Origin of the sequence: Winogradskyella flava (assembly GCF_014243395.1) — a bacterium.
Classification (GTDB): Bacteria; Bacteroidota; Bacteroidia; order Flavobacteriales; family Flavobacteriaceae; genus Winogradskyella; species Winogradskyella flava.
The window spans coordinates 1-461,373 of the sequence record NZ_JACLCP010000003.1 but is presented as its reverse complement, the minus strand read 5'-3'; the positions used below and the strand labels follow the sequence as shown (position 1 = coordinate 461,373).

Below are 461,373 nucleotides of genomic sequence, written 5' to 3'. Positions count from 1 at the left end.
CTTCTTAGCAGCAGGAAACAAAACGTTATTAAGGATTAGTCTATAACCGGGTGAGGTTGGATGCAAGTCCAGTTCTGTTTTTGGATCTCCCACTCTGTGGGTATAATCCTCTGGATCATGACCTCCATAAAACGTGAAAAACCCTTTTCCTTTTATACCATGAATATATTTAGCTTCACCGTTCGTTTTATTCTCTCCCATAACAAGAACGTTGGACTTAATCTGATCTCTTGTAAAAGATGTCGTCTGTCCCATAAAACCCTTTACCAGCGATGTGTGGTTTTGAGTTAACATTGTTGGAATTGGGTCCCATTTTGCAGAATATTCCATTAACGAGAAGTAATCCGTTTTAAATGGAATTTGGCGTTTGCGCGTCATATCTATTGAAGAGAATTCATAAACATTAGGGCTACGTTCCAAAATATAATCTTTAAATGCGAATGTTTTTGAAAAATCAATCTTATTCTGATAACCAGGATCACTGCCGTCTCCGTCAAACATTGGTTCACAAATATCAATGTTCTCTGCGGAAAGCGCGATATCAAAACTATCTGTTGCAGAGCACATGGCAAACATAAAACCACCTCCAACGACATAGTCCCTTATCTTTAAAGCCACTGCTAATTTAGCATCTGACACTTTATCGTAACCCAACTTCTCAGACAGCTCTTCAGCTGTCTTTTTTTCTTCAATATACCATGCCGCAGAACGATAGGTTCTGTAAAATTTACCATACTGACCTGTAAAGTCTTCATGATGTAAATGCAGCCAATCATATAATAACAATTCATCCTTTAACACTTCTTCATCATAAATAGTTTCGTAAGGGATCTCGGCATAAGTTAATACCATGGTCACTGCATCGTCCCATGGTTGTTTTCCATAAGGTGTATACACTGCAATCTTTGGTGCTTTCTCTAAAACAACGGCCTCTTGGTTTACTGAGGGACTGCTAATATCTTCAAGAATTTGAGCCGCTTTTGAATCTGATATCACTTCGAAAGACACACCTCTAATCTGACATTCACGTTGAATAATTTCGGCATCTGGTAGTAGAAACGAACCCCCTCTGTAATTGAGTAACCACTTTACCTTTAACTCGCGCTCCAAAGTCCAATACGTTACACCGTAGGCCTTAAGATGATTTTCTTGTGATTCCGCATCCATAGGAATAAGAATATAAGATGCGTAAGCATTAACATTTAATAAAAGTCCAATAATGATGAAGGCAATTTTTTTCATTTATTTAATTCTCCAAAACCTATGTTAAGCAATATTATAATTTCGTTGTACTTCCTATTTTAGCCAAATGCCCACTATGGACTTTCTAGTTCATAAATTTAAAACGGAAGATACTTAATTTTTATTCGGATTGTACCAAAATTATAATTCTTTTAAGACCTATAGCGCATACTTAATGAGTTCATTATAATATGGTTGACACTGTTCAAGCAGCATATTAAGATGCTCTGGAAATGGTTCGTCTTTGGCTTTGTACTGTTGAAAACCACTTGATTGATGAACATTATGATACCAATACTTTGCCCAAATCCCATCTTCTACACGTTGCTGTGGTTGCCAAGACAGCATGTTTTCTTCAAATTGAATATTCGCAAAATCGCATAACTTACTCAATACTTTTTTGGGGTCTTCCAGAACTCTTTTTGAGTCTAAAACGGTAAAAGGAATATTATGCTTTTCGAAGTAGCGCAACAACTCAATATGGAGTGCGTAACCAACGTCATCAATGGTTGGGTTTTGGATGACTTTATCAAATGACGGCAACATATCTACTGGATTCCTTGTAAGAATAATGCTGATGGTCTTTTCCATAAACTTACGATCTAAATCCAGTAAATGATGCGTCATATGCTTAAAAAACAAAACGGGTTTTCTGTTATTAGACAACATCTCCTGTACAACTTTATTGCCATCGATCTCCATGGTATTCAAAATATCATCAACCCCAGGATGATATTTATGCGCTTCAGGATGATGCTTCAAGTAATAGGCATACAAGGGTTCATCAAAGACCTTGGTGTCCGCACGCTGTGCAAATGCGTACATTAATGCTGTAGAAATATTTCTTGGTCCAGACCAAAGACAAATACGTTTTGTACTATCCATTCTTAACAGCGTTGTCAATTAATGCTTCATACAAGTTGCTCAATTGTCTGGTCATGTGGCCATAGTTTCCTTTTCCTATTTGTCTTCCATCAATTTTTGTCACTGGTGTTAAGCCTCCGAATGTACCAGTTACGAAAGCTTCATCGGCACCGTAAACATCGAACAATGAGAAATCCTTTTCAATACAAGTAATTCCATTTGCTTTACAAACCTCGATGACCTTTGCCCTTGTTATGCCGTTCATACAGTATTTGCTAGTTGACGTACAAACCTCACCATCTTTTATCATGAAGAAGTTAGTGGCATTACAGGTCGCAACAAAACCATTTACATCTAGCATAAGGGCTTCATCTGCACCTGCTTCAATAGCTTGGATCAAAGCTTGTACTTCGTGAAGCTTACTATGGCAATTTAATCTTGGGTCTAAATAATCTGGTGAACCTCGTCGTATACTACTCGTAAATAATGTAATTCCTTTTTCCCTTGATGCCTTAGAGGCTGTTTTATACTCAGGTATGATCACCACATTTGGACCGGAAATAGTCAGTCTTGGATCTTGTGACGGTGTTTTTTTTATACCTCGCGTTACCATAATTCTCACATGAACACCATTCGTCATAGCATTGGCATTCAATGTGGCCCAAACTTTAGCTATAAGTTCTTCTTTCGTAAATGGTAAGTGCATACCAACTGTGGCAGCAGATTGCCATAGTCTATTAAAATGATCCTCTTTAAAAACAAGTACACCATGATGTAAACGCAGGGCTTCCCATACACCATCACCTACTAAATAGCCACTATCAAAAACACTTATTTTTGCCTCCTTTCGTGGATAAAGTTCATCATTGATTGAAATGAGAATATCATTGTTTCTTGAATCTTCTTGTGCATTATGCGTACCATGGACCATATCTCTAGTTTTAAACTAGAAATATACTTAAAATTACAATTCTTTTAAGTAAGAATTAATACTAGTCTAAGGTCGTTTGATTCCCGGATAGTAAACTTGCAATAACTTTGGTATTCGGGAATTGCTCTAAAATAATTTTTATGAAAACTGTAATAGGAATTGCCATAATCAGCCCTGGAATTCCCCATAAAAATCCCCAAAACATTAGCATCACCAAAACCGCAATAATATTTATGGAGAATGATTTTCCCATAAAAATTGGTTCTAGAATAGCACCGAACGTCACTTGTACCATTGTAATACAGAGTATAAAAAAGAATAGTGTACTGGTTGGGTCCAATTCTACAAATGCAAAAATTGACAGAAGTATTACTGATATAAAAGAACCTACCATTTGCACAAAATTGATGGCAAAAGCAAATAATCCCCAAAAAATAGGAAAGCTTACATCGAAGAATACGCACATCAGCCCTGTAAACAAACCTGTTAAGGCACTCACTAAAAACTTCACTTTAATGAACTTAATAAGGTCTTTCTCGATTTTCATAAAAGCTTTAATCGATGTATGTTTTTGTTTTAATAGTGTGTTGTTTAATAGGTTGTGAACATTAATGGATTCTGCTAACCATAGTACAACAAAAAATATTGTCATAAGTAAGCCTGTTAAAAATGAATTTAAAAATCCAATAGTCGATCCTAAGTTATCTTTTTGAAATAATTGCGCAATGACATTCGTGTCTTGTTCTATTTCGATTCCGAAGCTATCCGTAAGGTATAACCTTAAGTCTGCCAGCTTTTCTTCTGCCTTTGGAAAAAAATCAGATTGGGACGCCAAGATCTCTTTACTAGACAATTGAATAAGTTCTATGCCCAACATAACGCCTCCAGTTACCAAAAGTAAAACTATAATGATGCTAACGAATTTTGGTACTTTTCTACGTCCTAAATATCGCATTAAAGGCAAAAAAAGTAAGGCGATAAACATTGAAAAAATCAATGGAATAAATATAAACGATAGTATTTTAAGCAGGTAAAAAACAAGAGGTATTACAATTATTAACAACAAAATATTTGTTGTACGTCTTTGATCTAACATGAGGCAATTCTTATAAATACGAAATGCGAAGATACGCCAAAAAAGAACTTAATTGCCCATGGCTATTGTTAAAATGGCACACCATCATCTTCTGGTGCGTCGAAAGCATCTCCTGCAGATGGGAAATTATCTGGTCTAAAGGTGTCGTCATTGGCTGCGGCATTCATTTTAGAATGGAACTCACCAAAAGGTGTATCAAAATCATCTAGATTATCGAACTTCCCTAAATGACCAATAAACTTCAGTCTAATATTATCCAAACCACCATTTCTGTGCTTAGCTACAATAAATTCGCCTTGACCCTCGGTTGGAGAACGTTCTTCATCGTCCCACTCGTCTATCTTGTAGTATTCTGGTCTATAAATAAATGATACAATATCTGCATCTTGCTCAATTGCTCCCGATTCACGTAAGTCAGATAATAATGGTCTTTTGCTACCTCCACGCGTTTCCACGGCACGAGACAACTGAGATAAAGCGATAACTGGTACGCTTAGTTCCTTAGCTAAGGCTTTAAGGTTACGTGAAATTGTAGAAATTTCCTGTTCACGATTACCTCCTTTTTGACTTCCACCTGCAGTCATAAGTTGTAGATAATCGATCATAATCATCTTTATACCATACTGCGAGGCCAAACGACGTGCTTTTGCTCTTAAATCAAAAATAGATAATGATGGTGTGTCATCAATAAAAAGAGGTGCCTTTTCCAAGGTCTTCACTTTTACATTGAGTTGTTCCCATTCGTGCTTTTCTAGTTTTCCTGTTCTCAGCTTTTCTGAAGATAACCCTGTTTCACTGGATATAAGTCTCGTAATCAATTGAACTGATGACATCTCTAATGAGAAAAACGCAACAGGTTGGTTAAAGTCTACAGCAATATTTCTTGCCATAGTCAGTGTTAAAGCTGTCTTCCCCATACCAGGACGTGCAGCGATAATAATTAAATCCGACGGTTGCCATCCAGAGGTTAATTTATCAACTTTATCGAAACCAGTTGGAATTCCACTAAGGCCTTCCTTGTTTGAGATATCCTCAATTTTCTTCTTGGCTTGAATCACCAAACTTTGTGCAGTTTCTGTTGATTTTTTAACGTTACCTTGAGTCACTTCATAAAGCTTGGCTTCTGCATTATCCAGAAGATCAAAAACATCTTTGGTCTCATCGTACGCATCTTCAATAATTTCGTTTGAAATCTTAATCAAACTTCGCTGAATATACTTTTGAAGAATGATACGTGCATGGAATTCTATATGCGCTGAAGATGAGACACGTTGGGTTAACGAAATAAGGTAAAAATCGCCACCAATCAAATCCAACTTTTCATCTTTCTTTAATTGACTAGAAACGGTTAATAAGTCAACAGGTTCACTGTTTTCAAATAATTTGAAAATAGCTTCAAAGATGTGTTTATGTGCATCCTTGTAAAAAGCTTCAGGACTTAAAATATCTATAACTTCATCAACACCCTTTTTATCAATCATCATAGCTCCAAGCACAACTTCCTCTAAATCAATAGCTTGTGGAGGTATTTTTCCTTTCTCTAAACTAATGATAGTGCTTTTATCGACTTTATATCCTTGTATTGGATTGGGTTGTTTCATAAGTAACAAAAGTAGCTAAATAGTATCGACGAACTGCAAGATTGGATTTTACAATCTTAACAGGTCATTAACAATCTATCTGTTAATAACTCGAATATATTGTTAATAGTGATAAAAAAAACCGAAGTCAAAACTTCAGTTTTTATAGGTTGCCTATGTTTAGGGGATTTAGTCTTTATAGACTCCCATTTCATCATATTTATCCATGCGCTGTTTCATCAATTCTTTTGGTGATAAGTTTTTCAACTCCTCATAAGATTTTACTATGGCATCCCTAACAGCCATAAACGTTTTCTCTCTGTCCTTATGAGCGCCACCAAGAGGTTCTTTAATGATTTGGTCCACAAGCTTCATGCGCTTCATGTCCTTAGCTGTTAACTTTAAAGCTTCGGCAGCTTGTTCCTTATATTCCCAACTTCTCCATAAAATAGACGAACACGATTCTGGAGAAATTACAGAGTACCAAGTATTCTCTAGCATCATTACCTTATCACCAACGCCAATACCCAATGCTCCTCCAGAAGCACCTTCACCAATAATTACTGTAATAATTGGTACTTTAAGACGTGTCATTTCTAAGATGTTTCTTGCAATGGCCTCACCTTGTCCGCGCTCTTCCGCCTCCAAGCCAGGATAAGCACCTGGAGTATCTATTAAGGTTACCACTGGAATTCCAAACTTTTCTGCAGACTTCATTAGACGCAAGGCCTTACGATAGCCTTCAGGATTAGACATTCCAAAATTTCGATACTGTCTTGTTTTTGTATTGAACCCTTTTTGTTGACCTATAAACATATAGGATTGGTCACCTATTTTTCCCAAGCCACCAATCATGGCTTTATCATCTTTAACGTTTCTATCTCCATGAAGTTCTAAAAAAGAATCTCCACAAAGCGCTTTAATATGATCTAATGTATAAGGTCTGTCTGGATGACGCGATAACTGAACACGTTGCCATGCCGTAAGATTTTTATAAATATCTTTCTTTGCTTCTGCCAGTTTCTTTTCAATTTGTTTACAAGTTTCGGTGACATCTACATCACTTTCTTCGCCAATAATCTGACATTTTTGAAGCTGTTCTTCTAATTCTTTTATGGGTAATTCAAACTCTAGATATTCCATACAATTTGAAGTTAGTTTTTTTGTTTAGTTAGTTAATGCAAATATAAAAACTTTAATTGGTAATCGCATTGGATTTATTCTTTCGCTTTTTATAGTTCTTCAGCACAGCATCCATAAGAACAGTGACAATTACCAAAGCGGCACCAATATAAAATTGTGGTGACATTTTCTCTGTCTCTGGAAATAAGATCAATGCCATAGCTATACCATAGATAGGCTCCAAGTTATAACTCAAAATTACCGTAAAAGGACTAATATAACGCATTACCTCTACAGCTCCAATAAAAGCATAGGCTGTGCAAACAGAAGCCAAAATGAAAATATAAATCCAATCTGAACTTGAAAGTGTAAAGAATTCAGCATTAAATGTTGTACCAGACAATAGAATAAAAGCAGTCAAAAAAAGGACCCCACTCACAAACTCATAAAAGGAAATCACAGTAGCATTATAACGTTCAATGAACCGTCCGTTTATGACAGCAAATAGTGTTGAAAATAAGGCTGATGCCAAACCTAAAATAATACCATTAATATAGCCCATCTCACTACTGGTAATTAAAAAAACACCTAAAATAACGACGATGCCAAATAAAATTTCATAACCCAAAATTCGTCTTTTAAAAAAGATAGGCTCAATGAATGACGCAAAAAAAGCTCCGGAAGAAAACATGGCCAAAGCAATGGATACATTAGCTTGGTTGATAGCCTCAAAAAACGTAATCCAATGTAATGCGATAATAACACCAGCTGCTGAAAATTGTAAGAATGCCTTTTTGGAGATTTTAATGTTCAATCTTATCACCTTAATATATAAGAACATTAGAATTCCCGCTATTGCCATTCTATACCAAACTAAAGCTAATGCGCCAATGGTAATGAGTTCGCCTAAAATCGCCGTAAAGCCAGCAATAAAAACCAGAAGATGTAAATGAAGGTATTGCTTAAGTTTAGCGTTTGGCATTTTGCAAAAGGTATATAGCTAAAATACCAAATATTACATTAGGGAACCAAACCGCAATGATTGCCGGGAAATTAGATTGCTCTGCCATAACACCAAAAATCTTATCGAAGAATACATAGATCATAGCAATGGCGATACCAAAAGCCAAATTAACACCCATACCACCACGTCGTTTCACAGAAGATACAGCAACTGCGATTATTGTTAGAATAAAAATTGAAACCGGAAGGCTCCATTTTTTTAGCTTTACCACTTCATAGCGTCCAATATTAGGAGAACCACGTCGTTTTTCTGAATCAATAAACTTCAAAAGTTCACCGTAGGATTTGGTTTCTGCAGCATATTCAACAGGCGTTAAGTCTTCAAGCTCAAAAGGAAAAATGATATCTTTTTTTGTTTCCTTTTCTAAAATTTCAGTACTATCTGTAAATGTCCGCTTTACATACGACGTTAATCTATAACTGCTATCTTCTTCTATATATCTTATGTTATCCGCGAATATTTTATACTTAAGCTCATTGCCCTCAAAATGTTCGTAAGTAAAGTTCATTCCTGATTTATTTTTTGGAATAAACCTACTCACATAAATATAGTCATTGTCATTAATTTGTCGATATACATCCCTTGTCTTCTGGATACTTTTGTTTTTTTTGAGGTATTTGAACTTAAATTCGTTAAACCCTTGACTTGCAATTGGTGCCAAATACATACCCAAAACCAATGCAAAAACAGCAACAATACTGGCTCCTATTAAATAAGGCCTCAAAAATCTTGAAAAAGAGACACCAGAGCTCAAAAACGCTACTATCTCAGTATTGTTGGCCAACTTGGAGGTAAACCAAATAACTGATAGAAATAAGAATAAAGGAAATAAGAGATTAGCAAAATAGACAGTGAAATCCAAATAATAGGCTGTTACCTCGGCAAAAGGTGCTTTGTTCTCTAAAATTTTCCCAACCTTTTCTGCTAAATCTACGGTAATTCCAATGGGAATAAAAAGTAACAGCATCATTAGAAATGTAAACAAATAGCGCTTTAATATGTACCAATCTAAGATCTTCACGTATTACAACCTTTTATCCATTTGTTTGACCATTTTTTCTTTCCATGCTCCGAAATCGCCCTCAATAATATGCTTTCTAGCCTCTCTAACCAACCATAGGTAAAAGCCTAAATTATGAATTGTTGCTATTTGCTTACCCAACAACTCATTTACCGTGAATAAATGCTTTAGATAAGCCTTACTGTAATCGGTATCTACAAAAGTGATTCCCATATCGTCTATTGGTGAAAAGTCATCAGCCCATTTTTTATTTTTAATATTGATTGTGCCATGAGCCGTAAATAACATGCCATTTCTCGCATTACGCGTAGGCATAACACAATCAAACATATCTACACCTAACGCTATATTTTCTAAAATATTGATTGGAGTACCAACTCCCATTAAGTAGCGTGGTTTATCTTCAGGCAAGATGTTGCAAACCACTTCGGTCATGGCATACATTTCTTCCGCTGGTTCACCTACAGACAATCCTCCTATCGCATTGCCTTCTGCGCCTGCATTCGCAATATACTCAGCAGATTGAATTCTTAAATTCTTATAAGTACTTCCTTGAACTATAGGGAAAAAGGTCTGCTCATAATCATATTTAAAAGGTGTTTTCTTTAAATGCGTTAAACAACGTTCTAACCAACGATGTGTCATGTGCATGGAACGTTTGGCGTAGTTGTAATCGCAAGGGTAAGGTGTGCATTCATCAAAAGCCATAATAATATCAGCACCTATACTACGCTGCACCTCCATTACATTTTCTGGTGTAAATACGTGATAGCTTCCATCGATATGAGACCTAAACTTTACACCCTCTTCTTTAATTTTTCTATTAGCAGATAGAGAATATACTTGATAACCTCCAGAGTCCGTTAAAATATTCCGATCCCAATTCATAAATTTATGAAGTCCGCCTGCCTGCTCTAAAATATGAGTTTGAGGTCGTAGATAAAGGTGATAAGTATTCCCAAGAATAATATCAGGATTAATATCATTTTTCAACTCACGTTGATGCACTCCTTTTACCGAGGCCACTGTGCCAACAGGCATAAAAATCGGAGTTTCGATTTTCCCGTGATCTGTAGTAATAACTCCAGCCCTAGCCTTTGTTTTTTTATCTTTTGCTAAGCGTTTAAAATCCATTAAAATTGGGTCTAATGGCAAATATAATTAACTCAAATACATTACATCTTAATTAAATTTAAAATTGTTAGCAAATCTGCAAAATCGTTAATAAGTGTGTCTATTCTGCTTTTGTAACAGCCTCATAAAAAACTATTTTTGTGCCATTAATTTAAGCAACACAATATGCCTAATATTCAACAATTAGAAGATTTGACTACTCAGGTTCGTAGAGATATTTTACGAATGGTACACAAAGTGAATTCTGGTCATCCAGGAGGCTCTTTAGGATGTGCCGAATTTTTTGTTTCATTGTTCAATGAAATCATGGAAACTAAAGAAAGTTTCGATATGGATGGGATTGGAGAAGATCTGTTTTTCCTTTCCAACGGTCATATTTCACCTGTATACTATAGCGTTTTGGCAAGAGCTAATTACTTTCCTGTGGATGAACTAAATACTTTTAGACTTGTAAACTCTAGATTGCAAGGGCATCCAACCACCCATGAAGGTTTACCTGGTGTAAGAATCGCTTCTGGCTCTCTAGGTCAAGGCATGTCGGTTGCCATTGGTGCAGCTGAGGCCAAAAAATTAAATAAGGACAATCACCTCATTTATAGCTTACATGGTGATGGTGAATTACAAGAAGGGCAAAACTGGGAGGCTATAATGTATGCCGCCGGAAAAAAAATTGATAATCTTATCTCTACAATAGATTTAAATGGACAGCAAATTGATGGTGCTACAGACGATGTATTACCTATGGGTAACATAAAAGAGAAGTTTGAAGCTTTTGGATGGACCGTATTGGAAATTGAAGAAGGTAATAATTTAGAAGCCATTTTATATGGAATGGCCAAGGCCAAGGCAGAAACTGGAAAAGGAAAACCTGTTTGTGTTTTGTTGAAGACTATTATGGGTAATGGTGTGGATTTCATGATGCATACACATGCTTGGCATGGTAAAGCGCCTAATGACGAACAACTAGAAATAGGATTGGCTCAAAATGCTGAAACTTTAGGTGATTATTAAAAGACTAATTAAACAGACACCCTCTTTCTAGGGCACTACTATGAAAACATATACAAATACGGGAAATAAAGACACAAGATCTGGTTTCGGAGCTGGATTGACAGAATTAGGAAAAACGAATGAAAACGTTGTTGCGCTTTGTGCAGATTTAACGGGTTCTCTGAAAATGGATGAGTTTAAAGCCAATCATCCAGAGCGTTTTTTTCAGATTGGTATTGCTGAAGCCAATATGATTGGTATTGCTGCTGGCATGACGATTGGAGGAAAAATACCGTTTACTGGAACATTTGCTAATTTTTCTACTGGTAGGGTTTATGATCAGATACGTCAAAGTGTTGCCTATTCTGATAAGAACGTTAAAATATGTGCATCGCATGCTGGCGTAACTTTAGGCGAAGATGGTGCAACACACCAAATTTTAGAAGACATTGGATTGATGAAAATGTTACCAGGAATGACTGTGATTAATACCTGTGATTACAATCAAACCAAAGCAGCAACATTAGCCATTGCGAAACATCATGGCCCTGTTTATTTAAGATTTGGACGTCCAAAGGTAGCCAACTTCACTCCTGAAGATGGTGATTTTGAAATCGGGAAAGCGGTAAAACTTATCGATGGCAATGACGTTACTATTGTTGCAACGGGTCATTTAGTCTGGGAAGCACTTGAAGCTTCTAAGGTTTTACATGAGCAAGGTATTTCGGCTGAAGTCATTAATATACATACTATAAAACCTCTTGATGAAACCGCAATTTTACAATCTGTATCAAAAACAGGTTGTATCGTCACTGCCGAAGAACACAATTACCTTGGAGGTCTTGGAGAAAGTGTCTCTAGAGTATTAGCATTACACAACCCAACACCTCAAGAATTTATCGCTACAAATGATACTTTTGGTGAATCTGGCACACCAGCGCAACTTATGGAGAAGTATGGACTAAACAGTTCTGCGATACAACAAGCCGTAAAAAATGTGCTAAAAAGAAAATAAGTTCATTTTGGCAACGTTTTTGATATTACATATCTAATCTTAAAAACGAACATTATGAAAAATTTGAAAAAAGCAGCGTACTTAGCTGTAGTTTTTGCATTCATCGGTTTTTCCGTTAATGCCCAAAAAGGTAGTGCCTTTGGTTTTAAAGGCGGATTGAATTACAATGCCAATGGCGATTATTTTGAATCAATAGGTGAAAATTCCCAAAACCCAGATCGAAATATCGGCTACCATATTGGTGTTTTTGGAAAATTAGGAAATCAAATCTATTTTAGACCTGAGCTGGTTTACACTGCCACTAAAAGTGATTACGATAGTGATCAGTTTAGTATGAAGAAAATAGATGTACCACTATTGGTGGGTATAAAAGTTCTTGGACCAGTTAGTGTTTTTGGCGGACCATCATTACAATATATATTGGATACAGAGTTTGATGGTATTAATATTAATAATGTAGAAGATGAGTTTTCTGTAGGTTTAAATTTTGGAATTGGATTAAGCCTTAACAAAATTGGAATTGACCTAAGATACGAGAGAGGTTTTAGCGATAATGAAGCTAACTTTATCAATAACAATATTGGTACCGATATTACAAGTAGAATTGACACAAGACCTGATCAATTGATATTGAGTTTATCAATTGCCTTATAAGACTTCAATTATAGTATCATAAAAAAGCCACTAATTAAAATTAGTGGCTTTTTTTAGAACAGAAAAACGGATGTTCTAGTTTGTCTCGTTTTCATTGTAATTTGTAGTAACCGTTTCATCCAAATAGTCTAAAATGCCATTATTGTTATCATCAACCGCCTTTACCGTGATAATAATACCAGTATTTTCATTTCTGCTGTAAATATATTCATTTGCGGCAAGTACTGGTTCCTCAGTATATTCGGTTTGAACTAATTCATTAAATGTTGAAACACCATCGCCATCATCATCAATATCTATAAAATTTGGGAAGTTGTTATCATCTGTATCGTCGTCAGTAACTTCCAAACTATTATCTAAATCTTCAACATAAGAAGGAATGCCATCGTTATCGTGATCCTCTTCTTGATACTGTAATAATTCAAACTTAAAAATTAAATTAGCATAAGACGATCCTGTGGTAGTGCCAGAAAAGTAGCCTAGTCCTGATGGTATAAACATAACGCCCAAGCCATAATCTCTATAATTTACAATGCCATTAACAATACCATCAAGAAAACCAGCATTAAAGGTTGGCATAACAAGCTGCCATCCCTTAATTGTTCCAAAAGTACTAATCAAGTTGCCTTGCAAGAATAAGTCTACAGGAGTTACTGAAGAATCAAAAACGTCACCACCTACAACATTACTGCCTTCATAACGCACTCTTACTTGGTCTGTGAACCTTGGCAAGCCCGCTTCTTCATCTCCTTGATCCAATCTCAAAATATAATATTTATAATCAGCTTCAAGATACGTTGTGGTTCTAGTCTCTACAGCATCCATTAATAAAGTATGTCCATCTGGAACTGTTTCGCCTTCTTCTAACTCGGTGATTATAATATCATCGTATTTAAAATCTTCATCGGATTCAAAAAGACTTGAATTATAATAGTGCGTCGTCAAATAAGCCACTAAAGTCGAATCATCCACAATCTGTTGCTCCGCTCTATCTTCTTCTACAAAAGTAGGACCATCGTCATCGTCATCACCACCACAAGAAATGAGAAGAGCAGGAAAAACTGCCATCAATAAAAATACTAGTTTAAACGGTTTTACTTTCATAATTTACTTAGTTGGTGTAAAAGATTCACCACAAATCTTATACTGGGTTCATTATTGCTTATTTTCAGTGCGCAAGATACATTAAAATAATATTTTTGTACAATAAGATTAACGTAGTTTTTAGTTAAAAATATATGCGAATAGACAAATATCTTTGGTGCGTGCGCTATTATAAAACGCGCAGTATTGCCACAAAAGCTTGCAAGAAAGGCCATGTAAAAGTTAATGGCGCTGTAATAAAACCATCTAGAGAGGTTTATGCCACGGATAAAATTGAACTTAGAAAAGATCAAATAATCTATAAACTAACCGTAAATGATTTGCCTCCAAATAGAGTTGGTGCAAAATTAGTTGATATCTACAGAACGGATACCACTCCAAAGGAAGCTTTTGCCTCGAAAGAGCTATTAAAATTCAGTAAAGACTACTACAGAAAGAAAGGTACTGGTAGACCAACAAAAAAAGATAGACGTGATATTGATGGATTTTATGAAGAAGAGTAAACTAAACAAAAGTTATTGGGAACAGCGTTATGAGACGTATCAAATAGGTTGGGATATTGGATATCCATCTACACCATTAAAAATCTATGTAGATCAAATTGAAGATAAATCATTAAAAATTCTAATTCCTGGTGCTGGCAATAGCTATGAAGTTGAATACTTATGGAATAAAGGTTTTAAAAATGTTTATGCGCTTGATATCGCCAAACAGCCATTAGAACATTTATCCCATCGCATACCAAATCTTCCTACTACACAACTACTACATATGGATTTTTTTAATCTAAACGCTCAATTCGATCTTATAATGGAACAAACATTTTTTTGTGCACTAGATCCTATTTTAAGACCTAATTATGTTGAAAAAATGTATCAATTACTAAGGCCTCAAGGTAAACTTGTTGGATTACTTTTCAATTTTCCATTAACTGAAAATGAACCACCTTTTGGTGGAAGTCTTACTGAATATAAAAGTCTTTTTAAAAAACGTTTTAGAATAAAAACTTTTGATGAGTCAATTAATTCTATTGAACCCAGAAAAGGTAAGGAACTGTTTTTTATCTTTGAAAGTATATAAAGCGTTTTTCAATTAAAGTATCTTTATTACAGTTTTTCAGAAATAATCATCAACAACCTTTATAAGTTTAAATAAGTAAAATCATCACATGGCACTAACAAAAAAGACTATTTTAAGTCATAAGGAAATAGAACATAAAATAAAGCGTATCGCATATCAAATTTATGAGTGTAATGTTGATGAGACAGAGATTATCATTGCGGGCATAGAAAGTAACGGCTACATATTGGCTCGTAAAATAAAACAGCAATTAGATAAAATTTCCGATATAGAATCCACTTTATGTAAGGTTATTATTGATAAAGCGGCACCCACTAATCCTATTAAAACATCTATTGAAAAAGATGATTACTCGGAAAAATCGATTGTGCTCATTGATGACGTACTCAACTCAGGAAGTACACTAATATATGGTATTAAACACTTTTTGGATGTGTCATTAAAGCAATTTAAAACTGCGGTGCTTGTTAATAGAAATCATAAAAAGTTTCCAGTTAAAGCAGATTTCAAGGGTATTTCTTTATCTACTTCTCTATTTGAGCATGTCCATGTGAATCTGTCGAAACAACCTTATGAAGCCTATTTAGATTAAGTGCATTAAAATATTTTCCAAAATATCTTTTTTGGATTTATCATCTGCATTTATATTATAATCTGCTTGGCTATAATATGGCGCACGCTCAAAAAGATGCTTTCCAATAAACTCCAATAATTCTTCTTCAGAAGTCAAATGACTAATCAAAGGCCTCTCGTCTCGTTCTGTTCTTAGTCGTTCTGCTAAGTTTTTAATAGAAAGTTTTAGGTAAAACGTGATGACGTTCTTGCCATTCTTCAATAGAGATAGGTTGTTCCCATAACAAGGCGTACCGCCACCAAGACCAAGAACAACATTCTCCTTAGAATCAATAATCTCTTTTAAAGACTCGGTTTCTTTTTTTCTGAAATAGATTTCACCTTTTTCCTTGAATATTGACAAAATGGACGAGTTTTCATTCTCCGAAATAAAATCGTCTAAATCCAAAAAATCATAATTTAATAGCGTAGCCAACTTCTTACCAATAGTTGATTTTCCAGATCCCATATACCCCATTAAAACTACAATCATAACGCTTACAAATTGATTATTAAATCCTTGTGACTAAACACAGCAAAAAAACAAAAATTTAAGCAAAAAAAGTATTGTTTTATTAATTAAACATTTTATATTTGCACCCTCATTTAAGAGAACATCTTAATGACCGGGTAGCTCAGTTGGTAGAGCATCTCCCTTTTAAGGAGAGGGTCCTGGGTTCGAGCCCCAGCCCGGTCACTACAGTTAAGCGAATTGCTTAACTTTTTTTTTATATTTACTTTTCTTTATTGCGCACGTGGCGGAATTGGTAGACGCGCTGGCTTGAGGGGCCAGTGACCGTTTTAGGTCGTGGAAGTTCGAGTCTTCTCGTGCGCACAATTCATAATTCTTTATAGAATAATCTCCATCTCTTACTTATCAACAATACATTTTTACTTAAATTTTGTTAATTGTAGCTAAGTTATAGGATTAAATCTTATTTTTGTTTAAACATTTTTATTAAAAAATGAACAATATTAAGAACCAGTTTAGTATTAAAGACCTAGAGAATCTTACTGGGATTAAGGCACATACTATAAGAATTTGGGAAAAGCGCTATAACTTGCTTCAACCAAAACGTACTGATACAAATATAAGATATTACGATTTAGCGAACTTTCAAAAGCTTCTGAACGTTAGTTACCTTAATAATAACGGCTATAAAATTTCTAAAATAGCTACAATAGAAGAGCACAAGATTCCTCTGTTAGTTAGGGAGATTGCCGCAGAAAACAATATGGAGAGCCATGCTATCAACGCATTTAAGTTATCCATGTTAAATTTTGATCAAGCACTATTCTATAATACTTATGAATCATTATTAAGAGAAAAAGCATTTGATGAGATCTTCTACGACATTTTCATTCCACTTTTAACGGAAATCGGACTTTTATGGCAGACAGATACCATCACACCTGCACATGAGCATTTCTTAACGTCTCTCATTCGTCAAAAAATATTAATAAACACCGAGAAAGTACAATCAAAGCAAATTAATAAGTCAAAAAAAACATTTGTTCTCTACTTGCCAGAAAATGAAATTCATGAGCTAGGATTGATGTTTATTAACCATCAATTGGTGAGTAAAGGTTACCAATCCATATTTTTAGGTTTTAGCGTACCAATTGAAAGCTTGGTAGATTTAAAGAACTACTATGACGAGCTGATCTATGTTTCTTATTTTACTGTAAAACCAGAAAAGGCCGAGATAGAAAAATACATAGAGAATTTCAATAAACTCATGCTTGAGGGCACTAACACTAAACTTTGGATTTTAGGTCAAATGTTAAATTCGTTAGACTTAGATAAGCTTCCAAAAGGTATTACTCCGTTTAAAAGTATCCAAGCACTAATTGACAATCTTTTATAGTAAATGAGTAAGACTATATCCATTATCGGTTCGGGTTTCTCCGCTTTATCGGCTTCTTGCTATTTGGCTCAAGCTGGTCATAAAGTGTCCATATTTGAAAAAAATAGTACTGTTGGAGGAAGAGCCAGACAATTGGTTAAAGATGGTTTTACTTTCGATATTGGGCCAAGTTGGTATTGGATGCCTGATATTTTTGAAAAGTTTTTTAATGATTTCGGAAAAAGTACTAGTGACTATTATCAGCTGGATAAACTGAGTCCAGCATATAAAATTTTTTTTTCGGATGAAGTCATTACAATTGGGGATCACATGGATCAAATATGTGAAGAATTTGAGCGTATTGAAGAAGGTAGCTCTAGACCTTTGCGTAAGTTCATTTCACAAGCACAAGATCACTACGACATCGCTATTAATAAGGTAGTCCTCAAACCAGGTCTATCTCCTTTTGAACTCGTCACAAAAGAAACCATTACAAGAGTCGATCGATTCTTTAAAACTATTAGTTCTGAGGTTAGAAAGAACTTTAAAAACCCTAAGCTTATCTCTACTTTGGAATTTCCGGTTCTATTCTTAGGCGCAAAACCAAGTCAAACGCCATCGTTTTACAGCTTTATGAACTTTGCCGATTTTGGCTTAGGCACATGGCATCCAAAAGGTGGTATGTATGAAATCATTAAAGCCATGAAAGCTTTGGCAGAAAGTTTAGGTGTTACTATATGTACCAATAGCAATGTTGAAAAGATTGTTGTAGAAAATGCCAGATCTACGGCTATTGTTGTAAATGGTAATACCATAGTATCTGATATTGTTTTAAGTGGTGCCGATTATCACCATTCCGAGACGTTATTAGATACAAAGTACAGACAATATAGCGAGTCTTATTGGGAGAAGCGAACTTTTGCACCTTCTTCGCTTTTATTCTATGTTGGATTTAGCAAAAAATTAAATCACATAGAACACCATAACTTATTTTTTGATACCAACTTCGAAACGCACGCAGAAGATATATACGATAATCCCAAATGGCCAGACAATCCACTCTTTTATGTGAACTTCCCTTCTGTGACTGATGAAAGTATGGCTCCTAAAGACTGTGAAACAGGATTTTTTCTTATACCAATAGCACCAGGACTAGAAGATACGGCAGAATTAAGGGAACAATATTTCGATATCATTATTAATAGATTCGAGAGTTTAACAGGCCAAACCGTTCGAGATAATATTCTTTTTAAAGAATCTTACTGTGTTAATGATTTTATCGAGGACTACAATTCTTACAAGGGTAATGCATACGGCATGGCAAATACATTGATGCAAACGGCTTTTTTAAGACCAAAATTAAAAAGTAAGAAAGTTGATGGTCTATATTTTACTGGACAACTTACGGTTCCAGGACCTGGAGTACCTCCTTCATTAATTTCTGGAAAGTTAGCTGCAGAACTAATACATAAAAATGAAGTTTAATTGCTATCTTTAATAACAATAATATTATAATTTCAATGAAATCTATTTTTGACAACGTCTCTAAAGAATGTAGTAAAGCTGTAACAAATGCCTATAGCACCTCGTTTTCCATGGCGACCAAAATGCTGTCAGACAGCATAAGACAAGACATTTACAATATCTATGGTTTTGTTAGATTTGCCGATGAGATTGTTGATACATTTCATGATTTCGATAAGGAAAAGCTTTTTACAAATTTTGAAAATGATTTAGAAAACGCCTTGGAGGATAAAATCAGTTTAAATCCGATACTGAATGCATTCCAAGAAACTTATCACAAATATAACATTGACAAGCACTTGGTAGACGCCTTTATGAATAGTATGCGATTAGATTTATCAAAAAAAGATTATCTAACTGAGGAAGAATATAAGAACTATATTTATGGTTCGGCAGATGTGGTTGGTTTAATGTGTTTAAAGGTATTTGTAAAAGGTGATAAAAACAAGTATGAAGATTTGAAAGACTCTGCGATGCGTTTGGGTTCTGCATTTCAAAAAGTAAATTTCCTTAGAGACTTAAAAGCAGATTTTGAGGATCTGAGCAGAACTTATTTTCCCAATACCGATCTTAATCATTTAGATGAAGCATCGAAACAATCTATAATCTCAGATATTGAAAGCGATTTTTCAGAAGGTCTAAAAGGAATCAAACAATTACCTCTAGAAGCACGTTTTGGTGTATTCATGGCTTATCGTTATTACAACAAGTTATTACAAAAGTTAAAAAACACACCTGCATTAGAGATTAAATCTGCTAGGATAAGAGTACCTAATTATAAAAAAATAGAACTACTTACCCGTAGTTATGTGAAATATCAACTTAATTTGCTTTAAATTTTAATCAATCATCATGCAAACTGTTTTTTGGATATTAATTTTCTTTGGAACGTTCTTCATTATGGAATTTAACGCTTGGTTTACGCACAAGTATATCATGCACGGTTTTTTATGGAATCTTCATAAAGACCACCATCACAAAGATCATGACAGCTGGTTTGAGCGTAATGACGCTTTCTTTATATTCTATGCTGTTGTAAGTATGAGTTGCTTTTATCTATGGAGCGTAGAGGGTATTTGGTACACACTTCCAATTGGGTTTGGAATTTTAATGTATGGTGTAGCATATTTTATTGTTCATGATATCTTTATTCATCAAAGATTCAAATGGTTGAGGAATATTGATAATAAATACGCAAGAGGCGTAAGACGTGCTCATAAGATTCATCATAAGCATTTGGGGAAAGAAAAGGGAGAGAACTTTGGTATGCTTATAGTACCATTTAAATACTTCAAATAAGCTATTCCCTGAGTAATTGGTCTAATTGACTTCTTACTTTTTCACTATTCCAATTTACAGCACCCGACTCATCTATAACAATTTCACCTTTTTTGTTAAGGATATATGTTCTAGGGATTGATCTGGTCAGTAACTCTTGAGGCATTTCGTTTAATGAGTTGAACACTTCGAAATCAAAATTTCGTTTGGTTTTAAAACCTTCGACTATTTTAAAATCATCGTTGGTTACAAAAAGGAATTCAACCACATCATAGTAATCGTCATATAAAGCTTGTAAACTTGGCATTTCTGCAATACAAGGCGGGCACCAAGTAGCCCAAAAATTTATAAATACGACTTTCCCTCTAGTCTCATTAAATTCTAAAACAGTACCATTATCTGATTTTAAACTCCAATTAGAATTTCTTAATTCTACTCTATCTCCGTCTTCAATAAGGGAAGATTGATTAATATAACTTAAACCTTTGTGCAATAGAACTTGTATTGGTTGCCGGGTTTGAGGAATAATCAACAATGCTATTATTATTAAAAAAATAATATTACCACGTTTCAATTTTGCTGTTTTCATATTGTAAAAAGTAAAAGCGTAATCCCATAGTCGGAATTACGCTTTCATTCTAACAACAAAAACTCAATTTTTGATGCTCTTTATATACCTTCAATTAATTTCTAGTAACCGTTATAGAGTTTGATAAATCAAAACAACCTGATAAATCATTAGCATTTGCTCCCATAACTGCTCCTTGCAATCCATCTTCATATCGTAAATACCAAATTAAGCAAGTACCAGTTCCTGCACCATCAAAATCAACACCTTCTAAAGCTGCTATTGTTGGTGGTAACCCTAATATATTACCCATATCATCTGTAATAACAAAAGTGGAATTTGTTCCTGTTGCGTTTGGATCTGTGGTAATACCACTAACATTATCAATTGTCCCATCTACTGTAAATGTAAACGGACCGCCAGAAAGTGTACCAGCATTTGGTTCATTTCTAGTTACCGTAATAGAGTTTGATAAACTAAAGAATCCTGATAAATTATTGGCATTCATTCCGACTTCTGCACCCATTAAACCGTCTTCAAAGCGCAAATACCATATTAAGCAAACTCCAGCTCCAGCTCCATCAAAATCAACACCCTCCAAAGCTGTAAGCGTTGGTGGTAACCCCAGTATATTACCCATATCATCAGTAATTACAAATGTAGAGTTTGTACCAACGGCATTTGGATCTGTGCTAATTCCACTTACATTATCAACCGTACCATCAACACAAAATGTAAATGGATTACCAGATAAAGTACCAGCATTTGGTTCTGGATTTCTGGTTACAGTTATTGAATTAGATAAATCAAAATCACCTTGAAGATTATTCGCATTCATTCCCATTTCTGCTCCAACTAAGCCGTCTTCATATCTTAAATACCATATTAAACAAACACCTGTTCCTGCCCCATCAAAATCAACACCCTCTAATGCTGTAAGTGTTGGTGGTAATCCTAAAATATTACCCATGTCGTCTGTAATTACAAATGTTGAATTTGAGCCAGCAGCATTTGGATCTGTAGTTATTCCGCTGACATTATCTACTGTTCCATCAACCACAAAAGTAAATGGTCCACCGGATAATACTCCTGCATTTGGTTCAGGGTCTCTAAACACAGAGATTGAATTTGATAAGTCGAAACTTCCTTCTAGATCATTAGCATTTAGTCCCATTTCTGCACCTACCAAGCCATTCTCATATCTCAAATACCAAATTAAGCATGTACCCACACCAGCACCATCAAAATCAACCCCTTCTAAAGCTTCAATTGTTGGTGGCATACCCAAGATTATACCCGTATCGTCTGTAATTACAAAAGTTCTATTAGTACCAACTGCATTCGGGTCTGTAGTAATACCACTAACATTGTCTGGCACACCATCAACTAAGAAAGTAAAAGGCCCACCTGAAAGTGTACCTGCATCTGGTATAATGCTGACGTTGTCATCATCATTACTGCAAGAGGTGACAAAAATTCCAAGTGTCACAACTGCTAAAATCATTTTTTTAATCATTGCTTTTTAATTTTAAAATTTACATTTCAAAATTAAAAGAAGCATTTTTCATAAAATGTTAGCTAGCTAACACTAAGCCGATTTTTTTAAGATTCTAATCTCTTTTCTATTAAATTCTAAGTAATTTTCTTCCTTAAGTTCATTAAGAAGAATGTTTATGGTTGGTCTTGAAGTACCAATTAATGAAGCAATATCTTTTTGGGTATAAGGATGGTTAATTATATGATCGCCTGTTTTGTCACAATCATATCCATAATCAGCACAAAGCTCTTCTAAGAATTCTTTCAATCGTGTTTTCGAATCTTTAAAAAGTAATAATTGAAGTCTTCTCTCCAACTTTTTAAACTTTAGACCTATGAATTTATAGATTCTCAGGCTAAATGTTTTGTTGTCCCTCATTAATTCGTGCATTGTTGGCACTGCAACAGGACATATTGTTGTTTTATTATCTATAGATTGTGCAAACTCATCTCGTTTTTCCTCTCCCAAAATTGCTTTCTCACCAAATAACTCCCCTTTGCTAAGAATGGCTTTTACAACTTCAGTACCCTCCTCGTTATAATATCCAATTTTCACCTTACCGTTTTCAATAAGGTAGACTTTATTTGCCGCATCTTCCTCAAAATATATGTAATCGCTTTTTTGATAAGCATCAAAAGTGTGACAGGCTTTGTATTTCTTAAATTTATGCGGGCAAAGTAGATTAAAAAGATTGACGTTTTCAAAAATCCAAATAGAATTCATGACTTATAAAGATTTAATTGAGTTAGACAATGAGTCGTAAACTGAATTGAAACCCTTCATACAAAAACAAAAAAACTCCTAATGAAAACATTAGGAGTTTATTTATTATTAAATAGTTCTAGTTAAGCATTTTGCCTCTTAATCAAATTAAGTGCAGAACCTTCTTTGTACCATTCAATTTGAGCATCATTGTAAGTATGATTTAATGCTAAAGTATCTTTTGAACCATCAGCATGAACTACCTCAATATGTAGTTGTTTGTCTGGTGCAAATTCATTTAAATCCAAGAAGTTAAACGTATCGTCTTCTTGTATTAAATCATAATCAGCTTCGTTAGCAAAGGTTAAACCTAGCATACCTTGTTTTTTAAGGTTGGTCTCATGAATACGAGCAAAAGATTTCACAATTACTGCGGCCACACCTAAATGTCTCGGTTGCATCGCAGCATGCTCTCTAGAAGACCCTTCACCGTAGTTATGATCTCCAACAACGACTGACCAAACACTATTTTTCTTATAATCACGTTGAGTATCTGGCACACCACCGTAATCTCCTGTCAACTGGTTCTTTACAAAATTCGTTTTCTTATTAAAAGCGTTAACGGCTCCAATTAAAGTATTATTGGCAATGTTATCAAGATGCCCTCTGAAACGTAACCAAGGTCCAGCCATAGAAATGTGGTCTGTTGTACATTTACCAAAAGCCTTAATTAATAATTTAGCTCCTGTTATAGATTCACCAATAGGTGTAAAAGGCTCTAGTAATTGCAAACGTTCAGATGTAGGATTTACAGTAATTTGAACACCACTACCATCCGTTACTGGCTCTAAATAACCATTTTCCTTAACATCAAAACCTTTCGGAGGTAATTCCCATCCTGTTGGTTCATCCAACATGACCTCTTCACCATTTTCATTGATTAACTTATCTGTGATTGGATTGAAGTCTAATCGACCTGCAATAGCAATAGCAGCTGTTAACTCTGGCGAAGCTACAAAAGCATGTGTATTTGGATTGCCATCTGCACGCTTAGCAAAGTTTCTATTAAATGAATGTACAATGCTATTTTTAGGAGCATTCTTTGGATCGCTATAACGCGCCCATTGTCCTATACATGGTCCACAGGCATTTGTAAATATCTTCGCGTCTAATTTTTCAAACACTTCAAGAATACCATCGCGTTCAGCTGTATAACGCACTTGTTCAGATCCAGGATTGATACCAAACTCTGCTTTTGTTTTTAAGCCTTTGTCTAGTGCTTGTTGCGCAATAGATGATGCTCTAGATAAATCTTCGTAAGATGAATTAGTACAAGAACCTATAAGTCCCCATTCTACTTGCATTGGCCAGTCATTAGCCTTAGCTTTTTCAGTCATATCCCTGCCTACTTCCGTAGATAAATCCGGAGTAAATGGACCATTTAATAGTGGTCCTAATTCTGATAAGTTAATATCTATTACTTGATCGAAATACTGCTCAGGATTTGCATATACTTCATTATCCGCAGTTAAATAGTCTTTAATATTGTTTGCAGCATCGGCAACATCAGCTCTATCTGTTGCGCGCAGATAGCGTTCCATAGAGTCGTCATATCCAAAAGTAGATGTCGTAGCGCCAATTTCAGCACCCATGTTACAAATGGTTCCTTTTCCTGTACAAGACATCGATAAAGCTCCAGGTCCAAAATACTCGACGATCGCTCCTGTTCCACCTTTAACAGTAAGAATCTCTGCCACTTTAAGAATGACATCTTTTGGCGCGGTCCAACCAGAGAGTTTTCCTGTTAACCTAACACCAATCAACTTAGGGAATTTAAGCTCCCAAGCCATACCAGCCATAACATCAACAGCATCCGCACCTCCTACTCCAATGGCCACCATTCCTAATCCACCAGCATTAACAGTATGTGAATCCGTACCAATCATCATTCCTCCAGGAAATGCATAGTTTTCTAAAACTACTTGATGAATAATACCTGCACCTGGTTTCCAAAAGCCGATACCATACTTATTCGATACTGACTCCAAGAAATTAAATACCTCGCTACTCGTATTATTAGCATGCTTTAAATCCGTTGCAGCGCCATCTTTTGCTTGTATTAAATGATCACAATGAACAGTTGTCGGTACGGCAACCTTCGGCTTTCCTGCTTGCATAAACTGCAATAAGGCCATTTGCGCTGTTGCATCTTGGCAAGCAACACGGTCTGGAGCAAAGTCCACATAATCTTTTCCTCTTCTAAAGGCTTTGGCTGGAGTACCATCCCAAAGGTGTGAGTATAATATTTTTTCTGAAAGTGTCAATGGTTTACCAACAATTTCCCTAGCTGCATCTACGCGCTCCGTCATGTTAGCATAAACCTTCTTAATCATATCAATGTCAAATGCCATATAGTATATTTAAAGGTTGATAATTTGTTTTTTAAGCAGCACAAAAATACAAAATTCAAAGGGTATTTGAAAATATGTAACGAAATTGAAGATTCTTTGAAAATAACTCATAATTGAATCAAAAAACTATCAATTAGATTGAAGATTAACAGTAAAAATTAATGTTGTTTAATAATTTAACAGTTAGTATTATTTAGAATAATTCTGAATTTAGGGTCAGGGATTATACTGCCAATTAAAACAGGCTTTGAATAATTCTTTCGTCCGTTATCCCTTCTGCCTCAGCTTTGTAATTTTTTATTATTCTGTGCCTTAGAATTCCAGTAGCTACAGCTTTTATGTTTTCAATATCTGGTGAGAATTTCCCAATAGTTGCAGCGTGTGTTTTAGCTGCAAGAATTAAATTCTGTGAAGCTCTTGGACCCGCTCCCCAATCTACAAACTCCTTAACAATATCTGCGGCAGTATCTGCATTTGGCCTTGTTTTACTCACCAAGGAAACCGCATACTCCACAACGTTATCGGCTACAGGAATACGACGTATAACGTTTTGAAAATCTATAATTTCCTGAGCCGTAAATAAGGAATTAACGGACATTTGAACATCTGTCGTTGTCGCTTTTACAACATCCACTTCCTCCTGAAAAGATGGATATTCTAATCTAATGGCGAACATGAAGCGGTCTAATTGTGCCTCAGGTAATGGGTAAGTCCCTTCTTGCTCAATTGGATTTTGAGTCGCTAGAACAAAGTATGGCAAATTTAATTTGTACTGATGGCCTGCTACCGTTACAGCACGCTCTTGCATAGCTTCCAATAAAGCAGCTTGCGTTTTTGGTGGTGTTCTGTTGATCTCGTCGGCCAAAATTATGTTGGCAAAAATGGGTCCCTTAATGAATTTAAAGTGACGATTTTCATCTAAGATTTCACTTCCTAGAATATCACTTGGCATTAAATCTGGAGTAAACTGAATACGCTTAAAATCTAAGCCTAATGCCTGAGCAATGGTATTCACCATCAACGTTTTTGCCAATCCAGGAACACCTATTAGCAGGGAGTGTCCTCCCGAAAATATGGAGATCAAAATTTGGTCAACAACATCATCTTGACCAATAATAACCTTGGCGATCTCTTGCTTTAGAGCCTTATACTTGTTAACGAAGTTTTCAATAATGGTTACATCAGACATATGCTATTGTGTTTTTAACCAATTGCTTTGATAATCACAATCTCTATATTCTCCATTAATTTTAATATAAGTTTCTGAGATAGTCTCTTTTTGCCATTTTTCAATAGCCTTAATTTGCTTGTCTTGCAATGCTAGTTCTTTAATTTTTAAGTAGTCTCTTGCAAAATCTGCCTCGTGGTCATCTATTCTATCTGTGACCGTCATGATTTTAAACTTAATGCTATTAATCCTATCCTCATCTTGAATGACCTCACTAACTTCTCCATCCTTTAAACCTTGAATCTGTGTGTACATTTCCGTATCCATCTTAGTCAGCTCAAAATTGAAATCTTGCGTTGTAGGATTGGTTAATTGACCACCTTCGAACTTCGTTTCCTTTTCATCACTAAACTCAAAAGCCGCTGCAGCAAAAGAAATACTTCCGTCTACAATTTTCTCTCTTACCACGTCTATTTCATCTTTTGCTTTCTGAATGGCGTCTTGAGTTAATTCAGGACGAATTAAAATATGCCTTACATCATACTCTTGCCCACGGATTTTTTCTAGATATACAATATGATAACCAAAATCAGTTTTAAATGGTTCTGATATCTCTCCTTCTTCCAAATTAAAAGCAACATCCCTAAATTCCTTAACCATTCTAGGTCGCTTTCTGTTCATGGTAGGTAACAAACCACCATTATTTTTAGAACCGCCATCATCAGAATAAAATAATGCCTTAGTTGTAAAACTTGCACCATTTTCCTCAACATCTCTTTTAAAGCCCTTTAACTTATCTATGGCTGCTTGCTTCGCCTCTTCTGTGACTTCGGGTATAATTACAATCTGAGCTACTTTAAGTTCTGTGCCAAAAGTTGGTCTTTCATCTTTTGGAATAGCGTTGAAAAACTGTCTTACCTCTTCTGGAGTTACTTCGATATCCTGGATCACCTTTTTCTGCATTTCTTGAGATAAATAATTGTTCTTATTGATCTCATACATCTCATCACGAAGTGCTTGTTCCGAATCTTTTTTGTAAAATTTCAACATACCTTGCATATCACCATTGGTTTGTGCCAAAATACCTTGTATTTGTTGGTCTACAAGAGATTGAATATATAATTCATTGACAATAACACTATCTTGTATAGCTTGGTGAGCGTATAATTTTTTCTCAAGTAAACTGCCAAAAAGTTCGCAGCGTGTTACACCAGATAAATCAGCACCTTGTGCTTCTAGCTGAGCAATTTCGCGATCTAGATCAGATTCTAAAACGATGTAATCACCAACTACGGCAGCAACACCATCTGCCTTGATTCTAGATGTATTGATTACACTATCTTTTTTCTTTGCAACTGGATCTTCATCTGAGATAATTTCCTGCGCGTTTAAACTATTAAATGCAAAAAAGCAGCTAAGAATCGCTGCTCTAGTTATATATCTGAAATTGATTATTTTTAATGGCATCTTTTGTAATATCATTTTCGAGTTGCTTTATGAGCTCGAGCTTACGCTTGTTTATAACAATTTGTTTTATTGACGGTATAACGTATTCCAAGGGCGCATAATCGTTCTGCAGGCGCACGTCATTAACTTGCATCAAATATAGGTTTAATGAATCTTTGAGCTGTAAGAAATTAGATTTTTTTAACAGTTGATTTTTATTTTCTGAATTCACTACAGGAACTTTCTCTACAACCTGGCTGAATTTCACCCAAAGCGAATCGTTAAGTGAGTACGATTTGAAATGCACAGAAATTGAATCTAGATACTGCTTATCACTAGCCTTAAATCTTTTAAATCGCTTCTCAATGGTATCAAAATCAATTGGATTTAAGGGTAAACTAATATATCTAAATTGCAACAAGTCATCATTTAGCTTGAAAGATTCCTTATTAGCTTCATAAAACACTTGTGTTTCGTCGGACTGAACGGTAGTGTCTATATTTTTCTTTACCAAAGCCTCTAAATATGCCTTAGTGTACAAGTCATTTTGGTACTGCTTAACTAATTTTGAAAATTCTTCCTGTTTATTCTCAGATAGGTTAAGTTGTGCACCATCCATGAGTAACAACTGTCTGGCCCATCTATTAATAAAGGCATTTACCAATAGTGTACTATCCTCTTTTGTAGCCCCATCAGGCACTACACCAGCAATATCATCTTCATACAGATAGGTGTCATTTACTCTTGCTATTGGTTTACGATCATCCGTTTTCTTGAACAAATCACAACCAAAAACCAATAAACTCAATGTAATTATGTAGAGGGATTTTTTCAAAAAGACTATTGTTTTTTAATTTTCTTCTTCACTTTCTTCAAAGCTTTTTCATTCACTTCTATTTTAAAGCGGTCATGGAGATCTTTTATCCAATTCGTTTCAAGTTCTGCTTGGTAATCGTTAATGACATTTCCTTTGGCTTCTTCTAGAGTCTTTACTCCTGCTGGTAAAATATCATTGACTTCTATAACATGAAACGCTTCATTGTTCTCATATATTTTAGAGACACCTTTCTTAGTCTCAAAATCGTCTGGCAACTTATTGTCATTGAAGTCGAAGGTTCCTTTTGTGAAAATGACGTTCTTCTCTTTTTCTGTGTTAAGTGCATTATTGATATCATCTTCGCTCTTATTTCTCTTCATCATTTTTGCAGCCTGTTCGGCAACTGCCTTATCTGCTGAAGATGCCATAACCACCTTAACCCTTTCATTCCACTGGTATTTGGATTTATATTTTTCGTAATAAGCCTCTAAACCTACAGTGTCCTTTGCTGCCTTGTTCCAGACTTCCTTTTCCATTAAATCAAATAGCAATAAACCATCTCTGTATTCTTTGAGAATATCTGCAAAATCTTTATTCTCCAATTCAAGGTTGTCTTCTCTAAATTGTAGTATGGACTTTTCGAAAAAGCTCTCAAACTCTTTATCAATGATATTTAAGAAAGCCGTATTTTTATTCATATAAATGCGCTGAGCAGACATTAAATGACGACCGAACTCATTATAGGTAAATGATCTATCATTAATCTTAAAAAGCTCTTCATCTTTTTTGAAATCCTCGGGCAATCTCCATGAGCGTGTAAAATAATTGTTGGTTAGCAACGATTCAAAGTAGGCTTTCGCATTTGAATTATAAGAAATCTCGTAACGCTTTTTAAGCTCTTTTACCATAGCAGCATTTATAAGCTTAGACCTAGAATCCCGTTTTACTCTAGACTCCAATGATGGCTTTAAATCTTCTAAAGGTTGAATTGGTTTTAGGCTGATACGCTTTACAATGTGCCATCCATACTCCGTTTTAAAAGGCTCACTGATATCGCCATCATTTTTTAGGGTAAAAGCTTCATCCTCAAATTTAGTTGAACTCAGTTGACCGCTCTTAAAGGGCGCTAACTGACCTCCTTTAGCCGCAGAACTCTTATCATCCGAGAACTGCTTTGCTAATGACTCAAAACTCTCTCCTTGCTGCATTTTTTTATAAATATCATTGATTCTTTCCTCCGGATCCAATAACGAATCTTTCTGTTGCAAGGCTATCATGATGTGTGCAGCGGTAATCGTTCCTCTAGATGGTCGCTTGTCATCAACTTTGACGACATGATACCCAAACCGTGTTCTAAATGGCATGGATATTTCACCTACTGCTGTATTGTATGCGGCAGTTTCAAAATTATAAACCATCTTAAATGCCGAAAAATAACCCAAATCTTCAACGAATACCGTTTTACCGTCATGTGCTTCTTTCTTTAACTTATCAAAACCCTCGTTTAGTAAATGCTCTCTTAAAGTAAGTACTTGATTATATGCGCTCAATGTATCCTTAGCATTTTCGTCTAGTCGGACCAATACATGTGACGCCTTAATATCGATATTACTGCGATCATAGGCTTCTTGAACAAGCACGTCAGTGACTTTATTCTCAGAAAGGTAGTTTTTGGTAAGCTGCTTTTTGTATCTCAAGAATTCGCGTTGGTATTTGGCATCTTCATTAAGCTTTAATCGCTTAGCCTCCTTTAATTTCAATTGATACTCTGTAAATAGTTTTAAATAGCCATCTATATCCTTTTGGCTTTCATCTTTAACTAAGTCTAAGTTCTTATTATAAACCCTCAAAAATTCGGATGTCATTATTGGATCTCCATCAACTGTTAATAATACATCGTCCTTATCCTGTCCAAAAGAAAAATTGAATGCCAAAAGCATCAGAAGCAAACATCTAAACATAATTTTCATAATATATTTCTCTTTTAATCGCAAAAATTTAATACTGAATTTGTACTGTTTTAAAGTTCAGCAAAAATAACATAAATCACTTATATTACAAGTTGTAGCAATACTGTTATTAAGATGTTATCATCACAATGGAAATATTGCCGATTACAACTTCTAAAATGGTATGAACGTCGATAAATTAAAGTTATTATCCATGCTTTTTTTATCTTTGAATATATCTCTAATATAGATGACATATACAACCGAAATAATCATTGAAAAACCCTTAGAAGAAGTCATTAAAAAAATGAACTCTACTGAAAATATGAAACATTGGCAAGAGGGTTTAGTTAGTGCTGAGCATATCTCAGGCTCACCTGGCGAATTTGGTGCCAAGATGAAACTAAATTATGATTTTGGTAAACGAAAAATGGAATTGGTGGAAACCATTACAAAACAAGACTTTCCCAGTGAGTTCCACGCTACTTACAGCACCAAAGGTATGCGAAACATACAGCAAAATTATTTTGAAAGTACTGATAGAGGTCATACCAGATGGATTTGTAAAAATGAGTTTCAACCTACTAACTTTATGATGAATGCCATGCTATTTTTGATGCCTAGGGCGTTTAAAAAGCAAACTAAAACCTATATGGGCAATTTTAAGAACTTTGCTGAAAAAGGAACTTCCGTGGCTCATGCGTAAATTAAAATTGATTTGGGATTTTAGAGGTCCTACCAGCTCAAAAACTGCTGAACACCATCTAATTCATTTAAAAGAATATATTGAACGTGAAGCTTTAGACATTGAGATCACAGGGGTTGAAACTTTAAGTGATATGCATAGTTTGGCCTATATAGTCGTTGATGAGGCAGAAATGAAACCCTTGCGAGACGCCTTAAAACCACATCGTGGTCAAGTTTATAGTGGGGCTTAGAATAAACGTTTGAGCAGTGCTTGTGTAAATCGTTTTGGAGGCACCGAAAAGATGATTTTAAAATCTTCAAATAGTGAAGATTCTTCATCTAAAAATTTAAAAATGTTTTTAACATTTGTCTTTCTGAACATTGAAGAAAATAAAGCTGAACCTTCGTCATTGTGATTTGCCAAAACATCTAAAAAGATTAAATCGTAAAACCAAAATTTAGATTTCTTATGGAATTTGGACAAATCGCTTTCTTTTTTTAAAAAAGCTACCAGTGCTTTGGTATTCTTCGACGTATTTTTAAATGTATAACCTGTACTAGCTTTGGTCCAACCACCTGATGTACCAATATTTAAGACATGCTTAGTGTTTAATTCATGGAATTTAAAAGACGTCATAGGTATGGTTCCAATTTCTTTTTCTACAATTTCAAAATTAGATATGCCTTTGTCTTCAAGATAGCTAGATATTGCATCTTCGTAATCTGATAGTTTTAGCAGTGTTTTAGAAAACAAGGTGTATTCAAAAAGTGCCGTTTGTTTATCAATAGGCAAAACATACATAAAACGTGTATTGCCCTTTTGCGGAACAGTAAAGTCCATAAATTTGGCAACGGTATCATCAAAACAATCCGTTTTAGTTCTTACAAACCAACCTACAAAATGCTGTTGTAAAATAGGATACTTGTTCTGAGATTTATAAACCTCAGTACTAGGTATGCTATTAAATAATTTCGCGCACAAATAGCTTCCTTTATTGGTAATAACTTGAACACCACCCTTCAATTCAGTCGTACTATCAATGCTATCTTCAACAAAATTGAAATTGGGTTTTGAGTTTATGGATTTCCAAAGTTGTGAGTAAAAATCCTTACTCCTAATCATTTTATAGTTGTAAGGTGAAATAACGATTTCTTTGGAATGATTATTACTGCCAAAGAAAATTTTTGGCCAAGTCTTAGTGAGAAGACTATCCCATTCGCCATCACCGCTTTCCCAAAAACACCAGGTCCTGTCATTTCCCTTATCTTTCACTTCATCAATGATCAGAACCGATTTATCATCAAAAAAAGTATCCTGAGACATCCGATACGCCAACATCAAACCTGATGCGCCTGCTCCTGCTATTATGTAATCTGGATTACTCATTTAAAAAAATAAAAAGACTGCAAAAAATACAACAATTGAAATTAATACATGCCAAGATATAACTTTGTTCGTTGCGATCTTAAAAGATTGATAACCCAAATGAGCTAAAAAAGCTGTTACGAACCAGCCTATATAGTTTTTCAGCGGCACAATTCCATTTTCAAACTCCCAAAAATCAAATCGAGGTGCTGAAACCTCTAAAATAAAGTCTAAACCTGTCATTAAAAGTGCGCCTATTGCAGAAGCCAATATAAAATTCTTGGTGAAACTACGAGCTACATCTGCCGTAGCTACAGTTAAAAGCGTCCAATTAATGCATATCATTAAAGGAACTCCAAAAATCTTGGAACCGAGATTCTCTCCATATGCATAATCTCCAAAAATGAGGCCGTACTTAACACCCAATGCTTCTGTAATAAATCCTAGGAAAAAAGGAATGCTTAGGGCATATAATATCTTTGGCTTGAATTTTTCCATATGCCATAGAATCATCAAAAAACTCAGCAATAGACTCAAAGGTGTTAGGCTTAAAAACCACCCCTCATAAGTTGACAAAACACCAAAAATACCTGAAATAGTAAATAGCCATATTATGAAGATAGACAGCTTCATCTTTAGTGTATTCTTTATTTCCATCAGTTCTTTTTCATTATTAATTCTGATACTATTTTCCCCGATAGCAAGCATAATGGAATGCCTCCTCCTGGATGAACACTACCTCCACAGAAATACAAATTCTTAATGGAATTCTTAAAATTCGGATGTCTTAAAAAAGCAGCATACTTATTATTACTTGAAGCACCATATAACGCACCTTGATAACTCTGCGTCTTAGATTCTATTAACCTGGGATCTAAAACACTTTCAAATTCAATCAAAGATTGAATGTCTTCGTTAAGTAATCGGCTTAATTTCTTAACTATATGCTTACGAGATTCTGCTATAATGGTGTCCCAATCCTGCCCTATATTACTAGGGACATTAATCATTGTAAACCAATTTTCACAACCTTTTGGCGCATCACTTTCCTCTTCTTTTGAGGTTATATTTATATAAACGGTTGGATCATTGCAAACCTGTCTCTTGTTGAATATGTGATCAAACTCTATTTCATAATCATCAGAAAAAAAGATATTATGCAAATCCAACTCTGGAAATTTCTTATTAATTCCCCAATAAAAAATCAGCGCAGAACTGCTTCGAGGTTGTTTTAATATTTTTTCTGGCGACTTATGCTTTGGTAATAACCGTCTGTACGTTGGTACAACATCAGAATTTGAAACAACAATGTCACTTTTAACCAATTGACCACCTACATTTATGCCCAGAACTTTATTATTGGTAGTTACAATCTCCTCTACCTTTTTATTGAACTGATATACAACACCAATATCTTTGGATAGCTGAAATAAACTTTGAGTTATAGAATGCATACCGCCTTTTGGGAAGTAAGTACCAAAATACTGCTCCAAATGCGGAATCATGGACATAATCCCAGGAGTCTTGTATGGAGAAGAGCCGTTGTAGGTAGCAAATCTATTATAAAACTGAACCAAACGCTCATCTTTAAAAACACTCCTATTAAGTTCCGCCAAAGTCGTACTAATATCCAAACTACCCATTTGAAATATGGCTTTTAGTGTATCTTTTGATAGATATGTTCCTACTTTATGCAGTGATTTTTCCAAAAACAAAGACGAGGTTAAATCGTACTTTCTCTTGCTTTTATTCAAGTATTCTAGCAGTGCCGCCTTATCTACATTAAAGGTATTAGATGCGTCTTCAGCAAACGATTCGATATTAGCCGAAGCAGAAAATTTGGTGCCGTCTTCATAAAAATAATTACAAACAGTGTCTTTCTTTTTATAAGCGAAATAATCTTCCGTGGATTTACCAGTCACTTTGAATAAGTCTTCGACGAAGTGAGGCATTGTGAATAAAGATGGCCCCATATCAAAACGATAGCCATCGGCAGAGAACGCTGTAAGTTTTCCTCCTGGATAATCATTGGATTCAAAAACCGTCACCTCATGACCTTGAGACCGAAGCCGAATTGCGGTAGCCATACCTGCAATACCAGATCCAATTATGATAATAGTTTTTCCTTTCATTCGCAAGGCAAAGATACATTGAAAGCTCTTTTGGGAATACCAATATTAACATTTTCTAAAGGTATTTTAATCTATGATAGATTGATTTAGTTATCAAGCCGATTCTACATTGAAAAATTGCCAATCCAATTAAAAGACTATCTTTGCAGCGCAAAACTCAAAGGATCGGGTTTAAAAATTCCTCAGCGCGAGGATGTGTTACCAGAAGTATAGGTTTAAGTATGTCGATACGCTTCTTATGTAACACTACATAATTGATATCGAATACTTACATTAAAGAATGAGCACATTCCAAGAACTAGGTCTTAATGAAGACCTTCTCAACGCTATTACGGATTTAGGGTTTACAACGCCTAGTGAAGTCCAAGAAAAAGCAATCCCACAATTATTAGAAGAAGATAAGGACTTAGTAGCTTTAGCACAAACAGGTACGGGAAAAACCGCAGCTTTCGGATTTCCGATGTTGCAAAAAATAAATATCGATAGCAGAACCACACAAGGTTTGATCCTATCTCCTACAAGAGAGCTTTGTCTACAAATCACTAACGAACTTAAACTTTACGGTAAATATTGCAAAGGCTTAAACGTTACTGCCATTTATGGTGGTGCAAGTATTTCTGAACAAGCAAGATCCGTAAAACGAGGTGCACAAATTATTGTAGCGACACCAGGTCGTATGAAAGATATGATTAGTCGCAAAATGGTAGACATCTCAAAAATACAGTATAGCGTACTTGATGAAGCAGATGAGATGCTAAACATGGGCTTTTACGAAGATATTACCGATATCCTATCACATACACCGGACGATAAAAGTACATGGTTGTTTTCTGCAACAATGCCTAGAGAAGTCGCTACAATAGCTAAGAAATTCATGTACGATCCTATTGAAATTACGGTAGGAAACAAGAATGAAAGTACTAATCAGGTGTCCCACGAATACTACCTAGTAAATGCAAGAGATCGTTACCAAGCTTTAAAACGTTTGTCCGATGCTAACCCTGAAATATTCTCTGTAGTGTTTTGTAGAACAAAACGAGATACGCAAAAAGTAGCCGAAAACCTTATTGAAGATGGATATTCAGCAGGTGCTTTACATGGTGATTTAAGTCAGAATCAGCGTGATATGGTGATGAGGTCCTTTAGAAATAGACAAATACAAACATTGGTTGCCACAGATGTTGCTGCTCGTGGTATTGACGTCGATGATATTACACACGTTATCCATTACCAATTACCGGATGAACCTGAGATATACACTCACAGATCTGGTCGTACAGGACGTGCTGGAAAAACAGGTATCTCAATGGCTATTGTCTCAAAAAGTGAAGTTAGAAGAATAAAAAGTATAGAGCGCATTATTAAAAAGCAATTCGAGAAGAAAGATATTCCTTCAGGAACTGATATTGTTGAAGTGCAATTAATGGCTTTAGCCAATAAAATCCATAACACAGAGACTAATCACGACATTGATAAGCATCTTGAAAGTATCAACGAACTATTTGCCAATACAGATAAAGATGAACTCATCAAAAAATTCTTTTCGGTAGAATTCAACCGTTTCTATAACTATTATCAAAAATCGAAAGACTTAACAGTCTCCGAATCCAAAGGCTCCGATAGAGATAGTGGTGGACGTGATTATGGTAAGCAATCTAATGACACGCGTTACTTTATAAATGTTGGCCGCAAAGATGGTTTTGATTGGATGAAGTTGAAAGATTTCTTAAAAGAACAATTGGAATTAGGGCGGGACGATGTATTTAAAGTCGATGTTAAAGAAAGTTTTTCGTTCTTCAATACTGAAAAAGAACTGCAGGAAAAAGTTTTAGCCTTCTTCACGGATTTCAAACACGAGGGACGATTTGTGAATGTTGAAGTTAGTGAAAATAAAGGTCGTAGCGGTGGCGGAAGACGCGACAGAGGACGTGGCAGAGATGACAGACGCTCTGGTGGCGGAAGTCGCAGGCGTGATGACAAGCCGAGAGGAGATAGACGCTCTAGTGATAGAAGATCATCTGGTTCTGGAAACAGAAGTGACCGAAGACGTTCTGAAGATTCAAGGGGAGATAGAAAATCCAGTGAAAGAAGACGAGAATCGACTGGTTCTACTTCAGATAGACCTAGACGTTCTAGACGGAAGTAAAAAACTCCAAATGACAAGTTTGAAATTCCAAGACCGTTTAAGACTTCTTGGAATTTCGTTTTTAATTTTTTGGGATTTAAACAAATGCTTTAGTTGTTAATATTACGTCAAATCCGCAATGGCGATATGTTAAAATGCGTTTTGTTTACTACCTTTACAACGTAAATGATATTAATGCGCTATTTTTTAATCTTACTATTATGCTTCACTACAGTTAATAGCTATAGTCAAGACAGTACTGCTACCAAAACACCAGAAAGGGTAAAAGGAACAATTATTAGCTCCACAAGTCAGGAACCTTTGAGTGAAGTTAATATTGTTAACATAAACCAAGTAGTAGGTACAGCAACAGACGATAATGGACAGTTTGAAATTAAGGCCAAAGTTAATGACACGCTACATCTTTCCTATATAGGTTATAAATCCATCAAAGTTAGAGTAACCAATGACTGGTTAAAGTTTGGGAATACTGAAATCACCATGACCGAGTTGGCGCTTGCTCTTGAAGAGGTTACCGTAAAACAATTAGAACTCACGGGTTATTTAGAGGTGGACATGAAACAAGTTCCTATTCAATCTAATAACCAATATAGAATATCAGGTTTATACGGAAAAGCCTATGAAGGCAGAAAGACCAATATTGCAACTAAAGTTCTGGGCGCCATCTTTAATCCAGCGGACTTTCTCTATAATATGTTTGGTAAGAAACCAAACGAAATGCATAAGTTAAAGAAGATTAAGGAAGATGATGAAATTAGAAATCAGCTGGCTAAACGTTTTGATAGGGAGATGCTCATGGTATTACTTCAGGTAACGAAGTACGATCTAGACGAAATCGTCAATCAATGTAACTACTCCAAAGATTTCATCAATACAGCAAATGATCTGCAGATGCTAGATGCCATAAGCGAATGCTATGAAGAATATAAGGTGATTCAACGAAGTAAGGAGCGTAAGAGCAAAAAGAAAAAAGACAAAGCCTAACTTCTAAGCGTTAGAATGTAATGCCAACCTATTACCTTCAGAATCTATAAATACACCCATAAAACCGTGTTCGTCTGAAATTTTAGTTTTTGGTTGATACACCTTACCTCCAGCCGCTTCTACCCTATCTAATTCATCTTCCACATTTTCGCTCATAAAGTAGACCAGAGTACCTTCTTGACTAGGTATGTACGACTCTTGCTTAATTAGGGTTCCTGTAGCTCCATATGCGCCATTATTATCAGGAAACCAACCCATTTTCAGTCCACCGAAATTAACATCTCTAATTTCAACTTTAAAAACAGCTTCATAAAACGTTTTAGCTCGTTGCATATCGTTTACCGGAATTTCAAACCATCCTACCATAATGTTGATATTAGTTAATAGTTAAATTTACAAAAAATTAGTTTTGCTCATGATAGCGCTCCACAATAGCATCGTAATTTTTAATGGTCTTTTTAATCCAATCGAAACGCTTTTCTATCTGCTCTTCTTCAGTTAGTTGCCATTTAACGTTGGACTTTCGAAGCTTTGAAGTCACATGTTGAAGAATTATGGCCGCTGAAACCGAAATATTTAAACTTTCCGTAAAACCAACCATTGGAATCTTTAAAAAGTAATCTGCTTCGTCCAAAACTCGTTGTGATAAACCCTCAGTTTCTCTACCAAAGAAAAAACATGACTTTTTAGAAACATCGAAATCAATTAAACCGCAATCCTCTATGTGTGGTGTTGTCGCAACGATTTGGTAACCTTTAGTTCTTAAGTCTTCAATACAAGATTTAGTGGTATGATAACGATTTAAGTCCACCCATTTTTGTGCTCCCATTGCAATTTCCCTATCGATACGCTTAGAGTTGACCTCCTCTACAATATTCACTTCTTGTATTCCAAAAACATCACAAGAGCGTATTACGGCGCTAGTATTATGAAGTTGGTAAACGTCTTCTGTTGCAACGGTAAAGTGCTTTGTTCGCTTCGATAAAACCTCAATAAATCTATCCTTTCTGTTTTCTGTAAGGTATGTTTCGAGGTATTCGAGAAGTTTTTGGTCTTGCATAACTCAAAAATAGCAAATGTCATGTCGAAGAACAAAGAGACATGGTTATCTTTTAAATTCACATAGATTATGAAAGCAGACAAAAATGTCTACTTCTCAATGATACAAAATTCACTAATTTTAAATCATGAAAAAACACATCGTAGTATTAACAGGTGCAGGAATGAGTGCCGAAAGTGGCGTAAAAACCTTTAGAGACCATGATGGTTTGTGGGAAGGACATGACGTTATGAAAGTAGCTTCACCTGAAGGTTTTCGACAAAACCCTGAATTAGTTCTAGACTTTTACAACCAAAGGAGACGACAGCTCAAAGAGGTTAAGCCCAATCAAGCACATAAAGATTTGGCAGCTTTAGAACATGATTTTAAAGTCACAATCGTAACACAAAATGTAGACGACTTGCACGAACGTGCGGGAAGCAGTGATGTCGTACATCTGCATGGTGAACTACTAAAAATTAGAAGCATAGGAAATCCACAGGATATAAAATTTTGGACAGAAGACATTAATCTAGGAGATGTATGTGACAAAGGTTATCAATTACGACCACATATTGTTTGGTTCGGCGAAGATGTACCAGAAATTGAAACTGCGGTTAAAATATGTTATGCTGCTGATATCTTGATCATAATTGGTACGAGCATGCAGGTATATCCTGCAGCGAGTCTAATAAATTACGTGCAACCAGATACAGAGATATATTATATCGATCCTAAACCTGCGATAGAAAACAATTCAAACATTAAAGTTATTGCTAAAACTGCTACTGAAGGGATGAAAGAACTCTTGACGCTTTTGAAATGAAAAACTGCCTAAAGGAACATTTCCCTAGGCAGATTCCAACTAACTAATTTAATAATGATTAAATTACTCTTTTGTAAATACGATGGTAAAGTCTTCTTCAGCAGGATAATGTCCAATTGCTGGATCATATAATTCCATTTCAAATCCATCTGGAACAGTTACTGTTAATGTGTTTCCAGAAATAAGACCAGTAATATCTTCATTCCCATTTTCGACCGTTACACTGTCTCCATTTTGTGTCCAAATAGATGATAAGGCAAGTCCACTTTGGCATTCAAAATCCTGTTCATTATTACTATCCACAAAAATGTTAGTGAAGTCAACCACAATGGTTACATCGCCATCATCAAAAAATTGGATGAAATTTCCATCATAACAAGAGGTTTCTTGAAATAAATCCCTAGATGCATTTCCATCACCGTTAAAGTCGAATGCTGATTCTACCAAAAGTGAAGTTACAAACCATTGACCCTCCAAGTCTGATGAAGAACTACTATCGTCATCTGACGAACAGGATGAAATCACGAGACAAAGGATTAAAAGAATTAAAGATTGAATTTTAGTTTTCATAATAGTGTTGATTTTTTGTTCACTACTATATCGATGTTCTAAAATAATGTCATCAAAAAATTCAATAATAGTTTTATGGCCATAATGAGAAGACTAATCATCTGTATTTAATTTAAAAAAGTCGTTCACGGGTTTTCCAAAAACATCAGAGAGTTTTAAAGCTAAAACTGTTGATGGAACATAACGATTGGCTTCTATGGAATTTATGGTCTGTCGAGACACTCCTATTTTCTTAGCTAAATCGTCCTGTGTTAAGTTTAAAATAGCCCGTTCTACTTTGATTGTATTATCCATTATCTATAGCGCTTTAAAGTATGATAAATCCCTAATTGTATCATTAGCATAAATGACAGCACTTGAAAATCACCTAGGTCTTTATAAACTTCTCCTCCAGAATGCACTGCATTGGAAACTCCAAATTCAACATAAGGCATGATTAAAGCATAAATGACACCAACGATAAAAGCTATGGCATAAGATTGTGCCCTCAAGCCCACTGTCATCTCATCTTCTTCCTTATCTCTCGCTAATGAAATACATAATAAGCCAACAATAAAGGCTTTTCTGCCTATACTTCTAAGTAGCTCACCTTGATCTGGAAACTGTATTCTAAAAAAGAACAGCACAAATGCCGAAACTAATAAAAGTACTCCCAACCACTTGAATGCTATTGGCAACCTAAAATTTAATAATTTCTGTAAACGATGACGCTCACACTCTACAAAACTTTTCTTACTCATAATTGACAAATATATTTTCTATTAAGTAAAATTATTTTTACTATATGACAAATATACTTTACATTTTTGAATTATGCAAATTTGTTCAATTAAACTAAATTAATTTTCACCAATAGAAGTTATACAGTTACCATTCAGTAAGTTAATTAAGTGTTAATTCAAAGCGCTTCAGGCTTTTATGATTTTTTATTCAATCCTATTTAGCTATCTTTATACAAACACCAACATCGATTTAATATGCTTTATATAAAACCCTCACGAGTACCAAGGGTAAAACAAAACTGGTTAGTACTAATTACTCTGTTTTGTTTTATAAACAACCCCTTAAGAGCACAGGAGAAAGGCATAGACAGTATACTAATGTCATTTGACGAGTATAGTTCATCTTACCGAGAAGTGGCTTATTGTCATTTGAATAAAAGCACTTTTATTGTTGGTGAAATGCTCGGTTTTAGTGGATACATTTTTGATAAAGACCTAAAGATACCGTCAAAAATGACCAAAAATCTTTATTGTGTCATCACAGATAAAAACGATCAGGTCGTAAAGCAAAAATTGGTAAAAGTAGACAATGGGTATGTCAATAATATTTTCATTATAGATAGCACTTTTACTTCAGGAAATTACATGTTCAAGGCCTACACCAATTGGATGAGGAATTTTGACGAACCTAATGCTTTTGTTGAATCTTTCAAGGTTATTGATCCCAACATAGACGGAACCGTTAAGAATATGCTCACTGAGAATATATTGGATGTTCAGTTCCTACCAGAGGGTGGACACTTTATAGATCAAGTTAAAACGAATGTTGGTGTCATAATAAAAGATACCAAGGGGTACGGCGTTTCTGATGTAACAGGAACCGTTTATGATTCAGATGAAAAACCAATCACAACATTTAGAACTAATAGTCTAGGTATAGGGAAATTTATGCTCTATCCAGAGTTAGGTAAAAAGTATTTAGTACGGATTACTCATTTTAATAAACCATTTGAATATGTTATTGATGATTTCAAATCCAAAGGAATTTCGATTAATGTCAATAATTCCTTGAGAAATCTTGTTGTACAACTAAATACCAACGAACGCACTCTGGAAGATATTAATGGAAAAGAATTTAAGCTTACTATTCACAACGGCAGTCAGGTTAACGGAATACCTGTTATTTTTTATCAAACGAGCCTCGTTAAGGCATTTGAGCGTGCTGAATTATACACTGGCATAAATATCATAACACTTTTTGATGAAAACAATAAGCCTATTTTGGAGCGTATGATCTTTAATTACGAAAATCTAAAAATAGCTACCACTGGACCTCCAAGCTTTACAACAGAAAAAGATTCTATGCAAATTCGTATCCCAGTGAACCATTTCACTAGTGATATGGCAGATGATTATAATCTTAGTATTTCAGTGTTGCCAGAAAAAACAGAATCCTACAAAAGACATCATAACATTATTTCCCACACGTATCTCCAACCTTATGTTAGGAGTTACATAGAAAATGCACAGTACTATTTCACCGATATTGATTCCAAAAAAAAATATGATCTCGATAAATTGCTAATGACACAGGGCTGGAGCAGTTATAATTGGACCGATATCTTTAATAATAATGTTTCCGATCGCCATGTATTTGAAGATGGCATCGTTCTAAAGGCCAATAAAAATGGCAAGGACCAAAAAGATTTTATTGTATTTCCACTTCAACTTTCTGATGGGCTAACTGTAAATCTAGAAGAGGGCCAAAATAGTTTTGTAGTCCCTAAGTTGTATCCATTGGAAAATGAAACACTGAATATTGGAGCCTTAAATAAAAAAGGTAAGGCCAAAAAGCCAGATATTTATTCCCAATTTTTTCCGTCAAAACTACCAGATTACCCCTTTGAGACTCATGCTTTACCTACAAAAAGAATGAGCATCTTTGAGGCTCTTCAAAATAATGAATTAATAGCAAATAGTATTAAGGACACACAAGTTCTAGATGAGGTAGTGGTTAAAGCAGACATTAAAAAAGCAAAAATAGAAAAGCTTAAAAATGATGCTTTCTATAGAGTCGATGTATTTGATGACGCCAAACGAAGAATGAATCTCACATTTGCCAATTACATTAATGGATATGTGCTGCAATATCAAGCGAGTGAGTATTTAGGCCAATTATTCATTTCAAGGAGAAATCCATCGTTCACTCGAGATTCTATTGGAGGTGGCCCTGCTATCTATTTAGATGACATGCTCATGACAGATACTAATTATTTCTATGCGTTTTACATGAACAATGTTGATTATATTGCAATAAATCCTAACGGATTTGGTGAAGGTTTTCTCGGATCTAGAGGCGTCATAAAAATTTATACATCCTTAGACTACATTGTCAAAAACCAACAAAATCCATTTGAGAAATATAAGTTTCCCTTAGCCTTTTCAGAAGAAAAGAAATTTTATGTACCAAAATATAACAATTACAATAGTGATTTTTTTATAGAATACGGTGTTATTGATTGGTTACCTAGTTGCAAACTTGATAAAGAAGGGTATTTAAATTTTACCATACATAATCCCGGAAATAATAACCTAAAACTTTTTATTGAAGGTGCCACTGAAAATGGGGATTTAGTTTCAGAAATCAAAACCTTGATTACAAATGAAAATTAAGTGAAACTGGCGCTTGCATAACTATAAAATAGTCTTTACACTTGTTTAAAGCTATTTGTTCTTCTCCTCTATCCACTTGCTTAAATACTTGGTACTTTGTAGCGTTTGGTGTTGTAACACATTACCAATAAAGTTGTTTTGACGATGTGTTTTCAAATCTGTTTTTAATTCCGCTATTCTTGAAGCAAAATCAGTATCAAAAGCTGATTTATTAAAACGTTGATTTAAAACTTTAAAACCATGGTCTTGCTTCTTTTGCCAGATATCATGATTAGTATATAACTCCACCGCTTTTTGGTTAAAATTTTCAGGATTATCTTCTATAAATCCGTTTGATTCTAATTTTCCAAACATCCCTTCTGAAGCAATATTCGACATTACACAAGGTGTTCCGTACTTCATGGCATCTATAAGTTTACCTTTAAGTCCCGCTCCAAAACGCAAAGGTGCTAGACATACTCTAGCGTTTTGCATTACTGTATTAACATCTTCAGCAAAACCCTTGATTAAAAAACCCTCTTTTTTATTATGTAATTGAGTTACTTTATGGGATTCATAAGCTCCATAAATATGCAATTCTGCTTTTGGTAATTGCTGTCGGATTAAAGGCCAAATACTTTTCTTTAAGTGCAAAACCGCGTCATAATTTGGTGGATGCAAAAAATTACCAATAGTAATGAAATGCTGTCGCTCTTTAAAAATTGGTAATTTATCAATCTCATCATCAGATATAGAATCTAATAAGAATGGTAGGTAGTACAGTAAACTATGATCAATTTTAAACTGCTTGGTTAGCATCTTCATTTCGGTTTCAGAAATTACCAAACTTAAATCACAACGGTAGATACTTGAAACTTCGCGTTTAGTGGTATCATTTTGTAAATGCTCAATAGTAATTTCAGAATTTTCTTTTAAGGCCAATTCCCTTGCTTTTCGTAAACCGTGAAAATCTTCGGTATCTAAAATCCTTAAGGCTTCGGGACATTGCTCTGCGACACGCCAACCATATTGTTCTTCGATCATAAAGCGATCAAATAAAACCACATCTGGATTTAAATCTGAAATAAAGTCATCAAACGAACTATTATTTAATTCAATTGTGCGCGTATTTACATTTATTCGCTCTAAATCAAAAGTATTTTTAGAGGTCTTAGCTGCACAAGCAAAAGTAATGTCATAGCCTTGATTTTGAAATTGCTCTATAAGCTGCAGGATTCTACTACCTGCAGCAGAACTTTTGGGTTCTGGCCAAACAAAACCTATAATCAAAAGGTTGTTACTAGACATAACAACCTTTAAATAGAAATTTAAAACTGTCTATAAAATATATAGAGTACATGTTTATTACTTCTTTAAATAAACCAAACGTTCTAAGCGCTTAAGCTCTTTATCATCTACATATTTACCAATCTCTTTTCTGAACTGTTCCATACTTTTATACGGTCTATACTCTTCAAACTCGTGTGTCATTTTTTTACCAACACCAGGTAATGATTTGATGTCTTCTTCTGATGCTGTATTTAATTCTACTGGCACAAATACATAATTTAGGTAACGCTCTACTTCATCTTCATCAACATATTTACCTATTTCTCTTTTAAACTGTTTAACGCTTACATAAGGTCTATACTCTTCAAATTCATGAGCCATTTTATCACCAACACCAGGAATCATTTTAAAATCAGCCTCTGCAGTTGTATTTAAATTAAATGGAACAAAAAGGGTTTTATAAAGTTCTTCTTTATTCGTATCAGTAAGTAAAGCATCTAAATCATTCATACTAAGAAACGGTCGTTTAGAAAGAATTTGTGCAACGATTTCAGCAGATAATCCAAGTGCGGTTAAATCAGCCTCAGTAGCCAAGTTCGCATTAAGAACTTTACTAATTTTTGTTTCAACAGTAATATTCTCTACTTCCGCTTTCGTTTCAATTACTTCTGTCGCTTCTTGCTTTTCTTCTTTTTCATTTTTGCAAGACCCAACTGTTAATAACAAAATACATAGGACTAATAACTTAAATATACTTTTCATTGTTTTTGATTTATAAGGATTAAATATGAATATCCGATTAATGCCAAAACTATCATACTAAATGGTGCTAAAGTTGGTAGAGCACCTGATAAACTTTCTATAAACAAATCCCAATTACTGGCTGTTGGTGTCATTTCGAATTCAAACTCAAAATTTGAATTTAAATGTAAATAGAAGCCGTAAAAACCACTTAATGCAGCTATTATCAAGATTAGCTTAAAAATATTCTTTAATAATCTTGTTCTTAGAAAAATTAAAAGGAGTACGATCAACATCATTACACTTATACAGAGTATCGGAATAAGTTGTAAAATACTTTCATAATGACTTAGTAGATACAAGTCTAAAACTGTACCTGCCATCATAATTACAAAAGCCAAAATAATAACTCTCTTTAAACTCAAATGATTGACGTATCTATTAATCTTAATTTGACAGTGCAAAACTACATACGAAACCTTGGAAATAAAAATTATTTAGAAAAATTCTAAATAATATTTTAACAGTAAGCTTTTTTCTTAAAATTGAAACTTAGAAACTACAAAAGATGTCTACTCCGGATCTTTTATAAAGGCATACTTTAACCTAGCTATTTTAATCCATGCCGTAATAGATTCAATTTGGGTATCTGTTAACTTAGCGTCACTATGCGTCCAAGAATAACTTGGTAAAGGCATGTGCCTGCCTTGAACTTCTTCTGCTAATTCCTCCAATTTATGATCTTTCTTTCGATCTGAATAATCATTCCATTTGGAAACATTAAAATCCCCTTTACCATGTCTTATATGATCGGCAAGCCAATAATTAACTGGAGTGATACTATTATACCACGGATAACGCGTATGATCACTGTGACAATCTAAACAGGCATTCTTGAGAATTAGTTTCACATCCTCAGGTGGATTAGTATCCGCCATAAACCCTTCAATTGTCGTCAAATCACCATCATTTTTTTCAGGACCAAAGAACTGCGCTAACACAAACACAATGAGAATTACTGAAAATGCATTTTTGAGGAGTTTTTTTATCATGTTATTTTGGCTATTTTAGAACTGTTAAATTAACAAACCTTTTGAAAAAAGACGAACTTTACGAGGAATTAAATTATGTGAATCATTCGCGTGAAAAACGTTTGTTCTATGCCAACCTAATTATTGACAATCCTGAATTGGTAGTACCACTTTTAGAAATTCTCTTTGAAGTAGATAATAAAATTTCCTGCAGAGCCGCTTGGGTTTTTGAATTTATGTGTAGCGAAAAGCTAGAAGCCATTATTCCTCATTTAGACATTTTTACACTGAATATATCGAGAGTGCATCAAGATTCTGCAGTGCGACCGGTGGCAAAAATTTGTGAATATTTAATAACCACATACTATTCCAAAACAGATAATAACATAAAGAAATATCTGACAGAAAATCATAAAGAAAAAATCGTTGAAGCCTGTTTCGATTGGATGATTAATGACGAAAAAATTGCACCTAAGGCTTACTCCATGAATTCCCTTTACTTACTTGGCTTAGAGTACGATTGGATTCATCCTGAATTGGCTATAATTTTGGAACGCGATTTCCAAATGCAAAGCTCCGGTTTTAAAGCGAGAGCTAGACATATATTAAGAAAAATAAAACCAAAATAGCAAAAGGAATTTAGTTCATTAAAGGTTGAAAACTTCTATCGGCTAACTTCGTACTTCTAACTAACTTACTTATCTTTGATGCTTCAAAATTTTAGAGCAAATGGGACTTTCACAGCTTAACGCAATTTCACCAATAGATGGTAGATATAGATCTAAAGTAGCATCTTTAGCCAACTATTTCTCAGAAGAAGCATTGATTAAATATCGAGTTTTGGTAGAGATTGAATATTTTATCGCACTTTGTGAATTACCACTGCCACAATTAGAGTCTGTAACTAGTTCAATCTTTGAAGATTTAAGAGCTATTTATAAAAACTTTACTCCAATTGATGCTGCTGCGATTAAAGAGATTGAAAAAATCACTAATCATGATGTAAAAGCAGTTGAGTATTTTATTAAAGAAAAATTTGATGCTTTAGGCTTATCAGACCGCAAAGAATTTATACATTTTGGTTTAACCTCTCAAGACATCAATAACACTGCTATTCCACTAAGTATAAAGGATGCCATGAACGATGTTTATGTGCCTGAATATTTCGCGCTACTAGAAAAAATTGAATATTTAGCCAAAGAGTGGGAAACGATACCAATGTTGGCAAGAACACATGGACAGCCTGCGTCGCCTACTCGACTTGGAAAGGAAATCTCAGTTTTTGCAGTACGATTAAAAGAGCAGTTCAACTTATTAAATGATGTACCAAGTGCAGCTAAATTTGGTGGCGCTACAGGAAATTTTAATGCACATAAAGTAGCTTATCCAAATATTGATTGGAAAGCGTTCGGAACGACATTTGTACAAGAAACTTTAGGCTTGCAACATTCTTTCCCAACAACACAGATTGAGCACTACGATCATGCTGCTGCACTATTTGATGGCTTAAAACGTATCAATACCATTATTATAGACTTAGATAGAGACATTTGGACGTACGTCTCTATGGATTATTTTAAGCAAAAAATTAAAAAAGGAGAAGTTGGTAGTTCTGCGATGCCACATAAAGTTAATCCAATAGATTTTGAAAATAGTGAAGGTAACTTAGGAATTGCCAATGCTATTTTTGAGCACTTGGCCGCCAAACTACCGATTTCAAGATTACAACGCGATCTTACAGATAGTACCGTCTTAAGAAATGTTGGTGTACCATTTGGACATACAATCATTGGCTTTAGATCCACTTTAAAAGGTTTGGGCAAACTACTTCTGAATGAATCCAAGTTTAAGGAAGATCTAGAAAATAATTGGGCGGTAGTTGCTGAAGCTATTCAGACCATATTGAGACGTGAAGGTTATCCCAATCCCTATGAAGCTTTAAAAGGATTAACACGCACCAATGAAGCCATTACAGAAACCTCAATTTCTAATTTTATTGATACCTTAGAGATCTCTGAGATTATCAAGGCCGAACTGAAAGCCATTTCTCCGAGCAATTATACTGGTATATGAAGCTATTTCCCTTAAATAGAAATTACATGGCACTCATTTTAACTGCTGCGGTGACCATAGGTTTATTTGTTTCAGGATTATTGGAAATTTTAGATTATTTCATCGTTAAAGCCCTACTGCTCATTGGTTTTGGTATTTTATTTAGTGCCGCTATTGTCTATGGCATAAAAAATGACACTAAAAAAAATCGTCCTGAAGATAAACTTCAAGACGATTCGCATTAACATTTTAAATAAATATTGTCAGTTTTTTATTTAAAAAAATCTTTTAGCCCATTAAGGTTAGTGTCATCAAAATTAACGTCCTTTAATACAGATTGCAAAGACATTAACTTTCCTGCATTCATATCATCTCCTAGTACCCTCGCAACCACAAAACCTTTATCATTTGCATTGCCAAAAATAATAAGTTCATCGATATTCTCTACATCACCTATAAACTTCACCATAAATTTACCATCGGCAGTATTGCCTCCTCGCATCAGCTCTTGATATTTTGAATCCTTTAAAATAGCTTTGACTTTATCAAGTTCTAACTTGTATTCTTCCTTATTTTCTTCTCCAAGCGTAAAAGCCAAGACATTGAGTTTGTCTACAGACTCATATGCTTCTTGCTGTTCATCTGTTAGTTCTACTTTTTCGACATCTATAAAACTAGCTGGTATATCTCCAGATATAAAACCTGGCTTTAGTTCATTATCTACAAAGTAGGTTTGCAATGTTGGCCCTTGGTTGCAGCTTGTAAAAGCAACAACCAAAAGCAACATCATAACTGATTTTTTGATTGACTGTTTCATCTGTTTACTTTTATTTTTTTTTAATGGTCAGATGGAATTCGCCTATAAATATCTTATTTGATATCAAGATAGTTATAGGCTCATTTCATTATAGTATTAGTTTTTCTTTTCTCCCGCTTTCTTTAACTGCTCACCACCTGGAATATCCATTTGATTTGTGATTTTAGATACTTGTCTTAAATCAATATCACCTGTTAGACTTAATAAAACCGTTTCTATCTCACGCTTCTTTCCATTAATTTCAATATTCTGTCCTTCAGTAAGTTCTTTTAAACCACTAACGTACATTAGTAATTCTTTTACGTGGTTTTCATCCTTACCTTCTTTTACATAGAACTTTACAGTTTGCTCACCATCTTTAATTCTCATTAACTCTTCAAGATCAGAAGATCTAAGATATTTTGTTACCGTAGCTTTCATATCTGCGGATATTTTTTCATCTCCAGTTGTAAATACTTTAAGACCTGTAATCTTTTTTACCATATCCATATATTGCTGCGCTTCTGGATCATCCATATCAACATCAATAGTAGCGATCATACTAAACATTTTCTGATTTACGATAACAGAGGCTACTTCTGGCATATCTTCGTATTTGTCAAAAATACTTTGAGCTCCAGACAACATAGGTGCCAATACTAGTGCGATTATTACAATTACTTTTTTCATGATTTCTTAATTTTTGTGTGTTACTTGTTTTTAAAAATTTTGTTCGTTGTTTTTGAAAATTCACTTAATCTTCCTGCTTCTTCTATCCCTTGGTTAAAATTATCAGAGACCATAGCAAGTGAATTAAGTTGTTGCTTGCCTTCATTAATTCCTAGCGATACTAATTTAAAAGCTTCCATAGTTTTGTTGTAAGCTTCCATGGCTAACTCTTGTTTTTTCAATTCTTCTTGAGTTGGTCCAATAACAGTCGGAATAATAAAACCAAGCATTAGAACGGCTACAGCTGCGACAGAAATCCATTGATACAATTTTGTTCTCTTAGGTTTTAATGGAACGTCTTTAGTGTACTGTTCTTGCTGTGATTGTGAAAAGTACAAGAACATTGGTTTATAATGCTCTAAGTGCGGTGCTACATCATCACTTTCAAAATAAACACGTAACTGTGCTTCTTCTTTTAGCGAAGTCTCAGCGTTATCGTACTTTTCTAATAGTTTTTCTACGTTATTTAATACCATATCTATGTGTATTAGTCAATTTTTCTCTTATTGTTTTACGTGCTCTAGATAAATTTACTCTTACTGCTGTTTCATTCATATCTAGCATTTTTGCAATTTCAGCATAATCGTACTGCTCTATATCTCTTAACTGCACTATTATTTTTTGTTGTTCGGGCAAATCTTCCATAATTCGAGATACCCAATCCATACTATCTCTGGCTTCTACCTGTTTCTGCAATGACGAACTATTATCTGTATAGTTACTATGAACAATTTTCAAATTCTGTGCCTGTCTCGATTTTAATCGATCTAAACAGAAATTCTTTGTCATCGTCATTGAGAATGCTTCTACATTTTTATAGTCACCTATCTTCTCTTTGTTTCTCCATAATTTCAACAGTATTTCTTGCGTAGCATCTTCGGCTTCTTCTCGAGAAACCAGTAAACGTTTTGCTAAACGAAACACCTTATCCTTAAATGGCATTACTAAGCTTACAAAATCTGCCTGCTTCATTACTAATTTGATTGGTGGTAAAAGCGCTTTTTATTCGCTTTCAATATTACGACGATACACATTACAATTTGTTACACGAAGAAGTAAATTAATCTTATTCTTTTATCTACAAATACGCATTTCACAGCCTAATCTTGTCAATTTTATCGTTCCGTAACAAGGCTATGCAACCTAAAATTAACTTCATTAGGTCACAAAAGCCATCATTCTCGCTCACAAACAATAAGAATAAATTACTTCAGTTTTTTTTTTTATAATAATGTAAGTAATTTTAGAGTTTTACAGACATATGTAGAAGATTGTTATTTACGAGAAAAAAGAAATTATGAAAAATTGCAAACTATTGGTAGCACTCTGCGCCATCTCCTTTATGCTTTCAGGCTGTTTTGAAGACAATGACGATAATGCTATTGCCGTTTCCGATATCAAAGACTTTGTTTGGAAAGGTATGAATGCTGTTTATTTGTATAAATCTGAAATTCCAGATTTAGCTAATGACCGATTTTCAACCAATGAGGACTATGCGAGCTATCTTGCGGGTTTTGATTCGCCCGAAATACTCTTTGAATCCTTAAAGTATCTGCCAGATACAGTGGATAGATTTAGCAGAATTACCGATAATTATTTCGATCTTCAAAACCAGCAACAAGGTGTTAGTCTAAGCAACGGACTGGAGTTTAATTTATACAGAGTCACTGAGGGCAGTAGTGAAGTTTTTGGTGCGATTACATTGGTTTTAAATAATAGTGTTGCCGATAATTTAGGTCTACAACGTGGTATGATTTTTAAAGCAGTAGACGATGTTAATCTTACAGAGACAAACTTTGTAAGTCTTCTTTCACAAGATTCCTATACTTTAAATTTTGCAGATTACGATGATAATGGCACTTCTGATATAAATGATGATATCATAACCCTAAATGGTAATAGTGAAACTCTTACTAAGGTACAATACACGGAAAACCCTGTTCATATAGCCCAAACTCTAACCCTGAGTGATAATACCAAAGTTGGTTATTTAATGTATAATGGGTTTAATAATAACTTTGAGAATGAGCTTAATACTGCTTTTGCCGGTTTTCAAGCAGATGGTGTAACAGAATTAGTCTTAGATCTAAGATATAATGGTGGAGGATCAGTACAAACGGCTGCTTATTTAGGTAGCATGATAACTGGTCAGTTTACTAGTCAAGTATATTCTAAGCTTTTTTATAACGAAAATTTACAAGATAATAACCGAGATTTCTTGTTTACTAATACTATTGAAGGAAGTGGTGCTATTAACAGTCTTAATCTCAATAAAGTCTACGTGCTTACCACTAACCGTAGAACAGCCTCTGCAAGTGAACTTGTAATTAATAGTTTAGACGCCTACATAGATGTTGTCGTTATTGGTGAAAATACAGTAGGTAAAACACAAGCTTCAATAACCATTTATGACTCTGCAAATTTAGCATTTGAAGACGTTAACCCTAACCATAACTATGCGATGCAACCTTTAGTGGCCAACTCAACTAATGTTAATGACGAACTTGTTCCAGCGAACGGAATAACTCCAGACATTCCACTTATCGAAGTAAGATACGCCTTAGGAACACTTGGTAATCCTGAAGAACCACTACTAGCAGAAGCAATTACTGACATACTAGGTTCTGGAAGATCTTCGGATATTCAAGATCGCTTTATGGACTTTCAATTAATAAAACGAGATGGACTAATTCACCCTTTAGAACAAGACATGTATATAGAACTTAGATAAAAAAAGCCGCTTAAAGCGGCTTTTTTTATCTTATAAATTTAAATTAAATCCTAAATTAAATCCTCGCCCCCTTGTTGTGAAACCAAATAACTCTTGATAATCCTCATTAAAGATGTTAGTGAAGTTAGCGAAAACGGTCATCTTACTATTTATAATTTTATGACTGATGTAAAAATCTAACAGACCATAAGAATCGAGAGTTACTGAATCATTTTCAAACGTCATGTTATTAAATACTACGTCTTCTCTATCATCATTATATTGATAAGATAAGCTCAATTGTGTTGCTTCAGATAATGAATAGTCTAATCGCGTATTAATTTTAATCTCAGGAATTCTTAAACTTAAATCTTCATCTAAAGATGTATACGTTGCATTTAAATTAACATCTAAATCTTTAGTCAAATTAGCTTGAGCAACAAACTCTAAACCACTCGCGGTAAAAGATTCAGAAATATTTTGATATTGAAATACAAAATTTCCTGTGTCAATAAAATCAATAAAGTTATCTTCATTTCTATTAAAATACACCAAGCTAAAAGTTGCCTTATCTTTTATTGAAACTTCTGTTCCAACTTCAATAGTTTGGTTTTCTTCAGGTTCTAAATCTGCATTCCCAAAACTTGGTTCAAATAATTGAAACAAAGAAGGTGTTATAAAAGCTGTACTATAACTCGCTAAACCTTTTACATATCCAAAATCTAAATCTACTTTATAAGATGGATTTAAGCTATATACCAAATGACTTCCATATTCACTATGGTTATTAAGACGCATACCCGCATTTACATTTAAACCAAAATCAGAAACATATACCACATTAGCATATGGATCAGTGATAGTAAATTGCGCAGTTTCTGGATCAATAGCTTGACTAAAATCGGTTTCACCAAAAGGAATTGAGAAACTTTCCATTTGGTTATCTTGATAATTAATGCCCAAAACGGTATAAAACTTATCACTAAAGTTATAACGATTAAAAGCGTCTACAATGATGCTTTGAGCATTAAACATTGATGGGAAACTAGATTCGATTTCGCGTTCAACATCATTATAAGCGGCATTTAAAATAATGCTTCCATTATTATATTTAAATTCTGGAGACAATCCAATTCTATATTGCCTAGAAATTGATTCATTATCAGAATCCACCATTCCAAAACTATCATCAAAATCAGCATTATAGTTATCAAAACTCCCATAGGCATTAAGCTTAAAATTATTACTAAACCTATAACCTAATTTTAAATTTCCATTGTTGCTACTAAAGGCATCTGATTCTATACCGCTCTCTATAGCTGATAATCCATCTGTAAATTGCTGACCAAAACTCGCCAAGTAATTAAATTTACCAACTGTTCCGTTTACAGAAACACTATTTCTAAAATCCTCAATAGCATAATTATTATCATCTGAAGATTGGTTAGTACCAAGTGTACTTCGTAAATTTAAATTAAATGCCTTTTTAGAGGCATCTTTTAGTTTAATGTTAATCACAGCCGTTGCCGCTCCTGTACCATATAGTGTACTCGACGCTCCCTTAAGAATTTCAATGGATTCAACTTGATCTGCATTTAGTAAACGCAAATCGTAGTCATTGGCTATTTGCGAAGGATCGGTAACCTGAACACCATCAATCATAATTAATACTTGTCGGTTTCGTCCTCCACGGACAAAATAACTTAGGTTCTGGCCAGCATTACTGCGCACACCATTTACTTCCACTCCAGCAGTTCTTCCAATAATTTCTGCGACAGATTGACCTTGTAGCTTTTCTAGGTCTTGAGCCGTGATTTTAGTAATTACTTTACCAGAATTTTCACGTTTAAGGTTAAATCTAGAATCCGTAATAACGACTTCATCCAATTTTTCAACTTTTACTGAATCTTGCTTTGTTTGTGCGAATCCAATAGATAACATACCCATACCAAGTATGTTACAAAACAGTTTTGTCTTGTTCATTTTAAAATTTAATTGCTCGAGAACATACAGCGAACTATACGTAAACTTTTATCCCGAAAGTTTGACTTCTATGTTGAAATTGGCAGGTCTCCTGACTTGCGTCTTGTTATTAGTCTTCCCAGAAAATAATTCCAGTGACATTGAAGTTTATAACAAGCTTTATAGCTTACAGTTGCGGGAACAGTTCTGGTTTCTCACCAGATTCCCTTTTAATCCAATCGGTTAACGATTAGAACCTAATTTCGATGCGAAATTAAACATTTTGTTTAAGTGTTTACTTAAAACTTCAAATAATCTTACTTTTGAATTTAATATCTACTTTTCACAATGAAATTATCATTTTTATTTTTGTTTTTAGTTGCGTTTGTTTCCTGTAAAAATGAGCCAAAAGAGGAAATTCCTTTTCAAACTAAAAATATTACACTAGCATTAAAATATGCCGAAGGTTTTTCAGTAGATGACAATGGTAATTTCAAAGTGCTTAGTATTTTAAAACCTTGGCCAAAAGCGAGTAAAAGCTATAAATATCTAATAGCTTCTAGCGAGGTATTATCTAAAATGACTTTTCCAAAAGACTACTATGATGGCATCATAACCAATGATATACGCAAAATAGTTGTTACTTCCACAACACATATTCCTGGACTAGAACTCCTAGGTGTCGAACAAAGCTTAGTTGGTTTTCCTGGTACAGATTATATTTCTTCAAAGAAAACTAGAAAGCGCATTACTGACGGTGAAGTTAGGGAGTTAGGCAAAAATGAAGGTATTAACACAGAAGTATTATTAGAGCTCAATCCAGATGTATTGATTGGTTTTGGTGTAGATGGCGTTAATAAGACTTTTGAAACTTTAAAAAACGCTGGAATTCCTGTTATCTATAATGGCGATTGGGTGGAATCTTCCGCACTAGCAAAAGCCGAATGGATCAAGTTTTTTGGAGTGTTGTTCAATAAGGAAAAAGAAGCTGACTCCATTTTTAACCAAATTGAAGTAGATTATCTTGCCGCTAAAGCGATTGCAAAGCAGGCGAAATCTCAACCTACGATTCTAAGTGGTGCCATGCACAAAGATGTATGGTACTTACCAAATGGTTCTAGTCCCGAAGCACAATTTCTAAAAGATGCCAATGTGAACTACTTATGGAGCGACACCACTGGAAATGGCAGTCTAGCTTTAAGTTTTGAAACCGTTTTTGATAAGGGCAAGAATGCAGATTTATGGTTAAACCCTTCATACTATACCAGTTTTAAACAATTGGAAGAAGCCAGTGAGCTTTATACTAACTTCAAGGCGTTTAAGAATCAAGCAATTTATACATTTTCAGATACTACAGGCGAAACTGGAGGTGTGCTATATTATGAACTTGGCACTGCGAGACCAGATTTAGTTTTAAAAGACATCATCAAGATTTGTCACCCTCAGTTGTTACTGGACTACACGCCATATTTCTTTAAAAGACTCAATTAATTGAATAAGCAAAAAACATATAGACCTCAGTTTTTACTACTCATAGCAGTAGTAATAATATGCTTTTTTGTAAACATCAGTTTAGGTTCAGTAAATATTCCTATTAAAAGTGTTTTCGAAAGCTTATTTGGAGCTATCGAAAATTCGACCTGGGAAGTCATTATTAATCGAGTGCGATTACCAAAAGCACTAACGGCAATTTTAGTAGGCTCTGGTTTGGGGATTTCAGGATTATTAATGCAAACACTTTTTAGAAATCCGCTGGCAGGTCCTTTCGTTTTGGGTATTAGTTCTGGCGCTAGTTTGGGTGTTGCTATAGTTATTTTAGGTTCGGGATTATTTGGTGGTTTCTTTGCTACGGCACTCGTGTCAAAATGGAGCATAATTATTGCTGCGAGTCTTGGTAGTTTTTTAGTGTTATTAGCTGTTTTAGCAGTTTCTAATAAAGTAAGAGACACCATGGCCATTCTTATTATTGGTTTAATGTTTGGCAGCATCACAGCAGCTGTGGTCAGTGTACTCTCCTACTTCAGTTCTGCCGAACAGCTACAGCAGTATATTTTTTGGGGATTTGGGAGTTTAGGTAATTTATCATGGGACGAATTATTAATTTTCTTTGGTATCTACTTAGTGGGAATAGTGCTAAGCATAGCGTCTATAAAAGGTTTAAACAGTCTTTTACTTGGTGATAATTATGCCAAAAGCTTAGGCCTTAATTTAAAACAAAGCCGATTGATCATAATCTTGGCAACAAGTTTAATCGCAGGAACAATTACTGCGTTTGCTGGTCCAATTGCTTTTATAGGACTGGCCATCCCACATTTAACACGACAAATTTTCAAGACCTCAAACCATAAAATATTAATGCCAGCGGTCTTTTTATTTGGTGCCATTGTGATGCTTATATGTGATAGTATTGCTCAAATTCCAGGAAGTGATTACACATTACCCATTAATGCAATTACAGCCTTAGTAGGAGCACCAGTTGTGATTTGGTTATTGGTAAGGCAAAGACAAATGATGTTCTAATGGGAGAACAAACCACAAATATCATTCTAAAAGCCAATCAACTTTCCATCGGTTATAAGACCAAAAAGGTTGAATCCATTATTGCATCAAATATTAATTTTGAACTACACAAAGGGCAACTAATTGGTTTGGTTGGTGCCAATGGTATTGGAAAATCCACGCTTTTAAGAACACTGATAAAAGTGCAACCAGCATTATCAGGCGCAATCACCTTAAATGGTAACGATTTAAAGTCAACAGGAACTCTAGATCTAGCAAAACAATTGAGTATTGTTTTAACAGAACCTCTCTCCTCAAAAAATCTGTCGGTTTATGAACTTGTTGCTTTGGGCAGACATCCTTACACCAATTGGATAGGAAATCTTACAGAAAACGATGTGTCCATAATTAACAATGCTCTGGAGCTCGTCAATATTATAGGTTTAAAAGATAAAAAGTGTTTTGAATTGAGTGACGGGCAACTTCAAAAGGTAATGATTGCTCGAGCCTTAGCTCAAGATACCGATATTATTGTGTTGGATGAGCCTACAACACATCTTGACATGTATCATAAAGCCTATATCTTAAAATTATTGCAAAAGTTAACCAAAGATACCGGTAAAACTATTTTGTTTTCTTCTCACGAAATTGATTTGGCAATTCAGTTATGCGATACCATGATTGTAATGCAGAACAATGACGTAGTTTGCGACCAACCTCGCCATTTAATTTCAAAAGGTATTTTTGAGTCGCTATTTCCAAAAGATTTGATTTCGTTCGATAATAATTCTGGAAGTTTTAGAGTGACGAAATAAAGCACTAATTAGTTGAAATTTAGAAAAATTCTAATGACCGTAGCTTCTCTTAATAAATATAGATTCTTCGCTTCGCTCTGAATGACAAATCAATTATCTTTGGTAAATTTCTCTTTTGATTTATGAACGAAACTCTTATTCTGTTAATTGCTATTGTTGTTTCTGCTGTTATTGGTGCCTATCTAGGTATGCTTTTTACAAAGTTGAAAAGTAAAAGTGAACAAAGTACTTTGGAAGAACGTCAAAACCAATTGGGCTTAACCATAGATGACTTAAAACAAAATATTTCCAAAATTGAATCAGAGCGTGAAGAGATTCGTCGGGAAAAAGAGTTTTTAAATTCTGAATTATCTAGAAAAAATACGGAGTATGAAAATCTACAGGAACAGAACTTAAAAAGAGATGAGGAACTAGCCAAACAACAGGAACAACTTAGAAAAGATTTTGAGTTGATGGCTTCAAAAATCTTGGATGAGAAGTCAGAAAAATTCACACTTCAGAATAAAGAGAACATCAAAAGCATTCTGAACCCACTTGAAGAAAAGATAAAAACTTTCGAAAAGAAAGTTGAGGATACTCAGAAAGAAAGCATTAGCATGCATTCTGCATTAAAAGAGCAATTACTTGGGCTTAAAGATCTTAATCAACAAATGGCCAAGGAAGCTACCAACCTAACCAAAGCTCTTAAAGGCGATAGTAAAACCCAAGGGAATTGGGGCGAATTGGTTTTAGAGCGTGTTTTAGAAAAATCAGGCCTAGAGAAAGATAGGGAATATTTTGTTCAGCAAAGTTTTCAGTTAGAAGATGGCTCTCGCGTTATGCCAGATGTAGTTCTTCACCTTCCAGATTCAAAGAAAATGATTATTGATTCCAAAGTTTCGTTAACCGATTACGAACGTTTGGTCAATGCAGATGAAGAAGAACGCATTATTCATTTAAAAGCTCATGTTAACTCTATCAAAAAACATGTCGATCAGCTTTCAGCAAAAAACTATCAAGATTTATATGATATCGAATCTCCTGATTTTGTATTAATGTTTATTCCTATAGAACCTGCCTTTGCAGTTGCCATAAACGAAGATAATACGCTATACAATAAAGCGTTTGAGCAAAATATTGTGATCGTGACACCTTCTACCCTTTTGGCTACGCTTCGGACTATTGATAGTATGTGGAATAACGAAAAACAGCAACAAAACGCCATTGAGATTGCCAGACAAGCTGGTGCACTTTATGACAAATTTGAAGGCTTAGTCTCTGATTTAACAGGTGTTGGAAAAAAGATAGATGCCGCCAAAAATGATTATTCTGCAGCTATGAATAAGTTGGTCGAAGGTAAAGGTAATCTCATCAGTAGAGTTGAGAGTATCAAAAAAATGGGTGCCAAAGCTAAAAAGTCACTACCAGAGAGTATCATAAAGCGCGCGTCTGAAGACGATAATTAAGGTATTCTATAGATAAGGCATAATATAAAATATTCCATTTTTAAGGCATATATTAGTTTATTCCATTTTTAAGGCATATATTTGAATTAAATTCATGTATTATGACAAGTGTTATAACTGGAGATATTATTAATTCAGGACAATTCAAAAGTCCAGAAGTATGGTTAGTTCCTTTAAAAGAATCCTTGATTAAAACTGGCGTTGATAGAAAATATTGGGAAATATATCGTGGAGATAGTTTTCAAATTGAAGTTAGAAATATCCAAGAAAGCTTTATCATAAGCTTATATCTCAAAGCATGTATTAAAGTAATAAAGAATCTAGACGTTCGCATAGCTATTGGTGTGGGTAATAAAACCTTCGAGGGTAAAACAATTGCAGAATCAAATGGAGAAGCTTTTCAATTTTCAGGAAATACACTAGAAAACTTAAAAAAAGAGAAAGCCAACTTAATGATTAAATCAAAGTATTCTGATTTCGACAAAGAAATGAATCTTTACTTTAAGCTAGCGTCAATAGCTATGGATAACTGGACACCAAATTCTGCAGAAGTCGCCAAGCTATCTTATGAATACCCAAAAAGCACACAAGAAGAGTTAGCAAAACTCATTAATATAAGTCAAGATGCTGTTAGCAAAAGGGCCAAAAGAGCACATCTTGATAAACTTTTTGAACTTGACTTAATGTTTAGATTAAAATTGGAAAAATTAATATCATGATTGTATTAATATTAAAACTTATTCTCGCTCATCTCATAGGTGATTTCTTTTTACAACCTCAAAAATGGGTCAAGGATAAAGAAAAAAAGAAGCTCAAATCTGTTTGGTTGTACGCACATATCGCCATTCATATTGTATTACTGTTTGTCATCTTATGGGATTTATCCTACACACCTTTAATACTATCTATTGGTGCTGTACATTTTATAATAGATGCTTTAAAACTTATGCTTCAAAAGAAAAAAACAAAACGGTTATTCTTTTTTATTGATCAAATATTACATCTTATAACAATTCTTGCCTTGAGTGTGCTATTTTACATAGGTGACTATGAATTTACTTTAACTTTAAGTGCACAATTTCTCTTTCTCATTATTTGTGCAAGTTTCTTAACGTCGCCTACATCGATAATAATGAAGATTATATTCTCCAAATGGGATATTTCCAAGCTCACCAAGAATAATGAATCCCTTAAGGACGCTGGAAAATATATTGGTATCTTAGAGCGCCTTTTAGTATTTATTTTTATAGTCGTTGGTCACTGGGAAGCTGTTGGGTTTTTAATCACTGCCAAATCAGTTTTTAGATTCGGTGATTTAACCTCAACAAAAGAAAGAAAACTTACAGAATACATATTAATAGGGACGCTTATTAGCTTCGGAATTGCTATTGTAGTAAGCTTGATTTATTTAAAACTTAATAATTATGTATAAGACCATTGACGCTTCGAGGATTCAAATCTCACAACTGATGTTGCCATCCAATGCTAATTTTGGTGGTAAAATTCATGGCGGTTATATTCTTAATTTAATGGATCAAATTGCTTTTGCCTGTGCTTCTAAACACTCTGGAAGTTACTGTGTTACTGCATCAGTAGATACCGTGGATTTTATTAGCCCTATTGAAGTGGGCGAACTTGTTACCATGAAAGCTTCTGTAAATTATGTTGGTAAGTCCTCAATGGTTGTTGGCATTAGGGTAGAATCCGAGAATATTCAAAACGGTGATAAAAAACATTGCAATTCATCATACTTTACCATGGTAGCCAAAAATGACAACGGAAGAGCAACAGAAGTACCTGGACTGATACTAAATGATAAAACCGAAGTGAAACGCTTTCTTAAAGCCTTGAAAAGAATTAAAACAAAACGACAACGTCAATCAGAATTCAACAGCACTAGCTTTTCATTACAAAACTACTTAAAGGAACTTGAAGGCTATCGTGTTAAGGTAGAATTACCAGAAAACTATTAATTATATATCCTAACTTATTGCTTAATAAAGCGTTTGGTCTGCGTACTTTTACCATCAGAAACCTTGACCAAATACACGCCACTTTTCCAATTAGATACATTTATTGAAGATTCCAACTGTGTTATAACGCCTTTATAAACACGTTTACCTAATACATCAAAAACTTCAATATTCGTATCAGCAATTGATGAAGGCAACTTTATATTCAGCTTATCTTTACCTGGATTGGGAGAAATGGTAAAATCTTTATCTTGGGTCAGCAAAACGTCTTCCTTGCTAAAACTAAAACCGAAATCCTCAGTAAGAGTTACAGCAAAAGATAAGGATGCCACCATAGTCATTAAAAAGAGTAATTTTAATCTCATAGATAAGGGCTTTAGAATACTAAGTTACTAATTATTAATCAATTCACTTAACACTTCATCGAAAACTGTGCCACAAACTACTTACTCAAATACATTTTTCGTCTTGAATACAAATCGTAAAACTCATCATCCTTTAGGCTTTCAATGAACAAAATACTTTCTCCAGTACTCTTCATTTCTGGTCCAAGTTTCTTATTTACATTCGGAAATTTATTGAATGAGAATACAGGTTGCTTAATGGCATAACCTTCCAATTGAGGGTTAAAATCGAAATCCGTTACCTTATTCTTTCCTAACATCACTTTTGTAGCATAGTTAACATAAGGTTCCTTGTAGGCTTTTGCGATAAAAGGTACAGTACGAGATGCTCTAGGATTTGCCTCAATGATATAAACTGTATCGTCTTTTATAGCAAATTGAATATTAATTAAACCAACGGTATTTAATGCTCTAGCGATAGTATGCGTATGGTCAATTATCTGTTGCATTACCAAATCACCAAGATTGAAAGCTGGTAAAGTCGCATTACTATCGCCTGAGTGTATTCCGCAAGGCTCAATATGCTCCATAATACCAATGATGTATACATTTCCATCTGCATCACAGATAGCATCTGCTTCTGCTTCAATAGCACCATCTAAGTAATGGTCCAACAATAATTTATTTCCTGGAATCGATTTTAGCAAGTCTATAACATGCTCCTCGAGTTCCTGTCTATTAATCACAATTTTCATACCTTGACCTCCAAGTACATAAGATGGTCTTACTAAGATTGGGAAGTCTAAGTGATCTGCAATAGCAAGGGCTTCATCTGCAGTCTCTGCAGTATCAAACTCAGGATAAGGAATATTATTTTCTTTCAATAAGGTAGAGAAACTTCCTCTATCTTCAGCTAAATCTAAAGACTTAAAGCTCGTGCCCATAATTTTAACACCATGACGTTCTAACTTTTCTGAGAGCTTTAATGCGGTTTGCCCACCAAGTTGAACAATCACACCTTCTGGTTTTTCATGCTCAATAATATCATAAATATGCTCCCAAAATACAGGTTCGAAATAGAGCTTATCTGCAATATCAAAATCTGTAGAAACTGTCTCTGGGTTACAGTTGATCATAATCGTCTCATAACCACATTCTGACGCCGCCAAAACACCGTGAACACAACAATAATCAAACTCGATACCTTGACCAATGCGGTTTGGGCCAGAACCTAATACGATAACTTTCTTTTTATCAGTAACAACACTTTCATTATCCACAAAGACGTTTCCATCTGCAGTTTCTACTTCACTTTCGAAAGTTGAATAGTAGTATGGAGTCTGTGCTTTAAATTCAGCCGCACAGGTATCTACTAACTTATAAACGCGGTTTATATTTAGCTCTCGTCTTTTATTATACACTTGACTTTCCAAACAGCCAAGCATATGTGCGATCTGTCTATCACCATAACCTTTTTGCTTCGCCTCAAGCATTAATTCCCTTTCTATTGTGTCAATTTTATAAGTAGAAATTTCTTTATGTAATTGAAATAACTCTTCGTATTGTTTCAAAAACCACATGTCTATTTTGGTAATTTCGAAGATTCGGCTCAAAGGAATTCCTATTTCTATAGCGTCATATATGGCAAAAACACGATCCCAACTCGCATATTTAAGCTTATTGATTATGGTGTCATAGTCTTTATAACCCTTGCCGTCTGCACCTAGACCATTTCTCTTAATCTCAAGGGATTGGGTTGCCTTGTGCAAGGCCTCTTGGAATGAGCGTCCAATAGCCATAACTTCACCTACCGCTTTCATTTGAAGACCTAAGGTTCTGTCAGAACCTTCGAACTTGTCAAAATTCCAACGTGGAATCTTCACAATAACATAGTCTAATGTAGGTTCGAATAAAGCAGAGGTTGATTTCGTAATCTGGTTATTTAATTCATCAAGCGTATAGCCTAAAGCCAATTTGGCCGCAATTTTAGCAATTGGATAACCTGTTGCCTTACTTGCTAAAGCCGACGAGCGCGATACTCGAGGATTAATCTCAATGGCTATTATATCTTCTTCTTCGTCTGGACTTACTGCAAACTGTACATTACAACCTCCTGCAAAATCACCAATACTACGCATCATATGAATTGCCATATCACGCATTTTTTGAAAGGTCTTGTCGGATAAGGTCATTGCTGGTGCAACAGTAATGGAATCACCGGTGTGAATACCCATTGGATCCATGTTCTCTATTGTACAAATAATTACAACATTGTCATTTTTATCGCGTAACAACTCAAGCTCATATTCCTTCCAACCCAATAATGCTTTATCAATCATTACCTCATGAATAGGAGAAATCTCTAATCCTCTAGTTAAGGATTCATCAAACTCCTTTTCATCATATACGATGGAAGCTCCTGCGCCTCCTAAAGTAAAAGAGGCTCTGATGCATAAAGGAAATCCGAATTCTTGAGCAATCTCTTTTCCTCTTAAAAAAGATGTAGCCGTTTCTTGTGGTGCCATGCCAACACCGATTTTAGTCATTAAATCCCTAAACTGCTCTCTATCTTCTGTAATATTAATTGCATCAATATCTACACCAATAATTTCTACATTGAAATCGTCCCAAATTCCTTTTTCATCAGCTTCTATACAAAGGTTTAATGCTGTCTGTCCACCCATGGTTGGTAATACAGCATCAATTTGAGGGTGTTCTTTTAAAATTTTAACTATCGACTTTGTTGTTAGCGGCAATAGGTAAACGTGATCCGCCATTGTTGGATCCGTCATTATCGTAGCTGGATTGGAATTGATAAGAATGGTCTCTATTCCATCTTCTCTTAATGATCTTAACGCTTGTGAACCAGAATAATCAAATTCACAGGCTTGACCTATAATAATTGGACCTGAACCGATAAGTAAAATGGACTTAATGTTTTTGTTTTTTGGCATGGGATTATCTTTTGGTTTGCAAAAATAGTTATCAATAGGATATAAAAAAAGGTGCTACACCTAAGTAACACCTTTAAAATATTAACAATTGTTAATCATTATTTTTTATGTCTTAATTCTGAAGACACAGACAATTTCTTTCTTCCTTTAGCTCTTCTACGTGCTAAAACTTTTCTTCCGTTAACAGAAGCCATTCTTTCCCTGAAACCGTGTTTGTTTCTTCTCTTTCTTTTTGACGGTTGAAACGTTCTTTTTGGCATTGTCCTATATTTTTAAAATCTTTTATACTTTTCTAATTGAGTATTCTCAAAACTGCGTGCAAATATACAACAAGTTTTTACTTTAGCAAGAACCTAAATAAAAATATTTCTATTAGTTTTTATTACCTTTGCTCACTTCAAAAAATAAAAAGAACAATGTTCAATAAAAATATAAAACTAGTTATATCTACCCTAATTATTGGCTACGCTGTCTACATGTTTGTAGATGGGCAAATTGGCAATGGCATTATGCTAATCCTACTCTCTTTAATTTTTATTTTCCTTTATTTTAAGAATGAATTGATTCTATTGGCGTTTTTAAAATTACGTAAACAAGACTTCGATGGAGCAAAAAGGTGGCTCGATAAAATTAAAAACCCGGAGGGCGCACTTGTAAAAAAGCAACAAGGTTATCTTAATTACCTGAACGGCATCATGGTATCGCAAACAAATATGAATGAGGCCGAAAAATATTTTAAGAAAGCCATCACCCTTGGTTTGTCCATGGATCATGATTTGGCCATGGCGAAATTGAATTTAGCAGGTATCGCTTTTTCCAAGCGACGTAAGCAGGAAGCCCAAAAGTTATTATCTGAGGCTGAAAAGTTAGATAAGCGTGATATGCTGGCCGACCAAATTAAAATGATGAAGCAACAAATGAAAAAGGCTTCGATACCTAAGCAACATTATGGCCAACCAACTTCTGCAAGACAGAACCGCAGAAGTAGACGCTAATTTAAAGTAGAGGAGCCGCTAACCTAGCTATGGCCTCAATAAACTTAGTGGTCTTGGCTCGATTTTTCCATTTTTCATACTCTATTTTTTTGGAATCTTCTAAGTCTTTATTAAACAATGCTGTGAGTTCTTTACTAAAATTCCTATCATATACAAGAGCGTTGACTTCAAAATTAATATTAAAGCTCCTGTAGTCAAGATTAGCCGTTCCCACTGTACCAAAAACATTATCAACGACCATAGTTTTTGCATGTACAAAACCTTTAGTATATTGATAGACCTCAACTCCTGCTTCAAGTAATTGTTCTAGATAGGAATTAGTTGCATATTCTGCTACCCAAGAATCTGAGTCCTTGGGTACAATTACCTTGACATCCAAATTACTCCTCGCCGCAACTTGCAATGCAGTTATGATCTCATCGTTGGGAATAAAATATGGTGTAGTAATATAAATAGAAGTTTCTGCATTGGTTATCGCTACAAAAATCGCCTCCATAATGTTAGACCAATCCGTATCAGGACCACTAGCTGCGATTTGTAAAGGTGTTTTTGCCTTACAACCGTGTTCAGGAAAATATACTCCTGAAATATTTAATTCTTCCTCACTAGCGAAATCCCAACTTGTAAAGAATAAGATTTGTAATGGCTTAACCCCTTCTCCTAATATCCTAATATGTGTATCCCTCCAATAACGATCATTATTGGCATTGACATAACTATCTGATATATTAATACCTCCTACATAACCTATTGTTCCATCAATAACTATTATTTTGCGATGGTCCCGATAATTCATCTTACCTGTGAATTTTGAGAACAATACCGGCATGAAAGAAAACATCTCTACACCAGCATCCTTGAGCTGTCGTTTCATTCTAGAAGAGATGGAACTTCCAACATCATCAATAATAATTCTAACTTCCACACCATCCTGAGCCCTATCACACAAAAGCTTCAATAGTTTAGTGCCAATTTTATCATCCTTAATAATGAAATACTCCATATGAATATGATGTTTGGCGTTCTTTATATCCTCAAGAAGTAATTCAAATTTAAAATCACCATCTTTTATAAGTTTGACTTCATTATTTATTGTTAATTTGGACTTTAAACTATTATATAATAGTGGAATGAGTTTCGACTTTTCGTCTAATAGATTATCAACCTTATCTATTTCAGGTGAATCTAACTCCAGTTGCTCTTGTATCTTTTTTACTACGGATTGATTGAGTACATTCTTTCTGCTAAAAATCTTAGACTTCCGATATTCCTGACCAAAAAGATAATAAACTATGAGTCCCACAAATGGAAATACTAATAAGCCAATAATATAACTTAGAGTCTTTGTAGGGTTAAGCTTTTTAAGAAGAATTGTGATAACAGCAGAAAGGGCTAAAACATAGTTTAGCCCAATCAATATTTCCCATATGTAATTCCTAATAAAATCCAAAACCTAAGGATTGGTTTTGTAGTAGCCTTCCTTAGGAATTTCTATAATGTATGATTTCTTTGATTTATTATTTAAATGTCGCTCTCTTAACCAAGGATTATGCAGTTTCAATATTTTATAATTAATACCAAATCGCTTCGCAAATCCAGCAAAATTGGTCACAGCTGAATCCACCTCAACTTTATAAGTTGGAACGAAAGAGTACAAATCACTTTGGTTAAAATTGAAGCCATATTTTGAAGGATTATTTAAGATTTCCTTTAAAGCCACAATTCTAAACATATAACGACCCGTTTCTTCTCCCAATAACAAATCATAATAATCATTAACTTTCTGTTCCTTTAGACGTCTGGAAATTCCTGCATTACCTGCATTATAGGCAGCAGCAGCCAAAGTCCAAGACCCTAATCGTTCTTTAGCCTTTTTCAAGTATTTACAAGCTACTTCTGTTGCCAATTCTAGATTGTAGCGTTCGTCTACATTATCATTAACTTCAAGTCCATTTTCTCTTCCTGTAGCTTTCATAATCTGCCAGAATCCTCTAGCTCCTGCAGGAGATACAGCATTTGTCAATCCACTTTCTATGACAGCCAAATACTTAAAGTCATCTGGAACTCCATTCTTTTCTAAGATAGGCTCGATAATTGGAAAATACTTTTGCGCACGCTTAAACATTAGCAATCCATTGGATTGCCAGTACGTGTTTACTAAAAGTTCTCTATCCATGCGCTCGTAGATGTCTGGATTCTCAATAGGTACTGCTTCACCAGCGAAGTTGAGATTCTCTGGCATTTCTAACGCATAGACGTTATAATCGTTGATGATAGGTGTTTCTTTTCCTATAGTTTCATCGGATGGTGCTTTCTGCATTGAGAAGATAAATAGACCTGAAATACAGACCAATCCGACAGCGGCTAAAACATTTTTTAAGATTTGCATGGCATAATAATTTGTTACAATGTAAAAAAACTATTGAATTCTACAAATTTAGTCTTCAATAAGTTTGGGCAAATTTTCATTAAACCACTTGTATTTATTGATAATCATTATGTGGGATCCCCCCTTTATCACAATGCAATTTCCGCCACAAGAATGTGGGAAAACGATGTCTTTATCACCATGTATATAAATAGCTTTGGGGTTTGGCTCCTCTTGAGACCAGCAAACTACCTGCTTAATTGCCCAATCCAAATATACTTTATCACTAACAGAAAGATACTTTTTATAGAGGTCTACACGCTTTTTAATCGTTTCTCCAAAAGCATATTTAGCGAGAAGATCAATATTACCAACCAATTGTGTAGGCAATATTTTGTAAGCTTTAGTGATCTTAAGAAGTTTCAAGCGCTTGGGTAATTCGTGATGGGATTTGACGCTGGATACCACAAAGAGTTTTTTCAACTTTAAATATTTACTCATTTCTTGGACCAGCATACCACCAAAAGAAACCCCTAATAAAACGGCATTATCAAACTCTATAAATTGGCACATGCGCTTGGCGTATACTTCAATAGTTTCATTCTTTTCGGGCATTTGCCATTCCAACCAATGAATTTCATAACGCTCCTCTGGTAACCTTATATATTCAAATATAGATGGGTTTGCTGCCATTCCTGGCATCAAATACACATGTGTAAGATTTGAGTTATTCAATTTTGTCAATTTATAGTTCTTTCTAGAACAAAATGTTTAAACATAAAGCCCTAAATTTTAAGGTTTTAACAACCAAGCCCTTAAAGTCTCGTCGATTTTTTGTACCTTTGCACTGCAAAACTATATAAAATATAGTATCTACTTGCCAACCGCTAACTTAAAAACAAAGAAAATTATGACTGACACTGCTGAACTGATTGATAATGACTTTCTGCGCCAATACGAATTAAAGGTTGAAAATGAGATGGCTGTTATTGAGTATTCCTTACAAGAGCGTAAAATATTCTTAACTAAAATGGTAATACCAGATGCTATAAATAGTGACGGGTTTGAAAAAGAGTTTTTAGCTATGGTATTTGATAATATTAAGGAACGTAACATTAGCGTGGTTCCAACTAGTCCTGAAATTGCGAAATTCGTAAGAAGCAACAGGAAATACAAACGTATGCTACCAGTTGGAATTCGAATCTAAATTGAAACAGAATTATATAAAAAAACCCGAAACTATTAAAGTTTCGGGTTTTTTTTATTTATGCCACTATAGCTTCGGTAAACTCTAATCTTACCAAACCATCTTCATCAATTTTTACAAGCTTAACCTTGTGTAATGTGTTCACCAATTCTGGATTCCACGGTGTTCTTATCTTGACGTAGTTTTCAGTGAATCCGTGAATATAACCTTCCTTGTTTTCGCCCTCAAATAAAACGGTACATTCTGTCCCTATTTGTTGTTCGTAAAAAGCCCGGCGTTTCTTCACAGAAAGTCCTCGTAACATCTTACTACGTTTTGCTCTAATATTCTTAGGCACTGCACCATCCATTTCGGCCGCTTCAGTATTATCGCGCTCAGAGTATGTAAATACATGTAGATAAGAAATGTCTAATTCATTTAAAAAATTATACGTTTCTAAAAAATGTTCTTCAGTCTCACCAGGAAAACCAACAATAACATCAACACCAATACATGCATGTGGCATAACTTCTTTTATTTTTGAAACACGGTCTACATACAACTCCCTCATGTAACGACGTTTCATTTTCTTAAGAATATCATTACTCCCACTTTGTAATGGCACGTGAAAATGTGGCACAAAAGCTCTGGATTTTGAAACTAGCTCAATGGTTTCATTCTTTAATAAATTAGGTTCTATTGAAGAAATTCTAAGACGCTCTATACCTTCTACTTTATCAAGTTCTGTAACTAAATCTAAAAAAGTATGCTCATGTTTTTTATTGCCAAATTCTCCTTTGCCATAATCTCCAATATTGACACCTGTTAACACGATCTCTTTAATACCTTGTGCCGATATCTCTTTAGCATTCTTAAGCACATTATCCATAGTGTCACTTCGAGAGATTCCTCTAGCTAGCGGAATCGTACAATAGGTACATTTATAGTCGCAACCATCTTGTACTTTTAGGAAAGCTCTGGTTCTGTCACCAATAGAATAACTTCCAACATAGAAATCTGCCTCTTCAATCTCGCACGAATGGATTTCGCCAAAGTCGTTCTTGGTGAGGTCATTCAGGTAATCTGTAATTTTAAACTTTTCAGTTGCACCCAAAACTAGGTCTACTCCATCTACATCAGCCAGCTCTTCTGGTTTTAATTGCGCATAACAGCCAATAGCAGCTACAAAGGCATCTGGATTCACTTTTTGGGTCTGCTTAACAATGGTTTTAAATCGCTTATCTGCATTTTCTGTAACAGAGCACGTATTTATCACATAGATATCTGCCTTTTCACTAAAGTCTATACGTTCAAAACCCTCGTCTTTAAAACCTCTTGCAATTGTAGAAGTTTCGGAGAAGTTAAGCTTACATCCTAAGGTGTAAAATGCGACTTTTTTTGTTTCCATTTTTTGCTATCCTGAACTTGCTTCAGTATCTTTTTAAATTTACCTTTAGCCTTTACTAAAAGCCAAACAGTGCCTTTTTAATTTTGTGGCTGCAAATTTACAACATATTAGTTACATGCTAAAACACATAAAACCCCTATTATATTCCATTATACTATTAATAGTAGTAAGTTCTTGTGTTTCTAACAGAAGTACTGATAAAGATCATCTCGTTTTTAGATATAATGAACATAAAAATATTGGTTCCCTAGATCCTGCATTTTCTAAGGATCTAGCTGATATTTGGGCTACACACCAATTATTTAACGGTTTGGTGCAAATGGATGACCAACTGAATGTAAAACCATGCATAGCTAAAAACTGGACAATAACTGACAGTGCAAAAATCTACACCTTTAATCTAAGAAAGGACGTATTTTTTCATAAACATAAACTTTTCGGAAACGATTCTACCAGAACCGTAAAGGCGTTCGATTTTGAGTATAGTTTTAATCGCTTAAATGACGAGTCCGTTGCATCTCCGGGAAGTTGGGTACTGAAAAAGGTCGAAAGCTTTTCCGCCATAAACGATAGTACATTTCAGATTACGTTAAAACAGCCTTTCCCCGCATTTTTAGGGCTTTTAACCATGAAGTATTGTTCAGTAGTTCCTAGAGAAATCGTAGAGTATTATGGCAATGATTTTAGATCGAATCCCATCGGGACTGGACCCTTTAAATTTAAGCGTTGGGAAGAAAATATCAAGCTCGTTTTCAGACTAAATAATCTCTATTTTGAAAAAGATGATAATGGGACACAACTTCCGTATCTCGAAGCCGTAGCTATAACATTTCTTCCAGATAAACAAAGTGAATTTCTACAGTTTGCACAAGGTAATATTGATTTTGTTTCCGGTTTGGATGCCTCTTATAAAGATGAAATTTTAACTACTGATGGCAAGTTACGAGAACTTTATGCTAATGATGTCAATATGATTCGTGGTCCATATCTCAATACTGAATACCTAGCATTTTTTATGGAAACTGAAATTGAAGAACTGCAAGCTTTACAACTAAGAAAAGCCATAAACTTAGGCTTCGATCGTGCAAAAATGATGACCTATTTACGCAATGGTATTGGGATTCCAGCATCGGGTGGATTTATTCCGAAAGGCTTACCAGGCTTCGATAATTCTATCGGTTTTAGCTATCAGCCTGAAAAAGCGAAACAACTTGTCGCTCAGTTCAAATCTGAAACAGGTATTCAAAATCCTGAAGTCACTTTAACAACAACCAGTAACTACTTAAGTTTTTGTGAATTTATTCAACGTGAGATTCAAAAAATTGGAATCAACGTCAATGTCGATGTGATACCTGCATCAAGTTTAAAAGATGCCAAAGCTAACGGTCAACTCGACTTCTTTCGAGCCAGTTGGGTTGCCGACTATCCTGATGCTGAGAACTATCTATCGTTATTTTACAGCAAGAATTTTGCTCCAAATGGTCCAAATTATACACATTTTAAAAACGAAACATTCGATAAAATGTATGAAGCGGCTTATCTAGAAACCGATATTTCTAAGCGAGAACAGCTATACACCAAAATGGATTCTTTAGTCATGTCTTCTGCTCCTATTGTTCCAATGTTCTATGATGAAGTTGTTCGGTTTACTAGAAAAGAAGTCAATGGCTTGGGCATTAATGCGACTAATTTACTGGAACTTAAATCTGTAAAAAAGGTGATTAGTGATTAGCGATTAGTGATTAGTGATTAGTGATTAGTGATTAGTGATTAGTGATTAGTGATTAGTGATTAGTGATTAGTGATTAGTGATTAGTGATTAGTGATTAGTGAAACTACTAAGCCTCTAAACGAATCAGCAAATAAACTTATCAAAATTATAATCAACCTCAACGAACAAGCCTACCAACAACTAAATTCAAAACTTCTCAAAATAATACAAATCATCGCCGCCTTCACCGCGTGTTCTTCGAGATGACAAATATCCAGTAGTTAAGTCATCATTTAAGAAAAAAGAGAAATCATCACCTATGGTATTTATAGGATCATCCAAACAAATTGGCTTTTGTTCTTCATCATCAGATTCTAAATCATAGACATAAATATCCAATCCGCCTTTGCCTCCTCGTCGATTAGACGTAAAATACAGCTTATTATCAGCACTTATAAAAGGATAGCCTTCAGAGCGTGGAGAGTTTATAGAATCACTTAAGCGCTCTACTTCTCCATAGGTCTTATGATCAGAAACAGATACTTTAAACAGGTCGGATTTCCCCTTTGTGCCTTTAAAATCTGAAAAGAAATACAAAGTTGAACCGTCTGGGCTTAAAGCAGGATGCCCAAAATTATGCTCTGCAGTACAAAATGGCAAAGTTGTAAAATTAACCCAGCCTCTACCTTCTTTATACTCTGCACGTTGAATAATAAGGTTACGAGTAGTATAGCCTTTGATTTTATTCTCGGCTTTTGTATCGTGATTAGATGTAAAGTACATGTATTTCCCATCCTTGGAAAAAGTAGCTATAGACATATTAAATGTCCCTATTTCCATCATTTTAATTGGCTCAACATTATTTATTTCGCCATTACCATCTAATTCCCCTTCATAGAGTCCATAAATACTTTGCGAAAATTTATCTTTTAATGGTTTACCTCTTTTATTGGTTAAATTAGAACTAAGAAAGACTTTGTCACCAACAACACGTGCTGCAAAATGATCTAGTTTATTATTGATTTCAAGTTTTTTAATGGAAACGTCTTCACCTTGTGAAAATCCATAGGTTAAGGTTAAAATAAGTAGGAGTGTAAATTTGGTCTTCATAATTATAAGTAATAGTTATTCTCGTCTATAGTTTTTTGTTTCTTCAAAAATATGTTCTAAAATCGTTCTATCTTTTTCCGTAAATGCTTCTTTTCGTCTCGCCATAACTACTTCTGCCACTTCAAAAGCTTTAGTCGTCTTATAAGTGACAAAGCCTTTACTTCCTCCCCAAGAAAAACTCGGGACAAAGTTTCTAGGAAAACCACTTCCAAAGATATTAGCACTAACACCAACAACCGTACCAGTATTAAACATAGTATTGATACCGCATTTACTATGGTCTCCCATCATAAGTCCACAAAATTGCAGACCTGTTTTGGCAAATCCACCTGTTTGGTAATCCCAAAGACGTACCTCGGCATAATTATTTTTCAAATTACTATTATTCGTGTCTGCTCCAAGGTTACACCATTCGCCTAAAACGGAATTACCCAAAAAGCCATCATGTCCTTTGTTAGAATAACCGAAAATCACGGAATTATTAACCTCACCACCAACCTTACTGTGAGGTCCCACTGTTGTTGGCCCATAAATTTTACTTGCCAACTTTAAAGTTGCATTATTACAAAGGGCAAATGGTCCCCTTACAATAGAGCCTTCCATGATTTCTGCATCTCTACCAATGTAAATTGGACCAGAACTCGCGTTCAATGTTGCAAAATTTAGCTTGGCTCCTTTTTCTATAAAAATATTCTCAGGATGTATTGTATTTACTGTAACCGGAATAGGTTCTGATTTTCTATCTTTTGTTATTAGCCTGAAGTCTTCTTCAATCGCTTCACCATTTTTCGAAAAAATGTCCCAAGTATGTTCAACCTTCAAAATTTCACCGTTGAACTCTACAGCTTCAAATTTTGAAAAATCATTGACTTCCTCGCCCTCTTTTGCAAAAAAAGCAATAACATCTTCCCCTTTAAACAAAGCTTGATTATGGGTCAAGTTCTTAACTAATTCTACGACTTCGCCATTTGGAAGAAAAGAAGCATTAATCATAATATTTTCCTCCATTTCAACCATTGGAAACTTATGAGACAGGTAATCTTCAGTAACCGTAGTTGTGGTATATTCTAAATACGACTCCCATTTCTGACGGATCGTTAAAATACCAACTCTAATGTCCGCAACAGGTCTAGTGAATGTAAAAGGTAATAAATTGTTTCGATAAGGACCGTCAAATAAAATGTAGTTCATGAGAGATTGATGTTTGATGTCTCAGCTTTAGGAAATCCATCTTCTATGATTCCAATATGCTTTACTATATCAAAAGTAGTTTAAATACAGAAAACAAAAAAGCCTTTCTTCTGAGGGAAAGGCTTTTAAAATATCTAAACGTTAAGCTTATTTCTTAAACTTAGCGTATTTGTTCTTAAATTTATCAATACGACCGGCAGTATCTACCAATTTCGATTTACCGGTATAATACGGATGTGATGTTCTAGAAATTTCCAACTTTACTAATGGATATTCAACACCATCAACTTCAATAGTTTCATTTGTATCCGCAGTAGATTTAGTTAAAAACACGTCGTCATTAGACATGTCTTTGAATGCTACTACTCTATAATTTTCTGGATGTATTCCTGCTTTCATCACTAAATGCTTTAAAATAATTCGATTTTTTCGAGGTGCAAATTTAAGTAATTTTTATAAATGTACAATCTTTTTAATATTTTTTATTCTATTAATTCATGTAACATTTAACTATATTTGAGTACTAACTAAACAATTAACCACAAAAACTCATTTTATTATGGAACATCAAAAACCAACCGCAGGTAAATTTGCACTCAACTATGGTCTAATATTAGGACTGGTAATGTTAAGTATATCTGTGATAATGTATGTAACCGGAATGGCACTTGAAGGTGTACAATGGCCGGTTTTTATTTATTATATTCTGTTTCCTATAATTATCATGTACGGCATTAGTCAGTATAAAAAAAATAATGCCAATACATTGAGCATAGGAGACGCAATGAAAGTTGGATTAGCAATTGCCATAATTAGTGCTCTGGTATACGTCGTCTGGATATTTATCTTCAATTATGTTATTGATCCCGAGTTTACAGCTCAATCTATGGAAATGGTAAAAGACAAAATGCTTGAAAACCCAAATATGACTGAAGAACAAATTGATCAAAGTTTAGAATGGATGGAAATGTTCTCAAGTCCTGCAGCTGCTTCTGCAGGATGGATAGCTATGAGCTTATTTTTTGGATTAATCTATTCTTTAATTGGTGGATTAGTAATGAGAAGTAATCCAAGCTAATGCTTAAATAATTTCTTTATTTTTGGAGTCTAAGAATTTAGACCACATCCATATGAACATATCAGTAGTAATACCGCTACTCAACGAAGAAGACTCTTTAAAAGAACTACACGATTGGATTGTATCAGTGATGCAGTCCAATTCGTTTTCTTACGAACTTCTTTTTATTGATGATGGCAGTACTGATAATTCTTGGAATGTTATCTCTAAGCTCTCAGAGACAAATACCAACGTTAAAGGGATACAATTTTTAAAGAATTTTGGAAAATCTCAAGCTTTACATGCTGGTTTTGCAAAGGCTAAAGGTGATGTCGTCATTACAATGGATGCGGATTTACAAGATAATCCTGAGGAAATTCCTGAACTCTATAAGATGATTGTCGAGCAAGGTTACGACCTTGTCTCTGGTTGGAAGAAAAAACGTTACGATTCAGTCATTTCAAAGAATATACCATCAAAACTTTTCAATTGGGCGGCACGACGAACGTCAAAGGTAAAGTTAAATGATTTCAATTGCGGCCTAAAAGCTTACTCAAATCAAGTAGTAAAACATATCGACGTTTATGGCGAAATGCATCGCTATATTCCTGTATTAGCTAAAAATGCTGGTTTCAACAACATTGGAGAAAAAGTGATAAAGCACCAAGCTCGTAAATACGGTAAAACCAAATTTGGCATGAACCGCTTTATTAATGGCTTCTTGGACCTGATAACTATCTGGTTTATTTCGCGTTTTGGCAAACGACCTATGCATCTCTTTGGTGCACTCGGTGTCATTATGTTTATTATTGGATTTGGATTTGCTTTCTACTTAGGCTTGGATAAATTATTTTTTAACCCAACTGGTCGTCTCATCACAGAAAGACCTCAGTTTTACATTGCACTTTCAACAATGATTATTGGTTCTCAATTCTTTATCGCTGGCTTTTTAGGTGAGCTTATATTAAGATCTAAACGTCAAGAGCAGCGTTATTATATTAAAGAATCTGTAAATTTATCCTAAGAAAACAGAATTATCTTCTTGATAATTCAATGCACATCAAAGATTGTTTACTTTTGTATTACCATAATTTTTAAGCATGATTTACATTAAACCTGAAATTTTAGAACGTGTTAATTCTTGGTTAACACCAGCATTCGACAATGACACACAAGAGGAAATAAAGCATATGATTGCCTCCGACCCAAAAGGGTTGGAAGAAAGCTTTTATAAAGATTTAGAATTTGGCACTGGTGGTATGCGAGGCATCATGGGCTTAGGCACCAACAGAATCAATAAATATACACTTGGAAAAAATACTCAAGGTTTAAGTAATTATCTAAAAGAATCTTTTCCCAATGAACAAGTAAAAGTTGCCATTGCCTACGATTGCAGGCACAATAGCAATACTTTTGGTAAAGTAGTGGCAGATGTGTTTTCAGCAAATGGTATTCAGGTCTATTTGTTTGAAGATTTAAGACCTACACCAGAATTATCCTTTGCTTTAAAATATTTGGATTGTCATTGTGGCATAGTTTTAACAGCTTCACATAACCCACCGGAATACAACGGCTACAAAGTATACTGGCAAGATGGTGGTCAGTTGGTACCACCACAAGATGGAGAGATAATTTCCGAAATAAATAAGTTGGATTATTCTGAAATAAAGTTTGAATCAAATTCGAATTTAATCCAATACATAGGAAAAGATATTGATGATGTATTTATTGACGCCTCCATTAAAAATGGAAGTTTTGATACTTCCTCAGAAGCTAAACAAAACTTAAATATTGTATTTACGTCGTTACATGGCACATCCATCATGTCCATTCCAGAAACATTACAACGAGCGGGTTATACCAATGTGAATATAGTTAACGAACAAAAAGTTCCAAACGGTGATTTCCCAACAGTTGTTTCTCCAAATCCTGAAGAACCAGAAGCGCTTAAAATGGCCATGAAGCTAGCGGAAAAAGTAGATGGAGATATTGTAATTGGAACAGATCCTGATTGCGATAGATTGGGCGTTGTTGTTAGAAACCTAGAAAACGAGCTAGTCATTCTAAATGGTAACCAAACCATGCTCTTGATGACGGATTTTCTTTTAAAACAATGGAAGAATACAGGAAGAATTAGTGGTAACCAATTTATAGCCAGCACTATTGTATCTACACCAATGATGTCTGTATTGGCAAATGCCTATAATGTTGAATATAAAATTGGACTTACAGGTTTTAAATGGATTGCCAAGATGATCAAGGATTTTCCAGAACAAGACTTTATTGGTGGTGGCGAGGAGAGCTTTGGTTTTATGGTTGGTGACTTTGTGCGCGATAAGGATGCTGTAACATCTACGTTATTAGCATGTGAAATTGCAGCACAAGCCAAAGCTGAAGGCAAATCATTGTATGAGAAACTTATCGACCTTTATGTTACACATGGTTTCTTCAAAGAACGTCTCATATCACTCACTAAAAAAGGTATTGAAGGCGCTGAGGAAATCAAACAAATGATGGTTGACGCTCGCAAAAATCCATTAGAAGAAGTGAATGGCTCAAAAGTTGTGCGCATCGAAGATTATCAGCTTTCCATCGCAAAGGATATGGTTAAAGGTACCGAAGAGCAGATTGACATTCCTAAATCCAACGTTTTGATTTACTACACCGAAGATGGTAGTAAAATCGCCTTAAGACCAAGTGGTACCGAACCAAAAATAAAATTCTACATCAGTGTCAATACAAAACTGGACAATATGTCTGCTTTTATAGAAACGGAGCAGTTGTTGGAAAACAGAATTGACAATATCCTTAAGGATATGAATTTATAATTGATGGATTACATAAAGAAATTGTCGCGCTTTATAATACCTTATAAGCGTTTTGCTATACTAAATATTGTCTGCAATGTTTTTTATGCGCTATTTAGTACATTGGCTATGCTATCATTGATGCCAATGATTAATGTGCTTTTTGGGGAAAGCGAAAAAGTTTATGTAAAACCCATTTATAAAGGCATAAGTGATATTAAGGACTATGCCGAGAATTATCTTAATTATTTGGTTACCACTACTACAGAGGCTGACGGTCCACAACGCGCATTGCTATACATGATAATCCTAATTATTGGATTATTTCTTTTAAAGAACATTTTCAATTACTTAGCCTTATTTTTCATTACTTTTTTAAGAAATGGTGTATTGCGTGACATAAGAGACGAAATCTATCAGAAAGTAGTGACGCTTCCTATCTCCTACTATTCTGAAAAGAAAAAAGGTGATATCATCGCTAGAATATCTGGAGATGTCAATATGGTCAAAAATTCGATGCTTTCAGTTTTAGAGCTCATTGTGAAAGAACCATTAACCATAATTTTTGCTATAATAGCAATGTTTATGATTTCTGTAAAATTAACCTTCTTCGTTTTCATTTTCATACCTATTGCAGGATTCATTATATCACGAATTGGTAAAAGCTTAAAACGCAAATCTGATAAAGTACAGCGCGAACAAGGTGTTTTTCTTTCTACTTTAGAAGAAACTTTGGGAGGTTTAAAAGTTATAAAGGGTTTTAATGCCGAGAATCGATTCTATAAGAAATTTCAAGAATCCACCACACGCTTTTATAATTTTTCAAATACCCTATTAAATCGTCAAAATTTGGCGTCGCCTACGAGTGAATTTCTTGGTATCGCTACAATTGCTGCACTACTATGGTACGGTGGTAATATGGTTATGGTAGAGAAAACTTTATCTGGAGGAGCATTCATTGGCTATATGGCATTGGCTTACCAAATTTTAACTCCAGCCAAAGCTATTAGTAAAGCTAGCTATCAAGTAAAAACAGGAAATGCTGCTGCAGAACGTATCTTAGAGATTATTGAAACCAAAAGCGTGTTAGAGGATAAACCTGATGCTATAACCAAAACAAGTTTCGACTCTGAAATTGGCATTAACAACATTTCGTTTAAGTATGACGATGATTTAGTCCTAAAAAACTTTTCACTTGAGGTGCCTAAAGGAAAGAGTGTAGCGCTAGTCGGACAATCTGGAAGTGGAAAGAGCACCATTGCAAATCTGGTAACGCGGTTCTACGATGTTAATGAGGGTAATATAGCCATAGACGGAGAAAACATTAAGAATCTTACCAAACATTCTTTACGTAGTTTAATGGGATTGGTGACACAAGACTCTATTTTATTTAACGACTCCATAAAAAACAATCTTTTACTTGGAAAAGAAGATGCCTCTGATGAGCAGATTGTTGACGCGTTAAAAATTGCTAATGCTTGGGAATTTGTAGAGGATTTACCTAGTGGCATTGATACCAATATTGGCGATTCTGGTGGGAAACTTTCTGGTGGACAACAACAAAGAATCAGCATTGCTAGAGCTGTACTCAAAAATCCTCCTATAATGATTTTGGATGAAGCCACATCGGCTTTAGATACAGAAAGTGAACGCTTAGTTCAGGATGCTTTGGAAAATATGATGAAAAACAGAACTTCTATTGTCATTGCTCATAGATTGTCCACTATACAAAATGCAAACCTCATCGTAGTGATGCAAAAAGGTGAAATTGCGGAACAAGGTACACATGAAGAGCTTATTGCAAGTGACGGTGTCTATAAAAAGCTCGTTGAGATGCAGAGCTTCGAATAATTGATCGTAACAAAATAAAACAAAAAGGATGCATGTAACCATGCATCCTTTTCTTGTTGTTACCAGATTTGGGGAACTGATAACAGTTAATAGGTTAAGCTGTGTCAAACATATAATAAATAAATTTACGAACCAAGAAAAAAATGCTATTTATCGTGTTTTTTTGCGTTTAATCGAACTTTTTAATTGTAACTAACTGGTAATCAAAGTAAAATGAATCACTCATTAGATATGCACTAATTTCAATTAAACTTTTAGTAAATTATGAAGTCTAAATACTAAAGTAATTGACTTGGTCGACGAAACCGAATTTATAAAACGTTTACAAAATCCTACTTCAAAGGAAACAGCCTTTAGAGAACTTATGCAGTTCTACAAGGAACGTTTGTATTGGCATATACGTAAAATTGTGATTTCTCACGATGATGCAGATGACGTATTACAAAACACCTTTATAAAAGTGTTTCGTAGCATCGATAAATTTAAAGGAGAAAGTAAATTATACTCTTGGTTGTATCGTATTGCCACTAATGAATCCATCACACTTATTAATAAAAATGCTAAGCGCCTTCAAATTTCAAACGAAGAGCATCAAAATACAGCGATTAATAATTTAGCAGCTGATGTTTATTTCGAAGGGGATGAGATTCAATTAAAATTACAAAAAGCCATTGCAACGCTACCGCAAAAACAACAATTGGTTTTTAATATGAAATATTTTGATGATCTAAAGTATAAGGAAATCGCGGATATATTAGAGACGAGTGAAGGTGCTCTAAAGGCATCCTATCACATTGCAGTGAAAAAAATAGAATCCTTTCTGACCTCAGATTAAACCATTTTGGTAATTTAAAGTCAAATATGTGTAACTTGAAATAAAAAAGTATTCCTTGTTTAAGGAAAAAAGATGAAAAAAGATAAATTACATAATATTAAATCGACTGGTTATAAAACACCAGATAATTATTTCGAAGTGGTCGAGGATAAAATATTTACACGTTTGTCCGAAAAAGAATCTGTAGGTGGTATTCAAGATGAGGGTTTTAGAGTTCCTGATGACTATTTTGATACAATTGAAGATAAGGTGTTTAGTAAGCTTAATGACAAATACACTCCTGTTGTACAATTACGTTCTAGAAAAACACTCTACTACATAGCTGGTCTTGCTGCGTCAATTATGTTATTACTAGCTATATTTATAAATAAAAATACAAGTGAAGATATTTCCGTAGAAATGGTTGAAACGTATCTTGAAAATAGAAACTTGGATAGTTATGAATTAGCAGAACTACTTTCTGACGCCAATTTACTGGAAGAAGATTTTACAATTATAACAACCCCTTACGAAGAAGAGAACCTTGAAGATTATCTTCTTGATAATGCAGATATAGAAACCTATTTAGAATAAGACAACATGAAAAAAATATTACCCATACTCATTTTATTTGTAAGCCTTTCTGCTTTTGCTCAAGGAGGCGCAAAAATGAAAGAACGCATCAAAGCACAAAAGATAGCATTCATCACTGAAAAACTAAGTCTTACTTCTGACGAAGCTCAACAGTTTTGGCCTATATACAATACATACGAAGCCAAAATAGAAAAAATTAAGTCAGACGACCTAGGAACCCTAAAAATGGAAATGCGTAAAGCTGGAGAGGGGATTTCAGATGAGAAAGCCAATGATATATTAGAAAAGTTAATGGAAGCTGAAAGTGATATGCATGAAGCAAAACTTCAATTGGTCAAGGACTTGAAGAAAGTCATTTCGGCCAAAAAAATTATAAAATTAAAAATTGCAGAAGACCAGTTTAATAAAAAACTATTGGAACGCCTCAGAGAAATGCGACAACGTCGCGCTAACAAAAATTGATAATTAGAGCAGCCTTTTGGCCGCTTTTTTATCATCTAAAAGTCAACTTACTTATGCGCCCTCTGCCAGCAGCGTAAGCCACAGAATCGTTTAAAAAACGTATGGTGTAAAATCCTTCATCGCTTAAGTGTTTCCAAGAATGTCCCGAGTCATTGCTGTAATCAATACCCTTAAAACCAATGGCAACCAATTCCTTTCCATTACCATTTGGGATATATTGTACACAACTTCTATAACCTGGTCCTTTTCCATCAGCGACGACTTTCCAGGTTTCACCGCCATCCTTTGTTCTTATTTTATTGGCTAAAGTATCATTTGGTTTTGTGTAATCGCCTCCAATAGCAAAACCGTTATTTTCATCATAAAAATCCACAGAATACATTCCCGTAGTCTCCTTGCCTTGTAAAATTGGTGTTTCGAAGACTTCCCAAGTTTTACCCTTGTCTGGTGAGAACATAATGCGGCTTGACTTCCCTCCTGTGGCTACCCAAGTTTTATCGCCCACAATGGAAATATTGGTATCACTGGCTGCAAAAGCGGCTTCTCCCTCTTTAGCTTCTGGCAAACCATCACAAGAAAGCTTTGTCCAAGTTTCTCCGCCATTTCGTGTAATGATAATACTCATACAATCATCCGTGGGATCGCCTATGGCAATACCTTCTTCATCGTTCCAAAAGTCCATCGAATCGTAAAATACTTTTTCATTATGTTCTTCATAGACTAATTTGGGCTCGTTGGACTTTCGATAGAGTTTATAAAGTTTAGCAGGATCAGTAATTGATATTACAAACAAGTCGCCTTTTATCGCTTTTATTGCCCTAAAATGAAGAGGTTTATCGACATGAGTAATGACGTTTTTAGAGTGAGCCTTTTCGCTACCTGCAGATACATCATTTAAGCTGATTTTAAATTGAGAAGTCAGTGCATATTTTCCGATATGATCAGCGCTACCATAAAAAATGAATTCATCATTGAAGTCCAAGGCTCGAACGCTTAACATAGAATCACTAAGTATTGGTTCAATAATAACTTTAGAAACATCAATTGGTCTTTGGTAATCGTCCTTACAAGACATAAATCCAAAAAAGAGAAAACATAGAAGAAAATACTTCATTACGATTATTTTTTCTAAAAATAGAAAAGCTTTATGATATAAAACCATAAAGCTCTTCAAATTAACAATAATCAATAATTAGATCTTAATCTCTTTTTGAAGTGCTCTTACATCGACTATTAATTGTTGCATAGATGCTCTATTAAGTCCATTGTAAATACCTCTAATATGACTCTTCTTATCGATAAGTAAGAAGTTTTCAGTATGTAAGAAATCATTAATATCTTTTGGCTTACCAAGATCGTTCTCAACAAAATAGTGGTTTCTGCCCAAATTATAAATTTCTGATTTATCACCTGTTACCAAGTGCCACTTACCGTCTAAAACCCCATTTTTTTCTGCATAATTCTTAAGTACAGGAACCGAGTCTTTCGTTGGTGTTACCGAATGGGATAAAAATAATACGTCTTGATCATTTATGAATTCTTCTTGTAGCTTAAACATATTGCCAGTCATTTGTGGACAAATGCCAGGGCAACTTGCAAAAAAGAAATCGGTTATATAAATTTTTTTTTCAAATGTTTGCTGTGTAATAGTGTCTCCCAATTGATTAATCAATGTAAAACTTCCTATTTTATGAAACCTTTCTTCCTCTTTGGTTCCAGGTGTTAACCAATTTGGAGTAAAGGATTCGTCGTTATAATATGGTAAATAATCAACCCTACTCGTTTCAACAGATTTAATGGTGTCTTCTTTTACTTCTCGCTTACAGCTAATGAAAACAAATACTAAAAAAACAGCTACATACTTCATAAAATCAATTGGTTTTAATTACAACCTCATCTTCAAGTTTATAACAAGAAGTTGCACGCTGCATACCGAAAATACGTCCATTTTTAGCCTCGTAATTCACATAAAGCTTACCATTCTCTAACCAAGCTTGTTGTATACCTTCCTCCTGTCCAAGATTTAGACTTCGTTTCTTAGCTAATTGGCCATTAGGAAACCAAGTTTTTTGCACACCATGCAACTTACCTTTTTCATAGTTGAATTCTGAAACAATTTTACCATTTCTAAAGTAATTTGTTTTTAATCCATGTAGTTTATTTTCTTTGTAAGCAGCCTCTTTCTTTATAGTACCATTAGAATAATACGCATAAGATATACCTTCTCTTTTACCATTTATAAAACCCGTTTTTTCGGCTAAGCTATCATTCTCATGATATGTAATCGCATATCCGTTAAAAGGTTGGTCTTTATAAAACCATTGTCCTTTTACCTGGTTCAATTTTAAATATGATTTTTCAACATTAATAGTTGGTATTCCTTTTGTTGTAACAATATTCTTATTATTAGTTGAGTCATTAGTACAGCTAACAACAAAAACAAATACACCTATTAAACATATATATTTAATTAATTGCATTCGGTATGCCTTGATAAGGTCCAGCAAAAACTAAATATCTTCCAAGTGAACCATAAACTTCATTAATAATGTGGTAGTGATACTCTTCTTCAGTTGTATGCTGTGTTACGCTTGCATGACCACCAGAAGCATCCAAGTCCGTAGGATATGTTCCAGTAGAATTACATTTTCTACCATAAATAAAGAATCCATCTGAAATAATGCCTACCAGGTTTTCGTCATCATTGGTAAATGCTAATGGTTCTAAATGATAATGATAATTGGATGGGCCAATATGTCCTCCTGTATAATCTAAGCTACCTGCAGCACCATCCAATGGCCCATTACCTTCTTGGTCATTATAAATAAAGGCACCACTTACCGCAATACCTATTGCACCTAATTGGGTAGCGCTGGTAGAACTGGCAGCCTCTGGATTTGACGATACTGTCAAGGATGCTTCAAAATCACGCCCAGAAGTATCAATTCTTGTTGGTGTCATGGTCGCCTCACTAGTAATGGTAGGTTCTACATACAACGGGTGTGCTGAACTATAATAAGGTGTTAAATGGTTTGGTACTCCAATGGTTTCAATAACAACATCTGATCCGTCTAAATAAATATCTGTATAATCTGTATCGAAATCTGCAAATGCTCCATGTAATTCCGTCGGCAATGACCCATCGTCATCTGTAGTCCCCATATCGTCCGAAGAAGAACTATCATCACTGCTTGAACATGCTATACTCATTACAAATAAGGACACTATTATTGCTAAAAGTCTTAAAAGGTTTTTCATATTATCTGATTGTAAAATTGTGAATTATATATTTAGATGCGCAGGAAAGAATAAACTTGCGCTTATTTAGTTTTTAAAATAGAAAAAGCTTCATGATTTCTCACAAAGCCTTTTCAACCAACCAATCATCAAAAATTTCTAGAAACAAAATTTTTGATTTTTAAAACTTTTAATTATCTCGTTTTCTACCTTTTGGTCTAGGTGCTTTTTTAAATTCTTCCTCGGTGATGAACCCATCTTCGTTTAAATCAATTTTATCAAAGCGATTTTTTAATCTTCCTTTTATTTCATCCTTAGAAAGTTTACCATCTTCATTAGCATCCATATCTTCCAAAAGCTGGGCAAACGTTGGTCGCTCTTTTCTACCCTTTTCACCTTTATTTTCTTGAGCATTTGCACCCAACATAAACACTAATGAAAATACACCCGCTATCAAACCTGTTTTAAAATATTTAATACTCATATCTTTTGTTTTAAATTATATGTATTTAGATGAATTTGGTCCTACTAACTTGTGGCTTGCATTGTTAAAAAAAGCATAAAAAAAGACCTCTGCAAAGAGGTCTTTAATAAAATTTAACTTTTCTCATGAGGAGTTGGTGGTGGCTCTGAGCCATTCCTCTCATCTCCTTTAGAACGTCTTTTACCTTTTTTATCCCTACGATGCAAAGCATCTTTAACGATTTTATCAAATTTTTCCTTTTGGGCATCATCACATAAATTACGGACATTTTTAAAATAAGAAAAGACTTCTTTATCCATGTCAATTTCTTTAATAGCTATGAGATTTGTTAAGGAATCAATGTAAGAATCACTTACCTCGTCATCGGATAGTTTATCGAAAAAAACATCTTTCAACTTTCTGACATCTCCTGACATTAAACGCATTCTCTCACGGTGCAATTCTTCAAAATTCTTAAAGCTATCTAACTGTTTACCTTTAAAACCAATCTTCTTTGCCATAAAGTTATTCCGTTCTTTCCGTCTATCTGGCTTTTCATCATTATGTCCCAAATAGTTGAACAAGAAAAATCCGTTCATTACTGCAAGAACAAGAATCAATATATATAATGGTAGATTTTTTTTCATAAGTCACTTAATATTAAAGTTTCGTTACTTGTGCTTAGTCCATTAGATTCCACAAAGTCACTAAGATTTTCATCATAATTGTTTTCCGTGATTTTTGTTAATGCTACTACATTCAAAACTACAACACATACTAACGCAGCGAATTGTAGTTTTGGCGTAAACCAAGTTAAAATCACATCACCCTTATCTTCAGCAGCATTTCTAATTTGCTGCATCACTTTTTCCTTAAAAAATGGAGATGCATTCACCGGGTTGATATGATCAACAGAAGATAGAGTTTGTTCTACTTTACTTTCTATTTTAGAATTCGTTTCCATAATCATTGTATTTAGATGCATAAGTTTCAAAAAACTTGTGCTAAAAGTCGTTTCTGTAATAGTGTTCTAATATTTTTTTTAAATTCTTTTTTGCCCTGAACATTACGGATTCTACAGATGACAAGCTTCGGTCAATAATATCTGCTATTTCTTGATAGGTCTTACCATCGACTTTATGTAATGTAAAGACCATAGCCTGACTTTCTGGTAAGCTATTAATGGCCTTAAATAAGGTAGCACTTAACTCTTTGTTCTCTAACAATACACCTGGATGATTTATTTCTGTAAAGTAATTGGTCTTATCAAACGGAATGGCATTACCTGTTATAGATTGCATGAAAGCAAACCGCTTTTTAGTATTCTTTTTCCTTATAAACTCTAAACACTTATTGGTTGTTATTCTATAAATCCATGTAGATAACTTAGATTCTCCCTTAAACTTTGAGATCGAGTTAAAAACCTCCATAAAAACGTCCTGAGCTATATCTTCGGCATCTTCCATGTTCGGTACAAAGGACATGCAAGTACCAAAGACTTTCTGCTGAAAGTCGTCCACAAGCTTATTATAGGCGACTGTACTTTTTGATTGTAATTCCTTTATAAATTCAGCCTCTGTCAAAAATCAAGGTTATAATGGTTATTAACTTTAGATTCATTTTTTTACTAAAACTTGTGCTTAATTTCTATTTTCTTCAAAAGATAAGACTTTATAGCTAAGTGTCGTACATCCCAACTTTTCCATTACCTTTGCATGCTTAATTTTTTAAAATGCGACTACACAGAAATTTATGTTTTGCGGTTATCGATGGATTACACAAAATCTTCAACGAAAATGAGTATGCAGATAAAGCCGTGCAACAATTACTAAAACGGGATAAACGCTGGGGAAGTCGTGACAGAGGTTTTGTTGCTGAAACTATTTACGAGATTGTAAGATACAAACGCTTGTATGCAGAAATTGCTAACGTAAAGGCACCTTTTGATAGAGATAATTTATGGCGAATATTTGCTGTTTGGGCTACATTGAAAGGTATTAAACTCCCAGATTGGAAGTATTTTGCCGATACACCTTCTCGAAAAATAAAAGGACGTTTTGACGAATTGTCCCAGATTAGAAAATATCGCGAATCCATACCTGATTGGATGGACAATCTTGGCACTACCGAGCTTGGAGAAGAGTTCTGGGCCCAAGAAATCACCAAACTAAATGAGCAAGCTGATGTAATTTTGCGCGTCAACACACTTAAGACTAACAAAAAGGATCTTCAACTTAAATTACAGTCCGAGGAAATTGAAACTGAGATATTACCCAATCATCCTTATGCTCTAAAATTAAAAGAACGCGCCAACGTATTTAAAACTGAAGCTTTTAAGAATGGATGGTTCGAAGTCCAAGATGCCTCGTCTCAATTGGTTGCAGACTTTTTGGATGTAGAACCAGGCATGAAAGTTGTAGATGTTTGTGCAGGTGCAGGTGGTAAAACACTACATTTGGCAGCATTAATGCAAAATAAGGGTCAAGTTATTGCCATGGATATTTACGAAAGTAAATTAAAGAAACTCAAGATTAGAGCACGTCGCAATGGTGTGCATAATATTGAAATGAAAGTTATTGATTCGACTAAACCTATTAAAAAGTTACATGGCAAGGCAGATCGCTTATTAATCGATGCGCCATGTTCTGGTTTAGGCGTTTTAAGACGAAATCCAGATGCCAAATGGAAATTAGAACCGGAGTTTATAGAAAACATAAAGAACATACAAATTGAAGTATTACAACAGTATTCAAAAATGGTAAAACCAGGCGGAAAAATGGTTTATGCAACCTGCTCAATTTTACCATCTGAAAACGAAAAACAAGTAGAAAAATTTTTAACTTCGGAAAGTGGTAAAGAATTCACTCTTGTAACAGACAAAAGCATATTTGCACATAAATCTGGTTTTGATGGATTTTATATGGCATTGCTAGAAAAGAAATAACCCAAATCGATAACATTGACTAATTATGAAACACATTTACATTTTCTCCTTTTTATTCTTAAGTGTTATAGGCTATGCACAACAGGCTTATTATACCAACGGGCAAAACAACGTTGATTTCACACTATCAGGCGAGGCCATGTATAGTGCCTTGCAAATTAAGATAAGTAATAACACTAACACCAATACCTACACTTACGGTGATATAAGGGACGATTTTAAAATTATGGATTTGGATCCTACAAATTCCAATAACGTTCTTTTACTCTATGGTAGCGTTGATAATTTGAGTTGCACCTCTGGTCAAACGGACAGACGAATTAGAGACAAAGATGATTTTGGAGGTGGAAATTGTGAGTACAATAGAGAGCATATTTTTGCTAGATCTAATGCCAATCCAGGAATGGGCTCAGCAAGTAATTCTTTCACAGGTATAGTAGCAGACCCACATAATCTTAGACCAACTGACGTACAAAGAAACGGCAACAGAGGAAGTAAAAAGTTTGCGGATGGCTCGGGAAGTTCTGGAGATGTAGGAAGTGGTAATTGGTATCCTGGTGATGAATGGAAAGGTGATGTTGCTCGTGCAATGATGTATATGTATGTAAGATACGGTGACAGATGTTTACCGAGTCTTAATGGTTCTGGTCCAACTGAGCCATTTACAGATATGCTTCAAATATACCTGCAATGGAATGCTGAAGATCCAGTCTCTGATGTCGAAAATAATCGAAATAATCATTTAGAGGGTGTTTATGGCAATCGTAATCCTTTTGTTGATAATCCCTACTTGGCCACAGTTATTTGGGGAGGCACCGAAGCTGAAGATATTTGGGGAATATTATCTGTTGAAGATGAAGAACAAGACAGTTTGTTTAGCTTATCTCCGAATCCTGCTTCAGATATAGTGAATATCGAACTATCTAATAACACCGAAACCCGAATTGAGATCTATGATGTTCTGGGCAAGCGTGTATTTATAAGAAAAATCAATGAGTCCATGAGCTTAAACATAAGTAGCCTTAAAAGTGGTTTATATATAGTTAAGTTTATTCAGGAGGATAGAACGGTGACTAAGAAACTCATCAAATCATAATTTGGAAAGCGGCTATTTAAGCTGCTTTTTTTTGTTTAAAACTTGTTGAAGACTTCAATATTCTCAATTTAAATTTTAATAAGAATATCGTAAAATCAATTAACTTTGTGTTTTTATTTTTCACACCAAACACAAGACTTAAATGATTCATTTCTTTGGAAACCAAAACAGCAAAGTATTTGCTGTTCAAGCAACAAAAGAATTATCAACTGATACTATTTCTAAATTGACATGGCTATTTGGCAACCAACCTAAAATAGAACAAGCATCAATCGATGCTTTTTTTGTTGGACCAAGAGCCGCAATGATTACGCCTTGGAGTACTAATGCTGTTGAGATTACTCAAAATATGGGAATTAGCGGTATTATAAGAATTGAAGAGTTTATGTCGAGTTCTCAAGATTTTAAGGATTATGATCCTATGATTTCTGAAAAATTTAAAAGTCTGGATCAGGACATATTTACAATTGATATTGAACCTGAATCAATTCAAAATATAGAGGATATTTCTACCTATAATCGGCAAGAAGGTTTGGCACTTAGCGATGAGGAAGTTGACTATTTAGTGAGTGTATCCAGAAAAATAGAAAGACCATTAACAGACTCCGAAGTATTTGGTTTTTCGCAGGTAAATTCAGAGCATTGTCGTCATAAAATATTCAATGGTACCTTTGTTATAGATGGCGAGGAAATGCCGACGTCACTTTTCAAACTTATAAAAGAAACCTCTAAGCAAAACCCTAACGATATCGTTTCTGCCTACAAAGACAATGTCGCTTTTATCAAAGGACCCGTAGTCGAACAATTTGCTCCACAACGTGCAGACATTCCAGATTATTACAAAATAAAAGACTTTGAGTCGGTCATTTCCTTAAAAGCAGAAACCCATAATTTCCCAACAACTGTAGAACCTTTTAATGGTGCCGCAACGGGTTCTGGTGGAGAAATAAGAGACAGACTTGCTGGTGGTAAAGGTTCTATTCCTCTCGCAGGAACAGCCGTTTATATGACCTCTTATCCTAGATTGGAAGAAGAACGTCCGTGGGAAAAGGCTTTTCCAGAACGCAAATGGTTGTACCAAACACCAATGGACATTTTAATAAAAGCATCAAATGGTGCTTCTGATTTTGGAAACAAGTTTGGTCAACCGTTAATCTGTGGTTCTGTTTTAACTTTTGAACATCAAGAAAAAAATAACAAGATCGGTTATGACAAAGTAATCATGCAAGCTGGTGGTATTGGCTACGGAAAAGCAGATCAAGCCATCAAAGATATTCCACAGTCAGGAGATAAAATTGTCATATTAGGTGGTGATAACTATCGGATTGGAATGGGAGGAGCAGCAGTTTCCTCAGCAGATACTGGAGAATTCTCAAGCGGCATTGAATTAAATGCGGTCCAACGTTCTAATCCCGAAATGCAAAAGCGCGCTGCAAATGCTATTCGCGGCATGGTAGAAAGCAATGAAAACCCAATCGTTTCCATTCACGATCATGGTGCCGGTGGACACTTAAATTGCTTATCAGAATTGGTCGAGGATACCGGTGGTCATATCGATTTAGATAAGTTGCCAATTGGTGACCCAACACTTTCGGCAAAAGAGATTATAGGTAATGAATCCCAAGAACGTATGGGATTAGTCATCTCAGAAGATCATCTTGACACTTTACATAAAATAGCAGAGAGAGAACGCTCACCAATCTATGATGTTGGCGACGTAACTGATGAGCATCGTTTTACATTTGAATCTAAAACTAAAGGTGATAAACCCATGGATTTAGCTTTGGAAGATATGTTTGGAAGTTCTCCAAAAACGATAATGAATGATGTTTCGATTGAAAAACAGTATTCTGGTATTTCTTATGATACAGATCAATTTTACGCTTATTTAGACCAAGTTTTACAGCTAGAAGCTGTTGCTTGTAAAGACTGGCTAACAAATAAAGTAGACCGTTGTGTAGGAGGAAAAGTTGCTAAGCAACAATGTGCTGGCCCTTTACAACTACCTTTAAATAATGTTGGTGTCATGGCTTTGGACTTTAAAGGTAAACAAGGGATTGCAACGTCTATCGGTCACTCGCCTATCTCAGGATTAATTAATCCTGTTGCTGGAAGTCGTAATTCAATCACTGAAGCCTTGACCAATATCATTTGGGCTCCACTAAAAAATGGTTTAAAAAGCGTTTCGCTTTCTGCCAATTGGATGTGGCCATGTAAGAATGAAGGTGAAGACGCCAGATTATATAAAGCGGTAGAAGCAATTTCTGAATTCGCTATTGAATTAGGCATCAATGTGCCTACTGGTAAGGATTCATTATCCATGAAACAGAAGTATCCTGATGGTGATGTGATTTCACCAGGAACTGTAATTATTTCTGCTGCTGCCAATTGTAATGATATTACAAAGGTAATTGAGCCCGTTCTTAAGCGAAATAAGGGTTCCATTTACTATATCAACCTCTCACAAGATTCTTATGAACTCGGTGGAAGTTCATTTGCTCAAATCAATAATAAAATCGGCAATACTACGCCATCAGTAAAAAGTTCCGAATATATAAAGACTGTATTTGATACCATTCAAGATTTAATTAAAACTGATCAAATTATTGCTGGTCATGATGTGGCTTCTGGTGGACTCATTACTACGCTACTCGAAATGTGTTTTGCTGATAATAATTTAGGTGCAGAATTGGATATCACATCGATTAATGAAAAGGATTCGTTTAAAGTTTTATTTGCGGAGAATGCGGGAATTGTTTTACAGTCTAAAAATGACTCCATAGAGGCTAAATTGAGCGATTCAAATATTGAATTCCATAAACTTGGTAAAGTCACTGAAAGTGATACGCTGAGCGTAATTAATCATAATCAAGTTTATACCATGACCGTTTCACGCTTAAGAGATGTATGGTACAAGACCTCTCTTCTACTCGACCGAAAGCAAACCGCAAACGGTTTAGCAGATGCACGTTTTGAAAATTATAAAAACCAGCCATTAGAGTACAAATTTCCAAAACATTTCACTGGTGAATTACCAAAAGTTAATTCTACTAGACCTAAAGCAGCTATACTAAGAGAAAAAGGCAGTAACTCAGAACGCGAAATGGCTAATGCTATGTATTTAGCTGGTTTTGATGTTAAGGATGTACACATGACCGACTTAATTTCTGGTAGAGAAACTCTAGAAGATATTCAATTTTTAGGTGCTGTTGGTGGCTTTAGTAACTCAGATGTTTTAGGCTCTGCCAAAGGTTGGGCAGGTGCTATAAAATATAATGAGAAAGCGAATAAAGTGATCAATGATTTCTTTAAAAGAGAAGATACACTTTCTGTAGGCATCTGTAATGGTTGCCAATTATGGATGGAATTAGACCTTATCAATGCTGATCATGATGAACACGGTAGAATGACTTATAACGACTCTCAGAAACACGAGAGCGCTTTTACTTCTGTAAAAATTGAAGAAAATAATTCTGTAATGTTATCGAGTTTAGCTGGCAGTACTTTGGGTGTTTGGATTTCTCATGGTGAGGGGAAATTCAGCTTACCATATACCGAAGATAAATACCACATCTGCGCAAAATATAGTTATGAAAGTTATCCTCATAATCCTAACGGCTCAGATTTTAATACAGCTATATTGTGTGACAAAACTGGTCGCCACTTGGTAACAATGCCGCATATAGAGCGTTCTACCTTTCAATGGAATTGGGCCAACTATCCAGAAAGAAGAAAAGACGAAGCATCTCCTTGGTTAGAGGCCTTTGTCAACGCCAGGTTATGGATTGAAAATAGATAATCAAATAATAGGAGTCATTTCCGCAAAAAGTATTATTACAATATATAAGGTTAATTTTATTATTTTCGTAAATTGACTAACTACTCTTTTGCCGCTTTTTTATGAATGACATTAAACGCCTTTTCGACTTTCCATATTATCAATTGGAACACAAACCAAATGATTCTGCCTTAGTTACTAAGTATGATGGAAAGTGGACACCAATGTCTACTAAAGAATATATTGATAAAGCAAATGCCGTGAGTAGGGCATTATTGCGATTGGGTGTTCAAAAAAACGATAAAATTGCCTTAATTTCTACTACAAACAGGACGGAGTGGAATATTATGGACATAGGCATATTGCAAACTGGTGCTCAAAATGTTCCTATTTATCCAACAATTTCATCTGATGACTATGAATACGTTTTAAATCATAGTGAATCTGTTTATTGCTTCGTTTCTGATGAAGAGGTTCTGGAAAAACTTCTTAAAATTAAAGATAAAACAAAACTAAAGGATGTTTATTCCTTTAATCATATTGAAGGTTGCAAACACTATTCAGAATTATTTGAATTAGGAAAAGAGGAGAGTAACCAACCTGAAGTTGAGGCTAGAAAAGACGCTGTTGAACCAGACGATTTAGCCACAATAATTTATACCTCTGGAACAACAGGAAAACCGAAAGGTGTTATGCTTTCACATTGGAACATTACTAGTAATGTCCTGGACAGTTCTTCTCGAGTACCACTACCTCCATCTGGGGAAACACGCATTCTAAGTTTTCTACCAATCTGCCATATTTTTGAGCGTGTCTTAATTTATGTTTATCAATATGCAGGAACCTCGATCTATTTTGCTGAAGCACTAGACAAAATTGGCGATAACGCTAAAGAGATTAATCCTAATCTAATGAGTGTCGTTCCACGTCTCTTAGAGAAAGTATTTGATAAGATAATGCTTAAAGGTGAAGAACTTACCGGCATAAAAAAGGCGTTATTTTTCTGGGCTGTAGGACTAGGTGAACGCTGGGAGCCGTATGGCAAAAACGGTTCTTGGTACGAATTTCAACTGAAGATAGCCAACAAGCTTATTTTTAGTAAATGGCGTGAAGCTCTTGGTGGGAAATTAGGCACTATGGTATCCGGGAGTGCTGCCCTACAACCAAGATTAGCTAGAATTTTTGGTGCCGCTCAGATGAAAGTTATGGAAGGTTATGGACTAACAGAAACATCCCCTGTAGTATCTGTAGGCATGTATGATGATACTCATTATAAAATAGGAACAGTAGGAAAACCTATAGATAATGTTGAAGTAAAAATTGCCGATGATGGGGAAATACTAATAAAAGGCCCTAATGTAATGATGGGCTATTATAAAGATGATGAAAAAACAGCCAGTGTAATGACCGGAGACTATTTCCATACTGGTGACAAAGGTGTAATTGATGAAGATGGCTTCTTGAAGATCACAGGGCGTAAAAAGGAAATGTTTAAAACTTCGGGCGGAAAATATATTATTCCAACCTTACTTGAAAATGATCTTAAACAATCCTTATTTATAGAACAAGTTATGGTAGTTGGTGAAGGTGAAAAAATGCCAGGTGCCATTATTCAACCTAACTTTGATTTTGTAAGGGATTGGATAGAACACAAAGGGCATTCCATAGGTACGAGCGAAAAAGAAATTTCTTCATCTGAGATTGTGATTAAACGTATACAAAAAGAAGTTACCAAGTACAATCAAAACTTCGGCAAATGGGAACAAATCAAAAAGTTTGAACTTACTCCAGAAGCCTGGACAATCGATGCTGGGCACCTTACGCCTACCATGAAGATGAAACGTAGTGTCATTAGGGCAAAATATAATGATCTTTATGAGAAAATCTATAGATCCTAAAATTCCGTTCATTCTAAGACATATTTTAAAGCGTAATTACTTCCTAATTTAGTCTTGTTATATTATACTATATAGCTTGATAAACCTCATCCATATTCAGCTAAATTCAACCTCAATGAAAAAGGTTAGAAGTAATTGACTGTAGGTATTTACCTATTGAATTTCAAGGCTTTAAGAAAAATATAATATATTTAGACATACTAACTAATAATATATTATTATGAAAACAAAAACTTTTGTCGTAGCTGGTCTCGTTGGAGGCATAGTAGATTGGCTTTTAGGATGGTTATTTTATGGAATTCTGTTCGTAGATACGTTTCCTCAACCGCAAGAAGGAACAAATGCAATGCTATTTATAACACTCGGTTGTTTGGCATTTGGTTTCTTCATCTCCTACATCTTTAACAAATGGGCTCAGATTACAACATTGGCAACAGGCGCTAAAGCAGGTGCAATAATTGGTCTATTTATGGGATTGATTACAATATTCTTTGGAATGGCCAATCAAGCTGAAGTGGACTATCAAAGATTTGGATTAGAACTAGTTATTTCAATCGTCATGGCTGCAGTTGTCGGTGCCGTTGTTGGGCTGATAAATGGAAAAGTAAAATAATTCTAAACATATTAATTATTAGAAGCGTTTCTGCACTAGAGCGCTTTTTTTAAATAAATTTATTATGCACGCATAGTATTTTTTATTATCTTTGGAATCCAACAAAATCTTATGAAAGACAAAACTATAGATTATGTGCTGAGAACCACATGGTTAGCAGTGAACAAAATGTACAACGAAGAGGCTGCCAAATTTGGAACAACTATGGCAACTGGCTTTGCTTTGCTTAGTATTGATCCAGAAAATGGGACACCATCTACCTCTCTTGGTCCAAAAATGGGTATGGAAGCAACAAGTCTTTCTCGTACACTAAAAGCGATGGAAGAAAAGGGATTAATTGAGCGCAAACCCAATCCAGATGACGGTCGTGGTGTCTTAATCCATCTTACTGATTTTGGAAAGGAAAAACGTGCGTATTCCAAAGAACGTGTCATTATATTTAATGAAGCTATTAAATCAAAAATCCCTTTGGAAAAATTGGAACATTTCTACGAAGTAGCAGAAGTAATCAATAATATGATTTCGAATAAAAAGATTTACAATCAAAAAGAACACATTTTAAAATAATGAGTAAACGCAGAATTAAAAAAATCGCCATTATTGGCTCAGGTATTATGGGTAGCGGTATCGCTTGCCATTTTGCAAATATCGGTGTAGACGTCTTATTGTTAGACATCGTTCCTAGAGACCTTAATGATAAAGAGAAAGCAAAGGGCTTGACTTTAGAAGATAAAATAGTTAGAAACCGTTTGGTCAACGACGCTTTAACTGCTTCTATAAAATCAAAGCCAGCACCTTTGTATCATTCCTCATTCAAAAACCGCATAACTACGGGAAATCTTGAAGATGATATCGCCAAAGTAAAAGATGTAGATTGGATCATGGAAGTGGTTGTTGAACGCCTAGATATTAAACAACAAGTGTTTGAGAAATTAGAAAAACACAGAACTCCTGGAACCTTAATTACATCAAATACCTCAGGTATTCCTATAAAATTCATGAGCGAAGGGCGAAGCGATGATTTTCAGAAACATTTCTGCGGAACTCACTTTTTCAATCCTGCACGTTACCTAAAATTATTTGAAATTATCCCTGGTCCTAAAACAGATGCTTCAGTTTTAGAATTTCTAAACGGCTATGGTGAACAATTTCTAGGCAAAACTTCAGTAATTGCCAAAGACACGCCTGCCTTTATAGGAAACAGAATCGGAATCTTTAGTATTATGAGTCTTTTTCATGCTGTTAAAGATTTAGGATTAACTATTGAAGAAGTGGATAAGTTATCTGGTCCTGTCATAGGTCGTCCAAAATCAGCAACGTTCCGAACTGTTGATGTAGTTGGATTGGATACCTTGGTTCATGTAGCTAATGGAATTAGAGAAAACTGCCCTAACGACGAACGACATGAGTTATTCCAATTACCAGATTTCATTAATACCATGATGGAAAATAAATGGTTAGGTAGTAAAACAGGTCAGGGTTTCTATAAAAAACATCTATCCAAAGATGGTAAAAAAGAAATCTTATCTCTAGACTTAAATACATTAGACTATAGAGAAAAACAACGTGCCAAGTTCGCCACTTTAGAGCTAACAAAAACTATCGATAAGGTAGCAGATCGTTTCAAGGTATTGGTCAAAGGAAAAGACAAAGCTAGTGAATTCTATAGAAAAAGTTTTGCTGCATTATTTGCATATGTCTCTAATCGTATTCCAGAAATTTCAGATGATCTCTACAAAATTGATGATGCCATGAAAGCTGGTTTTGGATGGGAACATGGTCCGTTCCAAATTTGGGATGCCATTGGCGTCGAAAAGGGAATCGAAATAATGAAAGCTGAAGGTTTAGAACCTAATAATTGGGTAAATGAAATGTTGGCTTCTGGAAGCGCGTCTTTCTACACAGTTAATGATGGTGCAACTTACGCTTATGATATTCCAAAAAAAGCACAAGCAAAAATTCCTGGACAAGATAGTTTCATTATACTAGATAATATTAGAAAATCAAATGAGGTCTTTAAGAATTCAGGCGTTGTTGTTGAAGATTTAGGAGATGGTATCCTAAATGTAGAATTTCAATCCAAGATGAATACCATCGGAGGAGACGTTCTTGCCGGATTAAATAAGGCCATAGATATTGCTGAAAAGGATTTCGCTGGATTAGTTGTTGGAAATCAAGCTGCAAACTTCTCAGTTGGAGCAAACATAGGTATGATTTTCATGATGGCTGCCGAACAAGAATATGATGAGCTTAATATGGCTATCAAATATTTCCAAGATAGTATGATGCGTATGCGTTACTCTTCTATTCCTACGGTTGCTGCTCCTCATGGTATGGCACTTGGTGGCGGCTGTGAGTTATCTATGCATGCAGATAAAGTTGTTGCAGCCGCAGAAACTTATATCGGACTTGTGGAGTTTGGTGTTGGAGTGATTCCTGGAGGTGGAGGCTCTAAGGAAATGGCTTTAAGAGCACAGGACACCTTTAGAAAAGGTGATGTTGAATTGAATGTGCTTCAAGAATATTTCCTAACTATTGGTATGGCCAAAGTAGCAACTTCTGCTTATGAAGCTTACGATTTAGGTATTCTGCAAAAAGGAAAGGATATTGTTGTTGTTAACAAGGATAGACAGATAGCTACTGCAAAGGCACATGCTAAACTTATGGCTGATGCTGGATATACTCAACCTGTAAAACGTAAAGATGTAAAAGTACTTGGTAAGCAGGCCTTAGGTATGTTTTTAGTAGGAACGGATGCCATGGAAGCAAGCCACTATATCAGTGAACACGATCATAAAATAGCTAATAAATTGGCTTATGTAATGGCTGGTGGTGATTTATCAGAACCAACTTTGGTAAGTGAACAATATTTATTAGACCTAGAACGTGAAGCATTCCTATCCCTTTGTACTGAGCGTAAAACTTTGGAAAGAATTCAGCACATGTTAAAAACTGGAAAACCTTTAAGAAACTAGAGTCATTAATATATGAGCCAATCTAAAACAGATAGACTTCAAAGTATAGGGACAGTTTTTGCCATTGTAATTAGTGTTATAGCAATGTTTACCTCTATTTACGAAGCTAACATTATGAAATCACAGCAAAAAGCTATGGTTTGGCCATATATTAATACTAGTCAAAATTACAATGGTCAAGGTTTTAATATTTCAGTATACAATAATGGTACTGGACCAGCTATTATCAAATCCGTTGAAATAACCTATAAAGGGATTCCTCTAAAGGATTTAAATTCCCTGCTAGACTCTTTAAAACCAGACCGCACTTTTGGTTATGATGTTATCAGGTCCAATAATATTAATAAATATGTATTCAAATCTGGGGAAGAAAAAATACTCTTTGGTTTTGAATGGACTGATGAGACAAGGCAAGCCTTAGAAAATGCAAAGTATTTAGACATCAAAATCGCTTATGAGTCCGTTCTTGGTGATTACTGGGTATACGATTCAAAAACAGATTCAAATGAGCAAAAAAAATTTAACGCTAAAATAGAATACGATAACTGATTAGCACTAACTATAAATCCCATGACTAGTTTTGGGTAATTAAAAATTATGAAACAAGCATATATAGTAAAAGCATATAGAACAGCAGTTGGTAAGGCACCAAAAGGCGTGTTCAGATTTAAAAGAGCTGATGAACTTGGTGCTGAGACCATTCAGCATATGATGAAAGAGCTACCAAATCTTGATGTCTCTAGAATTGATGATGTCATAGTAGGTAATGCCATGCCCGAAGGTTCTCAAGGATTAAACATGGCAAGATTTATTTCTTTAATTGGGCTCAACAGTGTTGATGTACCTGGCGTAACCGTAAACCGTTTTTGTTCTTCTGGAATTGAAACAATAGGAATCGCTACAGCGAAAATTCAGGCTGGAATGGCAGATTGCATCATTGCTGGTGGTTCCGAAAGTATGAGTTCAGTGCCGATGACTGGTTTTAAACCAGAATTAAATTACGATACCGTAAAAGCTGGACATGAAGAATATTATTGGGGAATGGGAAATACGGCAGAGGCTGTTGCCAACCAGTTTAATGTATCTAGAGAAGATCAAGATGAGTTCGCTTACAACTCACATATGAAAGCCTTAAAAGCACAAGCAGAAAATCGTTTTCAAGATCAAATTGTACCAATTACAGTAGATCAAACCTATATTGATGAAAATGGTAAAAAAGCAACAAAATCATACACCGTATCCAAGGATGAAGGTCCTCGTGCAGGAACAAGTAAAGAGGCTTTAGCAAAATTAAGAGCAGTATTTGCTGCTGGCGGAAGTGTTACTGCTGGTAACTCATCTCAAATGAGTGATGGTGCGGCATTTGTTATGGTAATGAGTGAAGATATGGTGAAAGAATTAAATATTGAACCTATTGCACGATTAGTCAACTATGCTGCGGCTGGTGTTGAGCCACGTATTATGGGAATTGGTCCAGTGAAGGCAATTCCAAAAGCATTGAAACAAGCAGGTTTAAAGCAAGACGACTTAGGTCTAATAGAATTAAATGAAGCTTTTGCTTCTCAATCTTTAGCAGTAATTCGTGAACTGGACTTAAACCCTGATATCATCAATGTAAATGGTGGTGCTATTGCACTTGGTCATCCTTTAGGCTGCACTGGAGCTAAATTATCTGTACAGTTATTTGATGAAATGCGCAAACGTGAAATGAAAGGTAAGTATGGTGCAGTAACCATGTGCGTAGGTACTGGACAAGGTGCGTGTGGCATATTTGAATTTCTCAATTAGAATCAAGAACCAAGAGTAGAAGATTCAAGACTATAAAGGCTATGCATAATTTCAAGAAATTAAAAATTTGGAATGAAAGTATGAATTTAGTTTCAGAATCGTATAAACTCACTAGAGGTTTTCCAAAGTTTGAAACCTATGGATTAATGAATCAAATGAATAGATGTGCTGTTTCTATTCCTTCGAATATTTCTGAAGGTTCTAGTAAAAGTTCAAACAAACACTTTGCAACGTATTTAGAGAACAGTTTGGGCTCTGCTTTTGAATGGGAAACACAACTCAATGTAGCTTTTAATGAAAACTATATTAACGAAGAAAAATTTAAAGAATTAGAACAAAAAATAAAACAAATACAAAAAATGATTTCAAGTTTTAAATCTGGACTAAAACCGTCTTGATTCCTGATTCTTGAATCTATAAATCTTAAAAGAAAATGGAAACAATTGAAAAGGACATCTTAAGAGGAGGTCAATTCCTTGTAAAAGAAACAAAATGTGAAGATGTTTTTACTCCCGAAGATTTTTCAGAGGAGCAGCAAATGATGAAAGAAGCGGTGATGGAATTTAATGACCGTGAAATTATAGCACATAAAGACAGATTTGAGGCAAAAGATTATGCTTTAACTGAAGAAGTCATGCGCAAAGCTGGTGAGCTAGGCTTCTTAGGTGTAGCTGTCCCTGAAGCTTATGGAGGCTTAGGAATGGGATTTGTGTCTACATGCTTAACATGTGATTACATTTCATCTGGAACTGGGTCTTTTAGTACGGCATTTGGTGCACATACTGGTATTGGTACCATGCCTATAACACTATATGGTACAGAAGAACAAAAACAAAAATATGTACCAAAATTAGCAACTGGCGAATGGTTTGGTGCTTATTGTTTAACTGAGCCCGGAGCAGGATCTGATGCAAATTCTGGTAAAACGACTGCTGAGCTTTCTGCTGATGGTAAATCTTATAAAATCAATGGGCAAAAAATGTGGATTTCAAACGCCGGATTCTGTAGTTTGATGATTGTTTTTGCACGTATCGAAGATGATAAAAATATTACTGGATTCATTGTAGAATATGATCCTGCAAATCCTAATGGCGTGACACTAGGCGAAGAAGAACATAAATTAGGTATTAGAGCCAGTTCTACGCGCCAAGTATTCTTTAACGATACTGTTGTTCCTGTAGAGAATATGTTAGCTGGTCGTGGCGAAGGGTTTAAAATCGCTATGAATGCACTTAATGTTGGCCGTATTAAATTAGCTGCCGCTTGTTTAGATTCTCAAAGAAGAATCCTCACTACTGCTGTAAATTATGCTAACGAGCGTAAACAATTCAAAACTCCTATTGCAGATTTTGGCGCCATTAAAATGAAGTTAGCCAAAATGGCATCTGATGCTTATGCTGGTGAATCAGCAACATATCGTGCTGCTAAAAATATTGAAGACCGTATTGCAATAAGAGAAGCTTCGGGTAATACGCATCAAGAAGCAGAACTTAAAGGTGTTGAGGAATATGCAATTGAATGTTCAATCTTAAAAGTAGCGGTTTCGGAAGATGTACAAAATTGTGCTGATGAAGGTATCCAAATCTTTGGAGGTATGGGATTCTCCGAAGAAACACCAATGGAAGCGGCTTGGAGAGATGCTCGTATTGCTCGTATCTACGAGGGTACAAACGAGATTAACAGAATGTTATCTGTTGGCATGTTAGTTAAAAAAGCAATGAAAGGTCATGTCGATCTTTTAGCGCCTGCAATGAAAGTTCAAGAAGAATTAATGGGAATTCCATCTTTTGAGACTCCTGATTACTCTGAATTGTTCTCTGAGGAAAAAGCTATGATTGCAAAACTTAAGAAAGTATTCTTAATGGTTGCAGGAGCTGCTGTCCAAAAGTTCGGGCAAGATTTGGAAGAGCACCAACAATTATTAGTTGCTGCTGCAGATATTCTTATCGAGATTTACATGGCTGAATCGACTATTTTAAGAACTGAAAAGAATGCAAAACGTTTTGGTGAAGATGCACAGAAAGTTCAGATAGCAATGTCCAAATTGTATCTATACAATGCAGTAAATGTTGTAGAAGATAAAGGTAAAGAGAGTATTATCTCTTTTGCTGAAGGCGATGAGCAACGTATGATGCTTATGGGCTTAAAGCGCTTTACGAAATATCAAAATTATCCAGATATCGTTGACTTAAGAAACGAGATTGCTGAAAAAGTAAAGGCAGAAAATAAGTACTGCTTTTAGGTTAAGTTTAAGTTAGAAATGTAAAAGGCCAATTCATTTATTTGACATTGGCTTTTTTATTTTAAATACCTAAAAAGGTCCCTAGAACAGAATGTCTTGGGACCTTTTCACTAACTAACTAAAAATATGAAGATTAAAAAAATTACATGTATGCAATCTTCTTTTGTGATTCAATTCTCTGTCTTTTTATGGGTTTTGTGGAGACAGATCTAATCATATCATATAGACAATAGTACAAAATAAACGACAAAAAGCATAATTTATTCGATGAAATGCATAAATTAATTAAAAAATATTCTTTTTTCCTACAAAACTACACTTACCCAACTAAGATTTCACCACTTCAAGCAGATAATCATTATATTTAATAAATTAATCTTGCTATTCTAATGAAGTACTATTTTATATTCTTGTGCTCCCTCCTACTTACGAATGTTTTTTGTCAATCTAATACAGAAGTTTTCTTATTTGATCTAGAAAGTACCTCTTCTAAAATAGAGGTTAAAAACGGAAAAAACATTTCAAATAATGAAGGTTATGATAACCAACCTTCATTTTTAAATGAAGATTATGTACTATTTGCTTCATCAAGAAATGACCAAACAGATATTGCTAAATATCACATCAATTATAAATCGAGAATATTTATCAATTCAACACAAGGAGGCGAATATTCACCTTTAAAAATTCCTAATAAATATGCTGTATCAGCCGTAAGACTGGATAAAGACGGTAAACAAAGGTTATACAGTTATAACTTAAGTAATGGTGAATCTACTGAGCTTATTCAAGATTTAGTAGTCGCTTATTATACATGGCATAATGAAAATACCATTGTCTCTGCAGTAATTGAAGAGGAACAGCTAAATCTCTATGTTACGAATCTATTGGATGACGCTAGCAAAAAACATGCGACTAAGGTTGGACGCTCATTTCATAAAATCCCTAACTCAGATCTAGTTAGTTTTATTTCAAAGGAAAACGATAATCAATGGCAAATAAAATCTTTCGACCCTTCGACTGGGAAGATTAGGCTCATTGCAAATACCATAAAAAATGTAGAAGATATTTGTTGGTTAGATAACAAAACTATTCTCTGTGGAAATGACTCCAAATTGTATAAGCTAACACTCAAGAGAGATAATAGCTGGAAGACGGTTGCTGATTTGTCCTCTTACGGCATCACTAAGATTACACGTTTAGCTGTTAATGCTGAAGCAAATAAGCTTTTAATAGCTGGTGATATTAGCACTAGCGCTCCAAACGACACTCAAGATTCTGATGATAACGCTAGCAATAATTCTGAAACAGAAACTACAGATACTGAGGTTTCGTTGACCGAGACCCAAGCTGGAGCGATTGTTCAAAAACACATTGATCCTTTTAACACTAGAAGATTGGATGAATTTGCAAATGCTTTTGATGATGATGTGGTGGTTAATAGATTTCCGAAAGACTATATGTATTCGGGAAGAAACACCCTAAAGGAAAACTACAAACAGTTTTTTAAAAACAATAAGAAATCTAATGTTAAAGTATTAAACCGTATGGTTCATAAAAATACGGTTATCGATGAAGAATTAGTTACCGTCAACAACAGAACCGTAAGACAAGCCACAGTCTACGAAGTCGATGATAAAGGCATCAAGTCCATGACTTTTGTTAGAAACAAGGAAACAACCTCTAATCCTGAAGCCATAGTAAACACCCAATTAGAGCGCTACAACGAAAGAGACATTGAAGGTTTTACAAAAACCTATTCTAACGATATCAAGTTATACACATTTCCGGAGAACCCAACTACTACAGGCCAAGCTGCGCTAAAAAAATCCTATGCTACATTTTTTGAGCGCGTCCCAGACCTCAACGCCGAAGTCATGAACAGGATTGTATTAGGAAATAAAGTTATTGATAAGGAAAAAGTTATTATAAATGGTCAAATTTTTTATGCCATTGCTATTTACGAAGTTAATGATGGATTAATTTCTAGAGTTACTTTTATTCAATAAAACTGTCTCCTATTAACTAGATACAAACGTCTTATTTATAAAAGATCATATGAAGTATATTATAACAACTCTGATTATTATAACAAGCATGGTTGGGTATTCTCAGAACAAAGTATTAGAACCTAAACTAGAAAACATCGCGTGGATTGCTGGCACCTGGCATGGTGAAGCCTTTGGAGGACAAACCGAAGAAATTTGGAGCGAGCCTTTTGGAGGTTCCATGATGGCAACTTTTAAACTCATTAATGATGGTAAAGTTACGTTTTATGAAATCGAAGTCATCAGGGAAGTTGAAAATACGTTGATGCTTCAACTAAAACATTTTGATCCAGACTTAAAAGGATGGGAAACTAAAAACGAGACTGTTGATTTTCCGCTAAAGGAAATCACTAAAAACAAAGTGGTCTTTGAGGGTATGACTTTTGAAAAAATATCATCAAACGAAATGAATGTCTATGTAGATATTAAAGACGATGAAAAGGTAGATACCGTAAAATTCAATTATAAAAAAGAGGTTCTAAGTAAAAAACCAATAAAGCAGCTCATACCAGTTAAAAAAGCTCAAGAAAACCTTGTGATTGATGGTATTGCCAATGAAGCTATTTGGAAAACTGCAGAATGGCTTCCTTTGGATCAATTATGGTTAGGAGAATCGTATTCATCAACAGACTTTAGTGGACGCTATAAATTAACTTGGGCTGCTGATGCACTTTACGTTTTAGCCGAAATTAAAGATGATATTCTCAGCGATATTTACAAAAATCCAGTAGAAAATTGGTGGGATGACGATTGTTTGGAGATATTTATAGATGAAGATAACAGCGGCGGAAAGCACAGATTTTCGCATAATGCATTTGCCTATCACATTGCACTAGATGGTAATGTTGTAGACATGTCACCATCAGGCAAAGGGAAACTCTATAATTCTAATCTTCAATCTAAGAGAGTAACTACTGGAAACACTTCCATTTGGGAAGTTAGAATTCCTCTATTTGACGATTCGTACATAGACAACAGTCCAAATAACAAAACCGTCACTTTAGAAAAAAATAAAAACATAGGCTTTGCGATCGCCTATTGTGATAATGATAATAGCAAAATGCGCGAAAATTTTATTGGTTCTATAGAAGTTGAAGGAAAAGACAAGAACCAGGGCTATTTAAACGCAGATATTTTTGGAACTTTAGTCCTAAAGAAATAATCAATTCTTGACTGTGTATTAACAAAAAATTAAAACATAATAATTCAACATTCTCTTACTTTTAAGATTCCTAATAAAACCATCTAAAAATGAAAAACGCAATAGTAATTCTAGTATTCCTTTTTTCCATTACGTTCCAAGCACAAACTGACCAAAAAATTTATGATATTATAGATGCAGTTTCAGAAGAGAGACTCAGAAATGATGTAAAGACCCTTGCCAATTTCGGCACGAGACACACCTTAAGTGATACGCTTTCTGATACACGTGGAATTGGTGCTGCACGTCGTTGGATTAAAAAACAATTCGATAATATATCGAATGACTGTAATGATTGTCTAGAGGTATTTTATCAAAAGGATTTAGTAGAGAAAGGAACAAATCAGCGTATTGTCAAAGATATCATGGTGGTTAATGTCGTTGCTATTCAAAGAGGTACCAAATATCCTAATCGCTATATTATTATGAGTGGTGACATCGATTCAAGAGTATCAGACCCTACAGATTTCACCTCTGATTCTCCTGGTGCTAATGACAATGCCACAGGTATGGCAGGTGCCATTGAAGCAGCTCGTGTTCTCTCAAAATATAAATTTGAAAGCAGTATTGTATACTTGGGTTTATCTGGTGAAGAACAAGGCTTATTTGGCGGGCAAGGTATGGCAAAATATGCTCAAAACAATAACTGGGACATCATAGGAGTTTTAAATAACGATATGATTGGTAATATTTCTGGAGTAGATGGCGTGGTTGATAATAGAACATTTAGAATTTTTTCCGAACCTACTACTACTGGTGAAACAGATGCTGAAAAATTAAAAAGGCTAGCCAGAGCACGTCGCTTTTACGGTGGTGAAGTTGATGGTATTTCTCGTCAATTGGCGCGTTATGTGCATAAAACGACCAAAACCTATATGCCAGAAATGAATCCCATGATGGTTTATCGTCTAGATCGCTTTGGACGTGGAGGGCATCATAGACCTTTTAATGACCTAGGGTTTGCAGGCATTAGAATAATGGAGGCACACGAAAATTACACGCAGCAGCATCAAGACATTAGAACTGAGAATGGTATTGATTATGGTGATACCTTTGAGCACGTCGATTTTCCATATTGTAAAAAACTTACGGCTGTGAATGCCATTACCATGGCAAGTCTAGCCTCTGCTCCACCTGCGCCAAAAGAAGTCGGTATTGGAGGTATTGTAGAGGCATCTGCTAAACTGCAATGGACTAAAGCCGATGGTGCTAAAGGTTATAAAATCTACTGGAGAGATACCACATCTCCGACTTGGGACAATAGTCGCTACATAGGTGATGTTAACGAGTTTACCTTAGATGGCATCGTTATAGACAACTCTTTGTTTGGAGTCGCAGCTGTTGGCGCAAATGGTCATGAAAGTGCAGTGGTTTTTCCAAATAAAATTATGAGATGACAACATACTAAATCAATCAAAATCAATCAAAAATGAAATCAATTAAACACATTCAACTTCTAGTTCCTATATTATTTATGGGCCTTATTGTAAGTTGTAAAAAAGACGCAGAAGTGGTAAGCCAACCAATTAAAGACCTACATCTTCCAAATTTAAATGTTTTATTTGAAGATTTTAACACTTTAGATAGCACCGAAAATTACCAAGGTTTGGCCAACAAGCTATTTACAAATAATAGAGACTTAAATTCTTCTGAAATGTACGTATATGCCGCATGGATGTACGGAAAAGCAGCAATCGCAGATTCTGCAGCACTAATGTTGCATAGAGCCATTGATAATGGAATGTCTAACCCTAAAGTACTTTCCAAGTTTGAGTTAGAAGGCATAATAGGGTCTTCTGAAAACTCAGATAAATTAAATATGCGCTTAGACTCAATTCAAAAAGAACTTAAAAACACAGATAATTTTGGCATTCAATTAGAAGCCATGGATACATTCTGGTCTTATTTTAAGAAAGCCAAAAGTGATACGTCTAATGCAGAAGTCTATTTTAAAGAGTTTATTTTTAACGGTCCAAAAGAACTTAGAGACTATTATGTCATCAGATATATGAATCTGGAGTCAATGAAAGATCAAATCATAGAAGAGACACCAGAGTATTACAGTTATTTAGAAACACAGTTCAGTCAAGATAGTGTGCTTGCCCTAAAAAAACGCATTACAGGTTGGATGAAAAATTTTAAAAGAATATACCCTGATGCCGTATTTCCTAAAGTGTATATTGTCCCTGGGTTATTGAGTTCTGCTGGGACTGCTTCAGAATTAGGCATGTTTGTTGGTGGTGATATGTTTGGTAAAAGTGCTAATATGCCTATTGAAGGAATGACTGAGTGGGAAAAAGAGGTTATTGCAAAGACTGAAGAAATGCCAAGCCTTATAATACACGAATTAATGCACTTTCAGCAAAACTATGGAGATACAAAAAATACAAATAATGTTTTAGGAAGTGTTTTTATGGAAGGTGTATGTGATTTTATGGTCGAGTTGTGTACTGGTATTGTACTAAAGAATAAAAATACAGACTTTTTAAAAGATCCCAAGAATTTAGAAATGGTATGTGCTGACTTTGCAAAAGATAAATTTACAACTGATTTCTCGAGATGGTTATATAATGGTGAAATTGAAGATAGACCTTTTGATTTAGGTTATACATTCGGATATTTAGTATCAAAATCCTATTATGAAAAACATAATGATAAGGAAAAAGCTATCTACGAATTATTGAACACAGATGACTACACTGAAATTTATAAATATAGTGACTACGCCTATCTCCTGAATTAAAATTTTAAAAATTAAAATCAAATAAACTGTGAAACGTATTCTATTTATAATTTTTCTTCTTCTTGTCTCAATTTCTGAAGCTCAATTACTTCAAAATAAAACCACATTTACAAAACAAGATACTTTAAGAGGTAGTATTACACCAGAGCGCGAATGGTGGGATTTAAGCTACTACAATCTCAATATTAAGGTTCAACCTGATAAAAAATATATCTCTGGCTATAACATCATTCGCTATAAGGTTTTAAAATCACATAATGTTATTCAAATTGATTTACAAGAACCACTCGAAATAGCTGCTTTTACTCAAGATAATGAACAGTTGGATTACACTAAAATTGGTCCAGTCTATTTCGTTATTCTCAAAAAAAAGCAAGTACCTGGAGCATACAATGAATTGTATGTCCAATATTCAGGTAGCCCAAAAGAAGCCGTAAGAGCACCTTGGGATGGTGGATTTTCTTGGAAGAAAGACAAAAATGGAAAACACTTTATAGCAACGTCTTGCCAAGGTCTAGGTGCCAGTGTCTGGTGGCCAAATAAAGATCATATGTATGACGAAGTGGACAGCATGCGCATTGCTATAGATGTTCCAAAAGATTTAATTGCTGTTGCCAATGGTCGCCTTCGTGACACTTATGATTATGAATATGGTGACTACAGATTGTATGAGTGGTATGTAGATAATCCAATTAATAATTATGGTGTTAACGTGAATATTGGCGATTACGTTAATTTTTCTGAAGTCTATGAGGGTGAAAAAGGACAACTCGATATGGATTATTGGGTGTTGAAAGATAATCTTGATAAAGCAAAAAAACATTTTAAAGATGCTCCGAAAATGATGAAAGCCTTTGAGCATTGGTTTGGACCTTATCCGTTTTATGAAGATAGTTTCAAGCTAGTTGAAGTGCCTTATTTAGGTATGGAACATCAAAGTTCGGTGACTTATGGTAATCAATATAAAAAAGGTTATTTAGGGAGTGACCTATCAAGAACTGGTTGGGGTTTAAAGTTTGATTTCATAATTATTCACGAAGCTGGTCATGAATGGTTCGCGAATAACATTACCTATAAAGATGCAGCAGATATGTGGATACACGAGGGATTTACAGCATATTCTGAAAATCTATTTTTAGATTATTATTATGGGAAAGAAGCCGCTTCAGATTATGTTATTGGGACTAGAGCTAATATTCAAAACGATAAACCTATTATTGGACAATACGATGTCAATAATGAAGGCTCTGGCGATATGTACTATAAAGGCGCTAATATGCTGCATACACTGAGACAATTGGTCGAAAATGACGACTTATGGAAACAAATACTTCGTGGTCTGAATTCAGAATTCTATCATCAAACTGTGACTACGAAGCAGATTGAAGACTACATCAGTACTATCACTAAAAAAGATTTATCGGCTTTTTTCAATCAGTATTTACGTGATACAAGGATTCCTACTTTAGAATATTCACATCAAAAAAGAACTTTAAAATACAGATGGATAAATATTGTTAAAAATTTTGATATGCCAATCAAAATAAAAATTGGTGATGATGAAAAATGGATCTTTCCAAAGTCTGAATGGCAAACCATAGAAACATCTTCAAGTAAAAAACCAATTACTATTGACCGTAATTTCTATGTGAGATCCAAAGAATACTAAAGATGGAAATCCCAGAACTCTATTTTGAACGCGATACTGACTGGTACGATTGGTTACTACAAAATCATATCAAATACAAAAAGGTTTACCTTATATTTTACAAACTCGAGACTGGTATGCCAACCATGCGCTGGGAAGAGGCCGTGAAAGTAGCTTTATGTTTTGGTTGGATAGACTCTACTGTAAAAAGCTTAGGTAATGGAAAGCGAAGACAATATTTTTCTCCAAGAAACCATAAAAGTACTTGGAGTGCGCTCAACAAGAAGTACATTACAGAACTTGAAGCACAAGGTTTAATCCAAGAATCCGGCTGGAGAATGATTGAACTAGCAAAGCAAACCGGAACTTGGACAGCCATGGACGATGTAGAAAATGGCATAATTCCAGAAGATTTGCAATTCGCTTTCGATAATAATGAACTAGCCTTTGAAAAATATCAAAATTTCTCGAAAGGCTATCGAAAAAGCTATTTATCTTGGTTAAATAGCGCTAAGCGCGAAGCCACAAGGCAAAAACGAATTATTGAGATTATTAAACTCTGTGAAGCCAATATGAAAAGTCGTGACACTTGGTAAGTCAAAACATCAACTTCTTGATATTTTCCATATACCCTCGACTTACACGCACCACATCACCATTTTTCATAGTCACATCATAGCTTTTAGAATATTTATGTAGTTCTTTAACAGCATTCAAATTAATAATGGAAGATCGATGTACTCTAATAAAAATTGCTGAATTTAATTTTTCCTCTAAGGTAGAAATACCATAATTACTCACATAAGTTTTATCATTAGTGACCAATTTAGAATAGTCACCATAAGCTTCAATCCTTAAAACATTCTCTAAAGCTATAGTCACCAATTTATTTTGGGTTTGTACTAAAATACGTTCTGGAGACTTTGAAGCTTCCATCAAGAGACTTTCTGCTAAAGGTCTAGCCTTGTTTTCATTTGTGTTCTGTGTTAATCGGTCTACAGCAACCTTAAAACGTTCTTTGGTATAGGGCTTTAATAGATAATCTACCGCGTGAACTTCAAACGCTTTTAATGCGTACTGATCATAAGCTGTAGAAAAAATGATTTGCGGTAGTTCCTCCAGATGAGTTAACACGTCAAAACCTGTCATCCCAGGCATTTGTATATCCAAAAAGACTAAATCTGGTTTAAACTCGTTAATCATCTTCACAGCATCAACACCATTATTAGCTTCTCCCAATAAAATGAGTTCAGGATAGTCTTCTAAATATTCTTTAATCAACTGACGACCTGCAGATTCATCATCTACTATTATTACTTTTCTCATATAGCAAATGATATTTTCAAACCCTTTGGCGTATTATCAGATAAATTTAAAGTGCTTTGATACATTTTCTCCAAACGAAGTTTAGTATTGGTAAGACCAATACCTTTATTAAAGACCGAAGTTTTATCTTTAATCCCTACTCCAGTATCACTAATCTCAAAGTGCAACTTCTCGTTTTTCTTAAAAATACGAATGGCAATTTTCCCGCCCTCTATTAAAGAGGACAAACCATGTTTAATGGAGTTTTCTACTAAAGGTTGTAATAGCATTGGAGGAATCATTTCATCTTTTAAATTGTCATCTACATAGATTTCTACTTCTAAACGTTCCTGAAAGCGCTCTTTTTCTAAATCTAAATATTTATTAACAAATTCTAATTCTTCTCTTAATGGTACTTTTTCAACTTGTGAAGCCTTTAATTGATAACGAAACAAATCAGAAAGCTCAGCAATCAAATGCCTTGTTTTTTCGTTTTTTGCTGGAACTGAAGCACTAATAGTATTAAAAATATTATATAAAAAGTGTGGATTGAGTTGCGCTTTTAATGCAGATAACTCACTCTTAAGTGCTGCATGACGTAATTCTCCCTCAACTCTTAATTTTCTCTGATTTTCTAAGAAATAACGGTAGGCAAAATAACAGCCAAATTGAAACATTAAGAATAAGGTAGGTATGTACCAATCCCAAACTTCTCCTGTACCTCGCAAGCGACCTAGTTCCATATAGTCTAATAATATATAGCGACCTTCTCTAACAAAATACACTATAACAGGAATAAGAATAGCTACTACAATTATCTGTATTAGTGTTCGCTTATTTTTTAAAAGCCTAACACCTAAAAACCAAACTAAAATAGAAGCCAAAAAGTAGAATAAATATGGCATTCCTGCTACATACCAATATTCTCGTAAATTAATCCAACCAAAAAAACCTTCTTCTTCATAACCATTTCTATTGTACCATAATACAACATGGTATAAAATTGAAAAAAAGGCATAAAAAATAGAAATGATTAATACGCTAGATCTAGTAGAAGTCTTCATAACTAAAAGATTAAAGTTTAAAGATAGTATATCATTTTTCATTCTGAAACTGAAAAAAGACGAGTTGTCCTATAGACCGTTGAATTGGTAAGTACACTCATCTCCCTATATACCCACTTAACGGTTTTGACGTGCATAAAATGAGTCAGTGTTACAAATTTGTGTCAGAATACAAAACGATATACTATGAAAGCAATTGCATTACTATTATTATTCACATTTGGGTCAGCCTTAGCACAAAATACTATTACAGGTAAAATTGTCACCGAAAACCAACAGCCTATTCCAGCAGCTATTATATCCTTATTAGATGCTGAAACAAATACTTTCGTTAAAGGTGAACTTTCTAATGATGCTGGTGATTTTAGATTTAAAAATATTGATGATGGCTCATATGTGATTCTAATTACTAGTTTAGGTTTAAAAGACTTTACATCGGAAGCTTTCACTTTAAACAATAGCAAGAAGACTTTTGTTACAATTGTTATGGTAGATGATTCAGATGAACTTGATGAAGTTACCGTAGTTGCAGAAAAACCAATAATAGAAGTTAGAGCTGACAAAACCGTGTTTAATGTAGCTAACACGGTTAATGCCATTGGCGATTCTGGTTTTGAATTATTGCGAAAAGCACCAGGTATCATCATTGATAATTCAGACACTATCATAGTAGAAGGTAAAGCAGGGGTTCTATTTTATATTGACGATAGACCGTCCGTTTTGCGAGGTCAGGATTTAGTGAATTTTCTTAAAACCTTACAAGCTGCAGATATTGAAGCCATAGAAATTATAACACAGCCTTCTTCTCGCTTTGATGCCGAAGGTAATGCCGGTATCATCAATATAAAGCTTAAAAGAGACAAATCCCTAGGCACAAATGGTACAGTAGCGTCATCGTTAACCTTTGGTGACTTTGCAAGAACAAGTAATTCGTTATCATTTAATAACAGAAATAAGAAGACTAGTATCTACGGTACTTACAGCAATTTCTTTGGGAAAAGTACCAGTTTTATCAACCTTAATCGAACCCAAAATGGAAACAATTTTAATGCCAAGACCGAAAGTGTTTTTGATGCGAACAGAAACAATATACGCTTAGGTTTTGACTATTATGCTAATAAGAAATCGACATTTGGAATAATTGTGAATGGCAATTTCAACAATTCAAACTCTGAAAGTGATTCACGAACTCCCATTACTTTAAGTGACATGAATAGTCCATCTGAAGTACTCGTCGCCAGTAGTGATTCCAGAAACAGAACCTCTAACCTTTTTACTAACATCAACTATAGATTTAAGGATACTTTAGGCCATTCCCTAAATATCGATTTAGACTACGGAAAATATGATAGTGAGCGTGAAAACCTGCAGCCAAACCGCTACTTCAATGGCGATGAAACACAAGTGCTAAGTGAAAACATTGTCTTCTTTGATACTCCAATAGACATCTCGATTATCTCCGGACAAATTGATTATGAACAAAACTTCCTTAAAGGTACATTAAGTCTTGGTGCAAAATATGCCAAAGTAAAAACTCAAAATAGTTTTGATGCTTACGATAAAACCAATGGCACTAATAATTTAGATGAATCACAATCCAATGATTTTGCTTATGATGAACAAATAAGTGCCGCTTATTTTAACTATAGCAGAAAATTCAACAAGTTTAATCTACAGTTTGGGTTACGTATGGAAAATACAGTTTCTGATGGCATTTTAACAAGTCTACTAGGTGATCAGGATAATCGCGTAAAGCGCAATTACACCAATTGGTTTCCTAGTGGAGGCCTGACGTATCAAGTTAATCAAAAAAATAGTTTGGCACTGATTTACAGTAAGCGAATTCAACGACCAAATTACCAGAGTTTAAACCCGTTTCAATATCGAATCGACGAGTTATCGTTTAGACAAGGTAATCCATTTTTGCAACCGCAGTATACAGACAATATCAAACTGTCACATACTTATAATTATAGGCTAACCACATCGTTGAGCTATAGCTTTATATCAGACTTTTTTGCTCAGGTGACCGAAGCCGTCGGTGATGATCAAAACTTTATTATACAACGAAATGTGGCCAATCAAAAAATCCTCAATTTAGGCGTCTCTTACCCAACAAAGTTTAATGACTGGTGGAGAATTTACCTAAGTGTTAATGCTTACAGAAGTATCTATGAAGCTACAAATCCTGATTTTGTTTCGACACAGCAAAACACATTAAGCTTATATGCCCAAAACACTTTTAAACTTCCAAAAAACATCACTTTTGAAGTTTCTGGTTGGTACAGCTCTCCATCAGTTTGGGGAGGTACTTATGAAACCAGAAGCCTAGGATCCTTAAATCTAGCCTTTCAAAAACGTTTTTTAGATGATAAGTTAACTGCAAGATTAGGTTTTAATGACATCCTCTTTACATCTCCATGGCAAGGTACCACAAGGTTTGGAGACTTATTTATTGATGGTAATGGCGGCAACGATAGTCGACAAATACGTTTCAATTTAACCTATAATTTCGGTAGAGATGAAATCAAAAAAGCACGTAAACGTAATACTGGAATTGAAGAAGAAAAAAATAGAATAGACTAATAATTAAAATGATAAACTATGAAAACAACATTTAAACTAACCGTATTATTGATCTGTATGATCATATCGGTAATGACTTATGCTCAATCCGAATATTCAAGAAATGGTATTACGAACAACAGAACGGTGTTAGAAAGCAATGAGAGCAATGAAGTAAAAGCAGAAATTGTTATCACTGATTCTGAAACTATCAAAGGCTACAAAAACCTAGAATTTAAATTAAGTAATGGTATGTCATTTACATACGAAGACGGCAACTATAAGGCTGGTTACAACAATAGGTCCTTAGATGTAAAAGGAAAATACTCTATAACTAGCGAAGTAGGAACTTTATCAATCGCATTCAATGCAGACGATGGCTCAATTTGGTGGGTATTTAGGAAAAAATAAAAACTTTAAATCACATAACAATATGAAATCGATAAAATTAAAACGCAATCATGTAGTATTTTTTTTAGGCCTCTTCTTGAGCACTTTATCCTATGCCCAGAAGACCTATTTAAAAATAACTAAAAGTGATAAGGCCAATGACTACGAAATGTATCCGCCCGGAACAAAATTTGAACTCAAGAACAAACATGGTTACATTCTTTTTAAAAACAGTGATGAACCAGGTATTATTGAAATTGAAGAAGACTACACCTTGTATGTATATCCATCTTGGAAAGATGATGCCGATGTCTTCAAATTGACAGAAGGTAAAGTCGAAAAAATACTAACATCTAATTATTCCAAAACAGAATTAAAAAATCATTCTGTAAAGAGTAACGGCGTTTCAGCCATCTACACAGTTAGTGATTCAAGACAACGGGAAGGTAAAAAGAATTTAGAATTCAAGCTAAACAATGGTATAACATTTAAATATGAGGACGGTAAATACCGCGCATATCTAAATGAAGAAGAAAACTATCTCAACATAGAAAGCAAATACCTCATAGAATCGGAGTTAGGAACTTTAAAGTTAAGTTTTAATGCCAGTACGGGAGTTGTTTGGTGGGTTTTTGAATCTGTAGAAGATTAGAAAAAAGGGAAGCAGATTTGCTTCCCTTTTTTATTTATAATCCACTGATATAACTACCATAAGGGTCTTTGATTTGTAAACCTTCTGAATAACGGTACTTACTTAATTTTTTAAACTGCACCAATCCCCAGAGAATAAATTCTTTTTCAAAATAGACATCACGTTTATCAATATCTGGTTGGTAATCTGCTAAAAGTGCATCTAAGGGTTTGACCTCATCCAATTTCGATTTATAAGTAGTATCATCAAAATCATCCAATAACTCGAAACCGTCTCCATTAAAGAACCATGAAATTAAATCATCATATGGTGTTTCTTCACCTTGTTTTTCTAGCTTTTCTATTTTTGGAAAGTATTTGGGAAATAAGGTTTTAATAGCCTCATCCATTAACGCATTCGCCACAAAATCTGCACCTTCTTGTTCTCCTTCATAAACGAGTTCGACTTTACCTGTTATTGCAGGTATTACACCTATAAAATCAGATAAGCGTACTGTTGTTTTATCATCACCTGAAAGCAAAGCACGTCGTTCTGCAGTACTCAATAAGTTCTCAAACGCAGTAATACTCAAACGTGCACTCACACCACTCTTTACATCCACATACTCACTCTCTCGAGCTTCAAAACTAATTTGCTCTAATAAGTCTTTTGCCAAGTCTGGCACATAAACGGATTCCGTTTGTCGCGAATCAAGCTTAGCCTCTTGAGATGTTATGCTTCTTGCTGTATCAATCGTATGAGGATAATGGGTTAAGATCTGAGAGCCAATTCTATCTTTTAAAGGTGTTACAATGCTTCCACGATTGGTATAATCTTCTGGATTCGCTGTAAATACAAATTGCATATCCAATGGCAATCGCAGTTTAAAGCCTCTAATTTGAATGTCACCTTCCTGCAAAATATTAAACAATGCCACCTGAATTCTAGCCTGTAAATCTGGTAACTCATTAATCACAAATATGCAACGGTTAGCACATGGAATCATGCCATAATGAATAACGCGATCATCGGCATAGCTCAACTTTAAATTGGCCGCTTTTATGGGATCTACATCGCCTATAATATCAGCCACCGTAACATCTGGTGTTGCTAATTTTTCCGCAAAACGATCCTCACGATGCAACCAAGTTATTGGTGTATCATCACCTTTTTCTGCGATTAATTCCAATGCATATCTGGAAATGGGTTGCAAAGGATCATCATTAATTTCTGAGCCTTTTACTACTGGAATGTATTCATCCAACAAATTCACCATCATACGAGCCAAACGTGTTTTTGCCTGACCTCGAAGACCTAATAAATTAATATTATGTCGTGAAAGTATAGCGCGTTCCAATTCTGGAATCACAGTATTTTCATAACCGTGAATACCTGTAAACGTTGTTACTTTATTCTTTATGTTTTTAATCAAATTATCGCGTAATTCATCCTTGATAGATTTTGATTGATATCCTGATGTTTTGAGTGCTCCTAGTGTTTTTATTGTTTCTATTTTCATTTCTATCCTTTAATTCTTCTTTTTCTATTATTCTCGTAATCTTCGAAAATCATTTCACCTAAACCTTTCAATCCAGTGTAAAATGCTTTACCTCTATTAGCTTGAGTAAATTCTCTAACGAATTGCATTAAATATGGATCTTCAGCAATCATAAATGTGGTTATGGGAATATGCAATCGCCTTGCTTGCTGAGCCATAGCATAACACTTATTGGTGATGTAAGGGTCTAAGCCATTACTATTTTTATAATACTGACCATCTGGTAAGCGTAAGCAACTTGGCTTACCATCGGTAATCATAAATATCTGCTTATTGGTATTACGCTTTCTTCGTAACATGTCCATAGCTAACTGTAATCCAGCCACAGTATTTGTATGATAAGGGCCTACCTTTAAATAAGGCAAATCTTTAATCTTAATAGGCCAAGCATCATTCCCAAATACCAAAATCTCTAAAGTATCCTTAGGATATCGTGTAGTTATGAGTTCAGAAAGAGCCATGGCTACTTTCTTAGCTGGTGTGATTCTGTCCTCTCCATATAAAATCATGCTGTGACTAATATCGATCATCAGTACAGTACTCATCTGACTTTTATGAAGTGTCTCCTCTACAACCAAATCATCTTCGGTAAGATTAAAATCTCCAATACCATTATTAATTTGAGCATTGCGCAAACTTTCGGTCATTGAGACTTTATCTAGAGCATCACCAAATTGGTAAGCTCTAAAATCACCTGTATGCTCATCACCAATACCGACACCTTTACTTTTATGGTTTCCAGCACCACTCCGTTTTATTTTTCCAAAAATGTGATCTAAAGCTTGCTGGCGAATGGCACGTTCTGTTTTGGCAGTAATAGTAAGCCTGCCTTTTCCATTTCTCTCACCGTCACCACCCGTTGGATCTATTTCTTCTCTTATATATCCTTTGTTTTTAAGGTCTTCAATAAAATCATCAATGGTGTAGTCTGGGGTGGTCAGCTCATATTCTTTGTCCAGTTGGCGCAACCAATCTATAGCTTCATCAAAATCCCCAGACGTATACGTAATTAATTCCTTAAAGATTTCAAATAGCTTATCAAAAGGAGACTGATTAGGTGCTTTATAGGTTTTAAATACAAAACCTGACTTTTTTCTTTTTTCCATCATAGCTATGTAAAAATAAGGCTTTTTCTAAATGTAATAAACCCTTCATTTTATATTCTAACATTTTATTAACTTTACTAAAAATCATTGATAAGTTGACAGAAGAAAACAAAAAGCTTAGGAAAAAGATAAATTGGACAACAGACAGAATTATGAGTACCTCAGCACTCTTTGTAAGTGTAATTTCAGTTATTGCCCTAATTTATCAATCATCTTTAGCTAGAGAAGAGAATGTACTTATTCAAACACAACAAAGTGCAAGTGTATTACCTCATTTAAGCCAATGGTTTAGTTCTTCCGGAGGATTTAAAGTAGTTATAGGAAATAAAGGTGTTGGACCTGCATTTATCAAAGAGGTGAATATTACTTACGATTCGATTCATCATTTTAATAATACTGATAATTTATTCAAACATATCTTTAAAACCAATCATAGTTTAGATTCTATAGGCTCGACAACAAGTACCTTTAAAAAAGGCTATGTGCTACCCGCAAATGAAACCATTGAGCTTATTAAAATTTCTGACCCTGAAGGCATTAACATATTTCGGAAAATTCTAAATACAAAAAGTTGGTTTTATTCAATTGAATATGAGGATGTCTATGGTACTCGCTGGGAACTTAGTAGTTTAGGAGACACTAATGTTCCAAGACGCATAAGTAAAGACTAATTCCTTAACATCACATTAAGAAATCTCTGTCTAGTTTTCATTAATTTTAAGCATTACTTAACTAACCTTAAAATAATGAAACGATTTTTATCCTTGCTAATGCTTATCTGCATAGCAACACTTCCTGCACAAGAATTTTCAATGGACATGGTCAAAAATCTGGCACCACGAAATATTGGTCCTGGTGGCATGTCAGGACGCGTCACTGCTATTGATGTAGTTCATAGCAATCCAGATGTTATGTATGTAGGCACTGCTTCAGGTGGACTTTGGAAATCGACTTCAGGAGGTATTAAATGGGATCCTATTTTTGATAAAGAATTGACGGCATCCATTGGAGCGGTTGAAATTCAGCAATCTAACCCAAGCGTGATTTGGGTCGGAACTGGTGAAGGTAATCCTCGTAATTCCTTAAATGGTGGTTATGGTGTTTATAAATCCCTAGATGGTGGTAAAAATTGGATGGCAATGGGGCTTGAAAACACAAGGCATATTCATAGAATTATTGTTGATCCAACCAATCCAGATGTAGTTTATGTTGGTGCTATTGGCTCTCCTTGGGGCGAACATCCAGAACGTGGTGTGTTTAAAACCACTGATGGTGGCAAAACCTGGAATAACATCCTATTCGCAAATAACAAAACGGGAGTTGCTGATTTGGTGATGGACCCAACAAATCCAAATAAACTTATTGCAGCCATGTGGGAACATAAACGTGACCCTTGGTTTTTTAATTCTGGTGGAGAGGGCTCTGGTTTACATATTACACATGATGGTGGCAAGACCTGGAAAAGAATTACAGAAGACGATGGTTTTCCTAAAGGAGATCTAGGCCGAATTGGTGTAGCTATAGCACCTAATAAACCAAATATTATTTATGCTTTGGTTGAAGCTAAAAAGAATGCTTTGTACAAAAGTGAAGACGGTGGTTTTAATTGGAAAAAGATTAATGATAAAAGCGACATAGGCAACCGTCCATTCTACTATTCCGAGATTTATGTAGACCCTCAAAACGAGAATAGGGTCTATTCAGTATTTACTTATGTCAATGTTTCTGAAGATGGCGGAAAAAACTTTACACAGTTAATGCCTGCCTATGGGGTAAGCAATGGTGTGCATCCAGATCATCATGCATGGTGGATTCATCCTGAGGATGGAAGTTTTATGATTGATGGCAATGATGGTGGTATGAATATCACTAAAGATGGTGGAAAAACATGGCGTTTTATTGGCAACTTACCTATCGCTCAGTTCTATCATATCAATGTGGATAATGAATTTCCTTATAATGTTTATGGAGGCATGCAAGACAATGGGTCTTGGAGAGGACCGGCTTATGTATGGCGTGCACAAGGCATAAGAAACAGTTATTGGCAAGAGATTAGTTTTGGTGATGGCTTTGATGTGGTTCCTGACAGAGACGATTCGAGATATGGATGGTCAATGAGCCAACAAGGTTTTGTTAGTCGCTATGATTGGCAAACCGGAAATAACTATGGTGTAAGACCAACACATCCTGATCCAGACGTGAGACTTCGTTTTAATTGGAACTCTGCCATTAACATCGACCCTTTTGATAATAGCACGATTTATTTTGGTAGCCAATTTGTACATAAATCTACTGACAAAGGCGAAACTTGGACGGTCATCTCGCCTGACCTATCCACTAACGATCCTGAAAAACAAAAACAATCCGAAAGTGGTGGGCTAACCATGGACGCCACTGGTGCTGAAAATCATTGTACCATTCTAGTTATTGAACCATCCCCTTTAGAAAGAGATATGCTCTGGGCTGGTACTGACGATGGTCGGGTACATTATACAACCGATGGCGGAAAAAATTGGACTGAGGTTACTAAAAATATTAAGGATCTACCAAAAGGTAGTTGGATAGCACAAATCAAAGCATCGAACAAGAATAAAGGCGAAGCACTTTTAATTGCCAATGACTATAGACGTTTCAATTACGAGCCATACGCCTACAGAACTAAAAACTACGGAAAAACTTGGGACAGAATAGTTGATAAAAGCGATGTACAAAGTTATACTTTATCTATTGTTGAAGATATAGTAGAACCAAATCTTATGTTTTTAGGCACAGACGATGGTTTATATATTTCTCTGAACGCTGGAGAAAAGTGGATAAAGTGGACTGAAGGTTTCCCCACAACATCCGTAAAGGATCTAGTTATTCAACCAAGAGAGCATGATTTAGTTATTGGCACGTTTGGAAGAGCAGCTTGGGTCTTAGATGATATCAGGCCACTAAGAGCAATGGCCACGAACTCGGTAATAATGAGTTCAACCATTGAGTTATTTGATCCGCCTACTGCGTATCAAGCTGCATACCAACAACCTACTGGAAGTCGTTTTGGAGCAGACGCTATGTATCACGGTGAAAATCGTGGTGGTGGTGCACGTTTCAGCTATTTGTTTAACAAAAACGAAACAGCGGACACTGAGGCTCTAGAAGTGTCCAAAACAAATGAAGAAGATGTTGATGAGGCTTCGAGTGCCTCAGCCTCCAAAAAAGACAATAAAGTAAAATGGGATTCCTTAACACTCAAAATATTTGATGGTGACCGATTGATACGAACTCTAAAGCAAAAAACACCAGAAGAGAATGGCATACACAAATGGACATGGTATATGAACGAAGCAGGTGTTAGCAGACCATCTAGACGTAATAGAAAGCAAACTAGAGAACCAGGTGGCGTTTCTGTAAAGCCAGGCACTTATAAGGCAGTTTTACACTATGGCGATTTAACTTCTGAAAGCTCTATAAAAGTGGAATCAGATCCAAGACTTGATGTGTCTCAGAAAAACATAGATGAAGTGTATGCTGCTGCGAAACAATTAGAACAACTCCAGAAAACTGCATCTGATGCCGTAAAGCAATTAATTGAAAGTAAAGACATAGCTGAAAAGTATAAAAAAGAATTGGCCAAATTAGATAAAGAAAAATTTGAGGATCAGATCAAGTCCTCCAAAACCACAATTAAGGCTATCGATAGTTTGATGGACAAATATTTGGGCAAAGAGGATAAACGTCAAGGGATTACAAGAAATCCTGAAGTAAATCCGTTGCAACGCTTAAGAACTGCTCAAGGTTATGTTTATAATAGTCAAACAGGTTTGACATCAACGGAAACAACTTTAATAAAGCATGCTAAAGATGCTCTAGATAAGCTATTTAATAAAACCAATACCTTTTTCAATAAGGAGTGGAAAGATTACCGGGACCAAATGAAACAAATTCAGATAGATCCATTTAAAGAAATCAAGGTTTTTGGAATCGACTAACAATCAAAAAACAATTCAATATGAAAACAAAACTTTTTACCCTATGTATTGCCTTTCTTATACTATCATGTAAGGAAGATAAAGACAAAACTGAAACTAAGCGAGAAATTCAACAGTACACCATCAATCAATTTATGGATAATGAAGCTGTTGGTGGTGGAAGCTTTTCTGCTGATAACAGTAAATTATTGATTTCTAGCAATCGTTCAGGAATTTACAATGTTTATTCAGTGTCTGTTAAAGGTGGTGAATTGACACCAATTACCCAGTCAGACAGCACGTCTTATTTTGCTAATGCTTATTTTCCTGAGGACAATAGAATGCTGATCAGTGCAGATGGCAATGGCGATGAAATTGATCACTTATTTGTAATGGAAACGGATGGAAGCATCAAAGATATTACACCAGTAGATGGTGCGAAGGCTAATTTTTATGGTTGGTCCAAAGACGATAAGCACCTATACTTTGGTTCTAACAAAAGAGATCCAAAGTTTTTTGATGTTTATAAAATGTCCATAGACGATTATTCATCGGAAATGCTATATCAAAATAACGATGGCATGAATTTTAGTGGCATGTCTGAAGATGAAAACTATTTCGCTCTTTCAAAAACTGTAAACACCAATGATAGCGACTTATTTATTTACAATGCCAGCACCAAGGAAACTATCAAAGTAAATGACAATTTAAGTGCTAATTCTGCTCAGGATTTTTCTAAAGATAATAGTAAGTTCTATTACACTACCGATGATGGTTCTGAGTTTTCATACCTAATGTCTTATAACCTAGAAACCAAAGAGAAGAAAAAGGAAATTGAGAAGTCTTGGGATATTATGGGTAGTGGTTTTACCTCAGAAGGCACCTATATGGTAGTTTATGTAAATGAAGACGGAAAAAACGCTATTGAGGTAATGGACACTAAAACAATGCAAACAATCGACTTACCTGATTTTGATGGAAAAAGCATTACGAGTGTAAGTTTTAGCGATGATGAAAAGTGGATGCGCATGTATGTTGGCGGTTCTAATTCACCTTCAGATTTATATACCTTTAATTTCGAAACTAAAGAACAAAATAGAATCACCAACGTCCTTAATGATGAGATCAACCCTAAGGATTTAGTAACAGCCAAGGTCGTCAGATACAAATCATTTGATGGCACAGTAATTCCTGCTATCTATTATCTACCACATCAAGCGTCCGAAGCCAACAGAGTCCCAGCAATGGTTTGGGTTCATGGTGGTCCTGGTGGGCAAACGCGACAAAACTTTAGCTCTTTAATGCAATACATGGTAAATCAAGGCTATGCTGTGTTGGCAGTAAATAATAGAGGTAGTAGTGGTTATGGAAAGACCTTTTATCAAATGGATAATAAAAATCATGGTGAAAAAGATTTACAAGATTGTGTTGAAGGTAAAAATTGGTTAGCCACCCAGCCAGAAATTGATGGTAGCAAAATAGGAATCATAGGTGGTTCTTATGGTGGTTATATGACCATGGCCGCACTAACCTATGCTCCAGAAGAATTTGATGTAGGTGTTAATCTATTTGGTGTTACCAACTGGATGCGTACACTAAAAAGTATTCCTCCATATTGGGAATCTTTCAGAGAAGCACTTTATGATGAATTAGGAGATCCATTCTCTGCAGATTCCGTGCGTTTAAAACGTATTTCACCATTGTTTCATACTGATAAAGTCACTAAACCTTTGATTGTATTGCAAGGTGCCAAAGACCCAAGGGTTTTACAAGTAGAATCTGATGAAATTGTTGCAGGTGTTAGAAAAAATGGAGTTCCTGTAGAATATGTCTTATTTGAAGATGAAGGTCACGGATTTATTAAAAAAGAGAATCAAATTGAATCTTATAGTCGGATTGTGAAATTCTTGGACACCTATCTTAAAAAGGAAAATGAACCTTTAGATGGTGAAACTAAATCTGAGGAGATTGAAAGTGAAACCAAATAATGAAATTATTAAAAATAAAAAACCCATAGGATTTATAAATCCTATGGGTTTTTTAATGATGAAGTTTGATTTTACTCCATCCATTTAAGGCTATTATAATCTTCAATTTTTATACGTTTTCCAGTTGCAGAAATTAAACCTTCTTTTTTGAATTGCGAGAGTATTCTTATAGCTGATTCTGTAGCTGTACCCACGATACTTGCATAATCTTCACGAGATAATATAATACTTAAATAGCCATCTTCATCGGTACCAAAATCATCGTGAATGTACATGAGTATCTCTGCCATTCTGCGCTTCACAGACTTTTGCGCCATATTTACTAAGGACTCATCAGAATCTTTTAAATCGTTTGCCATTTCCCTTAAAACATCCATGGTAAACTTTGGGTTTTTAGACAAATCGTTCATGATCTCGCTCTTAGGTATAAAGCACATTTCCATGTCATTAAGCGCTATAGCACTTAAATTGGTTTTCTGTTCTGAGACTAATGAGCGTTTACCTAATAAGCCACCTTTAACTACTAATTTTACGACTTGGTCTTTTCCGTTTTCACTTAACTTAGAAAGTTTACAGACACCATCCTTGACACAATACACACCATTTATAGTTTCACCTTCTTCAAAAATGACTTGACCTTTTCTGTAGATTTTACCAGTTTTGCATGCAGAAACACGCATCAACTCTTCTCTAGTTAAAGATTTTAAAGAATTAAATTCCTTAATAATGCACGATTCACATTTACTCATACCTACTTTTTAGCTATTATCTCAAAGATACTAATTACATGACAAATATCATATTTTAAAACGAGCTTATATGTCACCTTTGTTACAGGTATAAATGAGCAAATAAAAATGCAAAACAACACTTGTTTTCATTGTGGTGATGGCTGTGGCAATCACACTATTAGATATCAAGAGAAGTCCTTTTGTTGTAATGGCTGTAAAACTGTTTTCGAAATTTTTAACGAAAATGATTTAACTTGTTACTACGATTTACAGAGCTCACCAGGTGCCATTCCAAAAGAAATAGAGGGTAAATACGATTTTCTATCACAGCAAAATATAATTGAAAAACTTACCGAATTTAGAAGTGATAGCATAGAAATCACTACGCTCTATATTCCTCATATCCATTGCAGCTCTTGTATTTGGATACTCGAAAACCTAAACAAACTCAATCCAAAAATTTCAGATTCCCAGGTCAACTTTGGAAAGAAAACGGTTAGGGTAACTTATAACCCTGAAGCAACCGACTTAAAGTCTATTGTCTTATTGTTAAGCTCTATAGGTTATGAGCCATATATTAGCTTAGACGATTTTAAATCAGGAAAAAAACACATTAACAGAACCTTAATCTATAAACTCGGAGTAGCTGGATTTGGATTTGGTAATATTATGTTTCTATCCTTTCCTGAATATTTTGAGGTCAATGAATTTTGGTTAGAGCAATATAAACCGCTATTTAGGTGGTTAATGTTTGTGCTTACTGTACCAGTGGTATTTTATTCAGCTCAAGACTATTTTATTTCAGCATATAAAGGCTTAAAAGCGAAGTTATTGAATATCGATGTACCTATCGCTCTTGGGGTTTCCGTGCTGTTTATTAGAAGTACTATTGAGATTATGTTGGACCTTGGTTCTGGTTTTTTCGATAGTTTGGCTGGGTTGGTATTCTTCTTATTGGTTGGAAAGTTCTTTCAACAAAAAACCTATGATTTCTTATCCTTTGAGCGTGATTACAAATCATACTTTCCGATTGCAATCACTAAAATTGATAAGAATGGTAATGAGAATTCCATTCAAGTTTACGATATAAAAAAAGGAGATCGACTCTTGATCAGAAATGAAGAATTGATTCCTGTGGACGGCATCCTCATTAATGGCAAAGCTAAAATAGATTACAGTTTTGTTACAGGTGAATCGCAGACCGTATCCAAACACTCTGGGGATAAGTTATTCGCTGGCGGCAAACAAACAGCAGGTGTTATTGAACTTGAAGCGATCAAATCTGTTGAACAAAGTTACCTCACGCAACTTTGGAGCAATGATGTCTTCAACAAGAATAAAGAAGATGGTTTTACAACAATTACCAACAACATTAGTAAACACTTCACTATTGCGATTTTAACAATTGCAGCTATAGCAACAACATTTTGGTTATTCACAGATGCCAGTAAGGCTTTAAACGTGTTTACGGCAGTACTAATTATTGCGTGTCCTTGTGCCATTGCCTTATCTGCTCCATTTACGTTTGGCAATTTATTGCGGATTTTTGGAAAGCTTAAATTCTATATTAAGAATGCCTGTGTGATTGAACAATTAGCCCAAATCAATACGATTATTTTCGACAAAACGGGAACGATCACCTCCAATAAAAATTGCAATGCGGAATATGATGGTGAATCTTTGTCGGATTCCGAAAGTTTAGTGCTCAAGAATTCGCTTCGTGGTTCCAACCATCCTTTAAGCAGAACACTTTACAGCATTCTAGACGAACATAATATTATAAGTCTCGATAGGTTTGATGAGCATATTGGCAAAGGTATTGAAGCGGGACATGAGGATGTGAACTTAAGGATTGGTTCGGCAAGCTTTGTTGGCAATCTAGAAAATACATCTGTCCTAAATACAACCGTCCATATTAGTAGTAATAATGTATATAAGGGCAAGTTCACTTTTTATAATAGCTATAGAAAAGGGGTTTCAAAATTATTCAACCAACTTAAAGAGCAATTTGACTTAGTAATTCTCTCTGGTGACAATGAAGGCGAACGCGAGAATCTAAAAAAACTATTGCCATCTAAGACCAAATTAATATTTAACCAAAAACCAGAGGATAAGTTAGAGTTTATCAAATACCACCAGTCGGAAGGTGCCAAAGTGTTAATGATAGGTGATGGTTTAAACGATGCTGGCGCTTTAGCACAAAGCGATGTTGGTATTGCAATATCAGAAGACGTAAATGTTTTTTCACCAGCTTGCGATGCCATATTGGATGCCACTAAATTCAAGGAATTGTATCCGTATATCAAAGCTTCGAAATCGGCCATAAAGATTATAAAATGGAGCTTCCTGCTTTCATTCATCTATAATATTATTGGTTTATACTTTGCAGTTACCGGTCATTTAGCACCGGTCGTTGCAGCTATATTAATGCCATTGAGTTCTATAAGTATTGTAGTATTTACAACGGTTTGTACTAATATTTTGGGTCGACGATTGAAATAAATAAATCAACATGATAAATGTCATGTTTTAAAAAAAGGTTCAACAGTAAATTTGAACCATAACTTCAAACAGGTATGAGTGTTATATATATTTTATTAACGGTTAGCGTCATTGTTGGCGTAGCTTTCTTTTTCATATTTATCGCGGCGGTAAAGTCTGGTCAATACGATGATAGCTATACACCATCAGTGCGCATGCTTTTTGAAGATGAACTAGTGAAATCAGAAACTGAACAATCAACACATACTAAAACTGACTAATTTTTTTCATATGGAAATGCAACAATTCTATTACGATAATAAAATCGTTAAAAAATTCCTTTACGCAACCATACTTTGGGGAGTTGTTGGGATGCTTGTAGGTCTTATTCTGGCCTTTATGTTTTTATTCCCAAATATGACCGATGGTGTATCATGGTTAAGTTTTGGACGATTAAGACCGCTACACACTAACGCAGTAATCTTTGCTTTTGTTGGTAATGCCATTTTTGCCGGAGTTTATTACTCATTACAACGTCTGCTAAAAGCTAGAATGTTCAGTGACCTTTTGAGTAATTTTAATTTCTGGGCTTGGCAATTGCTTATTGTCGGCGCTGCAATTACTTTACCGTTAGGTTATACTACCTCAAAAGAATATGCGGAGCTAGAATGGCCTTTTGATATTGCCATTGCACTTATATGGGTAGCTTTTGGTATTAATATGATTGGAACGATTTTAAAACGTCGTCAACGTCACTTGTATGTCGCTATTTGGTTCTATCTCGCAACTTTTGTTACGGTTGCAGTGCTTCATATTTTTAATAGTTTAGAATTACCTGTAAGTAGTTTAAAAAGCTACTCGGTTTATGCAGGTGTACAAGATGCCTTAGTGCAATGGTGGTATGGACACAATGCCGTTGCATTTTTCTTAACAACACCTTTCCTTGGCTTAATGTACTATTTCGTACCAAAAGCAGCTAATAGACCTGTTTATTCCTACAGGCTATCTATAGTACATTTCTGGTCATTAATCTTTATATACATCTGGGCGGGACCTCACCATTTATTATATACGGCATTGCCAGAATGGGCACAGCATTTAGGTGTTGCTTTCTCTGTAATGTTAATTGCGCCTTCTTGGGGAGGTATGATAAATGGTCTATTAACCTTACGTGGTGCTTGGGACAAAGTACGTACAGATCCTGTTTTAAAATTCATGGTTGTAGCCATAACAGGTTATGGTATGGCAACATTTGAAGGACCTATGCTATCCCTTAAAAATGTCAACGCCATTGCGCACTTTACCGATTGGATTATTGCGCACGTACATGTTGGCGCACTGGCATGGAATGGATTCTTGGCGTTTGGTATGATTTACTGGTTAATACCAAGGTTATTCAAAACTAAATTACACTCTGTTGGCTTGGCTAACGTCCATTTTTGGATAGGCACTTTGGGTATTATCTTATATGCATTGCCAATGTACGTCGCTGGTTTCACTCAAGCCAGTATGTGGAAACAATTTAGACCAGACGGTAACTTATTTTACGGTAACTTTTTAGAGACCGTAACCGAAATAATGCCAATGTACTGGATGAGAGCCATTGGAGGTACACTCTACATTACTGGTATGCTAATTCTGGTTTATAATGTTATCATGACCGTAGTAAGATCTAATTCTAAAGTCACGGATGAACTGGCAGAAGCACCAGCGTTACAGAGAGTATCTAAACGTAGAGTTGCCGGAGAGGGATGGCACACTTGGTTAGAACGTAAGCCTGTATTATTAACGATATATGCAACTGTAGCCATCTTAATTGGAGGTATCGTTCAGATTATCCCAACGATAGTTGTTAAATCCAATATTCCAACCATAAGTAGTGTACAACCTTATACACCATTAGAATTAGAGGGACGTGACCTGTACATTAGAGAGGGTTGTGTTGGCTGTCATTCACAAATGGTTCGTCCATTTAGAAGTGAGGTAGAACGTTATGGCGAATATTCCAAGGCAGGTGAATTTGTTTATGACCATCCTTTCCTTTGGGGAAGTAAAAGAACTGGTCCAGATTTACATCGTGTTGGTGGTAAGTATTTAGATTCATGGCACTTTAAACATATGTATGATCCACAACAGATGTCTACAGGTTCTATAATGCCTGCATATCAGTGGCTAATCAGAGATGAACTAGATAAATCAATGACAGAAAAGAAGATGGAAGTTATGGTATCACTAGGTGTTCCTTATACCGAAGAGGAGATAGCAAACGCTCAGGATTTAATGAATGTACAATCAGAAGCCATTGTAAAAAGTCTTGTAGAGGATCCTGATTTAGCAGAATCTTTCGAAAGAAATAAACAAGAAGCTTTAGCTGCTGGTGAAGATTATGTTGAAATGAAAGACAGAGAAATCATTGCTCTAATTGCATATTTGCAACGATTAGGAACAGATATAAAGGTGAAAGATATAGCTAAAGAAACCGCTCAAAACCAATAATATTATGCTAAAATTTGTAAAAAATCACATGGAAAGTATCACTGGTATAGAAATCTATCCTTTGATATCGCTACTTATATTCTTTGTCTTTTTTATAGCCTTATTTTATTGGGTCATAACAGCGAAAAAAGAATACATCACTACTGTTAGTAATTTACCATTAGATAATCAAAACGATACATTATCATGAAACCTGCATCAATATTTTCAGTCTTTATTATTAATGGGCGTGCAGGTTACATTTGTCCGCTTAAAAAAATTAAAACATCTATCAAATGAGACATTTAATTCCATCATACATAAGAGTGCCTGTCGTGTTTTTAGCCATAGTAGGTCTCGTAGAATACTTTATCGAATCTGGTGATCAGCCTGCATTTATGGAGCAGCCAGTCGTCCTTTTGTTCTTGCTATTAGTGCTGCTTGTACTTCTAGCTATTGAGGGCATCGTGGGCTCAATGGATAATATCTTATATCAAAGTTTAGACGAAGAAGCCAAGGCAAGATATGATGCAAAAAAAGCAGCACCATCTAAATTAGCCGAATGGATTAGTAACACCTACAAAAAACTGGTTGGTAGTAAACCTATTGAGGACGAGGGTGAAATTATTTTAGACCATAATTATGACGGCATTAAAGAATTAGACAACAATTTGCCACCATGGTGGGTATATAGTTTCTATTTAACCATAATATTTGGTGTTGTGTATATGATCCGTTACCATGTTTTGAATGCCGATGGCCAATTTACAGAATACGAAATAGAATATGCCGAAGCCAATAAAGCCATTGAAGAATACAAGAAAAATGCAAAAAATCTTGTGGATGCAAATACTGTTGAAATTCTGACTGAAGCATCTGACTTAAATGCGGGAAAAGCTATTTATGAAGGTAAATGTGTTGTTTGCCATAGAAATGATGGTGGCGGTGGAATTGGACCAAACCTAACGGACGAATATTGGATTTTAGGTGGTGGTATTAAAAATGTCTTTAGAACAATCTCTGAAGGTGGTCGTGATGGTAAAGGTATGGTGTCATGGAAAAAAGAAGGGCTAACACCACTGGAAATGGCACAAGTTGCCAGTTATGTTTTAGAATTTCAAGGCACGGTACCAGGTGATGGTGCTAAAAAAGCTGAAGGTGAAATTTGGGTAGACGAATCTGCTACTGAAACTGAGTCTGATGCTATTGACGAAAACACAGAAGAAGAATCAATGGAAGATACTGTTAAGACCGAGGAAGCTACTTCTGTAGTCTCAAATGACTAAACGCACCAACAAGTAAATAGTAAACTGTTCCAAAATGGAAACGCCATCAAACGAAGTTTTTAGAGATTCCATTGGCACCATCGATGAAGAAGGTAAACGCAATTGGATATTTCCTAAAAAACCTGCAGGTTATTTTTACGAAAAGCGAAAACTAGTAAGCTATATATTATTAGCCTTTCTATTTGCTGCGCCTTTCGTGAAGATTAATGGCAACCAGTTCCTATTATTTAATGTTTTAGAACGACGATTCAATATATTCAGTTTTCCTTTCTGGCCGCAAGACTTCCATTTGTTTGTGATTTCCATGATAATTGGTGTTGTATTCATCACACTATTCACAGTAGGATTCGGTCGGATATTCTGTGGCTGGATTTGTCCACAGACCATCTTTATGGAAATGGTATTTAGACGCATTGAATATTGGATTGATGGTGACAGAAATAAGCAAATGCGCCTAAAACGACAAAAATGGGATGCCGAAAAAATAAGAAAGCGTCTTTTAAAATGGTTTATCTTTTTAGTAGTATCATTTTTAATTGCCAATGTCTTCTTAGCGTATTTAATAGGTGGTGACGAACTATTGAACTATATAACGGATGGACCATTTGAGCATATGGGTACTTTAATCCCTTTACTCATTTTTACAGGAGTCTTCTACTTTGTTTTTGCTTGGTTTAGGGAACAAGTATGCATCATAGCCTGTCCTTATGGACGTTTGCAAGGTGTACTCTTAGATACGAAGTCCATTGTTGTTGCCTATGACCATAAACGAGGAGAAGGGGAAAGTGGAAGAAAAAAGTTTAGAAAAAACGAAGATAGAGCTGCTCTTGGCCATGGTGATTGTATAGATTGCTTTCAGTGCGTACATGTATGTCCAACAGGCATCGATATAAGAAACGGTACTCAACTAGAGTGCGTAAATTGCACAGCTTGTATTGATGAGTGTGACACTATTATGGAAAAGATCAATCTTCCTAAAGGATTAATCCGATATGCTAGTGAAGAAAATATAAAAAAGAAAACACCTTTCAAACTTACCGCTAGAATGAAAGGTTATATTGCCGTATTGGTTATTTTAATTGGGGTCTTGGCCGGAATGCTTGCACTAAGAAATGATGTCGAAGCACGCATTTTAAGATTACCTGGTCAATCCTATGAGCAAAAAGAGAACAATATAATTAGTAATGTATATACCTATAAACTCGTAAATAAGACCGCCAACAGTATTGAAAATGTGAGTTTTAAAATAAGAGGTGCTGAGGGTGAAATAAAACTAGTCTCAGTAACAGACGAATTTAAAATTGAAGCTCAAGGCATAGCAGAAGGTACATTGTTCATAGAAATGAAGCAAAGCAATTTATCTGCCGATAAAAATAAACTAAGAATAGATGTTTATAGTCATGATGAGCTAATTGAAACGACTACCGTTGGCTTTTTAGGGCCAAGGAACTATAACTAATAAAGAATCAATAATAAGATCCTGAAACAACACTTCGACACGCTCAGTGCAACAGTTCAGGATGACAAAATATTTTGATATGAAAATTAATTGGGGAACAGCAATCATCATAGCATTTGTAGGCTTTATTGGCTTTATCTTGTACTTTGTTATTAGCATGGCTACGGATGACAAGTACAATCATGATCTAGTGGTTGAAGATTACTATCAACAAGAGTTGAAGTTTCAAAAAGATATTGACAAGGAAACCAACTCCAAATCATTAGAGGCTAATTTATCATGGAAAAAAACTAAGGATGGTATTGTCATTGAATTCCCAAAAGATTTAGACATCAAAGCTATTGAAGGCAAAGTGTTCCTATACAGACCATCTAATAAACACCTAGATCTCGAAATGCCAATTTCGTTGTCTAGTCGCAATTTGCTCATACCTGACAAGCGTTTGTTAGATGGTCGATGGAACATTAAAATAGACTGGACATACAAAGGAAATTCCTATCTCTACAAAAAGGAAATAATGTATTAATATGTTAATCTCTGCTTTCATATTAGGTCTATTAGGAAGTTTGCATTGTGTTGGTATGTGCGGACCAATCGCCTTTATGTTACCAGTCGATCGTTCAAATAGCTTTAAAAAAGTAAGTCAAATCAGTATCTATCACTTTGGCAGATTATTGGCTTATAGCATCATCGGATTGGTATTTGGATTGGTTGGCAGGAGTCTTTACATCTTTGGCATTCAACAACAATTATCTATTGCCATAGGTATACTCATGATTCTTTTGGTGCTCATTCCATACAAAACCTTAGGAAAGTATAATTTATCCAAACCACTAAATAAGATCATCTCCAAAGTAAAGTCCAATCTTGGGCAAGCGCTAAAGAAAAAGACCGCTGACACCTTTTTAACCATTGGGTTCTTAAATGGATTTTTACCTTGTGGCTTAGTCTATATGGCTGTTTTCGGTGCCGTGGCTACTGGAAGTTTAGTTCAAGGTAGTTTTTATATGATACTGTTTGGTATAGGTACCATACCATTAATGACCTCAGCTATATACTTAGGTAAATTTTTAAATCAAGCCATTAAACAACGTATCCAAAAAGCCATTCCTGTATTCGTAATCATTATTGGAGTGTTGTTCATTCTTCGTGGTTTGGGGTTGGGTATTCCTTACCTCTCACCTGCTCCAATAGTTGAAATGGCTTCTAGTGCTATTGAGTGTCATTAATGTTAATTATATTTAGATTTAAATTTGTAACATGTCTAACATCAATCAGCCTAGCAATGATATTAAAGGTATCATTAGGACAATGACTGTTATTCACTACGCCTTTTGTGCTTCAATTTTAATTTTTGGACTAATAATATTCTACTCAGTAGAACGTGTAAGTATCAATTTTGCAGATACTGAAGATTTATTTTTTTATTTAGTGCCGTTTTTAGCAATTATGGGTGCAGTAGTAGGTCGATTTTTATTTCAGAATAATCTTAAAAATATTCATGAAAAACCAACATTAAAAGAGAAACTAGGATCGTACCAATCGGCCATATTGATCAGAACAGCAATGATTGAAGGTCCTGGATTTTTAGGAATAGTAGCTTTTATGATTACCGGTAATCAACTATTTCTAATTATTTCTGCCGTGTTACTAGTGTATTTATTTTTATTGAGACCGACCACATCTACTATTATAGAAGACTTAAATCTCAAAACTGAAGAGGAACGAGAATTTAGGAAAGCTATGACATAAAAAAACGCCAAAGACATCAATCTATGGCGTTTTATCTTGACATTAAACAACACTAACTAACAAACGTCAAGAACTATATTTTAAAAGTCATTACAGGTAATGTTGAATGATTAGCAATGTCTTCAGAAATACTACCTTCAAAGAAATGTGCTAGACCCTTTCTGCCATGTGTAGCAACTGCGATCAAATCTGCACCAATAACATTGGCAAAATTCAAAATACCCTTTTCAATAGAATAATCAGACACGACGTGTACGTTCCCTAGGTTATTTAGGTTGCCGTCAGCTTTCTTAAGAAATAGGGATACACGTTTGTCAATTTCCAAAGAACTTCTAAAGTTACCGTCTGGTGAGTTAACATAAACCAAATGCATCTTAGCACCTATCTTTTTAAAAGTTGCTCTTGCATTAAGGTAAGGTGTAATGGCCTCTTCAGAAAAATCACTTGCAAAGACGCCGTTTTCAAAATCCAAAAGAATTGGGTTATGTTTTATAACCAAAACAGGTATGTCTGCATGACGGACCACTTTCTCAGTATTAGATCCTACCAAAACTTCCTTAACACCACTTACACCATGTGAACCCATAACTATAAGATTTGCATGATGCTGGTTAGCGATATCATTCACTTCACTCCACACCTTAAAATGTTTTACTATAGGTGTGATTTTAATTCCTTCTAAAAATGGTTTCTCTAAAAACTTCTCAAACTTTTGCTCGGCAAGTTTTAAGTAAAAAACAGCTTCTTCATTAAGGGATTCATTATCTGCGGTTATGATAGCATTCGATAGTTCCAGCATGTGCAAGACAATAAGCTCAGAGTCATACTTCTTGGCAATACTAGCTGCAGCTTCTAAAGCATATTCTGAATGTTCAGAAAAGTCTACAGGTACTATAATTTTTTTCATTTTAATTGTTTTAAATGGTCATTGAAAATAATTGCGTATCTGGCTTTTTGCGCTGCAATAACAAATCAAAAGCCATGCATATATTCCTTATAAAAGGTTTCCCTTTTTCAGTTACGGTCAATAGTTTAGTTTCAAACTTAATTAAACCGTCTTGTTCAAATTCTTTTAGTTGTATGAGGACTTCAGGTAATTCATCAAAAGTCATTTCAATATCAGACCAGCTGGTTTTGAAATGGCACATAAGATTAAGGATATGCTTTCTAATCTTGAGGTCTTCCTTATTTAGAATATGTCCTCGATACACTGGTATCATACCTTGTTCCACGAGATGATAATAATCCTCAATAGATTTTACATTCTGGGCAAAACCATACCAACTATCGCTAATAGATGATGCTCCCAAACCAATCATGGCTTGAGTCTTGGATGCTGTATAACCCATAAAGTTACGATGTAAAGTTTCTGCTTTCATCGCTTTGTACAATGAATCATTTTTAAGTGCAAAATGGTCCATACCAATCTCCACATAACCTGCACTTTCAAGCTGTCTTTTACCAGTTTCGTATTGCCGACGCTTAGATTCAGCAGATGGCAAATCATCATCCTTAAATCCGCGTTGCCCATTTCCTTTTATCCAAGGCACATGCGCATAACTATAAAAGGCTATGCGATCTGGCATTAATTCCTTTGTCTTTTCAATGGTTTCAATGACATCCGTCTCAGTTTGAAATGGTAGCCCGAAAATAATATCATGACCCACTGAAGTGTAACCGATACCACGCGCCCATTCCGTAACTTTCTTAACATTTTCGAAAGGTTGAATACGATTTATAGCACGTTGCACCTTAATATTGTAATCCTGAACTCCAAAACTTACACGTCTAAATCCAAAATCGAAAAAGGTTTGTAAATGTGCCTTAGTCGTATTATTAGGATGACCTTCAAAACTAAACTCATAACTTTCAACAATATCAGACGCCCTCAACAGTTCAGTGATTAGAAATCTTAAGTTCTCTGGTGAGAAAAAGGTAGGTGTCCCTCCTCCAATATGTAATTCCTTTATTTTAGGTTTTGCACCTAATAATTTACGGTATAAACTCCATTCCTTTAAAAGTGCCTTTATATAGGGCAACTCAACCTCATGACGTTTGGTAATGCGCTTGTGGCATCCACAGAACGTACAGAGACTTTCACAATACGGCAAGTGCAAGTAGAGACTCAATCCTTCAAGGTCATTGGATTCATTAAAAGCCCGTTTCAACGAATCTTTCCACCGTTGCAGGGAAAACGAGTTCATATCCCAATATGGAACCGTAGGATAACTAGTATAACGTGGGCCAGCCACGTTGTATTTATGTATTAAAGATTGGCACATCTGCATTTATTATAACTCAAAATTAATGGTAAGCCTCGGCAAAAAATATGATATTTGTCATACAAATACCTAAACCACATATAAATGCTGAAAAGCGAGCCCTTTGAAGTTTCACTAGCAGACAAACAAAGTATTGTGCTGCCAGAGGCTCCAATCAAAGAATTTATTACAAATAATCATAAGCGGATAAACGTAAAAGCGACATTTGAAAGGAAATCGATTGACTTTTATGCCGCGTTAAAGAAAGAGAAGACTGGACTATTCCGCATCTACTTTAGTAAGGCAAAACAAAAAGAACTCGGTGTATTTATGAATGATTATTTTGAACTTCAGGTGTTTGAAGATACCTCAAAATATGGTGTCGACATGTCCGAAGAGCTTGAAGCTGTTTTACTAAGTGATTATGAAGCTTATACTATATTCGAGAGTTTGACGCCTGGGCGACAACGAAGTATTATTTACACCATCTCTCGCTACAAATCACCACAAATGCGTGTTGATAAGGCTTTGTTGCTTATTGAAAATTTGAAACGTGGTATTACTGATCAGAAGCTTTGGTTGAAAAAGCATTAAACACTGCTTGCAGAAGCGCTGTGATATCCTTAACTTTACTAAAAACTAAAATTACCGATCATGAAAAACTTGAAACTTGTGGCCATAGTATTTGTTTTAGTACTTGGAACGTCTTGTAAAAACGATAAAAAAGAAAACACCGAAACTAAGGAAACCGAAGTTGAAGAAGTTGTAAAAGAAGTATCAACTGAAAAAAAGTTGATGATTACTTTATCTCCTAAAAGCGATAGTAATGCTGAAGGTGCTGTAACTTTTAAAGAAAAAGATGGTATTGTTAGCATGACAGCAAACATAACTGCTTTGAGCGAGGGCGAACATGCTATACACATACATGAAAAAGCAGATTGTACGTCACCTGATGGAAAATCTTCTGGAGGACATTGGAATCCTACTGCTCAACCTCATGGAAAATGGGGTGCAGAAACTGGTTATCACAAAGGCGATATCGGTAATTTTAAAGTTGGCGAAGATGGACAAGGTATTGTCACAATAACCACTGATGAATGGTGTATTGGTTGTGGAGATGACACCAAGGATATTTTAGGGAAAGCAATTATTGTTCATCAAGGTTCAGACGACTTTACATCACAACCCTCTGGTGCTGCTGGCAGTAGAATAAGCTGTGGTGGTATTATAGAATAACCTCAAGATTATAACATACGCCTAAAACCATCATCTATATTGATGGTTTTTATTTATAGAATGTAATAATAGATTTTACGACCAGTTCTTGTGCTTTGCTAAAAGTAAACAAGAATTAGAAGTTAACATTTAAGAATCTCTAACTAATAAACTATAGCATTTATGCAAAGAATTGTTCTATTACTCCTCTTAGTAACCACCTCGCATTTCTCGCAATCAAAAACGGATTTATCCTACTATTTACCGCAAGATGTAACATACGACAGCAACATACCAACTCCAAAAAGTATTGTTGGTCACGAAGTTGGTGAATGGCACATTACTCATGACAAGCTCGTGCAGTACATGTATGCTTTGGCTAAAGCATCTGATAGAATTACAATTGAAGATAGGGGAAAAACTTTTGAGGATAGACCTTTACTACTTCTAAAGATCACATCACTTGAAAATCACAAAAACTTGGATGCCATTCAAGCTGCACATGTTCAAGCTACAGAAACTAACACTAGTGATATTAGCGAAAGGCCTATTGTCGTTTATCAAGGGTTTTCCATCCATGGTAACGAGCCAAGTGGTTCTAATGCTGCTCTAGTAGCGGCATACTATTTAGCTGCTGCACAAGGACCGAAAATAGATGATTTACTTAAAAATGCTGTTATCCTTTTCGATCCGTCTTTTAATCCAGATGGATTGCAACGTTTTGCTTATTGGGCGAATACTAATAGAGGTATGAATCTTAATGCAGATCCCAACGACAGAGAATATAGTGAGGTATGGCCAGGTGGACGTACTAACCACTACTGGTTTGATATGAATAGGGATTGGCTACCCGTGCAGCTTCCAGAGTCTAGGGCAAGAATTGAAACCTTTCATAACTGGATGCCAAACATACTTACCGACCATCATGAAATGGGCACTAATGCTAGTTTCTTTTTTCAGCCTGGAATTCCATCGCGAACTCATCCGTTAACACCTAAAATGAATCAGGAATTAACTAAAGGTATTGCAGAATATCACGCCAAAGCATTTGATAAAATTGGCTCTTTGTATTATTCCGAAGAAAGCTTTGATGATTTTTACTATGGTAAAGGATCTACATTTCCAGATATTAATGGAAGTATAGGAATTTTATTTGAACAAGCCAGTTCTCGAGGGCATATTCAAGAAAGCGATAATGGTATCTTAACGTTCCCTTTTACGATTAGAAATCAATTTACAGCGGTATTGTCCACGCTTGAAGCGGCAAATGGAATGCGAAATACAATCTTGGAATATCAACAAGATTTCTTTAAAAACGCCAGAAACGAAGCTGCTAAAAATGGTAACAAAGCCATTGTTTTTGGAGATGAAAAAGATGCTGCTAAAACCTATCACCTTGCTGAAATATTAAATAGACATCGTATTAAATTTCACGATATAAAAACAGACTTCTCTGTGAATGGGAAAGACTACAAAAAGGGCTACAGCTATATTGTTCCAAAAAACCAAAAGAATACGCGATTAATTAATGCCATGTTCGAAAAACGAACAACATTTCAAGATAGCTTGTTCTACGATATTTCTGCATGGACCTTTCCTTTAGCGTTTAATTTAGATTACGCTGAGACCACAACTGCGAATGCAGGAGATGAAGTCAAGGATTTAAAACCTCAAAATGGAGGCGTTGCCTCAAAAAGTGAATATGCTTACCTATTTGAATGGCACGAATATTATGCTCCAAAACTTCTAAATAAGATTTTGAAGAAAGGGCTTCGAGCTAAAGTAAGTATGAAGACATTTAAAGCCAATGGCAAATCGTATGATTACGGGACCATTTTGATTCCTGCTAAAAATCAAAAGATTTCAACTTCAGAAATATATACTTTTTTGAATGATTTAGCCCAAGATAGTCATATCAAGATTGACGCCGTTTCGACAGGCTTAAATGATGGCATCGACTTAGGAAGCCGCAACTTTAGAGCGGTGGAATTGCCAAAAATAGCGTTGTTGGTTGGTGATGGTATGACATCTTACGATGCAGGTGAAATTTGGCACTTACTGGATACTCGTTACGATATTATTGCCACAAAGCTTGATACGAAACGATTCAGTAGAGCAGACTTAAGCAGATATAATACCATAATAATGGTAAATTCTTCATCTGGATTAAATGAAAACAATACCAAGAAGCTAAAATCTTGGATTCAAAATGGTGGCACATTAGTAGCTTATCGTAATGCTTTGCGTTGGTTGAATTCTAAAGAGTTAATGAAAATAGACTTTAAAAAGAACGATCTTACGGCAAAGAACATAACGTATGAGCAGCGAGGAGATTATAGAGGCGCACAAGTTATTGGAGGTGCTATCTTCGAAACGAAGATAGACCGTTCGCATCCTATAAATTTTGGTTATAAGAATGATAAATTACCCATGTTTAGAAATACGACGCTATTTATAAAGCCAGATAAAAATAGCTACAATAATCCTATTCAATACACAAAAAATCCGCTATTAAGTGGTTACATTTCTGAAGAAAACCTAGATAGTTTAAGTCTATCGATTCCTTTAAAAATTGGTGGTATCGGTCGTGGCAATATTGTTGCATTTACAGACAATACCAACTTTAGAGCGTTTTGGTATGGCACGAATAGGTTATTGATGAATGCGATTTTCTTTCGGGATGAGATGTAAGTGATTAGTGATTTTATGAAATAAAATTGTATCGAGAATTCTTAGTTATTGCAATTATGAAACTTGAGTACCATTCTTGACCTTGGCTTCTGGGTGTAATAGAAAAACATCGTCTTCTTTTACGGCACCCATAACCAAACATTCGCTCATGAAATTGGCTATTTGCTTTTTAGGAAAGTTGACTACTGCAATAATCTGTCGATTTAATAGATCTTTCTTTTTATAAAGTGTTGTGATTTGTGCTGAAGATTTTTTAATACCCAAGTCACCAAAATCAATGGCAAGCTGATATGCTGGTTTTTTAGCATTCGGAAAATCATTGACCTCAATAATGGTCCCAACGCGTAAATCTACCTTTGTAAAGTCTTCAAATGTTATTATCTTTTCCATATTTAAAAATTCAACTTAACTGTCATTTCGAGTGCAACGATAAATCTCCTTCAAAAATACTTTAAATTTAATTAGATTCTTCGTCCTACCTAATTGACCTAATAATATGATATATAATGGCATTAACACCATCCAATATGCTACCGCTTGGCACAAAGGCTCCAGACTTTAGTTTAGTAGACACCAAGGACAACCAAGTAAAATCCCTTGACGAATTAAAAGGAACAGCAGGCACCTTAGTCATGTTTATCTGTAACCACTGCCCTTTTGTAATACATGTAAATACTGAACTATCGCAATTAGCAAAAGATTACATAGCAAAAGGTATCAACTGCATTGCTATTTCTAGTAACGATATAGACAACTATCCGCAGGACGCACCTCATTTAATGAAGCAAAATGCCGTTGATCACCATTATATCTTTCCATATTTATATGATCAGACCCAGGAGGTTGCCAAAGCCTATGATGCAGCTTGCACACCAGATTTCTTTTTATTTGATAGCGAATTAATATTAGTTTATGCAGGTCAGTTAGATGACTCTAGACCTGGAAATGGTATTCCTGTAACCGGTAAGGATTTACGTGCTGCAATGGATGCTGTGATTGCCGGAAAATCAGTAAATCTAGATCAAAAACCGAGTATGGGTTGTAATATTAAGTGGAAATAACAAACTCCTTTTTAGATAACTAAAATTGCAAAAAGTGATACCTTATATATTAATTAAAATTCAATATAAATGAGAAAAATTCTATTTCTAATCTCCCTAATTTCTTTGTTTTCATTCAATTCAAGTCAAATTGAAAAAAGTATTGTTGGAAAATGGAAGGGTGAGGATGAAAAAAATAAAATTGGCTATATAATCTTTGATAGTGAAAGCTATGTTACAGTCGAAACGGACGGTCAAACTTTTGGTGGCAAAGAATTTGAAATGAATGGAGAAAAGGGTTCTATGAGTTATTCAGTAAATTTTGAGGTCGAGCCAATTGAAATTGATTTAATTATGACCAAGCTGGCAACAAATGAACAAAGAGTGATGCTATTGATAGCTGAGTTTAAAGGTAATGATACGATGATTGTTGCTAGTGATTTTAATTCAGTTAGACCGACAGAATTTAGTTCTGAAAATTCTATTACATTCCATCGTATCAAATAAAATTGTAAGAAAAAAACTTATAATATTCTATAATGAAATTTACTCCAATAGAAACTCAACGTCTTATCTTAAGATCTATAAATATAAATGACGCTCAAGACTTCTTTGAAATGGACTCTAACCCCAATGTTCACAGATATTTAGGTAACAATCCCGTAACATCCATAGAACAATCGAAAACATGGATTCGAGATATTTTAGAACAATATAAAAACTATGGCATTGGTCGACTAGCTATGATAAAAAAAGATACTGGGGAATTTATTGGCTGGTCTGGTTTAAAGTTTGAACGTGAATTACGACAAGAATTCAATTACTACGATTTAGGCTATAGACTTAAAGAAGACTTTTGGAGAAAAGGTTATGCTACTGAAGCGGCCTTAGCCTCCTTAGATTATGGCTTTAAGGATTTAAAGTTGAAAGAGATTTATGCAGCGGCCGATGTCAATAACCTAGCTTCAAATTATATTCTTCAGAAAATAGGGATGCAGCCTTCAGGGAATTTTACCTACGACAACAGCTTGTGCAATTGGTATGTTTTAAAAAACGAATTGGCATAATAACAAAACCCCTTCATAAAGGGGCTTTGTCATCAATCAAAAATTAGTCTAAACCATTTATAAAAAATTAAGTTTATTGTGTTCTTAGTTTAAAGTTGATCGGCACACTGTAAGGAACTCCTACTGGTTGGTTACGTTGCTTACCTGGTACCATTTTTGGCAATAGGCTTATGATACGTTCTGCCTCAGTCTCTAAAAGAGTATCTGGCCCTCTACTTTTTATCCTAGATACCTTACCGTGCTTATCTATTAAGAAGAATACGAATACTCTTCCCTGAATATTAAGATCTTGTGCGGCATCAGGATATCTAAAGTTTTTCTGTAAGTGCTCTTGCATTTTTCTTTGGAAACATGCTTTGAGTTCATCATTATTACCAGTACAACCAGGGAATTGTGGTACTTTCTCAATAACCGCAAAAGGAACCTCTATATCTTCTTCCACTTCCTCCACTTCTACTTCCTCCACACTTACCACGCGTTCTTCAATGATATCATCCTGTCCTATTTCCGTACTTTCAATTACAGTTTCTTCCACTTCCTCAACATCTTCTACAATAGTTATAGCTTCTGTGACCACTTGCTTCGGTGGAGGTGGTGGTGGAATATTAATTGTTGTAATGGGAATGTCTTCTTCTAATTGATCTGACAACATTAAGATGTCAATCTTAGTGGCTTCTGTTTCGTAAGTCTTATGTTCTAATCCTAAATATGTAAGGAGTAACATTACGTTTAAGCCAACAGCAAAATATAAATTGCTGTTTCGACCTACATTGGCTTTTGGGTTCTTTTTGACTTCCATGACGTTTAATTTTATATTATAAAGTTAATTATCATAAAGCGTAAAAAGTATGACATTTGTCATGTTGAACTCAAAACCTGTAATTTGACTCTTTAATAAACCACACCATAAATCGAATTAGCACATATCAATATGACATAATGATGACAAACATTTTAATTGTCGATGTTCTGTAAATCATCTATTATGAAACTTTACAAAATATTTTTAATTATGGGTATAGTATTAATATCCTGCTCATCAAATGACGACAGCTCAAAAAACAATGAAGAATTAGACACCGAAGTTCAAATTTCTTTTAGCGGAGACGATGTTGGTGTTTCTAATTTCAATTCTGTTGAACTTTATCTAGGTCAGCCGTGTGAAATACTAGAATTAGGAACTATTGACCAACTAGAAAGTGAAACAATTACTATTTCTTCATTTTTACTTCAACTTGATAACATTCAGCAATTTCAAGAGAACAATCCAGGTGCTACTTATTTTCATAATGGTACAAATGCAAATTTAATAGCTGCATGGGCTGTAATCAATTCGGAAACCTATATCGCAACGTCACTAACATTTGATATTTCCAGTGAACCATATCAAGAGAGTAATTGTAGTGATTATCATGGTCAGATTTTTAATATAAACTTTACTGCAGTTTTAGAATCATCAAATGCTAATTTGGCACCAATAACTATAACCGTTTCAACGATAGATTTACCAATAATTCCAAACAGTTGTGCTTGTTGAAACAAATCAGTCAAACAACTTATAGGTTGTCTAACTGATTGTCTTTTCCATCTTCACTAATCGTCCAAAAGAAGCCTACAAAAAAGAACTGATCTGTTGCAGGTCGTAAAGCGCGCCTATTAAATTGCCCATTCATATCTGGAGTATTAGCATATTGATACCCGTTAATATTATTGAATCCTAAGACATTATTTACTGAGAGATACAGTATTTTCTGCTGATCAATCAAGTATGCCCAATTTAAACTTATACTATTAAAAGGCTTAGTGCGTTCCGCTAAAAAATCATTTGAATTTGGATTATTGTATGGCCTACCAGAAGAAAAAGTATAATCAAAACCTATTTGACTTTTTAAACTTTCAACCCAATACTTACCAACTAAAGAAAAGTTGTGATTGGTTGCAAAATTTGGTTGTGCAGACGTTTCAAAGTTTCTGAAATTCCGTTCTGTATCCAAATAAGAGTAGCTTACCCAATAGTCTAAATTTTTAAAGCTCGTATTATCTCTCCAGAAGAGATCAACACCTAGGGCATAACCATCACCATTACTATTAAAGCTATTATTAAAAGTAGGAACATTATTAAAATTAGTAAAATTACTATCAAATTTTACTAGGTTATCATAATCTTTCCTGTAAGCTTCTGCTATTAATATTCTTCCATTCTTTGAATATTGGTAGTTTAAAATATATTGAGACGTTTGTTCTGCCCTTAAATCCTGTTCAAACTTTAAAATAGCACTACTAGGATTCTGAAAAAAGTTACCATAGGCTAAAGACACTTGTCCATTTTCAGACGTTTTATAGGCCAAAGCCGCTCTTGGTGCAATATCCGTCTGATTAAATATAGAGCTATGATCGGCACGTAGTCCAACTTTTAGTGCCAAGTCCTTTGAAAATATTAAATCGGCCTCAGCAAAACCGGCTGTAATATTATTTTTAAAACCATATGTAATATCTATTCCGTTATCCTTAAAATTCTCATCAAAATCGGTTAAAAATTGCTCTACACCAAAACTCAACTTAAAGCGACTGTTAAAACGTTTTTTTAGTTTTAGCTTTATATGTGCGGAGTTTTCACTGTCTTCTATATCACTTGTAATAATTCCGATTTCATTCTTTGCATACGTGTAACTTAATCCTGTATTGATAGTCCAACCATTTCCAAAAATACCTTTGTAAGATGCATTAAGATAAAAGTTATTATTATTCAGTTTAAAATCTACACCATCTTCAAAATTGATATCGTCTTGTGTAACATCGAGTGCAGTAACATCAAAAGCAGCATAGAACTTTAGCATGCCATTATTTAAACGTTGTCTAAACACTGTTTCACCTTGTGCTGCTTGAAACGGCTTTTCCCATTCGTTACGATTATTAAAAATTTCGAAATAAGGCCCAAGATTAATATACGAGGTACTAAAGCTAAGCGAAGATTTTTCCCATTTTTGAGTGTTACCCAAAGACGCACCAACTGTCATCAAACCAATATCTGTTTTTTCCTGATCTGGTTCATCAATTGAATTAAGCAAAACAACACCTGAAAGTGCTTGGCCATATTCTGCGGAATAACCACCTGTTGACAACGTTATACCATCAAAAAGAAATGGTGAATATCGCCCTCTAGTTGGGACATTATTTGGTGTTGGAGAATAAGGTGTAAAAACTCTTATACCATCGATAAAGATTTGCGTTTCTTCAGCACCACCACCACGAATAAAAAGACGTCCGTCCTCAACATTATTAGATGTGCCTGGTAATGTTTGTAAGGCTCCAACAAAATCACCTAATGCACTCGCTGTCGTAACAACATCTAAAGGTTTTAAAACTGATACTTTACTATTACTATTAGCTTCAAACGTACCAGCACTGAGAACAACAGCATCTAAGGATTCTACATCTTCTCTTAGCTTCACTAGTAGATTAGCCAATTTTGAAACATCCTCAACAATCGTCTTAGTCTCATAAGAAAGAAACGAAATGATTAGAGTTTGCGTACCTTCTTCTTCAGTTGTGAATAGAAATTCACCCGCTTCATTTGTTGTTGCACCATCGTAAGTGCCATCGAGATAGACATTGGCACCAACGATTGGTTGATTTTTATTATCAAAGACTTTACCTGAAATAGTCGTTTGCGAATAGCTTAAATTGATGAAGATTAAGCTTAAAATTAGGGTTAAATGTTTCATTTTTTAGCTGATGATTAAAAGTTCGTTTTTTAATTACTGTACAAACTTCAACTATTTTTATAATTCTTAGAATTCTATTTTACCGAACTGTAATATTTTAATGACGAATTGAATATATTTGAATTGAGTGCATTTTTATTACGTAAAATTGTAACAATACTTAATTTGTAGCTACAAATAAGTAACTAACCAATTTCATCAATTGAACAAAGAACTCGAACATCGTTTTGTTGAACAGTTGCAAAAGCATCAAAACATTGTACATAAGGTATGTCGATTATATACCAACAATGCTGATGCGCATAACGATTTGTTTCAAGAAATAACAATACAGTTATGGCGTGCTTACCCTAAATTTAGAGGTGACTCCAAATTTAGTACATGGATGTATCGTGTTGGTTTAAATACAGCCATTACGTTGTATCGAAAATCGAAACGTAGAATCAATACTCAAGAGTTTAACACTGTTGAATTTAAAATAAAAGCCGAAGAGTATGATGATACTGAAGAACAACAATTAAAATTGTTATACAAGGCAGTACATCAATTAAACGATATTGAAAAAGCTCTGGTCTTCTTGTATTTGGAAGACAAGGATTACAGAGAAATAAGTCAGACATTAGGTATAACCGAAGTCAATGCACGTGTAAAAATGAATCGTGTAAAAAAGAAATTAAAAACAATATTAAATCCGTAAGCGTATGGATGAATTAGAATTATTAAAGAAAGATTGGAAGAATGCCGAAAAGCATTATCCGAGTTTGAGTCATGATGAAATTTATAAAATGACACATTCTAAATCTTCGAGCATTGTAAAATGGATTTTTTATATCAGTTTAATAGAATTAGGCTTAGGGCTAATTTTGGCGCTAGTAAATCCTCGAATTGATAATGAAATTATTTATCCAACATGGTTAGAGGCAATTGGCTATTTCACCATTCCTGTGCTTATATATTTTATTGTTATGTTCTATAAAAACTATAAGTCCATATCTGCTACGGATAATGTGAGAAAACTCATCAAGAATATTTTAAAGACAAGAAAAACAGTAAAGTATTATGTGCTTTTTAATCTAATATTTACGGGTATATTTTCAGCTATTGCTGTTTTTATTGCTTATATCCAAGCTTCTGGTGGATATGAAAAATTCAATGAAACCGCTCATTTTAAAGAATATGCAATACTCGTTCTTGTCATTGTTCTGTTTTCCGCGTTATTTATTGCTATTGCATATGGTCTTTACTATTTGCTGTATGGTATATTATTAAAGCGTCTCAACCGAAACTATGATGAATTAAAAAAGCTTGAAGTATAAGAAGTAAATCATAGTTAAGCATGAATAGATTTCTAAATATCCCTAAAAGCCTAATCATATTTGGAGTACCATTGCTTCTTATCTTAGCCATGGTTTCCCTGACATTTTCCTCATATTTTAAAACACATTCTAGTTTTCTAAGTACTGCAGTTATACTAGATTTATTACTTACAGTTCCTTTTATATATTTTTTGCTTATTCGTAAAACATCGATACCCAAAACAACGGTAGTTCCGTTTATTATTCTAGGCATAGTTCTAGGCTCTTTCGTTATTCCTGTTGAGCATCAATATTACTTGGATCTTTTTAAAACTTGGGCACTACCAGTTATTGAATTATCCGTCTTATCATATGTTATTTACAACTTAGTAAAAACGATAAAGCTTTACAAAACCAATAAATCGCAGAGTAATTTAGATTTTTATTCGACCTTAAAATCAACATGTGCTGAGATTCTACCAAGACCTGCTGTCATTCCCGTTGTTAACGAAATAGCAGTGTTTTACTATGGGTTTATTCACTGGAAAAAACGAGAATTAAAGCCTAATGAATTCTCTTATCATAAAAATAGTGGTACCATTGGTTTGCTGGCTGCTTTAATATTTTTAGTCGCTATTGAAACTGCCGCGATACACTTACTACTAATTAAGTGGAGTACAGTAGCTGCATGGATTTTAACTGGATTAAGTATTTATTCTGGTATTCAAATTTTAGGTTTTCTAAAATCAATGACCAAAAGACCAATTGTAGTTGAAAATGATAAGCTCTATCTGCGCTATGGCATTATGAACGAAACTGCCATAAGTTTTGATAATATTGAGTCGATTGAATTGTCCATAAAAGACATTGAAATAAATAAAACAACAAGAAAATTATCGTTCTTAGGAAATTTAGAAGGTCACAACATTATTATCAAATTGAAAAAAGAACATACACTTACAGGTTTATATGGCGTCAAAAAGCCATTTACATTAATAGCTTTTCATGTAGATAACAAACAGGAATTCAAAAATCGAATTGAACGTATTTATAAAACTAAAACCGTATAAAGTAAACTACCAATCCCTTAACTCTTTATTTAAACGTTCTTTCTCCTCTAATTCTTCTTGAGGAATTACTTTTAAGAAAGAGGGATGCTGCTCAATGGCATATTCGATCTTTTCCACAATCTCCCCAATGGATTCATTTTCGTAGTCTATTTCCAAAGGCTGCTTAACTTCAAAAGATTGATAGATATTTTTCTTTTTAATACGTAATCCTTTTTTATCAAAAGAGCGCCTAAAACCGTCAATTACAATTGGGACGACCAAAGGTCTATATTGTTTAATAATATGTGCGGTACCTTTCCTAATAGGCTTAAAAGGTGTTGTTGTCCCCTGTGGAAATGTCACTACCCAACCATCGTCTAGAGCTTTCTTTATTGATGTAATGTCACTCATTTTTACTTGACGGTTCACATCCTTTCCTTGAGAACGCCAAGTGCGTTCGATACTAATAGAACCTGTATAAGCGAATATCTTAGGAATTAAGCCAGACTTCATAGTCTCCTTCGCTGCAACGTAATACATATTCAGTTTTGGATTCCAGAGATAACCCACATTTTTAATGTTATCCAATCGACCGCTCAGACTAGCATTAAACACATGGAACATGGCAATTACATCCGCAAAATAGGTTTGATGATTAGAAATAAAAAGTACGTTGGTTTCGGGTAGGTTCTTAATAATTTCAGAACCTTCAATTTGCAAATCATTGAAACCTCTAAAACGTCTATGCGTTAAAAGCCCTAAAATTCTTATGAGCCATTTTTTTACCCAAAGTATATGTCCAAAAGGATTGGTTTTAAATAATCCCATAGTTAGTGTTCAAAAAAGTTTATTAGTCAGTTAGTGACAAATGTAATAAATAAGATGCGCTATAAAACTTGTTTTAACAAGTCTTTTACTTCACCCAGCATCATGGCGGTAGCTCCCCAAACGATATGACCATTTAATTGAAATGCTGGTACATTGACCTCAACATTGTAAGAGGTGGATACTTTTGTAGTTATAGAATTAGCATCATCCAAAAAATCTTGAAGCCTCACCTCTATAATAGCTTCGACTTCCTCATCTTGTTTTACAAACTTAGGAGTCATCTCAGAAATGCCCATATAAGGATGTACAATAAAATTACTAGGTGGAATATATAAAGGTGACATCTGTTTAATCACATTTACCATATCCTCAGGCACGCCAACTTCCTCTTTGGTCTCACGAAGTGCTGTAAACATTAAGTCTTTATCTTCATCTTCATACTTCCCTCCGGGAAATCCAACTTGGGCAGAGTGCACACCCTTATAAGTCTTCCTAAGGATTAGTACTAAATGGGTTTCCACGGTTTTTGGATAAAACAAGGCCAACACACCAGCTTTTTTAGCGGTTTTAGCCTTTTCTTTCATACGCTCAGCCAACTCTAATCGGTAAGGCGGAGACATTTTGGCATGAGATATCTCACCAAAAAGTTTGAGATGTTCTATTTTTACGACAGATTCTAAAAACGTATCAAAAAGCATTTATGAAATTTCGATTGGTTGTAATTCTCGTTTTAATTTTATGGAATTGTGAAGATAAGCAAACTTCAAAACAAACAAATACCTCCAAACAAAAAGATACACTTGTCGAAAATGCAAAAGAAGTTCCAAAAAAGCAACGTACATCTGAATTTCCGTTACTAACTAACGACAACGCCATGGAATTCTTTTTGGAGTACTCTGAAGAACATAAGGAAAATAAAGTACGTATCATAACGGACTTTGGAGATATCGATATCTTACTCTACCATAAAACAAAGTTCCATCGTGCCAATTTCATTTATCTAACCAAACGCAAATATTTTGACGGCACGCAGTTCTACAGAGTGGTGAAGAACTTTGTGATACAAGGTGGCAGTAGCGATGGAGTAGATTTATATAAAAAACGACGCAAAATTGGTAAATATTTATTGCCTCCAGATACCAAGAGAGGCTATACGCATAAGCGAGGTGCTATCTCCATGCCAAGTAGCGAGATAGAAAATGCTTATAAATTAGCATCGCCTTTTCAATTCTTTATTATTCATCGTCCTGGAGGCGCAAAATATTTAGATAAGGACTATACAGTTTTTGGCGAGGTGATTTCTGGTATGGACGTTGTCGATAAAATCAATGCAGTCGAGACTGATGATGGTGATTGGCCATTGGATAACGTCTATATCAGGAAAGTAGAAATTATAAAATAATTAAGACGTCCTGTTTTCATTTTTTAATATCTTGTCTATCGAACTTTTCTTAAACTAACACATCATGATTTCTAAATCAATTAAAGTTGCTGTTCTAGGCTGTATTATTCTATTGACAAGTTGTAAAGAAGAACAAAAAAAATATGATAAATTAATGACCAACAATATACTTCTTCAAGAATGGGAAGGATCTTACCAAGGTACACCTGCCTTTGACAAAATGGATGTGGCTGACGTAAAGGAAGCTGTAGAAAAGGGTATGAAACTTCAACTACAAGAAATTGATGCTATCGCCAACAATGAACATGACCCCACGTTCGAAAACACCATCGCAGCTATGGAAAGTGCTGGAAAACCACTGGATCGTGTTTTTACCTATTATGGTATCATGAGTAGTAACATGTCTTCACCCGAATTTAGAGAAGTCCAAGCAGAATTAGCACCGAAACTTTCAGAATTTAGGTCCAAAATTTCGCAGAACGAAAAATTGTTTCAACGTATTAAAGCAGTTTATGACGCTTCACAAGAAAATCCACTAGAGTCCCAAGAACAGCGTGTTGTCGATTTAACCTACAAGCAATTCGAAATGAATGGTGCTAACCTTGATACCGAAAAGAAAAAGCGCTATGCCGAAATTAATAAGGAACTTTCAACACTCTATACCAAGTTCTCCAACAATGTATTACATGATGAAGAAAACTACGTAACGTATTTAACTAATGATCAACTTGGCGGTTTATCTGACAGCTTTATAAAATCCGCTGCCAAAATTGCTAGCGATAAAGGACAAGACGGTAAATACGCTATCACCAATACGCGGTCATCCATGGATCCTTTCCTCACCTACTCTACAAATCGCGATTTACGTGAACAAGTTTGGACAAACTACTATGCGCGAGGCGATAATGGCGATGACTATGACAACAATAAAATTATCGCTGAGATTTTGAAACTGCGTAAGGAGCGTGTTGGTCTCTTAGGCTATGATAATTACGCACAATGGCGATTACAAGATCGTATGGCAAAGAATCCTGAAAATGCCATGGATCTGATGCTTAAGGTTTGGCCTGCTGCTACGGCACGCGTTAAAGAAGAAGTAACGGATATGCAAAAAGTAGCGAATGAACTTGGTGATAATATTACCATAGAACCATGGGATTACCGCTATTATGCTGAAAAAGTTCGACAAAAAAAGTATGATTTAGATAGTGATGAAGTGAAACAATATCTACAATTGGATAAACTTACTGAAGCAATGTTCTTTGTGGCTGGCGAGTTGTTCCATTATAAGTTTACACCTGTTGAAGAAAGTTCAGTTCCTGTGTTTCATGAAGATGTCAAAGTTTGGGAGGTTACGGATAAAGATTCCGGTAAGCATATCGGACTTTGGTATTTAGATCCTTATGCTCGTGAAGGGAAACGCTCAGGAGCTTGGGCAACCACTTACAGAAGTTCCACAACGTTTGAAGGTGCTACTAATGTATTGGCGTCCAATAATTCAAATTTTGTGAAACCAGCTCCTGGAGAATCTGTTTTAGTATCTTGGGATGATGCCACGACGTTCTTTCATGAATTTGGTCATGCCCTACACTTCTTTGCTGCAGATGTAAAATATCCAACATTGCAAGGTGGTGTAAGAGATTATACTGAGTTTCAATCTCAATTATTAGAACGTTGGTTATCTACCGATAAAGTTATCAATCAGTTTTTAGTCCATCATGAAACTGGGACACCAATTCCCACTGAGTTGGTTGAAAAGATTAAAAAAACGTCGACATTTAACCAAGGTTTTGGTACTACGGAATATTTAGCCTCTGCCTTAATTGATATGAAACTGCACTTGGCAGATCCAACTAATATTGACATTGATAAATTTGAACGTGAAACTTTAGATGAGCTTGGGATGCCAAAAGAATTACCAATGCGACATAGAACACCGCATTTTGGACATGTCTTTTCAGGAGAGGGTTATGCAACAGCCTATTATGGATACATGTGGGCCGATGTATTAACCAGTGATGCATCAGAAGCTTTTAGAGAAGCTGAAGGTGGATTCTATGATAAAAATGTGGCAGACAAATTAGTAAAGTATTTATTCGCACCACGAAATGCTATGGATCCTGCAGAAGCCTATCGCAAATTTAGAGGTCGTGATGCCAAAATTGAAGCCTTAATGCGAGATCGAGGATTTCCTGTTCCAAAGAGTTAAAAAAATCAAATTATTAAAACTATAAAGACTATGAAATGTGTTTTTAGAGTAAATTAAAAGCCATTTACAAAGTGAACTTTAGAGCAACATTAGAATAAGGTGAAATATCATTTTTGCCGTTATTGTATGTCTACTATTTTATTTTTAATATACCTCATAAAAGCCATTCTGATCAATTCCTTACTCGATAATACTAATTAAGCATTTTTTCATACATATTGCAACAAGTACATTTTATATCACCTAGCGAAGCGCTAAAAGACATTTTTAAATGTTATCACTACGTTGAACTTAAAACCGAAAGGGCACAGCAAAATACAGGATCTATTATTCAAGATGGCCTTTCTGAATTCGGGTTTATTAAAGAGCATGATATTTCAATTATATCAAATGGTAATCCCATGATTTTGCCTCAATCATTTCTTATTGGAAAGGTAGAGATGCCTTCTAAATTTGTTATTCCAACAACAATGCATTATTTAGCGATAAAGATTCAACCTTGGGCAACATCGTTTTTCTTCAACAATGGCCGCACATCTATTCTAGATTTATCCAAGACGTCATATTCTAATGTTGAAGCACTTCACAATAGTATTTTCAATTCAAGTACACTTGAAGAAAAAGTAAAACAAATTGAAAATTTCTTTCTTGATAAAGCACTACCTCATCCAAAAACCTATGAAATTAGTAAGGCCATTTGCAATTACATTTATGAAAAACAAGGCGTTATAAAAATTAAAACACTTTTAGATAAGTTTCCATATTCACGACAGAAACTCAACCAAATATTCTTTGAGCAGACTAAAAATTCAATTAAAGAATTTTCAGTTTATACGCGTTTGCGTGCAATTATGTCTTATCGAATGGAACATCCAGAGGAATCATTGACTAGTATAACCTATAAATTCGGATACTTTGACCAGTCCCACTTTATTAAGGACATGAAAAGAGTAACTGGAGTTACGCCTTCTGATTTTTCAAAATCCAGCAACTTGTTTTTTGACCAACTAATAAAGTAGCAGCTAACATTTTTTACAATTTTTTATTGATTTAAGATAATACTTTTGTTTTTAGACTTAAGAGCAATTCATCAAATCAAAATCATTATGAAAAAAACAGTATTCATCGCAGTCATCATTTCTTTTCTTAATATTCCACTAGTTTATTCTGGTAACTGGAACTCAAAGAAGCCTATAACATCTAAAAATCTGTCTGATAAAGAAAAACTAGAAACCTTTCTTAAAATTGCAGATAGTATAAGAGAAAAGTTAAATGTACCTGGTGTTGGTATATCTATCATTAAGGATAACAAAGTTTTATATAGCGGTGGTTTAGGCTATAGTAACTTAAGCGAAAACAAAAAAGTTGATGGAAACACATTGTTTTCCATTGGTTCTTGTACCAAATCATTTACTGGTGTTTTGACAGCGAAACTTGTTGAAAAAGGACTTTTAGATTGGCATAAACCTTTGAAGAGTTATATAACAAACCTTAAACTTAAAGAGCAGTACATTGAAGATAATTTAACGGTTCTAGACGCATTATCTCATGGTACAGGATTAGCAAAAAATACAGCAGCCTGGAAATACAAAAACTATACACGAGATAAATTATTAGGGCTTTTAGCTCAACAAGATTTTTCAACCGCATTTAGAGCAAGTTATAATTATAACAACATGATGTTTGCTATTGGTGGATTAGCTTCTGAAAAAGTGACTGGAGAATCTTGGGAAACACTTATAAAAAATGAGATTTTTGAGCCAATGCAAATGAATGATTCTTATACACGTTTTGATGAGTTTATTGTACACGATAATAGAGCTATTGGATATCAAAAAGATGGATTTACAGTTGCCCAACCAGTTGATGTCACAGTAATTGCCCCGACAGGCGCTATTAGTTCTACGCCAATTGACATGAGTAAATGGCTATCATTTTTTGCAAACAATGGACAACACAACAACACAGTTCTTTTGCAACCAAAGTCCTATGATTTCATTGCTAAACCGCATAAAAACGTTAGCGTTAGAAATGGAGATGAAATTTGGTATTACTACGCAGGTATTGGTGGTTTTTTAAAGAATGGTAAACGAAATATTGGTCATAATGGTGCTATTGATGGACAAAACTCTAGAATGGTGATTCGTCCTGAAGAAGGCTTTGCGATAATGATCATGACAAATCAATTAAGTGAGTACAAAGAACTCATCGTTAATTATGCTGAAGAATGGTTTTTAGAGGGTACATTAACACGTCAATACGAAAGAGAATTAGGCTTAGAAGCAGTAATGCACTCCTATGTCATTGAAAGTCTATTAGACAAAGGAAAAACGCTAGAAGCAATCAATTATACCAAAAAATTAGATGAGAACAGACTTGGTCTCATTCTCGAGGCCAACATTAATGTTTTAGGGTATTTTTACATGCAGAACGGTAAATTAGATGAAGCTTTAACAGTTTTTAAGCTCAATGCAGAAAAATTCCCAAATTCAACAAATGTCTTTAATAGTCTTGGAGAAGCATATTATCAAAAAAAGACTTATCAGTTGGCACTAGAAGCTTTTGAAACCTCTCTTAAACATGATCCCAACAACCAAAGTTCTAAAGATTTTATTACAAGAATAAAGAATAAGAATTAAGTAAACCAAATTTCACATGTTGCTATCGTAAAGCTTGCGTGTTTTGAAACCATTAATTTGTTAACTTAGTTAAAAAATAAGTGCGCATAGTTTTTATCCCAGGATTAGGTTACGACTGTCAGATCTTTAAAAATCTAGACTTATCAGGTCTTGAATTAGAACATCTCAACTGGATTGAACCATTACCAAAAGAAAAATTCCACGATTACGCATTGCGTTTATTCTCAAAAACTAAAAAATATTCAGAGAAAACGATTCTTATAGGTCATTCGCTAGGGGGTGCGGTCTCTCAAGAAATTGCAAGTGTTCATCAAATAGAAAAAATCATATTAATCTCTAGTATAAAGTCAAGAAAAGAATTACCATTCTCTTTAAAACTAGTTAAACCATTAAGAGTATATAAATTATTCACTAAAGAGATTAGCTTAAGAACTATTAGATTTTGGGGTGCAACCCACGGTTTTGAAAATGATGAAGAGAAGAACCTCTTTAAAAATATGGTTAGTCAACATTCTAATGCATATTTACAATGGGCTTTGAGAAGCTTGTCTTCTTGGAGAGCACCTAATATATCGACAGAAATCATTCATATCCATGGTACAAAAGATAAAACTTTACCCTTTAAATTAATTAAAAAACCAGATTATATAATAAGAAACGGAAGTCATATTTGTGTACTAAAGAAAGCAGAGGAAATTACAAGAATAATTAAAAAGTTCATTTAATCATCTTCATTCTTATACAAACTAGGTAAACTAATCTTAAACCGAACAGCCAGTATGCGAACTATTATAACGACTAATCCAGCAATAATAAAAAGGTAATTTCTGCCTTCCAAAAAATGAAGTAATAAGAAATAGGTAAAACCACCCAAAATGCAAGCTGTAGCATAGATTTCTTTTCTAAAAATGACAGGAATATCATTACATAGAATATCTCGTATCACACCTCCAAAACAAGCAGTCATAGTCCCTAAAAAGACACAAATTACTGGATGCAAATTAGCAACTAAACCTGTTTCAATACCAATAACGGTATACAATCCAATACCAATAGTATCAAACAAAAACAGTGAACGCCTTAAGTGCTTTAATTGATTTCTGAATACAACAGCAAATATGGTTGATGCAACAATGACATAAACATAGGTCATATTTCGCATCCAGGATACAGGTTCGACACCTACCATGACATCGCGCAGTGTTCCACCACCAACTGCGGTAACAAAAGCTATGATTAAAACACCGAATGGATCCATGCGCTTGTTCATAGCGACCAAAACGCCTGAAATGGCAAAAGCAATAGTTCCTAAAATATCTATAGTTTGAAAAAACATCACATGTTTTGTGTGTAGTAATTATAATCTTTTATCACTTTGGCAACAAAATCGACAGGCTTCTCTTTCGGCTCAACATTCATTACCTTAACCAAACGATGATGCAAGTTTAAAATAATATTGTGATTCCCTTTTCTTACAGCTTCATCGTAAAGATTTTTCACTTTCTGTATATCAGTATCGTTTAAAACTGTCACCTGACTGTAAGACGGCACATAATCCATTGGTATTTCTTTCAAAATGGTATCATCAATACTCACTTTTTGCTTTTCACTTATAACTGTGGTACCTGCGGCAATATCACCAATACGCTGACCATTACCTTTTATTAGAATAGTCAAAACTGCAGCTCCACCAGATGTTAAAGCCACATCCACTATGCGCAAAATCCATCTCACAAAATAGTTAGCGAAACCAGGTTTTGATCCATCTAACTTTACGACCTTAGTCCTCATTACACTCTTGCCAACTGTTTTTCCATCCCAAAAGGTCTCCAAAAGGACATAGTATAAAAATGCAGGTAGATTAACCAGTAAATATATCGCCCAAGCGTCACCCATGTCTAAATCTAAAGTTACCAAAAGCATAATAGAAGCTATGAAGTATAACAGTATAATCGCACTGTCAATAAGGTAACCCAATAGACGATCGCCAATGCTCGCAACGTTTTGGTTAATCCCTACATTTTGGGCGGTTTCTATTTGAAATTCATCCATATTTTCTTTTCTTTGAAAACCTAAAGGTTTTAGTATATGCGCGAGGCGGCTTTTGTGAAGCAAAATAAAGATAAATGGATAGAATTTGAAAGCATTCTTAAAAATAAAACCAATATTGATCCTGATTTGCTTTCCGACCTATATATTGAAGTTACTGACCATTTAAGCTATGCAAAAACGTTTTATAGAAATAGCAATACAGAGCGTTATCTCAATCAGCTAGCATCTCAAGCACATCAGAATATTTATAAGACGAAGAAAGAACCGAAAAACCGATTGATTTCGTTTTTTAAGACGGAATTTCCTAATATGTTTTATCAGCATCATCGTGAATTGTTGATTACATTTCTAGTCTTTTCTTTTTTCGTGGCTGTTGGTGCATTTTCCGCTGCTAGTGAAGGTGATTTTGTAAGATCTTTTCTGGGTGACGGTTATGTAAATATGACTTTAGAGAATATAGAAAATGGCGATCCAATGGCTGTTTACAAAGAGCAAGGCGAATTTAATATGTTTCTAGGTATTACGCTAAATAATATAAAAGTGGCATTATTGGCTTTTGGATATGGTATTTTATTTGGTGTCGGTACACTTTACATACTAATGCAAAATGGTATCATGCTAGGTAGCTTTCAGTATTTCTTCTATGAACAAGGCTTGCTATGGGAATCTGCCAGAACCATTTGGATACATGGCACTATAGAGATCTCGGTAATCATTATTGCTGGTTGTGCTGGATTGGTCATGGGAAATGGCATGCTATTCACGGGTACGCTTCCACGCTTAGAATCTTTTAAACGTGGTGTCATAAACGGACTTAAAATTCTCATGAGTACCATACCATTTTTTATTATTGCTGGCTTTTTAGAGGGCTTTGTTACAAGACATACCGAAATGCCAGATTGGTTGGCCATAATTATCATTGGTGGTTCATTAACGCTCATTTTATTTTATTATGTGTTTTATCCCATACAATTACATAAAAGATCACAACAAATTATAGAAGTACAGGACTTGGTTGAAACAGAAAACCTACCTCAAACTAAACCGATATGAATACAAACAAACCTTATATAGAATTTAGAAAGAATAGCGATTTTAGTGGTATACTTACTGACACCTTTGGTTTTATACGAAATGAATTTAAACCATTTACAAAAAGCATTTTTAACATTGCAGGACCTGCAATTCTTGTCTTTATGTTGTCGCTCGCGGTTTATAATTATGTTGCTGGAGATATTTTTGATTTTACAAATTATGAACAGCCTGGTTTTAATGGTAGTAGTGTCATGTTAACCTTAATAGCAGCAATCGTTTATCTTCTTTCTGCCATAGCTGCCTATATATTTACAGGCGCTTCTGCGCTTTACTACATAAAATCTTATGTAGACAACAAAGGAAATACTGACTTTTTAGAAATAAAGAAGAATGTTTACAGATCATTTTGGTCGTTCTTTGGTATAGGATTTCTAAAGGGTATGACACTATTGGTTGCAATTTGTTTGTGTTTTTTACCTGTATTTTATGCCATGGTACCGATGTCCATAGTTTTTAGCATCTATGTGTTTGAACCAAGACAATCCACTACAGATGCTTACAGTAAAAGTTTCAATTTAGTTAATGTGGATTTCTGGACCGCTTTCGGAACGTACATTGTCTTATTTATAATTTTTTATATTATCAGCTTTGTTTTCGCTATTCCTTCTGCCATATATACCTTGATTGGTACTGGAATTTTTTCTGGTGAAGTAGATCCTGCAAACATGAACGATTTTTATCAAGACCCTATTTTAATATTACTGAATGTACTGAATACTTTTTTTCAATTCTTTCTAAATATCATTTTGGTAGTTGGTGGTGCTGCCATCTATTTCCACCTTCATGAAAAAGCCAACTTTACTGGCACTTACGAGCGCATAAGCGAAATTGGTAAAACGGAAGACTAAATGAAGCTACACAGGTTTTTATGTATTTGTTTTTGCTTTGTGCAATTATCTTTTGCACAACAAAGCGAGCAACCTGTACTATTCGATGATACCGATATTGAAAAACAAGATATTTCAGAAAAAGATCTAGAATCTTACAAGGCTGATGATGACTTTAATTATATAGAAGTCCAACAAGAAGAATCCTTTTTAGATAGAGCATATCGCTGGCTTCGTAATATTCTCAGAAAATTTTGGGAAGCTATTTTTGGAGTTGGTACGGCAACTGGATTCCTCTATTTTGTATTCAGAATATTGCCTTATATACTACTTGGTGTTTTAATTTTTCTGCTGATACGGTTTTTTCTAAAAGTCAATTCAAATAGACTCATCATGAAAACTAAGGCGCAAGGCAATATTACCATTACAGAAGAAGAACAAATTATTAAAAATGAGGACATACCAGCATTGATAAAAGAAGCCATCAATCAAAAAAATTATAGACTCGCTATTCGCTATTACTACTTATTATCCTTAAAGTACTTAACGGAAAATGATACTATTTCGTGGCAACCACAAAAAACCAATGAAGACTATATTAAAGAAATTGGTAAAACGAGCTTGAAAGATGGTTTTAAGAACATCACAAGAATATATGACTATGTTTGGTATGGTGAGTTTGGTGTTGATGCCTTGAAATTCGAAGCCTTGAAACAGCCTTTTGAAAACCTAAATAAATCCATAAACAAAAGTTGACTAAAAAAGGGAAAATATATATTTCACTTGTGCTATTGACCATATTGGCAATAGTTACTGTTGAGATGAACAAACCTAAAGAACTCAACTGGTTTCCTTCTTATGCGACGCATCATAAGATACCTTTTGGCTCTTATGTATTTAGTGAACAGCTTCAAAGAATTTCAGAAGATGTAACCATAGTTGAAAGACCTCCTTTTGAATATTTAAAGGCCAATAACATTAAGGGAACTTATGTGTTTTATAATGGTGGTATCAATTTTGGAGAACAAGAACTGAATGCTCTTTTAGATTGGGTTGATGCTGGCAATACACTAATGGTTTCTGCTGTTGATTTTGAAGCCAAACTTTTAGACACTTTAAACCTTAATACCGAATCCATAAATACCGTTGCCAATTTTAACAACGAATATCAAGTTCAGCTAGTAAATCCAAGACTAGACAAAACTGCCGCTTATAAATTTGACAGACCAACAACGTTTTTTCACTTTCACGACATAGACACTTTACAAACCAATGTCGTTGGCCTTATAGATAAGTATAGAGGCGAAAACGAACTCGTTCAAGATTCTTTAATCAATATTATAAAGCAACCATTTGGAGATGGAGAAATCATTTTGAACACATTCCCTCAGGCATTTACCAATTATTTCGTGCTTAATTCTCCCAATCAAAATTATACCGCAGGCCTATTATCCTATTTAGACACAAGTCAACCGATTTATATCGATACTTACTATAAAAGCGGAAAGAAATTTTATACATCGCCAATGTATCTTCTTTTAAATAACGATTCCCTTAAATGGGCATATTACATGGTATTAATAGCTGTTTTGATTTACATAATATTTGAAGGTAAACGTAAGCAAAGAGCCATTCCTATTGTGAGACCTTTAAAAAATCAAACCGTAGATTTTACCAGAACCATTTCTAACATGTACTATGAAAACGGAAAACACAAAGATATTGCCTATCATAAAGTGCAGCACTTCTTGGATTATATAAGAAATACCATGTATCTAAGCACATCAGAAATTAATGATAGCTTTATTAAAAATCTATCGGCAAGGAGCAACAATACTATAGAGGATACAAGAAAATTATTTGAATTTACAGAACAAATAGACGGTAAAACTCAGATAAGCAATATTGAATTAGAGCGCTTAAATACCTTAATTGAAAATTTTAAATCCCATAACCAATGGAAAACGAAGCAGTAAACGACGACCTAAATTTTGATAACAGAATACAGCTTGATGGCTTAAGAGATGCTGTTGAGAGTATTAAATCCGAACTAAGAAAAGTAATAATTGGCCAAGATAATTTTGTAGAATTACTAATTGTAGCCTTACTAGCGGATGGTCACGTCCTAATAGAAGGTGTTCCTGGGATTGCAAAAACTGTTACAGCAAAGTTATTTGCCAAAGTCTTAAAAACAGAGTTTAGCAGAATTCAATTCACACCAGATTTAATGCCAAGTGATGTTTTGGGAACTTCCGTTTTAAACATGAAGACGTCTGAGTTTGAATTTAAAAAAGGACCTATTTTTTCTAATATCGTTTTAATTGATGAGATTAATAGAGCACCCGCAAAAACACAAGCGGCACTTTTTGAAACCATGGAAGAACGACAAGCTAGTATCGATGGCACTACTTATAAATTTGAGAATCCTTTTATGGTTTTGGCAACACAAAACCCAATTGAGCAAGAAGGGACATATGCACTACCAGAAGCACAATTAGATCGTTTTATTTTTAAGATTAAAGTCGATTATCCATCACTTGAAGATGAAGTTAAAATAATTGCCTCTCATCATGAGCGCAAAGGCGCAGCACCTCAGTCTTCAATTAATGCGATTTTGGATACTAAATCGTTAGAAGATTATAAAAATAAAACGCAATCAATTTTAGTTGAAGAAAAGATCATAAAATACATTGCCGAGATTGTATCTAAAACTCGTAATCATCCGCATTTATATCTTGGTGGTTCACCAAGAGCATCTATTGCCATATTGAATACAGCAAAAGCATTTGCGGCTATCAATGGACGTGATTTTGTAATTCCGGAGGATGTAAAAAAAGCATTGAATCCAGTACTTAATCATCGTGTGATACTAACACCGGAACGCGAAATGGAAGGCATGACCACAGAAAATGTTATAGAGATGATCGTACAGTCAGTGGAAGTCCCTCGTTAATTTCAGTTTTCAGTCACAGTAAGCAGAATTTAGTATGAAATTTTTAAAGTCATTATATGTACACAAGCAGCTATATATTTATTTAGCTCTAACTGCTGTGTGCTTTATGCTTTCATATTGGTTTCCCTGGTTATATTCTTTTGCGTGGATACTTACTACCATTATTATTGTGCTGTTGTTTATTGATTTGCTTATACTCTATAGTCCTAAAAAAGCGATTTCTGCAAGACGACTATTACCAGATAAATTTTCTAACAGCGATAACAATCCTGTTCCTATAACCATTACCAATGATTATGGTTTTAAAACCTATTTAGATGTTATTGATGAGCTGCCTGTACAATTTCAAAAACGTGATTTTTCTTATCAAGTAAGCCTAAACCCAAAAGAATCTCATGATTTTGAATATTTGGTAAGACCTGTAGATCGAGGTGAATACTACTTTGGACACCTCAATATTTTTGTATCCTCCTTACTTAAAATAGTAAAGCGTAAATACCGCTTTCAGAACGGACAGATGGTTATGGTATATCCATCCATCATACAAATGCAGAAATATGATTTCTTGGCTATTAGCAATTCCCTAACCCAAATCGGATTGAAAAAAATAAGACGTATTGGGCATACGTCAGAATTTGAACAAATAAAGGAATACGTTCTAGGTGATGATTCTAGAACAGTTAACTGGAAAGCCACAGCTAAGAAAGCTGAGCTTATGGTCAATCAGTACCAAGATGAAAAATCACAACCTATTTATTCGATCATCGACACTGGCCGTGTTATGAAAATGCCTTTCAATGGTTTAAAGCTTTTGGATTATGCCATAAATTCTACGCTGGCCTTTAGTAATGTAGCCTTAAAGAAGCATGATAAAGTCGGTATGTTGTCCTTTTCAAAAAAAATAGAAACGTTTCTCCCAGCCATACATAAAATCACTTATCTCAATCGTATTCTAGAAGCGCTTTACAATATAGATACCCAATTTAATGATAGCGATTTTGGGCTATTATATGCGCAATTAAAGCGAAAAGTAACACATCGCAGCCTCCTACTACTCTATACTAATTTTGAACATTTAAGTGCACTTAAACGTCAATTACCATATCTACAAGCCATATCTAAAAAACACATGTTAGTTGTGGTATTATTTGAAAACACAGAACTCGAGACCATTATAAAGGAAAACGCCGAAGATCTGCAATCTATCTACCATAAGACCATTGCTGAAAAATTCGCCTTTGAAAAACGCCTTATGGTAAAGGAATTGCAAAAGCATGGTATTCAATCTATATTAACGGCACCAGAAAACCTTACCATAAATACAATAAATAAGTATTTAGAGATTAAAGCCAGAGGTTTACTATAAGACTCTATATAATTGCCAAATTACAACTCGTCCTAATAAAATTACAATTCGGTAATTACAATTATTTCATCATGGAGATTTGTTGGATATTTGAATCAACAAAAACAAATAACCATTAATCAAATACATTATGAAAAATTTAATCTTAGCATTCGCTCTAACCCTATCTACATTATTTAGCTTCTCACAAGATGAAGGCATTACCATTACGGTAACTATTGACAACGTTAAAAATGACACTGGTAAAGTATTAATGTCTCTGCACACATCTGAAACGTTTATGAAAGGTAAAGGTATTATTGATGCTGAATCTGAAATAAAAGACGGAAAAGTAATCATCACTTTTGAAAATGTAACCGCTGGAGAATATGCAATTTTAGCACTACATGACGAAAATTCTAACCAACGTATGGATTTTAGAGAAAATGGCATGCCATTAGAATCTTTTGGTACATCTAACAATGTTATGGCTTTTGGACCACCACAATATGATGATGCGAAGTTTAAAGTGGAAGACAAGGACCTAGAACTCAATATTAGATTCTAAACGAAAGACATCAATCAAAAAATCATTACAAAGACCGCCATTCATGACGGTCTTTTTTTAGCACTAACCAAAGACTATAGCTTTTATTAATCCTTTTTTGTAATTTTATAGTTTCAATTAATAATTATGACAATCACTCAACTAAAATACGCCCTAGCCATAGCAGAACATCAAAATTTCACGAAAGCTGCTGAAAAGTGCTTTGTAACGCAACCAACATTAAGTACACAAATTCAAAAGCTTGAGGATGAACTCGATGTCATTATTTTCGACAGAGGTAAAAAGCCAATAGAGCTTACAGATGTTGGCAGGAAAATTGTATTCCAAGCTAGGAATATAGTTAATGAAGCAGATCGTATACAAGATATAGTAGACCAGCAAAAAGGATTTATTGGTGGTGAATTCCGTTTAGGAATTATACCTACGGTAATGCCTACACTATTGCCTATGTTCCTCAAAAACTTCATTAAAAAATACCCAAAAGTGAAGCTTAAAATTGAAGAGCTTACCACCGAAGAAATCCTTACACGTATTAGTGATGGGCACTTGGATGCTGCTATTGCTGCGACTCCTTTAGAAAGCGATAATATTAAAGAGCGTGTTTTGTACTATGAACCTTTTGTTGCTTATGTACCAGATAACCATCGACTAAAAGATAAAAAGACCATTGCAGTTTCCGACCTTGAGATTGAGGACATGTTGCTTTTGGAAGATGGACATTGTTTTAGAGATGGTGTTATAAATCTGTGCAAAGCCTTTAAAGATCAAATAGATGATAGTTTTCAGCTAGAAAGTGGTAGTATCGAAACATTAATTAAGCTGAGCAACGAAGGTATGGGAATGACGCTTCTTCCCTATTTACACACCTTAGACATTAAAGAAAAATTGAGTCCCAACCTTAGACATTTTTCAGAACCCTCACCAGCAAGAGAAGTTAGTATTATATATCATAAAAGTGAATTAAAAATGCAGATTATTGATGCACTTCACAATTCAATTTCTGGTATAATACGAGGTGCTATTGCCTTTAGTAATGTTGAGATTATTAGCCCTCTGGCCAAATAAAAAAAGCGACTCGTAAGTCGCTTTTCTTTATACTTTTAAATAAATTAAACATTGATTTAATTCTGGGTTTTGATTGATAAGGGACTGAATAAAAATTCTTAACTCTTCCAGTTCGTGAGGCAGTAATCGCTTTACCGCTTTTTGCACTTCTTTACAGAATAATGTCGCATCAAAACTAACCTTGCTAAGTACAGTTTTCGTGTACTCATACATTGCTCTCGCCATAGGTAATCTTAAGTTTTAGGTTCAACAAAAAAGTAATTGTTCTCTATAGGCTATTGTTTCAATTTACTGTATGAAATTATAAAAAAAATAAAAGAACTACAGAAGTTTAACAGCTTATTATGTTAAAAGTTCAATTATAACGTTGAGCATGAATAATAAAAAAAGATAATTCTTACATTTTAAGCCCTTGATTTACATGTGATTAAACTAAAACCTGTTATCACCATCCAATAAATCTCCTAAGCCACCAAGGATACTTCCTTCACCTTTACTGTTTCCTCCTCTGGGTAAGGACTTCAATACACGTCCAGCTAATCTACTAAATGGTAGTGATTGTAAATAAACCGTTCCTGGCCCTTGTAGTTTTGCAAAAAACAAACCTTCACCTCCAAAAATTGTATTTTTAAATCCACCTATAAACTCAATATCATAATCGACATCTTGAGTGAATCCAACAATACATCCAGTATCTACCCTAAGTATTTCTCCCGGTGCTAAAACACGTTTTGCAGTAGTTCCGCAAGCATGGACAAATGCCATACCATCACCTTCTAATTTTTGCATGATGAAACCCTCGCCTCCAAACAAGCCTCTTCCCAACTTCTTTGAGAACTCAATACCAACACTCACCCCTTTTGCCGCACATAAAAAGGCATCTTTTTGACAAATGAACTTTCCATTGTATTCCAATAAGTCTATTGGCGTTATTTTTCCTGGATAAGGGGAAGCAAATGACACGTTTCTCTTACCAGTCAAATTATTGTAGAAGGCAATCATGAAAAGACTCTCTCCTGTTAATATGCGCTTACCAGCTCCTAGTATTTTTCCTAAAAAGCCTTGGTCCTTTTTAGAGCCATCCCCAAAAATGGTTTCCATTTTTATACCATCATCCATCATCATAAAACTTCCAGATTCTGCTATGACACCTTCATCAGGATCGAGTTCTATTTCTACATATTGCATTTCTTCTCCATAAATGCGATAATCTATCTCGTGGGCATTTCTTTCACTAAAGTCTGGTAATCTTTCCATTGTATATTTTCGTTTTAAGGTTGACTACTATATAAGTTGAAAAATCAATCAATTTGTTACACGCGTGTTTAAATACAATTTATCAATCACTGCATATCGAGACTGCAAACTTAAAAGCAAAATCTAACATTTTACTTTAAGTGTCCATTCAAAATTAAAGGACGACACTTCCACACCATCTTTATTTATTCCGTTTGAGTTTAACCAAACCGTTTGTCCGTCGCCTGTCTCAATAGCTTTTGTAATAGCCTCGTCTATTTTATGACCCTCTTCACAAGTAAAGGTAATCCGTCCAGTAGCTTTCTTTGTAAATGAAGCATTATTATTTGCTACTAACATAGAAATGTTTTTGCCACTATTTCTAATCTTGGTCATTACCAAAGCTCCTGTAGACAACTCTGCAGCCATGCCCTGTACAGCCCAAAACATAGATCTAAATGGATTTTGATTAATCCAACGATGCTTTACCGACACTACACAAGTCGTATCATCTAAATGCTTGGTTCTTACACCTGTAAAATAAGCAGCCGGCAACTTAAGCATTAAAAAAGTATTGAGTTTAGATGGAGAAATATTCATTTATAGTTTTGATTTTATTCACAATTAGAATTATAAAATTCAACAATTTCGATTAGTCTCTTACGTTTTTTCTTAAATCTTTTTTTAATTTTTTCTTCCATTTTTTTACAATCACTGAAATAATCCATAGCAACAGCTTTGAAATTTTTAGAGATTAAGTTAGTAGTCCCTATTTTAGTCGCGACCTTTTCTTCTTTTCTTTTTATAAAATAGCTAAATGTAGCTACAGAATAGGCCATAGCGCCTCCACTACTATATAAATTACAATCACCTTCAACAATTAATGGCAATAGATAATACGTATTATCCTCTATACAAACCATTTCTTGAACATTCCTTAAGTAAATTTTGGAAATTCCCGATTTCCTTATATCATATTCATACCTATAAAAGTCATGGTAATACAACTTGTGATTTGATCCATCATCATTAATCAATAAAACGTAATCGGACTTAAATTTTCGATCTTGTACAACAATTTTTTCACCGTTGTTTTTAAAAAAGGTGAAGTTTTTTTGATTTTGACCTAGACACAACCATGAGATAAAAATAAAAGTAAATAGAAAGACTTTCTTCATTTTGATTCAATTAGGATACTTGCTAAGTTAATAGAATTAATGAACTTTTAGGTTTACAAGTATTGATTTTAATTTGTTAAAAATATGTTAATTTTTAGTACTATGCGTAACATAATACCTTTTTAAAGACATATATTTGTATAAGCAACTATTATATACTTTTAAAAATGTTAGATAATCACCATAAAAATTTAGCCACATTTATACATTTGTCAACCTTTTCAAGGTTTATAATTCCATTTGGAAATTTTATTGGTCCAATCGTATTGTGGGCTGCCAATAAAGACAAATCAGAATTTGTAGATCAACACGGTAAGCAAGCCATTAATTTTCAAATTAGCGTATTGCTTTATGCTATTATTATTGGCACAATCAGTGTTCCATTTTTCATCTTTAAGCTTTTTAGAGGATTAGATGTTATAGACTTTCACGGTTTCCACAATTTCCATATTAATGTAGGAGAGCCTTCTCCTCTCTTGTATATTGGAGGTGGATTAGGTGCATTGGCAATCATTGCGTTTATCGTCGAACTTGCATTAATTGTTAAAGCGAGTTTATCTGCAAGAGATGGCAACTTATATAAGTATCCACTCACCATTAATTTCTTAAAGTAACATGTGCTGAACTAGTTTCAGTAACTCAATATTCATCAATAATCAATCAAAAAATGAACAGTTTAATCGAATTTAAGACTCTTATAATATGACACGAGCGCAAAAAAAATCAATGATTAATCCCATTAATGTCGATGCGCGAACTGCATGTGACCTTAAATTAAAATAGAAGACACACATGAAAATAGAAAACACAAAAGCACAAATGCGCAAAGGTGTGCTGGAATATTGCATCTTATCCATCTTAAAGGATGACGATGCCTATGTTGCAGAGGTTCTGGGCACACTAAAAGACGCAAAAATGCTTGTTGTAGAAGGAACCATATATCCACTATTAACAAGATTAAAGAATGCTGGATTACTTAATTATCGTTGGGAAGAATCCACATCTGGACCACCAAGAAAATATTATGGTCTCACCGAAACAGGTAAGTTGTTTCTAAAAGAGTTAAACACGACTTGGAGTGAATTACAAAATGCAGTTAACCTAGTAACCAGTACAAAAACATCAAAAAAATGAATAAAACAGTCAATATAAATTTAGCAGGTATATTCTTCCATATAGATGAAGATGCATATCTTAAGTTATCGCGCTATCTTGAGGCTATAAAACGTTCATTTACAGACTCTCAAGGTCGTTCAGAAATTATAGCAGATATAGAAGCTCGTATTTCAGAGCTTTTCTCAGAACGCATACAAAACGAAAAGCAAGTCGTAGGGATTAAGCTTGTTGATGAAGTCATTACAATAATGGGGCAACCAGAAGATTATTTGGTTGATGACGAAATCTTTGAAGATGAGCCGAAATCACAAAGATCTTACGAATCTAGACCTACCAAAAAACTCTACAGAGATACAGATAACTCTTATGTAGGCGGTGTTGCTGCTGGCTTAAGCCATTACTTTGGTATAGAACCTATTTGGATGCGATTAATATGGCTATTGTTAGCTATAGGCTCCGGTGGAACATTTATATTTATATACCTCATTTTTTGGGCATTAGTGCCGGAAGCTAGGACCACATCAGAAAAACTAATGATGACTGGTGATCCCGTGAACATTAGTAACATTGAAAAAAAAATTAAAGACGGCATTGATTCGGTATCGGAAACCGTAAAAAATGTTGACTTTAAAAAGCATGGCGAAAAACTCAAAGAGGGTTTCGATAATGTCTCAGACAATATCTCAGAAACGGTTAAGAGTGTAGATTTTCAAAAACAAGGGAATCGCATAAAATCCAGTTCTCAAAACTTCTTTGATTCTATTGGAAGCATCTTTATGTTTTTTCTAAAAGTAGTCGCTAAGTTCATTGGTATTATTTTAATCATTGTAGGTATAAGTACTTTACTTTCTTTAATCGTAGCATTATTTACAGTTGGGATTACAGACGCAGTACATTTCCCAGGTTTAGATTTACTTTATGTTGCGAATGCGGCCAATATCCCAATTTGGTTAATGTCTATGTTATTGTTTTTTGCCATTGGTATTCCATTCTTTTTTGTGTTTTATCTAGGGTTAAAGATTTTAGTGAACAACCTCAAATCCATTGGTAATGTGGCAAAGTTCACATTACTCGGCCTTTGGCTCATGGCAATCATTGGACTTATAATTACAGGAGTAAAACAAGCAACTGAACATGCGTTTGATGCTAAAGTAACTGCTAATAGTGGATTAAACATAAAAGCAGGTGACACTCTTAAGTTAAACAAATCTAGATTAGACGCATCCAATGGCTATCGTTATAATAATGGTGGTGAATTTAGAATTATTGAAGATGATAATGGCCGTAGCCTGGTGTCTAATAAGATTAGATTTTTTGTTCGATCTACGAGCGACTCCCTAGCTTCTATTTCAATAGAAAAAGAAGCAACAGGAAGAAACTACGAAAGAGCAAAAAAACGTGCAGAAAATATTAATTATGAGTATAGACTAACTGGTAATACGCTTAATCTTGATAATTTCCTCAAAACCGATATTGAGAATAAATTTAGTGAGCAAGAAGTAAGAGTAACGTTATATCTTCCTGAAGGCACTATTCTCTATACTGACAAAAATTTCTCAAAATCATGGAGATACAGTTACTATAGATATGGAAGCAGCCTTTTAAATGATATGAAATATGGCTTTTACTATATAATTACTAAAGATGGAGCTGAGTGTTTAGATTGTAAAGAAGAAGTTATCGAAGTTGAAGATATTGAAACCTCAACTGACAATGAATCGTCTGATGAAGAAAAGCCAGATGTTAGTGTACAAATTAATGAAAATGGTGTTGACATAGAAGTTAACGACAATTGAAGTCTTGAAAATGACAATTCAGGATAATTAAATTTAAATCAATCAAAAAGCTACACATATTTGTAGTGTTATTATCAATCAAAAATGAACCAATCAAAATCAAATCAATCAATCAAATCACTTTTGCTGAGCAGTATCGGATTCCTATTGGCATCTGGTATTGCCACAGCGCAAGTGGAAAAAAAATCCGATCTATTTAAAACTCTGGCAGCTAAAGATAGTATCCTGTTTAAAATTGGCTTTAACAAATGTGAAGTTGATAGAAGTGCCGAACTAATGTTCGATGATTTAGAATTTTATCACGATAATTCAGGTATTTCAAATTCAAAAAAAGAATTCATAGAAGCCATGGAAAGTGGAATTTGCAGAGACAATAATCCTGAAAAAATATATAGATTCTTAGTAGAAGAAAGTCTTGAAGTATTTGCAATGTATGACAATGGAAAGTTATACGGTGCACTACAAAATGGAAAACACTTTTTTTCAACAGATGAAAATATGACCTATGAAAAAACAGATAATTACGCCTTGTTTTCGCACTTGTGGATTATTGACGATGGTAAATGGAAGCTAAAACGTGTGATAAGTTATAACCATGTTTCAAAAGTGGAGAAAGGCAATACTAAAAAAATAAGTGTGTCGAAGGATATTTTAGAAACGTATTCTGGAAAGTACATGTCAAACACTGGTGAAGCCATAATATCTATAAAAAACAATACTTTGCAACTTAGTGCAGGCGAAATGATTGTACTATTAAACGCCACATCAGAAAATATGTTCTCTCACCCAAAAGCACCACTGACTTTTGAATTTATTAAAAATGACAAGGAAGAGATAATTAAAATGATTGTAAGAGAAAATGGCAAAATTGCTGAAGAAGTAAAAAAAATAAAAAACTAAACATCAATCAAAAAATAATAAACCATGAGCACATTAGTTAGAATTGTAATTACAAGTATTTTAAGCATTTTAATGCTATCCTGTAACTTTTCCATGAATTTGGGACCAGGCGTGGACGGAGACCGAAATGTCGTAACTATGGACAGAACCATTTCAAGCGATTTTGAATCCATAAAGGTAAGCCAAGGTCTAGACCTATACATTACACAAAGTAATGCTGTAACCTTAAGCGTTGAAGCCGATGAAAATCTGCATGATATTATCATGACAGAGGTAGAAAACGGTGTCCTGAGAATTTATACCAAAGAAAATATTAGAAGAGCAGCCTCTAGAAGGATCAACTTAGATATCTCTGATATTTCAGCAATTAAAGCAACTAGCGGCAGCGATGTGTTTTCTACCAACACTATTGAGGTTGATGACTTAGAACTAAACTGTACAAGTGGTGCAGATATAGAGTTAGATGTTAAAACTAATACCTTAAACGCGCATTCTACAAGTGGAAGCGATATAAAACTGAGTGGCACGACCACCCTCTTAATTGCAGAAGCAACTAGTGGAAGCGACATTAAAGCATCTAACTTAAAAGCCCAAACCTCTAAAGTAAAAGCAACTAGTGGTGCTGATATTTCCGTAAATACCTCAAAAGAATTAACCGCTAGAGCAACTAGTGGTGCAGACATTAGATATTCTGGTAATCCTAAAAAAGTAGATAAATCCGATAGTTCTTCAGGTAGCGTAAGAGCCAACTAAATTAATATGCTTAGGAAAATTATTAAAGTGTCATTGCTATTTGCATTTGTCATATTCTTGCTGCTCTATTTTGACATTATTTGGAGATCACCAGCCTATTACAAAACTGAAAATCAAATAGAGTTAGCCCTGCCAATAATGGACATGGAAACATATATGAAAATGGTTAATGACCATAGAAGACCATATATCTATAAAGTAGTCTCGGAATCAGGTGGAAGAGTAATTATTGTTGGTACAGATCATATCAATGATCCAAAGCATAGTCAGTTTGATTCCATTAGACACTACTGGGAAAATAATAAACCCACAGTAGCATTGGTAGAGGGGCGTCTAGGATTTTTCTTTAGTTGGGTTCATGATCCGATTGATAAATATGGCGAAAGCGGTCTTGTTACACAACTTGCAAAGACTGATAACGTGGATTTGTATACTTGGGAACCATCTCGAGAAGACGAAATAGAAATGCTTATAAAAAAGCATTCAGCTAAAAAGTTAGCAATGTTCTATTCACTTAGACCCTTTTTTCAATTGCCAGAAAATGAGAGAAACGAAAATAATCTTCAGGCTTTAATTGAAGAACGCACTGATTATGAACAATTAGAAAATTCAATTACTAAATGGCAAGAGATTGATAGTATCTGGAATGTAGATTTTCCTGAACAAAACTGGAGGACCTTTAGTTCTGGTTATGGTTATCCTGGTTATCTTCATGATATATGGAACGATTCTAATTTGGCAAGAGACGAACACATGATAGATATCATCTATGAAAAAGTTAATAAAGGAGATGTTATTTTCGTTACTATGGGAGCCAGCCATGCGCCCAGGATAGAAAACACCTTGAAAAACCTTATAAACTGAAAGTCAAAAAATAGTAATAAACGACATAATATAACTTATAATAACCAATCAAAAAACCGTTTCAAAATCTTGTTGATTTTGAAACGGTTTTTTGATTATTTAATATATAAACAAAAGTAGTTATATCAATTCACTAAAGTAATTCAAAGAAATTACGAGAGCATTTCAGCTTTATTATATTTTGAAAGCGCTAAAAACAACTTTTCAATCTCCAAGGGCTTCCATAAGATAGCATCAAACAACGCTTCATTTTCTTTATCTTCCTTGGTAAGTACGTCAGCAGTTACAGCAAATACAGGTGTATTTTTATTTTTATTCACTTTGGTTTTAATCAATTTTGTTGACTCAATACCATTCATATTGGGCATATGAATATCCATTAGTATAAAATCATACGTTTTATTCTTTGAGGCCTCAAACGCTGCTTTACCATCTTTTACATGCTCTGAGGTAATATCCCATTTAGACAGCACTTTCTTCATTAATAAGGCATTTACCATATTGTCTTCTGCTATTAGTGCATTATTACCTTTAAGTATGCTGAAATCTAAATGCACTTTAGAAATAGCTTTAGTTGCCTTTTTTAGTTTAATGGTGAAATAAAATTCTGACCCTTTATTTAGTTCACTATGAACTGATATTTCTCCCTTGTATAGTGATACAAGTTTTTTAACAATAGCTAATCCCAAACCTGTTCCACCTTGTTCTCGAGTAGTTACAGGTTGTATTTGTGAAAAACTATCGAACACAACTTTAAGGTTCTCTTGAGAGATTCCTTCTCCTGTATCAGCTACACTAAATCGAAGATTATCAAAAAGCTCATTCGTATTTACTATTTCGGTAGTTAGTCTTATTTCGCCATTACTTGTAAATTTAATGGCATTACTTATAAGATTACCTAGAATCTGAGCTATCTTAGGTTGATCTATATAATAGAAGTTCTTTGAAGGAAGTTTATTATCGAATATAAGTTGAAGCCCTTTTGAATTTGCATCATTACGGTGCAGATTAACAATATTGGAGCACAGTTTTTCAAAATTGATATTTCTCTCTTCAATATTGGACTTATTCGAATCTAACTTCGTAAAGTCCAAAACGTCATTTACAATATTAATAAGGTTATTTGATGCAAACTGAAGACTATCAAACAACTCCATATCTGCTTCTTTCATTTTATCCTTTAGCAGTGAAACACTTGTAGTAATAGCGTTTAAAGGCGTTCTAATCTCATGGCTCATTATGGACAGAAACTCCTGCTTTAAACGTACCGCTTCTTTATCATCTTCGTTCTTTTTATCTATTGCCCTTTGTTTCTCCTTTTGAATTCGAGCTTCATTCTCTAAATTATTCATTCTATTAATAAGCTCGTAATTCTCAATAACCTTTAAAGTTTGAGTCTTCATTACAGCTTCTTTGTCTGCAAAATAGAGTTCAAGATACTTTAGAGACTCATTACTATTACCAATGGTTTTGTACAACAAATAAAGCAAATGGTAATTTTTCAATTTTACCATTGTAGCATTCACATTGAAAGAAATATTTAAGCTCTGCTTAATAACCTGTTCTGCTTTTTCAAAGTCACCAATCTTGTAATATAACTTACCTAGTTTAGATAATGCCATTGAAGAACCTAGCTGTTCTTTCGTATCAATATGTATTCTAAAAGCTTCTAAAAAATCTTTTTCTCCCTTGTTATAATCTCCCGTTTCAAGATATACCTTACCACGTCCATAAATAGAAAAACCTAGACCTCTTAGGTCTTCTGTTTCCCTTTTAAGCCTAATAGATTGATTAATGGTAGCCATTGCCATCTTTGGCTTGTTATTTTTTATGAATAGGCCAGACAAATTATTTAGAACATTGGATTCTAAATTTTTGTCAGCTAATTTTCTTGCCGTCCTAATGGCACTTATATAGGTTTTAAAGGCATTGTCCTCATCTCCAATATAGCCATAAATAGTACCAACAGCTTTTTCTACTTTAGATTGATTAGCCAAATCTCCATTTTCACGATAAATCTTCAAAGACTCTAAAAGGTTGGCTAAGCCTCCATGATAATCATCTGATTTATAAAGAACACTACCTATGTTATATTTGGCATCTGCGATTCCACTATTATCTTTAATGGATTCAAAAACCTTAATAGCCCTTTCAGAAAACGCATTGGATTTATCAAACTCACTCATTATCATATAAAAAAGAGCAAGTCTATTTAAACTTTTTCCAATTAAAGCTTTGTCATTAAGTGCTTCGCTTAACTCTAAAGCTTCCAAGCCTAGAACAATGCTATTAGATATATCCTTAGAACGAGAATTATAAGCCTCCTCTAATAATTTGTTGATTGTATCGATTTTGTTTGAAGCCATTTTGGGACAAAATTGTTCAAAAATAATGTAGTTCTCAATAGGTTACACCTTGCAATATAAGAAAGTTACACCAATAAAAATACATTTAATCGGATTTAAATGCATTTCATCTGCATTTTTTATGAAGTTCGTGATAGGCCTCCACCCTAATAAACAAAGATTTATCTAAAATATTTACATTTTAGAAGCACTTAAAAGTACAATATAAAGTTTGGGTCGGTTTTTGTATATCTTTGTTTAAATACTGTAAATAGTGACAATTTCAATATATTGTGTCATATTTATAGTGTAATAACTTAAATACATGAAAAAAATATTACTTATTCTAGCTTTAATGATGTTAGCACCGACTAGCATTATAGCGCAAGAAAAAATTAAAGGTGACAGAAATGTAACCATTAAACAGACATTTATTGATGATTTTGAATCGCTCGTCGTTAATGGTGATTTTTCTGTAGAAATTGTTTACAATAGCAAACCCTCTGTAGAGGTTGAAGCTGATGACAATCTGCATGATGTCATTCAGTTCGACGTGGTTGATGGCATACTAACATTTGTAGAAACCATGCGTATTACTTCAAAAAAGAAATTAACTATTACAGTTAATTATGGTGATTCTTTGAAGAATATCGAAATTAAAGGTGATGGTGAAGTGAGATCTTTGACATCCATGGAACTTGGAGATGTGACCTTAACGACTTCAGACAACTCTAGAGCCTATTTAAATATCAATGCAGTAAACTTCACCTATAAAAGCTCTGGAAAATCTAAAACTAGATTGAATCTTACAGCAGATTCTACTAAAATAGAATTAAGCGATAACAGTAAACTAGATGCTCTGATTAATAGCAAGATCACAAATTTTGATTTGTACCTTCGATCTGATGCCGTTATTGAAGGCAATGCTGATAGCTCTGTGCTTCGATTAGACAATTCTACAAATTTTAATAGCCCAAAATTTGATGTAAAAAGAGTTGACGCAGCCTTGGAAGACAATAGTGATTTAACTATTGCCGCTTCTGAAAGTATTACAATTGCCGCTTCTGGTGATAGTGAAATATACTTGTATGGAAGTCCGGCGATTACGATTACAAAATTCGATGATACTGCAAAACTTCAAAAAAAGAAACGCTAACTCGAAACAATCATAAAAAATAAAAGCCGAAGTTCTCCAACTTCGGCTTTTTTTATTGTAGTCTATTTTTCCTAGTTGTAAGTCGGAGTAGACACTTCAAAATCAGCTTCCTTAGCAGCTAGATAACGTTCTGCATCTAAAGCAGCCATGCAACCTGTGCCTGCAGCCGTAATGGCTTGTCTATACACATGATCTGCAGCATCACCGCTAACAAAAACGCCTTCTACATTGGTCTTACTTGTTCCAGGAACAGCATTAATAATATAACCTGTTTCATCTAAATCTAAATAGCCCTTAAATATATCAGTATTTGGTTTATGTCCAATGGCCACAAAGAATCCTGTTGCAGGAATATCATATTTTTCATTGGTTTTATTGTTAAAAACCCTAACACCAGTAACAACTTGGCCATCGCCTAGAACCTCGTCTGTTTCCGTATTATACAGAATTTCGATGTTTTCTGTATTCTTTACACGATTAGCCATAATCTTGGATGCTCTAAACTCATCGCGTCTTACCAACATCGTCACTTTTTTACAAAGCTTAGATAAGTAGTGTGCTTCTTCACATGCTGAGTCACCTGCTCCAACAATCACAACATCTTGATTTCTATAGAAGAAACCATCACAAACCGCACAAGCAGAAACACCGCCTCCTAATTGCAAGTATTTTTGCTCGGATGGCAGTCCTAAATACTTCGCTGATGCACCAGTAGAAATAATAATGGTGGAAGCGTGAATCTCTTTTTCATCATTAACCCAAACTTTATGCACATCTCCAGAAAAATCAACCTTGGTTATCCAACCATGACGAACATCAGTTCCAAAACGCTCAGCTTGTTTTTGCAACTGTATCATCATTTCTGGACCGGTAATGCCATCTGGATATCCTGGGAAGTTCTCCACATCATTTGTTGTGGTTAATTGCCCACCTGGTTGCTCACCTTGATATAATATTGGAGCCATATTAGCCCTAGAGGCGTAAATTGCAGCGGTATAGCCTGCAGGCCCAGAACCTATTATTAAACATTTTACTTTTTCAATTGTATCAGACATATCTTGTAATTTATTACAAGACAAAAGTAGGATTTTTGCCTAAATCCTTACAGAGAAGTTATCAACACTATAATGGTATTTAAACCTAAAGGCTAATTAAATTATTTTATGAAACCGAATTCATTTATGACATTCTTTGTAATGAATTTAAAACTGTAACTTCTCAGCTTCACAAGTATTCTTCTCAGCCCCTCCCTTGACATCCATCCTTTATGATTATTGAATTTTTTTACATTGGAAATAGACATGAGATGATTTTCGCCGTTAACGACACTATAAATCCCCCCATAGAATGGTAATTCGTCCAAGTAAATATCATTGTTTAAAACCGTCATTCTGTGATCGAAATATAATATGGGATCAATTTCGCAGAAATGTTCTATCAATTCAGGCCTTACTATGACGCTACTCCCACACAAAGAATTGAACTTTGAAGTCGCAAGAAGAAACGGTTTTCCTTTAACATAAATATAACCTTTAATAGTATACCATCCAGGTTTCTCACCATTTTGACCATTCACAAATGCTGCAATTTTTTTACTAATAAAGTCATCAGAATCAACAGTCATGACGTAATCTGTATTAAAATTATCAGTTGCGTATTTAACGCCAACTTTTAACTTTTTCCCCTTATCAATTTCCCTACGCTTATTAATGCTCTCATCACTTTCATATTCTTTCCTTAGAGGAGGATTAAAATCCACCTTTAAATAATGCACACTTGGATGTTTAAATTCAATATCAGGAATCTCATTGCAGACTACAACCACTTTAAAACTACTATCTGTTTGATTAGTTACCGACTTTAAGGTATTCTGAAATAGATTGCAAAATTCTGACCAGTTATTGGAGACCAACTTACTTTTAACTGGTATAACAAATGTGAGCATAATATTGACTAATAATTTGCTAAGCTAAATATCTATAAGAACCAATATCAATATTTTCGTTAAGAACTCTACTTTTTATGTTGATTTACAAACAAGTGACAATTAAATCAATCAAATAGTTACTAAAAAGAAATAAAACGTTGTCCATCCTAATAGAAAAGGTATAAATCCTAATTACAAATTTGACTAGTTCCTTCAAAAATTCAGTTTAATTTCGTAAGTTATAGGTGTTTAATAGCAAAATCTAACATATCATGACATCTAAATTTTTAATCTTTAGTCTAATGTTGACATTTGTATTTTCATGCAAGGACGCAGCAGAAAATGAAAAAACAGTAAACACACAAACAGAACAAAATGAAAGCCCTAATGGCCTCAAAGGCACTTGGGAACTCACAGGTTTTTATAATTATAAGGATAACATAGTAGTTGACTCTTTTCAAATGAATCCAGAATTCAGACAGCTTAAAATGTACACCAATACTAAAGTGATGTGGTGCAAGCATAGACCAGCAGATTCATCTGAATGGTTTGGCTACGGTACTTATAATTATGATGGCGATAGATTAACGGAGATTTTGGATTTCGGCTCTGCCGTTATGGATGAAGTTATAGAAGAGAAAAAAGAATTTATTTTCGAACTAGATTTAAATCCAAATGCATTTCAACAAATTGAATTAGATGAAGATGGTAATCGCATTTATTCTGAAAATTATAAAAGAGTAGAATGAATATAGCCTTGAAAACTTAAAATGTAAAGCCTGCGCACGTATTCCATAAGAATACTGCACAGGCTTTAACCCTAACTAATAAACCACTGTCAATTACTGACCTTGTGATACCTTTATAACGCTCAATCTTTAAGCTTATACACTACTGTCAACCTAAAACTGCCCTCTTCAGCATTTAATGAGGTCCAATAAGAACTCCCTCCATAATCATAACTGCTAATAGCGTAAACCTTATCAATCTCCTCCCCTGCTGCTTCCGCAACCATTTCTGCGTTTTTTTTGGCATCTTTCAATGCATCTTTAGTTAGTTTTGCTATTTCAGCGTCAGTCATACTATATTTCACCTGAACATAAGAGGGCATGACTTGAGCCATTCTAATTGTAGTGATTTTTAAAATTTCGTCTTTGCTCTTGGTTTCAAAATGGAGTATTGTACCATCTTTTCTGTAACCCGTGGCCACATAAGCCAAATCATCTATAATAAATCTTTTAGTGTCAATGTTCAATTTTTTTACCTCTTCAAAAAATTTGGCCTTTAGCTCCTCTAAAGTTTTACAAGGACTATCTGAGTAATAATTATTATCCAAACTAAGTGTGATGTCAGTTTTATAAGTGGCATCGCTAGATGTTTTAAGCGCCGAACCATATACTGTTATCGTTCTATCTTGTATGGCTTGTGCGCTCACACCTCTAAAAGTAGTCACTAATAGTAGCATTAATAAGATGAAATGTTTATTTGTGATTTTTGTGTTGCTCTTAATGAAATTGCGTATCTTAAATGTCATGATATAATGTTTTAAGTTAATTGTTTTATCCTACCGTAAATAGAAATGATGCAGCAATCATCCATCCACCAACAATAAGTCCGAAGATGCCTAACTTGCCAAGTTTTGGCGCTAGTTTTTCTCTTAATTTGGCGGCCTTTTCCTTAGCAGCCTCGTTCTTGCTTAGAATAAGCTTGTTGATCATTCCGAAGCCAAGCATAAAGCCAAGTGTCGCTTCAACTACGCTACCAGCCAATAGTGTAATCCACCATATTGGTGCTGCGCTGAGCCATCCCATATTAAGGAACGCTGAAATAATTCCCCAAATACCGAAGAAACAAAATACGAGTCCAATCCAACCTTGATAAGGCTCAACTTTATCCAATAGTTCCTGTGCGTTTGGCTTTTTTGATAAGATGAGAGATGGCACTGCGATAATGCTCAATAGGATTAATGAAATTCCGTAAATCATAAGTTCTAATTTTTATAAGATTAATATGATACAAATGTCCATCAATGAAGACGGTCTAGGTAAACCCTAAGCCGTGAAATTGTACACCCTGTTTTCAGGGATAAACCCTAATCCAACAAACCTTGTTCTACCGCATAACGCGTGAGACCTGCCAAATTCCTGACACCCAATTTAGAAATGAGATTTTTTCTATAACTTTCAATAGTATGCTTACTCAGAAATAATTTATCTGCAATTTCTTGTGTAGTGAATTCTTGGGCAATGAGTTTTAAAACTTCCTTTTCACGTTTGGTTAAAGTAATTTCTTGTTGTTGTTTTGCAGAGAACATGGCCTCCATCGCAATTTGTTTAATACGCTGTGAAAAGTAGTTATCGCCATTCAAAATGGTTTTAATTGCGACTAAAAGTTCCTTTTTTTCGGCATTTTTAGAAATGTAGCCGTTAGCATTATCATCGGTTAACGTTTTAATTTTCTTGGGATCCTCCAGCATGCTAACTACAAGCGTTTTTATATTTGGAAATTCAGCTTTAATAGCATTGTTCAATTCTACACCGTCCATTTCTGGCATATTAATATCTGTTATGATCAGGTCAATTTTCTCCTCTGTATTTATTCTTAGGTATTTAAGGACTTGAGCACCTGTCTTTGCCGTAAGGACAATTTTAATGGATGACTCTTCGGCCAGAATACTTTTAAGACCATCTAAAAACATGGCGTGATCATCTGCAATAATTATTGAAAATTGTGTTGACATATATTATACTTTTGGAATGTTGATGCTAATTACCGTTCCATTGCCCTTAGCGCTGTTAATGGATAAATTGCCGTCAAATTGGTTTACCCTACTTTCTATATTACTTAAACCTATCCCTTTAAAATCCGAATTGGTATCAAACCCAAGACCATCATCCTCATAAATTAAGGAGATACTATCATCTTCAGCGTATTCTGTTACCTGAATAGATATATCATTAGCGTTAGCATGCTTCAAAGCATTTGTAATTAGTTCCTTAATAATATTGAATAATGCTACTTGTAAGGCTATATCGATACTATTTATAGATTGTTCTGGATATGCATTAAACTCTAAGTTCGATATTGCGTCCTTATTTAAGTCGTCTATATAACGCTTTACCAAATCCGTAAATGCTGAAACATCAAATGACTTGGGAATTAAACTGTGTGAAATCTCACGCACTTGATCATAGGTAGTGTCGAGTTCGCGTAGAATTTGTTCGAAGCCAGAATCATCCTTATTTGTGCTATTCATCTTCAGCTTTATACCTGCTAAATTCCCTCCTATACTATCGTGTAACTCTCTTGCTATCCGATCGCGTTCTTTTAGTTGAACAGACATGGCATTTTTCGCTAATTCTAACTCTTGCGATTGCAATAATGACTTCATCTCTTGTTCCTTAATGGCTTCTTGTTGTTCGTTCAATAAACTCTGTGTTTGTAATTTTTGATAATACAAAACAAGTAACAGAATCACTGGAATAAGAATGACTAAAAATCCTATTAAAAAGGCATATTTAATGGTCTTTTGACGTTCAATTTCTGCCTGTTTCAATATTTGATCTTCCTGTAACTGACTGATAGCTTTTTCTTTTTGAAGCGTCTCATATTTTAACTCTAAATCTTTGATGACACGTTGATTCTGATTTTCCCTAATCGTCCTGCTAACGCCCTGGTATTGGGTAATTAATGCATACGCATTCTCATAATCTTTCTTGGCGCTGTATAATTTAACCAAGGCATTAATCACTTTCTTCTGCAACTCTAACCGATTCCACTGAAGTGTATTGACATAGGCCGAACTTAAAGCCATCTCTGCAACATCATAATTTTTGGTTCTAGCATAAGCAAAACCCTCATTTAATGTAGATTCTATATAAATATCATAGAAATCATTATCTAGGGCATCATATTTAATGCGCTCTGAAATCGTAATAACGTTATCATAATTACCTTGCCTTATATTTAGCTGGATTAAATTAAGTTGCAGCTCTAGTTTGGCCTTGTCATAATCATCGATAAAATCTTCTAACAAAGCGCTATCTATCATTTTTTTTGCTTGATCATAGTTTCCAACGACGATTAGAAAGTGACTTTTTACAATAGTATTAGACAGATAAAAGTCTTCTGGCATCTTAGTCTGCGGAAGTTCTTTTAAAATCGGTTCAGCTTTATCTAATTGATTTTTAAAAATGTAGGTTTGAGCCAATTGAAGTTTCAGATGATTTTGGAGTAAGGCATTTGAGTTTTCAATTTCTAATCCTTGAATAAAGGCGCTTATAGCCTCATCCATCAAGCCCATTTTCTGTGCAGCGACACCTTGATAATACATGGCACTTTTTTGATAATCCTCAATGTTTTGAGGCTCACTAGTGGCCATCAGAGCTTCATTTTTTAAAAGCTTACCGTAATGCATTAAAGAATCGGCATTACCAGTTACTAAGAATATTCGAGATATAGTATCTAAATATGCGCTGCGTTCACTTAGTGTCTTAGCCTTATCGAACTTCGCATATAGCTCATTATCAACAACTTTTGGCATTTTCCCAAACGCGGTAAAATCATATCGTTTGTCTTGAGCAATGCACATGTACATGCATAGACCAAAAAAAAGAAAACAGAATTTTGAAAATTGACTCATAATTATGCTACACACAAAAATAGAAGATAGATGTTCTAATTATATCTTCGAACGCATTTAATTTGGTAATATTAGCGCTTCTCTAGGATTGAAAGGTCACTGAATTCAGTGAAAAATTGCAATTCATAATCTCAGAAGCTATTTTAAGGGAAGTTTTCGAGTGGTATTAAAATAAAAGCCCAGCAACTGCTGGGCTTTTATTTAAAGTCGGGGTGGCAGGATTCGAACCTGCGACCTCCGCGTCCCAAACGCGGCGCGATAACCGGGCTACGCTACACCCCGTACTGAGTGTTAAAAAATGTCCTGTGGACATTTTTAACGAAAGTGCCAGCTGGCGCGCTGACTTCTTTCCAATTTTTAGGAGTGCAAATATAGAGTTTTTCTTTATAAACCAATAACATTTTTCTAACTTTAGAAACTCATTCTCTAATACTATCAAAGCATGAAATTAAGACTCCCTTTTATCGGTTTAATTTTGGTCAGTATTTTAACCTGTGCTCAGGATAAAAACCCTGTCAATCAAGAAAATAACCATAAAGTCATCGTTTCAGATCTTGGCATTCCTTGGGGGTTTACATTTCTACCTGATGGCTCAATGTTAATTAATGAGAAAGAAGGAAAACTTATTCATTTTAAAAATGATACCAAAACTGAAATTTCAGGTCTACCAGAAATTTATGTACGCGGACAAGGTGGGCTCATGGACATTATACTTCATCCAGATTATAAAGATAACGGCTGGATCTATTTTTCATATGCATCGTCTAAAGGCGAAGGTGATGGCGGAAATACAACTATCGCTAGGGCAAAATTCAAAAATAAAGCCTTATACGATTTTGAAGTATTGTATAAAGCAGCGCCGAACTCAAAAAGAGGACAACATTTTGGATCAAGGTTAGCTTTTGACATGGATGGCCATCTTTACTTCACTATTGGAGATCGTGGTGATAGAGATGTAAACCCTCAAGATATTACTAGAGACTGCGGAAAAGTATATCGCATCAATGATGATGGGTCAATTCCAGTAGATAATCCTTTTGTTGATTCTACAAATGCCAAAAAAGCAATTTATTCTTACGGTCACAGAAATCCCCAAGGTATGACAAGGCATCCAAAAACCGGAAAGATTTGGACACACGAACATGGTCCTAAAGGTGGAGACGAAATTAATATTATTGAATCTGGGAAGAACTATGGCTGGCCAATAATTAGTTATGGTATCAATTATAGCGGAACAAAATTTACGGATATTACCAAAAAAGAGGGTATGGAGCAACCACTTCATTATTGGGACCCATCTATTGCTCCTAGCGGAATGGCATTTATTAATAGTGATAAATATGGTGACTGGAACGGTAATCTTCTCGTAGGCTCATTAAAATTTCAATATTTGGATATGTGTACAATTAAAAACAATAAGGTGGTTAAAGAAGAGCGCTTATTGGATGGATTAGGAAGAGTACGGTGCGTAGAGCAAGGACCTGATGGCTATATTTATGTTGGTATCGAAAATTTAGGAATCGTAAAACTGATTAAAAAATGATAAAAATATTCAAGTTCGTATTACTGCTATGTATCATAGTATCTTGCAATTCAAAAGAAAAGAAAACAACCAAGGTGGAATATCCTGAAAAAACATCCATAAAACAAGTAAACCCAGAACTTGAGGCTAGCATGGAACGTGGAAAGTCAATTTATAATGATATGTGTATTACATGCCACATGGCTGATGGCAAAGGTGTGCCTAAGGCATTTCCACCATTGGTAAGCTCAGACTACCTATTGGAAAAACAAAAAGAAAGCATTTTAGGCATAAAAAACGGAATGTCTGGTGAGATCATGGTCAATGGTATTACCTACAATAGCGTCATGGCTCCCTTAGGTCTTGCGGACGAAGAAGTGGCTGATGTAATGAACTATATTAACAACAGTTGGGGAAATGATTATGGGGAATTTTTAACACCTCAAGAAGTGACAAATGTCACTAAATAATATCAGTAATTAGCTAACTTTGCATGACTAACTTAATCTAAAACTATAGAATGCTAATAATCGGAATTGCTGGCGGAACAGGTTGTGGTAAAACTACCGTTGTAAATACAATTTTAAATGAGCTTCCCGAAGGCGAAGTTGGTGTCATTTCCCAAGATTCCTATTACAAGGACACCTCTCATTTAAGCTATGAAGAACGTGTAAAAATAAATTTTGATCATCCGAGGTCCATAGATTTCGATTTATTAGAGGAACACCTCAGGGAACTTAAAAAAGGAAATTCCATAAACCAACCTGTCTACTCTTTTGTAAAACATAATCGTACTGGAGACACTATTTCTACAAAACCCAGAAAAGTGATGATAGTAGAAGGGATCCTAATTTTAACCAATCCAGAAATAAGGGAATTATTTGATATAAAAATTTTCGTTCACGCAGATTCTGATGAACGATTAATCCGTCGTTTAAAGCGTGATATCTCAGAGCGTGGAAGAGATATTGACGAAGTCTTATCGAGATATCAAAATACTTTAAAGCCAATGCATCAGCAATTTATTGAGCCCATGAAAGAGTATGCTGATATTATTATTCCAAACAACAAATACAACACGGTAGCCGTAGATATCGTTAAGACCATAATAAACGAACGTTTGTAATGGGAATTTTTGACAACAAATATCTAAAACCTTTTAAGAATATCTATCTACTTGTACTTATCGTTTTTGTGGTCTGGATGTTGTTTTTTGATGCGCATTCTTGGTTATTTCATCATGAACTGAATACGGACAAAAAAGAATTGGAGTATCAAAAAGAGCATTATAAAAATGAAATGGCTAAAGACAATAAAGCCATTAAAGAATTGAGCACTGAAGAGGGCGTCGAGCGCGCTGCACGAGAAAATTATTACATGAAAAAGCCCAATGAAGATATTTTCATTATAGAATACGAAGACAGTATAGCTAAACAAAAACAAGATGAGTAAATCTTTATTTAACGAATTTGAAAGTGTTTCTTCAAAAGCCTGGAAACAAAAAATACAAGTCGATTTAAAAGGTGCAGATTATAACGAGACCCTTATCTGGAAAACCGATGAAGGTATTGATGTAAAACCGTTTTATCATTCTGATGACTTTAATAAATCACCTGAGATTTCAAATAGTAAAGCGACTGAATGGAAGATTAGTCAGGTTATTGAAGTAAAAGACACAAAAAAAGCGAACTCCAAAGCTGTTGAGGCTATTAACCGTGGCGCAGAAAGTATCATATTTCATATCACTTCCGAAGCTATTTCCGTTGAAGATGTATTCCAGAATATTGATTTAGAGAAAATACCAGTTGAAATTACATGTGATTTTCTCTCTGAGCGTTTCATTAAAGACTCAATCACCTCTAGAGTAGTTGAGAAATCTCGCAAAAAAATTACCTTTCAAACAGATATCATAGGAAACCTAGCTCGAACAGGAAATTGGTATCACAGCCTAAAAGTCGACCACTCTAAATTTGAATCCATTGTAAAAAACACCAATCAGTTAAGCATTGATTTAAGTCTTTATCAAAATGCTGGTGCCAATATTGTGCAGCAATTGGCTTATGCATTGGCTCATGCCAATGAATATCTAAATCATTTAGACAATATCCTTAAGAGTGAAGCAAGGCCATCTCTACAAGTAACCTTCAGCGCTGCTGTGGGCTCCAATTACTTTTTCGAAATAGCCAAATTAAAAGCCTTGAGACAATTGTGGTATACTTTAGCTTCGGAATACAATATGAATACAAATTGCAAAATAAATGCATCACCAAGCAAACGCAATAAGACTATTTACGATTACAACATCAATATGCTTCGTACTACTACCGAATGTATGAGTGCCATTCTTGGTGGCGCCAATACTGTTAACAATTTACCATATGATGGGCTATACCATAAACCAAATGAATTTGGAGATCGCATTTCTAGAAACCAACTTTTAGTTTTAAAACATGAAAGCTATTTTAATAGGGTAAATAACCCAGCAGATGGTGCTTATTATATCGAGGCGTTAACCGAACAATTAACAGAAAAAGCCTTGAACTTATTCAAAGACATAGAAGCCAATGGTGGTTTTTTAAAGCAACTTAAAGAAAGTACTATCCAACGAAAAATTAAGGAAAGTGCGGCTAAAGAGCAAGCCGATTTTGATACTGGAAAATTAGTACTTTTAGGTACCAGCAAACATCCAAATCCGACTGATAAAATGAAAAACGAACTAGAAATCAGTCCATTTACAAAAATTGAAAAGCGCAAAACTATAATTGAACCTATTATTGAAAAAAGATTATCTGAAAAATTGGAAATCAACAGATTAAAAGTAGAGTAAAATATGGCATTGAAAAAATCTATAGTAGTTTTTTTATGCATTTCTTCCATTATTATGATATCATGTTTGGATGTTGCAAAAGAATTTTCGGATTGGACACAATTCGAAGATATCAATGATGTAGAAGGCAAGACACATTATCTAGAGAATGATGGTGTAAGACTATTTTTACCAAGCAGTTTTAAACGATATACATCGATTCAATATTTAGCACTATTAGATTCATTGGTAACGGACAATAAGGACCTTGAACTTGAACGCACAAGATTCAAAAATGTAAGAGAGATGAAAGGTAACCATTATGTCTTTTTCGATAATTCTGTCAATGCTACCTATACCATAAATACAATTCCTTATCAACCTATCTCTCGACAAGATGCTAAATTTATTTTAGGTATTGTTAGACAAAATCAAGAACGCGTGTCTGAGATCACAGATCTTAAATTTACTAAAATTACCGCCAAGCATAATGATAATGGCAAAACCCAGATATTCAAGGCAATTTTCAAACTAGAAAACCAAAAATTGCAGCAACAGGCATTTCAACATGCCTATTTTATTTCATCTAACAAGAAAACAGTACTCATTAATCTTATGGCACCCTTTGAAGTATATTTTGACCCGTTTTTAGAAAAAATGATATTATGAAACGTAAAGATCTTCAACATATAAAACCCAAATCTTCAGATTATGAGAATGACACTTATAAAAGTATTTTCCGTACTGCTGAAGACATAGATGTTAAATCGACCTATTCAAAAGCAGATGTTCAAGATTTAGAACATCTAGATTTTGTTGCTGGTATTGCGCCAAATCTTCGCGGACCATATTCAACTATGTATGTTCGAAGACCTTGGACAATAAGACAGTATGCGGGTTTTTCAACAGCAGAAGAAAGTAATGCCTTTTATAGACGAAATTTAGCTGCAGGACAAAAAGGTTTATCAGTTGCATTTGATTTGGCAACACATAGAGGCTACGACTCTGACCATGAGCGTGTGATAGGTGATGTTGGCAAGGCAGGGGTTGCTATAGATTCAGTAGAGGACATGAAAACGCTTTTCGATCAAATCCCATTAGGTGAGATGTCAGTGTCCATGACAATGAATGGTGCTGTACTTCCAATTATGGCTTTTTATATAGTTGCAGCGGAAGAACAAGGCGTTAAACCCGAACAATTGGCTGGAACCATTCAGAATGATATTCTAAAAGAGTTTATGGTGCGGAATACCTACATCTACCCTCCTAAACCATCCATGAAAATTATATCTGATATTTTTGAATATACGAGTAAAAGCATGCCACGTTTCAATAGCATTAGTATTTCCGGTTACCATATGCAAGAAGCTGGTGCTACATGCGATATTGAATTGGCTTATACTTTAGCAGATGGTCTAGAATACATTAGAAAAGGACTAGAAGCTGGCATGGATATCGATACGTTCGCGCCTCGTCTATCGTTCTTTTGGGCCATTGGCATGAACCACTTTATGGAAATTGCCAAGATGCGTGCCGCACGCATGCTTTGGGCTAAGCTTGTGAAGCAATTCAACCCAAAAAATCAAAAATCCCTAGCTTTAAGAACGCATTGCCAAACCTCTGGTTGGAGTTTAACCGAGCAAGATCCTTTTAACAACGTCGCCAGAACCTGTATTGAAGCGACTGCAGCGGCATTTGGTGGTACCCAAAGTTTGCATACCAATGCCTTGGATGAAGCCATTGCTTTACCAACAGATTTTTCGGCACGAATTGCAAGAAATACACAGATTTATTTACAACAAGAAACGCATATCACAAAAACCGTAGACCCATGGGCTGGTAGTTACTATGTAGAACGTTTGACGAATGATATTGCTCAAAAAGCATGGCAATTAATTGAAGAAGTTGAAGAATTGGGTGGCATGACTAAGGCCATAGAAGCCGGAATTCCCAAACTAAGAATTGAAGAAGCTGCAGCACGCAAACAAGCACGAATAGATTCTGGACAAGATATTATTGTAGGAGTCAACAAATATCAACTTGAAGAAGAAGATCCACTTCATATTCTAGAAGTTGATAACCAAACAGTTCGTAATCAACAGATAGAACGTTTGAACCACATCAAATCTACTCGAAATAATGAAGAAGTATCCTCAGTATTATCTAAATTGACAGAAGCAGCGAAAACAGGTAAAGAAAATTTATTAGCTTTAGCCGTAGATGCAGCCAGAAAACGCGCAACTTTAGGAGAAATCAGTGATGCACTAGAGGCGGAATTTGGTCGTTACAAAGCACAAATAAAATCATTCAGCGGCGTGTACAGTAAAGAAATAAAAGACGATAAAAGCTTTAAAAAAGCAAGAGAACTAGCCGATCAATTTGCAGAACAAGATGGTCGGAGACCTCGCATTATGATTGCTAAAATGGGACAAGATGGACACGATAGAGGTGCCAAGGTTGTGGCCACAGGTTATGCAGATGTTGGTTTTGATGTCGATATTGGTCCGTTATTCCAAACACCTAAGGAAGCCGCGAAACAAGCGGTTGAAAATGATGTTCATATTTTGGGTGTATCTTCATTAGCAGCTGGTCACAAAACCTTAGTCCCTCAAGTAATAGAAGAATTAAAAGCCTATGGTAGAGATGATATTATGGTAATCGTAGGGGGTGTCATTCCAAAGCAAGATTATCAATATTTATTTGATGCCGGTGCAGTAGCTGTTTTTGGACCAGGCACTAAAATTAGCGACGCAGCGATTCAGATTTTAGAGATTTTGATTGATTAATGAAACTACCCACATAATATCCAACTAAAAATTTAGTTAAAATAGTGTTATTCCTTTTTACAGCCACTATAAAAGCTTAAATTAGAGGAATTTTCTTATGGAATTTTAACTATTAATCATTTAAACCATCAATCGATGACTACAAAACGCTCTAAAGTGTTCAAAACACTATTTGTATGTTGTTTGTTCCTTGTCTTTAATGCCAATGCGCAAACCAAAACTCCAGAAAAACAGACCACAGGTACTGTCCCATCTGAAGTACTACCCATTACACCTGAAGTAAAAATTGGAAAACTCTCTAACGGACTCACCTATTACATTCAGAATAATGGTAAACCAGAAGATAAAGTAGAACTTAGACTGGCCTTGAAAGCTGGCTCAATAGTAGAAACTGACGACCAAGTTGGCCTAGCCCATTTTATGGAGCACATGAACTTTAACGGAACAACCAACTTTAAGAAAAATGAGTTGGTAGATTACCTACAAAGTATTGGGGTGGAGTTTGGTGCAGACCTTAACGCTTATACAGGTTTTGACCAAACCGTATATATTCTTCCTATACCAAGTGATGATCCAGAGAAATTGGATAAAGGATTCCAAATTCTTCAAGATTGGGCAGGTAATGCCTTATTAACAGCAGAAGATATTGATGATGAACGCGGGGTGGTTATAGAAGAATACAGAACGCGTCTTGGAGCCAGAACTAGAATGCAATCAAAATATTTAGACAAAATTGCTTACAAGTCCAAATATGCAAATCGACTACCTATTGGGACTAAAGAAAACCTAGAAACTTTTAAATACGAAAGCCTTAGAAACTTCCAAAAAGATTGGTACAGACCAAACCTCATGGCTGTAATTGCAGTCGGCGACTTAGATGTTGAAACTTTAGAAAAGAAGATAAAAGAAAATTTTAGTGGACTTAAAAACCCTCAAAATGAAAAGCCGAGAGAAGAATTTTATTCCGAGAATCATGAAGGGACTTTCGTGGCTATTGAATGGGACGAAGAAGCTACAGGAAGTCAAATCCAAATCTTTTATAAGGACAAAGGGAATCCTGAAAAAACAAAAACCGTCAGTGATTACAGAAATGACATGGTAGAAGGTCTTTTTGATCAAATGATCAATAACAGACTTGCTGAGTATAGCAATAAACCTAATCCGCCATTTATTTATGGGTTCTCCTACAAAGGTGGTATCATAGGAAATAAAGAGGCCTATCAATCCTTTGCGCAGACCAACGAAACTGGCCAATTAGAAGGACTAAAAGTATTGTTAGAAGAAAACGAGCGTGTAAAGCGTTATGGCTTTAAAGCTTCTGAACTAGAGCGCGCAAAGAAAGATTATCTAGCCAGATTAGAACGTCAATTTAAGAACAAGGACAAGAACGAGTCGGGTAGAATTGTGAATAGTTACATTCAACATTTCCTACAAGAAAGACCAATTCCAGGTATTGAATGGACTTATAATTATGCTCAATCCGAGTTACCATCAATCAAACTCAAAGAAGTTAATGCGTTAATTTCCGATTTCTTGCATGACGATAATCGCCTGGTTGTATTAACTGGTCCAAAAAAAGACGGTCTAACCAAGGTTACTGAAAAAGAGGTTATTGATTTGTTAGAAAGTGTCAAGAAAGCTGATATCAAAGATTACGAAGATGAAGCAGTACGTGATGAACTAATGCCTGTAAAACCTACAAAAGGGAGTATTACAAAAAAAGAAGTAAATAATGAAGGGCAAATCAATGAAACCACTACCCTTACCTTGAGTAATGGTGCGAAAGTCACTTACAAGAAAACAGATTTTAAGAATGACGAAGTATTGATGGAAGCCTTTAGTTATGGAGGCACATCCCTATATTCTACTGAAGAATTAAAGCAGACTGCGAGTGCTAATGGTGGTTTATTTGAGGCTGGTATCGACGGCATAGATAAAAACGAAATGGCCAAGATGACGTCTGGTAAAATCGTTAGAGTTAGACCTTATATTGGCGGAAATGATGAAGGTTTCAGAGGTTCTGCATCTCCAAAAGATATGGAAATGATGTTTCAAATGATTCACCTATACTTTACCAAGTTAGATAAGGATCCCGAAGCGTTTTCTTCATTTATAAGCAAGCAAAAGGCATTTTTAGGCAATATATTATCCAATCCAAATATTTCATTCTCAATTGCACTAGGAGAATTCACAAACGAAGGTAATCCAAGATATACTGGGTTTCCAGATGAAGAAGCCTTAGATAAGGCCAACTACGATTTAGCATATGAAAAATACAAAGAACGTTTTGCCAATGCAGGTGATTTCCACTTCTACTTTGTAGGTAATGTAGAAGACGATAAAATCGCTGAATATGCTGAGACCTACATTGCTTCTCTTCCTAGTAATGGCGATAATGAAATGTATAAAGTACATGACTTTAGACCAAAATCAGGTTCCCATGAGTTTACGTACAACAAAGGGACTGAGCCAAAGAGTCAAGTGAGACTTACGTTTTCTGGTGAAGCGCAGTACGACGAGAAAGAGGCGAGAGCATTAAGTGCACTAGGAGAAATTCTAAGTATAAAACTTATTGAAAAATTAAGAGAAGAAGAAGGTGGTGTTTACGGTGCTGGAGCTAGAGGCTCTATGAGTAAAATTCCTTATGGCCGATACAGTTTTAGTATTTCATTCCCCTGCGGACCTGATAATGCCGAAAAATTAGCAGCGGCATCAATCGCAGAATTAGAAAAAATAATAAAAGATGGTCCTACAGAAGTCGATCTAGATAAAGTGAAGAAAGCATTACTGCTTACGAGAAAAGAAAATTTAGAGCAAAATCGCTTTTGGCTATCTGCTATCAAAGGTGCCGATTACAACAAATCAGATTTGAATAATGTTGTTAATTACGAAAGTAATGTTAACGCACTAACCACTAAGGACATCCATAATGTGGCTAAGAAATACCTAACAAATGGTTACATCAAGGCTGTTTTAATGCCTGAGGAAGAATAGAGCCATTTTTCAAATTAAAAAAACAAGACCGTCTAAGATGTTTATTCTTTAGACGGTTTTTTATTTAATCAATGTTAACAACTTCCATTTTCAAAACCCATAATAAATCGTATTTTTAAACCCTCTAAAACCAAATCATTTAATGGGTAAAATCATTGCAATTGCTAATCAAAAAGGAGGTGTCGGCAAAACGACGACCTCAGTAAATTTAGCGGCTTCTTTAGGTGCTCTAGAGAAGAAAGTCCTACTTATAGATGCAGATCCTCAAGCCAACGCAAGTTCTGGGCTGGGCATCGATGTCGATGCCGTAGAAATTGGCTCGTATCAAGTACTAGAACACACAAAACCTGCAAAAGAAGCTATAGTTGCTTCCAATGCGCCAAACGTAGATGTTATTCCTGCGCATATTGATCTCGTGGCTATTGAAATAGAACTTGTGGATAAGGATGAGCGTGAATATATGTTGAAAAAAGCTATTTCTGAATTAAAATCCGATTACGACTATATCCTAATTGATTGTGCACCATCATTAGGTTTATTAACTTTGAATGCCCTAACAGCTTCAGATTCGGTAATTATCCCTATTCAATGTGAGTACTTTGCACTTGAAGGTCTAGGAAAACTGTTAAATACTATTAAAAGTGTACAGAAAATACACAATGAAGCGTTAGACATTGAGGGTATGCTACTCACCATGTTTGATTCGCGCTTGCGCTTATCCAACCAAGTGGTTGAAGAAGTACAAAAGCACTTTAGTGATATGGTTTTCGATACCATCATTCAGCGTAATGTTAGACTTGGAGAAGCACCTAGTTATGGCGAAAGCATTATTAATTATGACGTAAGCAGTAAAGGTGCTGCTAACTACTTAAGTTTGGCTAAAGAGCTTATTAAGAAAAATGAATTGTAATGGCGAAAGCAACAAAAAAACAGGCACTAGGACGAGGACTTTCTGCTTTATTGAAAGATCCAGAAAATGATATAAAATCTGCTGAAGATAAAAATGCAGACAAGGTTGTTGGTAATATTGTTGAGCTCGATATCGAAAGTATTGAGGTTAATCCTTTTCAGCCAAGAACCAACTTTAATGAAGAATCTTTACGAGAACTGGCATCATCCATTCGTGAATTAGGTGTTATTCAACCTATTACTGTTAGAAAACTTGCCTTTAACAAGTATCAACTCGTATCTGGAGAACGTCGTTTTAGAGCCTCCAAACTTATTGGCTTAGAAACCATCCCAGCGTATATAAGAATTGCCAACGATCAGGAGTCCTTGGAAATGGCCTTGGTAGAGAATATTCAACGTCAAGACTTAGACCCAATCGAAATCGCCTTATCCTACCAACGTTTAATTGATGAAATTAATCTCACACAAGAACAAATGAGCGAACGTGTTGGTAAAAAGCGCTCAACTATTGCCAATTACTTGCGTTTATTAAAACTGGATCCTATCATACAAACAGGTATGCGTGATGGCTTTATCTCTATGGGACACGGCAGAGCCATGGTAAATATTGAAAGTCAGATTGACCAGCTTGAAGTTTACGAAAAAATCATCACCAATAAACTGTCTGTAAGGGCTACAGAACAATTGGTGAAAAACTTAAATTCTGATACAATTTCTGAATCAGATCATACATCTACCGAAGTACCCAAATATATCAAAAAAGGTGTTAAGGAATTTTCAGAGTACTTTGGGCATAAGATAGATGTCAAAGTATCAAAAAATGGAAAAGGGAAAATCACTATTCCTTTCCATTCCGAAGAAGATTTCAATAGAATCAAAAAACTAGTGCAGCGTGCAAAGTAAATATGTCTTTAGCATTTTGCTGTGTCTCTTTTCAGTTCTATTTTTATTTTCCCAGAAAGATAAGGATAGTACCAGCATAGCCATAGATAAAGACTTGATGGTCATTGAAGAACAAGCTCTTGAAAGAAAAGAAATTGATCCTTTAAGGCCCTCAAAAGCAGCATTCTACTCAGCTATCTTTCCTGGTGCTGGGCAAGCTTACAATAAAAAATATTGGAAGATCCCCATTGTTTGGGGAGCCATTGGTACAGGCGTTTATTTTTACATAAGAAATGATAAGCAGTTCGATCGTTACAGAGATGCCTATAAAAGACGTTTGGCAGGTTTTACAGATGATGAATTCTCTGATGAAAACGGAACTCCTCTAATCTCTGATGATGGTTTAATACGTGCTCAGCAAACATTTAGGCGAAATAAGGAAGTGTCCTTATTGATAACCTTGGGCTTATATGCACTAAATATCATTGATGCCAATGTAGATGCGCATTTATTACAATTCAATGTTGATGAAAATTTGAGTCTCAGTCCGCATTATCAATACAACCAAATGGAAAACTCATCGGACTTGGGCCTAACTCTTAATTTTAAATTCTAAGTATGAATATAGCTTTACTTGGTTATGGTAGAATGGGAAAGAGTATAGAAGCTATTGCTTTAACTCGAAACCATAGCATTTCATTAAAAATTACTGATGCCACCGATACTTATGATTTTTCGACTACAGATGTTGCTATAGACTTTAGCGTTCCTACTGCTGCCGTCTCAAATATAAAAAAAGCATTAGACGCTGGGGTCCCTGTAATATCAGGCACTACAGGCTGGCTAGAACACTATAGAGATATTTTAGAATACTGTAACTCTAAAAATGGAACATTCTTATATGCCTCTAACTTTAGCTTAGGTGTCAATATCTTTTTTGAAATTAATAAGCGTCTAAGTGAACTCATAGCCAATTTCCCTGAATATGCTATTGACATGGAAGAAATACACCACACCAAAAAATTGGACGCACCAAGTGGAACAGCTATTACTTTGGCTGAACAAATCATTGATAATACAAATTACAAAAAGTGGACTTTAGATAAGGCGAATGCAGATGAAATACATATTGAGGCAAAGCGAATTCCTGACGTGCCAGGCACTCATGAAATCACTTATAACTCAGATATAGATGCCATAAGTATTAAGCACACAGCGCACAACAGACAAGGTTTCGCTATGGGAGCCGTTATTGCAGCGGAATGGATAAAAGATAAAAAAGGCGTCTTCACTATGCAAGATGTGCTACAAATTAATGTCTAATGATTAATGAAAAATGACCTAAAAGATCGTACTAAGACATTCGCACATCAAATTATAAAATTAATAGCGCAATTACCTAATGATTATTTATCTAATCACATTAAAAAACAGCATATGAGATGTGCTACATCAGTAGCAGCAAATTACAGAGCTACGTGTATAGCTCAATCTAAGCGTAGTTTTGTTTCTAAAATAAGCATTGTGATTGAAGAAATAGACGAAAGTCATTTCTGGTTAGAATTTATTATTGACGAAAAATTATTACCACTAAACATTTGTAAATCTTTGTTAAATGAAGCAGACGAACTTACAAGGATTTTTATATCATCAAGAAAAACCGCAAATTTGAACCTTAAAAATTAATCAATTGTCAATTGACAATTATCATTATAGAAATTATGACTTGGACACAGTGGTTTATATTTTTACTCGTTTTACAAATTATACATGGCTTAGGCACGTGGAAATTATATATTAAAGCCGGTAGACAGGCATGGGAAGCTTTTGTTCCTATATACAACGCTGTAGTTTTAATGAAAATCATTTCCCGCCCTTGGTGGTGGGTTATTTTAATGTTTCTACCAATTGTAAATCTCATTATGATTCCTGCAGCTTGGGTAGAAACTGCAAGAGCCTTTGGGAAAGACACAAAATTGGATGCATTGCTCTGTATTATAACACTTGGATTCTACTTATACTATCTTAATTATTTTGCTGATGTCAACTACATAGAAAATAGAGCGCTAAAACCAAAAACCTCTGCAGGTGAATGGATTACATCTATCCTATTTGCAATTGTCGCAGCAACCATTGTTCATACGTATTTCTTTCAACCTTTTGTTATTCCGTCATCATCTTTGGAGAAGTCACTTTTAGTCGGTGATTTTCTTATAGTTAGTAAAATCCATTATGGCGCTAGAGGCCCTATGACCACTGTTGGAGCACCGATGGTGCATGATACCATTCCTGTATTAAAAACAAAGTCGTATTTATATAACGATAATTTTGACAAGCGAAATACCTCTTGGGCTAACAAATTGCAATTGCCTTATTTCAGGTTACCTGGCTTTGAAAACGTAGAACGCAATGATATCGTGGTCTTTAATCAGCCAGCAGATACATTACTGGATATGAACGATTTTAATCCAGATCGCAATTACTACAAACCTATTGACAAAAAAACCAATTTGGTGAAACGTTGTGTAGGTTTACCAGGTGACACTTTAGAAATACGAAATGGTTATGTATATATCAATGGAACGCAAAATAAGCTACCTCCAAGATCACAATTACAGTTCTCCTATCGATTAACTTTAAAAAAACCTATAAGTACTTCAGGTGAAGAACGTATGTTTTATAATATGCTAGATAAAGTAGATATAGATGATGGGTTTCAATTCAATCCAAATGATGGTACATTTTACTTGGCAGCCGCCTCAGATAAGGCTATTGCCCAACTTAAGATACAACCCAATATTGCTAGCGTGGAACGCATAACTAGAGATCCAGAACAAAACGGTAATATTTTTCCTAGAGACCCAAATTATAAATGGAACGTAGATCACTTTGGACCACTTTGGATTCCCAAAGCTGGAGAAACTGTAAAGTTAAGTACTGATAATATTGCCATTTATAAACGAGCTATTGAAGAATACGAGAACAACAACGTGGTAACTCGCGGCAATCAGATATTTATTAATGAGCAACCAGCAACATCTTATACCTTTAAGCAAGATTATTACTGGATGATGGGTGATAATAGACATAACTCCATTGATAGTAGATATTGGGGATTTGTACCTTATAATCATATTTTTGGTAAGCCTGTGTTTATCTGGATGAGTATAGATGGTATTAATGACGGCATAAAAAATTGGAGCTTCCGTTGGGATAGAATTTTTACTACGGTTAGCGGAAGTGGCAAACGCAGCTCCTATTTAATTCCTTTTTTAGTAGTTGTCTTTGGAATCTATGGATTTAACAAATGGCGAAAGAAAAAGAAAGCGAAGGCGTAAAGCTTTCAACTAAATCCACAATATGGATTGTCTTATACATCCAACCTATTTCCCAAATCTGGAGCATTTTGCGGCCATAGTAAATGCTGATTCAATTTATTTTGAAGTTTGCGATAATTATCAAAAGCAAAGTTTTAGAAATAGAACAGAAATCTACGGTGCCAATGGCAAACTTTCTTTAACCGTTCCGGTAAATTATTCTCAAAAGAACAGGCAGTTGTATAAGGATGTAAAAATTGCCAATAAAGACCAATGGCAGCTTCAACATTTCAAATCATTGCAGTCTGCCTATAGTATGTCGCCTTTCTTCGAACATTATATTGACGATTTAAGACCTTTATTTGAAAAACAATTTGAGTATATTTTAGATTTAAACTTAGAATGTTTTGAACTGCTATTAGATTGTCTCCAAGTGGAGTTAACGACTTATAAAACAAGTATATTTGAAAAAGAACCTAAAGACAAAAAAGATTTTAGAGTATTAGTAAAACGAAATCATCAAGCCAACGCTTTAGACTATTATACTCAGGTTTTTACAAAGAAGCATGGCTTTATTCCCAACTTGAGCATTTTGGACTTGTTGTTTAATGAAGGTCCAAATTCTGAGTTATATTTGAAGCGACAGCCTTTATAGACTATGCTAAAATTTATAATTCATTACGGCTTACATTTTGGATTACCAATTGCTATCGCACTAATATTCTTTAGAAAGGAATGGTTAAAAGCTTATCTCATTATGCTTTCAGCATTCATTATTGATCTAGATCATTTGCTTGCCAATCCCATTTTTGATCCTGAGCGTTGTAGCATTAATTTTCACCCATTACACGCCTACTATGCTATTGTAACTTATATTGTGCTCCTAATTCCAAAACAAACTCGTATTTTTGCACTTGGACTTTTGGCTCACATTGTTTCTGATAGTGCCGATTGTCTTTTAATCTAAATTCAGTGTCGCTTTTATGGGATAATGGTCTGAGAGTTTCATGTCATTAAAGGTCTTAAAGCCATTCACAGAGAAGCTTTCATCCGCCAGAATAAAGTCGATTCGTAACGGAAAGAATTTAAAGTCAAACGTCTTTCCAAAACCATTTCCGGCTTCTTCAAAGGAATCTACCAGATCATCACCTTTTATTTTTCTATAAATATAAGAATACGCGGTATTATTGAAATCTCCCGTAATGATAATCTTATAAGGGCATTTAGATTTATGTTTAAGAAATAATTCTACTTGATTTTGCTGTGCCTTAAATGTACTACTCACCTGTTTAAACAAATCACTAGATTTCTCCTTTTTAAGTTTTTCTACATCTGCATTTACACGAGCAGATTGCAGATGCAAGTTATATATTCTTAAAGTGTCAGTCCCTTTAACAACATCCACAAAAATCGCATTATTTGTTGTATTCGGAAACTCTAAAGATCCAGAATTTATTATAGGGTATTTTGAGTATATGGTTTGCCCGCCTTTAGCTGTTTTGGTGTAACTAGCATTATAATTATAATACCCATCGAGCGCAACTGGATCTCCTCGTCTATATTCCTGTAATGAAATAATATCTGGATTTTCTTTATAAAGTAAAGCAATGATATCTTCCCTAACCGTATTACTTGGTAGCCAATCAAAAATATTAAACATCCTTACATTAAAGGACATTACAGTAAAATTTTCTTTTCGATCTACCTTTTTTGAGGATGAAAATTTATAAAGTGAACCCACATAGCTCAACCCCAACAGTAAAACGACTAAAGACAATAACATTTGCTTCTTTACTTGAAGCAACCAAAACAGAAAAAATAGAATATTGAGTAATATTAATAATGGGACACCCAGACTTAAAACTGACAAGGTAGCAAAGCTTTTAGGAGGCACATAAGGCAATAAATAAGAGATCAGCAGTAAAAATGCTGCCAATGAGTTGACAATAAATATAATCTTACCAAAGAATTTTAGTTTCTTCATCTTATGATTAATCCTCTTTACTGGCTTTGAACAAAAATTCTTTTTCTTTTGAAGTTAAACTATCGTAACCACTCTTGCTTATCTTATCTAGTATTGTATCTATCTGCTTTTGTTTTTCGCTCTTGGCTGAATCTTTTTTGGAATGTGTTTGCTTATTTACCGTTTTACTTTTAGAACGATGTACAGTTTTTAAGTTTGATTTTGGCTTGAACCAACTTGCCACACTATCCATTATGCGCTCAAAACCTAATCCGATATCCTTACCTTTGGCTAATTGGGCCGCATAATAATATCCTAGAAGGTAGCCTCCTATATGTGCTATATAACCGCCTTGATTGATACCTAGCATTAACCTAAATACGTCCATTACAACAAAAAAGATGGCAATATGCATCCATTTGACATTAAACGTATTGAACAACCTAATCTGAGATTGTGGCATGTAGATGGCTATAAACATTAGTAACGCACTCACGCCAGCTGAAGCCCCAACCATAATACCGTTCTTAGTCCCAAAGAAATTTGTCGGCATAAGATTGGAAACTGCTAGATAGGCTAATCCTCCAAAAATGATGCCCAGAAAATAAATGTTCAGTACCATCTTGGTTCTAAACAAATTGGAGGCCGTGCGAGACAGATAAAACAAAAATAGCATGTTAAAGAGCAAATGCCAGATATCAGCATGTAAGAAACCATAAGTTAGTAATGACCATGGTTGCCATATATAATCGCCAAAATTAGCAGGAAGCACGAAGTATTTGACAACATTCAATTTAAGTAAACTAGATACTAAAACATCACATATAAACACGATGATATTAATGGTAATGATCTTACCAAAAACATCGAGCATGTTATATTTATATTTTAAATTTTGAATGGTGTTCATTAGTTCCAACGATATTTGTCTTTCTCGTTTTTCTTCCAGAAATACATGAGCAAAAACCCTGTTAATGCACCACCAACGTGCGCCATATAAGCAGTATTACTAGGACTAAAAATAGATTGCCCAGTTAAACCCGAAAATAAATCCATAGCAATAATGGCAGGAATAAAATACTTCGCTTTAATAGGTATTGGTAAGAAAATAAGCATGAGTTTAGATTCTGGAAATAACATTCCGAAAGCCACAAGAACACCCATAATAGCACCAGATGCTCCTACCATTGTTGAATTAAAAGCACTTACAAAACTTTCAAAATTATCACCTAATATACCTTGCCAAGCCGTATTGTATTTTCCCTCGGCGAGTATCCCCATTATTTCATTTTGAGAACCACCATTAGCTATCAAAGTTTCCAAACCTGTGTTAAACTGAAAATATAAAAATGCAACTTGAATAATAGCTGCTCCAAAACCTGAAAGCAAATAAAACGTTAGAAACTTCTTCCAACCAAAAATCTGTTCTACAGCAGTACCAAACATCCACAGAGCGAACATGTTAAACAAAATGTGCATCAAGTTACCATGCATAAACATATGTGTCACAACTTGCCAAGGCTGAAATAGGGTATTCTTAGGAAAGTATAATGCGAACCAATCATAAAATGACTGACCATTTCCAATTGCTGTTGTTCCAATGAACATAATTACATTAATAATCAATAAATGCTTTACCGCATCGGTTATGCCTTGTCTCATACTCTACATAAATTTTTTTTCAATATCATCTGTGGTCATAGTGATAAAGGTTGGTCTGTTTGTTGGCGATACATTCGGCTCCTTGCAAGCGAATAAGCTATTCAACAAATGTTCTTGTTCCGTATTGTTTAATGATTGCCCATTTTTAATTGCCAAACTCTTTGCCATTGATTTTGCCAATAAGTCCGCTGCACTAAAATTGGCATCCGGCACATCGCTTTCTACATCACTTATCAATTGTTCTAAAATAATAGACACTTCACTTTCTGGAACGCCCACTGGAACACCTGTAATGGTAATGCCCTCTTCTGTAACGTCAGAAAACACAAATCCCGTATGCTCCAAGTCTGTTTTTAAATCAGTTATGATTTTACTCTCGTTCGGCGTAAAATGCAATTGCAACGGAAATAACAGCTGTTGACTTGTAGCCTCTTTAATTGTTATGTGTTTTAAAAAACTTTCATACAAGACACGTTGATGTGCTCTGTTTTGATCAATAATCAACATACCAGACCTCAGCGTACTTACGATATATTTTTGTTGAAGTTGAAATGTTGTCTTACTGGTTTCAATAGAAGTATTACTAAAAATCGATTCGGTTTTAGAATCACTTTCAAAAGTGACTTCACTAAAATCATCTTTCGTATTATTACCTCGAGACTCCAAGCCAACATAAAGACTTTCCCATGATGCTGTAGATGCTTTTTTAAAGCTAGTATGTTGTTGCGCTCGTCTTGATGGCTTAGCATCGTCCACAAATGGATTAAAACTTCTATCCACTTCAATAGCTGGAGTATTCACCCTTTTATCTTTGTAACTATAAGGTGTATTTAAGCTACTCTGATGTTCAAAATCCAAAACAGGTGCAATATTAAATTGTCCCAAACTGTGTTTTACTGCCGAACGCAAAATAGCGTATAAGGTGTGCTCATCGTCGAACTTAATTTCGGTTTTTGTAGGATGAATATTTATATCTATCGTTTTTGGATCTACGGTGAGATTCAAAAAATAGCTTGGATGATAACCATCTTTTAATAAACCCTCAAATGCAGCACCAATGGCATGGTTGAGATAAGGACTTTTAATAAACCGCTGATTGACAAAGAAGAATTGCTCGGAGCGCGTTTTCTTGGAATATTCTGGTTTACCGACAAACCCTGAGATTTTCAACACTTCCGTTTCCTCTTCAACTGGCACCAGTTTTTCGTTGGTTCTGCCTCCAAAAATATGTACAACACGCTGTCTGTAATTTTCATTCGGTAAATGGAACATCTCACTTCCATTATGATAAAATTTAAATGCTATACTAGGATGTGCTAATGCAACACGATGAAATTCATCAGTGATATGTCTCAATTCTACGGTATCGGACTTTAAAAAATTACGCCTCGCTGGTATATTAAAAAATAAGTGCTTTACAGCCACGGAAGTTCCTGTAGGTGTTACTGAAACCTCTTGAGATTTTACTTGGCTTCCTTCTATTGTAATCGCCGTTCCTAGCTCATCATCTGGACGCTTAGTTTTTAATTCGACGTGGGCGATCGCTGCAATACTTGCTAATGCTTCTCCTCTAAAGCCTTTGGTATTCAGTTGAAATAAATCTTCTGCGGATTTTATTTTTGAAGTGGCATGGCGCTCAAAGCTCAAACGCGCATCTGTGACACTCATGCCTTTGCCATTGTCAATGACTTGCACCAAAGTTTTACCAGCGTCTTTGATAATGAGTTTAATTTCAGAGGCATCAGCATCAATGGCATTTTCCAAGAGCTCTTTAACCACAGAAGCTGGTCGCTGTACCACCTCGCCTGCTGCAATTTGATTAGCAACATGGTCTGGTAAAAGTTGAATAATATCCGTCATTAGCCTTTTGGAAAGAAAATAGACAAGTCGAAACCTATTAAAAATAAGAATAGTAAAATTAAAACACCTGCAATAATAAACACGCGCTTATTCACGCTATCATCTCTATCGTTTTGATATTCGTCCAAAGCGGCATTAAACTTTGCTTTGATACCTTTTGGCGTATTAACCGTTTTTCTGTATCCGTCGAATTTATGCTTCAATTCATAAGGATTTCCATCACCTTTGTAATAACGAGGCTTATAACTATACTTTTTATTCCTTTTTAACTTCATTAAACCCATAATATCCTTATTAAATATACCCCTCTAGGATATACATTAAAACAAAAAGAGATACTAGCATGATTATTAAAGCTGGCAACGAAAATAGTTTATTCCCTTTTCGTTTGGCATGCCCTTTAATTTCATTCCATTTCATCTCCAAGTCGTCTTTCGACTCTTTCCGATCAGTGTCGGGATTAGAATCCTGAAAACGAGGTTTGTAGCTAAACCGTTTATTTTTCCTCTGATTAAACAAGTTGACTCGTGAATTAAACCTTGATTCACTTCAAAAGTACTTAAAATACTAAGAAAAATAGTCTAAGGATTCCTTAAAATTATCAACAAAAAGGATGCCATAATAAGTTAGAAGCTTGAGGTTGGAAGCATGAAGTAAATCGTAAGCAATTTTACGTTCTAGTGAATACTCAGACTAAAAACTACTTGGTATCTCTTCGCAATGCTGCCATTTTTATAGCAGTGATAGCGGCCTCAGTACCTTTATTGCCATGCTTTCCACCAGAACGGTCAATAGATTGTTGCCTATTATTATCTGTAAGCACACAAAAGATAACAGGTATATCACCTTGAAGATTCAAATCCTTAATACCTTGGGTAACACCCTCGCAAACAAAATCGAAATGCTTAGTCTCGCCTTGAATCACACAGCCAATAACAATGATAGCATCAAGCATACCAGAATCGGCATAAACACTTTTAGAAAGTCGTGCAGCTCCGTAAGTGAGTTCAAAAGTTCCAGGAACGTTCCAGCGAACGATATTTTCCTTTAAAGCACCACAATCTATTAGTGCATCAAACGCACCTTGCCAAAGTCCTTCAGTAATGGTATCATTCCATTCTGAAACAACAATCCCAAACCGAAAGTCTTTCGCGTTTGGGATTGTGGCTTTATCGTAGTTCGATAAATTATGATTTGCAGTAGCCATGTTTTATAAGCTTGCTTCTACTTTTCCAATTAAAATATCGACTTGTCCAGCTTCCGTAGCATCAGGAAAGTCCGATTTTATGCGCTTCAAATAATCTAAAGCTTTAGAGTTTTCATCTAAATCTATAGCGACACGTGCAGCTTTCAGTAGATACATTGGTGTAGTAAACTCATTGACGTTTGCCTTGAATGCTTTTTCGTAATACTCCAATGCTTCTGGTAATTGTTCTAATTGTACAAAAGCATCACCAATACCACCTTTAGCAATTGGTCCCAGCATTTTATCATCACTAGAAAAATCACTTAAATAAGTTACTGCATTTTGATAATCCTTAAGATTCAAATACGCCATACCTGCATAATAGTTCGCTAGATTAGCAGCAGGTGTTCCGCCATATTGATCTATAATATCTAACATACCATATTTTCCTTCTCCACCATTTAAAGACATCGTATACAATGAATCTGAGGAAATTCCATTGGCAGCATCCTCAAAATACTTCTTAGCCTGGTACATTTCGTTCATGGCTTCCTTACCTTGTGGCTCAGCAATAAATTTACTATAACCCAAGTAACCCAAAACAACTAACGCGATAGCTGCAATAGCACCAATAATATAATTTTGATTTTTAACAAACCATTCTTCCGTTTTAGAAGCGCCCTCATCCAAAGTATTAAATACCTCTGCTGTTGCTGAGTTTTCCTCAACAATTTCTTCCTTTTCCTTTTTGGTTTTTGGTTTGTAGCCTCTTTTCTTATACGTTGCCATATCTTGTCTATTAATGCGTGCGCAAAAATAAAATTTTTATTGGGATTTAAAAGCCTATTTATTTGTTATTTTTCAATAATTTGCAAGACGAATTTACACCTCTCAACAGCAATAAATACAAGGAAACAGTGTAATTTTTATGATTCTAAACACGCTATCTTTAGTTAATTACAAAAATTTTGAAAGTCAGGTTTTCGATTTCGACGCTAAAATCAATTGCTTTGTTGGTGCGAATGGTGTTGGAAAAACCAATGCTCTGGACGCTATTTACCATTTGGCATTTGGCAAGAGTTATTTTAACCCAATAGCACTTCAAAATATAAAACATGATACAGAATTTTTTGTTGTTGATGGCAATTTCACAAAGCTCGAAAGAACTGAAAGAATTGTGGTGTCGTTAAAGCGTGGACAGAAAAAAATTATTAAACGAAACGGAAAAGCCTACGAGAAATTTAGCGATCACATTGGCTTTATTCCATTAGTTATTATTTCACCTGCAGATCGCGATTTAATTATTGAAGGTAGTGATACACGAAGAAAATTCATTGACAGTGTCATTTCACAAAGTGATAAAACCTATTTATCTGCTTTAATCAGCTACAACAAAGTATTATCGCAGCGCAACGCGCTTCTGAAATATTTTGCGCTAAACAACACATTCAATGGCGATACGCTTGCCATTTACAACGAGCAACTTAATGCATATGCGTCAGAAATATTCAAAAAAAGAGAAGAATTCCTAAAGATTTTTATACCAATTTTCAAGGAACGTTATGAAGCTATTAGCCAAAGTAAAGAAGTCATAGATTTAAAATATAAAAGTGATTTATTCGAAAGAGAACTCATAGACCTATTACAATCCAACCTCAACAAAGACAAAGCTTTACAATACACAAGTGTTGGCACGCACAAAGATGATTTGGTGTTTTTAATTGATGATTTCCCAATTAAAAAATTTGGAAGTCAAGGTCAACAAAAATCCTTTTTGATTGCACTAAAATTAGCCCAGTTCGATTTTATAAAGCAACAAAGCGGTGTGGCGCCTATTTTATTGCTGGACGATATTTTTGATAAACTGGATGAAAATCGTGTGGCACAAATTATAAGCTTAGTGGACGATGAACATTTTGGTCAGATTTTTATAAGCGATACACATGCCGATCGAACAGAGAACGTTGTAAAGCAGATTCATCAATCCTATAAATTGTTTAAGCTATGAGAAAATTATTATGGCTAGTCTGTATTGTCGTGTTGGGCTGCTCTGGAAATCCAGAAACGTATATAGAACACCTCGATGGTTACTGGGAAATTGAAAAAGTCACTCTTGCTGATGGTACTGTGAAACAATATCGATTTAACGAAACCATTGACTATATAAAAATCAATGATAGTTCAAAAGGTTTTAGAAAAAAGGTGAAGCCCGGAATCAATGATACCTATTTCACTTCGGATGACTCTGAAGCACTAGCGTTAAAAATTGAGGACAACCAATTAAATATTCATTATAGTACACCATATTCAAATTGGGTAGAAACCGTATTAGAAGCCTCAAAAGAGCATCTTAAGATTAAGAATGAAAATAACAACGTATATTTATATAAACGTTATACGCCAATAAATTTGGATATTGAGTAATTAATAAAGATTCCTGTGTTCACAGGAAGTAATTATGGCAAAACGCAATAACGATAACCGACCTATTGAAGAGATCCTAAAGGAGTTTGTAAAAACCAACAATTTAGAATCAGGATTGGACAAAGTCAATGTTCGAGAAGCATGGGCAAATCTAATGGGTAATGGTGTAAACAACTACACCACAGCAATCGAGTTAAAGCACGAAACTTTGTATGTGCAGTTGAGTTCTAGCGTACTGCGTGAAGAATTGAGTTATGGTAATGAAAAGATTGTAAAAATGCTTAACGAATCTATTGGCAAAGACGTTGTAAAAAAATTAGTGCTGCGTTAGTCTAAAAATGCTAAAGTTTTCAAAAACCTAAAAGTGCCAGGATTGATGCTTCGTATCTTTACAAAAAGTATCACATGAGGCTCTTTATTTTCATATGTATATCCATATACTTTCAAACGATGACCTTATTTAATTTTAATTCAGATAGTGATATTAGTAGCTGGCGCATTCTCGATGACGTTGTTATGGGCGGACGATCTGATGGACATTTTAAAATCAATTCTGATGGTCATGGCGAATACACTGGCGACGTATCTCTAGAAAATAATGGCGGATTCTCTTCATTGCGCTATTATTTTGAAACTGTTGATGCCACGGAATATTCAAAATTCAATATCAGAATAAAAGGCGATGGAAAGACCTATCAGTTTAGAGTAAAAGACAATGATTCTGATAGACACTCATATATTTATGAGTTTGACACGACTGCCGACTGGCAAACTATAGAAATTCCGTTTGATAAGATGTATGCTTCCTTTAGAGGCTATCGCTTGGATATTCCCAACTTTAAAGGGCAACAAATGGAAGAGATTGCATTCTTAATCGGCAATAAAAAAGAGGAAAGCTTCAAACTACTTATCGACACCATCATTTTAGAATAATATTTGGTATTTTTAAGTTCTAATTTTTTTGGCTTAAATGAAATACGCAAAACTGGTTCTTTCCTTTCTACTGACCATAGGAATATTTTACGTTTTAAATACCAAGCTGGGTGCCGTTCCACCTATTGGAAAATTTTTAAATCCATATGCAGGTATTTGGCAGAACGAAATTGATGAATCCATTACTGGAGAAGTCTCAATTCCAGGATTAAAAGATAAGGTAAGCGTGCATTATGATGCGCAATTAATTCCGCATGTATTCGCTCAAAATAATCACGACCTATATAAAGCACAAGGTTACTTAACCGCAAAACATCGCTTGTGGCAGTTGGAGTTTCAAACCTATGCCTCTGCTGGGCGTTTGTCCGAAATTATTGGAGAGGGCGCTTTAAACTATGATAGAACTGAGCGACGTCGAGGTATGGGTTATGGCGCAGATCAAGCTATCTCCTATATGGAAAAACATGATCCTGAAACTTTGGCTTTTGTTCAAGATTATGCTGATGGTGTCAATGCCTATATCGATCAACTCGACCCAAAAGATTATCCTGTTGAGTACAAATTATTGGACTATCAACCTGAGAAATGGACACCAAAGAAGACGGCACTTCTATTAATGTATATGACTAAAATGCTGGCAGGAGGTGATGACGATTTAGAATACACTAATGTTTTAAGACTTTTCGGGAAAGCTAATTTTGATCTCTTATTCCCAGATTTCTTCGATATAAACGATCCAGTTATTCCTAACGAAACGGATTGGAGTTTTATTGATGTACCACAAACTGAATTACCCGAAAGTCTAGCCCTTTTAGATACCATAAGAGAAACCATTGTAAAGCCTAATCCAGATAACGGTAGTAATAATTGGGCCATTTCTGGTGACAAGTCAGCTACAGGACATCCAATCTTAGCGAATGATCCACATTTAGGATTGAATTTACCAGCCATTTGGTTTGTGATGCAGTTGAGTACTCCAAATCATAATGCGTTTGGCGCCACTATTCCTGGAGCTTTGAGCGTGATTTCAGGATTTAACCAGCATATCGCTTGGGGAGAAACCAACGCCACGAGAGATGTTATTGATTGGTACAAGGTCGAATTTAACGACAACCGCACCAAATATAAATATGACGGCAAATGGAAAGACCTAACCATCAGAATTGAAGATATAAAAATTAAAGGTAAAGAGAATTATAAGGATACCGTACTTTATACGCACCATGGTCCCGTAGTGTATGATAAAAATTTTAAATCCGATTTAGAATTGGCTGGTTACGCTATGAAATGGGTAGGCCATGAAGGTGGTAACAATCAAAAAACCTTTTTAGAGCTCAATAAGGCTAAAAACTATGACGACTATGTCAATGCCTTAGCCTATTGGAATGCGCCTGCTCAAAATTTTGTATTTGCTTCAACCGATGGTGATATTGCTTTATGGATCCAAGGTAAATTTCCAAATAAATGGGAAGGACAAGGCAAGTTTTTAATGGATGGTAGCAATCCAGAAAATGATTGGCAAAGTTATATTCCTCAAGAATTTAATGCTAAAGTCAAAAATCCAAAACGTGGTTTTGTAAGCTCCGCGAATCAGCATCCAGTTGATGAAAATTATCCGTTTTATGTTTTTAATGATGGCTATGAAACCTATAGAAATCGCGTGATTAATGACTTCTTTACATCTAAGGAAAAATTTAATGTAGAGGATTTTAAAAATTTACACAACAATAATTACAATCTTAAAGCGGCAGAATTAGTGCCCTACATGCTAGAGCATATGAGTACAACGGGCTTAAACAATAAAGAACTTGATATTTTATCAGAAATAAAGTCATGGCAATTTAACAATGATATAGATGAAGTTGGACCAAGTATTTGGAGACAATGGTATGGCAAACTATACAATATGGTTTGGGATGAATTTGATTTAGAAGATACCGCTTTGACTCCTCCATATACCTACCAGACCATCTATCTTTTAAAGAATAATGGTAACCATGAGTTAATGGATATTGTTGAAACTGATAAAGTTGAAACTGCTTCAGATTTGTTTCTTCTAGCCTTTAAAAAAGCTGCTGAACGTCTTTTAGAAATAAAAGAAGAGCAAGGCGATTACAAATGGGCAAATTATAAAGGCACTTATGCAGGGCATTTATTGCAAGCACTTCCTGCATTTTCTCGTTTTGATATTCCAATTGGTGGCGATCGAAATATTGTGAATGCTACATCAGAAAATCATGGTCCATCTTGGCGGATGATTGTAGAAATGACCTCTCCTCCTACTGCGCTAGGTATTTATCCTGGAGGACAGTCTGGCAATCCAGGTAGTAAATATTACGATAATTTTATTGATGATTGGGCCGCAGGAAAATACCACAGTCTCAACTTTTTGCAATCCGATGAAGCTACAGACGTCATTATCGGAACTCAAACCCTAATACCAGCTAAATAAATGAACAATAAAATACTCAACTTCATCGCTACCCTAGTTTTGGCTATTGTTTTATCCTTTTTCTTGCCTTGGTGGTCGGTAATGACAGCAGCGCTAACAACTGCTTTATTTATTCCTCTAAAAAAAGCAGCCGTCTTTTTGGTGCCATTCCTGGCTATCCTTTTATTTTGGGCTATTTACAGCTTTATTTTAAGTAATGGAAATGATTTCACTTTAGCAAAACGTATTGCGCAACTATTACCATTAGGAGGAAATCCTTATGTCTTAATATTAGTGACTGGTGTTGTTGGTGGTCTAGCTGCAGGCATTGCTGCTACGTTTGGAAAACAATTGAGCTTAGCGTTTAAGAATTAATCAAACGACCCAACTACTCATTTATATTGACCAAAACCTTGCTTTCTGCCCATTGAATAGCAGTTTCCAAATCGTTAAACCGTCGTATTTTTTTATTAAAAAATAAATTTTCTATAACCGTATTAAGAAAGCTAAAACTGTTGTAACCTATAACGCCATAACCTCTAAGGCTGAAACTATTCTTATAAAAGTATAGCCAGTCCATTGGTTTAAGTGAATACGAATGTATACGATGTGATAAATACACAAGTTCACTACCGTCTGTTTGCGCAAATTCAGCAACGTCTTCTGCCATTTTCTTAGCGTGATCTTCCCACGAAAAAACCACTCCTTCCTTTATTTCTGAAAGCACATAGCCTTCAAAAATATAGACATCAGCAAACGGGTAATTTAGTTCTTTTATGACATCAGAATAAAACCGAGTATTCTTAAGACTTAGCATTTTAATTAAGTTTATATCAGTGAGGGCATTCGAATGTATAAATAAATACTAAAACTGTAAGAAAATTACGATGTAATGTCCTTTTTTACAGAGGAAATAATATAGTTTACTTAAAAAACGGAGATAATGACAAGAGATTCATAGATATGGAAAAGTAGGATGTTTTGTTTTATTTCAACTTTGTATCATAATAAAAAAACAACACTATTATGAGCACAAAAACAGCAATTATTACAGGAGGCAGTAGAGGTTTAGGCAGAGATATGGCACTAAATCTTGCACAACATGGTATTGACATCATCTTTTCTTACCACAGCAATATTACCAAGGCAAACGAGCTTATTGATGAGATTAAAATTACTGGACAAGATGCCAAAGCTTTTCAATTTGATGCTAACGATTTTAAGAGTGGTCAGATATTTATTGAAAATGCTACGGCATATCTAAAAGAAAAGCATGGCAATTCTAATTTTGACTTTTTAATCAACAACGCAGGTACAGGTACTTTTAATTTTATTGCAGATACCAAAGAAGCGCAGTTCAACGAAATGATGAACGTGCATCTTAAAAGTGTCTATTTTTTAACACAAAGGGCACTGCCATACATCAATGATGGCGGACGTATTATAAATATATCTAGTGGACTCGCTAGATTCAGTCTTCCAGGCATGTCTTCTTATGCTATAATGAAAGGTGGAGTCGAGGTGTTTACACGGTATCTAGCTAAAGAACTTGGTAGCAGAAAAATTACAGCAAATACGGTGGCACCAGGTGCTATTGCAACGGATTTTGCCGGCGGCAGTAATAAAAATGAAGAAAAAGCAAAACTTATCGCTAGCATTACAGCATTAGGACGCGTAGGAGAAGCCGAAGATATAGGTGGTGTTATTGCATTTTTATGCTCTGATAAAGCAAGTTGGGTAAATGGTCAGCGTATAGAGGTCTCTGGAGGTATGCTCGTTTAATCCCAAAAGAATTGGGCTAAATCTAGTCCAATTCTTTTCACTAAATTTAAGACTATGAAAGCTATTAAAAGATTTAAAAGAATTAGTGATTATCATAAAATTGCTAATCTTCCGGCACCTGAACACCCTTTAATCAGTCTTATTGATTATTCACAAGTTCAGTATCCAGAAGATATTAGTGAATTAAAATGGACTCAAGATTATTATACAATTGGTTTAAAACGAAATATAGCTTATAAATTTTTCTATGGCCAGCAAGAATATGATTTTGATGAAGGCTTGATGACGTTTGTCGCCCCTGATCAAGTCATGAGCCTTGAAAGCAATCCCAATATAGGACACAAACCCTCTGGCTGGTTATTATTGGTTCATCCAGACTTTTTATGGAATACAGGTTTGACAAAACAGATCAAGCAATATGAATTCTTTGGATACACCATAAATGAAGCACTGTTCTTATCTGAAAAAGAAGAACATATGATAACAGATTTACTTAACAATATTAAGCGTGAGTATCAATCTAATCTTGACAAATTCAGTCAAAAAATAATTATTTCACAGTTAGAATTATTGCTCAACTATGCTGAACGTTTTTATGAACGCCAATTCATTACTAGGAAAATTCTAAATCACAGAACACTTGATGAATTAGAAGCCCTATTGAACAATTATTTTAAGGAAGATCGTTTAACAGAAAGGGGATTACCCAGTGTGCAATGGATTGCAGATCAGTTGAGTCTTTCTCCAAATTACCTGAGCAGCATGTTAAAATCTTTGACTGGGATGAGCACCCAACAACACATTCACCAAACAGTTATAAATAAAGCCAAAGAACAACTATCTTCAACTTTACTATCTGTAAGTGAAATAGCCTATAATTTAGGATTTGAAAGGCCTGCCTCCTTTAATAAATTATTTAAAAAGAAAACCGAAATGTCGCCTTTGGAATTCAGAAAAACTTTCAATTGAAGAGAAACTGAAAATCCTAAATGTATCAATTAAAATCTTACATGCTTAGGACAACACGCTTTGAAAGTTGCAAATAAAATTTTAGATTAAATCCACAAGATATTATACTTCCTTTTGTATTTTTAAACATCTAAAGTTTTAGGCCTTTATGGCAGATATAGATTCACTTGTAAAACGATTTCAAAATAAAGACCAAGTGGCATTTGAGACCTTGTATCAAATGTACAGCGCTAGTATGCATGGTGTTATTTACAATATTGTTAAAGATCCAGACATTTCTCAAGAGTTAATGCAAGATGTATTTATTAAAGCTTGGCAAAAGGCGGAATCCTATTCGCCTCAAAAAGGACGTTTTTTTACTTGGTTGATTAATATCGCAAGAAACGCTGCTATAGATAAAACAAGATCAAAGGCTTACAGGCAATCTAGACAAAACCTCGATGCTGATAATTTCGTAGATATTATATCAAGTCATGATAATTTAGATAGCAGTACAGATGCTATCGGAATTAAAAAGTTTGTCACTAACCTCGGCCAAAAATGTAAAGATGTGATTGAACTCTTGTATTTTAAAGGGTTTACCCAAAAGGAAGCTTCGGAAGAGCTAAACATGCCTATTGGCACTATAAAAACAAGAAATAGAAACTGTATTCAACAATTAAGGGATATGGTATTGTAATATGGATATAAAAGCATACATAGCATCTGGTATTTTAGAGCTGTACGTGGCTGGCCAATTGTCTGAAAAAGAGAATCAGGAGGTTTATGAGTTGATGCAACAACATCCTGAAATAAAGCAAGAAGTGTTAGAGATTGAAGCCGCTGTGATAAAATTGACGGCTGCAGCTTCACCAAAAACGGTCGGCTTTAACATCATTAAAGACCAATTGGGAGATAGCGACGCTAAAGTGGTGGATTTAAAACCTAAGAAACGTGGCTGGATAGCTTATACAGGTTGGGCCGCTTCTATCCTACTTGCTGTTGGCTTACTATGGACCTTAAATAATAAATCCCAAGTTGAGGAAGAGTTGCAATCTGTCTCTATAGAGAAGCAATATCTCGAAATACAAATCGAAGACGCCAGAGATAATTTAGCGGCTACTAAAAATTTGCTCGATGCCATACGCGATAAGAATATTATTGCGGTGCCATTAGGCGGCCAAGGCGATTATGCAGCTTCATATGCTAAAGTCTACTGGAACAAAGCCGACAATACCATTTACTTAGATGGTGAAGGTTTACCAAACGCACCAGAAGGTAAAGTATGGCAAGTCTGGTCGTTGACCCTAAATCCATTAACACCAACCAGTTTAGGCACTATAGACGACTTTAATACCGACGATAATAAAATCTTTGCCATTGCGAACGCCAATGAGAGCCAAGCATTTGGTATTACTCTAGAACCTGAAGGTGGTAGTGAAAGCCCAACTATGGAACAATTGTATACGCTTGGTGTTGTGGCTTCTGCACCTTAAAATTCCACAAAAAATACGTAATGTTACGTATAGTATCGCCAGGCGCTTTTACATATTTTTGGTAATTGAAAAATGCAACTAAAACGAGTTGTTATCCCGACGTATCGTCCTTTAAACGACGCTATCTGTTTTGATATAACAAGTTGTGCGTAATTTAAACGAACATCTGACTTCATTCAATATTATGAATAAAACTTGCTCTTCCTTTCAAACTGAAAAACTTACTGTTCTATATTATTAAATTATATTTACGCATATACATTTAAATGGATTTTTCAGTTTTAGGAATAACAACAATATTTATATTATTCATTTCTCTTTTGTTAGCATTATTTGTTTTAACAGTTAAAACAAATAGCAAAAAAGCGAATAGATTTTTAGGTGTTTATTTTTTAATTTTTGCAATTCATATTAGTGTTTTCTTTTATTCTAAATATATTACTTTACCATCTATTTTAGAAATGCTTCGCGACCATATTGCTTTTTTCACAAGCCCTTTGTTATTTTTATACATAATATCTTCTATATATTCAGATTTCAAGTTAAAGCCTAATCATCTATTGCATTTACTCCCATTTATAGTTCAAATACTAATCTTTTCACCAAGATTCTATTTTGCAAATATAAACACAAGAAACTTTTTACTTGAAAATTTGAACAACACCATAGAAGGAAAGTTATCCATAATTTTCGGGTTGTTTATCGCTTTTTTTTATTTAACTGCGATGTTTTTAGAATTAAGAAAATACAAACAATTATTGTTAGAGAATTATTCAAATAAGTCTGCTTTTAACTACAAATGGCTTTATCAATTACTTATTTTATTAAGCATTATTTTTTGCTTTTCATTTTTTAAACAAACCTATAAATTTTTCGGAACGAATGTTGAAATTTTAAATATTTTAAGAGTAATTCTCACATTGACATTACTAGTTTTTTTAACTTGGATAGTTTTAAAAAGCATGTATTATCCAGACCTTTTTAGAAATATTAATTCAGAACATACATTAGCAAAAAAAATATTAATAGAAGACAGTATAACTAATAAGTCAGAAAAAGATAGCAGAGAAGATATTAGTAGATTGTTAGAATTTATGGAAACCGAAGAGCCCTACCTTGATGCTACTTTAACACTACAAAAACTTGCGGATAAAATAGAATTGCCAAATCGTGATGTATCAATTATGATTAATCATAATTTGAATCAACATTTTTTCGATTTTATAAATCAATTTAGAATACAAAAAGCACAAAACATTCTTTTAAACCCAAAAAACAATCAGTTAACTATACAACAAATTATGTATGAAGTAGGATTTAATTCTAAATCTTCCTTTTATACAGCGTTTAAAAAACAAACAGGTGTAACACCATCAGAATATAGAAAAACACATAATAGCTTAACATAAAAGGGTTCGACTTTATGTAATCGAACTATATTTGATCATAAGTTGTCTTCATTTGTAAAAATTCAAAATTATTTAATAGAATGAAAAATATTTTTACAAAAGCGTTAGTGCTATTTCTTATCTACTCAAGTTGTAAATCTCAAAATAGAAAATCAAATAAGGTAATAGTACACAGTAATACATCTGTTGAAATCTACAATGATGCAATCGGTAAAGAAATAAAGCAAATCATAGATAAAAATGCTAAAGAAATTTTAAAAGATTCTTTAATAAATTCTTTATCAATTGGTCTTTACATAAACAATGTTTCTTTTGCATTCAATTATGGAGAATTAACAAAAGGAAAAGGAGATATTCCTACAAATAAAACCATATATGAAATTGCTTCAGTTACGAAAACGTTTACTGGTACATTAGCAGCAAAAGCTGTTTTAGAAGGAAAACTGACTTTAGAAGATGATATAAGAAACTATTTATCAAAACCGTATCGTAATTTAGAATATAAAGGAGAACCTATTAAAATTAAACATTTATTAACTCATACTAGTGGATTACCAGGAGATGTAATAACTCTGGGCACTGAAATAAATCAAAATTCAGATGAAATAGGATTTAATAAAATAGTTGTTGCTCACGAAAACAAAAAAACAAAAGCAGTATTTTTTGAAAGCCTTTCCAAAATTAATTTAACAGAAAAACCTGGAACTATATTTAACTATTCAAATGCAGGAACAAATTTAATGGGATATATTTTAGAAAAAGTCTATAAAAAACCCTTTCAAAAATTAATAATGAATGAAATAGTTTCAGAGGCACAAATGGAAGATACTTATTTCAATGTTCCTAAAAACAAACAACCTAGACTGGCAAATGGTTATTTATTAGGAAAACCAATGCCTAAAACTAAATTAGCCAATACACTTTGGGGAGCAGAAGGAGCTTTAAAGTCGACAACATCAGATATACTAAAGTATATTAGTTATCAGTTTAAAAACAATGCTATTGTTAAGGAATCTCATAAAAAAATATTCGAAGCTGGTCCTGATTATTGGATATGTTATTTTTGGTGGAGTATAGAAGACCAAAATTACGATTTGCATTTTAGACACGATGGCGGAATCTCAAGAGCAAAAAATGTTTTAGCTATTTTTCCTGAAAAGAAAATAGGAATATCAATTATAACCAATGAATCTTCAATTCGTATAAATCAAAAACTAAATGATTTGATGCATAATATTTATAACGAACTTAAATAATTATTTTTATCTGAATTAAAACAAGTGATAATGAAAACACCTCATAAGTTATTCTTTTTACTCTTCCTGATTATATTTAGTAACAAGTCCCTTTCACAAAAGATAGTTGAACATTACAAGCCTTTAAAAAATGACAGTTTAAGAATTGGAACAGGAGAAAATGACTTTTTGCCGTTTATTCAAAAAGGATATACCTTAATGCTTCCTGAAAATAAGAACATAAAAGGTGTGCTTGTTTTTCTCGAAGATTCAAAGTATGATAAAAAGAATAAGAGCTCAAAGCAGATGTATAATCAAGCATCTGAAAATGACTTCGCGGTATTGTCAATTTCAACTGAAATCCCTTTAGACTTTTACTTTTCTAAATCATCTGTGAATTATACTCATAATTTAATTCAAGAGGTATTTAATAAACATAATTTACCTAATGAAAATATTTTTTTTTTAGGAACAAGTTTAGTAGGACACAGAGCGATGAAATATATTGAATTTATCAAAAAAAGAGATTATGATTTTCAGATTAACATAAAAGGAGTTGTTATATGTGATTTCACATTAGATTGGGCAAGAAAATGGCATCAACACAAACGAGATATAAAAATCAATCGATTTGATCTTTGGGAGCCAATATTTATGAATTTTATGTTGGAAACTTATTTAAAAGGTACGCCCAAAACTGCTCAAGATAATTACCACAATTTCTCTACTTATAGCTACTCTGATGGAAATAATGAAAATGTTAAGTTTTACAAAAATTATGCTGTTAGAGCTTATGTAGAGCCTAAAATAAAATACAGACTAAAAAAGTACTACAGAACATTATATGAAAACAATACGACTGACATAGTTGGGTTTTTAGCTGAATTAGAACTTGCTGGAAATGAAAATACAGAATTAATTGTTTTACAACCAGAATATAATCCATCCGAAAATCGGAATACACAGACAACTTGGAATGAAATAAATAAAGATGAATTAATGGATTGGATAAATAAGCAAACAGAAAAATAACTACGCACAACAACGTATAAAAAAAATAGGGCAAAAAGTACTTAATCGGATGGTCTGTGTGTATTTGCCAAGTAGCCAAACTTTTAAATTTGGTATATTTAAAAGGAGAAAAGATAATTAACAAAATTTAAAAATTCGGCTCTGTGTTAATCCGAAAGAATAGCGTCTTTTTACACGCTACGTTTCATACACAAAACCGATGATGTCGAATACGCCTGCGGCGAACATTTGAAAATGAAGCTACAAAAAGCAATTTTCCATACCTTTTTATTTATTCTTTTTTTAGAGTTAATCGGAATTTGGATTCTGTTAATTCCTGATGAAATGGAAAGTGCTAGTTTGATAAAAGCTTCCCATTTTATTAACTCGATTATTACTTTATTTTTTTTAGTATTGATATTTATATCGCTTAAGCAATCAGATTTATTAAAATACAATAAACCAGAACCCAAATATTATTTTATTGCTCTAGTATCTGGAATTGGATTTGTTTTCTTTCAATCCATTCTGAATATAATATATTACCAAGAATTATTATTTAATTATAATTTTACCTTAGAGCGTTTAACTTCCTTGAGTATAATAGCTTCGATTATCTTCGTACCTCTCACTGAAGAGTTATTCTTTCGGAATTATTTGCTTCGTAGATTATTGGAAAAGTACAAGCCCATAAAAGCTATATTTATATCATCTTTGTTATTTGCTTTTATTCATATTCCATTCGTTTCATTATTTTTTGAGTTCATGGATTTCAGTTTCCATCATGCATTTATCGCTTTGTTTGGTGGGCTAATAGCTGGAATTTTATTTTATAAATCGAAATCTATTATTCCACCAATAATTTTCCATGTTTTTTGGAACTTAACAAGTTATATTACTTAAAAACGACAGGCCAACAATGTCCATAGTTCATTGCGACTGAATTCCTAATCAGAATTGCTTCGCCAGTTCGCTATGCTCGTGTCTCGCGGATTTCCTATTCGGTTTGTATTTGCTAATTTAGTTCCTGAAACACACAACGAAATCATTCACAAACACGTTGTAAAACATTAAGAAAATGACTGCTTTTCATTATAAGGCTTTTAAACTGACCGAAGATGAGTCTTCTGTAAAGTATAATTTGAACACAGATTTTTTTCTTGACCCAAATGATTTTATTGAAGTTATAATTAGAAAAAAAGACTTAAAAGTCTTGAATTATGATTATATCAAGGACTTGCCAGATTTTCAAATTTCTGAGAAGCCATTAAATTGGTTAAGAGCAAAATGTACAGATGACAGAATTGTTTTTAAAGAAAAGCTAAGACATTTAGCATAGAATTAAAATTGGAATGAACCAACAGAAAATAGATAATATTTTTGCGCTTAACTCAAAAGAGAGATATGGATACCTATTGCGAAAAATAGTACTACAATACAGTGACTATAATTATCTTAGCTATAAATCATAATCCCTTAAAAAACGCCCACACTCTCATGCAGGCGTTTCAACTAACAAAAAAACTCAAAAAATATCACGCATTCTCATGATACCGATTAACTGTAATCAGCAGTTAATCTTTCTTGCTAGCAACCAATCAACCAAACTTAATTTGCTTCCCTTCAAACTAAGAGCTGACGCCCTAACTTTTTAAAAATTATAGGTTATACTGCCTTTAATAAAAAATGGTGTTCCTGGTGTAAAATGAATTTCCTCTACAGATTGTGCTTCATTCTGTAAGCGCGATTCTGTAGCAAATTGGGTTTCGTTCCAGTCCACATCAAACAGATTCTCTACAGCTAAACCCAAGGTTATATTTTTCAGTTTATAATTAATATTAAAATCGGTAACGAAATAGCCTTCAGCTACAATGCTATTATCGGCATTGGCTGGTCTGTCATCTAAATACCTAAAGCGTAATCCTCCAGAAAAACCATCGAAATCATTAATTGATAGGCCACCTGTCAATGTAAAATCTGGAGCTAATGGTATATAGTTTTGGCCATCGGGATCTTCTATACTTCTTGCATTTGTATAGGTTGCATCCGTATCCAAAAACAACCAATCGTTCAGCTGATAGCGCAAACCTAAATCAACGCCGTAGCGTCGTGTTTTACCACTTGGCTCTACAATACCAGCATCACCGACGTAGACAAACTCTTGTTCTAAGAACAAATACCATAAGGCAGAATTCACTACCAGCTTAGGAAATGGTTTCCAAACACTTCCAAAATCGGCACCATAAGAACGCGGTAAAATAGCTTCGCCTTCATTAGCTACCACTACTCTAGCATCATTAGAATGAAATCCTAAGCCAGACTTAAGATATAGCTGTAAGTTGTCTGCGGCATTGTAAAAGACATTCAACTTAGGGCTTAAAATCGTCTTGGTTTTTGACTGTGTTTCGTAATTGGTCTGCAACTGATCGTTGTACATAAACTTAAAATAATCTAAGCGCAACGCAGGAGCAATTTTAAAATCACCAAATTCAAATTCAGCATTCACAAAGGCATCAATATTAGTCTGATTGATATCGCCTAGTTGAATATTTTCTAGCGTTTCAGTTCTATTCAATGTTCTTGATAATTCAACGTCATCAACCATATCGTGTCTTAGACCTAAACCTGTTGTTAAGCGTAATTCGGTCTCACCTAAAATCGAGGTGTAACTTAATAATGTATTGGCACCAAAAATTTGGCGATTTTCCTTCTGCTTAATCTGGTCGCCATTCACCGGATCTTCCAAAAAGAATGTGAAGTTAGAATAGAGCTCAAAATCGTAATGCGAATAAAAGGCATTGGCGCTTAGCTTCGTATCGTCAGAAATGTACGTATCATAAGTGACATTAAAATTAGTACGTTCCGTTTCACCACCTTCAGTATCATCGATAGCACCAAAACGTGCAATGTTACCATTATCCACTTCTCGTTGTGGTATTTGTCCGGACGCATCCCAACGGCTTGTAAAGTGTGAGGCAGTCAACGTAAGCTTATCGTTTTCTGGTGTGTAAACGACATACTTACCAAACAAATTCAAGCGGTTAAAATTCTGAGGCGAATCAAACGGTCCATCTGTTGCGATATATTCCATGGCAACATATGCATTCTGGTTTTTGATATTATCTAATAGATTAAATAAACCTACAGTTCGCAACGTGTTGAATTGACCTGCAGAAAAAGAAATCTGACTCTCTTTTAAATAATCTTTGGTTTTAAAATTTACGTAACCAGCAGTATTGAAATCACCTTCTGAAGCATAATAAGCGCCTTTACCAAAATCGATTTTATTCACGGTTTCCGGAATCACAAAGTGTAAATCACTATAGCCTTGACCATGGGCATGAGACACCATATTTACTGGCATACCATCGACACCAATAGTGACATCCGTACCATGATCTACATCGAAGCCTCGTAGAAAAATTTGCTCCGCTTTTCCGCCACCAGCATGCTGACCAATAATTAAACCAGGTACTTTCCGCAATACTTCTTGCGAAGAATTCACAGGCGTGATATTGAGGTCCAATCGCGATATGGTGCTAACCGTATTTAATTCTTCTTCAATAACCATTTCATCTAGTTGAAAGGCTTTTTCCTGAAGCACGATTTGCAAATCATCTCTTAATAACACCTTAATCATTTGTGTTTTGTAACCCAAAAGTCCAACACGCAGTGAATCTCCTAGTTTTGATTCCGTAATCACAAAGACGCCATTCTCAGAGGAATGCGCATGTGTTTCGGAATTAAGGTTATAAACATATGCTGCTTCTAACGGTTGATTACGTTCATTAACCACAATACCCTTAATACTTTGGGCCCTTGCGATCATAGCAAAACAACCCAATACGATTAGTGCTAGGATTTGCTTTGCCATCATTAAAGCTGTTTGATTTTTTGTTCCATAGTAGGTCCAAGTTCATAGAGACTTGCCACTAACTCACCTTTTAATGCTTTTACTTTATCCATTTTTCCAACGGCTTTATAGATTTCAGCAATATGATATAGCACATCTGGCTCGGATGTGGCGCCATCAACATAGTCCTCTATAATAGCGTTGGCTTTTTCTACGTCTGCATTTTTAAAATAGCTCCAAGCCAATAAATCGTATGATTGAGGCGTAGGCCTGTTTTCAACCTCTTGCATCGCTATCTCTATAGCTTGTTTTGATAGAAGCATATCTTCTGTATAGACCATGATATTATAGGTATTATACATATCACCATAGTGCTTGTTTTCCACAGCTTTTTGATAGCTGGCCAAGGCAGTGGATTTTAATTTTTTGTCATTGATATGTCCTGCAATTTCTGCTTTAAGTAAATCATAATCTGGTGCATTGAAGTAAGTAGAAATATGATCTAGTATTTTTAATGCTTCCTCTGAATTATTTTCATGAGAAAATAAAATCCATGCAATTCCTTTTTTAGCATAAGCATCATTAGGATCTAATTTCAAAGCTTTTAAATAAAATCTATAGGATTTTTCAATTTCACCAGCATGACCATAGAAATCTGCTAAGTTTGTATAAGACCATTGCATTGTGCCTTTGAGCTTTGAAGCTTCAGCAATCAAAGCTGCTTTTTCCATTGTTACAATAGCTTCGTCTAAATTTCCATTGTGATCTTCCCATTTTGCTGAGCGGATGAGATAATCAAAATCAGATGTGTTTTTTATTTGTTTCAAATACGCTTCTGCTGCTATGTAATTGCCCAATTCTAGATGTACATCAAATAGCATTTTTTTTGTACCATTTAGCTTTTCGCCATTAGCTTCCGCTTTTTTCAATAATTCTAAAGCTTCCTTAAAACGATGTTGGGAGATATAATTTATAGCCAAACTTTTTAAGTGTGAAGCATAAATACCGTTAGTGATTTCGATAGCCTTAACCAAATCCTCTTCGGCTTTTTTAAGATAACCGATGTCGCCTGTAGCATTAAATAGTTGCGTGTACGAATTGGCACGCTTGGTTAAGTATGGAAATTGATTTGGTGTGGTTTCTAGTTTATTGGTCCAAAGTTGCGCACTAGATAATAATTCCGTTTTATCAAATTCGGTAGATAAATAAGTATTATAATCTTTTAGTTGTGTAACTCTATTAGTATTGCATCCGAAAATAAATACAATTAAAATTAAAGGAAAGCTATGGTTGAGTTTCATGATTTTTGAGTTTTTTTTAGTTTTAAAATAATTCTGAAGTAAGATGTAATTACCTTACTTCAGAATTTGGATTCACTATCTTACCAGGGAGAAGCCAAGTAAGGAAATGATGTTAGGAACGGCTTATCATTGGCATCGACATTATCGTTAGACAAGCCTGGATTCTCCGTAAAATCCTCACCACCAAAGATTAGTAGCAATTCTATAGTTATGACATCATCAGCTAAAGCTCTACCTGTTAGGGTTGCGCCTGTATTTGGATTAAAAAATGTTGTTTCACCATCTAAAGACACATTAAGTACATCTGTGGCTAACAAACCTGTAAAGGTTGGAGCATCTAATCCTAAAGCATTGGCATCACCAGGATTGGCATACGCTGGGCTCAATGCCGTTAGGTTGTTTTCAAACATCGCCTGAAATGAGGCATTCTGTTGAGAAGGTACCGTAGTATTGAAAGTATCTTTCATGCCTGAAGACACAAATACTGTATTTACAGCTGGTCTACCCATTTGGTCTTGCTGTGCGTAAGTTCCTGAGAAATCTGGCCCAGTTGGACCTCCATTGTTATCGTCGTCATTACTGCAATTGTAAGCTGTCATTGTCACTAATATTGCAACAGCAAATAGTTTTATATTATTTAATTTCATCTGTTCTCGGTTTTAAGATTTTTAGATTATTGTCTTCTTTTAGATTCTACCCAAGTATTAATAGTACCAGAGCCACCTATCATAGATTTTGGTACTTCTACTACAATGGATAATACATTAGAGCCTGCAAAGGTGTCTGTACCTGGATTATTAAAACTGGCAGCATTTCCCCCTATGATCTGTCCATACTGGGCAAAGTCCATAAAGAAAGGATCATCTCTCGGTCCAGCAAATGCCATCATACCGCCAGAAGAAGCTACAATAGCCGATTGTCCATAAGGTGTAATATCCACAACAACTTGATTAGCAGTATTGCTAACAATGGTGCTGTTTAAACCTGTTTGAACTGGTGCCGTTGGCCCAAATACATACATTTTACCATCTCTGGCAATGGCTTGAATAACTAAATCTTCAACATTGTCACCAGTGTTGTCTATATTAAATTCAATCATTACATTTTCATCAAAGGCAGCATTTTGTGTATCACTACCAGAGCCCAAAAGACCTTGTATGTTAGCTACAAACGCAATATTTGATGTGTTTTCGCCTTGAAAGGCATAAAAGTCAGTGATATCACTTGTACCACCTTGTACCGCAGGCGCATCAATATGATCGGCCGCAATGGCAACAAAAGTTGCAATACCAAGTATTGCTGTTGCGATTAAAAATTTTGTTTTTTTCATAATTTTGAGATTTTGTTAATTATTTTTTGTCTCTGCACTACCTACGAGAAAATGGTAAGGGTGGTTTTATATTTTTTTGAAAAAATTTAAAATGCCAGAAATTTTAAGAGATAAAAAGTATCTTTATACTATAAAAAATTGACTATGAATCCATCGGCTAGCGGCTGGATAAAAAAATTACTTTTAGAAGTTTCTGAGTCAAGTTATGCTCAGGTAGGGACTGTTGAGTTTTATAGGCTGCTAAAGCGGACTGGCTTTATCTATGGAAGCAACATCGGTGTTGTTTTAGATATCGTAAAGGCTTTGGATCTTACGGATGAGGAACGTTGTAAAATCAATTTACTACTTACCTTTTCTTTCGTTCATAGGAAGCATAACACTAGCGAAGATTTCACAGAAAGTCTTATTAGATACTATAAAGCTATAGGTAATAAAAAGCGTTCTTTTTTTGAAGAATTATTTAGTGATAACAAACCTGATAGTTTGTTAGAAAAAATGATACATAAGCGCATTCATATTGATGACAATATTATTACGAAGAGTTTTAATTATTTCTTAATCAATGCCCTATTATTTGTTGATGTATTAGGCTATCACAAATTTTTAAATGATAAAAACAACATTAGAAACTACGTTAGAGATTTAGAATCTTCTTTAGAAACCATAGTCTTTTCAGCCATTGATGCAAAGTCTGAAAAATCTAAATACGACGATAATCTTTTAAAGCTTTTTCAAGAATCTGTTCGCCATAAAAATTTGGAATTACCTTCATATAATGATGCTATAGCGCACATTGCAACACCATTAGAAAAGCTATATCTCATCGACTTGATTTGCATGGCGTCTTGGAGCGATAAAATCATTAATCAAGAAGAGCGTGATTTTCTAAATCAACTAAGAAAAGATTTAGATCTTAATGATGAAGACATTACGCAATCCGTAGATGATATTAATGTCTTTTATGAGGCACATAAAGACAAGGTGGCTTTTTTACAATCTAAAAATCTGGCACAAAGTTTTTATGAAAATAGTAGTAAGGTGGTTTCAAAATTAATTAAGCGCAACAGTAGACGGCTTACCAAAGAATTATCTCAAAGTAAGGAAGCCATGTTCCTTTTGGCGCAATCCACAACTCGAGATTTAACTGATGAAGAGCAAAAGAAAATTCAAAATCAGTTGTTAGACATTTTTAAATCCATACCTAGTTTAGCCATTTTTATGTTGCCTGGTGGTATGCTTTTATTACCACTATTTGTAAAATTTATACCTAAGCTATTACCTTCGGCCTTTGATGACAATAGAATTGAAGAAGACTAAGTTGTAAATTTTTGATAGAAATAGGCACTCATAAACATGAGATTGAATTATGATAATGAACTATTACATTGTGTTTAAGATAGACCGATCTGTAGATTTATATACCATAAAAAAAGCCCTAGCTGTACTGAGCTAGGACTTTTAAAAATTGGAGTGCTTATTAATCTTATTTTTTCTTTTGCCTCGCTTTGTAAGCTTTCTTAACTTTTCTAAAGTTTTCTTTGGTTACCTTTTCACCAGTCGCAATATAGTGCTCAATTGAAATGGCATAATCTCTAATCAATCTTTTAAATTTCCCTTTGGCAAAGGCCCCCATAAATGCCGGCTTTGTTCTATACTCCATATTAAACACAAAACGACAAGACCCATCATCGATAGGCTCTACTTTATAAATACCTCTTGTATACTTTGGATCTACAGGAAATTTATCCGCTTGAAATACTTGATTTATGAAAGTCATATTTTCAGGATCATAGGACAGCATGCGTTCCTTTAATAATCTTGTCTGCTTTTTATTAAAATAACAAACACGCTCTGCACCCTCCTCTGCTTTGAGAGACCCATTGACATAATCCGAAGACATAATTTTTGGATGAGAATAGGCGACTGCACCATAATCCACTCCAACTATTTTCCATACCTCTTCTGCACTATGAGGAATGACCTTACTAACCGTAAATTTTTGAACTTTCTTTTGAGCCACTGCTTCTTGAGCAGAAACAACAACTAATAACAATACCATAATAATTGATAATTTTTGATTCTTAAACATAATCTTGAGATTTAAATTCTTACTACTCAAAATTAGTTTTTCAATCACGTGTTGAATTTCAAAAAAAGGTCAATTAGTTATTGTTTTGGCTCACTCTGTAGGCTGTAGGGGAACAGCCAAATTGATCTTGGAATGAGTTAGAAAAATGAGCCACTTCAGAGAAGCCACAATTAAAAGCGATCTCGCCTATACGCTCATTTGTACTAATAATCAGTTTCGCCGCACGCTCCAGTTTTCTTCTTTTAAAGTAGCGTCCTGGACTTTCTTTGTATACCTTGTTGAATTCGCGTTTAAAAGAAGACAAACTTACACCATGAAGCAGTGCAAGTTCGTCTAAACTTAAATTATTATAAATATTAGCTTCAACTAATTCCTTAAAAGAATACTCCGTCGGTGTAAACAAGCTCGCTAGTAACCCTTTCATCGAACCAGACTTATCTGTATTTACAAGCAAAAGAATTATTTCCTTGAGTTTTAGTTTTAATAACTCATCATTAACCAAATCTGGATTTTCAAAATAAAACTGTAAACTATTAATGTAATTCTTTAGAAGTCTACTCGATTTTACTTTTTCTATACAAGTAGGTTGAATATCCTTGACAGACTTAAAAAATTCTGGTAATTCCTTATCGTATAGCTTTTTTAGTACATCTGGATAAAAATGGATAGCGATGGCTTGGCAGAAACTTTGCTCTGTGGTTTCCAGCCAATCATTAAGATAATTCCCGCATTTCATTACAACGGCCTCTTCGGTGCGGAGCATTATATCGGATACTGCTGAAAACACCTTGGATTCTCCCTCGACAGCATATAAAAAACAAGCTTCATTATGCATAATACCAGGTGCTTTCATCGGAGGTTTTAAGACCACACGCTCAAATATGCCTTTTTCAAAAAGTGTAAATTGAAGATGTTCTTTTACCATAGCGCTAAAGGTATTATTTTCAATCCAAGTTGAAAAAAATGGACTTCAAATTAACTAACAAGATTATTGGCAAACGCCTCAATACCCTTTATGCCCATTTGACCTAAGCCATTAAGTGCTTCTCGCACTTGATGATCATCTGTTTCCTCTACTAAATAATTCCAGCTCCAAGTAATTGCTGACGTATGTTCATCGATGGTCTTTACTTGCATTTTACCTTCAATATCCTTAACAGGAAGTAGATGTTGTTTCGGAATAAAATATGAGAAGATTTTATTGACCTGATCTATGTCTAAAATATCTTCTTCAAAACTCCCATCTGCCGTAGCGCAATAGCGTTTGTTGCCGTCAACTCTGCAACTCGTGATTGGTGCTAACCATTTATCTACATCCTTACCTGAACCAACTATTTCCCATACAGTATCGGGATTAGCATTAATTTGTAGCTCTACACTGTGATTTGATCTTTTCATCTTTTCTATAATTTAAAATTGAACTTTTATCTGGTTCAAAATTAAAGTCGTAAAGACAGAAATCTTTTTCAAAAAAGTTCAATTAGTTATAAGAAAAGGTCAATCAGGAGTAAATTATTCCAACCAATTTTTAAAATCTTTTACGCGTTCTCTAGCCACAATAACCTCCTGCTCATTGTAGTGATTAAATTTTATCTGAAGTCTAGAATTGGTATAACTTATGATATCCTTAATGGCATTGATATTCACATAGTACTTTCTGCTAATCCTAAAAAATACATGTGGCTCTAGTTCATCTTCCAACTGATCCAAGGTCATATCCAAAAGATAATTTCTCCCTTCGTTGGTATGCGCGTACGTCCCTTTGTTTTCGCTATAGATGCATTCTATATCTTCAATGTTGATCAACTTTAAATGCTGACCAACTTTCACTGAAAAACGTTTTTTATATTCGCGCTCAATAGGATTTACCAAAAGTTTCTTTATGTCATTGAAGTCTAAGGTTACAGATTGTTTCTGTGGTGCCCTGTCCTTGAATTTATCGACAGCAATTTTCAAATCGTCTTCATCAATAGGTTTCAATAGGTAATCAATACTGTTTAGCTTAAAGGCCTGAAGGGCATATTCATCATAAGCTGTTGTAAAAATAACCGCAGAATTAATATCTACAGCTTCAAAAATCTCAAATGACAAACCATCGCTCAACTGAATATCTAAAAAAATTAAATCCGGATGTTCATTATTTTGAAACCACTCTATAGACTCTTCTACCGAATGTAACATGGTTTCTGCTTTGACCTCTAAAGATTTGAGCATACGTTGTAAACGTCTCGCTGATGGTTTTTCGTCCTCAATTATAATTACATTCATTTTTATATTTAGTTTTTCTCAGAGTATTACACTACTCCCAAGTTGTGGTTTTGGTCGATTTATCCTTGTTAAAGAATTCTTCAACTTTTTTATTTTCCCAGCTTCTTTTAAAAATTCGTCTTCCCATAAAGACATTTAATCCATGAATACTAATAAAAACGGTCCAAGCTACTATCACACTTAGGTTTAAGCTTATAATATTGTTTTTATAAGGTCCTTCTTCAAGAATATAAAAGTTATATAGAATAAGTCCTATTGCAATGATATACAATGCCAAATGCATATAGAATATCTTAATTCTACGGACTTGCTTTTTTGCTTCAATTAGTTGCCGTCTTTTATCTTCTTTCGAGGTCATAAACTTAATTTTTTACCTGCTTGCCTTTTTTCCAAATGACCTTAGAATTATTCAAGCTTGAAATATCTTCCGTGACATCACCATCAACTAAAATCATATCTGCGATGTAGCCTTTTTTCACAAACCCTGTTTTATCAAGTCCAAAAGCTGTAGTTATATTACTTGTTCCTGCTTTTAAAACCTCAATATTGGATAGTCCAGATTCACTTAAAAGCTGCAGTTCTTTATACAAATCAGTTCCATAATTAATGCCAACGTTCGGAGGATCTGTTCCTGCTAAAATTGGTATGCCTGCGTCGTGCATTTTTTTAACTTCGGCTAAAAGCTGTTCTTTTTTAAGAAATTCATTAGCTCGCTCTCCCATACTTTCAAAAACCTTGGTCGTCGTTAATAATGTCGGGATAACAAAAAACGATTTGTCTTCAGAAAGTGTTTTTAGTATATCAGCATCCAATTCCTTATCCCACCAAATATGTACTAGACCATCGGCATTATTTCTTAAGACATTAACAGCATCTTCTAATCGACTAATATGTACAACGGCCATTTTTTCGGCATTATGTGCTTCTTTTATAAGTTCAGTAACCGTCTCAATTGATAAGGTATTTCGCCAAGGCTCTAAAATGATCTTAATATGATCCACATCCGCTTTGACACGATCCGCTATAAACTGTTTAGCCTCTTCCGGTTTAGTCAAAGTTGGCACTGGAAATCCGAATTGGGTTCCATGCCCTTCGGGTGCCGTTGCCGCATAACCTGCCACATAATACCTTGCATAATTGGTGGAATCCTTTAACTGACGCATTGCCATTTGATAGGTTTCTACGCCTGCCATATCCATAACATTCAACACACCAGCTTTTGCCGCTTGTGATAGTGACTCTGGTGCCCAAGCATGGACATGCGCATTGGATAGCGCTGGCATCAAGCTCTTGCCCTTACCATCAATGATTTGATCTGCATCTGAAACCTTAATTGATTTTGACACCTCTGCAATCAAGCCATCTTCTACTTTTACCGAAGTGGATGCAATAACGTTTTCACCATCAAAAACTTTGACATCTTTTATGATAAAGCTATTCTGAGCATTGCCAATAAAAGCAAAACCTAATACGACTAAAGTTATTCTAATACTGTCCATAATTCTAATTCGTTTGATGTTGATTGAAAACTGAGACTGACCACTGTAATTACTCCCAATTACGTTCTTCCTTATCCATAAACTCTTTAAGCTTACGTTCTTCCCAGTTCTTACCAAAGAAGAAATCCGGTCCAAAAACGCCTATAAAATGAAAGAACAATCCTATGCCCCAAAATGCTGCCGTAGCATATGGTCCGAAGCCATCAAAACCTGCATTCACACCTATTAAAATGATTAAAAACAAATTAACCACAACATAGACTGCCAAATGCCAGTAAAACCCGATTAGCGAATCTACTTTTTTCTTAGCTCTTAAATACGCCTCTTCTTTTCTAAAATCCGAAACCTCATCTTTATCCTTATAAGGTTCTATACTATACTTTTCCATCTTTATAATGTTTTAATTGATATCGTTTGATAATTCATCATTCATGAATTCTTCTATTTTACGCTCTTCCCATCCTTGTCCAAATTTTACGGACAGAACATGCAACACTAAGAATATGCCCCAAATGCCCCAAACACTTAATACGTTTATGCTTGTGAGTTCGCTTATAAAGCTGTCCCAACTATCTAAATCGTTAGATACTTTAAATCCTGTAATCAATATATTAACGATTAGATAAATAATTAAATGATTGTACAGGCCTTTAATTCTTTCGACCCTATCCTTAGCTCTTATATATTTTAAATTTTCATTTTTCATGACGTCATAGTTTAATTCCAATTATTGTTTTTGTCTTCTTTCTGCATGTATTCCTGGATCTTACGCTCTTCCCATTTGGCACCTAAAGCGCCACCATCGACATAAACCCTATAGGCTTGAAACACTAAGCTTAATCCCCAACCTGCCATAGGAAACCAAAACCATTGAATGGTGTGTTGCGAAAATTGGTACCAGATAAATATTAGAAATGGGATGACTAAACAGTACGAAATTAAACTGTAGTAGAATGCCTTTAACTCCTCGACACGCTTGCGAGCCCTAACATAATCGTCATTAAGACGTTCTTGTGATTTTTGTGTTGTTCTCATGATTGATACTTGTTTTGTGAGCATAGGAATCGCCACGGCAAAATCCTTGTCTCTTTGATTGATGTAAACTTTTCGTTCTGAAAGCAGCTTGTAACGTTGTTTTATATTTTCCAATCCAACGCCACTGCTCTTCTTTACGATTTGTTTTGGCTGAAGATTATTCATCACTACCAAGTGATTCCCATCTTCGTATATTTTTATGTGCAACGGTTTGCTAGAAGTAACCATATTGTGTTTTACCGCGTTTTCTAAAAGCAGTTGTAGCGATAAAGGCACAACTTTACTTTCTGGATTTGACGCCTTATCTGGAATTTCAAAAATGATGCTATCCTCAAAGCGCATCTTTAAAAGCGACATATAAGTTCTTGCAAAATTCAGCTCCTCATCTACCGTTACCAGTTCCTTGCTTTTCTGCTCCAAAACATAGCGATACACTTTTGATAGTGAGGTTGTGAAACGTTGCGCATTTTCTGGATTCTCCTCGATTAAGCTGGTTAATACATTTAAGCTATTAAAGAGGAAATGCGGATCTAGTTGATTCTTTAAGGCATCAAACTTAGCACTGGCAGCACCAGCAATGACTTTTTGCTCCTTGATCTTGTTTTTCTGAAATCTATTATAAAAATAAGTAACATAAAACACTGAAAGAATAGATAAGGTGATCCATAATCCAAAAGAATACCCTTGCCAGCTCTCGTTCTTAATAAACGCTTCAAAGGGCTGACCGAAAATAACTACTGAGATAAAAATTCTTAAGAAGAAAATTGTTATTAATGTAATTACGGTAGCACCAGAAATTCCAAATAAGATTCGCTTTACAACTTCATAACTGTTAAGCTGAATTCGTTTAACGTAATTAAAGTAGAGCATATTAACATAGCTCAGAACAAAGGTATAAAGCTGATAAAAACCAAACTCAGTTAAAAAAACATCCATGTTATCGTATTGAAACATATCACCTGATATGAGCTCTCCTACAATGAATATTCCACATCCTATTAGAAATGTGATGACGATATTTTTAACTGATTTTGACATACTTAGTATTTAATTTTTACTCTTTACAAGCCGCTGAAACTTCTTCTGCTCGCTCTTTTCCCCAATTCGGATGGAAATCACTCTCTGCCTTAAAGGTATCAAAAAGTTCAATGGAAGCTTCAATGTCCTGACAATATGGTGAGGTGTCCTTTCCAAAATATTTGGCACTTCCCATATCCCACTCTGCCTTACAAAATGCAGCTCGAGGATTCTTTGGTGCTAGCTCTAATGCTTTTGCATAAAGCTGACTGACTTTAGATCCATATTTCATGCCATAGGTCATACCATCAAAAGCCACCCAATTGGTTAACACCTGCGCTTGCATTATTATTAATTCTGGGTTGTCCTCACTTTTGGTCATAGCAATATCCAAATGCTCTTGTGCTTTATCCAATTGCGCCTTTAAAACCGTTTCGTCCTTTTCGCTCCAGCTTTTTAAACTATTCATTTGCGCTATGTAATAATTAGGCAACCATTGGTCTGCGTCTGCCTTTGCAATACGTTCGAACATATTTTCAGCTTCGTCCCATTTATCTGCTTTCCAGAGTTCAAAGGCTTTAGACATCCCTTTTTCAAAATTGGTCTGGGCAGATGTAATGCCTACGACCAATAGTAATACGATAGTGATTAAATGCTTCATTTTAAATAGTATTATAGTGTTATTGTTATTGATGAATTTTCTTTTAATTCAAATTTGGCGTCTTTCCATTTTGGTGGTCCCATAAAACCTGATGCATTATTCGAACAGCCATAATCCTCTTTTGGAATACCCAAGAAATTGCTATCTAACTTTCCATTATCATTTTCGTCATGGAAAATGGAAACCGCATACGTCCCTTTTGGTATATCCTTAAAAGTCACAGTGCAACTGTTATTAGAAATTTTACTTGTAGTGCCCTTATAAGACTTGCCCAAGAAATTAGCTTCGGTATTATACACCGCAATAAACATCTGGCCATCATTGCTATCGGCGTCTTCTACCTTTACGGTTAAACTATAAGTGTCTTGCCCTTGGGCATAGGAAAACACTGTACTTATGGCGACTATGATTACGAATTTTATTAAGGTTCCCATGATAATTATTTTGTTTGATACAAATATCCGACACAAATGCGCATTTATAAAATGGAAGCTACCGAATTGTAAAATTTAAATGACGAATTGTAATTTTCTTAAATTACTTGTGAAAAAACGTAACTTAGTAAGGCATTTCGATACTGATACGCTATAAGTAAACCGTCAATTCGAGTAAAATCCTATTAGAATTTTATATCGAGAATAAGGTTTACCATTGAAATTCTATTCTCGATACATTCCGACTTTTAGTGTCGGAACACTCGAACTGACGAATTTCAATTTGAAGTAAAAGCATTGACTAACCACTAAAAATCAACCAAAAATGAAATCGAAGATTCACGAATTCCATCAGAAAAATAGAAATCACATGAGTAAAATCCGATTTCTCAGCATTGCCCTCCTCTTTTTTATCACCTTATCATTCGCACAAACCGATAAGCGCCTTAAAGGCATTGAAAAACAATTCAATTCGGTATTGGAAACCTCGAAAACCGCAGGTTTTGCCGTTGCCATTGTAGAGGGTGATAAAATCATTTATGCCAAAGGCTTTGGTTATGCCGACTACGAGAACAAAGTCCCAGCAGATGCCAATACCCTTTTTGCCATTGGTTCTTCTACAAAAGCCTTTACCTCTGCATTACTCGGCATATTGCGTGAAGACGATAAACTATCATTGGATGACAGTCCCTTAAAATATGTGCCTGAATTAAAGTTTTATAATGATGAGATGAACAATAACATCATCATCAAGGATTTAATGCGACATAGTACAGGTTTGCCACGACATGATGGTGCTTGGTACTTTTTTCCATCGCACGATAAAGACACTTTAGTGGCAAGAATGCAATATCACGAACCGTTTACTGGCGTTCGCCAGCAATGGTATTATAACAACTTTGGATTTTTATTACAAGGGGTCATCACTGAAAAAATCACAGGAAAAAGCTGGGAAGAAAATATAGAAGAGACATTTTTTAAGCCTTTGGGCATGAACCGTTCCAAAACGATGATTGATGGTATGAAAAACGGCACAAATACGGCTTTTGGCTACCAATTGGATGACGATAGAAACATCGAAAAAATGGACTACTATGACATTGCTGGGATGTCACCAGCAGGAAGTATTAATAGTAGCGTTAACGATATGAGCAAATGGTTAATGACTTGGATTAACGATGGTAAATATGGTGAAGAACAAATCATTCCAGAGGCTTATGTCAAGGAAGCCATGAGTTCACAAATGGTGGCAGCCTCAGGTTTTCCATCGGATGAATTGCCAGGTGTGCAATATGCCAATTATGGGTATGGTTGGTTCCTGCATTCTTACAAAGGCCATTATATGGTAGAACATGGTGGCAATATCGATGGGTTTTCTGCTAGTGTTGCCTTATATCCAAAAGATAGTTTGGGCATTGTGGTATTAGCGAACCAAAATGGCTCTGCCGTACCACGTTTGATAAGAAATATCGCTGCGGACCATATGCTGAAAACAAACAAAACAAAATGGGCCGAGAAGTATAAGGAAGATACCGAAAAAGCCTTAAAAGCTATGGAAGAGGCTAAAGACACCAACGATATCTCTAACGTAAAGAATACTAGACCATCACATACCAAAATAGACTATACAGGTGCTTATGAACATAAAGGTTATGGCAAGTTTGAAGTCGTTGTGGAGAACGACACCTTGTATGCCGAACTGGACAATAACCGACAATACCTGCATCACTTTCATTACGATACCTTTGAGCTGATTGACTTTAAAGAGGGCAAAGTCGATACTACGGGCATTGGCAAATCCTTAAAAGTGACTTTCACTACCAATGTAGCTGGAGATATTGATTACCTCAAGGCCGAAATAGAACCCATGACTGATCCTATAGCCTTTAAGCGCACACCAAACACCATTGATGTCGATCCTGAAACCATGGAGCGCTATGTGGGTAAATACGATTTAATGGGTACCGAAATTAAAGCCTATATCAAAGACGAGAATGTGCTCTATGTCTTTGTGCCAGGACAACCCGAATATGAGCTCATTCCAACGGCAGAACATAAATTTAATTTTAAGGTCCTAGAGGGCTTTAAGGTAGAGTTTTTGGAAACTGATGGCGCCATTAATGAGGTAAAGTTTATACAGCCCAATGGAACCTTTGTAGCCAAACGGAAAACCGAATAAATTTCTTAAAAATACGTAAGGTTACGTATATAAAGTTGTATGTTTTAAGTCTATATTTGAGCCTATAAACGTAGTTTGGTTAAAGGTTTATTTTTAGCCCTCAGCTAGCATTAATTATTCAAGAATGTTCAGTGACAAAATAAAATATTACCATGGGACTTCCGAGAAAGCTTGGAGAGAAATTAAATCGGAAAAAAAATTTAAACCATCAGATGTAAAAGAAATAGGAAACTATTGGATTACTAAAGGAGTATATTTTGTTTGTGAGAATCCATATATAGCCTTATGGTATTCCCACGTTGCAGCAACGAAAGATAATTCAAAACCAATTGTAATTTGTGTTGAATACTCAATAGATCAAGATAAAAAAAGTCATCTAAATCTATTAACTTCTGATGGACAAAAATTATTAAACCAAGCTCATTTACTATATAAAGAAAAGATAGGTTCAATTTCGAATAATGAGAATCTAGATAGTGTTGCACTATATTTAATGTTAAAAAAATCTAAGAAATTAAAAGCAATAATTGCTGCTTTTCAAGAAGGCATCAGCTATCAAAAACTAATTCATAAACATGATTATAAAAATAAATATGTGCGTAATCAATATGGATTAAGTCCAGGAGACCATCTAGAGCTATGTTTTTTTCCAAATTTAGATCTTGAATCAATATCGTTCCAAGAACTTAGAAAAGAAGAAATTTTAGATAAAAACGACCCTTATTGTTTATGGAATACTGTTTGCTCCAGTTTAAATGAGAGTTTACCAGAGAATTTCAGAGAAAAAGTTGAAAAAGCAATATAAAATGGCAAAGTTTATTTATAGTGAAATACTGAGTGAATATAAGAATTATCTTCATGACAATCTGGAAGAAACAATTTATTTTGAATCAAAACGAATTCTTGATATTTCTGAGGACCAAACTTACTATTTAAATCTTATTAAAAATGAAAAGTTTGAAATCAATAAAGTATTAAACAAAAATAACTCTATAGAATTTTGCAATAAATTACGAAGTCAAAGGAAAATTAGAGATTATGAGAAATACACATTTGATTTTTTTGACCAAACAAAAGAGTATTCTGAATTAGAGAATAGGATTAATTCTATACAAACAATTAATACTATAGCGAATCTTAACAAAAAAAATATTTTCAAAGAAATAAGAAATGATAATGATAAACTTCCAATCTCAGTGATAATTACTACAAAAAACTTTGAGTTTAAATTTGATTCAGAGCCAGATGACAATTTATTTGATCTTCTACAAATTATTGAAACGCCAAAGTATGAAAATCTATTTTATAACTATAATAGATTTTACTTCTCTTATGAAAACTTAAATAGTGCAATAGCAAGTAGTATCAAAGATCCTAAAAGGAATATCATCTATTTTTTGTATGCTTTACTATTTGTGTTTTTAAGAAAAGAAGAAAAACATAGTATAAATTTAATTGGTGAATTAGTAAAAAGGTTAGTTAAACAAGCAAAAAAATATCTCCCTCCAGAGATCGATAAAAAATATCACATAATAGAAGAAATAAACTCCAAGATTCAAAATTTAAAATGAATTAACGCTAACAAACTAAAATGATAAAGAGCTAATTTCATGTAAACTCGAAAATACTCATATATTTTCAGCTTGGCGTGTACTTGCAAATTTAATTGCTAAACCAGGCAACTACTCATAGCTAAGACCATTGGCAGTAAGTAAAACAAACGAATGACTAAACCAGAATACGCCCCACTTTTACCAGCAGGATTTCACGACATTGAATTAGATAATTTAGACAATCTGTTCGTTGATAATTTCTCAAACAATGCAAGAAGAAGTCATTTGGTTAGTCAATTGAGAATTTTTTTGACTGAATTATCAAAAGTAAATGCAAAATTTGAAGTATGGCTAGATGGGTCTTTTTTAACCTTAAAAGATGAACCTGACGATATTGATTTACTGATAGTTTACGATAAAAATCAGATGAATGCACTAAGTATAGATGATAAGAAAATAATAAATAGTCTTTTTCATCGAGCTACGACCAAAATAAGATATGATTTAGATATCTTGCTGTGTCCAAACGACGATGCAAAGAACCGAAGTTATTGGAGAGGTTGGTTTGGATTTACAAGAAACGAAGTACCGAAAGGAATAGCTAGATTTGAATATGGAGTCAATTAGCAGGTTAAATAAAAGTATAGAATATCTTCAATCGCAGATTGAAGAACTTTTGCCTCTGCTAAAAAGAAATCCAGACGACTTTGCTTTGAAGTTACAGATTGAAAATTACAAATCAGAAATAAGTAATCTTCAAAAATCATTACACGATGCCAACCTTAAAAGAAACAAAGAAATAATAGCTCTTAGACTTAGAGGAAATATTGCTAGGTTTGGAACGTTCCCATTAGAATCGGTTGGAGGAATTACCAATTCCTTTTCGAATGCACTATACAAAACTTCTCAATTCCTTCAATACGGAAAAAAAGGAGGCAAAAAAATTGAGAGTATTTTAAAAAATAGTCTTGATATAAGACTTGAGGGAATGGCAAGTGGTTCTACAATATTCTATATTTCTGCCAAAACAAGTCCTGATATTTTTGGTAAAAGTCTAATTCAAAATTCATTAGAGAACACATTCGAGTTGTTTTCTTCGAATAATGAAATAGAGTTGATGGAGAACATCGAGAAAGTTGGTGTTAAGAACTCGAAATATTTTTCAAAATTTCTTGACGAATTAGTGAAAGATGAATTAGAAATTGAACTGACTTGGGAAAGTCCAGATTACGAGGCGAGAGAATGGATTGGAGATAAAGACAAAATTTTAATGTTCTCGAATACTTTTAAAAGTATAGAAGTATCTGAGCCAGAAGTTTTAAACTTCCAAGCCGAACTAATCACATTGAGTTTGAAAAACAAAATTGAAATTAGAGATATTGAAACAGGTCAAATTTTTTCAGTAAGATATGAAAGTTCATTTACGGAAATTCTTAAAGAATTTCATATTGGAGAGCTTAGAGATGTTACTATGACTAAAACGACGATAATAAGTACAGTTTCTCAGAAAGAGAAAACTGAATATAACTTGTTAGAAATTTAATAGAAAACAAACTTAGGATGGCTATAAGTAATTGCCTGTTCTCGCCTACTTTTGAAAATCCTAGTGGATTTTCAATTCAGCAATAGTGAGCGTTAGCCATTAAATCTAAGAGTATAATTGTGTTTTAAAGCGTTTTTCATCGATAAAAATAACTTTTAATCGAATATTTAAAAAAAACCTATATCTTTGTCTATAAGCTTTAGACTAAATGTCATTATTTGGCTTTTGGCTTGATATTTGACATTATTAATATAAATTAAAACGTAACATAACAATATATGCCAGGTAGCAATTAAAAGAAGTTCCAAGAAATATATCGAACCTCTGAGTTTGAAATATTGTAAAACAAAACTTTTGCAATTTTTTTACCAAATCTAGTGTAAGTGGTGTAATCGGTCTCACTATCTATTCTCCAATTCTCACAAGTACCATCTTTACATCGATCGCCTATTCTAAAGTTTAGCTCAATCTCTTTACTTGAATCAGGATATATCAATATAAATTCATAGAATTTACAATAGTGCTTTGGTTGAATTTGCCAAAAATTACTTCCTTCTTTACAAAAAGTATCTAAATACTTAGCACCGAATGTCGTGTAATGCTCATTCTTTATGGTGTTCTTCTTTGATATATTTGTTTCATAACTGAGTTCAAAATCCTTTTTCCTTACTAATCTAGTATTAATTCCAGTGCCAGATTCTGGTTCAATTTTTCCGTATCCATCAGTGACGAGTTCATTAGATGTTGTTTTTTTCTTTGAGAAAAAATTGAGATTAGTTATGTAAATGGTAGTATTAAGCGAAACAGTTTTTCCGTTAACATCAATATATTCGATAGCTGTCTTATATCTCTGATAAATGAAATTTGTATAATTATCCAACTGTTTTCTAAATAGTGCTAGAATTAAATCTCCAAAAAAGGCGGCTATAAAAAGCATTATTACTATTGAAATAATAACAATTAAATAGGCGTTTAAAAGATATGCATAGTTTGGATCTGTATCTGAATTATTTTTTGCAAAATAAATAACTGGTAGAATTGTTAATAAGGTACATGCAATTGGTATTAACTGTTTATTTACTTCTTTCATATAGTTAAAACTTAGAATTTATGGAAAATTCTAACAATTTAAAAAAAAATATTAATAACCTCATGCTAAGTATGTTATTTACCACTTGGATAAATTAAACAAAGTAATTAGCCACGGCCAATATATCGGTGCAAAAAATGTAATACACAAAAAAAGACCATCTTTTAGGATGGTCTTTTTCAATATTATAAAATGTGTTTGCCTTAAAACATCTCTCTACCAGAGTAACAATCAAGTTTAGCATTAGTGCTTTTTATTTATATTTGAATGGTATGGATTTGTAAGTCATATATATGTCATAGCACATTTTGCATCTATTAACCATATAACTAAAAATATCGCAGTGCCAAACAGCCTAAAAGCACATAGGAAAGCAAAAAACTTAACCCAAGAGGAGTTGTCTGAGCATTCAGGTATATCGGTGAGAACCATACAACGCCTCGAAAAGGGTTTAACACCTGGAAGTGCTCATACCATAAAAACATTGGCCAAAGCATTAGAGGTTAAAAGTTCAGACATTGTAATATCGCAATCTGAGATTCAAGAACCTTATGATGATTTGCATAAAGTAAAACTTATGAATTTTAGTATTCTAAGTGTTCTAATGCTACCTTTTGGAAATTTAATTCTTCCAACACTAGTTTATTTTTTCAACATAAAAAACGATTATGTAAAAACTATTGGTAAAAGAATAATTAGCATTCAAATACTAAGCACATTTTTCCTCGTTTTTTTATCAGTCTCAATCTTTTTACTTATGGGAAGAGGTAATGGCGCGATCCCTAAACCTGTACCCATCATTTATTTTATGTACACTCTTGTTTCTATTTTAATAGTGATCAAGACTTCAAGAGATTTAGATCGCAATAGAAAGATTTTAAAAATCTTCCCAGACCTTATATAACATAACCTTTGTCAGGTAAATGTCGGGTTATTGACAGCTGACTTTTATGATATCAAGTTTCATATTCAAATACTTTTGAGCTTATTCAAAACCACTTAGAATATGAAATATTTATTTGTCTTTATAGCACTAATATCTAGTTATACTTACGCCCAAAACATAAATACAGAGCAACTAGACAGTTACTTTTCTTCCCTAGAACATCGTAATGAAGCCATGGGCAGTATTGCTATTTCAAAAAATGGGAAAATACTATACTCCAATGCTATAGGCTATAAAACCATTAATGGTAACGACAAAGAAAAATCTACTACGGCAACGCACTATAAGATATGGTCTATTACAAAGACGTATACGGCTGTAATGATCTTTCAACTTATAGAAGAAGGGAAACTATCATTAGATACGACATTAAATACGTTCTATCCTCAAATACCAAATTCAAAAAAAATAACCATTAGGCAAATGCTCTGCCATAGAAGCGGGATTTTTGATTATGTCAATGATATTGAAAAAGACATTAAACTTAGAGATATTCAGAGTAAAGACAGTATCGCTGAACTTATAGGAACATTTACACCTAATTTTAAACCTGGAGAAAACTTCAGATACAGTAATTCCAATTACTTATTTTTAGGGTACATTATTGAAACCCTAGATAGTGTGAATTTTGAAACAGCTTTGAGTAACAGAATCTTATCGAAGCTTAAACTTAGAAACACCTACTTCGGAACGCAAACCGTAAAAAACTTAAAAAACATAGCAAATACCTATAATTTTAATGGTAGTTGGATACCCGTTGATGGCGAAGCAGATTATAACAATCATATAGAAACAGCTGATGGAGGCATTGTAGCCACTATGGAAGACATGGCACTATTTATTGAAGCCTTATTTGATGGCAAGTTAATTTCAGAACAAGGTCTTTCTAATATGCTTGAGGGCAATGACTCTTATAGACTAGGTATTATGAAAACACAGTTTTTAGATAGTGAGGGCTTTGGGCATACTGGTGGTTGGATCTCTGAGTCGAGTCTTTTCTATTACCCAAAAGAGGAGCTAACTATAGCTTATGCAACAAACGGCATCGTCATTAGAAAAGAAGAAATACTTGATAATGTTCTAAAGATATATCATAACAAACCTTTTGCAGTATCTATGAATAGAAATGTACAAGGGCTGGTAATCCTAATTATTGGTCTTTTATGTTATTCTATTTTAAGGTTCAGATTTAGCAAAGTATTGACCTCCAGAAATCTAATCTATTTAGGCTTCATAACTCCGCTTATTTTTTGGATCGGATCATTTATTTCGGGGCTATTACGTGAGAATTACAATTACCTTTCTGAACCTATAACAGCATTAGACGCATTCTACAGCAGTTCTGGAACTTTTATGGCAAGCATACAATTTACAACGGCTTTGCTTTCTATACTTTTCTTTTTAATAATCTACAAGAACTGTAAGCGACATCAGATAAATGTAATACCTGCTATGTTGTTATTATTTGTCCCTATAGCAATGATAGGAGCTTCATTATTTCCCTTTCCAAATGAACTCTACTCACTGTTTACAAATATTATTATTCTTAGCGCCTTAAGTCCAATAACTGCTATTTTTCTTTGGAGAAAATCTCAAATTTATGGAATAAGACGTTTAGCCTTATTGAGTATTTTTTTAACCATAGTTTCAATTTGTTTAATAGCAATAAGATCAGTAGATCCAGAGTTCGTTTTCAATTACATGGGTATTATTCAAAGAATTCTATATCTAGGATGGTCACTATGGTTTGTGTTTTTAGCCCTAAGTTTTCAAAACTTAAACAAAAAAAAACCATCCTAACAGATGGTCTTTTCAATATTATATAGAGGTATGTTATTAAAACATCTCTCTACCAGAGAAATGAAACGCTCCTTCAATAGCTGCGTTGTCATCGCTGTCACTTCCGTGTACTGCATTTTCGCCAATAGAAGCTGCATATAATTTACGGATCGTTCCTTCTGCTGCATCCGCCGGATTAGTCGCACCAATTAAGGTTCTAAAATCTTCAACAGCATTATCTTTCTCTAAGATGGCTGCAACGATTGGGCCACGAGTCATATATTCTACCAATTCACCAAAAAATGGACGCTCTTTATGGATACCATAAAACTCTTCAGCATCAGCCGTCGTCATTTGGGTTAACTTCATTGCTACGATTCTAAATCCTGAAGCTGTAATCTTTTCTAATATTGCGCCAATGTGTCCTTTTTCAACAGCATCTGGCTTTAACATTGTAAATGTTCTGTTAGTTGCCATGTATAATTTTTTAATTTTGTTCGCCTTCGCAAAAAACGCTTCTGCGAATGTGGATGCAAAAGTAATGCATTTCTTTAATTTATCAAGACAAGGCTTTATTAAATTAATGTTACAATATAGACGTCTGTTCAAGCACTCTCCAAGCGGTCGCTAAGGTGTAATGCTGAGCTTGTCGAAGCACTCTCGAAGCGACAAGTGCTTAATTCTGAAAGCTAATCTAAACCTCGATGTGAGTTCGAGTGAATTTTAGATGCGAGAGCAGATAAAATTTGTATTGAGAACAGGTTTGTTCCAAATACTTCTCGATACAATTCTTCATCCTTCAGAATCACTCGAAGTGACAAATAGGTAATAATAAAAAATCAAAGTGAAAAAATAGTTCTTCTGTCAGTTCGAGTGAATTTTAGATGCGACAGCAGATAAAATTTGTATCGAGAACAGGTTTCTAGTTCCAAATACTTCTCGATACAATTCCTCATCCTTCAGAATCACTCGAAGTGACATTATAGTATTAAAAATAGAATCATCATTCTAATCAAACCCATGTTGTCAGTTGAAGTAAAATTGCTTTTTCTGCAATTTTGTATCGAGAACCTCTGTATTATAATCACTCTTAACAACATCGAATCTTAATTTCATATTAAAATGGTTTTCAAAACACCTAAAAATTGTAAATTCGCTGCTTATGATTAAAGCACAGATTCCAGAGATCAAAGACCTATTGCGCCGACCGCAAAGCATTGTGATTGTACCACATAAAAATCCAGATGGTGATGCCATGGGTTCTACTTTGGGCTTATATCATTATTTAAAGGCTTATGGTCATGATGCTACTGTCATTGCACCTAACGATTATCCTGATTTCCTAAAATGGTTACCAGGTGACGATTCCGTGGTCATCTTCGAAAATCAAGCAGAAGAAAGTCAGGCTTTAATTGATACAGCCGATCTTATCTTTACTTTGGATTTTAATGCCTTTCATCGTGCAGGTGACATGGCAAAGTCACTAGAGCAATCTGATTGCACAAAAATCATGATAGATCATCACCAACAACCTGACGATTATGCCAAGTACACCTATTCGGATGTGCGCATGTCATCAACCTGCGAAATGGTCTATAACTTTATTGACATGTTGGGTGATGCGAACGAAATAACATCAAACATGGCGACTTGTCTCTATGTTGGTATTATGACAGATACGGGTTCGTTTCGATTTCCATCAACCACAAGCAGAACACACGAAGTCATTAGTCATTTAATTGCCAAAGGTGCCAATAATGCACAAATCCATAATAACGTATTCGACACCAACAGTTATAGTCGTTTACAATTATTGGGGCGAGCCATGCAAAACCTAAAAGTGATACCAGAATTAGGAACAGCTTATATCACCTTATCGCAAGCGGAGCTGGATGAATTCAACTTTAAAAAAGGCGATACAGAAGGTTTCGTGAATTATGGACTGTCATTAAAGGGTATTATTTTTGCCGCAATGTTTACGGAAAATAAGCAGGAGAACATTATTAAGATATCGTTCCGCAGTAAAGGATCGTTTTCGGTTAATCAGTTTTCTAGAAGTCATTTTAACGGTGGAGGCCATGATAATGCCGCTGGAGGACGCAGCGAAGATAGCTTAGAAGCAACGATTGATAAATTTATTAGTATATTACCCCAATATAAAGAGGAATTGTCCCAAGCTCTTAAGGAGCATTAAAACATTAAGTATGAAAAACCTACATACCATAATCGTTGTATTATTCTTATGTTTCGGCTGTAAATCGCCCGAAGCGCGACTACCAGAGTCCGTTCAATCTGGTTCATTCTTAAAAGAATCTGCCGAACGTAACATAAAGCTCAACGAAAAAGAGAAAAGCCTTATCCAAGAGATTATCAAGAACAATCCAGATAAGGATTATATCGCTTCAGAAAGTGGATTTTGGTACTACTACAATACCAAGATAGAGAATGATACTTTACAACCCCAGTTTGGTGATCTAGTGGATTTCGATTATAATGTTTCTGACATTAACGGTACCGAGATTTACGGTAATGCCAACAGAACCTATATCATGGATAAGCAGGAATTATTCACAGGTCTGCGTGAAGGTCTCAAACTCATGAAACCTGAAGAACGTGTCACCTTTATTTTTCCGTCACAAAAAGCATATGGCTACTATGGTGACGAAGACAAAATAGGAACGAATATTCCATTAATTTGCGAAGTAACATTAAATACTATAACCCAAGAAAATGATTAAAAAAGCACTTACAGCATTAGTTGTATTACTCGTATTGGCAAGTACCTCTTGCCAAGCACGTTATCCTGAATTAGAAGACGGTCTCTATGCAGAAATCATAACTACAAAAGGTACTATGATTGCCAAACTGCATTATGATAAAGTCCCTGTAACCGTTGCCAACTTCGTAGCTTTGGCAGAAGGTGAACATCCTATGGTAGAAGAAAAGTATGAAGGAAAACCATTCTATGATAGTATTACTTTCCATAGAGTTATGGATAAATTTATGATACAAGGCGGAGATCCAACGGCTAGTGGTAGTGGAACTCCTGGTTACAGATTTGCGGCAGATTACAGTGCAGACCTAAAGCATGATAAGCCTGGAATTTTATCCATGGCCAATGGTGGCGGCATCAATACTAACGGAAGCCAGTTTTTTATTACTGAAGCACCTTATCCTAGAGGAAATTTCTATGATGATCAAGGAAATTTAAAGCCTTGTGACCAAAGGGGTGTGAGTTGTCATTCTGTTTTTGGTGAATTGGTAAAAGGTCTTGAAGTGCAAGATTCTATCTCTAATGTTAAGGTTGCTGCAAGAAATAAACCTGTTGAGGATGTAGTGATCACTAAAGTGAACATCATAAGAAAAGGTAAAGATGCTAAGTTCTTTGATGCACCAAAAGTGTTTGCGGAAGACATGCCGAAAGTTGAAGAAAACTTCAAGAAAGAAAGAGAAGAAGCCAATGAAAAGTCAAAAGAATTGGCAAGGCAAGCAAAAGCAGAATGGTTGAAAAAGAATGAGGAATTAGATGGTCGCCGTATTGACTCACCGACTGGTATGGCCATGATTTTTACGAACGAAAGCAATGGTATTAAACCAACCTCTGCACAAAAAGTCAATGTAGATTGTGCTGGTTATTTTGAAGATGGGACCTTATTTTGGACCACTTGGAAAGACGTTGCAGAAAAGAATGGCAAATATGACGAACAGCAAGATAAGGCTGGTTATTATGCACCTTTTAGCATGCCATATAATGAAAGTGCTACGCTAGTGGCAGGTTTTAGAGAAGCCATGCTAAACATGAAAATTGGTGACAAAGCCAGAGTGTTTATCCCTTATTATTTAGGTTATGGCGATGCTGGAAGAGCACCTGTGATTCCACCAAAAACCAACCTGGTTTTTGATATCGAATTGACAAGTATTGCAGAGTAATAGACGCTTAATAAAACAAAAAAAGACAGCAACTTTGCTGTCTTTTTTTGTTTACACTTATTACAGATATGTCATGCTGAATTTTTACACTGAGCTTGTCGGAGGGTGTTTCAGCACCTATTCAAATAGTATTTAAGATTCTGAAACTCGTTCAGAATGACAAAATATGGTATTAATTCTTCTTCGGAATCTCTTTCAATATCTCCAGAACAAATGCCCAATACTTCTGTGCCGAAGAAATCTGTGCACGCTCATCTGGTGAGTGCGCACCTTTAATGTTTGGCCCAAAACTAATCATATCCATATCGGGATAATTCTGTCCAAGAATACCACATTCTAATCCTGCATGGCAAGCTGCTACATGAGGTTTTTCGCCGTTGTTTAAACGCTCATAAATTGGCACCATCACTTTCAAAATATCAGAACCCATATTGGGCTGCCAACCAGGATACTCACCCGAAAATTCGACATCACAACCAGCCAATTCAAAAGTAGCGCGTAAGGCATTCGCCAAGTCCATTTTAGAAGACTCCACAGAAGAGCGTGTAAGGCATCCAACTTTTAAGTGGCCATCCTTAACAATAACTCGCGCTATATTATTAGACGTTTCCACGAGTTCAGGTATATCTGCACTCATACGATATACACCATTATGTGCCGCATATACGGCATTTACTAATTGCTCTTGGGCGCCAAATGGCATCGCCTGTTCTAGCACATCGCATTCTGAAATAACGATTTGCAAGTCAGGCTCCATGGTTTTCAATTCTTTCTTAATGGTTTCAGATAGTACCTTTAATAAGCTTTTAAGTATATCTTCTTTATCTGCTTCAAATGCTACAATGGCAACACTCTCTCTTGGAATAGCATTTCGTAGACTTCCACCATCAATTTCAGCGATTTTCACATCCTCAACAACAGCATATAACAAACGATTCATGATTTTATTGGCGTTGCCTAATCCCTCATGAATTTGCATTCCTGAATGTCCGCCCTGCAGACCTTTCACTTCAATTTTATAAGCCTTGTGATCGTCTTTTGTCACACGCTCTTCACTATAAGTCCCTGTCGCCGTAATATCAATGCCACCAGCGCAACCTACACCAATCTCATCGTCTTCTTCAGTGTCAAGATTCAACAATATATCCCCTTTTAATAAGCCACCTTTTAAACCCATAGCACCGGTCATACCAGTCTCTTCATCTATAGTAAAAAGGGCTTCTAAATCTGGATGTACTATAGTGTCGCTCTCTAAGATGGCCATAATCGTCGCAACACCTAAACCATTATCGGCTCCAAGCGTAGTTCCTTTGGCTTTTACCCAATCGCCTTCTATATACATCTCAATACCTTGGGTATCAAAGTCGAAGTCAGTATCATTATTTTTTTGATGTACCATGTCTAAGTGTGACTGCATAACGATGGGTTTTCTGCCTTCCATTCCTTTGGTTGCAGGCTTTCTAATGATAACATTACCAACCTCATCTTCAATGGTTTCCAAACCTAGGTTATGACCAAAATCTTTCATGAATTGTATAACACGTTCTTCTTTTTTTGAAGGTCGTGGCACAGCATTTAAATCTGCAAATTTATTCCAAAGGGCTTTGGGCTCTAGGCTTCTTATATCTTGACTCATAATAATTGCCCACGAAAGTGGGTATCTTTTAGATTAGTATTTGATTTTAATCAGTATGCAAAATTACGAAATAGCTTCCCTTTATCCTTGTCATTCTAAACTTTTACACTGACCTTGTCGAAGTATGTTTCAGAATCTATAAGCAAAGTGATCCAAACTCTATTTAATTACAAGTTTTTCCTATTTTTGATTTATGCCGAAGAATAAAAAACTCATCATTACACTCTTTCTGATTGTTCAGGTTCTTATCATTCAAGTTCTAAAGCATTTCCCACAATTTGTTGAAAAATTTTACAGTAATGGTCTATATGTTTTCATTTCCAAGTTAATGCATTATGCCTTTGGCTGGATACCCTTTTCTATAGGAGACCTGTTCTATACTTTGGCGAGTGTATATCTAATTCGATGGTTAATATTGAACAGAAAACGTATTATAAAGGACACTTTCAATTGGATATTGGATATTGGAGCTGTGGTGTCATTGGCTTATTTTGCATTTCATATGCTTTGGGCTTATAATTATTACAGACAACCGCTATCAAAATCCTTAAACGTTGAAGCAGAATATACTACCGAACAACTATTGGATTTTACAAAGCGACTTATAGAAAAGTCAAACAGCATTCATGATCAAATTGCACTGAACGACTCTACAAAAGTTGATATGCCTTTTACCAAAAGTGAGGTTTTTGATAAAATCCAAAATGGTTATGCTAAACTTTCAGGGAAATATCCTCACCTAGATTATCAACCAAAAAGTATCAAAAAATCAATCTACAGTACCGCTTTGACATATATGGGCTTTTCAGGTTACCTCAACCCTTTTACAAACGAAGGGCAGGTAAACGGATTAATTCCAACCTACAAATTTCCAACTACGGCTTGTCACGAAGCCGCCCATCAATTGGGTTATGCTGCTGAGAACGAAGCGAATTTCATAGGAAGTTTAGCAGCTATCAATAATGATGACATTTATTTCAAATATTCAGGTTATACATTTGCCCTGCGCTATTGTCTTGTCGAAATTTACAAAAGAGATGCTGAAGCCTACCCTACCATTCTCGAAACTGTGAATAAGGGAATTTTAAAGAATTACCAAGAGGTTCAATCGTTCTGGAAATCTTACGAAACCCCAATAGAACCAGTTTTTGAAAAGACATTTGACAACTTCCTTAAAGCTAATAATCAATCCGCTGGAATGAAGAGCTATAGCTATGTTGTGGCGCTGCTGGTCAACTACTATGGCCACAAAGCTTTGTAAAAGTTAAAAACATTCAATCCTTTATACGTTTAGGCTTTAATCCTTATATTTAGAATTCAAATTTAACTAACCAAAAATATGATTAAACGTTTTCAGCTACTGCTCATTTTCATGTGCAGTTTTTCATTATTTGCCCAAGATTACTTTCCTAGTAATACCGGAGTTAAAGCAAATAATTCTAATTACACGGCATTTACCAATGCCACGATCCATGTGTCTCCAACAGAAGTTATAGAAAATGGAACACTTCTCATTCAAAAAGGAAAAGTTGTTGCTGTAGGGACATCCGTAGATATTCCTAAAAACACAACTTCGGTTGACCTCTCAGGAAAGAGCATCTATCCATCGTTTATTGACCTGTATACAACCTTTGGTGTTAAAAAACCGGAACGCGGTGGTAATGGTCCAAGATATGGTGCTAGCAGAACTGGTTTCTATTGGAACGACCATATTATGCCAGAACAAGACGTTATGGCGAGTTTTAAGTACGATAACAAAACAGCTTCAGAATTACATAAACTTGGTTTTGGCGTTGTAAACACGCATATGCCAGATGGTGTTGTAAGAGGTACAGGAGCACTTATTGCACTCAATAACGATGCAGATAATTCGTTACGCGTTGTTGATGGAGAAACTACACAACATCTGTCTTTTAGTAAAAGTGTAAAATCTCGACAAGCCTACCCATCATCAATTATGGGCAGTATGGCATTACTTCGACAAATGTACGAGGATGCCAAATGGTATGCAGATGGAAATGTAGACACTAAAGATTTATCCATAGAGGCTCTAAATGGTAACAAAAACTTACTACAGATTTTTGAAGCTGGAAGTAGAGCCAACCTCATGAGAGCAGATAAGGTAGGTGATGCTTATAACATTCAATATACTATCGTAGGTGGCGGCGATGAATATGAGCGTATTAGTGAGGTTAAAGCTACGAATGCCACAGTGATTCTACCAATCAATTTTAAGTTAGCTTATGACGTGGATAATGCATTTTTAGCGTCAACATTGTCATTAAGTGATATGCGTGCTTGGAACCAAGGACCTCATAATCCGAGACTATTGGCAGAAAACGGTATTCAGTTTGCGCTAACGACTCACGACTTAAAGTCGAAGAAATCCTTTAAGTCCAATCTTATGAAAGCCATTGAAAGTGGACTTTCAAAACAAAAGGCTCTTGAAGCATTAACCACAGTTCCTGCAAAATTATTAGGAAAGTCTAATGAATTAGGGACATTAAAATCTGGAAGCTACGCAAATTTCCTAATCACATCTGGTGATATTTTTGATAAGAAAACAAAGCTTTTTGAAAATTGGGTACAAGGTAATCCGCATGTTATTGAAAACATGAACGTCAAGGATATCGATGGTGATTATAATTTTAAATTAGCGGGTAATGATTATAAGCTGTCCATTTCAGGAAGTACGAGCAAACCGAAAGCAACACTAGAAAGTGGCGATAAAAGCTTAGGTACAAAAATTAATTATGCTAACGATTGGGTAAACTTTACATATAAAACTGCAGATAGTACTAAAAAGGAATTTATTAGAGTCGCTGCGAATTCTGCAAGTGGCAATAGTTTAAATGGTAAAGCTATAATGCCTGGTGGTAATGAACTTTCTTTTTATGCCAATAAGGTTAAAAAAGAAGATACTGAAAAAGATAAGGACAAAAAGAAAATGGATGACAAATCCAAAGACGCATACTTAAGCCCTATTACCTACCCTAATTTGGCTTATGGTTTTAAAGAGAAGCCAAAATCTGAAACCTTATTATTTAAAAATGCAACCATTTGGACCAACGAAAAAGATGGTGTTTTAGAAAACACGGATATATTAATCAAGAATGGTAAAATTTCTAAAATAGGAAAAGACTTGTCTGATAAAAGTGCTAAAATTATTGATGCCTCAGGAAAACACATTACAGCAGGTATTATTGATGAGCACTCACATATTGGAGCCGCTTCGATTAACGAAGGTGGTCAGAATTCATCAGCAGAAGTAACCATTGAAGACGTTTTGGACGATGAGGATATTGATCTGTATCGAAATTTAGCAGGAGGTGTAACCTCTATTCAGATTTTACATGGTTCGGCAAACCCAATTGGTGGCCGCTCTGCAATCATTAAACTAAAATGGGGCGAGGCCTCCAAAGATTTGGTTTATGACAATTCGCCTAAGTTTATCAAATTCGCCTTGGGTGAAAACGTTAAACAATCCCGATCTAGCCGAAACGAACGTTTTCCTCAATCCCGTATGGGTGTTGAGCAAGTATTTGTGGACTATTTCACAAGAGCTAAGGCCTATGATAAGGCTAAGAAAAGTGGAAAGCCTTACCGAAAGGATGCCGAAATGGAAGTCTTGGCAGAAATACTAAACAAAGAACGTTTTATCTCATGTCACTCTTATGTGCAAAGTGAAATAAATATGTTGATGAAAGTTGCCGAACAATTCGACTTTAATATTAATACATTCACACATATTCTTGAAGGTTATAAAGTTGCAGACAAAATGAAAGATCATGGCGTAGGTGGCTCAACATTTAGCGATTGGTGGGCTTACAAATATGAGGTCAACGACGCTATTCCTTATAACGCAGCAATCATGCACAACGCAGGCGTCGTCACTGCCATTAATAGTGATGATGCTGAAATGTCGCGTCGTCTAAACCAAGAAGCTGCAAAATCAGTGAAATATGGAGGTATTAGTGAAGAAGACGCACTAAAGTTCGTTACACTAAATCCAGCAAAACTTTTACATTTAGATGACCGTGTTGGTAGTCTTAAAGTTGGAAAAGATGCCGATGTCGTTTTATGGTCTGACCATCCGCTCTCGGTTTACGCTAAAGCTGAAAAAACAATTATAGAAGGTGTGACTTATTTTGATATAGAGCGCGACAAACAAATGCGTGAAGCCATTAAAAAGGAGAAAAGTGAATTGATAAACCTAATGCTTCAAGACAAGAATAAAGGTTTAAAAACGCAGCCTGTAAAGAAGAAAGAAAAAGAATTGTTGCATTGCGACTCAATGGATAAACACAACTAAAAAACTTAAACATGAAAGCATTAAATAAAATAAATATCATATTGGTTATGTTGTGCGTCTCGTTATGTATTGCACAGCAAACACCTGCAACCAAACAAACCAAAGATGTCGCCATTGTTGGCGCAACTTTGCATTTAGGTAATGGCAATGTTATTGAAAACGGCATTGTCGTTTTTGGTGACGGTAAAATTAAGAGTATTGGACCAGAAGCCTCTACTTCAATTACTAGAGAAGCTATGGACATTATAGATGCCAAAGGAAAGCATGTCTACCCCGGTTTTATTGTTTCTAATGGAACATTAGGTTTAGTCGAGGTGGATGCCGTAAAAGCATCTAGCGACCTTTCTGAAATGGGAACTTTTAATCCACATATTAGAAGTATCATCGCCTATAATGCCGAATCCAAAGTGGTAGAATCTATGCGCCCCAATGGTGTATTACTTGGTCAGGTTGTACCAAGAGGTGGGCGTATTTCTGGAACATCTTCCGTGGTGCAGTACGATGCTTGGAACTGGGAAGATGCAGTCATAAAAACAGACAATGGTATGCATATCAATTGGCCTAGCAGCTTTAGTAGAGGACGTTGGTGGCTTGGAGAAGACCCAGGATTAAAGCCGAATAAAAACTATGCAAAACAAGTCAAAGAATTAACGGACTATTTTAATAATGCTAAGAGCCACAATAAAGGCGACAAAAATGAACACCATTTACCTTATGAAGCCATGTCTGGTTTGTTTGATGGATCAAAGCGTATTTTCATTAATGCTGATGATGAAAAAGGCATTACCGATGCCGTAAACTTTGCCAAATCCCAAGGTATTTCTAATATTACTATAGTTGGTGGTTACCAGGCTAGTAAGGTGGCGAACTTCCTAAAGCAAAACAACGTATCCGTAATGTTACAGCGTGTACATACAAGACCAGAATTAGAAGATCATGATTACGATTACACCTTTAAGCAGGCCAAGGCATTAGTAGATGCAGGCGTTTTAGTATCTCTAGAACCAAGTGGACAAATGGAACGTATGAATTCACGTAACCTACCTTTTTATGCCGGTACTACAGTAGCTTATGGCTTAACCAAAGCACAAGCTTTGCAACTGATTACCCAAAATGCTGCAAAAATCATGGGTATTGATACTATGTATGGCACTTTGGAAGTTGGTAAAAGTGCTACACTCTTTATTAGTGAAGGGGACGCCTTGGATATGCGCACGAACCTTGTATCAAAAGCGTTTATTGATGGCAGGGATTTGAGTTTAGAAACTCATCAAACCGAACTTTGGAAGCGGTATTCTGAGAAGTATAGCAATCAACAAGATTAATAAAAAAGCGAGCTGCATGGCTCGCTTTTTTTAATTTGTATGTTATGGAAAATATTGAATACATAATTATTGCTTCAATATTTATTTTAGTCGGAATTTACTTTTTCAAATTAGAAAAGAGTAATATAAAATGGAAATTGTGTAAAAGTGATGCGCTTTATTATTATGTATGTAAATTTTTTGAAAAAAAAGGTTTTGAAGTTTGTAAAATTGACTTACCTATTAAAGGCGATTATCAAGGAAAAACTCACAGTCAAAATGCTATTGCGCAAGAAGAATTATTCATAAGAAAAATCATTGTTATGGATACAAAAAGGCGTAAATATGAAACTCTGGTCAAAGTTAAGCACAGCCACATATTTGGCACTCATGTTAAACTTTTAAAGAAAAGAAATTTTGTTGAATAAAAAAGCGAGCCGTTTGGCTCGCTTTTTTACTTATTTATCAATCTGAACTTTTACACTAAGCATGTCGAAGTGTGTTTCAGATTCTCATTTTTTTCATAGATTCTGAAATGAATTCAGAATGACAAAACTAAGGTTTATTCTATAACCTTTGCACCTTCAGGCAAGGTAAACATAGAATTGTCTGGCGCACTTTCAGAAACTATAACATCCATAAACTCTACCGTGTTTCGCTTTTCCGTAGGCTGGTTATTTTCATACTTATACCAATCAACACTTTTTGGTAATCTTAAACCATTTACTGTTTGCCAATTGTTATATCTTATAAATTTGAATTCCTTACTCTTTCCATCCTTTCCGAATGTCACCGTATAAGCCAGCCATTCCATTTGTCCGGTTTCAGCATCATAATAAATAATATACTGATCATCTGGAGAAACCCCTACTCCAGCTTCATAGGAAATTAAAATACCAGGATACGTCTTACCATCAAAAATTAATGGTTCTGCATCTTCATAAATAATGCCATCATCTCCAACAATAAAGGGCATTGCGTAAAAGTACATCATTAAACCTTTGTAAAACCAAGGCTTACCCTTGTATTCTTTTCCATCTTTTTCATTTACCCAAAGATCCTTTCCATCAAAACCCAAAGCATATGTCGGTGTATCAATTAATTCGGCTCTTGTTTTTAGGTTTGTTGTAGTCACTTCCTTTCCATTTGGCTTTTCCATGGTAAATGATAGCGTTTTCATCTTGTTCCACTGATCAATACCACCATGAGCATCAAAAATTTTGGTTATAGATTCCGGATAAATACTGGTTGTAATATCCTCATTAGAAATGTCATCTATTTGAGTGGATTCGGTTTTGGGTTCATTTTTACAGCCCATTATAAAAATGGCAAATAGAAATATGAATAATATATTTTTCATGATATGGTTTTTAGTTGATGATTTTGACGAAATTCGACCTAACTCATTACAAAAAAGCTTCAGATTATTTCTGAAGCTTTTTATACTATGATGTTCTAATGCTTTAGTTTATTATTAATTTTTGAGTTTCTGACATGCTCTTTCCTGCCAGTTGCACAAAATACAAACCAGTCTGTAAAGAAGACGTATTAAGCTCTACAGCATATGAACCATAATTCATTGGAATATTTACAGTCTTTCCTTGAATATCGTATACGACTAAATTTATATTATGTACAAGATTATCATTAAACTTAATTGTCACCAGATCTCTTGCGGGATTAGGGTACATAATAAAACCGGTTGCTTCAAAATCATTCACCGAGAGCGTTTCAACAAAAGTCGTTGTAAATGTGTTGGTTATTATTGGCGCATTAAAATCAAAGAAAATTGAAGCCGTATTTGGAATAACATCACCTAGCGTGTAACCTGATTTTGGCTTAATCTTAAAATGTACAAACCCATTACTTCCGGCTGCATCGTCTTGCTCTGCCGGTAGATTAATATCATCGAAAAACCATTCTAAACTACTCCCAGTTCTTGTTACCATGTAATCGTGACTAGAACGCAACATTTGAAAGGTTGTCTCATCTAGTTGACTATCTAATTCATCCTCAATTCTGATAAATATGGCTTCAGCAGTACCAACATTCTGAAAACGAATAGTATAATATAAATACTCATCCGAGCTTATAAAATCGTTGTACACTATATTTGGACCATGAGATTCCATCTTGTCATTAGGATCATAGGACCCAATAACCACCTCTGATAGCGACGCCAAGTTATTTTCCGCAACTGTATCATTCGAAGATGTCGTATAAGATACTGTATTAGTTACCATTTCTCCTAAAGCCAGTGTTGTTGGACACAACAACGTGATTTCCACATTCTCAGTTTCACCAGCTCCTAAATCCGTAAAATACAATGTAAAACCTGTGGCTGTAGTTGTAATACTCATGTTTGTATTACTTAATAACGTATTGTTAATAATCAAATCATCATCAAGTACAAACTCTACTGAACCTGTTGCAATGTTAGCACCACTTAAGTTCTCAATAATGAGCGTGTTTAAATGCTCGAAACCTGGTCTGGGTGATGCAAAGGGATTTATGAGATAAACGGCCAAATCTTCACAAACTAGATTATCTTCAATTGGAAAATCAACTTGTGCCAGTTCTCCAAAGAGAACACTAACATTACTAAAAGTGGTTACATTTTGAGTATAACAATCGGTGTAATCATCATTAACTGAAAATGAAATATCATACGTATCATTTTCATCTGTGCTAACAATAGTAAAACTTCCGCTTGAAGAATTCACGACATTAATCACTCCATCATTATTTTTTTCATAAGTGAAGGAACCGTTAGTAAAATTAGACTCTCCAGTGTCAAAATCACCATTTGTATTAACATCATTAAAAGCTCTCAAACTTATTAAGCCTATATCTTCACAAATACCACCAATATCAAAACTACCAGCTTTTAAAAATACCGCAGTATCATAAATGCTATCTACATCATCTGCGACGACTAGCTTAATATGATAAGTTTCTCCAATATTAACTTGGGCCTGGGCTGAAAAACTCACAGTTCTTCCATTATAACGCATAAGAGGAGAATTGTCAGCTGTATAACCACCAAAATATTGCGAATTAGCCTCAGGACAAGAATCGCTTGCATTATGAATATTGGTTACTGTGATGGGTAAATCCGTTCCAGGAATTAAAGCTAGATTCGTTGTGTTACCCATGGCATCGGTCAGCAAAAATGCAAATGCATCAGAAAATGAACATTCAAAGCCAGCACCATCGTATTCTTCTGAAGCCATTAAAAAGTCAAAATTAATTTGGTTGACTACTGGTACAAAATCAAATTCTATTGACGTGGCATTATTAGAGTTTATTCCTAATTCACTATCTAAATCTGTATCACCTGGCCAGATATTGCTTCCATCACTAGCAATAACTCCATCATTTGGTCCTTCGGCCTCTGCTGCATTTCCTGTGCTTAATAATAAACCCTCGGAAAATGGAAAATCGTTTCCACCATAAGTAAAATAGCCTATTCCATTGGGTTCAAAGCCATCAAAACTACTACCCGTAGAATAGGAGATATTAGATATTTGACTACAATCATTGCCAATGAGAACATTTTGCACTAATTCCTCAACTGTAAACTGTGTTTGGTCTACGCTAATACTCTGCCCTAAAATTTCAACCATAATAGTTGTTGACTCCGAACAAGCCTCTGGACTACTATCCGTAACAGTTAATGTTACTGTGTAACTTCCTTCCTGAGCATAACTGTGATTAACTGAAGTTCCCAAAGCTTCACTATTATCACCGAAAGACCAGATATAAACAGCATCACTTGCATCCCCCGAAAAAGTAGCACTACCTGTAAAATTTATGTCTTCATTAGATTGTGCAATAACAATTCCTGAAATATTGGGTTCAGGCGTTGTAGAATCTATAGATGGCTCTATGGTTTGACAAGGCAGGCATGTTTGATCTGCCAGAAGAGTAAAACTTTGAATCTCAGTGCCACAACCATTAACATCGGTTACGGCCACATAAACTGTCTGAGGATTAGTAGTATTTATAAAAGGATCTGATAATGGATTCATGAGATTAAGTGCATCTGATTGAGACAGATGAAAACTTACTTCTAAATTAAAATTGGGTTGATTTGCTAAAACTTCATCAATTTTTGATTGTAGCATAAATTCTGCAAAACCATCCTGGTCTTCATCACAAACGACAAAATCTGATATTGACGGTATCGGAGACACATTAGAGACAACTAATTCTAAGCTACCAATAGCAAAACAACCACCTTGAATACTTTCCACTCTAAAATAAAGTACTTGATTATAAGGAACTACATTTATGTATGGAAATTCAGTAACAAGCGATGTAATCCCTCCTTCGGCTTCAGCCTGTGTGGCATAGTACGTCACTTCTAAATCCGTTTGGCTTCCAACTATATCCGGAGTAGCTTGTTCTAAATCGAATTCAGCAAAACCATTCCCATTCAAATCACAATTATAAAGTGGGTTGGGCTGATTAAAACTTAAGGCTCCATCTAAAGTGACATTAAAGGCTTTTTCTAAAAAACAACCCTCTAAATTTTGAACTGCTACCCAGTAAAGTCCTTCTACAGAGGCTGTAATAGTTGGAGTGCTTTCTCCTGTAGACCACATAAAAGTATGTAGTGCAGGATCTAAACCTGTATCGACTACATAAGAACTACCATCACAAATAGAAATATCATCTATACTGAAACTTGGTGATGGTTTTACAAATAGATTAAAACTGGTAGTATCATAATTTCCGCTTACAGCTTCTTCTAATCGCACAAACATAGTTTGCGGATTTGTAATATTGGTATATATTAAAGGCACAGGACTTACACCATTTTCAGCATCGCTTTGACTTTGATAATACGTTAGTATAAAATTTGATGGATCTTGATTACCCAATATCCCAGCATCTAATACAGCCAAATTGAAGACAGCGATTCCATCGTTTAGTTCGTCATCACAAAGTTCCAAATCACTGGGTTGATTTGCAACTTGGGCATAATTAAAAGATGTAATGAATAATCCAATAAAAAATAAAAGTAGCTTTTGTTTCATAATATTTAAATTTGCCCTAGCCAAATATAGAAAATCAAATGACCAAACTGATAAGTAGTATCAATAATCCGTTAATAAAACAGCTTTATCAGTTGAAAGAAAAATCTCGCGAACGCAAAAATACTGGACAATTCCTAATTGAAGGCAAGCGTGAGCTTTCATTGGCCATTAAAGGTGGTTATAGGATTAAAACTTTGTTGTTTTGGCCTGATTTGTTTTCTGAAAGTGAAGCCAAAGCCATGTCTCAATATGGTATTGATAGTATTGAAATTTCGAAAGAGGTATTCCAAAAATTAGCGCATCGTGATACTACGGAAGGCGTCATTGCCGTAGTGAAAGTAAAAACGCATCAACTAGAAGAGTTGACGTTTCAAAACAAAAATCCATTAATATTGGTCGCCGAAGCTCCAGAAAAACCAGGCAATATTGGTGCCTTATTGAGAACTGCTGATGCAGCGCATGTGGATGCCGTAATTATTGCCAACCCAAAGTCCGATTTATACAATCCCAATATCATTCGTTCTAGTGTTGGTTGTGTGTTTACAAATCAAATTGCTATGACTAGTTCTAATGAAGCGATTCGTTTTTTACAGACATATAATTTCAATATTTTCTCAGCGATTTTGCAAGAATCAGAACCTTATTATGAGCAGGATTACACCTTACCAACAGCTATTGTTGTTGGCACTGAATCTACTGGTTTAAACAACGAATGGCGAGAAGCAGCTACTCAAAATATTAGCATACCTATGCAAGGCGAAATAGATTCCATGAATGTATCTGTTGCTGCAGGAATTCTTATTTTTGAAGCTAAACGACAACGGAATTTTAAATAGTTGAAAACAAAAATTGAAACGTCATTACGAAGCAGACATTTTTTCGTCTGCTGTAGTAATCTGCTAATAAAGAATTAAAATTTAAAAGATTGCCGCGTCCTAAGTCCTCGCAATGACATCAAATTAAATTATGACAGCCCAAACTTTATTCTATATCATCATAGGTATTATAATCGTCAACTTTATCAAGGACAAGATCCTTAACGCTATTAATGCCAAACATTTTAACGATCCTATTCCAGAGGAACTCAATGATGTTTACGATACTGAAGAATATCAAAAATCCCAGGCCTACAAAGTCACTAACTATAAGTTTGGCATTTGGTCCTCCTTATTCTCATTGGTCTTAACTTTAACTTTTTTATTCCTAGATGGCTTTGAACATGTCGATAACATCGCTCGAAGTTATTCGGACAATCCTATAATAATTGGACTGCTTTTCTTTGGAATTATAATGATTGCCAGTGATATTATTACTACGCCTTTTGCATACTATAAAACCTTTGTTATTGAAGAACAATTTGGATTCAATAAAACCACCAGAAAAACATTTGTACTAGATAAATTAAAAGGCTTGCTAATGATGATTATCATTGGTGGTAGCATTATTGCATTAATCATTTGGTTTTATCAGCTTACAGCGCATAAATTTTGGCTTTATACCTGGGGAATAGTGACGGTTTTTACAGTATTTATGAATATGTTTTATTCACGATTAATTGTACCATTATTCAATAAGCAAACACCTTTAGAAGATGGTGAATTACGGGATAAAATTTCGAACTATGCGCAATCTGTTGGCTTTAGTCTAAGTAAGATTTTTATTATTGATGGTTCTAAACGAAGCACTAAAGCCAATGCCTATTTCTCTGGGTTTGGGAGTGAAAAACGTGTAACATTATACGATACTTTAGTTAAGGACTTGGAAGATGAAGAGATTGTTGCGGTCTTAGCACATGAAGTTGGTCATTACAAGCGACATCATATTATTTTCAACCTCATTGCTTCTGTCTTACTCACTGGATTAACGTTATACATCTTATCCATATTTATCTCCAATCCATTATTATCTAATGCTATAGGCGTTGAAACGTCAAGCTTCCATGTAGGCTTAATTGCTTTTGGATTACTCTACTCACCAATTTCTGAAATAACAGGTCTAGTAATGAATTACGTCTCACGAGTGTTTGAATACCAAGCTGATGACTATGCCGAGAACACCTATAAAGCCGAGCCGTTAATTTCATCTTTAAAAAAGCTCTCTAAAAATAGTTTGAGTAACTTAACGCCTCATAAAGCTTACGTTTTTATGCATTATTCGCATCCTACGCTTTTGAATAGGATCAGGAATCTAAAAAAACAGCTTATATAAATGAAAAAATTTATTGCTTTTCTAGTTGTAATCACTGTTCTTACAATAAATTGTTCTGATGATAAAACAAACTATAATTCTGAATCAAGTTCCATAACCTATACTCTCGGAATCTCTTTTCCACCAGTATCTGATAATGAACAAAGAAATTTCACTGATCCTCTACTTAATGAGTTAAATGTAAAGCACATTAGGATTGGAGAAGATTGGAGTTTCAGGGAACCTATTCAAGGTAGCTTTAATTGGCAACCACTTGATGATAGAATTAATTGGGCTACTGAAAATAACATAAATATATTACTAACCATTCAATCTAATGGGCCAGATTGGGCCTGTAGTGACCTACAGAACCAAAACTCTTGTGTTTACAATAATAACAATGAGTTTAAGAACTACATCCAACAACTCCTGCAACGCTATCCAAACCAAATTTCTAAAATTCAGTTTGGTAATGAATGGCAGTCAGATTTTTGGTATATAGGTAGTGAAGAACAATTTACCGAAGCCAATAATATTGTATATGATGCTATTCAGCAGTATTCACCAGAAACTCAATTGATTCTAGGTGGCTTCACAACCATTTCATTGCGGTTTTTAGCTGGATGTAACGGTTTAATTGATTCGTTTTACAATGATGAAGGAGATTTATTTGATCAAGATTTTTTTAATGAAAATTGTGATAATATTGAATTTCAAACGGTTATAAATCGAATCAACTATATACTAGATAATGCGTCTTATGATCTACTGGACATACATTTGTATGATGACGTCGAGAATTGGATGATCTATTATGAAAACTTCATAACTTTAACTACGAAACCTGTAATTATAACTGAGTTTGGCGGTCCAAATCTCAATCTAGAACCTACCTCTGAGCAATATCAATCAGAACGTTTAAAACTCTATATTGAAACCATAGATAGTATGAAAGTAGATGAAGCCTATTTCTTTAAACTTGTAGAGGGAAGTAGTAATCCTGCTCATGCCCAGTCAGGCTTAATAGATAATGAAACACTTAATAAAAAATTAAGCTTTTTCGCTTTTAAGGACTATAACAATTGATAAAAAAACTAATAAACATTAATGAAAATCTTTAGAAAAATTAGATTTAAAACTTTAACCAAGAGTAATTTTGGAAAATACCTCTTGTATGCCACAGGGGAAATTATATTAGTAGTCATTGGTATTTTAATTGCATTATATCTTAACAATCAAAAGGATATTTCTGATCGTTACGAAAGACAAAGAAATCATCTTTCTTTAATTAAGGAAGAGCTAAGTAACAATCTTTTGATAATTGAGGAAACGGACGAAGCACTTGCCAATATAATAGACAATATTAAAGACATATTAAATCTTTATAGCTCAATTGAATCCAAAGAAAGTATTGACGAAACCGAACTTTCAGAACTCTTATTTTTGCCTCTAACTAGAGGGATTGAAATTAATTATGAAAAGGGAGCTTTCGACGAATTTACCGCCTCTAGCAGCTTAAAAGACATTAAAAATGATAGTTTAAGGAGTTTACTGCGATCTTGGAACAGAAAACTAGAAACTGTTAGACATCAAGAAAACGTAGTGTATCAGTCGTTGGATAAATCCAACAATTATTTTGAAACTAATGCGTCTTTAAAATCTGTATTTGATAATATTAATTTATCAGAGACCTTTCTAGAAATTAATAATTCACCTATAATAAAAAGTAATAAGCATATTCTATATTCTAATCAATTTGAAAATATATTACTCCATTATTTAGGCGTTGCCACGCAACTTCATAAAAGTAACTACCCAGATTTTAAGGGCGATATAGAATTACTTATTAGGCTCATTGATAGTGAATTGAAGCAATAGCTTTTCTAATATCATATTGTTAAAATAAAACGTCATGAAAATAGTATATTGGTCTACAACAATTTTATTAGCCGCCTTCTTATTATGGAGTGCTTATACTTACCTTTTTAGTAAATCCACAATGGATGGTGTAAGAGCATTAGGTTTTCCTGATCATTTTAGGATTCAGCTAGTTGTCTTAAAAATAATTGCAGTTATTATACTTCTGATACCTCAATTCCCGATTCAATTTAAAGAATGGGCCTATGTTGGTGTGGGTTTATTTTTTATTACTGCTATAGTGGCACATACTGCACATAAAGATCCTTTTTTTATTACCTTGATGAATCTGGCATTTATTGGTGTAACAATTGCCTCTAATGTCTATCTGCACAAGTTGAAGAGCTTGTAATGACTTTATGGAATTAAGATCATATAGTATTGCCTTTCCAAAATAAAAAGTCGAACTTCGTTAAAGCCGCCTTTAAGTAATTAAAACAGCACCTATTAAAAATCCATAGACAGCTAGAGAACCGAATGAAAACAATCACATTGCCTGACCAACTAAATTTAAGTTCTTCTAAGTCCATTGTGATTTATGATTATAAGAGTATTACTGAAATATCAAAACAACAAATTTTATTAAATAAAAATACGTTCAGTTTTCTTCAAGAAGGAACTAAAGAAGTTTTCTTCGATAATTCTGCCTATGCAATTGATAATTCTCAATTTCTATTGATGAAATCTGGGCATTGTTTAATGACAGAAAAGCTCTCTAATGATTCAGAACACTATCGCAGTGTATTGTTTTTCTTTTCTAACGAAGAAGTTTTTAATTTTCTACGGAAATTCAAATTAGAAACATCTTCTAATTCTAAAAAGCTGTACTCTACGTATTCGTTCAATTATGATTCATTTATCAAAAGATTTGTCGAAAGCCTTTTAGATATATCTAAACTTTCCAAGTCGATTCAAGACAATATATTAAAAATAAAACTCGAAGAAATATTACTTTACCTTGCAGACTTCAAAGGGTTAGACTTTGTTTATTCCTTGATTCAAAATAGCGATAATCAAAATCAAAAGTTCATCGAAACAATAGAAAACAACAGATTAAACAAACTCACAATAAAAGAACTTTCATTTTTATCCAATATGAGCGTTTCAACTTTCAAGAGAGAGTTCGAGAAAAACTTTCACAGTTCGCCTAGCAAGTGGTTTCAAGACAAAAGACTAGAACATTCAGCTTTTCTATTAAAAAACGAATTAAAAAGACCTTCAGATATCTTTGAAGAAATTGGATATGAGAACTTATCAAATTTTATTCAAGCTTTTAAATCAAAGTTCGGAGTCACTCCAAAACAATATCAATCAAGTTGAACTTTTATAAATACTTTTTGAACTGAATTAAACACTAGATTCATAATAGTCATTCATAATTTTGTCCGTATAATTTAAAACAAATATTATGAAAAAATCATTTAAAATTTTAACGCTACTAATTGCGTTTTCTACTTCCGTGTTCAGTCAAAACACCTTTACTTTATCAAGCGACGACCTTGGAGGAGAAGCAACGATTAACGAAGAATTCAATGGCTTTGGTTGCACAGGAAAGAACCAGTCCCCACAATTATCTTGGAAAAATGCACCAGAAGGCACTAAAAGTTTTGCCATAACCATGTATGATCCAGATGCACCAACAGGAAGTGGCTGGTGGCATTGGATTGTGTTTGATATTCCAACAAATATTACTGAATTAGAATCTGGATCTGGTAACATAGCACTTAATTTATTACCAAAGAACGTTATTCAAAGTGTAACTGATTATGGAACTTATGGCTATGGAGGCCCTTGCCCACCTGAAGGGCATGGTTTGCATAAATATGAAATCACAGTTTACGCACTAAAAATTGAAAAACTTGAATTAAATAAAGATACTAATCCAGCAGTTGTTGGATATTACCTATGGAACAATACGTTAGCTAAAGCTAGTATAGTAACTTACTATCAGAGATAAGGTAAATAAATAGTTCCAAAGTCCCGCATAAGTAATAGTGATTTGAGCTCTAGTCCAAATCGCTATTACTCTTTATTTATAAATTAATTTCTAAAAACTAACGTTTATACCTTCACAATTACACATAGGCAAAGACATTAAACAGCACGCTCTAAATTTCCCTCCTAAAAACTATTGCCCATTACATATCCTTTTACTACATTAGTTCTATGACTGAGGAAGCCATAGAAATAGAAAACAAGGCTATTGCAAAAGCTTACAAAGAACTTCTAAAAGTAAGCTACCAAACGCTGACGAAAGATGACAAAAAACTCATTCGTCATGCTTTTGAAGTTGCTGTTGATGCCCATAAAGATCAACGTCGTAAGTCTGGTGAGGCTTATATTTTTCACCCTATCGCTGTGGCCAAGATCGTGGCGCAAGAAATAGGTTTGGACGCCACCTCTATTGCGGCTGCATTACTTCACGATGTGGTAGAAGACAATCCAGATTACACCATAGATGATATAGAAAGGCTCTTTGGTGATGCCGTTGCTCGAATAGTTGATGGACTCACTAAAATTTCGTCCTTAAAAAAGGATATGGATGTCTCACTTCAAGCGGAGAACTTCCGAAAGATGTTGTTGACGCTAAACGAAGACGTTCGAGTCATCATTATAAAAATTGCGGATCGTTTGCATAACATGCAGACTATGGATTCCATGCGACCAGATAAACAAGTTAAAATCGCATCCGAAACCTTATATATCTACGCACCTTTAGCTCACAGAATAGGGCTATACAACATTAAAACCGAGCTCGAGGATTTAGGTCTTAAATACACGGAACCCGAAGTTTACAATGACATTGCAGAGAAAATGCAAGAGAGTAAGGAGGAACAAGATGCATACATTAAATCGTTTTCAGAGGTTATAGAAAAATCACTAGATAAAGAGAGTCTCAATTATGAAATAAAGGGTCGCCCAAAGTCCATTTTCAGCATTCGTCGTAAAATGATGAAACAAGGTGTGTCTTTCGATGAAGTCTATGACAAATTCGCCATTAGAATTATTTATAAATCTGATCTTGAAAATGAAAAATTCTTGGCATGGAAAATCTATTCAATTGTAACTGATCATTTTACACCCAATCCCACACGATTACGGGATTGGATTTCCTCACCAAAGTCAACAGGTTATGAGGCACTTCACATTACAGTAGTTGGCCCAAAAAGTCGTTTTGTAGAAGTACAGATTAGAAGCCAACGCATGAATGAAATTGCCGAAAAGGGCTATGCGGCACATTATAAGTATAAAAATGAGGATGACAAAGAAGACAATTTAGATCTATGGATTAATCGTCTTCAAGAAGCCCTGGAAAATAATGAAGCCAATGCCGTTGATTTTGTAGAGCAATTTAAACTCAACCTCTATTCAAAAGAAATTTTTGTCTTTTCACCTAAGGGAGATTTAAAATCACTGCCCAAAGGCGCTACGCCTCTCGATTTCGCTTTTAGTATTCACACGGAAGTAGGTATGAAAACACGTGGTGCAAAAGTCAATGGTAAATTAGTACCATTGAGTCATGAGTTACAAAGTGGCGATCGTGTAGAAATTTTAACTTCAGAAAATGCAAAACCAAATGCTAATTGGCTTGATTATGCAACTACTGCTAGAGCACGTAGTAAGATCAAATCTGCTTTAAACGCGCATACCAAAGAAATTGCTGAAGAAGGCAAGGAAATTTTAAGGCGAAAATTAAAGCAGCTTAAAATTACCTTAAACGAAAAGTCAGTTAATGAACTGGTTAGCTATTTTAAGCTTAAAACGTCATTAGATTTATTCTACCGCGTTGGGATAGGCACAATAGACAATCCAAAACTAAAGGCTTTTGCATCATCGAGAAGCAATGCCCTTATGACCTATATTAAAAGTAAAATTCGCAAACCTGAGGTACCAAAGGATATTGATAAGGAAGAAATCACTTCCAAGTATGATATGCTGGTTTTTGGTAAAGAAGAAGAACGTCTCAATTATACATTAGCAAATTGCTGCAATCCAATTCCAGGAGATACAGTATTTGGTTTCGTGACCATAAATGATGGTATAAAAGTCCATAAGAAGAATTGCCCAAATGCCGTAAGCCTACAATCGAACTATGCCTATAGAATTATGCCTGCCAAGTGGATTGACTCTTCACAACGCACGTACACATCCCACATAAAACTCTCAGGAATTGATAATCTTGGTTTAGTTAATGACATCACCAGATTAATTTCAGAAAACTTGCATGTTAATATGAAAAGCATCAGTTTTTCGAGTGATGATGGTATCTTTAATGGTGATATAACAGTGGAAGTTAAGAATCAAACCATGCTGAAAAACCTAATTGATAAACTTAAAAAAATCAATGGGATCGACAAGGTGACAAGAGTATAATTATCGATAATTTAAAAGTCTTGAAAACTTGTTCATTTCTTTCGCTTATAATGCCAAATTAAGTCATTCTTATCCTATAAATTTATGTAAATTTGCACCTTAATTATGAATGCAACCACAGAAGAAAGTAATCAGGAAATTGTAAAGCGTGTTTTTACGCAATTCCTTGAAGACAAAGGTCACAGAAAAACACCTGAACGCTACGCTATACTTCAAGAAATCTATGATAGTGAAGAACATTTTGATATAGAATCACTCTATATTAAAATGAAGAATAAAAACTATCGTGTAAGTAGAGCAACGCTTTATAATACCATAGAATTACTTTTAGAATGCGCATTGGTTCGCAAGCATCAGTTTGGACAAAATCAGGCACATTATGAAAAGTCTTATTTTGATAAACAGCACGACCATGTCATTCTTACGGACACAGGTGAAGTTATAGAATTCTGTGACCCACGTATTCAATCCATCAAGAAAACCATAGAAGAGGTTTTTGATATTGAGATAACTAATCATTCACTATATTTTTACGGCAACCGTAAAAAAGACGACTAACTAATTTTTTAAAATGGCAGTAGACTTACTACTTGGATTACAATGGGGAGATGAAGGCAAAGGGAAAATTGTCGATGTATTTACCTCCAAATACGATATCATTGCACGCTTTCAAGGTGGTCCAAATGCAGGGCACACTTTAGTTTTTAACGGAAGAAAGCATGTATTACATACCATCCCATCTGGAATATTTCATGACAACACGGTAAATCTCGTGGGTAATGGCGTGGTCATAGATCCTGTTATTTTTCAAAAAGAATTAGATAAATTAGATGAACAAAATGTAGATTATAAATCATCGCTATGCATCTCTCGCAAGGCACATATCATTTTACCTACACATCGCTTATTGGATGCTGCAAGTGAAGCGTCCAAAGGGAAAGCAAAAATAGGTTCTACTTTAAAGGGTATTGGTCCAACGTATATGGACAAAACCGGTAGAAATGGTATTAGGGTTGGAGATATTGAACTAGCTGATTGGAAAGATAAATACAGAGCTTTAGCGGATAAGCACGAAGCCATGATAGATTTCTACAATGTAGATATTCAGTATGATTTAGAAGAGCTAGAAACCGATTTCTTCGCTGCTATCGACACTTTAAAGTCTCTTCAATTTATTGATTCAGAAGAGTATATACATCAAGCACAAAACTCTGGAAAGTCTATTTTAGCAGAAGGGGCCCAAGGTTCATTACTCGATATTGATTTTGGAACTTATCCGTTTGTGACTTCATCCAATACAACGGCAGCTGGAGCATGCACAGGTTTAGGTGTCGCGCCAAATCAAATTGGTGATGTTTTTGGAATTTTTAAAGCCTATACAACGCGTGTTGGTTCTGGGCCATTTCCAACAGAATTATTTGATGAAGATGGCGAAACCATGGCACGTGTTGGCCATGAATTTGGAGCTACTACAGGTCGTCCAAGACGATGTGGTTGGCTAGATCTAGTAGCATTACGCTATGCTTGTCAAGTAAACGGTGTGACGCAATTGATTATGATGAAAGGCGACGTACTATCTGGTTTTAAAAATTTAAAAGTTTGTACAGCTTACAATTACAAAGGTGAAACCATTCATCATCTACCATATAATATCGAAGAGGAAAATGTCACCCCTATTTATAGGGAAGTAAAAGGTTGGTCAGAAGATTTAACTGGTATGACGGAAGCATCTCAATTACCAAAAGAATTTAACACCTATGTTGAGTTTTTAGAAAATGAACTTAACATTCCAATTACCATTGTTTCTGTAGGTCCTGATCGTAAACAGACGATTGTTAGAAAGACAATCTAGAACGTAATTGATCTAGGTTTTAGATTCTGTTAAAAAAACTGTTAACCCATACTAAAGCAAATCTATAAGTGTTATTTTGTAAAAAACATATGGCTTTGAATAGTTCCAGGAATCTACTTTTCATATTCACTTTTTGTCTTTCGATCTTTTGTTTTTCACAAGAAAAACAAAAAATCACTATAGAGTATGCTGGCATTGGTTACACTGATGAAAACATTGAACCAGGCGCTAAAGTATTTCTTCGTGATGAGTCGCTCCAAGTACATTTTATTCATAAGGGTGTAAATATGTGGTGCGATAAAGCCATCTATTACGAGGATCAAGATTTTATTGAAGCGTTCAGCAACGTCTCCATGAAGCAAGGCGATTCCATAAATATGGTGGCTAAATATGTAGAGTATAGTGGTAAAACTCAATTAGCATATGCTCAAGGTGACGTCGTTTTAACCGAACCGCAATCTACCTTGACCACAGATAAACTCTACTTTGACAGAACCAGACAACTCGCCTACTATAATACAACAGGTAAAGTGGTACGCGATTCGTCTGGCACCATTACAAGTCAGATTGGTCGTTATTATATGAATGCGAGCAAATATCAATTTACCCAAGATGTTGTTTTGGTAAATCCTGATTATACTTTAAATACAGAGCGACTCGATTTTTTTCCAGATAATGGACATGCGTATTTGTTTGGTCCATCAACCATTGTTGGCGAAACCAGTAAAGTCTATTGCGAACGTGGTTTTTATAATACAAATGCCAATACAGGTTATTTTCAGCGCAATGCCAAAATTGATTATGACAACCGAAGTATTGAAGGTGATAGTCTTTATTTTGATCGAACTCGAAGTTTTGCCTCTGCCACCAATAATATAACAGTAACAGACACCCTAAATAATAGTATTGTTAAAGGGCACTATGCTGAAGTGTGGCGATCTAAAGACTCTGTTTTTATAACAAAAAGGGCTTTAGCTATTTCTGTACAAGAAAAAGATTCTGTCTATTTGCACGCAGATACGCTTATGGTTACTGGAAAACCAGAGCATCGTATTACGCGAGGGTACTACAATGCTAAGCTATACAAAAGTGATTTAGCTGGAAAGGCAGATTCCATTCATGTAGATCACAAAAGCGGATTAACACAACTCATTAATCTCGGTCGTTTTAGTTCTAGTGATGCCTTTGCGCTGGCAAGAAAACCTGTACTGTGGAATATTGGCAACCAAATGACTGGTGACACTATTCATTTAATCTCTGATGTTAAAACTGAAAAACTAGATTCATTAAAAGTATTTAACAATGCTTTTTTAGTCAGTAAGGATACTATTAGCGAAGACGGATTTAATCAAATTAAAGGACAACGCCTTATCGGCTTATTCAGGGACAACGAACTCTATAATGTGGATATCATTAAAAATGCAGAGACCATTCGCTATATGCGGAATGACAATAACGACTTGATTGGTATTCAAAAGTCAAAATCAGGAAGTATCAATATTAAAATTATAGAAAAAGCCATTGATGAAGTTCGTTTTATCAATCAAATAGATGGTAATATTTTTCCCGAATCTGATTTTCCAAAAAGTGGCAGGCGACTACGTGGCTTTGATTGGCGGGGAGAAGAAGAACCTAAGTCTTTGGACGATTTATTTAAAGATGATCCTCCATTAATATTACCAAAAATTAAAGGTCTAGAAGATTATGTGCCTCCAGAAGAGTTTGTAGACGACAGTGTGAGTGAGCGTGTTGAAGATGCAGGGAAATCGACACCCGAAAAGCCTAATAAAGCGGCTCGAAACTTACCAAAAAAAGAAGATAAGCCAGTTGAAAAGCTCAAGCCCAAACCCACAAAGGACTCAACTGAAGTAAAGAAAGACAAAGAAGGTCAATAATTGAAAGACGACTTTTTTAAATATCAGGCACAAACCACACCACATCCATTGGCTATGGAAGTGAGTCATGCTAAAGGATCTTATATCTACGATACAAATGGAAAGGCCTATCTTGACTTTGTTGCTGGTGTTTCGGCATGTGCTTTAGGACATTCGCATCCTAAAGTGGTTGACGCTATAAAAGCACAATTGGACAAATATCTCCATGTCATGGTTTATGGCGAATACGTACAAGAACCGGCATTAGAGCTTTCTAAACTTCTTGCCAAGCACTTGCCCAAACCTCTAGAAACCACCTACCTTGTTAATTCTGGTACCGAAGCTATTGAAGGTAGTCTTAAACTGGCAAGACGTTTTACCGGTAGAAGCGAAATCATAGCTGCCAAAAATGCTTATCATGGCAACACCATGGGCTCATTGAGCCTCATGGATTATGAAGAACGTAAACGCCCATTTTATCCTTTAGTACCAGATATAAAGCATATAACGTTCAATTGTGAGTTTTGTTTACAACAAATTACTGGAAATACTGCCGCTGTAATACTTGAAACCATTCAAGGTGGTGCAGGATTTATCGAACCGACGGATAATTATCTAAAGAAAGTACAAGAGCGTTGCAACGACGTTGGTGCGGTTTTTATATTAGATGAAATTCAGCCTGGCATTGGCAGAACCGGAAAACTCTTCGGCTTCGAAAATTATAATTGCCAGCCAGACATTGTGGTCACGGGCAAGGGACTTGGAGGAGGATTACCAATTGGTGCGTTTACTACTTCAAAAGCCATGATGGCTACCTTAAGTGACAACCCAAAACTAGGACATATCACAACTTTTGGAGGTAATCCAGTTATAGCAGCTGCCGCCTTGGCCACTTTAAAGGAAATCGCGGAAACCAATCTTATGCAAGAAGCTCTAGAAAAAGAGCAGCTCATAAGAAAACATCTTCAGCATAAACACATCAAAGCTATTCGTGGTCGTGGATTAATGTTAGCTGCAATAACAGATAATTCTGATATTACAAATCAGATTATTTTGCGTGCCCAGGACCAAGGATTGATTCTATTTTGGCTACTTTTTGAGCCTAAAGCTATCCGCATTACGCCTCCACTGACCATTTCGCATGAAGAAATCATAAAGGGTTGTCAAATAATCGTCTCCATATTAGATTCGCTTTAAACATATTACAAATAGCTCAAGTTGTTGATTATCAAATTAAAGTAAAGCCTATATAAAGCTTTGTTTCAATGTTAATTAATTTGTTAAAAACATTAGTTCAAAAATCAACCTGCATTGAACGATAACTGTAATTTTATTCTAGTGAATCATTAAACCGCTTATGAATTACAGTCAGAACGACGAAAACTTTCCGCTTACCCGATTTGAATCTATGCTAAAAACAAATGATATTTTGTTTTTTGATTCAGACGAATTTGAAAACATCATCCACCACTATCTCGAAAATGGAAAAATTGCCTTAGCAAAACGGGCTATTAAATTAGGTCTTGAACAACATCCTACTTCTATTAATCTAAGATTATTTCAAGTTGAGATATTAGTAATAGAAAATAAATTTTCAGAAGCTGATGACATATTAGATATGCTCCACGATTTGGAGCCACATAATGAGGAAATTTTTATTCAAAAAGCGAATGTGTTGTCTAAACAAGATGAGCATGAAAAAGCAATAGATACCCTTTTAGTTGCCATTGATATGTCTAGCACGCCAAGTGATGATGCAGATTTATATGCATTAGTGGGCATGGAGTACTTGTTCCTTGACCAATTTGAAAACGCCATCATTTATTTTAAGAAATGCTTAGAAACAGATACAACAGATTATTCTGCTCTGCACAATATTGTTTACTGTTACGATTTTTTAGATAAGAATGAGGAGGCTATAGAATACCTAAATGAATTCCTAGATAGTCATCCGTATTGTGAAGTTGCTTGGCACCAATTAGGTAGACAATATTTCGCGATAAAAGAATACACTAAAGCCAATGCAGCGTTCGATTTTGCAATTATTTCAGATGATACATTTGTAGGAGCCTATATTGAAAAAGGAAAAGTCCTTGAAAAATTAAAGCACTATGAAGATGCTATCGAAAACTATAAGATCACATTAGCGCTGGATGAACCAACATCTTTTGCCTTGTTACGTATTGGTCATTGCTATGAAAAGCTTGGAAAAGAGGATATGGCACTTCAATTTTTTAGAAAGACCGTTGAAGAAGATGCTTTATTAGATAAAGGCTGGATAGCTATCACAAAGTTCTTTATGAAACGTTTGAACTATCAGAAAGCTTTGCACTACATAAACAAAGCCGTAAATATTGATGGTGAAAATGTGCTGTATTGGAAGCTTTTCGCTACCATAAACAAACGTTTAAATTTCTTAGAGGAAGCCGAACAAGGCTATAAACGCTCTTTAGAACTAGGAAATTATGAATTAGAAACATGGTTAGATAGATCAGATATCTTAACAGCATTGGGAGAATATGAAGCTGCAATCTATAATTTGATACAAGCCGCAGAATTCTATCCAGAAAATGCTGAGATCGAATACCGACTTGGAGGTTTATACTTTACAACACTTCAAACAGAAGAGGGACGATTTCACCTAAAAAATGCCGTTAGACTAAATCTTGATTATAGCTTTATTATTTCTGAATTATTTCCAAAACTAAATGATAGACCTATGGTTAAGGCTATAATTTCAGAGTCTAAAAAGGCTTCCAACTAAAAAAATCCATACCTTAGCGTTTCTTATTTATAAAGGAATGCAAAGACGTTTTTTAGACTATTTAATCATCACTTTTAAGGGAATCGCTATGGGCGCAGCAGATGTTGTTCCTGGTGTTTCTGGTGGGACAATTGCCTTTATTTCTGGTATTTACGAGGAGCTCATTGAAAGTATTGACAAGGTTGATTTCAGTGTTTTCAAAGTTTGGAAAGCCTCTGGTTTTAAGGTCGCCTGGAAGTCCATAAACGGTAACTTTTTATTGGCCTTATTTTCTGGTATCGCTATTAGTATTTTATCCTTAGCAAAACTCATTAAATGGTTGTTGCATAATGAACCTATTCTACTTTGGTCCTTCTTTTTTGGATTGGTATTGGCGAGCATTTTATACATTGCCAAGCAAATTAATAGATGGTCTCCCAAAATTATTATAGCAATAATTGCTACTTCCGTCCTATCCTATTTTATAACACTTGCAGAACCTTTCGCTTCACCAGATAGTCCATTTTATCTGTTATTTTGCGGTTTCATTGCGATTATTGCCATGATATTGCCTGGTGTTTCCGGAGCTTTTATTTTATTGATTTTGGGTGCGTATCAAACAGCAATTGATACCATTAATAACCTAAGAGATGGTTTATTGACCGGTAATATGGAATTGTTTAAGGATGCCCTTTTAAAATTCGTTTTGTTGGCTGTTGGTGCTGTAATTGGCCTCAAAGTCTTTTCAAAAGCACTCAACTGGATGTTTAAACACCAAAAAAATCTTACACTTGCCATATTAACAGGTTTTATGATTGGTTCATTAAATAAAATATGGCCATGGAAAGAGGTCTTAAAAACCAGGATTAATTCTGAAGGCGAGGAGGTCACGCTATTAGATAAAAGTATATTACCATTGAGTTTCGATGGCGATAACAAAATGCTAATGGCTATTGTTTTTATAATCATAGGTTTTGCTGCTATACTAATATTAGAACGTTTAGGAAGTCAAAAAAATAAGGCCTAATGCAAAGCACTAGAACTTTAAAGGATCGTTTCTTTTTGGTCATTAAAGGTTTAGCTATGGGAGCTGCAAACAAAGTACCTGGTGTTTCAGGAGGTGTAGTCGCTTTTGTTGCTGGTTTTTACGAAGAATTTATTTATTCGCTGCAACGTGTCAATAAAACTGCTTTCAAATTGTTTTTCAATGGACGATTTAAGAGTTTTTATCGATACATTAATGGTAAATTCTTAGCGCTATTATTCTTAGGAATGATTGTCAGTTACTTTAGTGTGTCCAAAATATTGGACTACCTTATTGTTAACTACGAACTTTATGTTTGGAGCACATTCTTTGGAATGATTCTCGGATCCATTTATTACATCAGCAAGGATTTTAAAGCATGGAATCGAAAAACAATCACCGCTCTAGTTCTTGGAGCTGTAATGGGTTTAAGCATTAGTTTTTTAGACCCCGCAAAGGAAAACGATAATCTTATATTTGTATTTTTCTGTGGTATAATTAGTGTTTCCGGAATGACATTACCTGGCTTTTCAGGCTCTTTCATTCTTATATTATTAGGAAATTATGTGCTACTTCTAGTGGACTCTGTAAATGCCTTATATGATACCTTGGCGGATATTTTTAGTGGTGATTTCGAATTTATAAAAAATGAAGCTAGAATACGCATGCTAAAAGTACTTGGTGTATTTACTTTGGGATCGGTTACAGGCTTAGTGACCTTTTCTCATATCCTCAATTATATTTTAAAGCATTACAAGAATATAACCTTAGCAACTATTGTTGGTTTTATTATTGGTTCGCTTGGTGTAGTTTGGCCTTGGAAAGAAACCATATATAAGACTTCAGTAGATGGCAATTACATATTGGATTCTACGGGAAAACGAGTCATTGAAAATTATCAACGTTTTTTCCCAGAAATAACAATGGAAACTTATATGGCAATTGCTTATATTGTCCTTGGAATCCTCATTGTTTTAGGATTGGAATGGTATGGAGAACGCACAAAACAAATTAAAGCTTAAATTCGGACTCGTAGGACGTGATATTTCCTATTCGTTCTCAAGAAACTATTTTGCGCAAAAATTTGAGCGTGACAATTTACCACACTCCTATGTGAATTTCGATCTTCAGTCCATTGAAGAGCTTGACAACATCATTAAAAATACACCAAACTTAAAAGGGCTTAACGTCACTATTCCATATAAGGAAGAAGTAATTCCGTTACTTCATAATCTAAATAAGCGTGCACGTAAAATCGGAGCCGTAAATACCATAAGAATTACTCGGAATCAAAAACGCATTGGTTATAATACTGATTATTATGGCTTTAAAAAATCCTTAGAGCCTCATCTAAAAAAACATCATCAAAAGGCCTTGATTTTGGGAACCGGAGGCGCTTCCAAAGCTATTGCCTATGCCCTTAAGAAATTAAAGATTCAATATAATTATGTATCTCGTTCAAACAAAAAAGATGTGGCGTTTTTATACTCTGATTTAAACAACAAGATTATATCATCCTACAATATTATTATCAACTGTACACCCATTGGAACTTTCCCAAAGATTGACGAATGTCCCAATATTCCTTATGAAAGTCTAACCGATAAACATATTCTTTACGATCTTATTTACAATCCTGAACAAACGAAATTTCTGAGTTATGGTGCCAGTAAAGGTGCTATTACCATTAATGGGGCGGAAATGTTAAAACTGCAAGCAGAAAAATCTTGGGAGATTTGGAATAAGTTCTAGAATGCACCAAACCCTTTATTTCCTTTGTATTTCAGCGAGTTGTTAGTATCTTTAACATCCTAATAAATTTATTGACACATGTCTGAGAACGATAACCTGCAAGATGCAGATGGAAAAAACGAAGTAGAAATAAAAGATCCTACTCTAAAAGAAGAATCAACTTTAGAAGTTGAAAACACTTCAGAGGATAAGGCTAAAGAAATAGTTGAATCCGAAAGCGTATCAACTGAAGACACCAGTTCAGAGAAAACATCTGAGGCAGAGATTGATACGGTGTCTGAAACCAACACGTCTAAAGAAGATAAGCACGTTGATGAAATCGAAGCTGAAAATGCTGAAGATGCAGAAGACGAATCTAATGTAGAACGCCATGAGGTTGAAGAAAAAGACTATCATGCCATGTCCATGCAGGATTTAGCTACAGAACTCAACAGGCTTTTAAAACATCATAAGATTCAGACCATATCCAAACAGGTTAATCAAATCAAAGCTGAATTTAATGCTAAGTTCAGTCAGTTGTTAGAGGAGAAAAAAGAAGAATTTGTCAATGATGGAGGGAATGAGATTGACTTCTACTACACTAACGACACCAAAAAACTATTCAACCAATTATATAAAGACTATAAGCTGTCCATAAGCTCATATTACAAAGAACGTGAGCAAAATCTGAAGCAAAATCTTGAAAATAGATTAGCTATTATTGAAGAAATAAAAGGGTTATTGAATGTTGAAGAAAACATCAATACCACTTATAAGCATTTTAAAGAGTTACAAGAAAAATGGCGTAATGCTGGACCTATTCCAAGAGATAAATACAACAACGCTTGGAATACCTATCATCATCATGTAGAGCGTTTTTACGACTTCTTACATCTCAACAATGATTTGCGAGACATGGACTTTAAGCATAACTATGAGCAAAAGCTAAAGATCATAGAGCGAGCTGAAGAATTAGCTCAAAGCGATAGTATTAATCACTCGTTTAGAGAGCTGCAAGTGTTGCACAAAATGTGGAAAGAAGAGCTTGGTCCAGTTGCTAAAGAACATAGAGAAACCATTTGGGAACGGTTTAGTAATGCCACGAAAACCATTCACGATAAGCGTCAAGCCTATTATGCCGATTTAGATAAAGCTTATGAAAAAAATCTTGAAAAGAAAGAAGATTTAATTTCGCAAATACAAGCTATCGCTGAAGATACAGCTAATTCCCATGGTGCTTGGCAAAAGAAAATCAAACAAATTGAAACGCTCCGTGAAGCATTTTTTAATGCTGGTAAAGTCCCTTTAAAAGTTAACGAGGCCACATGGGCAAAATTTAAAGATGCTGTAAGAACTTTTAATCGTGGAAAGAATAAGTTTTATAAGGGATTAAAAAAAGACCAATACGAGAATCTACAAAAGAAAAAAGAGCTTATTAAAATTGCCGAAGAGAATAAAGACAGTGAAGATTTTGAGGTGGTAACACCATTAATGAAGAAAATCCAGAATGACTGGAAGAAAATCGGTCATGTACCAAGACGAGACAGTGATAAAATTTGGAAACAGTTCAAGGCGGCTTGCAACCATTATTTCGATAGAATGCATGCTGAGCGTAAAGCTGAAAATCAACACCTATATGATGCCTTTGACAAAAAAGTAAAGTTATTGGAAGACATCAAGACCATGGTACTCAGTGGTGATAACAAAGCCGACGTTGAAACTTTAAAGACTAAAGTTGCCGATTGGAAAGCCATTGGACATGTGCCCCAGAGCAAGCGCTATATAGATGGCAAGTTTTACAAGGCCATTGATGATGCTTTTGATAAACTTAAAATGGATAAGTCTAAATTGGATATGGTAAAATTTGAAAGTAAACTTGAGAATTTAGCCAATAACGATAACGACACAAGACTACTAGATAACGAACAAAACTTTATTCGTAAAAAGATAGGCGAAGTACAATCCGAAATTACACAACTAGAAAACAACTTACAGTTTTTCTCTAATGTAGACTCTGATAATCCTTTAGTAAAGGATGTCCATAAAAACATTGCCAATCATAAAAAGGAGTTGGAAACTTGGAAGAACAAGTTATCTAAACTTCGTGGGATGTATTCTTAGCTAGAAAAGCCTTTAGGAATAAAATATCAAAACCCATCTGCTACTAACAGATGGGTTTTGCCCTAACTAAACTAAATTAACCTTAATTACAACCGCTTAATAATAATTAAGATCTCCTACTAAGATTATAAAAACGTTTTGCTTTTATATACATTATCTACGTACGAAATTTCCGTTTGGATGTTTGGATTTAAATTTTTTGAGAATTTTAACAAATAGTACCTTTTGTCATGCTGAATTTATTTCAGCATCTAAGACTAATTTCATGAAAATGAGGATTTCTGCAAGGCAGAAATTTCTATAAGGACTTTGCTTCCTCCCAGAAAACATCCATTTCAGATAGGGTCATATCTTTAAGAGGCTTTTTAAGCGCTTTGGATTTACTTTCCAAGTATTGAAAGCGTTTGATAAATTTTTTATTAGTGCGCTCTAAAGCATTTTCTGGATTTACTTTTAGGAAACGTGCATAATTTATCATGGAGAACAACACATCGCCAAACTCACTTTCAATAGCATCTTTGTCACCCTTAGTGATTTCAGATTTAAGCTCAGCTAGCTCCTCCTCTACTTTTTCAAAAACTTGTTCTGGTTCCTCCCAATCAAAACCAACTCCTGAGACCTTATCTTGGATACGATTTGCTTTTACCATAGCCGGTAAACTCTTAGGCACACCTTCTAGAACACTTTTTTTGCCTTCTTTGAGTTTAAGCTGCTCCCAATTTCGCTTGACATCGTCTTCATTATCAACCTCTACATCACCATAAATATGTGGATGACGTTCTACCAACTTATCACAAATACTATGGCAAACATCGGCCATATCAAAAGCACCCGTTTCGCTTCCAATTCGAGAATAAAAAACAATATGTAATAAAACATCGCCTAGCTCTTTTTTTACTTCATCCAAATCCTTGTCCAAGATGGCATCTCCCAATTCGTAAACTTCTTCTATAGTGAGATGACGAAGCGATTCCATAGTTTGCTTTTTATCCCAAGGACATTGCTCTCGCAACTCGTCCATGATTATCAACAAACGCTCAAAAGCTTTAAGTTGTTCTGCTTTATCAGACATGTTATTCTTCTTCTGACGTATCTTTTTCATCGTCTTCAGACTCCAAAGCATCCAAAAGATTGTTTTTTTGAAGTAAATTATACCACTGAATCACTTTCTTAATATCGGAAGGATATACACGGTCCTCATCATAATCTGGCAAAACATCAAAAAAATATTCTTCCAATGTGTCTTTTCCATCTTTGTGACTTATAGACGTTGGCTCACCATTCTCTTTATGCTTTACTTTTTTGAGTACATCTCTTAGTGGCACTTCTTCAGTTAAGGTATAAATGGCAATTTCACTCAAAATGCTAATGTTGCTGTGCGCCCCAACGGTAATACGCTTCTTATCGATTAGAGATTGCACTACGGCTCCTGTTCTGGTCTGGGTTACGATTTCGAATAATCCTGGTTTTCCCGAAATAGCTAAAATTTTATCTAAGCTCATATATATTGTATTAGCGCTTTCTGCTCATGGCAGGAAAACGCATTTTGTAATCTATTTTAATTTTTCCTTTAGAAATATTGGTTAATCTACCTTTAATCAAACGTTTTTTAAACGATGATAATTTATCGGTAAATAAAACCCCTTCTATATGATCATATTCATGCTGAATTACACGAGCAATTAAACCGTCGTATTGTTCTACATGCGTATCAAAATTCTCATCTTGATACTGAATCTTGATCTTTGGTTGTCTAAAGACATCTTCCCTAACATCAGGAATGCTTAAACAACCTTCATTAAAAGCCCACTCATCACCTTCTTCTTCTAAAATCTGAGCATTAATAAAGGTTTTTCTAAAGTTTTTCATCTGCTCTCTATCTTTTTCCGAAAGCTCGTCGTCTTCAGAAAAAGGTTCAGTATCTACTAAAAACAGACGAATAGGTAAACCAATCTGAGGAGCTGCCAAACCAACACCGTAAGCACCATACATGGTTTCGTACATACTTTCTATGAGCTCATTGAGTTTAGGGTAATCCTTATCAATTTCCTTTGCTTTTTTCTTTAGCACAGGATCGCCATAAGCAACGATTGGTAATATCATATTCTTATTGTTTTCGGGTGCAAAAGTACAATTCTTATTTAAGAATTTGAAGCTAAATAGCTCTGTAAAATGAGTGTAGCACTAATTTCATCAATTAAAGCTTTATTCTGTCTTTGCTTTTTCTTCAATCCACTATCGATCATAGTTTGAAACGCCATTTTTGATGTAAAACGCTCATCGACACGTTCTATTGGAATATGAGGAATCCGTTTTCTTAACTTTTCCAAAAATTTCTGAATATACACTTCACTTTCTGAAGCTGTATTATCCATTTGCTTGGGTTCGCCAACGACAAATTTTTCCACATTTTCGACAGCTATATAATCTTCCAAAAAACCTAAAAGCCCCTTAGTATGCACAGTAGTTAGACCAGATGCAATAATCTGCATCTCATCGGTAACAGCTAAGCCAGTTCGCTTTGTGCCATAGTCTATTGCTAAAATTCTTCCCATATTTTGCAAAGATAATGCATTAAAAAACGCTTCCTAGCAAGAAGAAGCGTTTTTGGAAAATTTAGTTATTAATTAAGGAATGATTTTATTACCCTCTATAAATAAATCATGTTAATTATACTTTTAAGACCCATTAATTATAATTAGGTCACATTTTTACAAAAAAAAAGAAAACTCCTCAATAAGGGGAGAGGAGCTTTCAATAATTAGCTATTAATTAAATTCTCAGATTTACTTATAATGAATAAATAATCATCGTATTTAACACTATTAAGACACAGCTTTTTTGAAGTGGTCACAATTCTTATAAAATATTTTTATAATGCCTATTTAACAACTTATCTTTGACAAAATTTTTAAGGCAAATGAAACAATTACAAACTGTTATAGAAAATGCTTGGGAAGATCGCTCCTTACTAACCAACCATGTTACTATTGATGCTATAAGAAGTGTAATAAACCTTATTGACGAAGGTACTTTGCGCGTGGCAGAGCCTACCAATAATGGTTGGCAGGTAAACGAGTGGGTAAAGAAAGCAGTAGTATTATATTTTCCTATTCAAAAAATGGAAACGTTTGAAGTTGGTATTTTCGAATATCATGATAAAATTCCTTTGAAAAGAAACTATATGGAAAAAGGTATTAGGGTAGTTCCTCATGCCGTGGCAAGATATGGCGCTTATATTTCCAAAGGTGTTATTATGATGCCTAGTTATGTAAACATTGGTGCTTATGTTGATGAAGGTACTATGGTAGACACATGGGCGACCGTAGGAAGTTGTGCTCAAATAGGCAAGAATGTTCATCTGTCTGGAGGTGTTGGGATTGGTGGCGTTCTAGAACCTTTGCAAGCTTCTCCTGTGATCATTGAAGATGGCGCATTTATTGGTAGTAGATGTATTGTCGTTGAGGGCGTTCGTGTGGAAAAAGAAGCTGTACTTGGTGCCAATGTTGTGCTAACAATGAGCACAAAAATTATTGATGTTACCGGTGATGAGCCTATTGAAACAAAAGGTGTTGTACCTGCGCGTTCTGTAGTAATTCCAGGAAGTTATACAAAAACATTTAAGGCTGGAGAATTTCAAGTACCTTGTGCGTTGATTATTGGAAAGCGTAAAGAAAGTACAGATAAAAAAACATCATTGAATGATGCTTTACGTGAATATGATGTAGCCGTATAACTATGAACAATGCAAAACCTGTTTTATGGACTGGAGGTTGGGATTCCACATTCAGAGTTATTGAACTTTTTAATAGAGGGATTCAACTTCAGCCTATATATATAAAGGATTCCAGTAGAGGGTCCATGGAAAAGGAGATAGAGACTATCTCATTATTGACAGATTTAATTCAAGAACGATTTAAGGATTCTAAAGGGAAAATACTTCCTGTAAAATTAATTGACAGAAAAGACATAAAATCTGACTTGTATCTTAAGATGATGTATAAATCAATTAAGAGAAATCAGAGTATTGGTACACAATATAAATGGTTGTCATACTTATCTAAAAATTATGAAGGACTGGAGATTGGATTTCATAAAAAAGATCGAGATCGTATGCTTAAACCCCATGAGCTCAAAGAAATAATTGATGAAACAAATGGTAAAAACTGGATAGTAGACCCAAAAAAGACCAGTTTTATCAAAGCACAGCTGTTTAAAAACTTTAGATTTCCATTGGTATATATTTCAAAATTGGAGATGAAAGATTATGCCGAACAAAACGGTTTTTTAGATATTATGCTAAATACATGGTTTTGCCATCGATCTGAGGAAATACCTTGTGGTGAATGTGCGCCATGTAAGCAATATGTAATAAATGATTTTGGCTTTAGGTTAGAAGAACTTAGTTAGTAAAACAAAAAACAATGTCTAATAAAATACGTCGATTCGCTCTAAGACATCTGCGTAAAGTACGTTCTTTACCTCCTAAAATTTATGTGAAAATCCATTATGAATATTTTTCAGGTAAAAAATTAGACCTAAATAACCCACAGGATTTTAATGCGAAAATCGAGTGGTATAAAGTGTTTTTTCGACCTGAAATATTAACAAAACTTGTAGATAAATATGCTGTCAGATCATATGTAGAAGAGAAAATTGGCAAACAATACCTAAATGAACTTTACGCTGTCTATGATGATCCAGAGGATATTGATTTTGATAGCTTACCCAATAAGTTTATTATAAAGGCAAATCACACCAATGGTCATAATATTATTGTAACAAACAAAGAAGATCTTAATAGGGAAAAAGTGATCACAAAATTCAAAAAGTGGTTAACTAAGAATCAATACTATCGGAGAGGACAAGAATGGGCCTATAAGGATGTAGAGCCAAAAATAATCATTGAGAAATTCTTAAAAGAAGATGATAAAAACACCTTAATTGACTATAAATTTTATTGTTTTGATGGCCAACCAAAATTCATAGATGTCCATTTAGATCGAGAAGAAGACCACAAACAAGGTTGTTTTGACTTGGAATTTAACCTTCTTCCATTCGGAAAAAGTAAAAGTTATAAAAGTATTTCATCTGAAATTGGAAAACCAACCAATCTTGATGAAATGGTTGAGTTGTCAAGGAAATTATCACAAAATCTACCTTTCGTCAGAGTAGATTTTTACTCCGTAAACGGCAAGTCCGTCTTCGGAGAATTGACGTTTTATCCCTCAGATGCCAGAAAACAATTTTACCCAGAAGAATACAATAAAATTATTGGTGATTATTTTACCTTACCAAAGCTTAATTCTAAAAAAGAAGCCATAACCAATTTAGATGACTGACAACAACACAATAAAAGATTTTCAGGTTGATGCAGTTATATCTTGGGTAGATGGTAATGACGAGGTCTATAAGGCTAAAATTCTCCCATACTTAAAAGAAAAGGGTGATGTTACTAAAACACTACGCTCTAGATATGCCCAAGTCGATGAAATTGAATACACAGTAAAATCGATCTTAAAGTATGCACCTTTTATTAACTCTATTTTCATCGTTACAGACAATCAAGTTCCAGAGTTCTTAAAGCTATCCTCAGGTGATGATTTCTCCAGAGTAAAAGTTGTTGATCACCAGCAACTTTTTGAAGGTTATGACGATTTTCTGCCCACTTTTAACAGTAGAACAATAGAAACTTGTCTGCATAAAATTCCTAACTTGTCTGAGCATTTCATTTATCTTAATGATGATTTTTTCATTATTAACCCTACAACTAAAAATGACTTTTTCACAGAGAATGGTAATCCTGTTTTAAGAGGTATCTGGCAGCAATTTCAAGAAAAAAAACTCTTTAAAAAAGATAAAACAGAAAAAGCAGGCCATAAAGAAGCCCAAGAAAAGGCAGCAAAAGTCTTAGGCTTTAAAAAATTCTTTAGGTTTAGGCACACACCTCACCCTATGAGAAAATCAACATTGGTTAATTTTTTCAGTGGAAATCCTGAGATTTTAAAAGACAATATTAAATATAGATTTAGAAATAGAAATCAGTTTTTACCTGTTGCCCTTGCTAATCATATTGAAATAAAAAATAAAACCTGTGTTCTGAGAAATGATTTGCAACTATTGTATTTTAGATCTTACAAAAAACCATTATACTGGTATAAATTCAAATTAAACATTAGCTCTAAAAAGAAATTGTTTCTAGGGCTACAAAGTTTGAATAAAAGTCCGGATAACATATTAAACTATATACTAAACTGGTTGTCCATCCGAACAAATTAATTTTACTTTTCCAAAAATTCCCGCTGCTCCTCCAAACTATTAAAATGCCATTTTGTAAACGTACGATCTATCTTCTTTTTTGAGAAGTAATGAAACCAATCCGCAAATGGGAAAAAGTCCCTATGACCAATACCATCTATAATTATAAGTTCAATTGCGGCGTCTTTTTTAATCTTGCAGCATATATTTCTTGCTCTTAAGTCCCTCGTAAACACTCGATGTGTAATCATTTGAGATCTCAATTCATCTAAAGCAGTTTCTAATTGCTCATCCGAAATAGGGCTGTCATTGGTCAAATAGAATTCCAGAGTTTTAGAAATATGTCCATTGGTCTCATCCCTTACCAAATCAAACACCTGACCTAATCCGTAATTCGTCTCTACCTCGTTATGAAAATCGGAATAAAAAGGATAGTTAAACTTCGCTTTGTTTCGTTTAGATAATTTCTTAAAATACTGTAACTCTTTTTCAGTATATGCACGTGTTGTTTCCGGTCTTGGGATTTTTATGCATAGGCTTTTATCTAGAGAATGCTCATAACAAACCCTTATATCTCCTTCTCCAATATAATGTTCCCCACTCAGTTGAATCATAGGGCTAAATTAATGAGGTTGAATTAATACAGCAAATAATTAAGACGATCATATTTAAAGGAAAGACCATTTTTTTACTTCATTATTAACTTTATCTTTGAATGCTCATTAAGACTATTTACAATGAAAATCATCATACTTGCCGCCGGCATAGGCTCTAGACTAGGAAATCCATTTCCAAAACCCTTAACACCATTAAAAAACGGTAAGAGTATTATGCGAATGCAAACAGATAATATTGCGTCGCGTTACGACATTGATGATATCAATGTGGTCGTTGGATTCAAGAAAGATTTAATCATGGAGCGCTTTCCTGAATTAACTTACGTATACAATCCTTTCTTTGATAGAACCAATACCTCAAAAAGTTTATTACAAGCCTTAAAAAAACACAAAGATAAATCGGTACTTTGGTTTAATGGTGATGTGGTTTTTGATGTGAAATTGTTAGATATTCTCAATCCATACATTGAAAATAATGAATCTTTTGTAGCAGTTAATACCAGTAAAGTTGCTGAAGAAGAAGTAAAGTACACCCTGAGAGATGGTTATATAAATGAACTATCAAAAACCGTAAAAAATGGACTAGGGGAAGCTGTTGGTATTAACTTTATTTCTTCAAAAGACATCAAGACCTTTATTCATCATTTAGAAGCATGTGATGATAATGATTATTTTGAACGTGGTCTCGAATTAGCTATAGAAAAGGATGACCTTAAAGTACAAGCTGTAGATATTTCTCAATACAACTGTATGGAAATTGACTTTGTCGAAGACTTAAATGAAGTAAACAAAATGCTCTAAATGAGAACCATTCTTTTTTGTCAGAATAATTATGCCTTTGGAATACTAGAACCAATTAAGGAGGTTTTAATTGAAAAAGACTACCCTTATACATGGTTTATTACTGATAAATTAGTTGATGGATTTCCATTTACTTCTGATGACTACACTACAGAAATTTCAGATTTAAAAAACTTCAAGAGTGACGCTATATTTGTTCCTGGCAATGAAGTTCCTTACTATCTCAGAGGTTTAAAAGTCCAAGTTTTTCATGGATTGGCTGGAGAGAAAAAAGGGCACTTCAGAATTCGTCATTATTTTGATCTCTATCTCACTCAAGGCCCATATTTCACTAGAGGATTTGATAAATTCAAAGCTAAATACAAAAACTTTGAAGTCATAGAAACGGGCTGGCCTAAATTGGATATTTATGGTAAGGACAAGTTGCTTTACCAAGCCGAAAAAAAGAAATTATTAAATGAGCACAAGGCTAATACTATTGTATTGTATGCACCAACTTTTTCTCCTAGTCTTACTTCTGCTCCACATTTAATTGAAGAGATTAAAAGATTATCTAGTAATTCTGATTATTTGATTTTAATCAAATTTCATCCATTAATGGACAACAAATGGATTGAAGCCTACAAGGAGCTAGCTAACTCATACTCCAACATAAAGTTTCAGGATGAAAAGAATATCATTAAATTCTTACTAATGGCAGATTTAATGATAAGCGATACTTCATCCGTTATTTATGAATTTCTATTGCTGGATAAGCCTGTGATTACATTCAAGAATATTTCCAAGAAAATTCATTGGGAAGACTCAGACGATTATGGTGCGCTTATCAATTTAGTAGAACGAAACTTAAACGAAGATCCTTTTGCAGAACAACGCAAAACCATTTTCAATGAATTTCATCCCTATAATGATGGAAAATCGGCACTACGAATGGTGGAAGCCGTAGAAGATTATATAGAAAAAAATGGTGTTCCTGAAAAACGAAAATTGTCTTTTTTGAGACGACGAAAAATTCATTCCATATTCGGCAAGTAATCAAACAACTATGGTAAAAATTTCTGCAGTGATCATCACATATAATGAAGAAAAGCGCATAAAAAAATGCTTGGAATCATTAGTTGGTATTGCTGACGAAATTGTAGTAGTAGATTCTTTTTCTACCGATAGGACGGAAACCATTTGCCAGCAGTATGATGTACATTTTATTCAACAAGAATTTTTAGGCTATATAGAGCAGAAGAATTTTGCCCTTTCTAAAGCCAAACATGATTACATTATCGCCCTGGATGGTGATGAAGCTTTGTCAGATCAATTAAAAGTATCTCTTCAAAAGCTAAAAACCAATTGGAAACATGATGGGTATTACGCCAATCGATTCAATAATTATTGCGGTCAGTGGATAAAGTATTCTGATTGGTATCCTAATAAAAAGATGCGCTTCTTTAAAAAGGATGCTGGTTCATGGCAAGGTATTAATCCGCATGATAATTTTATCCTTGACAATCCAAAAAGCAATAGCTTTTTAAAAGGCGATATTTTGCACTGGGTATTGGATGATTACAGTAGTCATATTAAGAAAACTGAAAATTTTTCGACCATAGCTGCACAAGCCTATTACGATCAAGGAAAACGTTCATCGATTTGGAAAATCATCTACAGACCAGCTTGGGCATTTTTTAAGGCTTATGTTTTAAGATTAGGCTTCTTGGATGGACTCAATGGATTTATTATTTGTGTACAAACTTATAATACCGTTTTTTATAAGTATATAAAGTTATACGAATTGCAAAAAAGAAACCCTAAGGCTTAAAAGTACTTTTTATCTTTGATTTTCTTCTTTTCTTTGCTCTGAATTTTTGGACTTGTTTCCACATTGCATTAAAGACCTCGTCGTAAGATTTCCCTATACATTTAGCATACTCATCGCTCATGATCTCAACCATATGTTCATATTTTGACAGTCTTGCAAAATTTTTCATTCGCGTATCAAAGTCCATTGCTTTAAAATTCATACGGTTTAAATCAACAAGGTAAAACTTATAATCTAGGCCAGCTTTAACAATTAGTGTGTTTCCAGGGGAATGATCTAAAAATTCGACACCCTTTTCATGCAATTGGTAAGTAAATCTTGTAAACTGTCGCAAAATATTTTCATAGTCCTCATAATTGAAATCATTAATCAATTCACGATAGGTCAAATCACATTCTAACTGTTGACTTACATAATAACTACGACCAAATAAAATGCCTTTAGATTCGTAATATGCAATAGGGTCTGGTGTACCGATTCCCAGTTTTTGGAGCTTCAACCCATATTCAAAAGAGCGCTGCGCCTTACTTTTTCTAAAAAAACTATAAGCAATGCGATTAAAGATATTGGGTATTTTGAAAGATTTAATATTAACTAATAAATCATCCCTTGAGAATAATTTGAGTGAATTCCGCTTTTGATTCCCAAAAGGCTTCCCTTTGGTTTCAAAATTAGAGATACTGTCATCTAAGAAATGCTTATGGCTGTTATATTTCGGATTAATCTTGTATTTCACCTATTTTAAATTTTCTCAGCTAACCATTGAGAACAAAATATTCTTGATTGTACTAACAGCTTTCAGCCAAATGCCCATTAAAGGCTTCATGGTGCAAAACTACAATTAGTTTTCTTCTTTTGGCCTAATTTGATTTTAAAAACAATTAGTGTGTCGTATCTTTGCAAAACCATTTACAATGGGTAATTATGAACTATAAACAAGCCTTAAAACATCCTATTTTTAAGATCATCTCACAATCTGCGGAGGCATTAGGGTTAGAGAGTTATGTCATTGGTGGCTTTGTTCGCGATTATCTTTTAGAACGCCGCAATGCAAAGGATATTGATATTGTTGCTGTTGGCAGTGGTATTGATTTAGCAAATAAGGTTGCAGAAAACTTACCTACCCAACCAAAAGTCCAAGTTTTTAAAACCTATGGCACAGCTATGTTACGTTTTGATGATATTGAAATTGAATTCGTAGGCGCAAGGAAAGAAAGTTATAATGAGGACAGTAGAAATCCTGTTGTAGAGAATGGAACGCTTGAAGATGATCAAAATAGACGCGACTTTACCATAAACGCTCTGGCACTTAGCCTTAATGAGGCTAATTATGGTGAGCTTTTAGATCCATTTAATGGCATTGAAGATTTAGATAAGGGTATAATTCGAACGCCTTTAAATCCAGATATAACTTATAGTGACGACCCATTGCGTATGATGAGAGCCATACGGTTTGCAACGCAACTGAGTTTTAAAATTGAAGATAACTCACTTAAATCCATATCTAAAAATAAGGATCGCATAAAAATTATCACTAAAGAGCGTATTGTTGTAGAACTCAATAAGATTTTGGAAAGCGATAAACCCTCTATTGGCTTCAAACTTCTCGAAAACACTAGACTTCTAGATTATATATTACCAGAACTCACGGCACTAAAAGGCATAGATGAAATAGAGGGCCAACGCCATAAGGACAACTTTTATCATACTCTGGAGGTCGTTGACAATATCGCAAAGACAACAGATAACCTTTGGTTACGTTGGGCAGCACTTTTACACGATATTGGCAAAGCGCCTACAAAGAAGTTCCACAAAAAAATAGGCTGGACCTTTCATGCACATGAGTTTGTCGGTTCCAAAATGGTGTATAAACTATTTAAACGCCTTAAGATGCCCTTAAATGATAAAATGAAATTTGTTCAGAAGATGGTGTTAATGAGCTCTAGACCAATAGTTCTAGCAACAGAAGTCACCGATTCTGCCGTAAGACGTTTAGTGTTTGATGCCGGTGAGCATGTCGATGATTTAATGACGTTATGTGAAGCTGACATCACCACTAAAAACCCTAAGAAGTTCGAGAAATATCACAATAATTTCAAAAGAGTTAGAGACAAAATAATCGAAGTTGAAGAGCGTGACCGCGTCAGGGATTTTCAACCGCCTGTTTCTGGAGAAGAGATTATGAAAGCTTTCAATTTAAGACCCTCTAGAGAAATAGGAATCATCAAAGAAGCGATTAAAGAAGCCATCTTGGAAGGTGAAATCCCTAATGAGCATGATGCAGCATTTCAATTGATGTTAGAAAAAGGAAAGTCCCTAGGTTTAAAAGCTGTAGGGGTATGATAAAGTTGATTAGAACAGACTCTTGTCATCCTGACTTCATAGCACTTGTAAAAAAGCTTGATAATTATCTTAAAGTGACTGATGGCGATGAGCATGATTTCTACAATCAGTTTAATGCCATAGACAACTTAAAAAATGTTACCGTTTTATATAGTAATAACAAACCAGTAGTTTGTGGAGCTTTTAAGCAATTTGATGATTCAAAAGTCGAAATTAAGCGCATGTATACTTTACCCAGCGAGCGAGGAAAAGGTCTCGCAACAAAAACCTTAAACGAACTAGAAGACTGGGCAAAAGAATTAGGATATACTTCCACGGTTTTAGAGACTGGTGTACGTCAAACAGAAGCGGTTGAATTTTATAAGAAAAACAACTATAAAGTAATACCAAATTATGGACAATACATAGGTGTTAAAAATAGTCTTTGCTTTGAAAAAATATTGAAAAATGAAAAAGGATAATAAAACAGTTATTTACTGGTTGCTGACGGGCTGTATCTTAATTTTTATTATGGTCATTGTTGGTGGCATCACGAGGCTAACACATTCTGGCTTGTCAATTTCAAATTATAAGTTGATTTCTGGTGTAATTCCGCCTATGAATGAAGTTGAGTGGAACGATGCCTTTGACTTGTACCAGCAATATCCAGAATATCAAAAACTTAACTATGGAATGTCCTTAGAAGAATTTAAGGATATCTACTTTTGGGAATGGATCCATCGTGTCATTGGCCGATTCATTGGCTTGGTGTTCATTATTCCGTTTTTGTATTTTCTCATAAGGAAACAACTATCTAGATCAACTATAAAAAAAGCAATAATACTTCTCATTATGGGAGGTTTTCAAGGGTTTTTGGGATGGTATATGGTAAAAAGTGGATTGGTAGATAGACCAGACGTCAGTCATTATAGATTGGCAGCGCATCTTACGACAGCCTTTCTAACTTTTGCATATACATTCTGGGTGGCTTTGGATTTAATATTCCCGAATAAAAAGACAATAGATAAAAAGCTACGTAATTTTATTCGCTTGAGCCTAGTGGTTTTGGTCATCCAAATTATTTATGGTGCGTTTGTAGCAGGACTTGATGCTGGGTGGATACACAATCATTGGCCATTTATGAATGAAGGCAAGTTGATGCACGAAACTGTTTACATTGAAAAAAGCCCAACCTATCTCAATTTTTTGGAAGGGAAAAGTGGCGTGCAATTTGTGCATAGAACATTGGCCTATATTGTCGTAATTCTTATTTTGTCCATATGGTATAAGGCAACACGTTTGGATATCAAAAAATGGCAAGTAAGAGGTGTCAATGCCTTATTGATAATGGTTGGTGTTCAATTTTTACTTGGCGTTTTAACACTTATTTTGGCAGTGCCTGTATGGTTAGGCGTATTACATCAGGTCGGTGCATTTATACTACTCAGTGCAATGATTTTTACCTTACATCGTTTTAGCAAATAGTGATTAGTGATTAGTGATTAGTGATTAGTGATTAGTGATTAGTGATTAGTGATTAGTGATTAGTGATTAGTGATTAGTGAAATTAATAAAGCCTTAAGCGAATCATCAATCAATTAAACTAGAATTCCATCTTCAAAAATTTGTAACTATAAAAGGCATTTACATTATCTTTGCAGCATGATTTATAGATTTAGAGTTATACTAGATAACGATACTGAAGACGATGTGTTTCGTGATTTGGAAATTCGTGAAACCGATACCATGGAAGATCTTCACAACATTATTGCACAATCCTTTGGATTTGATGGAATGGAAATGGCATCCTTTTATATAAGTGATGACGAATGGAATCAAGGTGAAGAAATTGCAATGTTCGATATGAGTGAGGCAGGAAATGAAGTAAAAATGATGAGTACCACTGTTATAAAAGACGTCGTACATGAAGCATCACCTAAACTAATCTATGTTTATGACTTTCTGAATATGTGGACCTTTTATGTAGAATTAGGCGAAATCGTAGAGGAAGCAAAAGGGACCGACTACCCCAATTTAATGTTTGTTCATGGACAAATCCCAGATGAGGCTCCAGAGAAAACTTTTGAAGCTGATGACGATGAAGATGATTTTAATGAGTTTGAAGATGACATCGATGTAGACGATTACAGTGACCTAGATTTTGATGAAAATTGGAATTGAGAAATACAACGATTAAAAGTATTAAGCATCTTTAGGATGCTTTTTTTATTTTATTGTAACAAATAGTGGCAAGAATCGTCTTACCTACATAATCAATCTATACTGAATTCATTTCAGCATTTCAACAACTAAAACCAATCATATTTTGGAGCCAATCCTAACAATTAACAATCTTACGAAGAAATTTGGCTATCTAACGGCCGTAAAAGACCTAAGTTTTACTATAAATAAGGGCAATGTATATGGCATTTTAGGACCTAATGGAAGTGGTAAATCCACGACCTTGGGTATCGTTTTGAATGTCGTAAACAAAACCAATGGCAATTTTCATTGGTTCGATGGCAATACAACTACTCATGATGCCTTAAAACAAGTTGGTGCTATTATAGAGCGGCCAAACTTCTACCCTTACATGACTGCAGAACAGAATTTAAAATTAGTCTGTAGAATTAAAGGTGTAGATCATAGTAAAATTGCCGAAAAATTAGAAGTTGTAGGCTTATTAGATAGAAAAGACCATAAGTTTAAGACCTATTCTTTGGGTATGAAACAGCGTTTGGCTATTGCTTCGGCATTACTTAATGATCCTGAAATTTTAATCCTAGATGAGCCTACCAATGGTTTAGATCCTCAAGGTATTCATCAAATACGTCAGATTATTAAGGATATTGCTGCAGATGGTACGACCATACTACTAGCTTCTCACCTTTTGGATGAAGTTGAGAAAGTATGTTCGCACGTTGTAGTTCTAAGAAAAGGTGAAAAATTATATTCTGGTCGTGTGGATGAAATGATTAGTAGTCACGGCTTTTTTGAGTTAAAAGCGGAAAAACACGATCAATTGATTCAGCTTTTAGAAGCTCATTCCAATTTTGGTAAATTAAAAATTGAAGATGATTTAATAACTGCTTTTTTAAATGAACCCATGTCAGCTTCAGATTTCAATAAACTGATGTTTGATAAAGGTATTCTCCTTTCACATTTAGTAAAACGAAAAGAAAGTCTAGAAGAGCAATTCTTACAACTCACTGATAATTTAGAAACCAATCAAAAAACAGCATAATTCCATCTAAGAATTAAGCACAACCAATCATTATTATATGTTACGTCTCGTTAAATTAGAATTACAAAAACTTTGGTTAAATAAAACCAGTAGGGTCCTAATAATAATCTCATTTATTTTACCTTTTACTGTAATTATATTGTCCTCAATTAAAATTCCTTTCTTTGGCCTATTTACTCTGGAGCTTGGAGAGTTAGGGATATTTAATTTCCCAATCATTTGGCACATCACGACATTCTTTGCCTCCTATTTTAAGTTCTTTTTTGCTATTGTTGTTGTGAGCATGATTGGTAATGAATACAGTAACAAAACATTGAAACAGAATCTTATCGATGGTTTAAGTAAAAAAGAATTTATTCTCTCCAAGTTTTATACCATTGTCTTCTTTTCTTTATCTGCCACAATATTAATTGGTATTGCCTCATTTTTTATTGGTCTCATATATTCAAGCTATACTGAAGCTTCCATCATCTTTAGGGAAGTAGAATTCTTATTGGCATATTTTGTAAAGCTATTAGGCTTCTTCAGTCTGTGTTTATTCTTTGGGATGTTGCTTAAGCGTTCAGCTTTTGCTTTAGGGTTTCTAGTAATGACATGGTTTGTTGAAGGAATTATTTATCTAGTTATGGAAACACAAATTGGAGGTGATTTACCAGATAAAATATTCAACTTCTTTCCTATACAATCCATGTATAAGCTTATAGATCAGCCTATACAGCGTATAGCTATGACCAAGTTTCCTGAAAAGACAAATATGGCTTATGACTATGCTGTACATTGGTACGAAATCGCCATAGTATTGGGTTGGTCTGCACTTTTTATCTTTTTATCCTACCGATTATTAAAAAAGCGCGATTTATAATATCTTTGGTAGCCTTTGGCTATCATCTATGAAAAAGATATTAATACTAGCTTTATTAAGTTTCAGTTTAGCTTTGTTTTCGCAAGAACAAACTACCAACTGGGCTTTTGGTAGCAATGCAGGGCTAAGCTTTGATCTTGACACAGGTATAGTAGCTCCAACGGTTACTGCGATAAACACGCCAGAAGGCTGCTCTAGTATTTCGGATGAAGACGGGAATCTCCTTTTTTATACGGATGGTAGAACAGTTTGGAATCGTAATAACCAAATAATGTCCAATGGAGATTATTTCGGAAATACTGGATTACTAGGTGATCCTTCAAGTACGTCTTCAGGACTTATAGTTCCACATCCTACCGATAGTGATTTATATTATATTTTTACCGTAGACGAACCTCATCACAATAATGCCTGGGCATTCCCGGATCAAGGTCCTGCAGATCAAAGCGGAAATCCTTTGGACTTTTATCAAGAGACATTTCTTGGTACTCAATCAGTTCCTAATAACGATGATGGCTTTAATAATGGTTTTAACTATTCTCTAGTGGATATGTCTCTTAATGGTGGCTTAGGAGATGTAGATCCTGTTTTAAAGAATGAACATCTCATAACTTACGACACTTTAGAACCAAACCAAACACTCTATAAATGCGCAGAAAAAATAACTGCCGTTCAAGGTGGAGACTGCGAGTCTGTTTGGGTAATAACACAATTTGTTGATACATTCTATGTATTTAAAATAGATAATTCTGGTAATATCATTTTACCTCCAGATAATCCTCCAGCTTTACCTCCATTCATTTCAACACAAGGCTATAGACGCAATGGTATTGGCTATATGAAATCTTCACCGGATGGGACCAAGATTGCTGTTTGTCATGCTCAAAATGGCAATTTACCTAGTGACGTTAATACGGCGCCTGGCACAGGAAGTTTATGGCTATACGATTTTGATAATGATACAGGAGTAGTTAGTAATCCTGTAAATTTAATGGCTAATACGCAATGCTATAGTACAGAATTCTCCTCTGACTCTAAAAAGGTCTATGTAACAACTGGCAATATAGTAAGACAGTTTGATCTTGAAAATAATAATTTCGAAACACAAGTATATATAGGAGATCAATTTATCTCATCCATGCAATTGGCGCCAAACAATAAAATATACGTCTGTAATGGACAAAATACCAGTGCTTTAGATGTTATTGAAAATCCTGATCAGGCAGGTCTGGCATGCGGTTATAACCCTGCAGGTCAGCCTTTGGCTCTAGGAACTCAGGCTAATTTAGGTTTACCTCCATTCATTACTTCGCTACTTAGTCCGCAAATCGATATAATTAGAAATGGTATAAGCACTACTGAATTAAGATTATGTACAGGCGACAGCTACACATTACAAGCAGACGATATCACAGGTGCAGATTATGTTTGGTCCTTTGATGGAACGCCTATCGCTGGTAATAATCAATCACAATTATTCATAGATACACCTGGATTTTATGAGGTATATATAGAACCTAATAATGGTGACTGCCCAATTGAAGGCAGCGCTGTCGTTGGTGTTTTTGATATTCCTGTGGCTAATCCGCTCACAGATATTAATGTTTGTGACAATGGTGGCAACAATGGTGTTTTTGAATTTGATTTCACAACTAAAAATCCTGAAGCACTCTTAAGTCAAGATCCTTCGCAATACAATGTGCGCTATTTTCAAACACTTGACGAAGCCAACGACCTTGAAAATGAAATTACGTTTCCTTATACTAATACTAGCAATCCGCAAACTATTTATGTAAGAGTAGATAATGTGGATAATACCAATTGCTTTGATATCAATACTTTCGAACTGGAGGTCTTTAATACACCTCAAATTATTCAGTTAAATACTATTGAATTTTGCGATAATGAGGGTGATATATCAGATGGAATATCTACAATCGATCTCGGAATGCTTATACCGTCGATTCGAGGTACCCAAAATCCAGCAGAAACAACTATTACATTTCATGAATCGCAAGATGATGCAGATAATAGAACATCGCCACTGCCATTGTCTTATACCAACACTGAAGCTTTTAACGAAACTATATTTGTGAGGATTGAAAACGTATTAAATACTGTCTGTTATAGTACTTCCAGTTTTCAATTGACCATTAATGCTATTCCTGAAGCTAATGATATTTCGATTACACAATGTGATGAAGATGGCATTCCCGAAGGTTTTACCGTATTCAATATAAATTCTTTTGTCGATGACATCATTGGCAATGCATCTGATCGATTGGTTTCTTTTTATGTATCACAAACTGATGCGGAGAATGAAGGCAATGAAATTAATGCAGATGCTTTTGAAAATTTCTTCAACCCACAACGCATCTATGCAAGGGTGACCAATACCACTACGGGCTGTGTCAACTTTAGTGAGGTGTCACTGCAAGTGAGCACGACGGCGTCCAACAATGCCAGCCTTGCCGTCTGTGACGATGACGGTACCGAGGACGGCTTTGCGGCCTTTGAGCTCAGCACCACCAATGCCATTGTACTTGCTGGAGCACCTGTTGGATTGGAGCTCCAATATTACGAGACCTATCTCGATGCACTGCTGGAGAACAATCCCTTGGGATTGACCTTTACCAATACCGTTCCCTACAACCAGACCATTTACGCGCGCGTCGAGAATGCCAATGCCTGTTATGGCATTAGTGAAGTAGCGCTTAGTGTTCTTGAGCTACCAAATATCGAGACCAATTCCGAGACCTCCTATTGCCTTAACTTTTTCCCTGAGACCATCATGCTGGGTGCTGGCGTTATAGGTGATTCCCCGAGCAACTATTCCTACGAATGGTCCACCGGAGAGGATACCTCGACCATAGCGGTAAACGCTCCGGGAAACTACAGTGTAAGGGTGACCAACACGAACGGTTGCTTCAAGGACAGGACCATTAATGTTTTACCATCAAATATCGCCACGGTTACCGACGTTGATATTGTAGATGGTTCTGGCAACAACTCCATTACCGTCATCGTTTCTGGTGAGGGCGACTACGAATATGCTCTTGACGATATCGATGGCCCTTACCAGGACAGCAACACCTTTGTGGATGTATTGCCAGGACTATATACCGTTTATGTCCGTGACAAGAACAATTGTGGGATAACCGATGAGCTCGTTTCGGTAATTGGGTTCCCAAAGTTCTTTACGCCCAATAACGACAATACCAATGATTTCTGGCAGGTCAAGGGCATCAACAACCTCTTTCAGGCCAACTCCTCCATTCTAATATTCGACCGACAGGGAAAACTGTTAAAGGAACTCGATCCCCTCGGTCCTGGATGGGACGGTACCTACAACGGTGCAAGGATGCCCACAAGCGATTACTGGTTCAAGGTGAAACTACAGGATGGGAGAACCTTTACTAGCCATTTTAGTTTAAAGCGATGAATTTGAAACAACATTTTTTTTTCAAACCTAATGTACTTCTGTTGTGTTTTTTCTTTTGCATATCATTTTCAGGTATTGCCCAAGAACCAAATGATTGTGTAAATGCTGTTACAGTATGCGGCAATTCTAGTTTTAGCCTAGATGTGAGTGGTATTGGAGTTCAAGAAGTGGCGGGCCTTAATGGGTGTAGTAGTCAGGAAAACAACAGTATTTGGCTAGAAGTAACTATAGCAACATCGGGAACATTAGCTTTTACATTAACACCTGGAAGTACAGCTATTACTGAAGATTATGATTTCTTTCTTTTTGGTCCAAATGTATCTTGTGGTAATATTGGTCAGGCCATTCGCTGTTCTACAACAAATCCATCGGCAGCTAATCAAGGCAATAATTTAACAGGAATGAGCAGTGCCGAAACGGAAACAGGAGAAGGCCCTGGAGCTGCTGGAAATAGTTTTGTCAGTGATTTAGATGTAGCTGCAGGCGACACATTTTTTTTGGTTATTGATAGACCTATTGGCGTCAGTCCCTTTTCTTTAGAATGGACAGGTACGGCTACATTTCCAGATAATCCGTCCAATCCTGTCTTAGCCAATCCAAATTCTACCTCCTTACCAGATTTGGACCTCTGTGATGGTTCAGCACCTTTCGATGATGCCATTACGGAAATAAATCTTACAACATTAACCCAAGACATTATAAATAGCGAAAGTGATGTTGCTGTAAGTTATCATAGCACGGAAAGTGATGCCAATATCAATGCCAATCCATTAGGAAATGTATTCAATTCGTCTAGTCCCACTCAACCTGTTTTTATACGCATAGAGAATACAACTACAGGTTGCTTCATCATCAATAATTTTGATATTAATATCACCACATTTTCAAATTTTAATTCACCTACAATCTATCTATTATGTGATGATGATAGTGATGGTGATGATCAAAACGGTATAACTACATTTGATTTTGACGTCAAAACCCAAGAAATTATTAACGGAATCTCTGGTGCCAATTATAATATCAGCTATCATTTAAATCAAGCAAATGCTGAAACAGGAGCTTCCCCTCTTCCAGTGAGCTATACAAATACTGCCCCTACGCCTAACGAAATATTTGTTCGTATTGAAGATATGGATTCAGGTTGTATAGGCTATGAGTCTTTTGACATTGTTGTTGCAGAAAAACCTATTGCTAATGATGTGTCATTGGTTCAATGTGATGAGGACGGTATACCTGAGGGCTTTACAAACTTTAATATTAATGAGGTTTTCGATAATATTACTGGTGGAAATACGGACTCCTCAGTAAGTTATTATCTTTCCCAAGTAGATGCCGAAAATGATGAAAACGCAATTGACGGTAACAATTTTGAAAATTTCTTCAACCCACAACGCATCTATGCAAGGGTGACCAATACCACTACGGGCTGTGTCAACTTTAGTGAGGTGTCACTGGAAGTGAGCACGACGGCGTCCAACAATGCCAGCCTTGCCGTCTGTGACGATGACGGTACCGAGGACGGCTTTGCGGCCTTTGAGCTCAGCACCACCAATGCCATTGTACTTGCTGGAGCACCTGTTGGATTGGAGCTCCAATATTACGAGACCTATCTCGATGCACTGCTGGAGAACAATCCCTTGGGATTGACCTTTACCAATACCGTTCCCTACAACCAGACCATTTACGCGCGCGTCGAGAATGCCAATGCCTGTTATGGCATTAGTGAAGTAGCGCTTAGTGTTCTTGAGCTACCAAATATCGAGACCAATTCCGAGACCTCCTATTGCCTTAACTTTTTCCCTGAGACCATCATGCTGGGTGCTGGCGTTATAGGTGATTCCCCGAGCAACTATTCCTTTGAATGGTCCACCGGAGAGAATACCTCGACCATAGCGGTAAACGCTCCAGGGAACTACAGTGTAAGGGTGACCAACACGAACGGTTGCTTCAAGGACAGGACCATTAATGTTTTACCATCAAATATCGCCACGGTTACCGACGTTGATATTGTAGATGGTTCTGGCAACAACTCCATTACCGTCATCGTTTCTGGTGAGGGCGACTACGAATATGCTCTTGACGATATCGATGGCCCTTACCAGGACAGCAACACCTTTGTGGATGTATTGCCAGGACTATATACCGTTTATGTCCGTGACAAGAACAATTGTGGGATAACCGAAGAGCTCGTTTCGGTAATTGGGTTCCCAAAGTTCTTTACGCCCAATAACGACAATACCAATGACTTTTGGCAGGTCAAGGGCATCAACAACCTCTTTCAGGCCAACTCCTCCATTCTAATATTCGACCGACAGGGAAAACTGTTAAAGGAACTCGATCCCCTAGGTCCTGGATGGGACGGTACCTACAATGGTGCAAGGATGCCCACAAGCGATTACTGGTTCAAGGTGAAACTACAGGATGGGAGAACCTTTACTAGCCATTTCAGTTTAAAGCGATAGATTAAAAACCGTAACTTAGACTTATAAAATTTTACTGTTGAAAAAGGCTTATTACATATTATGTTTTCTATTATTTGGGATAATCAAACTCGTAACAGCACAAGATATCTCCTTATTTCAACAATTTAATGGTAGGTATGACTATGTGGCCATTGGTAATACCTTAAACATCATGGAAAATGGTGCGTTTCCAAATTGTACCATTCTCACTTCATCTTCTGCGAATTTAAATCTTGATGCAACGCAAAATATTACAGCAGCTTATCTATACTGGGCTGGTTCTGGTAATGGTGATTTTGATATTACTTTAAATGGTACAGCTGTTAACGCAGATCGCACGTTTAGCGATGAATTGGATGACGTGCGCACGTTCTTTGCAGCCTTTGCAGATGTTACAGATATCATAACCACAGTAGGAAATGGCACCTATACCATTTCAGATTTTGATCTTACTAATGTAATTGCGTCTTATTGTAATTCTGGAACTAATTTTGGTGGTTGGGCCATAACCGTGATTTATGAGGACGAGAATTTACCTTTAAACCAATTGAACGTGTACGACGGTTTACAAAGTGTACCAACTTTTCTCAGCATTACATTGAATAACCTCAATGTTTTAGACAATGAAGATGCCAAAATTGGTTTTATTGCCTGGGAAGGCGATCGGTCTCTAGCTGTAAATGAACAATTAACCATTAATGGCAACGTGATTAGTAATCTTCCGTTAAATCCAGCCAATAACGCTTTTAATGGTACCAATTCATTTACAGGAGCTACGGACTTGTATAATATGGATATCGATGTTTATAATATCCAGAATAATATCAACATTGGTGATACTTCAGCTACCATTGCGCTAAACTCAGGTCAGGATTTTGTGATGATAAACAACATCATTACAGTGCTTAATAGTCAGTTACCAGATGCGACTCTAAATATTGACGATTATATTGTAAACTGTGGCGATTTCGACATAGAACTGTTTTATACTGTCAATAACTTCAATAGTACAGATATTTTGCCAGCTAATACGCCGATTGCTTTTTATTTGGATGGTTTATTGATTGGACAAAGTCAAACTATAAATGAAATAGATATAGGCGACAGTGAAAGTGGATCCATAGTGGTTACGGTACCGGAAGACTCCAATGCCAATTTAACCGTTGTGGCTATTGTTGATGATACGGGCAACATGGAAGGTGTGATTACAGAAACTAATGAAGACAATAATATTACTTTTACAGATGTTGAATTACTGCTCTTGCCAGACATCGTCACATTGCCAAGTCTTATAGGATGTAATGAGGGTTTTGACACTTCAACTTATGATCTATTTGATGCACTTGAAAGTTTGGAATACAATGAAGAGGATGTTTCATTTTATTTATCCCTTGAAGATTTAGAGAATGCCTCAAATGCTATTTTAATTCCAACTACTTATAACAATTCTTCAGATCCGGAGACGATTTATGTACGATTGGAGAATCCGCCTTGTTACGATATTTATCAATTTCATTTAACGATTGAAAACTGTCCTCCTAAAATTCCACAGGGCTTTTCACCAAATGATGACACCTTTAATGATTGGTTTAACATTCAAGGGCTCTATAACATCTTTACGGAGCACGAACTCGAAATTTACAATCGTTTCGGAGATATTATTTTTGAAGGTAACAATGAAAAACCATGGTTGGGTAAAATTAATAGAGGTCTTAATAATAAGGGTAAAATTGCTCCTGTGGGAACATACTATTATATCCTTAACCTGAATGACCCCAACTATCGACCAATGGTAGGTTGGGTGTACGTAAATTACTAGAAATGTTAAGGTTTTTATCCGTTCATCTTTTTGTTTTGGAACTGTAAATGACTTCTCATAACTTGTAGGAAAGACACTATAGTTTAAGTAACAATCCCTCTACACTTACAACACAGATTTCTCTTTTAATTATTATCATAAAAGCAATAATGAATACTATAACGATATTGAGTTTCAGGTTAAGGAATATTATGTTGGGGCCATAATGTTTTAGAAATTTCAATTTGGGAAAAAGGCCTCGTAAGAGGTCTTTTTTATGACCAACAGGTAGTATTCTTCAATCAAAAGTTAACATTTAGTGTATTTCATCGTGTTTTTTTGCATTTAAACTATTTAAAAATTACTTTTCCCACTGTAATGGGTACAAATAAGTTTTAGCCCGAATCTAATCTACTTTGTATTTTTAAACCTAACCGCTGTTAATGGATTTTTTTCGTAGTTCCCTCTACTTATTCCTATGCGCTTTCTGCAGTATTTGTTATGCTCAACAAATTACAGTAGATCATACAGTGACACCTCAAAACTTGGTTGAAAACACTTTGATACAAGGTTGTGTTGAAGTCTCAAATATTAGTTCACCGTCCAATGGAAATGCCATTGGTTTAGGTAGTTTTGGGTATTTTGAAAGAGGTTCATCGGACTTTCCATTTGAAAATGGTGTCGTTCTAACAACTGGTAATGCTAATGCTGCTGGAAATGGAGAAAATACTTCTACTTTAAATGATGGCAATACGAGTTGGACAACTGATCCAGATTTAGAAACTGCTCTAGGCATTTCAGGAACACTAAATGCCACATCAATTGAGTTTAATTTTATTTCAATTGCCAATCAAATTCAATTTAACTACATATTAGCTTCAGAAGAATACTTCGGAAATTTTCCTTGTGAATACTCAGATGGATTTGCATTTTTAATTCGTGAAGTAGGTACTGGTAATTCATACACCAATATAGCTTTAGTTCCTGGTACCTCAACGCCAGTCAATACCAATACCGTTCATGACGAAATTGTTGGATTTTGTGATGCTTCAAACGAGGCTTATTTTGAAGGTTACAATTTAGGAGACACTAATTACAATGGCAGAACGACTGTGCTTTCCGCTACGGCCACAATACAGCCAAATGTAGAGTATCAAATTAAACTTATAATTGCCGATCAAACCGACGAGAACTATGATTCAGCCGTATTTATCGAAGGTAATAGCTTTAATGCATCTGTAGACCTAGGTGAGGATTTCTCCACTTGCGCCAGTAATGTCCTTTTAGATGCAGACATTGGAAATCCGCAAGCAGCTTACGCATGGTATTTTAATAATACTTTGTTACCAACTGCCACTCAACCAATATTTGATGCGCTTCAAACCGGAAATTATCGTGTAGAAGTAGAAATTCCTTTGGCTGATGGTACATGCATCATTGAAGATGACATCAACATTACATTAAGCTCAACACAAACCTCTGATCCTATTTCGGATTTTGAATTGTGTGACGACCTTAGCAATGATGGTTTTGAGATCTTTGATTTATCAACTAAGGATACTGAAGTTCTGGCTTCGGTACCATCTTCCAATTATAGTATATCCTATTACTATAATAATGCCGATGCACAAGCCGCAACCAACTCTATTATCGGCTCCATTCAAAATACAACCACTCCGCAAACGATATTTGTAAGAATTGAGGATACAGACAATGGTTGTTTGGCGTTTTCAACGTTTGATTTAGTTGTCAATCAATTGCCCAATATCGTTGATCCAACGCCATTGGACGTATGTGATGATGAAACGGCAGATGGATTTACAGCAATCGATCTAAGTGTAAAGAATGATGAAATCACCAATGGACAAACCAATCTTGAGGTGACCTACTACAGTACTTCAGCAGACGCAGCTTCAGGAACTAATCCATTGCCAATGCCTTACGTAAACACCAATGTCAATGAGCAGGTTTTTGTACGTGTGCGAAATCCACAAACTGGCTGTATAAGCACTACTAACCTCGATATTACTATTTTTGATAATCCAGTAATAAATACTCAAGATCACTATATCGACGCTTGTGACTTAGATCATGATGGTTTTGCAGACTTCGATTTAACAAGTATCATCCCTGATGTATTACAAGGACTCACAGGTGTTACCGTAACTTTTCACGAAACAAATGAAGATGCCATTTCTGGAGTGAACCCGATAGCAGATGATACCAATTACGAAAATATAAATGTCGAGGAACAAGTTGTATTTATAAGAGTCGAAGATAACTCCACAGGATGTGCCTCAGTAACTCCAGTGGAAATTCACACTAATATTTTGTTAACTGGGACTAATATTAGAGATATAAAAATATGTGATATTGGTAATGATGGTGTTGAGCAGTTCGATCTCACTTCGATAGCATTGAGTATTATTAACAATATACCTGACGTTTCGGTAGCATTTTATTTGACTGAGGATGATAGAGACAATCTAATCAATGCATTGGATCAAACAACACCTTTCATTCCTACAAGTAATCCACAAGATATCTATTTGAGTTTGTCAAGTCCAACTTGTAACGACGTTGCTCAAATACTATTTGAACTCGTTCCTGTTCAAGAATTTGAGTCCATTATAAGCCAATCCGTTTGTGATGATGACCAAGATGGAATAACTATTACCGATTTATCTCAATTCGATAGTCTAGTAAGAGATGAGCAAGAAGGCTTTAGTGTCACTTATTTTTTAACTGAAGACGACGCCCTAACGAATACCAATGTATTACCAACTTTATATACAAACACTACAAATCCGTTTACGGTCTATCCAAGAATTCAATCTGATGATACAACTTGTGCTGATGTAACGTCTTTTGAAATCACGGTTTTAGAGGCTCCAAGTACCTCTACACCTTCAGACTTAATCATTTGTGACGATGATCAAGATGGTTTTTCAACCATCAATCTATTAGATGTTATACCAGAAGTTGTGGGCAATACAAATGGGAAACAAATCAGCTTTTACTCCAATCAAGCGGATGCTGAAGACTCAACAAATTCTATTGGCAATACAAGTAATTACAATGCACAGTCGGAATCCGTTTTTATTAGAGTTGAAGATACTTCGACAGGTTGTTATAGCATAGAACCATTTCAGATTATAGTCAATACACTTCCTGTAATAACACCGATATCTAACTACAAAGATTGCGAAGACAGTAGTGATGGCTTCGGTGAATTCATCTTCAACACAAAAGATGATGAAATACTGAATGGACAATTGGATAAGCAGGTGTTGTATTATCTCAATCAAAACGACGCTGATAATCGCAATAATGCCATTAATAAAGATATTACTTTTCAGAATTCGAGTAATCCACAAACTATTTTTGTTAGAGTTGAAAATTTAAGTGATCAAAATTGTTATGGGATATCTAGTTTTACTATTGAGGTTGGAACAAATCCTATTTTTAATACTCCAACGGATTGGTTTGTCTGTGATGACATATCAAACGATAGTTTTGAAACCTTTGACCTATCGACCAAGGTTACTGAAATAAGTCAAGGTTCGCCTGAAAATTTAGATGTTACGTTCTATTTGACACAAACAAACGCTCAAAATAATATTGAACCTTTACCTCTTGAATTTACCAATACCTCCAACCCACAGACCATTTTCGCAAAGATTGACAATGGCACCATATGTAACTCCATCGTAGCTTTTGAATTAAACGTCATACAAGTCCCTGAGGTTAATGCATCTGTTCCACTGGTTACTTGTGATACCAATCATGACGGTTTTATGCAATTTGATATCACAATTGCAGAGTTCGATGTACTAGATGTAAGACAAGATAATATTGTCATTTCATATTTTGCAAACTTGGAAGACGCAGAAGCCAATAGTAACCAAATTGCTGATCCAGAAAATTATACTAATGTTAGTAATCCACAAACGGCTTACATTAAGGTTACGAATACCATTTCGGACTGCTCGGCATACGTCCCTATTGAACTTGTTGTTAATTTACCTCCGGCCATTAATGATTTTCAGACCTATAATATTTGTGAAAATGAGAACAACAGTTTTGATTTGAATGACATCAATACTGTTTTAATTGATGACAATTCTAATGTATTATTCAGCTATTTTGATAACGTAACCGATGCTATTGCCAATGAAAATGCACTAGATACTAATTACACCTACCTAACTAATAATGATACACTTTTTGTTCGTTCTGAAGATATGAACACAGCGTGTTACTCTATATACGAATTTAATCTTAATGTCAATCCTTTACCAATCGCCAATCAGCCTAGCAATTTAGAAGCCTGTGATGATGATTTTGACGGCATTTTAGAATTTGATTTATCCACTCAAAATTCTAGCATTCTTGGAGGGCAAAATCCATCAAACTTTACGATTACATATCACAATTCCGAATTACAAGCCAATGCGAATAATGCTCCTTTAGATACGAATTATATGGCATTTGATACTGAGATTATTTTCGCAAGAATTGAAAATAACACCTCTGGTTGTTATGCTGTGACACAATTTTCAGTTATAATACATCCTTTACCAATTATAGATATTGAAGACCAGGTTATATGCTTGGATAATATACCTTTAATTGTTTCAGCAAATACCAATATTCCTTCAGATCAGTATTTATGGTCAACTGGTGAAACAACTCCAGAAATAGACATTGAAACAATTGGAACCTATTGGGTAACCGTCACTTCAGCATTTGGATGTGAGAATACGCGTGTTTTTGGAGTAACAGAATCCGAAGCCGCAACTATTGAAGCCACAGAGGTCATAGATTTTTCCGATCCCAATAATATCACCATTACGATTAGTGGTATAGGTGATTATTTATATCAATTGGATGATGGAGAACCACAAGAATCTAACGTTTTTGAAAATGTAGGTATGGGTTACCACACAGTAACCATTATTGATTTAAATGGTTGTGCAGAGGCGATTAGAGAGGTTTTGGTAATTGACATTCCTAAGCATATGACGCCGAATGGCGATGGTCAGTTTGATACGTGGCACATCGTCGGTGTAGAAACACTACCTGGTACTATCATTTATATTTTTGATCGCTACGGCAAGCATTTAACTACATTAAGACATGATACTCCAGGTTGGGATGGCACGCTCAATGGCGCTAAACTACCTGCGAGTGATTATTGGTTTGTTGCAGAGGTAAAACGTGGCAGTCAATCTTTTGAAGTCAAAGGGCATTTTGCAGTTAGACGTTAAGTTCCATTCAATATTAACATCTTTTATAAATTCTAAATCGAGCTTCATTCTTATCTTAGCACTCGCTATTGCTAAAGATGAAACACGGGTTTTTATTTGTTGCCTTATTTTGTTCTCTATGTCTATATTCACAAAATATGACAGTGGATAGTCAAACCTATACACCACAGCAACTCATTGAAGATATTCTTATAGATAGTGACTGTATTACCAATGTCGTGGTAACCAATGTTGTTGGTGGAGATTTTGGCGGTTCTGACCAAAGCTATGGCTTTTTCGACGCTACTCGTACCAGTTTTCCATTTCAAAACGGTATTGTATTAAGCACGGGAAGGTTGGCAAATGTTCCTGGGCCAAATAATTCACTTAGTGATGATGATGCCTCTAATTGGTTAGGAGATAGCGATTTAGAAATGGTATTAAATGAAACCAATACATTCAATGCGACAATTCTAGAATTCGATTTTACATCAGTAGCTTCTCAAATTAGCTTTAGATATATGTTTGCTTCTGAAGAATATCAGGAAAACAACCCTAATAGTTGTAATTTTTCTGATCTATTTGGGTTTCTTATAAGACCAACGGCAGGTCAGAGTCAATACGAAAATATTGCCTTGGTACCTGACACCAATATTCCTGTAAAAGCGACGACCGTAACTCCAGGTGTTCCTGGCGTTTGTCCACCTCAAAACGAAACGTATTTCGGGAATTACAATGCTACAAATGCGCCTATTAATTTCAATGGGCAAACCGCCATACTTACTGCAACTGCAACTGTAGTACCTAATCAATCCTATCATGTGAAACTTGTTATAGCGGATGAGCAAAACTATAGATATGATTCCGCTGTATTTTTAGAAGCAGGTAGTTTTCAATTATCAACGGATTTGGGTTCAAATCGATTATTAGCCACTGGAAATCCGCTTTGCGAAGATGAAACCTTAGAACTAAGCGCTTATCAAGCAGGTCAAAACATCTATGAATGGTACAGGGATGGTATTCTTGTTCAAGGTACATCAACGGGTTGCGGAACCTGTGGCACTTATACCTTGACAGAACCTGGAACTTATACCGTAGAAGTTGGGCTTGCAAATAATTGCACTTCCTATGGAGAGGTCGTTATTGAATATGCTCCAAATCCTATTGGTCAGAATGCTACCTTAGTAGAATGTGATAGCAATCAAGATGGTCTGACGATCTATGATCTTTATGATGCTGAAAGTGATTTAACCAACAATGACACTAATCTCGCAATATCAGACTTTTTCATTTCAGAAAATGACGCTAGAGATAATAACAACCCTATCCCTAATCCAACCAATTTTCAGAATACAATACCTTTTCAAAGTGTGTATGCTCGCGTCATTAATGCTGCTAATTGTTTTGATGTTGCTGCCTTAGAATTACAAATATCCAATAACATCATCACTATTCCAGATCTGGAGGCCTGTGATGGTGAAATTATTGATGGTTTTGGCGATTTCACGCTTAGCGACATTACAGCTTCAATAATCAATCAAATCCCAACTAATGGAGAATTGACATACTATGAAACCGAAACTGATGCATTTAGTGAAACTAACCAACTTCCCGATAATTTTATAAATACAATAGCGTATTCGCAGACGATTTATGTAAAGGTGGAAAGTAACAACCAATGTTATAGTATAAGTACCGTAAACCTTAATGTTCTTTATACACCAGTTTTAGAAGGAGATAGCACCTCGACCTATTGCCTAAATTCATTTCCTGAGACTATTACAATATTCGGGGGAGTGCTTGATGACTTGCCAAACAATTATTACTATGAATGGTATTTTAATGGCGCACTCACAGATGTTCATACTTCCGTTAATGAAATAAATGAAGCTGGCAATTACACAGTGGTTGTCACTGATCCAAATGGCTGCTCATCTAATAGAACAATCACAGTAAATTCCTCAGAAGTTGCAATAATCGAAACTATTACTGTAGAAGGTATTGCCCCAAATAATACAATTACCATCAATGTATCAGGACAAGGAAATTATGAATATGCCTTAGACGACAGCAACGGCATCTATCAGGACAATAACGTTTTTACTAACATACCTGCGGGCGCGCATTTTGTTTATATAAGAGATAAAAACGGTTGCAGTATTGTTGAGGAAACCATATATGTTTTAGGCTTTCCAAAATTCTTCACACCAAATGACGATGACGTTAATGATCTATGGCAAATAAAAGGTGCTAATGACCAATTCAGCCTAATAGAAAGCATTCAAATTTTTAACCGTTACGGCAAACTTATTTCGAAACAAACACCATCAAGTAGCGGATGGGATGGCAAACATAATGGCGAATTTTTACCTAATGATGATTACTGGTTTGTTGCGAAGTTCTTTAATGGAAAAACCTTTACCGGGCATTTTGCTTTGAAGCGGTAATAATATCTTTCTTCTTGATTAATACCTTAAGTTCTTTTAATCATCGGGATTGACCGATAAATCCTTAATTAATACCTGACCGTAAATATTTGAGTCAAAATGGCTACTGCTAGTAGATTGCAGATAGCAGCCGGCTTTAAAGTAATTATTGTCTGCATTGCCAACATCATCAGAAACAAATAAAGTCTGTATTCTATTTCCGCTATCGTTTAAATTAAATAATCTCACAATGCCATTTTGCATAGCCAATTCAAAATAATACTCGGTATCCAGTTCCATGCTAAAGTTAATAGTCTGCCCACTACCTAAAAGGTCTTCAGTAACGTAACCTAAAATTCTTAAATCGACATTACCAGAGCTTTGACCAACGCTGCCTTGCACTTGGACTCTAATAATATCATCATAAGTATCATCTTGTTCATGAATCTGCATAAATGCTAGCTTACCAGATGGTGGCAGATTTTCAATCTTAACTCTCATTTTCATAGATCGCTGTATACTTGTATTGCCATTCCAATAGTTGCTTCCGCCACTAATTAGCTCCCTGAGCTCAGTTCTTGGGTTGGATGATCCACCAGAAGTTGGATTACCAGGATAGGTTTTAAAAGCTGCATACCCGTCTTTTTCAAAAAAGAAATGACTTTCTACTGTGCTGGCATTATCTGCGTAACTCAGCCCATTATTAGTAGAGCCGACACTTAAAGTACCCGTATAGCCATTGAGCTTCCAACCGTCACCAATTATGCCGGCAGCAGTATCATCCGCTGGCGGATCAGTAATTTCTGTAGGATCTTCAGTTTCTTCTTCAGTTGGAGTATCACTATCTTCTTTCGAACAAGCTAACAAACAAAATATAAGAGTCGCTGAAACGAGTAGATGCCACCTAAAGAAAGGTCTATTATTAAGTAAGTTTTCCATAGCCTAGCAAAGTTAATACTTTTATAAGATATTAATGGAAATCGATTTACCAGAAATAACCAATATATTATATAGATTATTTGTGGAATAAATCTACCTTCTTTCGCATTCGATCTTTTCCTGTAATGATTTTTTTTAATTATACATACACTAAAAATTCATAGACAGGATTTTGCGTAACTTTGCTATATGCGATTTAAAATTGAATCTGAATTTAAACCAACTGGCGACCAACCACAAGCTATAGAGCAATTAGCTACTGGCGTTGAAAATAAAGAAAGGTATCAGACCTTACTCGGTGTTACTGGCTCAGGTAAAACGTTTACAGTTGCTAATGTCATTGAAGAAGTACAACGACCAACTTTGGTTTTGGCACATAACAAAACCTTAGCAGCACAACTCTATTCTGAGTTTAAACAGTTTTTTCCTGAAAATGCAGTAGAATACTTCGTCTCCTATTATGATTATTACCAACCTGAAGCCTATATTCCCGTTTCTGGTGTTTATATAGAAAAAGATCTGTCGATTAACGAAGAAATAGAGAAGATGCGTCTTAGCACCACGTCTTCCTTACTTTCCGGACGACGTGACGTCTTGGTAGTGGCTTCGGTATCTTGTTTATATGGTATTGGAAACCCTGTAGAATTTCAAAAGAATGTGATTACGGTGGAACGTGATCAGGTGATTTCTAGAACTAAATTACTACATCAACTGGTTCAAAGTTTATACTCAAGAACTGAGGCCGATTTTAAAAATGGAAATTTCAGAATAAAAGGTGATACGGTCGATGTATTTCCTGGTTATGCCAACAACGCATTCAGAATTCATTTTTTTGGTGATGAAATCGAAGAAATCGAAGCCTTTGATGTCATGACTAATGAAGTGATCGAACGTTATGACCGTTTGAATATTTATCCGGCAAATATGTTCGTGACCTCTCCTGACGTGCTTCAAAATGCGATAAAAGATATTCAGGATGACTTGGTAAAACAACATGATTATTTCAAAGATATTGGGAAACATCTAGAAGCCAAACGCCTCAAGGAACGTACTGAATTCGATTTAGAAATGATACGTGAATTGGGTTACTGCTCTGGGATTGAAAACTATTCGAGATACCTAGATGGTAGAGCGCCAGGTACGCGACCTTTCTGTTTATTAGATTATTTTCCAGATGACTATCTAATGGTAGTGGACGAGAGTCATGTTACCATTTCCCAAGTCCACGCCATGTATGGCGGTGATCGAAGCAGAAAAGTGAATTTGGTAGATTACGGCTTTAGATTGCCTGCTGCAATGGATAACAGACCATTGAAATTTGAAGAATTTGAAGCGCTTCAAAATCAGGTCATTTATGTGAGCGCAACTCCTGCTGATTACGAAATGCAAAAAACTGGAGGTGTTTATGTCGAACAAGTGATTCGTCCAACGGGACTTTTAGATCCTGTCATTGAAGTACGACCAAGCCTCAATCAAATAGATAATTTAATTGAAGAAATCCAAACGCGTGTTGAAAAGGACGAACGCACTTTGGTGACGACGTTAACTAAACGTATGGCTGAGGAGTTGGTGAAATATCTCACTCGTATTTCTATACGCTGCCGTTATATTCATAGTGATGTGGATACCTTAGAACGTGTGGAAATCATGCAAGATTTGAGAAAAGGAATTTTTGATGTTTTGGTTGGTGTGAATTTATTACGTGAAGGTTTAGATTTACCAGAAGTCTCTTTAGTTGCTATTCTCGATGCAGACAAAGAAGGCTTTCTACGTTCTAACCGTTCGTTGACACAAACCGTCGGCAGAGCCGCAAGAAATTTGAATGGTATGGCGATTATGTACGCAGATACCATAACTAAAAGTATGCAGAAAACAATTGATGAAACCAACTATCGACGAGAGAAGCAAATTGCCTATAATACTGAGCATAACATTACGCCTAAGGCATTAAATAAGAGTTTGGACAGTGCATTGGCTAAAAATTCAGTAAGTACATACCGAACCGATCTCGATGCTAAAATCGCAGCAGAGCCAGAGAGCGAATATCTAACTAAAAGTCAACTCGAAAAGAAAATTAGGGAAAAGCGCAAGCAAATGGAACAAGCCGCTAAGGCTCTAGACTTTATGGAAGCTGCGCGTTTTAGAGATGAAATTACAGCCTATCAAAGTAAACTTGAAAAGTTAAAGGTGAAGTAATTTGGATTAGGGATACCGCTGTTCAGCGGCATAAGTTCAACTAACTAATTTTAATACGCCTTTAAGCTTTTAAAATCAGAGTTTCACTTAGTTGTACTGTACCTTGAAGATATCGATTAAAAAGTCCGGCGGCACAATTTTATTTGGAAAACTATCCATTAAATCCAAAACACGATTAATAGATTCATGACTCAATCCCATTCGTAGTCCAAAATTGTGAATCTTAACTAATTGCTTTGGGGAAATCTCCTGATCTAAATTCATCAAGAGCACTAATCTATGGAATTGCACTATGCGTTCGCTATGTGATTTTAAGTGGACGTAAGTTACGGGATGCTCAAAGAGGTATTCAAAATCTTCCTTAGAAATATCCAATTGTCTTGCAATACTCAAGAGAAAGTTATATTCAATAGTCTTTATGTTATCATCTATTTGGGCAAAAGCAATCATCTCGGAAAGCAAGCTCAATTTTTCAGCACGGTTAATCATTACAGAGGGGATTATTTAACATTGTAAATTTACACAGGTACATTATTTTATTGTCGTTGATATAATGTATCTTGTCGAAAAGTTGAACGTATTTAGTCGAGATTTTTAAACGTTTATCAACTTAAAACTTCAGTTATAGTATGAGATTACGGTACATTTATGTATTGCTTTTAGTTGTTTTTTTTAACAAATCATATCCACAAAGTACTGCCTCTGAACAAGTTACAACGTTCACCATTGCAGCACCACAATTAGATGCCATAAAAACAATTTGGGTCTATTTACCAAAAAATTATAAAAATTCTAAAAAGCCCTATCCAGTCATTTATATGCATGATGCCCAGAATTTATTCGATGTTAAGACTTCTTATGTTGGCGAATGGAGCATAGATGAATATATGGACGCGCTAACAGATAATGAAAGTATTATTGTAGGTATTGAACATGGTGAAGAGAAACGTATAGCTGAGTTGACACCTTATAAACATGAAACATATGGAGGTGGCCAAGGGAATGCCTACCTCACATTTATAAAAAACACCTTAAAACCACATATTGATGTTGCCTATAAAACCAAATCAGATGCTCTAAACACGACCATATTTGGTTCATCACTTGGTGGCTTAATATCATTTTATGCCGCAATAAAATATCCTGAAACTTTTGGCAAGGCTGGTATCTTTTCACCAGCATTTTGGATTAATCCAGAGCTTTTTGATTTGATTGGAAATATTACCATACCTGAGACGTCCAAGTTTTTCTTTTTGGTTGGCGAAAAAGAAGGGAAAACTATGGTGCCAGATCAAGAACGTATGGTGGCAATATTAAAATCGAAAGGCGTAAAAGAGAATCAAATACGAAATCGAATTATTGAAGATGGTGAGCATAATGAAAAATTTTGGTCAACTTACTTTGGCGAGGCTTATCAGTGGTTAACTTCTAAAGGTTAAGAACATGACAAACAATGATATATTTAAAAAATTAAGAGTTGCTCACAAATTAAGAGACGATGATATTGTGAAAATATTAGCTTTAGTTGATTTTAGAATTTCTAAAAGTGAGCTAAACGCATTCTTTAGAAAAGAGGATCATCCCAAATATATGGAATGTGGAGATCAAATTCTGAGAAACTTTCTAAATGGATTGATCATTCATTTACGAGGTCCAATGCCAAAAAAGCAAAAAAAGTCACATTAAATTATCAACTTCGTAAAAATAAAAAGGGAATTTTTTTGTTATATCCTAAGCATATAACTTGCGTTCTTAATAATTCTTAATAGATGTTTGAAACTACGTCAAATCTTTCCCCATTGTCGGATATCTCATCAAAAGACATTGAGAAGCTAAACAAAAAATACAAGTCTTTAACAGCTAGTAAACGTATTGAACAATTGTATCTAGATTTTGATATTAATGATATCATGTTAACAAGCTCTTTTGCGGCTACCTCTGCTTTTTTATTAAAATTAGTTTCTGACATCAATACACAGCAAGAAGTCTTTTTTATAGACACTGGCTATCATTTTGAAGATACCTTAAACTATAAATCAACCTTAGAAAAAAAATACAACCTAAATATAAAATCCGTTTCTGCTATAAAAGAAGAACATGATTTTACAACCAAGGACGAAACATGGAAAAAGAATCCAGACTTTTGTTGTTCTATCAATAAAGTGAAGCCTTTAGATCTTATAAAACAGAATTATAAACTGTGGATGTCTGGTTTAATGGAATGGCAAAGTGATCATAGGGCGACGTTAGATATTTTCGAACAGCGCGGCGACATTGTAAAATTTTATCCGTTATTAGATATTACCAAAGTGCAACGTGATGCTTATATAGAAGAACATCAATTGCCTTTTCATCCTTTGGTAGCCAAAGGATATCATTCAATAGGCTGCGAACATTGCACTGTTCCGGGTGAAGACCGTGGTGGTCGTTGGAACAATAATCCGAAAACTGAGTGCGGGTTACATTTATAAAAAAAAAGAGCAACAAAAAATGTCGCTCTTTTTCTAGTCAAAAATCAAAACTTTGATTTTAGAATCCTTACAGGTATTTTAAATGACTTCCTGTAGTCTAGAACTTCTTTAGAAATTTTCTTGTAGTTTAATCGACTTTTGATGTACTTCTCTACAGTTTCACTTTTAGTATCAACAGATAATACAACCATTTCATCATTCTGGTTTATTACTATTTCTACCATAGCACCAATATCTTCATTTAATTGAAAATCTGGATTTTTCAATAAATCCCCAACTGTTTCTGTAACTGAAGTTGGCTCAGCTTTTTCGACTGGATTTGTACTAGCTGAAAGTACACTACTAAACGCAATTGTTACGACTAGTACTAACATTTTTAACGTTTTACTCGCACCAATTCCATTGGTGTTTCTGTGCTCTTGATTTTTTTTCATGACATTCATAATTATTCGTTTTTATAAGATTGATACTTAAAAGACGACTAATTATTACGAGAGTTACACTAGTTAACACTGTTTAACGTTGATTAGCACACTATTAACATTGATAAAAACAAAAATGCGCCTAAATAGGCGCATTTGAGTTAATTATAAAAATCTATATTTTTAAGAAAGAACCTCTTGTACCTTATCCGCAGCTTCTTGAAATTCAGTGGCACTCATGACATCCAATCCTGAATTATCAATCAAATCTTTAGCAATATCTGCATTGGTGCCTTGTAAACGCACAATGATTGGCACATTAATGTTACCCATATTCTTATAAGCATCAATAACACCTTGTGCTACACGATCACAACGTACAATACCTCCAAAAATATTTATCAATATTGCTTTTACGGCAGGATCTTTTAAAATGATTTTGAAAGCTGCCTCTACTCTAGCTGCATCAGCAGTACCTCCAACATCTAAGAAGTTAGCTGGTTCACCGCCTGCTTGCTTAATTAAATCCATTGTGGCCATGGCGAGACCAGCACCATTTACCATACAACCTACATTACCGTCTAAATCCACATAGTTTAAACCCAAAGCACCTGCTTCAACTTCGATTGGGTTTTCTTCACGTAAATCACGTAATTCTTTTAAATCTTTATGTCTATATAATGCGTTATCATCTAAGGTCACTTTAGCATCAACAGCCATAATTTTATCATCACTAGTTTTTAAAACTGGATTGATTTCAAATAAAGACGCATCAGACTTAACATAAGCCGTATATAAAGCTGATACAAATTTTGTCATTTCTTTAAACGCTGTGCCCGATAAACCTAAGTTAAACGCTACACGGCGCGCTTGAAAACCAAGTAATCCTAGAGCAGGATCTACTTCCTCTGTAAAAATTAAATGAGGTGTTTCCTCAGCAACTGTTTCAATATCCATTCCGCCTTCAGTAGAATACATGATCATGTTTTTACCTGTACCACGATTTAATAATACAGACATATAGTATTCTTCTGGCTCATTGTCACCAGGATAATAAACATCTTCAGCAATTAATACTTGGTGAACTTTCTTTCCCTCTGCAGAAGTTTGAGGTGTCACCAAATTCATGCCAATAATGTTGCCTGCAATGTCTTCAACTTCTTGAAGATTTTTAGCCAGTTTTACACCACCACCTTTACCACGCCCACCTGCATGAACTTGTGCTTTTATAACATGCCAACCTGTACCTGTTTCGGCTGTTAACTGCTTAGCTGCATCAACAGCATCTTTGGCACTTTGAGCCACTATACCGCGTTGAATACGAACTCCAAAACTGCTTAATAATTCTTTTCCTTGATATTCGTGTAGATTCATATGTCGTCAGAAATTTATTTCGTGGCACAAAAATACACATACCCATACTTTAAACCAATATTTTTTTAGACTGTTTTTTGAGCCGGTTGAAGCTAAGCATCAAACTTTGTTCAAGTTTTTTATAATGGAAAATGCATTATCTACAACGGTGTCTTCAACAACTATTGTAAATTCGTTGGTCGTGGATATAACTTCATAGAGAGCAACGTTCTGCCATGCTAAACGTTTAAGAATTTGATAGTACAAACCAGCAACTTTCGTATTGTTTTTAGGTAGAATTAGACTTATGGCAGATAGATTTTCTTTTAATTGTAGGCAATCTTCATCTTTAAAGCTCTCTAACACATCCTGCTTTTCTGAACTCGAAATAATAATATTACTCTCTAAAATACCTCTGGTAAACGTGTAAAAAATATGGCTCTTATCTTTTATTTTATTCAGGATATCCGCTTGGCTATGAATTAAGGTATTAGAATTTTGAAAAGTGAAGTCCGTTAAATTAGAACGCAAAGTAATATCTCCAAGTTGTTCTAATAACGAGGTTAAACCATAATAAGGTTTACTGACTGACAGCGTATCATTATAACGTCTAAGTGCCATCATAATAGCACCTGTTTTCACAGGACGCCCCAATTGATGAGACACTTGCTCTTGCAATACATGGGCCAAGGCAGAATAGTTAATAATGCCTTGAGATAATCCTTCTTCTAAAAAAGGTTGTGTTAATACAATAGATTCGACACAGGATGAAATTGTTTTCATTTGTTAATTATTTAACAATTTGTGCAAAAATAGTAAATTAACTACAATTAATTCTGTTTAGCATATCGAAAGTCTATGTTTGTACATTAAAACTAAAGAAATTAATTTATGAATAATAAAACCTTGTTGCAGATTGTCAAGGATTTCGGTAATCCTATTTATATTTATGATGCAGATACCATTGCCTCTCAATATAAACGTCTAACAAAAGCATTTGGCAAGGTAAAACAGTTAAGAGTTAATTACGCGGTTAAAGCGCTCTCAAACATCTCCATTTTAAAACTATTTAACTCCCTTGGCTCTGGCTTAGATACTGTTTCTATACAAGAGGTTCGACTAGGCCTAAAAGCTGGATTTAAGCCTGAAGATATTATTTACACGCCCAATGGTGTATCACTTGAAGAAATTGAAGCTGTTACAAAGCTTGGTGTGCAAATCAACATAGATAACCTATCTATTCTAGAGCAATTTGGTACGAAACACCCTAATGTTCCTGTTTGTATTCGTATTAACCCACATGTCATGGCTGGTGGTAATACCAACATTTCGGTTGGTCATATAGATAGTAAATTCGGAATCTCTATTCATCAAATTCCTTTATTACTTCGTATTGTTGAAAATACCAAAATGAACATCAACGGTATTCATATGCATACTGGAAGTGATATTCTGGATATTGATGTATTCCTCTATGCCAGTGAAATTTTATTTGAAACGGCTAAGAACTTTAAAGACCTTGAATTTATAGACTTTGGTTCTGGATTTAAAGTACCTTATAGAGCTGGTGATATAGAAACTAATATTGAAGAATTAGGTCAAAAACTATCAAAACGATTCAATGAATTCTGTACAGAATACGGTAGAGATTTAACATTGGCTTTTGAGCCTGGTAAATTTTTAGTCAGTGAGGCTGGTTTATTTTTAGCCAAAGTCAACGCTGTGAAGCAGACGACATCAACAGTTTTTGCCCAAATCGATTCTGGATTTAATCATTTGATCCGTCCGATGCTTTATGGTTCTCAACATGAGATTATCAACATTTCAAATCCCAAAGGTAGAGAACGATTCTATTCTGTAGTAGGTTACATCTGTGAAACGGACACCTTTGCCAACAACAGACGCATCAATGAAATCAATGAAGGTGATATTCTATGTTTTAAAAATGCAGGAGCTTATTGTTATTCCATGGCGAGCAATTATAATTCGCGTTACAGGCCAGCCGAAGTATTAATTTACAAAAGTAAGCCTCAGCTCATTCGGAAGCGGGAAACTTTTGAGGATATTCTTAACAATCAGGTTGAGATTACCATATAAAGATTAGAAGTGTTGCTAATAACGGTAGCACTTTTTTTTATATCTTTAACATTCCCCTAGGTCTTTTTAGTTCCAACCTTATTAAAGACTTATGACCAAAACCATCACAATATGTCTCGCTGCAAGCTTTTCAGTATGCTTAGGTTTCTCACAAAACAAGCTTCCTAGTCCTGAAGATTTGAAAACCGCCTCAATAGATTCGTGTTTATCATGGATGCGCAACAACGCGTATACAGGTAAAGATTTAGATAATTTTCATGCTATTGGCTTACAAACTCTAAAACGTAGCCAGCAAGAATCTGATATCAGAACCATTGCCGAAGTACATGAAGAAATCGCCAGTTGGCACGGATATAATGGAACATTCCCAGGCGACTCGATTGTTTACCATGCCAACAAAGCATTAAATTATTACATTAAACTTGATGACAAAAAGAAAACAGCAGATACCTACAGAGCTTTATCTATAGATTATATAAACATACGTAAGCTAGATAAATCGCAAGAAGTCTTATTTAAAGCCATCGCACTTTATGAAGAATTGAAAGACGAGGCTGGTCTAGGTCAAGCCTATAGAACACTAGGTGCACTTTACCAAGTCATGGAAGATTATGAAAAATCTGTAGAGTACCTTAATAAAGCCGTCCCTGTTCTAGAAAAAGCAGAAAATTTTGCTGGTGTGGCCATTGCTCAATTTAGTCTCATTCAAAGCTACGGTGAACTAGGCGAATTTGAAAAAGCCTATAGAGCAGCCGACTACTGCTTAAATGTTGTAAAGACAAAAGTTCCTCAAGAGACTTTTATATTAGTGAGAGGTCATTCTTACAGAGGCGAAGTATACCTAAAGGAAAAAAAATATACTGAAGCATTGAAAGATTTCATTGCGGCGTGGGAAATATGTTCTGCAAAAATTGGAGAAGAACGTTGCGCCACATATCAAACTGAAATTGGTAAGGTTTATTTGCTTCAGAATAATTATGAAAGGGCGCTGAAGCATTTATCAGCTGGCATAAAAGCTTATGAAAAAAAAGGGACTACTACATTAGTGACTCAATATGAAGATTTAGCACTATGCTATGAAAAGCTGGGCGATTTAAAAAATGCTTTATTCTACAAAAACATAGCTCATAGTAATAAAATTAATGATCTCGAAGGCACCATTGAAAACCTTGAAAAGGAAACTATCGTGAAGTATGAAACTGGCAAAAAAGATGAAGCCTTGGCAAGTCAAGCTTCTCTAATAGGTCAAAAGACAAAAACACAAAATTTGATTATTGCAGTTGCCTCATTATTGGGTTTACTTTTACTCTCACTACTTTACTTTTTTAATAAAAATAAAAAAGTAACTAAAATTATCCGTGCTAAAAATGCTGAAAATGAATTACTTCTGAAAGAAATCCACCATCGTGTGAAGAATAATCTAGAAATGGTAAAAAGCCTAATTGCTTTACAATCTGCACAAATTGAAGATTCTGCAACAAAAGATGCTATGATTGCAAGTCAGAATCGCGTGCAGTCAATGGGTATTATTCATCAAAAATTATATCAAGGTGAAAATTTGGGAAGTATAGAAATGAAGGACTATTTCTTAAACCTTAGCGAAGGTATTATAGATACCTTTAATGCTGAGGATAAAGTGAAAATTGAGTGTGCTATGGACAATTTAGATCTAGATGTTGATACTGCTGTACCAATTGGCCTTATCGTTAACGAATTATTGACTAATGCATTAAAATATGCATTTCCTGAACATGAAAAGGGTGAAATTTCCATTAGTTTAAAAAAAACTGATAACAACCACTTAAAATTAAAGGTATCTGACAATGGTGTTGGAAAAGTCAAAGGTCTTGCACCAAAAGGAACAGGATTTGGCTCACAGCTTGTCCAACTATTAACCCAACAGCTTAATGGCAAAATGACCGAACGCTCAGATCATGGCACTTTAATAGAATTTGACTTCTTAATTGATACAGCTGCTTAATGAATGGTAAAATAAAAATACTAATCGTCGAAGACGAAATGATTATTGGTGCTAATCTTTCACTTCAGCTTTCCGAATTGGGCTATGAAGTTACTGGTATAGTGCCGAGAGGTGAACAAGCCTTACAACATATAGCAACTAATCCACCTGATATACTTCTCTTGGATATTAATCTAAAAGGCAGTCTTGACGGTATTGAAACTGCTGAAAAAATGCAGCAAACACAAAACATACCAATAATATATTTAACAGCAAATACTGATGACGCGCACTTTAATCGAGCTAAAAAAACCCATCCACATGGATTTATATCTAAACCTTATAAAAAGCTTGACTTACAGCGCACTATTGAGTTAACGCTTACTCAGATTGCGCTAAAGAACGAAGAAGATGACGTACTTCAAAACGTTGAATCTCTAATTCTTAGCGACAGTATTTTTGTAAGACACAACAATTCCATGGTTAAAGTAGATATTAATGATATTCTTTACATCGAGGCAGAACGCAACTACTGTCGTATCTATTCTAAGAACAAAGAGTATCTATTGGTAACGACCTTAAAAGATATGGATGAAAAGCTACCACGAAAACACTTCTTACGTGTGCATCGATCATATATTGTCAGTATCTCGAAAATTAGCGAGTTGGCGAATGGCCATATCGTTGTTGGTAAAAAAGCAATTCCAATAAGTAAATCCTTAAAGGATGAATTACTGAATCGTCTACAAACAATTTAATCATCTTTACTTTATAAATTTCTTTGATAAGTAAATATTAATACTCGGGTAATAGAATAGCCGTTTCGTCCTGGCTCGTTTTTATTTCATATTGATTGTTAGTTACTTGAATGGGAATTCAAAAATTGAATTCATTTATCATTAACCAATTAAAGCTATTAATTATGAAACAATTAGCAATTTTAACTACGGCATGTTTATTATACATGCTTCCAATGACCACTCAAGCTCAAGAAAGCGAAGAGTTTGTAATGAATCTTACGGAGTATAGTATCAAATTTGGACATAATTCAAATTTTACGGATGGTGTAAAAAAATGGATAAAGTGTTACAAGGACAACAATGGCAACAACACTTGGAGAACATGGAAACGTACGCAAGGTAAAGGAGATGTATATGTTGTTGCGTCGCGTATGGACAATTGGGCAGAAATGGGCGAGGATGATGATGCAGGAATGGCATGTCGCCCAATCGCATTAGAATCCATTGTGCCTCATATTGAAAGTAGAAGCTTTAACACGTTTAAATCTATGCCAAAATTAAGTAGCAAAGCAGAATTAGGCGATAACACTCTTGTTTGGGTTTACGGTTTTGATGTCAATGACCGTAAAGCTTTCAATGAAGTGATAAATGAAGTTTCATCTGCTCTTGATAAAAAAGAAGGTGATAAACGAGGATATTGGTATCGTTCTTTGGCAGGAGATGGTGGTGATTATTTTGTATCTACACCCTACAAGGACTTTGCTGAATTAGATAAAGATGAAGATAGTGTATGGGAAGTGTATGAGAGCGTACACGGTAAGTCTAAAACAGAAAACATCCGCGCAAAATTTAATACGTCTGTAGATCATGTCACTAGTTTTATATACACCTTACAAGCAGAACTAAGTATGAACTAGGACATTTGTTAGTCTAGAATTATTAACCCTAGCGGTTTAGAAAGCACTATCATTATTATATCATAACAACCAATGAAAGATTAATAAGATAGTGCTTCTTGTTATAGCACAACGCTCAGCAACTTTATTCATAACATTATCACCAATACCAATGATCGTATTAATACTGTTTGTGAATTTTGACAAGCACAGAAAAAACAGAAAGCTTTACCATTATGTATAAAGTATTAGTACACCTAGAGTGATTAAGGGTTAAATATAGACAGGCACTATATAAAGATAGAACCAGTAATAGTAACGACATGCACTATTGATGGTTTAGTGTTTGAAGTACATCCAATTAGTTAATGATAATGCTATCGCTGGTTTGCCTGTTTATTTGATTAGTTAAATATTATAAAACCATACTTTTTTTATTACACTTTTTCTATACCTTTAAGCATCTACACTAACTAACACTAATCGAAATGTCATCAATCAAATCAGCTAGGATAGAATCTATAGATATTCTAAGAGGTCTTGTTATGGTTATTATGGCCTTGGATCATGCAAGGGATTATACAAACACTGGCTACATGTTTGTAGACCCAACCAATTTACAAACCACTACACCTTTTCTCTTTTTCACGAGATGGATTACTCATTTTTGCGCACCGGTATTTGTATTTCTTGCGGGAACTTCAGCGTTTTTATATGGAAGCAAAAAGAAATCAAAAAACAGTTTAGCTAAATTCTTATTTACAAGAGGACTTTGGTTGGTCTTTATCGAGTTAACTGTTGTGAATTTTTCATGGACATTCGATATTTCTCTTAGCGTTCATATTTTTCAGGTTATTTGGGCTATCGGAATATGTATGATGATTTTAGCGGCTTTGATTTATTTACCAAAAAAAGTGCTTTTAGCTCTTGGAATTCTTATTTTACTTGGTCATAATTTGTTAGATGGAATCACTCAACAGGGCACAGAACCTCTATCCATATTATGGTATTATATACATCAGTTTAATTTCCAAGTAATCAATGATGGACAAGGTATGTTAGCTATTGCCTATCCTTTTCTACCTTGGCTAGGTATAATGATTTTGGGTTATTGTTTTGGCCATTTTTACCAAAGTGGATTCGATAAAAAAATTAGGAAAAAATGGTTACTAAAATTAGGACTTGGTGCAATCATCCTGTTTTTTATTCTGCGTTTTGTAAATGCTTATGGCGACTTAAAACCTTGGGAAACCCAAGATAGTTTTATGTATACTATTTTATCTTTTTTTAATACCACAAAGTATCCTCCATCACTAATTTACACCTTAATGACTATTGGTCCAGCGCTATTGTTCTTATATGGCATTGAATCGATTAAAAATAGGATGACCAATGTTTTAGTGGTTTTTGGGCGAGTACCATTCTTTTACTACATCATTCATTTATATCTGATTCATCTTATTGGTATGATTGGCCTCGCAATACTTGGCGAAAATTCGCAAGAACTTATACTAACCGTAGATCGTTTTAAGTCTGGTTATTTATTTAATATAGGGTTTGATCTTTGGGTCACTTATGTCGTTTGGGCCATTGTAATTGTTATCCTTTACCCTATTTGTAAAAAGTATATGATCTATAAATTGAATAATAAAGACAAATGGTGGTTAAGTTATCTGTAACTATTTTCTTTTTATTGACACTAATAGATTGAATAACTTCAATAAAGACCAATGACTGGATTTGATATTGTTATGGTAATTGCCATAATCCTTTTTGCTAGATTAGGAATGCGTCTGGTCTCTCGATATATTAAAATGAAACAGCAAGATGATGACGAAAATGGTAACAATAACGATTAATGTTTTGAGAAAAACACGATACTTACAATGAGATATCGCAGCCTAAATATCTCTATAAAATGTTAAACCATTTCCGTATAAATCATAAAAAGCAAACTCTTTTGTGCCCAAAGCTGTTTGTTTAATGCTTGTTTTATCATGAAATATAGCTTTAGTTACATCTTTAACTGGTAAAACAGGATGGATTTGCTTTAGATAACCAAACATGACTTTCAATATTAACTATTTAATTATTCGTGGTTTTTAATGGTGAATTCATCCAATATTTGGCAATGTCAAAACTTGGTTCGTTTAGCTTAGATAACGAAAGTGGTAAAGTCTTATCCACATAAATTAAATTTGATTCTATTGTTTTGTCTTCAAAGATCTCTTGAGTAAAGAACTCTCTAAACTGATAACCTGTTAGCCGAAATGGCTTATTGATTGTACCTCCAAGAATATCTTTAATCCTACTAAGCTTGCAGGAGAATTGATCTCCCGAAACGTTTCTTATATTCACTTCTTCACCAGCTGACCAACTTACAACATCTACTCTTAATTTGTTTTCTTCAATAAGCTCCACATCCTTGATTACTAGCTTTTTCTTTTTATAATACAACTTAAAGTTACGCTTTCTTTTAATCGAGCTTTCATCCAAAGGTTTGTTGAAAGTGAGATAAAATCTTTTATCATTACTATTGAAACTCATTTCCTCTAATTTAAACGGATTAGGCTCTTTTAAAAGAAACCTGTTATTAAAGGTCATGTAATTTAAGTACATTTTAGAACCAATGGACTTATACTCGATGGTAACTTCAAACAAGGTTTCCTTGCCCTTTAGAGAGACCTCATTTTTAAGATGAGTAGTCAAATTTACCCTTTGGAAGTCTCGTCCTACATCAAATACTCTATACTCCAGTTTATGTATAGCATAGTTTAACTTGGAAATATATATTTTCCCTACTCCAAAGTATCTTATTTTAGACTCTTCATTAGTGATAAATTCTATTTCATAAAGTGGCTCATTTTCAACATAGGTAATACGAGATATTTTAAAGTCGTGATTTTTAATGAAATCATCTTTAAAAACATGGACAGAAGAAAATGTATTTTTATCAAAGTTCCTTATTGGATTATGAATATTCAAAATTTCAAGTTCGTTCAGAGTCTCAATACCTAATTTCGCACTATTATCACCTGCCAATTTCTTTGATTTTCCATAGACACTGTAAAGTAATAGGGTATCCTGATAAAATTCAGTATTCAAATCATAGGAATACAACGCTGTATGGTTATCTTTATAAACGAGTTTATTAGTATTAAAGCCCGAGTCAAAAATCTCCACGATGCCCTCATTTAAATTGTAGTAATTATCATTTACAACTTGATAATCTCTATAGTAAGCTATTGCTGAATGTGGTTGATATGGATAATTAGTCGGTATTTCTCGAATAGCATTTCTAATAATTTCTTCAACTGATAAACGTTCAGTTTTACTTTCATTTCTTTTGCTCTTTCTTCTTGTGCCAGAAATAAGCACGGCATCAAGTTCTTCTATTTTAGTTTTTAAATAGATGGTATTGATGATGTTTTCATTTAAATCACCTACTGAAACAGTGTGTGTTTGAAATCCTATAGAAGAAATTATTACAGTCCTGTTTTGCAACTTAAAAGTTAGAGGTAGTCTAAAGTCTCCTTTCTCATTTGCTATTATTCCTTGCCGTGTATCTCCAAATCTTACCGTGGCGTATGAGATGGGCTGTTTCGTTTTCTCATCTACAACCCTAATGAATAATTCGGCAGTATCTTGAGCGCTAGATTCTAAAAACAAACCGAATAATGGCGTTACAAGTAATAAAAGCTTTAGTCTCATAAATATTTTAAATCAATAACCTTGATATACAGGTGTTTTTTGCTGCCCTATAAGTTTTTTTAATTAAATGTAACTAATTGTTAGTAGTTTTTAATGGAGAGTTCATCCAATAATCACTAACATCTAAGTTATTTAATGTAGCCTCTTGTAAAGATTTAACCTTGTTTACAAAAAATAAATCACCATCTACCGTTTTATTCGGAAATACACTTTGGACAAATAGCTCCCTGAATTGGTATCCATCAATAGTAACGTCTTCTATTAAGTCGCTGCCACTTGCGTCTTCAAAATTTCTAACCTCAATACTAAACAAGCTTTCTTCATCTAAACGTTGTTGAATTAAATAGTCATAAGCTTTCTCCTTAAGATGGACTATAATAGTTTTAGGATTCGTCATTGCTATTTTATTTATAGCTAATTTTCTATCTCTATAATACACTTTTACGTTACTTCTTTTTTCTATGGCTTTTAGCTTAATCGCTCTGTTGAACTTTACAACAAATGTGTTGTCATTTTTATTATACTTAGAGCTTTCAATTCTCAAAACATCTTTTTTCGAAACATAAAAATTATTATTAAACGAAATATAGTTCAAATACATTTTACCATTTTCATGCTTTTTGTATTCAACATTTACAGTAAATACTGACTTTTCAAAACTTGTTGAATACAGCTCATAATCAAAATTATGGATTGAAAAGTCTTCTTTTGATATATAGAGGTGGCCGTATGCAGAATAAGCATAGTCTGTTAGAACGTTTTTCGCCGAAAACCTTATTTTGTAAAACTCTTCGTCATCGAGAAACAAGGTGCCTTCACTGAAAAAATTATGATTTCTAACGAAGTTCTTTTTAAAAGTATAAACATAGGAAAAGCTTCCAAAGCTATAATTCCTTATGGGATTATGAAGATTTAAAATGGTCAATTCATTATTGATAGTACTTCCCAATGTACCATCTCTAATATCTTTAGCTTGATTATAAATAGAATTACTCAAGAGAGTGTCTTGAGAAAACTGCGTATTAAGCCCGTACTTATATAAAGCTGTGGTATTTAAAGAGTCTTTAATTTTATGACTCTGAAAACCTTGATCGAAAACCTCTATAATACCTTCGTTTAAGTTGGTATATTTTTGATCTACCATCTGGTAATCCCTATAATAGGCCACATAGGAAAACGGATCAACAGGATAATTGATTTCAATAGCTTTAATGGCTTTCTTCACAATTTGCTTTGCAGATAATTCCCTCTGCTTTTTTATATTACCCTTTATGACTACTTGGCCTAAATCCTCAATTTTTGGACTCAGATATATAATATTTAAGCCTTTTCTTTTTAAAGACTCTAAAGCCACTCTTTTTGTGCTATACCCAATACAACTTACGAGAATCACATCTTTATTTTCAACATATGATATAGGTATCTTAAAATCGCCATCTATATTGGCGATAAGACCAGTATTTCTCCCTTCAAATCTTATTGTAGCGTAAGGAATGGCCTGTTTTGTCTCAGCATCAAATACTTTAAATACAAAATGTGCATTACCTTGGGCCGACGCGAAACTTATTGAAAAGAAAGAAAAAAATAAGGTTAGTAATACAAAGCGCATCAAATTTGTTTATTGCATTAAACGTTAACTACAAAGTTAAAACGAAGACGTCATTTATTACTTGACAAAATGTTAAACTTAACGTTAATATTTTAAACCAAAAACTAAGAATCAATCGCGTACTTTTCCAGAAAAATGATTCACTTTAGGGTTGATGGGATTTCCTGTTGAGCGCCTATAAATTACTATCTGTCCACAGTGCCAAATCGCATCCGCTATTGGTCCATTGACCTGATTCCAAAATGGAATTTCCTGTTCACCAAAAATGATTTTATATTGCGATATATCATCACTATCTCTAAGAATATCTGCTGCCGTTTTAAGATTATTTAGTGTTTTTGATCGCATTTCGCTATAAGATAAGTCCTCATCAGCTCTAGAGTTTGGTTCTTTTAAAGTCGAATTGACTATTATTTTAGACAAATCATAAATATGCTTGATGGTTTCTTCTGTAGATCTCCCATCTTCATTAGCTTTATAAGCTAAATCTTTTTCAGTCAAACTATCAGTTGACCAATAGAATCGGAACCCCAAAGCATCGACCATACGCGCTGCCATAGTTCCTGCCGTGAATTCCTCTGAATATTCTGGCACTTCGTAATAAGGAAGTTCCTTGTTTTCTTGAGCAGTCAATGAGCTAGCCATCATTAAAACCATTATAAATATAAATCTTTTCATATTTAGTCATTTTCTAAATCAAGAGTATCCTTGATAACTTTTTCTTTATTTCTAAATCTATAAACAGAGCAGATTAAAAGTATAAAACCCGCTAAACAAATAACACCTCCGGTATCAACAGTAGGTTGCAAGTATCTAGCGTTTACAGCTACTTCAGCTTTAAAAAATAAGAGTTTGATTGAACCTACAATAAACAATACTAGACCTACACAAAGAATAAACCAATTCAAAAATCTATTTTCTTTACGGATTTCTTTTAATCTATGTTTATTACCTCTCTTTTTCAATAGTTAATTAATCTTTCAACTTCTTCTCATTGGTGATGGTCTGAGTACCATACTTATCCATCAAAAATACCAAAGACGTCATAGTGGCAGCGCCCAATTCCAACTCACGTTTATTCACATGCTCAAAAGTATCATTGGCTGCATGATGATGGTCAAAATAGCGTTGAGAATCTGGTCGTAATCCAGCCAAAACTATGTCATCATTTTTAAGTGGTCTAATATCAGCACCACTATAACCTTCCTCAAAAAAATGAATTAAATAGGGTTTGAATAATGGCTTCCATGCTTGAATCTTAGACAGCATCAAGTCACTGCAGTCAAAACTAAAACCCCTAGGTGTAAATCCACCTGAATCACTTTCTAAGGCAAAGACATGCTTTTCATTCTTTTCGTTAGCAACTTCTGCATACTTGCGTCCGCCTCTAAGTCCATTTTCTTCATTCATAAATAGCACAACACGAATACTGCGTTTTGGTTTTACACCACTTTCTTTTAATAAACGTAAGACGTCCATTGATTGTACAACTCCTGCTCCATCATCATGAGCACCATCGCCTAAATCCCACGAATCTAAGTGTCCTCCTACGACGATATACTCATCTGGGAATTCACTTCCTGTGATTTGCCCGATGACATTATAAGACTCAACATCATCAAACTGTTGGCAACTCATCTCAAAGAAAAACTCTAAGTTTTTATCCTTTTTTAATGCCTCACTCAATTTCACGGCATCATTGGTGCTAATGGCAGCAGATGGAATACGTTGCTCTACCGGCAAGTCGCCATAACCCATGCTCCCTGTATGCGGATAGTCATCTTGTCGAGAACTCAATGAGCGCACTATAGTACCAAGGGCTCCATATTTAGCAGCTTCTGCAGCACCTCTATAGCGCTCTACTGAACAACCTCCATAGGCTTCGAACGTATGTATGAGATCTGCTTGCAAGGCCCTATTAATAAATACTATTTTACCCTTTATCTTTTCTTCACCTAATTTTTCTAAATCCTTGTAACTACCAACTTCCAAAACTGATGCTTTCACACCTCCATTTGGTGTGGCGATAGAACCTCCCAAAGCACAAATATTAACTTTGTTCAATGCTCCCGATGTCTCAAAATAAGCCATTTCCTTTTGACCTCTCACCCATTTCGGTACCATAACAGGCTGTAACCAGACTTTATCCAATCCCAATTTTTCAAGCTCAGCTTTTGTATACTGAACGGCGAGTTCTGCATTAGTCGAACCAGATAGACGGCCTCCAATAGTATTAGATAGATAATCTAGCCATTCATAGCTTTTACCGTTGGTCAATGAGGTTTTATAAATGGTCTTTAGAGTTTCTTCATCAGTTTGTGCACTTACTGTTAATGATAACATCAAGCATAAGAAGATAGCGGTTCTAAGAATTAAATTTAGTGGATTATTCATTTTGCAATTCTTGTTTATATGAATCTATATTGCCTTTTTCCTTAGCAGGCAATTCAGGTTCTTTAATATCTGAATAGTTTTTTAATGTATCTAATAGAATTTTTGCCACAATATATCTTGCTGTCGATTTATCATCAGCAGGAATATTAAACCATGGTGCATGAGGCTTAGAACTTCGGTTCAAAACATCTTCATAACAGTCTTGGTACTTATCCCATAATTTGCGTTCTTTTAAATCATCAGAAGAAAACTTCCACTGTTTATCAGGTCGATTAAGACGTCTCAACAGTCTGCTTTTCTGTTCATCCTTTGAAATATTTAAAAAGAACTTAAAGATAATCGTTCCATTATCCGCAATATGCTTTTCAAAATTATTGATTTCCTCAAAACGTCGTGTCCAAAAAGCATCATCAACGTCATTAACAGAATCAATACCAGGCATATTCTCGTACATTAAATAGTTGGGATGCACTCGTGTTACCAGTACATTTTCATAATGCGTCCTATTAAAAATACCAAATTTTCCTCGAGCAGGAAGTGCTATATAATGTCGCCAGAGATAATCATGCTTTAACTCTAGTTCTGTTGGCTTTTTAAAACTATGAGCTACAATACCTCTAACATTGAATTCCTTAAACACCTCACGTATCAAGCTATCCTTACCAGCAGTATCCATGCCTTGAATACAAAATAAAACGGAATATTTGCCGTGCGCATACATTGCATTTTGAATCTCTGCCAGATCCTTGCTCACATCTCGCATAGCCTCCTTAATTTGCTTTTTTTCTGCCCCTACATCGAAAGTTGTCGGAAGATCCTGAATCTTAACTTGGGATGTAACCCTAAAGTCTTCTATGTTAATGTCTTTCATTTTAATAGTAATTTATTTTGACGCAAAAGCTTTTACATCAGCTTCACTAACTTCTTTATCTCCTAAGATAATCAAACGTTCTACAACATTTCTTAATTCGCGAATGTTGCCTGTCCAATCATAATTTTGAAGCAACTTTATTGCTTTATCTGAAAATGATTTCTTGGCTGTACCTTGCTCTTTAGATATTTTTTCAGCGAAATAATCTATTAATAGCGGAATATCCTCACGTCTATCATTTAATGCAGGCACTTCAATCAAAATCACGGCCAATCTGTGATATAAATCTTCACGGAATTTACCGTCTTCTATCTCCTTTTTAAGATTCTTATTTGTCGCTGCAACAACACGTACATTTACTTTTATGTCCTTGTCGCTTCCAACACGCTGAATTCTACTTTCTTGCAATGCTCTTAACACCTTAGCTTGGGCAGAAAGACTCATATCTCCGATTTCATCTAAGAAAATGGTACCGCCATTAGCAGCTTCAAATTTACCTGCTCTATCTTTATTGGCAGATGTAAAAGCACCTTTAACGTGTCCAAATAATTCACTCTCAATCAATTCACTTGGTATCGCAGCACAATTTACTTCTATCATGGGGCCTTTAGAGCGCTCACTTTTTTGATGTAGCCAATGCGCTACCAGCTCTTTTCCTGTTCCATTTGGTCCAGTAACCAACACACGAGCATCTGTTGGTGCCACCTTATCGATCATATCCTTGATTCGAGCGATGGCCTTACTATTTCCAATCATCTCGTAGTTCTTGCTTACTTTTTTCTTAAGCATTTTATTTTCTACAACAAGCTCTTTACGATCTAGAGCAATACGTACTGTATTTAAAAGCCTATTCAAATCTGGCGGTTTAGAAATGTAGTCAAAGGCTCCGAGTCGCATGGTATTAACCGCTGTGTCTAAATCACCGTGACCCGAAATCATTACCATTGGTATTTCCGGCTTTATCTTTTTTACAGCTTCCAGTACCTCAACACCATCCATTTTTGGCATTTTAATATCACAAAGCACCAAGTCATAGTCATCTTTCTTAATCTTTTCTATTCCAGCTAAGCCATCTTCTGCTTCTTCGACTTGGTAAGCATCACTTTCTTCAGAAAGTATTTTAACCAATACTCTTCTGATGGCAGCTTCATCTTCAATTATTAATATTTTCGACATATCTATATTTTAAATTTTAGTCCCGTTCTTAAATAAAAAGCATTTAAGTCATTCAGCTCAAAAACTTCATTTCTATTATCGTCACGTAGCACGTTGTTCAACCTAAAGGTGTACCCAAGATAAGAATAAGCTACCAAATTCTTTGTAAAACAATATTCGTACCCAAGTCCACCAACAGCAACTGAAAGTGAAATACTATTTATAAGTTCATTATTCACCATCATTGGCTGTTGAATATTTGCAAAGTAACCATCTAATCCTGCAAAAACCTGGAGCATACTTGTTTCGCTAAAAAAATATTTCAAGTTGGACTTTGGTACACCTGCGCTAAAAGACCATTTATCATTAACTCGTCTATAATAACTTACAAAAGGTAATGGATAAGGAATACCAGCTGTTGTATTATAGGTTAAACCTAAAATCAAACGATAAGGCCTTTTAATATCCGTAGCATCTGTCCTATCCTTAATTGCGAACACCCCTCCATTTAAAAACATATCATCTGAAGTCAATGAACTTGTCAAAGTCGATGCAATTCTTGGATTTATTTTTAATCCTAGTCTCCAATCATTTCTGCATCTGAAAGTATAACCCAAACTCATATCTATAATGTGCAGACCTTGTAAATCATTAGTATTAAAAGGATAATCATCTTCTAAATTCAGTATAATCCTATTGTACTCTCCACCAACGATTAAGTAATCCTTATCTTTTATTTTTATCGGATAGTTTAAAATGGCTCTCAGCCTTGTATATTGATCTTCAGATCGAGTACTTGGTATAAAGGAATACTCTAAACGAGCCAAATCGGTAAGTTGTGCTTCTACAGAATGAACACAACACAGTACCATAATCGCAAGTATTGTATAACATTTTGAAAAGCCTACATCCATCCTATCCTATTTATTTTTAATAATATGAATGTCGCGCTGAGGAAATGGAATAGTGATGTTGTTTTCCCTAAATAGTTTATCGATTTCAAAGCGAATATCACTCTTTGGAAACGTAGCTTTAAAACTATCATTTAAGGTAAATACCAATCTAAAATTTAACGAGCTATCTCCAAAATCAGTAAACAAAACTGCTGGCTCTGGTACAGATATTACATCAGGATGTGTACTTGCAGCTTGCAATAACAACTTTTTAACCAACTGTACGTCACTACCATAAGCCACACCAACCGAAACACTTTCCCTTGTCAGCGTCCCATTCTGTGTCCAGTTATATAGTGAATTGGTTAAATACAAGTGATTAGGAATTACCAGTACCTTATTATCTATAGTTACAGCTCTTGTGGTTCTTAATTTAATCTCCTCAACTCTACCAACTTTGCCTTCTATTTCAATAATATCGCCGACATGTACTGATTGATCTATAAGAATAAAAACACCAGATATGATATCCTGAAATAAAGTTTGTAGTGCCAATCCAACACCTATAAGTAAAGCCGCTGAAGCCGCAAAAACTGCAGTCACATTTACACCTACAGAATGTAACGTAACCAATAAAATTATAAGATAGATTAACCACCTAAAATAACCGTAGACCACATTAAATTTGCCCTTGTCAGCTTCTGGTATGTTTCTAGTTAAAACCTTAAGTAAAACTTTTAATACTAGGGTAGTTATAGCTATGGCCGTAATTACAATAAGAATGTCTAAAATTGAAATACTTATTTTATCACCAAAGTCTATATGCCTGTTTAGGAAATCCATTGTTTTCTCCCAAGCGTTGCTTTCAGTAACCTTGTCTTCAATCTTTTTTAAATCCTGAATCATCTATTAGTATTTCAACCACTTAAAGAGTTCTTTGTATGTAGGTTTCTTACCATACATTAAAATTCCAACACGATAAATCTTAGCTGCAAACCAAACTGCAAAAATGAATGTACCTATCAATAACAATAATGATAAGCCTTGTTGCCATAAAGGCACACCAAATGGAATACGCATGAGCATGACTACTGGTGACGTAAAAGGAATAAACGAAAACACTGTTGATACGGTGCCGTGTGGATCTTCTATAACTGTAAACACGCCAACATAAACTGCCAAAATCAATGGCATTAAAATAGGCAGCATAAACTGTTGTGTATCGGTTTCATTGTCTACAGCAGCACCAATTGCCGCATAGAGCGAGCTATATAACAAGTAACCACCTATAAAAAAGAACATAAATGCGACGATAAGATTAGCAATTGGCAAATTACTAATCGCTGTAATCATATTTTCTGCCATAGCTTGTGCGCCTTGAGCTTGCATCGCTTGATTGACCATCTCCTGCTGAGGCGTTTGCATTTGCATCATATCAATCCCAAAGATTGCAGAAACTACAACCATTAATACACCGCCAAGTATGACCCAAATGACAAATTGTGTGACGCCTGCCAAAGATGTTCCTATGATTTTACCCATCATAAGTTGAATTGGCTTTACGGAAGAAATAATGACTTCTATAATTCGGCTTGTCTTTTCTTCTATAACACTTCGCATGATCATATTACCATAAATGATGATAAACATAAATAACAAGTATCCTGCGATGCCACCAAATGCCAGCTTTACAACGTTATCAATTTTAGAACTCTTCTCGCCCTCAAAACTTTCCTGAGCAATATCGATACTAGTCTTTGAAGCTTCAATCTGTTCTAGTGTGACACCATCTTTTTGAAGTTTCATTTCGCGTAATCGTTTTTCAATTCTACGTTCTAAACCTGAAATAACAGTTAATGATGGCGACTCTTCTGAATAAAACTTAATGTTATCTGAAATGTCATCCAAGGAATCGACCTTTGCAATGTGCAAGAGACCGTAGTCTTCCTTTTCTTTTACTAATGCAATTGCTGTTTCAAGGTCTAAACCATTTAAACTCGAATAGGTGGTATTGTCGGTATTCTGAAATACATCTTTTAGATATCCTGTTTCATCCAATACCGAAATAGTGCGTTGCTTGTCATTATTTAATTGGGATAAATAGGCTACAACTGCAATCAAGGCAATCATGATCAATGGACTTAAAAAGGTCATGATGATGAATGACTTATTCTTTACCTTAGTAAGGTATTCACGTTTTATGATGAGCGGTAAATGATTCATGCTTAGTTATTTTTTACAGTTTGAATAAAAATATCGTTAGCCGTAGGTATCACTTCAACAAAATGATGCACCTCTGCTTTTGTCGCTAGAAACGATAACAAATCATTGGACGATATCGATTCCTCTATTTTTATATTCAACTTAATATCATCATTCAAATTTCTAAAGGTGGCAGGCAAAACTTCAAACTTATCTTTGATTTCTGCCAACACGACGTCACTATTATTAGACTGTAAACCAACCTCAAACGTATTGGTCTTATACTGCCGTTTTATATCATTGAGTTTGCCATCTAAAACTTTGTTCGATTTATGAAGCAACGCTATATGATCGCACAATTCTTCTACGGATTCCATCCGATGTGTCGAAAAAATAACTGTTGCACCCTCGTCGCGTAATTTCAAGATTTCATCCTTAATTAAATTGGCATTAATAGGATCAAACCCAGAAAACGGTTCATCAAAAATCAGAAGTTTTGGTCTATGTAATACCGTAACTATAAACTGGATCTTTTGGGCTTGACCTTTACTTAATTCTTGAATCTTCTTGTTCCACCAATCGCCTATTTCCAACTTCTCAAACCAATGTTTTAATCTACTTTTAGCTTCGGATTTAGACATGCCCTTTAGTTGTGCCAAATACAGCGCCTGCTCACCTACTTTCATGGATTTGTAAAGACCACGCTCTTCTGGCAAGTAGCCGATATCTCTAATATGTTCTGGCTTTAAGGGTTGTCCATCTAACATTACAGCACCATCATCTGGCATGGTGATTTGATTAATGATTCGGATTAGTGTGGTTTTACCTGCGCCATTTGGACCTAGTAATCCAAAGATGCTACCCTTTGGTACGGCAATAGATACTTGATTTAGTGCTTTAAATTTTCCGAAATTTTTAGATACGGAATCAGCAACTAATAAGTCATTCATAATAGAATTTGATTTTTAAAATAGGTTAGTTCGTAAATATATTAAATGTTGAAGATTTAATAGCATTAAGCCATTACTAATTGCCCTTTTTTAATTGAAAAAGCACCATATTTTTTGAACCTACAACTAAGTTTAGGTCTAAAAAACAAAACCCACCCTTATGGTTAGATAAGGATGGGAAAAAATTGCTATGAAAAAGAAAAATTACCGCTAATTAGCATTAACGGTAATTCAAATATACTATTTTTTATTTAACCTAAAGGTATTTATGAAAACATATCTTTTACCTTTTCAAAAAAAGATTTATCCGAGCTTTCTGGCTTAGGCTCAAAATGTTCATCTTCTCGCATACTTTCAAAAAATTCTTTCTGATTTTTGCTTAAAGTCTTTGGTGTCCAAACATTTACGTGCACCAATAAATCACCTTTACCATATCCATTGATACTTGGAATACCTTTACCTCTTAATCTTAAGATTTTTCCGGATTGTACACCAGCATCAATCTTAATTCTCACTTTACCAGTAACCGTATCGATTTCCTTGGAGGTTCCTAAAACGGCATCAGGTAGACTCACATACATATCATAATGCAGATTATCACCTTCACGCTTTAAGGTTGGGTGCTCCTCTTCTTGGATCACCACTAACAAGTCGCCCGCAATGCCATTTCCTGGCGCGTCGTTACCTTTTCCGGTTACCTTTAGTTGCATGCCATCTACCACACCTGCTGGAATCTTGACTGAAACGGTTTCTTCGGCAACTTTTAATCCTTGAGCATCTGCATCTGATGGTTTTTTATCAATGGTCTGACCAGCACCTCCACAGGTTTGGCAAGGAGACGCCGTTTGCATTCTACCTAGAATGGTATTGGTAACCCGTGTCACTTGACCAGAACCATTACAGGTGCCACAAGTTTTATAGGTTGTACCCTCAGCTTGCTTCTTACGCTTTACCTTTATTTTCTTTTCGACACCATTGGCCACTTCTTCCAACGTTAGCTTCACGCGAATTCTTAGGTTACTACCCTTAACCACGCGTTGTCTGCCACCGCCTCCGAAGCCGCTAAAACCGCCTCCACCAAAAGCACCACCAAAAATATCACCGAACTGGCTAAATATGTCATCCATATTCATACCACCTCCGCCAAAGCCACCACCACCTTCAAAGGCTTGGTGACCAAATTGGTCGTAACGTGCTTTCTTGTCGGCATCACTTAGAACCTCGTAAGCTTCAGCTGCTTGCTTAAATTTTTCTTCAGCTTCTTTGTCATCAGGGTTTTTATCAGGATGATATTTTAAGGCCATCTTGCGATAGGCTTTTTTAATCTCCGAGTCCGAAGCGCCTTTGTTTACTCCTAGTATGTCGTAATAATCTTCTTTCATCAAATAACTTGTTATTTATTTCCACGAAAGTGGAAATCTTTTCTATGCCTGCCCTATAACTACTTTAGGGAAACGAATCACTTTATCTCCCAACTTGTAGCCTCGCTCCACAACATCAATAATTTTTCCTTTTAAATCCTCACTTGGCGCAGGAATCTGTGTCACAGCTTCGTGATCATCAGCATTAAAAGTATCCCCTTTGTTCACTTCAATTTTTGATAAGCCTTTTTGCTCTAAGGTGGTCAAAAGCTTGTTATAAATCAACAAAACACCTTTACGCAGTTCTTCGGCCTCCTTGTCTTCTTCAATATGCATCAATGCACGTTCAAAATCATCCAATACAGGAAGCATGGACACCATTACACCCTCACTTGCAGTCTTGAATAACTCAATACGCTCCTTATTGGTTCGCTTCTTATAGTTTTCAAACTCAGCAAACAAACGCATAAATTTGTCTTTCTCTGCTGCTAGTTGATCTCGTAGTTGCTCCTCAGCCGATCTCTCGTCTTTTTGATCTTCTGCTTCTGCAGTAGCTGTTGCTGTATCTTCAACCTGTGGTTCTTCTACGTCTTTGTTTTTATCTTTTTTGCTCATTTTGAGTCTCGTTTTTTAGTCTGAATTAAATCTACGATTTAGGGTTGCAAAAGTACTGCCATTATTATAAAAATGTCAAAATGTCATTAACATTTTTTTATAATACTAAAGGAAAGGTTATCCTTAACTTTGCGACTCACAAACAAATTCAAAACATACACTGACATGAAAACATCATTTTTTAAAATTTTAACTGTAGTTGCTTTAGTGGCATTTTCGAGCTGTAAAGACAAAGCTAAAGAAGCAGAAACTACAGCGGCTGAAGAAGCTGCCGTTGCAGAAGTAACAGCGGTAACCTATAATACGGTAGCAGACAAATCCATGGTAGAATGGAAAGGATTTAAACCAACAGGCTCTCATACGGGTACAATTTCAGTAGCAAACGGTGCTGTAAAGGTAAACGATGGTACTATTGAAAGTGGCGACTTTACTATTGATATGAATAGCATTGTGGTTACTGATATTCCTGCCGAAGAAAAAGGTAATGCGAAACTAACAGGACACTTAACTAGTGCTGACTTTTTTGATGTCGAAACATATCCTACTGCAAAGTTTGAAGTTACAGGTATTGAAACTGTTGATGGAAAAACCATGCTTTCTGGTAACCTAACCATGAAAGATGCTACAAACAATATTAGTTTCCCAGTAACAACAGCTATGGATGGTGATACCATGACATTGACAAGCGAAACCTTTACTATCGATCGTTCTAAGTGGAACGTGAAGTATGGTTCTAAATCATTCTTTGATGGTTTAGGTGATAAGTTTATCAATGATGATATTGAACTTAAGGTGACTTTGGTTGCGGAGAAAGCGGCGATGGATAGCTAGGAATAGTATCATGTTTTTAAATATCAAAAGCACTTGCAAAAATGCAAGTGCTTTTTTATTTGAAGTAATCACAGTTGATGTAGTTATTGAAAACCTAGTAATGAAACCTAATTGTCAGTTCGAGTGAATTTTGGACGCGACAGAGGACGAAATTTGTATCGAGAACCAATACAACTAGAAAGACTTATCGATAGCTCTGCTGAGCTTGTCGAAGTACAATTTCAACAAGTTGAAATCACTCGAAGTGACAGGCATCTAAGCATGTAAGCCAATAACTCAATGAACTACAAATGTCAGTTCGAGTGAATTTTAGATTCGGCAGAAGATAAAATTTGTATCGAGAACCTTTATAACTAACAAGACTTCTCGATACAAAATTCCAAAAAAGGAATTTCACTCGAAGTGACATAAATCTTAAACTTCAAACGGGTAAACTAATAACTAAACGAACTACCAATGTCAGTTCGAGTGGATTTTAGATTCGATGGAAGCTAAAATTTGTATCGAGAACCAATAGAACTAAACAAGCTTCTCGATAGTTCTGCTGAGCTCGTCGAAGTACAATTTCAACAAGTTGAAATCACTCGAAGTGACAGGCATCTAAACATGTAAGCCAATAACTCAATGAACTACAAATGTCAGTTCGAGTGAATTTTAGATTCGGCAGAAGATAAAATTTGTATCGAGAACCAATAGAACTAAACAAGCTTATCGATAATTCTGCTGAGCTCGTCGAAGCACAATTTCAACAAGTTGAAATCACTCGAAGTGACATCTTGAAACTAGAAGTGACAGAAAACACCATACAAACCAAAAAGCACTTACATTGCTGTAAGTGCTTTTCTCTCTCATAGCAATTTCATCTCTAAAATTGCCTCGCTATTAATCACCATCAACCAAAATCTTAACTAATAGCGTTGTCGTAATGCGCTAATCTAACTATTAACACTTAACCACTATTTAGGCATTACTACAGTATCAATTACGTGAATCACGCCATTGCTTCCTGCTACATCTGTCGCTGTGATCTCACTGTAATTGCCCGCTTGGTCTTTCAACCAAATCTTTCCATCTTTTTGCATCACAGTTAACTTTTGTCCTGCTAAGGTTTCTACCTCAACTTTGCCTTTACCTTTCTTTAGAGCTGCTACGACATCACTTGCCATTAACTTTCCTGACACCACGTGGTAGGTTAATATTTTTGCTAAGGTTTCCTTATTCTCTGGCTTTAATAAGCTTCCTAAAGTGGCTTCGTCAATTTTTGCAAAGGCATCGTTAGTTGGTGCAAATACGGTAAAAGGCCCGTCACCTTGTAAGGCCTCTACTAAGTCGGCTGCCTTTAAAGCTGCTACTAAAGTTGTGAAATTCTCATTGCTTACTGCTGCGTCTACAATGGTTCCTTGCGCCGTAGCTTTCTGTGAGAATGTTAATGCGACTAAAGTTGTGAATACAAATACTAACTTTTTCATGATTTTTTTAAATTTTTGGTTAAACTAATTTGAACACTTATTTCGTTTTTGAAGTGCTTTCATTTATATTTACACAGGCTTATCCTTCACGGATGAGCAACCCTTTATTTTTGGGAAATCTTTAACACTAATGCAAGACGACAGTAGACTTATTCAACAATTAAAAGATAAGGACGAGCGAGCGCTATCACTACTGTACGACAATTATTCTGGTGCTATCTATAGTGTTATTTTAAAAATGATTAAGGATGAAGGTAAAGCCCAAAACCTCTTACAGGATACCTTTATGACCGTTTGGGACAAGGCTGATAACTATGATGCCAGCAAGGGCCGTTTTTATACTTGGGTGTATCGTATTGCCAAGAACAAAACGTTAAATGTGCTGAGAAAAACGGATCCGCTCATCCAAACCGATGATTTTAGTGTACATACTAATAAAGAAGATGATGCTATTAGTATAGAATCTGAGTATTTAGAGCTTAATGGTGCTATTACCACCTTAGAGGCGCACCACAAAGAGGCTATTGAATTGGTGTATTTTAAAGGGTTAACCCATAAAGAAGCGCACCAAGAAATGGATGTGCCCTTAGGAACGTTTAAATCTTATGTACGCCAAGCCCTAAAACAACTCAGAACTACCTACAGCAAGACGATAAGTGTACTACTACTAATACTAAATGCACTGTGATGATGGATAAGAAGATGCTACTGGAAAACGGATTATTAGCGCAATATGTGCTTGGAGAACTCAACGCGAAAGACCGCGAACAGATTGAGCAACTCCTCGCATCTGATGCTGAACTCAAAGCTCACTTTGACCAGTTAGAAGCCGACTTTGAACAACTTGGCCAAGACAATGCCATTGCGCCTCCTGCTGCTGTAAAGTCGCAACTGTTGGATGCCATAAAATCTTCCGCTTCAAATGATACCAAAGTGGTTCACTTACAACCCAAAAACAATACGAAGTGGTATTTAGGTATTGCTGCCAGTATTGCCGCCTTTTTATTGGCAGGCAGTTTTTGGATGTACAACCAATTAAACGATGTGAAACAACAACTACAAACGGTGGAATCCAACAACACCGAATTAAATACCACTATTGAGGTCCTCAATAAGGAACTCCAAGACACCAACACTTTTTATACCGCTATTGTAAATCCTGATACCGAGCAATACATCTTAAAAGGCAACGACTTACTACCTGAAGCCAAAGTCGTGAGTTATGTGAACCATAAGACCAAGTCCGTGGTGATTAATACGGAACGCTTACCAAAGCTCGATGCTGACCACGACTACCAAATGTGGGCCGATGTCGAAGGCGAAATGATTAATATGGGTGTCATCTCCAAAGACAAAAATCTCATGACCATGGCGTATATAGACCATGCTGAATCCCTTAATATTACCATAGAACCTGCAGGTGGAAATGACCATCCTACCGTTGAGAAGCTAGTAACCAACGTCTACATAAACTAGCTCAAAAAATACGTAAGGTTACGTATAGTATGGTATACTTCAATGTTTTAGTTTTATCTACTGATAAACTAGACTAAAGTTCTGTTATCCCAAAAATATCATGAGACATCACGTTATTTTGTTTTGATATAACGTTTTATCCCAAATTAGAAAGAGAATAAACGAATGAAAAAAACATTTATAATAAGTTATGACTTAAAAAATGCTACTGATGAGGATTATGAAACCTTGTATGAGTTTTTTAAAAGTTATGGGACTTGGGCGCATATTACGGAATCGACATGGGCAGTCGTAACAAAAGAAAGAGCCAAAGAAGTTCGAGACGCAATAGCTGAAATTGTTCCAAAAGGAAGTCGAATTTTTGTTGTTAAATCCGGTTCTATTGCGGCTTGGAGAAATGTAATATGCAGAAACGAATGGCTTAAAAAGAACCTTTAATTTTTGAATTATGGCAGAAAACAAGAAAATAAAAGCTATCGATTCAGAAATTCAAGAAGGGGAAATTGTTGAACATTTTGAAAAGAAAGCGGAATCGGAAAGCGGAATAAAAGGACCAAAAATTAGACGAGGACGATATGACTCTTTGGTTCTTTATGAAGTTAGTGAAGCAGAATTACAAATTATAGAAAGAGGCTCGCCGAATTCACTTTATTTGAACTTTGCAATATTTTTATTGTCTGTTGGAATATCATTTTTAGCAACTCTATTGACTTTTGAATTTGGAGAATCAAATAAGAAATTTACAGTCTTTGTAGTTGTGACTGTTATCGGACTTTTAGTTGGAATCTTTCTTCTGATTTTATGGTACAGAAGTAAGAATCAATTCGATGATGTAATTAAGAAAATTAAAAGTCGAGTTGTGGAATAAATAACATGGGCTAACAAACTTGATATAGTTCATTGCAGTTGAATGCCTAATCGAAATTCATTGCTTTCTTTCGATTACGGCGGAAAATCATGGCTGATTTTCCGCAACGAACCATACACAAACATGTTATGTGTAATTAATAACTTTAAATTTAAATAAGATGAGTAAAAAATTAGACTGGCTTCCTTATGGAATGCTACCGATACCTTTAATCATAGAATTATGGGAAGATGAAGAAAAAATGAGTTCGTTTAAGAATAACCCTAAATTAACTCTAAATAAAATGGGATATAACATTGACGATTCTATTGAAGTAAAAATTTTAGAAAATAATGAGCGAACTGTAAATCTAGTAATTCCAAATTTTCCAGATAATATCAAAAAAATGAAAAAAAGTGATTTTGATGAATTTGTCACAATGACAACAAAATGTGGAGCAACTGGAACCTGTGACTCAAAAATACCAGATTAATGATTTAAGAAAAGATACTGTAGTCAAATATATACCTCAATATCTTTTAAATCATTTAGATAGAGATCAGTTCATGTCAGAATTATCTTTAATACGATTCCAGTATTTTAATCAATTGAAAAAAGAATTTAATCTAAATTCAATTAATTCGATACTAGTTAAAGGTGATTGGCATCCTAGAGGAGCTACAGTATATTTAAAAGAAAAATCATTTTTTGTAAAACCAAAACCACCAGAAACCGAAATTTTCATATCCAAAATCTTAGATTCTATTAATAATATTCAAGAAACTCGTATTTCCTACCCCAAAACTAATAAAAAAGGTAAGTTTCAAATTCAAGAAGAAATCCAAAAAAAAGGAAACATTAATTCTAGAACATTTGGACAGCTAATTGCTTTAAGTATTTGGCTAGGTATATTTGATTTGCATTTGGAAAATGTTATTCCAAAAAATGGTAAAGCTAGTTTAATAGACTTTGATTGTGCTTTTTGGACAGATAATCAAAACTTTGACATAGAACAAAGATTGCAAAATTCAGGACTTCTTTATACATCAGAAAAACAGCTACATAATTCATTATTCTTTCATTTGAACCCCATTAATATTAATGAAATTAATAACTCGTTCGTAGAGCTTTACAATATTTTTAAAGATCATTACGAAGAAATATTTAATGACTTAAAATCAATAAATAATGTTTTTTTTCGCAGAGTATATCTGGATACTTATTTATATTCAGATTTCTTAAAAAATAAGTTTTTATTTGGATGGAATTCTGATAAAACAAAAGACAGATGGTTGTCTCTTAGATCTGAGAATAAAAAAGTCAATCCCAACTTGATAAATTATGAACTGAAATGCCTACAAAATTGGACAATTCCTCACTTTGTTATTAAAAAAAATGAAATATTTGGCCTTGAAAAAGAGTTGATTCCAATATATTCAAAGACGCAGAATTTATCTGACAATATCAGAATACTCCATACCAAATTAAAATCTGAAGAAAAACAAATAAAGAATACGACAAGAAAATTCATCTATAACTACTTACAACAACGTGTATAATTCATTGTTCGGTTCGTGTGTACTGGAAAAGTCAGTGTCTTTTTACACGCTACGTTTTGTATACAAGACCATTCTGAGCAATTAAAATAAAAAACATTATGAATCAACTAAAAGAAGATCAGTTAACATTATTAACTGAATTAAAAAGTAAAGATCTCAACTTGAATCAGCTTTATCTGAATCCTAATAATCCAAGGATTATGGGGAAAAAACGAACTGAAAGAATAGAAGACTCTAGAATAATTGAAAATGCTATCCAAACATCAGTAAACTTAGAGATAATAAAAGAAGGTGTTTCAGATATAGTTGAAAAAGTTTTAAAATTGGGCTTTTTAAAAGTTGACAGAATTGTTGTTCGAAAAATCAAAAATGTTGATGACAAATACGTCGTATTAGAAGGAAATAGAAGAGTTACATCACTAAAAAAACTTCTTGATGAACATACAAAAGGGATAAGAAGTTTAAGCTATGACTTAATCGATTCAATTACTAATCTCGAAGTGCTTGAATATGAGGGAAAAGACGAACAAATCGAATGGATTCTTCAAGGAATTAGACATATCAACGGAATTAAAGAATGGGGGCCATTGCAACAATCAAGGTTTTTAGCTGAAATGTATCTAAATAAAAACATGTCTCCTACTGACCTAGACGAAATGACTGGGCTTGGTAGAAATATAATTTCAAGAAAAATCAAATCTTATTTTGCATGGGAATATGCGAGAAAAGTTTATCATGGTGAAGTCGAAGAAGACCATTATTCAATTTTCCAAGAAGTGATTTTTGCCAGACCAATAATTCATAAATGGTTATTATGGAACGAATCTGAAAGAGAATTTGAAAATGAAGAAAGTTTTCTTTTATTACTTAATTGGTATATCGGAGATGAAGAAGGAAATAGAAAGCTCTATCGAGCTTTAGACGCGCGTGACTTATTGACAAAAGCGTTATTGAAAGAGAATAGCAATATACTTGACAAATTCATCAATAACGATGAATACAGCTATCAGGAAGCAAAATTTGATCTCGACAAAAAAAAGGCGGAAAAAGAAGCGCAACAAGATATTTTAGACCTTGATCAAAGATTAGAATTTGTTCAAAATGCTGTAGGTCAAATAAAGACGCTTCCAATCACTGATATTGTAGAACAAAAAAATAAAAAAGATGACTTTATATCTTCACTAGAAGAACTAAAGAAAGCTGTTTCATTTAATTTACTTACTCTAAAAAACACTGCAGAGTTTGAAGAACAATAAATTGATAATTGAAATAATAGAGTCAATAAATGAATCAGATCAAAAAATCATTAATATATTCTCGTTTCTAGAGAACTATTTGTTAGAAAGGTTTAATAATGATTATGTAGATTCAAACATTGATAAAATAGGTAGTCAGATTATAAATCATTATAAACAAGAAGTTCTTCGTTGTAATAACAAATTTATTACACCAAAATTTGAGATTGCAGATTACAATGAAAATATATTGCTGAAATCTGAATTCACTTTTAACAAAGAAGAACAAGAATTACAGTCTTATAAGATTAAATATAGGGAAGAGGTTTTCAACGCTCTTAAGGATATTTCTTGGCAAAATTTTGAAGAACTCGCAAAATATATCTTAAAGTCTAATCGACTAAGTAAAATAAATATAACACAAAGTTCTAAAGATCAAGGAATAGATTTTTATGGATTTTTACATTTTGAAGACCTAACTCTCAAATCAAATCGTTTATCACGAGACATAAATATCAGATTGATTGGACAAGCAAAACATAGTTCTGTTGGAAATAAGGTCAATCATCAAAAAGTAAGTTCTTTCGCAACAGAAATAAGAAAATTACGAAAGAGACAAAATTCTAATTACTTTACTTGCTTAGATGAAGGCTTCTATGAAAATGAAAACGCGATTGTAGGTTTATTTATTACCAATACAGACTATGCTCCAAAGTCAGAGGATTTTGCAAATGAATATGGAATAATAATATGGGACGGAGAACAAATATCTGATGATCTTTGCATTAAAGAATACATTGACAAAATGCTTAATGAATTAGGTGAAATCGAAATTAAGAGGTTAATAAATTAATAGCAAAGAACAATGTGTATAATTCATTCATAGTACTCAATTACTTACGACTTTCTGTTAGGTATGTACATTCAATTCTACAACAATAAATCTTCCAAAGCCGGTCTCAGATTGGCGTATGTAAAATGAAAACCTTTGTTTTCAATTGACTAACTTCGTACAGCCAACACAACACAAGTCTTAAATACGTATTATGAAAAATATCATCCTTGTTTTTACCATTCTCTTTGCTAGTTTTCAGTCTTATGGACAACAATCAAGAGCAAGAGATTTGGGCATCCCTTTTACAGGAATGCCTGGAGCGCTTAATGCAATCACCGATGTTACTGGTGTAGAAGTGGGTTACAGTACCATCATTTCGGGAAAGGGCGAAAACAATGTTGGTAAGGGACCCATACGAACTGGTGTTACGGCTATTTTTCCAAGAGGAAAAGCTAAAAAATTTAGTCCTGTTTATGCCAATTGGTATAGCCTCAATGGTAATGGCGAAATGACAGGCACTACATGGATCACGGAGTCTGGCTTTCTAGAAACACCTATTATGATTACCAATACCAACAGTGTTGGTGTAGTAAGGGATGCCGTTCTAAAATGGTATGTCGATACGGATTGGTACAATGGTGAAGATTGGTGGTACACCTATCCTGTTGTTGCCGAGACCTATGATGGCTTCTTAAATGATATTTATGGTTTTCATGTTAAAGAAGAACATGTTTTGGAAGCTATTGAAGATGCCTCCAGTGGGGAAATTGCAGAAGGTAATGTTGGTGGTGGCACAGGTATGATGTGCCTTGGTTACAAAGGTGGCACAGGAACAGCATCTCGAATTATAAAAGTAAAAGACTCAACTTATACGGTTGCTGCCCTTGTGCAATCCAACTTTGGTGCCAAGCGAAATTTATCGATTGCTGGTGTTCCGGTAGGATTAGAATTAGAGGAGCATCAAGGTATAGATTACAAAGCACCACCACAATCGAGACGCGAAGAGGGCGATGGCTCCATTATCGTCGTTATAGCTACTGACGCGCCATTGTTACCGCACCAATTAAAAAAAGTGGCACAGAGAATTCCACTTGGTGTTGGCATTGTCGGTGGACGAGGCAGTAATGGGTCTGGTGATATTTTTATAGCGTTTTCTACGGCGAATGAGCAAGCCTTTAATCGTGATGAAACCACTACAGTCACCACTATGCCAAACGATCGTTTAATGCCCGTGTTTGAGGCGACGGTTCAAGTCGTTGAAGAAGCTATTATCAATGCTATGGTTGCGGCAGAAGACATGGAAGGCATTAATGGCAATAAAGCGTATGCCATACCTCACGATTTATTGATTAAAGCTATGAAAAAATACAACCGCTTAAAGGAATAATTACAACAGTAAATCTTCCAAAGCAGGTCTAAGGTTCGCCTAGGTAAAATGAAAACTTTTATTTTCTATTTACTAACTTAGGCCTTAATCAAATAAACGAATTAGAGATATGTATAAAAAACAACTCGCCATTTTATTTGTAATGCTCTTTGCCATTACTGGATATACACAATCCTCAGAAGTGACCATAAAATCAGATGGTATGGAAGCCTCCAACTATCTTAAAATGGATGATTTCTACCTCACACATTACTTATACATAGATTTATTTCTAAGAGAGGGGCTTTTCGTTGATGCCAGCGCAGAGGATGTGTCTACAATATTAAAAGCCATAAAAACTTATGTTTCAGTAGGTAACCCATTAGAAATTGAAATTGAAAAACCTGGTAATAGAAATTATTTAATCAAGATGGCTATCCTAAAGAAAGATGATGGCACAGAACTTCTAATAGCATTTACTAATTGGAGCGTAAAAAAGAAGCTATTTGAAAAAGAAATAAAAATGGAAAACGATTCTTACACGAGATGGTATTTTCTTAATAGTAGTAAAATGACCTATCGACAAGATATGTCGGATCAAACCAACTATGAAGAACTCAATAAAAGTGACCTAGCAAACGCCTATCTATTTGATGAATTAACAGAGAATGATAGTGATATAAAAACAGCTATTGATCAAGCACTTGAGGATGAAAGCTTAAGTATTAATGATAGAATCATGACCCATTTAATCTTGCTGAAATACTATATCTTTAAAAGAGAATCTGAAAAGGTCAACACTCAAGTAGAATCTCTGAAAGAAGAATTCGCAAACAATTCTGAAAGTAATTTAAAAGGTTTAGAAATGGCTTTTAACGCCACAGAATTTCAAATAGAATTGATGAAATAAAACTACAACAAAAGCCATAGGTCTTACTATATTTTGGTTATTTCGGAAAATAACAACTAAGTAAAAGTATGAAAATTAAAAATCTTATACTATTTACGTTCCTTACTTTTATCTATTCTTGCAATGGACAAGAACAAGTAAAACGTAAACCCGTAACTACTAAATATAGAACTTATGGCGGTGAGCTAAGTCGCCCTTCTCAATCCGAAATTCGACTTGACAGTTCCTTGGTCATTAACCAATTTAATGAAAGAAACTTTGAAATCCTTAAACGCTATATCTCGGGAAATCCAAGGTGGGAAATTAGAAAGGAAAAAAAGTACAAAACAGTTAATGGAAAACATGTTCAGTACGAAGTGGTTTATGCAATCAGAAAAGAAGAGCGCAACGGAAATTATGAAACTACATTAAATGGTTACTATTCAAATTTCAATGGTAGCTCAGACATTTATCAGACGAGAGTAATTGTTTCATTTGGAAATTATTATGGACACGGAAGAGATACATCCTATGTTACCTATGCTAATCCAAAAAAGAGAAATATCAAAACAATAATAGAAGCTGAACATTCTGGCACGCCTGGCAATAGTTCATATCTAATATTAAAGGGTAATTCTATCAACATAGAAGTATATGAACAGTCCAAAAAACTAGAACGTGAATTCACAATTCAAGCCCTTAAAGAATTAAACTTTGAATTATCTATGGTTCTTGAAAACGCAAATGAAATTAATACTACAGGAATTTCTCCTTTAAAAGAGTTTTATCCATTACAACCGGACTCAAATTATTTTGATATCGAAGATGGAATGCAACCAGGGATTTATGTTGTAAAAGCTGGTTTGTCAATAAAAGAAAAAGGAATTGTTTACGTAAAAGCTTTTAATTCTAAAACCAATGAGCGTTTATCAGCAGATAGAATGACTCCTAGAACAACAAGAGAGTTAGGTTGGTCTGAAAATGGGAAATCTATATTCCCTTACGAATCTGATTTGACTGTTTACGAAGGAGATTGGAGCAATAAATACAAGGCGAGGTTTGAAATTTGGTTTCAACCTGAAAATGGTGACGAAATAAAACTGACTGAAAAAGATAGAATGATAAATGGGTGGCAAAGATAAATAATACACTGCCAACAACATTTATTACTAATTACAAATAAAAAAGCTTCACATCAATAAATCCTCTAAAGCAGGTCTAAGGTTCGCATAGGTAAAGTGAAAACCTTTGTTTTCTAATTTTTGAGAACTGACACGTTGGCTTTCAAACAATAGCATATGCATCTCACCAAGTGCTAACTTCATGGCAAATTTTGGAATGTTAGGTAAAATTAGTGGGCGTTGCAACACCGTTGCCGCTAGTTTTGTGAGTTCTTTATTCGTGACAGCATTGGGTGCCACACCATTGTAAATGCCTTCCAATTGATATTGTACAGCATGCATAAAGATGCTTGCTAAATCCGTAACATGAATCCAACTTTGCCATTGTTTGCCAGATCCAAAAGCAGCACCTGCGCCAAATTTAATCGGTTGTACGATTTTTGGTAAAGCACCTCCATCATTCGCCAAGACCAAACCAATTCTAATCTTAGCAAGTTTGCAACCCAAGTCCCTAAAACCATCTACGGCATTTTCCCAAGCCACAACCACTTCACCCAAAAAGGACTCTGAGATTTCGGTATGGTCTTCTTCGTAATAATTCACCAAACTGCTTGGATAGATCCCAATAGCACTTGCTGACACCACATAGTCAATGTTATAACCATGGGCTTTAATCGTCTCTTGGAGGAGTTGTGAGGTTTTGGTTCGGCTTTCTAGAATAATTTTTTTGTAGTCGTCCGTCCAACGTTCAGAAATAGATGCACCAACCAAATTAATAATGGCGGACACACCCTCAAAACAGGTGTGATCTATCTCGTTGTTATTAGGATTCCAGTAAAACCCTTTGTAGTTGTCTTCTGTGCTTAACTTCGATTTCGATGTGGTTAAGTAGTGCACCGTAATACCCTGTTCATGACATTGTTTTACAATCTCCTGCCCTATTAATCCTGTCGCTCCTGTTATTAAAACGGTCATTCCCTCTTTTTTGTCAAAGATACGAAAGGCTTAAAGTGGTGGTATGGACTTTAGTTTGGATTTAACGTTTTACACAATCTGTTGTCTAAATGTCAGTTCGAGTGTTTCGAGTTTACGAGAAATGTATCGAGAACCTGTGTAACTCAAAATGCTTCTCGATACAAAATTCCAGAAAAGGAATTTCACTCGAAGTGACAGCATGGAAAAATAGTAGCTTTTGATTGTACCTAATTGTCAGTTCGAGTGGATTTTATACTCGATAGAGGAGAAAATTTGTATCGAGAACCATTATAACTCCAAATACTTCTCGATACAAAATTCCTAAAAAAAGGAATTTCACTCGAAGTGACATCTAGAAATTATTTGAAATTCTTTTTAGATAAATTGGGAAGCTTATCATATTCATTATTAATCAAGGCTTCTTTTTTAGTTCTTGACCATTTTTTGATTTGCTTTTCAGTGTCTATCGCCAGCTCGACATTAGTAAATTCAGCATAAAATACTAATTCTATAGGTCTTCTTGAATAGGTATAACTGTCTTTGTGTTTTCCTGTTTGATACTCTATTATTCTCTGTGATAAGTTAGAAGTTATGCCAGTATAGAAAGTGTCATCTGAACATTTTAGTATGTAGACATAATAGGTTTTCATTTTTCAAATATACTATTCTGTCAGTTCGAGTGGATTTTATACGCGATAGAGGAGAAAATTTGTATCGAGAACCAGCATAACTCAAAATACTTCTCGATACAAAATTCCTAAAAAAATGAATTTCACTCGAAGTGACAAAAAATATGATTATTCTTTTATTGCGCGAAGCATTTCACGCTTCCCAGGAGGACCAGGAAGACGTTCTACGGTAAAACCTACCGCTTGCATCGCACGTCGTACACTGCCTTTTGCAGAATAGGTCACTAAAACACCATTATCTTTAAGGGCTTTAAACATGATGGCGAAGATATCTTCTGTCCATAGCTCAGGTTGGACGCGTGCACCAAAAGCATCAAAATAGATGATGTCGAATTCGGCATTAGCGTCAATAGCCGCAAAGAATTTTTCTTGCTTCTCTAGCTGAAAATTTGGCGTGATATCATGCTGCTTCTCCCAAGGGATGTGATGCATTTTTTCAAATGCTGTTTTATGGGTTTCAGAAATCAATTCTACATAATTGAGCTGCTTGATTTCTTCTTCGGCCACTGGATAGGCTTCAACGCCGACATAGTTGATATTCTGTTTTAGCTTTTCCGCTTCAATCAAGGTTAAAAATGCATTGAGTCCTGTGCCGAAGCCAATTTCTAGGATGTTGATTGGGCTAGATCCTGAAACGCGTTCAGGATGACAGTCGTTTTTATGAGATACTGAATCAAGTTCAGCACAAAAGAAAAGCAAACCATGCTTTAAAAAGACATGATTTGCTTCTTGTATGGCACCATGAATGGAATGGTATTGTTCATTCCAATCTTCTATCTGAATGGTCTTGGAACCATCTGATGTGGTGATGATTTTTCGTCGCACCTAGTTGATGAGTAATTTCTTGATCTTTGGTATTGGACCAACACATTCCGTCTTGTGACAAGCTAAACAATTATTGATAGCTGCATTGTAGCGTTCCTTTAAAGCGACATCAGACAAGGTATCTGCAACGGCTTGTTGTGTCTCTATAAAAACATTTACAAAACTATTCCAAGCTGCCGTTCTTGAATGGCCATTACTCATTTCTGCTGAATGTAGTTTCAATAGGTCCAATGGCATTGGCGCTGGTGTTTCTCCTGCCAAAATCTGACGTTTGGTTTGTAAATTAAAGGCATAGAGCACATTCATCATATTAGCCATTTCAGATGGCTTGTGCATGATGAGTTCAGGCTTCTTTTCTTCTGATTGCTCAGAATTTTCGACCTTATTATTACAACTCAACAAAAGTGATAATGCTATCGTCGCAAAAACAACAGATTTATTGTTCCAATAAGACACCATCAGCTTCAAAATGATATTCGAACTTTGGTTCCGTAATCGCTGCTATTTCTTCTTCAGATTTACCAGCATCCTCAGCATAATGTCTTAATTCGTCAACTGAAGTTTCAGCGACATAGGCCTTACCGTTAATGACCACGTTTCCTTCAGCATTTAAAGGCATAAAGAAACCGTAATCCTTAAACTTTACCATGACTTGATTTTCACCATCCATATCCAAGGTCATCCAGCACCCTTTTTTAGAACACACCTCAACAATCTTAGCTTTCATTTTCGCATTGACTGTATCACCAGCTTTTAAACCTTTGTAGTGCTCCATCATACGCTCAGATGTTAATGCATCTGCATCATTGATCTCCGTACCAAAAGATGCATAAGCGATTTCTTTTTTGACATCTTCAACATTCTCTTCTGTAGTTTTGGTTTCGTTCTTACAAGAAACAATCATTAAACTAGCTGCTAAAAACAGGACTATTTTTTTCATTATTGATATCTTTAGTATTATTAATTTATTGAATTACAAATTTACGAAATTTAAGCCGAAATAGCCTTTTATTAACGGCTTTGATTGTGTATTTTTGCAAAATAAACCAACCGAGATTATGGCTAGTAATTACACTGAAAATTTCACTGTTGAAAAATGTAAAACTTCGAAAATTAATGACGTTGATTTTGATGATTTAAAGTTCGGAAGTGTCTTCTCTGATCACATGCTAGTATGTGATTATAAAAACGGGACATGGGAAGCCCCAAAAATTACGCCATATCAACCTATAACGCTAGAACCATCTTCTAAGATTTTTCATTATGGACAGTCTATTTTTGAGGGTATGAAAGCCTATAAGGATGACAATGGTAGTGTGTTCTTATTCAGACCAACGGATAATTGTAAGCGTCTAAATATTTCTGCTAAGCGTTTAGCCATGCCAGAGCTTCCTGAGGCCTATTTTATAGATGGGCTTAAAGCACTTTTGGAGCTTGAAAAGGATTGGATCCCAACAGCTGAAGGCAGTGCACTTTATATTCGTCCGTTTATGTTTGCTACAGGGCAAGGATTTCATGCTTCTCCTGCTGATTCCTATAAATTTATCATTGCCTGTGCACCTTCGGGCGCTTATTTTTCAGGACAAGTCAAAGTGCTTATTGAAGAACAATATTCGAGATCGGCGAATGGTGGCGTAGGATTCGCTAAAGCTGGTGGTAACTACGCAGGACAATTTTACCCAACGCAATTGGCTAAAGACAAAGGTTACCAACAAGTGATCTGGACGGATGATAATACGCACGACTATATTGAAGAAGCTGGTGCGATGAATATTTTCGTGAGAATCAATGATACTTTATTGACCGTTCCTACTAGCGATAGAATCTTAGATGGTATCACACGAAAAAGCATCCTATCCATTGCGGAAGCCGAAGGTATTAAGACCGAAGTTAGAAAGATCAAAGTAAGCGAACTTATTGAAGCTTCTGAAAACGGCAGTCTTAAAGAACTCTTTGGTGCTGGTACTGCGGCTGTGGTGTCACCAATATCTGGTTTTGGTTTTAAAGGTCAGGATTACGAATTGCCAAAGCTTGAAAACACCTATGGTGCGCTGCTTAAAAAGCGTATCACAGATATCCAAACCAATAAAGTCGACGATCCTTATGGATGGCGTGTAAAAGTGTGTTAGTGATTAGTGCAACTAATTAGTCTAAAAACGAATCCACGACTAAACCAATAGATCCTTAAACTACTTATCTAAAATTTCTTTGATGTGTGGCTTAAAATAATTTGGTCCTTTTAAGACTTTACCATCTTCCCTGTAGATAGGTTCACCGTCTTCACCAAGCTTACTCATATTGCTACGTTGAATTTCTTCGAAGACCTCCTCGATCTTATACTGAAGTCCGTGCTCGATTATGGTTCCGCATAAAATATAGAGCATATCGCCAAGCGCATCAGCAACCTCAACCAAATCATTATCATTTGCTGCTTCTAGGTATTCTTCATTTTCTTCGCGCATGAGCTTATAGCGGAGCATGTTTTTTTCCATACCTAAATCGGCCTTTGGTGTTTCTCTATGTCCTATTTTAAAAGCGGTATGAAATGCCTTAACAGCATTGATTTTATCTTGCATTGAAAATTTATTTTCATTTCCGTGAAAACGGAAATCTTAGTATTTATAATTAAATTTGCATAAAAATAAACTAATGTTCTCTACTGGTCAATTGATTTTTGCAATATTATTCTTCATAGCTTTTGTCATTGCTATTGCTTACCAATATCGTAAAGATCTTAAGATTCATAAACTGCATTACAAGGGCACGGTTTGGATATTAATAGCCTTTATTGGCTTTATTGCGTTGATTGCTGCTGTGAAGTTTATTTTTATGTAATTATCTCCTTTTTAGGTATTTCGTCCGAAATTTCTTAATAAATCTAATTTTGGTTTTATCTTTTTAACTTAATATACCTTGTATCGGGTATGTTTTAATATCAATTTGATTTTCATATTTGCAATAGCAATAAAAACAGACCAACTATTTTGAAAATTACTATTTCTTTCGTCATCCTAATATACTTGTCATTTACATTAGGATTTTCTCAAACACCTAAAGACTCTTTACTTAAAATTTTAGATAATCCGAAATTACCTGATACAACTAAAGCTAACATTTATAAGGATTTTATCTATGAGAATTACTTAGACAAAAAAACCGATAGTGCTTATGCAATGATTCTAGATTTATTGGATTACACAAATACGAATGGCCTAATAAAACAGAAAGCTGATGCTCTAATTTTAATGGGTGATATAGAGCACATATTTGGCGAGAATAATAAGGCACTAACTAACTTTAATAAAAGCTTGAAATTATATCAGCAATTAGATAATTTATCAGGCCAAGCGAAAGCTTTAAACGGAATAGGTATTTCTTACAAAAATATTTATAATCTTGATGAGGCCAAAAAATACTATGAGGAGTCCTTAAACCTTTCTACACAAATAAAAGATACTCTTTTAATGCAAAGAGCATTAATGAACATAGGTAACATTTACAGTTGGAGATATAAAAGTGATATTGCTTTAAACTATTTTAACCAAAGTCTAAAGTTAGCTAAAAACATAAAAGAACAGGCGGTAATATATGTAAATATTGCCTCGGCATATAGGCAGCAAAAGGACTTTATTAAAGCTAAGACCTATATCAATACAGCAATTAAAATAGGAGACTCTCTAAAAAATTTAAATATTTTAGGACACGCACACAGAGGTTTGGGTGTGATTTTTTTTAATCAAAAAAAATATAATAATATCATTTCACCAGCCCAAAAAACACTGAAATATGGAAAACTACTTTCTGACAAAAAAATGATCGATGGCGCCTATTATTTATTGTATGAGGCTTATAAAGGTAAAAAAGTCTTTGACTCTACAATCAAATATATTAATCTAAGAAAAACACAACGCACAACTATCGACGATTTAGCTTCAGTTAAAACCTTTGAGCGAATTAAAATAGACAATACTAGATACAAAGACAGTTTAGTTCATATTGCGAATGAATTAAAATTAGAAATTCAAAATGAAAAAGAAAAAAGCAATATGAGGCTCGCTTGGGGAGGAAGTCTATCAACAGTATCAATCCTAGCATTTTTAATTTTCAAAAATTTAAAACGAAAACAAAGAATAGCAGAGGAAGAACGGCAAAAGCAAATTGAGGAAAAAGAGAAAATACTCAAAGACTTGGAACTACAAACTATTGATGCCATGATTCAAGGTCAAGAAAAAGAACGAGAACGATTGGCTGCTGATTTGCATGATAGTGTTGGCGCAACATTATCTGCTGCTAAACTACAGTTTGAGCATCTTGTAAAGACCCAAAAAAATGCTGAAATCTCAGAAGAACTTATAAAAAAAACAAGTACACTTCTTGAAGATGCTTATGTTGAAATTAGATCAATGGCCCATCTTAAGAACTCTGGAGTCATGGCAAAAAACGGATTGTTACCTGCGGTAGAAAAACTTTCTAAAAACGCCTCTGGTATTAATGGTTTATCATTTGAAGTTCAAAGTTTTGGACTAGAACAACGCTTAGAGAACTCACTAGAAATCACTATTTTTAGAATTATACAAGAATTGGTTACTAATATTATAAAGCATGCCAATGCTACCAAGGGTATTGTACACTTAACCAACCATGAGGACAACCTAAATATTATGATAGAGGATAATGGTATTGGTTTTAATCCAAAACAAGTGACTAAAATAAATTCTGGAATGGGTATTAGCAGCATAGACAAGCGTATTGAACATTTAGATGGTACTTTGACCATAGAATCTGAGAAAAATGAAGGAACAACCGTAATAATTGATATACCATTATGATACGAGTAGCTATAGCTGAAGATCATCAATCACTTATTGATGGTATAAAATTACTCCTAGAATACGAAGAAGATATTGAAGTTGTAGGTACTGCAAATGATGGAGAAGCTCTATTAGATCTCGTACGATTAAAACAACCAAACATTGTCATTACCGACATAAGGATGCCAAAGTGTGATGGTATTATGGCGACCAAAAAAATAAAAAAAGAATTTCCCCACACCAAGGTTTTAGGTTTCACAATGTTTGATCAAAGAGAAGCCATAGAACAAATGCTCGATGCCGGTGCTTCTGGTTATCTTTTAAAAAACTCACCTCTAGACGAAGTACTAAAAGCTGTTAGGTCCGTATATAAAGGCAACACATATTTTGATTCTAACATTAAAGTAGAAGCAGAAGATGACACTAATAAAAAAACTAAGGGTCTCCTCACTAAAAGACAAGTTGAAATATTAGGACTGGTTGCCCAAGGCAAAACTTCTCGCGAAATAGCAGATGAGCTTTTTATAGGAATACATACTGTCGATACACATCGCAAGAATATGATACGTATTTTAGGTCTTCATGGAAAAGGAGAACTAATGCGCTATGCCTTAGAAAAGAAATATAATTTTTAACTTAAAACAACTTGATCATTCTAGTTGCTCAGCGCTCTTACTTCTATATAGCATTCTGTAAAATTATGTATGAATTATCAGAGTTCATCTCTAACCCAATCTTTACTCAAAATAGTGATTCAAATCCTTATTGAAAACAAGTAAGATAGGGTCATACGCTTGCAAAACAGGCTTCACATTCTGTGGCATCATTTTTAGCTCATACCTTAAAAATACCTAGTATTGGGTATTCCCTCACCTTAGATGGTTATGTAGGTTTACACCAACAATAAATCACATAACTATGAAACGATTATTTTTATTATTAGGTCTCTTTTTAGCACTTCTGTCCCAAGCTCAAAACAAAACCTCAACATATACCAAAACCATAAATCTTGACCCCGAAAACAACGGAATGTTGGGCAGTGTAACTATGGTATATGCATTTACCAATTGTTTTGGTGAAGCAACAATGGCTTTTGGTTATAAAAACGCCTATTTTACTGCTGTTAGATATAAAGGTAAAGACTATACCGCTGAAGAACTTGGTTTAAGCAATTTAGATGGTCATACAACAAGCTTCAATGTGCAGGCCAACTACTATTTTGGAAACGGCTTTGTTAACTCAAGTAAGCTTACATATATTCTAAACAACTATGATGTTGGTTGTTATGGACAAACGGATAATATTTCTTCTAAAAACGAAAATCACAATAGCAACCTCAATAGCTTTTCGGTAAACTTTGAAAATGCAACATTCCGTATATCTGGAAGCCTAGCTTTCAAAATTGATAATTACGAGAAAGATAAAGCAAGGCAGAGGCAATTCTTCTCCCTATTAGATCAAGCAGAAAACACCTCCAACCCAGAGGCTCAAATTAAAAAATTGGATGAAGCCATGTCTTATGCCAAAACTGGTGGTGAAAAACGTATGGTAGAAGCTATAAGAGTAAAAGCAGAAGCCAAAATAGCGCAAGCAAAATCAGAAGCAGAAGCAGAAAGATCTACAACGGCATATAGCGATAAAGAAAGCAAAGATGAAAACCAATCTGATAATGAAGAAGATGAAGATGAGGACGAAGATGAAAACCCTAGTTCGACCAATGGCACAACAACCGATTATTCACAATTAACAGACAACACACGGAGAACTGCCGATTTATCTTCAGAAAAAACAACTGCCGCAGCTGGCGCACTCGCCGCCTCAGCAGTTCTTGCCAGTCAAGCAGAACGCTGGGGACTTGGAGGAAGAGCGAATATGGGAGATGAACTTTTCTCTTACGGTCCAGAGCTCTATTTTATGTTTGATGACCATTATGGCATGAATATCCATTATGCTCTTGGAGATGACGACACCTTTGGAACTGAAAGCACTTTTGACGCCTATGAGATTGGAGCTGGATTGATTTTTGATTTTTCAACAACTGGTAAGAACAATCTTGTAGATGATGGCTTTGGACTTGGTCTAGAAGTACTATATGGTCAATTTGAACGAGACATCGTCGGTGAATCAAGCAGTTATAGAAGCTATTTCGAGGAAGGGAGTATATTATCTGTTGGCGCATCCATATATCTAGGAATGTTAAAAATTGGATACACCTATCCTGTTTCCTTCGAACGCTACGAGAATGATACTCTTGATGCTGACTACAGTCCAGGCGGAAGTATTATTGCCGCTCTATTTATTTACTTCTAAACATTAAAAAAACTTAATCATTTTAAACAATAATTAATATAAACTCAAACATTATGAAATCAACTAAAACCATCCTAGTCATTTTATTTTACGTTCTATTTATCTCTTGTGAGAAAGACGACGACATGTCTACATCATCATCTACAGTATATAACGAAATAGCCTTTGCCGAAATCTTTCAAGTTAATGGCGTCGGTGCCACACCTTATGCACTAACAGATGGCGTAACCACAGCAACAAATCAGATTAGCTTAAATCAATTTGGAAATACTAATCTCAATGGATTTGACACTAGAATAGCAGTGCCTACTGATAATTCAGTATCCATAAATGCAAGTTTAAACTCCGTAATTATTATTCTAAATAACGGTATGGAAGTCCCTCCGTTTTTTGCTGGTGGTGAAGTGGGTAGCACTATTGACGCAGGCGACAGTATATTAAGGCAAGAATTTATCTACAATTTTACATACCCAACGAATGCCAACCCGATCAATTTAAGCACAGACATAAATAGAATAGAACTAATTTATGAGTTTGAATATTTAGACAATGAATCTGTAATACACAACAAAATTTTTACTCATACAATATTTGTTGATTAATCATTTCTATCAAAAAAGTTAATAACAATACTAAAACAAAAATTATGTACAATAAAAAAATAAATTATTTGCTTTTGTTAAGCTTAACAACCCTAATATTCTTTTCTTGTCAAACCGATCCTAAGGATGAGGCTAACCAAAACTTAGAACCTTTCATTTCAAGCTTTCAAAAGCTTTACCCTAGTGGTACTTTAACTGAAAATGGTAGTGGTAGTTTTGAGAGCTATACGGTTAACTCGAATGGTACTGTTCGTCTTGCATCTAGTACAAATCCTCAAGTGAGTTGGATAGAGTTTAATGGCCTAGAAATTACTGATACAGGAGTCTATAATTTATTATATTCTCCAAGTGCAAGAATAATGTTTGAAGCAATATACTCGACTACTCTAGATCCTACTTTTTGGATTAACCAGGGAGGAAATCCAAACCAAGGTGGTGTTTTAAATATTATATCTCATAATGATGGTGTTATAAGTGGTAATTACAATATTACAGCTTGGTATTTCTCTCCCTCCCTAAATAGAGAAGTAGGATGGGGATTATCTGGAAGCTTCGAAAATATTCAACTTTAAGTTTTAATACTTTCTTCTTTTTTCATTTTTAACATTTAAATTTTAGGAGTTGTTGCGCTTCGATTGTTCTATTACAAAAGAACGCTATGATTTTTCTCTATTCGGTTTTGATATTAATTGTTATTAATGGATTACTCCTTTGCTTTAGTATAAATAAAAAGCAGCCAAAATAGGCTGCTTTTTATCTTCGATATGTAATCGCTTTTAATTCACCTCTGGCAAATGGCTGTAGGTTTTACTATAGGTTAGCATTTGCTGAGGAAACCCTTCTGGTTGTGTCACCTTGATGGCGGTAATTTCACCAGCATCATTCATTTCTGGCACTAAAACAGGATTTACAAATCCGCTGTAAGGCGCAGATGTAAATTGCTTATTACGTTCTAAAACCTCAGCGTGAATCGCTTGATCTACTTTTACGCCATAACCTTCTACCAAGGCTTCAACTGCATTATAATCACCTTCAGATTTAATACGCTGTGTTTCTCTTAACAGTTGACCAAATAACTCATGCAACTTATCATAATCATTGATGTTAAAATAGGTTTTACCATCACGCGTAACTTTCTCTATGACATTATCTGCTTGTCCCTTTTCAAAAGCCCAAGCCGAAACCCATTGTCTGTTTACCATATGCGCTTCTTCAACATCATCACCAAGATTTAAACGAATGAGCTGTGTCATTAAACCATTTCTAATGTAACCATCGTAAGCCGCTTTTCCAACTGCTTTCCAGTCCTCAACCAAACCTAATTCCTGAAGTTTAGAATCATACAGATAATATAATCCAACTAAATCTGCTCGACCTTCTTCTAACGTTGATGCGTATTTTTTAAGTGTCTCTTTAGTTTCTCCAACACCAGGATTTAATTGCCCTGAAGCGTGACCAATAACTTCATGTAATGCTGTATGTAATTTATCTGCCAACTGTCCGTACTTCTCTTCTAATTCTAATTCTTCGTCATCATTAACAAACTCTTTTAATCGACCTGTGCTTTCCGCATTGTTATAAGCATTGATAATATTACCTAGTGATACTGATTTACTGCCTACTGCCGCACGGATCCAATTTGCATTTGGTAAGTTTACACCTATTGGTGTACTTGGTGAGGCATCTCCAGCTTCACCGGCAACAGTAACCACTTTGTAAGTGACACCTACCACGGAATCTTTTTTATGTTCGTCCATCAATGGTGAATTATCCTCAAACCATTGTGCATTTTCAGATAATACAGACATTTTTTTAGACATATCAAAATCTTTAATCTGAACAATAGTTTCGTAAGAACCTCTATAACCAGCAGGGTCGTTATACACTTCAATAAAACTATTGATGTAGTCAATATTTCCATCAGTTGCCGCAGTCCATGCCACATTGTAGTCATCCCAAGTTTGTAAATCTCCTGTTTTGTAATACTCGATTAACAATCCAAGAGCATCGCCTTGTGCTTTATTTTCTGCAACACCTTGCGCTTTTTCTAACCATTTTACGACTTCGTCAATAGCCGAACCATATAATCCGCCAGATTTATAAACACGCTCTTTTAATACGCCATTTTCTTTTACCAACTGCGAGTTTAATCCAAATGACAGAGGTTTTTCAGGGTCTGGTGATTTTTTCTGCTTATAGAAGTTCTCCACATCAGCCGTTGTAACATCAGGTCCGTAGAAGTTGACAGCAGATAGCAATACGTTATCAACATCTTTGGTTAGGTTAACTTTCTTGGCATCTTTATCATTAAAAATAACATCGAAAGCTGCTCCATCAAGTTTTGTATTGGTAGCCAAAAACAATTCATTTAAATATGCTTTAGAAAATCCTGGCTTCAACTTGTCATTTGAATAATGATGGTGAATGCCATTACTAAACCAAACACGCTTTAGGTAAGTTTCAAAGGCTTTCCAATTGTCAGAAGCTTTATCTCCACTAAAGTTCGTATAAACATTTTCTAAAGCAGTTCTTATTTTAAGGTTGTGTCTGTAGTTTTGGTCCCACATAATATCACGACCAGCCAGACCAGCTTCTGATAAATAATACACTAGTTTTTGTTCTTTTAGACTCAAATTATCCCACCCCGGAATTTGGTACCGTAAAATCTTAATATCAGCAAATTGCTCAACATTATAATTAAACTTAGCTTCTGTTGTTTCCTTTGTACTTTCATTAACAGTACCTTTTGAATCGTCTTTACAAGACAACACAAATACTGCGATAAGACAAACTGTGAATATTGATTTCAATTGCATATGAAGTTAGTTTTGTTATTTCATACAAAGGTAACACTTATAGCACATATCATAAAATTACTATCTTTGAAGAACTACTAAATCAAACTAAAATGAAAGCTCTTAAGTATATCTTATTATTACTGTTGGTTTTAGTCATAGGCTTTTCAATTTACATTGCGGTACAGCCTAATTCTTTTGAAGTTACTAGAACTAAAACCATAAATGCGCCTCAAGCTGTTATATATAATAACATTATAGATTTTAAAAATTGGGAGTCATGGAATTCTTGGGTTGAAGAAAACCCGGAAACTAAAATTATGCTTTCTGAGCAAACTAAAGGCATTGGTGGTTCTTACTCTTGGGAAGATGAAGATGGTGTTGGAACTATGAAGACTTTAGCTACTACCCCAAATTCATCAATTACTCAAGAAATGCAATTTGCCGAGTTCCCTAAAAATGATGTTACTTGGGATTTAAAACCAAATGATGATGGCACCACGGAAGTCACTTGGACAATTTCTGGAAAGGATTTACCATTTGGATTCAAGGCCTTTTCAGCAGTAATGGGTGGTATGGAAAAGCAAATTGGACCTCATTATGAAAGAGGCCTAACCATGTTAGATAGTGTTTTACAGGAGGACATGAGCCGTTACAATATTAAAATTAATGGTATAACAGAATATGGAGGTGGCTTTTACCTTTACAAGACCACAAATGCAAACTCCCAAAACATAAGCGCTAAAATGGGTCAAAATTTTGGTGCAATTATGCAATTTATGAGCCAAAATGGTACAAAGCAGTCTGGCATGCCTTTGACAGTTTATAATGATATGAGTAGTGCTGATGTCATTATGAGTAATGGCATTCCTGTTAATGAACGCATCGACATTCCGGCAGATTCTGATATAGCCATTGGTTTTATGCCAAAAATGAAAGCCTTAAAAACAACACTTACTGGAAACTATACCAATCTAACCCAAGCTTGGGAAGCCGCAAATAAGTACTTGGCAGATAACAATTTGGAACAAACGGATCAAAAGCCTTTTGAAATATACACTACAGATCCGGGCAACTATCCTAATCCTGCAGAATGGCTAACGGAAATTTATATACCCATAAAAAAATAAATGAAGCAACTACTATTAGTATTTGTAGGTGGTGGTTTTGGGAGCGCATTGCGATTTTTAATTGGCAAATGGCTCAATAGTTCTAATGGTGGTTTTCCATATGGTACTTTTGTCGTAAATATTTTTGGATGTTTTATTATTGGTATAGTTATCGGATATTTTTCTAGACAACATTTAAATCAAGATCAAACTTTATTTTTAGCAACTGGCTTTTGTGGGGGCTTCACTACCTTTTCAGCCTTTGCTTATGAAAATCAGGTGTTTTTAAAATCTGGAGATTTTACAAGCTTTGCCATTTATACAATCGCCAGTTTTATTATTGGATTTTTGGCTGTATTCTTAGGGATGTATTTAGTAAAAGCTTAATACTTTTTAAAAGCTTTAACTCCCGCTTCAATAGTAGTAGCTAGGTAATTGTCACGAGGAACTATAGGGCAAGAGTATTTTTCATTATATGCACAATACGGATTATAAGCTTTATTAAAATCTATTTCTATAACATCTCCCGCAGGTATCTTTAAGTCTATATAACGACCACCTCCATAACTTTGACTTCCATTTGTATCATCTAAAAATGGTAAAAACAGATAATCGCGATAGTCTTCAGTTGTCATTAAATCCTCACCTTGGTATACATTTAATTCAAACGATTCTCCTTTTAGTTGAAAAGTTAGGATGCCAAAAACACGTTCTTTAGATTTTCGATCAGTCGTAGTCTTCATTTCAAACCACTCTGAATTCGGTGTCCGTATAAGCTTAGCTTTAACAACATAGGTAGAATCAAATTTAAAGAAATCCAATCCTTTAAAATGCTTTAAATCTTTTGGTTTTAAAGGTGATTTGCTAGCATCCTTATACTCTGCGTTTAGTTCTCTATGAAATTCTGTTTCTTCATTAAGCATTTGTTTTTCTTGCGCACAGCCAACTGAAAACACTAATAAAAGAAGTAGAACAAAATTCCTCATATGTAATTATTTTAAAGTTCAAAAATACAACTTATCAAATTTTATCGTAGTTTTGAATCGTTAAACAAGAACAAATAATGTTAAAAGCAAATAGATATACCAAGCAAACCTGTGTCATTTCTTCGGAAAACATTCGGACGCATTATCTATTGTAGCTATACTTATATACTATTAAACAATATTTAAAAGTCCGACGATACCGTCGGACTTTTTATTTTTAGTGAAGTTCTTAATTCAAAAGTTTACGCATTGAATTATGATAACTGAACTAATCCTGATGAATATCAGGATCTCAACCTTAAAAACCAATGCGTAATGAAAAAGCTTTATTTTAATTACATAGAATCTTTCACAGGATTATCGAAAGACATCTGGTACCTCTCTCTAATAAGTTTAGTAAACAGAGCTGGTACAATGGTTATTCCGTTTTTATCACTTTATCTCAAAAAGGATTTAGGATTTACCATGAATGAGATCAGTTGGATTTTTGTTTTCTTCGGTATTGGATCCGTTATTGGATCATGGCTTGGCGGTAAGCTCACTGATATCGTTGGTTTTTATAAGGTAATGATTATCAGCTTATTTGTTACTGGATTGAACTTTATAGCATTACAATATATATCCTCTTTTTGGGGATTGTGCATTGGTATTCTAGTTACCATGTCGATTGCGGATAGTTTTCGACCTGCGGTCTTTGTGGCTATAAAGGCCTATAGTAAACCTGAAAACAGAACTAGATCTGTTGGGCTAATACGATTGGCAATCAATGCTGGCATGGGAATCGGTCCTACTCTAGCAGGTTTATTGATTGTTCTGAAAGGCTACAACCTTTTATTTTGGATTGATGGTTTAACCTGTATTATATCCATAATATTGTTTTATTATTTGGTGAGTGACACAAAAATAAAGCCGTCAGAAACAAGACTAATGCATCAAAACCTAGACAAAAATATAGTATATAAGGATTTTACGTTTTGGATCCATTCTGTGATATGCTTTTTATTTGGGATGGCATTTTTTCAGTTGTTTACGACATTACCTTTGTATTACGATGAGATGTTTCAACTCAATGAATTCAAAATAGGAGTCATTCTGTTTTTAAACGTGGCTATTATTGTGGTTTTTGAAATGCCACTTCTTAATTATCTCGAAAAACGCTTAATTCCAGTAACAAAACACATCATTATGTCCTGTGTATTGTTGACTTTAAGCTTTTTAGTGTTGTACCAAAATTTTTGGGTTGGTGTATTAATAATAAGTATAGTGCTTATGACCCTAAGTGAAATGTTAGGCTTCCCTTATACAAACAAGTTTGCGCTGCAACGCGCAAAGGAAGGCTTGGAAGGCAGCTATATGGCAATGTATGCCATGTCCTTTTCATTAGCACATATTTTTAGTCCTAAAATTGGATTAACGGTAATAGATTATTTTGGTTATCAAGTCAATTGGTTAGTTACTGCTGGCTATGGCTTAACAGCAGTCATCTTATCGTACTGGCTACATAATAGAATAAAGCAAAATTTATAATGAATTTAAATCAAGTTACAATTCCGTCGCTGGATGTCAAAATAGCGACGGAATTCTATAAAAAGCTCGGACTACTTTTAATTGTGGATGCCTTACCTCGCTATGTAAGGTTTGAATGTCCTGATGGTGATAGCACATTCTCGATTCATGAGGTTGAAAACCTACCAACGGGAAATGGTATAACGATCTATTTTCAAAATGAAAATTTAGACAAGGTCGTCACTCAACTCCAACAAAAAGATATTACTTTTACAAGTGAACCTGAAGATAAACCATGGCTTTGGAGAGAAGCGCATTTAAACGATCCTGATGGTAATCACATTATCTTGTACAGTGCAGGAAAAAATAGAAAAAATCCGCCTTGGAGAGTTAATTAATGATTTTGTCATGCTGAACTGTCATACTGAGCATGTCGAAGTGCTGTTTCAGCATCTTACATCCTAAGAAGAATGAAAAATATATTACCAATATTGTTAATTGCTTTTTTGTTTTCATGCAATGACTTGAAAGAGAAAAGCGAAGTTTCAAGTGAGATTCCAGAAGATACTTCAACCAAGCTTAACGCAGGACTTCAGAATGATAAAGTGTTACCTCAACTAGAAGCCAATCGCTATAATGTCGCTTTTCTAATCATGGATGGTGTCTATAACACAGAGCTGACTGCACCTTACGATATTTTTCAACATACCATTTTTAGAAAAAGTATCAAGGCTATGAATGTGTTTACCGTTGCTAACACTGATGAGCCTATAACCTCTTTTGAAGGTATGCGTATTCTGCCTGATTTTAACTATGTCAATGATAGTTTGCCAAAAATTGATATTCTTGTTATACCCAGCGCAGAACATCATCTAGATACTGATCTGGAAGATGAAGTAATGCTCGATTTTATAAAGACCGTAGATAAAGACGCTCAATTCATCACTTCACATTGTGATGGCGCTTTTGTCCTCGCAAAAGCAGGTTTATTAGACGATGCTGTTTCTACTACTTTTCCTAGTGATATCGATAAGATGAGAGCTATGTTTCCAAAACTGGATATTAGAAAAGATGTCCTATTTGTACATGACGGTAAATATATAACCTCCGCGGGAGGCGCCAAATCTTTTGAAGCTGCGCTATATTTAAGTGAACATCTTTACGGAAAAGACATTGCGAAATCCTTAGCTGGTGGTTTGGTTATTGATTGGGATTTAGAGCAGGTACCGCATATTGTTGTTAAAGACTAAACTACTTTAACGGTTTGATTTCACTTTGTTTTACCACATGAGAAAGCACTATTTGAGTTTTAGTCTCACCATAGGTTATTAATTGATCTATAAATGCCTCTAAGTGTTTTTGATTTTTTAGGACGACTTCCATCACAATATTTTCATTACCAGTTATCCTGTAACAGTTTACAACCTCATCATAGGTTTTTACCTTTTCCAAAAAAGGTTTTAGCATTCCCATAAATGCTCTAATAGTAATTAACGCCTTTAACTGATAACCTGCCTCAAAAGGCGAAACAAACGTCGTATAACCTTGTATGATTTCGGAATCTTCCATTTTCTTAATACGCTCACTTACAGCTGGTGAACTTATTCCAACACGTCTTCCAATCTCTGCATTAGACATACGTGCGTTCTCCTGAAGGCACTTCAAAATCTTCCAATTTAGATTATCAATACTCATTTAAAGAAAAGTAGATGTAATAACATTAATTTTAAAGTAAATATACAATTTTACCTTAATTATTAAAGTAAAATTTTTTTTATACGTCGTAATTTCGTAATAATTGCTATGAAAATGAATTACAACCTACCATCCCACTTACCTGATTTGCCTATATATAGAAAGGCGATGGATATTATTATGCTTTCCCGCAGCATATCTACATATTTAAATCATGACTTATCGTATTTAAATGATGATGGTTCTGAGGATAATGACATTTATTTCTCTGGTGATATTGTGCAGCAATCTACTAACCTCGCTCCAGAAATAATCAATGCCGAGCGTGAGCGCTATTCTGACAAGAAACACAAACATTTAGAAAGTTTAGAACGTATTACGTCAAAGCTATACAGTAATTGTAGACGATTAGAGCGTTCTAGAAGTAACGGTAAGGATTATCTTCCTATTTTACGTGGTGAAATTAAAAAGTTTAGAAAATTACAGCGTAGTTGGATGATGACATTATAATTATCTATTTTTCTGAAACCAGTCTTGCATTACTCATAAATGCGTTTTGATAATTTCTTATTCTGGAATTCATCTCATCAGCAATAATAATATACTGACATTTATTAAGGCTTTCGGACAGACGTAAAATATGATTATAGGTATTGTTTCGTCCTAAATAATCGGCATCCTCAATAGCAAACAGTTGAATTTCTCCAAGATGGATTCCATTTAAAAAATAAAGCCTACTTAGTCTTGCAGGAGTAGCTATGACAATATCCTGACCTGGATAAATTTCTGTTTTCTGCTTTTCAATATCGTACTCATCATAAAGCGCATATATCCTCAAATCTGTATTCTTTGTGAACCTTTCAAATTCATCCTTTAAATGTAATGCCTCTTGCTTATCCTTAACCACAATAATTGCTCTTGGAGAATCCTCAAAAGCTGAAGCCTTTAATTTATGAATCGTTGTTATTACTAATGCTGTTGTTTTCCCACTTCCTTTTGGTGCAATGACATAACTATTCGCACCACCTTTAAGAACAGGCAATACTTTTTTCTGAAATGTATTTGATGCTTCAAAGCCTAAATGCTCTAGCGAATCCTTTAATAACGGATTAAGTTTTTTGAAAGACATAAACTACATGTTACGTCTATACTGCCCACCAACCTCAAATAGTGCTGAAGTAATTTGTCCTAAAGAGCATACCTTACAAACTTCCATCAAGGCTTCAAAAATATTCTGATTGTTGACAGCTTTGATTTGTAAGTCTTTCAATAACTCTGATGTATGATGCGCTTTATGTAAATGTTCCAAGGTTTTGATCTGGAATTCTTTTTCCTCTTCCGTAGCCCTAATCACTTCAGCTGGCTGTATCGTTGGAGACCCTTTACTACTTAAGAATGTGTTGACTCCAATTATTGGAAACTCCCCATTATGCTTCAAAGTTTCATAATATAAACTCTCTTCCTGAATCTTAGAACGTTGATACATCGTTTCCATAGCGCCTAAAACACCACCACGTTCTGTGATTCTATCAAACTCAGTCAAAACTGCTTCTTCAACTAAATCCGTCAATTCTTCAATAATAAAAGATCCTTGTATTGGGTTTTCGTTCTTGGTTAATCCTAATTCCTTATTAATAATCAATTGAATCGCCATTGCTCGACGTACTGATTCCTCTGTTGGTGTAGTAATAGCTTCGTCATAGGCGTTAGTATGCAACGAATTACAATTATCGTAAATCGCATACAAGGCTTGAAGCGTTGTTCTGATATCATTAAAGTCAATCTCCTGAGCGTGCAAACTTCTACCAGAAGTCTGTATATGATATTTCAACATCTGTGCTCTCGGATTAGCAGCATATTTATGTTTTAAAGCCTTAGCCCAAATCTTACGTGCCACACGACCAATCACCGCATATTCTGGATCAATTCCGTTTGAGAAAAAGAAAGACAAGTTTGGTCCAAACTTGTTAATATCCATGCCTCGACTTAAATAGTACTCGACATAAGTAAAGCCATTTGCCAATGTAAATGCCAGTTGTGAAATTGGATTCGCTCCAGCCTCAGCAATATGATATCCAGAAATGGACACCGAATAAAAGTTTCGGACACCATTCTCAATAAAATACTCCTGTACATCACCCATTAAACGCAATGCAAATTCGGTTGAAAAAATACAGGTATTTTGCGCTTGATCTTCTTTTAAAATATCAGCTTGAACAGTTCCTCTTACTTGAGCAATTGTTTTTGCCTTAATATCTTCATAAATATCTTTTGGTAATACTTGGTCGCCAGTTACACCCAAAAGCATTAAACCAAGACCATCATTTCCTTGAGGAATTTCACCATTATAACTCGGCCTTGTCTTCCCGTTGTATAGTGCCTCAATCTTTTTCTCAACTTCTTTTTCAAGACCATTGTCTTTGATATAGATCTCGCATTGTTGGTCTATGGCAGCATTCATAAAGAAACCTAAAAGCATTGGTGCAGGACCATTGATGGTCATGCTTACAGAGGTCATCGCATCCGCCAAATTAAAACCAGAATATAATTTTTTGGCATCATCTAAACAGCAAATACTTACACCAGCATTTCCGATTTTTCCATAAATATCTGGTCTGTAATCGGGATCATTTCCATATAGCGTTACGCTATCGAACGCAGTTGACAATCGTTTTGCAGGCAATCCCATGCTAACGTAATGAAAACGTCTATTTGTGCGTTCCGGACCACCTTCGCCAGCAAACATACGTGTTGGATCTTCACCAGTTCTTTTAAATGGATATAATCCTGCTGTATACGGAAATTCTCCTGGTACATTTTCTTGCAAACACCATCTTAAAATATCCCCCCAAGCTTCATACTTTGGCAAGGCTACTTTTGGAATATCTGAATGTGCCAACGACTTCGTATGAGTTTCAATCTTTATTTCTTTGTCTCTTACTTTAAAAGCATAGATTGGCGCTTTATAGCAATTGACTTTCTCATCCCAGCCAGTAATAATTTCCCAATTATACGGATCTAGGTTTAGCTTTACGCGATCAAACTCCGCGATAAGCATTCTAAGAAAATCTTTGTTTTCATCCTGAATTGTCACACTGAGCTTGTCGAAGTGTTGTTTCAGGATCTCATCAGAATTTAATCCATGCTTATTTAAATGAGATTTCTCATTTTCGTTCGAAATGACAGCAACCGAACAAATCGTTTTGTAAATACCATAGAGCTTTTGAGCTACTTCCACCTGTGCGTCAGCGGTTTTATCATAAGCACGATTATTCTCTGCTATTTCAGACAAATAACGTGTACGAGCCGGCGGAATGACAAAAATCTTTTCGCTCATTTCCTTAGAAATTTCGAACGTAGATGTTAAATCTGCTTCCGTTTTCTCTACTAATTTATCCATTATGGCTTTGTAGAGTGTATTCATACCCGGATCATTGAACTGGGAAGCTATAGTTCCAAAGACTGGCATCGTATTAGGATCAGCGTGCCATAAATTATGGTTACGCATATATTGCTTCTTAACGTCACGTAGTGCATCTAGAGCACCTCTCTTATCAAACTTGTTAATTGCAACTAAGTCAGCAAAATCTAGCATGTCAATTTTTTCAAGTTGCGTGGCCGCACCAAACTCAGGAGTCATCACATATAGTGACACATCACTATGCTCAAGAATTTCCGTATCGGACTGTCCAATTCCGGAAGTCTCCAAAATAATTAAATCGTATTCAGCGGCCTTTAAAACCTCAACGGCTTCATTAACATATTTTGACAAGGCTAAGTTAGATTGACGTGTCGCCAAACTACGCATATAGACTCTAGGCGAATTAATAGCATTCATTCGAATCCTATCGCCTAGTAAAGCTCCTCCTGTTTTTCGTTTTGATGGATCAACTGAAACCAATCCAACAGTTTTCTCTGGAAAATCAATTAAAAAACGTCTTACCAATTCATCAACTAATGATGACTTACCAGCACCACCTGTGCCTGTTATTCCTAATACTGGTGTTTGAGAGTTTTTATTTTTTGTATGTATTATATCTAAAGCATCTTTAGCAACTTCTGGAAAATTCTCAGCTGCTGATATGACTCTTGCTATGGATTTTGGATTCTTTTCCTGAAGGACTTTCACCTCTCCATTTAATTGATCACCAATAGCGAAATCAGATTGTTGTACTAGATCATTAATCATACCCTGTAAACCCATCTCACGTCCATCGTCTGGCGAATAGATTCTGGTGATACCATAATCCATTAACTCCTTAATCTCTTCAGGAAGAATTACTCCTCCTCCTCCTCCGAAGATTTTAATATGTCCAGCACCTTTCTCTTGAAGCAAGTCATACATATATTTAAAATACTCATTATGTCCTCCTTGGTAAGAAGTCATAGCTATGGCATTAGCGTCTTCTTGGATAGCTGTATTTACTACTTCCTCAACACTTCTATCATGCCCTAGATGAATAACTTCCACTCCAGTAGATTGAATAATTCTGCGCATAATATTAATGGCAGCATCATGACCATCAAATAATGATGCGGCAGTTACGATTCGTACTTTATGCTTTGGTTTGTATGGCGCGACTTGTTCCATTCGTAAAAAAATTGCTTTTTAGAGCAACAAATTTAAGGAATATTCAAAAAATTATTGCATTAATTAACAATTATATAAATCTCAGAAAGCATTGACAAAACTTCATATTTTGTTCTACTTTTCGAACATACAAAGACCAACTCCATGCATAAAATCACCTTATTAATTCACTGTGAAGACCAGCCAAATATTATTGCCTCTGTAACCAATTTTATGGCAACCAATAAGGGAAATATTGTTTATATAGATCAGCATGTAGATAGAGAGCAAAACATTTTCTTTATGCGTCTTGAATGCGAGTTTAAATCTGATGCTTTTTCTATTGAAAAATTCAGGAATATATTTAAAGAAGTCCTGGTTGAAAAATTTCAGCTCAAATGGAAAATGTATGCTGCAGATAAAAAACCAAGAATGGCTCTATTTGTATCTAAATACGATCATTGTTTATATGATATTTTAGGTCGATATAATTCTGGTGAGTTATTTTTGGAAATTCCCTTCATTTTAAGCAATCATGCTCATCTAAAATCTATTGCTGACAGTTTTAATATCCCATTTTATCACGTACCTGTAACAAAAGACACCAAATATGAAGCGGAGCGCGAGCAACTAAAGTTATTGGAATCATACACTATTGATTTTGTAGTTTTAGCACGTTATATGCAAATCGTTTCTAATTTATTGATTGATAAGTATCCCAACAAAATCATAAACATACATCATTCGTTTTTACCCGCTTTCGTCGGTGCCAAACCATACCACTCAGCATACAAAAGAGGCGTTAAAATAATCGGAGCAACCAGCCATTACATTACTGAAGAATTGGATGCTGGTCCAATTATCGAACAGGACGTCACCCATGTATCCCATTCCCACTCCATTAATGATTTAATTTCTAAAGGGCGTGATTTAGAGAAAATTGTACTTTCAAACGCCATAAAGCTCCATGCGAATAGAAAAGTTATGGTTTTTAATAACAAAACCGTGATATTCTCTTAACAAGAGAACTCTTTTAAATCTTCTGTTAATGAGGTAGTTACGGGTAATTCTGTATTTATATTTAATTTTACACATAATAAATGTTAATATTTTAATAATTTCTTTTATTTTTAACATTAACATTAATAATTACATAACAAAAACTAACTAACTGTATTTAATCGTCAATTCCTTCCCTAACTTCTATTGACGTCAGTGACTCTTGCTAAATAAGTGTGTCTAAACAAAGTGTAGGGTGTTTATCCTGTACTAAAAATAAACTATAACCATTAACTAATTATTTATTCTTATGAAACAAAAACTATTATTATTAGTGTGCTTTATTGCTGGGATAGGGTTTTCCCAGGCACAAGGCTTACCAACAAATCCTGAACCAGGAAAGTGTTATGTAAAGTGTATTACAAAAGATGAATTCAAAGACGTTGAAGAAACTATTCAAACTTATCCTGCATACACTACTTTAAAAGTAGTTCCTGCGACATACAAGACTGTTGAAGAGCGCGTCTTAGTAAAAGAAGCCTCTAAGAAGTTTGTATATGTACCTGCTACTTACGAAACGGTTGAAGTACCTTACGTAAAGCAAGAAAGACGTACTGACTTAAAAGTTGTTCCTGCATCTTTTGGTAACGATTCTAGAACTTTTGAAATTTATCCTAAAACATCTGGATGGGAATATAAAGTGCTGGAAGATTGCCCATCTGTAGACAAGGATGATTGTGTTGCTGCATGTTTTGTTGAGTATCCTGCTCAATCTAGAGATGTAACTTTCACAACTTTAGCATCTGATGCGAGCACTAATTCAGTACCCGTACCAGAGCAAACAACTACTTACAAAAAGAGAGTAATCAAAACGCCTGCAAGAATGGACGAAATTGAAATTCCTGCTGAGTACACTACTATTAAAAGAAGAGTTGTTGACACTCCTGCTTCTACAACAACAAATACAATCCCAGCACAGTACCAAACAGTAACAAGAACTGTATTGGACAAGAAAGGTGGCATCACTACATGGGAAGAAGTTGATTGCGAATTGTTAGATCCTAATGTATTACCTGTATTTTATGAATTAGGTAGTGCTAGATTAACAGGTTCTTCTAAAACCACTATCGACAACACGTTATTACCATTGTTAAGAGATTCTAACGTAAGTATAGAGATTATGTCTCATACCGACTCTAGAGGGAATGATGACTTTAACCAATCTTTATCTCAACAAAGAGCCAACTCAGTAGTAAACTATTTAGTTTCTAAAGGTATCTCAAGAAGCAGATTAACCGCAAGAGGTTTTGGTGAGTCTCGTTTAACAAACAGATGTTCTAACGGCGTTGATTGTTCTGAAGCACAACACCAAAGAAACAGACGTACTGAATTTAGAGTTTTAAGTAACTAAGAATAAGTACTGTTTTTAAGATGAAAAAGCTCCTTAGGGAGCTTTTTTTTGTATGCGGTAAACAGGATACCTAATCGTTTTCTTCTCGGCTTTGATCCCATAATTATCTTCAAGATCGGTTTGCATCAGTTGAAAAAACTTGTAATGAAAATCCCAATCATGCAAACTCAAACTCAATTCGTTGTCATCTGGAACAATCACTGGCATATCCAATACGTATGCTAATTGATAAGCCACATCTCTAAGTGACACATTATCGGCTTTTATTTGAGAATCTCCAATAAGATACTTTGTAGGATTATTTCCCCAATCTATTTGGTTGGTATCCCATAATTTTGGGTTTTCTGCACTGAAGTTAATGCCATCGCCTTCCTCATATTTTCGTTCTACTTTTAAGTTCATTTCACTCACAAGCTTATAAGCCAAATTTTCAGATGGGCTAAAAGGTTTCTTAAAATAAACTTCATAATTAGTATCTAGACCTTCCTCTAATACAATTTGATTCTTGTAGATTTTAGCTAAATAGCCTACAATCTGCTTTAATGAGCCTTTCAGTTTTAAATAGTCCTTTGCATCTGCAATTTCCATATCTTGAACATTATAAGATAATGGTTTTATTTCCAAACTTTCCGTTGGCACATACTCGGAAATATTATCTTCTTCAAACGACACAATATTAAAAAAAGATTCTACTGATGTTTTGGAAGTCTGCTGCCTTAAAAATCGAGACACCATCTCTTTCTTTAAATCAGGCGCACCTCCTTGCCACAATACCTTGCCTTGTGCATTGAATAATACACCATCGGGCAAGACCTTAACATTATACTTTTTAAAAGTCTCTTTATTATAATCTATAGCCACAGCTAACTGATTAGGCTTTTTACTTAAGAACTTTTCAACTCTCACAGGATTTTCGCTTGTCAAAGACACGATATAAAAATCGTCAGGAAACTGATTTTGTAAAACCTTTAAATGCTCCTTGGCCGTTATACATGGCACACACCAAGTCGCCCAAAAATCAACAAAAAATAATTTGTTGTTATCAGCCGAAGCTATTTTAGATTTTTGAAGAAACTCCGAAACCTTTATTTGGCCATAGGAATAAGTTGCTGTTAGGATGCAAATTATAACTAATAAAAAGCGTTTTTTAATCAAACAACTCATAGTGAATTACATATTTACTACTGAATAATCAAATATTGTGCTAAAATAAGAATTTTAGTGTATTGCCATTTTGTTTAACGACATCTAAAGCTCAAAATTGTCTCCTTGCTTAGCAAACTTAAAGCCTAAATCTTGCACACTATCTTTTAAATGATGGTTGTCTTTCAGCGCAGGATTAGTATGATTAAAATGAATAAAGTAGATTTTACCTTTTGTTTCTATTGACTCATTTTCAAACAGAGTCATCGTTTCAGAAATAAACGGATGAGGAATTTCACTCATGTCGCGTTCCAGTTCTCCATTATTAAAAAACGAAGCATCCAAAAATGCATAATCTACCTTTTTTACTTCCTCTATAATCGTTCTTTCCCATTTATGCCATTTGTCAATATCAGGAATAAATAATACCGATTTAGCACTTCCTTCAATTTTGAAACCCACAGTTTCTGAATATTCATCGCGATGCGGAACTAATATTGGTGTTACTTTTAGCTGCTCATTCAATCTTACAGTTGAATCCTTCTTCAAAGTGTTTAACTCAATATTTTTTAGACTCACGAGTTGACTCCAAGGGCCATTTTCCTCTAAATAGCTTTTCATTCCTGGCATTGTGTAAACTGGAACTTTATTTGCCCCCAAAGCTTCTCTACCCAAATTCATCAAACCTGTATAATGGCCTATATGGGCATGTGTTAGAAAAATGCCATCTACAACTTTTCCGTTATCCAAATGTTCTTTACTTAGAATTCTCGTTTGCTGATTAATATCTGGAGTAGCATCAAATAACCATTTCTTTTTAGACTCTAGGTCAATCAACCCTAAACACGACACCAATTTTTTGGTCTCATTGCCCTCATAAAAAGCAGCGCAACATGTCCTCTCACAGTTAATTTGCGGAAAGCCTGCATCTTGAGCAATACCTAATACCGTAATATATTGCTTAGATTGTTTCTTTGTTACAATCGTCTTGGTATCCCCTACAACTTTTGATTGCTTTTGACAATTAAAAAACAGCAATAAAAATATCAGGCATGAATATTGAATTCCTTTCACAAGTATAATTTATCTTTGCTAAAGATAGAAAACCAAAACTCATGATTAAAAGAATTTTTACCCTACTTATAGTTTTTAATTTAACTGCCTGTGCTGAGTTGCAACAAGTTGTGGATTCCTTACCACAGAGCGAAGTGCTAAGTAATGCAGATATTGCATCAGGACTTAGACAAGCATTGGATCTTGGTATTGACGAGCAAGTTACGAAGCTTACCCAAAAAGATGGGTTTTACAAGAATGAACTCGTAAAAATCCTTTTACCTGAAGAATTGCGAAAAGTGGATAATGCATTACGTAAAATTGGATTGAGCAGCTTGGCAGATGATGGCATAAAGGCATTAAACAGAGCTGCTGAAGATGCTGTAAAAGAAGCAACACCAATTTTTGTAAATGCCGTCAAGGATATTACGTTTAACGACGCTAAAAATATTCTACTCGGAGAGGATGATGCTGCAACCAATTACTTAACATCTAAAACAAAAACAGAATTATACAATAAATTCAAACCGGTGATTAATAATTCGTTTAGCAAAGTTGGAGCAGATCAAATTTGGACCAGTCTTATTACAAAATACAACAACATACCTCTAACCAACAATGTTAATCCGGACTTAACCGATTATGTAACTAATGAAGCTTTAGAGGGTGTTTATACCATGATAGCTGTTGAAGAAAAGGAAATTAGAAATAAAATTTCCTCGAGAACTACTGATTTGCTCAAGAAAGTTTTTGCCCTGCAAGATTAAATTCTTTGCTTTTTAGGAAAAAAGTTATTTGGTATTGATTTATTTAGTAACTTAATAGTCTAATTGACAAACTTTTAGCAATGGCTAATCTGAATCGATTGCTTGAAAAAAAGACAAGACTAAAGCAAAAATATAGGCAACTGGTTGAAGACGCTTATAACTTTAGACAAACCGACCATGCCTTGAGTGATTTCTCAGAATATAAAGCGACCAAAGTACTTAATAAGATTAATAAACTTAAGTTTGTAATTAGGGATAATAAACTTCAGGCCAACTAATCTTGATCTTTTCTTCTATACAAACCATCAAAAGCAATGGTGATGTCTGTACCATCTGTAATGGTTTCCCATAATTGCCTTACTGTTCCGTCCTTGTTAGGTGTCCATGTGACACGATGAAAAAGTTTTCCCATCGGAATTAGCCTCATCCTCAGTTCTTAATATCATCTTATTATCGATTTTATTCCCTTTAAGATGTAGGCCCTGACCTTGGTTATCAACCCATATCTATTCCCATTGCTTGGCTTTATAGTTGCAGAAATTATTGCTTGCAACTGTATAACCTGATATTTTAATTTCAAGTTATTAAACTACATTTAATTATATGCTAATATTAGCGTAACATTTAATCTTAAGAAAGTTGCGACTTTTGTAATGCAAAAGAAAGTTAGACAAGTCTTTAAAAAAGATTAGTTCAGTTAGTTAGATTAAAGTCGGTATTTTAGTTAGGTATCGACTTTTTAGTTTCTTTAAGTATAAAGACTTTCAAAGTAATCGAAAGACTTTAGTAAACGACTGCCATACCAAGAAAACAGCTCACCATCTACAATTTTAATCGTCTTTTCAGGAAATTGTAATTTTAGATCTGAAATATGTCGTTCTTTAAATGGATATGGTTCGCTAGATAAAAAAATCATATCAGCTTGCTTTAATCTTTCATTATTCAAATCAATTTCTGGATAGCGCTTTGCGTTTTCAAAAACGTTTTGAAAACATGCTTCTTCGAGCATACAGCCAATAAATGTTTCCGAAGCTGCTATCATCCAAGGATTTTTCCAGATAAAATAGGCAACTTTTAAATGCTTTTTATCCTTAATTTTCAGCTGAAAATCAGCGTGCTCATTTTGAATATTTTCGATTAAAGCTGAAGCCTTATCTTCAACTCGGAACAAAGCACCATACATATTAATAAGTTCATAACAGTCGTCTAAATTATAAATATCACTGATATGAACTGGAGTAATAAATTCCAACTCCTCTATAATTTCCTTAGAATTCTCTTCTTTATTGCATAGAATGATGTCTGGTTGGAGCGCCTTGATTTTTTCAACTTTGATTTGCTTCGTGCCACCAACTATGGCTTTAGATTTTCGAAGATGCTTTGGGTGCACACAGAATTTCGTAACACCCACAATAGATGCTTCCAAACCTAAATCCACGAGCAGTTCCGTTTGGGATGGTACTAATGATATAATGCGTTTTGGTGTGTCTTCAAAATGAAGCTGGCGCTTTAGCTGGTCTAATAATAACATTAAGAAGAATAACGTTGCAATTCCTCTTTCATCTGCACCTGTAATTCTTCTGCTTTGCTTGCTGCCGCTTGGGTAAAATCGTCTCCTTGTGAGGCATAAATGATTCCTCTTGAGGAGTTAATCAATAAGCCTATAGAATCATTCATTCCAAATTTACAGACCTCTTGCAGATTACCACCTTGAGCACCAACACCTGGAACTAAAAGAAAGCTGTCAGGAATAATTTTACGAATATCAGCAAAATACTCAGCTTTAGTCGCTCCAACAACATACATTAAGTTTTCAGAGTTTCGCCAGGATTTAGAGGTTTCTAAAACTTGTTTATACAATTCTACACCATTCACTGTTTTAGTTTGAAAGTCAAACGCGCCTTGGTTTGAGGTCAGTGCCAAAAGAATGGTATGCTTATCTTCGAAAGCTAAGAAAGGTTCTACTGAATCTTTACCCATGTACGGTGCAACGGTAACGCTATCGAACCCTAAGTCTTCAAAAAATGCTTTGGCATACATGGTACTTGTATTATCAATATCACCACGTTTGGCATCAGCAATAGTGTAAATTTCAGGATTATTTTCGTTAAGATAATTAATGGTTTTTTCTAAAGCTTTCCAGCCTCTAATCCCATAAGCTTCGTAAAATGCTGTATTAGGTTTATAGGCAACACACAAATGATGAGTGGCATCGATAATTGCCTTATTAAAAGCAAAGATTGGATCCTCTTCGTTTAATAAGTGCTTTGGAATTTTATTTAAATCCACATCTAGTCCTATACAGAGGAAAGATTGTTTTTTATGGATTTGCTCAATAAGATGGGTAGTTGTCATATCATAAAAAAGCCTCACTAATTGAGGCTCATAATTATATTACATCATCACTAGCTTTCAATAACTCAGTATTTTCGGCTAACATTAATTCATTAATTATTTTTTGAATATCACCATTGATGATATTTTGTAAATCGTAAAGTGTTAAGCCTATTCTATGATCTGTAACTCGTCCCTGCGCATAATTATAAGTTCTAATTTTAGCACTTCTATCACCAGAACTCACCATGCTTTTGCGCTTTGCAGAGTCAGCCTCACGCTGTTTTTCGAGTTCTTTTTCGTACAAACGAGAACGTAAGACTTTTAACGCTTTCTCTAAATTCTTATGCGATGACTTCTGGTCTTGACAACTTACAATCATGCCTGTTGGTTCATGATGTAGCTTAATTGCCGAATAGGTTGTATTCACAGACTGACCTCCTGGACCTGTTGATGTGGTGCGCTCAATACGTACTTCTGTCATGTCAAGTTCAAAATCAATTTCTTCTGCCTCTGGCAAAACCATAACTGTTGCCGCACTTGTATGCACGCGACCTTGTGTTTCGGTTTGTGGTACACGTTGTACACGATGCACACCAGCTTCAAATTTTAAAGTACCATACACATCTTCACCAGATACCTCAAAAATTATTTCTTTAAACCCACCTGACGTTCCATCACTTTGACTCACAACGTCAACTTTCCAGCCTTTATCACTACAGTATTTAGAATACATTCTAAATAAATCTCCTGCAAAAATACTAGCCTCGTCACCACCTGTCCCTGCTCTAACCTCAACTACAACGTTTTTGGCATCGTCGGGATCCTTAGGAATTAACAAAAATCTGATCTCTTCTTCAAGTTTAGTGATGGTCTCTTTAGCTTCTTCGAGTTGCATTTTTGCCATCTCTACCATTTCTTCATCAGAGCCATCTGCAATAATTTCTTCAGCCTCAGCGATATTTTCTAAAGCCTCCTTATAAACATTGCCTTTATCTACAATTAATTTAAGATCCTTGTATTCTTTCATCAGCTTTGTATAACGCTGCTGATCTGATATGATATCTGGTTGAATGATAAGGTCATTGACCTCATCAAACCGTTGTTTTACAATCTGTATTTTCTCTAACATCTATCTTCAAAAATTGAATTTCAAAAGTACGATTTTTTATGGATTTTACTGATCATTGGTCATTGATCATTTTATGTTATAAATTTCAAAAAATCAAATTGCATTCCGGCGAAAATTAAAGAAAATTGTTTGTCTAAATAAATTCCTTAGACCCTTTAATATCTCTGTTAAATAAGATCACATAATAGATAATAAGACCTATGGCAGCTATATGGAAAACACGCTCAACCTGTATAGCCAAATAAGAATCAGAATAATAGCCAATGATAAGTAGCAAATCTGAAATTAAAAACGACACTACGGCAGATAGAAAAATATCAATTTTTTTTGAGTAGTCGTTTAAACTATGTAAGACCGTAGATAGAACTAGGAGCAATGTCGTCACGGCATATATGTAATACAATACCTCATGAGCCATACCAAAAACACTAAAATCTATAAACTCAGATAGATATTTTATCATGAGTAGACAAGATACAAAAAGAACCAAAATCATAGTTAATGGGATGGCTTTTACATTCTTCAAAAACTTCGGTTTAAAAATATGAGCAATAAGTAGAGAATTAATAACGATGAACGTTATAAACCTTAAGAAACAAAACCATTTATTTTCGTAGCCCACCAATGCAATATCTGCAATCAACACTAAGGAGAAAGCCATTATTGATAAGGTTCTTCTTTCTAGTTCTAAATTAAGAAACCATAGAAAAAGAATAACCGTTGTCATGATTCTTGGAATACGAAGCTGTTCCATATTCACATAAGATGAAACAATGAGATTAGCACAAATTAGTATGCTAAGTAGTATAATAAAATTGGAAGTTCTAAAGAGTTTTTTCTTGTCGAGTAAAATGGGCATATAGCTTCTTAATTAGTTATTTTAATCTCATTAAGAGCTGACTCAAAAAAATTTGTTGTCTCGAACATTTTTTAAAATATTGCAATACAAATGTACAATTTTTAATGAATTAAGAAATTTGAAAACAATTGATAGGGCCTAGAAAATAAATTTAGCTATCTGTGCGTTGTAATTTATATGCTAAGGCAATTTGTCTCTATACTAAACTATTATAAACCGCTTGCTTTATGGTCGTTTTTAGTTACCATAGCAATTACGGTTATCAATCCTGAATTGATTTTGGCGCTATGCACAAAATTATTTTTGGTGTTTCTATTATGGATAATGATTAGCGATAGAAAATTAAGACGACGATTAAATTATTACCGTATTCGAGGCGTAAGCAACACCAAATTTATCATTATCATCTTTATTTTAGACAGCATTTTTACTTGCTCTTTTATTGCTGTGATAAAAGGTTTCATTTAAAAGCCTTATTTTTCTGATATGAATCGTCTTTTAGTTCTATTTAATTTCTATAAATTATTCATTGCCTCGTCTTTAATTGTTAATAGTCTTATTATAGCAGTTAACCCGAACTATGCCGCCGCATTAGTCACTAAATTGTTTCTAACTGTACTTGCATGGTATTTTATTACTGAAACATCTCAAAAACAAAAACTAACCTTTTATAAAAATCTCGGAATATCTCCATTATTATTATTCTCATTTGCATTCATTTTCGATAGCATTTTGACCGTCATATTTATTTTTTTATTTAATAATTTATTGTAAACCATTTAAGCTTGAAATTTGAACTGGACAATGTAGAATTATACTTTAAAACCATGCGTATTTTAAACGGCATTTACCTAAAAGCTGAAACTGGTAAAGTAACAGCAATTTTAGGAAGAAATGGTTGTGGTAAAAGCAGCTTGCTCAATATCGCTTTTGGAAATTTAAAACCAAAGTATAAACTAATTAGGATAGACCACAAGCCGATTCTGAAACCGCTTTACAAAACGGGCTACGTAAAATACCTACCTCAATATAATTTTATTCCAAATGGTATGAAGCTATCTTTTATTTTTAGTATCTATAATTTAAACTGGGATGAATTTACAGAAAAGTTTGAAGCCCTTTCTAAATATAAAGTTTCAAAGTTTAGGACACTGTCAGGTGGAGAAAGACGTTTAATCGAAACTTATGTAATTCTAAAAACAAAAAGTGATATTGTAATCCTTGATGAACCATTTTCCCATTTAGCCCCAATTCATATTGAATATATTAAGCAGCTTATTTCTGAAGAAAAGAAACAGAAGGCCATTATAATTTCTGACCATATGTATAGTCATATCATTGATAGTTCTGACGATATTTATCTATTGCAAAACGGTACTACCAAAAAGATTGATAAACTTACAGAACTTGAGGATTACAACTATATAAGTGAAGGACAGCTTTAGAACCCTTAAAGTGTTGATCGCTGACTAATTAAACTATCCAAATCCACAATAACACCAACACCGAGTAGTTGTTTCCATTGTAATTTTGGTCCTGTTATAACTATTTCTTCATTGGTAATATCATTTTTATCCGCTTCTGCCTTAATATCGTTATCATACCTTAAATGCGAGCCAATAGTCGCTTGAACGTATTTGTTGACTTTCATATTAAGATTTAATTCCCAGTCTAAATCAACATTTCCAAAACTGTTCAAATAATCTGTATATAGTCGTAAGCGTGTATTCAGTTTGATGTTTGTGAAAATTTCATCCTCGAACTGACCAGTCAATAGAATCCCAAGCTCTTGTCTTGTTTTCTCTCCTTCTTTTATAATATTACCTTCTAAATCATAGATAGCAGGATCTACTCCAAATGCACCTTGGTTAGCTAAGTCGTCATCCAAGACAAATGTATTTTTAAGCGTGAATGGAGAGGCGTAAACTGAAAATCGATCAATGTGTCGACCGTATTCCATACCAATTCCCAGAAACAAATAACCTGGTGCCATAAATCTTGAAATAGGGTTGTTATCATCTGGATTTCTATAGCCGTTAGCAAATTGCGTATTGAAACTAAATCTCGCCGAATAAAACCAATTACTCTCAGGGCTTTCCTCAAGTCCAACGTTAGAAATTACCTCGATAACATCTTCAGTCTTAAACAAAGGCTTATCCTCCTGTTTATTGAGCCCATAACGCAGACTCAGCAATGAATTCCAAAATAAGTTTTCTTGCTTGTACTTAGCAGATGCACTTCCAGTAACGATACCTGTTATTGAATTGGTTCCACCTGCATTCCAATTAGAAAAGGATACCTGGTTAAGATTTAAGCCAGCTTCTTTCTTTGTTCGCCATCCAAGTTTTATATCATCCTTAGCTTTTTCCTTAAAATACAAGGAGTCTGGCTGGGCACAAAGTTGAAATGAAAATAAAATGAATATTACAAGACTATATCTTGAATAATTCTGCATATGCTACGTAATTAATAGGAAAACGTACCAAAATCGCTTTTAATTGTAAGTCGCTTATTCTCTGATGCCTCTACTCTACCAATGATTTTGGCATGGACATTAAAGGATTTAGAAATAGCAATAATATCTTCTGCAACTTCTGGTTTAACGTATAATTCCATACGATGACCACAATTAAACACTTGATACATTTCTTTCCAATCGGTTTTAGATTGCTTTTGAATGAGCTTGAATAACGGAGGAATCTCGAACATATTATCCTTTATAATATGAAGATTATCTACAAAATGAAGAATCTTAGTTTGCGCTCCTCCACTGCAATGTACCATACCATGAATTGAGTCGTTGTTGTATTTATTTAAAATAGACTTTATAATTGGCGCATATGTCCTTGTGGGTGATAACACTAATTTACCAGCATCAATTGGTGAATCTTCAATTGAATCCGTAAGTTTAGTTTGCCCAGAATATACTAATTCTTCAGGTACGGCCGAATCAAAACTTTCTGGATACTTTTTAGCCAAATATTTTGAAAACACGTCATGTCTGGCAGAGGTCAATCCATTACTTCCCATACCACCATTATATTCAGTTTCGTAAGATGCTTTGCCAAATGACTCCAACCCAACAATAACATCTCCATCACAAATATTAGCGTTATCAATTACATCACTGCGCTTCATGCGAGCAGTAACTGTGGAATCAACAATTATTGTTCTAACTAAATCACCAACATCGGCGGTTTCTCCTCCGGTAGAGTGAATCGCGACTCCAAAAGATTTGAGATCTTTTATCAATTCCTCAGTACCGTTAATGATTGCAGAAATAACTTCCCCTGGAATTAGATTTTTATTTCTACCGATTGTAGAAGACAGCATAATGTTGTCAGTAGCTCCTACACATAACAGATCATCAATATTCATAATCAATGCATCTTGTGCAATACCTTTCCATACGGAGAGATCACCTGTTTCTTTCCAATACATATATGCTAACGATGACTTAGTACCTGCACCATCTGCATGCATGATCAAACAATAATCCTCATCATTAGTTAAATAATCAGGAACTATTTTACAGAATGCTTTAGGAAATAAGCCTTTGTCAATATTTTTAATGGCATTGTGCACATCTTCTTTTGAGGCCGAAACACCTCTCTGCGCGTATCTTTTGCTAACCGAATTGCTCATTAAAGACTTTTAAGATTGGTTTACAAAAGTAAGAATAGAATTGGATTAATTAATTAAATTATTATTAATTACGGTTTCGATCTCTTTCAACCTCTTTTCCCTTTTCTTACTGCCTCCAAAATACAAATTGATGCCTAAACCCATTCTCCAAACGGCATCATCACTCTCACCAGCAATTAGACCATCCAATTCATCCGAAAAAAAATAGTTGTACTCTCCAAAAAGCTTTATACCAAAGCCTTCAGTAACTATACATTCGAATCCCAGACCTCCCTGAACTTTTGTAGAAGTATTCTCAAAATAATTAGCTGCATTATAGCCTCCTCCTGCAAACAGATATGGCGTAAAACGTTTATAAGGAGAAATGAGCAATTCTAGATTCATATCAAACGACATAAACCCTTCACTATAAACATCCTTAAAGACTACACTATACTTGTTGTAGGTGAAGTTTAAATTCAAATGGCTCGTGATGTGACGTTTATAACCTATTCTGAAATACGCTTCAAATTCAGATTCAGCTAAATCTCCATTTGTTATTGAAGAACCTATAGCAGCATCAATGGCATTTGTTCCACGTAGCTCAAAAAAAGCTAGCCTACTATATAGCTTTTTATTCTTCTCTGCACTCTTGATATCTTGAGCATATAAAGCACTTAGGCTAAAAACAGTCAATACTATTGTTAGGAAAAAGTATCTTGACTTAATAATCATATAACCTTAATTGGCAAGTAAATATATATCATGTAGAAACGGGAGGAACGCAATATATAAAAATATTAGTGTTAAAATACTTTACTGCAACAAAAAAAGGATAAAACCATATGTAATGAATTTATCCTTTTATATTCTTGATGGTCATTAAACCATAAAGAAATATCTTAATTTTTAAGATTCTGTCTGTAGATCTTGCTGAACATTAACAACTTCATCGTTTACGACATCTTTTATGTCGTCTGAATTGTCTAAAGAAAGAACTAATGTCGCCCCCACCAGAATAGCTACACTTAAGAGTAACTTCTTCATAATTATAAATATTGATTAATAGCCCTACAAAAATACTGAATAAACAATTTATAAAAGCGAGATTGCATGGTTTTTTATATCTAAAACTCAAGGTTTTCGACAACTAGATCATTGTAGTCGATGAAATACACAAAAGGATATATCATGGCATATTTTAACTACGTAACATTACTTACTGCTGACATAAAACAAACATTAAATTAACACTAAAGACACATTACTATTTGGTAAATAGCAACTCTCTATATTTAGTCAATGGCCAAAGTTCATCATCGATCATTAATTCAAGTTTATCGCAATGATATCTTATATCTTCAAATATAGGTTTGACTTTTTGGCAATAACCCTGTGCTTTCTTTTCTAAATCAGACCCCTTATTTATTGATTTACGTTCATCTGTCATTTTAGTAACCAAAGAATTAATGGCCTCAATATGACGGGAAATTTGTTCAATAAGGGATAATTGCTCCTTAGCAAAACTTTTGAATTCATCTCCATAAATCGTTTTAAGACCGGTAACATTTTCTATCAGTATATTTTGATATCTCACTGCAGTCGGTACAATGTGGTTCCGAGCAATATCTCCAATTACCCTGCTCTCAATTTGAATATGAAGAATATACTCTTCCATCTCTATCTCATAACGCGCTTGAGATTCTACCTTATTCATAACACCCAAAGTTTCAAATAACTCCAGCGAAGATTTAGAAATCTTTACCTTAAGCGCTTCAGGTGTCGTTTTATTATTACTTAATCCACGTTTTTTAGCTTCTTTCTCCCATTCTTCACTATAACCATTGCCTTCAAACAAAATATGCTTAGATGCTTTTATATACTCACGTAATACATTGAAAATAGCGTCATCTTTTTTCATGGATTTCTCATCAATCAAGGCATCAACTTCAGCTTTAAAATCTATTAATTGTTTAGCCACTATGGTATTTAAAACCGTCATTGGATTAGCACAATTTGCAGTAGAGCCAACTGCCCTAAATTCAAATTTATTTCCCGTAAAAGCGAAAGGAGATGTTCTATTTCTGTCCGTATTGTCCAATAAAATCTCTGGTATTTTCCCTACAACGTTCAATTTTAAATCTGTTTTTTCTTGAGGAGATAATTTCCCTTTTGTAACGGATTCTAATTCCTCCAGTACCTTAGTCAACTGCGCACCTATAAATACCGAAATAATGGCTGGCGGCGCTTCGTTTGCTCCTAAACGATGATCGTTACTGGCAGAGGCAATGGCAGCTCTTAGCAATTCCTCGTGAGTTAAAACCGCCTTAATTGTATTTATGAAAAACGTTAAAAACTGAAGGTTGCTCATTGGTGTTTTACCTGGCGATAATAGATTTACACCTGTATCCGTGCTCAAACTCCAATTATTGTGCTTACCCGAACCATTGACTCCCGCAAATGGCTTCTCGTGCAAAAGAACATTAAAGCCATGGCGTTCCGCAACCTTTTGCATCACATCCATTAATAAAGAGTTGTGATCCACAGCTAAGTTTGCCTCTTCATATATAGGAGCCAATTCAAATTGATTTGGAGCTACTTCATTATGTCTTGTCTTAACTGGTATACCCAACAACATACATTCATTTTCTAGATCACGCATATATGCCATTGCCCTTGTGGGAATGGTACCAAAATAATGATCATCCAACTGTTGCCCTTTTGCTGGTGAATGTCCCAATAGCGTTCGACCTGCCAAAACAATATCTGGTCGAGATGTCGCCAGGGCCTTATCTATTAAAAAATACTCCTGCTCCCATCCTAATGAAGCACTCACTTTCCTAACATTCTTATCAAAATATTTACAAACCGCCACGGCTGCATCATCTACGGCGTGTAATGCTCTTAATAATGGTGTTTTATAATCTAAAGCTTCTCCTGTATAAGAAACGAAGACCGTTGGGATGCACAATGTTGTACCATATATAAAAGCAGGCGATGTAGGATCCCAAGCGGTATATCCTCTTGCTTCAAACGTATTTCTTATACCTCCATGAGGAAAACTTGATGCGTCTGGTTCTTGTTGCACAAGTTGACTGCCATCAAACTTTTCAATAGCCATACCATCTCCAATAGTTTCGAAAAAGGCGTCGTGCTTTTCTGCAGTTGCACCTGTTAAAGGCTGAAACCAATGTGTGTAATGCGTCGCTCCTTTAGAAATAGCCCATTCTTTCATTCCTATAGAAATATGGTCTGCCATCAATCGATCTATTTTTGTTCCTTTTTCAATAGATTCCAGAATACTCTTTAATGCGTTTTTGGTTAAATATTGACGCATACTCGCTTCATTAAAAACATTTTCACCAAAAACCTCAGAACGACGTTTAGTTTCTTCAATCTTTAAAGGGACTCGTTTTAAGGCTTCCTTAATTGCATTAAATCTAAGTGTTGACATATTCGTATTTATTTGCCGTAAAAATACGAAATATTGAATTTATAAATATACCACCCCTTAAAAAATAGGGTTATCAACAAATATTAATAACATTTTATCTAAAATACCCTGTTTTTTTTGACCACTTAAAAAAAAACACAATATTTGCAAAGTCAATTTGTTAAATACTATTACGATGAGTAAATCTAAATTAGAGTACATATGGCTTGATGGTTATAAGCCAACTCAAAACATGAGAAGTAAGACTAAAGTTGAAGACAACTTTAGTGGAAAATTAGAAGATTGTCCTATATGGTCTTTTGATGGTTCGTCAACCAGACAAGCTACAGGAGATTCTTCTGACTGTTTATTGAAGCCGGTGGCTATATACCCTGATCCTGCGAGAAAAAATGGGTATTTAGTAATGACTGAAGTTTTAAATGCTGACGGCACACCACATGAGTCCAATGGAAGAGCAACTATTGATGATAATGACAACGACTTTTGGTTTGGTTTTGAGCAAGAGTACTTCATTATGGATACACAAACACAATTGCCTTTAGGCTTCCCTATTGGAGGGTACCCTGCGCCTCAAGGCATGTACTACTGTTCTGTAGGCGGAAAAAACACGCATGGTAGAGATTTAGTTGAAGAGCATGCTGATCTTTGTATTGCAGCTGGATTAAATTTTGAAGGTATTAACCAAGAAGTTGCATCTGGACAATGGGAGTTTCAGTTATTTGCAAAAGGCGCTAAAAAAGCTGGAGACGAAATTTGGGTTGCACGTTATTTGTTAGACCGTTTAACCGAACAATACGGTTACTATATTGAGTACCATCCAAAGCCATTAGGAAAAGACATGGATTGGAACGGCTCTGGTATGCACGCCAATTTCTCAAATACTACCTTAAGAACATGCGGTAGCCAAGAAATTTATGAAAAGATTTGTGAAGCATTTAGACCAGTCGTAAAAGAACATATTGAAGTATATGGTGAGTTTAACGATCAAAGATTAACCGGTTTACACGAAACTGCATCAATTAACGATTTTAGTTATGGTATATCTGACAGAGGTGCTTCAATCCGAATTCCAATCATTACAGTAGAAAAAGGCTGGAAAGGTTGGTTAGAAGATCGAAGACCTGCTTCCAATGGTGATCCATATAAAATTGCTGGTAGAATTATCAAAACTGTAAAAAGCGCCAATATCTAAATAATCATTTGATAGAACTATTAAAAAAGCCTGCTTAAAGCAGGCTTTTCTTATTTTAAGGTGATATATATAAAAATTATATAAGCCCCAAATAATAACATACCCTTATAACGACCGATAACAAATCGTTTTGGAATTAACATTAGAGGTACCAAAATAGCCGCAAAAGCTATCATCCAAAATATGTTAGTCGACAATATTTCTGGAGTTTCAGGATTAACAACTATAGGTTTTATGATAGCTGTTAAACCCAATACCGATGCTATATTAAAAATATTCGAACCTATGAGATTCCCTAACGAGATAGCCTTTTCTTTCTTTAAAGCTGCGATAACTGAAGCCGCCAATTCGGGCACACTTGTCCCTATGGCGATAACTGTTACGGAAATAGCATAATCACTAATACCAACGGCTTTTGCCAGTTGCTTTGCACCTTCTACTAACCACTCTGATCCAAAATATAACCCAGCAGCTCCGATGAGCAACCACATGACTATTTTAAAGTTTGACACTTCTGCCAACGCGTCATCGACTTCTTCAAGATTAGCTTTCATCGACTTTCTTGAGTTATGGATTAAGATAACTAGAAAAATGATTAAAGCCACAAATAAAATTACACCTTCTACAGCTGTTAAAACCTCATCATTCTTAAGAAAGTAATACAATGCAAAAGAAGCCAACATCATCATTGGCCAATTGTACCTATAGAACTCCTGCTCAACGGTCAGCGGAGAAATAATTGCAGTTATTCCTAACACCAAACCAATATTGGCAATGTTAGAACCAATGACATTACCTAAGGCAATATCTGAAATGCCATCAAAAGCAGCCTGTAAACTTACTAGTAGCTCTGGAGCAGACGTTGCAAAAGAAACTACCGTCATGCCAATAACAAGTTTAGAAATCTTTAGTTTAAAAGATAATCCCACCGAAGCCCTTACCAAGAAGTCACCACCTACAACCAACAATGCCAAACCAGCTATAACAAGGAAGATACTCATCTATTAGTTAATATTTTTTAGATAGAATCGCGAAGATAACACTTCATTCTTACACAAACTAAAAACTAAATATTTCGTTAAATAACTACTAATTTAGTTGTATAACTATAAAAATAGTTATATGTTTGACTATAAGTACTGACAGATATCATTATGATGCAAAAGCTAACAAATAAAGAACAAGAAATAATGCACATTCTATGGAAGCTCGAAAAAGCTTTTGTCAAGGATGTCCTTGCAGAAATTAAAACTGATAAACCACATTACAACACCTTATCTACTATCATAAGAAACTTAGAAGAAAAAGGTTACGTAAGTTATAATGCCTACGGGAAAACCCATCAATATTTTCCTATTGTAACGAAAGAAGAATACAAAAAAGGTTTTATGACGACCGCAATAGATAACTACTTTAATAGCTCCTATAAAAATGTAGTATCCTTTTTTGCCAAAGAGGAAAAAATCAGTGTGGATGAGCTTAAAGAAATCATTGCGCTAATTGAAAACAAAAAATAACCATGGAATATTTACTAAAATCTGCAGCAGTATTGTTTATATTTTATGTATTCTACAAACTGTTTTTACAAAGAGAAACATTCTTTCAAACAAACCGCTTGTATTTACTTACTGGTCTGATTATGACTGTTTGTCTTCCGTTTATAATAATACCTGTTTATGTGGAATATACGCCAATTGTTATAGAAAGTATATTGCCAACAAATGATGCCATCGTAATACAAGAGACTTCAAGCGAAATGAGTTTTAATGTTTTGCAAATCTTATATATGCTGTATGGAATTGGAGTTATATTCTTCCTAACAAAGTTGTTAATTGAATTGACATCTCTAATGTTCTTATTCAACAGGCACCAATATTATAAAAGTGGCTCCTACATATTAATTGAAACCAATAATGATATTCCACCGTTTTCCTTTTTCATCTGGATTATTTACAACCCTAAAAACTATTCCGAAAATGAGCTAACACATATTCTGAATCACGAAAAAGTTCATGCCAAGGAAATGCATTCCATTGACATTATATTAAGTCAATTGGCCTGCATTGTATTTTGGTTTAACCCATTTGCGTGGCTCTATAAGAAAGAAATTCAACAAAATCTAGAGTTTATAGCAGATAAAAAAGCACAGCGCATTTCAGAATGTGAAAAAAGCTACCAATTAATACTTTTAAAATCAAGCATTCCAAATCATAAATATATAATCACTAATAATTTTTACAATTCACAAATCAAAAAACGAATCATTATGTTACACAAATCAAATTCGAGCAAAATAAAAGCATGGAAGTACAGTTTAATTCTTCCAATCTTGGCCTTATTTCTAATGAGTTTTAACACTAAGGAAATTTTTATAGAAGCTGAAAGTTTAAAAACTGTAAGCAATAGTGTCCAAACGGAAGCCTCATCTCAACTTAATAGTTTTTATGACACTATTGATTTACAGACAACAAATGAGGCGGACAACGAAGAACATATTGCAACGAAAAATAGCAATCAGAAAAAAGCCAATAAATTAATGGCCCAAGTTATTCCTCAGAAACAGAAAAACTCCTCTACCATCAAAACGAACACGGTAATTAGTGTTATCGATAAGAAAACCACAGACTTAGAATTAGAAAAAATAGAAGCACATTTAGAAAAAGAAGGTTTGTCAATAAAAATTAAAGGTGTAAAGCGCAATAACAATAGTGAGATTACTGCTATTAAAATCGATGCTAAATCAAAAAATTCCAACGCGCAGTACAATATAAATTCTGACGACACCATAGAACCCATAAAAATAATCTATGATGCCAAGAGCGATAGTATATCCATTGGTAATGGACATACAAGACATGGAAAACACACTTATGTTTATGAAACTCATGACGATGGAGGTAATTATAAAATTCACAAATCTACAAGTGGAAGTAATGTGCTTGTAATTTCTGATGAAGAACATGAGGAGCATGAGCATGATGATGAACATGAGCACGAGTCAAGAATTATTGTTAGAAGCAATGGAAAAAAAAGTAAGGTAAAGCGCATAAAAACTAACAGTAAGGTTCATGTGATTTCTGGAGACGACGATGATGAAGTCATTGAAATTATTGTAGATGATGAGGACAACAACAATGAAGAAACTATAATAGTTAATGGCAAGAAAGTAAATATTGTAAAAGGTAAAAACAAAAATACTTGGGTGAGCAAAGATGGAGATGAAGATAATGTCATCATTCTTCAAAATGCATACGACAAAAACAATTTACTTATCTCTTCTAATGGAAAAAACCCTTTATATATAGTAGATGGCAAGGAAGTATCAAAAAGAAAATTCAAAGATATTGATACTGATAATATTGAATCAGTAACCGTTCTAAAAGGCGAAAATGCTATTGAGTTATACGGCAAAAAAGGAAAAGACGGTGTTATTATTGTAAAGACTAAAAAAGATTAATTAAATTTCATCAATCAATTAAGCGGAAAAAGCCAAACTCTAATATTGAGTTTGGCTTTTTCTATTTTAATAGTCTTTAATATTAATTTACAATCACTTTTGTAACTACTGATTGATTATTGTTAAATAGTTTTACTAGGTAAATACCAGACGTTAGATCTAAGTCTATTGAGTTTTTAACTAATTTAAATTCTTTTAAGAGCTTACCTTCTATAGAATACACTTCCATCTTAATCGCATCATTTAACCCAGAAAAGTAAAGCTTTCCATTCGTTGGGTTTGGATACATTGAGGCTTCTGAAAATTTATGGTCATTTGTACCCAATGATTGGTCCCAAATATCCCCCGCATTATTACCCCAAATGTACTCTACCAAGAGTGGTTGATCTATAAATGGGTTTCTATTAAATTGCCAATTATAAACAACGTTGTTTCGGTTCATCTCGAAATCATCTGGCGGATCGTTTCTATGCCAATCCAAAAGGGTTGCTAAATCACCTAACTGACCCGTAGTATTTGGAAAACCATTGACCACTTCCAATCCATTATATCTAATTTCCATATATAACACACTTCGTGCAACATCTCCTTTAAAGCTTCCTAAATTACCCGTTGGTCCATTATATTGACCATAATGCTGATTCCCTCGTGAACTGTTTTCCGCAGCATCAGCTGCGCGTAAAGCATGTGCATCGGAATTACCATGACGTAGCGAATCTGCTTTAGTTGTCCAAAATATGTCTATGCCATCTGCAATCTCATCCTCCTCAATATCAAAAAAACCTCCTCTAGATCTTGGATACGTATGCTCCCTATTCCACTTACCTGTATTATTGCTACTGGTCTGTAAATCTAATTTTGGCCTACCTTCTTCTGTGTACAGCAACCAAACTTGATTACTATTTTCGGGGTTCTGATCGGCTTCTTTTAAAATATCAATAACATCCGCATAGGTTTGTGCTCTTACAGTCATCGGATCTGCGATAATAACTTGTAAGGCTTGCCTTAAAGCAATATCTGCTAAACCATCTAAACTATTGTAATAATCTGCAGGTTGAGTGCTTTGCACAATTCCGGTAGTCGGATTCAAAGGTGTTCCCCAAGCGGCCATGGTGAAATCATTATCTACTACTCTTACCTCAACAAAATTATTTGATGCGACTTCGGGTTCAACTAAATCGACAAATTGAATTTGGATAACCTCGTCACCTTCATCAATAGCATCATCTATAATCGTTATTGTAGTACTCGTCGTATTCTGTCCATTTGGAATTGTTAACACAATATTTCCCGTATAATCAGCAGTATTAAACCCAAAATTATCAAGACTAATAGTGAAGTTTAAATCCGAAGTGACATTAGTTTCCGATGTAAACGTAATATCAAAACTTGCACCTTCATCGTATAGCGTTTCGTTTACTGCTATTGCTATTGGGTTTATAGCATTCCCAGAACCATCATTTTCACGTCTAGGTGTCGGCGTAGCCGTACTATAAGATTCATTGTCCATAGCATCGACAAAACGTTGAATGGATCTGGGATTTGTGTTAGTTCCATTGTCATTGTACTGCACGGTCTCTCCCATTAATCCTAACAATACAGTATCATCGGTATCATTGGTTCCGTAAACCATAGCATCAATAAGATTTGTTTGCGTTGCCAATGTGCCTTCGGGGAAATCGTTAACCGAGGCTAAGTAAATTCCGACGGCATCTGCTCCATTCTGTATAGCGTTTTCTGAAATCACAACTTGTGGAAATGGCGATACCCCTACACTTCCGACCACCAATAGTCCATTATTGTCAGTCTCATACCCATTCAAATCTATGGCCATATAGCTTGAATCTGCCCCACTGCTGGAACCATTGAAAAAAACCAAGATATATCCATCGGTAGAAAAGTTGGGCATCTGGGATTTTAATTCTATAAATTCTGCCGTATCGATACTTGGAGAATCAGGATCAAGTTCATTAATAACCAAAACCTGGGACCATCCTGACATATTTATTAAAAGTATAGTGAGTAGCAAAAGTCTTTTCATAATTAAAATTTCAACAAAGATACTTGTTAAATATTGTCTAAATGTTAAAACAAAAAATAGTATAAATTAACTACAAAAAGCAAGTGAAATATTCTATGATATTTATCAGTAAAACGAAACTCATAAATGATGAAATGTGAAAATTTGGACCATTTTAAGATGAAATGCCTCTACACTTTTAGAAAGCATCCAAAAAAAGCCCTTGAAACCTATTAAACTGGAATAATAATATGTATTTTATGTTTAATATTAAAACTTAAATAAAGGCAAGTCACAAATTTTAGTAATCATTTTCATTTTTTAACTTATAAATTTAAATTCAAATTCATCGATTTTTATAAAAACGTTTGGAAGATCATTTGTTATCGATATATATTGAAAACTCAATCAAGAAATTAAAACAAATTATTAACCTCTAAACCAAAAAATTATGATGACATTAGCAAAATTGATTATTGATATTATATTTTCAATATTCTAAATTAAACCGACCAAAGAATCAACCAAAGAATCAACCAAAAAACAACCAATCAAAAAAATGTAAAACTTAGTTCTAGAATAAGTTTTACTATTTTTATCGCTAAGCGATATTTGACAACACCATTTGTTGTCACAAAATAATTCAAATGAAGAAATCATTATTTAAACTTCTGGCAAAAGTCAATAAGGCCATTCTTCCAAGTTACACAAAGAAACAGCTAGACCTAAGCAATGCAACTAAACTTCAGCTTGCTATTATTGGCTGGCGTATTTATATAACAAAACGTGCCTTATAATAAAATTATACATCGTTTCGAAAAAAAGAAACACAATAACGCCAACATTAGTACTTTAGTAGAACAATGTTAAAAATTGACTTTAAAGTACCTAGTATATGCAACTCATACCAAAATCTAACTTTACAACCATATTGAATGATAAATCTGTAAGTCTATTTAACTTAAAAAACAAACAAGGCTTAGTAGGTCAAATAACCAATTATGGTGGAAGACTAATTAGTCTATGGACCAAAGATAAAAATGATAAATTAGAAGATATTGTTTTAGGATATAATTCCATTCAAGACTATTTGGATGCTGATGAAATGTTTTTTGGAGCTATAATTGGAAGATATGGAAATCGGATTGCAGCTGGGCAATTTACATTAGACGACAACACTTATGGTTTAGAAAGAAATAACGCCCCTAACCATCTTCATGGTGGACTTCATGGTTTTCACAATGTAGTGTGGGATGCAAATCAAATTTCGGAATCGAAATTAGAACTTTATTACACTTCTAATGATGGAGAAGCTGGTTATCCTGGCAACCTTAAAGTAACTGTTATTTATGAATTGACACAAGATAATGAACTTCATATTAGCTACAGTGCCAAAACTGATAAAAAAACAATAGTTAACTTAACACACCATTCCTATTTTAATCTGCAAGGTGCTGGTAGCGGAACAATTAATAATCATTTACTTCAGATTTATGCTTCTCATTACACACCAGTTAATAAGAATATGATTCCTACTGGTGAAATAGCCTCTGTTAAAAATTCGCCTTTTGATTTTACAGAGTTAAAACCAATAGGTAAAGATTTAGATAGTACTAATACGCAGTTACAGTTAGGATCTGGTTATGATCATAATTTTGTCTTAGATCATAAAGGCCTAAAAAAAGCCGCAATTGTTAAAGAGACTATTTCCGGAAGAAAAATGACTGTATATACTACAGAACCAGGAATTCAATTTTACGGAGGAAATCACCTAAACACAAAAAAGGCCGGAAAAAACAACCTCTATTACAATAGTCAAACTGGTTTTTGCTTGGAAACACAGCATTTTCCTAATAGCCCAAATCAACCAAATTTTCCTTCTACAGTTCTAGAGCCTAGGGACACGTATACTTCCATTTGCATCTATAAATTTGGTGTTATATAGAAAATGCATCAAATCTTCTAAATATTGCTTATTCTATTTTAGAAAATAAAATCGATTTAAACTATATTTATATAAATCGTTTTTTATGAAAAGACGTCCATTTATAAAAAATATACTTCGAGCAGCAACTGTTACTGCAATCGCACCTCAGCTTTCTCTTTCACAAAGTCTTGCATCCGAAAAAAACTCAAAAAAGCTTGGAATTGCTCTGGTAGGCTTAGGTACTTATTCTACGGATCAATTAGCACCTGCTCTTTTAGAAACAAAATTATGTTATTTATCAGCAATTGTTACAGGAACAAAAGAAAAAGAACAACAATGGATTGAAAAATACGGCATTAAAAAAGAGAATGTATATACTTACAAGAACTTTGATAGAATTATAGACAATGATGAAATTGATATTGTTTACGTAGTACTACCAAATAGTATGCACGCAGAATATACCATAAGAGCTGCAAAAGCAGGCAAGCATGTTATATGTGAAAAACCCATGGCTACATCCGTTTCTGATTGCAAAAAGATGATAACGGCATGTAAAAAAGCTAACAAAAAACTCTCAATCGGTTATCGTTTACACTTTGATCCTTTTAATGACAACATGATGCGCTTAGGACAAAGCAAGTTTTATGGAAATAAAATGACAGTTGCGACCGAGTTCTCTTTTAACGTTAGTGACATAAACCATTGGTGGAGAGCTAACAAAAAATTAGCCGGCGGTGGTGCTTTAATGGACTTAGGTATTTATTGTTTGCAAGCTAGTATATATACTTTTGGAGAGCTACCTTTAACATTATGGGGAAAAGACACAACGAAACCAGATAGTATTTTCAATGAGGTTGAAGGTAGTATTGAATGGGAAATGACTTTCCCTTCAGGAAAAGCGTATTGTAAAACAAGCTACGAAAGTCCCTTTAAAAGTCATCTCATCCTAAATACGGAAAAAGGTAAACTAGAGTTATCTCCTTCTTTCACCTATGATGGAATAAAAGGGACAACTCCAGATGGCGAAATGGAACTAAAAAACGTTAACCAACAAGCTCTGCAAATGGATACTTTTGCTCAAAATATTTTACAAGACACTTCATCTATCGTACCTGGAGAAATGGGCTTAAGAGATAATTACATCATTGAAAAAATTTATGAGTCAGCCGCTAATCACAGTGCTGTGGTTAACTTAAACGATATTCCAAATATTTTAGACCTAAGAATTAACTAGTCCTCCAAAGCCTCTAAAAATCCAGTATGTGCTCTTTTAGGTTGAAACGCTACATCATAAAGAAGTGGCCAATCTGGTTGTCCCCAAAAGTCTATTAACCAAGTTTCGGTATCTCTCATTCCCCAAATTGTAATTGCGAATTTATTGACATCTGGCATGGCATCATATATCTCTACAACTTCTCTTACTTTATTCTGCTGAGCTATTGCTCTAGCTTCAGTAAAAGATGTTATGTCATTATTTGGATTTACCCTAACATCGAGCTCAGCAAAGTGCATTTTTAAGCCTCTAGACACTGTACCATCGACTACACTTTGTATCTGAGCAGACGATGGAAAAAAGATATCTATATGCATTTGTGCGCCTACACCATCGATGAGATTTTGTGATGCCAAATCATCAACGATATCAAACATGGCTGCTTGTTTCCCTACATCAAACGTGAGATTATAATCATTATAAAAGAGTAATGCATCTGGGTCCGCATTTCTAGCAAACTGATAACACTTTGATATATAATCATCTCCCATACGTTGCCTAAAAACAGAATTTCTCAATTGGTTACTTCCATCTTCAATAGCTTCATTTACGACATCCCAAGATCTTACTTCACCAGCATATCTTGTCATAACCGTCGTGATGTAATCTTCAATCATATCTTCAAATTCCTGATCGGTCCCTGAAAAATTATCCACCCAATCTGGTATTGCATTATGCCATATCAATGTATGACCATGTATATCCATATCATTAGTCACTCCGTAATCTACTATCGCATCCGCTGCTGTAAAATCATAATTACCTTCGGATGGATACATAATATTCATTTTCATTTCATATTCAGCTGTGAGATTATTGAATTCCCGAACTAAAATATCGCCATGCTGACCATCCATTCGATTTGATTGCACCGCCATTCCAACCGAGAATTTATCTGTTGCGTCTTTCAGTGCTGGGTGCATTTCATTATCATCTGTTACGGTCACAATTTCACTGGCTTGTATGTCACCATCTGGAGCTTCTACTGTTAGAGTAATTAAATATTCTCCTGCTGCATCATATAAATGCATTTCAGGACCAGCTTGATCTGACACCACAGGCCCATTTTCTGTAAATTGCCAATAACTATTTAATCCGTTTACTCCTGTGGATGTATTATTTACTGTAACCCTCAGTGAGTTTTGCTGAGATATAATCACATCAAAAGACACAATAATTGGTGTAGGTGGCTCAGGTGTTGAATCATCATCTTTTGAACACGCAAAAATCGTAAAGCTTATTACTAGCAAAACACAGATTCCTCCTAAGTTTAATAAATATTTCATAGCATTTGGGTTATGATAATTACTCAATTTCAAATTGACCAGTTAATCCTTTGTCTGATTGTCCTCCAATCATGACATTGAATTTACCGGCTTCAACTAAATAATCTCCATTATTATTATAAAAACCAAGCTCGGCATCAGTTAATGTAAATTTCACTGTTTTAGTTTCTCCTTTTTTCAATTCTACTAATTCAAAACCTTTGAGTTCTTTAACTGGCCTTACAATGCTTGCCACAGGATCATTGATATATAGCTGTACAACTTCTTTTCCATCTAAATTTCCTGTATTAGTAACCTCGACACTTAGCTCTATGGTTTCACCTTTGGTGTATTGCGATTTATTTAGTTTTAAGTTTTCATATTTGAAGCTAGTATAACTCAATCCGTAGCCAAACGGATATAAAGGTGTTTTTTGGGAGTCAATATAATGCGACCAGAACACATTATCTTGACTATTGACTGGCCTACCCGTTCTTAAATGATTGTAATAAATTGGACACTGCCCCACGCTTCTTGGGAATGACACTGGCAATTTTCCACTCGGGTTATAATCACCATATAAAATTTGTGCTACGGCATTTCCTGTTTGCGTACCCAATTGCCAAGCTTCAACAATAGCCGGAACATTTTCAGCTGCCCAAGGCAATGCTAACGGACGACCATTATTTAAAACTAAAACAACGTTTTTGTTTATTTCGAATACCGCTTCTAATAGTTCCTGCTGGTTACCAGGTAAACCCAATTCTGTTCTGCTTCTTGCTTCACCACTTTGAAAGCCTACTTCCCCGAGAACCATTACAACAACATCTGCTTCACTAGCAGCTTTCTTAGCAGCATCAAAACCAGAATAATCCTCTGAATTTATTTTCACCTCTTGAACAAATAATTGCTGACCTAAAGAAACATCAGTACCTTTTTCGTAGACAAGTGTATTGCCCTTATACTCCTGCATACCCTCTAGAACTGAAACAGCCGTATTATCGTCTGCAGCAATTCTCCAACTTCCTAGTGGACTGTTTTTATCCGCTGCTAAAGCACCTATAAGTGCTATTCTCTGACCTGATTTTTTAAGTGGCAATATGTTGCCATCATTTTTGAGTAATACGATAGACTTCTTAGCCATGTCTAGTACAGCATCATTCATCGCTTCACTACCAGTAACGGATTTTTCCCGTTCTGCGTCACAGTACTTGTAGGGATCGTCAAACAAGCCTAGTTCAAACTTTACGCGAAGAATTCGTCTTACAGCATCGTCAATCAATTTTTCATCCACAGTTCCATCTTCAACCAGTTTAACCAACTCTTTTACATACAAATGCGATTCCATATCCATATCAGACCCTGCAGTAACAGCTTTTGCTGAAGCATCAGCACCATCTGCCGCATAACCATGGACTACCATTTCACGAATTGAAGCCCAGTCTGAAACCACATAACCATTAAAATTCCAAGCACCTTTCAAAATATCTCGCTGTAAAAACGTATCTCCAGTTGCTGGCACACCATTCAAGGTATTAAAAGAATTCATAAATGTACGAACTCCAGCATCTACAGCAGCTTTAAAAGGTGGAAGTACCACATTATATAATTTTGAAGTACCCATCTCTGCACTATTGTATTCTAAACCAGCTTCGGCAAAGCCATAAGCGGCAAAATGTTTTGCACAAGATGCAATGGTATTATTAGCACTTAAATCTGTCCCTTGGAAACCGGTAACACGTGCTTTGGCGACTTTAACACCTAAATAGGTATCTTCACCTGCACCCTCCATAATTCTTCCCCACCTGGCATCGTTAGAAATGTCAACGTTTGGACCGAATGTCCAATTGAGACCAGCAGCAGTCGCTTCATCAGCGGCTACTCGTGCCGAATTTTTTATTGCGTCTAAATCCCAACTAGCAGCTTCTGCAAGTGGAATTGGACTTAGTGTTTTATAGCCATGAATCACATCAAAACCAAAGATGATAGGTATACCTAGTCGCGTCTCCTCAACAGCGATCTTTTGTACTGCTCGGACTTTGTCTGTGCCACGCACACTTAGCATGGATCCAACCCACCCTTTCTTAATATGCTCATATTTTTCTTCTTCAGATCCAGATTCTGGCAATGGACCAGTAAAATCCCATGAACCATTGTACTGATTCATTTGGCCTACTTTTTCATCGAGGGTCATTTGATCCATCAAAAGTGTGATGCGTTCTTCTATAGCTTTGTCTTTATCTAGGTGCATTTTCGATTGCGCACAACTTACAGTTACAAAAAAGACAACTGTAAGATTGAAACTTTGTTTTAAAAACTTATTCATGTTACTATTTTAAATTTATTATTTTTTCCAGAGATTTTCCATCTCTTCTAACGTTTTTCCTTTTGTTTCCGGCACTAATTTCATCACAAAAAACATAGCCAACAAACTCATTACACCATAAATCCAATAGGCAAAACCATGGTTAAATTGTTCTGTTAAATAGGTATTGTCATCCATCATCGGGAAAGTCAATGATACTAAATAGTTTGCTATCCATTGTGCAGCAACAGCTATGGCCATCGCTCTACCTCTTATTTTATTCGGAAATATTTCTGATAACAAGACCCACGTCACGGGCCCCCAACTTAATGCAAAGCTTGCTACATAAAGCATCATACAACCTAAAGCTAGATAACCCGTTGCTTCTGTAAAGAACACAAATCCTAAAGCAAACATGGCGACTGCCATACCCAATGCACCAATAATCATCAGCGGTTTTCTCCCGTGTTTGTCTACAGTTTTTATAGCAATTATGGTGAATAAGAAATTAGCAATTCCAACAATAATTGTAAATAAAAGTGACGCATTAGTACTCATATCCATTTTTTTGAAAATCTCGGGCGCATAATACAGTACAACATTGATCCCAACAAACTGCTGAAAAATTGATAGTGTGATACCAATTATAATAATTAGCCACCCAAAAGACAATAATTTACCTGAACTCTGAACGACACTACTTTTTATATCTGTTAAAATCGTGCTAGCCTCTTCTTCCCCATTAATATCTGTTAATACTTGAAGCGCCTCTTCTTCTTTTCCTCTTAGCATTAAAGATCTTGGCGTATCTGGAACGGAAAACAATAGCAGTAAAAAGATACCAACAGGAATTACTTCTGAGGCAAACATCCATCTCCAGCCCACTTCATTTAACCAAGCATCAGATCCACCTCCTTTGGATATAAAATAGTTTACAAAATAAACCACCATAAAACCAGCCACAATGGCCAATTGATTGTAGGATACCAATCGTCCTCTAATTTTAGCAGGTGCAATTTCCGCAATGTATAACGGTGACAACATAGATGCTAGTCCTACACCAATACCACCTAAAATTCTGTAGAAAATAAAAATTGTAGAAAAGGTGTGATCTAATTCACCAATTGGTTTAATGAGCATTTCTGGCATCGCCGAACCTAATGCCGATATTAAAAATAAACATCCTGCTAAGATCAGCCCTTTTTTACGACCTAATATCTTACTAACCAATCCACTCAAAGCTCCTCCAATAATGCAGCCAATTAAAGCACTAGACACTAAAAAACCCTTGAAGGCATTTGCAGCATTTTCACTTAATCCTTTTGGCAATACAAAGTAACTTTCTAATGAACCTACGGTTCCAGAAATTACACCCGTATCATAACCAAAAAGCAGACCACCCAATGTGGCCACTAATGTTAATTTTAATAAATAACCCGACTTTTCTGCTTTTGCCATAATTTATGCGTTGTTAATTGCCTTAATATGTTAAATGTATTGATTGATTATATTTTCAAATAACTCTTGCTTACCACTTCTAAGCTCTAACTCACCATTATCTTGGGCGATTTCATACAGGTCTTTTAAACTTAGCTTTCCTGCTTCAAAATCTTTGCCTTTATCAGAATCAAAAGAACTATAGCGCGCTTGCCTTAATTTGTCATAAGCTGAAGATTGTATTATTTTATCTGCGGTAATTAAGGCTCTGGCAAATGTATCTGCTCCACCAATGTGTGCGTGGAATACATCTTCCATATCTGTTGAATTTCGTCTTATTTTAGCATCAAAGTTAACACCACCGCCTTGGAGTCCTCCAGCCTTTAGAAAGATTAACATGGCTTCAGTAGTTTCTTGAATGTTGTTTGGAAATTGATCAGTATCCCAGCCATTTTGGTAATCTCCTCTATTCGCATCAATACTACCTAACATTCCTGCTTTTGCCGCTACTGCTAATTCATGCTGCATGGTGTGTTGTGCTAAAGTAGCATGATTGACTTCTATATTCATTTTAAAATCATTGTCCAAACCATATTCTTTTAAAAATCCTATGGCAGTAGCACAATCAAAATCGTATTGATGCTTCATGGGCTCCATTGGTTTTGGCTCGATGAAAAATGCACCTTTAAAACCCTGTGCTCGCGCATAATCTCTAGCCATAGTAAGGAATTGTCCCATATGATCTAATTCACGTCCCATATCAGTATTTAGAAGTGACATATATCCTTCACGTCCTCCCCAAAATACATAGTTTTCACCATCTAAAGCTATAGTTGCATCTAAAGCCAGCTTTATTTGTCCTCCAGCTCTGGCGACAACATTAAAATCTGGATTGGTAGCGGCACCATTCATATAACGTGGGTTTGAAAAACAATTTGCAGTTCCCCAAAGCAGTTTGATATCCGTTTCGGCTTTTTTCTCCTTAATGTAAGCAACAATAGTCGCTAATCTTTTTTCGGATTCAGTAAATGTTGGCGCCTCTTTGATTAAATCGTAATCATGGAAACAGAAATAATCGAATCCCATTTTACCAATAAATTCAAAAGCGGCATCTGCTTTATCCTTAGCCGCTTGAACTGGATCTGACGCTTGGTCCCATTCAAAATTTTGAGTTCCAGGACCAAAAGGATCACTACCTTGTCCGCAGAACGTATGCCAATAGGCTACAGCAAATTTAAAATGTTCCCGCATGGTTTTACCAGCCACTATCTGCTCTGGATTATAATATTTAAATGCTAGTGGATTGTCTGATTCCTTCCCTTCAAACTTTATATTTCCTATTCCTTTAAAATAAGTTTTATCTGCCATTTATTGATATTTTAATCTTATGTCTAATTCGCTTTTCCATTTTTTATAAGCCTCTTGATAAGGTTGCTTTTTATGCAGTGGTCTATAAGTCATAACATGATCATTTTTTGTAATATTTTCTCCAAACCTCTCAAAATTTCCATCTACTAGTCCTGCAGCTCTGGCTGCGCCAACTGCTCCAGTGGTGTTATATATTTCAATCTCATGGTTAATCAATGTTGCTACAGTATTTGAAAAAATCTCTGAACGGAAAAGATTGTCATTACCTGCTCTAATAACCTTTATTTCAGTGCTATCATTTTTTAAAATCTCCATTCCATAAACAAAAGAAAAAGCCACACCCTCTAAAGCTGCCCGATATAAATGCGAATTATTATGTAGGTTAAAATTAAGATTGCAAAAATGTGTTCCAACATTTTTATTATTCAACATGCGTTCAGCACCATTACCAAAAGGAATAACAATAACACCATCCGAGCCTACAGGGATTTCGGCTGCTTTTCTATTCATATCTTCATAAGTTATATTATCGCTTAGACTTCTTAACCAACTATACTGAATACCAGCACCATTGATACATAATAGTTTACCTAAAGCTGGGTTCTTATTGGTGTAATTAACATGCACAAAATTGTTGATTCTTGAGGTCTCTTTAGATTTCAAACTATCTGAAATTGCATATAAAACACCAGAAGTTCCACCAGTTGCAGCGACTTCTCCTGGTTTGAAAATATTTAACGACAATGCATTATTTGGCTGGTCACCTGCTCGATAGGTAATCGCAGCACCAATTGGCAAACCTGTTTCTTTGGCTCCTTTTATATTCACTTTACCCTGATTAGAGAAATTATCAACAACTCTTGGCGTTAAGTTTGTATCGATGCCGTAGTATTCCAATAACCAATCCGCTATTATATCATTTTTATAATCCCATAAAACACCTTCGGAAAGTCCATTCTTTGTGGTACATATGTCACCACTTAAGCGGTAGGCAATATAATCGCCTGGCAACATATATTTGTAAATCTTTTTATAAACTTCTGGTTCATTATCTCTTACCCATTTTAGCTTTGAAGCGGTAAAATTTCCTGGAGAATTCAATAAATGTTCCGTACATCTATCTTTACCAATCTCATAAAATGCCTTACTCCCTATATCTACAGCACGACTATCACACCAAATAATAGAGTTTCGCAATGGAACTCCATCTTTATCCACGACAACCAAACCATGCATTTGATAAGAAATGCCTATTCTCTTGATTTTAGAAGCCTCTATACTTGCTTCATCAATAACTCGTTTTATAGCGGAACAAACATATTTCCACCACATATCAGGGTCTTGTTCTGCCCAATCTTTGCTCAAAGACAAAATTTCCATTTCATTTTGAGGCTCATGAAGTGTCAATATATTTTCTCCAGTCATTGCATTCACTATGGCGACTTTAACTGATGAACTCCCTATATCCAACCCTAAATGATACACTATTCTTATCTAAATTTCAAACACAAATTCACGCTACTAAGTTATAGTTTAGTTTGTGAAGTTGCGTTATTTAAAAAATGTCTTATTATTTCTTCAAAAACTTTAATGTTCTTCTATCATTAGTTCTTAAAAAATAAAAACCTTGTTTCAAATTCGAAACATCAATAGTTTCCATAAAATTCATATTTTGAATTACCACTTTTCCTGCGATATCTAAAATTGAAATAGATCTAATTTCCGAGCCACTATTCTCAATATTTAACTCATTTTCTACTGGATTAGGGTAAAAAGAAATTGTATCACTTCGAAAATATTCTGTTGTGCTTAGCGCATCTGAAATAGTAACGAGATTACCCGTATTGTTAAAACCTGTATCTGATCCATCTGAAGCTAGTGTAATTTTACCAACCCAGGTAAAAACTTCACCATTCACAGGAGTATTGAATACATTCAGTGTTACTGTTTGCGTTCCTGAACCAACAGCAGTTGGTACAATATTCCCTTCATAAGCTATATTGCGTCCTGATCCCCAATCTGGACTTCCATCCGGAAGTGCAAGGAACAATTGCCATTCAAAAACATCTCCAGTTGAAATACCTACATAGTCGAAAGTTATATCTAGTGTAGTAGCTGAAGGCGCTATTTCTGTTTCAAAAACAAGATTTGTTAAGCTCTGCGCATTAACAAGATAACCACTAGTAATTAGTGATATACAAAGGAGTAATTTTTTAATCATAAACTTTAGTTTTAGTTGCTATTATCTAAAGCATAAAACTAGTCGTAAATCAAAATTACCCCTAATACAAATAACGCAACTTATAACACAAATGATGCGTATTACAAATAGGATAGGTTTAAAAACAATATTAATTAAGAGCCCAATGAAATTGAGACTTAAAAAACGACCTAAATTCATCTTTTCAACAGGCATTGGAAACTCTATCATTTGCGGCAGATGCTATTTCCTTTTATCAAGTTGATTTCAAATTATGTGCTGGATATGACATTTAAACATTAACAGATGCTACATTTCTTTTAGCTTTTACATCATTACGAATAACAACCTAGAGCTTTATTTAGCTAATTTTGAAATAAAAATTATTAAAAGCTATGAGACCTTATTTATATTTATTAGTCACTGCATTAACTCTTACAATTTCTTGTGAGAAGCCCACAATGAAGATAACCATGGTACAACAACATGAAAATCCGGGTGATGACGGTGATGATTTCGCAAGCGAATTTGATGATGGTGAAATGAGAAATATGTCATCGTTTGACATAGTTGCCGAAATGAAAGCAGGTTGGAATTTAGGAAATAGTCTTGATGTTGAAGGACCAAATGAAACAGACTGGGGAAATCCAGTAACGACAAGGGCTTTAATTGATGAAATTTCCGATAGAGGATTCAATACTATTAGAGTTCCTATAACTTGGCGCTTTCATCAAGGTCTAGGACCTAATTATATTGTTGAAGAGGCTTGGTTAGATCGTGTTGAAGAAGTTGTCAATTATGTTAGAGCTAATAATATGTATGTTATCGTAAATGTACATCATGATGATACCTGGATAATACCTACATATGAAAATGGAGATGCGGTAAAGAATAGGCTTTCTAAATTATGGACACAAATTGCAAATAGATTCAAGAATTATAGTGATTATGTTATTTTTGAAACGCTTAACGAACCTCGATACGAAAATACACCAGAAGAATGGATAGGTGGAACTGCTGAGGGAAGAGATATGGTAAATCAATACCATAAGACTAGTTTAGATGCCATAAGAGCTACAGGAGGAAATAACACCTCTAGACATATTATGATTTCTACTTATGCAGCTAGTACATTACCTCACGTACTTGATGCATTAGTTATACCAAATAATGATAATAAAACAATTATCTCACTTCATTCCTATTTCCCTTTTCCTTTTACATTAGGTGGTACTGATAGTACTTGGGGCACAGATAGTGATAAATCTCAATTAGATTCAGAAATGAATAAAATAAAAACTAAGTTTATTGATAATGGTAAGGCCGTTGTTTTGGGTGAATGGAGCTCTGGAAATCAGAATAACCTTTCTGACCGCTTAGAGCATGCAACGTATTATGCCCAAGCGGCAGCAGCAAGAGGTATAGCAAGTGTTTGGTGGGATAATGGTAATAGTAGTGTATCAAATGACGGGTTAGCTGTATTTAACAGACAAAATATGACTTGGCCATTTGGTGAAATAGCTGATGCAGTAATAGAAGCTTATGATTAATAACATTAGTTAAATGTTATCTTGAAATACAAGAAAAGGACGTTTAACCACGTCCTTTCTAATTAAAGAGCATATCTCAATACACTAACCTTTCTTTACAGCAATAAATTTTAAAAAGTCGTTATTTTTAGCTACTAGTATATATGGCTTGCCCTGTACAGTTATAATTGCTAAGTCTTTGACATCTCCATCCATAAAAAGTCCTGTTTCCTCAGGATTTATTACTTTAAAAGTTGAATTTTTTAACCCTCTTAAAAACGTACCATAACCTGCATCCGCTCTAGGTGTTTCGACTTCTGACGCATAGAGATTACCTCCAAGAACCATATCTTTTACACCATCCAAATCAAAATCATCAATTAAAATCTGATTTGTTGGAGCCATTTGAGCTTTTAGTGGCAAATCAGTTCTTGCAAATTTGCCATTCTCATAAAGAAATACAGCACTTTTAAAAGAAGATACTTGATAATGTATTCCACTTTCAAGTTTTTTCTCGTCATATACATCAACTAAGGTAGCCTCTGAGAAATCATTATAACTCTTAAATTTCTTTTTGATTGATGGCATTTGTTGTGATGAACACTCTCTTCCTCTTACCGGATACTGCTTACCTTCATTGTAATAGCTTAACACTATGTCGTTAGTTCTATTGCCATCAAAATCATTCAAAAAAACATCAAAGGTTTCATTTTCAGTAGCCTTATACTTATAATTCTCACCTAAATTACCTGCAATAAGATCTATATCGCCATCATTATCAATATCGCTAGCCTTAAGGCTGAACCACCAGCCCATAGTATTGTCTAAACCAAGTTCCTTGGTCACCTCCTTAAAGTTTGACCCTTTATTATTCTTAAAGATTCTGACCTCCATCCATTCTCCTGTAATAGCAAGATCTTCCCATCCATCTTTATCATAGTCTAGCCATTGCGCAGCGGTTACCAATCCCAATCTATTGAAATCTGGCGCTACATTTCGTGTTGCATTTATAAATTTGGGAACACCTGTCTCACTCACATTCTCTAGAATATAACTAGAAGCAGGATAAGGATAATTACCAGGAATGAGTCTTCCACCTACAAATAAATCTTGATCGCCATCCTTATCAAAATCACAAGCATAAACCCTACTTCCGCTCTCAGATATGGATGGTAAGGCATCATTACTCTTTATAAACTTACCGTTTCCTTGATTTATATATAGCCTATCTTTTAGCATTGATGATCCACTTTTAAACTCATTACCACCGCTCACTATGTAAAGGTCGTTATCACCATCATTATCCGCATCAAAAATGAGAGAACCAATATCTTCGTGTTTTCTGTCCTCTAATAAAATTTTTAGTTTTTGTTGCTCAAATGAACCATCGGATTTTTGGAAAAACATTCCACCTGGATATTTTGATGCCGCACCAATGTAAAAGTCTTCTAGACCATCTCCATTTAAATCACCTACAGATAGGCCTGGACCAAATTGAGATGTTTTGTGAGGCAAAAGAATTTCTTTTTTAAAGTCATCGTAGATATTTTCCTTATGCTTGTAAAGCGCTAAAGTATCTGTATAACTTTCGAACAGTTCACTCGAAACCGTAAGCTGTTTAAAATTATCATCGGCCAGTTTAAAATCTAAAACTAGGTGTTTATTGACCTCAACATTAGCTAGTTTTTGTACTTTTTGATTGGGCCATATCACCATAAGGCTATCAATAACTTCATCTTTACCCAATCCAAAATGAAGTTTTGGGGCTACAGAAGATTGAAAGCCACGACTCAGTGAAACTTCTTGAACTTGATGCTTGCTATTGTGAAACAGATGCAATTTCGAGCCTATCCCATTTCTATTTTTTGAATCTCCTTTAAAGGCAATTGTGATATAATTGTTCATGTCTGAACTGTGATTTTCGAATACAGAGGCTTGATTGTCTATATTGTTTGTCACTAGCTCCAAATCTCCATCATTATCTAAATCTACATAAACGGCACCATTAGAAAACCCTTTATCTTCAATTCCCCAATCCGTATTACTCTTTGAAAATGTTAAATCACCATTATTTTTAAACATATAATTATCTATAGGTTCAGTAGGTATCATCAGACTTTTATTTAATAAACTGTCCTTATGCTTTTTTTCCCCTCTAAGACCTTCAAAATAGTCTTTGTTATTGATTTCCCTTCGAGTACCATTAGATATGAATAGATCCTTGTAACCATCATTATTAAAATCTGCTAGTAAAGGCGCCCAACTCCAATCTGTTGATGACACGCTAGCCAAACGAGAAATATCCTTAAATTTTGGAATTCCTTGATAATTGAATCCTGTATTAATTTGTAGTGTATTTTGCATAAACTGATACTGAAACCCTACACGTTCAATATTTTCAAAGAGTTCAGGGTTCATACTAGCCATATTAGCTTTAGAACGACGATTTGACGCAGCATCCATATCCATTTGTACAATATCCAGGTGCCCATCATTATTAAAATCTGCAATATCCACACCCATTCCGTAAAAAGACGTATGCGCGGTTGCGTCCTTTATTTCGTTCTTAAATGTGCCATCTCTTTGATTGATATAAAGACAGTCTGGTGTACCAAAGTCATTGGAAACATAAAGATCTGTCCAACCATCTTCATTTAAATCTGAAGCAGTTACACTAAGAGACAGACTGTATAGTTTAACACCTGCAGGTCCAGTAATTTTCGTAAATCGACCACCATCATTTCTATATAGATTATCTGTTTCTAGATCGGTTACCCTATCCATTCGCATTTTATAATGATAGCTATTATATTCAAATGGTGTAATCGGATAATTTGCAACATACACATCAAGATCTCCATCTTTATCAAAATCAAAAAAAGTAGCATCAACACTATTTCCAGCATCATCCAAACCATAGTCAGCTGCAAGCTCTTTAAATGTATTATTACCTTGATTAATGAAGAGCTGGTTCTTTTTATTTCCAGACTGACCAGCAACTAGGCAATATATGTCCATTAGTCCATCTCCATTGACATCTGCCATAGTTGTTCCCGTATACCATCTTTTGTCACCAAGAAGACCGGATTCCAATGAAATATCCTTGAATTTTAAATTACCTTCATTAAGATAGAGTTTATTTTCTACCATATTGCCAGTGAAAAATAAGTCAGTTAAACCATCATTATTTATATCTCCAGCAGAAATTCCTCCTCCCATGTATATATAGGGATAGGTAAAATAGTTTAAGGTATCGTTCTCTATTAAACTATTTTCAAAAGTTATTCCAGTATTCTTAGATGCCAGTTTAGTAAAAAGTTTTTGTGTGCTTTTTGTTTCTTGATTGCTTTCCTTGTCATGATCGTTATTTCCGCAACCAAAAGATGTTACAACAAAAAAGAGTATAAAAAAAATTCTTAACATAGGTTATATTTATTATATGCTAAATTATTAGTTGTCCTCGTATAAATACTTTTAAAATAAAAAATAAATGAGCGAAAAGAAAATTTTCGCCCATTTAAATAAACCAACTAACTCAATTCTAATAACCAGGATTTTGATCACCCGATCCAATTTGAGTATTGCTATCAATCTCATTCTGTGGTATGGGCATTACACGATGGACCGATGGATCATAGTTCCTGATTACCTGAAGTGATGGATCTGGATTATTAAAGTTTGCATCAGGAAAAATAGACAATTCCTGATCATCTAGATTCCATCTTACCAAATCATCAAAACGCACCTGTTCGCCGCATAGCTCCACAAATCTTTCATGTACAATGGCCTTAAAAATTTGATCTGATGTATTTACGGGAAACCCTCTAGCATCCATAGTAGCCGTGCCATATCTCGGCATTTCTGCTCGATCTCTTATTTGATTCAAAAAGTCTACCGCAGCTGTGTTATTTCCTAAGTTCATTTCAACTTCTGACTGCATCAAAACAATATCTGCATACCTAAGTATTCTTACATTGACACTACTATTTTCCGATACGTTCTGTTCGTCATATAATTGAGAGAACTTATACCATACTGGTCCGCCAACGCATCCAGGGCAAGGAAATTGAAATGCATCTCCAGGACCATAAGAATTATCACTACCAATAAGAATAGCTATATCTAATCTAGGATCATCATCTTCAAACTCTTCAATAATCTTTGAAGATGGTCTTGCATTTGCCCATCCTGTATAATCTTGAGAATGGAACGTTACCTCAGAAGTTCCAATACCTGTTTGTGCCCAGCGTTCTGTTTCAGTTCCTACTTCACCATTATAACCAACCTCAAACATGGATTCATCGTTGTGCTCACCCGATTCGCTAAAGTTATCTCTATACTGATCCAAAGGAAGTAAGTTATGATTTATAACATTACTAAAAGCTTGTTGCGCCTCTGAATATAATTCTCTATGTAGATAAATTTTACCCAGCAGACCATAAGCTGCTTCTTTTGTAACTCTACCAACTTCCGTGATGCCTTTAGGCAAGGTTAATTGTGTTGATAATTGCAAATCCGATATAATCTGATTATAAACCTGATCTTCGGATGCCCTAGGTTTATCATCAAGTGCTGTTGTCAAATCTACTTTTAATGGTACACCACCAAAACGCTTGACCAAATGATAATAATAAAGTGCCCTCAGAAAATAAGCTTGACCCAAGGCATTGTCAACATCTTCATTAGAAAAATTTGAAGTAGCACTATTTGCTCTCATTCTTTCCTCATTTCCTATAACAAAATTACATGCTCCGATACCGTTAAAACACGCCGTCCAATACAAAGCAATATTATCTAGTGTTGCATTGAATTCAAATCTATTGTAAGGTGCAAAATTGGGATCTCCACTAGACACCACCTCATCTGACATAGCGTCCGGAAAGACATATCCTACACGCTGATATATAGTTTGAAACTGATTATAACTAGCATTTACAGCTGCTTCTACTTGACTTAGCGATTCAAAGAAAATCTCAGGGTTTAAGGCGTTTGTGTTTTCCACTGGTACGTCTTCGTCACATGTTACAAACAATATCAAAGAACATATTGCTGCACACTTTAAAATATAATTACTGACTTTTTTCATTTTAACAATTCTTTTTATTTAAAATTCTAATTGTATTCCGCTCAAAACGGTAATAGGTCTTGGTTGCGCACTTCTATCAATGCCCAAACCATCAACAAGCCCTTGAGCATTATAAAAAGGCGCAATTTCAGGATCAAGACCAGTGTAATTTGTAAGTGTCAACAAATTTTGACCTTGTACATAAATCCTAAACTTTTTTATAAATCCATTTCCAGACTTATTGATCCATTTACTCGGTATAGTATACCCGACCGTAACATTCCTTAATCTAAGATACGAAGCGTCTTCTATATATCTTGAGGAAATTTCATTATTGATGTTTGATCCAAATCTAAATCTAGGAACATCCGTAATATCACCAGGATTTTGCCATCTGCGTAATACTCTAGTACCATAATTCAGTCCATTATCTAGACCTTCTAAATAATAAATATTACTGTTAAAGGCATCTACACCCTGTACACCATTAAATAGGACATTGAAATCCCAGCCCTTGTATTCTGCTCTTAAATTAATCGCATAAGTAAAATCTGGATTAGGATCTCCAATAACGGCCCTGTCTTCTAAACTAATGAGTCCATCACCATTAAGGTCTCGATATCTTACATCTCCAGGCTGTACAGGTACTGCTGCGTTAGCGTTATTAGGTAATTCGTTATCGATTTGCTGCTGCGTTGAAAAAACACCATCTGCCACCAAACCAAAGAAGTGGAAAGGTGCCTCGCCTACAGCCAGTCTATTTAAAGGTGCTGCAAAAGGAGGATTTAATCTTGCTCTTTCAATTGGTTCACCCGAAGCACCCAAACCTTCAACCACGTTTCTAGCTGTGGTCAGATTCCCCCAAAAATTCCATTTAAAATCACCTTCATAATCATTATACCCCAAGGTAAACTCAAATCCATCAACGAGAACATCGCCAACATTTCTTATTACCGTAGATCCAGTCTGGGAATTTCCTGGAACACCAGCAGAAGGTGGCAGTTCTACTGGAATCAAAAGGTCTTCACTTCTATTCCTAAAATAGTCTACACTAAATTGAACCTTATCATACCATAGACCTAAGTTTAAACCATAATTTTGCTTTACTTGTGTCTCCCATCTTTGATTAGGGTTAGCTGCATTATTTGGGCTAATTCCAGGAGATGTCTCATCACCAATTGACACAGGGAAATTAACTCCAAGTGCAGGTAGGAATTGATTAACGCTAGTTGCACCATTTCCCGTTCTATTATTCCCTGTCTCACCATAACTCGCTCTTAACTTTAAGGTATTAATTGCTTCAATATCAAAAAATGATTCATTAGTGACATTCCAGCCCAAAGCTCCTGATAAGAACCAGTCTGAAGCATTTTCCGGAGCAAACCTTGATGATGTGTCGCGCCTACCTGAGGCACTTACCGAATATCTATTATCATATTCATATCCCGCAATAAAAACAACAGAATTTAAATTTTCGGGAACTGAAAACGAAGTTGCTCGTGCATTTGGTGAAAATGCCTCTGGAATTTCAGAAGAAATTTCATTATTATCTGAAATCGAAGCCGATTCCAATCTTATTTTGGTTTGCTCCACCGCAGCTGAAGCATTTATCGAATGTTTATCAAACGTTTTGTCAAATGCTAATGTGTTGGTAAAAACGGTTTGCGATACAGTTTGCCTGTCTTTTCTTATAAAGTTAATTGGATTTGCAAATCTGTCTCCGTCTTCCTCAAAGGCTCGGATTTCAATATCACGCAATAGTAAATTGGCATCAATACCAAATTGTGACCTGAACGATAATCCATCTGTTATTTTTATTTTGGTATAAACACTACCTATTAAAGAGGTAAACCTTGTTAAATTATCCTGATTATCTTGAACTCTTATCTGATTTCTCGAATCGTTTAGATCTGCTGAAGTCGTACCACCAAAAAGACCGTTTTCGGCAACTACAGGCACATAAGGCGCCTGACCAATAATATTTTGTAAAGGATCTCTACCTCCTTCAAATTCTGGTGATACTGTTTCGCTATGTGCTAATGACAACGTTTGTCCTATATCCAACCAATCGGTAACACTAGCATCGGTATTTAAATTGAAAGTCGTACGAGAAAAGCCTGTTTCAATAAATACACCATCTTGTTCTAATCTTGAAAAACCTAAATTATACTTAGCTTTTTCACTTCCACCATTAACATTACCATTAATGTTATAAATCGGAGCCTGCTGAAAATAAGCATCTTGCCAGTCTGTATCTATACCATTCCCATCAAATAAAGGGTCGCTATTTACTCTTCCAATTGGAAAATCAGGACCTCCATTCTGTCCAACCAAAGCGTTGATCTCTCTGAGGTATTGAATATATTGCTCAGTATTCATCAAGTCATATCTTCTATTAAACTCCTGAATTCCGGTTGATGCTTGGAGATTAAAAGAGACTTTTCCTGCACGTCCTTTCTTAGTCGTAATTAATATTACACCATTTGTACCTCTAGAACCATAAACAGCTAGTGATGCAGCGTCTTTTAAGACATCTACTTTCTCTATACTAGCCAAATCAAGACTATTGATACTGTTAGTAAAAACACCATCCACCACAAATAGTGGCGTACCGTCACCAAATGTATTAATACCCCTTATCTGAATCAAAGTTTGCGAACCAGGAGAACCACCGTTAGTAATGTTAACACCAGCCGCCCTTCCTTGAAGTGCTTGACCCAGATCTGCAGTTGGAAATTCACTTAAATCTTCAGTATCTACTACAGACACCGATGTATTTTTTTGAGTACCATAATTTACAATCACAATTTCATCTAAAGTGACCAAATCCTCTACAAGAGAAACATTAATTTCTACCTGACCAGAGTAAATGACTTCTTGAGTTCTGTAACCTAGATAAGAAAACACTAAGATATCACCATTACTAATATTCTCAATCGTATAATTACCGTCAAAATTGGTAGTCACTCCCGATTCTTTACCCTTAACTAAAATATTAGCTCCTGGTAACGGTCCTTCATTCGATGTGACGGTTCCCGACACTGATTGCCCAATTGCCTGACCCATGATGATCGAAAAGAAGACAATGCATAAATTCTTTAATTTCATTTTATAGAATTGATTTAGATTAGTTCTTTTTATTAGACTTCTTTATGAACGTATCTCTACGCCTTTTGCAAAAAAAGATTTTGTTAAGTGCAAGTTAAATTTAGTAGTCGCAAGGCGGGTATTTAATTTGATGCAATAAATAGTTCAAATGTTGCATTTGAATAAAACCTAGTAAAAGCAACATCTTTTAATTAAATAGAAGTAACGATTATGGTAGGATTTATTTAAAACTAATGGTAATTGTTACTTAATTTTCCCGCTTTTGGGAAGCTCTCCAAATTGCTTCTTGTAGCAAACCGTAAAATAAGATGCCGACAAGAAACCTACTTTATGGGCCACTTCACTTACGTTTAAATTTTTATCATTTTGAAAAATTGTACGTGATCTTTCTAACCTAACTCTTCGTATAAACTCAATTGGCGATAGACCTGTTAGAGTTTTTATTTTTCGATAAACTTGACTGCGACTGAGACAAAGATGTGAAGATAATTTCTCAACATTTAAAGATGTGTTTTCAATATTATCATGAATATACCCTAGCACTTTTTGGACGAAATCGTTATCCAAATCTGAACCTTTCTTTTCTTCTTCAACAGGCATTACATTTGAATATTGCTCAAATAACCGCTTCTTTTTTAAAAGCAACTGCTCCAAAATCACTTTGAGTTCTTTAGTATCAAAAGGTTTTACAAGGTAAGCCTCTGCTCCTACTTCCATTCCTTTAATCCTATCTTCTGTAAGATTCTTTGCAGTAAGCATAACTATTGGAATTTGATTTAAACTAGGATCTTTCTTCACTTTTTGACTAAATTCAATACCATCCATTATTGGCATAATCACATCTGTGACAATAATATCAGGACGATGTTCCATAGTTTTAAGCCAACCCTCTTGACCATCTGATGCCAAAACTAAATCATAGTCTTCCTCTAAAATCGAGACAAGATAATCCTGTAAATCTGGATTATCCTCTACAATAAGTAGTTTCTTTTTCAATTCTTTCTTTGATAAAATATCTTCAATTTTGTAAATCTCAGATTTACTTTCAGAATTAATATTCAACAATGACTTTTCGTTATCCCTTATGGTCGAAAGATTGTTATCTTCGAAGAACTCTTTACCATAAGGAATAAAAACTTTAAAAACAGTTCCTTTACCCAATTCACTGTCAACCTCCACGACTCCTTTATGAAGTTTAACAAAACTCTTTACCATCTCCAGACCAACACCGGTACTGCCATAATAAGACTTGTTTAACTGACTAACTTGATAAAATCTATCAAATATCTTTTTGTAGTCCTTTTGGTCTATACCTGGACCATTATCTTTTACACTAAGCTCTACGACAGGTATAGGTGTCTCAGTGCTTATTAGTGGCAATATTTTCTGCCTATTTGAGGTGATTTTCACACGAATTCGACCTTTATTAGGGGTAACTTTAAAAGCATTGGAGAGCAAGTTGAACATGACCTTTTCCAACAATCCACTATCTGCCCAAATATCTAAATTGGCACTATTATGTTTTAAATCTAACTGTATTGCTCTTCTTTTTGATTCTTCGTTAAAAAAACTAAGTATACCCTTTGTACTTTTTACTAGATTAAACTGACCTACTTTTAGTTGTAATTTATTGGATTGTAGTTTTCTGAAATCCATCAATTCATTAATTAATCTCGACAGGCGTTCTGCATTTTTATGAATTATTTTATGTTTTCGTTGCACTGATTTTGGAAAACCCGAACTATCAGATTCTATCAATTCCTTTACGGGATTTATAATTAAAGTAAGTGGTGTTCTAAATTCATGTGAGATATTGGTAAAAAACTGAAGTTTTTGTTTTTGAAGCTCTACCTTTTGTTTTCTGCGTTCTCTTTCGAGCCTAAAAGTATTTCTTTCATTGATACGCTTTCTGTAGAAATAAGCTACTCCAAATGCAAGACAACCAAACAACAAAACGTAAAGTATATAGGCCCAAACGGTTTTCCACCAAGGTGGTAATACATCTATTTTCAGAATAACAGAAGCTTCATTCCAGATGTTGTCGTTATTAGATACTTTTAGTTTAAACGTATAATTACCAGGTTCAAGATTGGTATAAGTTGCACTTGTTTTTGATCCCACATAATTCCAGTCTTGCTCAAAACCTTCCAAAAAATAAGCATAATTATTCTTTTCTGGTCTTGTATAACTTACGGATCCATAATCAATTGTTAAGACCGTTTGATTATGCTTCAATGAAATTGTATTAATGCCACTTTTGATATCTAAAGGACTATTCTTATCGTTTATATCTACTTTTTTATTAAAAATCCTAACGTCTTTGAGGTAGGGTTTCGATAAATAGGGATTATAAACTATATGCTGTGGTTCTATAAGATTAATCCCGCTTTTAGTCCCCAAATAAAACAAGTTATTATTATCCATTATTACTGCACGATCTTTTAAGAAATTTTCGAGTAGTCCATCATCTACGGTAAACTGAACAACCTCATTCCTTTCGCGATCAATTTTTAAGACTCCTTGCTTGCTACTTACCCAAAGTTCATTTTTTATGGGCTCATATATGGCATTAACATAAGATAAATCGTATCCTTCTAATTCTAACCTTTCAAAATCTTGTTTGTCCCTTTTAAATTCAAACAAACCCCCTCCGTTTGTACCATACCATACCGTTCCGTCTTGCGTTTCATATATGTCTAGGATACGACTAGAACTAGGGTGACCATCAAATTTAGATGAAATGGCATTGTTATGAGCTGTGACCTGATACTTATTATTTTGACTTTCAATGTGATAAAGCCCTGATGAAGTACCTATCCAGATATATCCTGAGCTGTCGTAATAAATTACCTTAACGTCTTTATTGACAATTTCCGAATTAGCATAGGATTCACCAGCTGGAATTTGAATTTGTCCTGTACCTGAATCAAAATAAAACACACCCTCTAAAAATGAACCAACCCAAACCTTACCACTGCTGTCTTCCGTAAAGCATCTGACTTTATTTGTCCTTAGTACCCCTGAAGTACTTTCTTTAGTAAAATTTATAAAATTTTTGGTTCCTTTTTTTAAAAAGAAGATACCTTCACCCCAAGTTGCTATCCATACATTCCCTTTACTATCAATAAAAACATCTTCAATGTATAAACCATCTTTTAAACCTGTATACTCTGATTGAGCTGATCCAAAAACATTAGTAATCTCTTTATTCTCAGTATTTAAAATATCTATTCCATTGATTTGGGCTATCCAGATTTTACCATCATTGGTTTTAGCAAATGCTTTTATATCATTTGTGTGAATACTATTTTCTACGTTTTCTCTTTGTATAGACTTAAACTTATCATGGTGTTCGTCAAAAAAGCCTAAACCATTTTCATAATAGCCCAGCCATAATCTATTTTCATTATCCAATAACATAGACCAAACAGAATCTGATCCAATACCGTCACTGTCGAGTACATTATACTGATAGTGTTTTTCAATGTCTCCTGTTATATCCAAGACAAAAAGCCCTTCATTTTCTACAGCCACAAAAACGTGATCAATACCACTCGTAATAGCCATTGTTGCACTCTCTACGATATCCAACTTGGTAAAAGGTGTTCTTGCTTTTTTAAGATCGCCTTTAAATACTCCATCCCTTAAAGTTCCCACCCATAGATTCTCTCGATTATCTATATGCAAACTAGTAATGTGCTCTTGAAAATTTAGGTTTTGTATGGGTACATTCCCAATTTTTCCTCTTTCATTATAACGTTCTATTTTCAATCCAAGGCCTGTCGCTATGTATAAGTCGCCTTTCGAAGAAAATTTCAAATCCAATACTGATTGCCCTACCAATGCGTAATCTTGAAGTAAACCATTTTGAAAATCTAGTTCTTTTATACCATTGTATGTACCAACCACAAATCTATCTCCATACTGAGCGAAGCATAGCACGTTTATATAATCATCCGCTGTAACATTTTCAATGCCCCTTGTAAATCTTTGAAATGAATCCTGTTTTTCATTGTAAACGCATAATCCTGCATCCGTACCAATCCATAATTGCCCAGAATTATCAAGAAACATAGAGCTTATGGAATTACTATTAATAGTATTTACATCAGTCAAATCGTGCCTGTAATACTTATAGGACAGGCCATTGTATTGGTATAGACCAGCTCCTTCAGTTCCTATCCATAAGAAACCATGCTTATCCAATACCATTGATGTTATAGGACGTTGGAAAATATTCTCCTTAACCGAATTAAATTCAAGGGAATTAAAATCAATCTGAGAATTTACCTCATTTGCACCTATTAAAAATGAAAGAATAATAACAAGTCTGAGCAACTTGAAAAAACTAGTTTTTACAATTATCATGAAATGTTGCATTAAAACGTGAAATAAAAGCAATTTGACTCTAATTAAAATAAAATATGTCGCATTTTAAGTTACAAATGTTGCAAAAATCTTCACATAGAGCATTCTAACCCTTACAAAAACAAGTAAAAAGGTATATTGCTTTAAAATTAATCAATACTAAATTATGCGATCAATTATTTTCGGAATTTTAATTATTTCATTTATTTCCTGTAATAGAGAAGTTGAATTTGACGCTGTTCTTAGTGAAGGACCAGCACCAACGGAAGTTCAAGCTAACATAATGTTTAATAATGCAGAACCACCTTTCTCAGTTACCGTAAGTCCTACTGCCTTGGGAGCAACTGCATTTGAAGTTAATTCCGGGCTTCCAGGTGCAACTAATGAATTAGTTGGGATACAACAACAACGTACATACGAATATCCTGAATCAGATGAGAATTTTTTCGTGACGATTAAAGCCATCGCTCCAAACGATTTGGTGACCGAACAACAATTTGAAGTAGTTCCACCCGCAGATCCTTGCACGCAAATATTTAGTTCTCCTGCTACATTTGACAACAATAATGTAGCATTTTCATTCGGTTTTAATGGTGCAGACGTTCAAGTTGTTGCAAATCCTGATCTTTCTGGAGCTAATCCAGAAGCATCCAATGTGTTAGAGATTGTTCAAGATGGAGGTGGTAATTTTGACGGGTATGGTGTACAAATGAATACGGCTATAGATTTTAGCAGCACCAGTGACACTGCAGACAAAATTGTACGTTTGAAATTTTGGTCTAACACGGTACTGCCCGTAAGACTAAGTATGCAACAAGACCCTAATAATGATACAGAACGAGAAGTTGAAGTCACTTTAGAACATGGAGGTACTGGATGGGAAGAAATGCGTTTTAATTTTGCAAATGCAATTGCAGGCTTTACTGGTAATGCAGATGGCGCTCTAGGTATTCCTGATGGCACTTCTATTGTGCCAACTGGACAGTATATAAGATTTCAAATGTTTATTAGTCCTGGCAATGATGTTGCGGGTACATTCTATTTGGATGATGTTGGCGTATGCCCTTAAATTCCTGTAAATAAATATATTTCAATGAAGTTTTTTAAACACGTACTTTTATTCGTGTCTATTGCGGGTATAATAACTGCATGCTCTGACGCTAAATCTGAAAATAGCAACAACCAACAAAATGAAGGAGCTCCTCCAAATTTTGAACTCAAGGCGAAAGAATTAGTCGCTACAATGACTTTAGAAGAAAAAGTCTCTCAGATGAGTTATGAATCGCCTGCAATTGAAAGGCTTAATATTCCAGAATATAATTGGTGGAATGAATGTCTTCATGGAGTGGGACGAGCCGGAAAAGCAACAGTATTTCCTCAGGCAATAGGTCTAGCTGCAATGTTCGACAAAGACCAAATGAGTAAGATTTCTGAAATCATTTCTGATGAAGCTCGCGCAAAACATCATGAATTTGCATCAAGAGGTAAAAGAGGCATTTATCAAGGTTTGACATATTGGACTCCCAATATTAATATATTTCGCGACCCTAGATGGGGACGCGGCATGGAAACCTATGGTGAAGATCCTTACCTAGCAGGCGAATTAGCTGTTCGCTTTATTAAGGGACTTCAAGGGGATGATCCTAATTATTTAAAGCTTGTAGCAACCGCAAAACACTTTGCTGTTCATAGTGGTCCAGAAATTGATCGTCATCGGTTTAATGCAGTACCCAGTGCACAGGACTTCTTGAATACTTATAGTCCACATTTTGAAAAAGTAGTCAAACAGGCTGGTGTTTATTCAATAATGTGCGCATACAATAGTTACAATGGTCAACCGTGTTGTGGTAATCAAGAATTAAACGATCTACTGCGCAATGATTGGGGATTCAATGGATACATTGTTTCTGATTGTTGGGCCATAAAAGATTTTTATGACAAAGGTGCTCATGAAATTAGTGACGACGCCAAAGAAGCCTCAGCAATAGCAGTAAAAGCCGGAACGGATTTAAATTGCGGCGATTCTTATCCTTCACTGGTAGCGGCAGTAAAAGATGGTCTTATCACGGAAGAAGAGCTTAATGTTTCTTTAGAACGATTAATTGTAGCTCGATTAAAACTAGGTCTTTTTGCACCAGAAGGAGCAGTTAAATATGAAAACATACCTTATGATGTAGTCGATTCTGAAAAACATAGGCTTGCCGCCCTAGAGACTGCACGAAAATCCATGGTCCTTTTAAAGAACGAAAACAATACACTGCCTCTAGATAAAAATAGGATTAAAAAAATTGCGGTAATCGGGTCAAATGCCAATGATTTAGAAGTTTTATTAGGCAATTATAATGGTTATCCAACAGAACCTATCACTCCGCTAAAAGGTATTCAACAAAAATTACCTAATGCAGAGGTATCATATGCTGTTGGGTGTAAACTAGCAGAAGGGCTTCCCGTATTTGAAGCTATACCAAACTCAGTATTGTTTACAGATGATTCTAAGAAGATCAAAGGCCTTAGTGCTGAGTATTATGACAATATTGATTTTAAAGGTGACCCTAAACATAAAAGAATAGATGAAATTGTAGATTTTACTTGGGGCAATAAACCACCTTTTGATGATATGGGTTATGACAAATACTCTGTACGATGGACGGGAGTGCTTTCTGTTGATCAAACAGGTAATTATGCACTTGGAGGTGAAGCTTTTTCTTCAATGAAGATGTATCTAGACGGTAGATTATTAATGAGTCGAGACGATGTACATCATCCTAAAAAGATTTACGAATACGTAAAACTTGAAGCAGGTAAAAATTATGATATACGATTTGAGTGTATTCAAGATAATACTGAACATTCTATTATGCGCTTATTATGGGAGTCTCCTAAAGAGAACTTAGGGGAAGAAGCCCTAACTATTGCCAAGAATGCTGATGCCGTAATTTTATGCATGGGAATTAGTCCACTATTAGAAGGGGAGGAAATGAAAGTCAAAGTTGATGGTTTCTCAGGCGGCGATCGTGTAAACACAAAATTACCTAAAACACAAGCTCAATTAATTAAAAAAATCCAAGCTTTAGGTAAACCAACAATTCTAGTATTGTTAAATGGTAGTGCGCTTTCAATTAACTGGGAAAATGAGAACATTCCTGCCATAATAGAAGCATGGTATCCTGGACAAGCTGGTGGAACCGCAATAGCGGATGTTATTTTTGGTGATTATAATCCAGCAGGAAGATTACCCGTAACTTTCTATAAGGACATCAACGATATACCGGCTTTCAGTAATTACGACATGTCTGGAAAAACGTATCGTTATTTTAAAGGAACACCTTTGTATGAGTTTGGTTATGGACTTAGCTATACCAATTTCAAATACAGCAACTTAAAAATCCCTAACACCATTGAATCAGGAAATAATTTCACTGTAGAGGTCGAAGTTGAAAATGTAGGCGCTTTAGATGGCGAAGAGGTTGTACAGTTATATATACAGAATCCAAATGCAGATACTTTCAATCCACATAAAACTTTAGCAGCTTTTGAAAGGCTTTTCTTCAAACCTGGTGAAAAGAAAATCTTAACTTTTGAAATTGACAAAGAACAATTAAGTGTTGTGAACATGAAAGGTGAAAAAATTATCCAACCTGGAGCATATGAAATTTCAGTTGGTGGAGCACAACCTTCTGATGAAAGAATGCGTAAGGGATCAGTAGTTAAGAAAAAGGTAACTATATCAAGGAATGCAACAAAAATTTAATAATAAAATTCATCCTAATTTCGCCGAGTTTAAATTTCAAGTTTAAACAAAAACTCGATTTATTCTATAGCCTGGGGCCCAAATTTTCTTTTTCTAGCTTAGTTGCCTGTTACGAACCCACTATTAGCGTCAATGACGATTAAAATGTTTGGTGTCTAACATTGAATACTTATTATAACCAAAAAATAGACCCATTATTATAACAATTATATTGTGTTCTGGCCTTTATAAGTCTATTTGGAGTCTTAAAATTTCATATTGAAGATCAAAAAGAACATCAGCAAATTTGCATTCTAAAATGTAAAACATAAAAACTGACACCTGAGCCATTATTTTAAGAAATTTTTTAAGTAATCCAATATTTTTAAATAAAAAAACCTGCAAAAAATTGCAGGTTTTACGTCAATAGTGACCTCGACAGGATTCAAACCTGTAACCTTCTGAGCCGTAATCAGATGCGCTATTCAGTTGCGCCACGAGGCCTTTTTAAAGTGGGTGCAAATATAAGACATTTATTAAAAAACAACCAAACTATTTATTTCAAAATTCTAATTGTTATTTTTGATTCATGGTTATAGAAAAGCTACTCCATCCCTTTGATTACCTATTCGATAAAGAGATTATAAACGATATTGCCAAAGTTGCAATCATAAAGTCTTTTAAAAAGCACGATATTATTATTGACATAGGACAGGACTTAAACCACATCCCACTTTTGATCAATGGAAATATAAAAGTTCTAAGAGAAGACAATGACGGTAATGAATTATTACTCTATGTGTTAGAGACTGGTGATACTTGTGCCATGTCCCTGACTTGTTGTATGGCAAAATCCAAAAGCAAAATCAGAGCAATAGCAGATGAGGATGCCACGGTTATAATGATACCTATTATCAACATGAGAGCATGGTTCAATACCAATGAGAGTTGGAGAAACTTTATACTACAAAGCTATCAAGATCGCTTCGACGAGATGCTTGAAACCATTGACACACTTGCATTTATGAAAATGGATGAGCGCTTATTCAAGTACCTCACTAACCATGTTAAACTATCTGGATCTACCACGCTAAAAGTTACCCATCAAGAAATTGCAGAAGATTTACACACATCCCGAGTCGTCATTTCCAGACTTTTAAAACAATTAGAAAAAGAAAGTAAAATCCAATTGGGAAGAAATAGAATTGTTGTTTTAAAGTTTTAGTAACTTTTGTAACATAAACTCATATCTATACTGCTATTTTTGCATCAAATAAAAACTATGGAATACATTTTACAACCTTGGCCATGGTATATCTCTGGTCCTTGCATAGCCCTAGTTATGTTTCTTCTACTTTATTTTGGCAGAACATTTGGAATGTCTTCAAATCTAAGAACGCTTTGTACTATTGGAGGCGCAGGTAAACGTGCCGAGTTTTTCAATTTTAATTGGCGAAGCCAAAAATGGAACTTAATTGTTGTATTAGGCGCTGTTTTGGGTGGATTTATTGCCCATAATTTTTTATCCAACCCTATAAATATAGACTTAAGTCAAAATACAATTAACGATTTAGAAGCCTTAGGCTTTAATAATGCAGGGCAAAGTTTATTACCTCCAGAACTATTCAGTTGGGATGCAGTTTTTAGCTTTAAAGGTTTTTTAATATTGCTTATGGGTGGCTTCTTAGTTGGTTTTGGTACGCGCTATGCTGGTGGTTGTACATCTGGTCACGGCATTACAGGTCTCAGTAGCCTGCAATTGCCGTCACTCATCGCCATCATCGGCTTTTTTATTGGTGGTTTAATTATGGTACATCTTATTTATCCAATACTATTTTAATATGGGAAAGTATATTAAGTTCTTTTTAGTTGGTATTTTCTTTGGGATTATTTTGGTGAAATCCGAAGCTGTTTCATGGTATCGCATTTTTGAAATGTTTAAGTTCCAATCATTTCACATGTATGGCATTATTGGCTCAGCAGTGGTTACAGGAATATTTTTACTTACGCTTGCGAGAGTATTAAAGCTCAAAACAACAGAAAACTCCTATATAAAGGTTCCATTAAAAGAACGTGGCTTTAAACGTTACATTATAGGAGGAAGTATTTTCGGATTAGGTTGGGCTTTAGCAGGAGCTTGTCCTGGGCCCATGTACATATTAATAGGAACAGGAGCGTTATCAATCTTGATAGTAATAGCAGCTGCGCTTTTAGGTACTTTTGTCTATGGACTGTTAAGAGAGAAATTACCACATTAAAATGAAATTTACTTGTATCCCAGTTTATCGCTGAGCACTGATTTTAGTTTGGTTGTATTAGTAAAATAATCAATAGAAAAAGTAATGGATAAAGTACACTGTTTTAAAGCTTTGTGATAAAAGTCACATTCCGAAAAATGAAGTTTAGTAAATTTGCATAAGATTAAATAATAAATAATGAAAATAGAACAATTATATACAGGATGTTTAGCACAAGGTGCGTATTACATAGAATCTGAAGGTGAGGTGGCTATAATTGATCCTCTCAGGGAAACACAACAATACATTGAAAAGGCAAAGGCCAATAACGCGGAAATTAAGTATATTTTAGAAACCCATTTCCATGCAGATTTTGTTTCTGGCCATGTAGATTTAGCTAAGAAAACAGGAGCCACAATAGTTTTTGGACCTGGAGCCGCAACAGATTACGATATATATTCAGCAACAGATGGTGAAGAATTAAAATTAGGAAAATTAACCATAAAGGTGTTACACACACCAGGTCATACCCTAGAATCTGCGACTTATTTATTAAAAGATGAAACAGGCAAAGACTATGCTATTTTCTCTGGTGACACTTTATTTTTAGGAGATGTAGGACGACCCGATTTAGCTATAAAATCCGACTTAACAAAAGAGGATTTAGCCAAAATGTTATTCGATTCGCTTAGAAATAAGATAATGCCTTTAGCGGATAATGTGATTGTATATCCTGCACATGGTGCTGGTTCTGCATGCGGAAAGAACCTTAGCAAAGAGACAGTTGGTATTCTAGGTGAACAAAAGAAAACCAACTATGCTTTACGTGAAGATATGACGAAAGCTGAATTTGTAAAAGAAGTACTAGACGGTATTGCGCCTCCTCCACAATACTTTGCTAAGAATGCCATGTTGAATAAAATGGGTTATGACACCTTTGATACCGTTTTAAAAACAGGAGATGTGCCACTAAATCCCGAAGAATTTGAAGCCTTAGCAAATCACGAATCAGCCTTAGTACTAGATGTAAGATCGCAAGCAGAATACATAACAGGTCATATTCCTAACTCTATATTTATTGGATTAAACGGACAGTTCGCTCCATGGGTTGGTGCATTAATTACGGACATTAAGCAACCTATCATCTTAGTTGTTCCTGAGGGGAAATCTTCAGAAGCCGTTACCAGGCTATCTCGAGTAGGTTATGACAATACCTTGGGTTATCTCGAAGGTGGCATGGAAGCCTGGAAGACAGCGGGAAAAGACATTGAAACTTTGGAATCTATATCTGCTATAGAATTTGCAAGTCGGGCTAAAAAAGAGCATCTTAATATTCTGGATGTGCGTAAGGATGGAGAATTTCAATCGACTCATCTAGAAAATGCACAGCATTTTTCCTTAGATTTTATCAATGAAAAAATGAACGAAGTTGACAAGTACAAAACGTATTATGTACATTGTGCAGGTGGCTACCGTTCTGTTATTGCAGCCTCGATTTTAAAAGCTAGAGGATTTGATAACCTTATTGATATTGCTGGTGGATTTGGAGCCATCAAAAAAACGGACTTACCGACAACCGATTTTGTTTGTCCTTCAACATTATAAAAAAAATTATCATGAAAAAGAATATGAACAACACCGATAAAGCTATACGAATTTTAATTGCTGTAGTTGTAGCATTACTCTATTATTTCAATATTATCGAAGAAACTTTGGCTTATGTCTTAATGGGTATAGCAATAATTTTATTAATTACAAGTCTTATTAACTTTTGCCCACTTTATAGGGTATTTGGTATTAGCACTTGCAAAATCAAAAGCTGATTTATGACAAAAGCACTAAGAATACAGAATCTTAAATGCGGAGGTTGTGCCAATACCATAATTACGCAATTATCAAAATTGAACGGTATTTCTGATGTGACTGTAGATAATGAAACTGGTGAAGTAAGCTTTAGTTACGCTACAACGCCTGAATTTGAAGCTGCAAAAAAGAAACTATCTGATTTGGGATATCCTGTAAAAGGGGAAGCAAATTCTCTACCTAAAAAGGCGAAGTCTTTTGTGAGCTGTGCTATTGGTAGAATAACAAAATAAAAAATCCCTCAAAAGCGGGATTTTATAGTTATACTATTTCTGCACTTAGTCCAGCTTCAAGAAGCTTGGAGCATCTTGGTTTTAAATCGTCATAAGACCCTGTTTTCACTGTGCACTTTCCCTTATAATGGACAATTATAGCGCATTGTTCGGCTTGTTCAGGAACATGATCACAAGCATAAATAAGTGTATCAATAACATGATCAAATGTATTAACATCGTCATTAAACAACACAATTTCATTTTGTTTGATGACTTCTTCCTTTAGAAGTAACTCTTCGGATTGTTTTTCCTTAATGCTCATTGTGACCGGGTATTTAAGCTAAATTAAAAAAATATTTGTTACTAAAACGAAAAAGAACACCATAATGGCATTCTAATTATGTTAAATTTTTCTAATTAAATAGTGCCGGAATTCTTTCATAAGCCACAAGAAAAAACTTGTGATTGAGGCTTTTAATCTATAAACAGCAAATGGGTTGTTTAATTAAAATTAAACAACCCATTTTTAGAGTAATAAAGTTAGACTATGGTCTATAGAATTCCTAGCAAGGCCCTATAAAAGTCCAACCCCCAGAAACACGCTCATAAAGATTACCAAAATAGGTTACGCGCGCACCAATAGGATAGCTTACACCACTTTGCCATGCAGGAACACCCGCACAAGGGCTCGTATTCGCAGGATACATGGCTCGTAACGCTGTAACATCATTCCCGTTAAAGTTTCCACTTACACTAGTAGAAAAACAAGCTTGCATAACAGAACTTAAATCTCTTCCTGTTGGCGTACCAGTAATATGTACGGCACCATCAGACCCTGTACCTTCATTACCCTGTGAAGAAGCAGGACAACTTAAACGATCGAACCAATCGGAATGACGAAAACCGATGGAGTGTCCTATTTCATGAGTAATGACATGTTCGTTCACGTTGGTAGAGAATTGCTCTATACCATAGATCTGAACAAATTTATTTGGTTGTCCACTAGAATTTGGGAAACCTGCAACACCACCAGTACCACCTGGAGTATTTACAGAATTATCATATACGACCATGTCTGCGGCTTGATACGCTGTACCAAACGTTAAATTAAACTGCAAAGTCATATTGCTAATGTTGTTGTAGTTAGCAACTGCTCTAGTTAGAGCTGTCCTAGCTTTATTGGATAATGCTTGACTACCTCCTGTGTAACCCAAAATATTAATAGTTTGATTACTTCCTGTTACCAAATTAAAGGTTCTATATTGCTTTGGAGTCACTGAGCGAACTTGAATTAAAGCGTCCAGCTCATCTCTAGTAAAGGAAATATCACTTCCAATATAAATACGTTCTTCGACCGTTCCGTCTGGCAAGTGAAAATCTCCAACCGACACTATCCCAACATCAAGATCCAATGATCTAATTCCTTTTAATAACTTGGTATCGGTGACAAGAGTTCTATCACCTAATTTATTCATATTAATAGTAATATCTTCATCAAAACTAGAAACGTCGTCTTGGACATCTTCTTTTTGACAGGCCGTAAAAATAAGACCGAATACTGCTAAAGTGTAGATTAAATATTTTGTTACATGTTTCATTTTAAATGTGTTAAATTAATGATTTGTTTTGAATAGCTTACGTAAACAAGGGCGTAGAAATTTAACGCAAGTCGTATAAAAAGACCTACTAAAAAAACTACATTTAAAATAATATTATTTTCAATAAATATACGGCTGAAAAATGAAAATGGATTACGGAAAAACCACAATTTTTCATTTTTTTAATACTTTTTAAGATAAAAAATGAATAATGTTTATAAAAAAGATTTTTTTATTGAACATTATTTAATTTCATAAACAGAGGACACCCATCTGTTTTTTGTGATGCTAGACTTAAAAAACAGGCTATTTTCTTGACATTTAGAATTTATCAAATCTAAATCATCTTCATAAAAACCGCTTAAAAAAAGTAGACCATCAGGATTTAGATGTTTAGCATAACGGGGGATATCCTCTAAAAGAATATTTCTATTGATATTGGCAATTATGATATCGTACTTCTGATGCTCTAATAATGAGCCATCGCCTTCGTAAACAGAAATAGAGCTACAGTTATTGCGCTCTACATTTTCCAGACTATTGACATAGCACCAATTATCAATATCTATAGCATCTAATTTTGTAGCTCCTACTTTTTCGGCAAGAATCGCCAAAACTCCTGTTCCGCAACCCATATCCAGAACTGATTTATTATTAAAATCATTTTTGAGAATATGCTGTATCATCATATGTGTAGTTTCATGATGACCTGTACCAAAGCTCATTTTAGGCTCAATGATTATATCATATTTAGTGTTTGGTTTATCATGGAATGGTGCTCTAACGGTAACAAGGCCATCAACAATAATAGGTTTAAAGTTCTTCTCCCATTCTTCATTCCAATTGGTTTGCTCAATTTCATTGAACTCATACGTAATTTTAAATTCGTCTGAAGTTAAAACATGAATATCTTCTAGGATAAAAGCATTCCAATCGTCTTTTTGAATGTATGCGGTGATGCCTTCATTATTTTCAACAAAACTCTCAAAACCTGCATAGCCCAATTCTGCAATTAGTATCTCGGTGGCTGGCTGAAGCGGCTCTACTTTAAAATCGTAGCCGATGTAAATGGAATTTGACATGTAACCTATTTTGCACAAAGTTACATGTAATTTCTTCAATCTAATGCTTCACCACTTTTAAAATTGAAGATGCATTACTTTCCGTTTTTACCTCTACTAAATACAGGCCCTTTGGTTGATTTTGAATGTCTAACTGAATGGTTCTTGAGTTGGTATAGCCTGCAGAAAACACTTTTTGCCCTAAAGTTGTATATACTGAAACATTTATGCCTTGTGAGTAATTGCCAAAATCTAAATTCAATATACTTTCTGTAGGATTAGGATAAGCCTTTACAGTAAATTCATAAATATTATCAACAATACTTAGTGTACTTAAAGACGCTAAAGTATTAGGCTCATTAACATCAAAAACATAAGCTGCTCCTGCTATGGCTAATGGATTTAAACCCTCAAAATCCTCATCTTGATCATAAGCTCCCACAAATGCAAAATCACCACTAACCGCTACATTATAGCCGAAATCATCACCAGAGTTAACATTAGGATCATACATCTCTGCAGTTTGGTTCCAAATACCATTAACATCTTTTTCAAACATAAAGGCAGCACCGCCAAAAGCGACAGAACCTATATCCATCAAATAAGCGCCTACAATCATTTTATCACCTTCTACATCAATAGAATGTCCAAATCGCGACTGAAAATTTTGCGCATTAGGCGTTATAACCTGTATATTATTATATACACCTGTAACATCACGTTCAAAAACATGTACCGCTCCATATTGTGCATTTCCATTGCCTTGAAAATAATCTTGAGCCACACCGACCATTAACAAATCGCCTTCTAAAGCTACAGATTTACCAAACCACTCACCTTGCTCTCTATTGGCATCCTCAATTTTTTGTGTTTCGCTCCATACACCATTGGTATCACGTTCAAAAATATACACTGCCCCAGCACTTAACACTTCATTTTGTTCATTAACATCAAAATCATGACGAAACGAACCTACTGCAATGGTGTTACCCGAAATGGCTAACGAAAAATCTCCAAATTGATCTTGAGCATATCGCTGACTTGGTACAATTTTTTGCACTTCGCTCCAAACACCATTGCCATCACGTTCAAAAATATAGCAAGCACCTGCATTGGTTAAATCTGGTTGTCCCGTAAGACCCTTAACTTCTCTTGGTGCATTTACGACAGCGTAATCACCACTAATAGCAACTGTTTCCCCTAAAAGTGGTTGAAATGTTGCGCCTCTATCTGAAGATACTAGCTTTTGTATTTCACTCCAATTACCCGTTGCGTCTTTTTCAAAAATATAAGCGGCTCCGCCTGAATCGTAGAACATACCGCCTCCATTTTCGTCATAATCCTGGCTTCTAGCTCCAATAATCATTATATCTCCATCTATATCAATGGATTGACCAAAACGATCAAACTGCCTCGCATCTGAATTAAATAGTTTTTGAGTCTGTATCCAATTATTAGAAGCATCTTTTTCATACATATACACGGCACCTCTATCACTAGTATTGAAGTCTACAGATTTAGCTCCAACAGCAGCAATATCTCCTTGTACAACCACAGACCAACCAAACTCATCTGCTAAAGCTCTGTCATCTGGCGTGATTTTTTGTGTTTGCCCCCAACCTTGGGCTTGCAATTGTATTAATGTTAAATTTATTAATGCGAATAGTAATATTTTTTTCATGGTTTATTGTTTTAGTATTTTGATTACGGCTAATTCGCCTTCACCTGTTGTGATATTAACAAAATAAACTCCGCTATTTATCATTAAATTGATTATGACTTTACTAGAATCATTATGCTTTTCTTTTAGAATTTCTTGACCTAGATTATTGGTAATAGAAATATCGATTTGATTATAAGATTTACCGAAGTCAATGGTAAAATTTCCTTGATTAGGATTAGGGAATACTTTAAAGTTTGTAGTAAAAGTATGTTCAACTATGTTTAATGTGCTTATTGGATCTAAGATATTAGGTTCATTAGCATCAAAAATAAAAATGGAACCAGCAGAACTTAGCGTATTCATTCCCGCTTCATCTTCATCTTCACTATAAGCGCCAACTATGGCATAATCTCCACTTACTGCAACATCGTAACCAAAATAATCACTAGTACTAGCTTCATTATAATACATCTCTGCAACTAGATTCCATGCACCCGCGCCATCTTTCTCAAACATAAACGCAGCGCCATCATCTCCAGGACTCCCTATGTCTTTTAAATACGCTCCAACTAAAATGTGACTCCCATCAAATGCCACAGATTTTCCAAATTTATCTATTGATGCCACGTGTGATGCCACAATCTCTTGTGTCTCATTCCAAGTACCTGTTGCGTCTCTCTCAAAAATATAAGTCGAACCTGAATATCCTGCAGCCACATTTCCTTGTTCTGCACCAATAACTAAACAACTACCACTTATTGAAACATCACTTCCAAACAGCTCACTACCTTGTCTATTTGACGCCACAATTTTTTGAACTTCATTCCAAGACCCACTTCCATCGCGTTCAAAAATATAAGCCGAACCGGCTGCATTAAGTGTGTTCATTCCCAAAGCATCTTCATCTTCAAATTTCGCTCCTATTATTACATAATTCCCATCTATTGATACACCATCACCAGCAAAATAATCATCAGTAGCTCTATCTGAAGCCACAATTTTTTGGACTTCATTCCAGACCCCACTTCCATCACGTTCAAAAATAAATGCAGCACCAGCATTCGCTAAAAAATTATTTCCATCAACATCGTAAGCGTCTCTCAAAGCCCCTACAATTGCGTAATTATTTTTTAAAGCGAGTGTATACCCAAAATGATTATTCACTTCACGATTTGATGCCACAATTTTTTGCTCAAAATCGAAAAGATTAGATGCTTGTTTTTTAAAAATATATGCAGCCCCAGCACTTTGAATATAATTTGAATTACTAGGATCCTCATTATCACCCCATGCACCAACTAAAATATAATCACCAGAAATAGCTACTTGAGTTCCAAAATGATCAAATTGATTTGGGTCTGGGCTTTCTAGTTTTTGCAATTGCAGCCAATTGCCATTGCCATCATTTTCATAGACATAAGCTGAATCTGCAAAATTACTTGCCAATACGCCTACGACGGCATAATTACCATCTACAGCAACAGTTGCCCCAAATTGTTGTCCTGCAAATCTATCATCTGGAACAATTTTTTGTATTTGTCCCCAGCCTTGGGCATACGATAAATGGACAGAAAAATTTAGTAGTATTAAAAGTAAATATTGATTCATAACGCCCTTATTTAAGTTTATAGCAAGTTCGTTACATTACTAGATAATTAGGTCAGGGCAATTACTGATATTTAAAAATTAAGGGAATACCCTTAGTTCAGCTTTGCAAAAGTTCGTTGAATGAAATTGAAGAATTAAAGCAAATTATTTTCTATTGCTGTTTTTATTATTCCCACACTATTTTTTGCACCAAGCTTACTCATAATATTCATACGGTGGGTTTCGACAGTTTTATGACTAATGAAGAGTTTTTCAGAAATTTCTTGTGTAGTTAGTTCTTCTGCAATGGCTTCAAGCACTTCTTTTTCGCGCCTGGTTAACTTTATCAAGAGATTGTTAGTGGTCTTTTTACCAATGGATTGATTGAGTAATTTTTTTTCGATATCGCGCTGCAAGTATTGCTCATCGTTAAGTACCGTTTTAAAAGCTGTCAATAATTCGAGTTTATCTGTATTTTTTAATAGATAGCCATCGGCTCCTGCATTTAGCATGCGCTTTATAAAAGATACTTCGTCATAATTGGAAAGCGCTATGATTTTTAGAATTGGGTTAGCTTTTTTAAGTGCTTTACATAAATCTATACCATTAATGTCAGGTAAATTAATATCTAGCAGCAAAATATCTGGCTCATCTTTTACTACTCCATTTAAAGTTTCTGAACCATTATTGTAAAGCCCTACAATTTTAATTTCCTTAGTATCACTGAGCATGGATTGTATCCCTTGTAATACCATGTTATGATCATCAGTTATTGCAATTTTAGTTATCATGCCAATGTATTTGTATTGATATCTATAACGAAAGATGTGCCTTTATCATCCGAAGTCACATCCACTTTAGCATTTAAATAAGACACTCTCGATTTTACATTTTTCAAACCTATACCGTCACTCTCCTCTGCATTCGTTGCGAAGCCTTTTCCGTTATCTTCAACCGTCAACTGAATGGTATCACTTTGATAGCTTATTTGCACAACGATCTCTGATGCATCAGCATGTTTTATGCTATTGTTTACTAATTCTTGTACAATCCTGAAAATATTTACTTCTACTTTTTTAGATAGATCAATAACAGTTCCTAAAGTTTGAAATGACACTTTGGAATCGTGAATGGCATTTGTAGTACTACAATAATCATCTAATGCTTCTACTAAACTAAAATTCTTGAGTGCCGGTGGCACCAAATTATGAGAAATCGCTCGAACCTGTTCACAAGATTTATCAATCATGATGACAGCTTCATTAATGACTTCATTGTTTTTCTCGAGCAATGAGGTTAGCTTATATTTTATCGCCGATAAATCTACATTAACGCCATCATGTAATTCTTTTGCAATTCGGAAGCGTTCTTTTTCTTCGCCCTCCATAAGCAACTCCAAGGTTTTTACTTGTTGTCCTCTTTTTAAACTTAAAATTTCTTGATTTTTATGTCTTTGTCTTTGCACAAAAGCTATATAAAAACCTAACAAAGTTAAAAACGCAGCTATGGATATTATGTATATCAATTTTCTATTCTGCTTTAATTTTAGATTAACAATTTTATTTTCACTTGCCAACCTATTAATCTTATTATTCTTTATTTCTGTATCATATTTAAAACTTAAATCATTTAAATACTTATTATTTTGATCATTAATAACTTTATCATTCTGCTTTTTTGCAGTCTTAAAATGGTTTAATGCCTTTATAGGATTTTGTTTCTTTAATTCTAAATCAGATAACAAGGTATAACCCTTAACCAAATTCCTTTGTAGATTATACTCTTCTGAAATCTTTATAGCTTCATTTATATATTGTGTAGCAATCTCTAAATTCCCTAATTCTAAATTTACCCAACCATAATTTATAATAACTGACGATATATGTAAAGGATATTCAGTCTTCCTTATCCTTGGTATTAAAGGTTCAATTAAGTTTTCTGCAAGAGCATAATTTCCTTTTTTAATTAATATTTGCGCCATACTGTTTTTGGAAATTATCCTCCCAAAATCTGAGTCCAATTGCTCATCGTAATCCAAGGCTTTTTCATAATATTCAAAAGCTTTATCTAAAAAACCCATCTCTTCATAAGCCACACCAATATTTTGATTATTTACTGCAAGTCGATGCGTATTATTAAGTTTTTGATGTATCGATATAGCTTCATTAAAATAATCTATACTTTTTTCGTATTGCTGTAAAATCATATAAATACTACCTATACTATTTTTAGTCCGTCCTAGATTGGCTTGAAAATAATACGACGAATCTGTAGTGTTTTCAGCAATTTCAAGCGACCTAAGATAGTAGTCGATAGCAGTTCTTACTTTTTCTGTTCTTTTATTTAATGCGCCAAGTTTGTTTAAATGCAATATCTGAAGAATGGGATTTTTAGCTTGCCTTGCTATTGCGAGTCCTTCCTCATGAATAACAGAAGCGTTTTTATAAATACGTCTATTTGCATAGTACATACCTTTTCCATGTAAACCATAACTAATTCCTAATAAGTAATTAACCTCTCTACTTTTTTTGATGAGGTAATTCATCTTTACAGTATCATTCTCAAATGTCTTGAGAGTTTCGTGGATTGTATCGTAACTAATTAATTTATTAGCCACTAAATCATCTATGATTTTGACATATTCATCAGTCTTATTTTGCGCATAACTGAAAAAATAATGTATAAGGAGTATTGATAGAGTTATATATCTTTTCAATAGAATTGATTTACAGCCATTTAAAGATAGTATTTTTAATCTGAAATTTTAGCCAGATGCAATATTTCAGGCAGACTATTACTATATAACTCTTCGAATTCTATAACAGTGGCATTGTCGTTGACATTAGTCACAATCCAATCCTCCACAAGATCACTTAATTCGGCATCTCCAAGATCATCGAGATCAAAATCGGTATAAACTATCCAAGCGCTTTCATTATTGATAATATCCTGAAATACTTCAACCAAAGTAGTTTGGGAATTACCTCCATAAGCTACAACGGCGCTTTCTTCCTCAACATCGAATGTAAACTCATAACCATTAAATTCTGATGTGCGATTGCTATTTTCATCTGAAAAGAAACTAATGCGCCAGGTACCATCTAACATTTCGGGTGAAAATTCTGTCTCTGAATTTCCTGAATTATCATCATTGCTACAGTTAAAGAGTAATAGCACTAAGACCAACATTGCAATTTTTGGAAAAGATTTCATATAAATCAATTTATAATTAGTAGCTGCAAGCTAATTTGAAATAAGATGAAATAGTTAAGGGCATTCCTCGATTTATGAAAAATCAGGGAATACCCTTAGAGCGAAAGTAATGAAGTAAAAGATTGCCACAAATTTGCTCAAGCAAATCTTCGCAATGACGTTATTTTTAAAATGCGTTGACTATAGCAAAAAAATCCTCCGCTTTTAGAGATGCTCCACCAATAAGTCCACCATCTACATCTGGCTTACCAAAAATTTCTTTGGCATTATTTGGTTTTACACTTCCTCCATAAAGAATAGATACTGAATCAGCAATTTCGCTTCCGTATTTAGTAGCTAAAGTTCTTCTGATAAACGCGTGCATATCTTGTGCTTGTTCAGGTGATGCAGTTTCTCCTGTACCAATTGCCCAAACGGGTTCGTATGCCAAAACGATACTTTTAAAAGCATCAGCTCCTAAATGAAATAATGCATTTTTAATCTGGTTTTCTACAACAGCTTCTTCATTACCTGCCTTTCGATCAGAAAGTTCCTCGCCAAAGCAAAAAATTACCCGCATGTCATTTGCCAAAGCTGCATCTACTTTTTTTGCCAGTGACTCATCCGTCTCATTAAAATAAGCACGTCGCTCGCTATGTCCTAGAATTACAGTTTTGATTCCTAGACTTTTCAGCATGCCCGCACTCACTTCACCTGTGTAAGCACCCTTTTCTGCAAAGTGCATATTCTGCGCCACCACTTCGATATCATCTTGTCTCGTAGATTCAAAAGCATGCCATAGATTTGTAAATGTTGGTGCAATCATAACCTCAGCATCTGAAGTTTTGGTTTGCTTTTTTAATTCCACAATTAATGACTCTGTCTGAATCAGACCGTTATTCATTTTCCAGTTACCAGCGACTATATGTTTTCTCATGTTATGATGAATTGAATTCTACTTTATATTAAGGTTACAAAAATAAGATATTAAAGGACAAAGGCTGTTGATAATTATCATCTTATTACTAGGCTAGTTTTACTCTTGGGTCCAACCAAGCATAAACCAAATCAACCAAAATATTGATTGTGATAAAAACTATGGCAATTACCAAAACCGCCCCCATAATTACTGGTAGATCCAAAGTATTTAAGGCGTTGACGATTTCTTTCCCCAAGCCATTCCAACCGAAAATGTATTCTACAAACACAGCACCTGCCAACATGGATGCAAACCAACCTGAAATTGCAGTAACAACAGGATTTAGAGCGTTCTTTACTGCGTGATTTTTAATCACTTGATATTCGCTTAAACCTTTTGCTCTAGCCGTTCTTATAAAATCTTGATTCATGACTTCCAACAAAGAATTTCGCATTAATTGAATAACTACGGCTAGGGGACGAATACCCAAAACTATAGCTGGAAGTATTAAGTTCTTCCATTTAATGGTCATTTTCTCACCAAAGTCATCTAATTCATATAGACTACCTGTCATTTCTAGATTCGTGTATTTATGCAATACAAATCCAAACAACCATGCAAATAATATGGCACTAAAAAACGATGGTACACTCATGCCAAACGTACTTAATATCTGAATGGTTTTATCTACCCAAGTATCTTTATATAAGGCTGAAATAATTCCGAATATGATACCAATAAAAATAGCAATGATTATTGCAGAAACTGCTAAAACAAACGTGTTAGGAATAGTTTCACCAATAATCTCTGTAACCTTTTTTCCCTGTTTCGTAAACGACTCCCTTAAATAAGGGGTCTTAACAACGGTCGTTGTATTGCCAATGGTGAACAATTTAGCAGCATTATACTTATTAGGGCTTAAATGAGTGTAATCTTCTGAAGTATTAGAATGGAATGAAATGGGCGACAAATCGTTCAAATAATACAAAAATTGAGTGCCAAGTGGTTTATCAAATCCATACTTCACTTTTAGAACCTCGACTTGCTCAGCGGTTTGATTCTGCCCAAGCATCATTTTTGTAGGGTCTCCAAGTTTATTGAACAAAAAGAAAATAACCGTAACAACACCAAATAATGTGATGAAGGCATAGAAGATTTTATTTAGTAAATAATTTATCAGAATTCAATTATTTAATTATTCTACTTTACAATTATATTCTTCTGAATAATATTTGATTGGATTGTTTTTCGCAAACTCTTTTCCAATAATGGATTCACAAAATCTTTCTGTATCACTTTTAATAATAAGTTCTAACTTTTCAAAAAAGCCTTCAGCATATTCTCCATCTGCGAAACTTGATAATTTTATACTGGGCGTGTAAAAAACCTCATCTTTTTCCGAAATAACCTTCTCAAAAATCAAGTCTGTTGTTTCATAAAAAAAACCCGTTTTTGCCAATTTATGTTCAGGACCAGTTGTAGCATAATAAAAACCAAAATCTTTATAATTATCAGGAACTAACTTTAACAATATCGAATCTGGGATATTTAGCTTATTTAGATAATATTCTGAAGCTCTATATAGATTCTTTTCATAATCAGTTTCATAAAGAGACTCATTGGCAAAAGATAGCACAACTTGTTGCTCAAAATCATTAACGCTTTCTTCATTAGAATTTTCAATCTGGCTCAAATCTATGCTTTCAATATCATTCCAATGTGCTTTATTAACCACTGTTCCTTTTTCCAAAAGTACAATTCCAGGACTAGCGCGGACAATGGTCTTAACGACTTTCTCATCACAGAGGTAAAAATCAAAAATTAAGTTGTAGTCCGACTTCACCTGTTGTTTTTCATCTTGACCGGAAGATGTTAACCCAATAACGGTATATCCCTTTTTAATGGCTTCATCAGTAAATGTCTTAAGTTTAGCAACACCATCCGCTTCTGCTGAAGAGATGTTATACATAGCTATTATGATAAGGTGTTCTTTCTCTAAGAAATACGATGTTAAATCCTCGTCATCAGACTCAATAGAAAAATCTTGTATTGGTGGAATGTAACCTTCATCAATAGTTTTGGTTTCTACACCAACATACTCACCATCCACACTCGGATAGCTACCATTAGTCACAAATTCCTGTTCCTCGCCATTAACACTAAATGTCCATGTATACTCCAAGACGGGCTTTTGAGCATCTTCTGGAGTTATCATTTGTTCTTGGAGATTCTTTCCAATAGCGTAAGCCCTAAAATCAATAGCTGGTAAATGCATTAATACATGATATCCAAACCATAAGGATATCATAAAACTTAACAGTGCAACGACGGTTGTTGGTAATTTTGAAAAGATGGGCTTGATATATTTTAACCCAAAAACTAATATGAGAATAAGCAACAATAATATCACATCTTTGGTAAAGCTTTCCCAAGGTGTTAGTTTAAGGGCATCTCCAAAACAACCACAATCTTTAACCTTATCGAAATATGCCGAATAAAATGTTAGAAATGTGAAAAACACGATCATTGCTAACAAACTGTATACTGTAAACTTAGGTTTGTAACCTATTAAAAGGAACACACCTAAAACAACTTCAAACACCACAACAAAAACAGACAACAATAATGCATACGGAATTAAGAATTCCATATTCAAAACATCTGCACCAAAATATTCTTGTAGCTTGTATGAAAACCCTAAGGGATCATTCAACTTTATAAATCCCGAAATAATAAAAAGGACACCAACGAATATTCTGCTTATTTGTACTAAGTATTTCATACTATTTTGGGTGGCTGAGGCTCTCGAAGCCACATTGCTTAATGTTTATAGTCACTTCGAGAGCCTCAGTGACCACATTTTACTTCCAAAATCAATTGCAATTTAGTCCTTGATTTTTGATTATTTACTTGATTCACCAAGGTGAATCAAAGCAAAAACCGCATAATTAATCATATCTTGATAATTGGCATCAATGCCCTCACTAACAAGCGTCTTGCCTGCATTATCTTCGATTTGCTTTACACGTAATAACTTCTGCAAGATTAAATCCGTTAAGGAACTCACACGCATATCACGCCAAGCTTCACCATAATCGTGATTTTTATCTTGCATTAATTGTTTGGTCAAAGCAATCTTCTCATCATAAAGTTCAGTAGCTTCTTCAGTATTTAGATCTGGCTGTTCTACAACGCCTTTTTCTAATTGAATTAAAGCCATGATACAGTAATTGATGATTCCAATAAATTCACTCACTTCACCCTCATCGACCTTTCTCACAGCATTCTGCTGTAGACTTCTTATTCGTTGTGCTTTTATAAAAATTTGATCCGTAAGTGACGGTAATCTTAATATGCGCCAAGCACTACCGTAATCACTCATTTTATTTACAAAAAGCGATCTGCATTTGGAAATTACAGCATCATATTGTTTTGATGTATCTTGCATCTAAAGCTATTATTTTGCGTAAATTTCGCTCAAATAGTTTAATGTTCAAAGTATAACGATTAAAGTTTTCAACGAAATGACCATCAACTGCAAAGGACAACTCATAGACCTTTCAACACCCAAGGTTATGGGTATCCTTAATGTGACTCCAGATTCTTTTCATGATGGTGGACGCTATAAGGATGAATCCTCTATTTTAAGACAAGTTGATACCGTGCTTAATGAGGGCGCTACCTTTATCGACGTGGGTGGCTATAGCTCAAGACCTGGTGCGGACCATGTTAGTGAAACGGAAGAATTGAAGCGTGTACTTCCGGTTATTGAATTGATTTTGGACCGATTTCCTGAAACATTGATTTCCATTGACACCTTTAGAAGCTATGTCGCCAAAATAAGTATTGAAGCTGGCGCAGCTTTGATCAATGATATTTCTGCTGGACATCTTGATGAAGACATGCTAGAAACAATTGGACAACTAGGAGTACCATACATTATGATGCACATGAAAGGTAATCCCAAAACCATGCAGGAGGAAACTGCTTATGATGATTTGGTAAAAGACATTAATTTTTATTTTGCAGAACGCATTGCCCAAGCACATGCAGAAAAGATCAATGATATTATTATAGATCCAGGTTTTGGATTTGCTAAAACTCTTGAGCAAAATTATGAGCTATTACATAAACTAGAGCTATTACAACTCACTGACAAACCAATTTTAGCTGGAGTTTCAAGAAAATCAATGATATACAAAACACTTGGTACAACTTCCGAAAAAGCCTTAAACGGTACCACAGCTTTGCATATGGTAGCCTTGCAAAAAGGAGCAAAAATATTACGTGTTCATGATGTGAAGGAAGCTATGGAGTGTGTCACCTTATTCAACCAACTCACCAAAAGTTAAATGAAGCCCTACGCCTATTTACTGTTAATCCTATTGATTTTTAATTGTAATAACGAACGCGTATTACAACTTCCTGAAATCGAAAATGCTGATATTACTGAAGTTTTGGATGTATCTCCTGCTTATATTTTTTATGATGAAACTGAACCAGACTCCACACTTTTTAATCGAAAAAATCTAATTGGAACAACGAACTGGTTAGTGAATGTAGACAAACGGTTAACATTACAACAGGCTATTCCACATATTCAATACTTGCAAAATAAACGCAAAAAAGAGTCTATGCACAAAAATGAGGAAGCCAAGAATTATTTTACCTGTAATGATACAAGTATTGGGAATTTGGGATTTTTGGAGTTTACAGATATAATTTACAATGACGATAAAAAAGAGTTCTTAGATAAACAAAATTTATGCCTTATGACTATTGACAGTCTTTCGAACATATCCTTTTCGACGAGCATAGATTTAAACATACAATTTTCAAAAGAAAATTTTAATTATGCTTACAATGATTTTATAAAAAAAGAGTATGGTGATTCCGCAAAAATTGTATTGTTCTTTAAAAATTCAATGAGTTTTCAAGATTACATTTCAATAAAATCAGAATTATCACTACTTAACAATGGCAAAATCATTATTGACAACAATGAATTCATTTATTAACATAAATTCTTAAATTAGCAAAAAGCACTAACCTTTGGAAAACTTACAACTTTGGGATTTTAGATTTATAGATTTTGTAGACGTTTTCCTTGTCGCCATTCTACTCTATTACATCTACAAACTTGTTAAAGGTACGGTTGCTATTAATATCTTTATTGGTATCCTTATCATTTATTTTGCTTGGCGTCTTACCGATTACCTGCAAATGCACATGCTTTACAGTATTTTTGATGGGTTTATGAAAGTGGGTATTATTGCACTTATTGTGGTCTTTCAACCAGAGATCCGGAAGTTTTTATTACTTGTAGGCTCTACCAATATTGGTGGTAAAAAAGGGATCTTCAAAAACTTTAAGTTCCTCAAAAACGATGACCAAACCACTACAGATGTGGATGCTATCATTAAAGCGTGTACCAAAATGGGCACTACCAATACTGGAGCATTAATTGTGATTGAGCGCAACAATAATCTCGACTTTTTAACCAATACGGGCGACGAGATGAACATCCTAGTCTCGCAACCTATTATAGAAAGTATCTTTTTTAAAAATAGCCCTCTCCATGATGGTGCAATTATAATAGACAATAATATCGTAAAAGCAACACGTGTTATTCTACCTGTTAATAACGAAAAGAATATTCCTGAGCGTTTTGGTTTGCGCCATAGAGCAGCTATTGGTATTACGGAAAAAACAGATGCCCTCGCCATTGCAGTTAGTGAAGAAACTGGTCAGATTTCATACATAAAAAACGGAGAGTTTGTCATGTTTAAAGACACTGATGAGCTTACTTCAAAAATCAAAAAAGATCTTGCTTAGTGACCTGTAAAAACTGTTATAAAACACTGAAGGAATCACAAAACTTTTGTGATGACTGTGGTGCTAAAGTGATACGAAATCGTTTAACACCAAAAGTTCTTGCAACACAGGTGAATGAGCAATTTATCTCTATCGACAATAAATTTCTTCGCACTTTTATTGATCTTTTTAAAAAACCGGAAAAGGTAATAGACGGCTATGTCAATGGTATGCGCAAAGGATATATCGACGCTTTGCAATATTTTGCTATTTCATTAACATTTGCAGCAGTACAAGTGTTTCTTATGACCACTTTTTTCAAGGAAGCCTTAGAAATCGATTCTGAATTTTTGACGAAATTATCTCAGGCTCCGGGCAATGAAAATAACCCTTTTATAAATCAAGACTTTGAGAGTACCAGCAATTATCAAGGTCTTATATATATTTTCACACTGCCATTGTCTGCATTCTCAACTTGGTTTGCATATTACATAGTTAGCGATAGGCGCTACAACTTCACTGAGCACTTCGTATTAAATATATATTTCTCAGCTCAGACAATTATAGTTATTGCTATTATCAGTATTGTGTTTTTGTTCTTTGGAATTAATTATCTATTAGCATCAATGATCCTTACGCTACCTATGTTTATATATTTATGGTTTGTGCTCCATCGTGTTTTTAGAGATGTATTCTGGGACAGCTTTGCTAAATTCATACTTACAATGGTTATTTACACTATTATTTTTGGAGCAATAGCTATTTTAATAGCAATAATTGGCGCCCTAATCAGCTTATTATAAAATTTTGTATGAATTGCAAAAACTGCCAAACCGAACTTCAAGAACTAGATGACTACTGCAAGAGTTGTGGTGGTAAGGTTATTAGAAAGCGGTTGACATTTAGAAATCTCTTCGAACATCTTAGCGAGACTTTTTTTAACTATGATAATAAGCTTCTTAGAACTATAATTCACCTGTTTAAACAACCTGAGGATGTTATAGTTGGCTATATTGATGGTGTACGAAAAAAATATGTTAACCCCGTAAGTTTATTTGGGCTGGCACTCACCCTATCTGGCATTTACATTCTTGTTGTAAATAAATATTTTCCGGAAATGTTTGACTTCTCTACCCTAACAGTAGAGGGCCAAGAGGAATTTCAACAAAAAAACATGCAGTTTGTGCAAGAGTATCAATCCATAATTGTAATGCTTTATGTTCCTATTTATGCTTTAATGGCCAAAGTGGTATTTTTTGATAAGAAAAAATTCAATTACACAGAGCTCTTAGTGGTATTTATATATATACAAGCACAACTATCTATTGTAAGCTCTGTTATTGTTATTGCCCTTGGCGTACTAGGACTATCAAGTGGCATTGTTGGAATGGCTATGATACCGCTTATGATTTTATATTCTGCACATTGTCTGAAACGTATATACAATCTTAACTTTTTAGATATAACTGTGAGAACTTTATTATTCGGTGTTGTATTAGCTATTACATTTGTAATAATAACCGTTCTCATGTTAGTTATCATGTATTTTAATGGTGACCTTAAGGAAATGGTTGAGGCCCAAAAAGCAAAGGAAATTATCAAAGACAGTATCAACTAAACAACCTCAGCTTTTAAAAACTGAACTTCATACAAGTTTTTGTAATAACCACCTTTCTTTTTAAGCAATGAACTGTGTGTTCCCATTTCGACAATTTGTCCAGCATCCATAACGATAATTTTATCCGCTTGCTGAATGGTTGCTAAGCGATGTGCAATCACTATGGAAGTTCTACCTTTAGTAATGGTATCTGTCGCATCTTGGATCAATTGCTCTGAATACGAATCCACGGAAGAGGTAGCTTCGTCCAATATTAAAATACTTGGGTTAGTCACATAAGCTCTTAAAAATGAAATCAATTGGCGTTGACCGGAAGATAGCATCACACCCCGTTCTTTAACGTTATAATGATAGCCACCTGGCAGTGTGGTAATAAACTCATGTATACCAATTGCTTTCGCAGCCGTAATCACATCCTCTTCCGTAATATATTCATTATTGAGTGTAATATTGTTTAAGATAGTATCAGCAAACAAAAAGACATCTTGAAGTACAACAGCAATTTGATTTCGTAATGAGCTTAAGGTCATTTCCGTTATATCAATACCATCTATCTTTATATGTCCAGAATTGATTTCGTAAAAACGATTCAATAAATTAATTATGGTTGATTTACCAGCACCTGTTGCCCCTACGATGGCTACTGTTTCTCCAGCGTCCACATGAAGCGAAATACCTTTTAAAACTTCTTCGTCCTTTACATAAGAAAATCGCACATTATCAAATTCAATTTCACCTTTAAAGTGATTGGCCTCAATAGTACCGACATCATCAATATTCGAATCTGTATCCAAAACTTTAAACACTCGATCTGCTGCTACCATTCCCATTTGTAGTGTATTAAACTTATTGGCGATTTGATATAATGGTCTAAACAACATTGGGATAAACATGGTAAAGGCAACTAGGTGCCCTAGCGTAGTACCTGGATTCTCGGAAACCACATCATAACCACCAACTAAAATGACCATGGCTAAAGTCAAAGACGATACAAATTCAGCTATAGGAAAGAAAATGGAATTATACCAAACCGTTTTTAACCAACCTTTTTTATGACGCTCATTAATGGCCTTAAACTTTTTATATTCCGTCGTTTCACGCGTAAACAACTGTAGAATTTTCATCCCAGTCACACGTTCTTGAACAAAGGAGTTTAGATTAGAAACTTCGGTGCGTACATCTTCAAATGCACGTTTCATATACTTCTGGAAGACCTTAGTTGCAAAGACTATTATTGGCATCGTTATGAATACGATAAGACTTAACTTCCAATTCATGAATAGCATAAAGCCTGCGACAACTGCCATTTTTAAAATATCACTAAAGATCATAAAAAGCCCTTGACCAAAAATATCGGCAATCCGCTCCATATCCGTTACCGCTCTTGTAATCAAAACACCAACAGAAGATTTGTCAAAATAGGCCATTCTAAATTTAAGCATATGCCTAAACAATTTCACACGTATATCCTTAACAACAGACTGACCCAGCCAACTGGCGTAATAGATAAACAATAATTGGCAAATAACTTCAATGACTAAAAGCCCAAGCATAATGCCAATGTAGAACAGAAAACCATCATACTTTTTCTTCGCAATTTGGGTATCAACTGCTTCTTGCAACACATATGGTCTCAGTGCTCCAAACACTGCCAGGCCAATCACACAAACCAAAGCTATAATAAAAACTGTTCGGTATGGTTTTATATAGTCCAGTAGTCGCTTAAAAAGCGATACGTCAAATATTTTCTTTTTAGTTTCGTCTTGTGCCATATTCATTTCCCGAATTATCGAGAATATTATCTTTTTAACCTAATGTTTTCCGGATATTCAACATTCACCAAATATAAACCATGTGCAGGAACTGAAAAACCAGCATTACCTCTATCTTTAGAAGCTATAATGTTATGTAACTCCGTAGGCCGCAACTTTCCAAGTCCAACATTAACCATCGTACCAACCACAGCCCTAACCATATTTCGCAAAAATCGATTCGCCGTAATTGTGAATAAAAGCTGATTGGGATCTTCTGTCCAGAATGCCTCCTTTATATCACAATAATACGTTTTTACATCTGTATTACTCTTAGAAAAGCATTGAAAATCTTTATACTCTAATAAAATATTGCAAGCCTCGTTCATGGCATGAACATCAAGAGGTAATTGCACTTGATAAGCAAAGTCATAATCAAATACATTTTTCGAAGTTGAAATCTTATAATGATAAGTCCTACTCAAAGCATCAAACCTAGCATGTGCTTCATTATTCACTTCAAAAATATCAAAAATGGCAATGTCTTTTGGCAAAAACGAATTCAGTTTATATACCAAATGTTCTGAATCGAAAGCATCATTACAATCAAAATGTGCAAACATTTGTGACGCATGTACACCAGCGTCTGTTCTGCCTGCGCCAATTATTGAAACTTCATTCCTTAAAATAGCGCACAATGCCTTTTCCAAAACTTCTTGCACAGAAATAGCATTGGGCTGATTTTGCCAACCATGATAGGCTTTACCATTATATGCAAGCTTAATGAAAAATCGCAATGGAAATCTTACTTTTGTGAATGCACAAAGATAACTTTATTCCTGCGAAAGCAGGAATAGCATTAACAAAACATTAAACTTGAAAATCATCCTAATCACGCACCTTTGAAAAAGATACTCTTACTATCAGACACCCACAGCTATATAGACGATCAAATACTAAAGCATGTGCAACAAGCCGATGAAGTTTGGCATGCTGGCGATATTGGCGATCTAATAGTTACGGATAGTATTAAAATGCTTAAACCTTTAAAAGCTGTGTATGGTAATATTGATGATGCAAAAGCTCGGACAGAATTCCCTCTTCATAACAGATTCCTGTGTGAAGACGTAGATGTTTGGATAACTCATATTGGTGGTTATCCGCCAAAATACAACAATCGAGTACGAGAGACTCTGACGACAAATCCTCCAGACCTATTTATATGTGGTCATTCGCATATACTCAAAGTCATGCCAGACAAAAAAATGAACTTACTCCATATGAATCCAGGAGCAGTTGGTAAACATGGATTTCATAAAGTTAGAACCATGTTGAGATTTAAAATTGACGGCAAACAAATAAAAGACTTAGAAATTATTGAATTTGAAAAGCGGTAAAAATGAAAAACCCAGACGGCAGCGTCTGGGTTTTTCGCACTAATACTACTAAGATTTTAGGTTCATCGTAATCGATCTACAGATTTTACGAGATCTTCGTCCTTTTTAATAGCCTTGTTAGCCAAGACTAAACACACAATAGAAAAAATAGGAAGAAGAATCCCAATACCTTTCTCAGAAACGTTAGTTTCTCCAGATAAATTTAGAGATTGATAAACAAAGATTCCTAGTAAAATAAAGTTTAATATTATATTGAGTCGCCCCATTACAAACTGGGACTTTCTATTCTTAAAACTACATATTGAAATTAAAGATAATAACGCAGAAGCCAAGAATAAACAAAGGTATAAATAGTCGTCTTGAGCAAAGATTTGAACATCTTGTGCATTAGTCCACAAATGAAACACAAATATTAAGCCCCCAGAAATCCCGGCAGCTAATAATAAGTAAAGTGTCTGTATGCGTTGTATCATTATCTTTTTCTAAAAAAGCTTTGCAAAATTAGTAGTTTATTTTTTAAAAAGATAGAAATATATTTAAAATAAAATTGTATTATTGCAATAGAAAGCCGTAACGAACTGGATTACATCTTTCTAATCTTCCAAATTAATTTCACTTTTTTTCTTTTTATTTCATCTAGAAAATCTTGAATTAATAATATCAAAATTATAATACATTATATCACATACGAATGTTTGAAATTTCACAGTTAAAAGCTAAGAAGCTTCCTGAATTACAGGACATAGCTAAACAACTTAATGTACCCAAGTACCGTTCCATGAAGAAACTAGACTTGGTATATCAAATCTTGGATTACCAAGCAGCTAACCCTAAAGCTATTAAAACTAATAATATTGATTCTGATGCAAAATCAGAATCAAAACAAAGTAAGCCACAACGCGAAAGGGTTCAAAAAAAACCTGAAGACAATAAAGAGCAAAAGACTTTAGAGTTTTCAGATAAAAAAGAGGCTCCTAAGTCTAGTAATGACAAGCCTAAGCCTAACACCAACAATCAAAATAAACCACAAGACAATAAGTCTAATGATCGCAGTAACGATAATAGACGTCCTAATCCAAAGAACGATAATAGACAAAATCGTCAAAAGGATAATCGTGGTAATACTCAAAAGAACAACGGCAACAAGGATAACAGAAATCGCTATCGTGAGCCTGATTTCGAATTTGATGCCATTATAGAAAGTGAAGGCGTATTGGATATTATGCAAGACGGTTATGGCTTTTTAAGATCTTCGGATTACAATTACCTTACATCTCCAGATGATATTTATGTATCCCAGTCCCAGATTAGATTATTTGGGTTAAAGACAGGTGATACCGTACTCGGTCATGTTAGACCGCCTAAAGAAGGAGAAAAATATTTCCCATTAATTAAGGTCAGTAAAATCAATGGACAAAAACCAGAAGTTGTTAGAGACCGTGTGGCTTTTGAACATTTGACACCTCTTTTTCCAAAAGAGAAATTTAATTTAGCAGACAAGCAGGCGACTATTTCTACTAGAATTATGGATTTGTTCGCGCCTATTGGTAAAGGACAGCGTGGTATGATTGTATCACAACCAAAAACAGGTAAAACTATGCTACTTAAGGATGTTGCTAATGCTATTGCGGCAAACCATCCAGAAGTCTACCAAATGATATTACTTATAGACGAACGCCCAGAAGAGGTTACGGATATGCAACGTAATGTAAGAGGTGAGGTTATTGCTTCTACTTTTGATAAAGAAGCTCATGAGCATGTAAAAATTGCAAATATCGTTTTAGAGAAAGCAAAGCGATTGGTAGAATGTGGCCATGATGTCGTTATTCTATTGGATTCTATTACACGTTTAGCAAGAGCTTACAATACAGTGCAACCTGCATCTGGAAAGATACTTTCTGGTGGTGTAGATGCAAACGCCTTGCACAAACCAAAACGTTTCTTTGGTGCTGCTCGTAATATAGAGAATGGTGGATCATTAACTATTATCGCAACCGCATTGACCGAAACAGGTTCCAAGATGGATGAAGTTATCTTTGAAGAGTTTAAAGGAACAGGTAATATGGAACTACAGTTAGATCGTAAGATTTCTAACCGTCGCATATTCCCTGCTATTGATTTAACGTCTTCAAGCACAAGACGTGATGACTTATTATTAGATGACAATACCATTCAGAGAATGTGGGTGATGCGCAAGTATTTGGCCGATATGAATCCTGTAGAAGCTATGGAATTTATAAATGATCGCTTCAAGCAAACGAGAAATAATGAAGAATTCTTAATTTCCATGAACGGATAAGAAACACTTCCAAGCATAAAATAAAAACCTTGAGCAAATAGATTGTTCAAGGTTTTTTATGGATTTTATTGAAATCGTAGCTATAACAAAAAAGCCTCTCCTGACAAGGAAAGGCTTTTTAATATCTTAGTTAAGAATCTACACTATAATGCAGCAACGTGCTTTGTTAATTGAGATTTTAAATTACCTGCTTTATTAGAATGAATCACATTCTTCTTTGCCAATTTATCAATCATACTAACAACAGAAGGTAACATCTTTTGCGCTTCTTTAGCATCAGTTATTTCGCGTAATTTTTTAATAGCATTACGAGTTGTTTTATGCTGATACCTATTAAGTACACGTCTTTTTTCGTTACTTCTAATTCTTTTTAATGCTGACTTATGATTTGCCATTATATTCTTTCTTATTAAAAATTGTAGCCCGTAGGGGAATCGAACCCCTCTTACCAGGATGAAAACCTGGCGTCCTAGCCGATAGACGAACGGGCCATTTGGTTATTTACTAATTCAAATGAACCTACAATGTTTCCATTGCGGATGCAAAAATACAACTATTTTTAAATGTTGCAACTACTAATATATATTTTTTAAAAATTTTTTAGTAGGCTTTTGCAAAAAGTACACGTTGACTCGATGGATTACCTGTAAATACACAGGTCCCCGACTCTTCTTTATTGTCTAAGGGAATACATCGTATAGTCGCTTTAGTTAATTCTTTTATTCTTTGTTCCGTTTCTGCCGTACCATCCCAGTGCGCCGAAATAAATCCAGTTTTAGTTTCTAATACCTTTTTGAATTCTTCAAAATCATCGACTTCAGTTATATGAGAATCTCTGTATGTCAAAGCCTTATTGAATAGACTCTCTTGAATTTCCTCTAGCAAATCTTCTACAACCACATTGATTCTATCCAGTATAACCGTTTCTTTTGTAAATGTGTCTCTTCTAGCAACCTCCACAGTATTATCTTCGAGATCTTTAGGTCCAATAGCTATTCTTAATGGTACACCTTGCAATTCATGCTGTGCAAACTTTGCACCTGGACGAAGCGTATCTCTTTTATCAAATTTAACACTTATACCTCTTTCCTTAAGGTCGCTTATAATTTCATCAGCAACTTTCGATACAGCATTAAACTGTTCTTCATTTTTATATATTGGTACAATTACAACTTGATAAGGCGCCAAATTTGGTGGTAAAACTAAACCTTTATCATCACTGTGGGTCATTATCAAAGCTCCCATGAGTCGCGTGGAAACTCCCCAAGATGTAGCCCATACATAGTCTAGTTTTCCTTCTTTATTTGTAAACTTTACATCAAAGGCTTTTGCAAAATTCTGTCCTAAAAAGTGAGATGTCCCAGCTTGTAATGCCTTTCCATCTTGCATTAATGCTTCAATACAGAACGTCTCTTCGGCTCCTGCGAAACGTTCGCTCTCAGTTTTCAATCCTTGAATAACTGGGATTGCCATGAAATTCTCAGCAAAAGTTGCGTATACCTTATTCATTAATCTCGCTTCTTCAATTGCTTCATTTTTAGTTTCATGAGCGGTATGGCCTTCTTGCCATAAAAACTCTGCTGTGCGTAAAAACAATCTTGTACGCATTTCCCAGCGTACCACATTGGCCCATTGATTGACTAAAATTGGTAAATCCCTATAGGATTGAATCCAACCTTTATAGGTATTCCAAATAATAGCTTCGCTCGTAGGTCTTACCACTAGCTCTTCTTCTAACTTCGCCTCAGGATCAACTCTGAGTTTCCCCTCATTGTCTGGATCATTCTGCAATCTATAATGTGTAACAACTGCGCATTCTTTAGCAAAACCCTCAGCATTTTTTTCCTCTGCTTCAAATAAGCTTTTAGGCACAAATAATGGAAAATAAGCATTCTGATGCCCTGTTTCTTTGAACATTCTATCTAATTCAGCCTGCATCTTCTCCCAAATTGCATAACCATAGGGTTTTATAACCATACAGCCTCTAACAGCTGAGTTCTCAGCGAGATCAGCTTTTACAACCAATTCGTTATACCATTTAGAATAATCTTCAGCTCTACTCGTAAGATTTTTACTCATTTTCAGTGTTTTGGCACAAATATTGTGACTATGTTAAATAAACAAATAGTTCCGCAAAACTAACTATTTTTGCTATGTTCAACAATAAAATAAAAAGAGATATGCAATTTAAAACTATTACAAACCGAAAATTGTCATTTTTTGTTGCGCTCGGTGTACTAACCGTGTTAACATCATGTGGATCCTTTCAATATGCAGGATACGACAATGATGGCATTTATTCGTCAGATACTTACAACGAAGAAACTGTTGAACAACCTGCAGCAACTACATCTGCAGATGATTCTGGTTATTATAAAAAATATTTCGCAGAAAATTCGGCAGAATTAGAAGCATTTACTGAAGAAAACGAAATATTCACTGATATCGACTCTTATGAAGGCAATTACCTTGAAAGGGCTCAAGACACTATCGAACAACGTCCTATATATGGAGGTTGGGGACAAGCTAACGATAACGTTACCATAAACATTATTGACAATGGTTGGGGTGTTTGGAACGACCCATGGCTTTGGGGAGCAGGATGGGGTTGGAATAACTGGGGTTGGGGACAACCTTGGGGCTGGAATCGTTGGGGTTGGAATGCTGGCTGGGGCTGGGGTCTTGGATGGAACAACTGGGGTTGGAATGCTGGTTGGGGTCCAGGATGGAACAATTGGGGCTGGAATGCTGGTTGGGGTCCAGGATGGAACAATTGGGGTAGGAATGGATATAATAGAAATAATAGGTTTGCATTTAATAATACTAGAAGAAGTTCACTCTACAACAATAACAATATAACTCGAAGAAATAGGAGCAACGCGGCCTTGTCGAGACGAGATTATTCAACAAGTAGGTTATCCAATGCTACAAGAAGCACTTCTAGAAATACTCGAGCAAGAAGTTCTAACTCTAGAACAAGAAGCATAGGAAATACGCGAACAACTAGATCAAATACTAGAATAACAAGACCGTCTAGAACGAGCAGTTCATCCAGATCTATTAGATCGACGAGAAGTACGAGGTCGTCTGGTTCGATTAGACCATCAAGAAGTTCTTCTTCTAGGTCGTCTGGCAGTGTAAGATCATCAAGGAGTTCTTCTTCTAGATCCTCTGGTTCTATTAGATCATCAAGGAGTTCTTCTTCTAGATCATCAGGTAGTGTAAGATCATCCGGTAGTTCAAGATCTTCAAGTGGATCAAGATCTTCTAGCGGAGGAAGACGCGGTAGAGGATAATTTTTAATAACCTATTTTTCAACTAATTTTTTAAGTTTTTAATATGAAAAAATTACTTATGTTATGCATAGGCTTGGTTTCCTCATCCTATGTTTTAGCTCAAGATATCACTGATGCAGTAAGGTATTCAATGGATGAAATCAAAGGAACTGCACGATTTAAAGCTATGAGTGGAGCTTTCGGAGCACTAGGTGGAGATATGTCTGCTGTTAATATCAATCCAGCAGGTTCAGCAATATTTAATAATAGTCATGCTTCCGTTTCTTTAGGCTTGTCTAACAAAACCAATGATGTTGCATATTTTAATGGTTTAAATTCTTCGTCGAATTCTGATTTTGATTTAAATCAGCTCGGCGCAGCGTTTGTATTTACCAATTCAGATATCAACTCTTCTTGGAAAAAATTTACATTAGGAATAGCTTATGACAATACGTCTAATCTAAATAATGAATGGATAGCGTCTGGAACAAGTTCTACATCACTCGATAATTATTTCCTTTCTTTCACTAATAATAGTGAAATTCCATTTGGAATCTTGAAGTTACAGCCTGGTGAATTTATTGAAGAAGCCTATGCCGATATAGGTACAATTCCTGATAATGGATATGCCATTCAACAAGCATTTCTAGGATATTGGTCGGGCATAATAGATCCTGTTAATCTTGATGACAACACTAATAATAATGAAATCAACTATCTGTCAAATGTAGCTCCAGGAAGTTTTAATCAAAACTACCTTTATTCAGAAACGGGCTACAATGGCAAATTGGCGTTTAATTTTGCCACAAATTATGATGATAAATTCTTTTTTGGATTAAATCTCAACGCTCATATCATAGATAATGAAAGGTATACGCAACTAAACGAAACTAACTCTAATGATGGCTCTGTCGTCAATAATTTGCGATTTGACAATTTATTATCCACAACTGGAAGTGGTTTCTCATTTCAACTTGGTACAATTATAAAATTAACACCAGAACTAAGAGCAGGTGTATCATATAACTCTCCTACTTGGTACAGAATTAGCGAAGAGTTAATTCAAGGCATTAACTCAAATAACGCTGATCCTGATATTAACTTCATAAGTGATGTGATAAATATTTATCCCGAATACAGATTGCAAACCCCTGGGAAAATAACAGGAAGTTTGGCTTATGTGTTCGGTAAACAAGGGCTATTTAGTTTTGATTATTCAGTTAAAGACTATAGTAATACTGAATTTAGACCTATCTCTGATTCTGTTTTCTCTGGATTAAATAATGATATAAATAATACCTTAACTTCTGCCGCCACATATAGATTTGGTGGAGAATATCGTCATAAAAGGATGTATTTTAGAGGTGGTTATCGTTTTGAAGAAAGCCCATATAAAGATGATAATTTTTACGGCAACTTAACCGGCTACTCATTAGGGTTAGGTTATACTTTTGGTGATTTTAATTTAGATGTAGCTTTTAGTCAAGCCGAAAGAGATATTAATCAACAACTTTATAATGTTGGACTAACGGAATCCGCTTTGATTCAAACAAAGTTTACAGACGTCATCCTAACTTTAGGTTTTAAAATTTAGTTATAAATAATTATATAAAAACACCAAGCTCGAATGTGACATTCGAGCTTGGTGTTTTTTAAAGG

Annotated in this window: 430 protein-coding genes, 5 tRNA genes and 1 riboswitch (1 of these 436 only partly in view); of the genes, 247 read left to right on the top strand and 188 right to left on the bottom strand. The window is 34.8% G+C overall.

Annotated elements, in window-relative coordinates; all coding sequences use genetic code 11:
* The 9 genes from H7F21_RS12610 to tgt all read right to left on the bottom strand — a co-directional run.
* On the bottom strand, positions 1-1,167 hold the 5' portion of the coding sequence (locus H7F21_RS12610; RefSeq protein WP_343067654.1) for an asparagine synthetase B. The gene continues 18 nt to the left of window position 1, outside the view; only the first 1,167 of its 1,185 coding nucleotides appear in the window; its start codon is at positions 1,165-1,167; its stop codon lies beyond the left edge, outside the window.
* Between the two features lie 234 nt (positions 1,168-1,401).
* Entirely contained in the window at positions 1,402-2,127 is a 726-nt protein-coding gene (locus H7F21_RS12605) for a sulfotransferase-like domain-containing protein (RefSeq protein ID WP_185789644.1), read from the bottom strand.
* The gene (locus tag H7F21_RS12600) at positions 2,120-3,037 is read right to left on the bottom strand and encodes an aminotransferase class IV (RefSeq protein ID WP_185789643.1); all 918 of its coding nucleotides are present in this window, start codon (positions 3,035-3,037) and stop codon (positions 2,120-2,122) included. The genes H7F21_RS12605 and H7F21_RS12600 overlap by 8 nt, the downstream gene beginning before the upstream one ends.
* Positions 3,038-3,098: 61 nt before the next feature.
* Positions 3,099-4,133 carry an AI-2E family transporter gene (locus H7F21_RS12595; protein WP_185789642.1) on the bottom strand — a complete coding sequence of 345 codons (1,035 nt, stop codon included), beginning with the start codon at positions 4,131-4,133 and terminating at the stop codon, positions 3,099-3,101.
* Positions 4,134-4,201: 68 nt separating this feature from the next.
* A complete protein-coding gene (dnaB, locus tag H7F21_RS12590; RefSeq protein WP_185789641.1) occupies positions 4,202-5,734 on the bottom strand; it encodes a replicative DNA helicase in 1,533 nt (510 codons plus the stop codon).
* Between the two features lie 168 nt (positions 5,735-5,902).
* On the bottom strand, positions 5,903-6,856 hold the full coding sequence (locus H7F21_RS12585) for an acetyl-CoA carboxylase carboxyltransferase subunit alpha (RefSeq protein WP_185789640.1): 954 nt from the start codon (positions 6,854-6,856) through the stop codon (positions 5,903-5,905).
* Between the two features lie 52 nt (positions 6,857-6,908).
* Positions 6,909-7,817, bottom strand: a complete 909-nt coding sequence (locus H7F21_RS12580; RefSeq protein ID WP_185789639.1) for a DMT family transporter — start codon at positions 7,815-7,817, stop codon at positions 6,909-6,911.
* A complete protein-coding gene (locus H7F21_RS12575; protein ID WP_246431481.1) occupies positions 7,804-8,826 on the bottom strand; it encodes an LptF/LptG family permease in 1,023 nt (340 codons plus the stop codon). Before H7F21_RS12575 ends, H7F21_RS12580 begins: the two co-directional genes overlap by 14 nt.
* A 57-nt stretch (positions 8,827-8,883) precedes the next feature.
* Positions 8,884-10,014 carry a tRNA guanosine(34) transglycosylase Tgt gene (gene tgt, locus H7F21_RS12570; protein WP_185789637.1) on the bottom strand — a complete coding sequence of 377 codons (1,131 nt, stop codon included), beginning with the start codon at positions 10,012-10,014 and terminating at the stop codon, positions 8,884-8,886.
* A gap of 165 nt (positions 10,015-10,179) precedes the next feature.
* Here tgt and H7F21_RS12565 point away from each other — a divergent pair, with 165 nt between their 5' ends.
* From H7F21_RS12565 to H7F21_RS12555, 3 genes are read left to right on the top strand one after another with little or no spacing between them, the layout of a single operon-like run.
* Positions 10,180-11,025 (top strand): transketolase, encoded by an 846-nt coding sequence (locus H7F21_RS12565; protein ID WP_185789636.1) that lies wholly within the window; start codon positions 10,180-10,182, stop codon positions 11,023-11,025.
* A 40-nt stretch (positions 11,026-11,065) separates the two neighbouring features.
* Positions 11,066-12,019 (top strand): transketolase family protein, encoded by a 954-nt coding sequence (locus H7F21_RS12560; RefSeq protein ID WP_185789635.1) that lies wholly within the window; start codon positions 11,066-11,068, stop codon positions 12,017-12,019.
* Positions 12,020-12,073: 54 nt separating this feature from the next.
* A complete protein-coding gene (locus tag H7F21_RS12555) occupies positions 12,074-12,673 on the top strand; it encodes an outer membrane beta-barrel protein (protein WP_185789634.1) in 600 nt (199 codons plus the stop codon).
* 75 nt (positions 12,674-12,748) lie between these two features.
* On the opposite strand, the gene H7F21_RS12550 is transcribed toward H7F21_RS12555, so the two are convergent.
* The gene (locus H7F21_RS12550; protein ID WP_185789633.1) at positions 12,749-13,777 is read right to left on the bottom strand and encodes an FKBP-type peptidyl-prolyl cis-trans isomerase; all 1,029 of its coding nucleotides are present in this window, start codon (positions 13,775-13,777) and stop codon (positions 12,749-12,751) included.
* A 134-nt stretch (positions 13,778-13,911) separates the two neighbouring features.
* On the opposite strand from H7F21_RS12550, the gene H7F21_RS12545 reads away from it, so the two are divergent.
* The 3 genes from H7F21_RS12545 to H7F21_RS12535 all read left to right on the top strand — a co-directional run bounded on the left by H7F21_RS12545 (position 13,912) and on the right by H7F21_RS12535 (position 15,449).
* A complete protein-coding gene (locus H7F21_RS12545) occupies positions 13,912-14,280 on the top strand; it encodes an RNA-binding S4 domain-containing protein (RefSeq protein ID WP_185789632.1) in 369 nt (122 codons plus the stop codon).
* Positions 14,267-14,857: a methyltransferase domain-containing protein gene (locus H7F21_RS12540; protein WP_343067653.1), complete on the top strand. Its 591-nt coding sequence runs from the start codon at positions 14,267-14,269 to the stop codon at positions 14,855-14,857. The genes H7F21_RS12545 and H7F21_RS12540 overlap by 14 nt, the downstream gene beginning before the upstream one ends.
* A gap of 88 nt (positions 14,858-14,945) precedes the next feature.
* Positions 14,946-15,449 (top strand): phosphoribosyltransferase family protein, encoded by a 504-nt coding sequence (locus H7F21_RS12535; protein WP_185789630.1) that lies wholly within the window; start codon positions 14,946-14,948, stop codon positions 15,447-15,449.
* On the opposite strand, the gene H7F21_RS12530 is transcribed toward H7F21_RS12535, so the two are convergent.
* The gene (locus H7F21_RS12530; RefSeq protein ID WP_185789629.1) at positions 15,441-15,962 is read right to left on the bottom strand and encodes a shikimate kinase; all 522 of its coding nucleotides are present in this window, start codon (positions 15,960-15,962) and stop codon (positions 15,441-15,443) included. The two genes, H7F21_RS12535 and H7F21_RS12530, sit on opposite strands and share 9 nt — an antisense overlap.
* A 131-nt stretch (positions 15,963-16,093) precedes the next feature.
* Between H7F21_RS12530 and H7F21_RS12525 the strand changes: the two genes are divergently transcribed.
* The 6 genes from H7F21_RS12525 to H7F21_RS12500 all read left to right on the top strand — a co-directional run bounded on the left by H7F21_RS12525 (position 16,094) and on the right by H7F21_RS12500 (position 20,139).
* A tRNA-Lys gene (locus H7F21_RS12525) sits at positions 16,094-16,166 on the top strand.
* Between the two features lie 52 nt (positions 16,167-16,218).
* Positions 16,219-16,304, top strand: a tRNA-Leu gene (locus tag H7F21_RS12520).
* Between the two features lie 130 nt (positions 16,305-16,434).
* A complete protein-coding gene (locus H7F21_RS12515; protein ID WP_185789628.1) occupies positions 16,435-17,337 on the top strand; it encodes a MerR family transcriptional regulator in 903 nt (300 codons plus the stop codon).
* 3 nt (positions 17,338-17,340) lie between these two features.
* On the top strand, positions 17,341-18,801 hold the full coding sequence (locus H7F21_RS12510; RefSeq protein ID WP_185789627.1) for a phytoene desaturase family protein: 1,461 nt from the start codon (positions 17,341-17,343) through the stop codon (positions 18,799-18,801).
* Between the two features lie 35 nt (positions 18,802-18,836).
* A complete protein-coding gene (locus tag H7F21_RS12505; protein ID WP_185789626.1) occupies positions 18,837-19,676 on the top strand; it encodes a phytoene/squalene synthase family protein in 840 nt (279 codons plus the stop codon).
* A 16-nt stretch (positions 19,677-19,692) separates the two neighbouring features.
* The gene (locus H7F21_RS12500) at positions 19,693-20,139 is read left to right on the top strand and encodes a sterol desaturase family protein (RefSeq protein WP_185789625.1); all 447 of its coding nucleotides are present in this window, start codon (positions 19,693-19,695) and stop codon (positions 20,137-20,139) included.
* A 1-nt stretch (position 20,140) separates the two neighbouring features.
* Here H7F21_RS12500 and H7F21_RS12495 read toward each other — a convergent pair whose 3' ends face one another.
* From H7F21_RS12495 to H7F21_RS12460, 8 genes are all read right to left on the bottom strand, one after another.
* Positions 20,141-20,707 (bottom strand): TlpA family protein disulfide reductase, encoded by a 567-nt coding sequence (locus H7F21_RS12495; RefSeq protein WP_185789624.1) that lies wholly within the window; start codon positions 20,705-20,707, stop codon positions 20,141-20,143.
* A gap of 94 nt (positions 20,708-20,801) precedes the next feature.
* On the bottom strand, positions 20,802-22,202 hold the full coding sequence (locus H7F21_RS12490; RefSeq protein ID WP_185789623.1) for a hypothetical protein: 1,401 nt from the start codon (positions 22,200-22,202) through the stop codon (positions 20,802-20,804).
* Between the two features lie 72 nt (positions 22,203-22,274).
* On the bottom strand, positions 22,275-22,946 hold the full coding sequence (locus tag H7F21_RS12485; protein ID WP_185789622.1) for a Crp/Fnr family transcriptional regulator: 672 nt from the start codon (positions 22,944-22,946) through the stop codon (positions 22,275-22,277).
* A 122-nt stretch (positions 22,947-23,068) separates the two neighbouring features.
* Positions 23,069-25,336 carry an aconitate hydratase gene (locus tag H7F21_RS12480; protein WP_185789621.1) on the bottom strand — a complete coding sequence of 756 codons (2,268 nt, stop codon included), beginning with the start codon at positions 25,334-25,336 and terminating at the stop codon, positions 23,069-23,071.
* Positions 25,337-25,571: 235 nt separating this feature from the next.
* On the bottom strand, positions 25,572-26,525 hold the full coding sequence (locus tag H7F21_RS12475; RefSeq protein ID WP_185789620.1) for an AAA family ATPase: 954 nt from the start codon (positions 26,523-26,525) through the stop codon (positions 25,572-25,574).
* 3 nt (positions 26,526-26,528) lie between these two features.
* On the bottom strand, positions 26,529-27,986 hold the full coding sequence (locus H7F21_RS12470; protein ID WP_246431474.1) for a peptidylprolyl isomerase: 1,458 nt from the start codon (positions 27,984-27,986) through the stop codon (positions 26,529-26,531).
* Complete coding sequence (locus tag H7F21_RS12465; RefSeq protein ID WP_185789619.1) at positions 27,934-28,785, bottom strand: peptidyl-prolyl cis-trans isomerase; 852 nt, start codon at positions 28,783-28,785, stop codon at positions 27,934-27,936. The genes H7F21_RS12470 and H7F21_RS12465 overlap by 53 nt, the downstream gene beginning before the upstream one ends.
* A 5-nt stretch (positions 28,786-28,790) precedes the next feature.
* Positions 28,791-30,707, bottom strand: coding sequence for a peptidylprolyl isomerase (locus H7F21_RS12460; protein WP_246431473.1), 1,917 nt, complete (start codon positions 30,705-30,707; stop codon positions 28,791-28,793).
* Positions 30,708-30,966: 259 nt separating this feature from the next.
* On the opposite strand from H7F21_RS12460, the gene H7F21_RS12455 reads away from it, so the two are divergent.
* The gene (locus H7F21_RS12455; RefSeq protein WP_185789617.1) at positions 30,967-31,422 is read left to right on the top strand and encodes an SRPBCC family protein; all 456 of its coding nucleotides are present in this window, start codon (positions 30,967-30,969) and stop codon (positions 31,420-31,422) included.
* A complete protein-coding gene (locus H7F21_RS12450; RefSeq protein WP_185789616.1) occupies positions 31,415-31,654 on the top strand; it encodes a hypothetical protein in 240 nt (79 codons plus the stop codon). Before H7F21_RS12455 ends, H7F21_RS12450 begins: the two co-directional genes overlap by 8 nt.
* Here H7F21_RS12450 and H7F21_RS12445 read toward each other — a convergent pair.
* From H7F21_RS12445 to crtD, 3 genes are read right to left on the bottom strand one after another with little or no spacing between them, the layout of a single operon-like run.
* Positions 31,651-32,790 (bottom strand): lycopene cyclase family protein, encoded by a 1,140-nt coding sequence (locus H7F21_RS12445; RefSeq protein ID WP_185789615.1) that lies wholly within the window; start codon positions 32,788-32,790, stop codon positions 31,651-31,653. The two genes, H7F21_RS12450 and H7F21_RS12445, sit on opposite strands and share 4 nt — an antisense overlap.
* Positions 32,791-33,402 carry a carotenoid biosynthesis protein gene (locus H7F21_RS12440; RefSeq protein WP_185789614.1) on the bottom strand — a complete coding sequence of 204 codons (612 nt, stop codon included), beginning with the start codon at positions 33,400-33,402 and terminating at the stop codon, positions 32,791-32,793.
* Between the two features lie 23 nt (positions 33,403-33,425).
* Positions 33,426-34,901 (bottom strand): 1-hydroxycarotenoid 3,4-desaturase CrtD, encoded by a 1,476-nt coding sequence (gene crtD, locus H7F21_RS12435; protein WP_185789613.1) that lies wholly within the window; start codon positions 34,899-34,901, stop codon positions 33,426-33,428.
* 280 nt (positions 34,902-35,181) lie between these two features.
* On the opposite strand from crtD, the gene H7F21_RS12430 reads away from it, so the two are divergent.
* Positions 35,182-37,047, top strand: coding sequence for a DEAD/DEAH box helicase (locus H7F21_RS12430; protein WP_185789612.1), 1,866 nt, complete (start codon positions 35,182-35,184; stop codon positions 37,045-37,047).
* A 165-nt stretch (positions 37,048-37,212) separates the two neighbouring features.
* On the top strand, positions 37,213-38,031 hold the full coding sequence (locus tag H7F21_RS12425) for a carboxypeptidase-like regulatory domain-containing protein (protein ID WP_185789611.1): 819 nt from the start codon (positions 37,213-37,215) through the stop codon (positions 38,029-38,031).
* Positions 38,032-38,034: 3 nt separating this feature from the next.
* On the opposite strand, the gene H7F21_RS12420 is transcribed toward H7F21_RS12425, so the two are convergent.
* Positions 38,035-38,397, bottom strand: coding sequence for a VOC family protein (locus H7F21_RS12420; protein WP_185789610.1), 363 nt, complete (start codon positions 38,395-38,397; stop codon positions 38,035-38,037).
* A gap of 37 nt (positions 38,398-38,434) precedes the next feature.
* Positions 38,435-39,091 (bottom strand): TrmH family RNA methyltransferase, encoded by a 657-nt coding sequence (locus H7F21_RS12415; protein WP_185789609.1) that lies wholly within the window; start codon positions 39,089-39,091, stop codon positions 38,435-38,437.
* A 127-nt stretch (positions 39,092-39,218) separates the two neighbouring features.
* Here H7F21_RS12415 and H7F21_RS12410 point away from each other — a divergent pair, with 127 nt between their 5' ends.
* Positions 39,219-39,896, top strand: coding sequence for an SIR2 family NAD-dependent protein deacylase (locus H7F21_RS12410; RefSeq protein ID WP_185789608.1), 678 nt, complete (start codon positions 39,219-39,221; stop codon positions 39,894-39,896).
* Positions 39,897-39,959: 63 nt separating this feature from the next.
* Here H7F21_RS12410 and H7F21_RS12405 read toward each other — a convergent pair whose 3' ends face one another.
* The 3 genes from H7F21_RS12405 to H7F21_RS12395 all read right to left on the bottom strand — a co-directional run bounded on the left by H7F21_RS12405 (position 39,960) and on the right by H7F21_RS12395 (position 41,206).
* Positions 39,960-40,466 carry a hypothetical protein gene (locus tag H7F21_RS12405; protein ID WP_185789607.1) on the bottom strand — a complete coding sequence of 169 codons (507 nt, stop codon included), beginning with the start codon at positions 40,464-40,466 and terminating at the stop codon, positions 39,960-39,962.
* Positions 40,467-40,559: 93 nt separating this feature from the next.
* Positions 40,560-40,760, bottom strand: coding sequence for a helix-turn-helix transcriptional regulator (locus H7F21_RS12400; protein ID WP_185789606.1), 201 nt, complete (start codon positions 40,758-40,760; stop codon positions 40,560-40,562).
* Positions 40,760-41,206 (bottom strand): hypothetical protein, encoded by a 447-nt coding sequence (locus H7F21_RS12395; protein WP_185789605.1) that lies wholly within the window; start codon positions 41,204-41,206, stop codon positions 40,760-40,762. The genes H7F21_RS12400 and H7F21_RS12395 overlap by 1 nt, the downstream gene beginning before the upstream one ends.
* A 237-nt stretch (positions 41,207-41,443) precedes the next feature.
* On the opposite strand from H7F21_RS12395, the gene H7F21_RS12390 reads away from it, so the two are divergent.
* Positions 41,444-43,861 (top strand): hypothetical protein, encoded by a 2,418-nt coding sequence (locus H7F21_RS12390; RefSeq protein WP_185789604.1) that lies wholly within the window; start codon positions 41,444-41,446, stop codon positions 43,859-43,861.
* 51 nt (positions 43,862-43,912) lie between these two features.
* Here the strand turns inward: H7F21_RS12390 and H7F21_RS12385 are convergent, their stop codons facing one another.
* The 4 genes from H7F21_RS12385 to H7F21_RS12370 form a co-directional block, all read right to left on the bottom strand.
* On the bottom strand, positions 43,913-45,148 hold the full coding sequence (locus H7F21_RS12385; RefSeq protein ID WP_185789603.1) for a glycosyltransferase family 4 protein: 1,236 nt from the start codon (positions 45,146-45,148) through the stop codon (positions 43,913-43,915).
* 57 nt (positions 45,149-45,205) lie between these two features.
* Positions 45,206-45,892, bottom strand: coding sequence for a helix-hairpin-helix domain-containing protein (locus tag H7F21_RS12380; RefSeq protein ID WP_185789602.1), 687 nt, complete (start codon positions 45,890-45,892; stop codon positions 45,206-45,208).
* Positions 45,889-46,296, bottom strand: coding sequence for a hypothetical protein (locus H7F21_RS12375; RefSeq protein ID WP_185789601.1), 408 nt, complete (start codon positions 46,294-46,296; stop codon positions 45,889-45,891). Before H7F21_RS12375 ends, H7F21_RS12380 begins: the two co-directional genes overlap by 4 nt.
* Before the next feature lie 147 nt (positions 46,297-46,443).
* Positions 46,444-46,923, bottom strand: coding sequence for a heme-binding domain-containing protein (locus H7F21_RS12370; protein ID WP_185789600.1), 480 nt, complete (start codon positions 46,921-46,923; stop codon positions 46,444-46,446).
* A 41-nt stretch (positions 46,924-46,964) separates the two neighbouring features.
* On the opposite strand from H7F21_RS12370, the gene H7F21_RS12365 reads away from it, so the two are divergent.
* From H7F21_RS12365 to H7F21_RS12355, 3 genes are all read left to right on the top strand, one after another.
* On the top strand, positions 46,965-47,531 hold the full coding sequence (locus H7F21_RS12365; RefSeq protein WP_185789599.1) for an adenylosuccinate lyase: 567 nt from the start codon (positions 46,965-46,967) through the stop codon (positions 47,529-47,531).
* A 100-nt stretch (positions 47,532-47,631) separates the two neighbouring features.
* Positions 47,632-48,975 carry an adenylosuccinate lyase gene (gene purB / locus H7F21_RS12360; protein ID WP_185789598.1) on the top strand — a complete coding sequence of 448 codons (1,344 nt, stop codon included), beginning with the start codon at positions 47,632-47,634 and terminating at the stop codon, positions 48,973-48,975.
* A 26-nt stretch (positions 48,976-49,001) separates the two neighbouring features.
* The gene (locus tag H7F21_RS12355; protein WP_185789597.1) at positions 49,002-49,199 is read left to right on the top strand and encodes a hypothetical protein; all 198 of its coding nucleotides are present in this window, start codon (positions 49,002-49,004) and stop codon (positions 49,197-49,199) included.
* 26 nt (positions 49,200-49,225) lie between these two features.
* Here the strand turns inward: H7F21_RS12355 and H7F21_RS12350 are convergent, their stop codons facing one another.
* The 4 genes from H7F21_RS12350 to H7F21_RS12335 form a co-directional block, all read right to left on the bottom strand.
* Positions 49,226-49,771, bottom strand: a complete 546-nt coding sequence (locus H7F21_RS12350; RefSeq protein WP_185789596.1) for a DUF4252 domain-containing protein — start codon at positions 49,769-49,771, stop codon at positions 49,226-49,228.
* Positions 49,772-49,867: 96 nt separating this feature from the next.
* On the bottom strand, positions 49,868-50,440 hold the full coding sequence (locus H7F21_RS12345; protein ID WP_185789595.1) for a DUF4252 domain-containing protein: 573 nt from the start codon (positions 50,438-50,440) through the stop codon (positions 49,868-49,870).
* A 20-nt stretch (positions 50,441-50,460) separates the two neighbouring features.
* The gene (locus H7F21_RS12340; protein WP_185789594.1) at positions 50,461-50,955 is read right to left on the bottom strand and encodes a hypothetical protein; all 495 of its coding nucleotides are present in this window, start codon (positions 50,953-50,955) and stop codon (positions 50,461-50,463) included.
* Positions 50,942-51,451 carry an RNA polymerase sigma factor gene (locus H7F21_RS12335; protein ID WP_185789593.1) on the bottom strand — a complete coding sequence of 170 codons (510 nt, stop codon included), beginning with the start codon at positions 51,449-51,451 and terminating at the stop codon, positions 50,942-50,944. Before H7F21_RS12335 ends, H7F21_RS12340 begins: the two co-directional genes overlap by 14 nt.
* 325 nt (positions 51,452-51,776) lie before the next feature.
* Here H7F21_RS12335 and H7F21_RS12330 point away from each other — a divergent pair, with 325 nt between their 5' ends.
* Positions 51,777-53,210: a S41 family peptidase gene (locus H7F21_RS12330; protein ID WP_246431471.1), complete on the top strand. Its 1,434-nt coding sequence runs from the start codon at positions 51,777-51,779 to the stop codon at positions 53,208-53,210.
* A gap of 30 nt (positions 53,211-53,240) precedes the next feature.
* Here the strand turns inward: H7F21_RS12330 and H7F21_RS12325 are convergent, their stop codons facing one another.
* Positions 53,241-55,172: a TonB-dependent receptor plug domain-containing protein gene (locus H7F21_RS12325; RefSeq protein ID WP_185789592.1), complete on the bottom strand. Its 1,932-nt coding sequence runs from the start codon at positions 55,170-55,172 to the stop codon at positions 53,241-53,243.
* Positions 55,173-55,236: 64 nt separating this feature from the next.
* Positions 55,237-55,428: riboswitch (cobalamin riboswitch) on the bottom strand.
* Positions 55,429-55,499: 71 nt separating this feature from the next.
* Between H7F21_RS12325 and H7F21_RS12320 the strand changes: the two genes are divergently transcribed.
* From H7F21_RS12320 to H7F21_RS12290, 7 genes are all read left to right on the top strand, one after another.
* On the top strand, positions 55,500-56,642 hold the full coding sequence (locus H7F21_RS12320; RefSeq protein WP_185789591.1) for an ABC transporter substrate-binding protein: 1,143 nt from the start codon (positions 55,500-55,502) through the stop codon (positions 56,640-56,642).
* Positions 56,643-57,671 (top strand): FecCD family ABC transporter permease, encoded by a 1,029-nt coding sequence (locus tag H7F21_RS12315; RefSeq protein WP_185789590.1) that lies wholly within the window; start codon positions 56,643-56,645, stop codon positions 57,669-57,671.
* Entirely contained in the window at positions 57,671-58,465 is a 795-nt protein-coding gene (locus tag H7F21_RS12310; RefSeq protein ID WP_185789589.1) for an ABC transporter ATP-binding protein, read from the top strand. The genes H7F21_RS12315 and H7F21_RS12310 overlap by 1 nt, the downstream gene beginning before the upstream one ends.
* A gap of 122 nt (positions 58,466-58,587) precedes the next feature.
* Entirely contained in the window at positions 58,588-59,910 is a 1,323-nt protein-coding gene (locus H7F21_RS12305; RefSeq protein ID WP_185789588.1) for a DNA recombination protein RmuC, read from the top strand.
* Between the two features lie 101 nt (positions 59,911-60,011).
* Positions 60,012-60,629, top strand: coding sequence for a transcriptional regulator (locus H7F21_RS12300; protein ID WP_185789587.1), 618 nt, complete (start codon positions 60,012-60,014; stop codon positions 60,627-60,629).
* The gene (locus H7F21_RS12295) at positions 60,626-61,342 is read left to right on the top strand and encodes a DUF3307 domain-containing protein (protein ID WP_185789586.1); all 717 of its coding nucleotides are present in this window, start codon (positions 60,626-60,628) and stop codon (positions 61,340-61,342) included. Before H7F21_RS12300 ends, H7F21_RS12295 begins: the two co-directional genes overlap by 4 nt.
* Positions 61,335-61,883: an acyl-CoA thioesterase gene (locus H7F21_RS12290; RefSeq protein ID WP_185789585.1), complete on the top strand. Its 549-nt coding sequence runs from the start codon at positions 61,335-61,337 to the stop codon at positions 61,881-61,883. Before H7F21_RS12295 ends, H7F21_RS12290 begins: the two co-directional genes overlap by 8 nt.
* 14 nt (positions 61,884-61,897) lie before the next feature.
* Here the strand turns inward: H7F21_RS12290 and H7F21_RS12285 are convergent, their stop codons facing one another.
* From H7F21_RS12285 to rpmH, 3 genes are all read right to left on the bottom strand, one after another.
* Positions 61,898-62,248: a T9SS type A sorting domain-containing protein gene (locus H7F21_RS12285; protein WP_185789584.1), complete on the bottom strand. Its 351-nt coding sequence runs from the start codon at positions 62,246-62,248 to the stop codon at positions 61,898-61,900.
* Positions 62,249-62,325: 77 nt separating this feature from the next.
* Complete coding sequence (gene carB / locus H7F21_RS12280; protein ID WP_185789583.1) at positions 62,326-65,181, bottom strand: carbamoyl-phosphate synthase large subunit; 2,856 nt, start codon at positions 65,179-65,181, stop codon at positions 62,326-62,328.
* A gap of 98 nt (positions 65,182-65,279) precedes the next feature.
* Entirely contained in the window at positions 65,280-65,441 is a 162-nt protein-coding gene (gene rpmH, locus H7F21_RS12275) for a 50S ribosomal protein L34 (protein ID WP_138434274.1), read from the bottom strand.
* A gap of 156 nt (positions 65,442-65,597) precedes the next feature.
* On the opposite strand from rpmH, the gene H7F21_RS12270 reads away from it, so the two are divergent.
* On the top strand, positions 65,598-66,176 hold the full coding sequence (locus H7F21_RS12270; protein ID WP_185789582.1) for a tetratricopeptide repeat protein: 579 nt from the start codon (positions 65,598-65,600) through the stop codon (positions 66,174-66,176).
* Position 66,177: 1 nt separating this feature from the next.
* Here H7F21_RS12270 and cls read toward each other — a convergent pair whose 3' ends face one another.
* From cls to H7F21_RS12255, 3 genes are read right to left on the bottom strand one after another with little or no spacing between them, the layout of a single operon-like run.
* Positions 66,178-67,626 carry a cardiolipin synthase gene (gene cls, locus H7F21_RS12265; RefSeq protein WP_185789581.1) on the bottom strand — a complete coding sequence of 483 codons (1,449 nt, stop codon included), beginning with the start codon at positions 67,624-67,626 and terminating at the stop codon, positions 66,178-66,180.
* 3 nt (positions 67,627-67,629) lie between these two features.
* Positions 67,630-68,565: a lytic transglycosylase domain-containing protein gene (locus H7F21_RS12260; protein ID WP_185789580.1), complete on the bottom strand. Its 936-nt coding sequence runs from the start codon at positions 68,563-68,565 to the stop codon at positions 67,630-67,632.
* 48 nt (positions 68,566-68,613) lie between these two features.
* Entirely contained in the window at positions 68,614-69,246 is a 633-nt protein-coding gene (locus tag H7F21_RS12255; RefSeq protein WP_185789666.1) for an alpha/beta hydrolase, read from the bottom strand.
* 208 nt (positions 69,247-69,454) lie between these two features.
* Here H7F21_RS12255 and H7F21_RS12250 point away from each other — a divergent pair, with 208 nt between their 5' ends.
* Complete coding sequence (locus H7F21_RS12250; protein ID WP_185789579.1) at positions 69,455-69,751, top strand: N-acetyltransferase; 297 nt, start codon at positions 69,455-69,457, stop codon at positions 69,749-69,751.
* 58 nt (positions 69,752-69,809) lie between these two features.
* Here H7F21_RS12250 and mtaB read toward each other — a convergent pair whose 3' ends face one another.
* On the bottom strand, positions 69,810-71,138 hold the full coding sequence (gene mtaB, locus H7F21_RS12245) for a tRNA (N(6)-L-threonylcarbamoyladenosine(37)-C(2))-methylthiotransferase MtaB (RefSeq protein ID WP_185789578.1): 1,329 nt from the start codon (positions 71,136-71,138) through the stop codon (positions 69,810-69,812).
* Positions 71,139-71,253: 115 nt separating this feature from the next.
* Between mtaB and H7F21_RS12240 the strand changes: the two genes are divergently transcribed.
* Positions 71,254-72,870 (top strand): ABC transporter substrate-binding protein, encoded by a 1,617-nt coding sequence (locus H7F21_RS12240; RefSeq protein WP_185789577.1) that lies wholly within the window; start codon positions 71,254-71,256, stop codon positions 72,868-72,870.
* A 186-nt stretch (positions 72,871-73,056) separates the two neighbouring features.
* Here the strand turns inward: H7F21_RS12240 and H7F21_RS12235 are convergent, their stop codons facing one another.
* From H7F21_RS12235 to H7F21_RS12225, 3 genes are all read right to left on the bottom strand, one after another.
* The gene (locus H7F21_RS12235) at positions 73,057-73,959 is read right to left on the bottom strand and encodes a TolB-like translocation protein (protein WP_185789576.1); all 903 of its coding nucleotides are present in this window, start codon (positions 73,957-73,959) and stop codon (positions 73,057-73,059) included.
* A gap of 15 nt (positions 73,960-73,974) precedes the next feature.
* Positions 73,975-75,150 carry a GlmU family protein gene (locus H7F21_RS12230; RefSeq protein WP_185789575.1) on the bottom strand — a complete coding sequence of 392 codons (1,176 nt, stop codon included), beginning with the start codon at positions 75,148-75,150 and terminating at the stop codon, positions 73,975-73,977.
* Between the two features lie 147 nt (positions 75,151-75,297).
* The gene (locus H7F21_RS12225) at positions 75,298-75,549 is read right to left on the bottom strand and encodes a type B 50S ribosomal protein L31 (RefSeq protein ID WP_185789574.1); all 252 of its coding nucleotides are present in this window, start codon (positions 75,547-75,549) and stop codon (positions 75,298-75,300) included.
* 160 nt (positions 75,550-75,709) lie between these two features.
* Between H7F21_RS12225 and H7F21_RS12220 the strand changes: the two genes are divergently transcribed.
* The 7 genes from H7F21_RS12220 (at position 75,710) to H7F21_RS12190 (ending at position 82,735) form a co-directional block, all read left to right on the top strand.
* Entirely contained in the window at positions 75,710-76,228 is a 519-nt protein-coding gene (locus H7F21_RS12220) for a DUF4199 domain-containing protein (RefSeq protein ID WP_185789573.1), read from the top strand.
* 52 nt (positions 76,229-76,280) lie between these two features.
* Positions 76,281-77,231: a glycosyltransferase family 2 protein gene (locus tag H7F21_RS12215; protein WP_185789572.1), complete on the top strand. Its 951-nt coding sequence runs from the start codon at positions 76,281-76,283 to the stop codon at positions 77,229-77,231.
* Between the two features lie 76 nt (positions 77,232-77,307).
* Positions 77,308-79,035, top strand: a complete 1,728-nt coding sequence (locus H7F21_RS12210) for a phospho-sugar mutase (protein ID WP_185789571.1) — start codon at positions 77,308-77,310, stop codon at positions 79,033-79,035.
* Positions 79,036-79,038: 3 nt separating this feature from the next.
* On the top strand, positions 79,039-80,865 hold the full coding sequence (locus H7F21_RS12205) for an ABC transporter ATP-binding protein (protein ID WP_185789570.1): 1,827 nt from the start codon (positions 79,039-79,041) through the stop codon (positions 80,863-80,865).
* A gap of 292 nt (positions 80,866-81,157) precedes the next feature.
* Positions 81,158-81,700, top strand: a complete 543-nt coding sequence (locus H7F21_RS12200; RefSeq protein ID WP_185789569.1) for an RNA polymerase sigma factor — start codon at positions 81,158-81,160, stop codon at positions 81,698-81,700.
* A gap of 72 nt (positions 81,701-81,772) precedes the next feature.
* Positions 81,773-82,273: a hypothetical protein gene (locus H7F21_RS12195; protein ID WP_185789568.1), complete on the top strand. Its 501-nt coding sequence runs from the start codon at positions 81,773-81,775 to the stop codon at positions 82,271-82,273.
* Positions 82,274-82,279: 6 nt separating this feature from the next.
* Positions 82,280-82,735, top strand: a complete 456-nt coding sequence (locus H7F21_RS12190; protein ID WP_185789567.1) for a sensor of ECF-type sigma factor — start codon at positions 82,280-82,282, stop codon at positions 82,733-82,735.
* Positions 82,736-82,766: 31 nt separating this feature from the next.
* On the opposite strand, the gene H7F21_RS12185 is transcribed toward H7F21_RS12190, so the two are convergent.
* The 8 genes from H7F21_RS12185 to H7F21_RS12150 form a co-directional block, all read right to left on the bottom strand.
* Entirely contained in the window at positions 82,767-83,849 is a 1,083-nt protein-coding gene (locus tag H7F21_RS12185) for a WD40/YVTN/BNR-like repeat-containing protein (RefSeq protein WP_185789566.1), read from the bottom strand.
* A gap of 78 nt (positions 83,850-83,927) precedes the next feature.
* Positions 83,928-84,602, bottom strand: a complete 675-nt coding sequence (locus H7F21_RS12180) for an SCO family protein (RefSeq protein ID WP_185789565.1) — start codon at positions 84,600-84,602, stop codon at positions 83,928-83,930.
* Between the two features lie 4 nt (positions 84,603-84,606).
* On the bottom strand, positions 84,607-85,215 hold the full coding sequence (locus H7F21_RS12175; protein WP_185789564.1) for a toxin-antitoxin system YwqK family antitoxin: 609 nt from the start codon (positions 85,213-85,215) through the stop codon (positions 84,607-84,609).
* A complete protein-coding gene (locus tag H7F21_RS12170) occupies positions 85,202-85,993 on the bottom strand; it encodes a YHYH protein (RefSeq protein ID WP_185789563.1) in 792 nt (263 codons plus the stop codon). The genes H7F21_RS12175 and H7F21_RS12170 overlap by 14 nt, the downstream gene beginning before the upstream one ends.
* Positions 85,994-86,162: 169 nt before the next feature.
* On the bottom strand, positions 86,163-86,456 hold the full coding sequence (locus tag H7F21_RS12165) for an EF-hand domain-containing protein (protein WP_185789562.1): 294 nt from the start codon (positions 86,454-86,456) through the stop codon (positions 86,163-86,165).
* A 113-nt stretch (positions 86,457-86,569) separates the two neighbouring features.
* The gene (locus H7F21_RS12160; RefSeq protein ID WP_185789561.1) at positions 86,570-87,082 is read right to left on the bottom strand and encodes a hypothetical protein; all 513 of its coding nucleotides are present in this window, start codon (positions 87,080-87,082) and stop codon (positions 86,570-86,572) included.
* Positions 87,079-87,399, bottom strand: coding sequence for a hypothetical protein (locus H7F21_RS12155; RefSeq protein ID WP_185789560.1), 321 nt, complete (start codon positions 87,397-87,399; stop codon positions 87,079-87,081). Before H7F21_RS12155 ends, H7F21_RS12160 begins: the two co-directional genes overlap by 4 nt.
* 40 nt (positions 87,400-87,439) lie before the next feature.
* Positions 87,440-88,018 (bottom strand): RNA polymerase sigma factor, encoded by a 579-nt coding sequence (locus H7F21_RS12150; RefSeq protein ID WP_185789559.1) that lies wholly within the window; start codon positions 88,016-88,018, stop codon positions 87,440-87,442.
* 149 nt (positions 88,019-88,167) lie between these two features.
* On the opposite strand from H7F21_RS12150, the gene H7F21_RS12145 reads away from it, so the two are divergent.
* From H7F21_RS12145 to H7F21_RS12065, 17 genes are all read left to right on the top strand, one after another.
* Complete coding sequence (locus tag H7F21_RS12145) at positions 88,168-89,379, top strand: RsmB/NOP family class I SAM-dependent RNA methyltransferase (protein ID WP_185789558.1); 1,212 nt, start codon at positions 88,168-88,170, stop codon at positions 89,377-89,379.
* Between the two features lie 25 nt (positions 89,380-89,404).
* The gene (locus tag H7F21_RS12140) at positions 89,405-90,475 is read left to right on the top strand and encodes an endonuclease (protein ID WP_185789557.1); all 1,071 of its coding nucleotides are present in this window, start codon (positions 89,405-89,407) and stop codon (positions 90,473-90,475) included.
* Between the two features lie 142 nt (positions 90,476-90,617).
* Positions 90,618-94,274 (top strand): phosphoribosylformylglycinamidine synthase, encoded by a 3,657-nt coding sequence (gene purL / locus H7F21_RS12135; RefSeq protein WP_185789556.1) that lies wholly within the window; start codon positions 90,618-90,620, stop codon positions 94,272-94,274.
* A 101-nt stretch (positions 94,275-94,375) separates the two neighbouring features.
* Positions 94,376-96,151 (top strand): AMP-dependent synthetase/ligase, encoded by a 1,776-nt coding sequence (locus tag H7F21_RS12130; protein WP_185789555.1) that lies wholly within the window; start codon positions 94,376-94,378, stop codon positions 96,149-96,151.
* Between the two features lie 220 nt (positions 96,152-96,371).
* Entirely contained in the window at positions 96,372-96,764 is a 393-nt protein-coding gene (locus tag H7F21_RS12125; RefSeq protein ID WP_185789554.1) for a hypothetical protein, read from the top strand.
* A 111-nt stretch (positions 96,765-96,875) separates the two neighbouring features.
* The gene (locus H7F21_RS12120; protein ID WP_185789553.1) at positions 96,876-97,331 is read left to right on the top strand and encodes a MarR family winged helix-turn-helix transcriptional regulator; all 456 of its coding nucleotides are present in this window, start codon (positions 96,876-96,878) and stop codon (positions 97,329-97,331) included.
* A complete protein-coding gene (locus H7F21_RS12115; RefSeq protein WP_185789552.1) occupies positions 97,331-99,739 on the top strand; it encodes a 3-hydroxyacyl-CoA dehydrogenase/enoyl-CoA hydratase family protein in 2,409 nt (802 codons plus the stop codon). Before H7F21_RS12120 ends, H7F21_RS12115 begins: the two co-directional genes overlap by 1 nt.
* Before the next feature lie 12 nt (positions 99,740-99,751).
* The gene (locus H7F21_RS12110; RefSeq protein WP_185789551.1) at positions 99,752-100,288 is read left to right on the top strand and encodes a hypothetical protein; all 537 of its coding nucleotides are present in this window, start codon (positions 99,752-99,754) and stop codon (positions 100,286-100,288) included.
* Positions 100,289-100,336: 48 nt separating this feature from the next.
* Positions 100,337-101,527: an acetyl-CoA C-acyltransferase gene (locus H7F21_RS12105; RefSeq protein WP_185789550.1), complete on the top strand. Its 1,191-nt coding sequence runs from the start codon at positions 100,337-100,339 to the stop codon at positions 101,525-101,527.
* Positions 101,528-101,568: 41 nt separating this feature from the next.
* Positions 101,569-101,925 (top strand): four helix bundle protein, encoded by a 357-nt coding sequence (locus tag H7F21_RS12100; protein WP_185789549.1) that lies wholly within the window; start codon positions 101,569-101,571, stop codon positions 101,923-101,925.
* Positions 101,926-101,960: 35 nt separating this feature from the next.
* Positions 101,961-103,769 carry an acyl-CoA dehydrogenase family protein gene (locus H7F21_RS12095; protein ID WP_185789548.1) on the top strand — a complete coding sequence of 603 codons (1,809 nt, stop codon included), beginning with the start codon at positions 101,961-101,963 and terminating at the stop codon, positions 103,767-103,769.
* 389 nt (positions 103,770-104,158) lie between these two features.
* Positions 104,159-105,778 (top strand): nuclear transport factor 2 family protein, encoded by a 1,620-nt coding sequence (locus tag H7F21_RS12090; protein ID WP_185789547.1) that lies wholly within the window; start codon positions 104,159-104,161, stop codon positions 105,776-105,778.
* Positions 105,779-105,827: 49 nt separating this feature from the next.
* Positions 105,828-106,979, top strand: coding sequence for a DUF6265 family protein (locus tag H7F21_RS12085; protein ID WP_221892474.1), 1,152 nt, complete (start codon positions 105,828-105,830; stop codon positions 106,977-106,979).
* An 89-nt stretch (positions 106,980-107,068) separates the two neighbouring features.
* On the top strand, positions 107,069-108,415 hold the full coding sequence (locus H7F21_RS12080) for a M28 family peptidase (protein ID WP_185789546.1): 1,347 nt from the start codon (positions 107,069-107,071) through the stop codon (positions 108,413-108,415).
* A 32-nt stretch (positions 108,416-108,447) separates the two neighbouring features.
* On the top strand, positions 108,448-109,761 hold the full coding sequence (locus H7F21_RS12075) for a DUF2268 domain-containing putative Zn-dependent protease (protein ID WP_185789545.1): 1,314 nt from the start codon (positions 108,448-108,450) through the stop codon (positions 109,759-109,761).
* A gap of 28 nt (positions 109,762-109,789) precedes the next feature.
* Positions 109,790-111,430 carry a M1 family aminopeptidase gene (locus H7F21_RS12070; RefSeq protein WP_185789544.1) on the top strand — a complete coding sequence of 547 codons (1,641 nt, stop codon included), beginning with the start codon at positions 109,790-109,792 and terminating at the stop codon, positions 111,428-111,430.
* Between the two features lie 2 nt (positions 111,431-111,432).
* Complete coding sequence (locus H7F21_RS12065; protein ID WP_185789543.1) at positions 111,433-112,005, top strand: YdeI/OmpD-associated family protein; 573 nt, start codon at positions 111,433-111,435, stop codon at positions 112,003-112,005.
* Position 112,006: 1 nt separating this feature from the next.
* Here H7F21_RS12065 and H7F21_RS12060 read toward each other — a convergent pair whose 3' ends face one another.
* Entirely contained in the window at positions 112,007-112,735 is a 729-nt protein-coding gene (locus H7F21_RS12060) for a LytR/AlgR family response regulator transcription factor (protein ID WP_185789542.1), read from the bottom strand.
* Positions 112,732-113,778, bottom strand: coding sequence for a sensor histidine kinase (locus H7F21_RS12055; RefSeq protein ID WP_185789541.1), 1,047 nt, complete (start codon positions 113,776-113,778; stop codon positions 112,732-112,734). The genes H7F21_RS12060 and H7F21_RS12055 overlap by 4 nt, the downstream gene beginning before the upstream one ends.
* Before the next feature lie 186 nt (positions 113,779-113,964).
* Here H7F21_RS12055 and H7F21_RS12050 point away from each other — a divergent pair, with 186 nt between their 5' ends.
* The 3 genes from H7F21_RS12050 to H7F21_RS12040 are packed head-to-tail and all read left to right on the top strand — an operon-like array spanning position 113,965 to position 117,385.
* On the top strand, positions 113,965-116,364 hold the full coding sequence (locus H7F21_RS12050; protein ID WP_185789540.1) for an outer membrane beta-barrel family protein: 2,400 nt from the start codon (positions 113,965-113,967) through the stop codon (positions 116,362-116,364).
* Positions 116,365-116,382: 18 nt separating this feature from the next.
* Positions 116,383-116,754 (top strand): hypothetical protein, encoded by a 372-nt coding sequence (locus H7F21_RS12045; RefSeq protein WP_185789539.1) that lies wholly within the window; start codon positions 116,383-116,385, stop codon positions 116,752-116,754.
* A gap of 22 nt (positions 116,755-116,776) precedes the next feature.
* Positions 116,777-117,385 carry a hypothetical protein gene (locus H7F21_RS12040; RefSeq protein ID WP_185789538.1) on the top strand — a complete coding sequence of 203 codons (609 nt, stop codon included), beginning with the start codon at positions 116,777-116,779 and terminating at the stop codon, positions 117,383-117,385.
* Positions 117,386-117,419: 34 nt separating this feature from the next.
* Here the strand turns inward: H7F21_RS12040 and H7F21_RS12035 are convergent, their stop codons facing one another.
* The gene (locus H7F21_RS12035) at positions 117,420-118,883 is read right to left on the bottom strand and encodes a MoxR family ATPase (RefSeq protein WP_185789537.1); all 1,464 of its coding nucleotides are present in this window, start codon (positions 118,881-118,883) and stop codon (positions 117,420-117,422) included.
* Positions 118,884-118,885: 2 nt separating this feature from the next.
* On the bottom strand, positions 118,886-120,031 hold the full coding sequence (locus H7F21_RS12030; protein ID WP_185789536.1) for a vWA domain-containing protein: 1,146 nt from the start codon (positions 120,029-120,031) through the stop codon (positions 118,886-118,888).
* A 149-nt stretch (positions 120,032-120,180) separates the two neighbouring features.
* On the opposite strand from H7F21_RS12030, the gene H7F21_RS12025 reads away from it, so the two are divergent.
* The 3 genes from H7F21_RS12025 (at position 120,181) to H7F21_RS12015 (ending at position 125,969) form a co-directional block, all read left to right on the top strand.
* Positions 120,181-120,699, top strand: coding sequence for a hypothetical protein (locus H7F21_RS12025; RefSeq protein WP_185789535.1), 519 nt, complete (start codon positions 120,181-120,183; stop codon positions 120,697-120,699).
* A 75-nt stretch (positions 120,700-120,774) separates the two neighbouring features.
* On the top strand, positions 120,775-124,002 hold the full coding sequence (locus tag H7F21_RS12020; RefSeq protein WP_185789534.1) for a VPS10 domain-containing protein: 3,228 nt from the start codon (positions 120,775-120,777) through the stop codon (positions 124,000-124,002).
* A 20-nt stretch (positions 124,003-124,022) separates the two neighbouring features.
* Positions 124,023-125,969 carry a S9 family peptidase gene (locus tag H7F21_RS12015; protein WP_185789533.1) on the top strand — a complete coding sequence of 649 codons (1,947 nt, stop codon included), beginning with the start codon at positions 124,023-124,025 and terminating at the stop codon, positions 125,967-125,969.
* 71 nt (positions 125,970-126,040) lie between these two features.
* Here the strand turns inward: H7F21_RS12015 and H7F21_RS12010 are convergent, their stop codons facing one another.
* Positions 126,041-126,718, bottom strand: a complete 678-nt coding sequence (locus H7F21_RS12010) for a Crp/Fnr family transcriptional regulator (protein WP_185789532.1) — start codon at positions 126,716-126,718, stop codon at positions 126,041-126,043.
* Between the two features lie 108 nt (positions 126,719-126,826).
* Between H7F21_RS12010 and H7F21_RS12005 the strand changes: the two genes are divergently transcribed.
* The 9 genes from H7F21_RS12005 to H7F21_RS11965 all read left to right on the top strand — a co-directional run bounded on the left by H7F21_RS12005 (position 126,827) and on the right by H7F21_RS11965 (position 136,153).
* Complete coding sequence (locus tag H7F21_RS12005; protein ID WP_185789531.1) at positions 126,827-129,202, top strand: heavy metal translocating P-type ATPase; 2,376 nt, start codon at positions 126,827-126,829, stop codon at positions 129,200-129,202.
* Positions 129,203-129,276: 74 nt separating this feature from the next.
* Positions 129,277-129,462, top strand: coding sequence for a cbb3-type cytochrome oxidase assembly protein CcoS (gene ccoS, locus H7F21_RS12000; RefSeq protein WP_185789530.1), 186 nt, complete (start codon positions 129,277-129,279; stop codon positions 129,460-129,462).
* A gap of 10 nt (positions 129,463-129,472) precedes the next feature.
* Positions 129,473-131,677 (top strand): cytochrome-c oxidase, cbb3-type subunit I, encoded by a 2,205-nt coding sequence (ccoN, locus tag H7F21_RS11995; protein WP_185789529.1) that lies wholly within the window; start codon positions 129,473-129,475, stop codon positions 131,675-131,677.
* A 4-nt stretch (positions 131,678-131,681) separates the two neighbouring features.
* Complete coding sequence (locus H7F21_RS11990; RefSeq protein ID WP_185789528.1) at positions 131,682-131,867, top strand: CcoQ/FixQ family Cbb3-type cytochrome c oxidase assembly chaperone; 186 nt, start codon at positions 131,682-131,684, stop codon at positions 131,865-131,867.
* A gap of 85 nt (positions 131,868-131,952) precedes the next feature.
* Positions 131,953-132,942: a cbb3-type cytochrome c oxidase N-terminal domain-containing protein gene (locus tag H7F21_RS11985; protein WP_185789527.1), complete on the top strand. Its 990-nt coding sequence runs from the start codon at positions 131,953-131,955 to the stop codon at positions 132,940-132,942.
* A 34-nt stretch (positions 132,943-132,976) separates the two neighbouring features.
* Positions 132,977-134,401: a cytochrome c oxidase accessory protein CcoG gene (gene ccoG, locus H7F21_RS11980; protein ID WP_185789526.1), complete on the top strand. Its 1,425-nt coding sequence runs from the start codon at positions 132,977-132,979 to the stop codon at positions 134,399-134,401.
* Positions 134,402-134,480: 79 nt separating this feature from the next.
* Positions 134,481-134,927, top strand: coding sequence for a FixH family protein (locus H7F21_RS11975; protein ID WP_185789664.1), 447 nt, complete (start codon positions 134,481-134,483; stop codon positions 134,925-134,927).
* A gap of 1 nt (position 134,928) precedes the next feature.
* Positions 134,929-135,630 carry a sulfite exporter TauE/SafE family protein gene (locus H7F21_RS11970; protein WP_185789525.1) on the top strand — a complete coding sequence of 234 codons (702 nt, stop codon included), beginning with the start codon at positions 134,929-134,931 and terminating at the stop codon, positions 135,628-135,630.
* A 31-nt stretch (positions 135,631-135,661) separates the two neighbouring features.
* Positions 135,662-136,153, top strand: a complete 492-nt coding sequence (locus H7F21_RS11965; RefSeq protein ID WP_185789524.1) for a hypothetical protein — start codon at positions 135,662-135,664, stop codon at positions 136,151-136,153.
* Positions 136,154-136,226: 73 nt separating this feature from the next.
* Here H7F21_RS11965 and H7F21_RS11960 read toward each other — a convergent pair whose 3' ends face one another.
* Both H7F21_RS11960 and hemN read right to left on the bottom strand, forming a co-directional pair.
* Positions 136,227-137,060 carry a universal stress protein gene (locus tag H7F21_RS11960; RefSeq protein ID WP_185789523.1) on the bottom strand — a complete coding sequence of 278 codons (834 nt, stop codon included), beginning with the start codon at positions 137,058-137,060 and terminating at the stop codon, positions 136,227-136,229.
* Positions 137,061-137,070: 10 nt separating this feature from the next.
* Complete coding sequence (gene hemN, locus H7F21_RS11955; RefSeq protein ID WP_185789522.1) at positions 137,071-138,435, bottom strand: oxygen-independent coproporphyrinogen III oxidase; 1,365 nt, start codon at positions 138,433-138,435, stop codon at positions 137,071-137,073.
* 84 nt (positions 138,436-138,519) lie between these two features.
* Here hemN and H7F21_RS11950 point away from each other — a divergent pair, with 84 nt between their 5' ends.
* The 3 genes from H7F21_RS11950 (at position 138,520) to H7F21_RS11940 (ending at position 142,320) form a co-directional block, all read left to right on the top strand.
* Positions 138,520-139,008, top strand: coding sequence for a YdeI/OmpD-associated family protein (locus H7F21_RS11950; RefSeq protein ID WP_246431470.1), 489 nt, complete (start codon positions 138,520-138,522; stop codon positions 139,006-139,008).
* Between the two features lie 60 nt (positions 139,009-139,068).
* A complete protein-coding gene (locus H7F21_RS11945; protein ID WP_185789521.1) occupies positions 139,069-139,650 on the top strand; it encodes a superoxide dismutase family protein in 582 nt (193 codons plus the stop codon).
* Between the two features lie 162 nt (positions 139,651-139,812).
* Complete coding sequence (locus H7F21_RS11940; RefSeq protein ID WP_185789520.1) at positions 139,813-142,320, top strand: M14 family zinc carboxypeptidase; 2,508 nt, start codon at positions 139,813-139,815, stop codon at positions 142,318-142,320.
* 54 nt (positions 142,321-142,374) lie between these two features.
* Here the strand turns inward: H7F21_RS11940 and H7F21_RS11935 are convergent, their stop codons facing one another.
* Positions 142,375-142,710, bottom strand: coding sequence for a tRNA-binding protein (locus H7F21_RS11935; protein WP_185789519.1), 336 nt, complete (start codon positions 142,708-142,710; stop codon positions 142,375-142,377).
* 116 nt (positions 142,711-142,826) lie between these two features.
* Here H7F21_RS11935 and H7F21_RS11930 point away from each other — a divergent pair, with 116 nt between their 5' ends.
* The 3 genes from H7F21_RS11930 (at position 142,827) to H7F21_RS11920 (ending at position 144,427) form a co-directional block, all read left to right on the top strand.
* On the top strand, positions 142,827-143,381 hold the full coding sequence (locus H7F21_RS11930) for a thioredoxin family protein (RefSeq protein ID WP_185789518.1): 555 nt from the start codon (positions 142,827-142,829) through the stop codon (positions 143,379-143,381).
* A gap of 69 nt (positions 143,382-143,450) precedes the next feature.
* Entirely contained in the window at positions 143,451-143,867 is a 417-nt protein-coding gene (locus H7F21_RS11925; protein WP_185789517.1) for a DUF2147 domain-containing protein, read from the top strand.
* 32 nt (positions 143,868-143,899) lie between these two features.
* Positions 143,900-144,427: a GNAT family N-acetyltransferase gene (locus tag H7F21_RS11920; protein ID WP_185789516.1), complete on the top strand. Its 528-nt coding sequence runs from the start codon at positions 143,900-143,902 to the stop codon at positions 144,425-144,427.
* A 73-nt stretch (positions 144,428-144,500) separates the two neighbouring features.
* On the opposite strand, the gene H7F21_RS11915 is transcribed toward H7F21_RS11920, so the two are convergent.
* Positions 144,501-145,226, bottom strand: coding sequence for an energy transducer TonB (locus H7F21_RS11915; RefSeq protein ID WP_185789515.1), 726 nt, complete (start codon positions 145,224-145,226; stop codon positions 144,501-144,503).
* Positions 145,227-145,439: 213 nt separating this feature from the next.
* On the opposite strand from H7F21_RS11915, the gene H7F21_RS11910 reads away from it, so the two are divergent.
* Positions 145,440-145,964 carry a hypothetical protein gene (locus H7F21_RS11910; protein ID WP_185789514.1) on the top strand — a complete coding sequence of 175 codons (525 nt, stop codon included), beginning with the start codon at positions 145,440-145,442 and terminating at the stop codon, positions 145,962-145,964.
* Between the two features lie 19 nt (positions 145,965-145,983).
* Here the strand turns inward: H7F21_RS11910 and H7F21_RS11905 are convergent, their stop codons facing one another.
* Positions 145,984-148,152, bottom strand: a complete 2,169-nt coding sequence (locus tag H7F21_RS11905; RefSeq protein ID WP_185789513.1) for a TonB-dependent receptor — start codon at positions 148,150-148,152, stop codon at positions 145,984-145,986.
* A 202-nt stretch (positions 148,153-148,354) separates the two neighbouring features.
* On the opposite strand from H7F21_RS11905, the gene H7F21_RS11900 reads away from it, so the two are divergent.
* From H7F21_RS11900 to H7F21_RS11890, 3 genes are read left to right on the top strand one after another with little or no spacing between them, the layout of a single operon-like run.
* Complete coding sequence (locus H7F21_RS11900; RefSeq protein WP_185789512.1) at positions 148,355-148,849, top strand: RNA polymerase sigma factor; 495 nt, start codon at positions 148,355-148,357, stop codon at positions 148,847-148,849.
* 4 nt (positions 148,850-148,853) lie between these two features.
* Entirely contained in the window at positions 148,854-149,468 is a 615-nt protein-coding gene (locus H7F21_RS11895; RefSeq protein WP_185789511.1) for a hypothetical protein, read from the top strand.
* A gap of 20 nt (positions 149,469-149,488) precedes the next feature.
* Positions 149,489-150,517, top strand: a complete 1,029-nt coding sequence (locus tag H7F21_RS11890) for a hypothetical protein (RefSeq protein WP_185789510.1) — start codon at positions 149,489-149,491, stop codon at positions 150,515-150,517.
* Positions 150,518-150,523: 6 nt separating this feature from the next.
* Here the strand turns inward: H7F21_RS11890 and H7F21_RS11885 are convergent, their stop codons facing one another.
* Together H7F21_RS11885 and H7F21_RS11880 are read right to left on the bottom strand one after the other, a co-directional pair.
* On the bottom strand, positions 150,524-151,324 hold the full coding sequence (locus tag H7F21_RS11885) for a lysophospholipid acyltransferase family protein (protein ID WP_185789509.1): 801 nt from the start codon (positions 151,322-151,324) through the stop codon (positions 150,524-150,526).
* A gap of 59 nt (positions 151,325-151,383) precedes the next feature.
* On the bottom strand, positions 151,384-152,022 hold the full coding sequence (locus H7F21_RS11880) for an NUDIX hydrolase (protein ID WP_185789508.1): 639 nt from the start codon (positions 152,020-152,022) through the stop codon (positions 151,384-151,386).
* Between the two features lie 2 nt (positions 152,023-152,024).
* Between H7F21_RS11880 and H7F21_RS11875 the strand changes: the two genes are divergently transcribed.
* The 5 genes from H7F21_RS11875 (at position 152,025) to H7F21_RS11855 (ending at position 158,299) form a co-directional block, all read left to right on the top strand.
* On the top strand, positions 152,025-152,726 hold the full coding sequence (locus H7F21_RS11875) for a peptidylprolyl isomerase (RefSeq protein ID WP_185789507.1): 702 nt from the start codon (positions 152,025-152,027) through the stop codon (positions 152,724-152,726).
* A 64-nt stretch (positions 152,727-152,790) separates the two neighbouring features.
* Positions 152,791-154,935 carry a M3 family metallopeptidase gene (locus H7F21_RS11870; RefSeq protein WP_185789506.1) on the top strand — a complete coding sequence of 715 codons (2,145 nt, stop codon included), beginning with the start codon at positions 152,791-152,793 and terminating at the stop codon, positions 154,933-154,935.
* A 218-nt stretch (positions 154,936-155,153) separates the two neighbouring features.
* Entirely contained in the window at positions 155,154-155,954 is an 801-nt protein-coding gene (locus H7F21_RS11865; protein ID WP_185789505.1) for a helix-turn-helix domain-containing protein, read from the top strand.
* An 87-nt stretch (positions 155,955-156,041) separates the two neighbouring features.
* Positions 156,042-157,574, top strand: a complete 1,533-nt coding sequence (locus H7F21_RS11860; RefSeq protein ID WP_185789504.1) for a serine hydrolase — start codon at positions 156,042-156,044, stop codon at positions 157,572-157,574.
* 80 nt (positions 157,575-157,654) lie between these two features.
* Positions 157,655-158,299: an alpha/beta fold hydrolase gene (locus H7F21_RS11855; protein WP_185789503.1), complete on the top strand. Its 645-nt coding sequence runs from the start codon at positions 157,655-157,657 to the stop codon at positions 158,297-158,299.
* Here H7F21_RS11855 and H7F21_RS11850 read toward each other — a convergent pair.
* Together H7F21_RS11850 and H7F21_RS11845 are read right to left on the bottom strand one after the other, a co-directional pair.
* Positions 158,296-158,910, bottom strand: a complete 615-nt coding sequence (locus tag H7F21_RS11850) for a trimeric intracellular cation channel family protein (RefSeq protein WP_185789502.1) — start codon at positions 158,908-158,910, stop codon at positions 158,296-158,298. The two genes, H7F21_RS11855 and H7F21_RS11850, sit on opposite strands and share 4 nt — an antisense overlap.
* Positions 158,910-159,626, bottom strand: coding sequence for an RDD family protein (locus tag H7F21_RS11845; RefSeq protein WP_185789501.1), 717 nt, complete (start codon positions 159,624-159,626; stop codon positions 158,910-158,912). The genes H7F21_RS11850 and H7F21_RS11845 overlap by 1 nt, the downstream gene beginning before the upstream one ends.
* Before the next feature lie 36 nt (positions 159,627-159,662).
* Between H7F21_RS11845 and H7F21_RS11840 the strand changes: the two genes are divergently transcribed.
* The 8 genes from H7F21_RS11840 to H7F21_RS11805 all read left to right on the top strand — a co-directional run bounded on the left by H7F21_RS11840 (position 159,663) and on the right by H7F21_RS11805 (position 167,479).
* On the top strand, positions 159,663-160,679 hold the full coding sequence (locus H7F21_RS11840; protein ID WP_185789500.1) for a stage II sporulation protein M: 1,017 nt from the start codon (positions 159,663-159,665) through the stop codon (positions 160,677-160,679).
* Complete coding sequence (locus H7F21_RS11835; protein WP_185789499.1) at positions 160,676-161,569, top strand: hypothetical protein; 894 nt, start codon at positions 160,676-160,678, stop codon at positions 161,567-161,569. The genes H7F21_RS11840 and H7F21_RS11835 overlap by 4 nt, the downstream gene beginning before the upstream one ends.
* Positions 161,570-162,304, top strand: coding sequence for a DUF4129 domain-containing protein (locus H7F21_RS11830; RefSeq protein WP_185789498.1), 735 nt, complete (start codon positions 161,570-161,572; stop codon positions 162,302-162,304).
* Entirely contained in the window at positions 162,301-163,524 is a 1,224-nt protein-coding gene (locus H7F21_RS11825; RefSeq protein WP_185789497.1) for a DUF4350 domain-containing protein, read from the top strand. Before H7F21_RS11830 ends, H7F21_RS11825 begins: the two co-directional genes overlap by 4 nt.
* Positions 163,506-164,501, top strand: a complete 996-nt coding sequence (locus H7F21_RS11820) for an AAA family ATPase (RefSeq protein ID WP_185789496.1) — start codon at positions 163,506-163,508, stop codon at positions 164,499-164,501. Before H7F21_RS11825 ends, H7F21_RS11820 begins: the two co-directional genes overlap by 19 nt.
* Positions 164,502-164,535: 34 nt before the next feature.
* Positions 164,536-165,867, top strand: coding sequence for a DUF58 domain-containing protein (locus H7F21_RS11815; RefSeq protein WP_185789495.1), 1,332 nt, complete (start codon positions 164,536-164,538; stop codon positions 165,865-165,867).
* Between the two features lie 130 nt (positions 165,868-165,997).
* Positions 165,998-166,414: a DUF2141 domain-containing protein gene (locus tag H7F21_RS11810; RefSeq protein WP_185789494.1), complete on the top strand. Its 417-nt coding sequence runs from the start codon at positions 165,998-166,000 to the stop codon at positions 166,412-166,414.
* Positions 166,415-166,540: 126 nt separating this feature from the next.
* A complete protein-coding gene (locus H7F21_RS11805; protein WP_185789493.1) occupies positions 166,541-167,479 on the top strand; it encodes a LysR substrate-binding domain-containing protein in 939 nt (312 codons plus the stop codon).
* Positions 167,480-167,506: 27 nt separating this feature from the next.
* On the opposite strand, the gene H7F21_RS11800 is transcribed toward H7F21_RS11805, so the two are convergent.
* The 4 genes from H7F21_RS11800 to H7F21_RS11785 all read right to left on the bottom strand — a co-directional run bounded on the left by H7F21_RS11800 (position 167,507) and on the right by H7F21_RS11785 (position 169,893).
* Positions 167,507-167,704 carry a hypothetical protein gene (locus tag H7F21_RS11800; protein ID WP_185789492.1) on the bottom strand — a complete coding sequence of 66 codons (198 nt, stop codon included), beginning with the start codon at positions 167,702-167,704 and terminating at the stop codon, positions 167,507-167,509.
* 207 nt (positions 167,705-167,911) lie between these two features.
* Positions 167,912-168,736 carry a TIGR00266 family protein gene (locus H7F21_RS11795; protein WP_185789491.1) on the bottom strand — a complete coding sequence of 275 codons (825 nt, stop codon included), beginning with the start codon at positions 168,734-168,736 and terminating at the stop codon, positions 167,912-167,914.
* A 123-nt stretch (positions 168,737-168,859) separates the two neighbouring features.
* Positions 168,860-169,315, bottom strand: coding sequence for a DUF4442 domain-containing protein (locus H7F21_RS11790; RefSeq protein ID WP_185789490.1), 456 nt, complete (start codon positions 169,313-169,315; stop codon positions 168,860-168,862).
* A 14-nt stretch (positions 169,316-169,329) separates the two neighbouring features.
* Positions 169,330-169,893 (bottom strand): VHS/ENTH/ANTH domain-containing protein, encoded by a 564-nt coding sequence (locus H7F21_RS11785; RefSeq protein WP_185789489.1) that lies wholly within the window; start codon positions 169,891-169,893, stop codon positions 169,330-169,332.
* A gap of 167 nt (positions 169,894-170,060) precedes the next feature.
* On the opposite strand from H7F21_RS11785, the gene H7F21_RS11780 reads away from it, so the two are divergent.
* From H7F21_RS11780 to H7F21_RS11755, 6 genes are all read left to right on the top strand, one after another.
* Positions 170,061-170,507 (top strand): DUF4870 domain-containing protein, encoded by a 447-nt coding sequence (locus tag H7F21_RS11780; protein ID WP_185789488.1) that lies wholly within the window; start codon positions 170,061-170,063, stop codon positions 170,505-170,507.
* Positions 170,508-170,685: 178 nt separating this feature from the next.
* Complete coding sequence (locus tag H7F21_RS11775) at positions 170,686-171,027, top strand: PadR family transcriptional regulator (RefSeq protein WP_185789487.1); 342 nt, start codon at positions 170,686-170,688, stop codon at positions 171,025-171,027.
* The gene (locus tag H7F21_RS11770) at positions 171,024-172,805 is read left to right on the top strand and encodes a PspC domain-containing protein (protein WP_185789486.1); all 1,782 of its coding nucleotides are present in this window, start codon (positions 171,024-171,026) and stop codon (positions 172,803-172,805) included. The genes H7F21_RS11775 and H7F21_RS11770 overlap by 4 nt, the downstream gene beginning before the upstream one ends.
* Positions 172,806-172,889: 84 nt before the next feature.
* Positions 172,890-173,705 carry a nuclear transport factor 2 family protein gene (locus tag H7F21_RS11765; RefSeq protein WP_185789485.1) on the top strand — a complete coding sequence of 272 codons (816 nt, stop codon included), beginning with the start codon at positions 172,890-172,892 and terminating at the stop codon, positions 173,703-173,705.
* Between the two features lie 24 nt (positions 173,706-173,729).
* The gene (locus H7F21_RS11760; RefSeq protein WP_185789484.1) at positions 173,730-174,458 is read left to right on the top strand and encodes a head GIN domain-containing protein; all 729 of its coding nucleotides are present in this window, start codon (positions 173,730-173,732) and stop codon (positions 174,456-174,458) included.
* Positions 174,459-174,464: 6 nt separating this feature from the next.
* Complete coding sequence (locus H7F21_RS11755) at positions 174,465-175,322, top strand: hypothetical protein (protein ID WP_185789483.1); 858 nt, start codon at positions 174,465-174,467, stop codon at positions 175,320-175,322.
* 152 nt (positions 175,323-175,474) lie between these two features.
* On the opposite strand, the gene H7F21_RS11750 is transcribed toward H7F21_RS11755, so the two are convergent.
* The gene (locus H7F21_RS11750; RefSeq protein ID WP_185789482.1) at positions 175,475-177,688 is read right to left on the bottom strand and encodes a tetratricopeptide repeat-containing hybrid sensor histidine kinase/response regulator; all 2,214 of its coding nucleotides are present in this window, start codon (positions 177,686-177,688) and stop codon (positions 175,475-175,477) included.
* Between the two features lie 304 nt (positions 177,689-177,992).
* Between H7F21_RS11750 and H7F21_RS11745 the strand changes: the two genes are divergently transcribed.
* Complete coding sequence (locus tag H7F21_RS11745; RefSeq protein ID WP_246431469.1) at positions 177,993-178,823, top strand: GIN domain-containing protein; 831 nt, start codon at positions 177,993-177,995, stop codon at positions 178,821-178,823.
* A gap of 71 nt (positions 178,824-178,894) precedes the next feature.
* Here H7F21_RS11745 and trxB read toward each other — a convergent pair whose 3' ends face one another.
* Both trxB and H7F21_RS11735 read right to left on the bottom strand, forming a co-directional pair.
* Positions 178,895-179,878, bottom strand: coding sequence for a thioredoxin-disulfide reductase (gene trxB / locus H7F21_RS11740; protein WP_185789481.1), 984 nt, complete (start codon positions 179,876-179,878; stop codon positions 178,895-178,897).
* A gap of 101 nt (positions 179,879-179,979) precedes the next feature.
* Positions 179,980-180,768: a glycosyltransferase family 2 protein gene (locus H7F21_RS11735; RefSeq protein ID WP_185789480.1), complete on the bottom strand. Its 789-nt coding sequence runs from the start codon at positions 180,766-180,768 to the stop codon at positions 179,980-179,982.
* 254 nt (positions 180,769-181,022) lie between these two features.
* Here H7F21_RS11735 and H7F21_RS11730 point away from each other — a divergent pair, with 254 nt between their 5' ends.
* Positions 181,023-181,499 (top strand): hypothetical protein, encoded by a 477-nt coding sequence (locus tag H7F21_RS11730; protein WP_185789479.1) that lies wholly within the window; start codon positions 181,023-181,025, stop codon positions 181,497-181,499.
* A 122-nt stretch (positions 181,500-181,621) separates the two neighbouring features.
* On the opposite strand, the gene H7F21_RS11725 is transcribed toward H7F21_RS11730, so the two are convergent.
* The 5 genes from H7F21_RS11725 to H7F21_RS11705 form a co-directional block, all read right to left on the bottom strand.
* Positions 181,622-182,284: an SIMPL domain-containing protein gene (locus H7F21_RS11725; RefSeq protein WP_185789478.1), complete on the bottom strand. Its 663-nt coding sequence runs from the start codon at positions 182,282-182,284 to the stop codon at positions 181,622-181,624.
* Between the two features lie 25 nt (positions 182,285-182,309).
* Positions 182,310-182,735 (bottom strand): hypothetical protein, encoded by a 426-nt coding sequence (locus tag H7F21_RS11720; RefSeq protein WP_185789477.1) that lies wholly within the window; start codon positions 182,733-182,735, stop codon positions 182,310-182,312.
* A gap of 107 nt (positions 182,736-182,842) precedes the next feature.
* The gene (locus H7F21_RS11715) at positions 182,843-183,490 is read right to left on the bottom strand and encodes a response regulator transcription factor (RefSeq protein WP_185789476.1); all 648 of its coding nucleotides are present in this window, start codon (positions 183,488-183,490) and stop codon (positions 182,843-182,845) included.
* Positions 183,491-183,493: 3 nt separating this feature from the next.
* Positions 183,494-185,392 carry a tetratricopeptide repeat-containing sensor histidine kinase gene (locus H7F21_RS11710; RefSeq protein WP_185789475.1) on the bottom strand — a complete coding sequence of 633 codons (1,899 nt, stop codon included), beginning with the start codon at positions 185,390-185,392 and terminating at the stop codon, positions 183,494-183,496.
* A 207-nt stretch (positions 185,393-185,599) separates the two neighbouring features.
* Positions 185,600-185,674: transfer RNA gene (locus H7F21_RS11705), tRNA-Pro, on the bottom strand.
* 160 nt (positions 185,675-185,834) lie between these two features.
* On the opposite strand from H7F21_RS11705, the gene H7F21_RS11700 reads away from it, so the two are divergent.
* The 16 genes from H7F21_RS11700 (at position 185,835) to H7F21_RS11625 (ending at position 201,575) form a co-directional block, all read left to right on the top strand.
* Positions 185,835-186,935 carry a PQQ-dependent sugar dehydrogenase gene (locus H7F21_RS11700; protein WP_185789474.1) on the top strand — a complete coding sequence of 367 codons (1,101 nt, stop codon included), beginning with the start codon at positions 185,835-185,837 and terminating at the stop codon, positions 186,933-186,935.
* Positions 186,932-187,384 carry a c-type cytochrome gene (locus H7F21_RS11695; RefSeq protein ID WP_185789473.1) on the top strand — a complete coding sequence of 151 codons (453 nt, stop codon included), beginning with the start codon at positions 186,932-186,934 and terminating at the stop codon, positions 187,382-187,384. The genes H7F21_RS11700 and H7F21_RS11695 overlap by 4 nt, the downstream gene beginning before the upstream one ends.
* A gap of 50 nt (positions 187,385-187,434) precedes the next feature.
* On the top strand, positions 187,435-188,040 hold the full coding sequence (gene udk, locus H7F21_RS11690; protein ID WP_185789472.1) for a uridine kinase: 606 nt from the start codon (positions 187,435-187,437) through the stop codon (positions 188,038-188,040).
* Positions 188,040-188,366, top strand: coding sequence for an FtsB family cell division protein (locus tag H7F21_RS11685; protein WP_185789471.1), 327 nt, complete (start codon positions 188,040-188,042; stop codon positions 188,364-188,366). The genes udk and H7F21_RS11685 overlap by 1 nt, the downstream gene beginning before the upstream one ends.
* Positions 188,359-189,741 (top strand): methylmalonyl-CoA mutase subunit beta, encoded by a 1,383-nt coding sequence (locus H7F21_RS11680; protein WP_185789470.1) that lies wholly within the window; start codon positions 188,359-188,361, stop codon positions 189,739-189,741. The genes H7F21_RS11685 and H7F21_RS11680 overlap by 8 nt, the downstream gene beginning before the upstream one ends.
* 3 nt (positions 189,742-189,744) lie before the next feature.
* Positions 189,745-190,389 (top strand): hypothetical protein, encoded by a 645-nt coding sequence (locus H7F21_RS11675; protein WP_185789469.1) that lies wholly within the window; start codon positions 189,745-189,747, stop codon positions 190,387-190,389.
* The gene (gene scpA, locus H7F21_RS11670; RefSeq protein ID WP_185789468.1) at positions 190,386-192,506 is read left to right on the top strand and encodes a methylmalonyl-CoA mutase; all 2,121 of its coding nucleotides are present in this window, start codon (positions 190,386-190,388) and stop codon (positions 192,504-192,506) included. Before H7F21_RS11675 ends, scpA begins: the two co-directional genes overlap by 4 nt.
* Before the next feature lie 135 nt (positions 192,507-192,641).
* A complete protein-coding gene (locus H7F21_RS11665) occupies positions 192,642-195,500 on the top strand; it encodes a M16 family metallopeptidase (RefSeq protein ID WP_185789467.1) in 2,859 nt (952 codons plus the stop codon).
* A 142-nt stretch (positions 195,501-195,642) separates the two neighbouring features.
* Entirely contained in the window at positions 195,643-196,410 is a 768-nt protein-coding gene (locus tag H7F21_RS11660) for a ParA family protein (protein WP_185789466.1), read from the top strand.
* The gene (locus H7F21_RS11655; protein ID WP_185789465.1) at positions 196,410-197,312 is read left to right on the top strand and encodes a ParB/RepB/Spo0J family partition protein; all 903 of its coding nucleotides are present in this window, start codon (positions 196,410-196,412) and stop codon (positions 197,310-197,312) included. The genes H7F21_RS11660 and H7F21_RS11655 overlap by 1 nt, the downstream gene beginning before the upstream one ends.
* The gene (locus H7F21_RS11650; RefSeq protein ID WP_185789464.1) at positions 197,302-197,907 is read left to right on the top strand and encodes a DUF5683 domain-containing protein; all 606 of its coding nucleotides are present in this window, start codon (positions 197,302-197,304) and stop codon (positions 197,905-197,907) included. The genes H7F21_RS11655 and H7F21_RS11650 overlap by 11 nt, the downstream gene beginning before the upstream one ends.
* 2 nt (positions 197,908-197,909) lie before the next feature.
* Entirely contained in the window at positions 197,910-198,614 is a 705-nt protein-coding gene (gene dapB, locus H7F21_RS11645; RefSeq protein WP_185789463.1) for a 4-hydroxy-tetrahydrodipicolinate reductase, read from the top strand.
* A 6-nt stretch (positions 198,615-198,620) separates the two neighbouring features.
* Entirely contained in the window at positions 198,621-198,977 is a 357-nt protein-coding gene (locus H7F21_RS11640) for a four helix bundle protein (RefSeq protein WP_185789462.1), read from the top strand.
* Between the two features lie 35 nt (positions 198,978-199,012).
* The gene (gene lepB, locus H7F21_RS11635) at positions 199,013-200,629 is read left to right on the top strand and encodes a signal peptidase I (RefSeq protein WP_185789661.1); all 1,617 of its coding nucleotides are present in this window, start codon (positions 199,013-199,015) and stop codon (positions 200,627-200,629) included.
* Positions 200,630-200,651: 22 nt separating this feature from the next.
* On the top strand, positions 200,652-201,263 hold the full coding sequence (locus tag H7F21_RS11630; protein WP_185789461.1) for a WbqC family protein: 612 nt from the start codon (positions 200,652-200,654) through the stop codon (positions 201,261-201,263).
* A 3-nt stretch (positions 201,264-201,266) separates the two neighbouring features.
* Positions 201,267-201,575, top strand: a complete 309-nt coding sequence (locus tag H7F21_RS11625) for a DUF6122 family protein (protein ID WP_185789460.1) — start codon at positions 201,267-201,269, stop codon at positions 201,573-201,575.
* On the opposite strand, the gene H7F21_RS11620 is transcribed toward H7F21_RS11625, so the two are convergent.
* From H7F21_RS11620 to H7F21_RS11590, 7 genes are all read right to left on the bottom strand, one after another.
* Positions 201,567-202,592: an endonuclease/exonuclease/phosphatase family protein gene (locus H7F21_RS11620; RefSeq protein ID WP_185789459.1), complete on the bottom strand. Its 1,026-nt coding sequence runs from the start codon at positions 202,590-202,592 to the stop codon at positions 201,567-201,569. The genes H7F21_RS11625 and H7F21_RS11620 overlap by 9 nt on opposite strands.
* A 7-nt stretch (positions 202,593-202,599) precedes the next feature.
* Positions 202,600-203,481, bottom strand: coding sequence for a rhomboid family protein (locus H7F21_RS11615; RefSeq protein WP_185789458.1), 882 nt, complete (start codon positions 203,479-203,481; stop codon positions 202,600-202,602).
* Entirely contained in the window at positions 203,481-204,233 is a 753-nt protein-coding gene (locus tag H7F21_RS11610; protein WP_185789457.1) for a rhomboid family intramembrane serine protease, read from the bottom strand. The genes H7F21_RS11615 and H7F21_RS11610 overlap by 1 nt, the downstream gene beginning before the upstream one ends.
* A gap of 3 nt (positions 204,234-204,236) precedes the next feature.
* Complete coding sequence (gene mutL, locus H7F21_RS11605; protein ID WP_185789456.1) at positions 204,237-206,093, bottom strand: DNA mismatch repair endonuclease MutL; 1,857 nt, start codon at positions 206,091-206,093, stop codon at positions 204,237-204,239.
* A complete protein-coding gene (locus H7F21_RS11600; RefSeq protein ID WP_343067650.1) occupies positions 206,093-206,368 on the bottom strand; it encodes a riboflavin synthase subunit beta in 276 nt (91 codons plus the stop codon). Before H7F21_RS11600 ends, mutL begins: the two co-directional genes overlap by 1 nt.
* A 425-nt stretch (positions 206,369-206,793) precedes the next feature.
* Complete coding sequence (gene ribH, locus H7F21_RS11595; protein ID WP_185789454.1) at positions 206,794-207,300, bottom strand: 6,7-dimethyl-8-ribityllumazine synthase; 507 nt, start codon at positions 207,298-207,300, stop codon at positions 206,794-206,796.
* A gap of 3 nt (positions 207,301-207,303) precedes the next feature.
* Positions 207,304-208,068 carry a tetratricopeptide repeat protein gene (locus H7F21_RS11590; protein WP_185789453.1) on the bottom strand — a complete coding sequence of 255 codons (765 nt, stop codon included), beginning with the start codon at positions 208,066-208,068 and terminating at the stop codon, positions 207,304-207,306.
* A gap of 139 nt (positions 208,069-208,207) precedes the next feature.
* On the opposite strand from H7F21_RS11590, the gene recF reads away from it, so the two are divergent.
* The 6 genes from recF (at position 208,208) to H7F21_RS11560 (ending at position 213,442) form a co-directional block, all read left to right on the top strand.
* Positions 208,208-209,287, top strand: coding sequence for a DNA replication/repair protein RecF (recF, locus tag H7F21_RS11585; protein WP_185789452.1), 1,080 nt, complete (start codon positions 208,208-208,210; stop codon positions 209,285-209,287).
* Positions 209,284-209,703: a lipocalin family protein gene (locus H7F21_RS11580; RefSeq protein WP_185789451.1), complete on the top strand. Its 420-nt coding sequence runs from the start codon at positions 209,284-209,286 to the stop codon at positions 209,701-209,703. Before recF ends, H7F21_RS11580 begins: the two co-directional genes overlap by 4 nt.
* Positions 209,704-209,737: 34 nt before the next feature.
* A complete protein-coding gene (locus H7F21_RS11575) occupies positions 209,738-210,034 on the top strand; it encodes a DciA family protein (RefSeq protein ID WP_185789450.1) in 297 nt (98 codons plus the stop codon).
* A 119-nt stretch (positions 210,035-210,153) separates the two neighbouring features.
* Complete coding sequence (locus H7F21_RS11570) at positions 210,154-210,636, top strand: CIA30 family protein (RefSeq protein ID WP_185789449.1); 483 nt, start codon at positions 210,154-210,156, stop codon at positions 210,634-210,636.
* A gap of 37 nt (positions 210,637-210,673) precedes the next feature.
* Positions 210,674-213,088: a penicillin acylase family protein gene (locus H7F21_RS11565; RefSeq protein WP_185789448.1), complete on the top strand. Its 2,415-nt coding sequence runs from the start codon at positions 210,674-210,676 to the stop codon at positions 213,086-213,088.
* Positions 213,089-213,442: a hypothetical protein gene (locus tag H7F21_RS11560; RefSeq protein WP_185789447.1), complete on the top strand. Its 354-nt coding sequence runs from the start codon at positions 213,089-213,091 to the stop codon at positions 213,440-213,442.
* A gap of 13 nt (positions 213,443-213,455) precedes the next feature.
* Here the strand turns inward: H7F21_RS11560 and H7F21_RS11555 are convergent, their stop codons facing one another.
* Positions 213,456-213,884, bottom strand: a complete 429-nt coding sequence (locus H7F21_RS11555) for a hypothetical protein (RefSeq protein ID WP_185789446.1) — start codon at positions 213,882-213,884, stop codon at positions 213,456-213,458.
* Positions 213,885-214,093: 209 nt separating this feature from the next.
* Here H7F21_RS11555 and H7F21_RS11550 point away from each other — a divergent pair, with 209 nt between their 5' ends.
* The 9 genes from H7F21_RS11550 (at position 214,094) to H7F21_RS11510 (ending at position 222,287) form a co-directional block, all read left to right on the top strand.
* Complete coding sequence (locus H7F21_RS11550; protein ID WP_185789445.1) at positions 214,094-214,849, top strand: SDR family NAD(P)-dependent oxidoreductase; 756 nt, start codon at positions 214,094-214,096, stop codon at positions 214,847-214,849.
* Positions 214,850-214,903: 54 nt separating this feature from the next.
* The gene (locus H7F21_RS11545) at positions 214,904-215,818 is read left to right on the top strand and encodes a helix-turn-helix domain-containing protein (RefSeq protein WP_185789444.1); all 915 of its coding nucleotides are present in this window, start codon (positions 214,904-214,906) and stop codon (positions 215,816-215,818) included.
* A gap of 148 nt (positions 215,819-215,966) precedes the next feature.
* A complete protein-coding gene (locus H7F21_RS11540; RefSeq protein WP_185789443.1) occupies positions 215,967-216,497 on the top strand; it encodes an RNA polymerase sigma factor in 531 nt (176 codons plus the stop codon).
* Between the two features lies 1 nt (position 216,498).
* Positions 216,499-217,293, top strand: a complete 795-nt coding sequence (locus tag H7F21_RS11535) for an anti-sigma factor (protein WP_185789442.1) — start codon at positions 216,499-216,501, stop codon at positions 217,291-217,293.
* Between the two features lie 266 nt (positions 217,294-217,559).
* Positions 217,560-218,702 carry a helix-turn-helix domain-containing protein gene (locus H7F21_RS11530; protein ID WP_185789441.1) on the top strand — a complete coding sequence of 381 codons (1,143 nt, stop codon included), beginning with the start codon at positions 217,560-217,562 and terminating at the stop codon, positions 218,700-218,702.
* Positions 218,703-218,782: 80 nt separating this feature from the next.
* Entirely contained in the window at positions 218,783-219,958 is a 1,176-nt protein-coding gene (locus tag H7F21_RS11525; protein ID WP_185789440.1) for a serine hydrolase domain-containing protein, read from the top strand.
* A gap of 30 nt (positions 219,959-219,988) precedes the next feature.
* Complete coding sequence (locus H7F21_RS11520) at positions 219,989-220,969, top strand: hypothetical protein (RefSeq protein WP_185789439.1); 981 nt, start codon at positions 219,989-219,991, stop codon at positions 220,967-220,969.
* Between the two features lie 234 nt (positions 220,970-221,203).
* Positions 221,204-221,851 (top strand): CPBP family intramembrane glutamic endopeptidase, encoded by a 648-nt coding sequence (locus H7F21_RS11515; protein ID WP_185789438.1) that lies wholly within the window; start codon positions 221,204-221,206, stop codon positions 221,849-221,851.
* Positions 221,852-222,026: 175 nt separating this feature from the next.
* On the top strand, positions 222,027-222,287 hold the full coding sequence (locus tag H7F21_RS11510; protein WP_185789437.1) for a hypothetical protein: 261 nt from the start codon (positions 222,027-222,029) through the stop codon (positions 222,285-222,287).
* A 312-nt stretch (positions 222,288-222,599) separates the two neighbouring features.
* Here H7F21_RS11510 and H7F21_RS11505 read toward each other — a convergent pair whose 3' ends face one another.
* The 4 genes from H7F21_RS11505 to H7F21_RS17515 form a co-directional block, all read right to left on the bottom strand.
* On the bottom strand, positions 222,600-224,825 hold the full coding sequence (locus H7F21_RS11505) for a TonB-dependent receptor (protein ID WP_425509963.1): 2,226 nt from the start codon (positions 224,823-224,825) through the stop codon (positions 222,600-222,602).
* Positions 224,825-226,102 carry a tetratricopeptide repeat protein gene (locus H7F21_RS11500; protein WP_185789436.1) on the bottom strand — a complete coding sequence of 426 codons (1,278 nt, stop codon included), beginning with the start codon at positions 226,100-226,102 and terminating at the stop codon, positions 224,825-224,827. The genes H7F21_RS11505 and H7F21_RS11500 overlap by 1 nt, the downstream gene beginning before the upstream one ends.
* Before the next feature lie 80 nt (positions 226,103-226,182).
* Positions 226,183-226,749: a DUF4331 family protein gene (locus H7F21_RS17520; RefSeq protein WP_185789435.1), complete on the bottom strand. Its 567-nt coding sequence runs from the start codon at positions 226,747-226,749 to the stop codon at positions 226,183-226,185.
* Between the two features lie 26 nt (positions 226,750-226,775).
* Complete coding sequence (locus tag H7F21_RS17515) at positions 226,776-227,432, bottom strand: DUF4331 family protein (protein WP_185789434.1); 657 nt, start codon at positions 227,430-227,432, stop codon at positions 226,776-226,778.
* Positions 227,433-227,576: 144 nt separating this feature from the next.
* Here H7F21_RS17515 and H7F21_RS11485 point away from each other — a divergent pair, with 144 nt between their 5' ends.
* Positions 227,577-228,749, top strand: a complete 1,173-nt coding sequence (locus H7F21_RS11485) for an LETM1-related biofilm-associated protein (protein WP_185789433.1) — start codon at positions 227,577-227,579, stop codon at positions 228,747-228,749.
* Positions 228,750-228,915: 166 nt separating this feature from the next.
* On the opposite strand, the gene H7F21_RS11480 is transcribed toward H7F21_RS11485, so the two are convergent.
* The 11 genes from H7F21_RS11480 to H7F21_RS11430 all read right to left on the bottom strand — a co-directional run bounded on the left by H7F21_RS11480 (position 228,916) and on the right by H7F21_RS11430 (position 236,435).
* Positions 228,916-229,521, bottom strand: a complete 606-nt coding sequence (locus tag H7F21_RS11480) for an SRPBCC family protein (protein ID WP_185789432.1) — start codon at positions 229,519-229,521, stop codon at positions 228,916-228,918.
* 73 nt (positions 229,522-229,594) lie between these two features.
* Positions 229,595-230,446 (bottom strand): helix-turn-helix domain-containing protein, encoded by an 852-nt coding sequence (locus H7F21_RS11475; RefSeq protein WP_185789431.1) that lies wholly within the window; start codon positions 230,444-230,446, stop codon positions 229,595-229,597.
* A 50-nt stretch (positions 230,447-230,496) separates the two neighbouring features.
* Positions 230,497-230,919: an SRPBCC family protein gene (locus tag H7F21_RS11470; RefSeq protein ID WP_185789430.1), complete on the bottom strand. Its 423-nt coding sequence runs from the start codon at positions 230,917-230,919 to the stop codon at positions 230,497-230,499.
* A gap of 114 nt (positions 230,920-231,033) precedes the next feature.
* A complete protein-coding gene (locus H7F21_RS11465; protein WP_185789429.1) occupies positions 231,034-231,789 on the bottom strand; it encodes a LytR/AlgR family response regulator transcription factor in 756 nt (251 codons plus the stop codon).
* Between the two features lie 31 nt (positions 231,790-231,820).
* A complete protein-coding gene (locus H7F21_RS11460; RefSeq protein ID WP_185789428.1) occupies positions 231,821-232,147 on the bottom strand; it encodes a 2TM domain-containing protein in 327 nt (108 codons plus the stop codon).
* A gap of 4 nt (positions 232,148-232,151) precedes the next feature.
* Positions 232,152-233,288 carry an amidohydrolase family protein gene (locus H7F21_RS11455; protein ID WP_185789427.1) on the bottom strand — a complete coding sequence of 379 codons (1,137 nt, stop codon included), beginning with the start codon at positions 233,286-233,288 and terminating at the stop codon, positions 232,152-232,154.
* Between the two features lie 49 nt (positions 233,289-233,337).
* Positions 233,338-233,676, bottom strand: a complete 339-nt coding sequence (locus H7F21_RS11450; protein ID WP_185789426.1) for a 2TM domain-containing protein — start codon at positions 233,674-233,676, stop codon at positions 233,338-233,340.
* Between the two features lie 12 nt (positions 233,677-233,688).
* A complete protein-coding gene (locus tag H7F21_RS11445) occupies positions 233,689-233,994 on the bottom strand; it encodes a 2TM domain-containing protein (protein WP_185789425.1) in 306 nt (101 codons plus the stop codon).
* Positions 233,995-234,005: 11 nt separating this feature from the next.
* Positions 234,006-235,361 (bottom strand): histidine kinase, encoded by a 1,356-nt coding sequence (locus H7F21_RS11440; RefSeq protein ID WP_185789424.1) that lies wholly within the window; start codon positions 235,359-235,361, stop codon positions 234,006-234,008.
* A 16-nt stretch (positions 235,362-235,377) separates the two neighbouring features.
* Positions 235,378-236,001, bottom strand: a complete 624-nt coding sequence (locus H7F21_RS11435) for a hypothetical protein (RefSeq protein ID WP_185789423.1) — start codon at positions 235,999-236,001, stop codon at positions 235,378-235,380.
* A gap of 11 nt (positions 236,002-236,012) precedes the next feature.
* Positions 236,013-236,435, bottom strand: a complete 423-nt coding sequence (locus H7F21_RS11430; RefSeq protein WP_185789422.1) for a DUF2141 domain-containing protein — start codon at positions 236,433-236,435, stop codon at positions 236,013-236,015.
* Between the two features lie 370 nt (positions 236,436-236,805).
* Between H7F21_RS11430 and H7F21_RS11425 the strand changes: the two genes are divergently transcribed.
* The 5 genes from H7F21_RS11425 to H7F21_RS11405 all read left to right on the top strand — a co-directional run bounded on the left by H7F21_RS11425 (position 236,806) and on the right by H7F21_RS11405 (position 241,710).
* Entirely contained in the window at positions 236,806-238,614 is a 1,809-nt protein-coding gene (locus tag H7F21_RS11425) for a serine hydrolase (RefSeq protein WP_185789421.1), read from the top strand.
* A gap of 124 nt (positions 238,615-238,738) precedes the next feature.
* On the top strand, positions 238,739-239,419 hold the full coding sequence (locus H7F21_RS11420; RefSeq protein WP_185789420.1) for a hypothetical protein: 681 nt from the start codon (positions 238,739-238,741) through the stop codon (positions 239,417-239,419).
* A 1-nt stretch (position 239,420) separates the two neighbouring features.
* Positions 239,421-240,185: a hypothetical protein gene (locus tag H7F21_RS11415; protein ID WP_185789419.1), complete on the top strand. Its 765-nt coding sequence runs from the start codon at positions 239,421-239,423 to the stop codon at positions 240,183-240,185.
* A gap of 153 nt (positions 240,186-240,338) precedes the next feature.
* Positions 240,339-240,794: a DUF6932 family protein gene (locus H7F21_RS11410; RefSeq protein ID WP_185789418.1), complete on the top strand. Its 456-nt coding sequence runs from the start codon at positions 240,339-240,341 to the stop codon at positions 240,792-240,794.
* Complete coding sequence (locus tag H7F21_RS11405) at positions 240,781-241,710, top strand: hypothetical protein (RefSeq protein ID WP_185789417.1); 930 nt, start codon at positions 240,781-240,783, stop codon at positions 241,708-241,710. Before H7F21_RS11410 ends, H7F21_RS11405 begins: the two co-directional genes overlap by 14 nt.
* A gap of 292 nt (positions 241,711-242,002) precedes the next feature.
* Here the strand turns inward: H7F21_RS11405 and H7F21_RS11400 are convergent, their stop codons facing one another.
* Positions 242,003-242,800 carry a hypothetical protein gene (locus H7F21_RS11400; protein WP_185789416.1) on the bottom strand — a complete coding sequence of 266 codons (798 nt, stop codon included), beginning with the start codon at positions 242,798-242,800 and terminating at the stop codon, positions 242,003-242,005.
* Between the two features lie 343 nt (positions 242,801-243,143).
* Here H7F21_RS11400 and H7F21_RS17580 point away from each other — a divergent pair, with 343 nt between their 5' ends.
* Positions 243,144-243,704 carry a helix-turn-helix domain-containing protein gene (locus tag H7F21_RS17580; RefSeq protein WP_185789415.1) on the top strand — a complete coding sequence of 187 codons (561 nt, stop codon included), beginning with the start codon at positions 243,144-243,146 and terminating at the stop codon, positions 243,702-243,704.
* 102 nt (positions 243,705-243,806) lie between these two features.
* Positions 243,807-245,546: a serine hydrolase gene (locus tag H7F21_RS11390; RefSeq protein ID WP_185789414.1), complete on the top strand. Its 1,740-nt coding sequence runs from the start codon at positions 243,807-243,809 to the stop codon at positions 245,544-245,546.
* 36 nt (positions 245,547-245,582) lie between these two features.
* On the opposite strand, the gene H7F21_RS11385 is transcribed toward H7F21_RS11390, so the two are convergent.
* The gene (locus H7F21_RS11385; RefSeq protein ID WP_185789413.1) at positions 245,583-246,002 is read right to left on the bottom strand and encodes a nucleoside-diphosphate kinase; all 420 of its coding nucleotides are present in this window, start codon (positions 246,000-246,002) and stop codon (positions 245,583-245,585) included.
* A gap of 685 nt (positions 246,003-246,687) precedes the next feature.
* On the opposite strand from H7F21_RS11385, the gene H7F21_RS11380 reads away from it, so the two are divergent.
* Genes H7F21_RS11380 through H7F21_RS11370 form a run of 3 tightly spaced genes read left to right on the top strand, consistent with a single transcriptional unit; the run spans position 246,688 to position 249,455 of the window.
* Complete coding sequence (locus H7F21_RS11380) at positions 246,688-247,719, top strand: DHH family phosphoesterase (RefSeq protein WP_185789412.1); 1,032 nt, start codon at positions 246,688-246,690, stop codon at positions 247,717-247,719.
* 10 nt (positions 247,720-247,729) lie between these two features.
* Positions 247,730-248,263 carry a gliding motility-associated peptidyl-prolyl isomerase GldI gene (gene gldI, locus H7F21_RS11375; RefSeq protein WP_185789411.1) on the top strand — a complete coding sequence of 178 codons (534 nt, stop codon included), beginning with the start codon at positions 247,730-247,732 and terminating at the stop codon, positions 248,261-248,263.
* Complete coding sequence (locus H7F21_RS11370) at positions 248,256-249,455, top strand: peptidylprolyl isomerase (protein ID WP_185789410.1); 1,200 nt, start codon at positions 248,256-248,258, stop codon at positions 249,453-249,455. The genes gldI and H7F21_RS11370 overlap by 8 nt, the downstream gene beginning before the upstream one ends.
* Before the next feature lie 172 nt (positions 249,456-249,627).
* Here the strand turns inward: H7F21_RS11370 and H7F21_RS11365 are convergent, their stop codons facing one another.
* Positions 249,628-251,091, bottom strand: a complete 1,464-nt coding sequence (locus H7F21_RS11365) for an aminoacyl-histidine dipeptidase (RefSeq protein ID WP_185789409.1) — start codon at positions 251,089-251,091, stop codon at positions 249,628-249,630.
* A gap of 193 nt (positions 251,092-251,284) precedes the next feature.
* Here H7F21_RS11365 and H7F21_RS11360 point away from each other — a divergent pair, with 193 nt between their 5' ends.
* The 4 genes from H7F21_RS11360 to H7F21_RS11345 all read left to right on the top strand — a co-directional run bounded on the left by H7F21_RS11360 (position 251,285) and on the right by H7F21_RS11345 (position 257,135).
* On the top strand, positions 251,285-252,352 hold the full coding sequence (locus H7F21_RS11360; RefSeq protein ID WP_185789408.1) for a DUF3810 domain-containing protein: 1,068 nt from the start codon (positions 251,285-251,287) through the stop codon (positions 252,350-252,352).
* Positions 252,353-252,430: 78 nt separating this feature from the next.
* On the top strand, positions 252,431-255,403 hold the full coding sequence (locus H7F21_RS11355; RefSeq protein WP_246431468.1) for an amidohydrolase family protein: 2,973 nt from the start codon (positions 252,431-252,433) through the stop codon (positions 255,401-255,403).
* Between the two features lie 11 nt (positions 255,404-255,414).
* Positions 255,415-256,728, top strand: coding sequence for an amidohydrolase family protein (locus H7F21_RS11350; protein WP_185789407.1), 1,314 nt, complete (start codon positions 255,415-255,417; stop codon positions 256,726-256,728).
* 44 nt (positions 256,729-256,772) lie between these two features.
* The gene (locus H7F21_RS11345) at positions 256,773-257,135 is read left to right on the top strand and encodes a hypothetical protein (RefSeq protein WP_185789406.1); all 363 of its coding nucleotides are present in this window, start codon (positions 256,773-256,775) and stop codon (positions 257,133-257,135) included.
* A gap of 134 nt (positions 257,136-257,269) precedes the next feature.
* Here H7F21_RS11345 and H7F21_RS11340 read toward each other — a convergent pair whose 3' ends face one another.
* Together H7F21_RS11340 and H7F21_RS11335 are read right to left on the bottom strand one after the other, a co-directional pair.
* Positions 257,270-258,067 carry a DUF6503 family protein gene (locus H7F21_RS11340; protein WP_185789405.1) on the bottom strand — a complete coding sequence of 266 codons (798 nt, stop codon included), beginning with the start codon at positions 258,065-258,067 and terminating at the stop codon, positions 257,270-257,272.
* A gap of 103 nt (positions 258,068-258,170) precedes the next feature.
* Entirely contained in the window at positions 258,171-261,749 is a 3,579-nt protein-coding gene (locus H7F21_RS11335; protein WP_185789404.1) for a DUF7619 domain-containing protein, read from the bottom strand.
* Positions 261,750-261,787: 38 nt separating this feature from the next.
* On the opposite strand from H7F21_RS11335, the gene H7F21_RS11330 reads away from it, so the two are divergent.
* From H7F21_RS11330 to H7F21_RS11250, 17 genes are all read left to right on the top strand, one after another.
* Positions 261,788-262,585 carry a TrmH family RNA methyltransferase gene (locus tag H7F21_RS11330; protein WP_185789403.1) on the top strand — a complete coding sequence of 266 codons (798 nt, stop codon included), beginning with the start codon at positions 261,788-261,790 and terminating at the stop codon, positions 262,583-262,585.
* Positions 262,586-262,715: 130 nt separating this feature from the next.
* Positions 262,716-263,957: a M48 family metallopeptidase gene (locus tag H7F21_RS11325; RefSeq protein WP_185789402.1), complete on the top strand. Its 1,242-nt coding sequence runs from the start codon at positions 262,716-262,718 to the stop codon at positions 263,955-263,957.
* Positions 263,958-265,022 (top strand): glycosyl hydrolase, encoded by a 1,065-nt coding sequence (locus H7F21_RS11320; RefSeq protein ID WP_185789401.1) that lies wholly within the window; start codon positions 263,958-263,960, stop codon positions 265,020-265,022.
* 21 nt (positions 265,023-265,043) lie between these two features.
* Positions 265,044-265,814 (top strand): hypothetical protein, encoded by a 771-nt coding sequence (locus H7F21_RS11315; RefSeq protein ID WP_185789400.1) that lies wholly within the window; start codon positions 265,044-265,046, stop codon positions 265,812-265,814.
* A 34-nt stretch (positions 265,815-265,848) separates the two neighbouring features.
* On the top strand, positions 265,849-266,205 hold the full coding sequence (locus H7F21_RS11310) for a DoxX family protein (protein WP_185789399.1): 357 nt from the start codon (positions 265,849-265,851) through the stop codon (positions 266,203-266,205).
* A 125-nt stretch (positions 266,206-266,330) separates the two neighbouring features.
* Positions 266,331-267,173 carry a helix-turn-helix domain-containing protein gene (locus H7F21_RS11305; protein ID WP_185789398.1) on the top strand — a complete coding sequence of 281 codons (843 nt, stop codon included), beginning with the start codon at positions 266,331-266,333 and terminating at the stop codon, positions 267,171-267,173.
* 88 nt (positions 267,174-267,261) lie between these two features.
* Entirely contained in the window at positions 267,262-267,810 is a 549-nt protein-coding gene (locus tag H7F21_RS11300; protein ID WP_185789397.1) for a YbhB/YbcL family Raf kinase inhibitor-like protein, read from the top strand.
* A gap of 209 nt (positions 267,811-268,019) precedes the next feature.
* On the top strand, positions 268,020-270,227 hold the full coding sequence (locus H7F21_RS11295; RefSeq protein WP_185789396.1) for a RelA/SpoT family protein: 2,208 nt from the start codon (positions 268,020-268,022) through the stop codon (positions 270,225-270,227).
* A 105-nt stretch (positions 270,228-270,332) separates the two neighbouring features.
* A complete protein-coding gene (locus H7F21_RS11290) occupies positions 270,333-270,785 on the top strand; it encodes a Fur family transcriptional regulator (RefSeq protein WP_185789395.1) in 453 nt (150 codons plus the stop codon).
* A gap of 13 nt (positions 270,786-270,798) precedes the next feature.
* Entirely contained in the window at positions 270,799-272,079 is a 1,281-nt protein-coding gene (locus H7F21_RS11285; RefSeq protein WP_185789394.1) for an adenylosuccinate synthase, read from the top strand.
* A gap of 89 nt (positions 272,080-272,168) precedes the next feature.
* Positions 272,169-273,974 carry an OstA-like protein gene (locus H7F21_RS11280; protein ID WP_185789393.1) on the top strand — a complete coding sequence of 602 codons (1,806 nt, stop codon included), beginning with the start codon at positions 272,169-272,171 and terminating at the stop codon, positions 273,972-273,974.
* Positions 273,975-275,150 carry an aspartate aminotransferase family protein gene (locus H7F21_RS11275; RefSeq protein ID WP_185789392.1) on the top strand — a complete coding sequence of 392 codons (1,176 nt, stop codon included), beginning with the start codon at positions 273,975-273,977 and terminating at the stop codon, positions 275,148-275,150.
* Positions 275,151-275,310: 160 nt separating this feature from the next.
* Positions 275,311-276,717: a tetratricopeptide repeat protein gene (locus tag H7F21_RS11270; RefSeq protein WP_185789391.1), complete on the top strand. Its 1,407-nt coding sequence runs from the start codon at positions 275,311-275,313 to the stop codon at positions 276,715-276,717.
* Positions 276,718-276,754: 37 nt separating this feature from the next.
* Entirely contained in the window at positions 276,755-277,723 is a 969-nt protein-coding gene (locus tag H7F21_RS11265; protein WP_185789390.1) for a DUF368 domain-containing protein, read from the top strand.
* Positions 277,723-278,742 (top strand): DUF368 domain-containing protein, encoded by a 1,020-nt coding sequence (locus H7F21_RS11260; RefSeq protein ID WP_185789389.1) that lies wholly within the window; start codon positions 277,723-277,725, stop codon positions 278,740-278,742. The genes H7F21_RS11265 and H7F21_RS11260 overlap by 1 nt, the downstream gene beginning before the upstream one ends.
* A complete protein-coding gene (locus tag H7F21_RS11255; protein ID WP_185789388.1) occupies positions 278,711-279,472 on the top strand; it encodes a shikimate dehydrogenase family protein in 762 nt (253 codons plus the stop codon). The genes H7F21_RS11260 and H7F21_RS11255 overlap by 32 nt, the downstream gene beginning before the upstream one ends.
* Before the next feature lie 78 nt (positions 279,473-279,550).
* Positions 279,551-281,572, top strand: coding sequence for a DUF349 domain-containing protein (locus tag H7F21_RS11250; RefSeq protein ID WP_185789387.1), 2,022 nt, complete (start codon positions 279,551-279,553; stop codon positions 281,570-281,572).
* A gap of 298 nt (positions 281,573-281,870) precedes the next feature.
* Here H7F21_RS11250 and mazG read toward each other — a convergent pair whose 3' ends face one another.
* From mazG to ruvX, 4 genes are read right to left on the bottom strand one after another with little or no spacing between them, the layout of a single operon-like run.
* Entirely contained in the window at positions 281,871-282,644 is a 774-nt protein-coding gene (gene mazG, locus H7F21_RS11245; protein WP_185789658.1) for a nucleoside triphosphate pyrophosphohydrolase, read from the bottom strand.
* A 1-nt stretch (position 282,645) separates the two neighbouring features.
* Positions 282,646-283,074: a DUF5606 family protein gene (locus tag H7F21_RS11240; RefSeq protein WP_185789386.1), complete on the bottom strand. Its 429-nt coding sequence runs from the start codon at positions 283,072-283,074 to the stop codon at positions 282,646-282,648.
* A gap of 10 nt (positions 283,075-283,084) precedes the next feature.
* Positions 283,085-283,675: a peptide deformylase gene (def, locus tag H7F21_RS11235; RefSeq protein ID WP_185789385.1), complete on the bottom strand. Its 591-nt coding sequence runs from the start codon at positions 283,673-283,675 to the stop codon at positions 283,085-283,087.
* Between the two features lie 38 nt (positions 283,676-283,713).
* Complete coding sequence (ruvX, locus tag H7F21_RS11230; protein WP_185789384.1) at positions 283,714-284,127, bottom strand: Holliday junction resolvase RuvX; 414 nt, start codon at positions 284,125-284,127, stop codon at positions 283,714-283,716.
* Positions 284,128-284,492: 365 nt separating this feature from the next.
* Here ruvX and H7F21_RS11225 point away from each other — a divergent pair, with 365 nt between their 5' ends.
* Genes H7F21_RS11225 through H7F21_RS11210 form a run of 4 tightly spaced genes read left to right on the top strand, consistent with a single transcriptional unit; the run spans position 284,493 to position 287,851 of the window.
* Positions 284,493-285,308: a 2,3,4,5-tetrahydropyridine-2,6-dicarboxylate N-succinyltransferase gene (locus H7F21_RS11225; RefSeq protein WP_185789383.1), complete on the top strand. Its 816-nt coding sequence runs from the start codon at positions 284,493-284,495 to the stop codon at positions 285,306-285,308.
* Positions 285,309-285,310: 2 nt separating this feature from the next.
* Positions 285,311-285,982 carry a hypothetical protein gene (locus tag H7F21_RS11220; protein ID WP_185789382.1) on the top strand — a complete coding sequence of 224 codons (672 nt, stop codon included), beginning with the start codon at positions 285,311-285,313 and terminating at the stop codon, positions 285,980-285,982.
* 14 nt (positions 285,983-285,996) lie between these two features.
* The gene (locus tag H7F21_RS11215; protein WP_185789381.1) at positions 285,997-286,914 is read left to right on the top strand and encodes an ATP-grasp fold amidoligase family protein; all 918 of its coding nucleotides are present in this window, start codon (positions 285,997-285,999) and stop codon (positions 286,912-286,914) included.
* Entirely contained in the window at positions 286,907-287,851 is a 945-nt protein-coding gene (locus H7F21_RS11210; RefSeq protein WP_185789380.1) for a Stealth CR1 domain-containing protein, read from the top strand. The genes H7F21_RS11215 and H7F21_RS11210 overlap by 8 nt, the downstream gene beginning before the upstream one ends.
* 2 nt (positions 287,852-287,853) lie before the next feature.
* On the opposite strand, the gene H7F21_RS11205 is transcribed toward H7F21_RS11210, so the two are convergent.
* Entirely contained in the window at positions 287,854-288,444 is a 591-nt protein-coding gene (locus tag H7F21_RS11205) for a YrbL family protein (protein ID WP_185789379.1), read from the bottom strand.
* Positions 288,445-288,567: 123 nt separating this feature from the next.
* Between H7F21_RS11205 and H7F21_RS11200 the strand changes: the two genes are divergently transcribed.
* The 3 genes from H7F21_RS11200 to H7F21_RS11190 are packed head-to-tail and all read left to right on the top strand — an operon-like array spanning position 288,568 to position 291,058.
* On the top strand, positions 288,568-289,248 hold the full coding sequence (locus H7F21_RS11200) for a phosphocholine cytidylyltransferase family protein (protein ID WP_185789378.1): 681 nt from the start codon (positions 288,568-288,570) through the stop codon (positions 289,246-289,248).
* Positions 289,249-290,283: a CDP-glycerol glycerophosphotransferase family protein gene (locus tag H7F21_RS11195; RefSeq protein ID WP_185789377.1), complete on the top strand. Its 1,035-nt coding sequence runs from the start codon at positions 289,249-289,251 to the stop codon at positions 290,281-290,283.
* A 10-nt stretch (positions 290,284-290,293) separates the two neighbouring features.
* Positions 290,294-291,058 (top strand): glycosyltransferase family 2 protein, encoded by a 765-nt coding sequence (locus H7F21_RS11190; protein ID WP_185789376.1) that lies wholly within the window; start codon positions 290,294-290,296, stop codon positions 291,056-291,058.
* Here H7F21_RS11190 and H7F21_RS11185 read toward each other — a convergent pair.
* Entirely contained in the window at positions 291,048-291,794 is a 747-nt protein-coding gene (locus H7F21_RS11185) for a lipopolysaccharide kinase InaA family protein (RefSeq protein ID WP_185789375.1), read from the bottom strand. The two genes, H7F21_RS11190 and H7F21_RS11185, sit on opposite strands and share 11 nt — an antisense overlap.
* A 188-nt stretch (positions 291,795-291,982) precedes the next feature.
* On the opposite strand from H7F21_RS11185, the gene H7F21_RS11180 reads away from it, so the two are divergent.
* From H7F21_RS11180 to H7F21_RS11130, 11 genes are all read left to right on the top strand, one after another.
* Positions 291,983-293,401 carry a CCA tRNA nucleotidyltransferase gene (locus H7F21_RS11180; protein ID WP_185789374.1) on the top strand — a complete coding sequence of 473 codons (1,419 nt, stop codon included), beginning with the start codon at positions 291,983-291,985 and terminating at the stop codon, positions 293,399-293,401.
* The gene (locus H7F21_RS11175; protein WP_185789373.1) at positions 293,398-293,862 is read left to right on the top strand and encodes a GNAT family N-acetyltransferase; all 465 of its coding nucleotides are present in this window, start codon (positions 293,398-293,400) and stop codon (positions 293,860-293,862) included. Before H7F21_RS11180 ends, H7F21_RS11175 begins: the two co-directional genes overlap by 4 nt.
* Entirely contained in the window at positions 293,849-294,865 is a 1,017-nt protein-coding gene (locus H7F21_RS11170; protein WP_185789372.1) for a COX15/CtaA family protein, read from the top strand. The genes H7F21_RS11175 and H7F21_RS11170 overlap by 14 nt, the downstream gene beginning before the upstream one ends.
* Before the next feature lie 177 nt (positions 294,866-295,042).
* On the top strand, positions 295,043-295,561 hold the full coding sequence (locus H7F21_RS11165) for an IS1096 element passenger TnpR family protein (protein WP_185789371.1): 519 nt from the start codon (positions 295,043-295,045) through the stop codon (positions 295,559-295,561).
* Between the two features lie 145 nt (positions 295,562-295,706).
* Positions 295,707-296,624 carry an ABC transporter ATP-binding protein gene (locus H7F21_RS11160; RefSeq protein ID WP_185789370.1) on the top strand — a complete coding sequence of 306 codons (918 nt, stop codon included), beginning with the start codon at positions 295,707-295,709 and terminating at the stop codon, positions 296,622-296,624.
* A 37-nt stretch (positions 296,625-296,661) separates the two neighbouring features.
* On the top strand, positions 296,662-297,486 hold the full coding sequence (locus tag H7F21_RS11155; protein WP_185789369.1) for an ABC transporter permease: 825 nt from the start codon (positions 296,662-296,664) through the stop codon (positions 297,484-297,486).
* A 28-nt stretch (positions 297,487-297,514) separates the two neighbouring features.
* Positions 297,515-300,928, top strand: a complete 3,414-nt coding sequence (locus tag H7F21_RS11150) for a T9SS type B sorting domain-containing protein (protein ID WP_246431467.1) — start codon at positions 297,515-297,517, stop codon at positions 300,926-300,928.
* 2 nt (positions 300,929-300,930) lie between these two features.
* Positions 300,931-303,393, top strand: coding sequence for a T9SS type B sorting domain-containing protein (locus tag H7F21_RS11145; protein WP_246431466.1), 2,463 nt, complete (start codon positions 300,931-300,933; stop codon positions 303,391-303,393).
* Positions 303,394-303,430: 37 nt separating this feature from the next.
* Positions 303,431-305,212, top strand: coding sequence for a T9SS type B sorting domain-containing protein (locus H7F21_RS11140; RefSeq protein ID WP_185789367.1), 1,782 nt, complete (start codon positions 303,431-303,433; stop codon positions 305,210-305,212).
* 422 nt (positions 305,213-305,634) lie between these two features.
* Positions 305,635-310,461 carry a T9SS type B sorting domain-containing protein gene (locus H7F21_RS11135; protein ID WP_185789366.1) on the top strand — a complete coding sequence of 1,609 codons (4,827 nt, stop codon included), beginning with the start codon at positions 305,635-305,637 and terminating at the stop codon, positions 310,459-310,461.
* Positions 310,462-310,598: 137 nt separating this feature from the next.
* Entirely contained in the window at positions 310,599-312,887 is a 2,289-nt protein-coding gene (locus tag H7F21_RS11130; RefSeq protein WP_246431465.1) for a choice-of-anchor L domain-containing protein, read from the top strand.
* A 36-nt stretch (positions 312,888-312,923) separates the two neighbouring features.
* On the opposite strand, the gene H7F21_RS11125 is transcribed toward H7F21_RS11130, so the two are convergent.
* Complete coding sequence (locus H7F21_RS11125; RefSeq protein ID WP_185789364.1) at positions 312,924-313,805, bottom strand: polysaccharide lyase family 7 protein; 882 nt, start codon at positions 313,803-313,805, stop codon at positions 312,924-312,926.
* Between the two features lie 189 nt (positions 313,806-313,994).
* Between H7F21_RS11125 and uvrB the strand changes: the two genes are divergently transcribed.
* Positions 313,995-316,001 carry an excinuclease ABC subunit UvrB gene (gene uvrB, locus H7F21_RS11120; RefSeq protein WP_185789363.1) on the top strand — a complete coding sequence of 669 codons (2,007 nt, stop codon included), beginning with the start codon at positions 313,995-313,997 and terminating at the stop codon, positions 315,999-316,001.
* 87 nt (positions 316,002-316,088) lie between these two features.
* On the opposite strand, the gene H7F21_RS11115 is transcribed toward uvrB, so the two are convergent.
* Positions 316,089-316,490, bottom strand: a complete 402-nt coding sequence (locus H7F21_RS11115) for a TerB family tellurite resistance protein (RefSeq protein ID WP_185789362.1) — start codon at positions 316,488-316,490, stop codon at positions 316,089-316,091.
* Between the two features lie 140 nt (positions 316,491-316,630).
* Between H7F21_RS11115 and H7F21_RS11110 the strand changes: the two genes are divergently transcribed.
* The 3 genes from H7F21_RS11110 (at position 316,631) to H7F21_RS11100 (ending at position 318,472) form a co-directional block, all read left to right on the top strand.
* Positions 316,631-317,440: an alpha/beta hydrolase gene (locus H7F21_RS11110; RefSeq protein WP_185789361.1), complete on the top strand. Its 810-nt coding sequence runs from the start codon at positions 316,631-316,633 to the stop codon at positions 317,438-317,440.
* Between the two features lie 4 nt (positions 317,441-317,444).
* Positions 317,445-317,687, top strand: coding sequence for a DUF1456 family protein (locus tag H7F21_RS11105; RefSeq protein WP_185789360.1), 243 nt, complete (start codon positions 317,445-317,447; stop codon positions 317,685-317,687).
* 83 nt (positions 317,688-317,770) lie between these two features.
* Positions 317,771-318,472 (top strand): phosphoadenylyl-sulfate reductase, encoded by a 702-nt coding sequence (locus H7F21_RS11100; RefSeq protein ID WP_185789359.1) that lies wholly within the window; start codon positions 317,771-317,773, stop codon positions 318,470-318,472.
* A gap of 44 nt (positions 318,473-318,516) precedes the next feature.
* On the opposite strand, the gene H7F21_RS11095 is transcribed toward H7F21_RS11100, so the two are convergent.
* The 3 genes from H7F21_RS11095 to H7F21_RS11085 all read right to left on the bottom strand — a co-directional run bounded on the left by H7F21_RS11095 (position 318,517) and on the right by H7F21_RS11085 (position 321,030).
* On the bottom strand, positions 318,517-318,906 hold the full coding sequence (locus H7F21_RS11095) for a hypothetical protein (RefSeq protein WP_185789358.1): 390 nt from the start codon (positions 318,904-318,906) through the stop codon (positions 318,517-318,519).
* Positions 318,907-319,077: 171 nt separating this feature from the next.
* Positions 319,078-320,268: an ADP-forming succinate--CoA ligase subunit beta gene (gene sucC / locus H7F21_RS11090; protein ID WP_185789357.1), complete on the bottom strand. Its 1,191-nt coding sequence runs from the start codon at positions 320,266-320,268 to the stop codon at positions 319,078-319,080.
* A gap of 99 nt (positions 320,269-320,367) precedes the next feature.
* Positions 320,368-321,030 carry a hypothetical protein gene (locus H7F21_RS11085; protein ID WP_185789356.1) on the bottom strand — a complete coding sequence of 221 codons (663 nt, stop codon included), beginning with the start codon at positions 321,028-321,030 and terminating at the stop codon, positions 320,368-320,370.
* A 108-nt stretch (positions 321,031-321,138) separates the two neighbouring features.
* Here H7F21_RS11085 and lysA point away from each other — a divergent pair, with 108 nt between their 5' ends.
* The 6 genes from lysA (at position 321,139) to H7F21_RS17500 (ending at position 327,799) form a co-directional block, all read left to right on the top strand.
* Entirely contained in the window at positions 321,139-322,344 is a 1,206-nt protein-coding gene (gene lysA, locus H7F21_RS11080; RefSeq protein ID WP_185789355.1) for a diaminopimelate decarboxylase, read from the top strand.
* 91 nt (positions 322,345-322,435) lie between these two features.
* The gene (locus H7F21_RS11075) at positions 322,436-324,325 is read left to right on the top strand and encodes a tetratricopeptide repeat-containing sensor histidine kinase (protein ID WP_185789354.1); all 1,890 of its coding nucleotides are present in this window, start codon (positions 322,436-322,438) and stop codon (positions 324,323-324,325) included.
* Entirely contained in the window at positions 324,325-325,062 is a 738-nt protein-coding gene (locus H7F21_RS11070; RefSeq protein WP_185789353.1) for a LytR/AlgR family response regulator transcription factor, read from the top strand. Before H7F21_RS11075 ends, H7F21_RS11070 begins: the two co-directional genes overlap by 1 nt.
* A 164-nt stretch (positions 325,063-325,226) precedes the next feature.
* Complete coding sequence (locus tag H7F21_RS11065; protein WP_185789352.1) at positions 325,227-325,961, top strand: hypothetical protein; 735 nt, start codon at positions 325,227-325,229, stop codon at positions 325,959-325,961.
* A gap of 467 nt (positions 325,962-326,428) precedes the next feature.
* Positions 326,429-327,619: an acetyltransferase domain-containing protein gene (locus H7F21_RS11060; RefSeq protein ID WP_185789351.1), complete on the top strand. Its 1,191-nt coding sequence runs from the start codon at positions 326,429-326,431 to the stop codon at positions 327,617-327,619.
* A 51-nt stretch (positions 327,620-327,670) separates the two neighbouring features.
* Positions 327,671-327,799, top strand: coding sequence for a hypothetical protein (locus H7F21_RS17500; protein WP_281397792.1), 129 nt, complete (start codon positions 327,671-327,673; stop codon positions 327,797-327,799).
* Positions 327,800-327,841: 42 nt separating this feature from the next.
* On the opposite strand, the gene H7F21_RS11055 is transcribed toward H7F21_RS17500, so the two are convergent.
* From H7F21_RS11055 to H7F21_RS10990, 14 genes are all read right to left on the bottom strand, one after another.
* Positions 327,842-328,006 (bottom strand): hypothetical protein, encoded by a 165-nt coding sequence (locus H7F21_RS11055; RefSeq protein ID WP_185789350.1) that lies wholly within the window; start codon positions 328,004-328,006, stop codon positions 327,842-327,844.
* Between the two features lie 19 nt (positions 328,007-328,025).
* Positions 328,026-329,651: a carboxypeptidase-like regulatory domain-containing protein gene (locus tag H7F21_RS11050; RefSeq protein ID WP_185789349.1), complete on the bottom strand. Its 1,626-nt coding sequence runs from the start codon at positions 329,649-329,651 to the stop codon at positions 328,026-328,028.
* A gap of 73 nt (positions 329,652-329,724) precedes the next feature.
* Positions 329,725-331,260, bottom strand: a complete 1,536-nt coding sequence (locus H7F21_RS11045; protein ID WP_185789348.1) for a carboxypeptidase-like regulatory domain-containing protein — start codon at positions 331,258-331,260, stop codon at positions 329,725-329,727.
* A 111-nt stretch (positions 331,261-331,371) separates the two neighbouring features.
* Complete coding sequence (locus tag H7F21_RS11040) at positions 331,372-331,938, bottom strand: hypothetical protein (RefSeq protein WP_185789347.1); 567 nt, start codon at positions 331,936-331,938, stop codon at positions 331,372-331,374.
* 2 nt (positions 331,939-331,940) lie between these two features.
* Positions 331,941-332,225 (bottom strand): hypothetical protein, encoded by a 285-nt coding sequence (locus tag H7F21_RS11035; RefSeq protein ID WP_185789346.1) that lies wholly within the window; start codon positions 332,223-332,225, stop codon positions 331,941-331,943.
* A gap of 7 nt (positions 332,226-332,232) precedes the next feature.
* Positions 332,233-333,654 carry a M20/M25/M40 family metallo-hydrolase gene (locus H7F21_RS11030; RefSeq protein ID WP_185789345.1) on the bottom strand — a complete coding sequence of 474 codons (1,422 nt, stop codon included), beginning with the start codon at positions 333,652-333,654 and terminating at the stop codon, positions 332,233-332,235.
* Positions 333,647-334,525, bottom strand: a complete 879-nt coding sequence (locus tag H7F21_RS11025) for a PPK2 family polyphosphate kinase (RefSeq protein ID WP_185789344.1) — start codon at positions 334,523-334,525, stop codon at positions 333,647-333,649. The genes H7F21_RS11030 and H7F21_RS11025 overlap by 8 nt, the downstream gene beginning before the upstream one ends.
* Positions 334,526-334,537: 12 nt before the next feature.
* Positions 334,538-335,701 (bottom strand): sigma-54-dependent transcriptional regulator, encoded by a 1,164-nt coding sequence (locus H7F21_RS11020; RefSeq protein WP_185789343.1) that lies wholly within the window; start codon positions 335,699-335,701, stop codon positions 334,538-334,540.
* Between the two features lie 2 nt (positions 335,702-335,703).
* A complete protein-coding gene (locus H7F21_RS11015) occupies positions 335,704-336,594 on the bottom strand; it encodes a DUF6268 family outer membrane beta-barrel protein (protein ID WP_221892473.1) in 891 nt (296 codons plus the stop codon).
* Between the two features lie 6 nt (positions 336,595-336,600).
* Complete coding sequence (locus tag H7F21_RS11010; protein WP_185789342.1) at positions 336,601-337,479, bottom strand: mechanosensitive ion channel family protein; 879 nt, start codon at positions 337,477-337,479, stop codon at positions 336,601-336,603.
* Positions 337,480-337,482: 3 nt separating this feature from the next.
* Positions 337,483-338,796: an ABC transporter permease gene (locus tag H7F21_RS11005; protein WP_185789341.1), complete on the bottom strand. Its 1,314-nt coding sequence runs from the start codon at positions 338,794-338,796 to the stop codon at positions 337,483-337,485.
* Between the two features lie 2 nt (positions 338,797-338,798).
* Complete coding sequence (locus H7F21_RS11000; protein ID WP_185789340.1) at positions 338,799-339,725, bottom strand: ABC transporter ATP-binding protein; 927 nt, start codon at positions 339,723-339,725, stop codon at positions 338,799-338,801.
* Positions 339,726-339,991: 266 nt separating this feature from the next.
* Positions 339,992-341,107: a molecular chaperone DnaJ gene (gene dnaJ, locus H7F21_RS10995; protein WP_185789339.1), complete on the bottom strand. Its 1,116-nt coding sequence runs from the start codon at positions 341,105-341,107 to the stop codon at positions 339,992-339,994.
* A gap of 42 nt (positions 341,108-341,149) precedes the next feature.
* Positions 341,150-341,701: a nucleotide exchange factor GrpE gene (locus H7F21_RS10990; protein ID WP_185789338.1), complete on the bottom strand. Its 552-nt coding sequence runs from the start codon at positions 341,699-341,701 to the stop codon at positions 341,150-341,152.
* Between the two features lie 165 nt (positions 341,702-341,866).
* On the opposite strand from H7F21_RS10990, the gene H7F21_RS10985 reads away from it, so the two are divergent.
* On the top strand, positions 341,867-342,532 hold the full coding sequence (locus tag H7F21_RS10985) for a YceI family protein (RefSeq protein ID WP_185789337.1): 666 nt from the start codon (positions 341,867-341,869) through the stop codon (positions 342,530-342,532).
* Between the two features lie 956 nt (positions 342,533-343,488).
* Here H7F21_RS10985 and H7F21_RS10980 read toward each other — a convergent pair.
* Positions 343,489-344,001 carry a fasciclin domain-containing protein gene (locus H7F21_RS10980; protein ID WP_185789336.1) on the bottom strand — a complete coding sequence of 171 codons (513 nt, stop codon included), beginning with the start codon at positions 343,999-344,001 and terminating at the stop codon, positions 343,489-343,491.
* 130 nt (positions 344,002-344,131) lie between these two features.
* Here H7F21_RS10980 and H7F21_RS10975 point away from each other — a divergent pair, with 130 nt between their 5' ends.
* The 11 genes from H7F21_RS10975 (at position 344,132) to H7F21_RS10920 (ending at position 353,350) form a co-directional block, all read left to right on the top strand.
* Positions 344,132-344,689, top strand: a complete 558-nt coding sequence (locus tag H7F21_RS10975) for an RNA polymerase sigma factor (RefSeq protein WP_185789335.1) — start codon at positions 344,132-344,134, stop codon at positions 344,687-344,689.
* Entirely contained in the window at positions 344,689-345,477 is a 789-nt protein-coding gene (locus H7F21_RS10970; RefSeq protein WP_185789334.1) for an anti-sigma factor, read from the top strand. Before H7F21_RS10975 ends, H7F21_RS10970 begins: the two co-directional genes overlap by 1 nt.
* Before the next feature lie 165 nt (positions 345,478-345,642).
* Positions 345,643-345,915, top strand: a complete 273-nt coding sequence (locus H7F21_RS10965) for a hypothetical protein (protein ID WP_185789333.1) — start codon at positions 345,643-345,645, stop codon at positions 345,913-345,915.
* A gap of 10 nt (positions 345,916-345,925) precedes the next feature.
* A complete protein-coding gene (locus H7F21_RS10960; protein ID WP_185789332.1) occupies positions 345,926-346,345 on the top strand; it encodes a hypothetical protein in 420 nt (139 codons plus the stop codon).
* Positions 346,346-346,505: 160 nt separating this feature from the next.
* Entirely contained in the window at positions 346,506-346,817 is a 312-nt protein-coding gene (locus H7F21_RS10955) for a hypothetical protein (RefSeq protein ID WP_185789331.1), read from the top strand.
* A complete protein-coding gene (locus H7F21_RS10950) occupies positions 346,777-347,883 on the top strand; it encodes a DUF4135 domain-containing protein (protein WP_185789330.1) in 1,107 nt (368 codons plus the stop codon). The genes H7F21_RS10955 and H7F21_RS10950 overlap by 41 nt, the downstream gene beginning before the upstream one ends.
* A gap of 98 nt (positions 347,884-347,981) precedes the next feature.
* Positions 347,982-349,139, top strand: a complete 1,158-nt coding sequence (locus H7F21_RS10945; protein ID WP_185789329.1) for a hypothetical protein — start codon at positions 347,982-347,984, stop codon at positions 349,137-349,139.
* Positions 349,126-349,971 carry a restriction endonuclease gene (locus H7F21_RS10940; RefSeq protein WP_185789328.1) on the top strand — a complete coding sequence of 282 codons (846 nt, stop codon included), beginning with the start codon at positions 349,126-349,128 and terminating at the stop codon, positions 349,969-349,971. The genes H7F21_RS10945 and H7F21_RS10940 overlap by 14 nt, the downstream gene beginning before the upstream one ends.
* A 193-nt stretch (positions 349,972-350,164) precedes the next feature.
* Positions 350,165-351,340, top strand: a complete 1,176-nt coding sequence (locus H7F21_RS10930; RefSeq protein ID WP_185789327.1) for a DmpA family aminopeptidase — start codon at positions 350,165-350,167, stop codon at positions 351,338-351,340.
* Positions 351,341-351,449: 109 nt separating this feature from the next.
* The gene (locus tag H7F21_RS10925) at positions 351,450-352,229 is read left to right on the top strand and encodes a hypothetical protein (RefSeq protein ID WP_185789326.1); all 780 of its coding nucleotides are present in this window, start codon (positions 351,450-351,452) and stop codon (positions 352,227-352,229) included.
* Between the two features lie 68 nt (positions 352,230-352,297).
* Positions 352,298-353,350, top strand: a complete 1,053-nt coding sequence (locus tag H7F21_RS10920; protein ID WP_185789325.1) for a hypothetical protein — start codon at positions 352,298-352,300, stop codon at positions 353,348-353,350.
* Between the two features lie 48 nt (positions 353,351-353,398).
* On the opposite strand, the gene H7F21_RS10915 is transcribed toward H7F21_RS10920, so the two are convergent.
* From H7F21_RS10915 to H7F21_RS10895, 5 genes are all read right to left on the bottom strand, one after another.
* Complete coding sequence (locus H7F21_RS10915; protein ID WP_185789324.1) at positions 353,399-354,304, bottom strand: TIGR01777 family oxidoreductase; 906 nt, start codon at positions 354,302-354,304, stop codon at positions 353,399-353,401.
* 359 nt (positions 354,305-354,663) lie between these two features.
* Positions 354,664-354,954, bottom strand: a complete 291-nt coding sequence (locus H7F21_RS10910; RefSeq protein WP_185789323.1) for a GIY-YIG nuclease family protein — start codon at positions 354,952-354,954, stop codon at positions 354,664-354,666.
* Between the two features lie 147 nt (positions 354,955-355,101).
* Positions 355,102-355,818 carry a tRNA (5-methylaminomethyl-2-thiouridine)(34)-methyltransferase MnmC2 gene (gene mnmC2 / locus H7F21_RS10905; protein WP_185789322.1) on the bottom strand — a complete coding sequence of 239 codons (717 nt, stop codon included), beginning with the start codon at positions 355,816-355,818 and terminating at the stop codon, positions 355,102-355,104.
* On the bottom strand, positions 355,819-356,217 hold the full coding sequence (locus H7F21_RS10900; RefSeq protein ID WP_185789321.1) for a hypothetical protein: 399 nt from the start codon (positions 356,215-356,217) through the stop codon (positions 355,819-355,821). It abuts the gene before it with no gap.
* Between the two features lie 37 nt (positions 356,218-356,254).
* The gene (locus H7F21_RS10895) at positions 356,255-356,758 is read right to left on the bottom strand and encodes a DUF4920 domain-containing protein (protein WP_185789320.1); all 504 of its coding nucleotides are present in this window, start codon (positions 356,756-356,758) and stop codon (positions 356,255-356,257) included.
* Between the two features lie 118 nt (positions 356,759-356,876).
* On the opposite strand from H7F21_RS10895, the gene H7F21_RS10890 reads away from it, so the two are divergent.
* Positions 356,877-357,947 (top strand): branched-chain amino acid aminotransferase, encoded by a 1,071-nt coding sequence (locus H7F21_RS10890; RefSeq protein WP_185789319.1) that lies wholly within the window; start codon positions 356,877-356,879, stop codon positions 357,945-357,947.
* A 60-nt stretch (positions 357,948-358,007) separates the two neighbouring features.
* Here H7F21_RS10890 and H7F21_RS10885 read toward each other — a convergent pair whose 3' ends face one another.
* The gene (locus H7F21_RS10885; RefSeq protein ID WP_185789318.1) at positions 358,008-358,394 is read right to left on the bottom strand and encodes a pyrophosphohydrolase domain-containing protein; all 387 of its coding nucleotides are present in this window, start codon (positions 358,392-358,394) and stop codon (positions 358,008-358,010) included.
* A gap of 73 nt (positions 358,395-358,467) precedes the next feature.
* Here H7F21_RS10885 and H7F21_RS10880 point away from each other — a divergent pair, with 73 nt between their 5' ends.
* From H7F21_RS10880 to H7F21_RS10855, 6 genes are all read left to right on the top strand, one after another.
* Positions 358,468-358,653 carry a hypothetical protein gene (locus H7F21_RS10880; RefSeq protein WP_185789654.1) on the top strand — a complete coding sequence of 62 codons (186 nt, stop codon included), beginning with the start codon at positions 358,468-358,470 and terminating at the stop codon, positions 358,651-358,653.
* Between the two features lie 149 nt (positions 358,654-358,802).
* Positions 358,803-360,647 (top strand): tetratricopeptide repeat-containing sensor histidine kinase, encoded by a 1,845-nt coding sequence (locus H7F21_RS10875; protein ID WP_185789317.1) that lies wholly within the window; start codon positions 358,803-358,805, stop codon positions 360,645-360,647.
* Entirely contained in the window at positions 360,644-361,264 is a 621-nt protein-coding gene (locus tag H7F21_RS10870) for a response regulator transcription factor (protein WP_185789316.1), read from the top strand. Before H7F21_RS10875 ends, H7F21_RS10870 begins: the two co-directional genes overlap by 4 nt.
* A gap of 283 nt (positions 361,265-361,547) precedes the next feature.
* Positions 361,548-362,939, top strand: coding sequence for a hypothetical protein (locus H7F21_RS10865; protein WP_185789315.1), 1,392 nt, complete (start codon positions 361,548-361,550; stop codon positions 362,937-362,939).
* 53 nt (positions 362,940-362,992) lie between these two features.
* On the top strand, positions 362,993-363,541 hold the full coding sequence (locus H7F21_RS10860; protein ID WP_185789314.1) for a hypothetical protein: 549 nt from the start codon (positions 362,993-362,995) through the stop codon (positions 363,539-363,541).
* A gap of 44 nt (positions 363,542-363,585) precedes the next feature.
* Positions 363,586-364,113 carry a hypothetical protein gene (locus H7F21_RS10855; RefSeq protein WP_185789313.1) on the top strand — a complete coding sequence of 176 codons (528 nt, stop codon included), beginning with the start codon at positions 363,586-363,588 and terminating at the stop codon, positions 364,111-364,113.
* Positions 364,114-364,317: 204 nt separating this feature from the next.
* On the opposite strand, the gene H7F21_RS10850 is transcribed toward H7F21_RS10855, so the two are convergent.
* Positions 364,318-366,357: a dipeptidyl-peptidase 3 family protein gene (locus H7F21_RS10850; RefSeq protein ID WP_185789312.1), complete on the bottom strand. Its 2,040-nt coding sequence runs from the start codon at positions 366,355-366,357 to the stop codon at positions 364,318-364,320.
* Between the two features lie 92 nt (positions 366,358-366,449).
* On the opposite strand from H7F21_RS10850, the gene H7F21_RS10845 reads away from it, so the two are divergent.
* Together H7F21_RS10845 and crcB are read left to right on the top strand one after the other, a co-directional pair.
* On the top strand, positions 366,450-367,466 hold the full coding sequence (locus tag H7F21_RS10845; RefSeq protein ID WP_185789311.1) for an SRPBCC family protein: 1,017 nt from the start codon (positions 366,450-366,452) through the stop codon (positions 367,464-367,466).
* Positions 367,467-367,832 (top strand): fluoride efflux transporter CrcB, encoded by a 366-nt coding sequence (gene crcB / locus H7F21_RS10840; RefSeq protein ID WP_185789310.1) that lies wholly within the window; start codon positions 367,467-367,469, stop codon positions 367,830-367,832.
* Here crcB and H7F21_RS10835 read toward each other — a convergent pair.
* Complete coding sequence (locus tag H7F21_RS10835; RefSeq protein WP_185789309.1) at positions 367,829-368,431, bottom strand: DUF1684 domain-containing protein; 603 nt, start codon at positions 368,429-368,431, stop codon at positions 367,829-367,831. The genes crcB and H7F21_RS10835 overlap by 4 nt on opposite strands.
* A gap of 315 nt (positions 368,432-368,746) precedes the next feature.
* Between H7F21_RS10835 and H7F21_RS10830 the strand changes: the two genes are divergently transcribed.
* From H7F21_RS10830 to H7F21_RS10820, 3 genes are all read left to right on the top strand, one after another.
* Entirely contained in the window at positions 368,747-369,958 is a 1,212-nt protein-coding gene (locus H7F21_RS10830) for an MDR family MFS transporter (protein ID WP_185789308.1), read from the top strand.
* Positions 369,958-370,335, top strand: a complete 378-nt coding sequence (locus H7F21_RS10825; RefSeq protein ID WP_185789307.1) for a VOC family protein — start codon at positions 369,958-369,960, stop codon at positions 370,333-370,335. The genes H7F21_RS10830 and H7F21_RS10825 overlap by 1 nt, the downstream gene beginning before the upstream one ends.
* Positions 370,336-370,407: 72 nt before the next feature.
* On the top strand, positions 370,408-371,187 hold the full coding sequence (locus tag H7F21_RS10820) for a DJ-1/PfpI family protein (RefSeq protein WP_185789306.1): 780 nt from the start codon (positions 370,408-370,410) through the stop codon (positions 371,185-371,187).
* Between the two features lies 1 nt (position 371,188).
* On the opposite strand, the gene H7F21_RS10815 is transcribed toward H7F21_RS10820, so the two are convergent.
* Positions 371,189-371,632, bottom strand: a complete 444-nt coding sequence (locus H7F21_RS10815; RefSeq protein WP_185789305.1) for an Lrp/AsnC family transcriptional regulator — start codon at positions 371,630-371,632, stop codon at positions 371,189-371,191.
* 114 nt (positions 371,633-371,746) lie between these two features.
* On the opposite strand from H7F21_RS10815, the gene H7F21_RS10810 reads away from it, so the two are divergent.
* A complete protein-coding gene (locus tag H7F21_RS10810) occupies positions 371,747-372,142 on the top strand; it encodes a hypothetical protein (protein WP_185789304.1) in 396 nt (131 codons plus the stop codon).
* Positions 372,143-372,146: 4 nt separating this feature from the next.
* On the opposite strand, the gene H7F21_RS10805 is transcribed toward H7F21_RS10810, so the two are convergent.
* Complete coding sequence (locus tag H7F21_RS10805; RefSeq protein ID WP_185789303.1) at positions 372,147-372,761, bottom strand: DEAD/DEAH box helicase; 615 nt, start codon at positions 372,759-372,761, stop codon at positions 372,147-372,149.
* Between the two features lie 3 nt (positions 372,762-372,764).
* Positions 372,765-376,223 carry a methylmalonyl-CoA mutase family protein gene (locus H7F21_RS10800; RefSeq protein WP_185789302.1) on the bottom strand — a complete coding sequence of 1,153 codons (3,459 nt, stop codon included), beginning with the start codon at positions 376,221-376,223 and terminating at the stop codon, positions 372,765-372,767.
* Between the two features lie 144 nt (positions 376,224-376,367).
* On the opposite strand from H7F21_RS10800, the gene purU reads away from it, so the two are divergent.
* Together purU and H7F21_RS10790 are read left to right on the top strand one after the other, a co-directional pair.
* Positions 376,368-377,222, top strand: a complete 855-nt coding sequence (gene purU, locus H7F21_RS10795; protein ID WP_185789301.1) for a formyltetrahydrofolate deformylase — start codon at positions 376,368-376,370, stop codon at positions 377,220-377,222.
* Positions 377,223-377,511: 289 nt separating this feature from the next.
* A complete protein-coding gene (locus H7F21_RS10790) occupies positions 377,512-378,612 on the top strand; it encodes an OmpA family protein (RefSeq protein WP_185789300.1) in 1,101 nt (366 codons plus the stop codon).
* 33 nt (positions 378,613-378,645) lie between these two features.
* On the opposite strand, the gene H7F21_RS10785 is transcribed toward H7F21_RS10790, so the two are convergent.
* Positions 378,646-379,776 carry a TlpA family protein disulfide reductase gene (locus tag H7F21_RS10785; RefSeq protein WP_185789299.1) on the bottom strand — a complete coding sequence of 377 codons (1,131 nt, stop codon included), beginning with the start codon at positions 379,774-379,776 and terminating at the stop codon, positions 378,646-378,648.
* Positions 379,777-379,860: 84 nt separating this feature from the next.
* A complete protein-coding gene (locus H7F21_RS10780; protein ID WP_343067634.1) occupies positions 379,861-380,829 on the bottom strand; it encodes an MBL fold metallo-hydrolase in 969 nt (322 codons plus the stop codon).
* A gap of 41 nt (positions 380,830-380,870) precedes the next feature.
* Here H7F21_RS10780 and H7F21_RS10775 point away from each other — a divergent pair, with 41 nt between their 5' ends.
* Both H7F21_RS10775 and H7F21_RS10770 read left to right on the top strand, forming a co-directional pair.
* Positions 380,871-381,575, top strand: a complete 705-nt coding sequence (locus tag H7F21_RS10775; protein ID WP_185789298.1) for a DUF4197 domain-containing protein — start codon at positions 380,871-380,873, stop codon at positions 381,573-381,575.
* A gap of 80 nt (positions 381,576-381,655) precedes the next feature.
* Positions 381,656-381,853: a Lacal_2735 family protein gene (locus H7F21_RS10770; protein ID WP_185789297.1), complete on the top strand. Its 198-nt coding sequence runs from the start codon at positions 381,656-381,658 to the stop codon at positions 381,851-381,853.
* Here H7F21_RS10770 and H7F21_RS10765 read toward each other — a convergent pair.
* From H7F21_RS10765 to H7F21_RS10745, 5 genes are all read right to left on the bottom strand, one after another.
* Positions 381,850-381,987: a hypothetical protein gene (locus H7F21_RS10765; protein WP_185789296.1), complete on the bottom strand. Its 138-nt coding sequence runs from the start codon at positions 381,985-381,987 to the stop codon at positions 381,850-381,852. The two genes, H7F21_RS10770 and H7F21_RS10765, sit on opposite strands and share 4 nt — an antisense overlap.
* A 336-nt stretch (positions 381,988-382,323) precedes the next feature.
* A complete protein-coding gene (locus H7F21_RS10760; RefSeq protein ID WP_185789295.1) occupies positions 382,324-383,106 on the bottom strand; it encodes an ABC transporter substrate-binding protein in 783 nt (260 codons plus the stop codon).
* Positions 383,106-383,930, bottom strand: a complete 825-nt coding sequence (gene pyrF / locus H7F21_RS10755; protein WP_185789294.1) for an orotidine-5'-phosphate decarboxylase — start codon at positions 383,928-383,930, stop codon at positions 383,106-383,108. Before pyrF ends, H7F21_RS10760 begins: the two co-directional genes overlap by 1 nt.
* 34 nt (positions 383,931-383,964) lie before the next feature.
* Positions 383,965-385,041, bottom strand: coding sequence for a peptide chain release factor 1 (prfA, locus tag H7F21_RS10750; RefSeq protein ID WP_185789293.1), 1,077 nt, complete (start codon positions 385,039-385,041; stop codon positions 383,965-383,967).
* A gap of 133 nt (positions 385,042-385,174) precedes the next feature.
* Positions 385,175-385,900, bottom strand: coding sequence for a hypothetical protein (locus H7F21_RS10745; protein ID WP_185789292.1), 726 nt, complete (start codon positions 385,898-385,900; stop codon positions 385,175-385,177).
* Between the two features lie 785 nt (positions 385,901-386,685).
* On the opposite strand from H7F21_RS10745, the gene H7F21_RS10740 reads away from it, so the two are divergent.
* Positions 386,686-387,345 (top strand): ATP-binding cassette domain-containing protein, encoded by a 660-nt coding sequence (locus H7F21_RS10740; RefSeq protein WP_185789291.1) that lies wholly within the window; start codon positions 386,686-386,688, stop codon positions 387,343-387,345.
* 5 nt (positions 387,346-387,350) lie between these two features.
* Here H7F21_RS10740 and H7F21_RS10735 read toward each other — a convergent pair whose 3' ends face one another.
* From H7F21_RS10735 to H7F21_RS10715, 5 genes are all read right to left on the bottom strand, one after another.
* On the bottom strand, positions 387,351-388,355 hold the full coding sequence (locus tag H7F21_RS10735) for a DUF3078 domain-containing protein (RefSeq protein ID WP_185789290.1): 1,005 nt from the start codon (positions 388,353-388,355) through the stop codon (positions 387,351-387,353).
* Between the two features lie 11 nt (positions 388,356-388,366).
* A complete protein-coding gene (locus H7F21_RS10730; protein WP_185789289.1) occupies positions 388,367-389,545 on the bottom strand; it encodes an AIR synthase related protein in 1,179 nt (392 codons plus the stop codon).
* A gap of 45 nt (positions 389,546-389,590) precedes the next feature.
* A complete protein-coding gene (locus H7F21_RS10725) occupies positions 389,591-390,259 on the bottom strand; it encodes a Curli production assembly/transport component CsgG (protein ID WP_246431464.1) in 669 nt (222 codons plus the stop codon).
* Positions 390,260-390,433: 174 nt separating this feature from the next.
* Positions 390,434-390,571 carry a hypothetical protein gene (locus H7F21_RS10720; protein WP_185789288.1) on the bottom strand — a complete coding sequence of 46 codons (138 nt, stop codon included), beginning with the start codon at positions 390,569-390,571 and terminating at the stop codon, positions 390,434-390,436.
* Positions 390,572-390,791: 220 nt separating this feature from the next.
* The gene (locus H7F21_RS10715; protein WP_185789287.1) at positions 390,792-392,978 is read right to left on the bottom strand and encodes a glutamine synthetase III family protein; all 2,187 of its coding nucleotides are present in this window, start codon (positions 392,976-392,978) and stop codon (positions 390,792-390,794) included.
* A gap of 175 nt (positions 392,979-393,153) precedes the next feature.
* On the opposite strand from H7F21_RS10715, the gene H7F21_RS10710 reads away from it, so the two are divergent.
* Positions 393,154-394,170: a glutamine synthetase beta-grasp domain-containing protein gene (locus H7F21_RS10710; protein WP_185789286.1), complete on the top strand. Its 1,017-nt coding sequence runs from the start codon at positions 393,154-393,156 to the stop codon at positions 394,168-394,170.
* A gap of 50 nt (positions 394,171-394,220) precedes the next feature.
* Here the strand turns inward: H7F21_RS10710 and H7F21_RS10705 are convergent, their stop codons facing one another.
* Entirely contained in the window at positions 394,221-395,171 is a 951-nt protein-coding gene (locus H7F21_RS10705; RefSeq protein ID WP_185789285.1) for a calcium/sodium antiporter, read from the bottom strand.
* A 156-nt stretch (positions 395,172-395,327) separates the two neighbouring features.
* Between H7F21_RS10705 and H7F21_RS10700 the strand changes: the two genes are divergently transcribed.
* Both H7F21_RS10700 and H7F21_RS10695 read left to right on the top strand, forming a co-directional pair.
* Positions 395,328-395,687, top strand: coding sequence for a BlaI/MecI/CopY family transcriptional regulator (locus H7F21_RS10700; RefSeq protein ID WP_185789651.1), 360 nt, complete (start codon positions 395,328-395,330; stop codon positions 395,685-395,687).
* A 2-nt stretch (positions 395,688-395,689) separates the two neighbouring features.
* Positions 395,690-397,627: a M56 family metallopeptidase gene (locus tag H7F21_RS10695; RefSeq protein ID WP_185789284.1), complete on the top strand. Its 1,938-nt coding sequence runs from the start codon at positions 395,690-395,692 to the stop codon at positions 397,625-397,627.
* An 82-nt stretch (positions 397,628-397,709) separates the two neighbouring features.
* Here the strand turns inward: H7F21_RS10695 and H7F21_RS10690 are convergent, their stop codons facing one another.
* Positions 397,710-399,668 carry an endonuclease gene (locus H7F21_RS10690; protein WP_185789283.1) on the bottom strand — a complete coding sequence of 653 codons (1,959 nt, stop codon included), beginning with the start codon at positions 399,666-399,668 and terminating at the stop codon, positions 397,710-397,712.
* Between the two features lie 626 nt (positions 399,669-400,294).
* Between H7F21_RS10690 and H7F21_RS10685 the strand changes: the two genes are divergently transcribed.
* The 3 genes from H7F21_RS10685 to H7F21_RS10675 all read left to right on the top strand — a co-directional run bounded on the left by H7F21_RS10685 (position 400,295) and on the right by H7F21_RS10675 (position 402,811).
* A complete protein-coding gene (locus H7F21_RS10685) occupies positions 400,295-400,444 on the top strand; it encodes an SsrA-binding protein (RefSeq protein ID WP_185789282.1) in 150 nt (49 codons plus the stop codon).
* A 98-nt stretch (positions 400,445-400,542) separates the two neighbouring features.
* On the top strand, positions 400,543-401,592 hold the full coding sequence (locus tag H7F21_RS10680) for an aldose epimerase family protein (RefSeq protein ID WP_185789281.1): 1,050 nt from the start codon (positions 400,543-400,545) through the stop codon (positions 401,590-401,592).
* Positions 401,593-401,677: 85 nt separating this feature from the next.
* On the top strand, positions 401,678-402,811 hold the full coding sequence (locus H7F21_RS10675) for a Gfo/Idh/MocA family protein (RefSeq protein WP_185789280.1): 1,134 nt from the start codon (positions 401,678-401,680) through the stop codon (positions 402,809-402,811).
* Here H7F21_RS10675 and H7F21_RS10670 read toward each other — a convergent pair.
* The 6 genes from H7F21_RS10670 to H7F21_RS10645 all read right to left on the bottom strand — a co-directional run bounded on the left by H7F21_RS10670 (position 402,808) and on the right by H7F21_RS10645 (position 411,446).
* Entirely contained in the window at positions 402,808-404,136 is a 1,329-nt protein-coding gene (locus tag H7F21_RS10670) for an endo-1,4-beta-xylanase (RefSeq protein ID WP_185789279.1), read from the bottom strand. The two genes, H7F21_RS10675 and H7F21_RS10670, sit on opposite strands and share 4 nt — an antisense overlap.
* 19 nt (positions 404,137-404,155) lie before the next feature.
* Complete coding sequence (gene bglX, locus H7F21_RS10665; RefSeq protein ID WP_185789278.1) at positions 404,156-406,441, bottom strand: beta-glucosidase BglX; 2,286 nt, start codon at positions 406,439-406,441, stop codon at positions 404,156-404,158.
* A gap of 18 nt (positions 406,442-406,459) precedes the next feature.
* Entirely contained in the window at positions 406,460-407,878 is a 1,419-nt protein-coding gene (xylE, locus tag H7F21_RS10660) for a D-xylose transporter XylE (RefSeq protein ID WP_185789277.1), read from the bottom strand.
* A 30-nt stretch (positions 407,879-407,908) separates the two neighbouring features.
* Positions 407,909-409,225: a xylose isomerase gene (xylA, locus tag H7F21_RS10655; protein ID WP_185789276.1), complete on the bottom strand. Its 1,317-nt coding sequence runs from the start codon at positions 409,223-409,225 to the stop codon at positions 407,909-407,911.
* Entirely contained in the window at positions 409,226-410,710 is a 1,485-nt protein-coding gene (locus tag H7F21_RS10650; protein WP_185789275.1) for an FGGY family carbohydrate kinase, read from the bottom strand. It lies immediately after the preceding gene.
* 85 nt (positions 410,711-410,795) lie between these two features.
* A complete protein-coding gene (locus H7F21_RS10645; protein WP_185789274.1) occupies positions 410,796-411,446 on the bottom strand; it encodes a T9SS type A sorting domain-containing protein in 651 nt (216 codons plus the stop codon).
* 374 nt (positions 411,447-411,820) lie between these two features.
* Between H7F21_RS10645 and H7F21_RS10640 the strand changes: the two genes are divergently transcribed.
* On the top strand, positions 411,821-412,975 hold the full coding sequence (locus H7F21_RS10640; protein ID WP_185789273.1) for a glycoside hydrolase family 5 protein: 1,155 nt from the start codon (positions 411,821-411,823) through the stop codon (positions 412,973-412,975).
* Between the two features lie 84 nt (positions 412,976-413,059).
* Here H7F21_RS10640 and H7F21_RS10635 read toward each other — a convergent pair whose 3' ends face one another.
* The 4 genes from H7F21_RS10635 to H7F21_RS10620 form a co-directional block, all read right to left on the bottom strand.
* A complete protein-coding gene (locus tag H7F21_RS10635) occupies positions 413,060-416,377 on the bottom strand; it encodes a CRTAC1 family protein (protein WP_185789272.1) in 3,318 nt (1,105 codons plus the stop codon).
* 118 nt (positions 416,378-416,495) lie between these two features.
* Entirely contained in the window at positions 416,496-418,040 is a 1,545-nt protein-coding gene (locus tag H7F21_RS10630; protein WP_185789271.1) for a RagB/SusD family nutrient uptake outer membrane protein, read from the bottom strand.
* 18 nt (positions 418,041-418,058) lie between these two features.
* Positions 418,059-421,127 (bottom strand): SusC/RagA family TonB-linked outer membrane protein, encoded by a 3,069-nt coding sequence (locus H7F21_RS10625; RefSeq protein WP_185789270.1) that lies wholly within the window; start codon positions 421,125-421,127, stop codon positions 418,059-418,061.
* Positions 421,128-421,370: 243 nt separating this feature from the next.
* Positions 421,371-425,465, bottom strand: coding sequence for a hybrid sensor histidine kinase/response regulator transcription factor (locus H7F21_RS10620; protein WP_185789269.1), 4,095 nt, complete (start codon positions 425,463-425,465; stop codon positions 421,371-421,373).
* Between the two features lie 196 nt (positions 425,466-425,661).
* Between H7F21_RS10620 and H7F21_RS10615 the strand changes: the two genes are divergently transcribed.
* Together H7F21_RS10615 and H7F21_RS10610 are read left to right on the top strand one after the other, a co-directional pair.
* Positions 425,662-426,564 carry a hypothetical protein gene (locus H7F21_RS10615; RefSeq protein WP_185789268.1) on the top strand — a complete coding sequence of 301 codons (903 nt, stop codon included), beginning with the start codon at positions 425,662-425,664 and terminating at the stop codon, positions 426,562-426,564.
* A gap of 24 nt (positions 426,565-426,588) precedes the next feature.
* Entirely contained in the window at positions 426,589-429,246 is a 2,658-nt protein-coding gene (locus H7F21_RS10610; protein ID WP_185789267.1) for a glycoside hydrolase family 3 C-terminal domain-containing protein, read from the top strand.
* A 409-nt stretch (positions 429,247-429,655) separates the two neighbouring features.
* Here the strand turns inward: H7F21_RS10610 and H7F21_RS10605 are convergent.
* Positions 429,656-429,729: transfer RNA gene (locus tag H7F21_RS10605), tRNA-Arg, on the bottom strand.
* An 85-nt stretch (positions 429,730-429,814) separates the two neighbouring features.
* Between H7F21_RS10605 and H7F21_RS10600 the strand changes: the two genes are divergently transcribed.
* From H7F21_RS10600 to H7F21_RS10575, 6 genes are all read left to right on the top strand, one after another.
* Positions 429,815-430,450: a Crp/Fnr family transcriptional regulator gene (locus H7F21_RS10600; RefSeq protein ID WP_185789266.1), complete on the top strand. Its 636-nt coding sequence runs from the start codon at positions 429,815-429,817 to the stop codon at positions 430,448-430,450.
* Positions 430,451-430,507: 57 nt separating this feature from the next.
* On the top strand, positions 430,508-431,065 hold the full coding sequence (locus H7F21_RS10595) for a YeeE/YedE family protein (RefSeq protein ID WP_185789265.1): 558 nt from the start codon (positions 430,508-430,510) through the stop codon (positions 431,063-431,065).
* A 1-nt stretch (position 431,066) separates the two neighbouring features.
* Entirely contained in the window at positions 431,067-431,483 is a 417-nt protein-coding gene (locus tag H7F21_RS10590; RefSeq protein WP_185789264.1) for a DUF6691 family protein, read from the top strand.
* Between the two features lie 177 nt (positions 431,484-431,660).
* Positions 431,661-433,067: an MBL fold metallo-hydrolase gene (locus H7F21_RS10585; protein WP_185789263.1), complete on the top strand. Its 1,407-nt coding sequence runs from the start codon at positions 431,661-431,663 to the stop codon at positions 433,065-433,067.
* Between the two features lie 11 nt (positions 433,068-433,078).
* Positions 433,079-433,285 carry a YgaP family membrane protein gene (locus tag H7F21_RS10580; protein WP_185789262.1) on the top strand — a complete coding sequence of 69 codons (207 nt, stop codon included), beginning with the start codon at positions 433,079-433,081 and terminating at the stop codon, positions 433,283-433,285.
* Positions 433,286-433,288: 3 nt separating this feature from the next.
* Positions 433,289-433,558: a heavy-metal-associated domain-containing protein gene (locus tag H7F21_RS10575; RefSeq protein ID WP_185789261.1), complete on the top strand. Its 270-nt coding sequence runs from the start codon at positions 433,289-433,291 to the stop codon at positions 433,556-433,558.
* Between the two features lie 28 nt (positions 433,559-433,586).
* Here the strand turns inward: H7F21_RS10575 and H7F21_RS10570 are convergent, their stop codons facing one another.
* The 12 genes from H7F21_RS10570 to H7F21_RS10515 form a co-directional block, all read right to left on the bottom strand.
* A complete protein-coding gene (locus H7F21_RS10570) occupies positions 433,587-433,862 on the bottom strand; it encodes an ATP-dependent Clp protease adaptor ClpS (RefSeq protein WP_185789260.1) in 276 nt (91 codons plus the stop codon).
* A 241-nt stretch (positions 433,863-434,103) separates the two neighbouring features.
* Positions 434,104-435,138: a M57 family metalloprotease gene (locus H7F21_RS10565; RefSeq protein ID WP_185789259.1), complete on the bottom strand. Its 1,035-nt coding sequence runs from the start codon at positions 435,136-435,138 to the stop codon at positions 434,104-434,106.
* Positions 435,139-435,380: 242 nt separating this feature from the next.
* Entirely contained in the window at positions 435,381-436,220 is an 840-nt protein-coding gene (gene prmA / locus H7F21_RS10560) for a 50S ribosomal protein L11 methyltransferase (RefSeq protein ID WP_185789258.1), read from the bottom strand.
* A gap of 40 nt (positions 436,221-436,260) precedes the next feature.
* On the bottom strand, positions 436,261-437,880 hold the full coding sequence (locus H7F21_RS10555; protein WP_185789257.1) for a T9SS type A sorting domain-containing protein: 1,620 nt from the start codon (positions 437,878-437,880) through the stop codon (positions 436,261-436,263).
* 3 nt (positions 437,881-437,883) lie between these two features.
* Positions 437,884-439,470, bottom strand: coding sequence for a T9SS type A sorting domain-containing protein (locus H7F21_RS10550; protein WP_185789256.1), 1,587 nt, complete (start codon positions 439,468-439,470; stop codon positions 437,884-437,886).
* 134 nt (positions 439,471-439,604) lie between these two features.
* Complete coding sequence (locus H7F21_RS10545; RefSeq protein ID WP_185789255.1) at positions 439,605-440,240, bottom strand: response regulator; 636 nt, start codon at positions 440,238-440,240, stop codon at positions 439,605-439,607.
* The gene (locus tag H7F21_RS10540) at positions 440,237-442,165 is read right to left on the bottom strand and encodes a tetratricopeptide repeat-containing sensor histidine kinase (RefSeq protein WP_185789254.1); all 1,929 of its coding nucleotides are present in this window, start codon (positions 442,163-442,165) and stop codon (positions 440,237-440,239) included. The genes H7F21_RS10545 and H7F21_RS10540 overlap by 4 nt, the downstream gene beginning before the upstream one ends.
* 35 nt (positions 442,166-442,200) lie before the next feature.
* On the bottom strand, positions 442,201-442,662 hold the full coding sequence (locus H7F21_RS10535; protein WP_185789253.1) for a hypothetical protein: 462 nt from the start codon (positions 442,660-442,662) through the stop codon (positions 442,201-442,203).
* A gap of 166 nt (positions 442,663-442,828) precedes the next feature.
* The gene (tpiA, locus tag H7F21_RS10530) at positions 442,829-443,578 is read right to left on the bottom strand and encodes a triose-phosphate isomerase (protein WP_185789252.1); all 750 of its coding nucleotides are present in this window, start codon (positions 443,576-443,578) and stop codon (positions 442,829-442,831) included.
* Positions 443,579-443,666: 88 nt separating this feature from the next.
* A complete protein-coding gene (locus H7F21_RS10525; protein ID WP_185789650.1) occupies positions 443,667-444,740 on the bottom strand; it encodes an ABC transporter permease in 1,074 nt (357 codons plus the stop codon).
* 15 nt (positions 444,741-444,755) lie between these two features.
* Positions 444,756-446,342, bottom strand: a complete 1,587-nt coding sequence (locus H7F21_RS10520; protein WP_343067630.1) for a BT_3928 family protein — start codon at positions 446,340-446,342, stop codon at positions 444,756-444,758.
* 120 nt (positions 446,343-446,462) lie between these two features.
* Entirely contained in the window at positions 446,463-447,008 is a 546-nt protein-coding gene (locus H7F21_RS10515) for a DUF1599 domain-containing protein (protein WP_185789251.1), read from the bottom strand.
* A 76-nt stretch (positions 447,009-447,084) separates the two neighbouring features.
* On the opposite strand from H7F21_RS10515, the gene folP reads away from it, so the two are divergent.
* Genes folP through H7F21_RS10490 form a run of 5 tightly spaced genes read left to right on the top strand, consistent with a single transcriptional unit; the run spans position 447,085 to position 450,992 of the window.
* Positions 447,085-447,912 (top strand): dihydropteroate synthase, encoded by an 828-nt coding sequence (folP, locus tag H7F21_RS10510; protein ID WP_185789250.1) that lies wholly within the window; start codon positions 447,085-447,087, stop codon positions 447,910-447,912.
* Positions 447,913-448,578 (top strand): hypothetical protein, encoded by a 666-nt coding sequence (locus tag H7F21_RS10505; RefSeq protein ID WP_185789249.1) that lies wholly within the window; start codon positions 447,913-447,915, stop codon positions 448,576-448,578.
* A gap of 34 nt (positions 448,579-448,612) precedes the next feature.
* Positions 448,613-449,395 carry a diadenylate cyclase CdaA gene (cdaA, locus tag H7F21_RS10500; RefSeq protein ID WP_185789248.1) on the top strand — a complete coding sequence of 261 codons (783 nt, stop codon included), beginning with the start codon at positions 448,613-448,615 and terminating at the stop codon, positions 449,393-449,395.
* Complete coding sequence (locus H7F21_RS10495) at positions 449,395-450,177, top strand: DUF3667 domain-containing protein (RefSeq protein WP_185789247.1); 783 nt, start codon at positions 449,395-449,397, stop codon at positions 450,175-450,177. Before cdaA ends, H7F21_RS10495 begins: the two co-directional genes overlap by 1 nt.
* A gap of 8 nt (positions 450,178-450,185) precedes the next feature.
* Positions 450,186-450,992: a DUF3667 domain-containing protein gene (locus H7F21_RS10490; protein ID WP_185789246.1), complete on the top strand. Its 807-nt coding sequence runs from the start codon at positions 450,186-450,188 to the stop codon at positions 450,990-450,992.
* On the opposite strand, the gene H7F21_RS10485 is transcribed toward H7F21_RS10490, so the two are convergent.
* Both H7F21_RS10485 and truA read right to left on the bottom strand, forming a co-directional pair.
* The gene (locus tag H7F21_RS10485; protein ID WP_185789245.1) at positions 450,989-452,764 is read right to left on the bottom strand and encodes an ABC transporter ATP-binding protein; all 1,776 of its coding nucleotides are present in this window, start codon (positions 452,762-452,764) and stop codon (positions 450,989-450,991) included. The genes H7F21_RS10490 and H7F21_RS10485 overlap by 4 nt on opposite strands.
* Positions 452,765-452,790: 26 nt before the next feature.
* Positions 452,791-453,540, bottom strand: a complete 750-nt coding sequence (gene truA / locus H7F21_RS10480; protein WP_185789244.1) for a tRNA pseudouridine(38-40) synthase TruA — start codon at positions 453,538-453,540, stop codon at positions 452,791-452,793.
* 105 nt (positions 453,541-453,645) lie between these two features.
* Between truA and H7F21_RS10475 the strand changes: the two genes are divergently transcribed.
* Entirely contained in the window at positions 453,646-454,140 is a 495-nt protein-coding gene (locus H7F21_RS10475; protein WP_185789243.1) for a metallophosphoesterase family protein, read from the top strand.
* 62 nt (positions 454,141-454,202) lie between these two features.
* Here the strand turns inward: H7F21_RS10475 and H7F21_RS10470 are convergent, their stop codons facing one another.
* Positions 454,203-454,613 (bottom strand): DUF4293 domain-containing protein, encoded by a 411-nt coding sequence (locus H7F21_RS10470; protein ID WP_185789242.1) that lies wholly within the window; start codon positions 454,611-454,613, stop codon positions 454,203-454,205.
* Between the two features lie 218 nt (positions 454,614-454,831).
* Between H7F21_RS10470 and rho the strand changes: the two genes are divergently transcribed.
* Positions 454,832-456,439, top strand: coding sequence for a transcription termination factor Rho (rho, locus tag H7F21_RS10465; RefSeq protein WP_185789241.1), 1,608 nt, complete (start codon positions 454,832-454,834; stop codon positions 456,437-456,439).
* Positions 456,440-456,582: 143 nt separating this feature from the next.
* Here rho and rpsT read toward each other — a convergent pair whose 3' ends face one another.
* The 3 genes from rpsT to proS form a co-directional block, all read right to left on the bottom strand.
* Positions 456,583-456,834: a 30S ribosomal protein S20 gene (gene rpsT / locus H7F21_RS10460; protein ID WP_185789240.1), complete on the bottom strand. Its 252-nt coding sequence runs from the start codon at positions 456,832-456,834 to the stop codon at positions 456,583-456,585.
* A gap of 24 nt (positions 456,835-456,858) precedes the next feature.
* Positions 456,859-456,930 (bottom strand) — tRNA-Glu (locus H7F21_RS10455).
* 109 nt (positions 456,931-457,039) lie between these two features.
* The gene (gene proS / locus H7F21_RS10450; protein ID WP_185789239.1) at positions 457,040-458,518 is read right to left on the bottom strand and encodes a proline--tRNA ligase; all 1,479 of its coding nucleotides are present in this window, start codon (positions 458,516-458,518) and stop codon (positions 457,040-457,042) included.
* 101 nt (positions 458,519-458,619) lie between these two features.
* Between proS and H7F21_RS10445 the strand changes: the two genes are divergently transcribed.
* Positions 458,620-459,735, top strand: coding sequence for a hypothetical protein (locus tag H7F21_RS10445; protein WP_185789238.1), 1,116 nt, complete (start codon positions 458,620-458,622; stop codon positions 459,733-459,735).
* A 43-nt stretch (positions 459,736-459,778) separates the two neighbouring features.
* A complete protein-coding gene (locus tag H7F21_RS10440; RefSeq protein ID WP_185789237.1) occupies positions 459,779-461,308 on the top strand; it encodes an OmpP1/FadL family transporter in 1,530 nt (509 codons plus the stop codon).
* Positions 461,309-461,373 lie beyond the last annotated feature (65 nt).

What these genes read in the sequence shown, in the direction of transcription:
- H7F21_RS12605 (WP_185789644.1), bottom strand. Translation starts at nt 2,127, where the DNA reads ATGGATAGTACAAAACGTATTTGTCTTTGGTCTGGACCAAGAAATATT.
- H7F21_RS12600 (WP_185789643.1), bottom strand. Translation starts at nt 3,037, where the DNA reads ATGGTCCATGGTACGCATAATGCACAAGAAGATTCAAGAAACAATGAT.
- H7F21_RS12595 (WP_185789642.1), bottom strand. Translation starts at nt 4,133, where the DNA reads ATGTTAGATCAAAGACGTACAACAAATATTTTGTTGTTAATAATTGTA.
- dnaB (WP_185789641.1), bottom strand. Translation starts at nt 5,734, where the DNA reads ATGAAACAACCCAATCCAATACAAGGATATAAAGTCGATAAAAGCACT.
- H7F21_RS12585 (WP_185789640.1), bottom strand. Translation starts at nt 6,856, where the DNA reads ATGGAATATCTAGAGTTTGAATTACCCATAAAAGAATTAGAAGAACAG.
- H7F21_RS12580 (WP_185789639.1), bottom strand. Translation starts at nt 7,817, where the DNA reads ATGCCAAACGCTAAACTTAAGCAATACCTTCATTTACATCTTCTGGTT.
- H7F21_RS12575 (WP_246431481.1), bottom strand. Translation starts at nt 8,826, where the DNA reads ATGCTGTTACTTTTTATTCCCATTGGAATTACCGTAGATTTAGCAGAA.
- tgt (WP_185789637.1), bottom strand. Translation starts at nt 10,014, where the DNA reads ATGGATTTTAAACGCTTAGCAAAAGATAAAAAAACAAAGGCTAGGGCT.
- H7F21_RS12565 (WP_185789636.1), top strand. Translation starts at nt 10,180, where the DNA reads ATGCCTAATATTCAACAATTAGAAGATTTGACTACTCAGGTTCGTAGA.
- H7F21_RS12560 (WP_185789635.1), top strand. Translation starts at nt 11,066, where the DNA reads ATGAAAACATATACAAATACGGGAAATAAAGACACAAGATCTGGTTTC.
- H7F21_RS12555 (WP_185789634.1), top strand. Translation starts at nt 12,074, where the DNA reads ATGAAAAATTTGAAAAAAGCAGCGTACTTAGCTGTAGTTTTTGCATTC.
- H7F21_RS12550 (WP_185789633.1), bottom strand. Translation starts at nt 13,777, where the DNA reads ATGAAAGTAAAACCGTTTAAACTAGTATTTTTATTGATGGCAGTTTTT.
- H7F21_RS12545 (WP_185789632.1), top strand. Translation starts at nt 13,912, where the DNA reads ATGCGAATAGACAAATATCTTTGGTGCGTGCGCTATTATAAAACGCGC.
- H7F21_RS12540 (WP_343067653.1), top strand. Translation starts at nt 14,267, where the DNA reads ATGAAGAAGAGTAAACTAAACAAAAGTTATTGGGAACAGCGTTATGAG.
- H7F21_RS12535 (WP_185789630.1), top strand. Translation starts at nt 14,946, where the DNA reads ATGGCACTAACAAAAAAGACTATTTTAAGTCATAAGGAAATAGAACAT.
- H7F21_RS12530 (WP_185789629.1), bottom strand. Translation starts at nt 15,962, where the DNA reads ATGATTGTAGTTTTAATGGGGTATATGGGATCTGGAAAATCAACTATT.
- H7F21_RS12515 (WP_185789628.1), top strand. Translation starts at nt 16,435, where the DNA reads ATGAACAATATTAAGAACCAGTTTAGTATTAAAGACCTAGAGAATCTT.
- H7F21_RS12510 (WP_185789627.1), top strand. Translation starts at nt 17,341, where the DNA reads ATGAGTAAGACTATATCCATTATCGGTTCGGGTTTCTCCGCTTTATCG.
- H7F21_RS12505 (WP_185789626.1), top strand. Translation starts at nt 18,837, where the DNA reads ATGAAATCTATTTTTGACAACGTCTCTAAAGAATGTAGTAAAGCTGTA.
- H7F21_RS12500 (WP_185789625.1), top strand. Translation starts at nt 19,693, where the DNA reads ATGCAAACTGTTTTTTGGATATTAATTTTCTTTGGAACGTTCTTCATT.
- H7F21_RS12495 (WP_185789624.1), bottom strand. Translation starts at nt 20,707, where the DNA reads ATGAAAACAGCAAAATTGAAACGTGGTAATATTATTTTTTTAATAATA.
- H7F21_RS12490 (WP_185789623.1), bottom strand. Translation starts at nt 22,202, where the DNA reads ATGATTAAAAAAATGATTTTAGCAGTTGTGACACTTGGAATTTTTGTC.
- H7F21_RS12485 (WP_185789622.1), bottom strand. Translation starts at nt 22,946, where the DNA reads ATGAATTCTATTTGGATTTTTGAAAACGTCAATCTTTTTAATCTACTT.
- H7F21_RS12480 (WP_185789621.1), bottom strand. Translation starts at nt 25,336, where the DNA reads ATGGCATTTGACATTGATATGATTAAGAAGGTTTATGCTAACATGACG.
- H7F21_RS12475 (WP_185789620.1), bottom strand. Translation starts at nt 26,525, where the DNA reads ATGTCTGATGTAACCATTATTGAAAACTTCGTTAACAAGTATAAGGCT.
- H7F21_RS12470 (WP_246431474.1), bottom strand. Translation starts at nt 27,986, where the DNA reads ATGATATTACAAAAGATGCCATTAAAAATAATCAATTTCAGATATATA.
- H7F21_RS12460 (WP_246431473.1), bottom strand. Translation starts at nt 30,707, where the DNA reads ATGCTTTTGGCATTCAATTTTTCTTTTGGACAGGATAAGGACGATGTA.
- H7F21_RS12455 (WP_185789617.1), top strand. Translation starts at nt 30,967, where the DNA reads ATGACATATACAACCGAAATAATCATTGAAAAACCCTTAGAAGAAGTC.
- H7F21_RS12450 (WP_185789616.1), top strand. Translation starts at nt 31,415, where the DNA reads ATGCGTAAATTAAAATTGATTTGGGATTTTAGAGGTCCTACCAGCTCA.
- H7F21_RS12445 (WP_185789615.1), bottom strand. Translation starts at nt 32,790, where the DNA reads ATGAGTAATCCAGATTACATAATAGCAGGAGCAGGCGCATCAGGTTTG.
- H7F21_RS12440 (WP_185789614.1), bottom strand. Translation starts at nt 33,402, where the DNA reads ATGAAGCTGTCTATCTTCATAATATGGCTATTTACTATTTCAGGTATT.
- crtD (WP_185789613.1), bottom strand. Translation starts at nt 34,901, where the DNA reads ATGAAAGGAAAAACTATTATCATAATTGGATCTGGTATTGCAGGTATG.
- H7F21_RS12430 (WP_185789612.1), top strand. Translation starts at nt 35,182, where the DNA reads ATGAGCACATTCCAAGAACTAGGTCTTAATGAAGACCTTCTCAACGCT.
- H7F21_RS12425 (WP_185789611.1), top strand. Translation starts at nt 37,213, where the DNA reads ATGATATTAATGCGCTATTTTTTAATCTTACTATTATGCTTCACTACA.
- H7F21_RS12420 (WP_185789610.1), bottom strand. Translation starts at nt 38,397, where the DNA reads ATGGTAGGATGGTTTGAAATTCCGGTAAACGATATGCAACGAGCTAAA.
- H7F21_RS12415 (WP_185789609.1), bottom strand. Translation starts at nt 39,091, where the DNA reads ATGCAAGACCAAAAACTTCTCGAATACCTCGAAACATACCTTACAGAA.
- H7F21_RS12410 (WP_185789608.1), top strand. Translation starts at nt 39,219, where the DNA reads ATGAAAAAACACATCGTAGTATTAACAGGTGCAGGAATGAGTGCCGAA.
- H7F21_RS12405 (WP_185789607.1), bottom strand. Translation starts at nt 40,466, where the DNA reads ATGAAAACTAAAATTCAATCTTTAATTCTTTTAATCCTTTGTCTCGTG.
- H7F21_RS12400 (WP_185789606.1), bottom strand. Translation starts at nt 40,760, where the DNA reads ATGGATAATACAATCAAAGTAGAACGGGCTATTTTAAACTTAACACAG.
- H7F21_RS12395 (WP_185789605.1), bottom strand. Translation starts at nt 41,206, where the DNA reads ATGAGTAAGAAAAGTTTTGTAGAGTGTGAGCGTCATCGTTTACAGAAA.
- H7F21_RS12390 (WP_185789604.1), top strand. Translation starts at nt 41,444, where the DNA reads ATGCTTTATATAAAACCCTCACGAGTACCAAGGGTAAAACAAAACTGG.
- H7F21_RS12385 (WP_185789603.1), bottom strand. Translation starts at nt 45,148, where the DNA reads ATGTCTAGTAACAACCTTTTGATTATAGGTTTTGTTTGGCCAGAACCC.
- H7F21_RS12380 (WP_185789602.1), bottom strand. Translation starts at nt 45,892, where the DNA reads ATGAAAAGTATATTTAAGTTATTAGTCCTATGTATTTTGTTATTAACA.
- H7F21_RS12370 (WP_185789600.1), bottom strand. Translation starts at nt 46,923, where the DNA reads ATGATAAAAAAACTCCTCAAAAATGCATTTTCAGTAATTCTCATTGTG.
- purB (WP_185789598.1), top strand. Translation starts at nt 47,632, where the DNA reads ATGGGACTTTCACAGCTTAACGCAATTTCACCAATAGATGGTAGATAT.
- H7F21_RS12355 (WP_185789597.1), top strand. Translation starts at nt 49,002, where the DNA reads ATGGCACTCATTTTAACTGCTGCGGTGACCATAGGTTTATTTGTTTCA.
- H7F21_RS12350 (WP_185789596.1), bottom strand. Translation starts at nt 49,771, where the DNA reads ATGAAACAGTCAATCAAAAAATCAGTTATGATGTTGCTTTTGGTTGTT.
- H7F21_RS12345 (WP_185789595.1), bottom strand. Translation starts at nt 50,440, where the DNA reads ATGAAAAAAGTAATTGTAATAATCGCACTAGTATTGGCACCTATGTTG.
- H7F21_RS12340 (WP_185789594.1), bottom strand. Translation starts at nt 50,955, where the DNA reads ATGGTATTAAATAACGTAGAAAAACTATTAGAAAAGTACGATAACGCT.
- H7F21_RS12335 (WP_185789593.1), bottom strand. Translation starts at nt 51,451, where the DNA reads ATGAAGCAGGCAGATTTTGTAAGCTTAGTAATGCCATTTAAGGATAAG.
- H7F21_RS12330 (WP_246431471.1), top strand. Translation starts at nt 51,777, where the DNA reads ATGAAAAATTGCAAACTATTGGTAGCACTCTGCGCCATCTCCTTTATG.
- H7F21_RS12325 (WP_185789592.1), bottom strand. Translation starts at nt 55,172, where the DNA reads ATGAACAAGACAAAACTGTTTTGTAACATACTTGGTATGGGTATGTTA.
- H7F21_RS12320 (WP_185789591.1), top strand. Translation starts at nt 55,500, where the DNA reads ATGAAATTATCATTTTTATTTTTGTTTTTAGTTGCGTTTGTTTCCTGT.
- H7F21_RS12310 (WP_185789589.1), top strand. Translation starts at nt 57,671, where the DNA reads ATGGGAGAACAAACCACAAATATCATTCTAAAAGCCAATCAACTTTCC.
- H7F21_RS12305 (WP_185789588.1), top strand. Translation starts at nt 58,588, where the DNA reads ATGAACGAAACTCTTATTCTGTTAATTGCTATTGTTGTTTCTGCTGTT.
- H7F21_RS12300 (WP_185789587.1), top strand. Translation starts at nt 60,012, where the DNA reads ATGACAAGTGTTATAACTGGAGATATTATTAATTCAGGACAATTCAAA.
- H7F21_RS12295 (WP_185789586.1), top strand. Translation starts at nt 60,626, where the DNA reads ATGATTGTATTAATATTAAAACTTATTCTCGCTCATCTCATAGGTGAT.
- H7F21_RS12290 (WP_185789585.1), top strand. Translation starts at nt 61,335, where the DNA reads ATGTATAAGACCATTGACGCTTCGAGGATTCAAATCTCACAACTGATG.
- H7F21_RS12285 (WP_185789584.1), bottom strand. Translation starts at nt 62,248, where the DNA reads ATGAGATTAAAATTACTCTTTTTAATGACTATGGTGGCATCCTTATCT.
- carB (WP_185789583.1), bottom strand. Translation starts at nt 65,181, where the DNA reads ATGCCAAAAAACAAAAACATTAAGTCCATTTTACTTATCGGTTCAGGT.
- rpmH (WP_138434274.1), bottom strand. Translation starts at nt 65,441, where the DNA reads ATGCCAAAAAGAACGTTTCAACCGTCAAAAAGAAAGAGAAGAAACAAA.
- H7F21_RS12270 (WP_185789582.1), top strand. Translation starts at nt 65,598, where the DNA reads ATGTTCAATAAAAATATAAAACTAGTTATATCTACCCTAATTATTGGC.
- H7F21_RS12260 (WP_185789580.1), bottom strand. Translation starts at nt 68,565, where the DNA reads ATGCAAATCTTAAAAAATGTTTTAGCCGCTGTCGGATTGGTCTGTATT.
- H7F21_RS12255 (WP_185789666.1), bottom strand. Translation starts at nt 69,246, where the DNA reads ATGCCAGGAATGGCAGCAAACCCATCTATATTTGAATATATAAGGTTA.
- H7F21_RS12250 (WP_185789579.1), top strand. Translation starts at nt 69,455, where the DNA reads ATGACTGACACTGCTGAACTGATTGATAATGACTTTCTGCGCCAATAC.
- mtaB (WP_185789578.1), bottom strand. Translation starts at nt 71,138, where the DNA reads ATGGAAACAAAAAAAGTCGCATTTTACACCTTAGGATGTAAGCTTAAC.
- H7F21_RS12240 (WP_185789577.1), top strand. Translation starts at nt 71,254, where the DNA reads ATGCTAAAACACATAAAACCCCTATTATATTCCATTATACTATTAATA.
- H7F21_RS12235 (WP_185789576.1), bottom strand. Translation starts at nt 73,959, where the DNA reads ATGAAGACCAAATTTACACTCCTACTTATTTTAACCTTAACCTATGGA.
- H7F21_RS12230 (WP_185789575.1), bottom strand. Translation starts at nt 75,150, where the DNA reads ATGAACTACATTTTATTTGACGGTCCTTATCGAAACAATTTATTACCT.
- H7F21_RS12225 (WP_185789574.1), bottom strand. Translation starts at nt 75,549, where the DNA reads ATGAAAGCAGGAATACATCCAGAAAATTATAGAGTAGTAGCATTCAAA.
- H7F21_RS12220 (WP_185789573.1), top strand. Translation starts at nt 75,710, where the DNA reads ATGGAACATCAAAAACCAACCGCAGGTAAATTTGCACTCAACTATGGT.
- H7F21_RS12215 (WP_185789572.1), top strand. Translation starts at nt 76,281, where the DNA reads ATGAACATATCAGTAGTAATACCGCTACTCAACGAAGAAGACTCTTTA.
- H7F21_RS12210 (WP_185789571.1), top strand. Translation starts at nt 77,308, where the DNA reads ATGATTTACATTAAACCTGAAATTTTAGAACGTGTTAATTCTTGGTTA.
- H7F21_RS12205 (WP_185789570.1), top strand. Translation starts at nt 79,039, where the DNA reads ATGGATTACATAAAGAAATTGTCGCGCTTTATAATACCTTATAAGCGT.
- H7F21_RS12195 (WP_185789568.1), top strand. Translation starts at nt 81,773, where the DNA reads ATGAAAAAAGATAAATTACATAATATTAAATCGACTGGTTATAAAACA.
- H7F21_RS12190 (WP_185789567.1), top strand. Translation starts at nt 82,280, where the DNA reads ATGAAAAAAATATTACCCATACTCATTTTATTTGTAAGCCTTTCTGCT.
- H7F21_RS12185 (WP_185789566.1), bottom strand. Translation starts at nt 83,849, where the DNA reads ATGAAGTATTTTCTTCTATGTTTTCTCTTTTTTGGATTTATGTCTTGT.
- H7F21_RS12180 (WP_185789565.1), bottom strand. Translation starts at nt 84,602, where the DNA reads ATGAAGTATGTAGCTGTTTTTTTAGTATTTGTTTTCATTAGCTGTAAG.
- H7F21_RS12175 (WP_185789564.1), bottom strand. Translation starts at nt 85,215, where the DNA reads ATGCAATTAATTAAATATATATGTTTAATAGGTGTATTTGTTTTTGTT.
- H7F21_RS12170 (WP_185789563.1), bottom strand. Translation starts at nt 85,993, where the DNA reads ATGAAAAACCTTTTAAGACTTTTAGCAATAATAGTGTCCTTATTTGTA.
- H7F21_RS12165 (WP_185789562.1), bottom strand. Translation starts at nt 86,456, where the DNA reads ATGAGTATTAAATATTTTAAAACAGGTTTGATAGCGGGTGTATTTTCA.
- H7F21_RS12160 (WP_185789561.1), bottom strand. Translation starts at nt 87,082, where the DNA reads ATGAAAAAAAATCTACCATTATATATATTGATTCTTGTTCTTGCAGTA.
- H7F21_RS12155 (WP_185789560.1), bottom strand. Translation starts at nt 87,399, where the DNA reads ATGGAAACGAATTCTAAAATAGAAAGTAAAGTAGAACAAACTCTATCT.
- H7F21_RS12145 (WP_185789558.1), top strand. Translation starts at nt 88,168, where the DNA reads ATGCGACTACACAGAAATTTATGTTTTGCGGTTATCGATGGATTACAC.
- H7F21_RS12140 (WP_185789557.1), top strand. Translation starts at nt 89,405, where the DNA reads ATGAAACACATTTACATTTTCTCCTTTTTATTCTTAAGTGTTATAGGC.
- purL (WP_185789556.1), top strand. Translation starts at nt 90,618, where the DNA reads ATGATTCATTTCTTTGGAAACCAAAACAGCAAAGTATTTGCTGTTCAA.
- H7F21_RS12130 (WP_185789555.1), top strand. Translation starts at nt 94,376, where the DNA reads ATGAATGACATTAAACGCCTTTTCGACTTTCCATATTATCAATTGGAA.
- H7F21_RS12125 (WP_185789554.1), top strand. Translation starts at nt 96,372, where the DNA reads ATGAAAACAAAAACTTTTGTCGTAGCTGGTCTCGTTGGAGGCATAGTA.
- H7F21_RS12120 (WP_185789553.1), top strand. Translation starts at nt 96,876, where the DNA reads ATGAAAGACAAAACTATAGATTATGTGCTGAGAACCACATGGTTAGCA.
- H7F21_RS12115 (WP_185789552.1), top strand. Translation starts at nt 97,331, where the DNA reads ATGAGTAAACGCAGAATTAAAAAAATCGCCATTATTGGCTCAGGTATT.
- H7F21_RS12110 (WP_185789551.1), top strand. Translation starts at nt 99,752, where the DNA reads ATGAGCCAATCTAAAACAGATAGACTTCAAAGTATAGGGACAGTTTTT.
- H7F21_RS12105 (WP_185789550.1), top strand. Translation starts at nt 100,337, where the DNA reads ATGAAACAAGCATATATAGTAAAAGCATATAGAACAGCAGTTGGTAAG.
- H7F21_RS12100 (WP_185789549.1), top strand. Translation starts at nt 101,569, where the DNA reads ATGCATAATTTCAAGAAATTAAAAATTTGGAATGAAAGTATGAATTTA.
- H7F21_RS12095 (WP_185789548.1), top strand. Translation starts at nt 101,961, where the DNA reads ATGGAAACAATTGAAAAGGACATCTTAAGAGGAGGTCAATTCCTTGTA.
- H7F21_RS12090 (WP_185789547.1), top strand. Translation starts at nt 104,159, where the DNA reads ATGAAGTACTATTTTATATTCTTGTGCTCCCTCCTACTTACGAATGTT.
- H7F21_RS12085 (WP_221892474.1), top strand. Translation starts at nt 105,828, where the DNA reads ATGAAGTATATTATAACAACTCTGATTATTATAACAAGCATGGTTGGG.
- H7F21_RS12080 (WP_185789546.1), top strand. Translation starts at nt 107,069, where the DNA reads ATGAAAAACGCAATAGTAATTCTAGTATTCCTTTTTTCCATTACGTTC.
- H7F21_RS12075 (WP_185789545.1), top strand. Translation starts at nt 108,448, where the DNA reads ATGAAATCAATTAAACACATTCAACTTCTAGTTCCTATATTATTTATG.
- H7F21_RS12065 (WP_185789543.1), top strand. Translation starts at nt 111,433, where the DNA reads ATGGAAATCCCAGAACTCTATTTTGAACGCGATACTGACTGGTACGAT.
- H7F21_RS12060 (WP_185789542.1), bottom strand. Translation starts at nt 112,735, where the DNA reads ATGAGAAAAGTAATAATAGTAGATGATGAATCTGCAGGTCGTCAGTTG.
- H7F21_RS12055 (WP_185789541.1), bottom strand. Translation starts at nt 113,778, where the DNA reads ATGAAGACTTCTACTAGATCTAGCGTATTAATCATTTCTATTTTTTAT.
- H7F21_RS12050 (WP_185789540.1), top strand. Translation starts at nt 113,965, where the DNA reads ATGAAAGCAATTGCATTACTATTATTATTCACATTTGGGTCAGCCTTA.
- H7F21_RS12045 (WP_185789539.1), top strand. Translation starts at nt 116,383, where the DNA reads ATGAAAACAACATTTAAACTAACCGTATTATTGATCTGTATGATCATA.
- H7F21_RS12040 (WP_185789538.1), top strand. Translation starts at nt 116,777, where the DNA reads ATGAAATCGATAAAATTAAAACGCAATCATGTAGTATTTTTTTTAGGC.
- H7F21_RS12035 (WP_185789537.1), bottom strand. Translation starts at nt 118,883, where the DNA reads ATGAAAATAGAAACAATAAAAACACTAGGAGCACTCAAAACATCAGGA.
- H7F21_RS12030 (WP_185789536.1), bottom strand. Translation starts at nt 120,031, where the DNA reads ATGATGGAAAAAAGAAAAAAGTCAGGTTTTGTATTTAAAACCTATAAA.
- H7F21_RS12025 (WP_185789535.1), top strand. Translation starts at nt 120,181, where the DNA reads ATGAGTACCTCAGCACTCTTTGTAAGTGTAATTTCAGTTATTGCCCTA.
- H7F21_RS12020 (WP_185789534.1), top strand. Translation starts at nt 120,775, where the DNA reads ATGAAACGATTTTTATCCTTGCTAATGCTTATCTGCATAGCAACACTT.
- H7F21_RS12015 (WP_185789533.1), top strand. Translation starts at nt 124,023, where the DNA reads ATGAAAACAAAACTTTTTACCCTATGTATTGCCTTTCTTATACTATCA.
- H7F21_RS12010 (WP_185789532.1), bottom strand. Translation starts at nt 126,718, where the DNA reads ATGAGTAAATGTGAATCGTGCATTATTAAGGAATTTAATTCTTTAAAA.
- H7F21_RS12005 (WP_185789531.1), top strand. Translation starts at nt 126,827, where the DNA reads ATGCAAAACAACACTTGTTTTCATTGTGGTGATGGCTGTGGCAATCAC.
- ccoS (WP_185789530.1), top strand. Translation starts at nt 129,277, where the DNA reads ATGAGTGTTATATATATTTTATTAACGGTTAGCGTCATTGTTGGCGTA.
- ccoN (WP_185789529.1), top strand. Translation starts at nt 129,473, where the DNA reads ATGGAAATGCAACAATTCTATTACGATAATAAAATCGTTAAAAAATTC.
- H7F21_RS11990 (WP_185789528.1), top strand. Translation starts at nt 131,682, where the DNA reads ATGCTAAAATTTGTAAAAAATCACATGGAAAGTATCACTGGTATAGAA.
- H7F21_RS11985 (WP_185789527.1), top strand. Translation starts at nt 131,953, where the DNA reads ATGAGACATTTAATTCCATCATACATAAGAGTGCCTGTCGTGTTTTTA.
- ccoG (WP_185789526.1), top strand. Translation starts at nt 132,977, where the DNA reads ATGGAAACGCCATCAAACGAAGTTTTTAGAGATTCCATTGGCACCATC.
- H7F21_RS11975 (WP_185789664.1), top strand. Translation starts at nt 134,481, where the DNA reads ATGAAAATTAATTGGGGAACAGCAATCATCATAGCATTTGTAGGCTTT.
- H7F21_RS11970 (WP_185789525.1), top strand. Translation starts at nt 134,929, where the DNA reads ATGTTAATCTCTGCTTTCATATTAGGTCTATTAGGAAGTTTGCATTGT.
- H7F21_RS11965 (WP_185789524.1), top strand. Translation starts at nt 135,662, where the DNA reads ATGTCTAACATCAATCAGCCTAGCAATGATATTAAAGGTATCATTAGG.
- H7F21_RS11960 (WP_185789523.1), bottom strand. Translation starts at nt 137,060, where the DNA reads ATGAAAAAAATTATAGTACCTGTAGACTTTTCTGAACATTCAGAATAT.
- hemN (WP_185789522.1), bottom strand. Translation starts at nt 138,435, where the DNA reads ATGTGCCAATCTTTAATACATAAATACAACGTGGCTGGCCCACGTTAT.
- H7F21_RS11950 (WP_246431470.1), top strand. Translation starts at nt 138,520, where the DNA reads ATGCTGAAAAGCGAGCCCTTTGAAGTTTCACTAGCAGACAAACAAAGT.
- H7F21_RS11945 (WP_185789521.1), top strand. Translation starts at nt 139,069, where the DNA reads ATGAAAAACTTGAAACTTGTGGCCATAGTATTTGTTTTAGTACTTGGA.
- H7F21_RS11940 (WP_185789520.1), top strand. Translation starts at nt 139,813, where the DNA reads ATGCAAAGAATTGTTCTATTACTCCTCTTAGTAACCACCTCGCATTTC.
- H7F21_RS11935 (WP_185789519.1), bottom strand. Translation starts at nt 142,710, where the DNA reads ATGGAAAAGATAATAACATTTGAAGACTTTACAAAGGTAGATTTACGC.
- H7F21_RS11930 (WP_185789518.1), top strand. Translation starts at nt 142,827, where the DNA reads ATGGCATTAACACCATCCAATATGCTACCGCTTGGCACAAAGGCTCCA.
- H7F21_RS11925 (WP_185789517.1), top strand. Translation starts at nt 143,451, where the DNA reads ATGAGAAAAATTCTATTTCTAATCTCCCTAATTTCTTTGTTTTCATTC.
- H7F21_RS11920 (WP_185789516.1), top strand. Translation starts at nt 143,900, where the DNA reads ATGAAATTTACTCCAATAGAAACTCAACGTCTTATCTTAAGATCTATA.
- H7F21_RS11915 (WP_185789515.1), bottom strand. Translation starts at nt 145,226, where the DNA reads ATGGAAGTCAAAAAGAACCCAAAAGCCAATGTAGGTCGAAACAGCAAT.
- H7F21_RS11910 (WP_185789514.1), top strand. Translation starts at nt 145,440, where the DNA reads ATGGGTATAGTATTAATATCCTGCTCATCAAATGACGACAGCTCAAAA.
- H7F21_RS11905 (WP_185789513.1), bottom strand. Translation starts at nt 148,152, where the DNA reads ATGAAACATTTAACCCTAATTTTAAGCTTAATCTTCATCAATTTAAGC.
- H7F21_RS11895 (WP_185789511.1), top strand. Translation starts at nt 148,854, where the DNA reads ATGGATGAATTAGAATTATTAAAGAAAGATTGGAAGAATGCCGAAAAG.
- H7F21_RS11890 (WP_185789510.1), top strand. Translation starts at nt 149,489, where the DNA reads ATGAATAGATTTCTAAATATCCCTAAAAGCCTAATCATATTTGGAGTA.
- H7F21_RS11885 (WP_185789509.1), bottom strand. Translation starts at nt 151,324, where the DNA reads ATGGGATTATTTAAAACCAATCCTTTTGGACATATACTTTGGGTAAAA.
- H7F21_RS11880 (WP_185789508.1), bottom strand. Translation starts at nt 152,022, where the DNA reads ATGCTTTTTGATACGTTTTTAGAATCTGTCGTAAAAATAGAACATCTC.
- H7F21_RS11875 (WP_185789507.1), top strand. Translation starts at nt 152,025, where the DNA reads ATGAAATTTCGATTGGTTGTAATTCTCGTTTTAATTTTATGGAATTGT.
- H7F21_RS11870 (WP_185789506.1), top strand. Translation starts at nt 152,791, where the DNA reads ATGATTTCTAAATCAATTAAAGTTGCTGTTCTAGGCTGTATTATTCTA.
- H7F21_RS11860 (WP_185789504.1), top strand. Translation starts at nt 156,042, where the DNA reads ATGAAAAAAACAGTATTCATCGCAGTCATCATTTCTTTTCTTAATATT.
- H7F21_RS11850 (WP_185789502.1), bottom strand. Translation starts at nt 158,910, where the DNA reads ATGTTTTTTCAAACTATAGATATTTTAGGAACTATTGCTTTTGCCATT.
- H7F21_RS11845 (WP_185789501.1), bottom strand. Translation starts at nt 159,626, where the DNA reads ATGGATGAATTTCAAATAGAAACCGCCCAAAATGTAGGGATTAACCAA.
- H7F21_RS11840 (WP_185789500.1), top strand. Translation starts at nt 159,663, where the DNA reads ATGCGCGAGGCGGCTTTTGTGAAGCAAAATAAAGATAAATGGATAGAA.
- H7F21_RS11835 (WP_185789499.1), top strand. Translation starts at nt 160,676, where the DNA reads ATGAATACAAACAAACCTTATATAGAATTTAGAAAGAATAGCGATTTT.
- H7F21_RS11830 (WP_185789498.1), top strand. Translation starts at nt 161,570, where the DNA reads ATGAAGCTACACAGGTTTTTATGTATTTGTTTTTGCTTTGTGCAATTA.
- H7F21_RS11820 (WP_185789496.1), top strand. Translation starts at nt 163,506, where the DNA reads ATGGAAAACGAAGCAGTAAACGACGACCTAAATTTTGATAACAGAATA.
- H7F21_RS11815 (WP_185789495.1), top strand. Translation starts at nt 164,536, where the DNA reads ATGAAATTTTTAAAGTCATTATATGTACACAAGCAGCTATATATTTAT.
- H7F21_RS11810 (WP_185789494.1), top strand. Translation starts at nt 165,998, where the DNA reads ATGAAAAATTTAATCTTAGCATTCGCTCTAACCCTATCTACATTATTT.
- H7F21_RS11805 (WP_185789493.1), top strand. Translation starts at nt 166,541, where the DNA reads ATGACAATCACTCAACTAAAATACGCCCTAGCCATAGCAGAACATCAA.
- H7F21_RS11800 (WP_185789492.1), bottom strand. Translation starts at nt 167,704, where the DNA reads ATGGCGAGAGCAATGTATGAGTACACGAAAACTGTACTTAGCAAGGTT.
- H7F21_RS11795 (WP_185789491.1), bottom strand. Translation starts at nt 168,736, where the DNA reads ATGGAAAGATTACCAGACTTTAGTGAAAGAAATGCCCACGAGATAGAT.
- H7F21_RS11790 (WP_185789490.1), bottom strand. Translation starts at nt 169,315, where the DNA reads ATGAATATTTCTCCATCTAAACTCAATACTTTTTTAATGCTTAAGTTG.
- H7F21_RS11785 (WP_185789489.1), bottom strand. Translation starts at nt 169,893, where the DNA reads ATGAAGAAAGTCTTTCTATTTACTTTTATTTTTATCTCATGGTTGTGT.
- H7F21_RS11780 (WP_185789488.1), top strand. Translation starts at nt 170,061, where the DNA reads ATGTTAGATAATCACCATAAAAATTTAGCCACATTTATACATTTGTCA.
- H7F21_RS11775 (WP_185789487.1), top strand. Translation starts at nt 170,686, where the DNA reads ATGAAAATAGAAAACACAAAAGCACAAATGCGCAAAGGTGTGCTGGAA.
- H7F21_RS11770 (WP_185789486.1), top strand. Translation starts at nt 171,024, where the DNA reads ATGAATAAAACAGTCAATATAAATTTAGCAGGTATATTCTTCCATATA.
- H7F21_RS11765 (WP_185789485.1), top strand. Translation starts at nt 172,890, where the DNA reads ATGAACCAATCAAAATCAAATCAATCAATCAAATCACTTTTGCTGAGC.
- H7F21_RS11760 (WP_185789484.1), top strand. Translation starts at nt 173,730, where the DNA reads ATGAGCACATTAGTTAGAATTGTAATTACAAGTATTTTAAGCATTTTA.
- H7F21_RS11755 (WP_185789483.1), top strand. Translation starts at nt 174,465, where the DNA reads ATGCTTAGGAAAATTATTAAAGTGTCATTGCTATTTGCATTTGTCATA.
- H7F21_RS11750 (WP_185789482.1), bottom strand. Translation starts at nt 177,688, where the DNA reads ATGGCTTCAAACAAAATCGATACAATCAACAAATTATTAGAGGAGGCT.
- H7F21_RS11745 (WP_246431469.1), top strand. Translation starts at nt 177,993, where the DNA reads ATGAAAAAAATATTACTTATTCTAGCTTTAATGATGTTAGCACCGACT.
- trxB (WP_185789481.1), bottom strand. Translation starts at nt 179,878, where the DNA reads ATGTCTGATACAATTGAAAAAGTAAAATGTTTAATAATAGGTTCTGGG.
- H7F21_RS11735 (WP_185789480.1), bottom strand. Translation starts at nt 180,768, where the DNA reads ATGCTCACATTTGTTATACCAGTTAAAAGTAAGTTGGTCTCCAATAAC.
- H7F21_RS11730 (WP_185789479.1), top strand. Translation starts at nt 181,023, where the DNA reads ATGACATCTAAATTTTTAATCTTTAGTCTAATGTTGACATTTGTATTT.
- H7F21_RS11725 (WP_185789478.1), bottom strand. Translation starts at nt 182,284, where the DNA reads ATGACATTTAAGATACGCAATTTCATTAAGAGCAACACAAAAATCACA.
- H7F21_RS11720 (WP_185789477.1), bottom strand. Translation starts at nt 182,735, where the DNA reads ATGATTTACGGAATTTCATTAATCCTATTGAGCATTATCGCAGTGCCA.
- H7F21_RS11715 (WP_185789476.1), bottom strand. Translation starts at nt 183,490, where the DNA reads ATGTCAACACAATTTTCAATAATTATTGCAGATGATCACGCCATGTTT.
- H7F21_RS11710 (WP_185789475.1), bottom strand. Translation starts at nt 185,392, where the DNA reads ATGAGTCAATTTTCAAAATTCTGTTTTCTTTTTTTTGGTCTATGCATG.
- H7F21_RS11700 (WP_185789474.1), top strand. Translation starts at nt 185,835, where the DNA reads ATGAAATTAAGACTCCCTTTTATCGGTTTAATTTTGGTCAGTATTTTA.
- H7F21_RS11695 (WP_185789473.1), top strand. Translation starts at nt 186,932, where the DNA reads ATGATAAAAATATTCAAGTTCGTATTACTGCTATGTATCATAGTATCT.
- udk (WP_185789472.1), top strand. Translation starts at nt 187,435, where the DNA reads ATGCTAATAATCGGAATTGCTGGCGGAACAGGTTGTGGTAAAACTACC.
- H7F21_RS11685 (WP_185789471.1), top strand. Translation starts at nt 188,040, where the DNA reads ATGGGAATTTTTGACAACAAATATCTAAAACCTTTTAAGAATATCTAT.
- H7F21_RS11680 (WP_185789470.1), top strand. Translation starts at nt 188,359, where the DNA reads ATGAGTAAATCTTTATTTAACGAATTTGAAAGTGTTTCTTCAAAAGCC.
- H7F21_RS11675 (WP_185789469.1), top strand. Translation starts at nt 189,745, where the DNA reads ATGGCATTGAAAAAATCTATAGTAGTTTTTTTATGCATTTCTTCCATT.
- scpA (WP_185789468.1), top strand. Translation starts at nt 190,386, where the DNA reads ATGAAACGTAAAGATCTTCAACATATAAAACCCAAATCTTCAGATTAT.
- H7F21_RS11665 (WP_185789467.1), top strand. Translation starts at nt 192,642, where the DNA reads ATGACTACAAAACGCTCTAAAGTGTTCAAAACACTATTTGTATGTTGT.
- H7F21_RS11660 (WP_185789466.1), top strand. Translation starts at nt 195,643, where the DNA reads ATGGGTAAAATCATTGCAATTGCTAATCAAAAAGGAGGTGTCGGCAAA.
- H7F21_RS11655 (WP_185789465.1), top strand. Translation starts at nt 196,410, where the DNA reads ATGGCGAAAGCAACAAAAAAACAGGCACTAGGACGAGGACTTTCTGCT.
- dapB (WP_185789463.1), top strand. Translation starts at nt 197,910, where the DNA reads ATGAATATAGCTTTACTTGGTTATGGTAGAATGGGAAAGAGTATAGAA.
- H7F21_RS11640 (WP_185789462.1), top strand. Translation starts at nt 198,621, where the DNA reads ATGAAAAATGACCTAAAAGATCGTACTAAGACATTCGCACATCAAATT.
- lepB (WP_185789661.1), top strand. Translation starts at nt 199,013, where the DNA reads ATGACTTGGACACAGTGGTTTATATTTTTACTCGTTTTACAAATTATA.
- H7F21_RS11630 (WP_185789461.1), top strand. Translation starts at nt 200,652, where the DNA reads ATGGATTGTCTTATACATCCAACCTATTTCCCAAATCTGGAGCATTTT.
- H7F21_RS11625 (WP_185789460.1), top strand. Translation starts at nt 201,267, where the DNA reads ATGCTAAAATTTATAATTCATTACGGCTTACATTTTGGATTACCAATT.
- H7F21_RS11620 (WP_185789459.1), bottom strand. Translation starts at nt 202,592, where the DNA reads ATGAAGAAACTAAAATTCTTTGGTAAGATTATATTTATTGTCAACTCA.
- H7F21_RS11615 (WP_185789458.1), bottom strand. Translation starts at nt 203,481, where the DNA reads ATGAACACCATTCAAAATTTAAAATATAAATATAACATGCTCGATGTT.
- H7F21_RS11610 (WP_185789457.1), bottom strand. Translation starts at nt 204,233, where the DNA reads ATGAGACAAGGCATAACCGATGCGGTAAAGCATTTATTGATTATTAAT.
- mutL (WP_185789456.1), bottom strand. Translation starts at nt 206,093, where the DNA reads ATGACGGATATTATTCAACTTTTACCAGACCATGTTGCTAATCAAATT.
- H7F21_RS11600 (WP_343067650.1), bottom strand. Translation starts at nt 206,368, where the DNA reads ATGAAGTTAAAAAGGAATAAAAAGTATAGTTATAAGCCTCGTTATTAC.
- ribH (WP_185789454.1), bottom strand. Translation starts at nt 207,300, where the DNA reads ATGGCTACTGCAAATCATAATTTATCGAACTACGATAAAGCCACAATC.
- H7F21_RS11590 (WP_185789453.1), bottom strand. Translation starts at nt 208,068, where the DNA reads ATGGCAACGTATAAGAAAAGAGGCTACAAACCAAAAACCAAAAAGGAA.
- recF (WP_185789452.1), top strand. Translation starts at nt 208,208, where the DNA reads ATGATTCTAAACACGCTATCTTTAGTTAATTACAAAAATTTTGAAAGT.
- H7F21_RS11580 (WP_185789451.1), top strand. Translation starts at nt 209,284, where the DNA reads ATGAGAAAATTATTATGGCTAGTCTGTATTGTCGTGTTGGGCTGCTCT.
- H7F21_RS11575 (WP_185789450.1), top strand. Translation starts at nt 209,738, where the DNA reads ATGGCAAAACGCAATAACGATAACCGACCTATTGAAGAGATCCTAAAG.
- H7F21_RS11570 (WP_185789449.1), top strand. Translation starts at nt 210,154, where the DNA reads ATGACCTTATTTAATTTTAATTCAGATAGTGATATTAGTAGCTGGCGC.
- H7F21_RS11565 (WP_185789448.1), top strand. Translation starts at nt 210,674, where the DNA reads ATGAAATACGCAAAACTGGTTCTTTCCTTTCTACTGACCATAGGAATA.
- H7F21_RS11560 (WP_185789447.1), top strand. Translation starts at nt 213,089, where the DNA reads ATGAACAATAAAATACTCAACTTCATCGCTACCCTAGTTTTGGCTATT.
- H7F21_RS11555 (WP_185789446.1), bottom strand. Translation starts at nt 213,884, where the DNA reads ATGCTAAGTCTTAAGAATACTCGGTTTTATTCTGATGTCATAAAAGAA.
- H7F21_RS11550 (WP_185789445.1), top strand. Translation starts at nt 214,094, where the DNA reads ATGAGCACAAAAACAGCAATTATTACAGGAGGCAGTAGAGGTTTAGGC.
- H7F21_RS11545 (WP_185789444.1), top strand. Translation starts at nt 214,904, where the DNA reads ATGAAAGCTATTAAAAGATTTAAAAGAATTAGTGATTATCATAAAATT.
- H7F21_RS11540 (WP_185789443.1), top strand. Translation starts at nt 215,967, where the DNA reads ATGGCAGATATAGATTCACTTGTAAAACGATTTCAAAATAAAGACCAA.
- H7F21_RS11535 (WP_185789442.1), top strand. Translation starts at nt 216,499, where the DNA reads ATGGATATAAAAGCATACATAGCATCTGGTATTTTAGAGCTGTACGTG.
- H7F21_RS11530 (WP_185789441.1), top strand. Translation starts at nt 217,560, where the DNA reads ATGGATTTTTCAGTTTTAGGAATAACAACAATATTTATATTATTCATT.
- H7F21_RS11525 (WP_185789440.1), top strand. Translation starts at nt 218,783, where the DNA reads ATGAAAAATATTTTTACAAAAGCGTTAGTGCTATTTCTTATCTACTCA.
- H7F21_RS11520 (WP_185789439.1), top strand. Translation starts at nt 219,989, where the DNA reads ATGAAAACACCTCATAAGTTATTCTTTTTACTCTTCCTGATTATATTT.
- H7F21_RS11515 (WP_185789438.1), top strand. Translation starts at nt 221,204, where the DNA reads ATGAAGCTACAAAAAGCAATTTTCCATACCTTTTTATTTATTCTTTTT.
- H7F21_RS11510 (WP_185789437.1), top strand. Translation starts at nt 222,027, where the DNA reads ATGACTGCTTTTCATTATAAGGCTTTTAAACTGACCGAAGATGAGTCT.
- H7F21_RS11505 (WP_425509963.1), bottom strand. Translation starts at nt 224,825, where the DNA reads ATGATGGCAAAGCAAATCCTAGCACTAATCGTATTGGGTTGTTTTGCT.
- H7F21_RS11500 (WP_185789436.1), bottom strand. Translation starts at nt 226,102, where the DNA reads ATGAAACTCAACCATAGCTTTCCTTTAATTTTAATTGTATTTATTTTC.
- H7F21_RS17520 (WP_185789435.1), bottom strand. Translation starts at nt 226,749, where the DNA reads ATGAAATTAAATAATATAAAACTATTTGCTGTTGCAATATTAGTGACA.
- H7F21_RS17515 (WP_185789434.1), bottom strand. Translation starts at nt 227,432, where the DNA reads ATGAAAAAAACAAAATTTTTAATCGCAACAGCAATACTTGGTATTGCA.
- H7F21_RS11485 (WP_185789433.1), top strand. Translation starts at nt 227,577, where the DNA reads ATGAATCCATCGGCTAGCGGCTGGATAAAAAAATTACTTTTAGAAGTT.
- H7F21_RS11480 (WP_185789432.1), bottom strand. Translation starts at nt 229,521, where the DNA reads ATGTTTAAGAATCAAAAATTATCAATTATTATGGTATTGTTATTAGTT.
- H7F21_RS11475 (WP_185789431.1), bottom strand. Translation starts at nt 230,446, where the DNA reads ATGGTAAAAGAACATCTTCAATTTACACTTTTTGAAAAAGGCATATTT.
- H7F21_RS11470 (WP_185789430.1), bottom strand. Translation starts at nt 230,919, where the DNA reads ATGAAAAGATCAAATCACAGTGTAGAGCTACAAATTAATGCTAATCCC.
- H7F21_RS11465 (WP_185789429.1), bottom strand. Translation starts at nt 231,789, where the DNA reads ATGAATGTAATTATAATTGAGGACGAAAAACCATCAGCGAGACGTTTA.
- H7F21_RS11460 (WP_185789428.1), bottom strand. Translation starts at nt 232,147, where the DNA reads ATGACCTCGAAAGAAGATAAAAGACGGCAACTAATTGAAGCAAAAAAG.
- H7F21_RS11455 (WP_185789427.1), bottom strand. Translation starts at nt 233,288, where the DNA reads ATGGACAGTATTAGAATAACTTTAGTCGTATTAGGTTTTGCTTTTATT.
- H7F21_RS11450 (WP_185789426.1), bottom strand. Translation starts at nt 233,676, where the DNA reads ATGGAAAAGTATAGTATAGAACCTTATAAGGATAAAGATGAGGTTTCG.
- H7F21_RS11445 (WP_185789425.1), bottom strand. Translation starts at nt 233,994, where the DNA reads ATGAAAAATGAAAATTTAAAATATATAAGAGCTAAGGATAGGGTCGAA.
- H7F21_RS11440 (WP_185789424.1), bottom strand. Translation starts at nt 235,361, where the DNA reads ATGTCAAAATCAGTTAAAAATATCGTCATCACATTTCTAATAGGATGT.
- H7F21_RS11435 (WP_185789423.1), bottom strand. Translation starts at nt 236,001, where the DNA reads ATGAAGCATTTAATCACTATCGTATTACTATTGGTCGTAGGCATTACA.
- H7F21_RS11430 (WP_185789422.1), bottom strand. Translation starts at nt 236,435, where the DNA reads ATGGGAACCTTAATAAAATTCGTAATCATAGTCGCCATAAGTACAGTG.
- H7F21_RS11425 (WP_185789421.1), top strand. Translation starts at nt 236,806, where the DNA reads ATGAGTAAAATCCGATTTCTCAGCATTGCCCTCCTCTTTTTTATCACC.
- H7F21_RS11420 (WP_185789420.1), top strand. Translation starts at nt 238,739, where the DNA reads ATGTTCAGTGACAAAATAAAATATTACCATGGGACTTCCGAGAAAGCT.
- H7F21_RS11415 (WP_185789419.1), top strand. Translation starts at nt 239,421, where the DNA reads ATGGCAAAGTTTATTTATAGTGAAATACTGAGTGAATATAAGAATTAT.
- H7F21_RS11410 (WP_185789418.1), top strand. Translation starts at nt 240,339, where the DNA reads ATGACTAAACCAGAATACGCCCCACTTTTACCAGCAGGATTTCACGAC.
- H7F21_RS11405 (WP_185789417.1), top strand. Translation starts at nt 240,781, where the DNA reads ATGGAGTCAATTAGCAGGTTAAATAAAAGTATAGAATATCTTCAATCG.
- H7F21_RS11400 (WP_185789416.1), bottom strand. Translation starts at nt 242,800, where the DNA reads ATGAAAGAAGTAAATAAACAGTTAATACCAATTGCATGTACCTTATTA.
- H7F21_RS11390 (WP_185789414.1), top strand. Translation starts at nt 243,807, where the DNA reads ATGAAATATTTATTTGTCTTTATAGCACTAATATCTAGTTATACTTAC.
- H7F21_RS11385 (WP_185789413.1), bottom strand. Translation starts at nt 246,002, where the DNA reads ATGGCAACTAACAGAACATTTACAATGTTAAAGCCAGATGCTGTTGAA.
- H7F21_RS11380 (WP_185789412.1), top strand. Translation starts at nt 246,688, where the DNA reads ATGATTAAAGCACAGATTCCAGAGATCAAAGACCTATTGCGCCGACCG.
- gldI (WP_185789411.1), top strand. Translation starts at nt 247,730, where the DNA reads ATGAAAAACCTACATACCATAATCGTTGTATTATTCTTATGTTTCGGC.
- H7F21_RS11370 (WP_185789410.1), top strand. Translation starts at nt 248,256, where the DNA reads ATGATTAAAAAAGCACTTACAGCATTAGTTGTATTACTCGTATTGGCA.
- H7F21_RS11365 (WP_185789409.1), bottom strand. Translation starts at nt 251,091, where the DNA reads ATGAGTCAAGATATAAGAAGCCTAGAGCCCAAAGCCCTTTGGAATAAA.
- H7F21_RS11360 (WP_185789408.1), top strand. Translation starts at nt 251,285, where the DNA reads ATGCCGAAGAATAAAAAACTCATCATTACACTCTTTCTGATTGTTCAG.
- H7F21_RS11355 (WP_246431468.1), top strand. Translation starts at nt 252,431, where the DNA reads ATGATTAAACGTTTTCAGCTACTGCTCATTTTCATGTGCAGTTTTTCA.
- H7F21_RS11350 (WP_185789407.1), top strand. Translation starts at nt 255,415, where the DNA reads ATGAAAGCATTAAATAAAATAAATATCATATTGGTTATGTTGTGCGTC.
- H7F21_RS11345 (WP_185789406.1), top strand. Translation starts at nt 256,773, where the DNA reads ATGGAAAATATTGAATACATAATTATTGCTTCAATATTTATTTTAGTC.
- H7F21_RS11340 (WP_185789405.1), bottom strand. Translation starts at nt 258,067, where the DNA reads ATGAAAAATATATTATTCATATTTCTATTTGCCATTTTTATAATGGGC.
- H7F21_RS11335 (WP_185789404.1), bottom strand. Translation starts at nt 261,749, where the DNA reads ATGAAACAAAAGCTACTTTTATTTTTTATTGGATTATTCATTACATCT.
- H7F21_RS11330 (WP_185789403.1), top strand. Translation starts at nt 261,788, where the DNA reads ATGACCAAACTGATAAGTAGTATCAATAATCCGTTAATAAAACAGCTT.
- H7F21_RS11325 (WP_185789402.1), top strand. Translation starts at nt 262,716, where the DNA reads ATGACAGCCCAAACTTTATTCTATATCATCATAGGTATTATAATCGTC.
- H7F21_RS11320 (WP_185789401.1), top strand. Translation starts at nt 263,958, where the DNA reads ATGAAAAAATTTATTGCTTTTCTAGTTGTAATCACTGTTCTTACAATA.
- H7F21_RS11315 (WP_185789400.1), top strand. Translation starts at nt 265,044, where the DNA reads ATGAAAATCTTTAGAAAAATTAGATTTAAAACTTTAACCAAGAGTAAT.
- H7F21_RS11310 (WP_185789399.1), top strand. Translation starts at nt 265,849, where the DNA reads ATGAAAATAGTATATTGGTCTACAACAATTTTATTAGCCGCCTTCTTA.
- H7F21_RS11305 (WP_185789398.1), top strand. Translation starts at nt 266,331, where the DNA reads ATGAAAACAATCACATTGCCTGACCAACTAAATTTAAGTTCTTCTAAG.
- H7F21_RS11300 (WP_185789397.1), top strand. Translation starts at nt 267,262, where the DNA reads ATGAAAAAATCATTTAAAATTTTAACGCTACTAATTGCGTTTTCTACT.
- H7F21_RS11295 (WP_185789396.1), top strand. Translation starts at nt 268,020, where the DNA reads ATGACTGAGGAAGCCATAGAAATAGAAAACAAGGCTATTGCAAAAGCT.
- H7F21_RS11290 (WP_185789395.1), top strand. Translation starts at nt 270,333, where the DNA reads ATGAATGCAACCACAGAAGAAAGTAATCAGGAAATTGTAAAGCGTGTT.
- H7F21_RS11285 (WP_185789394.1), top strand. Translation starts at nt 270,799, where the DNA reads ATGGCAGTAGACTTACTACTTGGATTACAATGGGGAGATGAAGGCAAA.
- H7F21_RS11280 (WP_185789393.1), top strand. Translation starts at nt 272,169, where the DNA reads ATGGCTTTGAATAGTTCCAGGAATCTACTTTTCATATTCACTTTTTGT.
- H7F21_RS11270 (WP_185789391.1), top strand. Translation starts at nt 275,311, where the DNA reads ATGAATTACAGTCAGAACGACGAAAACTTTCCGCTTACCCGATTTGAA.
- H7F21_RS11265 (WP_185789390.1), top strand. Translation starts at nt 276,755, where the DNA reads ATGCAAAGACGTTTTTTAGACTATTTAATCATCACTTTTAAGGGAATC.
- H7F21_RS11260 (WP_185789389.1), top strand. Translation starts at nt 277,723, where the DNA reads ATGCAAAGCACTAGAACTTTAAAGGATCGTTTCTTTTTGGTCATTAAA.
- H7F21_RS11255 (WP_185789388.1), top strand. Translation starts at nt 278,711, where the DNA reads ATGGAGAACGCACAAAACAAATTAAAGCTTAAATTCGGACTCGTAGGA.
- H7F21_RS11250 (WP_185789387.1), top strand. Translation starts at nt 279,551, where the DNA reads ATGTCTGAGAACGATAACCTGCAAGATGCAGATGGAAAAAACGAAGTA.
- mazG (WP_185789658.1), bottom strand. Translation starts at nt 282,644, where the DNA reads ATGTCTGATAAAGCAGAACAACTTAAAGCTTTTGAGCGTTTGTTGATA.
- H7F21_RS11240 (WP_185789386.1), bottom strand. Translation starts at nt 283,074, where the DNA reads ATGAGCTTAGATAAAATTTTAGCTATTTCGGGAAAACCAGGATTATTC.
- def (WP_185789385.1), bottom strand. Translation starts at nt 283,675, where the DNA reads ATGATATTACCAATCGTTGCTTATGGCGATCCTGTGCTAAAGAAAAAA.
- ruvX (WP_185789384.1), bottom strand. Translation starts at nt 284,127, where the DNA reads ATGGGAAGAATTTTAGCAATAGACTATGGCACAAAGCGAACTGGCTTA.
- H7F21_RS11225 (WP_185789383.1), top strand. Translation starts at nt 284,493, where the DNA reads ATGAAACAATTACAAACTGTTATAGAAAATGCTTGGGAAGATCGCTCC.
- H7F21_RS11220 (WP_185789382.1), top strand. Translation starts at nt 285,311, where the DNA reads ATGAACAATGCAAAACCTGTTTTATGGACTGGAGGTTGGGATTCCACA.
- H7F21_RS11215 (WP_185789381.1), top strand. Translation starts at nt 285,997, where the DNA reads ATGTCTAATAAAATACGTCGATTCGCTCTAAGACATCTGCGTAAAGTA.
- H7F21_RS11210 (WP_185789380.1), top strand. Translation starts at nt 286,907, where the DNA reads ATGACTGACAACAACACAATAAAAGATTTTCAGGTTGATGCAGTTATA.
- H7F21_RS11205 (WP_185789379.1), bottom strand. Translation starts at nt 288,444, where the DNA reads ATGATTCAACTGAGTGGGGAACATTATATTGGAGAAGGAGATATAAGG.
- H7F21_RS11200 (WP_185789378.1), top strand. Translation starts at nt 288,568, where the DNA reads ATGAAAATCATCATACTTGCCGCCGGCATAGGCTCTAGACTAGGAAAT.
- H7F21_RS11195 (WP_185789377.1), top strand. Translation starts at nt 289,249, where the DNA reads ATGAGAACCATTCTTTTTTGTCAGAATAATTATGCCTTTGGAATACTA.
- H7F21_RS11190 (WP_185789376.1), top strand. Translation starts at nt 290,294, where the DNA reads ATGGTAAAAATTTCTGCAGTGATCATCACATATAATGAAGAAAAGCGC.
- H7F21_RS11180 (WP_185789374.1), top strand. Translation starts at nt 291,983, where the DNA reads ATGAACTATAAACAAGCCTTAAAACATCCTATTTTTAAGATCATCTCA.
- H7F21_RS11175 (WP_185789373.1), top strand. Translation starts at nt 293,398, where the DNA reads ATGATAAAGTTGATTAGAACAGACTCTTGTCATCCTGACTTCATAGCA.
- H7F21_RS11170 (WP_185789372.1), top strand. Translation starts at nt 293,849, where the DNA reads ATGAAAAAGGATAATAAAACAGTTATTTACTGGTTGCTGACGGGCTGT.
- H7F21_RS11165 (WP_185789371.1), top strand. Translation starts at nt 295,043, where the DNA reads ATGATTTATAGATTTAGAGTTATACTAGATAACGATACTGAAGACGAT.
- H7F21_RS11155 (WP_185789369.1), top strand. Translation starts at nt 296,662, where the DNA reads ATGTTACGTCTCGTTAAATTAGAATTACAAAAACTTTGGTTAAATAAA.
- H7F21_RS11150 (WP_246431467.1), top strand. Translation starts at nt 297,515, where the DNA reads ATGAAAAAGATATTAATACTAGCTTTATTAAGTTTCAGTTTAGCTTTG.
- H7F21_RS11135 (WP_185789366.1), top strand. Translation starts at nt 305,635, where the DNA reads ATGGATTTTTTTCGTAGTTCCCTCTACTTATTCCTATGCGCTTTCTGC.
- H7F21_RS11130 (WP_246431465.1), top strand. Translation starts at nt 310,599, where the DNA reads ATGACAGTGGATAGTCAAACCTATACACCACAGCAACTCATTGAAGAT.
- H7F21_RS11125 (WP_185789364.1), bottom strand. Translation starts at nt 313,805, where the DNA reads ATGGAAAACTTACTTAATAATAGACCTTTCTTTAGGTGGCATCTACTC.
- uvrB (WP_185789363.1), top strand. Translation starts at nt 313,995, where the DNA reads ATGCGATTTAAAATTGAATCTGAATTTAAACCAACTGGCGACCAACCA.
- H7F21_RS11115 (WP_185789362.1), bottom strand. Translation starts at nt 316,490, where the DNA reads ATGATTAACCGTGCTGAAAAATTGAGCTTGCTTTCCGAGATGATTGCT.
- H7F21_RS11110 (WP_185789361.1), top strand. Translation starts at nt 316,631, where the DNA reads ATGAGATTACGGTACATTTATGTATTGCTTTTAGTTGTTTTTTTTAAC.
- H7F21_RS11105 (WP_185789360.1), top strand. Translation starts at nt 317,445, where the DNA reads ATGACAAACAATGATATATTTAAAAAATTAAGAGTTGCTCACAAATTA.
- H7F21_RS11100 (WP_185789359.1), top strand. Translation starts at nt 317,771, where the DNA reads ATGTTTGAAACTACGTCAAATCTTTCCCCATTGTCGGATATCTCATCA.
- H7F21_RS11095 (WP_185789358.1), bottom strand. Translation starts at nt 318,906, where the DNA reads ATGAAAAAAAATCAAGAGCACAGAAACACCAATGGAATTGGTGCGAGT.
- sucC (WP_185789357.1), bottom strand. Translation starts at nt 320,268, where the DNA reads ATGAATCTACACGAATATCAAGGAAAAGAATTATTAAGCAGTTTTGGA.
- H7F21_RS11085 (WP_185789356.1), bottom strand. Translation starts at nt 321,030, where the DNA reads ATGAAAACAATTTCATCCTGTGTCGAATCTATTGTATTAACACAACCT.
- lysA (WP_185789355.1), top strand. Translation starts at nt 321,139, where the DNA reads ATGAATAATAAAACCTTGTTGCAGATTGTCAAGGATTTCGGTAATCCT.
- H7F21_RS11075 (WP_185789354.1), top strand. Translation starts at nt 322,436, where the DNA reads ATGACCAAAACCATCACAATATGTCTCGCTGCAAGCTTTTCAGTATGC.
- H7F21_RS11070 (WP_185789353.1), top strand. Translation starts at nt 324,325, where the DNA reads ATGAATGGTAAAATAAAAATACTAATCGTCGAAGACGAAATGATTATT.
- H7F21_RS11065 (WP_185789352.1), top strand. Translation starts at nt 325,227, where the DNA reads ATGAAACAATTAGCAATTTTAACTACGGCATGTTTATTATACATGCTT.
- H7F21_RS11060 (WP_185789351.1), top strand. Translation starts at nt 326,429, where the DNA reads ATGTCATCAATCAAATCAGCTAGGATAGAATCTATAGATATTCTAAGA.
- H7F21_RS17500 (WP_281397792.1), top strand. Translation starts at nt 327,671, where the DNA reads ATGACTGGATTTGATATTGTTATGGTAATTGCCATAATCCTTTTTGCT.
- H7F21_RS11055 (WP_185789350.1), bottom strand. Translation starts at nt 328,006, where the DNA reads ATGTTTGGTTATCTAAAGCAAATCCATCCTGTTTTACCAGTTAAAGAT.
- H7F21_RS11050 (WP_185789349.1), bottom strand. Translation starts at nt 329,651, where the DNA reads ATGAGACTAAAGCTTTTATTACTTGTAACGCCATTATTCGGTTTGTTT.
- H7F21_RS11045 (WP_185789348.1), bottom strand. Translation starts at nt 331,260, where the DNA reads ATGCGCTTTGTATTACTAACCTTATTTTTTTCTTTCTTTTCAATAAGT.
- H7F21_RS11040 (WP_185789347.1), bottom strand. Translation starts at nt 331,938, where the DNA reads ATGAAAAGATTTATATTTATAATGGTTTTAATGATGGCTAGCTCATTG.
- H7F21_RS11030 (WP_185789345.1), bottom strand. Translation starts at nt 333,654, where the DNA reads ATGAATAATCCACTAAATTTAATTCTTAGAACCGCTATCTTCTTATGC.
- H7F21_RS11025 (WP_185789344.1), bottom strand. Translation starts at nt 334,525, where the DNA reads ATGAAAGACATTAACATAGAAGACTTTAGGGTTACATCCCAAGTTAAG.
- H7F21_RS11020 (WP_185789343.1), bottom strand. Translation starts at nt 335,701, where the DNA reads ATGTCGAAAATATTAATAATTGAAGATGAAGCTGCCATCAGAAGAGTA.
- H7F21_RS11015 (WP_221892473.1), bottom strand. Translation starts at nt 336,594, where the DNA reads ATGGATGTAGGCTTTTCAAAATGTTATACAATACTTGCGATTATGGTA.
- H7F21_RS11010 (WP_185789342.1), bottom strand. Translation starts at nt 337,479, where the DNA reads ATGATTCAGGATTTAAAAAAGATTGAAGACAAGGTTACTGAAAGCAAC.
- H7F21_RS11005 (WP_185789341.1), bottom strand. Translation starts at nt 338,796, where the DNA reads ATGAATCATTTACCGCTCATCATAAAACGTGAATACCTTACTAAGGTA.
- H7F21_RS11000 (WP_185789340.1), bottom strand. Translation starts at nt 339,725, where the DNA reads ATGAATGACTTATTAGTTGCTGATTCCGTATCTAAAAATTTCGGAAAA.
- dnaJ (WP_185789339.1), bottom strand. Translation starts at nt 341,107, where the DNA reads ATGAAAGAAGATTATTACGACATACTAGGAGTAAACAAAGGCGCTTCG.
- H7F21_RS10990 (WP_185789338.1), bottom strand. Translation starts at nt 341,701, where the DNA reads ATGAGCAAAAAAGATAAAAACAAAGACGTAGAAGAACCACAGGTTGAA.
- H7F21_RS10985 (WP_185789337.1), top strand. Translation starts at nt 341,867, where the DNA reads ATGAAAACATCATTTTTTAAAATTTTAACTGTAGTTGCTTTAGTGGCA.
- H7F21_RS10980 (WP_185789336.1), bottom strand. Translation starts at nt 344,001, where the DNA reads ATGAAAAAGTTAGTATTTGTATTCACAACTTTAGTCGCATTAACATTC.
- H7F21_RS10975 (WP_185789335.1), top strand. Translation starts at nt 344,132, where the DNA reads ATGCAAGACGACAGTAGACTTATTCAACAATTAAAAGATAAGGACGAG.
- H7F21_RS10970 (WP_185789334.1), top strand. Translation starts at nt 344,689, where the DNA reads ATGATGGATAAGAAGATGCTACTGGAAAACGGATTATTAGCGCAATAT.
- H7F21_RS10965 (WP_185789333.1), top strand. Translation starts at nt 345,643, where the DNA reads ATGAAAAAAACATTTATAATAAGTTATGACTTAAAAAATGCTACTGAT.
- H7F21_RS10960 (WP_185789332.1), top strand. Translation starts at nt 345,926, where the DNA reads ATGGCAGAAAACAAGAAAATAAAAGCTATCGATTCAGAAATTCAAGAA.
- H7F21_RS10955 (WP_185789331.1), top strand. Translation starts at nt 346,506, where the DNA reads ATGAGTAAAAAATTAGACTGGCTTCCTTATGGAATGCTACCGATACCT.
- H7F21_RS10945 (WP_185789329.1), top strand. Translation starts at nt 347,982, where the DNA reads ATGAATCAACTAAAAGAAGATCAGTTAACATTATTAACTGAATTAAAA.
- H7F21_RS10930 (WP_185789327.1), top strand. Translation starts at nt 350,165, where the DNA reads ATGAAAAATATCATCCTTGTTTTTACCATTCTCTTTGCTAGTTTTCAG.
- H7F21_RS10925 (WP_185789326.1), top strand. Translation starts at nt 351,450, where the DNA reads ATGTATAAAAAACAACTCGCCATTTTATTTGTAATGCTCTTTGCCATT.
- H7F21_RS10920 (WP_185789325.1), top strand. Translation starts at nt 352,298, where the DNA reads ATGAAAATTAAAAATCTTATACTATTTACGTTCCTTACTTTTATCTAT.
- H7F21_RS10915 (WP_185789324.1), bottom strand. Translation starts at nt 354,304, where the DNA reads ATGACCGTTTTAATAACAGGAGCGACAGGATTAATAGGGCAGGAGATT.
- H7F21_RS10910 (WP_185789323.1), bottom strand. Translation starts at nt 354,954, where the DNA reads ATGAAAACCTATTATGTCTACATACTAAAATGTTCAGATGACACTTTC.
- H7F21_RS10895 (WP_185789320.1), bottom strand. Translation starts at nt 356,758, where the DNA reads ATGAAAAAAATAGTCCTGTTTTTAGCAGCTAGTTTAATGATTGTTTCT.
- H7F21_RS10890 (WP_185789319.1), top strand. Translation starts at nt 356,877, where the DNA reads ATGGCTAGTAATTACACTGAAAATTTCACTGTTGAAAAATGTAAAACT.
- H7F21_RS10885 (WP_185789318.1), bottom strand. Translation starts at nt 358,394, where the DNA reads ATGCAAGATAAAATCAATGCTGTTAAGGCATTTCATACCGCTTTTAAA.
- H7F21_RS10880 (WP_185789654.1), top strand. Translation starts at nt 358,468, where the DNA reads ATGTTCTCTACTGGTCAATTGATTTTTGCAATATTATTCTTCATAGCT.
- H7F21_RS10870 (WP_185789316.1), top strand. Translation starts at nt 360,644, where the DNA reads ATGATACGAGTAGCTATAGCTGAAGATCATCAATCACTTATTGATGGT.
- H7F21_RS10865 (WP_185789315.1), top strand. Translation starts at nt 361,548, where the DNA reads ATGAAACGATTATTTTTATTATTAGGTCTCTTTTTAGCACTTCTGTCC.
- H7F21_RS10860 (WP_185789314.1), top strand. Translation starts at nt 362,993, where the DNA reads ATGAAATCAACTAAAACCATCCTAGTCATTTTATTTTACGTTCTATTT.
- H7F21_RS10855 (WP_185789313.1), top strand. Translation starts at nt 363,586, where the DNA reads ATGTACAATAAAAAAATAAATTATTTGCTTTTGTTAAGCTTAACAACC.
- H7F21_RS10850 (WP_185789312.1), bottom strand. Translation starts at nt 366,357, where the DNA reads ATGCAATTGAAATCAATATTCACAGTTTGTCTTATCGCAGTATTTGTG.
- H7F21_RS10845 (WP_185789311.1), top strand. Translation starts at nt 366,450, where the DNA reads ATGAAAGCTCTTAAGTATATCTTATTATTACTGTTGGTTTTAGTCATA.
- crcB (WP_185789310.1), top strand. Translation starts at nt 367,467, where the DNA reads ATGAAGCAACTACTATTAGTATTTGTAGGTGGTGGTTTTGGGAGCGCA.
- H7F21_RS10835 (WP_185789309.1), bottom strand. Translation starts at nt 368,431, where the DNA reads ATGAGGAATTTTGTTCTACTTCTTTTATTAGTGTTTTCAGTTGGCTGT.
- H7F21_RS10830 (WP_185789308.1), top strand. Translation starts at nt 368,747, where the DNA reads ATGAAAAAGCTTTATTTTAATTACATAGAATCTTTCACAGGATTATCG.
- H7F21_RS10825 (WP_185789307.1), top strand. Translation starts at nt 369,958, where the DNA reads ATGAATTTAAATCAAGTTACAATTCCGTCGCTGGATGTCAAAATAGCG.
- H7F21_RS10820 (WP_185789306.1), top strand. Translation starts at nt 370,408, where the DNA reads ATGAAAAATATATTACCAATATTGTTAATTGCTTTTTTGTTTTCATGC.
- H7F21_RS10815 (WP_185789305.1), bottom strand. Translation starts at nt 371,632, where the DNA reads ATGAGTATTGATAATCTAAATTGGAAGATTTTGAAGTGCCTTCAGGAG.
- H7F21_RS10810 (WP_185789304.1), top strand. Translation starts at nt 371,747, where the DNA reads ATGAATTACAACCTACCATCCCACTTACCTGATTTGCCTATATATAGA.
- H7F21_RS10805 (WP_185789303.1), bottom strand. Translation starts at nt 372,761, where the DNA reads ATGTCTTTCAAAAAACTTAATCCGTTATTAAAGGATTCGCTAGAGCAT.
- H7F21_RS10800 (WP_185789302.1), bottom strand. Translation starts at nt 376,223, where the DNA reads ATGGAACAAGTCGCGCCATACAAACCAAAGCATAAAGTACGAATCGTA.
- purU (WP_185789301.1), top strand. Translation starts at nt 376,368, where the DNA reads ATGCATAAAATCACCTTATTAATTCACTGTGAAGACCAGCCAAATATT.
- H7F21_RS10790 (WP_185789300.1), top strand. Translation starts at nt 377,512, where the DNA reads ATGAAACAAAAACTATTATTATTAGTGTGCTTTATTGCTGGGATAGGG.
- H7F21_RS10785 (WP_185789299.1), bottom strand. Translation starts at nt 379,776, where the DNA reads ATGAGTTGTTTGATTAAAAAACGCTTTTTATTAGTTATAATTTGCATC.
- H7F21_RS10775 (WP_185789298.1), top strand. Translation starts at nt 380,871, where the DNA reads ATGATTAAAAGAATTTTTACCCTACTTATAGTTTTTAATTTAACTGCC.
- H7F21_RS10770 (WP_185789297.1), top strand. Translation starts at nt 381,656, where the DNA reads ATGGCTAATCTGAATCGATTGCTTGAAAAAAAGACAAGACTAAAGCAA.
- H7F21_RS10765 (WP_185789296.1), bottom strand. Translation starts at nt 381,987, where the DNA reads ATGGGAAAACTTTTTCATCGTGTCACATGGACACCTAACAAGGACGGA.
- H7F21_RS10760 (WP_185789295.1), bottom strand. Translation starts at nt 383,106, where the DNA reads ATGTTATTATTAGACCAGCTAAAGCGCCAGCTTCATTTTGAAGACACA.
- pyrF (WP_185789294.1), bottom strand. Translation starts at nt 383,930, where the DNA reads ATGACAACTACCCATCTTATTGAGCAAATCCATAAAAAACAATCTTTC.
- prfA (WP_185789293.1), bottom strand. Translation starts at nt 385,041, where the DNA reads ATGTTAGAGAAAATACAGATTGTAAAACAACGGTTTGATGAGGTCAAT.
- H7F21_RS10745 (WP_185789292.1), bottom strand. Translation starts at nt 385,900, where the DNA reads ATGCCCATTTTACTCGACAAGAAAAAACTCTTTAGAACTTCCAATTTT.
- H7F21_RS10735 (WP_185789290.1), bottom strand. Translation starts at nt 388,355, where the DNA reads ATGCAGAATTATTCAAGATATAGTCTTGTAATATTCATTTTATTTTCA.
- H7F21_RS10730 (WP_185789289.1), bottom strand. Translation starts at nt 389,545, where the DNA reads ATGAGCAATTCGGTTAGCAAAAGATACGCGCAGAGAGGTGTTTCGGCC.
- H7F21_RS10725 (WP_246431464.1), bottom strand. Translation starts at nt 390,259, where the DNA reads ATGATTATTAAGTCAAGATACTTTTTCCTAACAATAGTATTGACTGTT.
- H7F21_RS10720 (WP_185789288.1), bottom strand. Translation starts at nt 390,571, where the DNA reads ATGAAGAAGTTACTCTTAAGTGTAGCTATTCTGGTGGGGGCGACATTA.
- H7F21_RS10715 (WP_185789287.1), bottom strand. Translation starts at nt 392,978, where the DNA reads ATGTCAACACTTAGATTTAATGCAATTAAGGAAGCCTTAAAACGAGTC.
- H7F21_RS10710 (WP_185789286.1), top strand. Translation starts at nt 393,154, where the DNA reads ATGAGTAAATCTAAATTAGAGTACATATGGCTTGATGGTTATAAGCCA.
- H7F21_RS10705 (WP_185789285.1), bottom strand. Translation starts at nt 395,171, where the DNA reads ATGAGTATCTTCCTTGTTATAGCTGGTTTGGCATTGTTGGTTGTAGGT.
- H7F21_RS10700 (WP_185789651.1), top strand. Translation starts at nt 395,328, where the DNA reads ATGCAAAAGCTAACAAATAAAGAACAAGAAATAATGCACATTCTATGG.
- H7F21_RS10695 (WP_185789284.1), top strand. Translation starts at nt 395,690, where the DNA reads ATGGAATATTTACTAAAATCTGCAGCAGTATTGTTTATATTTTATGTA.
- H7F21_RS10690 (WP_185789283.1), bottom strand. Translation starts at nt 399,668, where the DNA reads ATGAAAAGACTTTTGCTACTCACTATACTTTTAATAAATATGTCAGGA.
- H7F21_RS10685 (WP_185789282.1), top strand. Translation starts at nt 400,295, where the DNA reads ATGAAGAAATCATTATTTAAACTTCTGGCAAAAGTCAATAAGGCCATT.
- H7F21_RS10680 (WP_185789281.1), top strand. Translation starts at nt 400,543, where the DNA reads ATGCAACTCATACCAAAATCTAACTTTACAACCATATTGAATGATAAA.
- H7F21_RS10675 (WP_185789280.1), top strand. Translation starts at nt 401,678, where the DNA reads ATGAAAAGACGTCCATTTATAAAAAATATACTTCGAGCAGCAACTGTT.
- H7F21_RS10670 (WP_185789279.1), bottom strand. Translation starts at nt 404,136, where the DNA reads ATGAAATATTTATTAAACTTAGGAGGAATCTGTGTTTTGCTAGTAATA.
- bglX (WP_185789278.1), bottom strand. Translation starts at nt 406,441, where the DNA reads ATGAATAAGTTTTTAAAACAAAGTTTCAATCTTACAGTTGTCTTTTTT.
- xylE (WP_185789277.1), bottom strand. Translation starts at nt 407,878, where the DNA reads ATGGCAAAAGCAGAAAAGTCGGGTTATTTATTAAAATTAACATTAGTG.
- xylA (WP_185789276.1), bottom strand. Translation starts at nt 409,225, where the DNA reads ATGGCAGATAAAACTTATTTTAAAGGAATAGGAAATATAAAGTTTGAA.
- H7F21_RS10645 (WP_185789274.1), bottom strand. Translation starts at nt 411,446, where the DNA reads ATGATTAAAAAATTACTCCTTTGTATATCACTAATTACTAGTGGTTAT.
- H7F21_RS10640 (WP_185789273.1), top strand. Translation starts at nt 411,821, where the DNA reads ATGAGACCTTATTTATATTTATTAGTCACTGCATTAACTCTTACAATT.
- H7F21_RS10635 (WP_185789272.1), bottom strand. Translation starts at nt 416,377, where the DNA reads ATGTTAAGAATTTTTTTTATACTCTTTTTTGTTGTAACATCTTTTGGT.
- H7F21_RS10630 (WP_185789271.1), bottom strand. Translation starts at nt 418,040, where the DNA reads ATGAAAAAAGTCAGTAATTATATTTTAAAGTGTGCAGCAATATGTTCT.
- H7F21_RS10625 (WP_185789270.1), bottom strand. Translation starts at nt 421,127, where the DNA reads ATGAAATTAAAGAATTTATGCATTGTCTTCTTTTCGATCATCATGGGT.
- H7F21_RS10615 (WP_185789268.1), top strand. Translation starts at nt 425,662, where the DNA reads ATGCGATCAATTATTTTCGGAATTTTAATTATTTCATTTATTTCCTGT.
- H7F21_RS10610 (WP_185789267.1), top strand. Translation starts at nt 426,589, where the DNA reads ATGAAGTTTTTTAAACACGTACTTTTATTCGTGTCTATTGCGGGTATA.
- H7F21_RS10600 (WP_185789266.1), top strand. Translation starts at nt 429,815, where the DNA reads ATGGTTATAGAAAAGCTACTCCATCCCTTTGATTACCTATTCGATAAA.
- H7F21_RS10595 (WP_185789265.1), top strand. Translation starts at nt 430,508, where the DNA reads ATGGAATACATTTTACAACCTTGGCCATGGTATATCTCTGGTCCTTGC.
- H7F21_RS10590 (WP_185789264.1), top strand. Translation starts at nt 431,067, where the DNA reads ATGGGAAAGTATATTAAGTTCTTTTTAGTTGGTATTTTCTTTGGGATT.
- H7F21_RS10585 (WP_185789263.1), top strand. Translation starts at nt 431,661, where the DNA reads ATGAAAATAGAACAATTATATACAGGATGTTTAGCACAAGGTGCGTAT.
- H7F21_RS10580 (WP_185789262.1), top strand. Translation starts at nt 433,079, where the DNA reads ATGAAAAAGAATATGAACAACACCGATAAAGCTATACGAATTTTAATT.
- H7F21_RS10575 (WP_185789261.1), top strand. Translation starts at nt 433,289, where the DNA reads ATGACAAAAGCACTAAGAATACAGAATCTTAAATGCGGAGGTTGTGCC.
- H7F21_RS10570 (WP_185789260.1), bottom strand. Translation starts at nt 433,862, where the DNA reads ATGAGCATTAAGGAAAAACAATCCGAAGAGTTACTTCTAAAGGAAGAA.
- H7F21_RS10565 (WP_185789259.1), bottom strand. Translation starts at nt 435,138, where the DNA reads ATGAAACATGTAACAAAATATTTAATCTACACTTTAGCAGTATTCGGT.
- prmA (WP_185789258.1), bottom strand. Translation starts at nt 436,220, where the DNA reads ATGTCAAATTCCATTTACATCGGCTACGATTTTAAAGTAGAGCCGCTT.
- H7F21_RS10555 (WP_185789257.1), bottom strand. Translation starts at nt 437,880, where the DNA reads ATGAAAAAAATATTACTATTCGCATTAATAAATTTAACATTAATACAA.
- H7F21_RS10550 (WP_185789256.1), bottom strand. Translation starts at nt 439,470, where the DNA reads ATGAATCAATATTTACTTTTAATACTACTAAATTTTTCTGTCCATTTA.
- H7F21_RS10545 (WP_185789255.1), bottom strand. Translation starts at nt 440,240, where the DNA reads ATGATAACTAAAATTGCAATAACTGATGATCATAACATGGTATTACAA.
- H7F21_RS10535 (WP_185789253.1), bottom strand. Translation starts at nt 442,662, where the DNA reads ATGAAATCTTTTCCAAAAATTGCAATGTTGGTCTTAGTGCTATTACTC.
- tpiA (WP_185789252.1), bottom strand. Translation starts at nt 443,578, where the DNA reads ATGAGAAAACATATAGTCGCTGGTAACTGGAAAATGAATAACGGTCTG.
- H7F21_RS10520 (WP_343067630.1), bottom strand. Translation starts at nt 446,342, where the DNA reads ATGAAATACTTAGTACAAATAAGCAGAATATTCGTTGGTGTCCTTTTT.
- H7F21_RS10515 (WP_185789251.1), bottom strand. Translation starts at nt 447,008, where the DNA reads ATGCAAGATACATCAAAACAATATGATGCTGTAATTTCCAAATGCAGA.
- folP (WP_185789250.1), top strand. Translation starts at nt 447,085, where the DNA reads ATGACCATCAACTGCAAAGGACAACTCATAGACCTTTCAACACCCAAG.
- H7F21_RS10505 (WP_185789249.1), top strand. Translation starts at nt 447,913, where the DNA reads ATGAAGCCCTACGCCTATTTACTGTTAATCCTATTGATTTTTAATTGT.
- H7F21_RS10490 (WP_185789246.1), top strand. Translation starts at nt 450,186, where the DNA reads ATGAATTGCAAAAACTGCCAAACCGAACTTCAAGAACTAGATGACTAC.
- H7F21_RS10485 (WP_185789245.1), bottom strand. Translation starts at nt 452,764, where the DNA reads ATGGCACAAGACGAAACTAAAAAGAAAATATTTGACGTATCGCTTTTT.
- H7F21_RS10470 (WP_185789242.1), bottom strand. Translation starts at nt 454,613, where the DNA reads ATGATACAACGCATACAGACACTTTACTTATTATTAGCTGCCGGGATT.
- rho (WP_185789241.1), top strand. Translation starts at nt 454,832, where the DNA reads ATGTTTGAAATTTCACAGTTAAAAGCTAAGAAGCTTCCTGAATTACAG.
- rpsT (WP_185789240.1), bottom strand. Translation starts at nt 456,834, where the DNA reads ATGGCAAATCATAAGTCAGCATTAAAAAGAATTAGAAGTAACGAAAAA.
- proS (WP_185789239.1), bottom strand. Translation starts at nt 458,518, where the DNA reads ATGAGTAAAAATCTTACGAGTAGAGCTGAAGATTATTCTAAATGGTAT.
- H7F21_RS10445 (WP_185789238.1), top strand. Translation starts at nt 458,620, where the DNA reads ATGCAATTTAAAACTATTACAAACCGAAAATTGTCATTTTTTGTTGCG.
- H7F21_RS10440 (WP_185789237.1), top strand. Translation starts at nt 459,779, where the DNA reads ATGAAAAAATTACTTATGTTATGCATAGGCTTGGTTTCCTCATCCTAT.